Here is a 461,373-nt window from a genome sequence, read left to right on the forward strand (position 1 = left end):
GCGTCGCAACACGCTATGATAAAACCGACACCTGCTTCCTCGCATTCGTCTATCTCGCCGCAGCGCTCACTAATGCAAAGTAATTGTCAACACGGCCTAGCTTTGTTTTCAAATCACGGTTATGAACCTGGTCGCTTACCTGATGTACCTGCTGCTGGCCTACTGGGTCACGGTGCACGTCGGCTGGACCTTCTACCGGAACGGCCGCCATTACATCCTGGCCCTCTTCCGCAACAACGCGCCGCTGGCCGACGCCGTGAACCGCCTCCTGCTTACCGGCTACTATCTACTCAACCTGGGCTACGTGGCACTCATGCTCCGTACCTGGCCCACGCTCGAAACCTGGGAGGAAGTGCTCGTGTCGGTCAGTACCATGACCGGCCGCGTACTGCTCACGCTGGGCGCCATCCACTTCGTCAACATGGGCGTACTCTACCTGTTCCGCAAGCGTCCCGAAATGCAAACCCTAAAATCCTGATATATGAACTACAATTTCACGGCCTATCTCATCTACCTGCCCATCGTCATTGCGCTTACCTGGTACGTGGCCTTTACCCTCTTCCGCAATGCCCGCGTGTTCATGATGGACATCTTCAACGGCCGCAGCGAGATCGCGCTCGCCACCAACAAACTGTTCGAAACCGGCTTTTACCTGCTCAACCTCGGCTTCGCGCTCCTCATCATGGAGATCGCCGGCGACCTTACCGACGGGCGCACGCTGCTCGAAGTGCTCAGCGCCAAGATCGGGGGCTTCGCCATCTACCTCGGCGTGATGCTCTTCCTGAACCTTTACCTCTTCTTCCGCGGCAAGCGCGTGGCCCGCGAGCGCCGCACGCACAAGCCCCTGCCGCCCGCACCCCTCTATTGATCTGACCCGTAGATATACGATTCTGCCTTTCTGTGTTAGTTTGTGTTACAAGAGCCGCACCCGGGTGCGGCTCTTTGTTTTATGCGGAGTAGCAGATGCACAGGCGCATTTGTTTCACGCAAAGGCGCAAAGCACGCGGAGCACGCAAAGGTCATTGCGATCCCGACCGGAACAGCCAGCCAACGGCAGGCTGTTCCGGTAAAAGAAAAGGCTACCCGGAGGCAGCCTGATATTTTTACGCTCGTAGTGTGCTTCGCGCTCCCCGCAGCTCCGGGGACGTTAAGTCTCTAGAAGGTTTTCTTGATACCCGAGTACGTTTTCGTTTGCTCGTTCCAGCCAAGCTCGTTGAGCAGGAACGCGTACTTCGTAGCGGTGAGCTTTTGCCGCTCGTAGCGGCCCGAGGCGCCGCCATGCCCGGCCGACATGTTGACCTGGAATAATACGGGGTTGGTGCCGCTGTTGTGTTCGCGGATCTTGGCCACCCACTTGGCCGGCGAATAATACGGTACCTGCGTGTCGTTGAGGCCGCCGGTGGCCAGGATCGCCGGGTAGCGCGCGGGCTTGATATTGTCCTGCGGCGACCAGCTCAGCATATAGTCGTAGTGCTCCTTTTTGTTCGGATCGCCCCACTGGTCGTACTCGAGCGTCGTCAGCGGCAGGTCGGTGTTGAACATATCCGTCACCACGTCCATCCAGGGCACTTCGGCAATGACCCCGCGGAACAGCTCGGGCCGCTGGTTCACCACGGCGCCCATCAGCATGCCGCCGGCCGACACGCCGTTGGCGAAGATGCGGTCGGTAGACGTGTATTTCTCTTTCACCAGGTGGTCCGCTGCGTCTACGTAGTCGTTGAAGGTATTCTTCTTGTTCAGGATGCGCCCCTGCTCGAACCAGTCGCGGCCGAGCTCCTGGCCGCCGCGGATATGCGCGATCACATACGTGACGCCCCGGTCGAGCAGCGAAATAACGGAGGGATTGAAGTAGGGATCGGTGTTGGCGCCATAAGAGCCGTAGGCATAGAGCAGCAGCGGGTTGGAGCCGTCCTTTTTGAACCGGTCTTTGCGGTACACCACCGAGAGCGGCACCTTCACCCCGTCGCGCGAGGTGGACCAGATCCGCTTCGTTTCGTACAGCGACGCATCGAAGCCGCCACCCACGGCCTGCTGCTTCAACAAGGTGCGGGCACCGGTGCGGAGGTTATAGCTGTACTCGGCCGAAGGCGTGCTCAGCGAGGTGAAAGTATAGCGGATGCTGTCGGAGGCGGCATCGTCGGTGGCCAGCGACATCCGGACTACAAAATCTTCCTGCCCAAAGGGGATGTTCTGCCACTTCTTTTTGACGCGGTCGAAGTAGCGCACCTGGCTCAATCCATTCTCGCGCGCCTGCAGCAGGTAGTAGCCGTTCAGCACCCCGAAGCCCTCGATGAAGGTCTTGTCATTACCCGGCACGAGGTCTTTCCAGTTGGCCACGCCGGGCTGTGCGATCGGTACGGTCACCACCTTGTGGTTCTTCGCGTCTTTGTTGGTCAGGATGTGGAAGACGTCGCCTTCGTAGTAGCGCGGGTCATATTCGAGCTTGTCGGTGCGCGGCTGTATTACTACGGGCCGGGCCGCCGGGTCGGACGCATCGATGTACCAGGCCTCCGAGGAGTTGGTGGCGTTGCTGTTGATGAAGATGTACTTGTTGTTGCGGCCCGTGCTGAGGCGTACGCGGAAGGTGCTGTCCTTTTCGGTAAAAAGCGTCTCGTCGGTCGCGGGGTCGGCGCCGAGGCGGTGGCGCATCACCTTGTAGCCGCGCACGGTGTGGTCGTTGAGCACGTAGTAAAGCGTGCGGCTGTCGGTGCCCCAGGCGTAGTTGCCGGTGGTGTTGCCGATGCGGTCGGGGAGCAATGCCCCGGTGGCGAGGTCCTTGACAAAGAGCAGGGCCCGGCGGTCGCCGGCGGTATCTACGGCATAGGCATAGTGCCGGTTGTCGGGCGCGGTGAAGGCGCCGCCAAGCTGGTAGAGCTTGAAGGGCTTCGCGAGCTCGGGCACGTTGAGCAGTACTTCTTCGGTGGGGTTACCTTCTTTGCGCCGGAGGATGAGCGGGTATTGAGCTTTGTCTTCGTAGCGGCTGAAATACCAGTAGCCGTTGCGCAGCACCGGCAGCGACTGGTCGCGGCCCGGGATGCGTGCGACGAGCTCGTCCTGCACCTGCTTGCGGAGGGTTTCGGTAGGCTTCAGGTAGGCTTCCACGTAGGCGTTCTCGGCGTGCAGGTGGTTCAGTACGTTGCTGTCTTTCGGGTTGCTGAGCCAGTAGTAGGGGTCGGTGCGTTGCCGGCCGTGCTCGTTGAACACCCGGGCCACTTTCTGTGCCACGGGCGGCGCGAGCTGCTGCGCAGAGGCGGGGAACTGCAGGCAGAGCAGGCCTGCGAGGAGAAGACTCGGTTTCATTTGTTCCGGTTTGATTACCAGAAAGGTACGATCATTCGTCCGGCAATCCTTCGGCATCCTTCGACAGGCCCAGGATGATCAGGGCAGCCGTGCTTCGGAACTTTTCTGCGGGCTCAGGATGACCATGTGCCCCGGGGCGACCTTCCCCCTTATTGCCGATTCCCGATCACAGCGAATTCTCCGGCGTAATGAGCGGCTTGCCGGTGCGGAAGCAGGTGCCTTTGAAGAGCGCCACCTGCTCGTCGCGCTCGTTGGTGACGCTGATGATATAGAGGCCGGTGCTTCTTCCGTTGTGCAGCTCTTTGGCTTCGGCCGTGAGTACGTCGCCGGGCTTCATCGGCTTCGTGAAGGAAATGCCGGTGTCGAGGGCCATGGAGAGGTTATTGCGGTTGTTGCAGGCGAAGGCGAACGCCGAGTCGGACAGCGAGAACGCGATACCGCCGTGCACCACGCCAAAGCCGTTGACCATGTCTTCCCGGAGGGTCATGCGGATACGGCTGTAGCCGATGCGTACCTCCACTACCTCGATGCCCAGCCACTGGCTGAACCGGTCATGTTCCATCATGTGTGCCACTACCTGGCGGGCTAGTTCGTCGGTCATGAGTCGTTTTTATTTTGGGTCTGTACTAATGTGATTGTGAGCAAGTGAGCGGGTGAGCAAGTGAGCAAGTGAGCGGGTGAGCAAGTGAGCGGGTGAGCAAGTGAGCGGGTGAGCAAGTGAGCGGGTGAGCGGGTGAGCGGGTGAGAACCGAAGCTTAGGACGATACGAAGGGATCGGCCAGGTTACTTCGCGTAACGCAACAGACTGTTTTAAAGCTTGGACGTTACACACTCGATGACTCTGGCTCCGTAAACGACCACTTACAAATAAACCAATAGACTAATAGACCAATAAACAGCGCGCAGCGCTTACTCGCCCCGGAAAACGGGCTTTCGCTTTTCGAGAAAGGCCTGCACGCCTTCCTGGTAATCGTGGGAGGCGCCGGCCTTTTCCTGGAGCAGCTCCTCGTCGTGCAGCTGGTCTTCGTAGCCGTTGACGGTAGAGTTGTTGAGCGCGAGCTTCGTGAGCGCGAGGCCGCGGGTAGGCATATGGGCTAAGGTGACCGCCATCTGCTGCGCGTCGTCGGAGAAGGTTGCATCGTCGAGCACCTTGTAGATCATGCCCATGCGCTCGGCTTCTTCGGCGCCTACCTTATCGCCGAGCATGCAGAGCGCGGAAGCTTTTTGCCAGCCGATGAGGCGCGGGAGGAAGAAGGTGCCGCCGCTGTCGGGGATGAGGCCGATCTTCGAGAACGCCTGTATGAAGGAAGCGGAGCGCGCGGCCACCACCACGTCGCAGCAGAGGGCGATGTTGGCGCCCGCCCCGGCGGCGACTCCGTTCACGGCGGCCACTACCGGCTTTTGCAGCTTGCGGATGCGGCGCACGATAGGGTTGTAGTGCTCGGCCAGAATCGCGGTGATCTTCGGGCCGTTCGGGTCCACCACTTCCTCGAGGTCCTGGCCGGCGCTGAATGCTTTGCCCGCGCCCGTAATCAGCACGCAACGCACGGCAGGGTCCTGGCAGGCGTCGAGGTGCTCCTGCATCAGGAGGGCCATCTCGCGGTTGAAGGCATTGTATTTCTCCGGTCGGTTGAAGGTGATGTGGGCGATCGTGTCGCGCACTTCGAAAAGGATCGATGGCATGGGGAGTGATTGAGGTTTCAAAGCTAAGGGGAATCGGCAATCGGCAATCGGTAATCGGGAATCCGCGATGCGCACAAACGAAAGAACGGATGCCGCAGGCATCCGTTCTTTCATTAACCGGCGCCAGCTATTGCCGATTGCCGATTGCCGATTGCCGATTCAATGGCATTTAAAATGATCGAAGGCCTCTTTGCAGTCGTGGCAGCGGTACATGCTTTTGCACGCGGTGGAGGCGAACTGCGAGATGAGCTCCGTATGCCAGGAGTCGCAGCGCGGGCATTGCACGGTTTCTTCCTGGAACATATCGGTGGCGCAGAACTGCTGCTTCGGGTTGGGCGGCGCGATGCCGAAGGCCCGGAGCTTTTGCTTGCCGCTTTCCGTCATCCAGTCGGTGGTCCAGGCGGGAGAGAGCTGCTGGCGCACCTGTACGTTGCGGTAGCCCTTTTCGATGAGTTTGAGGCGGATGTCCATGGCAATGACGTCCATGGCCGGGCAGCCGGAGTAGGTAGGCGTGATGGCAATGTCGATGCGCCCATCGTCCTGCACCTGCACGTCGCGCACGACGCCCAGGTCGAGCACCGACAGCACCGGGATCTCCGGGTCGGAGACGGCTTCGAGGAGCGACCAGATATGTTGGGCGGTGGGGTTCAGCGTTTGAAGTTTGTTGGTTGACGTTTGAAGTTCGCGTTTGATACCGGCGCCAGCCCATTTCAAACTACAGGCTTCAAACACCAAGCCGTCTTACCAGGTCATATTCGGATACGTACGCTGCAGTACCTGCATTTCGGCGAGGAGGTAACCGAGGTGCTCGGTGTGCACGCCGCGCTTTCCGCCGCCCTGGCTCCAGGTGCCGGTGGCGGGCACGTCGAGCGTCGCTTCGGCGAACACGCTGCCGATGCGCTCATCCCAGGCACTGCGAAGCGCAGCCGGGTCGGGGGCGATGCCTGTTTCAAAGGCGGCGGGCACGAAGGCTTCGCCGGTGAACATCCACAGGTCTGCGAGGGCGGCTTCGATGCGGCGGCGGCTTTCGGCGGTGCCGTCGCCGAGGCGGATCACCCACTCGCCGCTCCAGCGCAGGTGGTAAGCCGTTTCTTTCAGCGACTTGTCGGCGATGGCGGCGAGCGTAGCGTCGCTGCTTTGCTGTAACTGCTGGTACTGGAGGTATTGAAAAGCAGAAAAGAAGAACTGGCGCAGAATCGTCATCGCCCAGTCACCCTTCGGCAGCTCGGTGATGAGGAGGTTGCGGAACTGGCGCTCCTCGCGCAGGTAGGCGAGGTCGTCTTCCTGCAGGGCGCGGTTGAATTCTTTCCAGGGCTTCGGCAGCAGAGCCGCTACAGCCGCCTGGCCGCCAACGTCCATCGCGTTGTACTGGTCAGCCGCATACTGGTACAGCAGGCGGGCCTGCCCGATGAGGTCGAGGGAGATATTGGTGAGGGCGATGTCCTGCTCCAGCGCCGGGCCGTGGCCGCACCATTCGGCGTTGCGCTGCCCGAGGATGAGGGCGTTGTCGGCGAGGTGGAGGGTGTATTCGAAGAGTTCCTTGTTCATAAAGTCAAAATTCAAAAGTCAAAATTCAAAAGCGTTAATTGAAACGACTGCTGCTGTGGCCGCCGGTTACAGAAGGCGGAAACATCGTGCGCAGGAACGTTTTTGACTTTTGAATTTTGACTTTGCAGTTACATGTGCGTCAGCTCGTCCGGCAGGTCGTAGAACGTCGGGTGGCGATATACCTTGTCGTTGGCGGGCTCATAGAAAGCTTCGGCTTCATCGGGGTTGGAGGCATGGATGAATTTGCTTTCCACTACCCAGATGGATACGCCTTCCTGGCGGCGCGTATACACGTCGCGGGCGTTCTCGATGGCCATAGTGGCATCGGCGGCGTGCAGCGAGCCTACGTGCTTGTGGTCGAGGCCCTGCTTGGAGCGGATGAACACTTCCCAGAGCGGCCACGACCTCACCCCCGGCCCCGACCCATCCCCCGACCCCTTCCCAGGGGGATGGGGAGTAGGTTCCTGAGAAGAAGTGGGCGCCCCTCCTTTTTGGATGGCATCGTAATCACCGTAATAATACTTGCGGAACAATTGCATGGTTCAAATTCAAAAGTCAAAATTCAAAAGTCAAAACCAGTTCGCGGTAACTACGTCGCGGGCAAAAGTTTTTGAATTTTGACTTTTGCCTTTTGACTTTAGGCAGCGACCGAACCAGTGCGCTGCCGGCGCTTCTCCGCATGGGCCACCGCGGCCTCGCGCACCCAGGCGCCTTCGTCCCAGGCCTTCTGGCGGGCGTCGAGGCGCTGCTTGTTGCAGGGGCCGTTGCCGCTCACCACGTTCCAGAACTCCTCCCAGTTGATGGCGCCGAAGTCGTAGTGCTTGCGCTCCTCGTTCCATTTGAGGTCGGGGTCGGGCAGGGTCATGCCGAGGAGCTTTACCTGCTCGGCCACCATGTCTACAAAACGCTGGCGCAGCTCGTCGTTGGAGAAGCGCTTGATCTTCCACTTCATCGAAAGCACCGAGTTGGGCGAGGCGTCGTCGGTAGGGCCGAACATCATCAGCGAGGGCCACCACCAGCGGTCGATGGCGTCCTGCAGCATCGCGCGCTGCTCGTCGGTGCCCTTGCTGAGCACGAGCAGCGATTCGAAGCCCTGGCGCTGGTGAAAGCTTTCCTCCTTGCACACACGGATCATGGCGCGGCTGTAGGGACCGTACGACGTGCGGCAGAGCGGCACCTGGTTCATGATGGCGGCGCCGTCGACCAGCCAGCCGATCACACCCATATCTGCCCAGGTAACGGTGGGGTAGTTGAAAATGGAAGAGTATTTGGCCTTGCCCGAAAGCAGCTGCTCCGTCATCTCGTCGCGCGAGATGCCGAGGGTTTCGGCGGCGCTGTAGAGGTAGAGGCCGTGGCCGGCCTCGTCCTGCACCTTCGCAAGCAGGATGGCCTTGCGCTTCAGCGAGGGGGCACGGGAGATCCAGTTACCCTCGGGCAGCATGCCCACGATCTCGCTGTGCGCGTGCTGGGAGATCTGGCGGATGAGGTTCTGGCGGTATTTCTCCGGCATCCAGTCCTTCGGCTCGATCCGCACCTCGGCGTCGATCTTGTTCTGGAAGATCGTTTCCAATTCCTGTACACTCATATTATAAAAGAATTACGTACAAATTTAAGCTATCCCGAAGGGTTTAGGAGGTTTAGGGGGTTTAGAAGGTTTAGGAGGTTGTTAAACCGCGGCAAACCAACCCTCTAAACCTCCTAAACCTTCTGAACCGTTTACTTGGCGTCGAAGTCGACGACAACCGTCCCGGTTCTCGGGTGGGCCTGGCAGGTAAGGATATAACCCGCGGCCACCTCGTCTGGTTCAAGGCCCCAGTTTTCTTTCATGATCACCTCGCCTTCGAGCAGCTTCGCCTTGCAGGTACAGCAGACCCCGCCTTTGCAGGCATAGGGGAGGTCGGCACCCTGCTTCAGCGCGGCGTCGAGGATGGAATGGCCGTCGTAGGAGAGGTCGAAGTCGAAGGCGATGCCGTCAAGCTTTACCTGCACCTGGCTGCGCGGACCGGCGTCGGAAACGGCCTCCTGCTCGGTGGCCACCTGCGACTTCTTCTGTCCCGGGATGGTGAACAGCTCAAAGTGGATCCGCTTCGGGTGCACGCCCTGCTCCTGCAGGTAGTCGCGCACGCAAAAGATCATCTCCTCGGGGCCGCAGATGAAGAATTCGTCCGAGGCGTCGAGGTCGAGCAGGCGCTTGTCCACCATCAGGGCGCACTTGTCGCGGTCGATGCGGCCGTAGTTGACGGCGGCGTCGGTCTTTTCGCGGCTCAGCACATGATAGAGGCGGAAGCGGTCGATGTGTTTGTCCTTGAGCGCCTCGAGCTCTTCCTTGAAGATGATGGAGCCCTTGCTCCGGTTGCCGTAGACGAGCGTGCAGCGCGAGCCGGGCTCGGTGGCGAGCACGGTCTTGAGGATCGAGAGCACGGGCGTGATGCCCGAGCCGGCGGCAAAGGCTACGTAGTGCTTGCGCTGCTGCGGGTCGAGCTCGGGCGTGAAGTTGCCGGTGGGCGGCAGCACGTCGAGCGTGTCGCCGGCTTTGAGCGCGGTGTTGGCCCAGGTGGAGAAGAGGCCGCCTTCCACCTGCTTCACCGCCACGCGCAGCGTACCGTCGAGCGGGGAGGAGCAGATAGAGTAGGAGCGGCGGAGCTCTTCGCCGTTCAGCACTTTCCGCACCGTCAGGTTCTGGCCGGGGCGGAAGCGGAAGCTGTCCTGCAGCTCCGGGGGAACGTTGAAGGTGATCGAAACACAGTCGTCGGTCTCGCGCTGCACTTTCTTAACGGCCAGTGAGTGGAAGTGGATCATAGCGGGCAATCAAAAGGAGCCGCAAAGATAGGCCCGGCTGCCCGTCGTGCGCGCTCCGCCCCAAAGGCTGCGGCCCCGGCAGTATGGAAAAAGCCTGGGCTGTGTATCACTATAGGCAAACCAGGCCTCAAAACCCTGGCATCGATGCTTATGGCAAAATCCCTGTTCCTCCTGAGCTCCCTGGCCCTCGGCCTCCTGGCGGCGGTGCCCGGGCCTCCCGGCCGCATCCGTATCGGGCAGTACACGTATGCCGTGAAGAAATCGAAGGGCTACCTGAAAGACGAATGGTACCGGTGTTCTTACCTCACCTTTCACGGGAAGCGGGACGAGCTGCAGGCCGGCATCCTGATGGAGGCGCGGCGCAACGACAGCATCTTCGTTACCGGTGTGTATGAGGCCCGCAAGGACCGCCTCCTCCTGCGGAACTATTACCACTACCCGCATCAGCATGAGCCCGACTCGTCGGTCAGGGTGTTTGTACAGGAAGCGGGCGGGCGGCTGCGCCTCCGGCTGTTCACCGAGTTCCGGGACGGTGTGGCCCGGCAGGTGCCCGTGGCTTCCAGGTAAATGGGAGTCGGCGGCCATTCCGGTAGCCCGGGCCCCGCTACCCGCTGGCGCGCTTTTCTTTGTACATTGGCCGTACCTACTGCTTATGCGCCTCTTCCTGACCGCTTCCCTGCTGCTGCTGGCGCTGCCCCTGTTGGGGCAGGTGCCCGAACGTGGCCTCAGCCTGTGGCTGCGGGCCGACAGCGGTATTACCCAGCAAGCCGGGGTGGTGGAGCGCTGGGCCGATGCCAGCGGCCAGGGCCATGATGCGCGTGCGCGCCCCGACCGCGACGCCCGCTGGGAGCCTTCGGCCCGTAACGGCAAACCCGCGGTTTTCTTCGACGGCCTCCGCTCCGGCCTCGTAACCCCTCCGTTCGCCACCTTTCCCGACCGGCGTGGTACCATCCTGGTGGTGCTCCGCATGGTGGGCCGCAGCAAGACCTCGGGCGCCGGAGCCGGCGCGGTGGTCAGCACCTACCACGGCAATGGCCCCACCTGGGAATTTTGCATGTTGCCTACCCAACTGTCGTTTTACGATGGCATCAGCGGCTCGGCCCGCCCGATCAGCAGCTCTTCGAGCGGCTGGAACATCATCGCCCTGCAGCGCAACAACGACTCCACCATCCGCCTGTACCAGCGCGGGCGCCTCAGCGGCACACTCGACATTGATCCCAACCAGCCGGCGGTGAACGCGCTCAAGATCGGCTTCAACGGTCACGGCGGCGGCATGGATTCCATCCCCGAGATCTTTCACGGCTACATCGCCGAGGTATTGGTGTACGGGCGCAGCCTCGGCGACGCCGAGCTGGAAGCCGCGCATGCGTACCTGTCGGAAAAATGGAACATCCCGCTGTTGCCGCCGCCGCTCTGGCAACGGCCCCAGTTCATCGCCGTCATGGCCCTGCTGCTGGTGGTGGTAACGGTAACGGTCACGCGCTTCTTCGCGCGCCGCGGCTTTCGACGAGCGCTGGCGCGCCTGGAGCAGGAGCGGGCGCTCGAGGCGGAGCGCAACCGCATCAGCAAGGACATGCACGACGAGATCGGCAGCGGGCTCACCCAGATCGCGCTCCTGAGCGAGCTCATGCAGGTGCAGGAGCGCAGCCGGGAGGAGCTCATCCGCGACGTGGCCAGCATCTCCGCCTCGGCACGCCGCTTGGTCCAGAACATGGGCGAGATCGTCTGGACGCTCAACCCGCAGTTCGATTCGCTCGAGAACCTGCTGGCTTTCCTGCGCGAGCAGGCCCGCGCCTACTTCGAGCCCTTCGACATCGAGCTGCAACTGCACTTCCCCGACGCCCTGCCCCCGGTGCGCCTCAGCAACGAGCAGCGCCGCAACCTGTTTCTCGTGGCGAAGGAGGCCTGGAACAATGCCTTCAAGCACGCAGGCGCCCACCGAATCGTGATCGCGCTGCAGGTAGAGCCCGCGCTGCTGCGCTTTTCGGTGCACGACGATGGCGCAGGCATGCCTGCAGCCGTGCGTGCCGGCGCCAACGGGCTCCGCAACATGGAGAAGCGGATGCTCGAGATCGGGGGCGAGTTCGGCGTGCAAAGCGGGCCCCGGGGCACTACGGTCTCCTTTTCCCTGCCCTTCGTGCCGCAGGCTGGCAGCGGCCTGCCGCAATAGTTTGTACCTTGACATTCATTTACTGCGTATGCGCTTCACCGGTACCTTCTTCCTGTGCCTGCTGTCTCTGTGCGCCAGCGCGCAGCCCGTGACCCCTCGCTTCGAGACGCTGGGTGTGGATGATGGCCTTTCGCAGAGCTCGGTCTACGCCATCCTGCAAGACCGCGCCGGCTATATGTGGTTCGGCACTGCCGACGGCCTCAACCGCTACGACGGCGCAGAAGTGCGCGCATTCCGCTGTCCCGACCGGCTTGACCGGGCCGGTTCGTCCAACTATGTGCGCGGTGAGATTTCGGAAGACGAAGAAGGCGACCTATGGTACGCCAACGAGACGGGTGTCTATCGCTTCGACCGCCGGGCCGAAACCCTGCGGGCGGAAGTCACCTTTCCTTATCAGCGATTCCTCAATACCATATTCTACAATGTGGGCCGGTACAAGGGGCTGCTGTGGCTCGTCAATTTCCAGCACGGCATCTTCGCCTACAACTCCGCCACCCGCGCCCTGCGTCACTACCCGTTGCCGTCGCACCTGCCGCGGCAGGACGCTCCGAATAACAATGGCGTGCTGATGCCTAACGGCGATATCCTCTTTTGCATCAACACCCACAACGGCTATGTCCGTTTCCGCGCCGCCGACCATCGCTACGTGCACGAGCGGAAAGGTACCCTTATGGGCGCCGTGTATCCCGGGCGGCAGAAAGCCTTCATCAGCTCCCGGGGCGGGTTCTACCGGTACGATTCCGTGACGCGTAGCACCGACTGGGTGGCGTGCAGCGTGGGCGGGCAGCCGGTCACCAACATCGTCCACATCAGCGAGGATCCCTTCGGCAGGCTTTGGGTGACCACTACCGGATCGGGATTGTTGCTGTATCAGCAGAAGAAATGGCAGGTCTTCCGGCACGACAAGACGCGGCAGCGCTCGCTCTCCATCGACCTGCTGCGCACCACCTACGTCGACCGGCAGTACAACCTGTGGATCGGCACCGACGGTGGTGGCGTCTGCCGCCTCGACCTGAAACCCCCGCGCTTCAAGCTCTTTCCGCAGAACGAGGGCGATCATCCGACCCTGCAGGACTATTTCACCAAGTGCTTCTACGAGGACCGCCGCGGGCGCATCTGGTTTGGCAGTCACAACAACGGCTTTTCCATTTACGACCCGGCCGGCGGCCTGCTCCGGACCTGGTCGTACGATCCTGCCCGACCGGAGGGACTGCCGGGCAATATCGTCGGAGCGATCGAGGAGGATGGGGAGGGAGGCGTCTGGATCGGGCATTCGATGGGCTTCTCCCGCTTCGACGAAGCCACGGGCCTCTTTCGCAACCTGCGGCCACCCGCTGCCAAAAACCTCAGCCGGCTCAACATCTATGTTTATGGGATGCGCCTGCTGCGCGACGGGCGCCTTCTTGCCGCCACCCAGTCTGGACCCTGTACCATCCGGAAAGAGCAGGCCCGCTACGTAGTGCGCTCCTACCATGCAGCGGCCCTGGGCTCGCTCACCACATCGGTGCTCGAGAGTACCCCGGGCTCGATCTGGTATACCTGTCCGCTGGTAGGGCTCTACCAGGCGCGGGTTACGGGCGACTCCTTCGCGGTACAGGCAAAATACTTTCCCGGTGTAGACCTGCGCTGCCTCCACCTCGACGGGCAGGATCCGCGTTATCTCTGGATCGGGACCTCGAACGGGCTGATCCGATTCGACACGGCAACGCATGATTACCGTTTATACGGAACGGCACAGGGCCTGGCTAACGGCTACGTGTACGGGATCCTGGAAGACGCGCAGCACAATTTCTGGCTCAGCACCAATGGTGGACTCAGCTATTTTGACCGGCAGCGCGGCACCTTCACCAACTACACTGCCGCCGATGGCCTTCAAAGCAACGAGTTCAACACGAACGCCTGGCACCGCGGGCGTAGCGGCACTTTTTACTTCGGCGGCATCAAGGGATTCAACTGGTTTCACCCGGCGCAGTTCAAGGCCCGACGCCAGGCGTTTCCGCCGCAGGTAGACATCGCATTGGTGATGGTCAACGAAAAGCGCCTGCCGCTGAACCCGGGCACGCCCGGCGCTGGCGTGGAGCTCGGCTTCCGCGAGAATACGCTCGCCTTCCGTTTCGCCGCCCTCGACTTTACCAGGCCGCTTGCCAACAAGCTCCAGTACCGGCTTGAGGGCTGGGACCCCGACTGGGTGAGCACCACCAACCGGACGGTACGCTATGCCAACCTGCCGCCGGGCCGCTACCGCCTGCGCGTCCGGGCCCTGAACCCGGATGGCCAGGCCAGCCCCTTCAAGGAGCTGGCCTTCGTCATCGCAGCGCCTTTCTGGAAGCGCCCCTGGTTTTACGGGCTCGCGTCGTTGCTGCTGCTGGGGAGCGTCGTGCTGGCCACCCGGGCCGTGTCGCAGCGCAACCTGCGCCGCCGCCTCGCGCTGGTAGAGCAGCAACGCGCCCTCGAAGCGGAGCGCAACCGGATCTCGCGCGACATGCACGACGAGATCGGCGCCGGGCTCACACACATCGCGCTGCTCAGCGAGCTCCTGCAGGCGCAGCAGAAGCCGGAACCCGATATGAGGCGTGACGTGGCCACCATCTCCTCCGCGGCACGGCGCCTGGTAAGAAACATGGGCGAGATCATCTGGACGCTCCACCCGCAGAACGACTCGCTCGAAAACCTGCTGGCCTATATGCGTGAGCAGGTGCAGGAATACTTCGAGCCCTTCGACATCGACCTGTCGATCCGCTTCCCCAACCCGGTACCCGTCATCCGGCTGTCGAACGAGGAGCGCCGCAACCTGTTCCTCGTGGTGAAGGAAGCGCTGCACAATGCCCTGAAGCACTCGGGTGCCACCCGTATCTCCCTGGAGGCAAGCATCGCCGGCAGCGAGCTGCGCTTCGTGGTGAGCGACAACGGCAAAGGGCTGCGCGAGAAGGTGCGTACGGGCGCCAACGGCCTGCGCAATATGGAAAAGCGGATGCTCGACATCGGCGGTGCCTTCGCGCTGCAGACAGGTGCGGCCGGAACGCGGCTTTCCTTCGTGCTCGCGCTGAAGGGAGCCGTTCGCAACGCCTGATGCCGGTACTACTTTTTTCACATGTGCGGCGGCGGCCGAAACAGCTACATTTGAGGCTATGGTTTCCCTGGTCATCATCGAGGACGACGAAGCGATCCGCAACTACCTGACGGCACTCATTGCCGGCTCGGGCTCGTTCAACCTGGCGGGCACCTTTCCGAGCGCCGAGGCGGCGCGCACCTTTTTTACCGAAGGACTCGGCGACGGCGTGGAGCTGGTGCTCACCGACATCCAGCTGCCCGGCATGAGCGGCATCGATTTCATTGCCTGGCTGAAGCCGTTGCGCCCCGAGCTCCAGTTCATGGTGCTGAGCGTGTACGACGACGCCGACCGGGTGTTCAAGGCATTGAAGGCAGGCGCTTCGGGCTATGTGCTGAAGAACACGCCGGCCGCCCGGCTCATCGATGCGCTGCAGGACCTGCAGCGCGGCGGCTCGCCCATGAGCAGCCAGATCGCGCGCAAGGTGGTGATGGCCTTCCAGGAAGATTTTACCTACGTGGATCCGCAGGCCAGCCTCACACTGCGCGAGAAGGAAGTGCTCGAGCACCTCTCGCGGGGCTTTTCATACAAGGAGATCGCGGCCGGATTGTTCATCTCCATCGAAACGGTGCGCACGCATATCCGCAACATCTACGAGAAGCTCCACGCAGGAAACAGGAGCGAGGCGCTCCGGAAGGCAGGACTGAGGTAGATCTCGGATCTCAGATCTGTGATCTCAGATCTCAGATTCAGGCTGGCGCGCGCCAGGGGATCTCGGATTTCGGATCGAAAATGAACTCAGTAAGAGACGCATCGGCCATTTGCTGCACACCAGGTATACCATACTGCGCCTTTGCGTCTCCGCGTCTCCGCGCGAAACCCGCCGCCACTTTAGGAAAAGCAAGCCGCTTGCGGCGGGCCATCCAGGCAGACACTCCGCGCCATAGGCTTGGGGCGACAGTGTGTGAAACGCGTTGACCTTTAGGAAATGCCAGGCGCCTGCGCCGGGCAACCCGAGCAGAAACTCCGCCTAACGCAGGACCCTTCGACAGGCTCAGGATCACCAAGCTTCTCCCAACAAAGCTGGAGATCGCCGTGATGGCTGCTTCGCGCTCGCAAAGTCTGCCCGCACAGGAACGACCCTTATGCTGACGCTTTGGCCGGCATCCCGACAAGCTTCGCTTCGTCGGAACCAATAAACCAATAAACTAATAAACCAATAAACCTCTACCACTTATTTCACATTTCCCGGGGCAGCCTGAACCATTAACCTTGTACCCTCATTCAAACTGCTTAAAACAACCAACATGAAACGGTACTGCTCCCTGCTGCTCCTGCTGCTGTTCGTCGCCAACCTCTACTCCTGCAAGAAGAAATCCAACGACGACGAGGAACCCTACAACTGCGCCACCTGCGCCCGCACGCCGCAGGCCCTTGCCGCCCACGACAACAGCGCCCTGGGCCTGTACAAGGGCGTCATCATCGGCTCTTCGGGTGTCATCACCTTCAACCTCGCCAACGGCGGCAACACGATGACGGCCCTCATGACCATCGACGGCGTTACGGTGAACCTCTCAGCCAACATCACCTATACCGCCGGGTCGGCCCTCGTCGGGGCCTTTACCGGCACCATGAACGGCCAGCCCGTGACCATCAATTTTTCAGTAGGTGCTTCCGGCGGCACGCCCACGGTCACCTCCAGCAACATTCCCGGGCATGCTAATGCCGTGTTCGAGATCTACAAGGAAACTTCCAATTCCCTCATCGAGGCATTCGAGGGTACGTACGACAAGCCGGCATCGGGCGGCGGTCGCGAGACCGGCACCTTCAACGTGCTCATTGCCCGCGCGCTCAACGGCCTGAGAGGCGTGGTACGCAAGACCGGGGCCACCACCTTCAGCAGGTTTACCGGCACCGTCACCAACAACAACATCGCCCTGAACACGGGGAACACCAACACCGTAACCGGGACGATCAGTGGAGACGCGATCTCGGGGATCAGTACTGATAGTAACGGTCAAGGAACCTTCACCGGCCGGCGCACGCTCTGAGCAGGAACGGCTGTCCCGATCCGGGTTTCTACGGGAGGAGAACGGGGCACGCCGGCCGCATGTGCCGGCGTGCCCTATCTTTACAGCCACCTAAACAAACCATATGCGCATCCCCCTTTCCCTGCTGGCCGCCCTGCTGTTGGCGCACGCCGCCCACGCACAAACCACCGACCCCGAGCAACAGGGCGACCGAAAAGCCGCCGCTGCCGGGCACAGCCCCTCGTTCTCGGTGAAGTGGAACCCCGGCTCGCTGGCCTTCGGCAAAGTGTCGCTCCATGGCGAGTACAACCTGAAGCGGAAGAAGTCCGTGACCTTCGGCATCGGCATCCCGGTGTCCAACACCTTCGACCGCACGATCAGCGGCGACGACGTCCGGCTCGAGAACAAGACCCTTTCGGTAATGGCCGGCTACCGCATGTACCTTGGGAAGAAGACCATGACCGGCGTTTACTTCGAGCCCTACCTGAAGTACCTCGATTACAAGGGCACCGGGCTGTATACCTACAACGGCGGCTTTGTTCCGGAGGTCTACCAGGCCAGTGTGAACCATTCGGGCGCGGGCCTCGGCGCGCAGCTCGGCGTCCAGTTCATGATCGCGAAGCTTATTACGTTCGACCTCTTCCTGCTCGGCCCCGAGGCCAATTTCGGAAAGAGCGATGCCGTATTCCGCCAGGTGTCGGGCAGCCCAGTCGCCTGGGACGGCGACGATGTGGCGGAGTCGCTGCGCGATCTCCCGATCATCGGCAACGACCTGGAGATCACGATCGACAACAGCAACCGCACGGTCACGGCCCGCCGCAAGGGCTTTACGCCCGGCTTCCGCGCCGGCCTCTCGGTTGGCGTCCGCTTCTGACCCATCCCACCTACTTTCCGGCAGGGCCCCATCGGGGCCCTGCTTGCGTTCACCCCGCGCCCATGGCCTTTCCGCCCAATTAATTTTGGGGCGGGCAGCGAAAAAGGGCTAGGTTTGCACGCCCTTCTTATCGACTGGGCGATGGCCTTCTGCGGGTCATCTCATCGCTCAAACATGCACCATTTTTTATGTCGTTATTGGTTGTAGGCTCCATGGCCTTCGATGCTATTGAAACCCCTTTTGGCAAAAGCGACCGCATCATCGGCGGCGCCGCCACCTATATCGCCTGGAGCGCTTCCAACTTTTGCCGCCCCATCGAGCAACTCTCGGTGGTGGGCTATGACTTCCCGAAGGAAGAGCTGCAGGCTCTCGCCGACCGAGGCGTTGTGCTGGAAGGCGTGCAGATCAAGGAAGATGAGAAGACCTTCTTCTGGAGCGGCCGCTACCACATGGACATGAACACGCGCGACACGCTCGACACGCAGCTCAACGTGCTGGCCAACTTCGAGCCGACCGTTCCGGAATCCTACCAGGGCGCCGAGTTCCTGATGCTGGGCAACCTCGTTCCGTCGGTGCAGCACAGCGTCATCAAGCAACTGAAGCAGCGCCCCCGCCTCATCGTGATGGACACCATGAACTTCTGGATGGAGGTGGCGCATGCCGACCTGCTCGAAGTGATCAAAGAGGTGGACGTGCTGCTCGTAAACGATTCCGAGGCCCGCGAGCTGAGCCACGAGTATTCGCTGGTGAAGGCCGCCAAAAAGATCCTCGGGATGGGCCCGAAATACCTCATCATCAAGAAGGGTGAGCACGGCGCGCTGCTGTTCCATGGCGACAACGTGTTCTTTGCGCCCGCGCTGCCGCTCGAGGACGTGTTTGACCCGACCGGCGCCGGCGACACCTTCGCAGGCGGCTTTATCGGCCACATCGCCCGCACGAAGGATATCTCCTACGACAACATGAAGACCGCCATCATCGTCGGCTCCGCCATGGCTTCGTTCTGCGTCGAGAAGTTCGGCACCGAGCGCCTCCGCGAGCTGAAGAAAGAAGACATCGACGCCCGCATCCGCCAGTTCCAGGAGCTCGTCAATTTCGACATCGAATTGGTTTAATGGTCTATTAGTCTATTTGTTTATTTGTAAGGGTCGCCTCAGGGCGACCTTTCCTTTTTGTATTGAAGTGCATGCCCGCTTGTTTACGTTGCTCCCTGCTGCATTGAAAGCCCGTGTTTGTAGTGATTGAGGAAAAGTAGTTACCGTAATGCCTGTTCCACAGAGGCACCCCTTCCCTTAGGGAAGGGGTCGGGGGATGGGCTGTTAAATTTCCCGCATACGACAATAAACGAAAAGGGCCGCCGTTTTTGCCACTTCCAGACCGGCCCCGCGCTTTTCCGGGGCCGGCCCGCAGCAGCCAGGATCCTTGTGCCGAAAGGAATGCGGTACCCTTTAACCGACCTCAGCCTAAACCGACCCCTCTATGCAACTGACTCCTCCTGCGCTCCTGCTGGCAGCGGGCCTGTGCCTGCTTGCCTGTAACACACCCGAATCCCGTTCCGGCAAAGGAGCGCCTGCAGCGGCCGTTGCCGTACCGGGCCCCGCAGCGCCCCTGTATCAAACGTCCGCTGGCGCACCTGCTCTGGATGTTCCAGCCTCCGGCCCCGCGAGACAGGCGCCGGAAGAGTACCGTAGAAGTACGGTGTATGTCCCGGCGTCGTTGCGTTGCCCGGGAGACGGCTTGCTGACGGAGGTGCAGCAGGTGATGCCGGCAGCCACTACCTATACCATAAATCCGGCGCAACCGTATGGCATCGAGTCGGAAAACGGCACTACCGTATATATACCGGCCGACGCATTCGTGGTGGCGGGCACCGGGCTGCCGCCCGAAGGGCCCGTGGCCGTGCGGGTGGTCGAGTGCAACCGTACCGGGGATATACTGGCCGCCAACCTCTCCACCACATCGCAAGGGCGCCTGCTCGAAACCGGCGGTATGCTGTATATCGACGCGCAGTACAACGGCCAGCCCTGTACCCTCGCCGCCGGCAAATCGCTCGACCTCACTTTTCCCTACGACACCCCGCGCCCGGGCATGCGCACCTTCACGGGCCGCTGGGATGGCCGGCAAATGGATTGGACGCCGCGCGACGAGCGAAGCTACCGGACCATTTTCGACGGTGTCGGGTTCGAGATGGCTGACGACGATGGGTCTACCGGTGCCTACTTCCCACCTGACGTGGGTACCTTCGAAGCCTTCTGCCGCGAGCACTTCCGGTGGCCCACCGGCACCGAAGGACCGATCACACCGCGCGATGTGCGTATCAGCTTCGTGATCAACGAATACGGGGCTGCGGAGCGGGTGCGCGTGCACAACAGCCCCTCCGCCGCCTACGACGCACAGGTGGCCGCCGCCTTCGCGCAGATGCCCTGCTGGATCCCTGCGCAGCGCCTCGGCATGCCGAAAGCCAATGCGTTCACCCAGGACCTGCAGTTCTGGTGGCCCTTCAACGCGGGCGATGCCGACTCGCTCGTTAAGGTCACCGTGCGGGGGATCGGCTTCGACTCGCTGTTCACCATGTATACGAACGTGCCGGGCCGCTACCGCCTGCGCACCACGGCGCTCGGCTGGATCAACTGCGATCGCTTCTACAACGAGCCGGGCGAGAAGGTGGAGTTTTATGTCGACGCCGGTTCCAGCAAGGACGTTGACGTGAAGCTGGTTTTTCATTCGATCCGTTCCGTGATGCAAGGACGATTGCAGGACGATCGGTTTGTCTTCACCGGCATTCCTGTCGGCATGGACGTAACCATCGTGGCGATGAAGGCCGATGGATCCGTATTTGGGCTCGCGCTGAAGCCCTGGAAGACGGCCGCCGGCACCATTAAGGAGCTCGCGTTCGAAGAAGTGACGCTCGGGTGCCTGAAAGAGCGCTTGTCACACGTCGCTGCCGCCGCGCCTGCGACCACCGCCCGCGCGGCGCCCCCTGCACCCCTCCTCACTGCCTCCCGATAGCCCAGTTGCCGGCCATGGAAAACACCAACCTTCTAAAAACCTTCTTCCATGATCCGCAACCTGTACACCGCCCTGTTTTGTGGGCTCCTCTGCGCCTGCCAGGAGCCGTCTCGCCCTGTGTCCGTAGCCCTGCCCCCCGGCGCCACCGTCGACAGCAACGTGCTGGTGCTGCCCGCCAGCACCGGTGAGCCGGCGGCGCCTCGCGTCGACAGTAGTCCCGTAATACTACGGACGCCGCCCGACTCGTCGGTACGCGCTACCGTGGTGCCCGCCGCGCCCGTGGTGCAGAAGCCCCTGTTCGAGATCCTGCGCTCGGCACAGCCCGACCTGCAGATATTCACCATCAGCGGCAATGAGGACCGCCTGCTCACCGCAAAGAGCGGCACGTTGATCGGCGTACGTCGCGATGCCTTTGTGCTGCCCGATGGGCGGGTGCCCTCCGGCCCGATCCGCTTCACCGTACAGGAGTTCTACGGGCTTGGCGACGCGCTCTCTGCCGACCTCACCACCCGCTCCGGCGACCGCCTCCTCGAAACCGGCGGCATGCTGTACCTCGAGGCGAGCTCTGGCTCCGAGCGCCTCCTGTTGCGGCCCGGCGCCACGGTGGACCTCGCCTTTCCCGTGGAAAGCCCGTTGCCCGGCATGCAGCTGTTCACCGGCGCCCGCCAGCAAGGAGCTATGGACTGGGCCCTGCTTCCGGACCCTTCCGCAGGAGCGCGGGTTCCGGTGCCCGTGTATGAGCCAGCGTCGTTCCCGGGTGGTATGGAGGAATTAAGGAATTACCTCGTGAACAGCATCGCCTTCCCGCACGAGATGCTGCAGCCCGGGAAGGAGCAGGCGCTGGACGTCCGCTTCCTCGTCGACCCATCAGGCAAGGCGCGCCCACTGCCCGTGGCGGAGGAGGTGCCGCGCAGCTTCCAGGAGGGGGTGGCAGCCGCCTTTACGCGCATGCCGCGCTGGAAGCCGGCGCAGCGCCTCGGCATCGCGGTGACCGACACCTTCACCCAGTCCTTCCGCTTTGGCGGCCGCATGTCGCTGTCGCTCGGCGGCGATATGGGCGAAGCGGCCCCGCGGCCGGAGCGGGAGGAAGTAGCGCGCTTCGTGCCCACGATGAGCACCGTGCAGTATTACGTGTTCCGCTCCACGCGCCTCGGCTACCTCAACTGCGACCGCTTCCTGCAGGAGGGCCGGCCGCTCACCGAATACTTCGTGCACACCGGGGCCGCCGACGACGTGCAGGTGCGGCTCGTCTTCCATTCGCTGCGCTCTCTCATCGACGGGCACCGCGATGGCGACGTCTACCGCTTTCCGCGGGTGCCCGTTGGCGAGAAGGTGACCATTGTGGCCGTGCGCCAGAAGGACGGCGTGTTTTCGATGGCCATGGCCGATGGCAATACCAGCACCCGTCATGCCGGCGACTTTACCTACGAGCCAGTCAATGAAGCAACGCTCAAGCAAAAGATCAAACGCCTGAACCGCCTGTGAAGAACCGACCAGCCAATTGCTTGTAACCGACGCGGCCTCCGGAAGGGGGCCGTTTCGATGTCAGATCTCGGATCTCAGGTTTCAAATCTGGCTGGCGCACACCGAGGCAACCGGGATTTATCCACCAAAATCACATGGGGGAAGACGTCCCAGAGATAACTGGTATACGTCCGTGTCGAGTGCATCCCAGAGGGATGCGCGCTTGGTAGCCCGGCATAACATGCCGGGCAATGTTGGTAGATGCCCAAACAACGTCGGCATCCCGGAGGGATGCGCGTTACCAGGAAATCGTGCTTTACACAGAAAAATCGGGAAAGGGAGCATCATCCGGAAATCCCGTGAAATGGGTGGTTAATCGTAACGACATACCACCGGTAGCGCCTAGCTGCAACATAATCCGCACGTTCGGGCGCCGCCTTCTGATCGATCTGTACCGACTCATTTCCGACCGTGCCCGGTAACGCGCATCCCTCCGGGATGCTGACATTGGTATTCATTTGTTAATTGCCACGCCCGGCATTGCATGCCGGGCTACCAAGCGCGCATCCCTCCGGGATGCATTGGAAGCAAACGGAATCCCTGCGGTTTCTACCGCTCCACCTGTTGAGTGAGCCGGGGGCACACCTCACGAGCCAAAGCCCCATTCGCCACTCCGCTCCATTCGCGCTTCACGACCCCTTACAAATAGACCAATAAACGAATAAACCTGCTACTTCCGGTTATGGTGCGCCAGGTAGCGGTTCGTCTCCCACCAGTCGAGCAGCTGTGCGTCGAGGACGCGTAAGGCGCTGTCGGCCGCGGCACCCTGCGGCACCGGCGCACCCGAGAGCGATACGATACGGCGCATCGGCCCCTCGATCTGCCGGCGGTAATAGAGGTCGCCGTAGAAATACCCGAAGGTGGCATCGCTGGGGTAGAACACGAAGGAGCTCTTCCAGCGGTCGGGTGTATAGCGGGCACTGTCGAACAGGTTCTTGCCCATGGCCGTATAGGTCGCCGGCATGCCGACAAGCGAGGTGATGCTGGGCAGGATATCGGACTGCGAGGCGAGCGTAGTGCGCTGCGCTGCGTGCAGGTGCTTCGGCGCATAAAAGAGCAGCGGCACATGAAACATCTCGAGGCTTTCGGAGGCCCAGGCTGCCGGCATGAGGGTGCCCACCTCGCCCTTTACGCCATGGTCGCCCACGAACACGAAGAGGGTGTTGTCGAAATAGGGCTGCTGCCGCGCCGTTTCCATGAACTTACGGAAGCAGAAGTCGGTATACCGGAAGGCGTTGAGCTCCTCGTTGGAGCCGAAGCCGGCCCGCTGCAGCTGCGCGTCGGGCAGGCTGACCTTCTTGAACTCGCCTAGGTCTTCCTCGGGGATGGTGTAGGGACGATGGTTGTCGGCGGTCTGGATAACGGCGAAGAAGGGCTTTTGCTCCTTGCCGAGGCGGGTGGCGGCCTGCAGCAGCAGGTTCTTGTCGGAGATGCCCCATACGTCGATCTGCTCGCCTTCGAGGTCCTCCTGCTCCACGAGGTTGAGGCCGGCGATGTTGTTGCTCAGCAACCCGCGGATATTGGCCCAGGAGGCGCTGCCGCCGATGAAGTAGTATTTGCTGTAGCCGGCGAAGTCGTTGATGAGGATGTGCTGGTCTACGAGGGCGGGGTTGCGGCTGGAGGTCTCGAGGCGCTCGACGTCGGGAAGACCCGTGAGCGTGGCCCAAACGCCGCGCGCGGTGCCGTGTGAGGGCGTGAAGCAGTTGCGGAAGAAGACGCCGCTGTCGCACAGGCTCTTGAAATACGGGGTGCTGTTCAGCGGGTTGCCCCACATGCTGCTCTTGTAGGCACTGAAGCTCTCGCAGATCACGAGCACCACGTTCATGCCTTTGGGCAGGGGCATCCCCGGCGCGGGGGCAATGGCGCGTGTGAAGTTCCGGGTGGCCTTGTCGGGGCGCTCCACGCCGAGGAAGGTGGCCATCCGTTGGTACGAGGCGTCGATGCGCTTGTCGTCGTAGGCCTTGCCGCGGAACTTGAGCGTGTTGAGAAAGGTCTCGAAGGGCGTGAGCGCCAGCTGGCCTTCGAAGTTGTTGTTGAACGAGAAAGCGTTGCTCCAGCGGAGCGCAAACTGGCTCACGGAGCCCCAGATGCCCGCGAGGAGGAGCAGTAGAAATGCGGTATACCAGAGTCCGCGCCGGCGCACCGGCGCTTTCGGTTTCGCAGCCATCCGGCGGTAGAAGCGGCGGTAGCCCCAGGTAGCGAGCAGCACCAACGCTACGAGCGCAAGCAGCAGCCGCACCACCGGGTAGCTTTGCCACACCATTTCGGAAGAGATCGCCACGTCTTTGAGCAGGGTGAGCGAAGTGGCCGTCAGGCGCTGCTGGAGGTAGTCGTAGTGATAGAAGTCGACGACGTAGATCAGCAGCACCAGCAGCGTCAGGAGCACCAGCAGCGGCAGCCAGAAGCGGCGGGCGCGCGGCGCGCGGAAGGGGTTGAGCGGCGGCACGAGCGACAACAGGAAGAAGGCGGCGGCGAGGAAGCAGGCGAAGCGGGCGTCGAACTTGAATCCCATCCAGAAGGCCGCGCCCGGGAAGGAGCCGCCCGCGGGGTCGAACACGAAATAAAAGACGAGGCGCAGCACCGTAAACAGGGCCAGGAAGAGCCCGCCCAGGGAGGCGGCCCATTGTATCGGACGGGGTATTTTCATGTTCGGCGTTGAATGGTGTACGGAATAAAGGCGGCTGCGGTACCTTCGGCCCCGAATGAAAGCGCTGCTCGATCTGGACCGTTCCCTGTTCCGCCTGCTCAACGGCAAGTGGCACAATGGCTTTTTCGATGCCGTGATGCCCTTCGTGCGCGACCGCTTCACCTGGATACCGCTTTACGTATTCCTGTTCGCCTTTATCCTGGCCAACTTCCGGAAACGCTGGTGGCTCGTTCTGTATGCGGTGCTGACGCCGGTGCTCACCGATCTGCTGAGCAGCCGCATCATCAAGGAAACGGTGTACCGCATCCGTCCGTGCAGCGAGCCCGAACTGATCGGGGAGGTGCGGCAGCTGGCGCTTTACTGTCCCGGGAGCTCCTCGTTCACTTCGTCGCATGCAGCCAACCATTTCGGGCTGGCCACCTTCCTTGCCGTTGCGCTGTACCCGGTGCTCGGGCGCCGGGTGTATGCCGGTATCCTGTGGGCAGCCCTTATTGCGTACGCGCAAATATATGTAGGTGTGCATTACCCGACCGACGTCGCCGGCGGTGCGCTCGTAGGGGCGGGCGCGGGCTGGCTCATGGCTACGGTGTTCAGGAAGCAGCTGGGTCCGGACCGGCTCGAGCGGTTGTAGGTTCGCTTCGCTCACGAGTATATGTTACACTGCGGCACGGCAAAGCTTACAATAGCCCGCCGCAAGCGGCTACTATTTCTCAAAGCACAACGCGGGTTTCGCGCCAGGACGCAAAGACGCGGAGGCGCAACCGGTTCGCTGCGCTCACGAGAATGTTTCACACGGCGGCACGGCGGCGCAGCTACACGGCGGGACTTTTCTTTTGCATCCGTTTTTGCGGTAATCGCTCCTTTCTATAGCAGGTTTACTGCGCAGTGCGCGTTCAAATAAAGGTAATGGGCCATCCGTAAGCGCCCTACGGTAGGATAAAGTATCGCTGTGCCGCCGTGCCGTTGTGCCGCCGTGTGAACGTCCTGCCGCAGGCAGGGCCCTGCCTTTGCGTTCCCTGCGCCTTTGCGTCTCCGCGTGAAACCCGTCCGCCGCTTTAAGAAAAGCCAGGCGCTTGCGCCGTCAGGTGAACCGCATGAATCTGCCTTTCATCCACTCACGCTCCGCTTCGTGAAAGCTTTGTAAAATGGCCGGCTCATTCCCCTTTACTTTGCGTTTTAACAGCCCCTTCGCGCTCCCCCTGACCTAAATTGTGTCTTGCTGTATGAATACCATGAAGCACATACTCCTCACGCTTGCTCTCGCCGGCAGCACGCTGGCCGCCACCGCCCAGAAGCCCTCGAAAGCCGCCCGCCACTGGGTCGACAGCACGTTTAAAAAGCTGTCGCCGCGCGAGCGCATCGCCCAGCTCATGATCGTGCGCGCCCACAGCAACCTCGGCCCCGCGCACGTGGCACACGTAGACAGCCTTATCCGCGAGCTCAACGTGGGCGCGCTCTGCTTCTTCCAGGGCGGACCCGTGCGTCAGGCCCTGCTCACCAACCACTTCCAGGCAGGTGCCCGCACGCCGCTGCTCGTGACCATGGACGCCGAGTGGGGCCTCGCCATGCGCCTCGACTCGGTGGAGCGCTATCCCTACCAGATCTCGCTCGGCGCCCTGCCCAACGAAGGCACCGTATACAAGCTCGGGGGCGCCATCGGCCGGCAGCTGAAGCGCATCGGCGTACACCTCAACTACGCACCGGTGGTGGACGTCAACAACAATCCCAACAACCCCGTCATCGGCTTCCGCTCCTTCGGCGAAGACAAGGAAGCGGTGGCCCGCATGGGCGTTGCCTATACCCGCGGCATGCAGGAGGCGGGCGTGATGGCCTGCGCCAAACACTTCCCCGGTCATGGCGACGTGGCGGTGGACTCGCACTACGACCTCCCCGTCATCAACAAGCCCACCGAATCGCTCGACTCGCTGGAGCTTTATCCCTTCAAGGAGCTGTTCAAAGCTAAGGTGGGCAGCGTCATGATCGCGCACCTCGCCATCCCGGCCATCGATACCACCACCAACCTGCCCACGTCGCTGTCGCGCAACAACGTGAACGGGCTCCTGCGCAAGGAGCTCGATTACACCGGGCTTTCCATCACCGACGGCCTCGAGATGAAGGGCGTTACCAAGTACTTCAGCACCGGTGAGATCGCCGTGCGCGCCATGGAGGCCGGCAACGACCTGCTTTGCCTGCCCGAGGACGTACCGGGGGCCATTGCCGCCATCGAGCAGGCCATCTCCGGCAAGCGCCTGAAAAAGAAAACGATCGAGGAGCGCGTAAAGAAAGTACTGCACGCCAAGTATGCGCTCGGGCTCCATAACCCGCAGGTGATCGATACCACAAATATCTGGGCCGACCTGAACCGCGAAACGGTCGCCATCAACAACGAGGTGGCCCGCAACAGCGTAACCGTACTCCGCAACGACGCCGGCCTGCTGCCGCTCTCCGCCCGCCGCATCGCCTATGTGGCCATCGGCGCCACGCAGGAAAACGAGCTCATGCGCCGCCTCCGCACCGAGGCCCGCGCCGACGTGTTCTCCTTCGGCTTCCGCCGCGACAGCCTTGCCGCCGACAGCCTCGCCCGTGCCGTTAAGGCGGGTAAGTACGATGCCGTGCTCGTTGGTGTCCACGAGTACAACCCGCGCCTCGCCAATAACTTCCAGATCTCCCGCTCGGCCCTCGCGCTCTGGAACGGGCTGCAGGGGCCGCAAACGGCGACGCTGCTGTTCGGCAACGTGATGGCGGCGAAGAACTTCTGCGGCGCACCCACGCTGGTGGCTTTTCACCAGGATGATTCCGTGAACGGGGCTGCAGCAGCCGACTTCCTGATGGGCCGCCTGCCTGCGATCGGCAAGCTCGCGGTAACGGTGTGCGACCTCCCCTTCGGCACCTCGGTGCCCGTAACCCGACTCGAGCCGGCAGGCAGCAGCGCGGCCTGGGCGCCCGTCGACAGCATCGTGCGCGAAGGCCTTGCCCGTCGTGCCTATCCCGGTGCGGTCATACTGGCCGTCCAGAATGGCGAAGTGAAATACCACAAGGCCTTCGGCCGGTATTCCTACGATACGCTGTCGCAGCCGGTGCACCTGGAAAGCATCTACGACCTCGCCTCCATCACCAAGACCTCGGCCACTACCGTAGGCCTGATGAAGCTGTACGACGAAGGCCGCATCTCCCTCGACGGCACGCTGGGCGACTACCTGCCGGCCGCGCGCGGTACCGACAAGGCCGGTCTCAAGCTGCGCGACATCCTGCTCCACCAGGCGGGTCTTGCCGCGGGCATCCCGCTCTACCCCGAAACGCTGGACCCGGCTACGAAGCAGCCTTCGGAGCGCTACTACCGCACCGCGCCCAGCGACTCCTTCAACATCCCCGTGGCCCGCGACCTCTGGCTCCGCAGCGACTGGGCCGACAGCATGGTGGTGAAGATCCTCAACAGCCGCCTCGGCACCACGAAGTACCTGTACAGCGACCTCGACTTCATCCTGCTCGGCAAGGTGGTGGAAGCCGTGTCGGGCAAGCGCCTCGACCAATACCTGCACGAAACCTATTACAAGCCGATGGGCATGCGCACGACGGTGTTCCAGCCCTTCAACCGCTTCGGCGGTGAGCGCACCGTGCCTACGGAGCAGGACAACTACTTCCGCCGGCAGCTGCTGCGCGGGTATGTGCACGACGAGAATGCGGCCCTGTTCGGCGGCGTGTCGGGTCATGCGGGCCTTTTCTCCAATGCCTTCGACCTTTCATTGCTGTACCAGATGCTGCTCAACGGCGGCACCTTCGGGGGCAAGCGTTACCTGAAGCCCGAGACGGTGCAGTTGTTTACGGCTTACGGCTCCGGGTCGAGCCGGCGCGGCCTTGGGTTCGACAAGCCCGAGAAGGACAATGAGAAGCGCAAAGAGCCCTATCCCGGCACGTATGCTTCGCCCGAAACGTTTGGCCACACCGGCTTTACGGGCACTGCCGTCTGGGCCGACCCGAAGACAAACCTCGTGTACATCTTCCTGTCCAACCGCGTCAACGGCGGTCGGAACAACCTGCTGGGCGAGCTCAATATCCGCGGCAAGGTGCTCGACGCCATCCACCGGGCGCTGCAGCAGGAAGGGAAATAGTATCCGTAGGATTACGGTAGACGAAGAACGCGGGCCCGATGGCCCGCGTTCTTCGTTTTAGCAACGGACGCGTCACTCTTCGGGCATCGGCTGCCAGCTGCGCGCCGAGCGGTTGCCGGCAAGACCGATGTACAGCAGCACGAGCGCGAAGTTGAGCGCCAGCAGCGTGCCGGTGTGCCCTTCGATCCAATACAATACCGGGTGGCGTTGCTGTGCGATCCGTTCCCACAGCTCGTTGTTGTTGTAGGACCAGCGCAGCCGGTCATAGCTCTGGTTGCACAGAAAGAGGATCAGGGGTATTACGGCCGCCGACAGGAGGAAATGCCACAGCAACAGCACGCCGGTAGCCGTCTTGTTCTCCCTGGAGCGCAGGAAGAAAAGTCCGAGCAGGCCGAAGGCGACGAAGAGGCACAGTATAATTACGGAGGGTCCGGAGCCATCGCCGGAGCCAATACTCATGAGGCCGATAAGGATGCTCCAGAGGAGGACGCCCACAAGCGTTACGAGGAAGACCTTGCGGCTGAAGCGGCGCCAGGCCCAGAGCAGGAGTGCCAGCCCGAAAGCGGTATAGCCCATCGCCAGCAGGCGCTCCGCGTGGTCCTGGCGGTTGCGCCGGTTGGGCAGGCAGTCGTCAATAAAGCTGAAGACGCCGCGGAGATCGTCGGTAAGCAGGTAGCTCGCATTTTCCTGCTGTACGCCTTCGTGGTATACGAAACGGTCGGTAGGGGTGTACTTCCAGAGGGCGTTGCCCGGCAGCCGGAACACGGCCGCGGCGAGGCTGTCTGTATGTATCCGGGACCGTATCCCGTAGCGGTTGCACAGGTTGACCAGGGCATCGAGCGAGGCGCGGATGGAGTCGCGGGACCCGGCTTCAATCCATCGTATCCGGCGGGCGTGGTGCTCGTCGGCGCCCGTCATGCCGGGATAGTCCCAGGCATAAGAGATGGGCATGCCGCAGTAGTGGCGGTAGGAGAAGGCGTCAGGCTGCTGCAAGGCGCGCAGGATGGTGAGGCTTTCCTGGTAGATCTGCCGACCCGCGACACTTGTATCATTGCGGTGGCTATCGGCCAGCTCCTGGTAGTTCGTACTGTTGTTGTAAAGAATGCCCCCGTTTTCCGCGCAGTTGTTGAGCACAAAGTAGGCAGGATCATCTTCCTCGTCGGGCACAAAGGCCATGGCCAGCGCCGCGGCGTTCACTTCCTGCACGAAGCGCTCCGTGTTGGTGAATTGCCGCACGCGGAGGCGTTTGCCTAACAGGAAGGATTCGTGGTAGATGAGGCTGGTGAAGACGATCAGCACGATGAGGCCCCATTCGCGGAGCAGGTAGCCGGGCGTGAGGCGATAGCCGTTGCGGAACGCGTTGTTCCGGAAGTAAAAGAGCAGCCAGACCAGCAGCACCAGCAGCGAGCAGAGGATGGAGAAAGTGACGAGGCCACCGGTGCCTATGGCCGCGCTGCCCCGCTCGTCGCCGAGGCGCGCCGGCTGCACCGAGCCGAGGCCGGCAAGCAGGAAGAGGAGGTGCAGGAGGATATTGGTGCCCAGCACCCACAGGGCGCGGGTGTTCCAGAGCAGCGGATGATGGGTGAGCAGGTGGCGTTGGATGCGTTCGATCATGAGCAAGGTGTTTAGGCCACGAAGAAGCGGCGGGAAGAGTGGGAGATGTCGCGGAAGTAGCGCACGGGGAGGCCGGAGCCCCCAAGCAGCGTCAGTACGTCGCCGGTGCCCGTGCCGGGGGCGAAGTAGAGGATGTGCACGCCGCCGTTGAAGGTGAGCTGCTGCAGGCCGGCCGGCCCGAGCAGGGCCTCGAGCTCGTCGCGGGTAGCGGCGGTCTCGAGCTCCAGCACGAGGGCGGTCTTTTCCTCGGGTGCTTCGTCGAGCGGCGCCCCGGGTTGGTAGCGCGCCACGCCCCGCTGCAGGAAGATGACCTCGTTGGACACCTTTTCGACCTCGTACAGCTGCTGCGAGCTCAGGATGATCGAGAGCGGCATCGTTTCGGAGGCGGCCAGGAACTTGAGGTCTTCGAGGATGATCTGCTGCGCCAGCATGTCGAGGTTGGCGAGCGGCTCGTCGAGCAGCAGCACCTGCGGCTTGCGGAGCAGCGTGCGCGCCAGCTCGAAGCGCATCTTGTACCCCGAAGAAATACGGCTCCAGTTGTACGTGCGGTAGGGGCGCAGGCCCATGCGGGCGATCACCATCTCGGTCCACAGCTCGTTCTCTTCGCCCGTCAATCCGGCGAAGGTGCTGGCGAATTGCAGGTTGTCCATGAGCGACCCGTACCACGATTGCGGCCGCTGCGGGATGAAGGCGATGCGGCTCCGCACGTCGTAGGCAGCCGTGCCGGCGGGTGCAAAGTGATAGCGGATGGTGCCAGCGTCGGGGCGCAGGTCGCCGTTGAGGAGGCGGAGGAGGGTAGTCTTGCCGTTGCCGTTCTCGCCCACAAGCCCGATGATCTGCCCGTGATGGAGGCGCACGTTCACGGGGGCGAGGCTGAAGGCGCCCTGGTGGTAGCGCTTGGCCACACCTTCGGCCTCGAGGCGCGGGCCGGTGCCGGCCGGAGGCGGCGGGCGGTGGCCGGTTTCGATGAGGGCCAGCAGCCCGCTGACGCGGTCGGTGACCGTGCGGCCGCGGTCGGCTTCGGGAGTGGCGTCCCATTCGTCGCAGAAGCGGAGGGTGGCGCGGTACACGTCGAAGTTGCCGGTTTCGAGGGCGGCGTCGAGGAGGCGCCGGTAGCCGAGGTGGTGGTCGCCGTGCGCGAAGTAGGAGCGGACCTCGGCGAGGCGTTCGGAAAGTTGGGGCATGAACGAAAGATAGGAATATCGAATAACGAACAAGGAATATTGAATGTAGAAGGGTAGAGACGCAATCCTATGCGTCTCATTCAGCCCCCGGGGAAATGGTTTTGGAAGGTTTTGGCGGGTTTTGAAGGGTCGGTTTCCACCAGCCCATGGCTTTAGCCATGGGTTTTCGAAATGTACCAGCCCACGGCTTCAGCCGTGGGACCCCAATGCCCATATGGCTGTGTGCCATCAAACACCGCGAGGTGGACATCAAACACCGCGAGGTAACGGCGTGCGTATGTGAGGTAACGGCGTACGTCGCAAAGCTGACGGCATGCGTATGGGAGGTAAACGTGAAACACCGGGAGATAGACGGCGTGCACCGCGAAGCCGACGGCAAACACCGAAAGTTGTCGGCGTGTATGCGGCAGGTACCGCTGTGCATACAAGATCCGCCGCCGTGCGTATGCGGGATGAACGCCGAGCACCCAATACCTGACGGGGTGCACCCGGGGCAACAACGGCGAACGCCGCGATCAGGATGGCGTATACCCGGATCGCGGGTAGGCCGACCGGCAGGGCCGCGAGCGGGAGATCAGGCGAGCCAGATCGTACGGCCGGCAGGTACGGCCTGCAGGCGCAAGGTGGCAGAAAAGCATCCCGGAAAGCAGGCCGGGACAGAATCCGCCGCTTGGTAGCTTCTTCCTGACGATAGGACATCAAAAAAGCCGGCATCGTGTGATGCCGGCTTTGCTATCCAGAGTCGTTGAAAGTTATCCTTCAGTGCCGCCGCCTTGCTGCTGGCCGCCTTCACCGCCTTCGCCTTCACGGCGCCGGCGGCTGCCGCGGGAGCGCAGGCCATCGCCTTCTTTGCGGGGCTCCTGGGAGCGGCCCTTGTTTTCGCCGCCGCCTTCCTGGCCACCCTGTTGGGCACGGGGCTCGCGGCGTCGCTGCTGCTGCCCGCCCTCGGGCTTTTGCTGCTGCTGACCGCCCTCGCCACCGCCTTGCTGGCCGGCGCCGGGGTTGTTGCGCTGGCGACCGCGCTGGCCACCACCTTGTTGTTGTCCTTGTGCCTGGCCGCCTTGCTGGCCTTCAGCGTTGGGCTGTGCCTGCTGGCCCTGCTGTCCGCCGCCGCCACGTTGTCCGCGCGGGGGGCGCTGTTGTTGCTGGCCCTGGCCGCCTTCGCCTTTTTGCTGGCCACCGCCCTGCTGCTGCTGGCGGCCCCGGCCTTGCTGGGGCGCGGCCTTGTCGCCGGGCTGGACGTCGCCTTTCTTGGCAGGTGCCGGTAGGGCTGCTTTCGGGGTGCCTTCGCTGCGGCCACCGCGGCCGCCACGGCCACCGCGATCGTTGCCGCCACGGTCGTTTCCGCCTTGCTGCTGGCCGCCGCCTTTCTGCTGCTGCTCGCCCCGACGACGGTCGCGGCGCTTCTTATCGGCTTTTTCGAGGGAGCGGAGCGAGATATGCCCCACCACGTCCACGAATTCGGGTTCCACTTCCTTGGCCTTGCTGCTCACCACTTCCACGGTGCCGAGCTCTTCGGGCACGATGCCCTGGCTGTTGAGCGCCTTGATCTCCTTGACGCGCTCGATGGTGAGGGGGTGCTGCTTGTTGGAGTCGGGGAGCACGTACCACATGAGGTTCTTGAAGATGTCCTTCTTGATGAGGGTGGCATTGCCGCGGGCCACGCGGAGGTGGTCGGCGTGCTCGGGGAAGCCCTGGAGCGCGTCGAGGTAGGTGTCGAGCTCATAGTTGAGGCAGCACTTGAGGCGGCCGCACTGGCCGGAGAGCTTCGTCTGGTTGATGGAGAGGTTCTGGTAGCGGGCGGCGGCCGTGTTCACCGACTTGAACTCGGTGAGCCAGGTGGCGCAACAGAGCTCGCGGCCGCAGGAGCCGATGCCGCCGACCTTGCCGGCTTCCTGTCGGGCGCCGATCTGGCGCATCTCCACCTTTACCTTGAACTCGCCCGCGAGGATCTTGATGAGCTCGCGGAAGTCGACGCGGTCGTCGGCGATGTAGAAGAAGGTCGCTTTTTTGCCATCTGCCTGGATCTCGATCTGGCTCACTTTCATGTTGAGCTTCAGCTGGCGCACGATGGCGCGGGTGCGGATGAGGGCTTCTTTCTCGCGCGACTTGTTGGTGCGGGCCAGCTCGATGTCGCGCTCGGAGGCACGGCGGAGTACCTTTTTCATGTCGGCGGCGTTCTCTTTGACGCCCTTTTTCTTGAGCTGGAGGCGCACCGTTTCTCCGGTGAGCGAGATCTCGCCCACGTCGAAGCCGGAAACGCCCTCCACGGCCACGATGTCGCCGGCGGCAAAGTATTGAACGGTCGTGTTCCGGAAGAAGTCTTTCCGGGCGCCGTCGGCAAAGGTGACCTCCACCACGCGGCAGTAGCTGTCGTTGTCCACGATCGGCAGGTTCACCAGCCAGTCGTAGGTATTGAGGCGGTTGCAGCTGTTGGTGCCGCAGGAGCCGTTGCTCTTACATCCATTCGGGGAGCTTTTGGATCCGCAATTACCACATCCCATATCGTTCGATCGGTTCTTAAGGTTGAAAAATGACCGGGAAGCTGGTTGTGCGCGAACGGCGGGGGAAGCTCGGCTGCCTTGGATCCTTCTTTTTTTAGGGGAAAGGGACCGTTCCGGCATTGCGGGACGGGCAGAAAGGCGGTTCAAGTCGGGCCGGCCCGGGACGGGCCCGCCCTTTTATGAGGAGCGTTCGTTTACGTTGTCGTTCGTGCGGCACAGGCCAGAAGCCACGGATATATATGTCGAGGCCCTCGCGGGCTTACGCAAATATAACCGTTTGCCGGTATACAATGCGCAGCGGGGTTCGGGGTGGTATCGTGGCCTGGGTTCTTTTCTTCCCGCCGCAAGCGGCTGGCTTTCCTAAAGCAGAACGCGGGTTTCACGCAGAGGCGCCAAGACGCAGAGCACGCAAAGGCACGATTCTGCCTGCGGCAGGATGCTTGCTCGGCAGCGCAACGGCACTGCGGAAACTGAATGACATTTAACCTTGTCCATTATCCTCTGCGCCTTTGCGACTTGGCGTCTCCGCGCGAAACCCGCGTTGTTCTTTAAACAAGGCTAGCCGCTTGCGGCGGGAGAACAAACACCCCATCCCGATTTGAGAAAAGCAGGCCGCTTGCGGCCGTTCCTATACGGATACGACCACCCCGTTCCGGATGATGTGGTAGATCTTGATCGTCAGGGCATGAAACAGGATCTTGGCGTTGGCGTTACGCTCCACGTGGTAGGCCGCGGTGTCGAGCTCGAGGGCCACGGCTTCCTTCTGCGCGAGGTTCATCACCTTGTTGAGGCGCTGCGCCCAGTCCTGCTCGCCGGCCGAAAAGGTGGCCAGCAACGCATCGAGCGCAGGCCCTTCGAGCACCTCGGCGCGCACGGCCCCCTCGATGAGGTGGGTGAAGTAGCGGAGGAACTGCTTCTGCTTTTCGCGGCCGAGGCGCGCGATGTCTTCGATGGCCTTTAATTGGGCAGCCGGCTTTCGGCCCACCGTGGCGTTGAGCCACTCCTTCAGCAGGGCGCCGAAGTCTTCGTCGGCATGCTGCTGCAGGTGCAGGGCTTCGCGGTAATTGCCGTGGGCGGCGTTGGCCAGGCTGCGGGCCGCCTCGGGCGCGGCGCCGGCACGGGCCAGCAGGGCGCTTTCAATGTCGGCCCGGTCGAGGGCAGGCACCTTCACGAGCTGGCAGCGCGAGAGGATGGTGTTGAGGATGGCGCCCTCGTTCTCCGCCACCAGCAGGAAGAGCGTGTCGGGCGGCGGCTCCTCGATAAGCTTCAGCAGCTTGTTGCCCTCCTTGCCGAGGTATTCCGGCATCCACATTACGAGGATCTTGTAGCCGCTCTCGAAGCTTTTGAGATTGAGCTTCCGGATGATGTCGTTGCACTCGTAGGCCGTGATGTTGCCCTGCTTGTTCTCCGCCTCGATGAACTGCAGCCAGTCGTAGGCATTGCCGTAGGGATATTGCCGCACGAATTCGCGCCACTCCGAAATGTAGTCGGTGGAAACCGGCTTGTCGCCCGACTTGCGCGGGATCACCGGGTAGGAGTAGTGGATGTCGGGATGCACGAGGCCGTCGGCCTTGGCGAAGGAGGGTTGCTGTTCCATCCAGGCATCGGCGGCGGCGGGGGTGCCGGGGAGCTTCAGTTCCACGGGCTCGCCGAAGAGGGAGTCGGCCGGGGCCGCATCGCGGCGGGGGAGCAGGGCTACGTACTGGGCAAAAGCCATGGCCAGCGGCAGGGCGCCGGCGCCTTCCTTGCCGAGGAAGAGGAGGGCATGGCTGAGGCGGTTGTGCGCCACCATTTCCACCAGGTGCTGCTTCACATGCTCCTGCCCGATCACATCCTGAAAACGCATCCGCAAAGAAACGGATTTACGGGCAGATGCAGGCGGGGAACCCGCGCAAGCCGGACGCGTGCGTACGCCGCGCCGGTGGGCTAAAGGCAGCAACGTTGTACGATGTGAACGAACGCTAAAGTTGGATGAGCGGCCTTGCGCCTGCACAACGTTGTGCCGTACTTTGATACCAAAACCACCGCTCATGAAAAGAACCATGCTGCTCCTGCTGGCGCTCGTTGCCGTTACGGGTGCCTTCGCGCAGGATAACAAGAACATCGTCAAGGAAAAATTTCATTTCGGCAATAAGGACCAGGACACCGTGTGGGGCTATGCGCAGGTGGTCAGGGTCGACAACGTGCTGTACGTATCGGGCACGGTTGCCCGCAATACCGACTCCGCCGGCATCAGCAACATCTACCGCACCATCGGGCGCAGCCTCGCCCGCTTCGGCGCCACGCTCCAGAACGTGGTGAAAGAGACGGTGTACACCACTGATATGGACGGACTGGCGGCAGTCAACAAATGGCGCAAGGCTGCCTACAAGGGCGACTACCCCGCCGCCACCTGGGTGCAGATCTCCCGCCTCCTCATGCCCGACGCGAAGATCGAGATCGAGGTAGTGGCGCACCTGCCTAAATAATGGGGGAATGGGGTGATGGGGTGATGGGGTAATGGGGTGGTGGGATTCTAAGGTTTTTTGCGGTTCTGGGGTGGAGGACCCGTAAGCAAAGGCCCGGATCGCGCAGCGATCCGGGCCTTTATTATTAGCACATTAACTCATTAGCACATCAGCACATTACTTCAGGTGTTTAGCGATCTCAGGGCCCATAGGGGTTACTTTGGAGGGGAATACATCTACCAGGTTTCCTTTCTCGTCGATCAGGAACTTGGTGAAGTTCCACTTCACGACGGGGTCGGCCACACCTTTCTTCTTGGCTTCGCCGGCGAGGTACTGGAAGAGGGGGTGGGCATCGTTGCCGGCCACCGATACCTTGGCGGCCATCGGGAAGGTCACGCCGTAGTTCTTCTTGCAGAAGGCGCCGATCTCCTGGTTGGAGCCGGGCTCCTGTCCGCCGAAGTTGTTGGCGGGGAAGCCCACCACCACGAGCTGGTCCTTGTATTTTTTCGAAAGCTGCTCAAGGCCCTCGTACTGCGGGGTATAGCCGCATTCGGAGGCCGTGTTAACGATGAGGATCTTCTTGCCCTTGTACTGGGAAAAGTCGATGGTGCCGCCGCTGAGGCCTTCCACCTTGAAGTTGTAGATAGAGGTTGCTGCCGTCATAAGGGTGAATAAAGTTGCAAAAAGGGCGATTTTCATAATGATGTGTTTGCTGGTGTTAGAACGCGTCAAAGGTACGAAGGTTCACAGGGATCTCAGATCTGTGATCGCGGATCTGTGATCTGGCTGGCGCACCTACGGGATTTCAGATGTGTGATTTCAGATTTCAGATTTGGGCTGGCGCACCAAGAAGGATCTCAGATCTGTGATCGCGGATCTGTGATCTGGCTGGCGCACGCTTCGATCCCAGATTTGTGATTTCAGATTTCAGATTTAGCTGGCGCAACCGGATGGATCATGTCATAGTTAATGGCGAAACTGGCTCTGCATAATGGTTGGAGCTGTAATGCCTGCACTGTCGGGAGCGACTCGTGTGAATCGGAAACTACACCAACTGGCGTTCACATAGGATAAGAATGGCTGTTGGAGTGGTGGCGCTACCACCAGAAACGACCCCTTGTACCGGCGCCTCGGCCGGCATCCCGGCAAGCTCCGCTTCGCCGGTACCAATAAACCAATAAACAAATAGACCAATAAACTATTGCCGCTCATACGCGCCCAGGTCGGGGAGGCCAACGGGGCGGGGCTTGCCGTCGAGGTCAGTCGTGACGGTGGTGGGTACTCCCTTATTGAGGGCGGGCGAGGTCTCGGCGAGGCGGAAGGAGAAGTAGCGGCGACCGGAGGCTACCGAGTCGAACTGCGGATCGGTATTGTTGATGGCGCCCGAGGTGGTGGCCGGCGACGGTGCATTCCGCACGCGCCAGAGCACCTGGTCAAACGTAAGGTTGAAGGGCGCAGTGCCGCTGCGTCCGAGCTCCACTTCGTTTTGCACGATGCCGTTGGCCTCGCCCCAGAAGATGCAATTGCGGAACAGGGCGTTAAACGGCGCGCTGCCCGACGTGTAGATGCCGAGTACAGGCTCCTTGTGCTGCACGTAGCCGTTGCTGTAGCCCGCCGCCGTGCAGTGCACAAAGCTGTAGTCGCCGCTCCCCTCCAGCACGATGCCGCGGCCGCAGTTGCTGACGAGCAGGTTGCGGGCACTGAGGCTCGACGAGCCGGCCAGGAGCCCTGCGTCGTAGGCGTTGTCGATGATCGTTTCCTCCAGGATCACTTTCGGGGCAGGGCCGCCACCGCTGAGCACCACGCCCTGGTAGGCATTACGGATCCAGGCGGCCGTGAGGCGGTTGTTGCGGCTCGCGGGACTGAAGTAGATGCCGGGCCAGGAAGCGGGGAAGTCGCGGTAGGGCACATCGAGGCGGTCGCCGGTGAAGAGCACCCGGGTGCTGTCGAAGGGTTCGCCGGCTGCCTGCAGCGAGCCATGCACCACGATGGGTGCGTTGGCATGCATGTAAAGGCGCGTGCCGGGGGTGAGGCTCAGCGTGGCGCCGGTGTCGATGGTGAGGCGGTCGAGGATCACGTAAGGAAGGGTGCTGTCCCAGGTTTCGGAGCCGGTGACCTCATGGTTGCGGAGAAAGCGTGCGTTCTGTCCCCAGGCATCGAGCTGCACCCAGCGCCGGTTGCCGTTCCAGGAGATCTCGATCGAGTCCTGCACCACGAAGGGCTGGAGGGTACCGCTGGCCCCGAGCGTCACCGTCACGAAGATGTAGAGCGAATCGTTGCCGGCCACCTCGAGGTCCCGCACCTGCGGCCCGGGAATGCCGTCGACATTGATGCGGAAAGGAGAGGCCGCGCCGCCGGCGAGGCGCACCGAGGAAATACGGATGCCGTCGCGGTCGTCGTTGAAGATCTTCACCACGCCCGACACGGAGCCAACGGTCGTGAACACCGTATCGAAGTGCAGCGTGTCCACGCTCGTCCGCAGCTGCGCACCGGCGCTCGTCGTAAAGCGGTCCTTCCGGCAGGCGAGGATGCCGAGGCCGATCAGCAGGCAGCAAAGCAGGGGCAGCACGGGTTTCATAGCGGCAAGGTAAAGCAATGTGCTAATTGGCTAATGGGTTAATGTGCTAATTGGGACCTGGGATAATGGGGTGATGGGGGAATGGGGTGGCGGGGGAATGTGCTGCACCTTAAGTCTTGGGTTTCGAAATAATTGCAGCCGTTCTCTTTCAGGCAACGAAGCATTAAACCCTTAAAACTTCCCAAACCCTGAAGACCTCATTAGCAAATCAGCACATTAACCCATTACCACATTTTGCTAACTACCTCCGGCAAAGCAAAGCGTAGCGATGGAGAGGGACACGCCGGGAATGGCGAGCAGGGCGCGGCCGCAGGCTTCGAGGGTGGCGCCGGTGGTCACCACGTCGTCGACGAGGAGGAGGTGCCTGCCCTCGAGGGCGGCGGGATCGGGCACGGTAAAGCGGCCCTGCATGTTCTGCCAGCGCTCCACGCGGCCTTTGTAGGTCTGGGTTTCGGTAGCCGCCGGGCGCTGCACCGCGCGGGGCAGTACGGGCAGCGGCCAAGTGCCGGCGATGCCCTCGCACAGGAGCGCGGCCTGGTTGTAGCCGCGGCGCCGCTCGCGGTCGGCATGCAGGGGCAGGGGCACCAGCGCGTCGACGCCGGCAAAGCGGGCGGAGGCGGCGAGTTGCCGGCCCATGAGCCCGCCGAGGTAGTGGCCGATCGGGGCGCGGCCGCCGTACTTAAGGCGGTGCATGAGCGCCTGCACCACCGAGCCCTGGGTGAAGTAGAGTTGCGCCGTGGCGGCGCGCAGGGGCAGGCGGCCCCAGAAGATCCGGTCGATGGGGTTGCCTTCGGCGCGCTCGAAGCCGGTGGCGGGCAGCTCGTGGGCGCAGCGCAGGCAGAGGGGGGCGTCGGGCGCCAGCACGTCGGTGCCGCAGCCTTCGCAGATGTGGGGGAAGGCGAGGTGGAGGAAGGCGGAGGCGAGGTCGTTGAGGAGCGGCATGATCGGCAATCGGCAATCGGGAATCGGCAATCGGGAATCGGCAATAAAGCCCCCTAAAGCAGCAGCCTAGTTCATCATTTTAGACAACATCTGAAAGCATCTGACTAAGAGTGTACCCAGGTCTACCAGGTTTTCTTTTTGACAGTAGTCAAGGTCGGAAGCGATATCTAGGAGCGCGTCGATCTCAATGAGCGACCATCTCGCGATTTCGCGGAAGCGCTTTCGGTCCGGGGCCGTCTTACGAGACGCTCCTTCAGCAACATTGAGGTGTACTGAGAGCGCTGCCCTCCGCAATTGCTGGCACATGGCAAATTTTTCTTCCACTGGGAAGCTTTTCGATAGGCGATAACAAGAAAGCACAAACGCGCGGGTAGCTTTATAAATGTCCATCTCTTGATGGTCCAGTTTCAGAAACATAGTTTTTACCCGAAGCTATCTAAGCTTGCATGCCGCACAAAAGGGTTTCAGTCAGAAGTTTCAGTGATTTTTCCCACTATCCACTGATGTTTTTCCCATTACCGATTCCCGATTGCCGATTGCCGCTTCACGAAAACAGATACCGGTACACCTCCTCCACCTGCCCCATCTGCACCACCTCGATACCGTACTTCTTCGAGCCGGCGATCTTCTGGTTGTACTTGGAGACGACGATCCGGGCGAAGCCCAGCTTCTCGGCCTCGGCGATGCGCTGCTCAATGCGGCTCACGGCGCGGATCTCGCCCGAAAGACCTACCTCGCCCGCAAAGCAGATTTCCTGGCGCACGGGCACATCCTCGTAAGAGGAGAGGAGCGCCACCAGCACCGCGAGGTCGATGGAAGGGTCTTCTACCTTGAGGCCACCGGCGAGGTTGAGGAACACGTCCTTGACGCCGAAGTGAAAGCCGCCGCGCTTCTCGAGCACGGCCAGCAGCAGCTGCAGGCGCCGCAGGTCGAAGCCGCTGACGGTGCGTTGCGGTGTGCCGTACACCGATTGTGCCACGAGCGCCTGCACCTCGATGAGCAGCGGCCGCGCGCCTTCCATGATCGTGGCGATGCTGGTGCCGCTGAGGGCCTCTTCCTTCTGGGTGATGAGGATCTCGCTCGGGTTGCGTACCGGCGCCATGCCGCTCTCGTTCATCTGGTAGATGCCCAACTCGGAGGTGGAGCCGAAGCGGTTCTTGAGCGTGCGCAGGATGCGGTATACATGGTGGCGGTCGCCCTCGAACTGGAGCACGGTATCCACCATGTGCTCGAGGATCTTCGGGCCCGCGATGGAGCCTTCCTTCGTGATGTGGCCGATGAGGAACACCGGCGTGTTGGTTTCCTTGGCGAACTGCTGGAACTCGGCGGCGCACTCGCGGATCTGCGACACGGAGCCGGGCGACGATTCGATAAAGGGCGACTGGAGCGTTTGTATCGAGTCCACGATGATCAGCTCGGGCTTCAGCTTCTTGATCTCGCTGAAAATGGCCTGCGTGGAGGTTTCGGTAAGGAGGTAGAAGTGCTCGTTCTTCATCCCGAGCCGGTCGGCGCGCATCTTTACCTGCTGCTCGCTCTCCTCGCCGGAAATATAGAGCACAGTGCTCTCCGTAAGCTGCAGGCCCATCTGGAGGAAGAGCGTCGACTTGCCGATACCGGGCTCGCCGGCCACCAGCACGATGGAGCCGGGCACGATACCGCCTCCGAGCACGCGGTTCAATTCCTCGTCGGGTGTTTGCACGCGTATCGTCTCCTGCGTCTGCACACTGTGCAGCGGCTGGATCTTGCGCGAGGTCACCGGCACCTCATGATAGGTTTGCCAGTCGGTAGCGCCGGCTGCACCACCCTTCTTCGCATCTTTCTGAATGAGTTCTTCTACAAAGGTGTTCCACTGCTGGCAGCCCGGACATTTGCCGGCCCACTTGGTGCTTTCATAGCCACAGTTCTGGCAGAAATACGCGGTCTTTATTTTCGACATGTTCTATAAGGCAAAAGTCAAAAGGCAAAATTCAAAAATTCTCTGTGTAGTACGTCTTCCTTTTTCGGTTATCCGGATGATCCAGGTGTATAAGAGATGATGACAAAAACGTTTTTGACTTTTGAATTTTGACTTTTGAATGGTGTTGAGGAGTGATCGTGACGTGAAGAAAACGGGTACTTTAAAAATGAAGAAAGGGGTCGGCCAAAAGACCAACCCCTTTACTTACTAACCCATTAAATTCTGACACTAAATTACAAAATGAGGGCACATTACAAAATTATTTTTTGGGCCTGTGCATAACTTTTAAGAAGCTCTTGTATAAGGAAACGCTAACACGGCTGCGCTTTTTCAGCATTGAAAATCAATGTCTTACAGAGGTATCTTTTCTATCACATTTCCCTAACGGGCTGTAAAAGTGTCAGTTAAGAAAGCCAAAATTTCGTGCTTTTCTGCCAAAATGTTTAGCAAAATGGTAAAATCCGGAAGTTCTGCCGTAGCGGGGCGTTTTGGAGATAGATTTGAGCATTCTAGAGAAAGAAAAAACCCATTATGAACTCGATATTCTTAGTCTCCCTGGTCTTCATCGGCATCAGCATGCTGGTCTCCGGCATCCTGCGGTCGCGCTTCGCGGCGTTCAGCAAGATCCCCCTCCAGTCGCGGCTCAACGGTAAGGAAGTGGCCGAAAAGATGCTCCGCGAGAATGGTATTTACGATGTCAAGGTCGTTTCCGTCGACGGCTTCCTGTCCGACCACTACAACCCCCAGTCCAAAACGGTGAACCTCAGCCCCGACGTCTACAGTGGCTACAGCGTGGCGGCCGCGGCCGTAGCGGCCCACGAGTGCGGCCATGCCATCCAGCATGCCACCGCATACGCCTGGCTCAACCTCCGCAGTAAGCTGGTGCCGGCGGTACAGTTCAGCTCCAACATCGTGAACTGGGTGCTCCTGGCGGGCGTATTCATGGCTGCCTCGGGCAATTCCACCCTCCTTCTGGTGGGGATCGCCCTTTTTGCCCTGACGGTGGTCTTCTCGGTGGTGACCCTGCCGGTAGAGTTCGACGCCTCGCGCCGCGCCCTCGCCTGGCTGCAAAACACCAACGTAACGAACCGCGAAGAGTACCCGAAAGCCAAGAACGCCCTCAACTGGGCTGCTATGACCTATGTGGTGGCCGCCCTGGCCTCCGTGGTCACCCTGCTCCAGTATGTGATGCTCTTCCTTGGCGCCCGCGACAGGGAGTAGGGATCTCAGATCTGGGATCTTGGATCTGTTTCGGCTGTGGTTTTCCCTATCGGTTTGTTTCAGCCTCGCTTGCGGGAGGGGCGGGTGGCTCGCCTGGACGGACCGCCTGAGGAAAATCCCCACATTTTTAAGCGCCCCGGCCCCGCCGGGGCTTTTCGTGGTGGTTGTGTTGAGGTTCGGGGCTTCGGGAACGGGATCCAGGTGCTACAAGAAGGGGCAAAGAAGAGGCACGGTTTTCGAATTTTTGATGTTGTGACAAAGACTTTGTGCAGAATGGCCTCGCTAACCTATTGAAATGCTCCCTTTATGAAGCGCCTGACCGCCGCCCTCCTGGGCCTGGCTCTCTGCTGCACGGCCTGCAAGAAGACCTTCCAGTTCAGCCCCCACGAGGTGCGCCCCGCCGCCGGCGAGCGTGCCCTCAACGCCAAGGCCATCGCCCGCATCGCGGCCCTGCCCCCTAAAAACAGCTTCCGCTTCCTGCTGGTAGGCGATACCCAACGCTTTTACGAGCAGGTCGACGACTTCGTGGCCGCCGCCAACGCCCTCGACAGCATCGACTTCGTGCTCCTCGCCGGCGATATCACCGATTTCGGGATGCAGACCGAGTTCAGCTGGGTGCACGAGCGCCTGTCGCGCCTCCGGGTGCCTTATATCGCCATCATCGGCAACCACGACATGCTGGCCAACGGCCGCACCGCCTTCGGGCAGATGTACGGGCCGGAGAACTTCACCTTCAGCTACAACGGCTATAAGTTCGTGTGCCTCAACACCAACTCCAACGAAACCGGCTTCGACGGGTCGCTGCCGGAGATGTCGTGGTTCGGCAGGGCCATGGCCGACTTGGAGCGCTACGACGGCGCTTTTGTGGTGAGCCATATGGCACCCTACGACGAGCTCTTCGACCGCCGGCACCACGACGCCTTTACGGCGCTGGTGCGGCAGAGCGGCAAAGTGCGGGGCAGTCTCCATGGCCACCAGCACCGCTTTTCGATGCAGCAGCCCTATAACGACGGCATTCCCTATGTGGTGGTCGGGTCGTTCAACCGCCGCAACTACGTACTGGTAACCGCCGGAAAAGAAACCGTCAATTATGAGGAACGCTATTATTAAACTCGTGCTCGCCCTCCTGCCGGCGCTGGGTGCGGCCGCCCAGGACAGCCTGCCGCCCCGCCGCTGGTGGGTGCCCGACGGCGCCAAGCTGCAGTTTGCCGGTAATATCGGCTTTCTTTCCGCCGGCGTCTCTTACAACAACCGCCGCGGCAACCTGGAGGGCGACTTCCTGTATGGCTATGTCCCGGCTTCGGTGGGCGGCGTCGACATCCACACGATATCGTCGAAGCTCACCTGGTTCCCGGTGCGGCCCTTCCCGGTGTCCGGCCTGCGGGTGCGGCCACTCTCGGCGGGTGTGCTGGTGGCGTATACCTTCGGCAAGCAGTACTTTCTCTTCGCTCCCAAGAACTATCCCTACACCTATTACGACTTTCCGACAGCGATGCACTTCGGCTTGTTCGTGGGCGGCGATGCCACCATTGCCGTCAAGAGCGACGCGCGCCACCGCTGGGGCCTGTACTACGAGGTAGGCACCACCGACAAGCTCCTTATTTCCTACGTCACCAACCACCGCTCCCTGCGGCCCTCCGATATCCTCAGCCTCGCCATCGGCGTGCGCCGCTCCTGGTGACCTCACCCCCGGACCTCACCCCAGCCCCTCTCCGGGGGTGAGGGGTGCCTCTGTGTTGCTGAACTACATTTTGCAAGGGTATCCGGCGATTCTTGCGCCCGTTAAAAATGTCAGTACCCATCGTACTGAACGATCTTAAAGAGCGTCAGGTGCGGGAGGCACTGACGCAACGCCCTAGCCGTTCTAATCGTATTAAATCCGTAAAATCCGCGTTCTTTCTCTCCTGCCCACGCGGCGCCGGGGCGCAAAAAAAGGAGGGACACCTAGTCCCTCCTTCAAAATTCATTGTTCCCTGTTCCTTGTTCTATTGTTCCAGGGCTGTTTTACAGTTTGATCTCCTCACCATCCTTGTTGAAGAAGTGGTACTCCGTAAGGTGGTAGGTCGAGTCTTCCTTTACGGCGATCTTCTGGCCGAACTTGCGGCGCCATTTGGCGGCCTTGGAGGTCCAGAAGAGGCCCTTGGTGAGGTAGGCGTAAAGGATCGGGCCCACGGCCACCGTGAGGTGCTCGTGCTTGTGGGTGATGAGGTAGTTGAGGTTCTTCTCGATGTCGTCTTCGAGGAGCATCGTGGAAGCGATCTTGCCGGTGCCCTGGCAGGTGGGGCACACCTCCTCGGTCTTGATGTTCATCTCCGGCTTCATCCGCTGGCGGGTGATCTGCATGATGCCGAACTTGGAGATGGGCAGCACCGCATGCTTGGCGCGGTCGGTGCGCATGTGCTCCTCCATGGCTTCGATGACGCGCTTCTTGTGCTCGGGCAGCTTCATGTCGATGAAGTCGATCACGATGATGCCGCCGATGTCGCGGAGGCGCAGCTGGCGGGCAATTTCCTTCGCCGCCTCGAGGTTGGTCTCGAGTGCGTTCTGCTCCTGGTTGTTGCTCACGCTCTTGTAGCCCGAGTTGACGTCGATGACGTGCAGGGCCTCGGTGTGCTCGATGATGAGGTAGGCGCCGCTTTCGAGGTTCACGGTCTTGCCGAAGCCCGACTTCACCTGCTTGGTGATGCCGTAGGTATCGAAGATGGCGTTGCCGGCCTGGTGAAAGGTCACGATGTCGGCCTTCTCAGGGGCGATCTTCTGGATATAGGCCTTCGTTTCCTGGAAGAGTCCCTTCTCGTTGATCACCACCTTGTTGAAATCGGCGTTGAGCAGGTCGCGGAGCATGGAGGTCGTTTTCGTCTGCTCGCTGAGGATCTTCGTGGGAGCCGTGGCGCCGCGGAGGTTCTTCTGGATCGTTTGCCAGGTAGCCACGAGCTCGGAGATGTCTTCGTGCAGCTCGGCGGTGTTCTTGCCTTCGGCGGCGGTGCGTACGATGACCCCGAAGTTCTTCGGCTTGATGGATTCCACGATCCGCTGGAGGCGCTTGCGCTCTTCGGAGGAATGGATCTTGCGGGATACGGCCACGATGTCGTTAAAGGGCGTTACCACCACGAAGCGGCCGGGCAGCGAGATCTCGCAGGAGAGGCGCGGGCCTTTCTGGGCGATGGGCTCTTTCAGGATCTGCACCAGCACGTTGGGCTTGCCGTTGAGCACTTCTGCGATCTTGCCGGTCTTGATGATCTCGGGCTCGTTGGGGAAGATGCCGAAGTCCATGCCTTCAGGGCTCTTGTCGCCGATGGCGGCCGCGGTGAATTTGAGGAGCGAGCGGGCGTAGGGAGAAAGGTCGGTGTAGTGGAGGAAGGCGTCTTTTTCGTGGCCCACGTCCACAAAGGCGGCGTTGAGGCCGGGAATCAGCTTTTTGACCTTGCCCAGGTACAGGTCGCCGACGGCGAAGCGGGCATCTACCTTTTCGGTGTGTAGTTCTACCAGTTTCTTATCCTCTAAAAGGGCAATGTCCACTCCGTGGGGAGCGGCATTGATGATTAGTTCTTTGTTCACATTACTACAGCTTTAGGTACACAGGTGAATTGACGCTGATCGCGCCGCTGATGCCGGATGCTGCAGTTACCTTGTATAGAGCGGGAAGGCAAGGGAAGGGAGGTGGGCAAGCGGTCCGATACGCCGGACCCGGGATTCCGGGAGAGCGATCAGCAATCGATAAAGATACAAATATACATGCCGGGAAGGCAGGTTAACTGCTATCCCGGCACGTACTATAGAGGTCATCGGAAGCTTACTTGCGCTTCTTGTGACGGTTTTTACGCAGACGTTTCTTACGCTTGTGGGTAGCGATCTTATGACGCTTTCTTTTTTTACCGCAGGGCATTGTGTTTAATTATTTGTTGTTTAAAGAATTACTTGGACAGTTCGGCCATTCGTTTTTCTACTTCTTTCCGGAGCCCTTGGTTGTCGATCAGCGGCAGGGTCTTGCCATACCAGCCTTTCGCCACCGCCTTGTTGCCGCGGCGCTCCTCGATGTCGGCGAGCAGCAGCAGCACCTGGAGGTTGCCGGGTTGCAGGCGCGCCACCCGCTGGAAGCGCTCCACCGCCCGGTCGGGCTGGTTGGAGAGCAGGGAGGCTTCGCCGAGCACTTGCTGGGCATAGGCAAAGGTGGAGTCGCGATCGGCCACGGCACGGATCTTCGTGATGCCTTCCATAGGACTCGCCAGCCCTCCGTAGAGGTATGTGGCGCCGAGTCCTACCTGGGCCGAATCGTTGGAGGGATTCCGGGTCAAAGAGCGCTCAAACAGGTCCTTGGCCTGGGAGGCTTTCCATTGCTTGAGCGCCGGGTCTTCCTCTTGACGAAGGTTGTCTAAGAACAAACGGGCTGCAAAGGTGAGGGATTTTTCTGAATTTTCCAACCGGGCGGCTTCGGCGGTGTACCAGGCAAAGGGCTCGAAGAGCCGGGCGGAGTCGCGCCAGAAGGCAGAAAGCTGGTGAAACTGGTGGAGCTTCTGCTCCTGGATGTCGCCGCGGGAGATGCTGTTTTGAAGAAGCGAGAGGCGGGTGCGCTGCCGGTCGTTGAGGCGGCGCAGCGAGCGGGCAAGCACCGTATCGGTCGTAACGGTTCCGGCTTCCGCAGCATGGTCGTGGCCGTCGTTAGGGCCGTGAACGGTGCTTTCGGAGGTCGTCTTCGGGGCCTTGTCGCCAAAGATCTGGGCTTGGGTAAGTAAATAAAGGCCAGTCGTCAGCAAGGCTACGATGCCCAGGACGGTCCATTGGGTTTTTTTCATGAAGTGCGTTCCCGGCCGAAGCTTCGGGGCCGCAAAGTTATTCCGCGATGCTCGTTTTCTTCACCTCGGCCACAAATTCTTTTGCGGGCTTGAACGCGGGGATGAAATGCTCGGGAATGTGCACGGCTACGTTCTTCTTGATGTTGCGGCCGATCTTGGCGGCGCGCTTCTTGGTGATGAAGGAGCCGAAGCCACGGATGTAGATGTTCTCGCCCTTGGAAAGCGAGTGCTTGATCTCGCGGAACATCTCCTCGAGCGTCATCAAAACGTCTACTTTTGGGATCCCTGTTTTCTCAGAGATCTGGTTGACCAAATCTGCCTTTCTCATAGCGGTCCTGTTTTTGTTCCCACAATATAAGACGAAAAGAAGTGATTGTCAAGTAAATATAAACCCTTTTTGCAACAAATTGTTGGCTCCGGCAGATGAAGGAAACCTTAGAAACACGCGCCGATTCGGCCCACGGCCGCCGCTTTACTGCCGGGCTCCTCCACTGGAACGCCACCGCCAACGACCGCCCCATGCCCTGGAAGGGCGAAACGGATCCCTACCGCATCTGGCTCTCCGAGATCATCCTGCAGCAAACCCGCGTGGAGCAGGGGTGGGGCTACTACGAGCGCTTCGTGGCAGCCTTCCCCACCGTTCAGGAGCTCGCCGCCGCGCCCGAGCAATCGGTGTTCAAGCTCTGGGAAGGGCTCGGCTACTACAGCCGCTGCCGCAACCTCATCGCCACAGCGCGGATCATTACGGAACAGTACGGCGGCGTGTTCCCGCAGCAGTACGACGACATCCTCGCCCTCAAAGGCGTGGGGCCCTACACCGCGGCGGCCATCGCCTCCTTCGCCTACAACGCGCCCTATGCCGTGCTCGACGGCAACGTGTTCCGCGTACTGAGCCGCATCTTCGGCTGCGCGCTGCCCATCGACTCCACCGAAGGCAGGAAGTTCTTTGCGCAGGCCGCGCAGGAACTGCTCCCGGTGGGCGAGGCCCGCGCCTACAACCAGGCCCTGATGGATTTCGGCGCCACCGTGTGCAAGCCGCTCCCGGCCTGCGCCGCCTGCTTCTTTCAACACGACTGTGCCGCCTTCCGCCACGGGCGCCAGGGCGAGCTGCCCGTGAAGGCGAAGAAGACCGCCGTGCGCGAGCGCTTTTTCCAGTATGTGCTGCTGCAGCACGAAAACACGTTGGCCCTGCACCCCCGCGGTCCCGGCGATGTGTGGGAGAGCCTCTGGGAGCCCTTGCTTTTCGAGGCCGGCCGGGAGCGCGATAAGGAAGCGATCCTGCGGGCGCTGAACGAGGAATACGGGATCAGGAAGGAAGACTACACGATCGAAAGCGCGGCTGCCAAGGGGCGACAGCGGCTTTCGCACCAGCTTATTCATTTCAACTTCCTGCACCTCGGGCTCGCGCGCCGCCTGGAGTTGCCCGGCTTCGACTGGGTGCCGCTGGACAAGATCGACGACTACCCGTTCCCGAAGACCGTCGGCGCCTGGCTCAAGGCGACGTTCGCCGGGTTCGGGTAGCGCATTCAACCAAGAGGCTGTTTGAACGATTCGATAACTGTTCATCGGACCGCGCAAGCGCGGGGAGCGGGGCTGACGCCCCTGTCGCGACGGCACGACGGCGCAAAGGCACGACGAAAAGTAAAAAGAACAGATTGTTTTTCTACGTCGCGCCGTCGTGCCTCCCGAGGCTTCGGGAGCGCCGTCGTGCATCGAGGCCGCTTGCGGCCGACCTTTTCACCCTTTCCTGATGATCATTTAACTCAAACAGGCTCTAAACCTTGCTGGTCGGAATTGAATGAACAGCTCCATCAACGGAAGACGTCCTTAATCCTTTCAATGACGGGAGCCCCTGCTAAAGCCCGCCTGCGGGCTTCCCTTAGCGCCCTTGAAAAAAAGCTGGAACTTCCAGGGTCATCGCTGATGTAGTACAACTCCGCCTGGGAAAAGGTGAAGCAAATTCCATTGCGCCTCCCGAGGCTTCGGGAGCGTAAAAATGCTGCGCTCCCGGCCTGCACTGTCCTTCCGGTCGCCTCCCGGTCTAAACCGATCGGTTCAGCTTTACCAATCCTACGTCCCGGGGTACTGGCAACAAATTTGATTGTTTTTGCGATGACAGGCTTGGAACGAACGGACAAGAACAAAAACCCTGAAAACAGAATGGTATGAGAGGAGTCAACAGAGTGATGCTGATCGGGAACCTCGGCAAGGATCCCGATATCCAGTTTTTGGAAGGCAATATCGCCGTGGCCAAGTTTCCCCTCGCCACCACGGAGACGTTTAAGGACCGCTCGGGCAAGCTCGTGTCGCAAACCGAATGGCACACCGTGGTGCTCTGGCGCGGACTCGCCGAGCTCGCCCAGAAATACCTGCACAAAGGCTCGCTCGTCTATATCGAGGGGCGTCTCCGCACCCGCAGCTGGGAAGACAAGGACAACAACCGCAAGTTCGCCACCGAGGTGGTGGGCGACAACCTCATCATGCTCGACAAGCGCAGCGAGGGCAACGGGCACGGAGGCGGCATCCAGGGCGACGAGGGCATGAGCGGGCCGCACCCCGGGATGGGAGAGAACGAAGATTTATCTTTCTAAGTGCCGAAACCGGATAAATTTGTAGTTTACAAGGATCCCGCCCCGGCGGGATGATCGTTCACCAAAACCTTTGCCTTGGACTACCATTCGGCCGGTGCCTCGCTATCTCATCTTGCCTTTACCCTCCTGTTGGCTAACCCGCAAAGCGCGGTCTTTCTCCTTGTCCTCCTCATCGTTCTCCTGCTCCTCAGCTTTGTGACCTCCGGCGCCGAAGTAGCGCTCTTCACCCTGCAGACGAAGGACGTCAATATGCTCCGCACCAAGCAGCACGACGCCGCCCGCCGCATCGTGCACCTCCTCGAGGAGCGCAAGGCCGTGTACACCTCCCTGCTCATCGCCGAAACCTTCTTTAACATCTCCATCATCATCCTCGCCAACTTCCTGATCACGCCCGTGCTCCAGCTCGACCCGCCGGTCTGGAACTGGATCATCAAGATCGTAGCCATCGCCTTTGTGCTGGTGCTCGTGGGCAAGATCCTGCCGAAGGTGTGGGCTACGCAGAACAACCTGCGCTTTGCCTACTTCGCCTCTGCCGTGGTGGAGGGCCTGCACCTGCTGCTCCGCCGCATTTCGCTCCGATTCGTGGGCATGGCCGACGGCATCAACCTGCGCAGCGGCGCCAACGAGCACCAGAGCGTGTCGATGCGCGAGCTCGACGCCGCCATCGACGTCAACGCCAACGAAACAAGCATCGAGGAAAAGAACATCCTGAAAGGCATCGTCAAGTTCGGCAACATCACCGTGCGGCAGATCATGAAGTTCCGTATGGAAGTGAACGGGCTCGACCACAACCTGAGCTTCGCCGAAGTGGTGAAGCGCGTGGAAGAGCTCCACTACTCCCGCCTGCCGGTGTACCAGACCAACCTCGACAGCATCGTAGGCGTTATCAACACGAAAGACCTGCTGGCGCAGCTGGGCAATCCCGGGTTCAACTGGCATTCGGCCATCCGTCCGCCCTTCTTCGTGCCGGAAAGCAAGCTGATCAAGGACCTGCTCAAGGAGTTCCAGGCGAAGCGCATCCACTTCGCCATCGTCGTAGACGAGTTCGGGGGCACCTCCGGCATCGTGACGATGGAAGACATCCTCGAGGAGATCATCGGCGACATCCGCGACGAGTTTGATGAGGAAGAGACCTCGGTGCGCCCGGTTGACGAGCATACCTGGATCGTGGATGCGAAGCTGATGCTGCACGATATGTGCCGCGCGATGCGCCTGCCGCTCGATACCTTCGACAACGTGAAAGGGGAGAGCGACTCCGTGGGCGGCCTCGTGCTGGAGGTGCACGGCGCCTTCCCCGACATCGAGGAAACGGTGCGCGTGGGCAAGTATGCGTTTACCGTGCTCGAGATCAACCGCAACCGCATTAATACGGTGAAGGTAACGGTGGAGTAGATCTCAGATCTCGGATCTGGGATCTCAGATGGGTGATCGCTGATCTCGGATCTGGCTGACGCCTAACAAGAGGATGGCGGCAGGTGGAAGATTCGACTGGCGAACGCAACAGTCCGGATCAAAAAACGTTACGTCTCTGTGAACCTGCCCTCATACCAATAGACAAATAGACCAATTCCCGTGAAACAAATCGTACTTCCGCTTCTGGTACTTTCCCTCGCCCTCGCGGCCTGCAACGGCGACTACCTGGCCAAGCCGCGCGGCTACTTCCGCATCGACCTGCCGCAAAAGGGCTACCAGCGCTTCGAGCAGCCGGGTTTCCCGTTTACGTTCGAGTACCCGGTGTACGGCACCATCGTGCGCGATACCTCCTTTTTCGGCGAGCGCACCGAGAATCCCTACTGGCTCAACATCGACTTCCCGGACTACCGCGGCCGCATCCACCTTTCCTACAAGCTCATCGGCCCCAACCGGTTCGACTCCCTGGTGCAGGATGCCTACGAGCTCTCGTATAAGCAGCACACTTACCGCGCCTCGGCCATCGACCACAAGCCCTTCACTACCCCGAACGGCATCGAGGGCGTGTACGTGACGCTCCGTGGAAATACGGCCACCGGCAACCAGTTCTTCCTGACCGACTCCGTACGGCACTTCCTGCGCGGCGCCCTGTACTTCGAGACCACGCCCAACGAAGACTCGCTGCGGCCCGTTGCCGAGTTCTTCCGCCGGGATATGGAGCATCTTATCAACACGCTCCGCTGGACTAGGTAGGAGGGGAGAGGGAAGAGGGAAGAGGTGATTACTTGAGTAATTGAACATTAGAATAAGAGAGTAACTGAGGGAAGGTTCGAGGGGAGAAGGGAGGGAGGAAGTGGCCATCGAAACTTTACTGAAGCCGTCCCGCTCGTCCCCTGATCCCTAATCACCACCCTCGGATACTCAAGTACTCATGTACTCATTTGTTCAAGTATTCCCCCTCCTCCCCCGACATTCTTTCCTCACCCTGTGCCCTTCGTTGTTTCACCATGGGATCCCATACGCATTTTCCCTAATTTGTGCATCCAAACTGCACCATGAGAAAGCTTTCCTGTGTGAGCGCCCTGCTCTTTATCTGCCTGTTTGTGCAGGCGCAACGCGATGTGATGCTCGACTCTTTCCAACGCCAGCTGAGCGTTGCCAAGACGCCCTCGGAGCGCGTCACGCTGCTTGGGCGCCTGATGCGGTATGCCGCCAGCAGCAATCCCGCGGAATCGGACCGCTGGGGCCGCCAGCTGACGGAGGAGGCCGAACGCTCCCGCGACCGCGTACTGATCTTCAAGTCGCTGATGTACCATGGCGAGCGTTATACCTACCAGCAGCAGAACCGCGACGCCCTCGCCAAATCCATCGACTTCTTTACCCGTGCACTCGATGTGGCGCGCCGCAACAAGCTCGATAAGGAACAGGCCGGCGCCCTCCTGGCCCTCGGAAGCACGCACCTGGCACTTTATGAATACGACAAGGCGCACCGTCATATCTCGGAGGCCTTCAGCCTCGCCAATATCCTCGCCAACGACTCCCTGCTGATCGTGTCCGGCAATGCCATGGGGAACTACTACCTGGTGCGGAACGAGCGCCTGCTGTCGCTGCGCAGCTACCTCAACTCCCTACGCCTTGCCGAAGGGCGCGGCGAACCGGCGCTGCTGCGGAATTGCTACGTCAACCTGGGACGGTTTTACGAGAGCATAGAGGAATACGACCGGGCCATCGACTATGTGCAGAAAAGCATGGTGCAGCTTGCGCTCATGAAGCAAGGCGGCGAGGCCTACAACCGCGCGCAGGACATCTACAAGCTGGGCGCGTTGTATACGTCAAAGAAAGATGCCGATATGGCGGTTTCCTATTTCGAGCATTGCGTACGCCTGGCCGATACCCTGAAGAGTGCCCCGCTGAAAGTAATGGGCTATACGGGCCTGCTCAACCAGTACCTGCGCGGCGACCAGCCCCAGAAGGCTTATGATTACTTCAAGTCGCGGCCGGAGATACGCCAGTATTTCGAGCGGATGGGCATGCCGGAAACCATCGACCAGGTCTACGCCGTCATTTACAAAGGGCTGGGCCGCTATGATTCGTCCGAGTATTTTTTCAACCGGAGCCTGGCCCGCTATGAGCAGAACGGCAGCCCGTTCATGCGCATGGCGATGTGGAGCGCCTATGCCGATCTGCACAAGAAGACCGGGAACAATGCCGCCGCGATCGCGTACCTCGAAAAGACCCGCACAATGGCACAGTCGTCCGGTAACATCGATTGGCAGCAGCTCGTGGTCAAAGAGCTCGATACGCTGTACGCGCGCTCCGGGGATTTTCGGAAATCGTACGAGGCCCAGCAGCAGTATTACCAGTTTAAGGACAGCCTCAAGAAACTGGGCGAAGAAAAAGACCTGCTGCAGGTAGAGCTCGCTGATGAGCAGCAGCGACAGGCCCGTCTCGACAAGGAAAAGGCGGCTGCGCTGGAGCGCAAGCATACGCTGCAATACATGGGCATCACGGTGGCCATCGGCGCGGTGTTCGTGCTGCTGGTACTGCTCGGCTTCCTGCAGGTGTCTGCCGGCGTCATCAAGGTACTGGGCTTCTTCTCGTTCATCTTCCTCTTCGAGTTTCTTATCCTCATCGCCGACAACAAGATCCACCATGCCACCCACGGCGAGCCCCTGAAGGTGCTGGCCATCAAGATCGTGCTCATCGCCGCCCTGTTGCCCCTGCACCACTGGCTCGAGCACAAGGTGGTACACTACATCGCCTCCCGCAAGCTCAAAGAAGACGCGAGCCGCGTGGGCTTTGCCCGCTTCCTGCGCAGAAAGGCCGTAAAGCCGTCGGGAGAGCAGTGAGGGGGATGAGCGGGTGAACAAGTGAGCAGGTGAGCGGGGCCCTATTTAAAGGTTCTTTGCTGATCCGCTCACCTGCTGACCCGCTGACCCCCTGCTCCGCTGACCCGCTTACCGCTCACCGCTCACTATTACTTAGCTTTGCCCAAAATCCTCTATTGTGATAGCGATCGACAATGTATTGGTGAGTGACGAGGTGGTGGAGGCGAAGTTCATCTGCGACCTCGCCAAGTGCAAGGGCGGCTGCTGCGAGGACGGCGATGCCGGCGCCCCGCTGACCCCCGACGAGAAAAGCGAGATCGACCGCCACTACGCGGCCTTCGAGCCCTACATGACGCCCGAAGGCATCGCGGAAGTGAAGCGCCAGGGCCGCTACCTCTGGGACCCCGAGTTCGGCTGGGTGACGCCCACCATCAACGGTGGCCTCTGCGTATACGGCTTCCGCGACGCGGCCGGCATCATCAAGTGCGGCATTGAAGCGGCCTACCTCGAAGGCAAGATCGACTGGAAAAAGCCGATCTCCTGCCACCTGTTCCCGATCCGCATCACCGAGGGCAAGACCTACACCATGGTGAACTACGAGCCGCGCGATACCCTCTGCAAGCCAGCCTGCGCGCTCGGCAAAAAGGCCAAGATGCCGGTGTACCAGTTTCTGCAGGAGCCCATCGAGCGCCGCTTCGGCAAAGAATTCTACGAGACCCTGCACCAGATCGCCATCGAACACTTTGACGCTAAAGCTCCCAACCGCTGATGTCTGAGCAATCCACCACCTTCCGGGCCAAGAGTACCATCAAGGCCGCCGACAAGGAGCATCGTCGGAAAATCAATTTCAACATCGCCCGCTACAACGCCGTGGTGCCTGCCGGGAAGCAGCAGTTCACCGACGTGCACGTAGCCCGCGAGCGTGCCAAGAACGTGAAGTGGCGCGCCATCGAAACCCTCGACAAGCAGCTCGAAACCTTCGAGGTGGTCGCCACCCGCAACGGCGCCAGGGTGCTGTGGGCCGAGACCGCCGAAGCCGCGCTGCAGGAGATCCTGAAGATCTGCAAGGAGAAGCAGTGCCGCTCCATCGTCAAGAGCAAAAGCATGGTGACCGAGGAGCTGCACCTCAATCAATTCCTCGAAAAGAACGGCATCGAAAGCGTCGAGACCGACCTCGGCGAATACATCCAGCAGCTCGACGGCGAGCCTCCCTACCACATCGTGACGCCGGCCATGCACAAGAGCAAGGAAGACGTGGCGAAGCTCTTTGCCGAAAAGCTCGGCACCCCCTCCAACCTGACTCCGCAGGAGCTCACGCTCGTGGCCCGCGAGAAGCTCCGCGAGAAGTATCGCCTGGCCGAGATCGGCATCACGGGGGCCAACTTCATCGTGGCTGACTCCGGCGGTATCGCCATTACCGAGAACGAGGGCAACGGCCGTCTTTCGTGCTCCTACCCGAAAACGCATATCGTGATCGTGGGTATCGAAAAGGTGATCCCCTCCATCAATGACCTGGCACTCTTCTGGCCCCTGCTCGCCACCTATGGCACCGGCCAGCGCATGACGGTATACAATACGCTCGTTACCGGTCCCCGTAGATCTACGGAGACCGACGGTCCGGAGGAGCTGTATGTGATCCTGCTCGACAACGGCCGCACGAACCTGCTTGCCAACCCGAAGACCCGCGAGAGCCTCTATTGCATTCGCTGCGGTGCCTGCCTCAATGCCTGCCCCGTGTATAAGAACATCGGTGGCCATGCCTACGGCACTACTTACAGCGGTCCTATCGGGTCGGTCATCACCCCGCACCTGAAGGAGCTGGATGAGTACAAGCACCTCTCGTATGCGTCGTCGCTTTGCGGCAACTGCACGGAGGTGTGCGCGGTGAAGATCAACCTGCACGAGCTGCTGCTCGAGAACCGCGCCGAGGCCGTGGAGTCGGGCGCATCGTCGTACGGCGAGCGCGTAGCCTGGAAGCTGTGGAAGATGGCCATGCTGAAGCGCCCGCTGATGAATATGGCCAACGGCCGCATAAAGGGCTGGGTCGTCAATTCCTTCGTCAAGAGCTGGTCGAAGCACCGCAGCCCGCTCGAGTTTCCGAAGAAATCGTTCAGCCAGCAATGGCAGGAGCGGCATTCCGGATAACCAACCAGCCCACGGTTTTAACCGTGGGTTTTCGATATGAACTAGCCCATGGCTTCAGCCATGGGGCAACGCGGCCCACGGTTAAAACCGTGGGCTGGTTCATTTCGAAAACCCATGCCTGAAGGCATGGGCTGGTTGGAAAAAAACCATCATTTCCTGAGGTTTTTCACCGGGCGCACCAGATTCGACAGGGTAAGTTGCATCCATTATGTCCCACACCCTCAACCATGCTTGGTTCCATGTGGTCTGGTCCACGAAGCAAAGGGCGCCGCTGATCGATACGTCCTGTGAGCGCCTGCTCTATCCTTACCTGGAGCAGCGTTTTGAAGAGCAGCGATGCCGCTTGATCGCCCTCAATGGGATGCCGGATCATGTGCACGCCTTAGTCGCGCCCTGTCTTGAGCGGGCACCTTCCTCCATCATGCAGCACGTAAAAGGTGCTTCAGCATTCTGGCTGAACCGCAAAGTCGGCAAGAAGGAGTTTGCTTGGCAAACCGGGTATGCGCTCTTTACCGTCTCGCCCGATGCGGTGAAATCTGTGGCGCGGTATATCGAGCGGCCGAAGGAACATCATCGCGGCATCGGTCTGGCGGACGAGCTCGCGCAACTCGCGATACAGGTATGAAGGACCGGTGGTTTTCAGTCTGCGCCGCCCTCCGTACATTGCGTCACGCTGATCACCGTATTTGCCCATACCGCCACCCCACGCCTGCGCTACGTGCTCGATTTCCTGTCCGGCTATTTCGGTGTACCGTTTACCCGGACGCCGGACGCAGCCTCCGCAATCATCGGGTATGACCCGGGTGGATTGATAGTGCCCTGGGGGTTGCTGGAGGAAACCGGCATCCGCGCCTTTGATCCACCCGTGACGCGCCACGCAGCCGGCTTCCCGGTCCTCTTCCCAAATGAGGGGCCGCTCGGCTTCGACCTCTTTGCCGGGATCTTTTTCCTGCTGAGCCGCTACGAGGAATACGGCGATGCGCCCCCCGACGAATATGGCCGCTTTGCCCATACGGGTAGCCTTGCCCACCGCCATGGCTTTCTGCAGCGCCCGCTGATTCATGAGTGGCTGCACCACCTGGCGCAGCGGATCGAAGGCTTGAAGGGCCCCGGCTTTTCCTTCGTACCCACCTACGATATCGACATGGCCTGGAGCTACCGGCACAAGGGCCCCGCCCGCAACGCAGCAGGACTCCTGCGCAGCGTGCTTTCGGGACGCATACAGGAAGCTGCCCGTCGGGTGCGCGTGCTTGGCGCAAAGGCTGCCGATCCATTCGATTGCTTCAGGGCGCTCGACGAACTGCACCGCCAGTTTAAGCTCGATCCGATCTATTTCATCCTCTCGGCGCGGCAGCGGGGACGGTACGACAAGAACATTCCGTTGGCGCATCCCGATATGAAAGCGCTGGTCCGGCGGCTGTCTGCACAGTACCGCATCGGGCTCCATCCTTCGTGGCGCAGCGGCGACGAGCCCGTAGAATTACGGGAAGAGCAACGTGCGCTCGGGGCCGCTGCCGGCAAGGGGATCCTTCATTCGCGTCAGCATTATATCCGGATGCGCCTGCCCGGAACCTATCGCAGCCTGCTGCACGCCGGCATCCGCAACGACTACTCGATGGGGTACGGATCTGTTAACGGCTTCCGCGCTTCGGTGGCCGTTCCGTTCTATTGGTACGATCTTGAAAAGGAAGAACAAACAGACCTGCTGCTGCATCCCTTCTGCTTCATGGATGCCAATGCTTATTACGAGCAGCGGCAGGACATCCGCAGCACCGAGATGGAGCTCGGGTACTATACCGACACCCTGAAGCGTTGGGGCGGCACCTTCATCACCATCTGGCACAACACGATCTTAGGCTCGGCACCCTCCTTCGCCGGCTGGGCGGCCCTCTACGGGCGCTTCCTGCAGCGCGTTACTTCTCCTTACTGAACGAGCGGTTGACGAGGTATACACCGTACAGCGTCACGAGCGTGCCCACCCCGATAAAGAGCGACAGCGGCTCGTCGATGAGCAGCGCGCCCAGCAGCACGGCCACCACGGGATTGATATAGGCATAGAGGCTCACCTGCGCCGTCGGCAGGTGCTGCAGCGCATAGAGGAAGGCGGCAAAGGCGATGATGGAGCCGAAGGTGACGAGGTAGCCGATGGCGGCCCACGACCGCCAGGGGATCTCGGATACCGGGACGCTCTTGCCACTCAGCCACATGCCCGTAAGCAGCACCACACCGGAGATGAGGAACTGCAGCCCGAGGCTGAAGTACGGGTTGAACTGCGCCGCCTGCTTCTTCGTATACAGGGTGCCGAAGGCCCAGGACCAGGTTGACAGGAACGAGATGGCAATGCCGAAGCGGAAGTCGGGATCGAGGAACTCGTGCAGGTGCTCGTAGAAGATGATGCAGATGCCGGTGAAGCCGAGCGCCATACCCAGGGCCGTTTTGGCGGAAAGCTTGCTGGTACGCAGCGCCAGCGCGATGATGACGAGCCAGATGGGATAGATGGCGCCGATCACGGAGCCGAGCCCCGCCGGGATATACCGCACACCCCAGGTGGAGAGTGCGTTGCTCAGCATGAAGTTGAGAAAGGAAAGCACCAGGATCGGGCCCCACTGCCGGCCCTTTGGCCAGCTCACCCCCTTTGCAACGAAGAACCCCACGAAGCAGAGCCCGGCCAGCACCTGCCGGATGCCTGCGAGCTGCAGAGCGGGCATATACTTCACACCCTGCCGCGACGCCACCCAGGTGGTGCCCCAGAAAAAGCACACGAGCACCAGGGCAAACAGCGCCTTGGTACGCTGCCCGCGCCCGCGCAGCGAAAAGGGGTGCAGGCGCCCTACAGGCAGCTCCTGCCAGGACTGTGCATCGGAATGCAGCTCGGGCTCGTCGGTAGGGAGGTGGGCATTGCGGGTGTCGTTGTTCATGGTAAGCGTAGGTGATTACAGGTGGCGCAGCGGCGGCAGGTTCTTGTCACTGCAAAAGTGCGGCCTTGCCGGCGTTGCGGGGCAGCACAGTTTCCGTCTTTTTTGGTCGGCACAGACCTCACCCCCGGCCCCTCTCCGGGAAAGAGGGGTGACTCTGTGGCGCTGAACTTACGTTTTGAGACTTTTCTCAATGCCCTGGTACCAAACTCCATTGCTTCAAACAGAACAATCCGGACACTTATAATTGCAGCCATTACATTAGAAAGCCCTGACAACGTAGTTGTCAGGGCTTTGATATTAAGACGCTCCAACGTTAGTAAGCAATGCTAATGTAGTTCTCTTGCACAGAGTCACCCCTCTCTCCCGGAGAGGGGCCGGGGGTGCGGTCTGTGCCGGGGGAGAGGTCAATGCCGGAAGTGCCGCTGGCCGGTCATCACCAGCGCAAGGCCCTGCTCCTGGCAATAGGCGATGGAGTCTTTGTCGCGGATGGAGCCGCCGGGCTGGATAAAGGCGGTAATGCCCGCCGCATGGCCCAGCTGCACACAGTCGTTGAAAGGAAAGAAGGCGTCCGAGGCCAGCACGGCGCCTTTGAGGTCGAAGCCGAACTGGCGGGCCTTCTCGAGCGACTGGCGCAGGGCGTCGATGCGGCTCGTTTGCCCACAGCCCTTGCCGATCAGCTGCCGGTCCTTTACCAAGGCGATGGCGTTGCTCTTGAGGTGCTTGCACACGAGGTTGGCGAATTCAAGATCGCTGCGCTCGGCATCTGTGGAGGGGCGGCCACCGGCCTCTTCCCATTTTTCCGTGTTGCCGCGGTCCTTTTGCTGCACGAGGGTGCCGTTGAGGATGCTCTTGTATTGCTGCTCTGGCAACGACGCGTCCTTTAGCTGCAGCAGGATGCGGTTCTTTTTCGATCGCAGCACCTCGAGCGCATCGGCGTCAAAGGCCGGGGCAAGCAACACTTCAAAGAAGATCTCGTTGATGGCTTCCGCCGTCGCCTTATCCACGGTGCCGTTGGTAACCAGCACACCGCCGAAGGCGCTCTCGGGGTCGCCGGCGAGGGCCGCGGTCCAGGCTTCGGATACAGAGGCGCGTTGTGCCACGCCGCACACGTTGGTGTGTTTAATAATCGCGAAGGCACATTCTCCGGCCCCTTCTCCAAGGTACGGGGAGGAATCCGCTCCCCTCTCCTTTGGAGAGGGGCTGGGGGTGAGGTCCTTGACGAGCTCTACAGCGGCGTCCACATCCACTAGGTTATTGTAAGAAAGCTCCTTGCCGTTCAATTGGGTGAAGCAGGCAGCGAGGTCGCCGTAGAAGTGTGCGGACTGGTGCGGGTTCTCGCCGTAACGCAGGGGCGTTTGGTGGCCGGCACCGATAACATTGATGGGGGCATCTTCATTGAAATAGTTGGCGATCGCGATATCGTAGTCGGCCACGATGCGGAAGGCTTTGGCCGCGTAGGCCTTGCGCTGTTCGCGCGTGAGGGCGCCGTTCTGCTGTTGCAGCTGCGCCACCAGCGGGGCGTAGTCGTCTTTCGACGCGAGCACGGCCACGTGGCTGAAATTCTTGGCCGCGGCGCGGATCATGCTTGGGCCGCCGATGTCCACCTTTTCGATAATGAGCGCTTCCTCGCTCGTCTGCTTCAGGGTTTCCTGGAACGGGTAGAGGTCCACTACCACGAGGTCGAGCTCGGGGATGCCGTATTGCTGCATCTCGGCCAGGTCGGTTTCGTTCTCCCGGCGGCCCAGGATGCCGCCGAACACCAACGGGTGGAGCGTTTTGACGCGGCCGCCGAGGATGGAGGGATAGGTCGTCAGCTCTTCCACCGGCGTTACCGGGAGGCCGAGGTCTTCGATAAATTTTTGCGTGCCGCCGGTGGAGTACATGCGGGTGCCTTGGGCGTGCAGCTGGCGCACGAGGGGCTCGAGCCCGTCTTTATAAAATACCGAGAGGAGGGCGGAGGCAATCTTCTTTTCCATGCTGTTGGGTTTCGATGCCGATCTGGTTTTGACGGCGCCCAAAGGTAGGAGGGGGATCGCAGATCTTTGATCTCAGATCTCAGATCTGTTGCTTACGCGCGTCGCGGGATTTCAGACTTGTGATTTTTGATTTCAGATTTGTTGCTGACGCACGCGGGAAGATCTCAGATTTCGGATTTCAGATTTGTTGCTGAGGCGTGCCAGGTATTGTCGCTGCTGATCGAGGAGAACCGGAAGCCACCGATCACAGATCTGAGATCACCAATCTGAGATCCCCAATCAGAGATCCATCACGAAGGCTCCCTGCTCATTTACGTCATGTACAGCAATGCGCCGGGCAGCGGCGGCTTCTTTCCAGAGCGCGGCTTTGTAGCGCGGTACCGAGCCATCAAGTACGAGCTGCCGGACGGTGCGTGCCGACAGGACGTCGGAGGGCACCAACCGCGGGCTGTGCGCCACGATCATCAGGTCTACAGCACCTGCCGGTACCCCGGCTGCCTCCGCGCCATTGAGCCGCCAGATCTTTTTGCCCCCGAAGGTGAATGCAGGACCCGGGTCGCCGGCGGCTGCCTCACTCCGATAAAGCACATGCGCCGGCTGCCGGTGAAAGCGGTACAGCTTCGGGTCGCGCACGGCGGCCGCGTCGCCGATAAAAAGGTGCTGCCGCCCTTCGAAAAGGTCCAGCGCGCTGTGCCGGCCCATCTTATACACGATAAGGCGACGCTGCTGCTGCGCCTCGATGAAGGAGGCCGACCGGATCGCCAGCACCAGCAGCCCGTAGAGCAGCAGTACCTGCGGCAGCGACAGGGAGATGCCGTCCCACACGGCCCCGGGCGTGCCGTTGAGGTGATCGATCCAGCTGTTGAGCAGGCGCATGGCGGCCGCCACTATGGTGCCGATGCCTGCCGCGAGCGCCGGCCACACGGAAGCGGCACACAGCGCGAGGAGTGCATACACCAGGAGTCCGGAAAGCGGCACGGCCAGCAGGTTGGCCAGCAAAAAGAGGATTGGGAACTGGTGAAAGTGAAACAAGCTAAGGGGCGTGGTGAGCACCTGTGCGGCCAGGGATACGGCGCACAGTTTCCAAAGGGTATCCAGCGCTTTGTTACGAAGGGGCAGCGCGCGGTAGATCGGCCCGTAGAAAAGCAGGATGCCGCCCACAGCCGTGAAGGAAAGCTGGAAGCCGAGGTCCCAGAGCAGAAACGGATTGAGCGCCAGCAGCAGGAGGGCGGCCAGGAGCAGGCTGTTCATCGACGCGCCTTCCCGCCCGATCAGCTGACCCAACGCCAGCAGCGTGAACATGACCGCCGAGCGGAGTACCGAGGCGCCGCCGCCCACGAGGCCGCTGAAGAGCCAGAGCCCCGCCACCACGAGCGTGAAGCGGAGCCATTTGCTTTTGCGCAGCGGGGTCGTGAGCCCAAGCAGTAGGGCGTATACGAGCGCGAGATGCATGCCGGAGATGGCGATGATGTGCACTACGCCGGTGTTGGTATACGCTTGCACGAGCTCGGGATCCAGGTCGGCCTTATAGCCGATGAGTAACGCTTCGGCAAGCCCCTGCTCGCGAGTGCCCGGAACGTAGCGCTTCAGTATTTCTACAATGCGTGCCTTCGCCGCAAAAAGGGCGCCTTGCAGTGCGGAGCCCTCGTTACCCTTCAGTACGGTCAGATCGTCACCCGAAAGGAACAACTGGTGGGTGATGCCCTGGAACAGGGTGTAGCGTGCATAGTCGAAGGCGCCCGGGTTGCCGCTGTTACGGATGGGCTCCAATGCCTTGCGCACGAGCACGCGGCTTCCGTAGCTAAGCGCGGGCGGCTGGCCTTCCTTGCGCAGGTAGAGCAGGGCCTTTCCGGTGGCAGCCTGCCAGCGGCCATCGGTATACCGCTGCGTGACCGTGACCTCGGCCTTCCAGGAGCCCGGCTTTTCTTCGGGCGGTGCCGCCAGGTACGCCACAACGGGGCCGCTGCCGCAGCCGATCCATTGTGGGTGCTTGCGCACGTCGTGCCCGTCGAGTGCGAGTGCGCCAAAGCCGAAGAGCAGCAGTTGCTGGCCGAGGCCCGAAAGAGCGCCGTAGCGATAGACATTTTGCAGCGAAAGGCGGGGCACCCCGAAGAGCAGCAAGGCCGCAAGGGCCAGTAGCAGGCACAGGGTCCAGCCCGGTGCGGGCAGGTACCATTGACACAGGATTCCGGTGGCGAAGGGCAGCAGGAGGCGTAAGGCCGGCCAGCGCTTCCAGGCGGGTAGGGTGAGGTTCCGCATGCCTAAAAGGTACGAAAAAAAAGAGGGCGATGAATCATCATCGCCCTCTGTGTTCATGCATAGGTTAGCTACGAACTAGCTCATTTCTGCTTACGTGAGTAGTAAGTATTTATATATGAAAAGCGATTACCATGCCAGTTTGCTACAGAGGCTCTTCCGTCTTGATAATCAACAGGTAAACGGCAGAGAGCAGTGCCGCGGCCACTGCAGCGCCAAAGGCGGCATCGGGCCCGTAGCCCGACCAGAGGGCGCCGGCGATAACAGAGGCGAAGAGTCCCCGGTACTTTGGGCCGAGCTGTAGAAGCCCAGCGCTGTGGCCGTATCGGTGGGTGCCAGCGAGGCAAGCCAGGCTTTGGCCACGCCTTCTGTTGCTGCGGCATAAAGCCCATAGAAGAAGAAGCCGATGAAGATCGGCAGTGGCGTATGTACCACCGCGAACAGCGCATATACGGCCGCAAAAAGCACAAGCCCGCCCGCCAGCACGCGGCGCGGCCCGATGCGGTCGGCAAGCGCGCCCATGGGATAGGCCGCCGCTGCGTACACAACGTTGTAGAAAATGTAAGCGCCGATCGTCAGGGCATCGGAGCCGGTGGCCTCGCGGGCGCGGAGCAGTAGAAATACGTCCGACGAGTTGAACAGCGCAAAGAACAACAGTCCGATCGACAGGCGCTTGTAGGTCGGATGCGCCATGCTCCAGTAGCGGAAATAGGAAAAGAAGTTGCCCTTGCGCAGCGTGGCGGCGGGCGCCGGCCGCTCGCGGAGGAAGAAGAGCAGCGCTACCGAAAGGAGCCCGGGGATAAAGGCAATCCAGAACAGCAGGGTATAGTTGCCCGGGCGCCACCAGAGCAGCAGGAGCGCTACACAGGGGCCGATGGCCGCGCCAAGCGTATCCATGGAGCGGTGAAAGCCGAATACGCGGGCTTTTGTCTGCGGCGTTGCGTTCTGGGCCAGCAGCGCATCACGGGCGGCGGTGCGGAGGCCTTTGCCCAAACGGTCGAGCGTGCGCACGAAGAAGACCCAGAGAGGGAGGGCCCAGAAACCCATCATCGGCTTCGAGAGTGCGCTGAGGAAATAGCCGCTCTTGATGAAGGGAAGGCGCTTGCCGGTTTCGTCGCTCCACTTGCCGAAATAGCCCTTTGTGAGGCCCGCCGTAAACCCGGCGATGCCTTCGAGCACGCCGATGAGGAACACCGAGAAGCCGATCTCGCGCAGGTACACCGGGATCACCGGGTAGAGCATCTCGCTCGCCACGTCGGCAAAAAGACTCACCAGCGAAAGCAGCAGCACCGTGCGGTTGATGATCTTCATGACCTTAAAGCTACGTGGAGTTCGCTTCGCTCACTTGTTTCACGCGGCGGCGCGGCGATGGGCGACGCGGCGTTTTTTTATTCATCATCGCCGCAAGCGGCTCGCATTTCCCGGGATACCACCGGGGTTTTCACGCGAAGACGCATGAATGATTTTGCCGTCGTTAGGTTTCGATGGTAATCAACATGCTCGCCATTGGTAACATGCCGGTGCGTTAAGAACGATCGCCGTGCCGCCGCGCCGTAGCGCCGCCGCGTGAACTGCATTCGTGAGCGGAGCGAACCTATGGCCGCTTATACGTCGGTGTAGCGATGTCGTGATAGAACAGGAAGGTCCATCCTTCGTTGTTGCCCTGTTCCCACCACTGCTGGCGCAGCTCGGAGGCGAGGTCGGCGTTGAAGTCGTACTTCGTTTTGTAGCGTGTTTTCATCTGCTTCAGCTGCGGGGCGTCGTCGCCGCCGAAGAAGATGGTCTCGTTCCCTTCCCTGATCCAGAACACCTGGTGGTGCTTCGAGTGCGCGCCCGTGTGCCGGTAGTGGATGTAGCCGTCGATGGTGCCCTCATCGTCTTTCAGGAACTCCACCTGGTGCGACCCTTCCAGTGCCTCGAGGTCGTCCTTGATGTAGGATAGGTTGTCGGGCGAAAGCGAGTAGTCGAGCTCGCGCTGCTGCACGTAGTAGGTGGCATTGGGCAGGCTCAGCCAGGCATTGTTGGGGCCGAAGGCTACGCCGCCCGCGTGGTCCTTGTGCAGGTGGCTCATCAGCACCTTCGTCACCTGCTGTGGCGCGAAGCCCGCCGCCTCGATGTTGCGGTGCAGTTGCAGCTCGCCTTCTATGCTGTAGCCCAGGCCGCAGTCCAGCAGCAGCAGGTCTTTCCCGGTGGCCACCAGGAAGGGCTGTATTTCTACAAGGATGGAACCCGTGGGCCGGTCGGTAAGCACATGCTGCTGTTCATCGAACGGCACGAACTGCTTCGTGCGGTCGATGGTAAACGAACCCTCGGAGAGAGGTATGATTGTCATGAGGGCAAAGGTAAGAGGGGGAGTACTTGAATAATAGAGTACATGAGTACTTGAATACGCGAGGGGAAAGGCAGAATGAAAAAAGGGAGGGTGCTTTCATCCCTCCCCTCGCGTATTCGGTTATTCATGTACTCAAGTACTCGCGTAATCTGCGCGCTAGCGCAGCACCATCTGCCGGTCGGCGTCGAGGCGGATGAGGATGAAGAGCAGCAGCGTAAAGGTGATGAGGGCCGTGCCGCCGTAGGAGATGAAGGGCAGCGGGATACCGATCACCGGGGCGAGGCCGATGGTCATACACACGTTCACGGCCATGTGGAAGAAGAACACCGAGGCCACGCCGTAGGCATACACGCGGCTGAAGGTGCTGCGCTGCCGCTCGGCGATGTGCACGAGGCGGAACAGCAGCAGCAGGTAGATCGTCAGCACCGTTACCGTGCCCACGAAGCCGAAGCCTTCTCCGATGGTGCAGAAAATAAAGTCGGTGCGCTGCTCGGGCACGAAGTCGAAGCGGGTCTGCGTGCCGCGCAGGAGTCCCTTGCCGAGCAGGCCACCGGAGCCGATGGCGATCTTCGACTGCTTCACATTATAGTCCACGGCGCCTTTTTTCTTGGTGTTCTCCGCGGTTCCTTCGCCGGTCTCGCCCTTCATATATTCGGCCGGTATGTCGCGGCCGATGGTGCTGTAGATGCGCTCCACCTGGTGCCGCTGCAGCACGTGCTTGAAGATGAAAGGAACGCCGAAGCGCTGGATGCCCACGCAAAGGCTCCAAAGCAGCACGATCTTGATGAGCAGCGTCCGGTCGCGCCGCACCTGCCGCCGCATGAGGTATACCACGAAAGCGGCGATGGCCGTGAGCACGAAGGCCAGCAGGTTCTTCTCCACGAGCAGCGTGGCCACCACCAGCACGGCCACGGCGGCACCCACTACGAGGATGGTGGCGGGCAGGCCCTCGCGGTACATCACGATGAAGAAGGCGAAGTAGACGAGCGCCAGGCCCGTCTCCTTCTGCAGGATCGACATGGCGGCCGGCAGCAGCGCGATCGCTGCGGCGATGAGCTGCGAGCGCGTGCGCATGAAATTCATGTCCACGCGCGAAAGGTACTTGGCGAGGGCGAGGCACACACACACCTTGCAGAACTCCGCCGGCTGAAACTGGAAACCGCCGAACCGGATGATCGACTCGGTGCCCTTCACCGAGGAGTGAAACGGAAACACGAGCAGCAGGAGACCGATGCCCATCGCATACCAGATATTGGCCGTGGCGGTAAAGAACTTCGAATCGGTGAGCAGGATGAAGGTGGCCAGCACGATCGAGATCCCGAAGAAATACAATTGCTTGCTGTAATCGGTCTTGAAGCTGAAGAACGACGACACCACCGGTTCGCCCTCTACGTAGGTGACGCCGAAGATAGCGGTGATGCCGATGCCGACGAGCAGAAGGTACAGCCAGATGAGAATCGGGTCCACGCCCTTGGAGATCGTTCCTTTACTCTTGCTCATCGGTGGCTTCTTCTCTGGTTTTGTTTACGTAATTGGCGCTGGGCGCTGTCGAGGATGGCCATGCCGTTGTTGACGCGCTCGGTGCTGTCGGCGGGGGCATTGGGATCGTTGGCGGCGCCGGGCAGCTGGCTGCGGCGGCGGAATTTCCGGATATACGACGTGTCTTTCGTGAGGCCGTAGTAGAACTCCGCGCGCGTGGAGTCGGCCAGGAACTGGAGGCGCGGCAGGTAGCTCGGCATCAGGTTGGCGGCGGCGATACGCTCCACTTCGGGCTTGCGCTCGGCGCGGAGCGAGTCGGTGAGGAACTGCTCCATCATGAGCGAGGCGATGGGCGCGGCCCACGTGGAGCCGAAGCCTGCGTTCTCCACGATCACCGCGATGGCGATCTTCGGGTTCTCGCGCGGCGCGAAGCAGGCGAAGAGCGAGTTGTCCTTCAGCTGGATGCGGCGGCGGTCGATGATGCGGAAGTTCTCGGCCGTACCGGTCTTTGCGCAGATGTTGATGCCGGGGATCTTGGCGCCGCGGGCGGTACCGATCTCCACAACGTCCTGCATGCCGGAGTGCACGATCTCGTACATCTCGTCGGAGATCTGCGTCAGCACCTCGTGGCGGGCGCGGAAGGGCGCCAGGATCGTGTCGGCCTTTGTCTCGTTGTCGATCTTTTTTACGAAGTGCGGCACGTAGTAGTAGCCCTTGTTGGCGATGATGCACATGGCGTTGGCCATCTGGATGGGCGTCACGGTCATCTCGCCCTGGCCGATGCCTAGCGATACGTTGGTGCAGGAGTTCCAGTAGCCTTTGTAGGTCTTGTTGTACCAGGCGGTGTCGGGGATGAGGCCCGGGTTCTCGCTCGGGAGGTCCACGCCGAGCTTGTGGCCGAGGCCGAAGGCGCTCTGGTACTCGCGCCATTTGGCATAGCCGGTTTTAGTGCTGCCGTATTTCGGGTTGTCGACCGACAGGCGGTACACGTGCGAGAAGTAGGAGTTGCAGGAGTAGGCGATGGCCTGGCGCAGGTTGCCCGAATGGCCCGACCATTTCTCGGTGCAGCCCACCGGGCGGCGGCAGCCGTAGTAGCGGCCGCTGCAGCCGATGCCGAAGGCGGGGGTGATGACGCCTTCGTCGAGGGCTACGAGGGCGCCGAGGGGCTTGTAGGTGGAGCCGGCGGGGTAGCGGCCGTTGATGGCGCGGTTGAGCAACGGGCCCGCCACGTCGAGCACCATCCGCGAATAGTTCTTTTTCTTGTCCCAGCCCGTAAGGTCGTTGGGGTTGTAGTTGGGCGCCGATACCATGGCGAGAATGCCGCCGGTCTTGGGTTCGATGGCCACGATAGCGCCGACCTTGCCTTTCATCAGCTTCTCGGCGAGTTGCTGCAGCTCGATGTCGATATAGGTGCGGAGGCCGCGGCCTGCTTCGGCGGCGGTGTCGAGGGCGCCGTTCTGGTAGGAGCCCTGGATGCGGTTCAGGTTGTCTTTAATGAGCATCTGCACGCCGCGTTGGCCCATCAGCACCCGCTCGTAGTAGGCTTCGAGCCCGGAGCGGCCCACGTAGTCGCCGGGGCGATAGAAGCCGCCGGAGCGGGCGATGATGCCGGAGTCGGCCTCACCCACGTAGCCGATGATATGGGCGCCGGCGTTGTAGGGGTAGAGGCGCACGGGGCGCTGCTGCAGGAAGAAGCCGGAGCTGAAGCGCCACATGTTCTCCTCGAGGCGGGCGTATTTCTCGGGGCTCAGGAGCTCTTCGAAGGCTGAGGGGCGGTTCTTGAATCCCTTGATGATGGCCGTGGTGATGCGCGTCTTGAATTCGGCGGTATCGATGCCCAGGAGGCGGCAGAGGTAGGCCGTGTCCACGCCCTTCACCTGCGCGGGCGTCACCATCAGGTCGTACATGAGGGTGTTGTTGAGGATGGGGCGGTCCTTACGGTCGAAGATGATGCCGCGGGGCGGGTAAACCGTTTTGCGGAGCACCGCGTTGTTGATCGCGGCGTCGTTTAGTTCATTCGAAAAAAGCTGCAGGTTCACGAGCTGCCCCACCATCACGAGGAACACCGCCAGGAAGATGAGCCGAACCACATAGCTGCGCGAGCCATTGAATACCGACATAGTAGTTGTGCGAAAGCCTTGTTTAAGAGAAACCTACGCTGAATATAGCGCGTTGCAAATTGCGTACAAAGTTGCATCTCGAAACGGCATTCTGCCGAAAAAATCTCAGATCTGTGATCTCGGATCTGGGATCTGTTTCCGGCCGGGCAGTTCTTGCGTTTGCAGACTTTTCCTGACTCCATCGAAGCGGCGGCCGCAAGCGGCCTTTTGCACGACGACACGACGGCACGACGGCGCAACGTTGCGTTATAGGCGGAAGCGCACTGTAGCAATTCTAAAGCTATCAAAAAGCGTCGTGCCGTCGTGCCATTGTGCCGTCGTGCTCCGGCGCCTAAGCGCCGCCTACCGCGCCCGCGCCGGCGGCAAAGGGTCTTAAAGTCCCGGAATCGATAGTTGAAGTGATAGCCGGCGTCAGCAATAAATCTGAAATCCGAGATCACACATCTGAGATCTTACGCAGTATTCGTGCGGTATTTCATCCGGCGCGGGAAGAGCAGCTCTGTAGTGAGGATCAGGAGCATGGAGATGGCCGTGGACGTGGCCGTTTTGATCAGGAAATCGAGGAAGGAGCCGAACTGCAGCCATACGAGCAGGCGCAGGTAGGTATGGTGCAGCAGGGTCAGGATGACGGCGTACACGAGGTAGGGGCCCCAGCCCATGCCCCGCGGCGAAGGCTCGTGGTAGGTGAACTCGGCGGCCTCCTTGGGAATGAGCAGGAAGATGATGAAGGGGCGCACATAGGCGATGAGCACGCAGGCAGCGGTGTGCAGGCCGGGGCTCATGGTGAAGTAGTCGAGCACGAGGCCGGTGGCGAAGCCCGTGAGCAGGAGGCCGAGGCGGTTGAGCGAAAAGGGCAGCCAGAGCAGGAACAGGAAATAGAGGTAGGGCACCACGTAGCGGTGCAGGTGCGGGATCTCGTTCAGCACGAACACCTGCACGGAGATGAAGAGGGCAAGGCGGAATATGTTCTTTACGAGGTCGCTCAACGGGGTCGGTTTTTGTTCATTTGGTCCATCTGCTTTTCCGTTTCCTGCTCCAGCTGCAGCTGCTCGGTACGCTGCAGGTTCTCGATCACGAACACCTGCTGGATGTTGGCGAAGTTCGCGGCCGTCTGCACCTTGATGGTATAGAAGCCGGTAGCCTTGTCGACGGCGAAGGCCGCCACGCGGCCAATGAGGAAGTTCGGCGGGTAGTTGTACGTGTTGGGGCTCGTGAGTACGGTGTCGCCGCGCTTCACGTCCACGTCCTTGGAAATGCCTTCGAGGTTCAGGAAGCGCGGGTCCTTCGTGTCCCAGCGCACGGTACCGGCCGAGCCGGTCTTTTTGAGGATGGCGGGCACGGCGCTCTTCGTGTGCAGGAGGCTCAGCACCTGGCTGAAGTTGGGGCTCGTGTTGATGACGATGCCCACCACGCCGCCGTCGGACGAAATGACGGCCATATCGTTCTGGATGCCCTGTGCCGACCCCCGGTTGAGCTGGATGTAGTTGTTCTCGGCGTTCACGGTGTGGTACACCACCTTGGCGTCGCGGTAGAGCCAGCGGCGGTAGCGGGTGAGCGAGTCCACCTGCACGGAGTCGGTACGCACCACGGCATTCGTGTCGGGCACGTTGAAATTGGGGCGCAGCAGGTTCAGCAGCGAGTCGTTCATCCGGTGCACGCGGCGGTTCTCCTCCAGCAGGTGAAAGTAGTCGTCGACCTTGTCCACCTGCTTGTTGATGGAGCCCGTGACCTCGGTGGCCACGCCCAGGAAGGCGGCGTTGTGGTACCGGTTGTAGGAAAACAGCATCCACAGGGCAACGAACTGCAGGGCCACGAAGGCCAGGAATACGAAGTGCCGGCGGATGAAAGCGAAGATGTTACGCAAGGGAGTTTAGTTGACTAGTTGCTTAGTCGATCAGTTGACAAGTCGGATCGTCGGCATATTTCAGACATATCAACTTATCAACTGGTCAACGGATCAACTATCTCATGACAAAAGGATAGCGCTCGTAGTTCTTCAGCGCGAGGCCGGTGCCGCGCACCACGCTCTTCAGCGGGTCGTCGGCCACGTGCACGGGCAGCTTGATCTTTTGGGAGAGGCGCTTGTCGAGGCCACGGAGCAGGGCGCCGCCGCCGGTGATGTAGATGCCGCGGCGGTAGATGTCGGCGGCGAGCTCGGGCGGGGTCTGCTCGAGGGCCTTCAGGATGGCTTCCTCGATCTTGAAGATGCTCTTGTCGAGGGCCTCGGCGATCTCCTGGAAGCCGACGTGGATCTGCTTGGGGATGCCGGTCACGAGGTCGCGGCCGTTCACGGGCAGGTCGTCGGGCGGGTTGTCGAGGTCCTTCATGGCGGCGCCGATCTGGATCTTGATCTGCTCGGCCGTGCGCTCCCCGATGAGGAGGGAGTGGTAGCGGCGGAGGGCTTCCATGATGTCGGCGGTGAATTCGTCGCCGGCGATGCGGATGCTCTGGTCGCACACGATGCCCGCGAGGGCGATCACCGTGATGCCGGTGGTGCCGCCGCCGATGTCGATGATCATGTTGCCGACGGGCTCTTCCACGTCGATGCCGATACCGAGGGCGGCGGCCATCGGCTCATGGATGAGGTATACTTCCTTGGCGCCGGCCTGCTCTGCGGAGTCGCGTACGGCGCGCTTTTCCACCTCGGTGATGGAGGAGGGGATGCAGATCATCATGCGCCAGGAAGGCGGGAAGAGGGGTTTCTTAGGGTAAACGAGCTTGATGAGCTCGCGGATCATGAGCTCCGCGGCGTTGAAGTCGGCGATCACACCGTCTTTCAGCGGGCGGATGGTCTTGATGCTTTCATGGGTCTTCTCGTGCATCATCAGGGCGCGCTTGCCTACGGCGAGCACTTCCTTGGGATTATTGCGGTTGAGCGCCACGATGGAGGGCTCATTCACTACCACTTCGTCGTTATGTATGATCAACGTATTTGCCGTGCCCAGATCGATCGCTATCTCCTGTGTGAACCAATTAAAAAGTCCCATGCTGCGCTATTGGATTTAAAGCTATAGAGTGCTTGCAAATTTGATGCAAATGTCTTTCCCGGCAAAAGTAACCGACAAAGGGGGATTAAGTATAAGTAAAAAGTCAAAAGTCAAAGGTTTAGGAGGTTTAGAAGGTTTAGAAGGTTGAGGAGGTTGCGTGCGCCAGCCAACCCTCTAAACCTTCTAAACCTCCTAAACTTTTATCAGGCCATAAACCCCAGCTTCCTTTCGACGGCCTTAGGCAGCTCCGGGAGCCGGCGGCGCTCGATGAGGAAGGAGGTGAGCTGGGCGATCTCTTTGAAGATGTAGTGCTTGTCGGCCGCGGCCTTGAGGTAGTCTTTGCCCGAGGAGCCGCCGGTGCCCACGCGGGTGCCGATCATGCGGTGCACCATGTTCATGTGGCGGTGGCGCCAGGTGGAAAGCTGCTCGTCGATCTCCAGCAGGCCGTTGAGGAGCTGGAAGGGGAGCTGCAGCAGCGGATAGCCGCGGTAAAGCATGATGAAGAGCGCGGCGCGGTTGGCGCGGGCGGAAAGGGTGTAGTGCGTCGATTCCTGCCGGCCGAACACCTCTTCGAAGTACCCGAGGTTGTCTTTTTCGGCTTCGGCAAGGGAGCCCGCGTACTGCTGCTGATAGGCGCTCCAGAAGTTGGGGGCGCCGTAGCGGGCCCCGTATTCTTCCCAGAGTTCCGGCTGGTCGAGGAAGGGAAAGCGCTCCAGCCAGGCGTTGACGAGCTGCAGGAAGGAGTGGCTGCCCTCTGCCGACTTGATGAGGTCCACGTGCTCGCCCCGGAGGAAGGCGGTGTAGTATTCCTGCCCGTGGCGGTGTTCGAACTTGAGGCCCAGCTTCGCTTCCAGCAGCTTGAACTGCCAGCTCTGGAAGCCCGAGGCCGGCCGGAGCAGGTCGCGGAAGTCGAGGAAGTCCATGGGCGTCATCGTCTCCAGGATGTCGATCTGCTGCACCAGCACCCGCAGGATGGTGGCCATCCGCTGGAGGCGGTGCACCACGGTCTGCAACTCGGGCGAGTTGTCCATGACCGCCGGCTGTGCCATGATCCCGACCAGCGAGTCGGCCTCCCAGTGCAGCTGCTTGAACCAGAGCTCGTAGGTCTGGTGGATGATGATGAACAGCATCTCGTCGTGGGCATCGGCGCCGTGCTTGTCGCTTTCGGGGGCCTGGGCCCCGAGGATCTTGTCGAGCTGAAGGTAATCGTGGTAGTGCACGGCAGTGGGGTCGCCGGAGGCAGCCGGTGTGGCGGAAGCGGGGTTGCTGCCGTGCCCGAAGGGGCAGCCGGCGGAGTCGTTGGCATTCATGGCAAGAAGGTTACCGCTGCAAGGTAACGGGATTCGCCGGCCCGGGAGCTGAGCCTTCTCAGGAAGGGGGAGGGAATATTGAATATCGAACAAGGAAAATCGAATGTCGAACAAGGGTTATCGAATAACGAACCCAGGCGCATCGGCCGTTGGCGCTTTTTACTTCATGGCCACTTGCTATCCCGGCCGCATCCGGGGCGTCTGCGTCAAAGGCCGCGCCCTCCCGCGCAAGGGATGCCCGCTCGGTAGCCCCCGGAGGGGGTGTCGGGTGAATCCCGCATCCCGGAGGGATGCTCGTTTCCCAGCCCGGCATGCAATGCCGGGCTCAAATGGCCGTAGATGCCGACGACAGCATGCCGGAGGCATGCGCGTTACCGACGAACGGTCAATCGTGTGATCATTCCGGCTCCTGGAAACCGAATCGTTCATCCCAAGGAATGCCTTCCTGATGGAGCAGCTCCCGTATCTCCTCACGCATGGTTTGCCTGCGGTGATGTTGCTCCTGGTTGCGGATATACCGGATGACGAGGTCGATCCGGGCAGGTTCTACAACGAATCCACCATAGCCGGTCTGCCAGGCGAACCGCTCCCGGGCGAGCCGGTGCTCGTTGATCCAGCGCGAGGTGTCGCGTTTCAGATGTTGCATTAACTGGGGGATGGTTTCGTTGATATTATAGCGAAACAACACATGGAGGTGATCCGGCATCGTATTGAGGGCCAGCACCTGGTGCCCGTGCTCATGAATGAGGCCGATGGCATATTGATGCAAACGATCCTTCCAGTCCGGCGTGATGAGTGCTGCGCGGTATTTGACAGCGTACACCATATGGAAATGAGCACGAATAAGGGTATCGGGCATGGTTGGCGGTTTGCATTGAAATTCGCACATCACCCGATGTTGCCCATGGGTTTTTCACCATCAAAACCTGTGTTTTTTCGGCGGTACGCTGGAGCAGCCTTCCCGATAACGCGCATGCCTCCGGCATGCTTTGCGCGGCCTCCGGCGCGATTTTCCCGGCATTGCATGCCGGGCTGGGAAACGAGCATCCCTCCGGGATGCGGGATTCACCCGACACCCCCGCGTCCGGTGGCTACTGGGCGGGCATTTCTTGCGCCGGCGGCGTAGCGTTTGGCGCAGACGCCCGGGATGCTTAGATGAACTCGTAGCCGATGTCTTTGCGGTAATACATGCCTTCGAAGGAGATGCCTTCCAGCGTCTGCTTCGATCCCGCAACGGCCTCGGCGAGGGTGGGAGCGAGGGTGGTGGCGCATAGCACGCGGCCACCGGCGGTGACGATGTGCCCGTCCCTTTCGGCAGTGCCGGCCTGGAACACCAACCCCTCCCCAACCCTCCCCGGGAGGGAGGGAGCTACACCCCTCTCCTTTGGAGAGGGGGCGGGGGTGAGGTCAAGTCCGTCGATGGCGAAGCCTTTCCCGAAGTCGCCCGGGTAGCCGCCGCTCACGGCCATGATGGTGGCCGCAGCGCGCGGGTCGACGCCCAGTGCGACCTCCGCGATACGTCCCTGGGCCGTGGCCAGGAGGGCTGCCGCCAGGTCGCCGCTCGTGCGGGGGAGCACCACTTCCGTTTCGGGGTCGCCCATGCGGCAGTTGTATTCGATCACGAAGGGGTCGTTCCCCACCTTGATGAGGCCGAAGAACACAAAGCCCTTATAGTCCAGGGCTTCCTGATGCAGCCCGTTCACGGTCGGCTCGATCACCCGCGTGCGCACGTTCTCCATAAACTCCGCGTCGGCAAAGGGTACGGGCGAAATGGCCCCCATGCCGCCGGTGTTGAGACCGGTGTCGGCCTCGCCCACCCGCTTGTAGTCCTTCGCCTCGGGCAGCAGCACGTAATCGGTACCATCGGTGAGCACAAACACGGAGAGCTCGATGCCGTCGAGGAACTCCTCCACCACCACCTTGGCCGAGGCGGCACCGAACTTGGATGCGCCGATCATGGCTTCGAGCTCGCGCTCGGCCTCCTCGTTGGTGGTGCAGATCAGTACGCCCTTGCCCGCGGCGAGGCCGTCGGCCTTCAGCACCACGGGGAGCGGGTGGCTGCGCACGTAGGCGAGGCCTTCGGCGAGGTTGTCTTTCGTGAACTCGCGGTAGCCGGCGGTGGGGATGCCGTGGCGGGCCATGAAGGCCTTGGCGTAGGCCTTTGAGCCTTCGAGCTGCGCGGCCTCGGCCGCCGGGCCGATGATAGCGAGGTTCGCAAGCGCCGGGTCAGCCTTCAGTGTGTCCACGATCCCTTTTACGAGCGGCTCCTCGGGGCCCACCACCAACAGGTCAATGGCGTGTTCCAGGCAGGCGGCCCGTACCGCCCCGAAGTCGGTGGCGGCAAGCGGCAGGTTGGTGCCGCATTGCGCGGTGCCGGGGTTGCCGGGGGCGATGAAGAGCTGTTCGCAAAGCGGGCTCTGGCGCAACTTCCAGGCGAAGGCATGCTCGCGGCCACCCGAGCCGAGGAGGAGGATGTTCATGCGGCAAAGAAAGGGAACAGACGAACAAGGAACAAGGAACAGGCGAACAAGGAAGCGGCGCGCCGCCCTGCAGGCCGGGCCGAATCGCGAAACGTCCTTCCCGCAGGTGCCGCCTGGCTCCCCGCAGCCGGTGGTGCCACCAAATGGAAAGGCCGCAGCCATTCCGGACTTTTGATTTCACGTACGGATCACCGGCCTGAAAGAAACGGCATCAAATGGAGCACCTGTCGAAATTTTACTATTTTAGGCAGCCTAATCAACCCTCTAAAACGTTCTTCAACCACCATTTCTTTATGAACATTCTACCGGAAGACCAGGCCCTGGCGGCGCAGAAAGGCCACCCCAAAGGCTTGTATGTATTGTTTGCTACCGAATTCTGGGAGCGCTTCAGCTACTACGGCATGCGCGCCATCTTCGTGCTCTTCATGACCGATAAGCTGCTCTTCGACAAAGCGTATGCGTCCAATATTTACGGATCTTATACAGGCCTCGTGTACCTCACCCCGCTCATCGGCGGCTACGTGGCCGACCGCTACTGGGGCAACCGCCGCTCCATCTTCGCCGGCGGCCTCATGATGGCGCTCGGGCAATTTATCCTCTTCTTCTGCGCCTCGGCCAGCGATAAGGGCGCCTCCGGCTTTACCACCACGCTGCTCTGGACCGGCCTTGCCTTCCTCATCTTCGGCAACGGCTTCTTCAAGCCCAATATCTCCACCATGGTGGGCCAGCTCTATCCTGAAACCTCCAACGCCAAGAAGGATTCCGCCTACACGCTTTTCTACATGGGCATCAACGCGGGCGCTTTCGTGGCCCCGCTCGTGTGCGGCTACCTCGGCGAGAACGTCGACTTCAAATGGGGCTTCCTCGCGGCCGGCATCGGCATGCTGATCTCGCTCGTGATCTTTTATTTTACCAAGGATAAATATGTGATCTCGCACACCGGCGAAGCACTGGGCGTTGCGCCCAACAAGTCGAAAGATACCTCGGTATCGGAAAGCGGGAAAACAGGGTTCAGCTCCACGCAGATGATCACCATCGTAGCGCTGATCGTGGCGGCCTTCTGTGCCCTGCACTTTGGGCTTGCCATCGACATCTGGGGCTCGGCCATCTATGCCATGACCCTCATCCTGCCCTTCGCCATCCTCACCGACCGCTCGCTCACCAAGGTCGAAAAAGACCGCCTCTGGGTGATCGTGATCATCATGCTTTTCGTGATCTTCTTCTGGATGTGCTTCGAGCAGGCCGGTGCCTCGCTCACCTTCTTTGCCGACGAGCAGACCGACCGCCGCGTGTTTGGCTGGGAGATGCCCGCCTCCTATTTCCAGAGCTTCAACGCCGGCTTCATCGTGCTGCTAGCCCCCATCTTCGCAGGCCTCTGGGGCCGCCTCGCCAAGCGCGGCGTGGAGCCCCCGGCGCCGATGAAGCAGGCCATCGGCCTCGGCCTCCTCGCTCTCGGCTTCCTGTACATCTCCTTCGGAACTACCGGCGACCCCGCCGTGAAAGTGAGCATCTGGTGGCTTACCGGCCTCTATTTCCTGCATACCGTGGGTGAGCTCTTCCTGAGCCCGATCGGCCTTTCGATGGTGAACAAGCTCACGCCCGGACGCTTCACGTCACTGATGATGGGCATCTGGTTCATGGCCATCGCCACCGGCAACAAGCTGGCAGGCACCATGAGCTCGCTGTATCCCGATCCGAAGGCCACCGGCCCGCGCCCCGTGTTCCTCGGCATCACCATCGACAACCTGCACACGTACTTCATGATCTTCGTTGGCTTTGCCGGCGTGGCCGCCATCATCCTGTTCCTGCTTTCGTTCAAGCTTCGGAAGATGATGCACGGCGTCAAGTGACCCATCCCCCGGCCCCTTCCCAAGGGGAAAGGGTGACTCGGTGGAACGGAACTACGGTAGCCGGCTTTCCGAAAGCCAACCTTTCATCAATAAAAGCCCCGACGCCTTTGGTGTCGGGGCTTTTTGTTTAATACTTTTTGATGGCGAAGGGCAACGCTTAGGTGTGCAGCAATCGCTCGCGTTACGCTTGGTAGTGGCAAAAGAAGTTCAGCCGCACAGAGTCACCCTCCCTCCCGGGAGGGGCCGGGAGTGGGGTCAAATGAACGTCATCTGTTCAAACTCCTTCCCGAGGATCGCCTTGTCGTCGGCGCCCAGCCACTTGTGGAGGATCGTCGCATACACGCTCTTGAAGTCTACCCGATGCTTCAGGTCGCCCTCGTCGAGGTCGGAGAGGTCGGGGAGCGCGTTGAGGAGGCCCTGCCGCTTCAGCCCGCCGCCGAGCAGGAACATATTGTTGGCCGTGCCGTGGTCGGTGCCGCCGGACGCGTTCTGCGCCACCCGGCGTCCAAACTCCGAAAAGGTAACGAGCAACACATCCTGGAAGCGGTTGTTGGCCTTCAGGTCCTTTACAAAGGCGCCAACGGCATCGTTCATCTCCTGGAAGAGGCGGCCCTGCTGCCCTTCCTGGTTCACGTGCGTATCGAAGGAGCCGAGCGAAACGTAGTATACCTTGGTGTTGATCTCGGAGTAAATGAGCGAGGCGATGGTCCTGAGGTCCTTTCCGAGGTTGCTGTTCGGATAGGAACCGCTGGTAGGGTGCAGCCGCGACTGCCGGTAGATATGATCGGCCGAGGAGAGCGTCTGTGCCATCGTTTTGTACAGGTAGTCGACGGGCTCTTCGTCGTGGTGGCCGCCGTGCTGCTTCGTCATCTCCTTGAAGTAGCGCTCGTTGGCCGATCCGAAAAGGCGCCGCGGGTCGGTAAGCGCCAGGCCATTGCTGGTGGCGCCTTTCAGGGCGAGGCTCAGCGTGTCGTCGATCTCGAGGGCGTGGGTGGGCTGGGGGCAGCCGGCGCACTGCGCGTCGAGGTAGCGGCCGAGCCAGCCGGTATGCACATACTCGTTGGCGGCGGCGGCGGAGTGCCAGATGTCCATGCTCCGGAAGTGCGAGCGGTCGGGGTTCGGATAGCCCACCGAGTTGAGAATGGCCAGATCACCGCCATGCCAGGCGTCGGCAAAGGCGCGAAGCGCAGGGTGCAGGCCCACCTCGTCGGAAAGTCCCAGCGCTTTGTCGCGGGTGATGCCGAGGCGCGGCCGCTCCCGGTAATAGAGGTCGTTGCGTACCGGCACTACGGTGTTGAGGCCGTCGTTGCCGCCGCTGAGCTGCAGCACCACCAGCACCTTGTTGCCGGGCGGAACGAATGCGGGGGCCTCGAAGGCCTTGAGGAACTTCGGGACCATCAGCGCCGCCGTAGCGAGCGAGCCTGTTTGGAGGAAGGTTCTGCGTTGGATGAGCATGATCGTGAATCGGCAATCGGGAATCGGGAAAGGCCTCCTCATTCCATCGGTTGCCTATTGTTTGGTGAATGTTTGTTTATGAAAAAAGAGCTGCTGCAGCCTTGATCGTCCACCGCTTTGGTTTTATTGCCGATTCGCGATTGCCGATTCCCGACTGCTTTCGGACCGTCTCCACTAGCAAAGCTGGTACTCCGGCAGGGCCATCAGCCGCAGTGTGGCGGTGCGTACGAAAGCGTCGCGGGCAGAGCCGTCGGCAAAGGCGCTCACCGAAGCGGCGGGCACGCGCAGCGGCACCTGTAGTACGGTGCGGGTGAGGCGGTCCATGAGCTCGGCACGCGGCACGGCGTCGAAGTGCCGGGTGAAGCGCGTCCACTCGATCTGCGCCGAGATAGGCCGGCCTGCGCGGCCGCCGCCCTCCATCTGCCCGCCGTTCGTATCGTCGTCGTCTTTGGGGCGCAGGTCGAGGCCGTCGCCGTCCTGCAACAGCAGCGGGATCCGCATCCGCGTCATCAGCGTCGACGAGTCGATCCAGCTTCGCCCGCCGGGCCAGCCGGCCACGTTGGGCGGGTAGAAGAGGACCTGCCCGAGCAGGCGCTGCACCAGCAGGAGGGCTTCCTCGTTCTGCAGCTTCATAGGCAGCAGGCGCTGGATACCGGCAATGAGCTCTACGGGGCTCTTGATGCGCGTGCCGATGTTTTTTTCGGCGTAGAACCAGTCGGCAGTGAAGAGGTCGTCCAGGAGCTTCTGGATGTCGTAATCATTTTTATAGAACCGGTCGGCGAGCCAGGCTACATGCGTGGCGTCGGGCGTTTCGTGCACGAAAAAGCGGTATAGCTTGCCCGCGATGTGCCGGGCCGTCTGCTTTTGCTCCAGCAGCATATTGAGCACGTCTTCGCCCACGAAAGCGCCCGTCTTTCCGAAAACGGTCTTGGAGCCGTCGTCGTGCGCGGCACGGCGGAACTGGAAGTCGCCCCGGTAGTTGGCGCCCCAGCCGGTGAAGGCGCGGGCGGCTTCCTTGATGTCGCGCTCGGTATAATGGCCGCGGCCCATCGTAAAGAGCTCCATCACCTCGCGGGCGAAGTTCTCGTTGGGATGGTCTTTGCGGTTTTGCTGGGCGTTGAGGAACTGGAGCATGGCGCCCGACTTCGATACTTCGTGCAGCAGCGTGCGGAAGGAGCCGAGGGCATTCACACGGAGGAGGTCGAGGAGGCCCTGCTGGTGCAGCACGTTCTGATTGCGCGCGGCGAAGTGGCCATGCCAGAAGAAGGCCATCTTCTCGCGCAGCTGGGCGGGGCTTTCAATGAGCTGGTAGAGCCAGGTGAGGTTGAGGGCGCGGATGCCTTCGCGGCTTTTTTCGCGCAGCATCCGGCGGGTGTCGGGGGCTTGCAGCCGGCCTGCCTCGGCCCGGTCGGCAACGAGGCGGCGCAGCGACTCGTCGATGACGTTGATATAGGCCGGGCGGGCGGCGGAGGCGGCGCGGAGGGCGGCATAGAGCGCCCCGGGTTGTTGCGCGGCACTGTCGGCGAGGCTGTCGGCCGAGGGGCCAAATCCGGCGCGCCAGAGCAGGTGCCGGCACTTTTGATCGTTGGTAGGCATGGCAGCAGGAACTTTACGGTACCGCTTCGACCCCACAACCGGCGCGGCGTTTAACGGATCCTTATATATTTCTGCCTCACCCCCGGCCCCTCTCCGGGGGAGAGGGGTGACTCTCTTCATCAGTACTTTCTCTTTGAAGCCTTCTTTAGGTCCTAATGCAAAAGCCCCGGCATCGAAGATGCCGGGGCTTTTGCATTAGAGAACGTCAACGTAAAGAAAAGGCGCCTACTGTAGTTCCGTCACACAGAGTCACCCCTCTCCTTTGGAGAGGGGCCGGGGGAGAGGTCAGATGAACTTGAGGTGGCTGAACTGCTCGCCCAGCACGGCCTTATCGTCGGTGCCGAGCCACTTTTTAAGTACGGTGGCATAAACCTGCTTGAAGTCGAGCTGGTACTTGAGGTCGCCGTTGTCGAGATCCGTGAGGTCCGACATGGGGTTCAGCATGCCTTTCTGCTTAAGGCCCCCGCCGAAGAGGAACATGTTGTTGGCAGCCCCATGATCGGTGCCGGCAGAGGCGTTCTGGGCCACGCGCCGTCCGAATTCCGAGAAGGTCATCAGCAGCACGTCGTCAAAGCGGCCGTTCGCCTTCATGTCCTTGAGGAAGGCGTCCACGGCGTCGTTGACCTCCTTCAGCGCACGCGCATGCGTGACCTCCTGGTTGATGTGCGTGTCGAAGCCGGAAAGCGAGACGTAGTAGACTTTCGTATCGATGTCGGAAAGCACGAGTGAGCCAATGATCCGGAAGCGTTTGCCCAAAGCGGTGTTGGGATAGCTGGCCTGCGTGCCCCGGAGCTTCGAGTTCTTGTAGATGTATTCGGCGCCGGAGAGGGTGCTCGAGAGGGTCTTGTAGAGGTAGTCAGCGGGCTGCTCGTGGCCGTGGTGGTCGATATGCTGCTGCGTGACGTCGCGGAAGAACTTCTCGTTGGTGGTGCCTGCCAGCGAGCGCGGGTCGCGCAGGGCAAGGCCATTCATCTGTTCCCCCTTGAGGGCGAGGCTCAGCGTATCGTCGAACTCGAGGGCCTGCGTCGGGCGCGCGCAGCCGTTGCATTGCGCGTCGAGGTAACGACCTACCCAGCCGGTGTTGATGTATTGATGGCTGTGGCTACCGCTGTGCCAGATGTCCATGCTCCGGAAGTGTGAGCGCTCGGGGTTGGGATAACCGACGCCGTTGAGCAGCACCATGTTGCCATTGTGATAGGCATCGGCGAAGGACGGCAGCGCCGGGTGCAGGCCGGCCTCGTCGGTCAGGGCAATGGTCTTTTCGCGGGCAAGGGCCAGCTTCGGGCGCGAACGGTAATAGATGTCGTTGCGCACGGGCACTACGGTGTTGAGGCCGTCGTTGCCGCCGCCGAGCTGGAGCACCACCAGCACCTTGTTGCCGGGGGGCACGAAAGCGGGCGCCTCAAAGGCCTTGAGGAACTTGGGCAGGAAGAGCGAGGCGGTGGCGAGGGAGCCTACCTGTAGGAATTCTCTGCGTTTGAACAGCATGATCAAAAAAGTGAACGGGTGAGCAAGTGAGCGGTGAGCAATTTTCGAGCGGTCAACGGGCTCACTTGCTCACCCGTTGACCGCTCACCTTAACACAGCTGATACTCCGGCAGGCACATCAGCTGGATGGCGGTGGTCCGGATGAACGACTCGCGCGAGGAGGCGTCGGTATAGCTGTCGAGCAGCGAGGGCGGTACCTGCATCGGCGTTTGGAGAAGCGCCCCGGCGAGTGCCGGCACGAGCTCGGTACGCGGCACCTTTTCGAAGTGCTTCTGAAAGTCCTTCCAGTCGATGGCCACGGCGATCTGGCTCTTGTCCTTGTCCAGCGCACGCACCTTACCCTTGGCGAAGATGGTGGCGCCGGCCACGCCGCCGCCCAGGTCATCGTCGCCTTTCGGCTTCAGATCGAGCACATCCCGTTCCGTGATCATCCTCGGGAGGCGCATCCGTGCCATCAGCGAGGCCGAGTCGATCCAGGTGCGGCCGCCTGGCCAGCCGGCCACGTTGGGCGGCGAAAAGAGGATTTGTCCGAGGATGCGCTGCAGGTCGAGGAGGATGCCCCGGTCCTGGAAGGTCATCGGCAGTATCCGCTGCATGCCTGCGATCAGGTCGATCGGCGATTTGATCCGGGCACCGATATACTTGTCGGCATAGAACCAATCCGCCGTGAAAATGTCGTCGAGCAGCTTGCCGATATGGTAGTCGTTGGCGTAGAAACGGTCGGCCAGCGCGTTGATCCGCGTAGTGTCGGGCGTTTCGCTCACCAGGTAGCGGTAGATCTTGCCGGTGATGTAGCGGGCCGTCGCCTTCTGCTCCAGCAGGAGGTCGAGCACCTGCTCGCCGGTGTAGTTGGCCGTTTTCCCGAAGACCGTTTTGGGTCCGTCGTCGTGGTACTGCGGCCGCATCTGGAACTCGCCCTTGAAGTTGGCCCCCCAGCCGGTAAAGGCACGGGCCGCCTCCTTGATGTCGCGCTCCGTGTAGTTGCCGCGGCCGAGGGTAAAGAGCTCCATCACCTCGCGGGCGAAGTTCTCGTTGGGGCTCGCCTTGCGGTTGCTCTGGGCGTTGAGGAAGTTGAGCATGGCGGCCGACTTCGACACCTCGTGCAGCAGGGTGCGGAAGGAGCCGAGGGCATGCTTTCGGGTGCTGTGGAGGAGGAGCTGCTGAAAGTAGACGTTGTAGACGCGCGTGGCAAAGTGGCCGTGCCAGAAGAGCGCCATCTTCTCCCGCAGCTGCGCGGGGCTGTTCACCATCTCCGCGATCCAGTTCAGGTTGATCTTCTGGATGCCCGCCTTGTTGCTAAGCAGCATCTTTTTCTTCGCTGCGGCGTCGAGGACGAACTTTGGCTGGCCGGGGGCCTTCATGTCGATGTAGACCATGCGGAGGTAATCGTCCATTACGTCGATGTACGCGGGCTCGGCGGCACTCTGGCTGCGGATCTCGCGGTAGAGGGCGTCGGGCGTGCTGCTGCCGAGGCGGGCGAGCTGCCCGGCCGCAGGACCAAAGCCGGTGCGCCAAAGGAGGTGTTGGTTCTTCTGTTGTTGGGTAGCCATGGGGAGCTTTTCGGAACTGTGTGACGGCAAGATAGCGCGTCCGTTTATTGTGCCCGCAGCCGGGGATCTAATTTAACGTTCTTAACTTCGGGTGAGCGGGTGAGCAGGTGAGCGGGTGAGCGGGTGAGCGGGTGAGCGGGTGAGCGGGTGAGCGGGTGAGCGGGTGAGCGGGTGAGCGGGTGAGCGGGTGAGCGGGTGAGCGGGTGAGCGGGAAAGATGAACTGAGGAAGATACAACAAGGCCAGCTGCGATCACTCTGCGAAACGCAGGAGATTGCTTCGCGAAGTTTATCCCTTAGAAGTCGGGACTCGCAATGACTTCCGCTCTTTAAGCGACCCCTTACCAATAGACCAATAAACGAATAGACCAATAAACCAATAAACCCGCAGAGCGCCATGAGCTCCTTCCGTGTCTTCAAATATGCTTCCCCGCTGCTGATCTATGTCGGTGCGCTCCGGGCCTTTACGGGCACGGGCCTCGTGGTGTGGCTGCCGGTGCTGTATTCCTTCGTGGTTGTTCCCCTCCTCGAGCTGCTGCTGCGTCCCGACCCGCGCAACCTCTCGGCCGCTGGCGAAGAGCTCGCGCGCCGCAATCCCGTCTACGACTGGCTGCTCTACGCCATCGTGCCGATGCAGTGGGGCGCGCTCGCGCTCTTCCTGCAGGGCATTTCTACGGAGCCGCTCTCCGGCGCCGACCTCGCAGGCCGCACGGCCGTGATGGGCCTCCTATGCGGCACTTTCGGCATCAACGTGGGCCACGAGCTCGGGCACCGGGTAAAGAAGTCGGAGCGGGCCCTTGCGCTCACCCTGCTGCTTTCCTCGCTCTACATGCACTTTTATATCGAGCACAACAAGGGGCACCACAAGCGGGTGGCCACGCCCGAAGACCCAAGTAGCGCCCGCTACGGCGAGGCACTCTATCCCTTCTGGTGGCGCTCCATCGCGGGCTCGCTGAAGAGCGCCTGGCACATCGCGGGAGCGGAGGCCCGAAAGGAAGGCGCGGGAACGTTCTCGTGGCGTAACGCGGTGCTCGTATTCGTGCTCGTGCAGGCGGCCCTGCTCGTGCTGGTGGGCGCGGCATTCGGCGCCGCGGCGCTTGGCGCATTCCTGGTGGCGGCGCTCCTGGGCATCCTGCTGCTCGAAACGGTCAACTACATCGAGCACTACGGCCTGCAGCGCAAGGCCACCGCCGGCGGCTACGAGCGGGCATTGCCGGCACATAGCTGGAACTCGAGCCATGTCATCGGGCGGGTGATGCTCTTCGAGCTGAGCCGCCATAGCGACCATCACTACCTGGCCTCGCGCAAATACCAGGTGCTCCGGCACCACGACGACGCACCGCAGATGCCCACGGGCTATCCCGGAATGATGCTGCTGGCGCTCGTGCCGCCGGTCTGGTTCTACGTGATGAATAAACGAGCAAGAGCCGCGACAGGTCCTGCGGAGGCTGCCACGGCTCTTGCGATCCAATGATTTCCGGGTTTATGAGCGGCGCTTGCCCAGCAGAACGCTGAAGCCCACCGAAAGCGGGTTTTGTGTCGCGGCGCTCGTCGAGAGATTCAGCGCGCTGCTTTTTTGCTGCACGTTGGGGTTCGACGGGTTATTGGTCGTGTTTTGCGTATAGGAGATATTCAACAGGTTGGTCAGGCTCGCTTCGAGCTGGAAGCGGTCCCGGAACAGGTAGCTGATGCCCGGGTAGAGGTAGGCATTGGCGCCAAAAGCGCGGTTGCGGACCTCCTGCATGCCGTTCTGCCAATAGGTGCCTTTGCCTGCCTGTACATTGATACCGGTTTGTCCGAATACAAAAAAGTTGTTGGCGATCGGCCAGAACTTACGCAGGCTGATGCCCCCGCCGTAGCTGCGGTTCGTATTCTCGAAGCCGGGCCCGTTGTTGTTATCCGTGCCGTTGCTGTAATAGCCGTGCAGGCCCAGCGCCACATTGTTGCGCACGAAGAGGCTCACCGACGGGCTCACGTACGTCTGCGTGGTGCTGTAGGCAGGAGAAAAGGGAGTGGCTTCCACCTTGTTCGTGCTGACGCCAAAGGTGCCGCCGATACCGACGCGGCCTTTATCGAGCTGGGCATGGGAAAGGGTTGCGGAAAGAACAGGAAGGCAGGCAAGTACGATTTTCTTCATAAACTGATTTTGGGTAACAGACAACGGCGACGGGCCATGTGCTTCACCGCCGATGCCTCTAACGGCATGGCTTAACAGAAAATTGTACCGCTCTTAACACGATGTTGTTCGTTTGGCAGGCGCATAAAAAAAGCCTCCGGGTGGAAGGCTTTCATAAACGGTATCGTAGTGCTACTTTTTGGCGTTGGCCTGCACGTAGGCACGCACCTGGCTGGTTTCATCGGCGCTGAGCTTGGCCATGGGCGCCATCTTCTGCAGGATGGGCTCCCAGCGTTCGGCCGTGTAGTTGGCCGGATCTTTCAGGTTGTGGCAGCGGCCGCATTTGGCGTTGTACACCTGGTGGCCGGCGGTTACCAGGCTGTTGGCGGCAGGCGCCGCGGGCGTGGTGCTGGCAGTAGAAGTACCGGAAGAAGGCGTGCCGCTGGTATTGGTGGCGGCGGGCTGGGTCTTCGGCGAGCAGGCGAGCACCGTGGCGGCCAGTGCGGCGGAGAAAAGGAGTTGCTTCATGTAATAGGTTGCTTGTGCACTAAAAGTAATAAACCCGGGGGAGATCACAGATCTCGAATCTCAGATCGGTGATCTCGGATCTAAGATCTGTTGATGGCGCACGACAAGGGATGTCAAATCTCGGATTTCGGATTCGGGCGGTCCCACGTAGCGAGGATAATGGAAGTATGAGATCCGGAGACTGCGGGAATCAGAAAGAAAGGTCGCCCTGAAGCGACCCTTACAAATTAACCAACAAACAAATAGACCAATAAACTAGATCATCTCCGAGCCGAAATAGCGATGCAGTACGGGCGGGAGCTTGATGCCGTTGCCGTCCTGGTTGTTCTCGAGCAGTGCGGCGAGGATGCGCGGCAGCGCGAGCGAGGAGCCATTGAGCGAGTGCAGCAACTGCGTCTTGCCGTCTTCCTTGAAGCGGGCCTTCATGCGGTTGGTCTGGTAGCTTTCGAAGTTCGACACCGAGCTTACCTCGAGCCATTTCTCCTGGGCGGCGCTCCACACCTCGAAGTCGTAGGTGAGGGCCGAGGCAAAGCTCATATCGCCGCCGCAGAGGCGCAGGATGCGGTAGGGGAGGCCGAGCGACTGCACGAGCTTTTCCACGTGCGCCACCATCTCGTCGAGCACTTCGTAGGAGCGCGCCGGGTGCACGAGTTGCACGATCTCGACCTTGTCGAACTGGTGCAGGCGGTTGAGGCCGCGCACGTGCGCGCCGTAGGAGCCGGCCTCACGGCGGAAGCAGGGCGTATAGGCCGTCAGGCGCACCGGCAGGTCCGTGTCTTTGAGGATGACGTCGCGGTAAATATTGGTGAGCGGCACCTCCGAGGTCGGGATCAGGTAGAAGTTGTCGACGGTGGCGTGGTACATCTGCCCTTCCTTGTCGGGAAGCTGGCCGGTGCCGTAGGCCGAGGCCTCGTTCACGAGGTGCGGCACCTGGTGCTCGATATAGCCGGCCGCTGCGTTATAGTCGAGGAAATACTGGATGAGCGCGCGCTGCAGCTTCGCGCCGTTGCCTTTATACACCGGGAATCCGGCGCCGGTGAGCTTGTTGCCCAGCTCGAAGTCGATCAGGTCGTAGCGCTTCGCGAGGTCCCAGTGGGGCACGGCGCCGGCGGGCAGCTCGGGCTTCGAGCCGCCGCTCCGTACTTCTACGTTCTCTTCGGGCGTCTTGCCGGGCGGCACGAGCTCCGACGGTAGGTTGGGCAGGCGGAGGAGGAGCTCGGTGAGCTGTTGCTCCGTACTCGCCAGCTGCTGCTCAATGGGGGCCAGGGTCTTCTTGAAGGTCTCTACGTCCGCTTTTTTGGCCTCCGCTTCTTCCTTCTGGCCCTTGGCCATGAGCCCGCCGATCTCTTTGGAAGTGGCGTTGACCTTCGCCTTCGTATCGTCGAACTGGAACGAGAGCTTGCGCCGCTCATCGTCGAGGGCGATGATCTGGTCTACGAGCTCCGGCTCCTTGAAATTTTTTACGGCGAGGCGCTCTTTCACTTTTGCCGTGTCGTTGCGCAGGACGGCCAGTTGCAGCATAATCGGGTCTTTTTAAAGGTCGTCAAAGATAAGGAGAAGGGTTTAGGAGGTTTAGAAGGTTTAGGGGGGTGGCTGGCGCATGCAACCTTCTCAACCTCCTGAACCCCCTAAACCTTCTAAACCTATTCTCCCATTACTTTTGCGCCATGCAAATGAACGACGACCTGCAGGTGCGGTGGTGGAAGCTGGAGGAGCAGCTGATGGAGCGCTTCGGCAAAAAGCCCGACGTGGAAACGGTACTCTTCCTGATCGGTATCCAGGAGCTGGGGTCGATCCGGAAGAAGTTCTCCAAAGAGCAGAAGCAGGACCTCATGCACATTGCCATCTGCACGGTGCTGACGCCCAGCGGCTACTACGAGCTTGGCGGCCTCGACGCCGACGGCTGGCCCCACTTCCGGCAGCTGAAGCCGATGCCCGCCCTGATGCCCCACGAGCAGGAAGCCTTCCTGAAAGACCATATACTGCTCTATTTCCAGAGCCACGAGCTGGGGGGATCTGAGATCTGAGATCTCGGATGTGGGATCTGGGATTTCAGATTTCAGATGTATGATTTCAGATTTCAGATTTGGGTGTCCCCGGGTTCGAGGCCCGTGGGCGTGAATCATCCAGGAACCTGTCAACGGCAGGGAGCGTATCCTATGTGGCCCGCCCGCGGGCCTTTCCTCCTCGCTCCCTCGAAAACTGCGCCTACTGCCGGGGCGTAGCTACCCTAATTCAGCGACTTAGGCCCTAAACGACCTTGTCATCCTGAGCTTGTCGAAGGACTTCGCGCCTTTGCGTTAAAATGGATCCATCCCGGCTACCGGGATCCGGGTGGTGAACGCAAAGCCTCGATGCTGCACTGCCTGTTCGCGATTGCCGATTGCCGATTCACGATTATCTTTCGTTCATGCGCAGCTTACTTCTCACACTGATCCTCGTTGCCACACTCGGCGCCTCCGCCCAACAAAACGTCAAGCTCAAACGCCGCGACTACAAGCGTGACGTGGAGCTGACCACCACGGAGGGGCGCATCGTGCTCCGCCTTTCCGACTCCACGCCTTACCACCGCGACAACTTCCTGCGGCTTGTCAAAAGCGGCTATTACGACAGCGTGCTGTTTCACCGGGTGATCAAAGGGTTCATGATCCAAAGCGGCGATCCCAACAGCCGCCGCGTCGCTGCCGGGCAGGGGCTGGGCAATGGCGGGCCGGGCTACCTCATCCCCGCCGAACTCCGTGCCACCCTCTTTCACCGCAAGGGTGTGCTGGCTGCCGCCCGCGAGGGCGATGGCCCCAACCCGCTCCGCTACTCTTCCGCCAGCCAGTTCTACATCGTACAGGGCCGCACCTTTACCGACGCCGAGATGGACTCCATAGAAGTGGCGCGCCTGCAGGGCCGCAAGATCCCGCCCGACCGCCGGGCCATCTATAAGTCCACCGGAGGCACCCCGCAGCTCGATGGCAACTATACCGTCTTCGGCGAAGTGCTCGAAGGCCTCGACGTCGTGGACCGCATCGCCACCACCCCCACCTCCACCGCCCCCCGCGACCGCCCTGTCACCGATATGCGCATACTGAAGGCAAGGCTTGTCAAGAGAAAAGTTTAGGAGGTTTAGGGGTTGGTTGAGGTCGTCTAACCTTTTAAACCTCCTAAACCCTCTAAACCTTTTTATATCGAACTGGTTTATATTGCACCCCAAACCGAGCATATGAATTTTCCGGAGAACGTACGTTATACCAAAGACCATGAGTGGATCCGTGTAGAAGGCGACGAGGCGATCGTGGGCATCACTGATTTCGCGCAGCGCGAGCTGGGCGATATCGTATACGTGGAAGTGGAGACTGTTGGCCAGGCCCTCACCGAAGGCACCGTGTTCGGTACCGTGGAGGCCGTCAAGACCGTTTCCGACCTGTTCCTCCCCCTCAGCGGCACCATCCTGGAAGTAAACCCCAAGCTGGCCGCCAACCCCGAACTCGTGAACACAGACCCCTACGGCGACGGCTGGATGGTGCGGATGCGCATCGACGATATTGCCGCAGTGGACGGGCTTATGGACGCTCCCGCCTATCAATCTTTAGTAGGCTAAATCCAAACCGCATTCATTTACCGTAATTAAAACAGATCGGGCAACGGATCACTAAGAACCAACTTTTGAGCGCCAAAACCACATATCCGGAAGGCGAGCTGGTGACCCTTTTACGTCAGAAAGACGAAGGGGCGTTCAGTTACCTCTACGAGCACTACTCGGGTGCGCTGTATGGCGTGGTCCGGCAGGTAGTGGCCGATGAGGAGCTTGCGCAGGATGTGCTGCAGGAGGTGTTTGTGTCGATCTGGCGCAAAATTGACTCCTACGATGCGCTCAAGGGAAGGCTCTTTACCTGGATGCTCAATGTGGCCCGGAACGCCGCCATCGATAAGGTGCGGTCCAAAGGCTACCAGCAATCGCTGCGGCAGACCTCGCTCGACGTGAGCGAGTCGAGCCACCCCGCGGTGCGCCCCGGGATCGACGACTATGGTCTGAAGAAGACCCTGTCGCGACTCAAGGACGAGCAACGGCAGCTGATCGATCTGTCTTATTACCAGGGCTATACGCACGACCAGATTGCGAAGGCCCTGAACATACCGCTGGGTACGGTTAAAACCCGCCTACGCACTGCACTGTCGCAGCTGCGCACCATGCTATCGTAACAACGTGAACGTAAAAGAATACATATCGAGCGGCATTATTGAGAGCTACGTGCTCGGCCTCGCCTCCGATGAGGAGCGCCGGGAGTTCGAGTCGTACAGCGCCCAATATCCCGAGATCGCCGAAGCCCGCGACCGCTTCGAGCAGCAGCTGGAAGAACAGCTGCTGGCCGACGCGCCCGCCCCGCCGGTGGCCCTGAAGGCCCGGGTGAAGGCGGCCCTGCAGGCCGAGCGCATCGTGCCGGTCGATGGCGACGGCTTCGCCCACGAGGCGCCCGTGCGCCGGATGAACCCCTGGAAGTGGGCAGCGGCAGCCTCGGTGCTGGTAGCCGCCGGCTCCCTGTTCTGGGCCGCGCAGCTCCGCCAGCAGAACCAGGACCTCCAGGCCTCCGTGCGCAACGGCCAGGAGACCCAGCAGCAATTGACCGAGGCGCGCGCCCGGCTCGCCGACCTGCAGGATCAGGCCAATACACTGCGCAACCCCGCCGTGAAGATGGCTTCCCTCAACGGAACGCCCAAGGCACCGAAGTCGCAGGTAATGGTGTTCTGGGATTCGACCTCGCGCGACGTATACATGATGGTCAAGAACCTCCCGCGCCCAGCCTCCACGGAGCAGTACCAACTCTGGGCCCTCCTCAACGGTAAGCCGGTAGATCTCGGCGTGTTCGACTTCCGCCAGGAGCAGCTCCTCATCAAGATGAAAGGCGTGCAGGCTGCCCAGGCCTTCGCCATCACCCTCGAGCCCCACGGCGGCAGCGTGAACCCCACCCTCGAGAAGATGTACGTCTACGGCGACCTCTAAGGAGGATCGCAGATCTCGGATCTTGGATCTCAGATCTGCTCAGGTAGGACGTTTCCCTTTTTCTTTCCTGACTCATTTGCATTGCGCGTCTTTGGTTTCTTCGTCGGCAGTGTCCGGCCTGGCGTCTTCTGCGCGCACACGCCGGCTGGCAATTTTTGCATCCGGAAAACCAGCCTCCGCTTCTTCACGTATCTGTTTATGATCATTTCTTTTTGGCGAATGGAGTGATCTCATAGTTGGTTACCAAGGGCTTTGTCTAAAGCCCTTTCCTTTTTCCCTTCGCTGCGCTACGGGATGACAAGGCCCCGCTCCGCTATGGGAAGACAACGGGGGCGGAACCCGTAACCTTCTCAGCATTCTTCCACCCATTCTCCCGTAGCTTGCAGCATGTCGCGCTCTCTTCGCATCGGGCTCACCGCCGCTTACTTCCTGCTTTGCTGCTACCTCTTCACCATGCCCGGCACCGCCTTTCCGAAAGAGGATTGGCTTGACCGCATCTTCTTCGACAAATGGGTGCACATCGGACTCTTCGGCCTCCTGGCCCTGCTGCTGTGCTGGTGCGGCCCTTACCGCTCCGTGCGCTCCCTGTTCCTCATCGCGGCCCTGCTGACGGCATACGGCGGAGCGGTAGAGTTTGTGCAGGACCGCTGGATCCCCCATCGCTCCTTCGACCTCTGGGACTGGGTGGCGGATGTTGTCGGAATCGGTACCGGGCTCTGGGCCTGGCTGTGGCTGCTGCCCCGGTGGACCGGCAGGCGCAGGAATATTGCTTAACGATTGTTGCCTCACCAGATAAAGAAGCGAGCCCCGGCGCATCGGCCGGGGCTCGTTCAATTAGTTATTGCCAGTTCGACAGTGCAACAGTCCGTTTACCAATGCTTCTTGTCAGTCGGGCTGCTTTTTTTGCAGCAATGCTCCAGTGAGTTGTCGGGGGTTATATAAAAAAATAAACCCCTGTAGAAACAGGGGTCGCAACCAAAACTAACTGCTTATGAGAAAATTGACTGCTTATGTGAGAGATTCTTGATTTCTTGTTGTTGTATTATCTAACGCAAAATTGTTGCCAGTTGTTTGCTCATTCTTGTTAATAGTTTCAAAAAGCCACTTTTGATTCGTTTTACCTTCTTTCAAAGCTGCTTTTCTCTAAAGAACTGCGTCATCAACCGACACAGTATAAGTAGTAAAAATGATGCCAGTTTTTTGAAGCCTTGTTTCGTCTTTGTTAAGAAGACGGTTGTGTACTTCGTTCTACAAGATTCCTCAAAAAAGTGGGTAATGGCAAGCTCATCTTTCTACACTATTCAAAAGCAACGAGTTATATCTAAAGGAATCCATTAGTTCGCAGTGCTGCCGACCATTTTTTCGGCGTTCTCCGCAAACTGCAGCGCATCGATGAGCTCCTGGATGTTCCCGTTGAGCACGTCCTGCAGGTTGTAGAGGGTCATGCCGATGCGGTGGTCGGTTACGCGGCCCTGCGGAAAGTTGTACGTGCGGATCTTGGCCGACCGGTCGCCGGAGGCCACCAGGCTCTTGCGGTGCCGCGCGATCTCTTCTTCCTGCTTGCGCACCTGCTCCTCGTACAGCCGGGTCCGCAGCATCTGCATGGCCTTTTCGCGGTTGCCGAGCTGGGTGCGCTCCGTCTGGCAGATCACCACCGTGCCCGTAGGAATATGGGTGAGCAGCACCTTCGTTTCCACCTTGTTCACATTCTGGCCGCCGGCGCCGCCCGAGCGGGCCGTTTCCATCTTCACATCGCTATCCTTGAGCTCGAAGTCGATCTCTTCGGCCTCCGGCATCACGGCAACCGTGGCGGCAGAGGTATGCACACGGCCCTGCGTTTCGGTTGCCGGTACCCGCTGCACGCGGTGCACGCCGCTCTCGAATTTGAGGGTGCCGTACACGTCGTCGCCCACCACCTCGATCTGGATCTCCTTATAACCACCCACGGTGCCCTCGGTCTCGGAAAGGACGGCCGTACGGAAGCCGCGCTGCTCGCAATATTTGATGTACATGCGCGCGAGGTCGCCGGCAAAGAGCGAGGCCTCGTCGCCGCCGGTGCCGGCACGTACCTCGATGATGGCGTTCTTCTCGTCCTGCGGGTCTTTGGGGATCAGCATCTGGCGGATGGACGCTTCCATTTTAGCCTGGCGCTCCTCGGTTTCGGGCAGCTCGGCCTTCGCCAGCTCGCGGAGCTCTTCGTCGCTGCCGTTGAGGGCCTCGCGGTAGAAGGCCACGTCCTCGAGCACCTTGCGGTAGTCGTTATAGGCGCCTACGATCTTTTCGAGGCTCCGGTATTCCTTGCTCAGCGCCCCGAACTTCCTGGAGTCGCCGATGATCTCGGGGTTGGTGAGGGCCACGCCGATGTCCTGAAAACGGGCGTTGATGGCTTCGAGTTTATCCAGCATAGGGCGGCAAAGGTACGGCAATCGGCGCCGCAAGCGGCGGTTGAGAAGGAACGCCGATGCAGCGGATCGAACGGATGCGTACGGATATGTAACGCAAGGGCCACGTGTGCCGATCCGCTGCATCGGTCCCATCCGCGTACCTTCTCTCGGATATCGGGGCTACATTCGCCCCATGTCCTTCCGCACACTCACTGCCCCACGCATCTTCGATGGCTCCCGTTTTCATACCGATACTGCGCTCGTGCTCGCCGCCGACGGCACCGTGGAAGCCCTGGTGCCCCTTTCCAAGGCCCCCGGCGCCGAGGTGCTCGACGGTATCCTCACGCCCGGCTTCGTCAACTGTCATTGTCACCTGGAGCTCAGTCATATGAAAGGGCAGCTGCCCGAGGCTACAGGGCTGGTGGCGTTTGTAAAAGGCGTGATCGGGGGCAGGGCCGCGGATCCGGAGGTCATTGCCGCCGCCATCGGAGCGGCCGATGCCGAAATGCGGCGCAACGGGATCATGGCCGTCGGCGACATCTCCAATACGTCGGATACCGCGGCCACGAAGCGGCAGAGCGCGCTTGCCTACTGCAACTTCGTGGAGGTGCTCGGCTGGGCGCCCGGCAGTGCGGAAGGCAGCTACGGGAGGGCCCTTGCCGTGGTGGATGCATTCGCCGGCTGCGGACCTGCCGCCATCGTGCCGCATGCTTCATACACCGTTTCGGAAGCGCTGTGGGAACGCATCGGGCCGGGGTTTGCCGGGAAGGTCATCTCGGTGCACAACCAGGAAACGCCGTTCGAGGACGAGTTCATGGAGCGCGGCACCGGGCCGTTTGTAGATATGTATCAATACCTGGGCGTCGACAACACGCACCATGTACCCACGGGCCGATCGAGCTTGCGCGGCTATTTCAACAGGCTGTCGGAGGCCGCACGGCGCATCCTCGTCCACAACACGTTCATTCCTGCAGCCGACGTAGCCTATGCGCTGGAGCAAAGCCCTGCGGACACTACTTTCTTCTGCCTGTGCATCAACGCCAACCTGTATATCGAGCGGCAGGTGCCACCCGTAGAACTACTGCGCAGCGCCGGGGCGCCCATCGTACTGGGTACCGACTCGCTGGCTTCCAACTGGAGCCTGGGCATTCACGACGAGCTGCGCGCGCTGCGCCAACACTTCCCGAAGGTTCCGCTGGAGGAAATGCTGCAGTGGGCGACCCTGAACGGCGCGAAAGCCCTGAATAAAGAGGGGGAGCTCGGCGCGTTCGGGAAAGGCAAGCGGCCGGGTGTGCTGCTGTTGCAGGAAGAAGATCTTTCGGTAGCACGGATCGCGTAGGGGTCGCCCGGTCGGCATCTTGCCCTGATGTGCGGTTTGTTTCGCCCTTACGCACCCGCTCCGGGTGAATACGTATACTCCGTTTTACCGGTGTTCCTTGCCGCGCCCGGTTAGCGGCCGGTCGTCGCTATTGCTCCAGCAAGCGTTCCATCACCACAAATTCATAACCGTCCTTGAAAAAGGTCTCCGCCGTTTCCCGAAAGCCGAAGCGCGCGTAAAAGCCTGACGCGTTGCGCCGGGCGTTGCACCACACACGGCGCACACCGCCGGTTTGTGCCTCTTCCAGCACGTGCGCGAGCAGGCGCGATCCATAGCCCTTTCCCTGGTATGGCTGCAGCGTCGCGAATTTCCGGAACTGCAGCGCATCGCCCCGGCGAAACAGGGAGATGACGCTGACCAGGACGTCGCCCTCGAACAGACCAAGGTGCCTGCCGGAGGCGTCGTCGGGCAATTTGATCCGCTCGAAGTCGAGGTCCGGGTACATAACCTCGTGACGGAGGGGCCACACGGCGGCTGCGGGAACTTCCTGGATCATGCGGCAAAGCTAGCGGCTTTCGTCAGCCGGAGATCTCTTTGAGCACGGGCAGGGTGCGCAGCGTGCCGAACTCGGGCAGGTGCAGGGCGTAGTAGAGCTCGAGCTGCTGCAGGATGCTGCGGCGCAGGTCTTGCGTGAGGCGCACCTCTGCGAGCTCTTCGGGTTGCAGCACCTTGAGGATGTGGGCCACCGCTTCGGCGGCGCGGCCTTCGAGGAAATGCGGGTGGCGCGGTTGCTCGGGTACGAAGGTGCCTTCCTTCAGGTCGAGGTAAGGTAGTTCTTCGGAATATTCGTCGGCAATGCGGAAACCGAAGAAAACGGGCAGGTGCAGCGCGAAGAAGAGGGGGAAGTTGGCCGTAACGGCCGGTGCCGCGGTATCGAGGTGGAGCAGGGCATCTTCGGCGAAGTAAAAGAGCTCGGCGTTGGGTTCGGGTTCCTTGAGGCTTTTGTTGAGCAGCTCGATGCAGAAGAGGGCCACGGCGTTTTTGAGCACGTCGGAGAGGAGGTGCTGGTAGAGGTGCGCCCACTTGAATTCCCTGATGCGGTTCAGGTTGCGGAACTGGTTGTGGTACACCACGAGGTCGAGGAGGGCGCCGGGCTGGAAGCAGGCGGCCTTGGCGGTGCCCCGGTTGGAGGCCTGGCGCACGCCGTTTACGATATAGGACTGGAGGCCGAAGCCTTCCGTGAAGCAGGTCACCACGAGGCTGGTTTCGCCGTATTTGACGTTGCGGAGCACGATGCCTTTGGTCTTCTGAAGCATGGGGAAAGGTACGATGAAACCCGCAACGGGAGCGGGTTTTAGGGGCGGTATTCTGTTGCGTTGCCGTTAATTATCGGTACCCGCGGCGCGTCGTCGCGCGATTATACGACTTCCGATCCGCCCACCCGTTGGGACGCATCATGATACATCCCCTTCACCGCCCGATCACTTACCCTTTTAACGGATTGTTGCGGATATACGCGCGGATGTTATCCAGCGCCTGGGCGTCGCGGATAATGTGTTCGTGGTAGCGCGGTTGCCAGGCGAAGGGGATACCGGTTTTGTTTGCGTAGTTTTTTACGGATGCTTTGAAGGCGCCGATCACGCAGGGAAGGTTCTGCCGTTGCGGGCCGAAGCGGTTCGTTTGCGACCGGTCGAGCAGGCCCGGCCGGACCTCCTGGAGCAGGCGTACGCCGGATCGGGATCTGTCGATGCTCAGGATGGCGTGCAGGTGGTCGGGCATCAGCTGGAAGGTGTCCAGAAGGATGAAGGGGAAGCGATCCGGTATGCTTTCCCAGTTTCGGATGGCGACCTTGCCGATTTCGCTGGGCGCGAGGCTTCCGTTCCTGAGGATTCCGAGCGTGCGTTGCCGGTGTTGCGTGCAGAGCGTTACGAAGTAGGTGCCGTCCTGCGCGTAGTCGTATCCCGCGAGCCGCGTGGTGACCCTGCGGAAGTCTTCGTAAGGTTTCTTCATCGTACCAAGGTACGAGCCGTGGCGGCGGCTCCGGATGAGGATTTACCCCCCTTTCAGTGGGTTTTTTCCCTCCCTACGCCGGCCTCCTTACGACGCCGGTTGCGACGCGCCATGGCGCGTCGTTACGCCCCTCCGGAAGAAGGATCTCCCGACCGATCGTCGTTACGCCCCTCCGGAAGAAGGATCTCCCGACCGATCGTCGTTACGCCCCTCCGGAAGGAGGATCCCTGGTCGCGTCGTTACGTCCCTCAGGAAGGAAGATCTCCCGGTCGCGTCGATACGCCCCCTCCAGAAAGACGGATCCCTGAGGCCGAGGCCTATCGCCCGATCACCACGATCTTCCCTGCCGTACGCTCCTCCTGTCCTTCATCCGTTACCAGCACCAGGTACACGCCCGAGGCGATGCTGCGGCCGGCGTAATCGCGGCCGTTCCACACGGCCTGGCCGCCGAGGGAGCGCGTTTGGTACACGAGGCGGCCGTTGAGCTCCGCGATCTTGACGATGCTGTTCTCCTTGAGGCCGCGGATGGCGATGGTGCCGCCATAGCCGGGCGGCACGGGGTTCGGGAACACCTTCAGCGAATCGTACGTTTCCACGCCCTCGGTGGCGCCGGCACGGAAGGAGCAGATGCCCTTGGCCGTCGACACGAAGACCTCGCCCGTGCGGCCGTCGATGGCCACACGCTTGATGTCGTTGGAGAGCAGCGGGCTGTTCTCCTCGGTGAAGTGCGCGAGGCGCGCGTCGCCGTCGGGCGAGATGAGCCAGAGCCCGTTGCGCGTGCCGACCCACTTGCGGTCGGCGCCGTCCACGGCGATGCTGCGCACTTCCTCGCCCTTGAACAGGTAGTTGGCGAAGTTGGTCTCGCCCTTCACAATAGGCAACGTGGCTTCGCAGCCCCCGAAGAACACCGACTCGGCGCACTGGATCACGGCGACGCCGTCGGTGGTGCCCACCCAGATAAAGCCGGAACGGTCCTTCGCCAGGCACAGCGGCTCGCCCGCGGGGAGGTTGCCGTTGCCCGCGCCGGAGCGGAAGAGGCGCCAGCGGTCGTCGCCGGCGCTTTCGATGGAGGCACCGTGGTTATAGGCCAGCACCCCGTTGCCCTTGGGCGACAGGATCCACAGCTGGTCGGAGTTGTCGACCACGATCGAGGCCGCGGCGTTTTCGTTGAGGAAGAAGGGCGCGGCAAAGGAGCTCCAGGTGCCGTCGGTCTTGCGTACGTGGAGGAAGTTGATGGCGCCGTAGTTGGCCACCCACAGGTTGTTGTTCTGGTCGAAGGCGAGGCCCGCCACGCGGTAGCTCGTAGGGTCGCCCACGGTGGGGCCGATGGGGGAGTTCTGCTTGAAAATGGAATACGTGCCGGGGCCGGTATAGTGTACGAGGCCGCCCCCGTAAGAGCCGGCCCAGAGGCTTTCGTCGCGCGGGTCCACGGCCACGGTGAGAACGTCCATCACGGTATCGAGACCGGGGAGGCGGAACTGGTTGTAGTTGGTCCACTGACCTTCCTTGTATTGGTATACCCCGTTGCGGTTGTACTGGTAGTTCCAGGATTCGTTGACGGAGCCGGCTGCGGCCCAGAGCGTGCCGTTGTACACGGTCATCTCGCCCGTGGCGATGCCATCGGGGCCGTTGGGCTTGAACTGCTCCACGCCCGCCGCATTCCAGCGCGAGAGGCCGCCGTAAAGATCGGCCACCCAGAGGTCGGGGCCGGCGAGGGCGCCTTCCTGCGGGTAGGAGAGCACCGGCGAATTAGTGGCTGTGCGCGCCACGCTGCCGTCGGCATTGAGCACCGTCACGCGCGTGCTGCTGCCGCCGAGCACGAAGCTCTGGGCCACGGCGAGCCTGCCTTCGGTGGCATTGATGGAAACGATGGGATCGCCGTTGGCATAAAAGAGCGTCCAGCTGTTGCCGTTCCGTACAAATACGGTGTCGCGCGCAAGCGCCACGGTGCGGCCGCCGATGACGGCAACCCCGCTGGCACGGCCGGCGGGCAGCCCGCCGGTGCCTGACACCGTTTCCCAGGTGCGGAAGTCGGAGGGCGTGGCGTTGTTGCGGGGCGTGCGCTTCAGCCCTTCGGCCGTGGCGGCCCAGATGTATTCGTTGTCGCGGCTCACCATGTAGGTAGGCACGTAGCCCCCGTTGTTGCCGATGAACCAGGAGTCCTTCGTTTCATAACGCTCCGCGTCGAGCACCCAGATGCCGAGGCCGGTGGCCACATAGCAGACGTCGCCGGCGGGGAAGAAGTCGTACACGGTCTTGTCGCCCGACACCGACTCGCGCAGTAGGTCGGGGATGTTGCGGATGCCTCCGGTGGTGAGCACGTCGATGTTGGAGTTCGTGTAGCCGATATACAGCTTGCCCGCCCCCTCGTCGTAGCGGATCGTGCGGATGCCCGTCTCGGAAAGCCCGCCGACCTTGCTGCGGCGCTCCACCTCGCCGCTTTCGCGGTCCACGGTGAACAGGCTGTAGGGCGTGGCGGCATAGATGCGCTCCGGCGTCACGGCCAGGTCCACGGTGCTGTTGTACGGCAGGTGCTCGCGCCAGCTGCCGATCGCCGGAAAGGTGTTTTGCGCGGCAGCGGAAAGCCCCGACAGGAGCAGGAAGGGGAGGAATCTCACGTATCGAAGGTACGCAACAGGAATCGCAGATCTCGGATTTCGGATCTCAGATCTCGGATCAACGCCCTTCAGGCGCTACCTGGCCGGTATCCCGGCGCTGCCCGGTGTGGTAGTGGCGATGATTGGGGCATTCCCGGAGAAATACGGGATTCCGTTCAAAGAGGAATATCTCCGGCAGACGCGCTGCCTGTCCTTAACTTGGGCCATCAATCCATTTTCCATGCGCTTCCTCCTGTTGCTGCTTCTCCTTTGGCCCGGCCTGCGCCTTTCCGCGCAAGACAGCACCCGGGTTCGGCCCTATGTGCTGGGCGAAGTGCATCGCCTTCGGTCGGCGGCACTGGGGGAGGAGCGGGTGCTCAATATTTACCTGCCGGAAGGCTACGGGGCAGGGGATACGACGCGCTATGCCGTGCTGTACCTGCTCGACGGGTCAGCCGACGAGGACTTCCTCCACATCACGGGGCTCACCCATTATCTTTCCTTCCCCTGGCTGAAGTTGATGCCGCCTACGATCGTGGTAGGCATCGCCAACGTAGACCGGCGGCGCGACTTCACCTACCCCACCACCGTTGTGAAAGACAAGCACGATTATCCCAGCACGGGCGGCTCGTCGGCCTTTATCCGGTTCCTGGGCGATGAGCTGCAACCCTATATCGCGGCCCGCTTCCGTACAGGCACGCGCCGCGCGTTGCTGGGCCAGTCGCTCGGAGGCCTGCTGGCGGCGGAGGTCCTGCTGACGCGGCCCGCGCTGTTTACCGACTACCTTATTGTAAGCCCCTCGTTCTGGTGGGACCGCGGATCGCTGCTGGCGCGCCCCCGGCCGGCTTCCGGTGCGCCGCGCAACGTGTACCTGGCCGTGGGCAAGGAGGAGCCTGAAATGGTGCGCGGCGTGCATCGATTCCTTGCGAAGCTGAAGGCCGCCCCGCGGAAAGGGGAGCAGATCCGGTTCGAATATTTTCCCAAAGAGAACCACGCGACGATCCTGCACCGGGCGGCCTACGAAGGCTTGCAGGTACTTGGCCGCTAAGGAGCTGCTCCGCGGCGCTTGCTGCGTAGATGTTGCCGGGACCTGCAGGAAGATGTAAGGCTCCTGTTCACGACGCTGTCGGGCGCGTCCTATACCGGTTTTCCCGAACTTTAGGAACAGTTCTACGAGGACCATCACCCAAAATCGTCGCTATGCGCCGCCTCCTGCTTCCCCTCCTGTTGCTCGTTTCCCTGTGTTCCGGGGGGCAATCCTTTACGATGATTCCCGACTCATCGACACTTACCGGCGTCAACCTCGAGCGGGTAGCGGAATCATATCCCTTCCTTACGGCCGACGGCCTGCGGCTGTATTTCGCTACGGAGCATGGGAGCGCGGACGCGATCTACCTGATGACGCGGCCCTCGGTGGCCGCGTCTTTCGGCAAGCCGGCGCCGGTCGGAGGGCTGGGTGCGAAACACGGGCAGTTTGCCGCCACGCTTACGGCCGACGAGCGGACGATCTATTACACCGACCGAGTCGGGTATAAAAAGCAAAGCATCTTTTTTGCCACCCGCGCCTCTGTTTCCGACACCTTCTCCGCACCGCTGCCCGTACCCGGCATCAGCTCCAGAGCGCATACTGTCGCCATATCGCCTGATGGCCGCGAGCTGGTTGCCGTCGTTTCCGACACCACGGCCAGGACTACCGACGATGTATTGGAGCATTATTCCTGGGAAGGCACAACCTTCCGCCGCCGGGGGCGGCTCTCCGTGCCGGCGGGCTTCGTGGCGACGCCGGGACAGTTCAGTAAAGATGGACGCAGCTTCATCATCAATGCCGAATTGCCGTTGCCGGAAGAGGGGGAGCCGGTGTACAACAGCCTGCGCCTCATCCGCTTCACGCGTGCTAGCAACGGCGTGGACTTTCAGCCCGGAAACGTACAGTCGCTCGGCGCCTTTCCGCGCGAAGTATACCAGCTGACCTTTGCCGCCGACGAGTCGGTACTGGTGGGCGTAGTGGGGTCGGAAAACAAGTGGCAGAACAATGACCTGATCCTGTTTGATTCCCGCGAGCGGAAATGCAGCATCATCGGGGTCGGGTATTAAAGCGAGATGTTTAGAATAATACTTTCATGATGCGCTGCTTGCTGATGCTATGCTCTCTGCTTTGCACCTCTATAACCGGGTGGGCGCAGCGAGCAAATACCTGTGGTGAAAAGAAAGACGCTTATCCACTCTTTTTCTTTGTTGGTGAACGGATTTCGTTCCGGGAAGCACAGCCCTCCCGAAGCGGCACCGATCTCCACTATATTGCACGCTACCGTGTTCTGGAGCGCGTGTGTGGCAGCTATCGCAGCGACACGGTCACATTCAGGGTTCGTAATCGGTTCGGAATTCCCTACTTCTTTAATTTTCGTCACGTCGCGCTTGTGCTGCAGAAGTCAAAAGGTCGCTTCTATTGGGTCGACGATCTCGATTTTCCCGTTTTCGCTACCCGCGATGGGCGATGGGCTGCACCGTTTAAGAGTTTACGGCGGGTCGGTGATCCATCGGAGCCAACAGTAGCCCCGGTATCGATCGAGTTCGCCGATACGATAGCTTTCGATATGACCTGCTACAAGAAGATGCACCGAAGTGATGCCTTCGCGCGCCCTTACTATGAATGGCGAGGTGATTCGGCGGTAGCGCGCATGGGCCACTACCTGCCTGATCTTTTGCCCTATGTACGGGAGGAGGTTTTCAGGCCTTGGAAGATGTTGGAGCCGGCAGTACCCGAAGGCGCAACCGAAGCAGCCTACATGGAACCGGATAGCCTTGCCTTTGTGGAGCGGCCGCGCCCGGCTCCGATCACTCCGGCGGACTCGGCGAAGTTAGTGGACACCTGGAACCGGTTGGTCGCTGCCCTCCGCAGGGGCGACGCCCCTGCGGTGCGTGCGCTTTCTCTGGACTCGGTCGTCTGTTCCGTGTGCGAGGGGCCGCCTGCCCTCTATTATGAGAACAACCCGGAGCCGGTCGATAGCCTGTTGCCTGCTGCGCAACGCTGGTTCTCCGCATTCGGGCTTTGGGCAGCCATTGAAGAAGAGGAGCGTCGTTCCGCAACCCGTAGATGGATCAGTGCCGAGGAGCATAGTGGTGCCGGCTATCGCTATGAAGACTGGCAGCGCGAAGGCCCTTTTTATACCCTGCGCATCCATACGTTACTTCCCTACGAAGACCGAATGTCCAGGCAGACCCATCATTTCCGTTTTGTGAAACGCGATGACAAGATTTACTTCTCGGGCATGGATACGAATGCTGCCACCTCTTGGCCCATCAAGTGAACTCCTTTTGAACCTGAACCGGTCTTTTCTTTTGACCCTATCTTCCCCGCATGACCCGCGCCCTCGTTTTTGGTAAGTTCCTGCCCTTTCACAACGGCCACGCCGCCCTGCTGCGCTTCGCGCTCACACAAGCCGATTCCGTGACCGCCCTCGTGTGCGCCTCCGACCGCGAGGCGATTCCAGGAGCGCAACGCGCCCGGTGGATCCGCGCCACCTTTGCCGGCGAGGCCCGGCTCCAGGTGCAGGTGTACGAATATTCCGAGGCCGATCTCGTGAACAGCTCCGTTGCCGACGAGGCCGTGGCGCAACAGTGGGCCGAGGTGTTCCGTACCGTGGTACCCGGGCACGATCTCGTAGTTACCTCCGAGCCCTACGGACCGATGGTGGCCCGCGCACTCGGCATCGCCTACCGCGCCTTCGATCCCGGGCGCACGCAGGTGCCGGTGTCGGGCACGGCACTGCGCACCGACCTGGCGGCCCACTGGCAACACCTGCCCGACCCGGTACGCGCCGACCTCGCCCTGCGGGTGGTGATTCTCGGCACGGAATCCACCGGTAAGTCGACGCTCACGGCGGACCTGGCGGCGCATTTCAACGGTACCCTCGTAACCGAGGCCGGCCGCGACCTCATCGCCGACTCCAACGACTTTGTGTATGCCGACCTGCTCCGGGTAGCCGAAGCCCACGCGCAGCGGGTGGCGGCAGCGGCGCGCGGGCCGCGCCCGCTCCTGTTCATCGATACCGACCTGCACATCACCCGCTCCTATGCGCGCTTCGTATTCGGCCGGGAGCTGGAGGTTTCCGCCGCCATCGAAGCGGAAAGCCGCGCCGACCTGCGCCTCTACCTCGACGCGGCCGTGCCCTTTGTGCAGGACGGCACCCGCCTCCACGAAGGGCACCGCAACCGCCTCGACGCTTCGCACCGGGCCGTGCTGGCCGAGCGGAAGCTGCCTTTCACGGAGCTCCGGGGTACCTGGGAAGCACGGCGCGTGGGTGCCATAGTGGCGGTGGAGGAGTTGCTGTCCCTCCCACGCTGGTAAAAACGGTTTCATTAACGGGCTCTGAAAGCAGTATCTTGGTCAACGTTGCTCGTTACAATGAAATGGCCCCGTAGCTTCCTGCTTTTATTCACGCTTGCCCTAAGCACGTTGGCTTTCTGCCAGCCGGCCGCACCTAAGCACGTGCGTGTGCGGATCGTGGAAGCGGGTGGGCTTAAGGTAGTTGATCCCAGGCGCTTGCAAAATGGCTTCAGGCTGGCTGTCAACGATCCGTCCTACAAAGTCGTGCGCTTCGAAGTTTCTTATATCTGTGATGATATCATGGCTTGGAAAGTATCTGGAGACCGGGTTTCCAGCTCGGAGGCTTGGCTGGCGGATTTACTTAGGATGCACGAGTTTTGGGCGGAAGAAATTATCCTGCAAAAGGGCAGCCGTCTTTTCAAGGCGCGTCATGTGATCTGTCTTGTTCGCGGCGGCCGCATCTGCGGTTAACTTCTTTCAATAATGCCCTCAGGTTTAATTCCCCGTCAGAATACCTGCGTTTTCAATGAGGACTTAAAAAAAAGCCGCTTCGCCGCCGCATTTCCTTTCTTTGCGGCCAAATCGCTCCGTTCATGTGGGAATCCCTGGGAAAAACCGTTCTGCGCTACCGCTTCCTCCTCCTCGGCCTCCTGGCCCTCAGCACGATCTTTATGGGCTGGCAGGCGGCGCAGGTCAAAATTTCTTACGAGTTCACCCGCGCTATCCCCACCGACAACGATAAATACCTCGCCTACCAGTCGTTCCGCCAGAAGTTCGGCGAAGACGGCAACCTGATGGTGCTCGGTGTGCAGACGAAAGACTTCTTCAAAAAATCCTTTTTCGACGACTACCGGGGCCTCCAGCAATCCATCCGTAAAGTGAACGGCGTAGAGAACGTGCTCTCGGTGCCGGGCGCCGTGGGCCTGCAAAAGCACGACAGCCTCGAGCGCCTCGTGCCGCAGCCGCTGTTTGCCGACTCGCTCACCGCCACGCAGGCGGGTCTGGACTCCGCCGCCGCCCGCTTCCGGAGCCTGCCTTTCTATCGTGACCTTCTTTACAATCCCGATACCGATGCCTGGCTCATGGGCATCAACATCAATGGGCCCCTGATGGCCTCGAAGGAGCGCACGGTCGTGATCGGCGCCATCACGGAGCTGGCCGAAGCCTTCTCGAAGCGCCAAGGCACCGAGGTGTACCTGAGCGGCCTCCCGCTGATCCGCACGCAGGTGGCCACGCGCATCCAGAATGAGATGCGCTGGTTCATGCTCGGCTCCTTCGGGCTCGCGGCGCTCATCCTGCTCCTGTTCTTCCGCTCGCTCTCCGCCACCGTGCTCTCACTGGCCGTTGTGCTCATCGGCGTTATCTGGAGCTTCGGCACCCTGCACCTCATGGGCTACAAGATCACCCTGCTCACGGCCCTCATCCCGCCGCTGGTGGTGGTGATCGGGATCCCGAACTGCATCTATTTCCTGAACAAATACCACACGAGCTTCCGCGAGTACGGCGACAAAAACAAAGCGCTCGTGCAGATGGTGGCCAAGATGGGCGTAGTGACGCTGTTCTGCAACATCTCGGCGGCCATCGGCTTCGCGGTGTTCGCGCTCACGCGCAGCGCCCTGCTGAAGGAATTCGGCGCCGTGGCCGGTCTCAACATCCTGCTGCTGTTCTTCATCTCGCTCTTCTTCATCCCGGGCGTGCTCTCGTTCCTGAAGCCGCCGCGGGAGCGCCACATGCGCTACCTCGACAACCGGCTGCTCCAACGCTGGCTCGACCGGCTTGAACTCTGGTCGCTGCACCACCGCAAGACGATCTACGGCGTCAACCTCATGCTGCTCATCGGCGCCGGTGTGGGCATGGCACGGCTCCAGAGCGTCGGGTATATCGTGGACGACCTCCCGCGCACCGACAAGATCTACACCGACCTCAAATTCTTCGAGACGCAGTTCCGGGGCGTGATGCCGCTCGAGATCGTGGTGGATACGAAGAAGCGCAACGGCATGCGCAACCTGCGCAACCTGCAGGGCGTGGACTCGCTGCTGCAGTACCTCGCGGCGAAGCCCTATATCGGGAAGCCGCTCGCCATGACCGAAGGATTGAAGTTTGCCCGCCAGGCTTTTTATGATGGCGACAGCGCTTCCTACGCAATGCCCAACGAGTTCGATTTCGTGGGGATGATGGACTACCTGAACCTGAAGAAGGACACGGGTAACGCGGCCGCCAAAGGGGCGCTCGAGCGCCTCGCCACCTCCTTCATCGACTCCGCGAAGCAGCAGGCGCGCATCTCGGCGGCCATGATGGACGTAGGCTCACAGCGCCTGCCCCGCATCCTCGACTCCGTACAAATACGGGCGGCGCAGCTTTTCGATACGGCGAAGTACCGCGTAACGCTGACGGGCACGTCGGTGACCTTCCTGGAAGGCAGCCGCTTTATCATCGACGGGCTGAAGGAAAGCATTCTCTGGGCCTTCGGGCTCATCGCGCTCTGCATGCTGTACCTGTTCCGGTCGGGCCGCATCCTGCTCTGCTCGCTGCTGCCCAACGTGATCCCGCTGTTGCTGACGGCGGGCGTGATGGGCTGGGCCGGCGTGCCGCTGAAGCCGTCGACCGTGCTGATCTTCTCCGTTACGCTGGGCATCGCCATCGACATCACGATCCGCTTCCTCGTCAACTACAAGCAAAACATCCGCAGCGCGCCGAGTGTGGAGGCCAACGTCATCGACACGATCCACTCCACGGGGCTTTCGATCCTGTATACCTCGCTGGTACTGATCGCCGGGTTCGTGATCTTCTGCTGCTCGGGCTTCGGCGGCACCAAGGCCCTGGGCTGGCTCACCTCGCTCACCCTGGTAACGGCAACCCTGGCCAACCTCACCTTGCTGCCGGCCCTGCTGCTGGACCTTACGAAAAAAAAACCGTTTAATAAAGAAGGCCGATCCTGAGGAAAGCGCTTCGACATTACAATTTGATTAGGGCCGTCCGTGGACGGCCTTATTTATGGATAAACGGCAAGGCTGAGCGGGTATTTAGTTGTAATTACTTAAGTAATTGTCTGTAATTTGGTGTTAGACCCTTAATTTAAATCCCTTAGCTGTTTAAAAAAATTAAACCAATCTTAACAATGGTTGTTAGCCGTGGCTAGATTCGTGACCCGCCAAACAAAGCCTCACCCCCTTTTTTTGGCCGCTCTCCCGACGCGAAATTTTTTTCCATGGGACGCAGCAAACCAACCGACCGAACTGCCTAGAGAAACGAGCTTATCCGAACGTTAGTCTTCTTTTAAACACACATATGCACATGAGAAAATTTCCTATGCTCCTGCTTGGAGGTAGCCTGCTTTGCATGCACGTCCAGGCTCAGAACCGCACCGTTGCCGGTAAGGTGACGGACCAGGCCGGCCAGGGGGTTCCCAATGCCACCGTCGGCATCAAAGGCACCAACCTGGGCACCACTACCGGTGCCGACGGTAGCTTTTCCATTTCAGTTCCTGCCAATGCCCGTACGCTCGTGATCTCCTCGGTCGGCTACGGCGCCCAGGAGATCCGTATCGGTAGCGAATCGAGCTACACGGTTTCGCTGCGATCGGCCGAAACAGGACTGCAGGAAGTGGTGGTAGTAGGCTACCAGGCCCGCCGCAAGCGCGATGAGGCCGGTGCCATTTCCACCATCCGTGCCGCCGAGATCGAGAACCTGCCCGTATCCTCCATCGACCGCGCCATGCAGGGCCGCGCCGCCGGTGTGGTGGTGCAGGGCAACAGCGGTATCCCCGGTGGCGGTGTGACGGTGCGCGTGCGCGGCGTCGGCTCCATCGGCTCCGGTAACAACCCACTCTACGTAGTAGATGGTGTGCAGCTCAACACCAACAACACCAACACCTTTACGCAGTCGAACCCGCTCGCCTTCATCAACCCGAACGACATCGAGTCGATCGACATCCTGAAGGACGCGGCCTCCGCTGCCATCTATGGTGCCGCCGCCTCCAACGGCGTGGTGATCATTACCACCAAAAAGGGCAAGGCCGGCAAAACGCGCTTTACCCTCAACTCCTACTACGGTCAGACGAGCCCGCTGAAGTACCTCGACGTGGTGAACAGCCAGGAATACTTCCAGCTCCGCACTGAGGCAACGGCAAACTCGCAGAACCTGCCCACGAACAGCCTCACCGCCAAGCGCTCGGTGCTGATCAACGACTACCGCCAGAATGCCACCCTCGTGAACGGCCTGACGGAAAAAGGCATCGACTCGCTCGTGGCCACGATCCCGACCTACGACTGGCAGCGCGAAGCCTTCCGCAACGGCGCCGTCCGCAACGTAGAGCTCGGTGTGAGCGGTGGTAACGAACGCACTACCTTCCGCCTCTCCGCTAACTACAACGTACAGGAGGCCATCGTAACAAAGGCTGACTTCCGTCGCGCGGGCCTCAACTTCAACCTGAGCAACAAGGCCACCGACCGCCTCACCATTTCCACGGGCATCAACCTCTCCACCTTCGACCAGAAAGGTCCCTTCGGTGGTGGCGGCGGTTCCTCGCTCGGCAACATCGCCTTCTCCTCTCCGGGCGTGCTTCCGTTCAACCCCATCTACAACTCTGACGGCTCCTATTATGGCATGCCCGGCCAGACGCCTTCCAACCTGTCCGGCGTTCTGAGCCAGAACGCTGTTGCCGTAAACGATCTGAATAAGATCAGCCAGCGCACCAATCAGCTCATCGGTAATATCCAGGGTGAATACAAGCTGTTCGACTGGCTGAGCTTCCGCTCGTATTACGCGCTCGACTACCGCAACGTGACCGGCGACAGCTGGTGGGATCCGCGTACGCCCGACGCCTTCGCCCGTGGTGGCCTCGGACAAACGACGGCCAATAACAACATCAACTTCCTGACAACGCAGCTGCTTTCCGCACAGCACAATTTCAACGATGATTTCCGCGTGGATGGTGTGCTTGGTTATGAATACCGCCGGGAGAACTTCAACTACCTGTATGCCTCGGCCGATAACTTCCCCGGTCCCCAGTTTACCACCCTCGGTACTGCGGCCAACCCGGTGTCGATCGACCAGTCGACCTCGCAGTACCGCCAGCAGAGTGTGTTCGGTAATGCCAACATCACCTATGCCGGCAAGTACATCCTCGGTCTCGTAGCCCGCTACGACGGAGCTTCCCGCTTTGGCTCGGAAAAGCCTTACGGCTTCTTCCCCGGTATCAAGCTCGGCTGGAACATCGATCGTGAGAAGTTCTTCGCCCCGCTCAACTTCATTTCCACCTTCCGTCTCCGCGCCTCGCTGGGTAGCAGCGGTAACAACCAGATCGGTAACTTCGACGCCCTCGGCCTGTACAGCGGCCGAAGCATTTCTTACGGCGGCCGCGGCGGTATCCAGTACGCCAACCTCGCCAACCCCAGGCTTACCTGGGAGTCGAACCGCACGCTCAACCTCGGTCTCGACTACGGCTTCCTGAACAACCGCATCAGCGGTAGCGTGGAAGTGTACAACAAGCGCACTACCGACCTGCTCCTGTCGCAAGGCGTGTCGCTCACTACCGGCTTCACCTCGGTGGTCAGCAACGTCGGCGAAGTAGAGAACAAGGGCGTGGAAGTGACGCTGACGGCGAACCCGCTGAAGTCGAAGCGCCCCGGCGGCTTCAACTGGAGCAGCACGTTCACGATGGCGTACAACAAGTCGAAGCTGCTGCAGCTTTACGGAGATGTCAAGAACATCACCGTTGGTTCCAACCCGGTATCCGGCAACGCCACGCATATTGTAGGCGAGGAGCTGTATTCGGTATGGACGGCGCCTTACGCAGGTGTGAACCCCGCTACCGGCCGCCCCATGTGGTACGACTCGCTGGGCAACATCACCTACCAGATCCAGACCCCGCGCGACAACCGCGTGATCGGCTCCGAGCTGCCCAAGTACACCGGCGGTCTCAACAACACCTTCTCGTTCAAGGGCTTCACCCTCGATGTGTTCTTCCAGTACGAGTTTGGTCGCCTCGTCAACGACGGCCAGGTATCGTTCCTCTCCGAGTCTTCCGGCCGTATCAGCTTCCTCCAGTCGATTTATGAGGAGCGCTGGACAAAGCCTGGCGATGTTACCGACGTGCCGCGTATGAACCTCACCGCCGAGCCGAAGGCGTCCGGTGGCCTGGGTGGCAGCCGTCTGTGGGTAAAAGGCGACTACATCCGTCTGAAGAACGTGATGCTTTCGTACGACATCCCGAACAGCATTATGCGCCGCATCCGCTCCACTGGTGCTAAGGTGTACGTTCAGGGTACCAACCTGGCTACCTGGACGGCCTCCCCGAGCTACGACCCCGAGTTTCTGGGTGCAGGTACCGGCCAGATCCCGCAGAGCCGCAACGTAACCGTGGGTATTCAATTAGGCTTCTAAACAAAAGACTTCCAGAGCATGAAGAAATATTTCCTTCCCCTGAGCCTGCTGTCGCTGATGGCGGCAGGCGCGTTCACGAGTTGCAAGAAGGCACTCGATGTAACGCCTACCGAACAGATCAATTCCGACCTTGCCCTCACCACCCGCGATGGCATCAATGCCGCCGTCAATGGTATCTACTCGAGGATGAAGTCAGCTCGCCTCTATGGCCGCGACCTCATCGCCATTCCCGAAGTATTGTCGGACAATGGTTATGTCAACAACCGCTCCGGCCGCCTTTTCGGCGAATCCAACAACCAGCTGCGCGCACACTTCACCGGCGACACCTGGGCGTTCGGCTACCGCAACATCAACGAGGCCAACCTCCTCCTGGAGGCAATGCCCTCCTCGCCGCTGTCGGCTGCCGACCGTGCCAACGTGGAAGGTCAGGCCTACTTTCTCCGGGCCATCAACCACCTGATCCTCGCACAGGTTTATGCCTACTTCCCCGGCGCCGAAGTGCCGGGCCAGAGCCGCGGAGGTATCCCGATCCTGCGCACCGGTACCAAGACCATTGAACAGGCGCTTTCTCTGCGCCCGGCCCGTGCGTCGATCGATTCGGTGTATGCACAGATCGTGAGTGATTTCGAAGCGGCCTATGCCCGCCTCGGCAACAACGGCCTCGCCCCGTTCACCTTCCCGAACTATGCCAGCAAGCAGGCTGCCGCTGCACTGCTCTCGCGTGCCAACCTGTATCGCAGGAACTACTCCGAAACCCGCCGCTGGGCCGACTCTTCGATCAACCTTTCGGGTAGCCGCCTCACTTCCGGCAATGCCTACGTGAGCGGCTGGCGTGCGGCCACGCATCCGGAGACCCTCTTCCAGGTAGCCTTTGTCAACAACAACGAGAACATCGGCGTGAACGAGTCGCTGCAGACCACCTTCACCACCTTGGGCTCGCCGGGCGCTACCGCTACCACGGTAGGCTGGGGCGACGTAGTGCCGTCCCTGACGCTGCTCAACGACCTGGGCATTTCCCTTACGGGTGGTAACACGGTCACCAACTACCGCAACGTGGCCGCCACCATTGCCACACGCTCTGCCGACTTCCGCAACCTGCTCTATGAGCCGGGTGCTGCCGGCCGCGGTAAGGTGTATGTCGAAGGCACCAAGTACATCGGCAAGAACGGTAACGTGAACCTCGACCACGCCCCCGTGATCCGCATCGCGGAGGTGTACCTGAACCGCGCCGAGGCCCTTGCTACGCCGGGTTCCTCCGTATTCGACCAGGCACTCGCGCTCGCCGACCTCAACCGCATCCTGCAGGCCCGTGGCCTTACCCCGGTTGCCCTTACCGGTACGGCCCTCTACGAGGAGATCCTCCGCCAGCGCCGCATCGAGCTCGCCTTCGAAGGTCACCGTTTCTGGGACCTCAAGCGCCTCGGCCGCGACATTCTGAAGGCTCCGCTCTTCAACGGTGGCGATGTGCCCTTCGCCGACATCCGGATTCTGGCCCCGCTTCCGCTTGCGGAACTTCAGAACAACCCCAATCTTACACAAAACGCTGGTTACTAAACAATAGCTATGAAACGACTTTATCTCGGAATTTCCTCGCTCGTTCTCGCGCTCGGACTATTCAGCTGTATCAAGGAAGAAGAAACCCTCTTCACCGATACGCTGGTCGAATTCGACGCCGCGGTCATGAACACCAACAACGCTTATACACCGTCCAAGGATACGATCCTGGGTCGTATCCCCGACGCGAACAAGCTCGATAGCATCGCCTTCCCCTTCCTGGTGCGCCAGCCGCCTATCGGTCGTGCTGCTGCAGCTGCCGACCCGGCCATTACGCGTACCTCGGGTAACGTCCGCCTGCGGATCAATCTCGTAGGTGCCACGCGCAGAACGGCCACCACGGTAAACATTGCCAAGGTGCCCCAGAGCGGCTATACGCTGATCGGCCTCGCCACCAACCTCAACCCGAACGCCGAGGCGGTGGAAGGCACGCACTACGGACCGCTGCCCACCACGGTGACGATCCCGGCCGACAGCTCCTTCGGCTACCTCGACATCCCGATCCTGAACACGGGTATGGCGTCGACCGTTGCCCGCGAGCTGGCGCTCCGCATCACCGGCGCCACCGAGGCTCGGCCGAACCGGAACTATTCCTACATCGGCATTCGTATCTCACAGCAATAAGCCTTAATTGCTATCGCAAGAAAAAGCCCCGACGATCTCGTCGGGGCTTCTTTTTTATCAGGTTGGGCACCTTTACTTCAGCACTTCGGCCAGCTTGGCGGGAAGCGCATCGCCCCGGAGGTCTTCTGCAACGATGACGCCCTCGGGGTTGATGAGCACGTTGTACGGGATGCTGCTGAACCCGAAGATGCCGACGGCGGCGCTGTTCCAGTACTGGAGGTCGGAGATCTGCGTCCAGGCAAGGCCATCGGCCTGCACGGCCTTCAGCCAGGCCTCTTTTTTCTGGTCGAGGGAGACGCCGAGCACCGTGAAGTTCTTGTTCTTGAATTGATTGTACGCCTGCACTACGTTGGGATTCTCAGCACGGCAGGGCGGGCACCAGGAGGCCCAGAAATCCACCAGCACCCATTTGCCCTTGAAGGAGGAGAGCGACACAGGGGTGCCATTGGCATCCGGCATCGTGAGCTCGGGAGCGGGCTTGTTGAGCAGTGCCGATGCGGCGGGAGCAGCGGGCTGGGGTGCAGGCGCGCCGCTTACGGACTGCTGTACCTGGGCAAGGCCCTTGTGCTGCGGGAAGCGGGTCGTGGCATTTTTCAGGATCTCCAGCAACTGCGCGCGGTCGAGAGGCTGCAGGCCGAAGGCCGGGTTGGAGGCATAGCCCTGGTAGGTGCCGAGCGCGAAGATGGTGAGGGTAGGGCTGTTGCTCTTGTTGACGAAGTCGAGGTTGTAGCGGCGCAGGGCATCGGCGGCGGCGCTGCGTTGCGTGCGCACCGAGCCGGTGAGCGAGTCGGAAACGCCCTGCTGGCGGAGGCTGTCCTGCTGCCGGGCATACGCAAAGATGGTGGAGAGCTGGCTGTTGTTCTCACCCATGTACTGGGCAAGGGCGCTGCTGGCGGGGGAGCCGCCCACGGTGTAAGGCACTTCCTTTTTCGCCGGATCGGCCTTTACGGTGATGTCATCGCCGTCGTTGATGAGCGTGGCCAGCGGTCCGTTTGCGCCGGCGAGCTGCACGAGGTACAGGTTCTCCTCCACGCGGCTGCCGGTGAGGCGGAAGGAGCCTTTCTTGTCGGCAGTAGCCGAATCCACGATCAGCGGGTTAGACCGGTCGAAGCGGACCTCTTCGAGGTACACTTTCTTGCCGGCGGCGTCGGGGAACGTGCCGGATACTTCGAATGTGTTGTCTTCTTTTTGCTGGCAGGCGGCAAGGAGCAGGAAGGCGGCAGGCAGGGCCGCTGCGGAGTTGATGCGGGTCATGTAGAGGAACTGCCGGGGTAGGGCAGCGGGACAAAAATAGCCGAATGCCGGCTGCGGCGTTGTTAAAAGGAGGGCGGTTCGCTGCACTCACGAATGCAATTCACGCTGCGGCACGGCGGGAGGCGGCGCAACGGAACGTTTCTTTTGGCTGGAGACCGCATGCCGTTGGTTGTAGCCTTGATCCGGGCGCCGCAAGCGGCTCGCTTTTCTGAAAGCAGTGCGCAGGTTTTCCCGCCTTTGGCGGGCAGGCTACGCAACGGCGCAAAGGTGCGGAATACGTGGAGCATCTTGCGCTGCGCAGGGTCTTCGTCATTGCGAGGAACGTCCCTGCCGCAGGCAAGGGACCGACGAAGCAATCCCCACAATTACGCGTGAGGCCGGGACGAAGGAGTCCGCTACATTTCATAGCAATACAGTCCTATCCGAATCTTTCGGACAGCCCGCACATCCCCGGGTTTATAATCATTCCGCGTAACGCGGGAGATTGCTTCGCTGCGCTCGCAATGACGTGCGCTCCGAGTAAAAGATCATTCTCTGCGTCCTGGGGCCTTTGCGCGAAACCCGCGCTACCCTGCAATGCCTGACAGCCGCTTGCGGCGGTAATTCGTTGAAGCGAGCCTTGCACAACAAGCCAAAAAAGAACCCCGGCGGGAGCGCCGGGGCGTGGCCTGTGTCCAGGCTTATGCGAATAGGATCATCCGTTTATGAAAGCGGCCGCGTACCGGGAGGCAGGCGGCCGCTTTATGGCAAGAAAAAGTCAGCGGTTGTTTAGAGGTCGGCCGTCTTCAGCTTCTTGGGGATGCGTACCGTGATGGTCTGCTCCTTGCCGCCGCGCTGCACCTTGAAGTTATACGTGCTGCCTTCGCGGATGCGGCTCGTATGGCGGCGCAGGTCGTCGGTGCTGTTCACTTCATCCTCTTCCACCTTCGTGATCACGTCGTCCTTTTTCAAGCCGGCCTTGTCGGCATGCGAGTCGTCGTCCACGTCGGTCACTTTCACGCCTTTGCCGTCTTCGGTGTCCTGGATGGAGATGCCGAGGCGCGGGCGGCCGCCGTGGCCGTAATAGGTGTAGGGGGTATGCGGTGCGGACGGCGCCATTACGCGGAAGTCGTTCATGTTGATGCGCGGCGCCACGAAGGTGCCCATGTTCATTCCCTTCCATTTGCCGAGCTCGGCATTGACGGTCTGCTCCTTGCCGTCGCGCAGCAGGCTGATGGCTACTTTCTCGCCCGGCTTGCGCGAGCGGATGGCGCGGGCCACGTCGCCGTCGGAGTCGATCTTTTCGGTGCCGATCTTCGTGATCACGTCGCCCTTCTTGATGCCGGCCTTCTCAGCAGCGCTCTCCTTGGTGACCGAGGTCACCTGGGCGCCTTTCGTGCCGATCTCGGTGATGACGCCGAGCATGGCGCGGTTCTCGTCTTCAGAGAAGAGGGAGGAGCCGTCGTCGTCGGAGAACACCCACGTGTTGCGGCCACCGATACCGTTGATGCTCATGTGCGAGCCGGGCTTCGTGGTGTGCACGTTCACATTCACGTCATCGCTTTTGTCGGCGTCCTTGCCGTTGATGGTCACCTTGTTGCCCTTGATCTCGATGGTGGTCTTCTCGTCGAGGTTGTTGTCGCGGGTGATCACGATCACCTGCTTCTCTTTGTTGTCGGTGCCCTGGCCACCCTGGCCGGTTTGGGCAGCGGCGGGCAGCGCTGCAAGCGCGCTCATCACCACAAGTCCTTTGAAAATGTATTGTTTCATAAGTTTCGATTGTTTGTTTTTGTTTGGCTACGTTGTCTTTCGTAGATCAAATATAGGAACGCGGATTTAAATACGAAACTTTTCGCATTGTTAAAATGTATTTTTCCCGTCTTTTCGGGCCCAACCCGCCTTGGGTGCGGATAAATGGCCGATATATTGGCTGAATGGCGGGTCGTTTCGGGCGGTTTTCTTCATATAACAAAAGAAACGCACATGGAGTATAGGCGCAGCACCCATAACCCATAAGAAAAGAGACGCACAGGGTGCGTCTCTACGGGTATCGTTCGGGTGGAACTGGTTTATAATTTCGCGCGCACGGCGTCGATCACGGCCTGCAGGCTGCCGGTTTCCTGTCCGCCCGCGGTGGCAAGGCCTTTCTGTCCGCCACCGCCGCCCTTGATGAGGGGGGCCACCACCTGCTTGATGAGGGCGCCGGCGTCAAGACCTTTCCCGGCCACGAGCGCATCGTCGAAGGCGATGGCTACCGAGGCCTTGCCGTCGATATTGGCTACGAGGGCCACGGCTGCGTTCGGAAGGCTCCCCTTGATGTCGAAGGCCAGCTTCTTCAGGGCATCCGCATTGCCTACCGACACCTGCGCGCCGATAAAGGCTGCGCCGTTCACGGCTTCCTGCTTCGCGAGCAGTCCCTCGCGCAGGCCATTGAGCTGTGCCAGCTGGTATTTCTCCAACTGCTTCTGCAGGCTGCTGTTCTCGTCCTGAAGCGACGTGATGGCCTTGACGAGGTCTTTCGGGCTTTTGAGCGCTTCCTTCACGGCCTGCAGCTGCTGCAGCTGCTCGTTGAGGTACATTTCGGCCGCAGCACCGCAGAGGGCCTCGAGGCGGCGCACACCGGCCGCCACCGCGCTTTCTGACGAGATCTTGAAGAAGCCGAGCTCGCCGGTCGATCCTACATGCGTACCGCCGCACAGCTCCACCGAATAGTTCGGGTCCATCGTTACCACGCGCACCGTGTCGCCGTACTTCTCGCCGAAGAGGGCCATCGCACCGAGCTGCAGCGCTTCTTCCTTGGGCATCTGGCGGATCACCACCGGGATGTTTTCCCGGATCTTTTCGTTGACGATATGCTCCACGCGGGCGATCTCCTCGGCCGTCATCCGGGCGAAGTGCGAGAAGTCGAAGCGGAGGTACTCGGCATTTACGAGCGAGCCCTTCTGGGCCACGTGCGTGCCCAGCACCTGGCGCAGCGCGGCGTGCAGGAGGTGGGTGGCGCTGTGGTGCACCTGGGTCTTGCCGCGGCGCGTGCCGTCTACCTTGGCTGTCCATTCGCCGCCGATGGCTTCGGGCAGGCTTTCGGCAAAGTGGATGATGAGGTCGTTCTCCTTCTTGGTATCGAGGATGCGGATGCGCTGGTCGCCCATGACGAGGAGCCCCGTATCGCCTACCTGGCCGCCGCTTTCCGCATAGAACGGCGTGCGGTCGAGCACCACCTGGAAGCTTTCCTTGCCCTTGGCCGTTACCTGTCGGTAGCGGAGGATGGTGGCCTTCGTTTCGAGCGAATCATAGCCTACAAACAGGGAGTTCTGGTTGCTTTCGCTCACCGTGACCCAATCGCCGGCATCGGTGGCCGTGGCGGCGCGGGAGCGGTCCTTCTGCTTTTGCATCTCCGCCTTGAAGTCGGCTTCGTTCACCGTGAGCCCGCGTTCCGAGGCAATGAGCTGCGTGAGGTCAAAGGGAAAACCATAGGTATCGTTCAGTTCAAAGGCTTCGGCACCGGAGATGGAGCCCTTGGCCAGTAGGTCGTCGATGCGCTTGAGGCCTTTGTCGAGCGTGCGGAGGAAGGCTTCCTCTTCCTCGCGGATAACGCGGGCCACGAACGACTCCTGCTGCAGCAGCTCGGGGAACACGGTAGCGAACTGCCCGGCCAGCACCGGCACGAGCTGGTGGAGGAGGGGCTGCTTGTAATCGAGGTAGGAATAATAATACCGTACGGCGCGGCGCAGGATGCGGCGGATGACGTAGCCGGCGCCCGTGTTGCTCGGCAGCTGCCCGTCGGCGATGGTGAAGGATACCGCGCGGATATGGTCGGCCAGCACGCGGAAGGCGATGTCGGGCTTGCCGGCATCGGAGCCTTCATAGGTTTTACCGGTGATGCGCTCGATGGCGGCAATGGTGCCGGTGAACACATCGGTGTCGTAGTTGCTCTGCTTGCCCTGGAGCACGCGTACAAGGCGCTCGAAGCCCATGCCGGTATCTACGTGTGCGGCGGGGAGGGGCTGCAGCGAGCCGTCCTTGGTGCGGTTGAACTGGATGAATACGTTGTTCCAGATCTCGATCACCTGCGGGTGGTCGTTGTTGACGAGGGTTTTGCCGTCGATGGCGGTGCGCTCGCTGTCGGGGCGGGTATCCACGTGGATCTCGGTGCAGGGGCCGCAGGGACCCGTGTCGCCCATCTCCCAGAAGTTGTCTTTTTTCTTGCCCAGCAGGATGCGGTCGGGGGCGATCCACTTTTTCCACTCGGCGGCCGCTTCCTCGTCTACCGGCAGGCCCTCGGCTGCGTCGCCCTCGAACACGGTAACGTACATGCGGTCTTCGGGGATGCCGAGCACCTTGGTGAGGAGTTCCCAGCTCCATTCGATCGCCTCTTTCTTGAAGTAGTTGCCGAAGCTCCAGTTGCCCAGCATCTCGAAGAGGGTGTGGTGGTAGGTGTCGACGCCCACTTCCTCGAGGTCGTTGTGCTTGCCGCTCACGCGGAGGCACTTCTGCGTATCGGCCACGCGGGGGTTGGGAGCGGTCTTGTTGCCGAGGAAGTAATCCTTGAAGGGTGCCATGCCCGAGTTGATGAACATCAGGGTAGGGTCGTTCTTGACCACTACGGGCGCGGAGGGCACGATCTGGTGGCCTTTGGCGGCGAAAAAGTCGAGGAAGGCCTGGCGTATCTGGGCACTGGTCATCATGAGCGGGACAAGATTGTTGAGGTTTTGCGGTTTTAGCCGGTAAATTTGTTGGCTCCCGGCGATACTGCCGGGAGGACGGCAAAGGTAAGAGGGGCAATCGGGAATCGGCAATCGGGAATGAGAGAACCTCATCCTGTGCTCCGTTCCTTAACCGGGGTCGGAAATGTTGCCGATTGCCGATTGCCCATTCCCGATCCCATGAAGAAGATCAAATACTTCTATAACACCCACACGCTTCGCTACGAGAAGCTCATCACCCCCCTGCGGGTGAAGCTGCTGCGTGTCTTCTCCTTCGTGGCGGCCTCGCTGGTGACGGCGGCGCTCATCTCCTGGGCGGCGTTCCGCTTCCTGGGCTCGCCGGGCGAGAAGCTGCTGCAGGCCGAGAATGCGCGCCTGCGCGAGCGCTTCCAGGATATGGACAAGCAGGTAGAGGCGCTCCGCCAGCAGATGAGCGAGCTCGAGAAGCGCGACAACGGGGTGTACCGCTCCATCTTCGAGGCGTCGCCGATCCCCGACTCGGCGCGCTTCGCGGCGCTTGAGCAACAGCAGGAGATCGCACGGGTAGGCAAGATGGACAATGCCCAGCTCATCCGCGCCATCGAGAACGACCTCCGCCACCTCAACGCGCGCATCGGGGTCCAACGCAAGTCGTACGACGAGATCCTTACCCTGGTAAAAAGCAAGGAAAAGCTGCTTGCCGCCACGCCGGCCATCCAGCCCGTTTCCAACCAGGACCTCTCGCGCATTGCCTCCGGCTTCGGCACCCGCATCGACCCGATCTATAAAACGCCCAAGATGCACGCCGGCCTCGACTTCACGGCGCCGCAGGGAACGCCTATCTACGCCACCGCCGACGGGCGCGTCACCACGGCCGGCAACGAGGGCGACGGCTACGGCAACCACGTCGTGATCAGCCACGGCTACGGCTACGAAACGCTCTATGGCCACATGGTGCGGGTGAAGGTGCGGCGCGGAGCCTCGGTGAAGCGGGGTGCCATCATCGGTTACGTGGGCTCTACCGGCAAGAGCACGGGCCCCCACTGCCATTACGAGGTGCGCAAGAACGGCCGCAAGGTGGATCCCGTCTACTTCTTCTACAACGACCTCTCGCCGCAGCAGTTCAACGCCCTGCTGAAGCGCGCGCAGGCGAATAACCAGAGCTTCGACTAAGCGGCTTACTGCATCCTGATTCATACGTCACCCGCCGCAAGCGGCTGTCATTTCTTAGAGAACAACGCGGGTTTCACGCCAAGACGCCAAGGCGCCAAGACGCAGGGATGTGTGTCTGCGTAGCCCCGCATTCTTTGCGCGCTCTGCGTCTCCGCGCCTTTGCGTGAAACCCGCGTGCTGCTTTGATCATAGCTAGGCGCATGCGCCGGGTGATAACCGGAAGCTTGTGCTTTCTGAAAAAATGCGCCGCTCGCGGCGGCATACAATGAGGACGCTTCATACTTTAAGAAAAACTCCACATCCCGGGGCTTAACTCCTTGACCCCAAATTGCTAGCTTTGCCGCCCACGCATGTCCAGAGAGCAATCACAGTTCGCATTCGACTTTTTCAGCTCGGAGCCCATCCCCCCGACGCCCCCGCAGCCCGCGCCCGGCGCGGAGCCGCCGCCTGCGTCGAGCCCGGTGGTGCCGCCGCCCCCTCCCGAAGCACCCAAGGCTCCGGAGCCCCGCGTGCCCCAGCTCGACCCCGAGCCGCTCCCGCCCGCGCCGCCGCCTGCCGAAGAGCCCGATTTTGAGCCGATAGAGATGCCGATGGCCGTTTACTTCTCCGAGCCGGTGCCCGACCCGGGCCCCGAGCCTTCGCGGGCCTACCTGTCGGGGGCTGCCCTCGCCGGCGCGCCCGAAAAGCCCAAGAGCAAGCGGGGCCGCAAGTCACAAAAGGCCATGGCCGAAGAAGCGGCGCTCGTGAAGCTTCCCGACGACGAAACCCTGCACAGCAAAGCCTATTACGGAATCACCGAAGTCGCGGCCATGTTCGGCGTCAACGCGTCGCTGCTGCGCTTCTGGGAGGCCGAGTTCGGGCTTACGCTCCGCAAGAACCGCAAGGGCGACCGCTTCTTTACCCCCAAGGACGTGAAGACCGTGCAGCTCATCTACGACCTGCTGCGCCGCCGCAAGCTCACCATCGACGGGGCCCGCGACTTCCTCCGCCGCAACAAGGGCGCCGACGAGCGGCTCGTGCTCATCCAGTCGCTGCAGCGCCTCCGGGGCTTCCTCCTCGAGCTGAAGGCACACCTGTGAGGAATGTGCTAATGGGGTGATGTGCTAATGGGGTAATATAGGTTCAGAAAGGTTCAGAAGGTTGTTCTGGACCCGTGTATCGGAATAAGCCAAGCTTATCCAGTGATAGACACCCCAACTCTTCTGAACCTCCCTGAACCTTTAACAAGGATGCAACCGTTCGAAGCCTGTCGCCCTCTTATTTTCGGCCACCAACGTATTTTAGCCACATGAAACGACTCTTTTTCGCACTCTTTCTCTTTGCCTCCCTTGGTGCGGCTGCCCAGGCCGAAGCTTCCCGCGACTCTTCCGGCGTCAAGATCCTCAAGGGATTCATGACCAAGAAAGACCTGGTTACCGACACTGCCTTTGCCTGGTGGGGCGAGAACCTGAAGGGATTCACCCCGAATGCCGACGCCGTAACGGCGCTGCGCGCTCAAAAAGACTCGATCCACATCCTCGCCTTCGGCGGCACCTGGTGCGGCGATACGAAGCACATCCTCCCGAAGGTCTACGGCACCCTCGAAGCCGCCGGCCTTTCGCAGGAGCGCATCACCCTGCTCGGCGTCGACCGCCGCAAGCAAACCGTGCACAACCTTGCCGCCGCGTTCAACGTCACGCTCGTGCCCACCTTCATCGTGCTGAAGAACGGCCAGGAAGTAGGCCGTATCGTGGAGTACGGCTCCATGGGCATGCCCGAGATGGAGATCGGCCAGATCGTAGGTAAAGCAGCAAAGAAATAGATACCGTCCCGACAAAACCGAGAGCGCCGAGGCGCTCTTTTTTTATGCCCGAAGCGCTGTATCTTCAAAGAGCGGTGGGATTCCTTCATTTCTAAATACCTGTTTATGAGTGGTGTCTCGGTTCGGCTGCTCGCTCTTTGTCTATGCCTGCTTGGGGTGATCCCTGCCCGTACGCAGGTGTCGGTTTCTGCAACGGCGGGAGCAGGAGGGCCTACGTCTTACCCGAAGCTTTCCGCGGCCTTTGATGCGATCAATGCCGGCACTCACCGGGGCGTCATCACCGTGACCATCACCTCTAGTTATACGGAAACGGTCATGGCCCGCCTAGGCGCCAGCGGAAGCGGGCCGGCGCAGTACAGCTCCGTTCAGGTACAACCCGCTACGGGTGGCAACATCACCGTGACCTCCGACCTGACCGGTCCGATGATCCGGCTCGACGGCGCCAAAAACGTGACCATCGACGGGCGGAATCCCACTACGGAAGAGCCCGGTTGCACGTTCATGAATACACGCCAATTCGGAGATAGCTATGTGATCGAATTCACCAACGGCGCCTCGCAGAACCTGGTGCGTTACTGTACGCTGAGGGGCAGTGTTGGAGTGGTGTACATGGGCTATACCAATACCGGCAACGGCAACAATTTCAATACGATCGAGCACTGCCGGATCGGCAATGCAGGAGCATACCCGTATACGTGCATCTCCAGCGCCGGAGATCAGACCGCAGTCAATACCGGTAACCGCTACCTGAACAACCAGATCTACAATTTTTCCCAATATGGTTACTATGAGGGCAACTTCTCGCCGACGGGTGCCTCCCTCAACACGGTGTTGGAAGGGAATGAGTTCTTTATGGAGGGGACGCCACCGGCCGTTTCGAACGAGATAGCCGCCATTCATATCGATAACCTTGCGTACAACGTTACCATCTCCCGCAACTACATTCACGACCTGAAGGCGCCGGCGGTCCCGGGCCCCGCTACCACTCTCGCCGGTATCCAGCTCGTGGGCGTTGATCTGATCAGGGTGACGAACAACATGATCGTGCTGGAAAGCGAAACGGCGCCTTCAGTCGCCGGCATCCAACAGTACTCGATGTTTACTACCGGTATCAAGATCAATTACAACACCGTGTTGATCCGGGGAACGGCTACGGTGCCCACAAGTTCGGTTGCCTTCTACAGGTCACTTAATGCCACTTCCCACGACACGGTCCGGAACAACATTTTCGTGAATACACGTGTGGCGCCACTCAATGCAGGGCTGTACCAGAGTGCCTTGGTGCTGCCTGCCGCGGCGGGCGGCCTGCTTCCCATTCATTCAGATTACAACATCCTGTACAGCAGCGGCAACGCCGGCAACGTGCTGGGCGTTCTTCAGGGGAGTGGCGGCAGCGCAAACGTTTCCACCACGCTTGCCGGATGGACTGCAGCGGCGAACCAGGACCAGCATTCACTACAGGCTCTGCCCGTATTTGTTTCAAACACCGACCTGCACCTGCAGCCGGCAGCCAATGCAGCTATCGGTAATAGGGGGATACCCGTGCCGGATATCGGCACCGATTACGACGGCACCGCGCGGCATCCTTCCACCCCCGATATCGGTGCCGACGAGTTCTCGCCCCCGGTCGTAACCTCCCTGGTACACCCCGAATCACCCGTTTCGGTGAGGCTGTCGCCGAACCCCGTATCCGAAGAAGCCTGGCTACACGTGCAAAGCCGGAAGGCGGGTACGATGTATTGGACGCTGACCGATGCCAGCGGGCGCACGGTTCTCCGTTTCCGGCAGGCACTCCCGGCGGGCACTTATACAGAAGCGTTGCACCTTGGTTGGCTGCCCGCGGGGATCTATCAGCTTGCAGCGGTGATGGGTGCCGAAAGGGTGGCACAGATCCGGTTTATTAAGAAGTGAGGCTTGCCTGAAACCCGGTCACCCCACCTCCACCGCCCGGCTGGAGGCATGTCGCCCGATCAATTGCAGGGCAAGACAGGGAGGCGCTTCGCTGCCAGCGCGGCCTTTTGTGCGTACCCCCGCAGCCAGCCAGCCATTACTTCGCCGGCGCAGCAACCTTTCTGAACCCTTCTAAACCTCCTAAACCTTCTGAACCTTATTTCTCTCCCGCCGGTTTCAGGTCCAGCTCCTCCATCTTGCGGAGCACAAAGAAGTTGAGCTCCTGCTTGATGCTCATGAAGCGGGGCCACTCGATAGGCGCGGTGAAGTACTCGATGGCGATCAGGTAGGCATTGGTGCGGATGTCGCTGAGTGCGATGCTGTGGGTATGAATGTCTTTCGTGTCGGTGAGGAAACCCTTTGTGGCCGTCAGCAATGCCTCCAGCTGTGCCGGCGTCGACTGCACGTGCAGGTGCAGGTCGAGGGTGCCGCGGATCTGCGAGCGGCGCGATACGTTGTCGAGGATCGAATCCACCATCTGCTTGTTGGGCACCGTTACATAGCTCTTGTCGGTAGTGCGGATACGCGTACTCCGGAGGCCGATGCGCTCGATATTGCCCGACACGCTCTGCACCTTCACGAAGTCGCCGATGGTGAAGGGCTTGTCGAAGAAGATGACGAAGGAGGCGATGAGGTTCTCGAGGCTTTCGCGGAGGGCGAGGGCTACGGCGGCGCCAACGATGGAGAGGCCGGTGAGCAGCGTGGTGATGTTGTAGGAGAAGGCGAAGCGCAGGATGAGCAGCAGGCCCACGATGCCCACGAGCACCTTCAGGAAGTCGCGGAAGAACACGATGAGCTGGTACTCGGAAGGGGCCGGCTGCCCGTCGCCGTGCTGCTGCAGCAGGATGGCGATAAAGTCGATGATCCGCAGGATGAGCCAGGTGAAGGCCCCGAGCTGGAGCATGATGCCCACCGCCAGCAGGATCTTCTGCAGGCTGTATTTATACAGGGTGATGTTGACATCGGCCGGGAAGTGCAGCCGGTAAAGGGTGATGATCGATACGGTGATGACGAGAAAGATGCCGAGCGGGTGGATCACCAGGTCGACGAAGGTCTTTTTGTCGAAGTTCTTCCAGATGCGGTGAAAGAACGAATACATCAGCGAGGCCGTCCAGCGCGAGAGCGGGCGGCGGAGGAAGAACACGAACGCGATGATGAGCAGCGCCGTGCCGTAAGCGCCCACCGTGTTGTTGCCAATAACGTGATCGAGAAAATCGGGCATGCGGCAAAGATATACGGGGAGGGGCACGCGGAAAACGCGGAATACGCGGAAAGACTTTTTATTAGGGTCGCCGGGCTTTCGGTAGCAGGCAGAACTTTCTGCCGGATGCGTCGGGTGCGATCGTTCTGCTAAAATCGTCGGCAGGCGATCCGGGCAAAGACACGGGTAAAAACGCGGAAGGAGTAGAGCGGTAATCGCGAACAAGGTCACCGGGATCAGGTCAGAGCTTTATTCTTACAACATTGAGCCGCGGCTCATTTCGTCCATAGGGTTCCGTGTTTTCTAAAAGCTGCTGCACCACCAGGGTTTTGCACTTTTATGATGACTCCCGAACACACAGCGCTTCCATAAGCAGCAAGGCCGAATAAGTAAGTAAAGTAAAGTGTCAAGGAAGAAAAGCATTTCGCGTTTTCCGCGTTTTCTGCGTGCCTAAAACGGCGCGTTGTAGATCGCCACGGAGTCTTTGCCGAGGGCGAAGAGCTTGCTGTTGCTGACCTGGTAGCGCTGAAAGCCGCCGAAGGAGGAGGGGAACTGGTATTGCCGCTGCAGGTAGGTTCCGGGGTTGAGGAACAGGAGCGTGGCGTCTTGCACGCCTACGAGCTGCCGGTCCACCACCTGGAAGGAGCGCCACCCGGTAGCGGGATATTTCTTTTGGAAGGTGCCGTAGTAATCGAACACCAGAACGCCGGCCTTCGGATCGAAGAGGTAGACCTGGCTGTTCCCGTCTACGATCTTTTCGGGCTGGAACGGGAAGTCGAAAAGCTGGCGGAAGTCGGGTGTTTCGAGCAGCAGGCGCCCACTCTCATCGAGCTTTTTCAGCTTGCTTTGGAGCGCATCGAACACCCAGATATTGTTGTCGTAGGCATTGGCCACCGCAGAAGCCTGGGCGATCTCCACGCGGCGCAGGTCGAGGGCTGCCTTGCGCGCGAGGAAGCGGTCGAGGAAGAGGACCGTGGAGAAATCCTTGTAGAACAGCAAGGGGCGGAGCGGGTTGGATACATCGAGGCCATAGACCTTGCCGTAGCGCTTTACGTCGTTGAAGACGGCGATGGAGTCGCCCGCGGGGCCGTACTTCCGGAGCTGCCCGCCGGGCGTCAGGAGGTAGATGTTTTCGAGGCCGTCGATGGCGAAGTCGGCGGCGATGACCGGGATCTTACGGACTAATTTGAACGAGTCCTGAGCACCTGCGGAAGCGTGCGCGAACAATAGAACAAGGAACAGGGAACAGGGAATAAAGAAGTGGAGACGAGTGGTGGGCAACCTATGGGAGATTGCTTCGTTGCCCCTTCCTTCGGTCGGGGCGCCTCGCAATGACGGTAAGCCGGAAAGGCTGCGCGCGGCCGTCTTTCCTTCGCCGTTCCCTGTTCCTTGTTCCCTGTTCCTTGTTTGCTTCATCCTCTTACGATTTTGTGCTCCTGCCCGGTGTAGGACTTGAGCTCGAGCTCCGTGCCGTCAAACACCGCGTAGGTGAAATAGATCACCCAGTCGCCGAGGTTGAGGTAGCGGCTCTCCTCAGATAGACGAAAATCGATGGGCAGGTGTCTATGCCCGAACACGAAATAATCGACTTTTTTTTGCTGGAGCACCTCGCGGGAGTAGGTGATGAGCCATTCGTTGTCGGCCCCGTGGAATACCTCTTCCGAATGCTCGCCGCCGCGGCTCTTGCGGCTGAAGTAATCGGCGAGGCCGATGCCGATCCGCGGCGGCAGGATGCCGAAGCCCCATTGCGCCACCGGGTTGCGGAAGAGTTTTTTGAGCGCCTTGTAGCCATGGTCGCCCGGGCCGAGGCCGTCGCCGTGGGCGATGTGAAACAGCTTGTTATTGAAGGTGAACTCCTTCGCCTCGTAGTATACCGGCGTGCCGAGCTCCGTCTGGAAGTAATCGCGCATCCACATGTCGTGGTTGCCCACGAAGAAGTGGATGGGAATACCGGAGTCCACGATCTCTGCCCACTTGCCCAGGAGGCGGGTATAGCCCTTGGGCACCACGTATTTGTATTCGTACCAGAAGTCGAAGACGTCGCCCACGATGAAGATGACGGCGGCGTCCTGCCGGGCCTCCTCGAGGAAGCGCACGATGAGGCGCTCGCGCTCCCGGCTCCGCTCGGCGTCGGGAGCGCCCAGGTGGAAATCAGACAGGAAATAGACCTTTTTGCCCGGTGGCAGTTGCATGCGCAAGGTTAAGACGTTGCACCGAGATCGTCAATTAAAAACAGGTACACCTCTTTGGGGCCGTGCACGCCGGTAACGAGCGTTTTCTCGATATCGGCTGTGCGGCTCGGGCCCGTGGCAAAGGTCACGAGCGAGGGCAGCTGGCCTTTATACTTCTGCTGCAGTGCCGTCAGCGCATCGGAGATATCATACACCAGCTGCGAGGCGTAGGCCACGCACACGTGCACCGGGGCATACACCGAGGTAAGGCGGCCGCCGCTGTTGGCGGCGCTCAGCACCAGGGAGCCGGTGCGGGCCACGAGCGCCTCACAGTCGGTCACCGAGGCATCGCAGTGCACGAGGTCGCTGGTGATATGGGAAGCGTCGACAAGGCCGGGCAGGAGGTCGTCTTTCTTGAACACCTTGGTCCAGCCCTGCTGCGCGCGCAGCGCTTCGAACTGTTCTTTCAGCTCCTGCTCGTCCTGGCAGAAGGCGAACTTGCCCTGCAGCTTCGTGAACTGCTCGGCAAATTCTACGAGGATGTCCTGCTGCAGCGGCTGCACCACCGGCTCCGTATTGTCGGTGGCCGGAAAAGGAAGTGGCGTTGACTGAGTCAACGCCATCCTGATCTTTTTCAAAATACTGTTACGGGCTCCCGAACTCATTTGGAGGAAGGTTGCTGGTTGAGAATATTCGGATCGTAGGGCGGAACGCCTTCCGAGATGCCGCCGTCCGGAACCTTGTCCTCAGCGTCGGCGATGGGCTTGTGCACTTCAAAGGGACGGGCGCCGATGAGGGCCTCCACGTCGCTCTGGAACAGCACTTCCTTGTCGAGCAGCTTCTCGGCAAGGAGCTCCACCTGGGAGCGCTTCTCCGAAAGCAGGTTCTTCGTGCGTACGTAGGCTGCGTCGATCAGCTTGCGCACTTCCTCGTCGATCATCTTGCCGGTCTCGTCGGAGTACGGCTTCTGGAAGGAGTTGTCGCTCTGGGGGTCGTAGTACGAGATGTTGCCGACGCGCTCGTTCATACCGTACACCGTCACCATCGAATAGGCGATGCGGGTGATCTGCTGCAGGTCGTTCTGGGCGCCGGTGGAGATCTTGCCGAAGAAGATCTCTTCCGCGGCACGGCCGCCGAGCGTCATGCAGATCTGGTCGTTGAGCTGGTCGGTGTTGTAGAGATACTGCTCTTTGGGGGTATACTGGGCATAGCCGAGGGCCGCGGTGCCGCGGGGTACGATCGTCACCTTCAGCAGCGGGTAGGCGTGCTCGAGGTACCAGCCGCAGATGGCGTGGCCGGCCTCGTGGTAGGCAATGATCTTCTTTTCCTCGGGAGAGATGATCTTGTTCTTCTTCTCGAGGCCGCCGATGACGCGGTCCACGGCGTCCTGGAAGTCGCTCATGTCCACCGCGGTCTTGCCTTTACGGGCGGCGATGAGGGCGGCTTCGTTACAGACGTTGGCGATATCGGCGCCGGCGAAGCCCGGGGTCTGCTCGGCGATCTTGTGGATGTCCACCTTTTCGGAAACCTTGATCGGCTTCAGGTGCACCTTGAAGATGGCTTCGCGGCCTTTGAGGTCGGGCTTGTCGATCGACACCTGGCGGTCGAAGCGGCCGGGGCGGAGCAGGGCCGTGTCGAGCACGTCGGGGCGGTTGGTGGCGGCGAGTACGATGATGCCGGAGTCGGTGCCGAAGCCGTCCATCTCCACGAGGAGCTGGTTGAGGGTCGACTCGCGCTCGTCGTTGCTCATCATCATGTTCTTGCCACGGGCGCGGCCGATGGCGTCGATCTCATCGATAAAAATGACGCAGGGGGCTTTCTCGCGGGCCTGGCGGAAGAGGTCGCGCACGCGGGAGGCACCCACGCCTACGAACATCTCCACGAAGTCGGAGCCGGAGAGCGAGAAGAAGGGCACCTGGGCCTCGCCGGCCATGGCCTTGGCGAGGAGGGTCTTACCGGTGCCGGGAGGGCCTACCAGCAGGGCGCCTTTCGGAATCTTGCCGCCGAGCGACGTGTATTTCTTGGGGTTGCGGAGGAAGTCGACGATCTCCATCACTTCCACCTTGGCCTCGTCGAGGCCGGCTACGTCGGCGAAGGTGATGTTGACGCGGGTGCCTTTCTCGAACAGGGTGGCTTTGGACTTGCCGATGTTGAAGATGCCGCCGGGGCCGCCGCCGGTGGCGCCGCCGCCGCCCATCTTACGCATCAGCAGGATCCAGATGGCCACGAAGATGATGATGGGGAGGATGAACTGGGTGATGGGAGAGAGCCAGTTGGTCTCGTTCTCGACATCGGAGGGCGGACGGTTCTGCACGGGGATGCTGTTCTCCTTGTAGAACTCGTTCATGGTCTTGCGCACGTCCTCGTTGGCGGTGATCTTGAAATAGAGTTCCGCGTTGTCTTCGGAAAAGCGGGAATTGGTCTTTTCCTTCTTGTATTTCGGCAGCGCCGCGGGCTTCACCTTCACGCGCACGAGGTCGCGGTTGTCGACGATGGTGTATTTCTCCACGTCGCCGGCCACGACCATTTCCTTGAACTTGTCGAAGGTGATGGCGTCGGTCTTGCTGCTGAGGGGGTTGAAAAAGTTGAAGCCCAGGATGATGGCGAAAATGATGACATATACCCAGTAGATCGAAAATTTGGGGCCTTTGCGTGGTGCGTCGCCGTTGTCGCCACCCGGGCGGCCGGGAAACTTGGGGATACGGTTCTTATTGTCCTGCTTATACGGTTCTTGTGCCATGTTGTACGTGTAATAGATCCTCTTGAATGATTAGGTGGGTTGGCGGCGGGCCGGGGCTTAGCTCTTGTGCTCCTGCGCCTGGGCGTCGCTCCACATTTCCTCCAGCTTATAGAACGCCCTGGATTCGGGATGCATCACGTGCACCACGATATTGACATAGTCGATCAGCACCCACTGCAGGTTGGTGCGGCCTTCCTGGTGGTAGGGCGACTCGCCGCACTCGTCTTTCACGGCGCTTTCGACGCTGTCGGCGATGGCGCGGATCTGGGGGCCGTTGGTGGCCTGGCAGATGATGAAAAAATCGGCGGAGGCCTCCTCGATCTTGCGGAGGTCGAGCGAAACGATCGATTCGCCCTTCTTCTCCTGGATGGCCTTTATGATGGTCTTAAAGAGTTTCGAGCTCCTGGTCAGTCTGGTCACGCTCTTCTTCCGGTTGGATAATGCTTCTAATTGTTCCAAAAACGGTCTGTTTTATGTTTAAAAAAAGGGCTGTTGTTCGGAAGGTACGCCCGGGAAGTGGATAGTTTTGCCAAAAGTAAGAACAAATTGCCACCGCCACCGAAGCGCCTCGGCGCGCCCTGGATCGAACTACAGCAGGTAGACAGCACCAACAACTATGCCACCGCCCTGGTGCATGCAGGCCGCGGAGCGCCCGGTACGGCCGTGTTTGCGCGGGAGCAAACCAACGGCAAGGGACAGCGTGGGAAAAGCTGGTGGGCCGACCCCGGCGCCAACATCACCGGTAGCCTGATCCTCGCGCCCCCGGCGCTTTCCCTACCGCGCTCCTTTCCGTTCTCGATGGCACTCGCCCTCGGCGCGCAGCGGTTTTTTGCCGCCTATGCCGGAACCGAAACTTCTGTTAAATGGCCCAATGACCTGTATTGGCGTGACAGAAAGGCGGGCGGCATCCTGGTGGAGAACATTCTGGCAGGAGCCGACTGGCGCTGCGCGGTCGCCGGCTTCGGCATCAACATCAACCAGACCGACTTTGGCGAAGCGGCGGGCCGCGCTGTGTCGCTAAAGCAGATCACCGGGAAGGACTGGGAGGTGCCGGCGCTCGCACGGGAGCTGGCGGGTTGGGTGGAGGCTGCGCTCGACGAGCTCGGGCAGGACCCGCAGGCTACGGTCGATGCGTACCACGCCGTGCTTTTCCAGAGGGGCGAGGTCGTTCGCCTGCGCAAGGGGGGGCGGGTGTTCGCGGCCACGGTGCTGGGCGTTACCGAAAGCGGGGAGCTGCGGGTGCGGCATGCCGTGGAGGAGTGCTTCGGCGTGGGCGAGGTGGAGTGGGTGTTTACCGACAGGCCGTCCCTCCGGGGCGGAGCGTAAGCGCCGTGCCTGCCGCCGCAAGCGGCTGGCTTTTCCTAAACGAGGATGCGGGTTTCAAAGAGTGACGCCAAGGCGCGGAGCACGCAAATAACGCCCTGCCTGCGGCAGGGAGATTTCACACGGCGGCACAACGGCACGGAGGCACAGCGAATTATTTTTTAAGTAAAGGGCAATCGCCGCTAAGAATACAACGTGCATTCCTTTGATCCAACGACTATAAAAGAACGCCGTGTCGCCGTGGCTCCGTGCCGCCGTGTGCATCCCACCCATAAGCACCCTCCTGGCGGGGTAATCTCCGCAAACAAATACTTGCGCCTTGGCGTCTTGGCGGCTTTGCGTGAAACCCCCGTACGGCTTTGAAGGATGCCAGGCGCTTGCGCCGGGCGAACAGGAAGATAGTGAAACCTGCCTGTCACAATACGAATAGCCGGGCGCTTGCGCCCGAAGTCATAATCCCCTGAGTCTTATCTTCATTCCATGATCTTTTCTTTTCGTGCGGCCGCTCTGGCGGCAGCCTTGCTGATCGGGGGCACAGTCGTAGCCCAGAGCCCACTCCAGGGCAACTGGTACAGCTTCGGCCGCGACCGCGTCATCCGGTTTTCGATCCGCAAAGACAGCCTCATCAACCAGCACCTCAACTGGGACGGCAGCCCGCGCCTCGGGCGGGAGCAGTACCGGCAGGCCTTCGCCATTTTCGGCAGCGTGAAGGAGAAAGACGTGCACTGCCTCCGCGTGCGGCACCTGCAGGAAGGCGAGACCGTTACGAGCGCTACCTGCTTCCGGTTTCCGGGGGCGGATAAGAAGCAACTGTGGCTGGTGGAGCTGCCCGCGGCCGTTCCGGATACGGCGAAGAAAGGTCCGGAGATTCCCTATATGCGCCTCATCAGCGAGGCCGAGATGCAGCGCCTCCGCAAGCTGCCGCGCATCGACAGCATGACGGCCGCCGATTTCCGGAAGTACATCGGCCTCGTCAACGGCCTGCAGCAGCAGCTCAACGCCCTCGAGAGGCAGGGTGTGGATGCTGGCACGATCCGCTACGAGGCCTACAGCCGCATCCGCAGCTGCGCCGCCGCCCTCGGCTACGACCCCTTCTATACCGACCTGCAATACATGCGCGTCGTGGAGCGCTTCCGCAACGACCCGGAAACGAAATCGCTGGTGGAGAAACTCTTTAAGGACTGAGGCTTTTTTAAGTCAAAATTCAAAAGTCGAAATTCAAAAGCGCAAGCGATGCCAGGTGGTACCTGTCTTTGGTCGTCGCTTCGAAAGTCAACATTCAAAAGTCAAAAGCGGGCTCTTCGCCAGGGCGCATTGGGTGCCGCGTGCGTCAGCCTTTTTTGAATTTTGAATTTTTACTCGCCCCGGAACAAAGGACTCCCGAAACCTAATCACCCACCCGCACAAACCCGTCCTTACACGCTTCGATGCACTGCAGGTTGAGCCGGAGCCGGCCTTTGTGAAACTCGTAGCCGAGCGTGGCCGAGTCGTCGGCGTTGCCGTAGATGCGCAGCTGGCTGGAGGAGAGCACGCGGTATTGCTGGTAACGCGCGAGGTACCAGTGGTTGGCCGTCCGGATGCTGCCGTCGGCGCCGAAGGTGACGGTCGATTGCTCATTGGCCGGCAACGCGCCCCACTGGCCGGAGCCGTTGCCGGGGTCCATCAGGGTCTCGGTGCGCTTCCAGGTGCCGGCGATGCCGGTGCCTTCGGTGGTCGTTGTGGATTTGCTGCAGGCCAGCAGGGCGCCGGCGAGGGGCAGCACGAAGAGGTGTTTCATATCCTCCTGACCCCGCCGGAGCGGGAAACGTTGCGTCAGCTTCCGGATTTGATGATCTCTTCGGCGTGCTGCTTGTTGCGTGGGCGCAGGAAGATCTTGCCGATAACGCCTTTCTCGTCGATCACAAACGTGGTGCGGTGCAGCCCGATGACGGTGTTGCCGTACATGTTCTTCTCACCCCAGACGCCGTATTTTTCGATGATCGTCCTTTTCGGGTCCGCCACAAGCGGAAAGGGCAGGCTGAACTTCTGCTCGAACTTTTTGTGCGACGCGCTGTCGTCGGGGCTTATGCCGATCACCTGGTAGCCGTGCTGCTTCAGGAGGGCGTGGTTGTCGCGGAGGTTGCAGGCCTGCACCGTGCATACGGGCGTGTCGTCGGCGGGATAGAAGAAGAGGACGACTTTCTTCCCTTTGAAATCGGCGAGCGAAACTTTATTGCCGTCCTGGTCGGCCCCGGAGAACGCGGGGGCTTTGTCGCCGGCTTTTAAATGTGTAGCCATAGTAGAAAGGTTTAGGGGGGGTTAGAGTGTTTAGAAGGTTTAGAGGTTCGTTCTTAACGTTCGTAGGGTTCGTTGGGTTCTTGGCGTCTAAAATGCGCCGCAAAAGTAGGGCTTACCTATGTGCAGGTTTAACAACCTGCTAAACCTGCTAAACCCTCTAAACCCTCTAAACCTTGCTACCTCGTAACCGTCCACGTGCGAACGGTCTTGTTCCCGGCTTCATCCTCTAGCGTTAATTTGAGCTCGTGGGTGCCGGCGGGGAAGCGCTCGTCGAAGGCGTAGACCCAGCTGCGGCCCTTGTCGTTGGAGCAGCGGAGCCACTGGCCATCGACCTCGAGGCGGAAGGAGCGGATGACGTTGAAGTTGTCGCGCGGGGTGAACACGATCGAGCCGCGGCCGCGGAGGCTTGCGGGCGGCGCATTCACGGTGGGCGGCTCGTTGTCGACGAAGGCCTGGTAGGTGCCGAACTGCCGGAATTTGGCCATCGCCCAGCCGCTGTTCCAGCGCGCGCGCTGCACGAAGGTGCGCGTGCCCGCCTTGTTCACGATCACGGTGCGGGACTGTTGCTCTGCGCCTGCTACGGAAGCCCGGATGCGCACCGTTACCGAGTCGTGCGCGGGCACGCCTTTCTCCAGGAAGCTGAAGCGCGGCGAGGCCACGCCGGCGGCCCAGGCGTCGGCTGCGGAGAAGAGTACCGCCACCGTGTCGTAGATCGTACGTTCCGTTGTGTACAGCTCAAAGTCGGGGCGCTCGAATACATTGACGTGGTTGGGCAGGAAGCGCTCGCCGGCGGTGGTTTCGCCGGAGCGGGCAAGGGCCGGGTCGTACTGCACGCGCAGCGACCGCCGCGTGCTGTTGCCGTTATGGTCGCGGGCCTCGAGCGCCACCTCGTGCACGTCTTCGTCGTCGAGGTGCACCGTGCCGTCGCCGTTATATACTTTGTACGCCACCTGCGCGCCGCCGGGCAGGGGGGTGAGGTGCTGCAGGTCGGGGCCGCCCGACTGGTGGTAGCGGTAGTCGAGCTGTGCGTTGATGAGGCGCGTCTCGTTATAGGAGATATCGTCGAGGGCAAACTCCGACACGGGCTGGCCGTCCACCAGCATCCGGAGGGCATAGGTGCCGTTGGGGTTGTTGGTACCGCTGAGGCGGTCGGTGGTGGTGACGGCGAACGACACGCGGCGCGACCCGACCCGCACGGTGCTGCCGGCGCTCACGAATTGCGGGGTCTGCGCCCAGGTGCTGCGGGTACGGTCGTAGAGCGCGATGCGGCCGATGGAGGGCGGCACGGCGTCGGCGATGGGCATGCCGAAGAGGAGGGGATTGAGGCAATTTTCTGTTTTGGTGTCGCGGATCTCGAAGTGCACGTGCGGGCCCTGCGACGCGCCGGTGGAGCCGCTGGGGCCAATGTAGGATCCCTTGCTGAGCGGGAACTGACCCGGCTTCGGGTAGAAGTTGCCGGCCCAGCTCTCGCGGGCATATTGCTGCTCCTTCACCCAGCGGGCGAGCTCCGGGTAAAAGCCATTCATGTGGGCATAGAGCGTGGTGTAGCCGTTGGGATGGTCGATATAGATGGCCTGCCCGAAGCCGCCGGGCTCCACCGACACGCGCGACACGAAGCCTTCGGCCGCCGCGTATACGGGCAGGTTGACGCGCTGCTGCGTGCGGATGTCGAGGCCCATATGCCAGTGGTTGGCGCGGATCTCGCCGAAGTTGGCCACGAGCTGCATCGGGATAGCGAGTGGGTTGCGGAAATAGCCCTGCGGGTATTGCTGTGCCGACGCGGCGCCGGCGGCGCCCAGCAGGGAAAGTAAGGTGAGCGACTTTAGGTTCATCCGTAAAAAATTGGTCTTTGCTGCTTCAATCATCGTTCCAGAGGGGCGAAGATAGGGGCGGCGGCAACGACGCAACCGGCGCAGGAAGGCTTATGGCCGCTGCCCGCCCTCCTCCTGGGCATCCGGAAGTCGCCCGTACAAAAGGGAGGACCAACAGCAAACGTCAGACTGCTCCCGAGCCGACCTCATGCGGGGGAACAATTATTGCAGCCCTGCCGGAAAACCCCTTTTATGAGTGTCAACAATAAGCACCTTGCCACCTTCCTGCTCGGCGCGGCTGCAGCCTTCGGCGCCTACAAGTACAATAAGATGACCGACGAGGAGAAGGAGGAGCTCTCCAATAAGCTGAAGGACAAGGCCAACAAGCTCAAGGATTCGGCGCTCGATGCCGAGGACAAGGCCATGGAATACTTCAACGAGCTGAAGACCAAGGGCGCCGACGCCTTCAAGGATTATATGCCCAAGGTGGAGGAATTCTTCGAGAACCTCTTCGGCAAGGACAAGGGTGAAGCCCAACCCGCTGCCGCCGCTTCCGGTGCCGCCCCGGCTTCGTCTTCCGGAGCCTCCACACCACAGGGACCGGTTTCGGGAAATGTAGGGGAATAATGTGCTGATGTGCTAATCAGTTAATGTGCTAATACTAAGAAGAGCGCAGTTTCTTTCTGGAGCTGTGCTTTTTTATTGCGCCACCAATCAGGCGGTCTAACTCGTCGCTGGCGAAAGCCTATTAACTCATTAGCCCATTAACTCATTAGCCCATTCTTTATTGGCACGCTATTTTGTTTCTTATTAGTCTAACCTTTTGTAAAACACTATAAACGAAGATTATGTTACGAGCACTTACGTCCAAGCCCCTGATCCTGGCGGGCCTCGCTGCCGCCGGTTATTATGCCTACCAGCGCATGACCCCGATGCAGCGCCAGAGCCTGGTACAGAAAGGAAAGAAACTTGTCAGCGGCCTGCCCCTCGACAAGCTCACGGGCGCGCTGGGCAAAGCAGGTTTATAAAGGAAGGGCCCGGAGTGCCCGCACCGGCCTGCAGTATTGGCCCCAACGGCCTTAATCGGCTTCGCTACGGCGCAGCCCCATGCTGAAGGGTGTTACGCGGGAATGACTTCCGGTCAGCCCATACGAAAATAGCCGTCCCATAGGGGCGGCTATTTTCGTTTTGGGTGGCGTCAGGCTTTGTTTCGATACACGATCGTAAGTATGAAGAACGAAGTGAATACGAATGCACCTATGGATGCGGCGACGATTTTCCACGTAATGCCACCGGGTATCGCCGAGAAAAAGAGGATTTTGAGCGACCAGGTCATTGCGCTGAAGGTCATTGCGATCCGGATCATACTATTCGTGCTCATATGGGATCAGGTTTGGTTATGAACGTGGGGCAAAGAAAAACCAGAAAGCCCTACGGAGGCTTCCTGGTCTGGAAAATTAGAGAACACTCTTCTTCGCCGATGGTTGTTCTTTCTTTTCGGGAAACCGGAACAGGAGCGACAAAATCAATCCGATTACAACTCCGGTAGATATGCCCTCGTAGAGGGATGGATCTCCCATGATAAACCTGTTTACAAGACAGGAAACCAGGACGACGGAAAAGAACAACGCGATCTTGATTTTTGTTTGTCGTTTCATTTTATGGCAATTGGGTTTAGTGTTTTTTAGTCACCGAAGAGCCAATCAACAAAGGCTTCGGCTGCCTTTTTCGCAGAACTGCCCAAGCCGCCTGCTACAGCTCCTACAGCAGCGCCACCTGCACATCCGGCTACGGTGCCGATACCAGGCATGGTGACTGTGCCTCCGACCGCTCCATATGCACAGCCGCTAATGCCACCTGTTACGATACCCGCCACGTCTGCTTTAGCAATATCCTTGGCCGGCTTCCGGGCAGTAGCCGTCTTGCTGCCACTGCCGAAGAAGTTCTGCCACTTGTCCCGGTTCTTTTCCCAGTAAGCCAGGCTATGGTAGGCAATGCTCACTGCCGAACCCCACGCGAGCTTTTCGTCGTAGCTCTTTAAAGTTCCAATTTTTTCTTTTACCAACTCATCGTAGGCGCACCGCATCTGGTTGCGGTCAACATCCTGCATCAACCCGTCAAGTGCAGTAACGGCTTCATAGAATTCGCCGGAGAGCTTGTGCTCAGGATCTGCCACCTTGAACAGGTCCGCCAGCGGCACTTCTGCGTGGGTAGCGATCAGTCCGGTCATGTCGCCGTTAATGAACCTGGAATGATCCAGCTCATCGGAGTTAAAGGTGCTCTTCGCAAAACTGAGTGTTGCACCATCCAGGATCGAATATAGCTTGGGGCGCCCTTCCTTCGGCTTAGTCGGCGGAAACACCTCGCCGTAGGAAGAGCGCAGCTGCTCATAAATATAATCAAGGCCCTGATTATGAAGAAATCCGACCGGCTCGGTGACCTTGATGATCTGATCGTCGGAGAGTTGGACTTCTTCCTGGGCCTTCACCGTGGCGACGGCGAAAAGCATGAGTAAAAATGCAAAAATCTTTTTCATGATGGTTTTTTTGGTGATGATTCGATCGGCGCTGCGCAGCGGCCATTGATGGATCAAAACTACCCCGCCCGGCAGGGGCCAGGCAAGTGGCTTTCACCAGAAAATCATGGGATTTTTCCCAACAAAAAGCGTGTTTTAGAAAGCAGGGCAGGCAAGTCTTTCCACCAGGTTTTTTGTATTTTCGACAGCGTAACACCGGTGTCATGAACGATCTCCTGGAAAACCTGCTGGCCCCCGCGCTTTTCGCCGCCGCCATTATCGGCGCCATCGCCCTCTACCTGTTCTGCGTGTTCGACATCCAGAAGCGCCCCGTCCGCTACCTGTCGCAAAAATCGATGTGGCTCAACATCGTATGGCTGATGCCCGTCATCGGCGCCTTCCTCTACCTCAGCCAGCGCCGCCGCTACTGGCGCCGCCTCGACGCCGGTCCCGACCCCTCGGCCGGCCGCCAGCCACTTTCTTCCGGCAACGCCTAGCTTTTCTTCGTACCGTAACCTGCATTCCGCTACTTTTGCCCCCCGGGCAATCGCCCGGTTTTTTTGTGCCCGCGCGCGTCCTGCCAAAGGACCGCGAGCGGCAGGAAGGAACGGGAAAAGCGATGCCCTCACAGAAGAAAGATGCCCAAAGACCCCTCCATCAAGACCGTCCTCATCATCGGCTCCGGCCCCATCATCATCGGACAGGCCGCCGAATTCGACTACTCCGGCACCCAGGCCGCCCGCTCCCTCGCCGAAGACGGCATCCGGGTGATCCTCATCAACTCCAATCCCGCCACCATCATGACCGACCCGATGATGGCCGACAAGGTGTACCTGCTGCCGCTCACCGTCGAAAGCATTGAGCAGATCCTCGAGGAAAACCAGATCGACGCCGTGCTCCCCACCATGGGCGGACAAACAGCCCTCAACCTCGCCAAAGAGGCCGAGGACCTCGGTGTATGGGAAAAGTACGGGGTCCGGCTCATCGGCGTCGACATCAAGGCCATCGACAAGGCCGAGGACCGCGAGCAGTTTCGCCAGTGGATGCTGCGCCTGGGCGTACCCGTGGCCACGGCCAAGACGGCCAATTCCTTCCTCGAAGGCAAGGAGTTCGCCCAGGAGATCGGCTTCCCCCTCGTGATCCGCCCCTCCTTCACGCTCGGCGGCACCGGCGGCGGCTTCGTGCATACGAAAGACGACCTCGACGAGGCCCTTACCCGCGGCCTCCAGGCGTCGCCCATCCACGAGGTGCTCGTGGAGCAGGCCGTGCTGGGCTGGAAGGAATACGAGCTCGAGCTCCTGCGCGACGCCAACGACAACGTCGTGATCATCTGCACCGTCGAGAACTTCGACCCCATGGGCGTGCACACCGGCGACTCCATCACCGTGGCGCCGGCCATGACCCTTTCCGATACCGCCTTTCAATTGATGCGCAACACCGCCATCATGATGATGCGCGACCTCGGCAACTTCGCCGGCGGCTGCAACGTGCAGTTCGCCCTCAACCCGAAGACCGAGGAGATCATCGCCATCGAGATCAACCCGCGCGTGAGCCGCTCCTCGGCCCTCGCCTCCAAGGCCACCGGCTACCCGATCGCCAAGATCGCGGCCAAGCTCGCCATCGGCTACACGCTCGATGAGCTGCAGAACCCGATCATCAAAACGACCTCCGCCTACTTCGAGCCCGCGCTCGACTACGTGATCGTGAAGATCCCGCGCTGGAACTTCGACAAGTTCAAGGGCGCCGACGATACGCTGGGCCTCCAGATGAAGTCGGTGGGCGAGGTGATGGCCATCGGCCGCTCCTTTACCGAGGCCATCCAGAAGGCCTGCCAGAGCCTCGAGAACAACGCCATTGGCCTCGGCTACTACGGCAAGAGCGGCATGAAGTCGGAGGAGCTCCTCGAATACATCAAGACCCCGAAATGGGACCGCATCTTCCGCATCAAGGACGCGCTCATGCTGGGCGTTTCCGTGAATACGATCCACAAGGCGACCTATATCGACAAGTGGTTCCTCTACGAGATCCAGAAGATCGTACAGATCGAGAAGGAGCTCGGCGAATACTGGTTCCACGAGCTGCCCGAGGAGCTGCTGCGCCGCGCCAAGGCCCATGGCTTCTCCGACGAGCAGATCGCCCGCATCATCACCGACGGCTCCGAGGACGAGGTATACGAGAAGCGCAAGGCCCTCGGCATTACCCGCGTGTGGAAGATGGTGGATACCTGCGCCGCCGAGTTCGAGGCCAAGACCCCGTACTTCTACAGCACGTTTGAAGGCGGCCACGACAATGAAAGTAAAGTAAGCGACAAGAAAAAGATCATCGTGCTCGGCTCCGGTCCCAACCGCATCGGGCAGGGCATCGAGTTCGACTACTGCTGCGTGCACGGGCTGCTCGCCATCCGCGAGTGCGGCTTCGAGTCGATCATGGTGAACTGCAACCCCGAGACCGTTTCCACCGACTTCGACATCGCCGACAAGCTTTATTTCGAGCCGGTGTACTGGGAGCACCTCTGGGAGATCATCGAGCACGAAAAGCCGGATGGCGTCATCGTGCAGCTCGGCGGGCAAACGGCCCTCAAGCTCGCGAAGCGGCTCCATGAGAAAGGCATCCCGATCATCGGCACTTCGTATGACAATATGGACATCGCCGAAGACCGCGGCCGCTTCTCCGACCTGCTGAAGGAGCTCGATATCCCCTACCCCGAATACGGCACCGCCACCGATGTGGACGAGGCCATCGACGTGGCCAACAAGGTGGGCTACCCCGTGCTGGTGCGCCCGAGCTATGTGCTGGGCGGGCAGCGCATGCGCATCGTGATCAACGACGAGGAAACGGAGAAAGCCGTGATCTCGCTGCTGAAGCACATCCCCGGCAACAAGATCCTCATCGACCACTTCCTCGACCGCTGCCAAGAAGCCGAGATCGACGCCCTGTTCGACGGCGAAAACTTCCACGTGATGGGCGTGATGGAGCACATCGAGCCTGCCGGCATCCACTCCGGCGACTCCAACGCGGTGCTGCCGGCCTTCAACCTGAGCCCGCTGCTCGTGGCCACGATGGAGAGCTATGCCGAGAAGATCGCGCGCGCGCTCAACATCAAGGGACTCATCAACATCCAGTTCGCCATCAAGAACGGGATGGTGTACGTGATCGAGGCCAACCCGCGCGCCTCGCGCACGACGCCCTTCATCGCCAAGGCCTACGAGATCCCCTACCTCAACATCGCTACCCGCATCATGCTGGGCGTGAACAAGCTGACGGACTTCACCTACGAGAAAAAGCTCCAGGGCTACGCCATCAAGGAGCCGGTGTTCTCCTTCAACAAGTTCCCGAACGTGAGCAAGGAGCTCGGCCCCGAAATGAAAAGCACGGGCGAGGCCATCCGCTTCATCAAGGACCTCCGCGACCCGTATTTCCGGCAGTTGTATAAGGACCGGAGCATGTACCTCAGCAAGTAAGCGGCAATCGGCAATCGGTAGTCGGCAATCGGCAATAAGGGCCCGGGGAGCATTTCCTGGGCCTTCTTTTTACGCGCCGGGAACACAGATGTTACGGATGGTACGGATCGGAGCCGAAATATCCGTGGCCATTCGTCCCATCCGTGTTCTTTGTATTTCCCGGCAGCACCCTTGTTAAAACCCCGCCGCCGCTCACGCCTGACGCCTCACGCCTGACGATTTCCGGCGTACCTTTGCCCCGATTTTATCCCTACGCTATATGAGCTATCAACTTCAGAACAAGGTCCGTATCGTTACCGCCGCTTCCCTTTTCGACGGGCACGATGCCGCCATCAATATCATGCGGCGTATCCTGCAGAGCAAGGGCGCCGAGATCATCCACCTCGGCCACAACCGCTCGGTGCACGAGATCGTGGAGTGCGCCATCGAGGAAGACGCCCAGGGTATCGCCATCACCTCCTACCAGGGCGGCCACGTGGAGTTCTTCAAGTACATGAAGGACCTCCTCGAGGAGAACGGCTGCGGCCACATCAAGATCTTCGGCGGCGGCGGCGGCACCATCCTCCCCCAGGAGATCGCCGAGCTGCACCAGTACGGCATCACCCGCATTTATTCTCCCGACGACGGCCGCAAGATGGGCCTCGAAGGCATGATCGAGGATGTCATAAAACAGTGCAGCCCCCTGTCCCCCGAAGGGGGAACTTCGGTAGAGCAGTCTTCGTATTGGAAAGCTTCCGAAAGTTGGAATGGTAAGTTGCCTCTTGGTGAGCGAAAAGATGTACGCCGGATTGCTCGGGCGATTACGCTCGCCGAGGATGGAAAGCCGTACGATGAGCTCCTTGAGAAGATGAAGGCTCTCGGCGGCGATACGCATCTATCGCCTTCGGACAGCATGAAGCCCCCGGTACTTGGTATTACCGGTACGGGAGGTGCGGGTAAAAGCTCCGTCACCGACGAGATCGTGCGCCGTTACCTCTCGACCTATACTGACAAGACGATCGCGGTGGTGTCGGTGGATCCCTCGAAAAAGAAAACCGGCGGCGCCCTCCTCGGCGACCGCATCCGGATGAACTCCATCTCCTCGCCGCGGGCCTACATGCGCTCGCTGGCCACGCGCGACTCCGAGGTGGCCCTGTCCGCGCACGTGCAGGACGCCCTCGACATCTGCCGCGCCGCGGGCTTCGACTTCATCATCCTCGAATCGGCCGGTGTGGGCCAGAGCGATGCCTCCATCCTTGATTACTGCGACGTGAGCCTCTACGTGATGACGCCCGAATACGGAGCCGCCTCGCAGCTCGAAAAGATCAACATGCTCGACTACGCCGACGTGGTCGCCATCAATAAGTTCGACAAGGCCGGCGCCCTCGACGCGCTCGCCGACGTGCGTAAGCAATACAAGCGCAACCACGCGCTCTGGACCGCCAAGGACGAGGAGCTGCCGATCGTAGGCACCATCGCCGCCCAGTTCAACGACCCCGGTGTGAACACCCTGTTCGCGAAGCTGATCACGACCGTCGAGAAGAAGACCGGCAAGTCGTTCGGCACCGCGGCCGTGGAAGAGACCGGCGAGCTTTCCTCCAAGAGCCTCATCATCCCGCCGGCGCGCGTGCGCTACCTCGCGGAGATCTCCGAGAACAACCGCACCTACGACAGCTGGGTGAACGAGCAGTGTGCCCTCGCCTCGCAGTGGTACAAAGTGAGCGGCATCATCGGCGAGAAAGAAGTAAGCGCCCTTCCCGAGCTGCAGCAGCTGAAGCAGCGCTTCGAAGAGGGCCTGCACCCCGAGTGCAAGAAATTGATCACGAATTGGGCTGCCGTACAGCAGAAATACGGGGCCGACTATTTCGAATACCAGGTACGCGACAAGGTGATCCGCCAGGACCTCGTGTCGAAGTCGCTCAGCGGAACCCGCATCCCAAAAGTGGTGCTGCCGAAATATAACGACTGGGGCGACATCCTCCGCTGGCAGCTGCAGGAAAACCTTCCCGGTGAGTTTCCCTACACGGCCGGCGTGTTCGAGCTGAAGCGCCAGGGCGAAGATCCCACGCGGATGTTCGCCGGCGAGGGTGGTCCCGAGCGCACCAACAAGCGCTTCCACTACGTGTCGGAAGGACAGCCCGCCAAGCGCCTCTCCACGGCCTTTGACTCGGTGACGCTCTATGGCGAGGACCCCGCATATCGACCGGATATCTACGGTAAGATCGGCAACTCCGGCGTGAGCATCGCCACGGTGGACGACGCCAAGAAGTTGTACTCCGGCTTCGACCTCTGCGACCCCAAGACCTCTGTGTCGATGACCATCAACGGCCCCGCGCCGATGCTGCTGGCCTTCTTCATGAATGCCGCCATCGACCAGCAATGCGAGAAGTACATCGAGCAGCATGGCCTTTGGGATGAGGTGAAGAAGGTGAGCCAAATGAAGTACAAGGCCGTCGGCGCACCGCAATACTACAATCCTTCGGCGCCGGAGCGCCTGCCGGCCGGCAACAACGGGCTTGGCCTGAAGCTGCTGGGACTCAGCGGCGACGAGGTGCTCCCGAAAGATGTGTATGAGCAGTTGAAAGCCCAGGCCCTGCAGCAGGTGCGCGGCACCGTGCAGGCCGACATCCTGAAGGAAGACCAGGCGCAGAATACCTGTATCTTCTCCACCGAATTCGCGCTGAAGCTGATGGGCGACGTGCAGCAGTACTTCATCGACCAGAAGGTGCGCAACTTCTACAGCGTATCCATCTCCGGCTACCACATCGCCGAGGCGGGTGCCAACCCCATCACGCAGCTTGCCTTCACGCTCGCCAACGGGTTTACGTACGTGGAGTACTACCTGAGCCGCGGTATGAACATCGACGACTTCGCGCCGAACCTTTCGTTCTTCTTCTCCAACGGCATGGACCCCGAGTACAGCGTCATCGGCCGTGTGGCCCGCCGCATCTGGGCCAAGGCCATGAAGTATAAATACAAGGGTAACGATCGCTCGCAGAAGCTGAAGTACCACATCCAGACCTCCGGCCGCTCGCTGCACGCGCAGGAGATCGACTTCAACGACATCCGCACGACGCTGCAGGCCCTTTACGCGATCTACGACAACTGCAACTCGCTGCACACGAACGCTTACGACGAGGCCATCACCACGCCCACCGAAGAGAGCGTACGCCGCGCCATGGCCATCCAGCTCATCATCAACCGCGAGCTCGGATCCGCCAAGGTGGAGAACTTCATCCAGGGCTCTTTCGCGATCGAGGAGCTGACGGACCTCGTGGAGGAAGCCGTGCTCACCGAGTTCGACCGCATCACGGAGCGCGGCGGCGTGCTGGGCGCGATGGAGCGGATGTACCAGCGCAACAAGATCCAGGAGGAAAGCCTCTTTTACGAGCACCAGAAGCACACCGGCGAGCTCCCGCTGATCGGCGTCAACACCTTCCTGAGCAAGAACGGTAGTCCTACGGTGCTGCCCAACGAGGTGATCCGCTCCACGAAAGAGGAGAAGGAGCAGCAGATCGTGAACGTGCAGGCTTTCTGGAAGCGCAACGAAAGCAAGAGCGCCGAAGCGCTGCAGCGCCTGAAGGAAGTGGCCGTGCGGAACGGCAACCTGTTTGCCGAGCTGATGGAAACGGTGAAGTATTGTTCCCTCGGGCAGATCACGCACGCCCTGTACGAGGTAGGTGGCCAGTACCGCCGCAACATGTAAGGGATGTCAGATCTGTGATCTCAGATTTCAGATGTGCCGATACGACGCAAAAAAAGAGACGCACCATGTGCGTCTCTTTTTTTGCGTCGCGAACCCTATGCATTTTGCGTCTCGCGCAACACGTGCATCATTTCGATACCCGTTCGATAAAGGCCTTCATCCGTTGGTAATGGGTGCCTTTCCAGTATACCTTGCCACAATGGGCGCACTGGAAGTATTCCTTCTGGAAGCCGAGTACGCGGGGCGGGATGAGGGCGCGTACGTCGGCCTCGGCCACGGCGGCGATGGCGCCGTTGCAGGAGAGGCAGCGCCGGAAGGGCGCAATGGCATCCTGCAGCCGGTAGCGACCGATCACCTCGGCGAGTTGCTCCTCGCTGTGCTGCGAGCGCAGCCAGTAGCCCCAGCGCACCTTGCCGTGCTTGAGCAGGCCGATGTCGCGGGTAAGTACGGCGCGTTGTTCCGCGGCGGCGATGGCAGCGATCTGCGGGTCGCTGTAATCATTTTCGTAGAGGCAGTCGAAGCCGAGCAGGCGCAGGGCGCGGGCAAGGGAGCCCAGGTGCACGTCGAGTACAAAGCGCGGGGCGGGGAGGGGCGCATCGTCGGGGAACACCTGCAGCTCGTGGCCGGGCTGCAGCGGGTCGGAGAAGCGCGCGCCGGTGCCGTTTACCAGCAGGGTGCCGGCCTCCACATGCGGCACGCCGAGGGCTTCGATCGCGTCTTTGATCGTAGGGTGGCCCGAAAAGCGGTAGTGGCCTTCGGGTGTTAGCGGGCCGGGGCGGAAGTCGGCGAGCCGTCCTTCGAAGCAGACCCGGGCAGTATGTAGGGGTGCGTCCATGCCGGATGCCGGAAAAAAGAATGCCGGGTACGGGACCGGCATTGCAGGAAGGTGAAATTGATCAGTTATTACCGAGGCGCGACTCTTTTTCCTTGATCACATAGGTATTCGTCCAGCTGTCGTGCCAGGGGAGGCAAGGGGTGCCAAGGGCACTGAACGCCTCGAAGGGAACCGCGCGGGAAAAGCCGCGGGCAAAGGCCGTTTGGGCACTGATGGGGGTGCCGTCCGCGTTAACAGCGCGGGTGCCGGTCAGGAACTTGCCGATGGTTATGCCGTTCAGGAGCGTTTCCTGGAAGCCAATGTACAGGGAGAACAAAACGCTGGTAAGCAGGAAGTCGACGATCGGGTTGATGTCGGCCAGCCAGTCGACGGAGCCGGGGGCAAACATGCCCAGGAGAAATCCGAGCAAGTAGATAAAGCCCATGAAAAGCAAGCGGTCTACGAGAAGGTTGACAAAGCGCAGGCCACCATCGGCCTGTACCAGTACGGGTTCCATCTCGGAGAAGAGGTCCTGCTCAACAGGCGGCTGCATAGGGTCGACGGTATTCATAAGCGCTGGCTTTCAGGTGGCAACGAATAGATAGGAAAATTTCTATGTAAGCTCAGGCCTCGTCCTGGTAATAGAGCTTGTAGTACTTCCGCCCGTCGAGGTCCACGCCCTTCTCGATGAGGTCGGTGCGGCCGTGGATATACACGTGGAAGTTCTTATCGAGCTTGAGCACGCTCTTGAAGATGCGGGCCTGCTTCTTCACCGCGTCCTGGGCGATGTCGAATTGGGCGGCGATGTCGTAGTCGTTCTGCTCGGTATAGCGGGATCCGAAATTGCGGAAGGAGTCGATGACGCCGTCCTGCTCGCCGAATACCTCCTGCTGGAACTCGTCGATGTCGAAGGACTCTTTCGTTTTGAAGTAGCCGATCGATTTGTTGAGGAGCTCCACCTGGTCTTTGCGGCTGACGCCGTGCTCGCTCTCGAGCTGCTCGGTGATGAATTGCTTGGTGAGGGTCAGGAACTGCGCGGTGTGGTGAAATTCGTTGCGCTGCGGGTCGACGCCGAGAAAGCTTTCCTTCCAGTAGAGGGCTTCCTCGCCGCGGTTCTGGTTGTCGAACAGGAGCACGTCGTAGCCTTCTTCCTCGTTGCGGTTGATGATGAGGCAGCCCTTGTCGATCTTGCTCAGCTCCACGCCTTCGCGGAGCTGGAGCTCCATTTCGCGCTGCTGCTGCCGCGCGTCGAGGAAGTAGGAGCGGTTCTCTGTTTTAAAGAGGCCGATCGCCTTGTGCATGCGGCTCTCAATGGGCAGTCCCTCGATAAAGGCCACATAGAGCTCGCCGCCCTTCACCTTCGGGTGCGTGGAGGCCTCATAGAGGTGGCGGGCGATCTTCCCCGACAGCTCCACGAACTGCGCCGGGTCGGCAAAGGCTTCCTTGCAGTAATTATACACCTCGTTGTACTGGAGGGAGGAGGTATGCGTGAAGGCGTAAAGCTCGGGGATGTTCCGGAAGCGGGCCAGGAGGCCGCTTTCGAGCACGGTGCGGGTGTCTTCGTCGAGTTCGATCCCCTTATCGGCCACGATCAGCGCGTCAAGGTTGTTCTTGCTGCCCACGAAGTGCAGCGCCAGCTGCCGCAGGACGGCGGTGTTCATTTCCATGGAAAGCATGGCGCGAAAGTAATGTGCTAATGGGGTAATGTGCTAATGTGCTGATGGCGCAAGGTTCAGGAAGGTTTAGAAGGTTTAGGAGGTTTAGAGGGTTTAGGAGGTTTGGCGATCCGAAGCGATTAGCGAGGGCACACGGAGTTTGGGTGAAAAAATCTGAAATCTGAAATTCCCCATCCAAGATCCAAGATCTGAGATCCAAGATCTGAGATCCTTCTTTGGTCTCTATCTTGCAGGGCGTATGGCGATGCAGCGAATTTTACTTGTATTGATTGCCGCGGCGGCGGCGCGGGGTGCGGCGGCGCAAAGCACCATCGTGGCCCGGATGAGCAATGTGCGCAACGACAAGGGCGTGTGCCGCGTGTGTCTTTTCGATAAAGCAGCGGCGTTCAAAGGCGAGAGCGGGAGCCCGGTGCAATGCCAGCAGGTGCCGGTGAGCGGAGGTGCGGCCGAAGCTACGTTCACGGGATTGCCCCCCGGCAGCTACGCCGTCTTCGTTTTCCACGACGCCAACAACAACAACAAGATGGACAAGAACTTCCTCGGCATCCCGAAGGAAGGCTACGGCGCCTCGCGCAACAACCTGCCCTTCGCCGCCGCGCCCACCTTCGACGGCAACAAGATCACGATCACCGACAAGACCATCACCACCGTGCGGATGCGGTTAAGGAATCTCTGAGGAATACTTGATTACTTGAATAACCGAGGGCAGGGATAGGGGGAACAAGAGCGGTCTTCCTCATACACTCTCACATTTTCCCTCACCTCGAGTACTCGGTTGATCATGTACTCTATTATTCAAGTACTCCCACTCTCCCCCTCATAATTCTTCCCCCGTCAATGCGAAATAAAGGTTCTGCAATGCATGCAGATGAAAGACGGGATTAGAGGCCACGAGCCCGTTGACCGTGGCCCAGGCGAGGCATTCGCCGTTACTTTTCACATAGGCCACAAGCGCATGCTGCTCTTTTCCCTTCACCGGCAGCACGCGGTGAAACTCGCGCGCCTGCGGGTAGAGCGCGTAATCTTTGTTCTCCGTAAACCCGCGCGCTTCCAGCACTTCGGCCTTCAGCACTACCGGGAAAAAGTCTTTTGCACCACCGCCGGCCAGCAGCGCGAAGTGCTCGGCCCCGCAGGCAACCGGCCCGATGCGGGGTCCGTTCTTGAACAGTACCTGGTTGCCCCAGCGCAATTCTTCCGCCTTGATCATGGGCTAAAGATAAGCGCCGGGGGTGGGTTGCAGTATAAGGTGTGGCGTCGCAGATAAGGGTTAAGAAAATTACTTATCTGTTAAGAAAAAGTTTATAAATACACTGAATTGCACTAATTTACTACCCTTCAAACCCTTACACACACTAAAAAACCGTTTGACACATGAAGAAACTGCTCTTCGGATTCTGCGCCCTCGCGCTGGCCATCTCCTGTCAGAAAAAAGTTGCCAATGAGCCCGAGGCCATTGCCGACGAACCCACTTCCGTAGCCCGCCATTGCGCTGCCGAGGAAGTGCTCCAGCAGCAGATCGCTGCCGATCCGCGCCGCGCCGAGCGCCTGCGCGAGATCGAAGCCTTCACCAAGAATGCCATCGAGACCGGCCGCCTCGTAAATGGTGTCATCGAGATCCCCGTAGTGGTGAACGTGCTGTACCGCACCACCGCCGAGAATATCTCCGACGCACAGATCGCCTCGCAGATCACGGTGCTCAACGAAGACTTCAACAACACGAACGCCGACGGCACCAAGACGCCGGCCGAGTGGAGCAGCCTGCGCGCCAACTACGGCATCCGCTTCGTACTTGCCAAGACCGTGCGTAAGGCTACCAACAAGCGTAGCTGGGGCACCAACGACGACATGAAGCGCTCGAGCCGCGGCGGCATCGATCCGACCCTGCCCACCACGCACCTCAACATGTGGGCTTGCAACCTCGGTCAGGGCCTGCTTGGCTATGCCCAGTTCCCCGGCGGCCCCGCCGCTACCGACGGTGTGGTGGTCCTCTACTCCGCGTTCGGCTCCCGCGCCAAAGCTGCCGGTACCTACGTGGCCAACTACGACCTCGGACGCACCGCTACCCACGAAGTGGGCCACTGGCTCAACCTGCGCCACATCTGGGGTGATGCTACCTGCGGCAACGACCTCGTAGGCGATACCCCGTATGCCCAGACCTCCAATGGCGGCTGCCCCGCTTACCCCAAGGTAAGCGCCTGCACCACCGGCGGCACGCACAACGAGATGACCATGAACTACATGGACTACACCTACGACCGTTGCATGTACATGTTCACCACCGGCCAGAAGGACCGCTCCCTCGCACTCTTCGCTGCCGGCGGCGCCCGCAACAGCTTCGCACAGCCTTAATCGATCTTTGCATCCGATACGAAAGCCCCGGCCGCAGCGCCGGGGCTTTTTCGTTACCTTAAGGGCATGATGTCTTTTCGTCGTTGCACACCGCCTGCCTTGCTGGCGCTGTTGCTTTTCATCTCCTGCGACCGTACCCGCGTGGCTGGTTCCCGCAAGCTGCCCAAGGGCTTTCCGTCCGAGCGTACTGCAGCCGATTTCCCGAAGACGCAATTCCTGGCTACGCTTGAAGAGGCGCCATCGGCAGGGCGCAATACCGTGTATACGCCCACGCTGCTTTATGCCTGGAACGGCGTGGCGCAGGAGCTCCGGGGCGGGATCGCTCCGCGCCCAGGCAGCTCACCCGCTTTCCGGGCGCTCACTGCTTCGAAGGGGCACTACGGGGCGATGGAGGAATCGGAATACGCGGTCGAAACGACGGTGGAAGGGGAAGCGGTTTCCGTGCGGGCCTTCTTTCACAAGGCACTCGACTTCCCGGTGCTCTTGCAGAAAGCACCGGGGGGTCTTTCGTTTGGCGGGCGAGCCGTTGCTGCTTTCGGCATGAAAGACTACGAAGGGGCCATTACGCGCTTCGTGGAGATCCTTTACTACAAGGACGACGATCATTTTGCGCTGCGGCTGCGCCCCCAACAGCACGACCAGGAGATCGTACTGGCGAAGGGGCTGCCGCGGGCGCCTTCGCTGCTGGCATTGCTCCGTGAGTTAGACACTGCGATCGCCAAAGGCAGGGAACTGCAGAAAGTGACAGCGCATCAATGGCGCTACCGCTGGGAGACAACCGACCGGTTCCTGGTACCTGAATTTGCGTTTCATATCCGGGCAGAATTTCCGTCGCTCCTGGGGCAGCGCTTTGCTTCCAGTGCGGGACCCAAGCGGATCGAAGAGGCCTGGCAGCGTAATGCTTTTGTGCTTAACGAGCGCGGGGCCATCGCCGAGAGCGAAGGGTCCATCGGGGTCACTGCCGATACCGTGGTTGCACCGGAAGTAAAACCGCAGCCGAAAAATTTTATCCTCGACAAGCCTTTCCTGCTCCTGCTTCGCCACAACGAAAAGCGCCCGCCCTATTTCGTGATCGACCTGCAACATCCCGAGCTCCTGCGGTCGCTAAACATCAAGCAGTAGCACCTTGTCACCACCAACCTTTCTGAACCCTCCTGAACCTTATTAGCACATTAGCACATCAACCCTCCCTCGGCAAGCTCGGGATGACAAGTTCCCATTGTCAGGCTGAGCGAAGTCGAAGCCAGCACATTACTCTATCCGTTCCAGCGCGCGGAGGTAATCGTATTGCAGGTCCTCGTGCAGACTGTCGATGGCAGCGCGGATCTTCCTCACCTGGCCGTTGTAGAGGTTCAGCAGCACCGTGCTTTTGTTGAGCGGCAGCTTTGAGCCTTTGAGGCTGCTGCAGAAGTGGAGCAGCAGCTCGATCTCGGCTTCTTTCTGGCCGACGTAGCGAATGTGCTTGTTGGCGAGGCGAAGCACCTTGCGGATCGTTTTTTTGGCGAGGTACACCGAGCTCTTGTTCATCTCGGCAAAGCCTTCGTCCATCTCCTCCTTCACGCCCGCGAGGTAGGCCGGCAGGTTGTCGGCATCGAAGATGAGGTAGGAGAGGAGCTCCTTGTTGTCTTTCTTGTAGCGGGCAAGGCGCAGCACGAGCTCCGAGAGTTCTTTCGCATCGTAGTTCTTCAGGGCAGTTTTAATGTCGGGGATCGAGGCGGGGGTCATGCCGGCGAAGATACGGCGGCCGAAGGCCGCCGTATCTTCTTGAACAGATGAACAAGGAACAAGGAACAGGGAACGGCGAACTGAGGTGGCGCAAATGGATAGATGGATGTTGAAGGGAAAAGCAGGACCCGTCTCAAGTTCCGTTTGTCGTTCATTTGTTCATCTGCTCATATACTCATCTGCTCCCATTGGGCTGCTTTAAGTTCGTTCGCCAACGGGGTGGAACAGACTGGACGGAAACAAATCTGAAATCTCAAATCTGAGATCTGAAATCCTTTCTTCGCTAGCTTCGCTGCATGCAGCAGATGATCGAAACCATTCGCACCCTCTATACCCAATGGGCCGGCGCCGAGCCCGCGCAGCTTGATGTGTTGCCGCAGGCCGGCTCCGACCGCCGCTACTTCCGCCTGCAAGGCGCCGACGGCCGCTCGGTCATCGGCACCTTCGGCGCCAACGTGCGGGAGAACGAGACCTTCATCTACTTTGCCTGCCACTTCGCCGGCCTAGGCCTCAACGTGCCCGACGTACTGGCCGTAAATGAAGAAGGCACGGCCTACCTGCAGACCGACTTCGGCGATCAGTCGTTGCTGATGGCGCTGGAGGAAAAGGGCTATACCGACGAAGTGTATGCGCTCTTCCGCGAAAGCCTTGCCGAGCTCGCGCGGCTGCAGATCGGCGGCGATGAAGGACTCGACTACAACCGCTGCCTCACCAACAAGGAATTCGGCAAGCAGGCCATCATGGCCGACCTGCTTTACTTCAAATACTATTTTCTCGACGCCCTCCGCGAGCCTTACGACAAGCAGCGCCTCATCGACGACTTCGAGGCCCTCGCCACCTACCTCACGCACACGGAGTACAAGTATTTCATGTTCCGCGATTTCCAAAGCCGCAACATCCTGCTGAAGCCTGGCGGCGGCGTGGCCTTCATCGACTTCCAGGGCGGTATGAAAGGCGCCCCGCAGTACGATGCCGCGTCGATGCTCTGGCAGGCGAAGGCGGCGCTGCCCGACGAGTGGAAGGAGCGCCTCCTCGAAGACTATATGGACGCTTTTGCCGCACAGCTCGACGGCCCGCTCGACCGCGCCGTGTTCCGCAGCCAGTACAACGGTTACGTGCTCATCCGCCTCATGCAGGTGCTGGGCGCCTACGGCTTCCGCGGGCTCTTCGAGCGCAAGGCCCACTTCCTTACCTCCATCCCGCTCGCGCTGCAGAACCTGAAGTCCTTCATCAACCGCTACTCGATGGGCATCGTGCTCCCCGAGTTCCGCCGCGTGCTCGACCTCTGCGTGGCCGATAAGGTGATCGAGCGATTCACCCCGATACAAGCCAACAAGAACACCCCGCTCGTGGTGAAGGTCTGCAGCTTCTCGTACCGGCAGGGCTATCCCAATGATGAGACCGGCAACGGCGGCGGCTTCGTGTTCGACTGCCGCGGCATCCTCAACCCCGGCCGCTTCGATGAGTACAAGGAGTTTCATGGCCGCGACAGATCGGTGATGGAGTTCCTCGAGCAGCGCACCAAGATGCAGGAGTTCCTCAACTCGGTGTTCGACGTGGTGGACATCGCGGTGGAAGATTATATCCAGCGCGGCTTCGAAGACCTCGCCGTGAGCTTCGGTTGCACGGGTGGCCAGCACCGCAGCGTGTACGCCGCCGACGCACTGGCAAGGCATTTGCGCAACAAGTACAAAGTGACGGTGGAACTGTGCCATACGGTGCAGGAAGCCAAGAACTGGATCAACAAGGTGAGCAAGTGAGCAACTGAGCAGGTGAGCAGGTGAGCAGGTGAGCAGGTGAGCGGGTTTACCCGATGGGAAAGTGCACTACTGCTTTCGGACCTTTCGCGTGTCGCAGTGGATTGCTTCTCTCAACCTACGGTCGGGATCGCATTGACTTTCTGCCTCGCGATATTACTGCGACGGGTAACGACTCCCGCTCTGTGAACGACCCTTTACCAATAAACCAATAGACGAATAAACACTCCCTATGAAAGCAATGATCTTCGCCGCCGGGCTCGGCACGCGCTTCAAGCCCTGGACCGATCAGCATCCGAAAGCCCTGGCCGTCGTCAACGGTAAAACGCTGCTGCAGCGAGCGGTGGAGTACCTGCAACAGTACGGCATCAACGAGGTGGTGGTGAACGTGCACCACTTTGCCGAGCAGGTAGAGCAAGCGGTTGCGGAAAGCAAGGGCTGGGGATCGCGCATCCACATTTCCGACGAGCGCGACGAGCTGCTCGATACGGGTGGCGGCATGCTCAAGGCAAAGCAGTGGCTCGAAACCGGGACGTTCGTCACCCTCAACGTAGATATACTGTCGGACGCCAACCTGAAGGACTTCCTCGTGGAGCACCAGCAGGACAACGCCGTCATCACCCTGGCCACCTCCGACCGCGACTCGTCGCGCAAGCTGATCTTCAACAAGTACGACCGGCTCTGCGGCTGGCGCAACGAAAGCAGCGGCGAGGAGAAGATCGTGCTCGAGGCAAAAGATCACTTCCCGAAAGCCTACAGCGGCATGGCCATCTTTGAGCCTGCGGTGTTCAACCTCACGAAGCTCACCGGCAAGTTCTCCCTCATTGACCTGTACCTCGAGCTGGCGCACGACAACAAGATCTCGAGCTGGGATCACTCCGGCACCAAGCTCCTCGACGTGGGCAAGCCGGGATCGGTGGAAGAGGCCGAGCGCATCTTCGCCTGACCCTCATTATAGAAATACAAAAGCCACCCCGCGGGGTGGCTTTTGCGTTGGCTGTGGGCTGGTCATTTGAACTTATAATATTCCTTTGCTTCCTGTACGCCTTTGGCGGCGGCCCCCTGGCCCAGCACTTTTCCCAGCTCCTTCAGTTCCTGCTCCTGGTCGCCCTGGCTGCCGTCCACGAGCGCGCGGGCGATCTTGTACAGTTGCTGCGGCGTCGCTTGGGAAGTATAGGCCAAGAACTCCTGCATCACCGTGGTTTTGTCGGGCGCATCTTTCAGTCCGGCCGCCGTGTAGCGGAGGAGGTTCAGGTGGGCCGGGTAGTAGCCTGCGGCAGCGGCCTGTTGCCAGTAAGCGATCGCCTCCTTCCGGCCCGAGCGACGGATCTTGCCGCCGAAGGAAAGCACCCCCAGAGCATTGAGGCCAGAGGGGTCGCCGGCGGCGGCCAGTTTTTGCAGTGACGGCATCCAGCGCTCCAGGAAGACCTCGTCGATATCGGCGTCGATCTGGGGCTTCCCCCCTTTTACCACGGCCTTTTCGATCTCGATCAACTGGTCGCCTCGATCGGCGATTACGGTCGCGGCATCGCGCCCCTGCGCTTTCCCTACCTCGATCCAATAGGCGGCGGGTTTGCCCTCGAGGTAGCCAGTGAGGTTGGTGAGGTGGTGCGGGAACTCCCGGCAGGCGTCCTTCCATTTATAACCACGCTCGGGGATGCGGAACCCCAGTTCCGCAAGGCGGAGCTGTGCGTCGCGGTCGCCTTTTTCCTTCGCTTTGCTGTAGAGGCTGTGCACCGGGCTCATGCCTTCTGCCGTGGCGCAGGATTGGAGGGCGGCCTCCGGGTGTCGGGTGTAAAGCTCCAGGAACAGGGCCTCGAGCTCCGCTACCTGGGCCGGGGTGCGGTTTGCGTATTGCGCTTCCGTATAGATCGGGTGCCGTTCGAATGTGCCCGAGTAGAAGTAAAAAAGACCGACCAGTTGTGCCCGCTCCGTTTCAGCCGTTTTCTCCGGAAACCGGGTGGCGAGGAACTGCTGCGCCTTCAGGTAGGAGTAGCCGGCGATCTTGAATGTTTCCGCCAGTGCTGCAAGCTCTACATAGGTGCCAGTGGCACGCGCCGCCGTGAATCGGGTGTAGGCGTCTTTGAGGGCGGAGAGTTTCTTGCGCACGTTCCAGTTCCACTCGGCATCCCGGTCGGCATCAGTGGGGATCGCATTGATGGCGAAGCACCAGGCCTCGCCTTCAGTGAGGCCGATAGCCTTCATCTCCGTGAAGTATTCCACACGGGCAGCCTTGCGCGCGGCTTCCCGCTCTTGTTTCGACTGTTGGCGCTGGTACGCCGCCTGCGCTCGTTGATAGTCCTCCCGTTGCTTGCGGTCCGCCTCCTGCTTCTGCAACTCAAGTTGCTCGGCGGTGGGCTTCGGCGCTTCAACCTTTGGGGCGGCAGCAGGGCCTTTGCCGGCATTGTGGCGGAACTTCTCAGCAAGTGCCCGGGCCGCTTCGTCGTCCACTTTGCCCGATGAGCGGGAGGGTGTGTTCCGGTTATACTTCGTGCCCTCGATGTAATTTTTATTGTATTGGGCGTTGGCCTGCTCGCGCTTCGTTTCCGCGTACGTCTTACCGGAAAGTTGTGCGCGGGCGGATAGATGGAAAAGACAAAAAGCAAGGGCGATGAGCAGGAAGCTGCGGAGCATAGATCGGGTTTGGGCAAAGGTGGTGTTCCTCCCATGGCTGCCTATACCCTGCACACGGTAGATTGCTGCACCGCCGTCGGGTTGCGGCTCCGGTAAAAAGGCGGGCGTTTCCGCGAAAGAGCGTATCTTTTTGGATATAATCCCGAGCGATGCGTATCCCCTTTTATTTGCTGGCGGCCCTCCTGCTAGGTAGCTCCTGCAGCCGTCCTGATGATGAACCGCAGCCAACGCCGACGCCGCCTCCGCCCGTCAGCGATCCGGCGGCCCTCATCGTGGTCCAGACCCGCCATACCACGCAGCACCCCTTCACCCACCGCCTCACCGCCTACACGCCGCAGGGCAGCGTGCTCTGGCAACGCAACGACCTGTACAACGCCACCGGCCACCGGTATATCTACCGCAACGGGATCTTCTTTCTCGGCGAAACCAACTGGGACCAGGCCAGCAGCACGGCCGCCTTCCGCGTACGTGCCCTCCGCGCCACCGACGGCAGCCCACTCTGGACGCTGAATAATGTGCAGGCGCAATACGCAGGCCTTGCCGCCAGCGATAGTATCCTCTACCTCGCGGTGATCCAGGGGAACGCAACTTCGCTGCGGGCCTACCATGCCCAATCGGGCGCGCTGCGCTGGCAGCTGCCGCAGCCGCGCTCCATCGCGCACCTCCGGTTCGACAATGGAACACTTTACTACGTAAGCTTCCAGCCGTTGAATGCCGGGGCTACCGTCGTGGCCTTCGACCCGGTGGCGCGGCAGGAGCGCTGGAGTGCCCCGCTGGGCTCGGCCGTCACCAACTTCGTGTCGGGCATCCGCCTCTCGGCCGATGCCGTGTACCTCACCAACGCGGCCGGTGCCGTACGCGCGTACGACCGGGCTACCGGCGCCCTGCGCTGGACCGGCTCTGCCGCCTTCAACGACCCGCACGCCATGGGCAACACCGTTTTGGTACGGGGCAGCCAGGGCGCGGTGGCGGGCCTCGATCCCGCCACCGGCGCCACCCGGTGGACCTGGCAGCAATCGGGCGGCACCCCGGCCTCTACTTTCTCGCTTGCCGACGGCACCGTCACCTTCTCGGAGTATGTTTCGCAGACCCAGCACTACCTGACGCGCCTCGATGCCGGCACCGGCACCCTGCGCTGGCGCTACCCGGTGCCCGACGCGTACATGGAGGTAGTTGCAAACGGCGACCGGGCATACGCACTCCGCACCTTCATCAGCGGCAGCAGTGCGCCTCCCTTCGGAAAGATTGTTTTTTATGACCTGGCCAACGGGCGCGCGTCGGACTCGGTGCTGATCAACGACCAGGAGATCGCACAGCTTTCAGTGGTCACGGCCTCGGGCGCCGTACTGGGCTCGGGCGGCTGGTAATGCCCGCAGCCGGGCCCCTCTACGAGCATCGTCTAAAAAAAAGAGCGCCAACCGGCGCTCTTTTCGTTTATTTCTTATCGATCTGCCGCAGCAGCTCCTGCACCGCCGTATCCAGCTGCAGGTCCCTTTCGGTTTCGCCGAAGGGCTGGCTCACGAACACATCTACCGGCCTTGGATTCAGCTCCATATTCTTGCCTTCGTGGTCGGTGATCCGGGTCGCCGGCATCCGCATCACCGAGCCGTCGAGCAGGGTGAGCGAGCTCGTGTAGATGATCCAGCCGGAGGTGGGCTCGCCCACCACCTTGCCGAGGCCGAGCGTGCGGTAGCCCTCGGTGAAGTCTTCGGCGTCGGAGAGCGAGTGCTGGTTGATCACCAGGATGGTCGGGGCCTCGAGGGAGCGCTGGCCCAGCAGCAGCCGCGCCGGCGCCGGCGGCAGGCCGCGCACCGTCATCTGCAGATAGCCGCGGCGCGCGAATACATCCAGCGCATAGGCATTCACGAACCCGCCGTTGTTGTTGCGCAGGTCCACCACCACGCCCTCGCGGGCATGGTTCTCCTGGTCCATATCCACGTAGAGCTGGTCGAGCGAGCCCTGCGACATGTCGTACATATGCACGTAGCCGAGCCGGCCCTTGCTCACCTTCGTCACGTAGTCGCGCTGCTGCTGCACCCACTGCCGGTAGCGCAGCGATTTTTCGGCACCAAGCGTGATCGGCCTTACGGCTACCTCGCGCTTGTCCTTTCCCTTCGCATCGGCACTCACCGTCAGGAGCACACGCTTGTTGACCTGGTACTCAAGCAGGCTGTCGACCGGCGTGCGGTGGGTGAGGGGCGTACCGTTGACGGCCAGCAGGTAGTCGCCGGGGCGCACCTGACCGGAGAGTGCGGCGGGTCCGAGGGGCACCACTTCCGCTACTTTCAGGACGCCTTCGCGCTCGTAGGTGGCGGGGTCGAAGCGGAGGCCAAGCTGGCCCATCGCCGGTGCGCCCGCCGGCGGGCCCGAGATGCCGGAGTGCGACGCATTGAGCTCGCCCAGCATGAGGCTGATGAGGCGCCGCAGCTCGTCGCCGGTGGCCGCGCCTGCCGCGTACGGCGCATAGATGCCGCGGATGGCGCCCCAGTCGGCGCCGTGGAAGGCCGTATCGTAGAAGCCCTTGTTCTGTCCCTCCCAGGCCTGCTCGAACACCACCATCTTGGTGGCCGCGAAGTCGACGTCGAGTTCGGCGGTGACGGCCAGGGGCCGCACGGCCCTGCTCTCCAGCGCAACCGCCTGGATCCGGCCGTCTTCGAGGAAGAACACCTCCTTGCCGTCGATGCTTACCTGCAGGTCGCGCTTGGCGCCGCTCGTGTTGGTGAGCTGCTTCAGCACCGCGGGCTCTTTCGCCAGCTCGTCGAGCGAATAGCTGTACAGGTTGGTTTGCCCGGCAACGGTGGCCAGCACCACGAGGGTCTTGCCGTCGCGGGTGGCTACGAGGTCATTGACGTCCGCGCCCAGCGGGAGCAGGCTGAGGCGCTGGCGCAGGCCTTCCCACTCCACCTGCACAGCCGGTGTGCGGGGGGCGGCAGGCGTGTTCTTGCTCAGGGTGTCGGGGGCTGCCGGCGCGGGCTTGCGCGTGGGTACGGCCGGGGCCGGGGTGGGCACCTCGTCGGAGAAGAGCTCGCGGAACTGGCTCTCGCGGAAGCGCGGCGCCTGCGGCACCAGGTCTACGCGGGCCACATAGGCATTCTCGGTGCGCTGGCGCGTGGTGAAGAGGAGCGACTTCCCGTCTTTGATCCAGACGATGCCCTGCCCGAAGGCGTTGGCGAGGAAGCTGGCCGGGCGCGCCGTGCCGCCCGCCGCGGGAATCAGGTAGATGTTGAGGAAGGTCTTGCCGCCATAGGCTGCAAAGGCGATCCACTTGCTGTCGGGCGACCAGGAAATGACGTGGGGCGCGCCGAAGGATACGCGTCCGAAAAGGGCCGTCGTCAGCAGCGCGTCCTTGCCCGTGGTAAGGTCGAGCACGTGCAGCTCGCGGTCGTTGCGCACGAAGGCCACCTGCCTGCCGTCGGGGGCAAGGGCTGGCGCGGTGTCGTCGCCACCGGAGGCAAGCAGGGGCCGCTCCCTCCCCGTGATGAAGTTGTATTCGAAGAGCTGGCTGCGGCCGTTGCGCTCCGATACGTATACGATGCGGTTGCTGTTGGGCAGCCATTCGGGTCCGCGCTCGGCGGCCGGTGTGGTGGTGAGGCGCACGGCATCGCCGCCGTCTTTGGCTGCCGCCACGAACACGTCGCCATAGGCCACGAAGGCCACTTTCTTTCCATCGGGCGACAGCGCCAGGTCGCGGAAGCCGGAAGTGAGGCGCAGGTGCTCGGTGAGGGGTCCGGCGGGAAGGCCGCGGCGCGTGATGGCGATGGGCTGGGCGGTGCCGCCCGGCGTGTAGCTCCAGATGCGGAAGTCGCGCTCGAACACGAGGAGGGAGCCGTCGGGTGCCATCGAGGGCCAGAGTACGCGTCCGTTGGTGAATTGCGTCAGCTTGCGCTCGGCGCCCTCGAGCGGCTTTACCCAGAGGTTCTCGGTGCCGCCGCTGTCCGACACGTAGTACAGCGACTTCCCGTCGGGGTGCCACATCGGCCAGAGCTGCTTGGCGTTACGCTGCGTGAGCTGCCGGTAGCTGCCGGTGGCGCTGTTGCGCAGCCAGAGCTCCGAGCGGTCGAGGTGACTGCTGCCCTTGCGCCACCATTGCAGGAGGCCGAAGCCGCGGCCCACGAAGGCTAACTGCGACCCGTCGGGCGACGGCGCGGCCATGAACTCGGAGGTGTAGCGGGTTTCCGATACGGCTGCCGGTGTGCCGCCGGTGACCGCCACCCGGTACACGTCCTTCATGCTCGAGATGTCGCGGTCGCCGGTGGCGAAATAGAGGTGCCGGCTGTCGGCCGACCAGGCGCTGAGGTCGTCGGCACCGTCGCCCCAGGTGAGGCGGCGGAGAGCGCCCGTGGCGAGCTCCAGCACGTAGAGGTCGCCGTTGCCGCTGCGGGTGGACTGGAAGGCGAGGTAGCGCCCGTTGGGGGAATACAGGGGGCGCGACTCGTGGGCGGCATGCGTGATGAGCAGGTGGGCCTCGCCACCAGCGGCGGGCACGGTCCAGATATCGCCGCCGGAGCTGAAGGCGATCTCGCGCTTGTCGGGGGAGAGGGCCGGCTCGGCATAGGCAAACCGGGGAGCCGCGGGTTCCTGCGCGTGCGCGGTCAGGAGACTTAGCAGAAATACCACAAACAGGCAGGCCCCTTTGGGGTAACGTAAGGAGGGAGTTTTCATGTGCATCGGTTGAGGCTCCAAGATAGAGCGATTCCAAAACGGGCGCTCCCTCAAGATCTCAGATCTCAGATCTGGGATCTGGGATCTCCCTGTTGCCATTCCTGTAAAACCACGGTTCGCTCGGCCGGCATCGCGTACCTTACTGGCCCCAAATCCCTTTCATGACGATCAAACACACACTCCTGCCCCTGTGCCTGGCCGCCACCCTGTCGGCCGGCGCCCAAAAGCCGGCGGCCAAGGCGGCGCCGAAGCCCGCGGCCTTCCAGCTCAAATACGAGTCCTTTACCCTGCCCAACGGCCTCAAGGTGATCCTGCACGAAGACCACTCCGATCCCATCGTGGCCGTGAGCACCGTGGTGCACGTGGGCTCCAACCGCGAGAAGCCCGGCAAGACCGGCTTCGCGCACTTCTTCGAGCACATGTCGTTCAACCACTCCGAGAACACGCCGCGCGGCGCCAACCGCAAGCTCATTCCCGAGTGGGGTGGCAACCGCAACGGCGGCACCTGGAGCGACGGCACCGTGTATTACGAGGTGATCCCGAAAGACGCCTTCGAGAAGATCCTCTGGATCGACTCCGACCGCCTCGGCTTCATGATCAACACCGTTACCAAGGAAGCCCTCGAAAAGGAGATCCAGGTGGTGAAGAACGAGAAGCGCCAGAACTACGACAACGTGGCCTACGGCAGCACGGGCGAGGTCATTCTTTCCAACCTTTACCCGAAGGAGCATCCCTACAACTGGACCGTCATCGGGTCGCTGCCCGACCTGCAGGCCGCCTCGCTCGACGACGTGAAGGAGTTCTACGATCGCTACTACGGCGCGGCCAACGCTACGCTCGTGATCGCCGGCGACATCGACGCGAAGAAAACGAAGGAGCGCGTGCAATACTGGTTCGGAGAGATCCGCCGCGGCCCCTCCGTGCAGCCCCTGAAGCCGCAGGCCGCCCGCCTCACCGAGACGCGCTCGCTCTCCTTCGAGGATAATTTCGCCAAGCTGCCGGAATACACCGTGGTGTTCCCGACCGTGGAGCAGTACCATCCCGACTCCTACCCGCTGGCCATCCTGGCGCAGCTGCTCACGGGCTCCAAGCAGGCGCCGCTGTACAAGACCGTGGTCACCGAGCGCAAGCTGGCGCCCAACGTTTCGGCCAACCACCAGGCCAAGGAGCTGGCCGGTGAGTTCTACCTGCGCGTGCGCGGCAATGCCGACACCGACCTGGACCAGGTGAAGTCCGCGCTCGAGGAAGGCCTCGCGCGCTTCGAGAAGGAAGGCTTTACCGACGCACAGCTTTCCCACATCAAGACCGGCCTCGAAACCAGTTTGTACAGCGGCCTCGAGAGCATCCTGAGCAAGGCCCAGCGCCTCGGCCGCGACAACGAGTTCAAGGGCGATCCCGGCTACGTCATGAAAGAGGCCGGCCTCTGGCAGGGCGTAACGCGCGCCGACGTACTGCGCGTGTACAACCAGTACATCAAGGGCAAACCCTATGTAGCTACCTCCTTCGTGCCGAAGGGCAAGATCGACCTCGCGGTGAATGGCGCGAAGCCCGCCACCGTTTGGACGGAGCCCATCGTGCAGGGCGTGGCCAACGAGGACGTAGCGCCCGGCGCCGACGCCGTATTCACGAAAACGAAAACAAAGAACGACCGCTCCGAGCCCGCCTTCGGCGAAATGCCCCTGTTCCGGATGCCCGCCGTGTGGACCGACAAGCTGCCCAACGGCATCAAGGTATACGGCATCCCGAGCAGCGAGATCCCGGTGGTGAACTTCGAGGTGGTGATCAGGGGCGGCCACTTCGCCGACCCGCTCGACAAGAGCGGCGTGGCGGCGCTGCTCGCTTCGCTGATGACGCAGGGCACAGCAGGCAAGACGCCCGCGGAGCTCGAGGCCGCCATCGACGCCCTCGGCGCCAGCATCAGCATGACCGCTACCAACGAGGAGCTGCGCCTCCGCGCCTCCTGCCTCTCGCGCAACTTTATGCCTACGCTGGCCCTCGTGCAGGAGATCCTGCTGCAGCCGCGCTGGGACAAGACCGAGTATGACCGTATTTATACGGCCACAAAGACGGCCATCAAAGGCCGCGAGGCCAACGCCACCGTGCTGGCCGGCATCAACTTCAACAAGCTGCTGTACGGCACCGGGCATATCCTTGGCCATCCCGCGGGCGGCACTAAGGAGTCGGTGGCGCGCATCACCCTCGACGACCTCAAGGCCTATTACAGCACCTGGGTGAAGCCCTCGGCCGCGAGCATCCACCTCGTAGGTGCGGTGCCGCAAGCAGATGCGATGAAGGGCTTCAGCGGGCTTGCGCTGGCCTGGCAGGGTTCGGCCCCTGCGCTGCCCGCGTACACCGTGCCTGCGTCCGACAAGGGCGGTACGGTCTACTTCATCGATATCCCCGGCGCCAAGCAATCGGTGCTCTACGTGGGCAAGATGGGCGTTTCGGCCACCGATCCCGATGCTACCGGTATTTCGTTTGCCAACGAGGTGCTGGGTGTGAATTCGAGCGGCCGCCTCACGCAGGTGCTCCGCATCGGCAAGGGCTATACCTACGGCGCCTCCTCGCAGCAGGTGCGCAGCGCCGAGCGCGCGCCCTTCGTTGCCGTGACCTCGGTGCGCGCCAACGCCACGCTCGCCTCGCTGCAGATCATCCAGGACATGCTACGCGACTACGGCACCACCTTCACCGAGAAGGAAGTGGAGGTAACGCGCAACAAGGTGCTGAAAGGCTCCACGCTCGACTACGAAACCCTCAATGCGAAGCTGGGCCTCCTCAACGAGATCTCCAAGTACGGCCGCCCGCTTCGCTACGTGGAGGAGGACCAGCAGCAGCTCGTGAAGATGAAGCTGGCCGACTACCAGCGCCTCATCGGCACGCACTTCAAGGAATCCGACATGGTGTACCTCGTGGTAGGCGACAAGGCCACGCAGCTCGAAGAGGTGCGGAAGCTCGGGAAGAAGGTCGTGCAGCTCGATGTGGACGGCAACCCGGTGAGCTTCTGACGGCCCCCTGTCCCCCAAAGGGAGAACTTGGGTCGATGTTGCCTTTCAATAGCAGCTTCGCCTAAAGAAGCACGATTCCGTTTTGCATTTATCAAAAGCCCCGGCACATTGCCGGGGCTTTTTTTGGAGCCGATACAGTAGGTGCAGCTGTTTTTGCAATACATCCTCGATGCCTTGGCGAAATGGGGCCGGCACTCGTCCAGATGCGCTATTTTACACCGATCCGAGTAGGGCGACACCGCTCCATTCACGATTGACGATTCACGATTCACGAAAACGACCGCCATGCTATCCGTTCGCGAGCTCCGCACCGAAGACATTCCACTGATCGTTGCCTACTGGTTCGGCTGCACGCCGGAGCAGATGGCGGCTATGGGCGCCGATGCAGCGAAGCTGCCGACCCGGGAGCAGCTGGCTGCCGGGCTCGCCGGCCAGCTGGCGCTGCCGGTGGAACAGCGCCGCGCCTACGCACTGATTTGGGAGCTCGACGGCGTACCGGTGGGGCATTGCAACACCAACCCGACCACCTTTGGCGAAGAAGCGTTCATGCACCTGCACCTGTGGACGGGCAGCGATCGCCACCGCGGGCTCGGGCGGAAATTCGTGTTGCTCAGCCTCCCGTATTTCTTCAATACCCTGCAGCTGCAGCGCCTCTACTCCGAGCCCTATGCCCTCAACCCCGCGCCGAACCGCACCCTGGAGAAAGCAGGCTTCCGCCTCGAGAAAGAGTACGTTACCACACCCGGCTCCCTCAATTTCGAACAGCCGGTGAAGCGCTGGGTGATCACGAAAGACGAATGGGAGGCTTCGACAAGCTCAGCCTGACAAACGGCATTTGTCATCCCGAGCTTGTCGAGGGAGGGGTAATGTAGGTTCATAAGGTTCATAAGGTTTTGGAGGTTCTGGAGGTTGCGGTCGGCGGATGTGGGTTAGGGGTGCCGGGCAAGATCGCTTCGATCGTACCCACTGATCAAAAACCGCCTTATCGGTGAGAAGGGGGTAGGGAGCCAATCCGTGTTCATCGTATAAAATCCGTAACCCCGAAGCTTCGGGGCTGCGTTCTTTCGCTCCTCGCCTGCGGCCGATAATGCAGGTCGGCAGGACTATGTACCTTAGCCCCCTCCGCATGAGCCTCTCCCAACTACTCACCGAAGCCCGCAAGCGTAAGGGCCTGACGCAGGAAGACCTCGCCGAGGCCTCCGGCGTTACCGTGCGCACCATCCAGCGCATCGAAAGCGGGGAGACGGTGCCGCGCCCCTACACCGTAAAGGCGCTTGCCGGGGCGCTGGACGTTTCCTTCGAGTCGCTGCAGCCGCCAGTGGCGACGGAGCCTGCCTCCGAAGCCACCACTACCCCACCTGCCGCCGACGCCGATGCCGACCGGCATTTCCTGCAGCTGCACACCCTTTCCTGCTTCAGCTACCTGTTGCTCCCGTTCGTGCATTTCCTGCTGCCTCATTTCCTGTTGCGCCGCCGTGCCGGTCTCCCGGCCCCGCTCCTCCGCTTTGCCCGGGCCACGGTGCGCGGGCAGGTATACTGGGTGGTGGCGCTCAACATCAGCCTGCTCGCCCTCGTGGGCTGGAACAGCCTGCGCGCCGCCCGCTTCGGAGGTGCCGGCATCCTCGGGTACGGCTGGCCCATCGGGATCCTGTATGCCCTCAACGCGGGGCTTATTGCCCGTCGGCTCCTGCAGGCTGGCCGGTTGATCGATACGCAACAGGCTGATCTTCAATGATTGTCGGGTAAATGTCGGGCCAATGACGGTGCTGCGGAGCGCCGCTGCCGGTAGGTTTGCATCAAATCGAAACCGATGCGTCTTCCTGCCTTTTTGCTCGCGCTTGCCTTCTTTGCCTCCGTCCTGGTTGCCTCCGCACAGGCTCCCCTTCGCCTTCCTGCCGGCACTCACCGGGTGCCGTTTGAGTGGCTCTCGTCCAGTACCCCCGCCGGTCCCGAGCCGCATGCCGCCCTCTTGCTGCCGGTGGTGCTGCCCGGCTGCCCGGAGCGGCTCTACCTCCAGTTCGACCTCGGGGCGCCGCACACCATCCTGTATACCGATGCCGTGGCCGGCCTCCGCGCCCGCCATCCCCGCAGCCTGCCCGCGCCCGACTCGGCCGGCCGGCTCCGGGCCTTTGCCTTCCGCCTGGGCACCATGGCGGTGGAAGCCCCCTCGATCGGGCTCAAAGATTACGATACGTCGGGCGCCGGTCCGCGCATCATCGGCACCGCCGGCTCCGACCTCGTTGCCGGCCGCATCGTGGCGATCGACTACCCCGGCAGAGCGCTCGTTTTTGGCGACAGTCTTCCGGCACCACTGCGCGCCGGTGACATGACCCCGCTCGTTTGGGCGGCGGGCCGCGTGCTGCTGCCGGCGGTGGTGCAGGGCCGCGAAACGATGCTGTTCTTCGATACGGGCTCGAGTGCCTTTCCGCTGCTCACCGACAGTATGCAGGCAGCGGCCCTTTCAACACGCGGGGCCGCGATGGTTTCCTATCCTGTGCGCTCCTGGGGGCGCACCCTCACCGCCAACCAGGCCGCCTCCGCCGACAGCATCACCATCGGTCACCGCCGCCTCCCGCTGCGCACCGTGACCTGGATGGGAGGCGTGCCGTCCGCGCAGGTGGAGGGGATGCGCAGGATGGGCATCGGCGGCATGACGGGCAATGCCCTGTTTTCTGGCTCTGTGCTGGTACTCGACCTGAAGGCAAAACAATTTGCCGTGCTGCCGGCGGGCGCCCCTGACCGCCCGGCAACGGGTAGCGGTCACAACAGGAAGCGGTAGCCGACGTCGCCGTTACCTTCCCGCAAGCGATCCCTGTGAACGTTTTGTCAAAAGCCGCAGGCGCTTGCCTTGCCGGCGGAATGCGGTGTACCTTGAAGGGGCGGCAGTTAACCGCCGCCTCATGTACCGCTGTTTCTACGTCTTACTCGTCCTTGCCCTCTGCGCCTGCGGACCCAATAGCCGCCAGCCGCCTGCCACCAGCTCGCTGACCGCACCAGGCACCGTTGCAAAGCGCCCGGCCCTGCCCGATACCGTGTGGGAAGACGACAGCACATACTACGTAGAACTACTGGAGCCCGGTCTCGACTCGGCGCACTACATCGACGCGCTGTCGGCCATTGCCCTCCGCAAGCTCAGGGAGCACCCGGCGGAAGCAGCCTTCGATACGGCTGTTCTTCTTAACGGCTACGCCGGCGCGCTCCGGTTCCGGCAAGGCGCGCTGTTCCGCACCGGTGCACGCCATGCGCTGGTGCAGGTGCGGGACGCGGACCGCGAGCCCTTCCTCGTTTTTCGCTGGACAGGGGACTGGCGCCTGCGGCAGGTCTTGTACGTCAACGGGAAGGTCCCCGATTCGGCCTGGCAGCTTGCCGATTATGATTTCGACGGCGACCGGGACCTCGCGCTGCGCTGGTACTATTCGGCCGGCCGGTGCAACTGCGGGAAGCAATATTGCCGCAGGCTCTATGTGTACCATGCCCGACTCGACAGCCTGCTCGAAGTGGACGGCGTGCCCGGTTACCTCGATTTCGCCTTCGTGCCGGAAGAGCGGGCCCTCTACCTGGGGGAGCACTGCGACGGCTATTTCGGAAAATTCCGGATCGTGAACGATAGCCTGCAAAAGGTGGAGGAATATCAGTTCTACAACGACTTCTACGCGAACGGGGAGCCAACCTTCGACGGCGTGGAGCACCGCGTTTACCGCAACGGCAGGCAGCGCAGTACCCGGCGCGTGGCGAATGGAAACATGCCCCGCAAATGGCAACGGCTGTTGTCGGTGCGCACCCCCGTCCGCTAGCGCCCTCGAAGGCTTCCCGGGTGCGGATGCTCGCTCGCTTACTTCTCGAGCCAGTTGCGGAACCAGCGCTGGTACAGGGGAAGGATCACGTAAAAGACCGTGGGCACGGCGATGATGGTCAGTACAAAGGTGCGCAGCAGGAGCGGCATGCGCTGCAGCACGCCGCCCAGGGCGAAGAGCAGGAAAGTGATGAGCGGGTAGATGGCGAGCCACACCAGGAAGGCCCGCTTATGTTTTTCATGTTTTGGCATCGGGCGCAAAGGTAGTGCGGAGCCGTCCGGGGAAGTGCAGTGCCGGAGATGGCCATTGACGCCGTCCACTTAGCGGGGCAGGTTTTTCCGGAGGATGAAATTCCGCTCCGCCACCCGGAGTGCGCCCTCCGGCTGCAGCCGCAGCACGCCGGGCGATCCGCCTCTTGGTGCGGCCGGCGTCCGCTCTTTCGCGGTCAGCAGCGGGTCGTCGTCGAAATAGTAGTCTTCCAGCCAATAGTATGCGCCATCACGCTCCATCAGGGTAACGTGGATATGCGCCGGCGCCGCCCGGCTCGGGTACACGCCCGGCCTCAGCGTATAGAACGTATAGCGGCCGTCGGAGCCGGTGCGCACCCAACCCCGGATAGCGCCATGCCGCCGCGCCCAGCCGGTGGCGGTGGCGGGCGCCGCGTACAGGCCTTCCCCGTTGGTGTGGTACACGTACAGCACGACGCCCTCCGCCGGGGTTTGTCCGTCGCTTTCATACACAGTACCGGAGATCCGGATGCCCTGCCCGCTGTCGCGGAAATCGGGCAGCGTATCTACGGGGCGCAACCGGCGGCTTCCGTATTCCAAAACGGCTTCGCAGCCTTCGCAGGCGCCGCCGGCAAGCCGGGGCGCGCCCGTTTGCCCGTTGATCGGGTCGGCACAGGCACTGAGCCCGATCGCGAGTAATGCGATTGCTGGCAGTTTCATCGGTATGATTTGAGGGTTCTTTTCGAGCACGGCGCAGGGTCGCCGCGTACTTCTAATGTACGGGTTCCGCGGCCTGCGGGGGGCGGACTTACATCAGCGCAGGCTGTGGCCAGCGGGATTGCACCCTGCCGGTATGAGCGGTACGTGCCTGGAATCGGGGCGGGGCATTACCCTGCGAGCGGCCAGAAGTGCAGCAGCTGTTCGTCGTTCTGGTCGCCCAGCGCGAAGTTGCCCTCGCCTTTCAGGATCCGGAGCAGCGCCGTTTGCAGCAGCGCAAGCTCGCGGGCGCCGAAGTGGAGGTGGAGCGTGGCGCCGTCTTCGCGGGTCTGCCAGCAGCTCGCTTCACCGGCATCGTAATGCAGTGCAAGTTGTTGGATCACGCGGAAGGCGCGGCCGGCAACACGGGCCACTGCTGCGGTGGCGGGCGACAGGGGCAGCAGCTGGGACACGGGCGTTGCACTGGCTTCGATGGCTTCGAACAGGGCCATCAGCGCGGTGCAGCCGGCTTCATCGCCACGAAGATGACAGCCACGGTACAGCGGGTTCTCGCCCGCATACCACCAGGCAAAAAGGCGGCCGTCGTGTGTGATGGGTTCCATGAATTAAAAGGGACTTGCGCCGGATGATCAGTGGTCAGCCGCCTTCCGGTTCATTTTTACGAGGGCATATACAAAGAGCACCGCAAACAGGCCCATGAAAATAAAAATGGGCTGCACCGGGAGTCCGGGCAGGAGGAAGCCCAGCGCCACGCAGGCGATGATCAATGCATAAAAACCGTAGACCCTCGCGTCGGCTTTCTGCCGGCCCATCCGGTATTCGTACAGGTATTTGAAATAGCGAACGACCGGGTCGGTTTGCTCCTGTGCGGGGACGGGCGTGCTGGTTGACTCGCTTTCTTCGAACGGCATTGCCGGACCCGCGCTGAGCGGCACCCTTGCGCGGATCAGCTCGAGGGCGCGGTTGTATTGGTTGCCCAACACCGCGGGCGTGATCAGCACCGACGATCCCATCAGTTCGCCGGCAAAATTGGTGAGAGCCTGCAGGGCAGGATTGTAGCGGGCCCGTTGCTTTTCGGGGTGGTGCAGGTACAGGGCCAGCACCGTTTCCGTTGCCATCGATCTCCGGTTGCTGCTTGGTACTTTGATCTCGCGGGCTTCCTTGATCTCGCTCCAGCGGATGAGTCCCGTAGTAATACCGCCCTCGTTCGACTCGATGCCTTCGTCGTCCATGCGGAACACGAACTCGTTGCGGAGAAAGCGCTGGAACAGCTTTACACTGAGGAAGCTGCCCACCAGCACCATGAAGCCGCTCATGACGTACATCATGGTGGGCATCTCGTTGCCCTCGGGATTGACGAAGGTGAAGTATACGAACAGGAACATGAGGCCCAGGGCAATGACGATGGGAATGAGGTACAGGAAGCGGTTGGGACGGATCTCGATCGGGGTCATGGTAAGCGGATAGGCGGTTGGCCTAAAGGTAGCAAAAGGCGCAGCACCTTAACGGCCCTTTTACACCGCTCCGCCCGGTTTTCGCGTATTTTACGGGCCTATCTTTCCCTCATATGAAGAAAACCCTGTTCGCCCTTTCCGTTCTCGCATGCGCATTCGGCGCCGGAGCGCAAACCGCGCCCGCACTACCGGCAGGCAAGTACGACCACCGCGCCGCCTTCAACCCCGGGTTCTATACCACACCCGGCAACGAGTTCCGCTCCGCCTCCGGCGCACCGGGACCGAAGTACTGGCAGAACCGTGCCGACTACAGCATCGCCGTTACCCTCGACACGGGAGCGCACCGGGTGAGCGGCACCGCGGCCATCACCTACAGCAACAACTCGCCCGACGCCCTGCAGTTCCTCTGGCTGCAGCTCGATCAGAACATTTACCAGGCGGGCTCACGCGGCTCCGCCACCACCACGCAGGCCGGCGGCCGCTGGGCCAACCCCGCCTTTACGCAGGGCAACGTACTCCGAAGCGTGCAGCTCGCCGGGAGCGGCGGCGCCAAAACGGCTGCTAAGTATATCGTCACCGACACCCGCATGCAGGTATGGCTGCCTTCGGCCCTGAAGCCGGGCGAGAAGACGACGCTGCACATCGACTACGAGTTTGTGATCCCCGAGCGCGGCACCGACCGCATGGGCCGCATGCAGACGAAGAACGGCAGTATTTATACGGTGGCCCAGTGGTTCCCGCGTATGGCCGTATACGACGACATCCAGGGCTGGAACACGCTGCCCTACCTCGGCGCCGGGGAGTTTTACCTCGAGTTCGGCAACATCGACTACAGCATTACCGCACCCGCCAACCTGGTGGTGGTGGGCTCCGGCGCGCTGACCAACGAAGCCGAGGTGCTCACGCCGGTGCAGCAGGCGCGCCTCGCGCAGGCACGCGCCTCCGAGGCCACCGTGGCCCTGCGCACCGCCGCGGAGGTCACCGACCGAAAGGCGAACCCCGCCTCCGGCAGCAAGACCTGGCGCTTCCGCATGGAGAACACCCGCGACGCCGCCTGGAGCGCCTCGCGCGCCTTTGTGTGGGACGCGGCGCGCATCAACCTGCCTTCCGGCAAGAAGTCGCTGGCCATGAGCGTGTACCCCGTCGAGAGCATCAAGAAGGACGGCTGGCAGCGCTCCACCGAGTTCACCAAGGCCTCGATCGAGCATTACTCGACGATGTGGTACGAATATCCCTGGCCCGCAGCCATCAACGTGGCGGGCAACGTTTCCGGCATGGAGTATCCCGGCATCGTGTTCTGTAGTTATACGGACAGCGGCGCAGACCTCTGGGGCGTCACCGACCATGAGTTCGGCCATGCCTGGTTCCCGATGATCGTGGGCTCCAACGAGCGCAAATATGCCTGGATGGACGAAGGCTTCAACACGTTCATTAACGACCTCTCTACGAAGGCCTTCAACAAGGGCGAGTTCGTAGCCTCTGACCTGGCGGGCATCGGCGGCGATATGACCGGCTATGTGTTCCACGACAAGATGGACCCGCTGTGGACGGCGCCCGACGCGGTGCAGCAGGCCAACCTCGGCGTCACGGCGTATTTCAAGCCCGCCATGATGCTGGGCGCGCTCCGCGAAGTGGTGCTGGGTCCCGAGCGCTTCGATCTTGCCTTCCGCGAGTACATCCGCCGCTGGGCCTTTAAGCATCCCACGCCCAACGACTTCTTTCATACGATGGAAAATGTGAGCGGTGAGGACCTCGGCTGGTTCTGGCGCGGCTGGGTGTTCGGCAACTGGAAGCTCGACCAGGCCGTGACGGCCGTGAAGTACAATGCCAATGACCCGGCGAAGGGCGCCTCCATCACCGTGGAGAACCGCGAGCAGATGCCGATGCCGGTGATCGTGCAGGTCCGCGAGAGCAATGGCAAAACGCAGACGATCCAGCTCCCCGTGGAGGTCTGGCAGCGCGGCGCCACCTGGACCTTCCGCGTACCCACCACGAGCCGGATCGAGGAGGTGCTCCTCGACCCCGATAAGAAGCTCCCGGACGTCGATCGCACGAACAATACCCTGAAGCCGAAGGAGTTTTAATGTGCTGATGTGCTAATGAGTTAGTGTGTTAATGTGCTGATTTGGTTGAGCCCTGTCGTAAGACGGGGCTTTTACCCATCCCCTAACCCCTTCCCTTTGGGAAGGGGTTAGGGGATGGGCGTATTAGCACATTACCCCATTACCCCATTAGCACATTAACTTGCGGTATGCGTTCCGTGGTACTTGGATTTGGCGGATTGATCCTCCTGTTGTTGCTGTTCTTCCGGCTCAGCGCGCTGCAGCTGTGGCGGGGTGAGGCCAGGCTCGAGGTGGTGGTGGCCGGGGCGGCGGTGCTTTTCTTTTGTATCGGCGTCTTCGTGAACCGCCGGAGCCTGCGCTCGCAAGCAGCGACGGATACGCCCGTGGCCGCTCCGGCGGCGCCTGCCAGCCTGTCACCCGATGCCGGTGCCGCGCAGTCCGCGGGGCTCACGGCGCGCGAGCTCGAGGTGCTCCAGAAGATGGCCGAGGGCCTCTCCAATGCGGAGATCGGGGCCGCGCTCTTTCTCTCGGAGAGCACCATCAAGACCCATGTCTCGAACATCCTCTTCAAGCTCGATGCAAAGCGGCGCACCGCCGCCGTGCAGGCGGCAAGGGCCCGCGGAATCCTTTTCTGATGCCTATTTCCTACTTTCGGAGGAGCAGTTTCCGCCTTCCGGATGACCCGGGTCCCAGCCGCGAAGCCGAAGTTTGCCCCCTAAACAAAACCCGTTATGAAACAAACTGCACTTCGCTACGGCGGCCTCAGCCTCGCCTCCCTGGTGGTCATCTTCAGCCTTACCTTCCTCGTTTTCCGCGGCAGCACCGACTATGACAAAATGGAAGTGCTGGGCTATCTCAGCATGCTCGTGGCGATGGCCTTCGTGTTCTTCGGGATCCGCCACTACCGCAACGAGGTGGCCGGCGGCTACCTTTCGTTCGGGGCCGGACTAAAGGTGGGATTGCTGATCGTGATCATCCCCGCCATCGGCTTCGGGCTCTTCGACCTGCTCTATACAGAGGTCCTCAACCCGGGCTGGAAGGCCTCCTATACGGCGCACCAGCTCACGAAGCTGAAGCCCGAAGAGCAGGAAGCCTTCCGCAAGGAGATGGAAGCATTCGCGAATCCCGTCTTTCAATTTGTGGCAATGGCCGGCACCGTACTCGTGCTTGGCCTCATCGTGACCATCATCTCCACGCTCGCCCTTATGCGGCGGCGGGGCGTAGCTGCGAGTTTGTAGTTTGAAGTTTGTGGTTTGAAGTTTTGCGGAGGGTTCTTCATTCCTGATGGCCCCCTTTCCGGTCAGGCTGCAGGGTAACATCAACGGAATGCGCCCGGCATACCCCTCACAACCCAACAACCCCAGAACCTTAAACCCCTTCACTTCTTCGGTTCCCTGTTCCTTGTTCCCTGTTCCACTGTTCCCTCTGTTCCCTCTGTTCCCTGGATCTGCGCAACTACCGGCGTAGCCGGCGTTTGCTCTTCGCATTCGACCGCTTTGCGCAGCTCTTCGAGGCCGGCTTCCTCTACCACGGAGCGGAGCACCTCGTTGCCCCGGCGTTCCCATTGCACGAGGCGAAGGTGCCCGTCGGCGATCTCGATGCCCGAGATGGACCCGTCGGCGAAGCAGCAACAGCCCGAGTTGAAGTAGGAGGGCTGCAGCTTCAGGTAGTCTTCGGAGATATTGCTGTATTCGAACTTACGCTCGCGGATGGCCGCCTCGGCAGTGGCGATGGCGGCGGTGTCGCTGCCGGCGCGGGCAAAGAGCAGCTGGCGGTAGAGGCGCTCGATGTGCGTGAGCGATTCGAATACGGGCTGGTGCGTATGGCCGGTAATAAGCAGCAGGCCGGGCTGCGCGGCGCTCCACTCGTACATGAGCGTGTTGTGCAGGGTCTTGAGCGTGGTGTCGTAGGCCGGCGTGTTGGGGTTGATGGCAAGCCAGGCCTGCAGCGGCGCCCAGATACGCGCCACGAAGAACTTGGAGAACCAGTTGCCGTCGCTCACCTCGTCGCCCTGGTGGCCGTGGGTGCAGAAGATGTCGAGCGGCCCGCCAGCCGTTTCGGTGCGGAGGAGCACGCCTTCATACACCGGCATCTCCGTGCCGTACACCGACCGTAGATATACGGGTGCGAGCGGGTCGTTCTCCCACTGCAGGTCGTGGTTGCCGAAGATCTTGATGAAGGCGCCGCGATCGTGGAATTCTTTTTCCTTGGCGAAGGTGGCGCTGTGGGCCTTGCTCACGGTGAGCCAGCTGTTCTCCCAGAGCTCCTCGCAGTCGCCGAGGGCCACCAGCGTATAGCCCTCTCGGGCATAGTGGCCGAGGGCGCCGAGGTAGGCCGGCTCGCAGGTAGCGAAGTCGTCGGCGCCGTTGCGCCCGCCCTTGTGCTGGTCGGAAAAGATGATGAATTTACCCTGGGCCTCGGTGAAGGGCAGCGCGAGTCCTTTCTTGTATTTCCCCTGCCGGATGCAATCAAGCAGCTTGCTGAGCGCCGTGAACACCCGCGTCCGGTCGGGGCGCGACGAATAGCGCGCGCTGAGGCGGAGCACAGGTTTCAGGAGGAGCTTTCGGAGCAGGCGCTTGATCAATGTGCTAATGGGTTAATGTGCTAATGGGTTAATGAAGGGAAACGAGCGGATACTGCCATGCGGATCGGCAGGCAACAGGCCCGTATCGTTTACCAACATGCCCGGTTATCCATTCAAAAATGGAACCACTCGCTTACGCTTACACTGCGGATCAGCTGGCGCGAGCCAGGTTGAGCACATCAGCATATTAACTTATCAGCACATTACTTCAACCTGTATTTCTTCATCAGCGCCAGCAACACCCCGTTGGTCCAGCCGAAGCCGTCCTGGGTGGGGTATTCGCCGCCGCCGCCTGGCTTCGCCGCGTTCACGACGTCGTATTTCTCGGTGAGCTTGCCGGTTTGCCGGAACACGCGGAGGTTGAGGCGCACCCAGCGCTCCGCCACCGTGCGGGCGAGCGCTTTGTGCCCGTACTGCTCGAGGCCCATTACGGTCACCCACTGCAGCGGTGCCCAGCCGTTGGGCGCATCCCACTGCTCCCCGGTGCTGCGCAGGGTGGTGACCACACCGCCGGGCTTGAGGAAGCTTTTCTGCAGCAGGGGCAAGGCGCGCCGGGCCTGCTCCTTGCTGGCGATGCCGAGGAAGAAGGGGTACATGCCGGCGAGCGTGGGCGCATGCGCGGGGCGCTTCCCTTGCAGGTCATAGTCCGTGAACCAGCCGGCCTTCGGCGACCAGCACCACTTGATGATCGCCTGGCGCCGCGCGGTGGCGGCGGCATCGAAGCGGCGCGCGGTTTCCTCCATGCCCTTTTGCCGCAGGGCTTTGGCGATCGTGCCTTCGAGGTGATAGAGGAGGCAGTTGAGGTCAACAGGAAGGAAGGTGGTGGTGCGGATGGTGGCCAGCGAACGGCCGTCGCCGAACCAACGCGAGCTGAAGTCCCAGCCGCTCTCCGCGGCGGAGCGGATGTCGCGGTAGAGGCCTTCGCGGGAGTGCAGCCCCGGCGGCGTCAGGTGGGTGTCTTCGTGCCAGGCCTCCTGCCGCGGAAGCTCCAGCTGGTCCCAGTAGCGGTTCAGCACGGAGCCGTCGGGCATGGTCACCGCGTGCCTGGTAGCAGCGGTGCTGTCCATCCAATAGGCATACTCCCGCTGCAGCTGCGGCAGGTAGGTGCTGTATACGTCGTTGCCCTTGATGCCGGCGAGGAGCTCCACCATGAGCGAGAAGAAGGGTGGCTGCGAACGGCTCAGGTAGTAGGTGCGGTTGCCGTTGGGGATATGGCCGTAGGTGTCGATGAGCCAGGCGAAGTTCTTCACGAGGTTCTCGATGATGCCGTGCTCGCCGCTTTCGCGGAGCCCGAGCATCGTGAAGTAGGTATCCCAGTAATAGATCTCGCGGAAGCGGCCGCCCGGCACGATGTACTCGTAGGGAAGGGGCAGCAGCGAGGAGCCGGCGGCGGTGCTGTCGGCCTTGCGGTGGAGCACATGCCACAACCGGTTGATATGCTTTTCGACGTCGGTCTCCGTGGTCTCGTAATCGGAGAGCGGCTTTTGCGGCAGGAAGAAGTGCTCCTCCACGAAGCGGGCGAGGTCTACGTGGTCGCCGTTCTTGACCAGTGCCAGGTATTTATACTGGATCTTGTGCGGGTCCTCCTTCGGGATGGCATCCACAAAGGTTTTGGAGTCGGGGAACAGTCGGCTTTCCTGCACCGCCGTGAACAGCGGTCCATAGAGCTGATCGGGAGTTTCCTTGTTCTGGGCCATCGGGCAATCTGCGAAGGAGATCAAAGTCAGGAGTAGGAGCAGGGGGCGCATGGGGAAGGGTTTTGAAAGGTTCAGTGGGGTTCAGAAGGGTTCAGAAGGGTTGGGTGTCCCTTACTACTGTGCCGCAACCTTCCTGAACCTTCCTAAACCCTCCTAAACCTTGTTCTATTGTCCTGCGATCATCGAGATCTCGACGTTGACGAAGCGGGGCAGCGCCGACACCTGCACGGTTTCGCGGGCGGGGAAGGCGCTGTCGAAATATTTCCCGTAGATCTCGTTGACCTCGCTGAAGCGGTTCATGTCGGTGAGGAAGATGGTCGTTTTCAGCACATGGCTGAAGTTGAGTCCGGCCTCCTGGAGGATCGCCTTGAGGTTGTGCATCACCTGGTGCGTTTCTTCCTGCAGGTCGGTATTCTTCAGCTGGCCGGTGGCCGGGTCGAGGCAGATCTGGCCGGAGATGAAGAGCAGGTTGCCGAAGCGCACGGCCTGGTTGTAGGGCCCGATGGGAGCGGGGGCGTGTGGGGTTTGGATGATCTGTTTTTCCATGGGCCGAATATCGGCATTCATCGGCCACGGCACCCGAAAAGTTTGGCGCGGTAGCCGCGATTGGGCTAGGTTTGCGCCATGCAGATCGCGATCCTTTGTGCCGATGCGCGCCGCGCGGAGCTGGCCGCCGCCTTTCCTTCCCTCACCGCTGCGCAATGGGGCGCGGCGCCCGAAGCCGTGGGCTCCGCCGACCTCCTCATCGACCTCTTGTTCGATGGCAGCGCCGACCGCCTCCGGACGCTGCGCGGCAAGGGCCGGCAGGTGTGGGTGCAGTACGCCGGCACCCCGGTCGAGGGCATCGACGACGTGGTACGGATCGCGGGCTGGCCGGGCTTCCTCGACGGCAAACTGCTCGAAGTAGCGGGCGAAGAAGCGGTCCGCGAAACGACCGAGGCGGCTGCGGTGGCTTTAGGCAAGCAGCTGCTGTGGGTGCCCGGTGGCCCAGGCCTCGTTACGCCGCGCGTCATCGCCATGATCATCAACGAGGCCTACCATGCACTTTCCGAAGGCGTGAGCACGAAGGAAGCCATCAATACGGCCATGAAGCTAGGTACCAACTATCCCTTCGGGCCCTTCGAGTGGGCGGAGCGGATCGGGCTGAAGGAGGTAGCAGCACTCCTGCAGGCGCTGGCGCAAACGAACGATCGGTATGCGCCTAATGCGTTATTGCTGGAAGAAGCCGGCCTTCGGAACCAGTGATCAGTCTGGTAACTTGTGTTGCAGGACCTGAGTTAGGTATGCGGCCGCAGGCGGCCTTTTTCACGCGGCGGCGCGGCGACGCAACGCTTCGACTTCTTTCGATATAGTACCGATAGCAAAATCTCCTGTGTTTCGTTGTGCCGTCGTGCCGTCGCGTTGCGGGGCGACAGCCCCGGTAACCGCGCATGCGCGGTGCTCCTGATCGATTCGCCAGTAATTGAAGTAGCAATCAGCTATTCTTATCTCAGCATCCCGCGCAACGCAGCCACGTATTCCGGGTTGTCGGTGATGCCGTCGTGTCCTTGTCCCGGCAGCGTGATGAGGGTATCGCCCGGCTTCAGGTGCCGCTGCAGTTTGAGCGAGGAGCCATAAGGTACTACGTCGTCGCGGTCGCCGTGAAACAGGGTCACCGGCACCCGGCACGACTCCAGGTAGGTGCCCGTTTCGAAATTGTACTTCAGCAGGAAGGTGGGCAGGATCCGGTAGTGGTGCCGCATTACGTCGGCAAGGCTGTAGTAAGGTGCCTGCAGGAGGAGCTGCTTTGGCTTGTTGGCCGATGCGAGCCAGGCGGCCGGCCCGGTGCCGATGGAGTAGCCGAGCACCACGATCCTGTTTTCGGGGTATTGCCGCTTCTGGTCATCATAGGCTGCCTGCACCGCGTCAAGTAGTTGCTTCTTGCTGCGGATGGCGCCGCCGCTCTTGCCGTAGCCGGGATAGTCCAGTAGAAATACGTCCCAGCCGAGATCGGTATACCGCTTTGCCACCGCACCCCAGCGGTTCACCGAGCCGGCGTTGCCGTGGAGGTAGAACACAAGTCCTTTACTGTTGTCAGCCTTGAAGTGGAGCCCGTGCAGCGTGTCAGCGCCATGGCGGATGAAGCGCTCTTCGAAAGGCGTATCAAAAGAGAACCCGTGGTCTCGCGCCAGCCGCTCCGGGAAGAAGATCAGCTTTTCCTGGAGCAGGTACACCGCGATACAAATAATGAGGTAACCAACGGCAAGTAGTTGCAGGGTGCGGAGCAGGATCATTTTCGTATTGGGTAGGGCCATAAAGAGGGCATTGCTGCAGTGGGCGTTTTAGAAAGATAGCAATTCGCTGCAAAGCGCCTGCTGATGGTGCGCAGCTCCCATGATAACAAACGAATCCAACACCGGCCATACCGTTGATGATTGTTTCTTCCCCGACGACTGTTTCCCTTATGTCTGACGCTTCACGCCCCGCCGATAAGTACACCACATCTCAACGCTACCCGGACCCATTCACGATTGACGATTCACGTCTCCCCTCCTTCCTGGGGAGGGGCCGGGGGATGGGTCACGCCCCCATATGGTGGATCACGTAGGTCACCACGCCCCAGATCACTTTATCGGCATCGCCGTCCACGGGAATGGGCGCGAGCTTGCTGGCAGGCACGAGGCAGGCCTTGCCGCCCTGCTTCTCGTAGCGGCGGATCAGCAGCTCGCCGTTCACCACCGCGATCACGATGCGCCCGTGCGCCGCCTCGAGGGCACGGTCCACGATCACCACGTCGCCCGTATGGATGCCCGCGCCCGCCATCGCCTCGCTGTGTACCCGCATGAAGAAGGTGGCTGCCTTGTTCCGGATCAACTGCTCGTTGAGGTCGATGCCCTCGTGCTGCGCCGCGCCGAAAGAGGGAGCAGGAGCCTGTTCGATGTTGTCGGTGCTGTTGCGGCGGGAGGGCAGAAAGTAATCGTTGGGCTCCATAACAAAAAATTTGGTTTGCTAAATTTCTGGGTAAATTTATGCTAATTACTTTAGCAAAAAATAAACCAGCATCTATGGAATCCCCGATCGCCTCCCTTCCCGGCTACCGCATTCACGAATACCGCCTGGTGGTGCCTCTCTCCGAAGCGTTGCAGGAGCGCATCGGCACCTTACGGGAACGCCTGTACGAACGGCACCGCGTAAAGGCAGGACCAGAGGCTCCGCCCGCGCTCGCGCTGCTGCACTTCCATGCCTTCGAAAAGACCGAGTCGCGCCTGCTCGAGCGCCTGCAGGGTGTGGCTATGGGGGTTGCGCCGTTCAAAGTGGAGCTCCAGAATTTCTCGGCCTACCCGTCGCACAGCATCTACATCAACGTGCCCACGCGTGCGCCCTTCCAGGAGCTGGTAAAGGAGTTGAAGAAATTGAAATGGCTGATGAACATACAGGGCCACGAGCCGCATTTTATCTCCGAGCCGCAGCTCGTGCTCGCGCAGCGCCTGAAGCCGATGCCCTTTATCGGCATGTGGATGGAATGCGAGCACTCGGAGTTCAGCGGTCGCTTTATCGCCGACGAGCTGCTGCTCCTGCGCCGCAATGCGGAGCGCGGACGCTGGGAGGAGCTGCGCCGCTTCGAGCTGCAACAGGTAGGCTCAGTCGTGAAACAGGGAGAACTGTTCGGGTGAGTCGAGCTCAGGATAGGCCACGTGCTTCACGGTGTCTTCATGGTTCGTGTCGGCACCGGGGCGGCCGAGGCTGCGGTCCACGGTATGGGCACGCAGGTAGGCGTCGGGACAGGGATGCAGCAGTTCCTGGATGCGCTCCTTCGGCAGCTCGGGTTGCAGCCACTCGGTCCAGGCCGCCGGCGGCAGGATCACCGGCATCCGCTGCTTCGTGTTGTGGATGCGTGCCATCAACGGGTTGGCATCGGTGGTGATGATGGCGAAGGTGCGGAACAGCTCGCCCGTCTCGGGCTCGGTCCAATGGCTGTAGATGCCGGCAAAGCCGAAGAGGCCCTCGTCCTGCGCCTGCACATAGTGCGGGTACTTCTTTTTCTGGTATTCCATCCATTCGAAGAAGCCATCGGCGAGCACGAGGCAGCGGCGCTTCGGGATATAGCTGCGGAAGGCAGGCTTCTCGAAGATGGTGTCGTTGCGGGCATTCAGCGTCTGGGCACGCAGCTTCTGCGCATCGGCGAGCGAGGCCGTCCAGTGCGGAATGAGGCCCCAGTTGTAGGCCTGCACCGTACCGGGCTCCTGGCTCGTGATCACGGGCATCGTGGGAAAGGTAAAGCCGTTGGCATGATAGACCGGCTCATAGGGCAGCTCCCACTCGGCGGCGATGAGCTTCATCACCTGCTCCTGCTTCTTCGTCAGCGAATAATGGTAACACATCGTCCGATAAAGGTAGAGCAGTTTCAAGTGTAACATGCGCAGCCGCCAACCTCCTAAACCTCCTAAACCCCCTAAACCCCCTAAACCTCCTAAACCTTGCCCTCCGACCTCCTCCATTCCAAGTCCAACCTCCATTCCCTCGGCCAATCCGAGGGCGAACCCGAATACAAGGCCGGCCGCGGGGCGCAGTTCAACACGCCCAACCGCTTCGACCGCACCCGGCACGTTGCCGAGCACATCGAAGGCATCGACGAGTGGGTGGCCGAAGACGTGCGCACGCAGTTCATCGAGGTGGAGGCGAAGTCGCTCGTCAACAAGGTCGACTCGCCCGATGTGGGCATGCTTTACAGCATCAACCCCTACCAGGGCTGCGAGCACGGCTGCATCTATTGCTACGCGCGCAACTCCTTCGAGTACCTCGGCTTCTCCGCGGGCCTCGACTTCGAAAGTAAGATCCACGTCAAGAAGAACGCACCACAGCTGCTGCGGCAGTTCCTGCTCCATCCCAAATGGCAATGCGTGCCCCTGTCGCTCAGCGGCAACACCGATTGCTACCAGCCGGCCGAGCGCCGCTTCGGCATCACGCGCAGCCTCATCGAGGTGTGCCGCGAGTTCAGCCAGCCCGTCGGCATCATCACCAAGAACGCCGGCATCCTGCGCGATAAAGAGTTGTTGTCGGAAATGGGTCAACGGCGAATCGCTTCCGTGCTCATGACCATCAATACGCTCAACGAAGACCTGCGCCGCGTGATGGAGCCCCGCACGACCACGGCGGCCCAGCGCCTGCGGGTGCTGGAGGTGCTGAGCAAAGCCGGCGTGCAAACGGGTATCATGATGGGGCCGCTCATTCCCGGGCTCAACGACCACGAGGTGCCGGCACTGCTCAAAGCCGCGGCCGATGCCGGCGCTACCTTTTCGGCCTACACCTTCGTACGGCTCAACGGGGCCGTCAAGTTCCTGTTTCACGATTGGCTCTATACCAACTTTCCCGACCGTGCCGACAAAGTGTGGCACCTGATCGAAGATGCGCACGGCGGGCGGGTGAACGATTCCGAATTCGGGCGTCGTATGGCGGGCGAAGGTGCGCTGGCCAAACTCGTGGCCGATCAATACCGCGCCTATACGAAGAAATACGGGTTTGGGCACGAGCGCCACGGGCTCGACTGCACGGCCTTCCGGAGGCCGGGCGAGCAGATGAAGCTGTTCTGATGCAGCAATCGGCGCGGTGCTGCGGTCTGTGTTAGAAACCGGGCTTATGCGACCACTGCTCCTCGCGCTGCTGCTCTTCGGCAGCCTGCTCTCTCATTCCCAGGCGCGCTTCGCTTCCAACAGCGGGTGGGTCGTGCTGAAGCCCGCGCAGCTTGCGCGCTGTAAGGTGGAGGTAAGCGCCGATCCCTTCATCGCCAGCACCAAACTGGAACTGGAATTCTACAATCCCAACGACTCGGTGGTGGAAGTCCGGCACTACCTCAACCTCGATCCCGACCAGGCGGTCACAGGCCTCGAGCTCGACCTCAATGGGCATTTCCGCGAAGGCAGCATCGAGGAGCGCTGGAAGGCCCGCCATGCCTACCAGGAGATCACCGGGCAGCGCATCGATCCTGCCCTGTTGCAGATGGACGGAGAAGGACGTTTCTTCCTGCGCGTGTACCCGGTGCCGGGCCACGGAAGGCGACGGGTGCGGATCACCCTGCAGCAGGTACTTCGTATGGGTAAGGACGGAGTTGCATACCAGCTTCCCCTTTCGCTGCGCGACACGCTGCAGGAGCTCGACGTGTCGGTAAATGTGGTGCGCGCCCCTGCGCTCCCGCTGGCGGGGGGCGGATTCCTGGCCGGCCGCAGCTTTGTTTCCGCTGAAGGAGGCTACCGGTTGACGCGTAGCGAGCGCGGCGTGGTGCCGGCTGCGCCCGTGGCGTTTGTGATGCCCCTGCCCGGGAGGTCCTGGTATTGCGGGTGGCAGCAGGAGGGAGGCACCGGCTTTCTGTTGCATGTGCAGCCGCAGCCCGATGAGTGGGTGCCGCTGAAGCCGAAGAGCGCGCTCGCTGTTTTGGATCCGGGCGTATTGGCCTTCAGCAGGGATCAACAGCGTGAGCTGGCCTTCCTTAAGGAGTATATCTGGATGCATGGCATCAGCCGGCTTACGGTGCTGGTGTTGCGCGGCAACCGGAACGACACCCTGCACTACAATGCCGCGCAGCTGCGTGCCGGCGCCTGGGCCGATTCGCTCAGCAAGATGTCCTACGGCAGCTACGAGCGCCCCAGGCTGGTCGACCTTTCCGGGTTCCAGGCCGATGTAGGTTTCCTGGTTGCGGGGTGGAACCTCTCCGGTGTTCCGGTGCGCGGGGGCCGCATGCCCGTATTCCAGCTGCGCAACCGAAACAATACCGCGCTTCACGCCGAGGGCGAGCGCGCCGAGGCGCTGCCCCATGTGGACCTTTCCCTCGTATCCTTGTCGGATGCCGTCGTGTCGGCCAGTCGCGTCCGGAGCGGGCTCACGGGCTTGCGCCGCACTTCGGGCCTGCCGGTACAGTACTACGCTACTACCGATGGCGGATGGACGGTCTACGGCGAGCTCGCCCCCGGCGATACCCTTCAGGCCCTGTACGGCGACGTGCGTACGGAACAGGTAGACGGACAATGGCGGCTGCCCGATGGTGCCGGCTGCAACGGTATCGATGCCACGCGGGTGCAGGCCTTGCTTCAGTACCGCCTGAAGCTGCGCACCGACTGGACGGAGCAGCTGCGCTTCGGAGCCCGCAACGGCATCGTCACCTACTATGCCTCCTACATCGTGCTCGAGCGCGTGGAAGACTATATCAAGTACAATATCCGTCCGCCCAAGGACCTGGAGGAAGAGTGTGCCCGCCGGAATTTTGTGTGGCAGGACCGCACGCACCTGCTCAAGGACTGGACCGAGCTGGAGCTGCTGCAGGAAGCGGCAGCCGAGTACGGCAAGCGGCTCCGGATGTGGAACAGTGAAGCTCCCGCCATTGCTGTGGAGTCGCTCCCTGTGGTTAAGACAGAACAGGCGAAAGTAGCTTCGGCCGCTACCAGTACGGCAGGCACCCAGGGCGGGCAGCCGCTCAGCGGATCTGCACCCGGACTGAACGGGAACCGTCAGCAACTGAGCGAGGTGGTCGTAGTTGCTATGGGGCAGACGCGCGTTGCCCGTGATATGACCACTTCCGTAGCCAGGGTGCGGTCGGCAGAGATCACCCAGGCGAAACCCCTGACGCTACAACAGGGACTCACCGGCAAAGTGTCGGGGCTTTCGATCCAGCAAACCAACAGCAGCGTGTTCGCCGACACCCGCATCACCCTGCGCGGCGTGCGCTCACTTACGGGCAACAACCAGCCGATGCTGGTGGTGGATGGCCTACTGGTGCCGCTGAATTCGATCTCCTATATCAACCCGAATGATATTTCCGACGTCACGATCCTGAAGTCTTCCTCTGCCGCCGCGATCTATGGCGCTGACGGGGTCAACGGGGCGATTGTAGTGACGCTGAAAAAGGGAAGTCGCTACGGTTACGCGCAGTACGATGGACGGAACCTGTACCGGCTGAAGGACATGGAAGATGAGTGGTTCCTGACCGAATGGAAAGAGACGGAGCCCGCGAAGCGTCTGGACAAGTACCGGCAGCTGCGCCAGGAGGCCCGGTTCTCCGGGAACTCGAAGTTCTACTTCGATATGGCGCAGGTGCTCCATGCCGACGGGCACTTGGGTGAGGCGATGGGCGCCCTCCGCGTGGTGCTGGATTCGCTCGCGCCACGCAACCACAACGCAAAGCGCGCCGCGGCCTACCTGATGGAGGAGTTCGGGCAGCTCACGGAGGCGATCGCCCTGCACCGCCAGCTGCTCCGCGCCGGCGGAGAGATCCGTAGCTACCGCGACCTTGGTCTCGCGCTGTACCGAAGCGGGCATATCCAGGAAGCGGTGGACACGATGTATGCCGCCGTCCGGAAGGATTGGCTCCTGCGCGGCGAGCGGGTGCTGCCCTGGAAAGGACTGCTGCTGCAGGACATCAACATGATCGCGGCCGCGCACCGGGCAAACCTCGACCTGTCGGCGATACCGGAGGCGCTGCTCCGCCCCGTGCCCGCATCACTCCGCATCGTGGTGCAGTCGCTGGATGCGAACAGCTCCGGATACTTCGAAGTAGCAACACCCAACGGAAAGAAGATCACCCGCCAGCAAGGAAAGACGAATGAAGACGGCCTCATCAGCAACGGTAACCTGGGCGATGGGTTCGTGGAGTACCAGGCAGCGAAGGAGCGACGCGGTACTTATGCACTGCGCCTGCGGGCTTATTACTCCGCGATGTGGGACCGCGATGCGCCTTCGATGCTCCGGGTGCTCGTGTGCCGCACGGCTGAAGGGCAACCGCCCGTGCTGACCGTGCGCAACGTCACGATGGATAATCAATACGGTGCCGTCGAGTTTGCCGAGGTGCCGGTTCCGCAGTGATCGTAGAAACACGGTTTTGCATAAACGCTGCAAAAATATTCTGGACGAAAAATTTGTTGGTACGCATTTCGTTTCTCTATTTTTGCCACGCAAACAACAGATCATAAAAACAACAACCATGCTCCGCATCACATTAAATAACAGCTATAAAGGATTCAGCCCGATGGGCGATCTTTTCTGCGGGGCCTGTATGGTTGAATGGTAGTGTAAACCAGAACTCAACATACTAAACCCCGCGGGCAACTGCGGGGTTTTTTGTTTTCCGCAGCGGCCCGCCCGCCATAAATCTCTTTGCTCAAAAATGAATTTGTGTAACGAACCGATACATACCCGCTCCATCGGACGCACCGCGTTCCTCCTGCTGCACGCCGCCGGCTCCCTCCAAAGCTGCACCGGCAGCCGCCTGGACGGCGCATGCCCCGACCCGAGGCCCCACCCTGCCTGTTAGCGCATACGCGTTACCGATAGCAGCCCGGCCCCGGAAGTGGTACCGGGCTTTTTTGTGTCGCTATTGATAACCGTTAAAACAACAGGTATGGAAACAGGAAGGTATTGGGTGATCACCCGCTCGGGACGAAAGTTCCTCGTAGAGGAATGGGGCAGCAACCACGTGCAGTGGGGCGACCTCGATCCCGCCACGAAAAAGCTGCACAAGGTGCGCGTAAAGGACGTAGAAGAAATTGGTGCCCACAACAGCATCATCAGCAAGGAGCGCGGATTCAAGAACATCTGTTTTCTCACCCCGGGCACCTCGGCGCTCGGCTACATCGACCTCATCGACGACTCGGGCGTTGAGCGTATCGAAAGCGCCGACGTTCAGTATGTCGACTAAAAGTTGTCTTTGAACCGGTCGCTCCGCTCCTTTTCGTCAGGCGTTAGGCGTGAAGCGTGGGCGGAAGTGCCTGGCATGAGTCGTTTTCTGCTCATTCCGCAACCGCGTTTATGCATCATTATGCTACAAGAAGGTATTGATTTAGCGACAGCGTAAATAATAAAGGAGGTCATCATGAAGTTCCTCATCGCGGTGCTTGCCGTGCACTGGCTGCTGCAACGACTGCTGCCGGTGAAGCGCGGGGCCGCCAACGAATAAAGCTGCACTGCAGCAACAAGCTTCCTTAACGGGAAGAAGGGTATCAGCGATCGGAAGCCCGGACCAGGCGTGGGTTTCTGTATGGCCCCGCAGTGCGGCGTCGCCTCGGCGTCCGTATGCTGCCGGCACCGGTACTGTGCCCTCCATAACCTGTGGGTCGAAGGTTCAACTCCTTCTGGCGCTGAAAACGCCATAGCTCAGTGGTAGAGCAACAGACAACCTGGGTTCGATTCCCAACCTGGCTTGAAACACCAGTTCTGGTAGAGAAGCGCTCAACACGCTTGCGGAGACGGTCGCTCCACAAAGGCCGACAACAAGGAGCCCGGCGCGTTTTCCGGATGTGCATCACCGTTAGGTTGCTGTACGTCGCCCGGGAAGCTGCCAGCGGCCGGATCGCCGGCCTGCGCTTACGCCCGCTGCCTGTCGTTGTTCACCCGCTCCCGGCAGGGGTGGATCCGGCAGCCGGCCCGCCGCGGCGCAGGAGGAGCCGGCCCCGCAACCGCCTGGGTGGAAACGAAGCCGGGCTCTTTTATTACGAATGATTAAAACAGAGATACGATGAAAAAGGTACGCATCGCTGCCGGACAGGCAGCACTGGTTTTCCGCAACGGCCACTACCGCCGCTTCCTTACCGAGGGGGTGTACTGGCTGTGGGCTTTCGACCAGGTTATGATCTACGACCGTGCGCAGCCCTTCGTGCCGGCACAGGAACTCGCCCTCCTGCTCCGCGACGAAGCACTGGCGGCCGAACTGGACGTGGTGGAAGTGAAAGACGGGCACATCGCGCTCCAATACACCGGCGGACTGCTCACCGCGGTGCTGCAGCCTGGTCGCTACGCGTTCTGGAAGGGGCTGATCGACTACCGCTTCGTGTTCGTCGACCTGACGAAGATCGACATCACCGAGCCCATCGACCGGGCAACGCTTACCGGCAAGCTGGTAGCGCCCTATGTGCGGGCCAACACCGTGGAAGCTTACGAGCGCGCCGTGCTCTTCGTAGACGGTAAGTACGTGGGCCAGCTGGAGCCCGGTGTGTACCTGTGGTGGAAGAACGCGATCCCGATCCAGGTGGGAAAGGTCGACACGCGGATGCAGCAGCTCGAGCTCAACGGCCAGGAGATCCTGACCCGCGACAAGGCCATGCTGCGCGTGAACGCCTATGCCCGATACGCGGTCACCGACATCGAAAAGGCGCTCCTCGAAAACAAGGAGCACGAGCGCCAGCTTCATGTGCAGGTGCAGCTCGCGCTGCGGGAGTACATCGGCGGCTACGGCCTCGACGAGCTCCTCGAGAAGCGCAACGACCTCGCCCCCAACGTGCTGGGCTCGGTGCTGGCTATGGCGGCCGGTCTCGGTGTGGTAGTAGAGCACTTCGGTATCCGCGACATCATCCTGCCTGGCGACGTGAAGGAGATCATGAACAGCGTGCTCCTCGCGGAGAAGAAGGCGCAGGCCAACAGCATCATGCGCCGCGAGGAAACGGCGAGCACCCGTAGCCTCCTCAATACGGCGAAGCTGATGGAGGAGAACGGCATGCTGTTCCGCCTCAAGGAAATGGAATACGTGGAGAAGATCGCCGAGAAGATCGGCAGCATCTCCGTGGGCGCGCAGGACGGTGTGCTGGAACAACTCCGCACGCTCCTCGTGCCGCGCAAATAAGCAAGACCGGGCGGGTACGCCCGCCCGGTCTTTTCACTGGCCCGTAGCTCAACCGGCAGAGTACGTGACTCTTAATCACGGGGTTGTGGGATCGTAGCCCACCGGGCCAACCAGAGAGGATCTCAGATCACGGATCTGTGATTTCAGATTTAAGAAAAGAAGTAAACCGAATCAAAATGAAGAAGACGGAACTGTTCGTAATGACCCCAGGCAAACCGCTGCAGCCGCGGCGCTGCAGCCATTCATGGCTACACAAGCGATCATTATGGACAACAAACGGGAACAACATGAGGACACCGATATCGGGTGTTACCGGCTTCGATCAGAGCGGCGCAGGAAGCGCGACCGGATCGGGGCGATAGAAAAGCAATTGCGTTCGCTCGACAAGCGGCGCTGGGAGCTCAACGCACAACGGAGGGCACTGCCCTTCATACCCCTGGAGCCACCGGTGCAGAAGGGGTGGATCCGGTACTTCGTAGTACGCGACGATGTGGCGCGCAGCGACAAAGGCGCGTTTTACGAAGGGCTGCTCGCGAAGCTGAACACGCGCGACTGGAGCTACCGCAAAGACTTCCGCGTGCGGGGCAGGTGCCACGGTAAGAAGGTCTACCTGGTGAAAGACCAGAGCCTGCGGGAGTGGCACGAGTGGGAGTTTTTCAGGCAAGGCTTCACCGATGCCGAGGCGCGCTGCTTTTATGCGGAGGATCGTTACGACCGGCACAGCGGACGGCTCTACCGGGTCTTTGTATTCAGCGAGCCGTGGCGATACGTGCTGCAGGTGCGTCCGAATATCATCGACAAGGTGCGGCTCACCGACCCGGAGCTGGAGTCGGAGGAGCAGCGCCTCGAAAACAACATCTTTCGAAATGCACTGGACCGGCAGATACAAAAGGTACTCGACGGCGCTGTATACCGCTGGCGCGACTATGCGCCAAAGCCGTGGGAAGGGCACCCGTATAAACACTGGCCTACGGGCCGGATACTGGATCGGATAAAAGAAGAATCAGAATGACCGCAGCACCTGTGCTGCACCAAACAAAGGAGGTAACTATGCTTGCACGACTTTTCCGCCGCCGGATCGCAACGCCGGCCGGCCTGTTCAATGGCGCCTTTTTCGACGTGCGCACCCTGTTCGTACTCGAGCACGACGAGCTGCCCTCGGTATGCCTCGTGGCCGACATCGACGGCGCACGTGCGTACGCCTTCCTGAACGAGCGCATCGGCGCGCACGTGGAGCGGACCTACCAGCATACGCACTTCGACCACGAAGAAGGAAAGCTGCTGTTCACGAGCACCATCTACGTGCTGCCCGGCAAGCGCATGATCGAGGTCGGGGCCAAGTACGTAGAAGTACTGCACGCCGGCGACTTTCACTTTGCGCACAGCCTCGCGAAGGAGCTGGCCGCCTTCAGGCTTTCGCCGCGCGAAGCGCCCATCGGCTTTGTGCGCAACGGGAACCTCAATTGAAACAAGAACGAATCATCACGATTAAAAGAACCATCAAATGGACCAACTGATAAGCCAGCGGCACTTCAACGCCGGCAGCGTACTCGATGGCCGGTTTCTCGACAGCAAGACGCTGTACCTGCACCGCTTCGGACGCCTTCCGAACCTGTACGTGGTCGAGCGCATCAACGCGGAGAAGGCCTACGGCCCGTTCCGGGAGCGCTTCGGACACCTTATCGAAGACGAATACCAGTATCGCAACTATGATAAGGGGCGGAAGCGGTTCGAGTTCGACGAGACCTTCTTTATCCTGAAGAACGGCTGTATCGTGTTGCTCGATACCTATTCGGAACTGCTCCACGATGGCACGCAGGAGGCCTTCGTCAACGAGGCGGCCGCCTTGCTGAGCAGCTTCCGCGAGCGCAGCAAGCGGCAGCCCCGGGAGATCAACCTCATCGTGCGCGGCGCCTCGGGATTGCAGCTGAAGGCCATGGAGATCAGGCCCGCAAAGCTCGATGTGGACCTTTTTTACGAGGCGGATTTCGCGCCGGTAGACGCCGTGATCCGGAAGCGCCTCGGAAGGAAAGACGACAAGGGCATCGTGTTGCTCCACGGCCTGCCGGGAACGGGAAAGACGAGCTACCTGCGCTACCTCGTAGGCAAGATCAACAAGCGGGTCCTGTTTCTGTCGCCCAACGTGGCGGGGAACCTTACCGATCCCAGCTTCATCGACCTGCTGGTAGACAATCCTAACACGGTGCTCGTGATCGAGGATGCGGAGAACGTGCTCATGGACCGGCGGGCGAACAGCCAGTCCGGGGTGTCGAACCTGCTCAACATTTCCGATGGCCTGCTCGCCGACTTCCTGAACGTGCAGCTCGTGTGCACCTTCAACAGCCCGGTGGCGCTTATCGACGCGGCACTGCTGCGCAAAGGGCGCCTCATTGCCCGCTACGAGTTCGGCAAGCTGGGCGCCGAACGGGCGCAACGGCTCAGCGATCACCTCGGGTTCAGGAGTCGCATCACGCGGCCCATGACCGTAGCCGAGATCGCCGGGCAAAGCGAGCCCCAGCTGCCGGAGCAACGCGTCGAGGTCATCGGCTTCCGATCGGCAGTGCTGGACAACTGAGCAGCGAGAAAGAACGCGGCCCCGAAGCTTCGGGGTGATGGTCCAAATGATTTACGCCGATGAGCTATATCCGTGCCCATCTTGTAGCATCCGTTCTATCCGTGTTCCTTCTCTCTGGATCCTGAATCAAAACAAACACACAACCAAGCAAAACAAAATGACATGAACCGGGTACACAAATGGCGGCGGCTGGATGGCAGGCCCATCCGGCGGCCCATCGAAGAAGAAGTAAGAATGACGATCCTGAAGGAGCTTGCCTGCGGCCACCAGTTGCAGGTAAGCATCGGCACCGACAGCCAGGTGAAAGGCGGCGACACGGCCTTCGCCACGGTGATCGTATTTCTGCGGAAAGGAAAGGGCGGATTTCTCTTCATCAGCTCCGAAACGTTGCGGCGGCCCATGACCGTGAAGGAGCGGATGCTGGAAGAGGTGGCGCGGAGCATCGAGGTGGCCTACGCCCTTGCGGATGTGTTTGCGCGGTACGGCCTCCCCGTGGAGGTGCACGCCGACATCAACCCCGACCCCAAATTCCGGAGCAACGAGGCGCTGAAGGAAGCCATGGGCTATATCATGGGCATGGGCTTCGCCTTCCGGGCCAAACCGCACGCCTTCGCCTCTTCGAGCTGCGCGAATAAGATCGTGCAGTAAGATGTGAGATCCCAGATCGAGGATCTCGGATCTGGATTTCAGATTTCAGATTTCAGATTTCAGATTTCAGATTTCAGATTTCAGATTTCAGATTTCAGATTTCAGATTTCAGATTTCAACGGAACTTGTTAAGGTAGTTCATTTCCAGGTCGGCGCATGAAGCAATAAGTGCACGAATATTGAACCGGATAGCACATATCTGTAAAGACTGACTGATCTGTAAACGACCCTTACCAATAGACCAATAAACAAATAGACAAATAGACGCAAATGGCAAAACTGAAAATAACAGGAAAGGACCTGCGGGGGATTGGTTATCCCGAGTCGCCGGTCATCTCGCTGGCAATGGGGCTGATGGAGAAACACCATAAGCACAGCCGGCTGGAAGATGTGCTGAAGATCCTGTCGAACGTAAAAGCACGGCCGGAGGATTACCTGGAGCACCCGGTGCTCGGCAAGATCGCCGAAGGACTGGTGCCGAAGCCGCAGCCCGGGGATACGGAGATCTCGCTGAACGGCGAGGGGATCTCGTTCCCGATCTTCGGGTCGGCCTTCATCGAGCAGGGCGCGCTGAGCCAGATGTACACCGCGGCGAAGCTGCCGGTGGCTGTTGCCGGCGCGCTGATGCCCGACGCCCATGCGGGCTATGGCCTGCCCATCGGGGGGGTACTCGCTACCGACAACGCAGTTATCCCGTACGGGGTGGGGGTGGACATTGGCTGCCGGATGTGCCTGTCGGTGTTCGACATCGACCCGAAGGAGCTGAACCAGAAGACCTCGTTTTTCACCAAAACGCTCGGCGAGGTGACGCTCTTCGGCTCCGGTGCCGTATTCCAGCGGGCCGAGGACCACGAAGTGATGGAGCGGCGGGAGTTCCGCGAGATCGCGCTGCTGAAAGGGCTGCACGGCCGGGCCTGGAAGCAGCTCGGTACCTCGGGCTCGGGCAACCATTTCGTGGAATTCGGCCTCGTGGAGATCGATGAGCTCGACCCGGTGCTCGGGGTGCCGGCCGGCGCTTACCTGGGCGTGCTGTCGCATTCCGGTTCGCGGGCCCTCGGCGCCAACATCGCCAATCACTTCACGAAGGTGGCCAAAGAGCTGCGACGTCTGCCGCAGGAAGCCGCTAACCTCGCCTGGCTTTCGCTCAACGAGCAGGAGGGTCAGGAGTATTGGCTCGCGATGAACCTGGCAGGTGACTACGCCTCGGCCTGTCACCACGTGATCCACGAGAAGGTGGCCAAAGCCCTGGGCCGGAAGCCGCTGCGCCGGGTGGAGAACCACCACAACTTCGCGTGGAAGGAAAAGTGGGAGGGCCGCGACGTCATCGTGCACCGGAAGGGCGCCACGCCGGCCGGCGAAGGGGTGCTCGGCATCATCCCCGGATCGATGACTGCTCCCGGCTTTATCGTGAAAGGAAAGGGTGCGTCGGCTTCGGTGAACTCGGCGTCGCACGGGGCAGGGCGTCGGATGAGCCGGACGGCCGCTATCAACAACATCACCCAGCATGCGCTGCAGGACGCCCTGCAGGAGCACGGTGTGACCCTGATCGGTGGCGGGCTCGACGAGGCGCCCGGGGCCTATAAGGATATCCGCGAGGTGATGAAGGCGCAGACGGAGCTTGTAGACACGCTCGGCCGTTTTTACCCGCGCGTGGTGCGCATGGACGGCGCCGCCCACAAACCCTGGCAGAAGAAGGCCCGGAAAGTGGAGGAAGACGATGCCGGTGAAGTGATGGGGGAGTAGAAATCAAAATTCAAAAGTAAAAAGTCAAAATGGGTGGGGCCTTCGGGTCCCACTTTTTGTTACTGCTTATAGCTGGTTCCGGCGCGTTAATGCGGTCTTGTGCCAACCATCGGTCCCCATCCGCCCCACCGGTACCATCCGTGTTCTACCGCTCCCGGGCACAGAAAAGCCCCGTAGAGACAGGGCTTTGTTCTTAACCAACTGCAGCGCGGATGTTGGAAACCGACGCTGGAAAATTTATTCCCCGGCCCGCCATCGCTGCGGGCCGTTGTGAAAACAAGCGGCTTCAAAAAAGGTTCAGTGAAAAAGTGCGCGTACGTGGGGCCAGAACAGCAGGATGCCGATTATGGCGGCCCCGGCGGAGGTCCAGAGCACCGCCCCGGCGGCGCCGTCCTTGATGCGGCCGATGAGCGGGTGGTAGTCGGTGCTGTAGAGGTTGCACAGCGTTTCGAGCGCCGAGTTGAGCATTTCGAGCGAGATGACGGCCGCAATGCAGGCCAGCAGCACGATCCACTCGGCCCGGCTGATCCCGAAGTAGAGCCCCGCCGCGATCGCCACCAGGGCAACGGCGCCCTGGATCTGCCCGTTGCGCTCCGTGCGGAAGAATGCGCGGATGCCCCGCGCCGCGAAAACGAAACTTTTGAGAAAGGTGCGCATAGGGCGAAAATAATGGGGGAATGGGATAATGGGGGAATGGGGGAATGGGGGAATGAGCGAAAAGGTTCAGGAGGGTGGAGGGGGCGCCGATTCATTCATTGCGGCCGAGATAAAGGTCATTGCTGCTCCACCAGCTGGCGAATCGCAATGACGTCAGCCTCCGTGCCGCCGTGCCTCCGTGCCGCCGTGCGAAACAAGTTCTGCCGCAGGCGGTACCGAAGTTATGCGTGCTCCGCGTCTCCGCGTCTCCGCGTGAAACCCGCGTGCCGCTTTGAGAAAAGCGAGGCGCTTGCGCCGGGAAGCCCGTGTTCCATTGCCGTCTGGTGAAACCCCCGCGCGCTTTCCCTACTTTTGATCCCACACAATTGCTATGGCTATTCGCATCTTCGTTACCGGCGGCACCTTCGACAAGGAATACAACGAGCTCACGGGGCAGCTCTTTTTCAAAGACTCGCACCTGCCCGAAATGCTGCAGCTCGGCCGCGCGCGCGTCGCGGTCGACATCCGCACGCTGATGATGATCGATTCGCTGGAGATGACCGACATCGACCGTGAGCTCATCGCCCGGCATTGCCAGGAGGTCGACGATACGATGATCATCATCACCCACGGCACCGACACGATGGCCGAGACGGCCAGGGTACTCGCGCAATCCGTGCAGGGAAAAACGATTGTCATCACCGGCGCCATGATCCCGTATAAATTCGGGTCCTCCGACGGGCTCTTTAACCTGGGCTCTGCCATCGCTTTCGTGCAAACCCTGCCGCCGGGCGTATACGTGGCTATGAACGGCCGCTACTTCAATGCCGGCAACGTGCGCAAGAACAAGCTCACGGGCGAATTTGAAGAGCTGGCCTCTTGATTGCATAGGGTTGGGGAAACATCCTGCCATGCCTGAAAGCCGCAAGCGCCCCGGGGCGCATTACGAAACGCCCGCCGATATTCCCGCCAGCCAGCGTACCCACGCCTCCACGATCCTGGCCCTCCTGGTGGCCCTGTTCGCCGCCATCATTGCCTGGTTCCTCGGCGCCGGCACCACCACCCTCGTCATTGCCGTGCTCGTTGCCGCCGCCGCCGGCTATTTCGCCGGCAAAGCCATGGAGCGCAACGCCGCGCGGAAGTAGGTCGCAAGACGGCAATCGGGAATCGGCAATCGGGAATGCTGGCGCCAGGCGGCAATCGGCAATCGGGAATGCTTACGCCTGATTACAAGAGAACGTCCTGCTATAGCGGGACTTTCTCTTTCGCCGCGCATTGCCGATTCCCGATTGCCGATTCCCGATCCCCGATCCCCGATCCCCGGTTCACGCTCCGAATTGCCGCAAGTGATAATCGACATGCCGGTAGGTAAAGCGGCTCCATTCCTGCGCGGTGAGCCTGCCGAAGAACGGATGCTGGGGCGGGTGGAGCAGGAGGCTGCTCTCGGAGAAGCGGTAGATCTGCGTGGCGAGCCGGGCGCGCTCGTTTTCGAAGGAAGGCTCACCGGGAAGGCGGGGACCTTCGGCGCCGGGCAGGTTGGGCGGCCAGGGCTCCGGCGAGAAGAACCGCTTTTTCGCAAGGCGACCGAACAGCAGTCCGGCAAAGCTCTGGCGCGACTTGCGCTCCCCGAAATACACGTCGAACGGGTCCTGGCAGTGCAGGAGCATCTGCGCCGCACTCATGCGGCCCCACAGCGGCCGCTGCCGCGCATCGAGGCGCGTCAGCCGGTCGAGCAGACGCCGGGCGTCCGCGGGGTCAAACAGGTCCTGCATCGGGGTCTTGGTCTAGGTGCGTCAAGTTACCGCAAAGTAAGTTTCCGGCAAAGAGCAAAAGCGGTTTGCCACCGCGGGGAAAGCGCGCAGTTTGCGGCGATGCAAAAGCAAACAAACATTGAAGAACTACTGGAGGCATTCGCGGAGATCCTGATCGATATTTTATTGGCAGAGCAGAGTCGCGAGACTAAAGGGCGATCCCATTCCGAAACGCATTCGGCAAGCATCGCCACTAGCAGCGAGAAAGGGTCGGCACAGGTGGAAAGGGACCAGGCGGGCTGAACGTAACACAATACTTGATCGTTCGGGCGTTTGTGGATTAGGGGCACAGGACTGGATTCGAACCAGGTGGGCAGCAAGCATTACTATCCGTTCGGAATGCAAATGCCTGGACGGAAGTTCGCTGTCGAAAGCGGCTACCGGTACGGGTTCAATGGAAAGGAAGATGATGTTGAGACCGGCCTGCAGGACTATGGAATGCGGATTTACAATCCGGGTCTAGGTAGGTTTTTAAGTGTTGATCCGATCGCACACGCGTTTCCTTGGAACAGCCCATACTCATACGCTGAAGGCGATCCAATCAATTACATCGATTTAGATGGATTGGAAAGACCTGACGAAAAAGCTCAAGCAGTAGTTGGGGGAGCAACGAGGACATTTCAGCGGGTAACGGTTGGGAAGACTTTCCAACAAGGCACATCCGAGTTTGCCAAGAGGTCCGCTGTAAGTGGGGGATCAAAAGTTGCTCAGCAGGCTGGTCAGCACTGGTTCGTAAGGGGACTCAAAGCTATAAGCAAAAAGAGTGTCGGTTTGACAATAGGCTTCGTTCTGAGTGACGGGGAGTTAGGGACAGGCCAATATGCGCCTGAACTTAGAGCGTTTCATGAGCAGTTAAAAACAGGAGGTAAAACTTCGCCAGAGCCAGCCCCAAGCCCTCAGCCCCAGCATCAGCGTGAGCTTGATCCATACGAGGTGCCAGGAAAAGATGATGATGGAAACGAATTGTACTATGTATACCGAACATTGCGAGCGATTAAGGACGAACGAGGGTTAGTTGTTGGCGTTCTGCCTTATTTCGGAATTACAAAAGACCGAATTGTTAATGGGCGCTATCATAAAGACAGAATTGAAGCGAGAAATGTACAATTGCTGGCAATTGGTACATACCACCAAGCGAAAGGAGCTGAGCAGGCATTGATTAGCTTGAATAGTCCAGGGGGGAATAGACCATATCTTAGCACCAGTATTGATAATTTGATAAATTCAAATAGTAATCCTGTAAAGGTTGACTATCGACTACCGCTTGGTATCGTCTTGTTGAACCTTCAACAACCAGGATGGCAGGCAAAGTTTAAAGAACGCGAGTTACCCAAAGGGCCTAACCACCCTTCAAAGACACCGTAATATGGATATTGAACAAGGTTCTATTTTTGCAATTCCTCTAGAAAAAAACTTGGGGTATGCTTTTGTCAAATGCGTCTTTATTCAAGGTGCAGGAGGCTCGTCAAATTTGACCCTCAAGATTCTTGACATGCGATCGGAGGCGTTCGCGAAGAAATCGAGTGGTAAAATAGAGGAGGCTGATGAACTTTGCTATCGGTTGCTCATGATGGGCAGACCAAGTGTACGAGGAAAGAATAAGTGGCATTACCTTGGCACGCAAAGTCTAACATCGGAAGAGGCTAATGAAGTGCCTTCCTTTAAGCAGTTATCGGGGCCAATGTTAGATTTAATTGACGAAAAAGATTGGTCAAAACTCAATTGGTCGGTTATTTTGAATTTTAGCCTAATGAATCAAGTCGATAGTTTACCCTACGCTTCCATCAGGCACTTGGGTCCATGGATGCACTCGTCTGATCTGGATATCACAATCCGTCTTACAATGATTTGGCTTAAAAAGCTAGGGTATGATATCAGAAGCTTTTACAACACAGAAGAGCTTGATAGCCCCAAAAACGTTTGGAACAAGATTGCCTATAACGAAGCCATGAATATTGAGTTTTACAGTGAAGTAGAAAGGAAGTTTCGCGGTAAAATTATCTCCTGATTAAGTTGAAAAAATTTAAAACGGTTTGGTTCAGCATGAAACAAAAAATTGAATTGTTCGGTGTTCAAAATTCAATGGCCATTACCAGCTGCGTGAAGTAAGCCGTACGTTACTGCTCGAAACATTCTTGCGTTATTGGATTTAGTGTCCAAACTTATTGAACACAATTGCATTAACGAACGGGATCCCATTGCTGATTCCGGCCACATATAAAAGAAAGCAGACAGCATTGTAAAAGCACCTTCCTTAAACACGGAGATCGCCTACAATTACGATGCCGCCGGCAACCGGATCGGCAAGAGGGTGACGGTTAACGGTGTGAGTACGTATATGTTCTATGTGCGGGATGCTCAGGGCAATACCCTTGGCATCTACACCAAGACTGGGAATGGGCCCGTTCAATGGGGCGAGCAGATGCTTTACGGCAGCAGCCGCTTGGGGACCATCCACCTGAATGTTCCGGTACCGGCCGCTCCGAGGGTGCCGGTTGGGACGGCTACGCTCCACGACGGGTTCGCGTATGTCCGTAAGATTTATGAGCATTCCAATCACCTAGGCAATGTCCTGGCTACTATTTCTGTCCCCAAAAAAGGGGGGAATCAGTGCGCAGGTGGTATTTTTTGACTAGTTTCTCAAGAATAAAACTACGATCCGATTGCAACAGGGTAGTTTTCTTAAGACAATACGAATACGGTTTAAAAAGTTCTCACATGATTAAAGATTCTGAATTCCTTATCAGGAATTATTCACAAACCTCTACATCACTATAAAAGGAATATTTAGGTTTTATTTGTTTGGATTTTTGAATGTACTCTCCTTCATCCGACATTATAACCTGGTATATTTTCATTCCACCGTTATGATTTATCCTATAGAACCGCGGCATACAATCCTCCTTATTCAGGGCTTTTATTAGAAGCAAGGAGTCATTTCCTACCAATTCATCAATGTAGTCTTCAATTACAGTAGAATTGAATTCCTCCTTAAATATTATCAACTTATAACCCTTGTCTTCTTGGTTGCGAGGATTAATTACCGAAATATTGCCCACAATGTGGTCCGAATCACCCCGGAAAATATCGAAGCAACCAGTTAGCAAAATCAAATTAAGAAAAAGGATCACTTTAAAAGCCATACGTCTCATAAGTTGAGTTTGGTTTGCGAATTTCCTGAACGTTTATCTCCCAAAGGTATCTTTGATACGTTGGCTCTACATCAGGTGTAATCTTACGTAAAATAGGCCTTCTGTCAGAAGCGGATTCCACAGTTTTAGAATCATAAATGCAAATCACTGCCTTGCCATATCCAGTCACTCTTAAACTGAACCCATATGACCCCAACCAATTTTCAGCAGAGAAAAATTTATTGTTCTGTAATTTGCCTGAAAACAAGTCTTTTGTTGACTGCCAAAGAATTCTGCGTCCATTTGCATCTATGAGTGTCCCTATCGAATATGATCCTTTGTAAAATTCACCTGCCTGGAGCTTGCCGTCAGCATTGAGCGCATTCATAGCTTTATTTACTAAGTCACGTACGCTCGGAAGGCTCTTAATCTCATCTAGGAATTTTCCGCCTATAACAAGAGTATTTTGAGAATATTCATCGCTGCCGGAGTTGATAAAAAATTCTCCAGCCAAGCGGCCCAAACTAGCTTTGGAACTCTGAACAAATTTTCCATTATTGGAATTATTGTATGCTGTTAATGGATTGGATTGGAAGTCGCTCTCTGGTTCACCGTATTCCATATAAAGATCTTTGCCATTTCGGCTCGAACCAATTGTTAACAGGCTGCCCGCGATAATCTTGTTGGGATCCTTAATATGTGAATTAAGAGCCAAGAGGTCACTTGTCCGCATATTATATTTCTTAGCTATTCCGTTTAATGTTTCACCTTTATTCACCCTATGGTACTCCGGAGGGGTAGGTGTAGATCCAGTCGGATCAACGAAATAAATTGGGTTATTAGAAAAAGTAGCAAATGGACTTTCTGATTGGTTAATTACCGGATCAACGTTCCAACGACGTCCTATTCTACTGTCGTACTCCCAATACATCGCACCGAAGATCTCAGTGCCAATTTCTTTATCCTTTTCTTGCCCATTAACTCCATATCTATAGCCGTTTTCGCCCTCGAACTTCCGTCCGGGGATTTGCATTCCGAACGGATAGTAATCATTGGCAGCAGCAACATCCGCTATGTAATAGTCAGAATTGCCATCTGCGACCACGTCTAACCCCCTTCCTCAGACCAGAGATAGTGGCCAGACCAAGATGGTTTACCTATCATAGGGTTACTTAACATACACAATGCCACGGGACAGTGAAGCAGCTCTCTTGGATAGGCTAATCACTTGCTCTGGTGCAAATTCCAAAAAGTGGAACGCTGTAAAAGGCTACACTATTCGTACACTTTTGCGGCTATCAAGATGTTGGCAAACACTTTCCAACTAATGTTTTCTGGAAGAGGTATATCATTGTTTTGATAATAGCCTTCCATATCCTCTGTCCAATTAATGATAGCCTCCAAGTATGATTCGAGCGTTTTGTTCTCCCACTCACTTGGGTTTTTTCTCAAATCAGTGATCAATAATTCCACAAATTTTAGAAAATCGTTCTTGTTTCCAATTTTGTTTACTTCATATACTAATTCATTCATGGTCATTTTTTTTTAGTAAACGACTTGATTTGTGCCATCACTGAACTTTAACTTAATTGATGTTCCCCCATTCTTCGTTGTCATTTTCCACATCTGGCTTTGCACCTGTGATTTGGAGGCCCAATTTACTGGAACCTTATTTAACCCTGACAACCGAAATGCAGCCAACCTTCTATGATCTAATGTCCAAATTTTACCTGTTGCGTCTTTCCATACATTTATTCTCAACACATTTGGGTTCAATGTGCCTGCGCTCAAAGCTTCTGCGTTTCCTAAGACTGTAAATTCCCCGGTCGTATTTTTAATACTACTTTGCATGAAATGAATTTCATTTGGGTTGAGTGAACCTCTTGAAAATCTAACAAAAGGCAAAGCGCTGGCCGCCGTTTCTACGCCAAACCTTCCAAACGAACTTGTTGCTCCGTCCGCATCATCATTACCAAGCCTTCTGAACCCTTGCACTAAACTTCCTATCATCGGAAATTCATCGCCTGGTCTGACACTTTCGCGCTGCTGAAGATCCTGTTTTATTATTCTTACATAAGGATCAATCTTTTCGCTTTCTGCTTTCTTGACTCCAATGCTTGATGGCCCATTCGCTTGTGAAACAGTTGCCTGCCTTCGTGCTGTCGCAGGCGCAGTGTTCATTGCAATGTTTCGGCTCGGACACCCTTGACAATTAGTTGCATCAGCAACGTGTTGAAGGACAGGTCTCTTTTGTGTTTGTGGGGCTTTGATTGGCGTTGAGTACATTCCAGTAACAAACCCATCTTGCTCAAGTCCGGCAATATTCAATGGACCGGAGAGCACTTGACCGGTACTTGGATTAACGGCCCATGCTTCAAGGCCATCTAGGTCAATGTTCGAAATTGGACCGTTGCTAGCAAACTGAAAAGGTGTAAGCTCGGGATACTCAATACTAATCGGATCTACACTTAGAAACCTTGCTACAGTGGGATTGTACATCCTCATTCCATAGTCCTGTAGACCGGACTCTGGATCGTCTTCCTTTCCATTAAAACCATACCTATAGCTGCTTTCAACCGCGAACTTCCGTCCTGGCGTTTGCATTCCGAACGGATAGTAATTCGAGGCTAGCTATAGCCAACAGCCAAAAACGTTTGACCAAGTGGTCAAGTGCAAATGCTTCTTACATCATAAAGACGATCCATTAATCCATCTACACGCAGAGTCTGCAATTTAAAGTCGGTATGATCTTGCTAATACTACAGTATTAAGAAATGACATAATTACGCGACAGTCTAATGCACCTTTGTACTAAAGCGACGAGTTCTTAAATGCGGGCAAATTATACTCTACTATAGAGCTGATGCAGCTTAGTCAAACTTCCTGCTACCTTTAAGCAAGACGAACGATAGCAGCACTATATTATTCGCACCAAGCTATCCTGACAAACAATTTGCAAACCATTACTTAAAGTTGATACTATTTTCAAAGTCTTGCTTTTGCCGATCCAATCACTAACTAAAATTCTTCCAACATTTCCTTCCATTCGAATAATTTGGACGGAATCCCCATCGATTTCCGCATGTATTTCGTTCCTATACCCCTCTGGTTGTGCGAAGCAAAACTCGAACTCTTTATCCTTCCCTTTTTCAACAATGGCGATATTCGGACTAATGCAGACCCCATCTTCTTTTATCAATTTCAAACTTTCAGTATCAAACTTCCTCACGTAATAAACATCGCCGCTGAAATCCCGTTCATTATAAAGCATTAATCGCCCATCTGTGTAATAGTAAATCGGTCCTATCGGCTTATCATCTCTAAAGTACCCTCTTGATAAAGAGTCGCCATTCGCGTCAAACGACACGAAAACTCCATTTAGTCTGTCATTTATGTAAGTGCGTTTTTCTTCAACCTGGCCATTAGGGTAGAAGGATATCACTTCTTTCGTACTTGTTTCACCTTTCTTATACTTTGTCTCTCTCCTTATCTTTCCATTCGGATAATACTCCTTTTTAGTACGTGACTTTTCATTGCACGATATTGCAAAAGTTGATGCGATTAAAAATACCGGGAGCGAGTTTCGCATAGTTACTTTGGTTGGTTTCTTAGTTCGTGATCGGCGCGAGTCTTCGTTTTTCCTCCGTGATAGTTTTCCAAAGGAATATTCGAATTGTTGATCGTTCCTTTTGGAGCTATCTTTCCACAGACAGTGCAAGAATCACTACCAGTCGGTAAAACTTGTAATGCCGTGTCAGTCCTCTTGCCATTTGCAGCGTCAGAATCACGCTTAAACATGTCTTGTACTTTGGCTATAGCATATTGAGTTAGCTCCGATTTGTCTAATCCCTTCTTTGTAAAAATGCCTGTCATTGTTTTGGCAAATAGATCAAAAGAGGCGACGTCTCCAGCCTGTCCGAAGGCACCCATCAACATATCGATATTTTCTAAGTAGGCGTCTGGAAAGTCAGCAGTAGGACCGCCGCCTTGTCCGCTGGCAGAGGTAAATCCAATACCACCTCCACCCTTCCTATGGCCTTCTTTCCTTGGCTCTCTATCGTATAATCCTTCCATGAACCTTCCCCATTTCGTATCTAAGTCATTGTCCGATACAAATTGTATAGTGTTGCCTGAAGAATAATGTGAAGAGCCAAAAATCTTTTGGCCTTTTGAGTTTATGGTTGTAAAATGGGTTTCGTAGGTATCATAGTACTCAAAATTACCTGTGGGCTTACCGTCTGTATCGTACTGCTGAACTTTTCTGTAAGTTTCCAAGCCGCGTACAACAACTCTTCTCGTGATAGTTATGGTTGTACCATCTGTGGCCTGCCTTGTTAGTACTGTAGTGATAATTCGATCATTTCCGTCCGGATCACGAAAAACGATCGGATTCCCACCGCAGTAAAAGTATGCGTTCTCACCAGGCCTTTTTGCCTGGAGCTTATCTAGGCTTAACCAACGCCCAATCCTACTATCATAAATCCTTGCACCGAAATCGTAATTCTCCGACTGAAAATCTATTTCTCGCTCCATTCCATTAAATCCATAACGGTAGCTGCCTTCAGTGGCAAATTTCCGTCCTGGCATTTGCATTCCGAACGGATAGTAATCATTGGCAGCAGCAACATCCGCAATATAATAGTCAGAAGTGCCGTCTGCGCCCGGATCTACCCCTCTCTTCTGATCGGAAACAGTAGCCAGAACATTGCCCAGGTGATTGGACAGCTCATACGTCTTCCGGACATACTCGAACCCATCGTGCAGCGTGGCCGTCCCAACCGGTACCATCGGAGCGGCCGGTACCGGAACATTCAGGTGGATGGTCCCCAGCCAGCAGCTGCCATAAAGCATCTGCTCGCCCCTTAAACAGGGTGATTCCAAGTATTTTGGTCAACTTCTCATCGAACTCGTTCCGTACATAATCTTTCCTTAATAACTTAATATGTCCGACGTTATAAGTATCGGTATACTTGCACGAAATGATTAATCAAACTATGCACGCAAGAACGTAAAACAGCTACTGGGATTAGGAAACACGCTTGTTCCATCCTTCACGTTATTTGGTCTCGTGTAAAATTTGTCCTATAATCTTGTACTCTTTGGAAAACTCTTTCTTCCAGTCTTTTACAGCATCAACAAAAGAAATCTTTACATAATCAAACTTCAGGCCCAGCCTATCGTTCATCAATGCAACGGCTATGTTGTGAGCATATAGGTCGCGATCTGTTTCCTTTACTTGAAAGAATGAGTCGTTTTTTAGAACATACAAAGTTAGAAAAGGCGGGTAGGTTATTGTAGGCAATTCGCCTTCTTGCCAGTGGTCTAGCAAAAAAGTATCATTTGACAAGAGCTTTCGCACTTCGTGCTTTCGTTCAATGATTCTATTGTTTAGAATCTCTCCCTTGTGTATTAGATCACCATTAAACCTATACTCCCATTTTCCACATGGTATACCATTACTAAAATTATGGATTGAAGTATGTGGTGGATTGCTTATCGTTAAGGTTCCAGTAAAGAGGTTACTGTCACGCTTTGCACGAACAAGTCTTTTAACATAGATGTCATCTTTACCAAAAGAGTCTGGTCGAGGTGAGCAGAAAGATCCGCACATGCCGACATATACTAATAAAGTCACTCTAAGCATTCGCAGTACTTTTACTTGAATAGAACAAATCCATATTTTATAAAAAACTGGTCTCTTCCAGGATCAGACTTTCCCGTATGAAATATCTGATCTATGTCCGCACCCGAAGTTAGTTCTGGCAAACCATACCCATAGGCCTTTCCCCAAGCTCCAAAAGCCGCATTACCATAGTCGTCATAATTCATTAGTCTTCCTCGATAAAACGAATATTGACCAATAATTACAGCGGCAAATGATTGGATCTGTTGCAAATTTTTGCGGGTTTGGCTTTTCAAATCAAACGGCATATTTGGCCCCACCATCCATACAAAAGCTGCTTTCTTTCCTGCATTCATCTTTAGAACTTGATCAGCATCACAATACCAGCATTTTTCCATCATCTTGATTTGTTCATCCCAGCGCTTCCCTTTCTGTGCAAAAAAGGGTTTCCACTGTTGGACGACTGTATTGAACTCCACATTCATATCCAGCAAATCTTCCTCATAAACTTGATCGCCGGCTTTCCACCCTTTACCAGCAAGCGGGTGGTTCCCACGTAACAAAGTTCCTCTGATCCCCTTTTCCTTTGTGTCTCCACCCACCGTATAAGTCAACTTTTGTGCTGTTTTCCAAGGGTTATTTTTATCAAAACCCTTTGCTGAAGGATCAACAGTCCAAATTGCGGTTTTATCCAAAGCTGGTGTTACCCCTCTTGCGATTAGTCCACCAGTCGACGAGTTGTAGAGTGTAGAATCTGCACCGTTGGGATCAATAAACCAAATTGGATTTCGTGCAAGGATACTGTATGCAGATTGACCGTGTTTGACAACCGGATCCTGATTCCATCTGGTAACAATTCGGGGGTCATACTCCCAAAATTGAGCTGTATAACTATTGCCTTCGCCTTTTACTTCATCGGTTTTTTCGTGGCCACCAAACCCGTACCTGTATTCACTTTCGGTATAGAGTTTTCGTCCCGGCATTTGCATTCCGAACGGATAGTAATCATTGGCAGTAGCAACATCCGCTATATAATAGTCAGAAGTGCCGTCTGCGCCCGGGTCTACACCCCTCTTTTGATCGGAAACAGTAGCCAGAACATTGCCCAGATGATTGGACAGCTCATACGTCTTCCGGACATACTCGAACCCATCGTGAAGCGTGGCCGTCCCAACCGGCACCATCGGAGTGGCCGGTACCGGAACATTCAGGTGAATGGTCCCCAATCGGCTGCTGCCATAAAGCATCTGCTCGCCCCACTGAACGGGCCCATTCCCGGTCTTAGTGTAGATGCCAAGGGTATTGCCCTGAGCATCCCGAACATAGAACGTATACGTGCTCACACCATTAACCGTCACCTTCTTGCCGATCCGGTTGCCGGCGGCATCGTAATCGTAGGCGATCTCCGTGTTCAAGGCAGGTGCTTTTACAATGCGGTCAATCTTTCCGTATACTGTCCAGTAGATATGATCCAGCTTGCTCTGGCGGTCACGAATTAGGTTTCCGATCCGGTCGTAGTCATAGTTGTCGGTTGCAGGCTGAAAGGTCTTCACCTCCGCCCGCACTACGTTGGCGTCCATCTCAGGGGTCTGCGAGTCAATATCCTCCGTGCCGTGGCCTGCAGGGGTAATGTTGTACTCGTTGGCGCCAACAGCGTCATAAACATAGCGCAGGCGGTTACTCACCAGCTTCGCCTTATTCGTCGCAAGATCAAGCACTTGTGGATACTTGTAAATCAGGTTATCCATGCCCGGCTTTGCCGCTACTCCATTGCGCTTGTATTCCAGAATATTGCCATTGGCGTCATAAGACACGTCCTCCGCATACTCCTCATCGGCCGCAGCCAGGGTAAGGGAAGGCGCCGTCGTACCTACTGGAGCTGGATCCTGATTAGGTATCGTGACGCCAGCGATCTCTTTTTCTTCGTGTCAGAGGAAGTCACATTTGATTCAATAGTCGCGCTCAACTTATGTCCGTCAAGAAAAGATCTAACCTCCCTTGAGAATATGTTTATTGACTTTCGATATCAGAGTTGCTCGGCAAAAAATTCATTGTATTCAAACGCCAGTTTTATGCGAGGCTTACCTACGCTTCCACTAAAAATGATCTCGAACGTTTTAGGTTTCTGATTTTCTTCAAAATTTTGTACTCCCAAGTCAAACAGTTCTACCAACTCTATTTCGCTAATTGATAGATTGCTTACTCCGTAGAAATGAACTTTCTTTGATAAATACTCTTGCTTTATTTCTATAAATTCATCGACGACTAGTGTAAGTGATTTTGTTGAAAAGTTGATATTTAGCTCGCCAACTGGGCAATCATGTTCGAAAATGTCGCTCAAGTTTATCATTGAAGTCTTGTTTGAAAGATATTGTTTACTGCCATTTTATGGAGATCAAATCCAAACCTCATTCTCCCTTGCCATCCTTTGGTTGGTTTCCTTCCACCACTTCTTTATCCCGTCTAAAGATCGTCGAAAGAAACCTTTACGTTCAGGTTTGATTATTATCGGTTCTAAAATCAGAGACTTCGGAGCTTCGATATGTGATGGATCCGACCCCTTACTGGTCGGCCTTCCATACTTATCCAAATAATAGTCTTTTGTGCCTGTTCTATTTGGGTTGTGTCTATGCCAATGGTTAATTCTATCCCAACCATCCTTACTCTTGGGATCCTTCTTTGCGGGATCGTAAGTAATTTTCTCTCCGGTTTTTACATTTTCGTAATCCCTACCGTCATTATCGCTCGCTTCTTTTCGTGGGTCTGTTATGTCTTTCCAGTCTTCGCCTAGAAATTCAGGAGATGCCGGCACATTATTGACCCAATCAATTGGTGAGCTTTCAGACATTTCGACCTTCGGCTGTCCAACAGTTATTCCCGAAGGAACTGAAGCCCCTGGTAATGGCAAGGTGACTTCCCCCGGATGGAGAGGCATAGTTGGCTTTGGAATACTAATCCTTGGTAGTGCGACGCGAGGAAGAAAGATTCGTGGTAAAGTTAGTGTCGATGTATTTGTAACGAAGGGTTCAAGTCCATCCAGATCTATTGCTGCAATAGGCATATTGCCAGCAAAAGCATAGGGTGTCCACCAAGGAAACTTTTTCGAAAGCGGATCCAGGCTTAAAAACTTTCCTAATGCAGGATTATATATCCGCATTCCATAGTCCTGCAGGCCGGTCTCAACATCATCCTCTTTCGCATTAAACCCGTACCGGTAGCCACTTTCGACCGCGAACTTCCGTCCCGGCATTTGCATTCCGAACGGATAGTAATCATTGGCAGTAGCAACATCCGCTATATAATAGTCAGAAGTGCCATCTGCGCCCGGGTCTACCCCCCTCTTCTGATCGGAAACAGTAGCCAGAACATTGCCCAGGTGATTGGACAGCTCATACGTCTTCCGGACATACTCGAAGCCATCGTGCAGCGTGGCCGTCCCAACCGGTACCATCGGGGCGGCCGGTACCGGAACATTCAGGTGAATAGTCCCCAGCCGGCTGCTGCCATAGAGCATTTGCTCGCCCCACTGAACGGGCTGATTCCCTGTCTTGGTGTAGATGCCAAGGGTATTGCCCTGAGCATCCCGCACATAGAAAGTATATGTGCTCAAACCATTAACCGTCACTTTCTTGCCGATCCTATTGCCGGCAGCATCGTAATCGTAGGCGATCTCCGTGTTTAAGGCAGGTGCCTTTACTATGCGGTCAATCTTTCCATATACCGTCCAGTAGATATGATCGAGCTTACTCTGGCGGTCACGAATGAGGTTTCCGATCCGGTCGTAGTCGTAGTTGTCAGTCGCAGGTTGAGCGGTCTTCACCTCTGCCCGTACTACGTTGGCGTCCGTCTCAGGGGTTTGCGAGTCAATATCCTCCGTGCTGTGGCCTACCGGAGTAATGTTGTAATCGTTGGCGCCAACAGCGTCATAGACATAGCGCAGACGGTTACTCACCAGCTTTGCCTTGTTCGTCGCAAGATCAAGCACTTGCGGATACTTGTAGATAAGATTATCAATGCCCGGCTTTGCCGCAACCCCATTGCGCTTGTATTCCAAAATACTACCGTGTCATAAGACACCTTCCAGAATCAAACCTGCTCTTAAAGTCGTCCTTGAATGATACTGTTTAACATGCTGGAAAACCAATAGACCAAGGCTCTTTTTTAATACTTAGGATACTAGATTTGCCTCGAGGAAAGCCACAACCCAAAACTATCCGCATGGGTGTTCGCCACTTGAGGTATATTCAAGAACCTTTTGAACCCCATAAGCTCATCCAAGTGATCATTGGAAAGGAAAGGGTTCGAGTACAATTGGAACATCACAATAGTATCAGTCAGTTGCCTCTTCTGCCATCGAGATGTGGATTGTGACGATGTATCAATGCCAAGAAAATCTAAGAAGCTTTCATCGCAATAAAACTTCCAAGTAGCGGACAACAATATCGCGTCCAATTCGACTTCCTGTCCGGGGTTAGAAGAGATATCGATGTAAAATGGAACCCCATTGTCATAGATTGTATTCTCCGGCAACTTGCCGATTAACAACTCATAATTCGAGACATCGGTTTCATTCTGAGTTTTGGCAAACGAATAGTCATACACATTTCCACAAATGAAAAGACTGTCAAACGACTTGATTACTTCGTCATAGAAAATAGAATATTTTTCAAATGACGTCCAATCGGAGGAAATAAAAATTGAAAAAACACGATTTCTTTTTGAAATAGTCATTCTCGATCTATCAGATACCACATCTTCCAATACCATTGAAAAATGTTGTCGGTTACCCGCTATTTTAACTATCGTCGGTAAATGATCGATAGGATGATCTTCTCCTCCATAATAGAATTCACTGAATTGCAAAGATGAAGTTTCCAGCAGAGTCATTACCGAGCTTAACATATCCTCTTTCCATATAAAATATGCTCTCTGCTGAATAATCTCATTTTCCATATAAAATTCTTTATTGAACGCTTGCTTTTCTAACCGGGTCTGTGAAAACATTTACTCGTACTCCCTGCGAATGTCCGTAATCAATGAGTTTATTTATGCTCTGCTTAAAAGTATTTATTACTTCGTCATTTTTGAACATTATGTCAAGATTTACCTTGGAAAACTTCACGCCTTCGAGTCCACCATTGGCAGCTGCTTCACTTAAGTCATCAACAATCCTCCTATAGTCGGATAGTTTGAATGTGGCAGCGTCAAATGTTTTAAGGGATGCAGCTCTATTCCCAGCAAGAAAATCGATAAGCTTAATGTTTTTCTTTACAACAAGATTTAGGTCAATCCATTCAGAATACCTTGTTGTTGCTAAAACTCTTTCGAGCTGCGTGCCTCTTGTTGTTCCATATAAGCTTCCGAATAATTTATCAGAGATCTGGCGAAGTACATTGTTGTGGATGACTTGTGGAGATGCTTGAACTTCCGTCTGAGCAGCTTTTGCTGCTGCAACTTTTTCGCCCCCCGGTACGATTTTGTTTGACACAGCTCTTGCTACTTGACGCTCCATCCCAACCTGCGCTGTAGGGGCTGTGCTAATGGATATTGTTTTGTGTAGAATTAACTGTGTCGTTAAACTGACTGCTGCGTCACCCCTAGACATTCTAGGGTAGTCACTCGATGCACCGTCGTACCCAGTTGTAATGATTAAGAGATTGTTTAGCGGATTGAAATCCCGGTTGAATCCAGATGCAGCCTTATGAGCAAATCCATCAGTCTTTAATGGATTGTCAGGCTTCTGCATCCAATTCATAAAGTCCCTGAAATCATAATCGTACCAATGCCTTCCTTCTTCAGCGCCGTCAATATCTATATACTTTATAGGCTTATTGCCTGCATAGGAGTACGGAGTATAATGCGGGTAGGCATTTGAAAGCGGATCAACTGATAAGAACCTGGCAAGACTAGGATTATATATCCTCAATCCATAGTCCTGCGTACCCGTTTCAGGGTCGTGTTCTTTCCCATTAAAACCATATCTGTAGCTGCTTTCGGTAGCGAACTTCCGTCCAGGCATTTGCATTCCGAACGGATAGTAATCATTGGCAATGGCGAACTGTAGTATGTTTTGATCACGAGTGCCATCTATGCCTAAGGCAACTCTCTCCATCTGGAAATAGTTGCTAAAGCGTTGACTAAGTGATAAAAAGTTTGAGGTGTCTTTCCCATTTTCGACCGTTCAACCCAAATCAACCTTACGATTAGACGGTCGACTGAATCAAACGGCGAGCAACAGAGTACTTTATTTTAGCCCTCGGCAGGCCCATCGAGTAGTGAAGCCGAAAAATAGTTTTTTTACATTATGGTGTACTCATCTTAACACACAAGTTCCTTAAGATTTGTTCAGGCATTTCCGATATGAATAGAAACTGGGCGAACGTGTATGAGTGCGCCACTATCCTTTATTTATACAACCGGTGCCACAAACAGTTTGAAGGTGCCTACTCTTATAATTATTTACCGTAGGGGTAGTTCATCATACAAACTGCGATTAATGTCGCTACATGAAAATAATCTCGTCGAACACTAATGAAGGATTTGATATTCTGTCACACTCATCGCCCCAATTATGCTTCCCAATTATACACGATGACGCTACTAGATAACTATTTGACTCATTTTGTAACTCAAAGACTTTATACCTCCCCCCAATTGAATGCTCAGAAAACTTTCTCGGTACATTTGAGCGCAGCTCATCTATTGTGACACCATGCATTATAACCGGCAAATCAATATATTTTACCCCATAGAACTCAATCTCAACATTATAATTTTCGCCAGTAAGGTCAGAATTGTTTGAACCTCGTAATGTCAAAATATTATGACTTACAGAATATGCCCATAGCTTAAATAAAAGTTCAGACCGGTAAATCACTTTAAAATGGTTTATTAACGACTTGATAAGTGTTGTCGACAAATTTATAGAATGTAGTCCTGTCTAGCGCTCCTGGAATGTTGTAAATCTTGTATAACTCCCAATTGGTAACATTGCGGAGAGCAGGATTCGGACTAACAGGATTGGCAGCATACTTTATGTATTTCCATCTTGTAAAGTCTTGGAGATTGAAATGAAGGTTGTTTGATGGATTCGCAATTTTCAACAGGATATCGTTGGGCCTAAATCCGCTACTGAACTGCCTATAATTCAGGGCGCCTGTCGCATTCGAGAAATCATCCAACGTATGCCCGAGGCCAAGAGCTATATTTTCCCCTTTACTAACAAACCTTAATGTACCCAACGCAGATGCCGCTTCTGAGGTCGTAACACTTGGGTTATACCCAAATGAGAATGGCACCCTCTCTGCATCAGCCATCATACTGAGGCTAATCATTGTAAAGGAAACTTTTAGATCGAAAGCTAGAGGATCCTTGTTCCTTTCAGTTTCCATGAAACTTCCGAACTGATAAAGTTTATATTTCCAACTTGATGTAAAACTGGATAGTGCTTCTTCAAAAGTTTCCCCATCGTCATTCAAATACCCGTTGAAAGCTACAGAGCCGTCGGTGTTCGTCTTCCAACGCGCGCTAAAGCGCCCTAACCCGTTCGTGAATGACCTTAGTTCACCAGCTTGGGTCGGTATACGTGTTTGAGAACCAGTAACAGTGTAAGTAGAATTAGGTTGATAGAACTCCAATTTATGAGACTTATCATCTATTTCGGCTTTCATTGTACCTCCCGCCGCGGTGATACTCGTATCGCCGCGTTGATCGCTGAATGCAATTGGGTTCCCCATGAAAGTGGAATAGGGGCTAGTGCCACCAACCGGTCTAGGATCAATGTTCCACCTCTTCCCAAGTCGGGAGTCATACTGCCAAAACTCTGCCGCCATTGAACTTCCAAAATTGTCGACCTCGTCACTTTTTTCTTGACCATTAAACCCGTACCTGTAGCTGCGATCAACTGCAAATCTTCGCCCGGTCATTTGCATTCCGAACGGATAGTAATGAAATTCGGCTGAATGTAATACCAACAAAGCTTTCGTGAGAGTCCAAGATCCCGAAAAAACGTCGTTTTTGGCAAAAAATGCAGTTTTTTGGAGCCGATATACCGCAACTTCCTTTTTGCTTTGTACGCACGCCCATCAATCATACTTCCGTAGCCCGCAGCGGCTGGATAAAGGAGAATCTTTACGTCAGATCCTACTGATCCGCCTCGCGCAAAGGCTTCGGTTGCAGTGCGAAAGCTTCCTCGTGCCTATTCGGTATGGCTGGCTGTTGTGCACGAGCGGTAAAGTGGTTAAGACGAGGGGTAGATTCCCGGCGGTTCTGAAAAGGCGTTTTCTTGCTCTCCGGCGCAACTATTGGTGCACGATCCTGGTTGAGCCCTCTTTCCAAAAAGGACTTTCCATCGTGCTTTCGGAACCAGTTCCCTTATGGCTGTTCGGTTGAAATAGGTTCATTTTGAATTAGATATATACCGCGGTTCGGTCCGCGGCTGCTGCGGGCCTGACGTCACTTCATTCTGACACAGCGTCCTTGGGTTAAAGGCGTTCCGCATGTATTGCAGCTCGTTCGTCATAGGGTGTTGGCAGTGCGTCGGGGAGGAAAAGCAGGGCGTCACCGGGCGGTGTAGCCGCAGTCGGAAAGCCCGTACACATCGTCCCGGCCGCCCCGACTGGCCGTCGCGGCCCCTGAGGCGCCCCGCAGGTGCCGGAATGCCACCCGCCCCAACCCGTTGCCGGTGCGTCGCAACCAAGTGCACCGCATTTTGGTTATACCGGTTCACCATACCAAAAACAACATATTATGACAAAAAGAAACCTCGCCCGCGTCAGCATGTTCAACGCCATGCTCCTGTTCTTTGGCTCCTATGCCGCCGTCATCAACCGTATTCCTGCCCTGGCCGCCGCCGTCGACCGCTTCCGCCGGTTCCTCGAGCAGTGTAAGGAAGCGATGGCCGAGGAGCAGCTCGTAACCGAAGGGATCACCGACGACAAGGCAATGGCGCAAGAGCGTCTTTGCAAACAAACCGCTGTCATCACCGGGGCAGCATCGGCGTACGCCGCTGAGAAGAACCTCGGTGAGCTGGCTGGTGAGATGAAGTACTCTGCCCGCGACCTCGGTCGCCTGGGCGCTGCCGACCTCCTTTCCACGGTTCGCCGCATCCTGTCGCAGGTAGAGCCGCACCTCCTTGACCTGGTCGACTACGGTATCACGCGGGAGCTGTTTGACCGTACCCGGGAAGCTGCCGACCTCTTCGAAGGGAAAACGGGTACTCCGCGGCAGGGCATCACTATCCGCTCCGACGCAGGTGAGCGTGCCGCCGAGCTCGTGGCGCAAACCAATGCCGTGCTCCGCAAGTCCATCGACAAGCTCGTGCGCCAGTTCGAGACCACCGATCCCGAATTCTACAGCCAGTACTGGAAGAGCCGCGTTGTGGTGGATGCGGCTACCGCCTCCACCGACCTGGTCGTTGAGGTCGCCCATGCCACTGCCGGCCCCATTGCAGCCGCAGAGGTACGGGTAGAGGGCTCCGGCGTTACTGGAACCACTGACGCCTTCGGACGCTGCTTGCTCCGTGGGGTCGAGCCCGGCACCACCCGTATCCTGATCACGCACCGCGACTATACCCAAAAGACCGTCGAGGGCGTGCAGCTGAAGCCGGGCAAGAAGACAAAGCTCACCGCGAGCCTCGAGCGGCAGGGCTGATCGTTGTGTTGAAGAGCAAAGAGAAAGGCCGGGATGAACTCCTGGCCTTTCTGTTTCCTGTAATTGGGGTTTCTCACTACCGAAAACTCCGCGTAACGCAAGGGCCTTCGAAGACTCCGCGTAACGCAGGAGATTGCTTCGCTACACTCGCAATGACGTTCACCGTTCACCCCGCTGCAGGTGGGGTCCATCGTCGCCAAGCCTGGCGCAACCCCAGCCGCCGAACCATTCCAAACCATTCTAATCCTTTGTGAACCTTCAATTACCCCATTCCCCCATCATCCCATTACCCCATTCGTCTAGTCGTGCTTCGTATACTGCCCCGTGGTCGCATGCTTGCCCTCCCGTATTTCTTCAAGCATCTTTTTGATAAAGGCATCAAGGTCTTCGGGGCTGCGGCTCGTGACGAGGCCGTTGTCGGTCACCACCTCCTTGTCCTGCCACAGGGCGCCGGCGTTCTCAAGGTCGGTGCGCACGGAAGGGTAGGAGGTGAGGGTGCGCGTGGCGATCATGCCCGTTTCGATGAGCAGCTGCGGGCCGTGGCAGATCGCGGCCACCGGCTTGCCGTACTCGAGGAAATGCCTTGCGAAGTCCACCGCCTTTTTGTTGGTGCGCAGCGTGTCGGGGTTGAGCACGCCGCCGGGCAGCAGCAGGGCGTCGTAATCTTCCGGGTTCGCGTCGTCGAGCACTTTGTCTACGGGCAGCTCGATGCTCCAGTGGTCTTTATCCCAGGCCTTCACTTTGTCTTTCTGCGGCGATACGATGTGCGCCTCGGCGCCCGCCGCGCGCAGGGCTTCCAGCGGCTGCGTCAGCTCCACTTCCTCGAATCCGTTCTCGGTGAGTACGGCTACTTTCTTTCCATTCAACTGTGTCATAGTGATGTTATTTAGCGGATAGCTACCGGCTCAAAAACCAATCCAGTGCTTCTTGTACAGTTGTGGATTCCTCACTTGTTTCATCATTCATCCGTTCGGGTAAGTCAAAATTCAAAAGTCAAAAGGCAAAATGGATCCTTCCGTTGCGCACCGTTATTTTGTTAGTGAGATTCTGCATTAGCCGGACGGGTCGGCCGCAAGCGGCCTTGGCACGCGACGGCGCAACGGCGCAACGAAGGAAATAAAACGTGTTACTCGCGTTTCGTCCTTCGGCAAGCTCAGGACGCTGTCGTGTTCCCGCGAAGCTTCGGGGGTGCAAAGGGGCGGAAGCCCCGCAAGCCGTGCCTGCAGGGCACGCTACGTGAGTTTCTCCATGACTTATGCAGTTTCGAAGTAACGCCTGCGAAATGTCATCCGCGATCCGCTTTTGAATTTTTACTTTTGACTTTTGAATTTATATCAAGCCGATGCCCCGTTTCCTTTCCCTGAGCGCCCTTGCCGCCGTTGCCCTGTTCCTGGTTCATTGCAGCCGCGGGCCCTATGCCGCCACCAACAAGCAGTATAAGAAGATGACGAAGGGCTTTGCCAAAGACCTGCAGGCCCCGCCCGCGCAGCAAACGGTAGCCACCGCGCCGGAGTGGGTTGGCGCCATCAACTTCAACATGCGCAAGCCCAACATCGTGGTGATCCACCACACGGCGCAAAAGACCTGCGACTCGGCGCTGCAGACCTTCACGAAACCCAAGACGCAGGTGAGCGCGCACTATGTGATCTGCCGCGACGGCATCGTGCACCACATGCTCAACGATTACCTGCGCGCCTGGCATGCCGGCGCCGGCCGCTGGGGCAATACCAACGACATCAACTCGGCCTCGATCGGCATCGAGCTCGCCAACGACGGGTATGAAACCTTCACGGAGCCGCAGCTCGGCAGCCTGATGACCCTGCTCGACTCGCTCAAGAAGAAGTACGCGGTGCCTGCGGGCAACTTCATCGGGCATGCCGACATCGCGCCCACGCGCAAGAACGACCCCAACATCCACTTTCCCTGGAAGCGCTTTGCCGATGCCGGCTATGGCCATTGGTGGAACGATACTTCGGGCGTAACGGTGCCCGCCGGCTTTCAGCCGCTCGAAGCCCTCCGCATCGTGGGCTACGACGTGCGCGACAGCAGCGCCGTGTACAGCGCCTTCCGCCGCAAGTACCTGCAGCGCGAAGCCCGCGGCACCCTCAGCGAAGCGGAGCGCAAAGTGCTTTACACGTTGTACCGGAAGTACCTGCAGTAGGAGGATTTTAGATTTCGGATTTCGGATTTCAGATTTGCATTGACGTCGCCGGCAAGCCTTGATTTTGTAGCTTGCCCAATGTACAATAGGGAGCTGAACATGGCGCGCGAAGTCCACCACCCAGGGTGTTGGGCCAGGCTGAAGCGTACGCCGCTACAAATTGAGGCGAAATTACCTATTCGGGCGTGCGTTCACCGCTTTGAGGCACACATCTGAAATCTGAAATCTCAAATCTGAAATCAATTGTGGCGCGCTTTGGCGGAGGTATCATAGCTGACTACGGTGCTGGAGTCAGGCGCGGCGCCGGTGGAGGTGTCGAGGGGCTGCTGCACGGGCACGTTGGGATCCGAAGACGGCGCCTGCTGCTGGCTTTCGGGGTCCACCTTGGTTTCGGTGCGGTTGTCGCTGGCGCCCTGGCAGGCCGTGAGCGCGAAAAGGAGGGAGGCAAAGCCGATCCATTGTTTCATAACCTTTCTGTTTGGGACTACCGCTCCAAACGAAGTGCCATAAAGGATCTCAGATCGCGGATCTGTGATCTGCCTTCAGTAGAACAGTCCTTTTCGTTCGTACCACCCTGCTTGTCGATACGATGATCTTACGACGCATTGCTCCAATAGCAGACCTTAACACGACAATGGCGAAGCTCCCTCTTGAAATCGATCCGAGATCTGCAATCTGCGATGTCTATTGATGCGATAGGCCTCCTCTCAGTCGTACCGCCAATGTTTGCCCAAGCCGCGCTTACCGGTCTGCCTCCTCCGACAGCAAACGTTACCTGTGCAGTAGAAAATCTTCCGCTCGGAACAGATCCGAGATCTGCGATCACCGATCTGAGATCCTCTGGCCGGTTTTTTGCACCCGCTCTACAAAAAGAGCTATGAATGTGAAGCGCACCTTCGGGGTGATCCTGACGATCCTGGGCATTGCCGGGCTGATCTATGCAGCCGTGGTGTTCATGGACGCGAAGGGCACCTCCCAGCAGATAAAGACCCTCATCGTATATGGCCTCCTCGGCGGCGTCTTCTTCTTTACCGGCATCGGCCTCATCCGCAGCACCGCCGACGAGATCCGTCATCCCATCGGCTCGCCCGGCGACGGCCGCACGGTGCACCGCGAAACGCGGACATACCGGACGGATACGGACATTTAGCCGTTTCCATACCATCTCTTTAAAGCGCAGGCGCCCCTGCGCTTTTTGCGTTGCATAAGGGTGGCGGTTCCGGTAAAATCGCGGTACGACGGCCTAGGCGGCCTCAGTAATAGTGGTAGCAATAAGTGCCGGCTATCCTCCAGCGCCCTTTTTTCTCCAGGTAGAAGACCTGTCCGCCACCGTTCGTATCCAACAGGATGAAGGCTCCGGTTTTGTTGCGGAACACAGGCTCAGATAGTGCTACCCGGTTCCGGTAGGGAAAGGGTTTCGCGGCTGCATAAGAAATTACTTCGATGCCCCGGAGCCGGATCTGCTTCCAGCTGAATCCTGTTTTTTTTCGGGTTTTGCTGACGATCCTTGCCGAATCGGTTGCGTTGATGCCCAGCCTGGTAAAAAGAGAAGGGAAGCAATCCAGCAGGTCGAGGGTTTGCGCGGAGTCGACGAGGATCCGGCTGTGCGGATGGGTACGAAGGGCAGCAACGGCGATGGCCGCTCTGTCTGCCTGCGTTTGCGCCCGGAGGCCGTTGGTGAAAAGAAACAGAAGGGCACTCAGAAACAGTAGCTTCCTGTTCGGCTGCAGTAGGTAGGGCAAAGTCGGTGCGCGCATTTCAGCAGAGTCGGGTGTACTTGGAAGAAAGGTCTTCGGCAGTACTTCGTTTCACCGGAAGCCGGATCGGTCTTTCGCGCTCGTAGATAAACCGGTCCAAACAAGCCAGCCCGGCATCGACCGCATTTTACCAATAGACCAATAAACCAATAAACCAATAAACCAATAAACCAATAAACCAATACCCCAATAGACAAATAAACTAATAAACTAATATCCAGTCCGCCTATATTTGCCGCCATGCCAATCCTGCTGCACCTCGACACTGCCGTCGCCGGCGCCTCCGTGGCCCTCTCGGAAGGCAGCGCCCTGCTGGGCGAAAAGCGCTTCGACGGTCCGCGCGACTCCGCCGCCTGGATCCAGGTGGCCATCCGCGACCTGGTGCAGGAAGCCGGCCGCTCCCTTTCCGATCTGGATGCGGTGTCCGTCACCGCCGGCCCGGGCTCCTATACCGGCCTTCGTGTAGGGCTCGCCACGGCCAAAGGACTTTGCTACGCGCTCGGCCGCCCGCTCATCGCGCTCCCTACCTTGGAAGTAATGGCCGCGGCTGCCGGTGCTGTGGAAGGGCTTCTGTGCCCGATGATCGACGCCCGGCGGATGGAAGTTTTCACGGCAGTATATGACCATGCGGGTAATGAAGTACGCCCCGTGCAGGCCCTTGTGCTCGACGAGCACTGTTTTTCCGACCTGCTCGAGGCCGGACCCGTGACCTTTTTCGGCAACGGTGCTCCGAAATGGCAAGGGCTTGTGCCGCACCCGAATGCCCATTTTCAGGTAGTGGACTATGCCGCGCGGCATGCGGTGGCGCTCGCCGAAAGGGCTTTTTCGGCGGGGCGCTTTATGGACCTCGCCTACGGCGAACCCTTGTACGGAAAGGAATTTTACACGCCGCAACGCCCGCCGGTGGTCCGAATTTGAGGAATAATGACGCACTATCGTTTTTTACGGATCTGCTTTATACATTTGTAAAATATTAGAATTAACACGAATCATTATATGAGCGAACTTTTACTGGAAAAGCCCGCGAAAGGAGAAACTGAGCTGAAGATCGATGTGCTGACCCTGAAGAAAGCGGCCCTGGTCCTGCGGGCTATCAACCATAAACTGCGCCAGCAGATCCTCAAGCTCATTCAGCAGCGGGGGGAGATCACCGTTACCGAGATCTACGTAAAGCTGCGCCTCGAGCAGTCCGTAGCTTCCCAGCACCTCGCCATCCTGCGCAAGGCCGGCTTCGTGCAAACGAACCGCGAAGGCAAGTTCATCTACTACTCGGTGAACGAAGAGCGCCTTACCCAGGTACACGGGTTTGCGCAGCAACTGTTAAAATAATCCTTCGCCGTCCTTCGACTGGCTCAGGATGACAACAGCACCTGTCACCGTGAGCTTGTCGAACGGCCTCCCCAAGCCCGGGATGACAATCAATTGACGAGGATCAGCAGGGTGGCGCTTTCGCAGCACGTACCTTTGCGCAAAGGACCGGACATGTATATCCAACAACTCTATACGGGCTGCCTCAGCGAGGCGGCCTATTATATCGAAAGCAACGGCCAGGCCGCCATCGTGGACCCGCTGCGCGATATCGATGCTTACCTCCAGCTCGCCACCGAGCGCGGCGCCTCCATCCGATACATCTTCGAAACGCACTTTCACGCCGACTTCGTTTCCGGGCACATCGACCTGGCGGCGGCTACCGGCGCTACCATCGTATACGGACCCGATACCGAAACGAAGCTGCCCGTGCACATCGCGAAAGACGGCGAAGTATTCTCCCTCGGCGACATCACCCTCACCGTGCTGCACACGCCCGGCCACACCCTCGAGTCGACCTGCTACCTCCTGAAGGATGCCGATGGAAGAGAGCATTGCCTCTTCACCGGCGACACGCTCTTCGTGGGCGACGTGGGCCGCCCCGACCTCGCGCAAAAAGGCTCCGACCTCACGATGGAAGACCTCGCCGGCATGCTCTACGACAGCCTGCACAAGCACATCCTCCCGCGCCCCGACGACGTGATCGTGTACCCGGCGCACGGCCCCGGCTCCGCCTGCGGCAAAAGCCTCGGCCCCGAAACCTTCAGCACCATCGGCACCCAGAAGCAAAGCAATTACGCGCTGCAGCCCCAGACCCGCGCCCAGTTCGTACAGGCCGTAACGGAAGGGCTCGCCGCACCGCCCCAATATTTCCCGATCAACGCCCGCATCAACAAGGAAGGCTACGAATCGCTCGACTCCGTGCTGGCCAAGGGACTGACGCCGCTTTCGGTAGCCGACGTGAAGGCTGCGCTGGGGCAGGACGCCCTGGTGCTCGACACGAGGCATGCCTCCGAGTTCACCGGCGGCTTCATCCCCGGCTCCATTTTCGTGGGCCTCGAAGGCCGCTTCGCGGAGTGGGCCGGCTCCCTGCTGCCCTACGATGCACCGATGATCCTGGTCACGCCCGAAGGCAAGGAGCGCGAATCGCTTGTGCGCCTCGCCCGCGTCGGCTTCCAGAATGTGATCGGCGTTGTGCAGGGAGGCTTCGCTGCCTGGCAGGCCTCCGGCGAGGCTATGGATATGATTATCGACGTGGATACGGACGAGCTGGCCATGGACCTTCCCTTCGACGAGAACCTCGTGGTGGTTGACGTGCGCAAGCCGGCAGAGTTTGCCGAAGGCCATGTGAAGGAAGCCGTGAACGTGCCGCTCAACGAGATGACCGACCTCGCCTATGTAGCGCAGTTCGAAGAGGAGCAGAACCTCTACGTGCACTGCCAGGGCGGTTACCGCAGCGTCATCGCCGCATCGCTCATGAAGCGCCAGGGGCTGCACAACCTGCGCAACGTGCTCGGCGGCTGGAACGCCATCAAGAAGGAAGAGCGTATTCCTACGGAGAAGGAAAAGAGCGTGCTCAACTGATCCGCGCAAACAACTCATCGAAAAGCAGGCAACCGCCTGCTTTTTTCGTGTACGGCGGGTGCCGGTAGGCGAGCTGCGCAACAGCACGGCACCGGTCTTCCGGGTTTTGGCCTGCCCTCAGCTCATCCCTATTTTTTGCGGCTTCATCCGCATCTCCGGAAGCCCTTGCGGCGTTGGGCATCGGGTGTTATGCTCGCCTTGAAGCCGCTCCTGTAGCGGCTTTTACGCGGCTCTGCCACACTTTGCCATCGTGAAAAGCGTGCAAACATGGTTGCGGGCTGCGATAGGGCTGCTGTACTTTAGCACTGTGACCGGCAAGGACCGGCATCCCGAAGAAAGAAACAACGAATTCATATAGCAAGCAATCGTTACGTCTCCTGTTTCCACAGGGGACTTTTTTTTGCTCGTACTTCTACGGATACCCTCCAGATCTAGGATCTCAGATCTGAGATCTCAGATCCAATATCACAGGAGTGGCCAATGCGGATGGTGCTCGTATTTCCATCGGCGGTGGCTCCAGAGCCATAGCTCGGGCTGCTCGGTCATCACGCGCTCGAGGTATTGGGCGTACTGCCTGGTAAGGGCGCCTTCGGGTAATTCGGCGGGATGCGCGGCCGCGAGCTCGGCATGGCACACGTAATGGCCGCGCCGTGGTTTTGTAAAGTGGGCGAAGAACACCGGCAGGTCGTTCCGGCGCGCCGCTGCCTCCGGCTGCTTCAGAAAGGCCGTGGGGCGGCCGAAGAACATCGTCCAGTGAGCCTTGTGCGGGATCGAGGGGCTCTGGTCGGCGATGAGGCCGAGGATGTACTGCTGGTCGCGCAGGCGCAGCATCTCTTCGCGCATGCGGTTGGCCGGGATGAGGTAGGTGCCGAAGCGCCCGCGGATGTAGCGGAAGAGGCGGTCTATGGGTTTTGCGTTGATGGTCAGGTAAACGCCGTGCAGCTGGTCGGGCAGGTACTTGGGCACGGCCAGGTTGGCGAGCTCCCAATTGAAGTTGTGGCCGAGGTGAAACTGGATGGAGCGGCCGTCTTTATACACCTCGTGCACCTGCCGGAAGTCGGCGCTGAAGCGCTTGTCGAAAAACGAGGGGGGCGCCGAGATGAACTTGATGGTTTCGATGAACGTATCGGTGAAGTTGCGGTAGAACTTTTTGGCGATGGCGATGCGCTCGGCCTCTGATTTCTGCGGGAAGGCGATGGCGAGGTTGCCCATCACCACCTCCTTCCGGTAGCCCATCAGCCGGTACACGATAAAGTACGCAACGTCCGATAACAGGTACAGCACCCGCATGGGCAGCAGCGACAGCAGGTACAGGAATCCGAAAAGGAGGTAATACATCCGGCTGCAAAGGTGGGGAGAAAATCAAAAGGCAACAGTCAAAATTCCGTTTGGCTCGCTGCGCTCACTTAATCACGCAGCGACGCGACGACGGGCGGCGCGGCGGATTATTTGTTCTTGCACGGTTGTTTTTTCGACACTACTTTAAAAACTTCCCTGCTGTAATTCATGCAGTATTGCGTTAAGATCTACGGCCTGATGGCGATTTGTTGCTATCTCCGCGTCGCTCTCCGCCGCGCCGCCGCGTGAAAAAGTCCTGCCGCAGGCAGGACTCAATAATTTTTGCAAAGCCTTGAAACCTTACAGCACGATATTCTGCAGCAACTCCGAGCGCTCGGGGAAGTCGGTATTGTAATGCAGCCCGCGGCTCTCCCGCCGGAACGAAGCTCCTTTTGTGATCAGGTAACCGACGGTGATCAGGTTACGCAATTCGAGCAGGTGCGGCGACACCGTGGTGTTGCGGTACAGCTCCTCCGTTTCTTCGAAGAGCAGGTCGATGCGCTTCATCGCCCGCTCGAGGCGCACCGTATTGCGTACGATGCCTACGTAGTCGCTCATTACCTGCTGCAGCTCTTTCAGGCTTTGTGTGATCAGGATCATCTCTTTCGGCTCGGCCACACCGGTTGCGTTCCAGTCGGGGATCTCGGGCAGGGAGCCAGGCGTGTCGAAGCGGCGGGCGGCATCGAGATAGCAGCGGTGGGCAAAGACCATCGCCTCGAGCAGGGAGTTGCTCGCCAGGCGGTTGGCGCCGTGCAGGCCGGTGGAGGCGCACTCGCCGCAGGCATACAGGTTGGCGATGGAGGAGCGGCCCCAGGCGTCGGTCTTGATGCCGCCGCAGCTGTAGTGCGCTGCCGGCGCCACCGGGATCATCTGCATCGCCACGTCGATGCCGAGCGACAGGCATTTCTCGTAGATGTTCGGGAAGTGCTCGCGGAACTGCTGCTGGTTCATATGGCGGCAATCGAGCCATACGTGCTCGGTACCGCCGATCTTCATCTCGTTGTCGATGGCGCGGGCCACGATGTCGCGCGGGGCGAGGTCGCGGCGCTCGTCGTAGCGCTCCATGAAAGCCTCGCCCTTGCTGTTGCGCAGGATGCCGCCGTCGCCGCGCACGGCCTCGGTGATGAGGAAGGCCTGGCCGCGGCGCCCCGCTTCGTACAGGGCCGTGGGGTGAAACTGGATGAACTCCATGTTCTCGATGCGGCCCTTGGCGCGGTACACCATCGCCACGCCGTCGCCGGTGGCGATAAAGGGGTTTGTAGTGGTGCGGTATACCTGCCCGTTGCCGCCGGTGGCCAGCAGCGTTACCTGCGACAACACCTTCTCGATGCGGTTTGTCTCCATGTTGAGCACGTACACGCCATAGCAGGAGATGTCGGGCGTCGATTTGGTGACCAGGAAGCCGAGGTGGTGCTGCGTGATGATGTCGACCACGAAGCAGTGCTTGATGATGGTGATATTGGGCGTATTCTCGACGGCGGTGAGCAGCGCGCGCTCCATCTCTCTGCCGGTCACGTCCTTGTGGTGGAGGATGCGGTCCTCGGAATGGCCGCCCTCGCGCCCCAGCTTGTAGGAGCCTTCGGCATCCTTGTCGAACTGCGCGCCCCAGTCGATGATCTCCTGCACGCGTGCGGGTCCCTCCTTCACCACCAGTTCCACGATCGCGGGATCGCAGAGGCCATCGCCGGCGATGAGCGTGTCGTCGATATGCTTCTGGAACGAGTCGTTCTCCAGGTCGTTCACCACGGCGATGCCGCCCTGTGCGTACTTGGTATTGGTTTCATCCGCTGCCGCCTTGGTGATGATCGTCACCTTGCGGTCGGGAAAGTGTTGGGCGATCTTCAGGGCATAGGTAAGCCCGGCGATCCCGGAGCCGATCACGAGGAAGTCGGCCCCGGCGCCGGCGCCGGCCCCCTGTCCCCCGAAGGGGGAACCTAGGTTGGTTCTTTCATTTATGTTTTCCATCTTTTCTCAAAGAATAAAGCCCAAAATAGGCGTTGGCCAATTAAGTGGCCCCGACTCATGGCAACATATAAAAAGAGATTGTCACAAGGATACCTTTCTCACGGTGCTTTGGAAAAACTTGCTACCGGAAAGTAGGATCCACCTGAGTTCCCCCCTCGGGGGACAGGGGGCCGGTACAGGGGGCTAATTGAGCAGCTCCATCCTGCGGGCCTGCTCGCTTTTTTGCGGCACCGGCACGGGGGCGCTGTGGTTGAGGAGGCCGAGGGTCAGGAACAGCTGCGCGAGCCCGTAGGTACTCATAATGAGGAGCCCGTAGTGGGGGGAAGGTGTCTTCCAGTAGAATTTCTGCAGGGCCAGCACCGTGTCGGAGGCAACGAAGAGGAGGGCGCCTCCAAAAAGGAGGGCGGCGGACTTGCGGTTCTTGAGGGGCACGAGCTGTACGGCCATTGCCAGCATCGTGCTGATCACGGCGCCATAAACGAGCACGGGCGTGCGGAGCGCGCCGAGATGGTCCCACAGCAGGCCGATCAGGCATACATAGAAGGCGATCACGGGCACCAGCCCCACGAGCCGGAAGCGAACGCCCTTGCGGATACGCAGCTTGCCCAGCGCGACGCTGTAGGCCACCTGGGCCACCAGGAAGGCGCCGAGGCCCGCCATGAAGAATTCCGGGCCCTCCGGCTCGAAGAGCAGCAGCGCATCGCCGGCCCAGGAAAAGAAGAGTGCAGCCAGCAGCAGCACCTTGAGCGCCGAAGCGCCCCGCGGCCCCGCATGCAGCACCATGCCCATGAGCAGCGGCATCAGCGCCGATTTGCTGTAGGGGCGCAGGCTCACATCACCCACATAGAGGATCACGAGGTCCACGGCGAGGGCGGCAACGTAGAAGAGGGTCCAGTAGGTTCGTTTCATAACGTGAATCGGCAATCGGGAACCGGGAATCGCACCTGACCTTCGGGATCGTTATTGCCGTTTGCCGATTCCCGATTGCCGTTCTCACGCCAGCACCGCCGGCTCCACCCAGGCGCCGTTGGCTTTCAGCAGCCCGATGAGCTCCTCTACCGCCACTTCAGAGGGTACATTGCGCTTCACCACTTCCTTGCCCTTGTACAGCGTGATCTTGCCCGGCCCGGAGCCCACATATCCGAAGTCGGCGTCGGCCATCTCGCCGGGACCGTTCACGATGCAGCCCATGATGGCGATCTTGACGCCCTTCAAATGATGAGTGACGGCGCGGATCTTCGCCGTCGTTTCCTGCAGGTCGAAGAGGGTGCGGCCACAGCTCGGGCAGGAGATGTATTCTGTTTTGGAGATGCGGGTGCGGGTGGCCTGCAGGATAGAGAAGGCGGTGCTGTTAAGGAAGCGCTCGGCGCGGTCGGCCCCCGTGCTGTAGCGGCGGCCGGAGAGCGTGTTATATTGGTCGAACTGCGCGTAGGCGGCGGGCGTCATGCCGAGGCAGATGCCGTCGCCGATGCCGTCGAGCAGGAGGGCGCCGGCTTCCACGCCGAAGTGCACGAGGTGCTCGTCGGCGGTCTGCCAGTTGCTGTCGGTGATGAGCACAACCGGGTTGCGGACGCCGCGCTGGTCGAGCTCAATCACGAGGCGGCGCACCGACTGCATCGCGTTCTTGTTGGTGCTGCTCAGACAAAGCACTACGGAGGGATCGTTGGCGAGCGCTTCGAGGTGCGTCGCGGGATCCGTAGGACTACTGTAGGCGTCCACCATCACGAAGTTGAGCTCGCGGCTTTTCGCCATCGCGCCGGCGAAGCCAGCGTCGTCGAAGATGGGAAAGTATTTTTCGAGCGGGTTCTCGGCTTCGATGCCGTGTTGCTCGATGGTGAGCTCCCAGGTGGCGGGATACTGGATCACTTTCAGGGTGCCGGGCAATGCAAAGGGTACGGACAGGTGGCCGGTAAATACGTAGTCGGCAGCGGTGTCGGCGATCGTCCACTTGTCGGTGGCTTCGTTGTAGGTATACCCAATGTGCTTCAGGTCGGCAGGCGTGATGACGGGTAGCTTGGAGAGGTCTGCTATCACCACGGGTACCTGTCCGCCGCCGATGTTGGAAACGGCAAACGAAGTGCGGCGCTTGTATGCATACGGGGAGAACACCCCCTCCCAGCCTCCCCCGGGAGGGGGAGGAGTACCCGCTTCGGGAGAAAGGTCTCCCTCCCCCCCGGGAAGGGACGGGGTGGGGTGGTATCTTTTTACCAGGTCCCTGCACACCGGGATCTCGAGCTCGGGGTCTTCGGTCAGCGACACGCGGATGGTATCGCCGATGCCGTCTTCGAGGAGGGCGCCGATGCCGATGGCGCTCTTGATGCGGCCGTCTTCGCCGTCGCCGGCCTCGGTCACGCCGAGGTGCAGCGGGTAGCACTCGCCGAACTCCTGCTGCATCTGCCGGATGAGGAGGCGGTAGGCCTGCACCATCACCTGCGGGTTGCTCGATTTCATTGAGAGCACGATCCCGTGGTAGTCTTCGCTGCGCGCGATGCGGAGGAACTCCATGGCGCTTTCCACCATGCCCATCGGCGTATCGCCGTACCGGCTCAGGATGCGGTCGGAGAGGGAGCCGTGGTTGGTACCGATGCGCATGGCGGTGCCGTGCTCGCGGCAGATGCGCACGAGCGGCGTGAAGCGCTCTCGGATGCGGTCGATCTCCTCGGCATATTCCGCATCGGTGTATTCGATGTGCTCGAACTTTTTCTTGTCGACGTAGTTGCCCGGGTTCACCCGCACTTTCTCCACGATGCGCGCGGCGATCTCGGCGGCGTTGGGCGTGAAGTGGATGTCGGCAACGAGCGGCGTGGTATAGCCGCGGCGGCGGAGTTCGTCCTTGATGGCCTGCAGGTTCTCGGCTTCCTTTTTTGAGGGAGCGGTGATGCGCACGAGCTCAGCGCCCGCCTCGATGCAGCGGATCGTCTGCTCCACGGTGGCCAGGGTGTCCATCGTGTCGGTGGTGGTCATCGTCTGTACCCGGATCGGGTGGTCGCCGCCGATCCAGAGATCGCCGATGCGCACGGCGCGGGTACGGAGGCGCTTATAGGAAGTCAGGCTTTCGGTATAATACTGCATAGGAGTGTGGCAAAGGTAGACTAATGTGCTAATGGGGTAATGTGCTAATGGGGTAATGGGAGAATGGGGTAATGGGAGAATGGGGTGATGGGATAATGAAGAACAGGTTTTGGAAAGTTGGCGGAGAGAGCGCCATTCCTGTTTGTTACCCCGGGCCTGCCGGGGAAGCAATGGATTTTCAAGGTGACATAAGGGACCGGAATGACCTGGCATTGATTAGCACATCAGCACATTAACCCATTAGCAAATTAAACCCTACCAATCCTTCGAGGGGTTGTTGCCGCCGCCGGGCTGCTGCTTGCTTTGCTGGAGCTTGCGCTCCTTGTCTTTGAGTTGCTCAAGCTTTTTGTCGGCCTCCGAATTGTTCATTTTAGCGCCGCCGCCTCCGCCGCCGCTTTGCTTTTTGAGCTCCAGCAGGGCTTTTTGCAGGTTGTCGCGGGCCTCTTTGTCGGCCGGGTCGATCCGGAGCGCCGATTTGTAGGCGTCGATGCTTTGCTCCAGGGCCTTTTGCTTCGTGTATACCACGCCGGTATTGTACCAGGCTTTCTCCTGCAGGGCGCGGTCTTCGGTCTGGGTGGTGAGCGGCGCCAGCACGGCCAGGGCTTCGTCGAAGCGGTTCTGCTTGATGAGCGCGTTGGCGAGGTTGTACTTCGTGGTGAGGTTGTCGCCCGCGCGCCGGTAGAGCTGCTCGGCGGCCGCGTAATTGCCTTCGCGGTAAAAGTCGTTTCCGCGCTTCACCTCGTCGGCCTGGGCGGCGGCTGTGCTAGCGGTCAGCGCCAGCAAAAGGGTGGAGAGCCATTTCATGCGGCTACCTTTTTTCGTTCGGGAAGGAGGCCCTGTAGCACGAGCAGGACGAGCATCGGCAGCAGGAGCCAGTGGTAAAAGGGGTCGTAGCTGAGGTTGGCCTTGTCTACGAGCGGGGCGCTCTTGACGTTGGCCACGGCCGCCAGCAGGGCGCTCTGGGCGGCGGCCCGGTCGCTGAGGAGGAGATATTGTCCTTTGCCTACCGAAGCGATGTTCTGGAGCAGCTCCTGGTTGAGGCGGGAAACCACCGTATTGCCGGACTCGTCCTTCTTGAGCGTTTTCGTCTTGGGATCGATGAGCGTAGTGCCGCCGGGCGAGCCGATGCCCACCGTGTTGATCAGCACGCCGCGGTCAGTGAGTGCTTTGGCCGATTCGAGGGCTTTGTCGTCGTGCGTTTCGCCGTCGGTGAGCAGGAGCACGGTGCGGTAGCGGCCGGTGTTCTCGATGCCGAACAGCTCGCGGCACTGGTCGAGCGCTTCGCCCACGGCGGTGCCCTGCGCGGGCAGCTGGCCGGGGTTGGCGGCGTCGATGAAGAGTTCGGCGGCGCTGTGGTCGTAGGTGAGGGGGAGTTGCGCGTAGGCATGGCCGGCAAAGACGACCAGGGCTACGCGGTCGTTGCGGCGCTGGCGGATGAGGCTTTTGAGCAGGTCTTTGGCGGCCTGGAGGCGGTTGGGCGCCACGTCGCTGGCGAGCATCGAATTACTGACGTCGAGGGCGAACACCTGGTCGATGCCGGTGCGGAGCTCCGGATCGCCGGCGGCGGGCCGGCGCGGGTTGGCAAGTGCCAGGATGCCGAGGGCAAAGGCCAACAGACCCAGGAAGAAGCGCGTGGCGGCGCGGTGCGGGCTGCGCCCGGGCATCATCCGCGCGATGAGGGCGGCGTCGCCAAGGCCCGCGATGCGGCGGCGCTGCCAGCGGCGATAGCTCCACCAGGCCAGGGCCAGCAGGGGCACCAGCGCCAGCAGGTATAGGGCCTCGGGGCGTCCGAACTCGATGTCGAAGGGAAGGGTCATCCGTGCCGTAAATGTAAATATCAGGCCAGCAATTAATTTGCTAATGTGTGAATGTGCTGATGTGCTAATAAGGTTCAGGAGGGTTCAGAATGGTTCAGGAAGGTTGGTGGCGACCAACCAGCCCACGGCTTCAGCCGTGGGTTTTCGAAATGTACCAGCCCATAGCTTCAGCTATGGGTTTTCGATTTGCCCTTATTACCCCGAGCTTGTCGAGGGATACCTTGACTTCGCCTGAGGCGACGTGGCCAAGGCAACGCCAACAAAAAAGCTCCCAAATAGGGAGCTCGCTGTTTTTTGAGCTGATCAGCACATTAGCACATCAACACATTAGCACATTACTTCTTTCCTTCCAGGAAGCCCAGGTGCTTCAGGATGCCTTTGAGCATCGAGAGGCGTATGGTGGCGAGGTCAGCGCGGGAAGGGTCGGCCTCGAGGTTCATGACGAAGAAATAGGGACGGTTGTTCTCCTCCACCCAGCCCACGATCCAGGCAATGGAGCGGCCGTTCTCGCGGTGGCCCCAGCCGGTCTTGTAGCTTAGCTTGTACTGGGGCGTATTCTCGAACAGCATCGCGCGCTTCACGATCTCCTGGTTGGTCTTGAAGAAGGGCAGCTGGTTGAAGTACAGGCGCTTCACAAGGCCCAGCTCCTCGTCGGGGCGCACCTTGAGCGAGTTGTCGAGCCAGAAGGTATCGATCTTCGAGATCTTGCGGTTGCCGTAGGACAGCGAGTCGAGCCAGTGCTGCATCGTGTCGCGGCCGATGCGGCGGGCGAGCTCTCCGTACCAGGCCGGGCAGGAGATGCGGAAGGCATCGTACATCGTCATGTCGCGGTTGCACTCGGGGCGGCCACGGTCCACGCCGTCCCAGCGGATGACCATCGAGTCGTTGGTGATCTTGCCGGTCTGCAGGCCGACGAGGGAGTTGACGATCTTGAAGGTGGAGGCGGGCAGGTAAGCCGAGTCGCGGAAGCGCGTCAGGTTGTGCACAGTGAACTCCCCGTTGGTATTGTCCATGAGGGCGAAGCAGCCGTCCACTTTGGCGTCGGTAAAGAATTTGGCGAGCGATTCGTCGGTGGTGACGTTATTGGGCGAGCAGCCCGCGAACAGCAGCAGGGCCAGCAGGGAAGCGAGGAAAGAACGCATAATGGTGGGATTCGGCCGCAAAGTTGGGAGGTGGCACGCGGAAAGCGCGGAAAACGCGGAAAAATATTTCTTTACTAAGATGGCTTACTTCGGTTTGCAGCATCCTCAAGGTGCTGCGGCTTGGTGGGCTGGTTTTCTTATTCATGCTACCTTTCTTTCGGTGAAAGTCATTTGATAAAACGCGGAAAACAAAAAGAGAATACAAGCGGCATAGACCTCCCAGCCAGCTTCGTTAGCCACTCTATTAGACCCTCCCTTTTCCGCGTTTTATAAGTGCGACTGCCCTCAAAGACCGCTTCAATTTTTAGCCGGAAAGCTCGTTCCGGGGCACCCGCACGAAAGGAAAAGCCGGTTCAATAGAGCGGCTTCCCGCACTAAATGATTCAGCGTGTTCCGCGTCTTCCGCGTGCCACCCCGCGCCATATCCACTTTTTTTGGCATCTTTAGGGCACCAAAAACTGTTTCTCCTGATGCGTTTGCTCTCCTTGTCGCTCCTCGCTGCCGTGGTCCTGTGCAGCTGTAAAAAGAATCAGAAGGCCGAGGCCCGGGCACAGCTTGTATTCAAATTCAAATTTGACAGCACGCAGCTGCGTCTCGACAACATCGGCCAGCCGAGCAATATCGCCGCCGGCGGCGCGGCGCAGAGCCCTGTCTTCAATGCGATGAGCGCTCACTACCTCGAGCTGGCACCCACGGCCTTCACGGCCCTCGGCTCCGGCCTCGTGCTCTGGCGCGCCCCGGAGGTGGCCTCCGCCACCGGCCCGGCCATCGATTTCGACCAGAGCAACGTGGTGGGCGACGGCGGCACCTTTTTCAGCACCCCGCTGCGCAACATCCCGCCCGGCGAGTACGAGTGGCTCCGCCTCTCCGTAGCCTACCAGAATTTCGACGTGAAGTATTCCATCGATACCACCATCGCCGGCAACCGCATCCAGCAGGAAGCTTCCGGCACCATCGCGGGCTTTATCGGCTTCAACAACTTTATCCGCAGCTTCCGGGTAAAGGAGCGCAGCATTGCCGTGAACGGCGCCCGCCCGCAGGGCTTCTGGGGCTTCGAGTCGGCGCTGCGCTACAACGGCATCACGTTTACGGTGCTCGACTCGGCCACCGCCCCTTCCGGCGCCACCACGGTGGTGAACCCGCTCTTTACCTCCTCGCCGGTGCCCGCCGGCTCCTGCGTCGTTACCGGCTCTTTCCTCCCGGGCAAGCTGCGCATCACCGGCGCCGAAACCGAAAACATCGTGGTGGAAGTGTCGCTGTCGACCAACAAAAGCTTCGAGTGGGACGACCGCATGCCCAACGGCCGCTGGGAGCCGCTCAAAGGCGAGAAGGTGCGCGATATGGGCCTGCGCGGGATGCTGCCGCGGATCATGGAATAACGCGAGAAAAGGTTTAGGAGGTTTAGGGGGTTTAGAAGGTTGGCTGGCGCACGCAACCCCCTAAACTTTCTAAACCTCCTAAACCTCCTAAACCTCCTAAACCTCCTAAACCTCCTAAACCTCCTAAACCTCCTAAACCCTTCTCTTCAGAACATCACCGCATTCGTTCTAACACCGCGCGCTGGTAGCTTTTCGTGGGGAAGCTTTTAACCTCGGGCGATGCTTCGGTGCCGTGGCCGGACGTGCGCACCGGGGCAACGCCGGTGGCATGAAATTCGGCGATGAGGCGGCCGCCCTCGAGCCAGTAAGCGTTGTGGATGGTGCTGCTCTGCACGCTGAAAGCGCTCGTGAGGCGCCCGCCCACCCAGTACTGGTCGAGCAGGATGCCGTTGCGCTCGTCGATGAGCCAGTGGCCTTTGGCGCTGTCTGCCGGGCGGAGCACGTAGGGCCGGTCGTCCCGAAGCGAGTCGCCGTAAACGATCCGCCAGGTGTATTGCCCGGCCGTGTCGGTGCGCCCGATCAGGAGCTGCATCGTGACGGTCCGGGGCTCCTTCTTGCCGGCGGAATACCAGTGGAGGGTACCCTTCCAGTGGCCCACGAAGGCTTCAGGAAAGTCCTGGGCGGCGGCAGTGCCGGAAAGCAGTAAGAGGAACAGGAGCAGGCGTTTCATCGCCGAAAGCTAGGGAATTCCGGAAAAGGTTTTGGAAGGGTTTTGACGGGTTTTGAGAAGTTATTGGTCCCTCAACTGTGTTGTTTCACCCGCGCCTTTTCGTGTATCACTTTTTAGATCCTTTTGCCAAGGCCTGCCTGGTCGCACAACCTTTCAAAAACCCTTCTGCACCCTCCTGAGCCTTATTCCCCCATCAGCACATTACCCCATTAGCACATTAGCAAATTCTCCCATTATCTTCGCCACGATGGCATTAACCAATCAAGATGACGCGGAGCTCCTCCGGCAGTTTCGCGAGCCGGCTACGAAGGAGGCTGCCTATACGGCGCTGGTGCGGAAGTACCAGGAGCGGCTGTACTGGCATGTGCGCCGCATCGTGGTGAGCCACGACGATGCCAGCGACGTGCTCCAGAACGTGTTCATCCGCGTCTGGAACGCCCTTGAAAATTTCAAGCAGGAATCGCAGCTCTACACCTGGCTCTACCGCATCGCTACCAACGAATGCCTGACCTTCCTGGAGAGCCAGAAAAAGCGGGCGGCGGTGCCGCTCGGCGACGTGGAATCGGGGCTCGAGAACCGCATCAAGGCCGACCCCGGCTTCGACGCCAACCGCCTCGAGTGGAAGCTCCAGCTCGCGATCCAGCAACTTCCTGAGAAACAGCGCATTGTGTTTACGCTCCGGTACTACGACGAGATGCCCTACGAGGAGATGAGCCGGGTGCTCGAAACGAGCGAGGGCGCCCTAAAAGCAAGCTATCACCACGCCGTCAAAAAAGTAGAGGATTATATCAAAAACCATTAAACCTCATCCCCCGCCCGGGGTCAGAGAACCCGTATGACCGAACGCAGGCACATAGCAGAAGAGCTTCACGGGCTGGGCAGCACGCTGCCGCATGGCCCGACGGGGATCCCGTATGCCGTTCCGGAGGGCTTTTTCGACGCTTTCCCGGGAACGCTGCTGGCCCGCCTGCACGAAGTTGCCGCAACCGACGACCCGAAGGCGGAGCTAGAAGGGCTCTCGCCCCTGCTGGCCGGGCTGCCGAAGCGGATGCCCTTCTCGGTGCCGGAAGGTTTTTTCGGAGCGACCCCCGCCCTTCCCGGGGCGCCGGAACTGCCCGCCCTGCTGTCCGCTCACGACCGCCGCATGCCGTACACCGTTCCCGGGGGCTACTTCGAATCGCTGCCGGAAACCCTCCTCGAAGCGGTGCGCCCGAAGGCCAAAGTAGTACCCCTGGGCCGCCGCCCCTGGTACCGCACCGCCGCCGCTGCGGCCGTGGTGGGACTGCTGGCGATCGGGGGCTGGTTCTACTCGGGCTCCGGCACGGGCACTACTCCCGATGTGGCGGCCAACCCCGAGGCCTGGGTAGAGAAGCGCCTCAACAGCGTACCCGACCAGGCACTGGAGGAGTTCATCGAAACGGCCGACCCAGTGCACGGCGCCGACCTGGCCCGCAACGAGCCCCGCAAGGCGGAGGTCAACTCCCTGCTCAGCGACGTCTCCGACCAGGAGATGGCTGCCTTCCTGGAACAGGTGCCTACCGACGACGAGCACCTGAACGCGATCAATTAATACACACGCACTCATACCGGTTTCGAACGAACTTTGTGTGACCCTGGCAAAACCGAATGAAGACCATGAAACGATTTTTATACATAACCTGCTTTTTGATCTCCCTCGGCCTGCCGGCCGCGGCACAGGAAGGCCCCGGTGGTCCGGGCGGCCGCGTTCGGGAGCGGATGCGCGAGTACCTGCAGAACCGCCTCAGCCTGTCGCGCTCCGAAGCCGACCGCTTTGCACCGGTATTCCTCAACTATTTCAACGAGCTCCGCTCCATCAACCAGCAGTTTCGCGGCGACCGCCTTGTGCTGCAGCAAAAGATCGTGGACCTGCGCCTCCGCTACCGCGAGCAGTTCAAGCCGATCATGGGCGAGAAGCGCTCCAACGACGTCTTTATCTACGAGCATGATTTCGTGGATGAGGTGAAGCGCATCCGGGAAGAGCGGCTACAGAACCGGTTCGACGGCGATCGTCCCGGAAAAAGATTTTAACACCGTTGTTACTTTGAAGAACAATTTCTCCTATATTTGGAATTGGTGTTTTTCATAGGTTAGCAACGGCCGGCTCTTTTTAGGGCAGGCCTTTTTTCTTTTTAGGCCCTCCCGAATGTTGTAAATCTGTTAAAACCCGCGTCCCTGCTGGGTTTTGTCACTTCACGGGTTTTACGCGCCCGCTTTTCTCCACTAAGAAATTGCTTCTTTTTCTTCCTGCCGCTGGGGCTGCGCGCACCTCCGTCGCCTCCGGTGAAAAGCCCGCAAGTGGCCCTCCGCTCACCCCGGAATCCCGGCTGTGGAAAAAATCCCGTCGATCTTCCGGCCTTGGTCCCGGTATAGAAAGAGCCCCGGCATTATCGCCGGGGCTCTTTCTATGATTTGTAAGTCCGGATCAGCGGATCAGGGTCATGGTGCCTTTGCGGAACACCGGCTTCCGGGTGTCGCGGTCGGTATAGCGGGCAAACCAGACGTAGACGCCGGCGCCCTGGTCGATGCCGTTGACGCGCCCGTCCCAGCCGGCCTTCCAGTTATTGGTCTGGAACACCACCTGGCCCCAGCGGTTATAGACCATCAGCTCGAAGTCCACCGCCTTTACGGCGTTCAGGATCCGGAAGCGGTCGTTCTTGCCGTCGTTGTTGGGGGTAAATGCATTTGGCACATCCACGTAGCAGCTGTTGTAGACCACGATGCGCTTCCGGGCTTCGGCCGTGCAGCCGAAGGAGTCGGTGACCTGGAGGCGCACCCAGTAGGGCGTTTCGCGCACCGGCCCTGCATATACCGGCACCGGCGTTTGCTGGGTGGAGGTCTGGCCGTCGCCGAAATCCCAGGCATAGCGCAGGCCGCGGCCCACGGAGCTGTTGACGACGGGTACGGTCTCCTCGGGACAGTTGTCTTCAAAGATCGAGAAGTCGGCCTTCAGGAAGTTGATCAGCTCAAAGGAGGCGCGGGCCGTGTCGTTGCAGAAGCCGTTGCTCACCACGAGCTCCACGGCTTTGGTATTGAACTGGGCGTAGATGCCGGTCGGGTTTTGCAGCGTGCTTTCCTGCCCTTCGTCGAGCGTCCACTTCCAGCTGTCGACGCCGTTGGCGCCAGGGTGGAGGTAGCGGACCGTATCGCGCTGGCAGCCATAGCCTATAGTATAGGTGAAATCCGCATTCACGGTGTCTTTCACGCTGAAGGATACGTTCTGGCCGGCGGGCGTTTCCTCGCCGCATTCGTCGATGAGGGTATTGCCGTCGGTGCCGCGCTGCAGGATCACCTGGAAGGCCCCTGCGCGCTGCAGGGGCGCTGAAAGCGACAGCACGATCACCTTGGAGCCTGCCGTGCCGGCATCGGCGCAGGTGGCGCCGGTAACCGTTACCGGGTAGGTGCCCGCCACGCGGAAGTCGGACCCGTTGGGGGCTACCGAGACGCAGCTCATGAGGCGCTTGAATACGAGGCGCAGCTCGCGCGGTGCACAGGCCACGGGGGCGATGCTGTCCATGCGGGTGGGCACGCGGGGGGTGATGGTGATGGGCAGCGATTCGGTAGTGGCGAGGGACTGGTCGCAGTAGTCGAGCAGGGTGTTGCCGTCGGTGCCGGCGCGCACCTGCAGGGTATAGTTGCCTGCGGCGAGGGGGGCAGCGAGCTGCAGGAGGATGGAGTCCGTGTCGAAGCCGTTGCTGCAGCCGATGCCTGTGGCCGACACGATGGCGCCGCCGCCGGCGAGCACGAACTCGGAGCCGGAGCCGGTGAGCGAGCTGCACTTCATCTTCTTATTCAGCTTCACCCGCAGCTGGTCGCCGGCGCAGGAAGCCTCGAGGCTCCGGAGGCGCGGCGTGGTGGTGTCGGTGATGACGGCCGTGCCGCCACCGAAAGAGAGGCCGTAGCCATACTGGGTGGGCGTGAAGTGGGAGATGAGCAGCAGGTAGTTATGCCCCTGGATCAGGTTGGGCATGCGGCTGAACCGGGGGTTGGGCGTGCCCCCGCATACAAACTGCTGGGTGCCGGCGCTGCTGGCCCCGGTGAGGCCGGTTTCGCCGCTCCAGTTTTTGGAGATCACGAGGCTGCCGTCGGTGAACACGTCGTTCGGGTTGCGCCCGGTAACGTCGTAGAGTTCCCAGTCGTAATCGGAGGACATGTTGTTGGGCGTGATGAGAAAGCCGAGGGTGCCCGACTGGAAGCAGGTGAACTTATACCAGAATGGGTTGACATCGGTGAGTACTCCCTGGTTTGGATTGCAGCCGGGAGAGGGAAGGGGGGTGCCGCCGCAAAGAGGTACGGTTGATTGCGCGAAGGTGCTGGTGCCGCATACCGGGAACGCTGTGGCGGGCGTCTGGCCCGGCGTGGTGCAGGTCTGGGCCCGCAGTCCGGTGGTGGTCAAAAGTAGCAGCAGGCTCGCCAGGAATCGCAGTTGCATAGTGATGGTATAGAGGGTACAAATATCCAATATGCTGCATCGCCGCGCTGCCAATGCCTTGTGAAAGTAAACAAATTGCAAAAAAGAGCGTGTCAACTGCGCCGTGCCCCCGGCAGCCGGGCGTGGCGCTCCCGGGGCACCGGGGCGCGCGGAAGGCAAAGAGGCAAATCTCTTATATTCGCCGCTCAACCCTGAAGTAGTATGAAGCCTGGACAGTTGGTGATTTCGCTGGATTTCGAGTTGAACTGGGGCGTGCACGACACCCTCTCCCTCGACACGTACGGGCCTAATATTCGGGGGGTGCAAACCGTCATTCCGCGCCTGCTCGACCTGTTCGGGCGCTACCACGTAAAGGCCACCTGGGGTATCGTCGGGTTCCTGTTCCACCAGGACAAGGAGGAGCTCCTGGCCCACGTCCCCGATCGCCTGCCGGCCTACAGCAACCCGAAGCTGTCGCCCTACGGCGCTTACCTCGACCGCGTAGGCAAAGGCTTCCCCGAAGATCCGCACCACTTCAGCCCGCACCTGGTCCAGCTCATCCTGGAGCAGCCGCAGCACGAGGTGGGCACCCATACCTATTGCCACTACTATTGCCTGGAGCCGGGCCAGAGTGCCGCCGAGTTCGAAGCCGACCTCGAGATGGCGATCCGCGTCGGGGCCGAGCGCGGGGTCACCATCACGAGCCTGATCTTCCCCCGCAACCAATATAATAAAGAGTACCTGCGGATTTGCGCAAAGCACGGGATCCTGTGCATCCGCGGCAACGAGCGCCACTGGCTCTATGCCGCCGACAACGCCGCCGGGCAAACACCGGCGCGCCGCGGCCTGCGCCTCCTCGATTCCTACGTCCCGTTGAGCGGCAACCATGCCTTTGACCTGGATCGACTGCCGGCCACCCTGCCGATCGACATCCCCGCCTCGGCGTTTCTGCGCCCCTATATGCCGCGGCTGGCCTTCCTGGATGGCCTGCGCCTGCGGCGGATCAAGAAGAGCATGACGCACGCCGCGAAGAACGGCCTGGTGTATCACCTCTGGTGGCACCCGCACAACTTCGGCATTCACCAGGACGAAAACTTCGCCTTCCTGGAGCTCATCCTGAAGCATTACCAGCAACTGAACCGTCAATATGGATTCGGCAGCAGTACCATGAGCGAGCTCGCCCGCCAGGTACTGGCGGCCAATAACCCCGCACCTTCCCATGTCTCATCCTAATCCCGAGCCCGTTTTCGCGTCCGCAAGCCTGGAGGAGGCCGACCGGCTGCATGCCCTCGCCCGTGCCAACGGCGGCAACGAGAACATGACGGCCGATTTCATCCGCCACTGGTATTTCGCCAATCCTTCGGGATCCTTCTCCTTCCAGGTGGTGCACCTCAACGGCGCCCCCGAAGGATATGCGACCACCAACAACTTCCGCTACCGCGTCAACGGGCAGGAGCGGCTCGTGGCGATGCCCCAGAACGTGCTCACCTCCGGCGCCCTGCGCGGCAAAGGCATGTTTGGCAAGCTTTATTTCCGGACCGAGCAAGACAATGCCGGGCACGGTGTCGATACCTTCCTGACCTTTACCAACGAGATGAGCACGCCGATCTTCCTCCAGAAGTTCGGTTACCGGCGCGGACGCTGCCCCGACGTGCTGCTCTATCCCTTCGGTGCCGGTGTCCTCTTCTCGGGCTACCGCTTTCGCCGGCTTCCCGGTATCGACGCCGTCGCGTTTCCGCCGCAGCTGTACCAGCTCGACAACGCCGCCATCAAATCGCCGGAGCATTACCGCTGGCGCTACGCCAACTACCCGACGGGCGTCATCCACGTGGTGGAAGTAACGAAGGGCGGCCAGGTGACCGGTTACCTGCTGCTGAAGCGCGAGCAGAAGAAAGGCATTCCCTTCCTGCTGCTCATGGACGTGATCGCTGCCGACGAGGCGCGCTTCGTGACCACCCTGAAAGCGGCTCCCGCCTACGGTGCGCGGGCGCTGGCAGCCTTCGTGCTTCTTTATGATCCGGGTCTGCCCGTGCCCGGCGGGTTGCATAAGCGCATCCGCAACCGCTTCAACTTCCTGGTAAAGGGTAAGGGCGAAGCCGAGACGGAACGCCTCGCCACTACCGAGTTCCGGTTCTTTTTCGGGGATATGGACATCGTGTGACGGCTACCGCCGCTCCGGCCCCCTGTCCCCGGCCCCCTGTCCCCCGAAGGGGGAACGTAGGTTCATCAAACCTTACCAGCTGAAATCTCTTCAAAGCGGAAAATGCAAAAGGCCCGGATCGCTACGCGATCCGGGCCTTTTTTAGCTGGTTACTTTAAAAAAATAAATCTAGTCGTAATGTATCATCGACCTAAGTTCCCCCTTCGGGGGACAGGGGGCCGGGCCGGGGGCTAGTCTACGATTTCGATGTTGAACCGGTTGCGGATGATGTAAGTGGTCACCATAGTGCGCATGAGCTCCATGGGGATCTGGAGGTAGAGGGCACACATGCCGATGCGCTCCGAGGTTTCTTCCGATACCTGGCCGGTGTCGGTCATGAGCTCGCAGATCATGGCGAAGAGGGTTTCGCGGAACTCGGCCGACACCTGCGGGGCGGCGGCTTCGATGAGGGCCTTGGCGCCATGCTGGCTGAAGAGGGAAAGGGCATGCTGGGAGAGCTCGCTCAGGTTGTGGCCCCGGAAGCGGGAGCACAGCACGAGCATCCGCGAAAGGTGCTCGATACGCGATTCGCCGGGCGGCTGCTGCCCCTCCTGGAAGAGGCAGGAGAACAAAATGGCCACGGAGGCTTCCTGCTCGGAACGGATGGTAAGGTCGGTCATGGCGTAAAAGTAAGGTTTAGGAGGTTTAGGGGTGGTGATAGGTTTTGATAGGTTTAGAAAGGTTCAAGAAGGTTCAGGAAGGTTCAAGCAGGTTCAGGAGGGTTGAGTTCAGGGTCGTCGCTTGCGCAAACCTTTCTAAACCTTTCTAAACCTCCCTGAACCTTTCTAAACCCTTCTAAACCCTTCCAAACCCTCCTAAACCTTGACGTAGATCTTCCGCTTGTCCATAAAGTAAACGATGCTCCAATAAAACAGGATCATCAGTATGGCGTAGAGCAGCGAGCCGTTCTCGGGGGCGCCGGGCACCTGGGCACATATATATTTATAGAACCAGCCAAAGGGGGCAATGTACTTCGGCGTACCGTCGTCGGCCGTGCCGTCGGGGATGCGGATGAGGGCCTGGAGGCGGGGCAGGAGCGAGCTCAGCGCGAAGATGAACAGCGGGTTTTTGCCGAACACCTCGAAGAAGCGGCACCACCAGCCCCGCTTGCCCCGCAGCTCGATGGCCCAGAGCATCGTCGCCAGCACCGCGATGGCCAGCCCCGTGGTGGTGACCACATAGGAGCTCGTCCAGATCTTCTTGTTGACGGGAAAGCTCATGTGCCAGCAATAGCCGGTGAAGAGCAGGGCCACTGCAGCCACGAACAAGCCCGTGAGGGTGGCGTAGAGCGGGTGCTGGCCCGGCTCCTCGCGCAGGGCCGGTGTGTCGGCGCCCGTATGCTGCGGCAGCACGGCCGTACTGCGCTTCAGGATATAGTCGCCCACCAGGTATCCGAAGATCACCTGGGCCACGGAGGGGAGCGTGTGGATGAGCCCTTCGGGATCGAAGGCAAAGGGCTTGCCGTTCAGCTTTTCACCATGATAAAGGTGCGGCTCGCCCAGTACGGCAAGGTCGATGCGGGTGCCGAACCAGCCGGTGAGGCTGTAGGGGTCGGCGGGATTGCCGAGCACGCAGAGCGCCCAGTAGCCGAGCAGCAGGAGAAGCGCCGCGTAAAAGGCGCCACGCGGCTTCGCATAATAGATGATAATGGCGGCGAGCCCGTAGGAAAGCGCAATGCGCTGCAGCACGCCCATGATGCGGATGCCCGACAGGGCCCCGGTTTTCGGGTCGGCCCAGGTCCAGGTCTTGGCCACGAGGCTGTCGCCGGCCCAGCGCACGAAGGGCGCCCAGCTCAGGAACAGCCCGATGAGGAAGATGAGCACGGTGCGCTTCAGTACTTTACGCCAGAAGGCGCCGTCGCCGCCGGCGGCGAAGCGGGGCATCACAAAGGCCAGGGCATTGCCTACGGCAAAGAGGAAAAACGGAAAGACAAGGTCGGTGGGCGTAATGCCATGCCAGGGCGCATGCTCCAGCGGGTCGTAGATATGGCCCCAGGAGCCGGGATTGTTCACCAGGATCATGAGGGCGACGGTGGCGCCCCGGAATACGTCGAGGGCATAAAAGCGTTGAGCGGGCTTCATGGGCTAAAGGTCTATTAAAAAAGCATTAAGAGTGTTCCTGACCCGGCAGTAAAAAATAGGGAAATATGCTTATCAGATATGTGTACCGTCCTCATAATCAGGTAGGTACCAAAATCGCGGCAAAAAGCGCAAATTTCAGTTTAACTGATTCATAATCTGTATTTTTTATCGGCTTGTCAGTCCCACCAATCCGACTATATTTGCACCTCAAAATCGCTCCGTGACCTCCGCTTTTCTGAAATGCGGATGGGACTGAGGTGGCGAAGCTATATCTAAATGTGAACAGGTGAGCGCGAAGTGGTTGGCCATATATACACGTCCCCGGTGGGAAAAGAAGGTGCACCAGCTGCTTCTGCAGAAGGGCGTGGAAAGCTACTGCCCGCTCAACAAGGTACACCGCAAGTGGAGCGACCGGATCAAGCTCATCGAGGAGCCCCTGTTCAAGTCGTACGTATTTGTACGGATCGAGGAAGACCGCCGCACCGAGGTCCGCATGACCGAAGGGGTGATCAACTTCGTGTATGGCGACGGCAAGCCGGCCGTGATCAAGGACAAGGAGATCCAGGCCATCCAGCGTTTCCTCTCGGAATACGAGGACGTGGAAGTGGTGAAGGTGAACTGGAAGCCCAACGAGCGCGTGATGATCACCGGCGGGGCCCTGATAAATACGGAAGGACGGGTGGTGCAGGTCGGCAGTAAAACCGTCAAAGTGATGATCGAAAGCCTTGATTATCTGCTTTTAGCGAAAATCGATAAATCCAAGCTAATTCCTCTCGGAGAAGATAAAACAAAATAGTATATGCGTTTTTTTTGCTATATATTTGTGCTGCTTATTCTTGCCTCGTGCGGTCCGCGTCGTGTGGTTTACAACTACTTGAGTGACATCAAGGACACTTCGTTCCGCAAGGGCGTATTCATTGCAGAGCCGGTGATCCAGAAGAACGATCTTCTGTCCATCAAGATCACCTCCGCGAGCCTCGACCCCGCCACCGACGTGCCGTATAACCTTACGGCCACGAGCCAGGCCAGCGGCCTCGCGCAGGAGCCGGGTTACCTGGTGGACGTACGCGGGAACATCGAGATCCCGCGTATTGGACTGATCAAGGCGGAAGGCCTGACGAAGGACGAGCTGTCGAAAACGGTCCGCGCCAAGCTGAAGGACGTGCTGACGCAGCCGAGCGTCGTCATCCGCTTTCTCAACTTCCGGGTAACGGTACTCGGGGAAGTGCGCAACGCAGGCGTGCTCTCGGTGCCGACGGAACGCCTCTCGATCCTGGAAGCGGTGGGCATGGCCGGCGGCATCACGGAGTTCGGCACCATCAAGAACGTGCGGGTGCTCCGCGAGATCGACGGGCAGCGCGAAACGGGTGTGCTCGATCTGACCGCCGGGAACATCTTTGAGTCGAAGTATTACCAGCTCCGCCAGAACGACGTGATCCTGGTAGACCAGACGGATTATAAGCTCCAGCTCGGCGAGCAACAACGCCGGATCCAGCAGCTAACCCTTGGCCTGACTATCCTTACTAGTTTAGGTCTGCTCTATAGTATCATCGTAAGGCGATAACCTTTAACTCAAGTAAGTATCAATGAGCTCTCAAAACCAGGCCACACGCAGCGACCAGACGGGATTCAGCCCCAAAGAATTCCTGTTCAAGTACCTCCGCTTCCTGCCTTTGTTCATCCTGTCGGTGGTCCTTTCACTGATCGTCGCGTTCTTCTACCTGCGCTACACTTCCCCGGTATTCCAGTCGAAGGGTGCGCTCATCCTCACCGAGGACAAAGGCGCGAAGTCGGGCGACAAGTTCGAGCAGCTCTTCAGCGACGACCGTTCCAAGAACATCAACAATGAGCTCGAGTTCCTGAAGTCGCGCGCCCTCCTCGAGCGCGTGGTGGCGGAGCTCGGCATCAATACCCGCTATTACGCCAAGGGCAAGATCAAGGAGCTCAACATCTATAAGGATGCGCCCTTCCGTCTTGAGATCCTCGCCCAGAAAGACAGCACCGCTCCCTTCGAGTTCGCCGTTCATTTCAAGGACGCCAACAGCTTCCAGATCAACGGCAAGGGCCGCGTGTACAAGACCGGGCAGGAGATCTCGCACCCCGCAGGCCTCTTCCGCATCAACGCTACCGGCCCCCTCAGCAGCAAAGACGTGTACAGCGTTAAGTGGAACTCCCCCGCCCAGATGGCCACTGCCCTCCGGAAAGGGCTCCAGGCCTATAACAAGGCGGGCTCCTCCGGTATCATCATCATCAACCTCGAGTCGGAGAATCCCTGGATGTCGGCCGACATCGTCAACAAGCTGATGAAGGAATACCAGGAAGGCACCATCGAGCAGAAGAACAGCAAGAACCGCCAGACGATGGACTTCCTGAACACCCGCCTCGCGCTGGTGAACCGGGAGCTCGACTCCATTGAGCGCAATGTGCTTGCCTACAGAAAGTCCAACGACCTGAGCGACATCCAGTCGATGACCTCTTCCTACTTCTCCCGTGCCGACGCCGCCGACGAGAAGATCACCGAGCTCCGCGCGCAGCTCAACGTGGTGAAGCTGATCCAGGACTACCTCCGCGACAACAAGCTTACCTATGAGATCGTGCCCTCTTCGCTCGGCCTCAACGATGTGACGCTGAACCAGCAGGTGTCGCTGTATAACAACTACCAGATGGAGCGTAAAACGCTCATCACCGAAGGCAACGTGCCGGTGGGCAACCCCCGCGTAAAGCTCAAGGAAGACCAGATCGAGAAAATGCGCGGCAACATCTTGGAGAACCTTTCCAATGTGCGCCGCTCCTACGAAGGACAGCTCGCCGATGTCGACCGCAGGAACACCGCGCTGCAGGCCTCCATCCGCGGCTTACCTGAAAAGCAGCAGGTGCTGCTCGGCCTCGAGCGTGAGAAGCAAAGCAAGCAGGCCGTGTTCGCCTTCCTGAGCGAGAAGAAGGAAGAGACCGCGATCTCCCTCGCCGCTACCATCTCCAACATCGGGGTGCTGGAAAAGGCCGAGGTGAACCGGGTGCCGGTGAGCCCCTCGTCGATCAAGATCCGCGGTATCGCCCTGCTGATCGGCATCATCATCCCGCTGCTCTTTGTGCTTGTGCTCGAGATCATGGACGACAAGATCTCTTCCCGCGTCGACATCGAGCGCCATACCTCTGCCTCCATCCTGGGCGAGGTGAGCCACGCCGCCAACGAAGAGACCCTAGTGGTAAAGCCGCGCAGCCGCTCCTTCATCGCCGAGCAGTTCCGCATCATCCGCTCCAACCTGCAGTATATGCTTACCGAGACTGGCCGCACGCCCGTGCTGCTCGTCACCTCCTCGTTCTCGGGTGAGGGTAAGTCGTTCATCTCCACCAACATGGGCGCCGTAATGGCCCTTGCCGGCAAGCGCACCGTGATCCTCGAGCTTGACCTCCGCAAACCCAAGATCCTGCAGGGCCTCAACATGACGAAGAAGCCCGGTTTTACCAACTACCTCCTGGGCAAGGCTTCGCTCGACGACCTCATTGTACCTGTTGAAGGTATCGACAACCTCTTTGTGCTGCCTTGCGGACCCATCCCGCCGAACCCGGCCGAGCTGCTGCTCGACAAGCGCATCGATGAGGTCTTCCACTACCTCCGCACCAACTTCGACTTCGTGGTACTCGACACCGCCCCGGTAGGCATGGTGGGCGATGCCATGACGCTCGCCAACTACGCCGACTCCTGCCTCTACATCGTGCGCCAGGGCGTTACCCACAAGAAGCAGCTCGAGATGGTGAATGATTTTTACAAGGCCAACCAGCTGCCGCGCATGTCGCTCATCCTCAACGACGTGAAGCTCCGTGCGGGCTACGGCTACTATGGCTACGGCCGCTACGGCTACGGCTACGGCAACGGCTCTTACGGCTACGGATACGGATATGGCTACTATGACGATGATGTGGAAGGAACTTCTTTCCTTCGCCGCTGGTTTGGCTGGGCCATGCCGAGCAAGAAGAAAAAGGCCAAGAAAGAAAAGGCTGGATAATATTTTATGCACATACTTGTTACAGGTGGAGCCGGTTTTATCGGCTCCAACCTCGTTGAGGAGCTCCTCCGTGACCCGCGGGTAACCGGGGTGCGGGTGCTCGACAACCTGGCCACGGGCTTTGCCCACAACCTGAAGGACTTCGAAGCCGACCCGCGTTTCGAGTTCCTGCAGGGAGACATCCGCGACTACGAGACCTGTCTCGCCGCCTGCAAAGGCATCGACCGGATCTCGCACCAGGCGGCCCTCGGCTCGGTACCCCGCTCCATCAACGACCCCCTTACGACCAACGCCGTCAACATCACCGGAACCCTCCACATCTTCACGGCCGCCCGGGAATGCGGGGTGCAGCGGGTGGTGTATGCCGCTTCCTCCTCCACCTACGGCGACCACCCCGGCCTGCCGAAAGTGGAAGACGCGATCGGCCGCCCGCTCTCGCCCTACGCGGTGACGAAGTACGTGAACGAGCTCTATGCCCGCGTGTATGCCGACGTTTACGGCATTTCCTTCGTCGGGCTCCGCTATTTCAACGTGTTCGGGCCGCGGCAGGATCCCAACGGGGCCTATGCCGCCGTGATCCCGCTCTTCATGAAGGCGGTGCTCGACAACGTGCCGCCGCACGTCAACGGCGACGGCGAAACGAGCCGCGACTTCACCTACGTCAGCAATGCCGTGCACGCCAATATCTGCGCCCTCTTCACCGAGAATACCGACGCCCTGAACCAGGTGTACAACATCGCCTGCGGCGAGCGCACCACGCTCAACGAGCTCTTCGAGACCATCAAGGGCATCGCCGGCTCCGACCTGGCGGCGATCCACGGCCCCGAGCGCGCCGGCGACGTGCGCCACAGCCTCGCTGACATCTCCCGGGCCCGCACCCTCCTGGGCTACGACCCGAAAGTAACCGTGCGCGAAGGACTCAAGGAAGCCTTTACCTGGTATCGCCAGCACCACAACTACTCTTACTCCATATGAATAAGACGCTCCTGATCACCGGCGGCGCGGGCTTTATCGGCTCGCACGTCGTCCGCCTCTTCGTGACCAAGTACCCCGGCTACCGCATCGTAAACGTGGACGCGCTCACGTATGCCGGCAACCTCGAGAACCTCGCCGACATCCAGGATGCGCCCAACTATGTATTCGAGAAGGTGAACATCGTGGACGCCGCCGCCGTGGATGCGCTCTTCGCGCAGTACCAGCCTGACGGCGTCATCCACCTCGCCGCCGAGAGCCACGTAGACCGCTCCATCGTGTCGCCGCTCGACTTTGTGTTCACCAATGTGATCGGCACCGTGAACCTGCTCAACGCCGCCCGCCTCGCCTGGAAAGGCCAGGAGGAAGGCAAGCGCTTCTACCACGTATCCACCGACGAAGTGTACGGAGCCCTGGGCGCCGAAGGCTTCTTCACCGAGGAGACGCCCTACAACCCGCACTCGCCCTATTCGGCCTCCAAGGCCTCTTCGGATCACTTCGTGCGGGCCTACCACGACACCTACGGCCTGCCCATCGTGGTCACCAACTGCTCCAACAACTACGGGCCCAATCACTTCCCCGAGAAGCTGATCCCGCTCTGCATCCACAACATCATCCACAACAAGCCGCTGCCCGTGTATGGCGACGGCAAGTATACCCGCGACTGGCTCTTCGTGAAGGATCATGCCGTAGCCATTGACCTCGTGTTCCACGAGGGTAAGAACGGGGAGACCTACAATATCGGCGGCTTCAACGAGTGGCAGAACATCGACCTCGTTAAGCTCCTGTGCCGCCAGATGGACGAGAAGCTCGGTCGCCCCGAAGGCACCTCGGAAGGGCTCATCACCTTCGTGAAGGACCGTCCGGGCCACGACCTGCGCTATGCCATCGATGCCTCGAAGATCAACCGGGAGCTGGGCTGGAAGCCGAGCGTCACCTTCGAGGAGGGTCTTTCGCTCACCATCGACTGGTACCTGCAGAACGAGGAATGGCTGCGCCACGTCACGAGCGGCGCGTACCAGCAGTACTACGCCGGCCAGTACCAGGCCTGATGCTCCCCGGTACCCACATGTAGCCACCACCCATGCTGAGCAAGCTGAAGCCTTTTTACATCTACACGTTTACGACCTTCTTCACCGCGGGCGTGTCGTTTGTGGTGTTCTCCTTCCTGACGCATTCCCTGAATGCGGCGGACTACGGCGTGATCAACTTGTACAGTGCCTTCTGCATCTTCATGACGCCGTTCATTGGCCTCGGGATGCAGGTGATGCTCGGCGTGGATTTCTTCAAGCTGTCGGAAGGAGACTTCAAGCACCAGTTCGTGAACGCCATGGCGCTGCCGTTGCTCGCGACGCTGGGCTTCACCGCGCTGTTTGCCGTTTTCCACCGGCAGGTCGAAGCGCTGCTGCACGTCAACACGGTCTTCGCCGTCACCTTCCCGCTGTGCTGCTTCATGATCCTGGTGAGCGACATCTTCCTCGTGCAGCTCCGCAACCGCGGCAACCACCTCGGCTTCGCAGCGGTATCGATCGTGAAGAACCTCGTGGAGGTGAGCACCACGGTGCTGTTCATCTATTTCATTCCCCTCGCCTGGAAAGGCCGCCTCCTCGGCAGCAATGCGGCCCTGCTGGTGAGCCTGCTGATCGCCATTTACCTCGTACGCAGGTGGCGCCTCATGGAAGGCAAGTTCGAGTCGTCGAAGCTGAAGGCCAATTTCCGGATTGGCCTGCCGCTGGTGCCGGAGCGCCTCGCCATATTCGTGTTCTCGTTCTCCGACCGCTTTTTCATCGATCACTTCAGCACGGTGAAGGACGTTGGCCAGTACAGCGCCGGCGCCCAGATATCGGTGATCGTGCGCCTGATGATCGTGACGCTGCTGACCACCTTTCAGCCCGGCATCCTGCGCGAGCTCGCGCGGGAGCAGATCAATTTCGCGGCGCTCCGAAAGATCAACCTGCAGTTCATCGCGGTTTGCCTCGCTACCATGCTGGGTATGCTGGCCCTGACGCCGCTCATCTTCCGGTTCTTCATCGGCGCTGCCTTCCAGGAAGGACAGGCCTATGCCTTCTTCCTCACGCTGGGTATGTTCTTCTCGGGGCTCCAGAGCATGTTCATGACCTACCTGCTGTTCCTGAAGAAGAACAAGCTGCTGATGGTGACCTCGCTCGTGGGCGTCGTCACCTGCTGCGCGCTCAACTATGTCAACGTTTCGTACTTCGGCCCCATCGGGGCTACCTATACCAGCGTAGCGGTGTACGCCCTCATGTCGGGGATCACCCTGTATTTCGTGAACCAGTTCTACGGGCTCCGCAAGCTGCTCGGCGGCAACCCGTTGCGCCGGCAGGCCACTCCGCCTCCCGCCGGCGAGCCGGAGCCGCCGCGCGTGAAAGAGACCGCGGGCGGCGAATGACCGCCCCTACCATCGTCCATCGTTTCTAACTGCTGAACCATGTTATTCAACTCATTCGAGTTCCTGCTCTTTTTCCCGATCGTGACGCTGATCTTCTTCCTGCTGCCGCACAAGTGGCGCTGGCTGCACCTGCTGATCGCCTCCTGTATCTTCTACATGGCGTTCATCCCGGTGTATATCCTGATCCTCATCTTCACGATCATCATCGATTACTACGCCGGCATCTTCATCGAGGAGGCCGAGGGCAAGCGGCGGAAATGGTGGCTCGGGGCAAGCCTCGTGGCCAATGTCGGTATCCTGGTGGTGTTCAAGTATTACAACTTCTTCATCAGCAACATCAACGAAAGCTTCGGCCTGCAGCAAACCACGCCGCTGCCCCTGCTCAACATCATTCTTCCGATCGGACTCTCGTTCCACACCTTCCAGGCGATGAGCTACACCATCGAAGTGTACCGGGGCAAGGAAAAGGCGGAACGCCACTTCGGCATTTACTCGCTCTACGTGCTCTTCTACCCGCAGCTCGTGGCGGGCCCCATCGAGCGACCGCAGAACCTGCTCTTCCAGTTCCATACAGAGCAAAAGTGGGACACGCAGCGCGTATACGAGGGCCTCAAGCTGATGCTGTGGGGCCTCTTCAAGAAAGTGGTGATCGCCGACCGCCTCTCGCTGTACGTAGACCAGGTGTACGGCGCGCCGCAGGACTGGCCCGGCGCCAACATCATCGTAGCCTCGGTGCTCTTCGCCATCCAGATCTATTGCGACTTCTCGGGCTATTCCGACATGGCCATCGGCTCGGCCAAGGTGATGGGCTTCAAGCTCATGACCAACTTCAACCGGCCCTACTTCGCCCGCAACATCCAGGAGTTCTGGAAGCGCTGGCACATCTCGCTCTCCACCTGGTTCCGCGACTACCTCTACATCTCGCTTGGCGGCAACCGCGTATCCAACGTGCGCCGCTACCTCAATGTGGCCATCGTATTCCTCGTGAGCGGCTTCTGGCACGGCGCCAACTGGACCTTCATCATCTGGGGCGCGGTGCACGCGGTGCTCATCACCGGCTATACCTTTTATAAGGAGTATATCAACAAGAGCCACAAGAGCACCTGGCTGGGCAACATGTGGTCGCTGGCCCTCACCTTCGGGGTAGTGGTGATCGCCTGGGTGTTCTTCCGCGCCTCCAGCGCCAGCGAGGCCTTCTATATGATCGGGCAGATGTTCCAGGCCGACTTCGGCAACTTCACGCTCAACCCGAAGGCCGACGACGCGCAGTTCGGCAACACGTCGGCGCTCATCGCCCTGTTCATGATCGGGCTGCTCTTCGTGAACGAGCGGTACCAGGACGTGCTGCAGACGCGCCTCAACAACAAGCCCTACCTCGACGTGGCCTTCAACACCATGATCCTGTTCTTCATCATCGCTTTCGGCGTGTTCCAGCGCGTCTCCTTCATCTACTTCCAGTTCTAGTGCCATGAATACCATCCTGAAAATGATCGTTCCGGTGGCCGGCGCACTCGTGCTCGCCACCCTGCTGCAGAAAGGGATCGAGAAAGGCAGCGCCCGCTATCATGTGCACAAGAAGGAGCGCATGAACGAGATCCTGCGCGGCACTACCCGCCACGACATCCTCTTCCTCGGCTCGTCGCGGATGCACAATACGGTGAACCCGCGCGTAGTGGACTCCGTGACCGGCCTGAACACTTACAACGCGGGCGCCGAGGGCGGCCGCTTCGTAGAGTTCCGCACCGTGCTCGAAGGCTACCTCGCCAAGCACCCCGCGCCGCGCCTTGTCGTACTGTCGGTAGACGGGCATTCGTTCTATACCAAGACGCGGATGTTCTTCCCGATCCAGTATTTTGATCACCTCGACAACCCCGTGGTTGCGACCGCCTTCAGGGAGCAGAAGGAGGATTTCAACTGGATGTACCTGAAGTACCTGACGCCCCTGCGCATCATCTACTACGACGACTATGCGAAAAGCCTTGCGTTCCGCGGGCTGCGCGGGTCCAACGAGCTGAAGATGGCCAAAACGTACAATTACAAGGGCTACCTGTCGAACGGAACGGCCTGCATCGATACGCTCCACGCAAAGCCGTATAAGAAGGTGACGCTCATCTTCGACGAGGAAGGCAGAAAGGCATTTCAGGATATCCAGCGCATCTGCGCCGGGCGCAACATCCCGCTGCGCCTCGTATACGTGCCCGAGTGGCGCGGTATGATGCAGCAGTCGTTCAACAATTTCCCGCAATGGCGCACCGTGCTCGACTCGCTGCGCGGCAACACCCCGCTGGATATGGACGATAACCTGCCGCTCAGCCAGGACCCCTGCAACTTCGCCAACTTCGGCCACGTCAACGACCGGGGTGCCGCGCTCTACTCGGCGCTCCTCGGCCAGCGGCTGAAGCCCCTCATCACGAACCCTTAAACAATCAACTGCCCGCCGCGCGCGGGCAACACCCACATATGAAAGTAACGCTTGTAGCCGGCGCCCGCCCCAACTTCATGAAGATCGCGCCGATCATCGAGGCCATCCGCCAGGCCGGCGCCGCCGGCCAGCCCATCGAATACCGCCTCGTGCACACCGGGCAGCACTACGACAAGAACATGAGCGAGAGCTTCTTCACGGAGCTGGGCATCCCGGAGCCCGACGCCAACCTCGAGTGCGGCGGCGGCACCCAGGCCGAGCAGGCCGCCAACATCATGGTCCGCTTCGAGCAGGAGCTCTTCGCCAACCCCACCGACCTCGTGCTGGTGGTGGGCGACGTTACCTCCACCATGTCGTGCTCCATCGCGGCCAAGAAGCTCAATATCGACGTGGCCCACGTAGAGGCCGGCATCCGCTCGGGCGACATGACGATGCCCGAGGAGGTGAACCGTATTGTTACGGACTCCATCACCGACCTGTTCTTCACCACGTCGGAAGTAGCGAACACCAACCTGCGCCGCAGCGGCGTAGGGGAGGAGCGCATCCACTTCGTAGGCAACACCATGATCGACACCCTGCTGAAGCAGCGCCCGCGCTTCGTGCAGCCCGCCTTCTGGAGCGACCTCGGCCTTCAGCCGCAGCAATACTTCGTGCTCACCCTGCACCGCCCCGCCAATGTAGACGATGCGGAAGGACTGCGTACCCTCATCGATACGATCACGCAGACGTCCCGCAACCTGCCCATCATCTTCCCCGTGCACCCGCGCACGGCCCGCAACCTGAAGCAATTCAACATCTCGGCGCCGAACCTGCACCTCGTGGAGCCCATGAGCTACCTGCAGTTCAACTACCTCGTGGAGCGCGCCCGCGCCGTCATCACCGACTCCGGCGGCATTACCGAGGAAACGACCGTGATGGGGGTGCCCTGCATCACGCTGCGCAACAGCACCGAGCGCCCCGAGACCGTGACCGTGGGCACCAACGAGCTGATCGGCACCGACCCGGCAGCCTTACCTCCCTATATGGAGCGCCTCTTCAGCAACGACTGGAAGCAGGGCGGCGTACCCGAGCTGTGGGACGGACAAACGGCCGGCCGCATCGTGGACATCCTCCTGCGCACCTACAGCAGCAAAACCCAACCCGCAACCACCAACTAAGCTTATATGAAGGGAATCATTCTGGCCGGCGGCAGCGGCACCCGCCTCTACCCGATCACCAAGGCGATCTCGAAGCAGCTCATGCCGATCTACGACAAGCCGATGGTGTATTACCCGCTTTCGATCCTCATGATGGCCGGCATCAAGGAGATCCTCATCATCACCACGCCCGAAGACAACGACCAGTTCAAGCGCCTGCTCGGCGACGGCTCCCAGGTGGGCTGCCGCTTCGAGTACGCGGTGCAGGCCGTACCCAACGGCCTGGCGCAGGCCTTCGTGATCGGCGCCGACTTCATCGGCAACGATAAGGTGGCCCTCGTGCTCGGCGACAATATCTTCTTCGGCTCCGGCCTCGGCCGCCAGCTGCAGGAGCTCAACGACGTGAACGGCGCCTACGTATTCGCCTACGCGGTGAGCGATCCCGAGCGCTACGGCGTGGTGGACTTCGACGACCAGCAGAACGTGCTCTCGATCGAAGAGAAGCCCGCGCAGCCGAAAAGCAACTACGCCGTGCCGGGCCTGTATTTCTACGACAACTCCGTGGTGCAGATCGCCCGCGACCTCGCGCCCTCGGCGCGCGGCGAGTACGAGATCACCGACGTGAACAAAGAATACCTCCGCCGCGGCGAGCTCAAGGTATCCGTGCTGAAGCGCGGCACCGCCTGGCTCGACACCGGCACCTTCGACTCGCTGCACGATGCCTCCGAGTTCGTGCGCGTCATCGAAAAGCGGCAGGGTACCAAGATCGGCTGCATCGAGGAAGTGGCCTACCGCATGGGCTTCATCTCGGCCGACGAGCTCCGCAGCCAGGGCGACGCCCTCATCAAGAGCGGCTACGGACACTACCTGCACCAGGTATTAAAAATGGCACGATGAGCGACACCCACTCCTGGTTCGCGCACCCGAGCGCGATCGTAGACGAAGGCTGCAGCATCGCGCCCGGCGTCAAGATCTGGCACTTCAGCCACATCATGCCCGGATGCGTCATCGGTGAAGGCTGCAACATCGGCCAGAACGTGGTGGTGTCGCCGAAGGTGGTGCTCGGAAAGAACGTACGCGTGCAGAACAACGTCTCGATCTACGAAGGCGTCATCTGCGAGGACGACGTGTTCCTGGGCCCCTCGATGGTGTTCACCAACGTCATCAACCCGCGCAGCGCCGTCAGCCGCAAGCACGAATACCAGCAGACGCTCGTGCGCCGCGGCGCCTCCATCGGTGCCAACGCCACCATCGTGTGCGGCAACGAAATCGGAGAGTACGCCTTTATCGGCGCCGGCGCGGTAGTAACGAAGCCCGTACCGCCCTTCGCCCTCGTGGTGGGCAACCCCGCGCGCCACATCGGCTGGATGAGCGAGCGCGGCCACCGACTGCACTTCGATGCGGAGGGCCACGCCACCTGCCCGGAGAGCGGCGCCTCCTATGAACTCAAGGACCGACAGGTCAAAAAAATAAGCTAGTGGAACCCGAACAGAAAGTGCGCTTCGCGGTAATCGGCTGCGGCCATATCGGGAAGCGTCATGCAGAGATGATCCAGCGCCACCCGGAGGCCGAGCTCACCGCCCTGGTGGATACGAGTCACGAGGTGACCAGCAAGCTTGCGCCCTTCGGCGTGCCCGTGTTCGGCAATGCGGAAGATTTTTACGCTTCCGGGATCCCGGCCGACGTCATCAACATCGCCACGCCCAACGGGCACCATGCCGCGCAGGCGCTGCAGGCCCTCGAGGCACGGAAGCACGTGGTGATCGAAAAGCCGATGGCGCTCCGCCGGGTGGACGCCGAAAAGGTGATCTACAAAGCCCTCAACGCCCACCGCCACGTATTTGCGGTGATGCAGAACCGCTACTCGCCGCCCTCGGTCTGGATCAAAGGACTGGTCGACAGCGGGCGCCTCGGCCGCATCTTCATGGTGCAGCTCAATTGCTACTGGAACCGCGACGAGCGCTATTACAAGGAGGGCTCCTGGCACGGCACGCGGGAGCTCGACGGCGGCACCCTCTTTACGCAGTTCTCGCACTTCATCGACGTCATGTACTGGCTCTTCGGCGACATCGAGCACATCCGCACCCGCCTCGCCGACCACAACCACGCGGCGCTCACCGAGTTCGAGGACTCCGGCGTCGTGACCTTCGACTTCGTGAACGGCGGCATGGGCTGCCTCAACTTCTCCACCTCCGTGTGGGACCGCAACCTCGAGAGCAGCATGACCGTCGTGGCCGAGCACGGAAGCGTGAAGATCGGCGGCCAGTACATGGAAAAGGTGGAGTACTGCCATGTGAAGGACTACACGCTGCCGGAGCTCGCCCCCACCAACCCGGGCAACGACTACGGCGCCTACAAAGGCTCGGCGCAGAACCACCACTACGTGATCGACAACGTGGTGGACGTGCTGAAGGGCCGCGCCACCATCACCACCAACGCCCTCGAGGGCCTCAAGGTGGTCGATATCATCGAGCGGGTCTATGCCGCCACCGACAGTAACAACGGCTTTAAGCAATAGCTTCCGGAAAGCGGGAAGTGCAGGGAGTGTCAACTGTAGGACCTCCAGCCTATGCCTCCCGCCCCATACCGGCTCCGCTGAGCGAAACGCCTTTATCATATCCCTTAACCCTAGACCAGAAAACGTACATGGAATTAAGAAATCACTATGAAGAGATGCGCGGCACCCGCGTGCTCGTGCTGGGTGGGCTCGGCTTTATCGGGCACAACCTCGTGAAGACCCTGGTAAATGAATACGACTGCGCGGTGATCTGCCTCGACAACGGCAAGAACGCCAGCGTGGAGAGCATCGCCCCCGTGCGCAACAAGGTCCGCTTTGTGCAGGCCGACGTGCGCGCCCTCGACACCTGGAAAGAGCTGATGCACGAAGTGGACTATGTGTTTCACCTCGCCTGCATCCAGGTGGCCCACTCGCACGTGGAGCCGATGGAAGACCTCGACGTGAATGCGCGCTGTGTGCTCGAGATGCTCGAGTATATCCGCAGGAACGACCTCCGCAACATCCGCCGCTTCGTGTACACCTCGTCGTGCTCGGTATACGGCTACTCCTCCAAGCTGCCCGTGGCCGAAACCGACCCGGTGAACCCGCTGAGCCATTATGCCGCCACCAAGTACCTCGGCGAGACCTACACGCTGATGTACAACATGCTCTACGACGTGCCCACCGCCTCGATCCGCTACTCCAACGTGTACGGCTACGGCCAGAGCACGAAGAACCCGTATTGCGGCGTGCTCGGCAAGTTCATCGACCAGGCCATCAAGGGCGATGAGCTGACGGTGATCGGCGACGGCGAGCAGACCCGCGACTATACGTTCATCGACGATGCCATCGACGCCACCATCCTGTCGGCGGTGCACCCTAAGGCACTCGGCGCCGTGTTCAACGTAGCCACCTGCCGCGAGCTCACGGTGAACGGGATCGTGCACATCCTGAAAGGACACTTCTCCAACCTGAAAACGCAACGCGTGCCGGAGCGTCATATCGACAACATCCGCCGCCGCGTCATCGACATCGAGAAGATCCGCCATACGCTCGGCTGGAACCCGAAGGTGACCGTGGAAGAAGGCATCGAGCTCACCATCAAATCCCTCCAGGAAGCTAAATCCCTCCAACCCTCATGAAGATCTGCAGCCGCTGTATCTACGACGAGCGCGTAGCCCGGATCTCCTTCGACGAGCAGGGGGTGTGCAACTATTGCAAAATGTCGGACGGGCTGAAGGAGCAATACAAGACCGGCACTCCCGAAGGCGAGGCCGCGCTCATGGCCTACATCAGAAAGATCAAAGCCGAAGGCAAGGGCAAGAAGTACGATTGCGTGATCGGCCTTTCGGGCGGTACCGACTCCTCCTACATGCTGGCCAAGGCGGTGGAGTGGGGCCTGCGCCCGCTCGCCGTGCACTTCGACAATACCTGGAACTCCGCCATCGCTACCGAGAACATCCGCAAGGTGACGAAGGCGCTGGGTGTGGACCTGTCGACCCTCGTGGTGGACAACAAGGAAATGGACGACATCACGCGCTCGTTCTTCCTCGCCAACGTGCCCGAGCTCGATTGCCCCACCGACATCGCCCTCGCCGAAACGCTCTACCGCGCCGCTTCGAAAGCCGGCGTGAAGTATATTCTCGAAGGCCACTCCTTCATTGCCGAGGGCGTGAGCCCGATGGGCACCAACTATTTCGACGGGAAGTACATCTCCGACATCCACCGCCGCTTCGGCAAGCGCCCGATGAAGACCTTCCCGAACATGAACTTCGCCTCCTTCATGAAGTGGGTGCTGGTGAAGCGTGTGAAGAAGATCCGGCCCCTCTGGTACATCGACTACTCGAAGGAAACGGCCAAGGCCTTCCTCGCCGAAAAGTTCGGCTGGCAATACTACGGCGGCCACCACCTCGAGAACCGCATCTCGGCCTTCACCTACTCGGTGTACAAGCCCGTGAAGTTCGGCGTCGACGACCGCAACTGGACCCTCGCCGCCGCCGCCCGCAACGGCCTCATGCCCCGCGAAGAGGCACTCGCTATCTACCGGAAGCCCATCGAGCCCAATCCCGAGCTCGTGGCCTACTTCCAGAAACGCACCGGCTTCTCGCCCGAGGAGTACGACCGCATCATGACCGGCGAGAAGAAGAAATACACCGCGTACAAGACCTACAAGAAGCGCTTCGAGCGCCTGCGCCCGCTGTTCTATATGCTCGCGAAGGCGCAGCTCGTTCCGATGAGCTTTTACATCAAGTACACCTCCAAAACCGAAGGCGCGTGACGACGATCGTGGATTACGGCCTGGGCAACCTCGGCTCGGTGCTGAACATGTTCAAGAAGATCGGCGCCCCCGCGCAGATCACGGCTGACCCCGACGTACTGGCAAAAGCGGAAAAGGTGCTGCTCCCCGGAGTAGGTGCTTTCGATGCCGCCATGGAGCGCCTCAACGGCACGCCGCTGCGCGAAGTGCTCGACCACAAGGCCCTCGTGGAGAAAGTACCCACGCTGGGCATCTGCCTCGGCATGCAGTTGCTGACGAAGGGCTCCGAGGAAGGCGTGCTGCCCGGCCTCGGGTGGATACCTGCCTTCACACACCGCTTCCCGCCCGCCGAGGGACTGAAGGTGCCGCATATGGGCTGGAATGGCGTGAAGCCGGCCACGCCGAGCCCGCTTACCGCCGGATTCGATCCCGAATACCGCTTTTACTTCGTGCATTCCTATTATGTAAAGGCCGAAGACCGCCGGAACGCCATCCTGGAGACGACGCACGGCGTCACGTTCGACTCGGCGCTGCAGCAGGGCAACATCTTCGGCGCGCAGTTTCACCCCGAGAAGAGCCACCGCTTCGGGATGCAGCTCTTTAAAAACTTCGCCGCCCTCTGATATGCTCCAGACCCGCGTCATCCCCTGTCTCCAGCTTGTGGGCGAAAGCCTTGTAAAGACCGTGCGCTTCGGCAAGTGGGGCTATATCGGCGACCCGGTGAATACGGTGCGCATCTTCAACGAGCTGGAGGTGGACGAGCTCGCCTTTGTCGACATCCGCGCTTCGAAGGAAGGGCAGGAGCCCAACTACGCCGTATTGAAAGAGATCGCCGACGAGTGCTTCATGCCCCTTAGCTACGGCGGCGGCATTAACTCGGTGGAGAAGGCCCGCCGCGTGTTCGGCCTCGGCTTTGAAAAGGTGATCCTCAACACGGCGGCGTTCCGCAAGCCGGCGCTCATCGCCGACATCGCCGCGATCTACGGGTCGCAGGCCGTGGTGGTGGCCGTGGACGTCAAGAAGAATTTCTGGGGTAAGTACGAGGTCTACAGCCTCTCGGGCACCGTCAACGAAAAGAAGGACCCCGTAAGCTGGGTGCAGGAGGTCGAAAAGCAGGGCGCGGGCGAGATCCTGCTCACCTCGATCGACCGCGAAGGCACCTGGAAGGGGCTCGATACCGACCTCGTGCGCCTCGTAACCGCCAATACCTCGCTGCCCGTGATCGCCCACGGCGGCGCCTCCTCGATCGAGCACATCGGGGCGGCGGTGCATGGCGGCGGTGCATCGGCCGTGGCCCTCGGCTCCATGGTCGTGTACCAGGGCAAGGACCTCGGCGTGCTGGTCAACTTTCCCGACCGGCAGAAGCTGGCGGGGATGCTCAGATCTCAGATCTAAGATTTCAGATCTGAGATGTTAGATCACTGTATTTAATCAGAATTAGCGTCCCTTCGGGGACCATAAGCATATGAGAATTTTTGTCGGTTGTGTGGAGATCTGCGGGCTGGTGACGCTTTACGCCAATGAGCTGAAGCGGCAGGGGCACCAGGTAACCACCTGCGCCAACACGAAGCACCGCTTTTTCCCGGACCACCACTACGACCTGCTCAGCGACCGCTGGGCCGATTACGTGCTGGGCCGGGATACCGACGTGCCCTTCGGAACGCCCAACTCGCTGCTGAACCAGGCGGCGCTGAAGCTGCGCGTCACCACGCCGCTCTTCGACGGGCTGGTGACGAAGCGCATCTTCGCCGAGCACGACGTATTCATTTTCATCTGGGCCGGCTGGTACCTGATGCGCCATGGCAAGGACCTCGAGGTGCTCAAGAAGATGGGCAAGAAGGTGGTGTCGATCTGCGTAGGCTCCGACGTGCGCTACCCGCAGGCCTTCGAGCAGGAGTTCGGGCTGCCGGTGAAAGACTGGCCGGCCGTGTACCAGCAACCCTTCGCGCACTACCTGCGCCTCCTCCGCCAGGTGGAGCTGCACAGCGACCTCATCTACTCCCTGCCCGACCAGGCCGGGCTCGCGATCCGGCCCTACGATCACTTCCCGATCCCGCTGGAGCTCGACCAGTATAGCTTTCACTACCCCGACCGCGACGTGCCCGTGATCGTGCATGCGCCCTCGGCGCCCGCCATCAAAGGCACCGACGTCATCCTGGGCGTATTCGACCGGCTCAGGTCCGAGGGCATTGCCTTCGACCTGCGCTTTATCCAGAACATGCCCAACAAGGAGCTCCGGGCGCTGCTCCGCGATTCGGACCTGCTGGTGGACGAGCTCATCCTTCACGGCCCCGGCATCCTCAGCGTGGAAGGCATGCTCACCGGCAACGCCGTGGCGACCCGCTACTACGGCGGCTCCCCCGGGTTCTTCCGCCCGCCGGTATGCCCCATCGACCACGATAACCTCTACGACGTGGTGAAGCGTATGATCGTTGACAAGGAGTTCCGCCGCGAGCGGGCCTACGCGGGCCGCGCCTGGGCCGAGCAGCACAACGACGTCGGCCGCATCACCTCGGGCATCCTGACCCAACTGCAGGAGGGAGCGACTGCATGTCCTTACCAGCCGCTGTTCTTCCGGGACCACTTCGTGCTTCCGAAAGGCGAAACAGCATCGAACACCGATAAACGACTGACGAGGGCCGTGGCGGAAAAGTGGATGCCCGACTTCGCGCAACATAAAAAGAGCCTCGAAGCAAGGGGCCTTATCTGAGGATGCTGAAGCACTTCAAGCAACTGGCGGGCGACAGCCTCATCTACGGACTCTCGAGCGTGATCGCCGGGCTCATCTCGCTGTTCCTGGTGCCGGTGTACGCGCGCATCTTCACCCCGGCCGACTACGGCATCGTGAACCTGGTGAACGTGACGTTCTTCCTGCTCACGATCTTGGTGGTGTTCGGGCTTGATGCGGCCGTGGCCGTCTGGTTCTGGGAGCACCCCGAAGAACAGGAGCGGCGCAGCACCTTCGCCTCGTGGTTCTGGTTCCAACTCGGCGCCGCCGGGCTTTTCGGGGCGCTCATTTTCCTCAGCGCACCCCTGCTGAGCCGCGCCGTGCTGTCGCGACCCGACCTGGGCTACCTGTTCCGCATCATGGCGGTGAACCTGCCCTTCGTGACCACCCACCGGCTCCTGATCAACTGGTATAAATACGGACGCAAGCCGGTGCCGACGGTGATCTTCACGCTGCTGGTGAGCCTGACCATGATCGGCGCGAGCATCGTGCTGGTAGCCTGGCTCCGCATCGGCGTGTCGGGGGTGTTCTGGGCGCAGCTGCTCTCCTCGGTGCTGGGCGCCGCTATCGTACTTGCACGGATGGGAAGCTGGCTGAGCGTCCGCCACTTCAGCCGGGAGCGCCTCCGCGCCATGCTGCGCTTCAGCGCGCCGCTGGTGCCCGCCGCGCTCTCGTTCTGGGCCCTCGGCAATGCCGGCTCCTATGCCCTCGAGCACCTGAGCGCGCAGCGCACCACCGAAGTGGGCCTTTACCAGATCGGGGTCACCTTCGCGGGGCTGGTCAACATCATCGTGATGGCCTTCAACCAGGCCTGGGCGCCGTTCGCGCTTTCCATCGCGCGGCAGCCCGACCACCGCCAGGTGTATGCCCAGGTGTTCCTGGTGTACATCACGGCCGGTTCGGTAGCCGCTGCGGGCCTCTGGATCTTTGCACCCGAGGTGCTGCGGCTCTTTACCACGGCGCCCTACTACCCGGCCGCCGGCGTCGTGGGCATCCTGGGCTGCAACGTGTTCCTGATGGGCATTGCCAACATCACCACCATCGGCTGCAACCTGGCCCGCACCAACAAGCCCTATGCACATGCCGTGGGCATCGCCTCGGTGCTGACGGTGGCCCTCTACTTTGCCCTGGTGCCGCCGCTGGGCCGCGCCGGCGCGGCCTGGGCTACGCTCGCCGGCTCGGTGGCCCTCAATATCTATATCGCGCGGGCCGCGCAGCGCCTCTACCCGGTGCCCTACAACTGGACCCGCGCAGGCGGGCTGCTGGCGGTGGCGGCGGGGGCCGTGCTGCTGGCGGCGCCCGGCGTCAACGGCCTCGAAGGCACCGGGCTCCTCGCCGCGAAGATGGCTATCTTTGCGCTCCTGATCGCTGCGGCAGGGCTGCTCAACCGGGGTACGCTCCGCCGGCTTGCTGCCGCCTTCAGGGCCCGCCGCGCCACCGGCAACCCGGCAGCCGAGCCCGCCTCCGCCGCCACCGACCCTTAAACACACAACATGAAAGGCTTACTTATATTCCCGATCATCCGCGACCTCAACAAGGCCGACGGCATCGTGGTCAAGAACCAGGGCATCCGCGACGGATTCATCAAGAATGGCGTCGACATCGATGTGATCGAGTTCTACTCCACCGGCATCCACCTCAACGGCAAGCCCTTCTACGCTTTCCCCTCCGGCAAGTACGCACGCATCTACCGCTACCAGGTCACCGGCTGGAAAAAGATCCGCCAGCATGTGAAGGCTAATTCCTACGACTTCATCTGGTACCGCACCCCGATGGTATTCAAGCCCATCGCCGACTTTATCCAGGGCCTGCGCCGCGACCATCCCAGGGCGAAGATCATCCTCGAGTACGGCTACTACCCCTACGTGAACGAGCTTTCGAAGATGAAGAAGGTGCTCTACCGCCTCAACCGCGGCAACGAGCTCCGCGCCCACCGCAATGCCGACTTTACGGTAACCTATGCGGGCCAGGACTTCGTGGACAACCTCCCCAATATTCCCATCAACAATGGCATCGAGCTCGACAGCCTGCCCGTGGTGCAGGTGAAGACCGACGTGCGCCAGCGCGTCAACTTCATCTCCGTGTCGAGCCTCAAGAAGTGGCATGCCTACGAGCGCCTCGTGGCCGGCATGCCCGCCTACCTCAAGAGCCCCGGCGCCATCCCGGTCCACTTCAACATCGTGGGCATGGGCGCCGAGTACGACAAGATCAAGGCAATGGTAGACGAGTTCCAGCTGGGCGAATACGTCACCTTCCACCACTTCAAGACCGGCGCCGAGCTCGACGCCGTCTATAACGACAACCACCTCGCCATCGGCACGCTCGGCTTTCACCGCATCGGCATCACCTTCTCGAGCTCGCTGAAGAACCGCGAGTACTTCGGACGCGGGTTGCCCATCGTGGTGTCGACGCCCGACGAGGACATGCCCGCCGACCTGCCTTACGTGCTCTACGTGCCCGAAGGCGAGGAGCCGGTGGACGTGGGCGCCCTCGTGCAGTTTGCGCAGCGCGTGCACAGCACCACGGACATGAGCCAAACCATCCGCCGGTATGCCGAGGACAACGTGTCCTGGGCCTCCAAGATCCGGATGGTGCTCGATTACCTGAAGCGTCCCGCCGAAGCGGGCGCCGCCGCGCGCACCCCCGCGGCACACTCTTAAACCAACAACCTATGTGCGGAATCGCCGGATTTTTTACCCAGGGCAACACGGAGCTCCAGCTGAAGGAAGCGACCGACACCCTTGTGCACCGCGGCCCCGACTCGGGCGGCTATTTCTTTGAGGATTGCGGCATCGGCCTCGGCCACCGCCGCCTCTCCATCATCGACCTCTCCGAAGGCGCCAACCAGCCGATGGACTCGGCCAACGGGCGCTACGTGATGATCTACAACGGCGAAGTGTACAACTTCGAAGAGTTGCGCGCGAAGCTCCCTGGCCACGCCTGGAAGACGCACGGCGACTCCGAAGTGGTGCTCGAACTCTTTGCGCACTACGGCGCCGAGAGCTTTGGGTGGCTCAACGGCATGTATGCCGTGGGCATCTTCGACAAGCAGACCCAGAAGCTGACGCTGGCCCGCGACCCAGTGGGCATCAAGCCCCTGTATTACTACTACGACGGCAAGTCCTTCGCCTTCTCTTCGGAGCTGAAGTCGATCAAGCAGCTGTACCCGAACCTGCCGGTGAACCGGGAGGCCATCGCGTACTTCCTGCACCTCGCCTACATCCCGGTTCCGCTCACGATCTATAAGGACGTCTATAAGTTTCCCTCGGGGCACTATGTGGAAGTGTCGGTGGCCAACGGCAAGCCGGAGCTCTCCGATATCACCGCATTCTGGAACGTGAAGCAGCACATCAAGCCCGGCACCATCACCGACGAGGCACAGGCGAAAGGGCAGCTGAAGGACATCCTCTTCGGCGCCGTGAAGCGCCAGCTCATCTCCGACGTGCCCTCGGGTACCTTCCTCAGCGGCGGCATCGACTCCTCCTGCGTCACGGCCATCGCGTCCAAGGTGTCGGACACGAAGATCAAGACCTTCTCCATCGCGGTGGTGGACGGTAAGGTGAACGAGGCACCCTATGCGGCGGCCATCGCCAAGTACCTCGGCACCGAGCACTACGAGCTGCCCATTCACCAGAAGGACATCCTCGACATGGTGCCCGACCTGCTGAGCGTGTACGACGAGCCCTTCGGCGACACGTCGGCCTTCCCGACGATGCTCGTGAGCAAGCTGGCCCGCCAGCACGTGACCGTAGCCCTCTCCGGCGACGGCGGCGACGAGCAATTCTACGGCTACGGCACCTACACTTGGGCCCAGCGCCTCGGCAACCCGATGCTCCGCGCCCTGCGCCGCCCGCTCTACGCCGCGAGCCGCCTCGCGCCCGACTACTACAAAAAGGCCGGCCGCATGCTCGGCTACGAGAAAAGCGGCCTCCTGAAAAGCCATATCTACGGGCAGGACTACTTCCACAGCCATGAGCTGAAGCAGCTGCTCACGTTCAACGGCTACTCCTTTGATGCCCTGAACCAGGACATGGACGCCGCCCGCCCGCTGACGGTGCGCGAGCAGCAGTCGTTCTGGGACATGGCCTACTACCTCCAGGATGACCTGCTGGTGAAGGTTGACCGTGCCTCGATGAAGTACTCGCTCGAGACGCGCGTGCCGCTGCTCGACCTCGAGGTGCTGCAGTTCTCGCTCAACCTCCACGAGAGCCTGAAGGAGAAGAACGGCGAGCGCAAGTACCTGCTGAAGCAGGTGCTCTACGACCTCGTGCCCGCGTCCTACTTCGACCGCCCGAAATGGGGCTTCGGCATCGCGCTGGACAAGGCGCTCCGCGAAGGGCTGCGCCCGCTGGTGGAGCAGTACCTCACCAAGGCCGTCATCGAAAAGCACGGCCTCGTGCACGCCGGCCCCGCGCTGGCGCTGAAGGACCGCTTCTACAACAAGGGCGAAAACTCCTCCTACTTCCGCCTCTGGCTCCTCACCGTGTTGCATTGGTGGATGGAGGAGAACGTAAAGTAGTTTATTGGTCTATTAGTTTATTGGTAAGAGCCGCTCCGGTGCTCCTTTCTTTACGGTAGCGGCCTTTGTTCATATCCTGATAAAACTGGATTCGTTACTTGCGTCTGGCCTACAAGGTTTGAGCATACGGAATTAGCACATCAGCACATTAACTCATTAGCACATTATGCGAGTCGCTGTCTTCGGTTGCAACGGTTATCTCGGTCAGCACCTTGTGCACTACCTGCTGCACGAAAAGGGCGCAGCCGTGACCGGTTTCGACATACAGGTGGCCTACGCGGGCACGGATGCGATCGCGTACCGCGCGATGAACATCACCGACGCGGCACAGGTGGCCACGCTGGAGGAAGGATTCGATACGCTGTTCTACTTCACCGGCCTTACGGGCACCGACGTGTCGTTCGAGAAATACGAAGCGTTCGTGAAGGTGAACGAGCTCGGGTTCCTGCACCTGCTGCAACACCTGCGCGGCTTTACAAAGCGTCCGAAGATCGTATTCCCCTCCACGCGCCTCGTATACAAGGGTGTTACCGGCATGCCGCTGAAAGAGGAGGCCGAGAAGGAGTTCAAGACGCTCTACGCTTCCTCCAAATACAACGGCGAGCTGTACCTCGACATGTACCGCAACCTGTTCGGCTTCGACTATACGGTGTTCCGCGTGTGCGTGCCCTACGCCAACCTCGTGGCAAAATCCTTATCCTACGGTACCATCTCGTTCTTCCTCGACCGCGCGCAGAAGGGCGAGCCCATCACGCTCTTCGGCGACGGCGCCCTGAAGCGCACCTTCACGCACGTGCACGACATCTGCCGGCAGATCGTGGAGGTGGCGGCACTCGACGGCAGCAACGGCGAAACCTTTAATGTTGATGGCGAAACGTATTCGCTCAAAGACATCGCCACCATGATCGGCAACAAGTACGGCGTGCCCGTACAGTTCGTGCCCTGGCCCGAGAAGGCCCTCAAGCTCGAGTCGGGCGACACCATTTTCAACGGATCGAAGATCTCCTCCCTTTACCCCCATACCACCACTTACGCTCTTTCCGAATGGATACACGCTTAAGCAAGCAAGACTTCAACCAGAATGCCGAGCTGCTCTTCCTGCGCTCGGCGCTCACCCTGGAGAACCCCTTCAACAGCACGCAACAGGTGCTCGAGTGGGTGCAGGAGCGCAACCGGCAAGTGACCGTTAACATCAGCCGCATTCCCTTCAGCGAGATGCGCAACTGGTTCATCGACGAGCAGCAGGTAAAGCTGCAGCACTCCTCCGGCTCCTTCTTCTCCATCGAAGGCATCAACGTGCGCACCAACGCCGGTCCCGTCTCTGATTGGGACCAGCCCATCATCAACCAGCCGGAGATCGGCTACCTGGGCATCATTACGAAGGAATTCAACGGCATCCTCTACTTCCTGCTCCAGGCCAAGATCGAGCCCGGCAACGTCAACAACGTACAGCTGAGCCCGACCCTGCAGGCCACCAAGAGCAACTACACCAAGGTGCACCAGGGCAAGACGCCCAACTACCTCGAATACTTCACCGACCGCGGCCGCTGCGAGATCCTGCTCGACCAACTGCAGTCGGAGCAGGGCGCCCGCTTCCTGAAGAAGCGGAACCGCAACATCATCATCCGCACTTCGGAAGACATTCCCGTGCTCGAAGACTTCTGCTGGCTCACGCTGGGCCAGATCAAGGAGCTGATGCGGATGGACAACGTGGTGAACATGGACACGCGCACGGTGACCTCGGGTATCTCCTTCGGGGCGCACTCCAACGAGACGGTGCAGTTCTACAACCTGCTCAACGCCACCCGTACTACTACGGGTCCGCGCTTTCTTTCGTCGGAGCTCAACGCCGAAGTGGCGCTGCATTCCTTCGACGCCATCATCCACTGGTTCACCAACCTGAAGGCCCGCTACGACCTCAATATCAAGAGCCTGCCGCTGCAGGCCGTGCGCGACTGGGTGATCGAGGAAGACCGGATCCGCCATAAAGACGACAAGTACTTCCGCGTCATCGGGGTACACGTGGAGATCGCCAACCGCGAGGTCACGAGCTGGGATCAGCCCCTCATCGAGCCGGTGCAGGAAGGCGTATGTGCCTTTGTGGTGAAGGAGATAAAGGGGGTGCTCCACTTCCTGGTGCAGGCCAAGGTAGAAAGCGGCAACTTCGACATCCTGGAGATGGCCCCCACCGTGCAGTGCCTCACCGGCTCCTACCGCGACCCCAACTCGCTGCAGAACCTGCCCTACCTCACCTATGTGCTCGACACGCAGGGCACCGTGATCTACGATGCGCTGCAATCGGAAGAGGGCGGCCGTTTCTACCGCGAGCAGAACCGCAACCTCATCCTGCTCGCCGGCGACGACTTCCCCGAGGAAACGCCGGAGAACTACATGTGGATGACGCTGCACCAGCTCAAGACCTTTATCAAGTTCAACAACTATCTCAATATCCAGGCAAGGAGCCTGATCTCGGCGATCTCGTATACGTGAGCGGGTGAGCAGGTGAATAAGTGAGCGGGTGAATAAGTGAGCAGGTGAACAGGTGAATCAGTAGACGCATGACAAACGGCGCTCACCCGCTCACCCGCTCACCTGCTGACCCGCTCACCCGCTCACCCGCTCACCCGCTCACCCGCTCACTACATCATACATCATACATCATACATCTTACATCACACATCCTACATCATGAAATGGGGCATTCTCGGGGCTGCGAACATCGCGCTCCGCTCAGTGATACCGGCCATCAAAGGCATCGAGGCCAACGAAGTAGTGGCCATCGCCAGTCGTAGCCAGGCTACGGCCGATGCGGCCGCGCAGCCCTTCGGCTGTGCCGGCGTGGAAGGCTATCAGGCTTTACTGGACCGCAACGATATCGAGGTCGTCTACATCCCCCTGCCCAACAGCCTGCACTACGAATGGGTGACCAAAGCCCTCGAGGCCGGCAAGCACGTGCTCGTGGAGAAGTCGGCATTCGTGAACCTTCGGGAAGCGGAAAGCGCGGTGGCGCTCGCGCGCAGCAAAGGACTCGCCATCGTGGAGAACTTCCAGTTCCAGCACCACAGCCAGCACCGCACCGTGAAGGGGTTGCTGCAGGACGGCGCCATCGGCGAGCTGCGCTCCATCCGCTCCTCCTTCGGCTTCCCGCCCTTCGGCGGCGACGCCAATATCCGCTACAAGCCGGAGCTCGGCGGCGGCGCCCTCCTCGATTCGGGTGCTTACGTGCTGAAGGCCACCAGCTTCCTGTTCGGCGGCAATTTCGAGGTACAGGCCGCGCACCTAACCTACAACGAACAATACGGCGTGGACTGGTTCGGCGGCGCCTTTCTCGTAGACAAGGAGCAGGGCCTCTTCTCGGAGGTAGCCTGGGGTTTTGAGAACTTCTACCAATGCAACTACGAGCTCTGGGGCTCGAAAGGAAAGCTCACGGCCACGCGTGCGTTTACGGCGAAGGCGGACTTCAAGCCTTCGGTCATCCTCGAGCAGAACGGCAAGACTGAGGAGCTCGTGCTCGAGGCCGACGACCATTTCCACAATATGCTCACGCATGTCAACCGCATCGTGGCTGAAAAGAACACCGAAGAGGAACTGAACAAGATCCTCGTGCAGGCGCGCCTCCTCGACGGGGTGCAGCGGCTCGGCGGGTTCAGAACAATGGGGTAATGGGGGGATGGGAGAATGGGGTAATGGATGAACCCCCTCACATGAGAGTAGCCATTTTTTTGGGACGATAGTAAGGACGCGTCACAACGCGTCCCAATAAACTAATAGACTTGTCGAAGACAAACAACATACTCGTACTCGTGCAGGAATTCGGCCAGGGCGGCGCCGAGAAGGTGGCGGCCATGGTGGCCGCGATGCTGCAGGAGCGGGGCCACGGACAGGTGTATTTCTACGCCATGAGCCCTGCCGGGAAGCTGCCCGTCATTCCCGGTGTGGAGGTGGGCACGCTCGATATTGCGCCGGCCGCCGGCGCCCTTGGTAAGCTGAGAAGCTACTGGGGTAAGATCGGGCGCCTGCGCGACCTGAAGAAGCGCAAGAAGATCGGACTCACCATCTCGCAGCTCTGGCCCGTGGACTGGATTTCGGCCCTCACCGGCACCGAGCGCAAGGTGGCCGTGATGCAGATCAACATCCTCAACAACGAGCAGAACAAGGCGATGGTGAAGATGCGGCCGCTCGTTACGTATATCTACAAGCGCTTCAACAGGATCGTGCTCGGCTCCTCCAACCTGGTGCCGGAACTCACGGGCTTTTTCAACCTGCCGCCGGAGCTGCTGGAGGTGATCTATAACCCGATCGACACGGTGGCCATCGACCGTAACCTGAAGGCGCCCTTACCCTATCGCCTCGAGGAGGCCTACGCGGCCAACCGGGTGCTGGTGGCGGCCCATCGCCTCGCTCCGATCAAGAATACCGAAGCGCTGTTCCCGATCTTCACCGGACTGCCCGGCCGCGAGGGCCTTAAGCTGCTCCTGATCGGTGAAGGGGAGGAGAAAGAGCGTCTCGTGCGCGATGCCGCGGCCGCCGGCCTGCGCAGCACGCAATGCGAAAGCGCGGACTTCGACCCGTCGGCCGACGTCTACTTCCTCAACTTCCAGTCGAACATACACAACCTGATCGGGCGTTCCGCCGCCTTCCTCTTTCCTACGAAGGGGGAGGGGCTGCCCCTGGGCCTTCTCGAAGCCCTCTACAGCGGCGCGCCGGCCCTCGTGAGCGATGCGCCCAACGGCGGCGTTTTCGAGGTGCTGCAGGGCAAGGGCGAATGGAAGGAAGGACGCAGCTCGGTAGAACAGGCCAGCGGCTCCTGGCTGATGCCGGTGCCTTCGGGAGACGACCCCGGATCGATCCGTACCTGGCAGCAGCAGATCGCACAGGTGCTGCAGCACGACGAAGGCACGCGCGCCGACAATGCGCTGAAGGGGCGCGCCCGCGCCGGCGCTTTCGACAAGGAGATCATCCGCAGGCACTGGTACCGGCTCGTAGACGAAGTGATAAAATAATGTGCTAATGGGGTAATGTGCTGATGTGCTAATGATCGTGCAAGCCTTTAGGTCAGGATGCAAAGAATGGCCGTCCAGCATAACACGTACAACACCGAAACGACCCTCGCCAGGTAACCAACGGCACCTTTCAACCCGCCCGCACTTTGAGCGACCCTTTACTAATAGACCAATAGACGAATCGACTACATGCCCAACAACAAGATCGTTCTTTACCTTTCCTACGACGGCCTCAGCGACCATATCGGCCAGTCGCAGGTATTGCCGTATATTGTTTCCTGCGCCGAGCGCGGGATCAAATTCCATTTGCTGACCTTCGAGAAGGCCGCCAACACCGCCAAGATCCAGAAGATCCAGGAACTGCTCGACCGGCACGGCATCGTGTGGCACCGGCTCGAGTTCACCACCGGCCGCAGCATCCGCTACAAGGTGCAGGACTTCCGCAAGTTCGTCGCAAAGGCCTTCTCCATTACCCGCCGGCACCGCTTCGCCGTCATCCACAGCCGCTCCTACATCGCCTCCTGCGTGGGGTACCTCGTGAGCCGCCGCTTCAAGGTGAAGCAGATCTTCGACAAGCGCGACTTCTGGATCGACGCCGTGGTGGAAACGGGTCGCCTCAAGACCTCGGGCCTGCCCCACGGACCCGTATACCGTGGCCTCCGCTGGTTCGAGCGCAACCTATTCGAGAAGTCGGCCCACATCATCTCGCTTACGCACCGCGCCAAGGAAGTGGTGCTCGAAAAATATCCCCACCGCAAGGCCGGAGACATCACCGTCATCCCCTGCTGCGTGGACCTTTCGCTTTTCGACCCGAAGGCCATCCCGGCCCCGGAGACCGAGGCCCTGCGTGAAAAGCTGGGCCTGCAGGGCAGCACCGTGTTCGGCTATGTGGGCTCCATCGGCGTCGCCTATATGGTGAACGAGCTGCTGGCCTGCTTCAAGGCCATCAAGGCGAAGGTGCCCGATGCGAAGCTGCTCTTCATGGTCAACAACGACCGCGAGGAGGTGCTGCGCACGGCCGAGAGCGCCGGTATCCCGCGCACCGACGTGGTGGTGACCTCCGCCACGCGGGCCGAGATGCCGCTGCACATTTCGACGCTCCACTACGGCCTCTTCTTCATCACGCCCACCTTTGCCAAGCAGGCCACCTCGCCCACGAAGCAATACGAGATGCTGGCCATGGGCAAGACGCTCATCACCAATGCCGGCGTGGGCGACGCGGAGAAGATCTTCGGCGAGCTAAACTGCGGCTACCTGCTGCCCGCCACCAACGCGGCGGAATACGAAAAGGCCGCCGAATGGGCCGCCGCGCAGACACCTGCCCCCCGCACCTACGATTTGTCCAACTACTCCCTCCGCTTCGGGGCGGAGCACTATTTCCAGGTATATCAGAAATTACTTTCCGAATGAGCACCAAGAAGCGCATCCTTTTCATCAACCCCTACCCGCACGACAAGGCGCCCAGCCAGCGCCTCAAATACGAGCAATACTATGACCACCTCCGCGCCGCCGGCTACGAGATCGAGTGGTCCTGCTTTTACGACGACGAGGCCTGGAAGGTGATCTACAAGCCCGGGCACTACCTGGGCAAAGCGATGGCCTTTGTGCGGGGCTATGCCCGCCGCGTCCGCGACCTGTTCCGCCTCCGGAACTACGACGTCGTATACATCCACCTCTGGGTAACGCCGATCCGTCCGGCCTTTTTTGAATGGCTGTATTGCCAGGTGACGAAGCGGATGATCTACGACATCGACGACCTCGTGTTCCTGAAGGAAGCTTCCCACATTGCCTGGTGGAAGGGTATGCTGAAGAGCCGCAAAAAGCCGGTGTACCTGATGAAGCAGGCGAAGCACGTCATCACCTGCACGCCGTTCCTCGACGAGTTCGCGCGTAAGTACAACCCCAATACCACCGATATCTCCAGCACCATCAACACCGATACCTACGTGCCGGTGAACCGCTATGCCAACGACCACAAGCTCGTGCTCGGGTGGAGCGGCTCGCACAGCACGGTGGTGTACCTCTACCTGCTCAACGACGTGTTGCAGGAACTCGCCAAGGAGCGCCCGTTCAAGCTGCTGGTGATGGGGTCGACGAAGTACCACCTCGAAGGGGTAGACTATGAGGCGGTAGAGTGGACCCGCGAGCGGGAGATCCCCACGCTGCAGCAGTTCGACATCGGCCTGTACCCCTTACACCTCGAAGACCAGTGGGTGATGGGCAAGAGCGGGCTCAAGGCGCTGCAGTACATGGCGCTCGGCATCCCCACGGTGGCTACCGGCCTCGGCGCCAACCACCGCGTGATCCAGGACGGCGTATCGGGCTACCTCGTGAAAACAAAGGAGGAGTGGCTCGAGAAGCTGAAGTACCTGATCGACAATCCGTCGGAGCGCCGCCGCATCGGCGAAGCCGCGCACGAGCGGGTGGAAAGCCTTTACTCGATCAAAATGAATGCGCCGGTATATCTTGGGATAATCGAGTCTGTCGCGCAATCCTCCTCGTCTCGAGCTCCGCGGACTTGACCGTATAGAGGTAGGCCAGGAACAGGTAATAGAACGGCAGGCAGGGGATCTTGTAGCGCACAAGCGTGCCGAAGTTGGCCGCGGCGATACCGGTCATGAATGCAAAGAGGAAGGTGAACATGAGGCAGAACTGGAGGAGCGGCGTCTTCCGGATGTAGCGAAGGCTCATCCCGATGCCGCCCTTGAAGAAAACGATCAGGATCGTGAAATAGAGCACCGCCATACTCTCGATGGAGGCGGCGAAGATGAACACCTTGCCGTATTCCCACGGGTAGGGCCGGAACAGGGTGATGTTGATGCCCACCGGGATCGCCGCCAAGATGCCAAGAGGGGAGGAGAAGTCGACGTTGAGCTCATAGGCCGAACCGGCCGAGCCGCCGTAGGTGGTGATGGAATTGTAGGTGGACGTGGCCGATTCGAGCGCGTTCTCCACCGAGTAACGGCCGAGCAGCTCGTCGGCATTGCGGAGGAACACGCCGATCAGTACCAGTGCCGCCACCAGGATGAAGGGCGTGGAGAGCACCCGCACCGCGTCGTTCTTGATGCTGTTCTTGTACGAGTTGAAGACGAACAGCATGAAGAAGGGCACAAACGCGGCTACGATATACACCTTTACGCTGCCGATGAAGAAGGCCGCTACGGCGAAGCCGATGAGGTTGGCATAGAGGCGGCGGGGCTTCACGAAGCTGTAATAGGCCGTGATGAAGAGCCAGAGCAGGCCGGTAAACGTGATCGTATCCTTGAAGATCGAAGAGTCCCACACGAGCACCGACGGGATGAACAGCGTACTGTAGGCGGCGAGCTTCATGGGGATGCCCACTTCCTCCTGGATGAAGATGAAGAAGTTCCAGAGCGCGAGGTAAGCAAGCGACAGGAAGAACACCGACAGGGGCAGGAACATGCCGAAGGCCAGGAACTGGAAGATGGAGCCTACCTTGGCCACGAAGAACGACTCGTTGGCGTACAGGAAATAGTCGGCCATGTTGATGCCGGCGAGGTTCGTTTCGTTGAAATCCTTGATGGAGCTGAAGAAGACCTTGAAGAACTCGCCGGGGTGATCGCGGAAGTAGGTGTTGAGCACCTTGCTGCCCTCGAAAAACCAGCGCCCGTCGTAGGCGCCCCGGTAATAGTGCTCGTAGATAAGGCCGATGCCGATGCCGCCGAGCATCTTGAGAATGAGGCCCGCCTTGAAGTATTTGTAAAGCTCCCGGTTCTGGCCATGCTTCTTCCGGAAATAACGGGTCAGGATCAGCCAGCTCAACAGCACGTAGACCGGCAACGTCACATAATCATACCAGAAAATAAAATACATGCAGCGGGGCTTTAATCGGGAGGGCCGTAAAGGTATCCCTTCAGGCCCGGCTGCAAAGATTATCTAAACTTATAATTTCTCTAAAACTTTCTTCCCCTAACCTATGCCCCGTGTTATTTGCGTATTGAACCGCCTTGTCATCGGCGGCCCGGCCATCATCGCCGCCTACCTGACCCACTACCTCCAGCCCGGCTTTGAGACCCTCCTGGTCATCGGCGGCAAGGACGACCACGAGCAGGATGCCGACTTCATCACCGAGCAGTTCGGCATCCGGCCGGTAGTGGTGCCGGAGATGCGCCGCGCCATCAGCTGGAAGGCCGACCGCGCCGCCTACCAGCGCCTCAAGGGCATCATCCGCGACTTCAAGCCCGACATCGTGCATACCCACGCCGCCAAAAGCGGCGCCCTCGGCCGCCTCGCCGCCTTCGCCAGCAAAGTGCCGGTGACGGTGCATACCTTTCACGGCCACGTATTCCACAGCTACTTCTCGCCCCTGAAGACGCAGGCCTTTATCCAGGCCGAACGCTACCTCGCGCGCCGCTCCTCGGGTATCATCGCTATCTCCGACATCCAGAAGGAAGAGCTGGCCGGGCAGTTCCGCATCTGTCCGCACGATAAGATCAAGGTGATTCCCCTGGGCCTCGACCTGGCGCCCTTTGCCACGGAAGGGGAGCGTAAGCGTGCCGCATTCCGGCAGGCCTTCGGCATCGAGAACGACGAGATCGCCATCGGCCTCGTGGGCCGCGTGGTGCCGGTCAAGAACCATCCCCTGTTCATCGCCGTGGCCGACGCCGTGTCGAAGGCCACCCGGAAGCGGGTGCGCTTCTTTGTGATCGGCGACGGCGACGAGCGTCCCAACGTGGAGGCCGACTGCCGCGCCCGCGGACTCGACTACACCTATTACCCGGAAGAGCCGCGCCGCGCCCTGGTGACCTGCACCTCCTGGCAAACGAAGATGGACGAGGTCTTCAACGGGCTCGACATTGTGGCGCTGACCTCGCACAACGAGGGCACCCCCGTATCGCTGATCGAGGCCCAGGCCGCCTCCCGCCCGGTAGTGGCCACCAACGTAGGCGGCACCGCTGATACGCTGCAGGACGGCTCCGGTGGCTTTATCGTGGCGCCAGGCGATGCGGCCGCCTTTACGGAACGGCTGCTGCAGCTCATCGAAGGCGAGGAGCTGCGCCGGAACATGGGCGCCGCAGGCCTCCGCTTCGCGGAGCAACACTACTCGGTGGCCACCATGATCCGCCGCACGGCCGATTATTACGGGTCGCTGCTGGACGCAGCCCGCGCCCGCAACCGTGTTAAAGCCTGAACGGACGAGCTCCGGATCCGGTTTTTTGGGTAGCTTTGTCGTCCTCACCAATCCCGCCTCCTATGCCGCTCCGTACTCAGCTCCTGGCGAAAAGCCTGTTCGTGCTTTCCGCGCTCCTGCTGGCCCCGAACTTCATCCCGGTCAAGGTGGATTACTTCAAGGATGCGACGCACGGCGGGGAAAAGTTCGATCCGGCCCTTGCTGCCCGTCTCCGCTCGGTTAACGACGTGGTGAGCTATACCGACAGCCTGGCCACCGCCCGCAGCATCGACCCCAAAAGCCTGTCCTACGGCCTCCTGCTTACCGATGTGATCCAGCGCCGCTTCGAGCACGGCTACAGCAGCTACCGCCTGTCGCAGAACTGGGTGGCCTCCCTGGCAGGCTCGGTGAAGCGCGACCTGGCCGCGGTGGTGATCCCCGACGACATCCTCACATTCGACAACGCCGCCTGCAGCCAGCAAACGATGGTGCTGATGGAGGCCCTCGGCCGCAAGGGCATCGATATGCGCACGGTGCTCTTCCACACCCACTTTGCCGTGGAGGCCCGTTACAACGGCGCCTGGCGCCTGCTCGACGCCGATGTGGAGCCCGAGATGACCGCCGCCACGGCCACCGATGCCGCCAGCATCAGCGCCACGCGCGATGCCTTCGGGGTGTACGACCGGGTGCTGTCGTTTCCGAAGTTCGCCAACAATTTCCTCAACTATCCCATCTCTTACGGCGCCGTGAACGCAAAGGTGGCCACCAATACGGCTGCCTTCCATAAGCTCACGAAGGTGGCTTCCCGCACCGCGTTCCTGCTGCCCCTCCTCGCCGGCATCGTGCTGCTGCGCCGGGGCCGCCGCCGCGCCCGGGCCCACGCCCGCAGCGGCAGCGTCAGCACGCTGACAGCTTCAGGGAGTACTTCTGCCCTGAACCCCTAATTTTACGGGATATGTTCTCGTTCTGGAAAAAGAAGACGCCTGTTGCCGGCAAGGCCTCGCTCAACTGGCTGGGCGCCGACATGCACTCCCACCTCATCCCCGGCATCGACGATGGTGCGCCCGACCTGGAAGCCAGCCTGACCCTCATCCGCGGGCTCCGCGAGCTCGGCTATGCCAAGCTGTACACCACCCCGCACATCCTTTGGGGGATGTACGACAATACGCCCGACACCATCCTCGGCGGGCTCGAAACGGTGCGGCAGGCCCTGAAGGCCGAAGGCCTGGAGTTCGAATTCGGGGCCGCCGCCGAATACTTCGTGGACGAGCACTTCGCCAACGAGGTGCAGGCCGGGAAGCCGATGCTGACCCTTCCGGGCAACCACATCCTGGTGGAGGCCTCCACGTACGCCGCTCCGTTCGACTTCAAGGAGGTGCTGTTCGGGCTGCAGCTCCAGAACTATACGCCGATCATCGCGCACCCCGAGCGCTACATCTACCTGAAGAAGGACCCTTCCTACCTCGACGACCTCCGCTACAACGGCTGCTCCTTCCAGCTGAACCTGCTAGCCCTTATCGGGCACTACGGCGCCCTGAGCAAGGAGCTCGCCGAACACCTCCTCCGCAACGACTTCTACGACTTCGTGGGCACCGACCTCCACCACGCCCAGCACCTGCCCCTCCTCGAAAAGGCCGCCGCGTCCCCCCTCCTCGACAAGCTCCGGGATTCCGGGAAGATCAAGAATGCCGGGTTTTAATGTGCTAATGAGTTGATGTGCTAATGGGATAATGGGGTAATGGGATAATAGGAGAGAAGGCACCTAGCCCCGAAGCTTCGGGGGTTTACGATCCATACGATGGGCGCCCATCGCCTTTTCTTCATACGCACAGACTGAGTTGCTTTCGGGGGCAAGATTTCCCATACGATTGATGTTGTAACCTGGAATTAGCTGTGAGCACGACGCAAGGAGTTATCATGCGGCAGTCATTTGGCGTTATCCGATAATGCATTCAGTACGTGCCGCTTTAATGAAGGGGTGCAACTTCAGTTCTTTTCCACAGAGTCACCCCTCTCCCCCGGAGAGGGGCCGGGGGTGAGGTCCGGGGGATGGGCTGAACTTTTTTCCGCTTATTTTGTAGTAAGGTGCAGCTATGGGATTTACAATCAAAGAACTCGAAACGCTAACGGGCGTCAAGGCGCACACGATCCGGATCTGGGAGCAGCGTTATGGCTTCCTGAAACCCTCGCGTACCGCTACCAACATCCGCACCTACAACAACGACGAGCTCAAGACCCTGCTCACCGTTGCCCTCCTGAACAAATACGGGTACAAGATCTCGCGCATCGACGAGATGAATGCCGAGCAGCGGCACCGCGAGGTGCTGAACCTGCACTTCCAGGATGCCCAGCACGAGCACCTCATCAACGAGCTCATCGGCTGCATGGTGGACCTGGATAACTACGGGTTCGAAAATCGCCTCAACGGCTATCTCGCCGAGCATGGCCTCGAGGAAACGCTGGTGACGATCGTGTTCCGCTTTCTCGAAAAGACCGGTATCCTCTGGCAAACGGGCCGCATCAACCCGGCCCATGAGCACATCGTGTCCAACATCGTGCGCCAGAAGATCATCTCCGGCATCGAGAGCCTCCCGCCTGCGCCCGATGCCGAGCCACGCCTCCTCCTTTTTCTGCCCGAGGGCGAATTCCATGAGCTCGGTCTCCTGTACGTCTTTTACCTCCTCCGCAAGCGCGGATGCTATGTGCTCTACCTGGGCGCCAATATGCCGCTGAAGGACGTGCTCTATGTGGCCCGCCTGAAGCGTCCTGACTATTGCTATATCCACCTCACGGCGGTAATCCACCGCCCGGCGTTCCAACGCTTCATAACCGGGCTGAGCAACCAGCTCCCCGACACCCGCATCCTGCTGTCTGGCCAGGTAGCGGCCGAAACGCCCAGGAACGCGCCCAATCTCGTCCCCCTCCAATCCCTTTCCGCGGCCATCACGTACATCAACGGGCTCTAAGCGCCATTCCGGCTCCCGTTTACGCCATCGCTCCCATTCTGTGTAATCTTTTTCAAAAAAAATTACACAAGAAAATTTTTCGGGTCTGGTTTGTGTTTAGCTTTATGCAGCTAAAAATTAAACACGATGGGTATTCAGGAGTTCAACAGCCTGGTAATCAGCAACGCAGAGGGTCTTCGGCCTTTTGCCATTACGCTGACCCGCGACCGGGAGGCAGCACAGGATCTTTACCAGGAGACTTTGTTCAAGGCATTTGCGCATCGCGACAAGTACCAGCCCGGCACCAATATCAAGGCCTGGCTCAGTACCATCATGCGCAACATCTTTATCAACGAGTATCGCCGCAACGAGCGGAAGCGGGTGGTGCTCGACAACGTGCTTTATGCCGAACGCTATAATAATCATTCGTTTACGGCAGAGCGTAACGTCCGTCTAAAGGAAATTAATACGGCGATTTATCGATTACCTGCTATTTTTAAGAAGGCATGCCTGCTTTACCTGCAGGGTTACAAGTACCAGGAGATCGCCGAAGCATTGAATGAGCCGCTCGGAACCATCAAGAGCCGTATTCACTTCGCCCGGAAGATGCTCCAAAAACAGATCGATCGATGAAGCGTACGGTAGTGATCATAGGTGCGGGCTTTGCCGGGATGTCGGCCGCGGCCTTCATGGCCCGGGCCGGATGGGCCGTCACCGTGGTGGACAAAGGGGCCACCGCGGGCGGGCGCGCGCGCCAGCTGCAGGCCGGGGGCTACACCTTCGACATGGGCCCGAGCTGGTACTGGATGCCCGACGTCTTTGAGCGCTTCTTCGCGCAGTTCGGGAAGAAGGTCTCCGATTACTACCGCCTCACCCGCCTCGACCCTTCGTACCGCGTGTACTGGGAGGAGGGGCATTCCGATATACCGGCCGACTACAACGCCTTAAAAGACCTCTTCGAGCGCATCGAGCCCGGCAGCGGCGCCCGCCTCGACCACTACCTCAAAGAGGCTGCCGTGAAATACCAGATCGGCATGCAGCAGCTCGTGTACAAGCCGGGCCGCTCGGTGAGCGAGTTCCTCGACTGGGACGTGCTGCGCAACGTGCTCCGCCTCGACGTCTTTACCAATATCAAGAAGCACATCGCCCGCCACTTCACCAATCCCCGCCTCCGGCAGTTGATGGAGTTCCCGGTGCTGTTCCTGGGCGCGCTGCCGGAGAACACGCCTGCTCTCTACAGCCTCATGAACCACGCCGACATCTGCGGCGGCACCTGGTATCCTGAAGACGGGATGTTCAGCATCGTGCGGGCCATGGAGTCGCTCTGCCGGGAGCTGGGCGTGGAGTTTCGCTTCGGCGAGGAAGCCAGGGAGATCCGCATCACGGGCGGCACCGCGAAGGAAGTGCATACCGACAAGGAAGTGTACCGCGCCGATGCCGTCATCAGCGGCGGCGACTACCATTTTACGGAGATGCACCTGCTGCCGGCCGAGTACCGTAGTTATACGGAAGCCTATTGGGACCGCCGCGTGCTGGCGCCTTCCTGCCTGTTGTATTACGTTGGCCTCGGAAAAAAGCTGGACGGCGTGCTCCACCACTCACTGTTCTTCGACGTGCCCTTCGACCGGCATGCCCACGAGATCTATGCCGACCCGCAATGGCCGGCCGACCCGCTGTTCTACCTTTCCGCGGCGTCGAAGACCGACCCCCATGCGGCGCCCGCCGGCTGCGAGAACCTGATGTTCCTCATCCCCGTGGCCGCCGGCCTCAAAGGCGACCACCCGGAGCTGCAGGACCGCTATTTCGACACCATCCTCCGCCGCCTCGAGCGGCGCACCGGCCAATCGCTGGCGGGTGACATCCACTATAAGAAGGCTTTTTCCGTAAGCGACTTCGAGCGCGACTACCATTCCTTCAAGGGCAATGCCTATGGCCTTGCCAACACGCTGAAGCAGACCGCCATCCTGCGTCCGTCGTGCCAGAGCCGCAAGGTCCCGAACCTGTTCTACACCGGCCAGTTCACCGTGCCGGGCCCCGGAGTGCCCCCCAGCCTGATCAGCGGGGAGGTCGTATCGCGCGAGGTCGTTAAACACTTTCAACGCTAAGCCATGACAGAGGAGTTATTTCATAAGACGAGCAGTGACTGCAGCCGTGTGGTCACCCTGAACTACAGTACATCCTTTTCTTCAGCCATCAAGCTGCTGCACGCCGACCTGCGCCGGCCCATCTTCAACATCTACGGCTTCGTGCGGCTCGCCGACGAGATCGTGGATACCTTTCACGGGCACGACAAGGTGCGCCTCCTGGCGCAGTGCAAGGAAGATACGTTCGCTGCCATCCGCGACGGCATCTCCCTCAACCCGATCCTCAACGCCTTCCAGCAGACCGTGAACCGCTACGGCATCGGCCACGATCTTATCGAGGCCTTTTTCAAGAGCATGGAGAGCGACCTCACGGAGCATGCCTACGACCGCCAGGGCTACGAGGAGTATATCTACGGGTCGGCCGAAGTGGTGGGCCTTATGTGCCTCTACGTGTTCTGCAACGGCAGCCAGGAGCAGTACGCATCCCTGCGCGGATCCGCCAAGGCGCTGGGCGCGGCCTTCCAGAAGGTCAACTTCCTGCGCGACATCAAGGCCGATAACGAGGCGCTCTCCCGTATGTACTTCCCCGGCTGCGACTTCCACCGCTTCACCGAAAACGACAAGCTGCAGATCGAGGAGGACATCGAGCGCGACTTCGCTGCGGCCTACGAAGGCATCCTGGGATTGCCCATCAAGGCGCGCTTCGGGGTGTACGTGGCGTATAAATACTATTACTCGCTGTTCCGCAAGATCAAGGGCATTGAGCCGGCGCGGATCCTGGAGCAGCGCGTGCGGATCCCCAATTACTACAAGGCTTATATCGTGCTGCGGGCCACGATCAAAAACCGCCTGCGCCTGATCGGATGAGGAAGGAAGAACTGCATGTGCTGCTGGTGAATGGGCGCGACGAGCCGATGGGCACCATGGAAAAGATGGCCGCGCACGAGCAGGGGCTGCTGCACCGCGCCTTCAGCGTATTCCTCTTCGACGCCGAAGGGCGGATGCTCCTCCAGCGTCGCGCCGTTACCAAGTACCACGGCGGGGGGCTTTGGAGCAATGCCTGCTGCAGCCATCCCTACCCCGACGAGCCTGTGCCGGATGCCGCCCGCCGCCGCCTCCGCGAGGAGCTCGGCATCGAGGCATCCATTGAGCCCATCTTTGCTTTTACCTACCGCGCCGAAGTCGAGAACGGCCTCACCGAGCACGAGTTCGACCACGTGTTTGCCGGGATCTACGCCGGGCCGCTGGCACTCAACCCCGAGGAGGTGGCCGAATGCCGCTATGTGGCGCTGCCCGAGCTTCGGGCCGAGGTGGCGGCCGCCCCCGGGCGCTTTACGGCCTGGTTCAAAATGGTGCTGCCCCGGCTGGAGGAATGGTGGCAAAAAAGAAGTCCCTAGCTTGAGGTTTGAAGTTTGCAGGTGCCTGCTCCCCACACCCCCCGCCTTCGCCAAAGGCTACTGCGGGCCGAGCCAGAACCCTACCAACCCTAAGAACCCTAAGAACTCTGATCCCTCTTAGCTTTGTGAACCGAAAACGCGTGTGATGACGGCTATTTATTTTATACTGGTCTTATTGGGAACGTTTGTAGCGATGGAAGGCATCACCTGGCTCACGCATCGCTACGTGATGCACGGCTTCCTGTGGGTGCTCCACCGCGACCATCACCAGGTGGAGCCGGGCTTCTTCGAGAAGAACGATCTCTTCTTCGTGATCTTCGCCGTGCCCAGCATGCTGCTGATCGGCTTCGGCGTGCACTACGGCGTGTGGTGGCAGGCGGCCATCGGTTTCGGTATCATGGCCTACGGCGCGGCTTACTTCGTGGTGCACGACGTCATCATCCACCAGCGCTTCAAGTGGTTCTCGCGGAGCAACAGCACCTACGTGCGCGCCATCCGCTGGGCCCACAAGATGCACCACAAGCACCTCCACAAAGAACACGGCGAAAGCTTCGGCATGCTGCTCGTGCACAAGAAATACTGGGAAAAGGTGCGCCGCGACAAGCGCCTCATGAAGGGGCAGCGGGTCGGGTATGCTCCCGAGTCGTAAAGCAAGGTTTAGATGGTTCAGGAGGTTCAGAGGGTTCAGAAACCCCGCAACCAACCTCCTAAACCACGTAAACCCCTAAACCTTCTTTGAAATGCCCGATGAATATGATTATATAATCGCAGGTGGCGGCTGTGCCGGGCTCAGCCTCCTGCAGGCGCTGATCCGCGCCGGCGTGGCCGAAGGGGCGAGGATCCTGGTGGTCGACCGCGACGCCAAGGAGGCCAACGACCGGACCTGGTGCTTCTGGGAGGCCGGCGAAGGGCCGTTCGAGTCCATCGTTCATAAAGAGTGGGCGCAGCTCGATTTTCATTCCGACCACCTGTCGCGCCGCCTCGATATCGCTCCTTATCGCTATAAGCTGATCCGGGGTATCGACTTTTACCGGCATTGCCACGCGGAAGCCAGCCGGATGCCGGGCATTCAATTTCTGCAGGAATCCGTGTCGGAGGTTTTTACCGATCGGCAGGGCGCCGGTGTCCGCGCCGGTGGCCGCACCTACCGCGCGCGCTATGTGTTCAGCTCCCTCTATGAGCGCCCGGAGCCGCGCCCCGGGAAGCACTGGCTGCTGCAGCACTTTACCGGCTGGGTGATCGAAACCGAGGCGCCCGCCTTCGACCCGGCCGTGGCCACCTTCATGGACTTCCGGACGGACCAACAGGAAGGGACCACCTTTTTTTACGTGCTGCCTTTGTCGCCGACGCGGGCCCTCGTGGAATACACGCTCTTTACCGGGGAGTTGCTGTCCACCGCGGCCTACGAGGAAGCGCTGGGTGGATATATCCGGGAGCGGCTTGGTATCGGGGCCTACACCGTGGCAGAGCGGGAGTTCGGCATCATTCCCATGACCAACCATCGCTTCCCGGCACGAAACGGCAACGTCGTGTATATCGGCACCGCCGGCGGACAAACAAAGGCTTCCAGCGGGTATACCTTCCGTAATGTACAAAAGCATTCGGCGGCGCTGGCGGAAAGCCTGAAGAAGGAGGGGCATCCCTTTGCCGTGGACGCCACCGCCCGCCGCTTCGGCTTTTACGATAGCGTGCTGCTCGATATACTCGCCCACCGGAGCCTCGAGGGAGCCGATATCTTCACCGACCTGTTCCGGGGCAACCGGGCGGCCAGCGTGTTCCGGTTTCTCGACAACGAGAGCGCGCTGCACCAGGAATTGCGGCTTATCAGCACCCTGCCCACGCTGCCTTTTTCCCGGGCTGCGCTGCGCCAGCTTCGTCCCTAATCCGCTGAATATTGCTCGATGATGCGCTGGAGGGCGGCTGCTTCCACCACCCCCGACTGGCGCCACTGGACCGCGCCTTTACGGAACAGCATGAGGGTGGGAACGCTCTGGATGCCGAAGTATTCGGCTGCGGGGCGGTTGCGGTCGATGTCCACCTTCACGATCCGGACCCGGTCGCCGAGACGTGCCTTCGTTTCCTGCAGGATGGGCGCCATCAGTTTACAGGGTCCGCACCAATCTGCATAAAAGTCTACCAACACGGGCTGTTCGCTTTGCAGCAGCTCCTGAAAACTAGCCATATTCGGGTTTTCCACAGGCGCGTGCACTGATTGTGCCAGCCCTGCAGGAAGCCCCATTGCCGGGCTGTGGAAACGGCAGCGGTCGCGAAATATGTAGAATTACGGGTACAACTGAGGCGGCAGCGCGCGGCAAACGCAGTAGGGGCAACGGTTCGGGGCCTTCGGTGACCGTTTTTCTTTCAGTTTTCTGGCCCATTCATCAAATTTTTTTATAAAGCATTGCTGCTCAGGTACCTAACGGCGGCGGCTACCCTCTAAGATTGGCTGTTTTCGGGTGCTTTTTAGCACGTTTCGTGGCGTGAAAACCGCGTGAAACCGGCAAACTCTGCCGCAGGGCACGAAGTTTGCAGCCTTATAAGCCGGATAGAGCCATTCAAGGCCGTCCGATTGCTCACCCAACCGTCTACTTGCATGCACTTTGCCGAATTCAAGCTGCTCTCCCTCCCGGTTCAGGCGCACATTATTTGCGAGCAGGGCGTCCATCTGTGTGAGCGCCGCGAAGATCAATACCTGATCGCTCTTTACCAGGTCGACTCGTTCTATGTGGAGGTCTACTACCGCCTCCCGGAAGAAGAGATCGAGAAATTCCGCAGCTTTCACAGCACCGACCTCCTGGAGCCCTATATCTCGGAGCTGCCCTATAAGGAGCTCGTCGGCTAAGTTTTCCCCTTTCCTTTCCCCAACCCGTCCGTTACCGCGTTCCTGCCCGGAATAGGCACCAAATTGGTACTTTCCACAGGTATAAAAAGGTTCGTTATGAATATGCATGCAAACGACAGGACAACGGAAATGACCGATATGGCCGCCTGTATCAATAAGCTGACGATCGATGGCTTCGCCGACCAGTTCAAGGTCGAGAAAGGTAAGCTCCGCAGCATGGACGATAAAAAGTCGTTCAAGCCCAAAGACATCAAGGTGGCAAACTTTTACCGCTTCGAAGGCATCTCCAATCCGGACGATATGGCCATTCTATACGCCATCGAAACGAGCGATGGTCACAAAGGCACCCTCGTGGATGCTTACGGGCGCTACTCCGACGACGACATCGAGCGCTTCATGCGCGATGTGGAAGTGAAGAAGCAAGTGAATTAAAAAGGCTGAGGGATACGTTCCCAGGTCGCAACCACACTATTCAGAATGCCTGCCCTCCGGGGCAGGTTTTTTTATTCCCGCCGGTATCCCACCGCTACCTGCATCCGGAAGCCGTTGCGCTGGCGCAGGGCCTCCAGGCGCAGTTCCTGCGCATCGAGCCGGAGCACCCGGTAAGCGCCGTCGGGCAGCTGCAGGCTGTCGCCCTTAAGCCGCCAGGCGCCGCCCCGCTCCTCGGGCAGGGTGCAGGGGATGCCCGCGTCCACCACCGTAAAGGCGCCGGACGCCTCGAAGCGGTAGCGGTTGTCAAGAGCGCAGGTGTCGTGGTAATACGTGCACCACAGGTTCTGCTCGCCGGCGGTTTCGTAGAGCTTGCGGTAGGTGCCGTTGAGCAGGGTGGCGTCGAATGCCGGCGGTGCAGGATCGCGCCGGCAGGCGAGGAGGGGAAACAGCAGGAGGAGGAAGCGCATAGCCAGGGTTTAGGGTGAAGCCGGAACAAAGCTACCGGCGCCGAAGGGGCGCTTCCATGGGCTTTTTCCCAGCTGGTGATGGGATTTTCCGGCCGGTGGATGGGGAAAGCATCAGTAGCCGTATTTCCACGGATCTTTGTGAAAGCGGCACGGCGTTCTTTTGCCGACCTCAATGCGGTCGTATATTCCTGTTTCTAAACCCTGGCTATGCGCTTCCTCCTCACCTTGATCGCATTCGTTCCGCTCGCACTTTCCGCCCAGTCCGCCAGCCCTGATACCCTCTACTTCGCGCCCGGCTCTGACCAGCTCTCGCCCGAAGCCCGGAAGGCCATTCCCCGGATCGCAGCCTGGCTCCGGCAGCATCCCGCCGCAACGATCTACATCGACGGGCACACCGATCCCACGGGCTCCGATTCCCTGAACGGGGAGCTGGGGGTAGGCCGTGCCACCGTGGTATGGGCGCAGCTGCAGCCGCTGTTGCCCAAAGACGTCAACGCGACCCTCACCGGCATGGGCGCGCACCGCCCGCTCACCCGCGACCCGAAGCAGTACCGCCTCAACCGGCGTGTGGAAATACGGATCGAGGCTGCGGCTCCGGCTGCCGCCGCCGCCACGACGCCTCCTCCCGTGGAGCTCAGCACCTTCCGCCGTGACGTGCCCCTGCAGCAGTTCCCGATCGACCTGTCGGACACCGTGCGCGTACGGGGTGCCGGCGGCACGTTCTTCATGATCCCGCCGGGAGCGCTCCAGGATAAGACGGGGCAGCTCGCCCGGGGTGCCGCTATGCTGCTCCTGCGCGAATACTACCGGCCCGACGAGATCCTGCTTGCCGGGCTCAACTCGAACAGTGAGCAGGGGCTCCTGCAAAGCGGCGGCATGTTCTACTTTACGGTGGTCCAGGGGGCCGACACGCTATCGGAGCAGACGCGGAAGCCGGTAGACGTCCGCATGCCGGTCCGATACCCGGAGCTGACCGGGATGAGCGTGTATACCCTGGCGGCGGCGGGCGGAGGTGCCGGGCCCCTGGCCGGAGGCGGCGTGTCGGATTCAGGTATGCTGCAGCGGGCATGGAGACCCACGATGCGTCCTTTCCGGGTGAGCCGGCCCTATTGGGATTGGCCCCGGGTGGAGTGGGCTGCGGAGATCGAGCGTCCGTCCAACGAGACCCTGGCGAAGCTGGCGCCCGGCGCGGTGATCACCAGCGAGGCGGCGCCGCCGAACCCGCTCATCCGGCTCAACCGCAAGCCCCGCCCCGCCGCCCGTTCACTCACCATGCAGGTACGTAAGGTGAGCGATACGAGCCTGTCGGTGCGCTACGAGGTAAAGATGCGCCGTCGCGGACTACGTCGTTTCGGCACAAGGGAGCGCGATACCCTGATCCGCGTGCCCCAGCGGCAGGCCGAATATGTGGGACAGACCTCCACCCTCAACTGGATCAATTGCGACCGCTTTTACAACTACCCGGACAAGGCCGATCTCTATGTGCAGACGCCCGGCTTCAAAGGTGCCGAGGTGCTGGCCTACTTCCCGTCGGTGCATGCGTTCATGCCGGCGGAGTTCTTTGGAGACCGGTATGGCTTCCGCTCGGTGCCCCGCGGGATGAAGGTGGTACTGGTGGCCATGGGGAAAAAGGGGGAGGCGGTTTACTGGGGCCGGAGCGACGTACATATTGTACAGGGCCTGGTTGCCGAAGTGAAGCTCGGGACCTTGCCGGCCAGCGACATCGATGCGGCGCTGGGGGCGTTGGAATAAGCGCCGGAAGAAGCGCGCCGCCTACCTTTGCCCGCATGGATCATTTCAAGGAACTGGAGCGCCTGCTGCAGCTGGAAAAAGAAGCCGACCGGCGCTCGTTCGAAGCCCTGACGCGCTCGGTGCCCCTTACGGAGCGCCGCGCCAACGGCAGCGCCTGGTTTCCCATCGCCATCCGCGATACCGAGTCGGGCTATGGCGACTACCTCACGATCGAGCTTGAGCGCACTTCGGATAAGACCGTCATTCACAGCTTCCGGTTCGGCGCCTCCGTGGCGTTGTTCTCCAACCACAATGCGGAGCACGACCGCCTCGAGGGCGTCATTACCCACCTGAGCGGCGACCGCATGAAGATCGCGCTCCGCGTCGACGAGCTGCCCGACTGGTCGCGCAACGGCCGCCTTGGCGTAGACCTCGTATTCGACGAGAACTCCTACGCGGAGATGGAGCGCGCGCTCCGCCTGGCGCCGGCGCGGCTCGAGCAAAAGGAGGAGGGCGCCCTCGCCCGCGTGCTGGCCGGGGTGCAGGAGCCGAAGTTCAACGAAGAGTTGCCGCCCGTAGAAATACCGTCGCTCAATACCGTACAGAACGAGGCGGTGCGCCGCATCCTGGCCGCCCGCGAGCTCGCCATCGTGCATGGACCTCCGGGCACCGGCAAGACCACCACGCTGGTGCAGGCGATCCGCCTCCTCGCGAAGGAAAGCGAGCGGCCGGTGCTCGTAACGGCGCCCTCCAATGCCGCCGTGGACCTGCTCTCTGAGCGGCTGGCCTCCCAGGGGCTCAACGTGGTGCGCGTGGGCAACCCGGCGCGGGTGTCGGAAAGCCTGCTGGCCCTCACCCTCGATGAGCGGATGGCGGCCCACCCACGCTTCAAGGACATCAAGCGCCTGAAAAAGCAGGCTTCGGAATACCGGGATCTTGCCCATAAATACAAGCGCTCCTTCGGAGCCGCCGAGCGCGAGCAGCGCAAGGCCCTGTTCAACGAGGCCCGCTCCATCGGCAAGGAGATCGAGCAAACGGAGCAGTACATCGCAGGCGCCGTGCTGGGCGCCGCGCAGGTGATCACCGCCACGCTCGTGGGCGCCGCGCACTACTCGGTGCGGGGGCTGCACTACGATACGGTGGTGATCGACGAGGCGGGCCAGGCGCTGGAGCCGGCCTGCTGGATCCCTATCCTCAAGGGCCGCAAGCTGATCATGGCCGGCGACCACTGCCAGCTGCCGCCCACCGTGAAGTCGGAAGCGGCAGCCCGCGCGGGCCTCGGGCGCACCCTGATGGAGCGCTGCGTGGGGCAGCACCCGGCATCCGTAGTATTACTGGAGGAGCAGTACCGCATGCACGAAACCATCATGGGCTTCTCGTCGAAGGAATTCTATGGCGACCGGCTGCGGGCGGCGCCGTCGGTGGCGCAGCACCTCCTGTTCGCCGGCGACCGGCCGATGCTGTTCATCGATACGGCTGGCTGCGGCTACGAGGAGCGGCCCGAGGGTGTGCGGATCTCCAACCCCGAGGAAGCGCAGTTCCTGCTGCAGCAGGTAGCCCGGATGCTCGAGGAAAACGCGGCCCACAACCCGGGGGCGGTGCCGTCGGTTGGTATCATCGCGCCCTACCGCCACCAGGTGGAAGTGCTCAAGGAGCTCGCTTCGGCCCATCCTGTGCTCCGGGAGGCCGGGGCGGCCGTCACAGTCAACACCATCGACTCGTTCCAGGGGCAGGAGCGCGACGCCATCTTCATCTCGCTCACCCGTAGTAATGCGGATGCCGCCATCGGCTTTCTATCGGAGGTACGCCGCATGAACGTGGCCATGACCCGGGCCCGCAAGAAGCTCGTGCTCGTGGGCGACAGCGCCACGCTTTCTCAATCGGATTTCTATGCAGACCTCGTTGCCTATGCGCAGGCGCAGGATGCGTACCAGAGCGCCTGGGAGCTGATGGACATCTGAGACGTGAATCGTGAATCATCGTGAAACGTCCCCCGAAGCTTCGGGGCGTGAATGGTGCGGTGTGAGCGGGTGAGCAGGTGAGCGGGTGAGCGGGTGAGCAGATGAGCATGTGAGTGGGTGAGCTGAGTACGGTACGTCGTTGCCGGAGGCGACCCACCAGCCCATGGCTTCAGCCATGGGATCCGGCGAACAGAGGCAATCGCTGCGCTCGCCATAACGGCGGCTTCGCGCCCGCCTTGTCCTTCGAACAGTAAACGACCCCTTACCAATAAACAAATAGACCATTAAACAAATAAACCAATAAACCCGCGCAGCGCTATCCCAGCAACGCCTCCAACGTCTGCATCAAGGCCTGCACGAGTCCGGGATCCACGGTGCTGCTGGATTCGGCATCAGGGTCGATGAGGGCGCGGAATTTCCGCTCCTCGTCCCACTCGAAATACACGGGTGTGCCGTCCACGTCCACCTCGATGCGGTGGGCGTAGCCGCGTTGCACGAGGCTGGCCGGGAAAGAGTATTCTTTTCCTTTATAGGTTACCGGCAGGTCGAAGGATTGGAGTGGTTCCATGGGATCTTATTGAGGGCTGGTCCAGAAGGGCAGGTACAGGAGGAATTGCAGGATGGTGAACAGGACACCGCAGGCCACGATGGCCAGGCGGTAGCCGGTGCGCCGGGTGAAGACGGCCATGATGGCGAACTCGGCGGCGTTGATGATCAGGGTGAGGATGGACAGCATCCGGTAGCCGTTCGCCGCCCCCTCCGGCTCTTTGGCGCCGAAGTGCGTCCAGGTGTAATAGAGCACGCCCACCAGCAGAAAGGACGCCGCCAGCAGCAGGAAGCCGGTGTCGGCGGGCCGTTCCTTCCGCGGCGCGTCCGGAAAGAGCACGGCGCCTTCCGGGCCCGGGGCTCCCTGGCGAAGCAGGCTTCCGCAAAAGGCGCAGTAATGATGCGTGGCGGCGTTGGCGCTGCCGCAGCGGGAACATTCCATCCGTTGTGTTTTCGTGTGCTGCTAAGATACGGGCCGTTGCGACGCAAAGCAGGAGGACACCTGGCCACCGCTAACCGAAAAAGGCAGCGTAAGCGCTGGCGCCTACCACCAGCAGCCCGATGAGCCCAATGACGATGCGGTGCCTGGGGCGATTGCTGTAGAAATACAGTACGCAGAACAGGAATGTCGGGTGGGCAAAGCTGATCATCCGGATGAACTGCGATAGCTCCGTGCGCGTGAGGTAGTTACGCCCGAGCCAGCTGACGCCGAAATACAACAGGAAATAACCGGCAAAGCCCAGCGCCACGAGCAGGTAGCCTTTATCGGAAACACGCGCAGGCACGGATGCGTGGGCGAAGAGGTCCGCGTTGCCGTCGAGCGGACCCCCGCATTGCCGGCAAAAGCGGCCCGGCGTATCGCCGGGTGTGCTGCAGTGCGGGCATTGGATCGGGGCGCTGTGGAGCATGGATTACAGTACTGATTTTTTCGACGACTCCCGGATGATCAGCTCGGTCTCGAGCACCTTGTTCTGGAACTCCGTGACCGGGCGGCGGCTTTCGATCATCTGGATCAGGAATTCCGTGGCGGTCTGGCCCATCTCGAAGGCGGGCTGGCTGATCACCGTGAGGGCCGGCGCGAACAGGTCGCCCACGGCGGTGTTGGTGAAGCCGGTAAAGCCCACTTCTTTCTTGCCCTTCATCCGCTTCAGCAGTCCGAAGCAGGTCATGGTGAGGCGGTCGCCGGCACAGAAGATGGCGTCGGGTTTTTGCTTTGCCTTCATCAGCGCATTGATGGCTTCTTCCACCTCGGGCACCTTCATCCCCCCGTGCGGGCAATACTTGATCAGCTCCTCGCGCAGCGGGATGTTGTGCTTGGCGAGGGCATCCTTATACCCGTCGAGGCGCTCCTTGGTGATGGAGAGGTGGGGTGAGGACGTGATGTGGGCGATGCGCTTGAACTCCTGGTAGATCAGGTGCTCGGTGGCATGGTAGGAGCCCCAGTAGTTGTTGGCCACCACCGTGTGCGTTTCGATCTCGCTGCTCACGCGGTCAAAGAATACGATGGGCATCCCCTTCTCATACAACTCCTTCAGGTAGCTGACGTCGGCCGACTCGCTCGACAGCGATACGAGCAACCCGTCGACGCCGCGGGCCGCCAGGTGCTCCACGTTCACGCGCTCGCGCTCCTGCGACTCGTGGCTTTGGGTGATGATGACGTGGTAGCCGCGGTTGTAGGCGATCGACTCGATGCCGTTGATGGCCTGGGAAAAGAAGTTGTTGGCGATCTCGCTCACCACCACGCCGATGGCGCGCGTGCGGCGCTCCTTCAGCGACAGCGCGATCGGGTTGGGCCGGTAGTTGATCTTCTCGGCATATTCCAGCACCGCCTTCTTCGTTTCCGAGGAGATCTCGTAGGAGCCGCGCAGCGCGCGCGACACCGTGGAGATGGAGAGGTTCAGGGCCTTGGCGATATCCTTGATCGTGACGCTTTCAAACTTCATGTTGGTAGGGGTTGCGGTGCGGCGATCGGCGCTGCCGGCCTAAAAGTAGCGATTTCCGGCGCATTGCTTTTTGCTGCAAACGTTGTCGGTAACGATTGCGTAAAAAAATAGGGGACGCCGCGTGGCGGGCGCGGAATATCTGAGTAGACTTGTTTCCGGAAGCAGGAGCCTCGGCATTCCGTTGAAGGCGCTCTCCCAGGATGATTATGGAAACGAACAACTTGTTTGCACTTACCGGTAAGAAGGCCCTCGTTACCGGCTGCAGCCGCGGCATCGGCGCGGCCATGGCCGAGGCGCTGGCAGCCGCCGGCGCCGACATCGTGGGGGTGTCGCATTCCCTGCAGCCCGGAAGCGCCGTGCAGGCCGCGGTGGAAGCATCCGGCCGCCGCTTCTGGCCCTACCGCGCCGACATGAGCGACCGCGCCTCGGTCTATTCCTTCCTCGACGACCTGAAGGCCGGTCACGCCGATATCGACATCCTGGTGAACAATGCCGGCACCATCCGCCGCGCACCCGCCGCCGAGCACGCCGACTCCGATTGGGACGACGTGCTTTCCGTGAACCTCGATACACCCTTCATCCTCGCCCGCGAGCTGGGCAAGGGCATGATCGCGCGCGGCTCCGGCAAGATCGTGTTCACCTGCTCGCTGCTCTCCTTCCAGGGCGGCATCAACGTGCCGGGCTATGCCGCCTCCAAGGGCGCCCTCGCTTCGCTCGTAAAGGCGCTTGCCAACGAGTGGGGCAGCAAGGGCGTGCAGGTCAACGGCATCGCACCGGGCTATATCGCTACCGACAATACGGAGGCCCTGCGCGCCGACGAGCAACGCAGCCGCACCATCCTGGAGCGCATCCCGGCAGGCCGCTGGGGCACGCCCGGCGACCTGGCCGGCCCGCTCGTATTCCTGTGCTCGCGTGCCGCCGACTACGTGAACGGCACCATCCTCACCGTCGACGGCGGCTGGATGGGCCGATAGGAAATTGTTTTTTGCGGCGAGCGCGCGGCGCTCCCATTCTTTAACCTGATTACCGATTACGACTATGTTGGAACGATTTGCCTGCAGCCCCGCGGAGACACTCCGGATGGACACCGCACAATTGCGCGAGCACTTCCTGCTCCCGGAGCTCTTTGTGCCGGACAGCCTCCAGGCAACCTACACCCACTACGACCGGATGATCGTGGGCGCCGCGGTGCCCGCCACCCAGGCCCTCGAGCTGCCGGCCTACGAAGCGCTGCGCGCGACGTACTTCCTCGAGCGCCGCGAGCTGGGCATCATCAACATCGGTGGCGCCGGCAGCGTAGAAGCCGACGGCGAGCGCTTCCCGCTCGGCCGCCTCGATTGCCTGTACGTGGGCCGCGGCACCCGCTCGGTGATCTTCCACAGCGACGATGCATCGGCGCCTGCGCGCTTTTACCTGCTCTCGGCGCCCGCACACGTTGCCTATCCAACGCGCCTGATGACCGCCGAAGCAGCACAGCCCGCTCCCATGGGCGCTACCGCTACGGCCAATGAGCGCATCATCTACAAATACATCCACGAGGCCGGCATCCCGAGCTGCCAGCTCGTGATGGGCCTGACGGTGCTGCGCCCGGGCTCTGTCTGGAACACGATGCCCGCACACACGCACCACCGCCGCATGGAAGCCTATCTCTACTTCGACGTGCAGCCGGAGCACCGCGTGTTTCACCTTCTGGGCACGCCGCAGGAAACGCGGCACCTCGTGGTGGCCAACGAGCAGGCTGTACTCTCGCCGCCCTGGTCGATCCACTCCGGGTGCGGCACCGCCGCCTACGCCTTCATCTGGGGCATGGCCGGTGAAAACCAGTCCTTCGCCGATATGGACGCCCTCGCCATCGCCGACCTCAAGTAGTACGTGAAGCGTCAGGCCAGAGAAAAGACACTCCGACAATAGTACGGTTGCTCCTCACGCCTCACGCCTCCCTTGAAAGACCTCCCCATGATTGCCTACTCCTTCCTATAATAGACGCTTGTATATGAAACAGAAACTCTGCTTGCTATTCGTCGCCAGCTTCAGCTCGGCCCTTGCCTTCGGCCAGAGCCGGATGGTGACGGGACGCGTTGTCTCCGACAGCTCCCGCACCGGCCTCAGCGGCGTTACCGTAACGGTGCGCGGCTCCAAAGTGGCTACGGCCACCGATCGCGACGGCAACTTCTCCATCTCCGTGCCGGATAAGGGCAGCCCCGTGCTCGTGTTCAGCTCCGTTGGCTTTACCCCGAACGAAGTGACCGTAGGCAGCCGCTCGCAGGTGAGCGTGACGCTGACCTCCGGCTCCAGCCAGGTGCTCTCCGACGTGGTGGTGATCGGCTACCAGACGGTGCGCCGCCGCGACGTGACGGGCTCCGTATCCTCCATCTCGGGCCGCCAGATCAAGGACGTGCCGCTGGCCAATGCCGCCGAAGCCATCCAGGGCCGCCTCGCCGGCGTGCAGGTGATCTCCTCCGAAGGCGCACCCGGCGCCGAGCTGCTGATCCGCGTGCGCGGCGGCTCCTCCATCACCCAGGACAACACACCGCTCTATATCGTGGACGGCGTGCAGGTGGCGAACGCCCTCTCGGTGATCGCCCCGCAGGACATCGCCTCCATCGACGTGCTCAAGGACGCCTCCACCACGGCCATCTACGGCGCCCAGGGCGCCAACGGCGTGGTACTCATCACCACCAAGAGCGGCCGCAACGGCAAGACGCAGGTGGCCTACAGCGGCGCCTTCGGCTTCCGCGAGCTCGCGAAGAAGCAGCAGGTGCTGAGCCCCTACGAGTTCGTGCGCTGGCAGTGGGAGCGGAGCCGTGGAAATACAACCGACTCGGCCAGCTTCGCAAAGAACTATGGCACCACCTGGGACACCCTCCAGAATTACAAGAATATCGAGGGCATCGACTGGCAGGACCGCGTGTTCGGCAACGACGCCGCTTTCCAGAACCACAACGTGTCGGTGAACGGCGGTACGGAGAACACCTCCGTGAACCTGAGCCTCACCGGCAACAAGGAGGAAGGCGTGCAGCTGCAGTCGGGCTTCGACCGCAAGATCGCCAACCTGAAGGTGGATCATAAGCTGGGCCAGCGCTTCCGCCTCGGCGTCAACGCCCGCTACCTCGACCAGACGATCCGCGGCGCCGGCACCACTACCAGCGGTACCCGCACCACCAACCGCCTGCGTCATGCGATCAACTACCGCCCCTTTGAGCTGCCTGTAGCCGGCGGCGGCGTGGACGAATTTGACGAAGACTACTTCCTCAACTCCGGCAACGCCATCAACCCGGTGCTGCTGACCGAGGCCGAGTACCGCCGCCAGAAAACGACGGCCACCTACCTCACCGGCAACCTGAGCGTGACGCTGCCCTACAACCTGACGTTCCGGTCCACGGTGGGCTTCGATCAGACCAACATCCGCCAACAGCTCTTCTTCAGTAGAATCACGAATACGGCGCGCCAGTACGGCTCGCTGCCCGTGGCCTCCATCGGCGACCAGCTGAACCGCACCATCCAGAACTCCAACACGCTGCAGTATACGCTCAACAACTTCCGCCAGAAGCATGACCTCACGGTGATGGTGGGCCAGGAGACCGTGCAGCGCGATGGCAACACCGACTTTGTGGAGACGCGCTTTTTCCCCGCCGACATCTCGCCGGAGAAAGCACTCTCCAACATGGGCCTCGGCTCGGCGCCCAGCGGCTCCGCGCAGCCCTTGCCCTCCTCGACGGTGTTTGCGCCCTACCGCCTCTTCTCGCTCTTCGGCCGCATCAACTATGCCTTCGACGACAAGTACCTCCTGACCTTCAACATGCGCATGGACCAGTCGTCGCGCTTCAACCCCGATAACGCACGCGCCTACTTCCCTTCGGCGTCCATCGCCTGGCGCCTCTCGCAGGAGAAGTTCCTGAAAGACGTGAGCTGGCTGAGCGATGCCAAGATCCGCTTCGGCTACGGCTCCGTGGGCAACGACCGCATCGGCGAGTTCAACTACCTGCAGCTCTATGGCGTTACCGGTCAGTACGCGTTCAACCACGCCATCGTACCCGGCTTCGCGCCCTCGCTGCTGGCCAACCCGGAGCTGAAGTGGGAGACCAACATCACCCGTAACCTCGGCTTCGACCTCGCCTTCCTGAAGAACCGCATCAGCCTCTCGGTGGACCTCTATAAGAACTCCGCCAACGACCTGCTGCTCGCCGTGGCCATCCCGCCGACCTCGGGCTACACGGCGCAGACGCGCAACATCGGCGCCACCTCCAACCGCGGTATCGAAATCCAGCTGAATGCCACGCCGGTGCAGAAGAAGAACTTCACCTGGTCGAGCAACTTCAACATCTCCTTCAACCGCAACCGCATCGAAAGCCTCGGCGGACCTTCGGAATACACCGTGACCTCCGGCTGGCAGGGCTCCGACGGCCTCGACGACTACCTGGTGAAGGTGGGTCAGCCGCTTGGCCTCATGTACGGATTCCAGACCGACGGCTACTACAAGGTGGAAGACTTCAACTACAACGCCACCACCGGCGCCTATACCCTGAAGCCCGGCGTGCCGCGCTTCGAGACCTACGGTGCGCCGCAGCCCGGCATGCTGAAGCTGAAAGACCTCAACGGCGACAGCGTGATCACGGCCGACAAGGACCGTACGGTGATCGGCAATGCCAACGCGAAGTTCATCGGCGGCTGGAACAACCAGTTCTCGATCGGCAACTTCGACGCCTCGGTGTTCGTCAACTTCGTGGTCGGCAACGACATCTACAACGCCAACAAGCTGGAGTGGACCGACGGCTCCTTCGCCAACCTCAACATGCTCGACGCGATGCAGAACCGCTGGACCAACATCGACGCCAACGGCGCGGTGGTGACCGACCCTACGGCCCTGGCGAAGCTCAATGAGAACGCCACGATCTGGTCGCCGGTGCGCGTGCAGCGCTGGTGGCTTCACTCCTGGGCGGTGGAAGATGGCTCCTACCTCCGCATCAACAACGTAACGGTGGGTTATACGCTGCCCAAGAAGATCACGCAGCGCGTTAAGATCTCGAGCCTGCGCTTCTACGCCACGGTGAACAACCTCGCCACCCTCACGAACTACTCAGGTTACGATCCGGATGTGAGCGCCCGCCGCTTCAACCCGCTCACACCCGGTGTGGACTTCGCTGCCTACCCGCGCTCGCGCACCTGGGTTGCCGGCCTGAACCTTACTTTCTAATCTCTCTAAACGATTGCGATCATGAAACATAAATTGCTCTCCCGCCCTTTGCTGGCCGCGGCCCTGCTTGCCGGTGCCGCCTTCCTCGGAGGCTGCCGGAAATGGACCGACGTACAGCCCGTTACGCAATACAGCATCCAGGAGGTCTTCTCCAGCCCGTCCAACGCCTTCTCCGCCCTCGTGGGCGTGTACGACGAGCTGCAGGGCGACAACGGCTACGGTATCCGCATCAGCATGTATTATCCCTACGATACCGACGAAGGCATCGTGAGCGGTAACCTGGATAACGGGCGCCGCGGTATCGGCCGCTACGAGCTGCAGCTGTCGAACTCAGAGCTGATCAACCCCTTCCGCCAGCTGTACCGCGGCATCGAAAAGGCCAACCTCTGTATCGAGCAGATCCCGCAGATGGCGCAGTACAACAACGGTACCGACGCAGAGAAGCGCGAACTGCGCCGCATGCACGGAGAGGCGCTCACGCTGCGCGCGCAGTTCTACCACGAGCTGATCCGCAACTGGGGCGACGTGCCCGCGCCGATGATCCCGGCCTACCGCCAGTCGGAGCTGTTCCTGCCGCAGGCAGACCGTGATTCTACATACAACCGCCTGCTTGCCGACCTGGCGCTGGCGAAGACCCTGCTGCCCTGGCGCTCCGAGGTGGCCCGCAACGAGCGCGTCACCAAGGGCGCCGCCATGGCCCTGCGCGCCCGCATCGCCCTGCACCGCGGCGGCTACGCCCTGCGTGCCAACGGGCAGATGGAGCGCCGCGCCGACTACCTCGCCTACTACACGATCGCCCGCGACGAGTGCGCCGAGCTGATGGCCAACCGCACGCAGCACAACCTCAACCCGAGCTTCGAGAGCGTCTGGCGCAACGTGACTTCGTTCACCTACGACAACGAGATCCTCTTTGAAGTGGGCGCCGGCGGCGGCAACTCCAACTCCGACAGCCGCATGGGCAACTACGACGGACCGAGCCTCAACGCGGCCTCGCGCTACGGCGCCGGCGGCGGCGGCATCTTTATGCTCCCCAACTTCTTCTATGCTTTCGACTCGGCCGACGCGCGCCGCGACGTGACGGTCACCACCTATGCCGTTGCCAACGCCACCAACGTGAAGTCGCACCGCCGCCTCGGCGAGCTCACCACCGGCAAGTACCGCCGCGACTGGCGCACGCCGCTGCTCCCGGGCTCCGTGCTCAACGTGGGCTACAACTGGGTACTGCTCCGCTTTTCCGACGTGCTGCTGATGTATGCCGAGGCCGTGAACGAGATCAACAACGGGCCGACGCCCGAGGCCATCGCCGCCTTTGAGGAGGTGCGCAAGCGCGCCTTCCGCGGCAACGCGACCCTCATCGGTGTTACGCCGACCTCCAAAGACGGGTTCTTCAACGCCATCGTCAACGAGCGTTACCTCGAGTTCGGCCATGAGGGCGTGCGCAAGTACGATCTGCTGCGCTGGAACCTGCTGAACGCTAAGATCCAGGAAACGCGCACGCGTCTCCAGCAGATGCGCGACCGCGTGGCCCCCTACACCAACGTGCCCCAGTATATCTACTGGCGCAACAGCGGCGAGGAGATCCAGTACTATGTGCCCGGAAATACCGCCGCCACTGCCGTGCCCTGGTACCGCCCCACGCAGGTGCCTTCGCCCACCACAGGCTGGACACGCACCGATTGGGCGCAGCACCTCGCCAACAACAGCTATATCGACAGCCGTCCGCTGTGGCAGGCCTTCGCCCGCTTCTATACGCCGGGCAAGAGCGAGCTCTTCCCCTTCGACCAGGGAATGATCACGACCTACCAGGGCCGCCTCAAGCAGAATCCCGGGTATCAATAAGTTTGCGTTCCGCGATAGGGCTGCTGCAAAGCGGCCCTATTGTTTCAATTTTTCTTCCTCATGAAACCAATGAAGCTTGTTTTGCTGCTGGCGCTTGCCGTCCTCGGTGCTGCCTTCGCACTCCCGGAGCGCAAGACCAAAGTCTATCTGATCGGCGACTCCACTATTGCGCAGAAAGAGGTGCGCGCCTACCCGGAAACGGGCTGGGGCACGCCCTTCTCCCATTTTTTCGATTCCACCGTGGAAGTCGACAACCGCGCGAAGAATGGCCGCAGCACCCGCACCTTCATCTCCGAGGGCCTCTGGCAGCCGGTGGCCGACGCCTTGCAGGAGGGCGACTATGTATTCATGCAGTTCGGGCACAACGACGAGGCGAAGGACAAGACCGACCGCTACACAACGCCCGAGCAGTACACCGCCAACCTGGAACGCTTCATTGCCGAAACGAGGGCGAAGAAAGCCATCCCGGTATTGCTGACGCCGGTGAGCCGCAGGAAGTTTGACAGCAGCGGCCGGGCCGTAGAAACACATGTCGTCTACAGCGCACTCGTGCACGACGTAGCCCGGAAGACCGGGGTCGCCCTTGTCGATCTTGACGTGTTGAGCCGGCAGCTGTACCAGCAGTTCGGCCCTGAAACGTCGAAGCTCCTCTTCCTGCAACTCGCGCCCGGGGAGCATCCAAATTACCCCGAAGGAAAGAACGACAATACCCATTTCAGTGAGCTCGGTGCGCGCAAGATCGCGCAGCTCGTGCTGCAGGAGGTGCGTCGCCTCGACCTGGGGCTTGCCCGGCAGATCCGCAAACCCGTTGTAAAGAAATAGCCGATGCGCCCGCTTGTGCTGCTACTGATGCTTGTTGCGACGCTCAGCGCCGGCGCCCAGCGAACGCTCGTGGTGGCCGCCGACGGCAGCGCGCCCTTCCGTACCGTGCAGACCGCCTTCGATGCCGTGCCGCTGCACAACCGGAAGCCCGTCACGATCCATATCCGTCCCGGCGTTTATAAGGAAAAGCTGCGCCTCGATTCCACCAAGCGCTTCGTGACGCTCATCGGAGAGGATGCATTTACGACGGTACTCACCTTCGACGATCATACCGGCCGCATTTCGCCGCGCGGCGATACCATCAACACCTATACGTCGGCCTCCTTCTTTGCGGAAGCGTCCGACTTCCGGGCCCGCAACATCACCTTCGACAACAGCGCCGGCTACAGCGCGGGCCAGGCCGTAGCCATCCAGATACTCGGCGACCGGGTGCAGTTCGAGGGCTGCCGCTTCACCGGTAACCAGGACGTGCTCTTTCCCGCGCGGCCCGCTACCCGCCAGTACTTCGCGCATTGCTATATCGAGGGCACCACGGATTTCATCTTCGGGCCTTCCACGGCCTGGTTCGAGCAGTGCCACATCAATAGCAAGCGCAACTCGCATGTAACAGCCGCGTCCACGCCGCAGGAGCAGGCCTTCGGGTACGTGTTCAACCGCTGCATCCTGACTACCGATTCGACCGTGCTCACGAAAGTGTCGCTCGGGCGGCCCTGGCGGCCCTATGCGAGCGTTACTTACCTGCGCTGCTATATGGGCGGCCACATCCTACCCGAGGGCTGGAACAACTGGCGTAATCCCGCCAACGAAAAGACGGCGCGCTTCGCGGAATTCGCTTCCTTTGGACCGGGTGCCCAGCCGGCCGCCCGCGCTCCCTGGATCCGGCAGCTGAACGCCGCAGCGGCCCGCATCATCACACTTAAGGCAGTGTTCGGCGATTGGGATCCGCTGAAGGGAAAATGGTAGCCGCTCTTCTGTTCCCGTAGATATACGATATGAAACATCCCCCCATCCTGATTCTTCTTTTCCTGCTGCTTGCTCAAGGGGCGGGTGCCCAGAAGCCGGCCAACGTCATAGACTGGAAAGGGGACGTCATGCTGAACACCTGGCTGGTGCAGCGGATGCAGGCGCAGTATACCGATCGGCAGAAGAATTTCACCAAGGCCCTGCGCTCGCGCGCGGCGGCGGAGCAATACCGCAAAGCGGTGCGGGCACGCTTTCGCGGCCTGCTCGGCGAGCTGCCCAAGCGTAGTCCTCTCAACACAACCGTCACCGGTACGCTGCAGCGCAAAGGGTACCGCATCGAGAACATTGTTTTTGAAAGCACGCCCGGGCACCACGTAACGGCCAACCTCTACCTGCCCGAAGGCAAGGGGCCGTTCCCGGCGGCCCTTCATTTCTGTGGGCACGAGGAAACGGCTAAGGCCACCGATTCGTACCAGCGCACGGCGCTGCTGCTCGTGCGCAGCGGCTTTGCCGTGCTGAGCGTGGACCCGGTAGGGCAGGGTGAGCGCTTTCAGCTTACCGACAGCACCGGCAAGCCGCTCACCCGCGGTGGCACCACGGAGCATACGGTGCTCAACGCCGCGGCCCTGCTCGTGGGCAGCTCACTGGTGGTGGATGAATTATGGGATAATGTGCGCGCGCTCGACTACCTCGTGTCGCGCCCGGAGATCGATACGGCGCGCATCGGTTGCCTCGGCAACTCGGGAGGCGCGATGCAGGCCCTGTATTTCGCCGCTTTCGACGAGCGCATCAAGGTGGTAGTGCCGAACAGCTACGTTGCCACAAGGGCGCGTACGCTGGAGCTGGGTGGCCCTGCCGACGGCTGTGCGCAGCTGCCCGGCGAAGGTGCCGCCGGCCTCGAGTTCGCGGACCTGCTCATCGCCGCCGCTCCGCGGGCGGTGCTCGTGATGGCCGGGCGTTACGACTTCATCGACTTTGCCGGGGCACAGGAAGCCTTCGGTGAATTAAAGCGATTCTATACGGCCGTCGGAGTCCCCGACAAGGCCGCGTTCTTTTCGGTGGAAGACGGGCATGGGATTTCACGCCCGAAGCGGGAGGCTGCCGTACGCTGGTTCCGGCGCTGGCTGCTGGGCGATGATCGCCCCGTGTCGGAGCCGCCGATGAACACCGAAACACCCGCCGCCCTCTTCGCTGCCGGCGGCAACGTCGTGACGCGGCATCCGGGCGCGGTTTCCTTGCCGGAGCTTTACCGAAAGCGAGCCGCCGCGCTTGCCCGTAAGCGTACGCAGGTGGATGCGATGAAGCCCGCGCAGCGGGCTGCCCTGCTCCGGCAGTGGCTGCAGGTGCCGGCGGAAGCGCCGCGCTACGAAGCCGAAATGAAGGACCCCGCAACCTTCAACGGCATGGCATACCAGCGGCTGATCGTACGTACGCCGGAGGCACCGCCCGTGCCGGTGCTGCTCGCTGTTCCCAACCACGGCACTGTGCAACGCATTGTGGTGCTCGTATCCGGGGGCGGCATGGCGCGCGTCGCGGATAGCCTGTCGCGACTGCCCGCGGAAGCCCGCGCCGGCACCGTATATGTACTGGCCGACCTGCGTGGCACCGGCGAGACGGAGGACCGCGCTGCGGGCAATGACCCGAAATACTACAACCGGGAGTATCGCAACGCGGTGCTGGCCCTGCATACCGGCCACTCGCTTCCCGCCCTGCGCCTCCGCGACCTGCAAACAGTGATGGCGCTGGCAACGGGCCTCCGTAACGGCAGGGAGTCCATCGTATTGCACGCAGAAGGCGCAGCGACGACAGTCCCCGCGCTCCTGCTCGCCCACCTGGACCCTTCGATCCGCAACGTCTACCTGCACGGTACCCTGCGGTCCTATGCGGATTGGCTGGAACACCCGGAGCAAAAGGACCTCTACTCGGTAGCGCTCCCCGGTGCCCTCGCCTACTTCGACCTGCCCGACCTGTTGCGGCTTGCCGGCGATCGCGTGCAGCATTTACCCTGAACGACTAATTCCTTCCCGATGACCCTTACCCGATCGATCTGTGTGTTCCTGCTCTTCCCCGTTCTTGCGATTGCGCAGCCGGGCGAACAGCTTTCCAGAACCTGGGTGGCCGATAACGGCGACGGCACTTACCGGAACCCGGTGCTGCATGCCGACTACTCCGACCCCGATGCGGTGCGCGTGGGCAGCGATTATTACATGACGTCTTCCTCGTTCGAGGACGCCCCCGGCCTGCCCATCCTGCACTCGAAAGACCTGGTGAACTGGCGGCTCGTCGGGCACGCATTGCCGCGCCTGCAGCCGGAGACGCACTTCTCGGTGCCGCGCCACGGCGCGGGCGTGTGGGCGCCGTCGCTCCGCTACCGCAACGGTGAGTTCTACCTGTATTACCCCGATCCCGACTTCGGCATCTACCTGCTGAAGGCAAAGAAGGCAGAAGGCCCCTGGAGCGCCCCCACCTTGGTGGTGGCCGGGAATGGCCTCATCGATCCCTGCCCGCTCTGGGACGATGATGGCAAGGCCTACCTCGTGCATGCCTACGCGGGCAGCCGCGCGGGCATCAAGAGCGTACTGGCGGTGAAGCGCCTCAGCGCCGATGGAACAAAAGCACTGGATGAGGGCGTGCTGGTATACGATGGTCACGACACCGACCCTACGATCGAAGGACCGAAGTTCTACAAGCGCAATGGGTGGTACTACATTTTTGCCCCGGCCGGTGGCGTGCCCACCGGCTGGCAACTCGTGCTGCGCGCGCGCAATCCCTACGGTCCCTACGAGCGCAAGGTGGTAATGGACCAGGGGCGCAGCCCGGTGAACGGGCCACACCAGGGAGCCTGGGTAACGACGCCAAAAGGGGAGGACTGGTTCCTGCACTTCCAGGATAAAGAAGCCTATGGCCGCGTAGTGCACCTACAGCCGATGCGCTGGGTGAACGACTGGCCGGTGATCGGCGCCGATGCCGACGGCGACGGGAAGGGCGAGCCGGTGCTCCGCTACCGCAAGCCCGACGGGCTGCGGGGCGCGCGCGTGACGCCTCCCGAGAGCGACGAGTTCAATGGGAGCCGCATCGGGCTCCAGTGGCAGTGGATGGCCAATCCGAAGGCCACCTGGGCCTTTGCCGACCCGGGCAAGGGCGTCCTGCGGCTTTTCTCGGCGCCGCTGCCCGACAGCGCCCGCAACCTGTGGGAGCTGCCGAATGTCTTGCTGCAGAAGTTTCCTGCCGAGACCTTTGTGGCTACGACCAAAATGACCTTCCGGCCGAACCCGAAGATCAACGAGCGGGCGGGGCTTACCGTGATGGGGTTGAGCTACGCTGCCATCGCATTGAAAAGTGAGAAAGGCGTGTTGTCGCTGGTGCACCTCGCATGCACCGATGCCGACAAGGGCCGCCCGGAGAAAGAAACGGTGCTGGCCACTGCCCTGCCGGCGACCGTATTTCTGCGGGTGACCGTGGATACCGGTGCGCGCTGCCGCTTTGCCTGGAGCACCGACGGCGCCCGGTTCACCGACGTACCCGAAGTATTTGTTGCGACACCCGGTCGCTGGAAAGGCGCGAAAGTGGGTCTGTTCTGCGTACGGGATACGTCCACCAACGACGCGGGGTCGGTGGAAGCAGACTGGTTCCGCCTCGAGGGCGCGAACAATGGAACAGGGAATAAGGAACAGGGAACACGGAAGTGAGCACCAACCTTCCCGAACCCTCCTGAACTTTTCTGAACCTTCCTGAACATATTTTTATCCCATGAACCCGATCTCCACAGCGCTGCTCTCCTTCGGCATGTCCGGCAAGTTGTTCCATGGTCCTTTCGTGCACACGCATCCCGGCTTTCGCCTGTCGGCCGTGTGGGAGCGGAGCCGCAACGAGGCTGCCGCAGCGTATCCCGGCATCCGCACGTATCGAACGCTGGAGGAGGTACTCGCCGATGACGACATCGAGCTCGTGATCGTGAACACGCCCAACTACACGCACTACGATTACTGCAGGCAAGCCCTCCTCGCGGGCAAGCACGTGATCGTGGAGAAGCCCTTTGTAACAAAGTCGGAAGAAGGCGCGGAGCTCATAAGCCTTGCCGAAGAAAAGGGGTTGCATCTTTCCGTTTACCAGAACCGCCGCTGGGACTCCGACTTCCGCACCGTGCAGCGCGTGCTACGCGAAGGCCTCGTGGGTAACGTGGTGGAGGCGGCCATTCATTTCGATCGCTTCAAGACAACGCTCAGCCCGAAGCCGCACAAAGAAGAAGCCAACGGCGGCGCCGGTATCCTCTTCGACCTCGGCCCGCATATCATCGACGCGGCGCTGCAGCTCTTCGGACTGCCCGAGGCCCTCTTCGCCGACGTGCGCTACCTGCGCCCCGGCACCGCGGTGGACGACCAGTTCGAGATCCTCCTGTATTATCCCGGGTTGCGCGTGCGCCTGCACAGCGGCTACTTCGTACGCGAGCCGCTTCCTTCCTTCCAGCTGTACGGCGATAAGGGCACCTTCCTGAAGGCCCGCGCCGACGTGCAGGAGCGCGACCTTCAGGAAGGGCGCCTGCCCACCGATGCCGGCTGGGGCCTCGAGCCCGCCGGCGCCGAAGGGTTGCTCGTGCTCGACAACGACGGGGTGGCCGCGCCGCAGTCGGTGCCTGCTGAGGCGGGCGATTACACCGAGTATTTCAACGGCATCTACCGCTCCCTCCGCGAAAGCGCCCGGCTGCCCGTGACGGCCGCTGAAGGACTCGCCGTCGTGCGCATCGTGGAAGCAGCCTTCCGCAGCAGCACCGAGGGCTGCCGCGTGCCGCTCGCCTGGTCCTGAGTGGCGGTCAGCCCAGGTCGCCGTTCCCGAAGCGCCCCTGTTCCCAGTCGGCATAAGCCTGCCGGATCTCTTCCTCTGTGTTCATCACGAAGGGCCCGTAGGCCACTATCGGCTCGCGGAAGGGCGCTGCATGGCCGAGCAGCAGCAGGCCGTCTTCCGGTGCTTCGATGTGCAGCCCGTCGCCCTCGTGGCCGAACTCGGCCAGTTGGTGTGCCATCAGCGTAGTGCCGTTGACGAGAAAGGTCCCTCGCACTACGTAAAAGAGTACCGTGCGTTCCGGTGGGATCGAAAGCTCCAGCGCCGCGCCGCCGTTCCACGTCATCCAGCATAGCTCCGTATCCGTAAGTGGCTCCACCGGTCCCTTGCAGCCCCACCAGGTGCCCGACACGGCATGCAGCGACACTTGGTCGTGGGCCAGTTTTAACACAGGTATATCCGCACGTTGCAACCCGGTGTATTTCGGCGGCGTCATTTTGAGGCGTGCCGGCAGGTTGACCCAGAGCTGCAGGATCTCGAGCGGGCCGCCCTTCTCCTTGAAGGCATCGGACGAGAGCTCGGCATGGACCAGCCCGCTGCCTGCGGTCATCCATTGCACGCCGCCGGCGGTGATGATGCTGGAGGCGCCTGAGCTGTCCTGGTGCATCAGGTCGCCCTCGAGGATGAAGGTCACCGTTTCGAAGCCGCGGTGCGGGTGCGGACCAAAGGGTAATCCCCCGTTGCCGGCGGGATATACCTGGTGGCCGTGGTGGTTGAGGAACAGGAAGGGATCGAGGGCATTCATGGGCAGGGCGGCCGTCGGCAGGGCCCGGTACGTCACGAGGTCACTGATCGGTGCATAGGCGGCGGCATGCACCTTCCGGATGTTGCGCTTCATGCCGTAAAGTTCCGTTGCGGGCAGACGCCGCGGGGCGGCTTTTTCGGGAGAACAGAGCGCACGCGCCGCCGCACTCATGGCTGCTCCGTCGCCGGTAACGTTTTCGGTAACGATTGCGTAAAAAAAGAACATCGGTACGCTTGCCGGCAGGGATTATCTCGTTAGACTTGTTCTGCAATCGTATATGCGCATTTCTGCATATGCTGTTGCACGCAAGCAATCGTCAGCCGGCGGCATAGTTCCCTATACTGCCCTTTTTGCCCTTAATACACGCTATGAACTATAAACTTCTCCTTGCCGGCCTGCTTCTTTCCACCACGCTCCACGCCCAGAAGGCGCCGGTGCCGCCCGTGGTGAAAGATCCCGTGTTCCGGAAAGACACCTTCGCCATTACCCGCTTCGGCGCCCGGGCCGACGGCCACAGCCTCAATACGGCCGCCATCAACGGTGCCATCGACGCCTGCTCCCGGAAGGGCGGCGGCGTGGTGCTGGTGCCCGCCGGTCTCTGGCTTACCGGTCCGGTGGAGCTCAAAAGCAACGTCAACCTCCACCTCGCCAAAGGCGCGCTCCTGCAGTTCACGCCCGACCTCAGCCAGTATGCCCTCGTGGCCAGCAACTGGGAAGGCCTGCCGCAGATGCGCAACCAGTCGCCGCTCTCCGCTACCAACGCGGTCAACATCGCGGTAACGGGCTTTGGCATCGTGGACGGCTCGGGCGACGCCTGGCGCATGGTCAAGAGGGACAAGCTCACCGAATCGCAGTGGAAGGGCCTCGTGGCCTCGGGCGGCGTGCTGAGCGACGATAAAAAGACCTGGTATCCCTCCGACAAAAGCAAGGCGGGTGCCCTCCTGAAAAACCCGGGTGTCATCGACGCCGCGAAGACCCCCGATTTCTACAACTCCGTCAAGGACTTCCTGCGCCCCAACCTGCTGGTGTTCACTTCCTGCAGGAACGTGCTGCTGCAGGGCGTCACCTTCCAGAACTCGCCGGCCTGGAACCTCCACCCACTCATGTGCGAGAACGTGGTGGTGCGCGGCGTCTATGCCAAGAACCCCTGGTACGCCCAGAACGGCGACGGCCTCGACCTCGAGAGCTGCAGGAACGTGCTCGTGGAGAACAGCACCTTCGACGTCGGCGACGACGGCATCTGCATCAAGTCGGGCCGCGACGCCGAAGGCCGTAAGCGCGGCATGCCCACCGAGAACGTGATCATCCGGAATAATACGGTGTACCACGCGCACGGCGGCTTCGTGATCGGCTCGGAGATGAGCGGCGGCGCCCGCAACATCTGGGTCGACAACAACACCTTCATCGGCACCGACATCGGCCTGCGCTTCAAAACGACGCGCGGCCGCGGCGGCGTGGTGGAGAACATCTTCATCCGCAACACGCAGATGAAGGACATCGTAGGCGAGGCCATCCTCTTCGATATGTACTATGCCGCGCAGGACCCCGTGCCGCTGGCCGGCGAGAAGCGCGAGCCCCCGAAGGTGGAGGCGAAGCCCGTGACCGAGGAAACGCCCGTGTTCCGCAAGATCTATATCGACGGCGTGGTGTGCAACGGCGCCGAGAAGGCCATCTACGTGCGCGGCCTTCCCGAGATGAACATCCAGGAGATCGTGCTGAAGAACATGGTGCTGCAGGCCCACAAGGGGCTCGATATGACCGAGGCCACCGGCATCGTGCTCGACAACGTGCAGCTCATCACCCGCGAGCTGAGCCCGGTGCTCAACATCCACAACAGCCGCAACATCACGCTCTATAAGATCCGCTACCCGAAGGCAGACCTGCTGCTCCACGTGAGCGGCGACAAAAGCAACGGCATCTCGGTGCGCGGCACCGACAAGGCCGGCGCTGCCAAGGGGCTGGAGCTTTCCTACGGCGCGCGTGAAGGCGCCGTGAACTGGAATTAAGGATCAACGATTGTATGGGTACCCGCAACGGGCCCGCTACCAAAAGCCTATATGAATAAGATCGGACCCATTGCCCTCTTGCTCCTGGCCGCCGGCACTGCCCAGGCGCAGCCTGCCGCCGACGCGCAGGCCCTTGCCACCACCGCGATGCGCCTCTGGCCCGACTCCTTCGCGCTTGCCGGCGACAAGGTGGCGAAGTGGCGCTACGACCAGGGGGTTATCCTCAAAGGCGTCGAAGGCATCTGGAACGCCACCGGCGACGGCCGCTGGTTCCGCTATATGCAGCAGAGCATGGACTTTTATGTGCAGCCCGACGGCTCCATCAAAGGATACAAGCCCGACGAGTATAACATCGACCACCTCAACAACGGCAAGGTACTTCTCTCGCTCTACCAGGTGACGGGCCAGGAGAAGTACCGCAAGGCCGTAGCATTACTGTTCTCCCAGCTCCGCACCCATCCCCGCACTTCCGAAGGCTCTTTCTGGCACAAGAAGATCTATCCCGGCCAGGTGTGGCTCGACGGCCTGTATATGGGCCAGCCCTTTTATGCGGCCTATGCACAGGTGTTCGGCGGCGGCGACTCCATCTACAACGACATCACGCGCCAGTTCACCCTTATCGAGAAGCACGCCCGCGATCCGAAGACCGGGCTCCTCTACCACGGCTGGGACGAAACGCGCGCGCAGCAGTGGGCCAACAAGCAAACGGGCCTGTCGCCGCACGTGTGGGGCCGCGCCCTTGGCTGGTACGGGATGGCCCTCGTGGATGCGCTCGACTTCTATCCGCCCAAGCATCCCGGCCGCGACTCGCTCATCGGCATCCTCAGCCGCTTTGCGGCGGGCGTGACGTCGGTACAGGATGCAAAGACCGGGCTCTGGTACGACATTCCCAACCTGCCGAAGGAACCGAAGAACTACGTGGAGGCCTCGGCCTCTTCGATGCTCGTGTATACACTGGCGAAGGGCGTGCGCCTTGGCTACCTGCCCGCCCGCTACACCGTGCAGGCAAAGAAGGGCTATGACGGCATCAGGAAAGCCTTCATCAAAACGGAAAACGGCCAGACGGACCTGCACGGCACCGTGGCCGTGTCGGGCCTCGGCGGCAAGCCATACCGCGACGGATCCTTTGCCTACTACATGAGCGAGCCCGTGATCGTGAACGATCCCAAAGGCATGGGCGCCTTCATCAACGCTGCCAACGAGATGGCCCTGCTGCTCGCCCCGAAGCCGGGCGCCCGCAAAACGGTGCTGCTCGATTGCCACTTCAACAACGAATGGAAGAAAGGCCCTTCCGGGCAGCAAGTGCGGTATCACTACACCTGGGACGACCGCGCCAACAGCGGCTTCTCGGTACTCGGCGACCTGTTCCGCGCCGAAGGCTTCCGTACGGCCTCGCTGGAAGGCGCGCCTACTGCACAAAGCCTGAAAGGCGCCGACGTATACCTGATGGTAGACCCCGACACCGAGAAGGAAACGGCGCAGCCGCGCTTCATGAACGATACGGCCGCCGCGGCCATCGCCGAATGGGTGAAGGGCGGCGGCACCCTCGTGCTGCTGGCCAACGACGCCGGCAACGCCGAGCTCGCGCGCTTCAACACCCTGGCCGCTCGCTTCGGCATCCGCTTCAACAACGACAACTTCAACCTCGTGCAGCGCGACCAGTTTGAGCAGGGCTCCGTAGCGGTGTCTCCGGGCAACCCCGTGTTCCCGACGGCCCGCAACCTCTTTATCAAGGAGCTGGCGACGCTCGACGTGAAGGCGCCGGCCACGGTGCTCCTGTCGAAGGAAGGCAAAGCCGTAATGGCCACCGCCCGCTACGGCAAGGGCCGCGTGCTCGCGCTCGGCGACCCGTGGTTATACAATGAATACGTGGACGGTCGCAAGCTGCCGCTCCAATTCGATAACTATGCAGCCGCGCGCGACCTCGTGCGCTGGCTCGCAGCAAAGAAGAAATCCTGATGTACGGCCGCCAACTCCTTATCGCAGGCTGCCTGCTGCTGTCCGCGCCGGCAGTGCGCGCGCAGGACGCCGTTGCCGATGCCATGCTGCTCTACCAGCGCACCGTAGGCGGCTGGCCCAAGCACATCAACGAGGTAAAAGTAGACTATACCCAGCCCCTCACCGAGGTGCAGCGCGCCGCCCTGCTCGACGACAAGGGCCGCAACGACGCCACCATCGACAACAACGCCACCACCAGGGAGATCCGCTACCTGCTGAAGGCCCATGCCACCCACCGCACTCCTGCCTACCTGAAGGCCGCCGAGCGGGGCATCTGCTACCTGCTGCAGATGCAGTATCCCAACGGCGGCTTCCCGCAATTCTGGCCCGACACGAGCGGCTACCGCAAGATGATCACCTACAACGACAATGCGATGGTGAATGCCCTCCTGGTGCTGCACGATGTCGGGATGGTGCGCCCAGGCTTTGAGGCGGTGAACGGGAAGCTGAAGCGGCAGGCCCAGCTCGCCGTGAACCGCGGCATCGACTGCATCCTGAAAACCCAGATCCGCGTGGGCGGGAAGCTTACCGGCTGGTGCGCCCAGCACGATCGGATCACCTTTGCCCCCGTGAAGGCCCGCGCCTTCGAGCTCGTGTCGCTCAGCGGTGCCGAGACCGTTGGGATCGTAGAATTCCTGATGCGGATGGAGCAGCCGACACCGGAAGTAAAGAACGCCGTCAACAGTGCAGTGGCATGGCTGCAGGCGGTGCGCATCGACGGCTTCGCCTATGGCGATACGCTGTCTGCGGAGTTCCCAAAGGGCCGCGACCGCCTGCTGCGCCCGGAGCCCGGAAGTGCCGTATGGGCCCGCTTCTACGACATCGAGACCGGCAAGCCCTTCTTCGCGGGCCGCGACGGCATGAAGCGCTGGGACCTTACGGAGATCGAGCACGAGCGCCGGACCGGTTACGCGTGGTACGGTACCTGGGCCCAGAAGCTCCTGACAAAAAACTATCCCGCCTGGAGACAAAAGCACGAGCAGCCATGAGCCCCCGGAGTATCTATAGCACCCTTCTCGCGATTGTCTTCCTGGGCATCGGAACGGCCTGCGCACAGACGCGGGCCATCACCGTTAACCCGGGCGGCGGCGCCGACTTTCGCAGCATCCAGGAAGCGATCAATTCGCTGCCCGACTCGTCTGCCGTTACCCGCGTTATCCGCATCGCAAAGGGTACCTACCGCGAGAAGCTGTTCATCAGTAAGCACAACATCCACTTCATCGGCGACGACCGCGAAAGCACGATCATCACCCAGGACATCGCTCGCGACGAATGGCGCTGCGCGCACCCCGACGACTGGGGCGTGGCCACGATGAACATCAACGGCAACGACATCACCCTGCAGAACCTGACCGTGGCCAACGACTACGGCTTCAACTTCCCGGCGCCCCGCGAAGTGGCCTGCGCCTCCGACACCGCGAAAGGGAAACGCATCATCACCAAGGACGGCCACCAGATGGCGCTTCGGACGATGCGGGCCACGCGCCTGCGCGCGCTCAACTGCCGCTTCCGTGCCTGGGCTGGCGACACCGTGAGCCCCTGGAACCTCGAGAACGGCATGTTCTATTTCAAGGATTGCCTGATGGAAGGCGGGGTGGATTTCTACTGTCCGCGCGGGTGGGCCTGGGCAGAGAACTGCCGCTTCTATACCAACACCGGCCCCGCCGCCATCTGGCACGACGGCTCCGGCAATCCTTCGTTCCGCACCGTGCTTAAGAACTGCAGCTTCGACGGCTACGAAGGCTTCAAGCTCGGTCGCTACCACCGCGATGCCCGCTTTTACCTCGTGGACTGCCGCTTCTCTTCGCGCATGGCCGACAGTAATATCTACCTCGTAAAGACGCCGAACGTGCTGCAGTGGGGGCGCCGCGTGTATTACAGCAACTGTCACCGCGAGGGCGGCGACTACGCCTGGTTCCGCGACAACCTCGATACCGACGGCGAAGGCACGAAGGCGGCCGACATCACGCCGGGCTGGCTCTTTGGCAATGCCTGGAAACCCCAACCGAATTCAAAACGCTGACCCAATATGATCCTTTCCAGATATAACCTGAAGAATATCGCCGCAGACGCCGTGCGCGTACCCGACGAGTCGATCTTCGAGCTCCCCGAGAAGGTGCTGCAGTTCGGCACCGGTGTGCTGCTGCGCGGGTTGCCCGACTATTTCATCGACACCGCCAACCGCCAGGGCCTCTTCAACGGCCGCGTGGTGGTGGTGAAGTCCACCGCGCACGGCGATACCAAGGACTTCGACCGCCAGGATTGCCTCTACACGCTCTGCATCCGCGGGGTGGAGGAAGGACGGCAGGTGGAGGAGCTGCAGGTGAACGCATCGATCAGCCGCGTGCTGAGCGCCACCGAGCAGTGGCAGGAAGTGCTGGCATGCGCCCACAATGCCGACATGCAGGTAATCGTGTCGAACACCACCGAGGTAGGCATCGAGCTCGTGCAGGACGACGTGCGGCAGCACCCGCCGAAGTCCTTTCCGGGCAAGCTCCTGGCCTTTCTGCTCGAGCGTTACCTGGCCTTCGGCGGGTCGGCGCATAGCGGCATGGTGATCGTGCCCACGGAGCTCATTCCCGACAATGGCTCCAGGCTGCAGTCGATCGTGCTGGAGCTCGCTCACCTCAACGGGCTCGAAGACCGCTTTATCGAGTGGCTCGAAAGCAGCAACCGCTTCTGCAATTCGCTGGTGGACCGCATCGTGCCCGGACGGCCGGAGCATGCCGAGGCCGCAGCGATCGAAGCGCGCACCGGCTATGCCGACAAGCTGCTGACCGTATCCGAGGTGTACCGCCTCTGGGCCATCGAGGGCGACGAGCGCGTGCGCTCCGTGCTTTCCTTTGCCGCTGCCGATGCCGGCGTGGTGATCACCCCCGACATCGACCAGTACCGCGAGCTGAAGCTGCGGCTGCTCAACGGTACCCATACGCTCAGCTGCGGCCTGGCATTCCTGGCCGGGTTTACCACGGTGAAGGAAGCGATGGACGACAGTGCGATGACCACCTTCATCGGCGAGCTGATGCAACAGGAGATCGCACCCGCGATCCCTTACCCGCTGGCGCCCGGGCTGGCGCAGGACTTCTCCCGCAAGGTGCTCGACCGCTTCGCGAATCCGTACCTCCGCCACAACTGGATCGCCATTACGATGAATTACAGCTCCAAGATGAAGATGCGCATCGTGCCGGTGCTGCTGGAGCATTACCGCACGCACGCGACGGTGCCGGAGCGGATGGCACTGGGCTTCGCCGCTTATATCGCCTTCATGAAGCCCGTTCGCTCCGTGGAGGGCAGCTACTTCGGCGAGCTGAACGGCGCCGCCTATCCCATACAGGACGACCAGGCCGCAAGTTTCCAGCGCCGCTGGGCAGGGCTCACGCCCGCCGCGCTCGTAGGCGATGTGCTGCGCGATACCTATTGGGGCGCACCCCTGCACGAGCTCCCCGGCTTTGCCGACGCCGTGATCGACAGGCTGACCGGGATCCTTTCGGGCGGCGCCCGCGAGCTCCTCGAGGAACATCCCATCAATAAAGCGAACGTAGCATGAGTGCCCGGGTTCTGAAAGTACATCCCTCCGATAACGTGCTGGTGGCGCTGCAGGATCTTGCGCGCGGCGAGCAGGTGAACTATAACGGTAATGGCTATACGCTGACCGACGACGTGCCGGCGAAGCATAAGTTCTTCACGCAGGACCTCCTCGCCGGAGACTCCGTCATTATGTACGGCGTACTGGTGGGCAAGGCACAGCATTATATTCCCGCCGGCTCCCGTATGACTACGGAAAACATCAAGCACTCCACGGATCCCTACGATTACCGGGGCGTGCAATACCAGTGGACCGCGCCCGACGTCTCGAGATTCCAGGACCGCACCTTCAATGGCTACCACCGTGCCGACGGCCGTGTGGGTACCGCCAACTACTGGCTCTTCATCCCCACCGTCTTCTGCGAGAACCGCAACCTCGACGTTATCCGCGAAGCCCTGCACAACGAGCTCGGCTATGCCGTGACGGCGAAGTACAAGCGGTATGCGCACCAGCTGGTGGAAGCCTTTCAGAATGGAGAGGACCTATCGGCGGCAGCGCCGGCTGCCTTCGTTGCCGACGAGCAGGCGCACCGCGTTTTTAAAAACGTAGACGGCATCAAGTTCCTGAACCACCAGGGCGGCTGCGGTGGCATCCGCCAGGATGCGGCCATCCTGAGCAAGCTGCTCGCCGCTTATGCCGATCATCCGAACGTGGGCGGGATCACCGTGCTGAGCCTCGGCTGCCAGAACCTGCAGCTGAACGATTTTCTCGAAGACCTCAAGGCACGCAACCCACATTTCGACAAACCGGTGTTCACCTTCGAGCAGCAGCAATCGCAAAGCGAGGAAGGCATGATCGCCGAAGCGATCCGAAAGACCTTCGAGGGCCTTATCGAGATCAACAAGCAGGAGCGCGCCCCGGCTACACTCGACAAGCTGACGGTGGGTGTGAAGTGCGGCGGCTCCGACGGCTTCAGCGGCATCTCGGCCAACCCCGCCGTGGGCCATGCCTCGGACCTGCTGGTGGCGCTCGGCGCCAAGGTGCTGCTCGCCGAGTTTCCCGAGCTGTGCGGCGTGGAGCAGGAGCTCGTGGACCGCTCCGTGAGCGAGCCCATCGCCCGCAAGTTCATGCACCTCATGAAGCGCTACGAGCAGATCGTGACGGCCGTAGGCTCCGGTTTCCACATGAACCCCTCGCCCGGCAATATCAAGGACGGGCTCATCACCGACGCCATCAAGAGCGCCGGCGCTGCCCGCAAGGGCGGTACCTCGCCGGTTGTAGATGTACTGGACTATACCGAGCCCGCCGTGAAGCCGGGCCTCAACCTCGTGTGCACCCCCGGCAACGACGTGGAAGCCACCACGGGCAAGGCGGCGAGCGGCGCCACGCTCATCCTCTTCACCACCGGCCTCGGCACGCCCACCGGCAACCCGGTGTGCCCCACCATCAAGGTGGCCACCAACTCGAAGCTCGCCCACCGCATGCGCGACATCATCGACATCGACTGCGGGCCGGTGATCGCCGGCGAAAAGACCATCGAAGAGATGGGCGAGGAGATCCTCGAATACTGCATCCGCGCGGCTTCTGGCGACGAGATTCCCAAGGCCGTATTACTCAATCAGGACGATTTCATCCCGTGGAAGCGGGGCGTGTCGCTCTAAACCATCGCATCATGAAACCCTTTCTCGACGAGCATTTTCTCCTGCACAATAAAACCGCCCAGCGGCTCTACCACGAGTACGCCAAGGCAATGCCCATTATCGACTACCACTGCCACCTGCCCCCCGACCAGATCGCGGCCGACGGCAACTTCGCCAACCTCACGCAGGTATGGCTCTATGGCGACCACTACAAGTGGCGCGCGATGCGCACCAACGGCATCAACGAGCGCTACTGCACCGGCGACGCACCCGACTCCGAGAAGTTCCAGAAGTGGGCCGAAACGGTTCCCTACACGCTCCGCAACCCGCTCTATCACTGGACCCACCTCGAGCTGCAGCGCTACTTCGGCGTTACCGAAATCCTGAACGGACAAAGCGCTGCACGCATCTACGAGGAATGCTCCGCAAAGCTGCAGACACCTGAATACTCCGTGCGCGGGCTGCTGCGCCAGGCCAACGTGAAGGTGGTGTGCACTACCGACGATCCCATCGATTCGCTGGAGCACCACCGCACGATCAGGGAAGATGGGAGCGACATCCGCATCCTGCCCGCCTTTCGTCCCGACAAGGCCATGCAGGTGGATGATGCTTCTTCGTTCAACCACTACCTCGGCAAGCTGGAGGCCGTCAGCAATACGGCCATCGCCTCCTTCAACGATTACCTCGACGCGCTCAAGGCACGCCACGACTTCTTCGCTTCGATGGGCTGCACCGTGTCGGACCACGGCCTCGAGCAGATCTATGCCGAGCCCTGGACCGAAGCCGGCGTCGCCGCACTCTTCAACAAGATCCGCGGCGGTAAGGAACTGTCGCCGGAGGAGATCCTGCAGTTCAAGAGCGCGATGCTCGAGATCTTCGCGGTGTGGGATTGGGAGAAGGGCTGGGTGCAGCAATACCACCTCGGCGCCCTCCGCAACAACAATGGCCGGATGCTCCGCGAGCTCGGTCCCGACACGGGCTGGGACTCCATCGGCGACTTCGCGCAAGGCCGCGCGCTGGCCACCTTCCTCGGCCGACTCGACAGCAAGGACCAGCTGACCAAGACGATCCTGTACAACCTCAATCCTGCCGACAACGAGCTGTTTGCCACCATGATCGGCAACTTCAACGATGGCTCCGTGGCCGGCAAGATCCAGTACGGCTCCGGCTGGTGGTTCCTCGACCAGAAGGACGGCATGACCCGCCAGATCAACGCGCTCTCCAACATGGGCCTGCTGAGCCGCTTCGTGGGCATGCTCACCGACAGCCGCTCCTTCCTTTCGTACCCGCGCCACGAGTACTTCCGCCGCATCCTCTGCAACCTGTTCGGCGAAGAGATCGAGAACGGCGAGCTGCCGGCCGACATCGAATGGACGGGCGAGGTGATCCGCGATATCTGCTACAACAACGCCGCAACCTATTTCAACTGGAACGAAGTGGCCGGGAACGCTCCCGCTGCTTCCCTCGAACGAACTGCTTATTAAACCGTATATTATCGCATGAAGAAGGTGCTTTGTTTCGGTGAGCTGCTCCTCCGCCTGTCGCCCCGCCTCAGCGGCGAGTGGATCGCGCGCGGGGAGACCGCCGTGTTCGTTGGCGGCGCCGAGCTCAACGTGGCCCGCGCCCTTGCGCGCTGGGAGCAGCCTGTAGGCTACTGCACGGCCCTGCCCGATCACTACCTCGCTACCGAGGTCATCGACTGGGTAGCCGCGCAAGGCATCGATGTAACGGCCATCCACCGCTCCGGCGCGCGCATCGGCACCTACTACCTGCCGCAGGGCGCCGACATGAAGGCCGCCGGCGTCATCTACGACCGCGCCTATTCCTCGTTCTGGGAGCTCGCGCCCGGCGACATCGACTGGGACGCCGCGCTCGAAGGGGTTGACTGGCTGCACTTCAGCGCCATCTCGCCCGCCCTCAACGAACAGGCGGCGGCGGTATGCGCCGAAGCCGCGAAAGCGGCCGCCGACAGGGGACTCACCGTTTCCGTTGACCTCAACTACCGCGCGAAGCTGTGGCAGTACGGCAAGACGCCCCTCGAAGTGATGCCGGAGCTGGTGCAGTACTGCGATGTGATCATGGGCAATATCTGGGCAGAGCAGCAGATGCTCGGCATCCCGGTGCCCGTAGATCTCCGGGACGACAAGGAGGCTTACCTGGAGCAGTCGCAGGCCACATCGGAGGCGATCCGGAAGGCTTATCCGCGCTGCCGGCAGGTGGCCAACACCTTCCGCTTCGACGCGGGCGCGGGGGTGCGCTACTACGCGACGCTGCTTGATGCGCAGGGATTCTTTGTGTCGCCCGAGCACAGCGCCCGTACCATCGTGGACAAGGTCGGCAGCGGCGATACCTTCATGGCCGGCCTGATCTACGGCAACTGCGGGGGCTGGTGGGCGCAGGAGCTCATCGACTTCGCCGCCGCCGCCGCGTTCAACAAATTGTTCATCCCGGGCGACGCCACCACGGCCAGCGTGGACGCCATCAAAAAGGCGCACAACAACCATGTTTACTAAGCAAGCCCATATCGACGGACTGCTGGAGCAAAAGCTGCTGCCGCTCTTCTACCACGACAGCGCCGACACCAGCGTGCTCGTGCTCGAGGCGCTCTACGGCGCCGGCATCCGCTACGTGGAGTATACCAACCGCGGCGCCGCGGCGCCCGCCAACTTCGGCGTGCTGCGCGCGGCGGCCAGCCATATGCCGGGCCTGCAGCTCGGCATCGGCACCATCAAGAACCCGCAGCAGGCGGAGCAATACCTCGCATTCGGCGCCGACTTCATCATTTGTCCGTCGATGAACGCGGAAGTGGCCGCAGTGGCCGCCGCCGCGGGCCGGCTCTGGATCCCGGGCTGCATGACGCCCACCGAGATCGCCGCCGCCGAGAACGCGGGCGCTACCCTGGTCAAGATCTTTCCGGGCAATATCCTGGGCCCCGGCTTTATCAGCGCGGTGAAGGACCTCTTTCCCGGCATGCGCTTCCTGGTAACGGGCGGCGTGGAGGCCGAGGCGGAGAACCTCGCCAGCTGGTTCCGCGCGGGCGTATCGGGCGTGGGTATGGGCAGCAAGCTCCTCACCAAAGCGCTGGTGGAGGCCGGCGACGTGAAGGGACTGATGGCGGCTACCGGGCACGCACTGGCACTCGTGCAGGAAGGACAGCATGCGCAAATTTGATTGCTCACTATATAAACGAATTCTATGCTCCCTGATCCCCAAGCCACGATCTCCGACGTAACACGGGCCACCGGAACAACGCCCCCGCGGCCTTCGGCCATGAGCCGCTATCGCTGGACGATCTGCGCGCTCCTGTTCTTCTCCACCACCATCAACTACCTCGACCGGCAGGTGCTGTCGCTCACGTGGAAGGACTACCTCGTTCCGGAGTTCCACTGGACGGACGCGGATTATGGCACCATCACCGCCTTGTTCTCCATCTTCTATGCTATTTCGATGCTGCTCGCAGGCCGCTTTGTAGACTGGATGGATACGAAGAAGGGCTTTCTCTGGGCCATCGCCGTTTGGTCGGTCGGCGCCTGTATCCATGCGTTCTGCGGCATTGCCACCTCGGGCCTCCTTACGGGTACCTGGCTGGTCGGCTTCGAGGGCGCCAAGGAATCGATCGGGCGCTTCGGCAATATCGCGCTCATCACCACTACGAGCGTGTGGCTCTTCATCTTCGCGCGCCTCGTGCTCGCGCTCGGTGAGGCGGGTAATTTCCCGGCGGCCATCAAGGCCACGGCCGAATACTTCCCGAAGAAAGACCGCGCCTTCGCCACCAGCGTGTTCAATGCCGGTGCTACCGTGGGCGCGCTTCTCGCACCGCTCACGATCCCGTTCATTGCGAAAGCCTGGGGCTGGGAAATGGCCTTTATCATCATCGGCGCGATCGGCTTCGTGTGGATGGGATTCTGGATGCGCCTGTACGACAAGCCCGACGTCCATCCCCGCGTAAGCAAGGCCGAGCTCGCCTATATTCAGCAGGACAATGCGCAGCCCGGCTCCGTGGCCAGCACGGCAGCGGCGGGCCGGCGGATGTCGTTCGGCGAATGCTTCCGGTATAGGCAGACCTGGGCCTTTGCGTTCGGCAAGTTCATGACCGACGGCGTGTGGTGGTTCTACCTGTTCTGGACGCCCGCTTACCTGAAAGATATTTACAAGATGGACAACACGCAGAGTGCGATCCCGCTGTTCATCCTGTACGCGATCACGCTGCTCTCGGTGATCGGTGGCTGGCTGCCCACCTACTTCGTGGAGAAGAAGGGCATGAATCCCTACGAGGGGAGGATGCGGGCGATGCTGATCTTTGCGTTCTTCCCGCTGCTCGCGCTGCTGGCACAGCCGCTGGGCGCCACCTCGTTCTGGTTCCCGGTGCTCATTATCGGCATTGCCGGCGCGGCGCACCAGGCCTGGTCGGCCAATATCTTCTCCACGGTGGGCGATATGTTCCCGCGCTCGGCCATCGCTACGGTGACGGGCATCGGCGGCATGGCGGGCGGCCTCGGCTCCTTCCTGATCAACAAGGGCTCCGGTGTGCTGTTTACCCATGCCGACAAGACGCAGATGCAGTTCCTGGGCTTTCAGGGCAAAGAGGCCGGCTACCTGATCATCTTTTCGATCTGTGCCGTGGCCTACCTCATCGGGTGGGTGGTCATGAAGTCGCTCGTGCCGAAGTACCAGCCGATCGGGGACTAGAGGATGTTCGAGTAAATGTGTCTTCCAGAATCGCTGACATCGCAGGCCGCAAGCGGCCTCTGCACGCGACGGCACAACGGCGCGACGGCGCGACGAGGAAAATCAATCGTTTTCTCTTCTTTTCGTCGTGCCGTTGTGCCGTCGTGTCGTTGTGAAAAGGGGCAGGAGCCCCGTATGCCGTGCCTGCACAGCCAGCCAAGCAGAGGGCACTAATTAAACCTAACAGTCTGTAAATGTTTTCTCTGAATGTATTTTGCTTGAGTTCATCGCGAAGCTCCGCTTAGGCAGATCTTACGAAAAAATGGTTGTTACGGGTCCAGAATGAACTTCTGTAATAGCCGGCGGCAACCCGGTATCTTTGTCCCGCATCCGCGCGCTTACCTTTTTTGTGTGTGTGATTGCTTTGCTATAAGATGAGCCCCGGCGTTACAGCCGGGGTTTTTCCTGCCGGCATCTTCCGCTCGTCCGGCCCGGCAACGGCTCGTACCGCGGCGGCACCATCCGCCCGAAGGAGCGCCCGTATTCCGGCCGGGCCGCCGATCATTGCAGCCACAGCATCCATCAATATGAAACAGATCCCCGTACTGCTGGCCCTCTTCCTCGCACCGGCCGGCCTCCGCGCACAAACCGACCAGAAAGAGCTCGCCGAAGTGGCGAAGGTGGTGAGCTATTACCTCGATGGCGGCACCCTGGCCGACAGCCTCCAGTTCTCCAAAGCCTTCTACCCGCAGGGGCAGATGCTCTTCATGCGCAACGACACGACGCGGATCGTGGCGCTGAAAGACTTCATGGCCGGCGCCCGCAACGACGGCAAGCGCACCGACCGCAAGACGCGCATCGATGCCATCCATATCTACGGCAACGCCGCGCAGGCAAAGCTCACGGTCGAATACCCGACGTTCTACTTTCATGACATGATGTCGCTGCTGAAAACGAAGGAAGGGTGGAAGATCGTGAACAAGATCTTCTACCGCGAGGAGAAGCCGAATAACTGAGTGAGGTTCGCTTCGCTCACCGGTGGGTTCACACGGCGGCACGGAGGCACGGCGACACTGCGGATGATTTTTTTGGAGGAACTCCTTCTGGATTTGGCGACCGCAGGCGGCCTTGCTTTTCTCAAAGCGGGCCGCGGGTCTCACGCGGAGACGCAAAGGCGCGGAGCACGCAAAGAATAATGCGTTATGCGTAGGCGGCCATCAACGAAGCAATCTCCTACGTTACGCGGAGTGGTTCATAGAGCGCAGCATTAGGAAACACTCCGCAAGTTGAGGAGATTGCTTCGCTGCGCTAGCAATGACGTTGGGATGATAGAGTCCTGCCTTCTGGGCATAATTGGTCTTTGCGTGCCCTGCATCTTTGCGTCTCCGCGAGAAACCCGCGTCGATCCTTAAGAAAAGGTAGGCGCTTGCGCCGGTAAAACATTCCCAAACGCCGAGTCGCCGCGCCGCTGTGCCGCCGTGTGAAATAGTCCTGCCGCAGGCAGGACTATTGTAGCGTAGCAAGCGCAACATCAAACATCTCACAACTTGCTCCACTTCAGCCGCAGGCTATTGCCCACTACCGATACGGAGCTGAGCGCCATCGCCGCTCCGGCGATCATCGGGTCGAGCAGGAAGCCGTTGACCGGGTACAGGACCCCGGCCGCCAGCGGGATGCCCACGAGGTTATAGATAAAAGCCCAGAAGAGATTCTGCCGGATCGTGCGCACCGTGCCGCGCGAGAGCGACAGCGCCTTCGGAATGCCGTTCAGGTCTGATGAAAGCAGTGTCATGCGGGCGGCGTCGAGGGCGATGTCGGAGCCGCGGCCCATGGCGATGCTCACGTCGGCCTGCGCCAGCGCCGGTGCGTCGTTGATGCCGTCGCCGGCCATCGCCACCACGCTTCCCGCCTCTTGCAGGCGCTTGATATATGCTGCCTTATCGGCCGGTAGCTGCCCGGCGCGGTACGCGTCGATGCCCACCTGCGCGGCCACGGCTGCGGCGGTTTCGGGATTGTCGCCGGTGAGGAGATGCACCCGGATGCCGCGCCCTTTGAGCGCAGCGACCGCCGCGGCCGATCCCGGCTTCACGCTGTCGGCAATGGCGACGACCGCCACGATGGCTTTTTCGCGCGCAAAGAACAGCACGGTACGCGCCTCGGCCCGCCAGCGCGCAGCCACTGTTTCCAGTTGTTCATCGGGTACGGCTCCCTGCTCCTCCAGGAGCGCCCGGTTGCCGACGCTGTAGCGCGCACCTTCATAATCCGCTACGATGCCCCTGCCGGTTTGGCTTTCGATCCGCTCCAGCGCCACGGGGGCAGCGCCCTCCTCCTCGAGATGGGCCGCGATGGCCCTTGCCAGCGGGTGCTCCGACTGCTCCTCGAGGGAAAGCAGGATGCGCTGCAGCTTCTTTTCATCTGCAGCCTCCGCGAACTGCATTCCGGTTACCCGGGGCCGGCCCTCGGTGATGGTACCCGTTTTATCCAACACCACGTCGGTAACGCGGTGGGCGAGCTCGAGGCTTTCGGCATCGCGGATGAGGAGGCCCTGCTCCGCGCCTTTGCCCACGCCCACCATGATGGCCGTTGGCGTGGCCAGCCCGAGCGCACACGGACAGGCGATGACGAGTACCGTAATGGAGGTGAGGAGCGCGTGGGTGAAGGCATGCGTGCCGCCCAGCAGCATCCACGCCAGGAAGGTGAGCACGGCGATGCCCAGCACCACCGGTACGAAGATGCCGGCGATGCGGTCTACCAGCCGTTGCACCGGCGCCCGCGAGCCCTGTGCTTCGCGTACGGCCCGGATGATGCCTGCCAGCAGCGTGTCGGCGCCCACTTTTTCTGCGCGGAAGCGGAAGGAGCCGTTGCCGTTGATGGAGCCTCCGGATACGGCTGCGCCTGCCTCCTTCAGTACCGGCACGGGCTCGCCGTTGATGGCGCTTTCATCCACGTACGACGCGCCGCCGATGAGGGTGCCGTCTGCCGGGATTCGCTCCCCGGGCTTCACCAGCAGCACATCGCCTTTTTGCACGGCTGCTGCCGGTACTTCCTGCACGGCGCCCGACGCATCGATGCGGTGCACCGTCTTCGGCTGCAACCCGATCAGCTTGCGCAGGGCCGACGAAGTGTTGGACTTTGCTTTTTCCTCGAGCAGCTTGCCCAGCGAAATAAAAGCGATCACCACCGCCGCCGCTTCGAAGTAGACATGCGCATGCAGGCCACGACGGTGCCAGAATTCGGGGTACACCGTGTTGAACAGGCTGAAGCCGTAGGCGATGCCGGTGCTGAGCGCTACGAGCGTATCCATGTTGGCGCGGCCATGACGGCCCTGCTTCCAGGCGTTGCGGAAGAAGTCGCGGCCAATCCAGCCCACCACGGGCGTGGCCAGCGCCAGCATGATCCAGTTGGCATAGGGCATATTCATGAAGAACATACCGATGACCACGAGAGGTGCCGACAGGAGGGCGGCCCAGAGCATGCGGCGCTGCAGGTGACGATAATGGCGCGCCTGCGCAGCCTCCTGCACTTCGGCGGCGCCTTCTTTTTCGATCACGAGGTCGTAGCCGATGGCGCGCACGGTGGATTGTAGTTGTACGGGTGTGGCCCGTTGCGGGTCGTAGGTGACCCAGGCCGATGCATTGGCAAAGTTGACGCCCGCGTCGGCTACGCCGTCGACCGAGCGGAGCATCGACTCCACGCTCACCGCACAGGCGGCACAGGTCATCTCCAGCACGGGAAAGGTTTCTTTGACGATGCCGCTGCTCGTACGCGGCACCGGGGTGGTATGGGTTGACATATCCGGTTCTTTTGTGCAAAGCTCCGGACACCGGTGGGTGGTATTCTTACAGGATGCGGTGCCGATTGTATATAATTCGTGGGGAAGAGGAGGTCGCAAGCGACTTTTTCACGCGGCGGCGCCACGGCGCAACGGCGCGACGAAGAAAACAACGTTAATCCGGGCTTGTCGAAAGACGCTGCGGCGTCGCGTCGCTGCGTGCGGAGGCCGCTTGCGGCCTCTCTTAATCCAAGGTACTTTAAGGCAAACAACTCCTTAAAGGCTTTATCGCTTGCAGGATGGCTCTTTGACGACGCTCATGCCTCCGGAGAGGTTGGTGACGTTGGTGAACCCGTTCTGTGTGAGGAGGTAGGCGGCCTGCGGGCTCCGGTGGCTGTGCGAGCAGAAGACGATGATCGCCCGCTCTTTGTGGGAAGCGAGCTCCGGCAGCCGTTGCGCGAGCTCACCGATGGGGATGTTGATGGCGCCTTTCAGGGTGCCGAAGTCGGGGTCTGCCTTTCCTTCGAACTCTGCTTTGGTGCGCACGTCGAGCAGCAGGGCGCCGGGATGCGCCTGGATATAGGCGCAGATGCTGTCGGGCGCCACTTCCCGGAAGCGGATCGAGGCCGCCGGCACCAGCGCCATTCCGCAATGCGGGCAGTTGCCGGCCTTGGTATAGGTCGCTTTGTCGCAATCGCTGCCGCAGGGCAGGCAGCGCAGGCTGTCGGGGGCCTGCGCGAAAGCGGTGGTGGTGCCAAGAACGAGGAGGAGGAGCAGCAGGAGGAGTCTCATAAGTGGGGACAAGGTAGGGAATATCGAATAACGAATATTGAATGGCGAAGGGTAGAACATGGGAACAGGGAATAAGGAACAGGGAACACGGAATGATCGGGTCCACCAGCCCATGGCTTCAGCCATGGGTTTCCGATTTTTACCAGCCCACGGCTTCAGCCGTGGGAACACGGAACACGGAACACGGAACAGGGAACAGGGAACAGGGAACAGGGAACACGGAACGAAGAACACACGCCTAATCTGGCAACGCATTTGCATTTTCGCCCTTATGAACAGCGCAACCCCTGCAAACGATCCGCTGAGGCACGTAGGCGTGATCACCAAGCTGATGGACAAGCAGTTCCGGGTGCCCGGCACCGGCTTCCGGTTCGGACTCGACGGGCTCATCGGGCTTATCCCCGGCGCGGGCGACGTCACCACCTTTGCGGTATCCTGCTACCTCCTCACCATCATGGCCCGCAACGGCGCAAGCGGCTACGTGATGGCGCGGATGGTACTCAACGTGGTGCTCGACATGCTCATCGGTGCGATCCCCTTCGTGGGCGACCTCTTCGACTTCGCCTTCAAGGCCAACAGCCGCAACCTGCGCCTCATGCAGGAACACTACGTCGAAGGACGTCACCGCGGCTCCGCATGGAAGGTGATCCTGCCCGTGCTGCTCGTACTCCTGCTGCTGATGATCGGGATGGTCTGGCTCATCTACCGCGTACTGAGCAGCCTGTTCTAAATGGAAATTTGCGTTAAGGGAAGGACCAGCCAGGCCGCAAGCGGCCCATTCCACGCGGCGACGCGGCGAAGGGCGGCGCAGCGAAGCGATCGAATCATTGATCACTGGCTTGTAGTCTTCCGCCGCGACGCCCCACGTTGCGCCGCCGCGTGAAAAAGCTGCTTGCAGCTTTCACTAGTGACCCCGGCGCCGCATGAGCCTGCGGACGCCTCCGCCCAGGATGTTGACCATCAGGACGCCCATCCCGGAAAGAAGGCTGTAGATGGCGAGCCGTTGCAGGCCTTCCATGCGTCGCCAGCTTCCCACGTCGAAGTACTGTTTCCGGAAGCTCCGGTAGGTCCAGAAATGGCCCAGCACAAAGGCGACGAACAGCAGTATAAGGACGACGTGCAGCCAGCTCAGCGCGGGCGACAGCAGGATGCGCCGGCACGCAGCAGACAGTAGCCATAAGACCGCCAACAGGATAGCACAAGCGCCGAAGAAATGCGGGTAGGCAATAACGTAGTAGGTGTCGTGCAGGTGAATGTCGACGGTATGTTCGCCGCTGGTGGCCGCCCCTGCAATAAAGACCAGGATGAAGAGCAGGTACAGGTGATGAGGGCGGGTGCGCAGTTGCAGGTCCATGCTGTGGAGTTAAGCCTGCTGCTAAAGTAGCGGTAACAGACCGACAAAGTGATCGCCCTGGTTCCCGAATAACGGGGCACTGGAAAACCGTACCGGTAGGAGCAGAAGCCAGTCGTTTCGAAAAGCTCAGCTCACGCCTTACGACCAACAGCGGAGTGCTCCCGTGAAGCACTGCTAAATCTTATCCAGCGGCGTCCGCTTGTGCTCCTTCAGGCTGCGGAAATGTGAAGGCGTGAGGCCCGTTACCTTCTTGAACTGTTGCGAAAGGTGCTGCACGGAGCTGTAGCCCAGGTCGAAGGCGATGTCGTTGATGGAGCGCTCATCGTACAGCAGCAGCTCCTTCGCCCGCTCGATGCGCTGGCGGATCACGTATTTTTCGATGGTGACGCCTTCTACTGAGGAGAAAAGCGTGGAGAGGCTGTGGTAGTCCTTGCCGAGCGTCTCCGATAAATAGACAGACAATTTCTTATTGAGCTCTTCGCTGCCGTTGTGGTGCACCAGCTGGATGAGGGTGCTTTTGATCCGGTTCACGAGGGCCGTGCGCTTGTCGTCGAGCAGCTCGAAGCCGAGCCCGGCAAGCTGCTCCCGCAGCGTGGCGAGGCGCTCCGCGCCCGGCTCTTCCGCGAGCTCCACGGTGCCCAGCTGCACGTTGCGGTAGGGGAGGCCGAGGCCGTCGAGCAGCTGCCGCACCACGAGGATGCAGCGATCGCACACCATATTCTTGATCTGCAGGTTCATCGATGGATGCAAGTTAGGGAGGGATAACCGGTGCGCGAAGCGGTCCACGAATTATATAACCGGTTGCCGTGATCGTATAACAGCAGGGCCTATAGCGTGGGTCACCTTTGTGTCCTCAAACAAAAACCCTTGTTATGCAAACCCTGAAATTCAAGACGAACATCAAGTGCTCCGGCTGCATCGCTGCCAGCACCCCGCACCTCGACAGCGCCGTCGGCGCCGGCAACTGGCAGGTAGATACGCAGGACCCGGCGAAAGTACTCACCGTAACGGCCGACGATCCGAAGGTGAATGCGCCCGCCGTGATCGAAGCCGTGCAGCGGGCCGGCTACAACGCCGAGCCCCTCGCCTGAGCGACCGCTGGTACATTTTTTTAAACACTACGGCCGGGCCGGGCATCGGGACCCCGGTCAACTTTTAATCCGGCCCGGCCGTTACATTTGTATCAACCATGCGCTCCCGCTCCTCATACTGGAAAGCCCTCGTGCTGCTGCTGGTGCTCTGCGCCGGCACGGTGCTGGGTGCCGCCTGTGCCCTGAGCGCTTCGGTGCATGGCTGGCACCACCACGGCGCGGCCGGCACCGAGGAGCACCGGCATGCCAACGGCGTGCAGCATGCCCATGAGCACAGCGGGCAGCACCACGATGCGCCTGCAGACGACCAGAACGGGTCTGCAGACTGCTGCTCCGGTAAGGTGGCCGCATTCGAGAAGGCCGACAAGTCGCCGGCCCGCACCGTGGAAGCGCCGCCGGTATTCTTTGTGCCGGCACCCTGGCCCGACCATTTTTCCTTCACCGCACCAGCCCCGCTGCTGCAGCGCACCACCATTCCGCCGTTCCGATGGCGGCCCCCGGCCACGATACCGGACCTCAGGATCATCATCCAGTCCTTCCAGATTTAGCCTGCAGTAAGCCAAAAGCCTTTTCCCTTCCGGGAAGCGTTCCCCTTTTGCCTGAACAGAACCTGACTACATGCGACCGTTTCTTTTCCTGCTCTTCCTTTCGATGTGGCTGCGGGCCTCCGGGCAACAGGTGCTCCCGCCCGACACGGCCGTGGCCCGTGCGCTGGCCAACAGCCGCAACCTGCGCGCCGCGGAACTCACCGTGACCCAGCAGCAGCAACTGCTGCGCGGCGCCGCCGAGCTGCAGAACCCGCAAGTGACCTTCGAGGTGACGCCCTACGAGCCGCTGCTCATCGGCGTGCAGCAGAACTTCTCGCTGCCCGGCGTGTACCGGGGCCGCAGGGCGCTGCAAAGCGAGCGCATCCGCGGTGCGCAGCTGCAGCTCCGGGGCGCACAATACGACCTGAAGCGCGACGTGCGCCTCAGCTACCTGCAACTCCAATACTTCTCGGAGCGCATCCGCCTCCTGGCGGTGCAGGACAGCATCTACGGCGCCATCCGGGAGTCGGCCCGCCGCTTCTTCGCCGCCGGCCAGATCAACAAGCTCGAGGAGCTCAATGCCGTGACCCAGGCCGATAAAGTGCACAACGAGTGGGAGCGGGCCCGCGCCGACCTCGCCGCCGAGCTCGAGCTGTTCCGCTTCTATACGGCCCTTCGCGACACGTTCGTGGTGGCGCCGCTGGGTGCCGAGGTCATAAGCCTGGGCGGTGACACGGCGCAGGGAAACGTGCAGCAGCAACTCCTCGCGCAGCAGGTGGCCATTGCCCAACGCGAACTGGCGCTGCAGCGCGCCGAGCAGGGACCGCAGTTCTACGCAGGCCCGTTGTTTCCCACCACCCGTGATGCGGAGCGCCCCCTCGGGCTGCAGGCCGGCATCACGGTACCGGTATGGCGGCGGCAGAACCGGTCGCGCATGGCCGCGGCGCAGAGCGGCATCGAAAGCGCGCAGGCCCTGCAGGCCCTGGAGCGCGAGCGCCTCAACGCCCGCTACCGGCAGGCCCTGGCAAGCCTCGCCCGCGAGCGCCGCACGCTCGGGTACTACCATACAACGGCACTCGGGCAGGCCGCCGCCATCATCGAAGTATCGCGCCGGCTCTTCGCGGGCGGCGAGCTTAATTATATCGAGTCGCTCCGCAACCTCATCGCCGCGTTCGATATACAAACCGGATACCTGGAGGCGCAGCGCGCCTACAACGAGGCCGTCATCGAAGTCAACTACTTAAACGGATCCCTGTAATGAAACACATCCTTTCCCTACTGCTCCTGACGATTCTTTTCGGTGCCGCAAGGGCGCACGACGGCGACGACCACGACGTGAAGAAGGCTGCGGCCTCAGCCGGCGCCCGGTACTTCAGCAGCGAAGCGCTCTCGGATAAGTACGAGGTGCTGCTCAAATGGGGTGAGCTCAGGGCCGGCACGGCCGGCACCTGGCAGCTGTTCCTTTCGGAGGCGAACAGTAACCGGGCCATCGACGCGGCATCGCTCAGCGTCAAGGTGGCCGGCAAGCCGAACGTGGCGATCACCGCCACCCGCACCGACACGGGCATCTACCGCCTCAGCGGCACCTTCCCGGCCAACGGGAGCTATGACCTGCAGGTCAGCATCGGCGCAGCCCCCGGCCCCGACCTGCTGCAGGTGTCCCGCTTCGAGGTAGGTAAGAAGCTGGCGGTGGCGGAGGAAGGAGAGGAGCACCACCATTGGTACGAGGAGCCTTGGCTATGGGCTGCCGGCGGCCTGCTGGCGGGGCTGCTGCTGATGTGGGCGCTGATGCGCCGGCGCAACCGCAGGGGCACAACGGCCGTGCTGCTCGTATTTCTACTGGCGCCCACCGCCGCGATGAACCCGAGTGCCGCTCATGGCGGCGATGACCATGGCGGTGGCAAGGCGGGTGGCGGTGCACTCTCCGGTGCGTTCGTGGTGGAGAAGGAAGCGCAGTTCCTCTTCGATATCGGTACGCAAAAGGTGGGTCCGGGTTCGTTTTACCAGGCCGCCGAGCTGCGGGGCACCGTTGCCGCCGCTCCGCAGGGCCGTGCCGTGATCCAGACGCCGCAAACAGGCACCATCCGCGCCCTCCGCGTGGCGCCCGGCCAGGATGTGCGCCGGGGCCAGGTGCTGGCCGTGGTGGAGCAGCAGGTGGAAGCCGGCACGCAGCTCGACATCATCGCGCAGCGCAATACCCTGAACGCCGAGGTGAAAGCCGCGCGGGCACAATACGAGCGGCTGCAAAGCATCGCCGACATCGCCGCCAAAAAAGACGTTACCGAAGCCCGAGCGCGCTACGAAGCGGCCCAGCAGAACCTGCAGCTGTTCAACGCCAACCTGGGCCGCAACCTGGGCAGCACGCGGATGATCCAGCTGACGGCGCCGATCAGCGGCGTAGTGGGCACCTTCAATTACGCCATCGGGGCGGTCGTGAACAGCGGCGAAACGCTCTTCGAGATCACCAACCTGGAGCAGGTGTTCGTTGAGACGCAGCTCTACGCAGGCAGTGAGGCCGCCACGCGGAGCGGTCGCTTCGTCGCCTTTTCGGGGCAGGACACAACCGCCTATGCGCTGCGGCTTGTTTCCACGGCCCAATCCGTGAACCCGGGCAACCAGGCGCAGCGCGCCGTGTTCGAGGTGCTGCGGCCGGCCGGCAGGTTCCGTATCGGTGAGAACGTGCGGGTGCTGCACTACGGTGCCGACCGGATCGCGCAGCTGGTAGTGCCTGCAGCGGCCGTTACCGACATCGGCGGGCGCCCGGCGGTGTTCATCAAGGACCGTGCGGAAGGCTATTCAGTATCCTTTGTGCAGAAAGGCGAAAGCAACCCCCTGTATACGGCGATCGTACGCGGCGTCGAAGCCGGCGAGCGCGTCGTAACGGAGAACGTGTACCAGATGAAGATGATCTACCTCGGGCAGTGAGCAGGTGAGCGAGTGAGCGGGTGAGCGAGTCGTGGGGAGCCACTAATTCTCTTTTTTCGCACATCCTTCAGAACCTTAAAGACCTTAAAGACCTTAAGAACCCTAAGAACCCTAAGAACCTTCAGAACCTTAAAAACTTTTAGAACCCATAGAACTCCAAACATGAAACAGATCACAACAATCCTATTGGCGAGTGTCCTCCTGCTCGCCGCCTGCTCCGACAGCAAGACCTCCGGTACAGGAAGCTCCGACAGTACTTCTACGGCCGCAGCCGATGGCCACCAGCATGCCTATCGCTGCCCGATGCACCCCGAGGTCACCGGCAAGGAAGGCGACACCTGTCCCAAGTGCGGCATGAAGCTCGAGCACTCGGATGCCGCGCCCGACGCCGGCGGAACTTACTTCATGCAGTTCGCTGCCACACCCACGGCTATCGCGCCCGGCAAGCCCGTTACACTTTCCCTGACACCGAAGAAAAAAGGCGCAGAGAGCGAGTCCGTGGCACTCGACGTGGAGCATGAGAAGAAGATCCACCTCATTCTCGTAAGCGACGACCTGTCCTGGTTCGACCATATTCACCCTGAGTTCGCCGAGGGCGGCGCCTACACCGTGCCGGCCACCTTCCCCGCACCGGGCAAATACACCGCCTTTGCCGACTACAAGCCGAGCGGCGGAGGTCATGTGGTCGACAAGATCGACATCGACGTGGCCGGCACGGCACCCGCGGCGAAGTCGTTCAGCCAGGAAAAGCTTTCCGGTACCTCGGGCGATTACAGCTTCGAGCTGCAGCCTGCCGGCGGCAAGCTGGTGACCGGCACGCCGCTGCACATCGCGGGTGTCGTGAAAAAGGGGGGCAAGGAGATCGATGCGAATACGCTCGACAACTACCTCGGCGCCAAGGCGCACTTCGTGCTCATCTCGCTCAATGAAAAGGAGTACCTGCATGTGCACCCTGAAGTCGCCAACGGCCGCTTCGACCTGCATACGACCATCGAAAAGCCCGGCACCTACCGCGGCTGGGTGCAGTTCAACGCCGATGGAACGATCCACACGATCGACTTTACCTGGAACGTCACGAAAGGCACAGGCGCGCCCGCAGTCGACGCCGGGCATGGCGCTGCCGGCGATCACAGTAATCATTGAACCGATGCCTCCACCGGCGTTGCCGGGAGAAAGAACACGGATGAGACCGATGTTACGGAATGATACTGATCGCATCATCCGTCCCGCTCCGCCCGATCCGTTCTGTCTGTGTTCCTTTTCTCTTTCTTAACCCACCGAACCATGCTCAACAGGCTCATCCAATTCTCGCTGCGCAACCGGCTCTTCGTGGTCGCTTTGAGTGCGCTGGTGCTCGTTTACGGGTTCATCACGCTCGTGAACCTGCCCGTAGATGTACTGCCCAACCTCAACCGCCCGCGGGTGACCATCTTCCTGGAGGCCGGAGGCATGGCGCCCGAGGAGGTGGAGGCGCAGGCGAACCTTCCCGTGGAAACGGCCCTCAACGGCGCACCCGGTGTGGAGGTGGTGCGCTCCGTAGCGTCGCCGGGCCTGGGCATGGTGTTCGTGGAGTTCGACTGGGACACCGATATCTACCGCGCGCGGCAGCTGGTGGCCGAGAAGCTGCAGACCGTAGAAATGCCGGAAGGCATCACGCCGCAGCTCGGGCCCATCTCCTCGATCATGGGCCAGATCATGCTGCTGGCCATCACCTCCGATACTACATCGCCCATGGACCTGCGCACCATCGCCGACTTTACCGTGCGCCGGCGCCTCATGAGCGTCCGGGGTGTTTCGCAGGTGGTGCCCATCGGCGGCGAGCGCATGCAATACCAGGTGCTGGTATCGCCGGCCCGCATGCAACAGTTCGGGGTCACGATCGAGGAAGTGGACGCTGCGCTGCAGCTCAGTAACCGCAACAGCACCGGCGGCTTCATCAACCGCGCCGGAACCGAGGTGCTGATCCGCAACATCGCCCGCACCACCGATATCCGCGAGCTTGCCAGAACCGTGGTCAAGAGCAGCAACGGCGCCGTGGTGACCCTTGCGCAGGTGGCCGACGTACGGCTCGGGGGCGCCATCAAGCGGGGCGACGGGTCGTTCAACGGCCGGCCGGCGGTGGTGCTCAGCGTCGAGAAGCAGCCCACGGCCAGTACCGTCACCCTCACCGACGATGTGCTGGCAGCCGTGGCCGATATCCAGGCCACGCTGCCCAGGGATGTGACGATCCACACCGACGTGTTCCAGCAAAAGAGCTTTATCGTCAACTCCATCACCAACGTGGAGCACGCGCTGCGCGACGGATTCATCCTCGTCATCATCATCCTGTTTCTTTTCCTGCTCAACTTCCGCACTACGGTCATCACGCTCACCGCGATCCCGCTCTCGCTCATCATCACGGCCATCGTGTTCAAGGCCTTCGGGATCTCCATCAACACGCTGACGCTGGGCGGCCTTGCCATCGCCATCGGCGAGCTCGTCGACGATGCCATCGTGGATGTGGAGAACGTGTACCGGCGCCTGCGCGAGAACTGGGCCCTGCCCGCGGCGCAACAGCGCCCGCTACTGCGCGTCATCTACGACGCGAGCAGCGAGGTACGCAACTCCATCGTGTACGCCACCATCATCGTAGTGCTGGTGTTCCTGCCGCTCTTTTACCTGCAGGGCATCGAGGGCCGCATCTTCGCGCCGCTGGGCATCGCCTACATCACCTCCATCGTGGCCTCGCTCTTCGTATCGCTCACCGTGACGCCGGCCCTCTGCAGCTACCTGCTGCACAGCCCGCGCAGCCTGCGCCACGTGCGCCTGGACTTCTGGAAGCGGAAGCGCGCTACGGCTCCGGAGGGCAGTGTGGATCGTAGTTCTACGGCGGGCGATGCAGCCGATAGTCCGCTCGTACGGTGGCTGAAGCGAAAGGACCTGCGCCTCCTGCACTGGAGCCTCGCCCGTCCGCGCCTCGTGATCGGCGGCTCTATCTTCCTCATCCTGCTCTCGTTTGCGCTGGTGCCTTTCTTCGGTACCGAGTTCCTGCCTGCGTTCAACGAAGGCTCCTTTACCGTTACCCTGACGGCGCCTGCGGGCACCTCGCTGGAGGAGTCGAACAAGATCGGCAGCCTCGCCGAAAAGCAGATCCTCAAGGTGGAAGGGGTGGCGCTCACCTCGCGGCGTACCGGCCGCGCCGAGCTCGACGAGCACGCCGAGCCTCCGAGCTTCTCGGAGATCGACGTAGCCCTCACGGGTGGAGAGGGAGGCCGGCCGCGCGACGCCATTCTCGAGGATATCCGGCACAACCTGGAGGCGCTGCAGGGCGTGAACGTCAACATCGGGCAACCGATCTCGCACCGCCTCGACCACCTCCTCTCGGGGGTGCGTGCCCAGGTGGCTATCAAGGTCTTCGGCAACGACCTGACGCAGCTGCGGGGCACCGCCGGCGAGGTGCAGGCCGCCATCGGCAACGTGGACGGCGTCGTGGATGCGCAGGTAGAGAACCAGGTGATGACCCCGCAGCTCATGATCCGTATCGACCGCAGCCGGGTGGAGCAATACGGCCTGCAGGCAGGGGCGGTGGCCAGCGCGCTCGAAACGTTCTACAATGGCCGTACGGTGGGCCAGGTGCTCCAGGGCCAGCAAAGCTTCGACCTCGTGCTGCGCCTCAGCGATTCGCTGCGCGCCGACCCGGAAGCCGTGCGGACCCTCCCGATCGCGACGGCCGGCGGCGCCCAGGTGCCGCTCGGGCAGATCGCATCGGTGAGCCTCGAGAACAGTATCAATGCAGTAAACCATGAAAACACGCAGCGCCGCATCGTAGTGTCGGCCAACGTGCAGGGCCGCGACCTGGGCAGCACCGTGCGCGACATGCAGGCGGCCGTAAAGGCGCAGGTGACCATGCCTACCGGCTACTATGCCGAATGGGGCGGCCAGTTCGAAAGCCAGCAGTCGGCGTCCCGCCTCATCCTGCTCCTGAGCCTGTTTTCGTTCGCAGGTATCTTCCTCGTGCTGTACGCGCACTTCAGGTCGGTGGCGATCGCCGCGCAGATCATGCTCAACATACCGCTGGCGCTCATCGGCTCGGTGGTGGCCGTGCTGCTCACCGGGGGCGTGTTCTCCATCGCCACGCTCGTGGGCTTCATCACGCTCACCGGCATCGCCTCGCGCAACGGCATCATGATGATCTCCCACTACATCCACCTCGTGGAGCATGAGGGCGAGCCCTTCGGCGACGCCATGATCATCCGGGGCTCGCAGGAGCGCCTCGTGCCGGTGCTGATGACGGCCCTCGTGGCGGCCCTTGCCCTCATTCCCCTCACGCTCGACCCGACCGCTCCCGGCAAGGAGATCCTCTACCCCGTGGCCACCGTGATCCTGGGCGGGCTCATCTCCTCCACGCTGCTCGACATCGTGGTGACGCCCGTCGTCTTTCAACGCTTCGGGCGGCGCTCGCTGGAAAAATACCTGGCCGCGCGGCGCAACGAGAGCGGTATTTAGTGTCTCGTTAGGGGTACGATGCGGGTGTGCCTGCCAAAACGAAGAGCTCACCGTTGTATCCACGGCGCTCGCATCAGATGCCTCGCCGCCCGCGCATCCGGGCGTCTGCACCGAAGGCTCGCTGCCGCTGGAGCATCCCGTAGGGATACGCGCTCGGTCGCAAAGCGGATGAACTATGGATCCCGGCACCCCGTAGGGGTGCTGATTCTGTTCTGGGTGGGGTCTGCCCAACGCGCATCCCTACAGAATGCTGTCGGGTTCCCTGATGCACCAGTGCCTGTTGTGCTACCGAACCCCCATCACTGGCGCCGGAAGCAAATCCTTTGGCGCAAACGCCTGGGAGGCTGTCGCTTTTCCTGGTGTATGGCTACCTGCCTGCCTGCCCAACGCGCCTCTCTTTCGCCAGCTCCGAAGCCTTGTACGCAGAGGGCGGGAGGCTATCGCTCTGGTCGGGGACTTCTTGCTTCCAGGCGATGCAGCGGACAAGGGCACCGTGCTACAAAAAGGGCCGAACCGGTACAATACCCCAACCGGGTTATTTTTCGGGCACCGCGCGGGTGGGCGCAGAAATACCGACGCATCCCTTCGTTTTATCCCACGGGCTTCTGTAGATTTATCCTTCCTGCCCTTTGAGCACAGCGGGTTCCTGTTCCGACAAGGAGCTTGCCGGCGCCTTCCCATCCTCCGCACTATGCGATTGGAATGCCGATGGCCCGGTTCCCGATTCCGATTCCTGTTGCGAGAAGCCACGCCCTGCGCCAACGACCACTTACTGCTTATGATCCCGACTGAACCGACGGGGCTGTTGCCGTGCAGCCTTCCCCGTCACCGCCACTGCTTCCGTGCACTCTTGCGCCGCGTCACGCGCTGCCGCCGCGCGTCCTTGTGTTCCCTCCAATCGTTCACCGAACTAAATGCACCCCTATGCTTCGCATCCTGATCGCAGATGAGCAGCCGGTTGTACGGCGCGGAATCCGCGACATCCTGAAAGAGGAGTATCCGTCTTCCGAGATCGTAGAAATAGAGGACCTCGACACGCTGCTCCAACGGGCGTTGCGGGAAACGTGGGACCTGGCGATCTCCGATATCAGCATACACGGGTGCACCGGCTTCGACGCCCTTGACCGGATTCACGTCGCGGCGCCGTCGCTGCCCGTACTCATCGTCAGCGGATTGCCCGAGGAGCAATTTGCCGTGCGCGTGCTGCGGGCGGGCGCTGCCGGCTACCTGAGCAAAGACCTCGCTCCCGAGGAGTTGATCCGTGCCGTGCGTACCGTGCTGGGTGGTCGTAAATACATCACCGCGCGTGCGGCGGAGACCCTCCTCACCACGGTGCAGCACGGCAGCGGGCGCCCTCCCCACGAGTTGCTTTCCGACCGCGAGTTCGAAGTGTTCCGGCTGCTTGCGGCAGGCGCTGCCATTACCGATATCGCCGCGCAGCTCGCCCTCAGCGCCACCACCGTCAGCACCTACCGCGCGCGCCTGCTGACCAAGATGAAGTGCAGCAGCAACGCCGACCTCGTACGCTATGCCCTCCAGAATGGCATTAAATGAGCAACGGCGGAAAACGGGCTGCTTGCTTCGCTGTTGCTTTCGATCCATCTCTTCCAAAGACAAGGTCCGGCACTGCCGGACCTTGTCTTTGGATCGGGTTGGGTCATAATGCTTTCTTCCCGGATGTGGCCTGCGCGAAGCGGATCACGTCGGAGAACGCCTTCTTGGGCTGTAACTGCGCGTCGAAGAGGAGGGGGTAGTCCTTGCGTCCCTGCACCGGGAAGTCGTCGAGCCAGCTGTGGCGATCGGAGATGTTCCAGAACGTGACGCCGGTGATCACGTGGCGGTATTTCCGGAACAGCTCGAAGGTCATCCCGTACACCTCCCGCTGCTGCTGCTCGCGCGCTGCGCTGAATGCGGTGTTGCTGTCTTCGGCAGGGCGGGCGCGCGCATCGTGCTCCTTCGGGTACACGGATATGTCGAGCTCAGTGATCTGCAGGTTCACGCCCAGCTGCGCGAAGCGCTGCAGGGTGCTGTCGAGCTGCCCGCGGCCCGGCTCGTTTACCGCCCAGTGCGCCTGCAAGCCGAGGCCATGGATCGGAATGCCGCGGTCTTTGAGCCCTTTCACCAGCCGGAAGATCTTCTCGCGCTTCACGGGGCTGATCTCGTTGTAGTCGTTGTAGAACAGCTGCGCCGCGGGGTCGGCCTGGTGGGCCCAGGTAAAGGCGGAGTCGATGAAGTCGGGGCCGATGATGCGGAGCCAGGGCGAGCGGCGCAGGTACTCGTCGCGCCGGTCGGAGATCACCTCGTTGGCCACGTCCCAGGCATAGACCTTCCCCTTGTAGCGGCCGGCCACGGCAAAGATGTGTTCCTTCAGGCGTTGTAGTAATACGGTGCGGCCTACGGTGTCGCCCTTGCTGTCGGTGAACATCCAGTCTGGGGTCTGGTGATGCCACACGAGCGTGTGCCCGCGCAGCTTCATGCCGGTACGCGCCGCGAAGGCTGCAATGCTGTCGGCGTCTTTCCAGAAGTATTCGTGCTCCTTCGGGTGGATGGGGCCCATCTTCATCGCGTTCTCCGGGGTCATCGAGCTGAAGTGCTTCGTGATGAGTGCGGCCTCGTCGGTCTTGAGGGCCCGGGGCGATACGGCGACGCCCATCGGGAAGTATTCCGCATAGACCTTCTTCAGTGCCGGTACGTTGCCTCCGGGTGTGTGGGCCGTTGCGGGCGATTGCTTCGCGCGGATGAATTTGGCCACGTCCACCATTGGTGCAACCCAGATGTCCTTCTGTCCCTTCAGGTAGCGCACGAGGCTGCGGTGGGCTTCCGTTGATACGTCGATGCTGTGCTCCCCGCCTACACCGTGAAACAGGAACACGAGGAGCTTGCGTTGCGCCTGCGCTTCCTTCACGAGGCTGATCAGCTTTTCGCCGCTTTCGCCGTTGACCATGTAGGCCGCGATGTTCCAGGGATCGACGGCGCCGGGGTCCTGCAACTCGTGGCGCACATGACGCGCGGCAACGAGCTCGTTTTTCACCGCATCGATGTAGGGCGTGTCGTGGATACGTGTGTCGGCGCAGGGGTAGGCAAAGGTGCGCTCCTTCTTTCCGTCGAGGGTCTCGAGCAGGAGGTTGGTGCTGCGGATCTCGTCGGCCATGCGGCGCAGCGTGTAGCGGTCCAGGTCATAGTCGGGGGGCACCCAGCTACGTCCCGGCAGCGAGCCCGAGCAGGGGTGGTAGATGCTGTGGTTGCCCAGCTCGTGCCCGTTGGCGGCGGCCTTCTTCCAGCGCGGGAACTGCGCCCGCAGGCGGCCGCCGTTGTCGGTGAGGTAGAAGGTGGCTTTCAGGTTGAGGGAGTCGAGCAGGGGCAGCACGGTGGTCTGGTGCACGTTCAATGCGTCGTCGTACGTCAACACCACGGCGGCCGACCTGCCGTTCCAGGGGCCTTGTGCGGCCGCGGGCAGCGCCATCACGGACAGGAGCAGTACAAATACGGATAAGGTCTTCGGCATGGTCGTGCTGTTATCGGTTTGAAACGGTAAGGCGGGCGGGTCTTCGCGGGTATAAAGATTGGCTTTTCCGGGAATATCGGCCGTGAATGATTGAGCCGGTAGCCTCGCCGGCCATGCATCTCCGGAATGCGGGGCTTCCGCCCGCCGCGCCCCGGATCCATGTTGCGCATGCTACACAGGGCATTGCTTCCGCGCTGCTCCTTCCTGTTCCGCAATCGTTTCCGCAAATAAATGCGGAGCGTGAACGTACCGGCCGGTTACCTTTTCCCTAGCTTTAGAGGCTGTGTGAGTTACCGTGCTTTCGGGTAACGCCTGAATGATCGGCCGCAAGCGGCCGCTGCGCGCGAAGGCGCGACGGCACAACGAAGAAATGCACGATGTTTTTTCTTCACCGTTCTCGCCGCGACTCTCCCGAAGCTTCGGTGCGCCGCGCCGCCGCGTAGAAAAGGCCGCTTGCGGCCGTGCCGGCCGGTCGGTAAAGTTAAAAGCCTCTAAGAAGATTTGGATATGCTGTTACTCGGAATCGACCTCGGAACCTCGGCTGTCAAGGTCTCGGTGCTGGACGCTGAAAGTCGCCGCTGCGTGGCTTCGGCGCACTACCCCGAAACGGAGGTGGAGCTGATCGCCCCGCGCCCCGGGTGGGCCGAGCAAAGCCCCGAGGGCTGGTGGGAGCACGTGCAGCAGGCCGTGCTGAAATGCCACGCCACCGGGAGCTACCACCCGGAGGATATCGGCGCCATCGGCATTTCCTACCAGATGCATGGGCTTGTGCTCGTAGACAAGGATCAGAACGTGCTGCGCAACGCCATAATCTGGTGCGACGGACGTGCCGTGGCCATCGGCGAGCGGGCCTTTGCCGGGCTCGGCGAGCACTTCTGCCTCAGCCACCTGCTGAACTCGCCCGGTAATTTTACGGCTACGAAGCTTGCCTGGGTGCGGGAGCACGAGCCGGAACGCTACGACCGTATCGATAAGCTCCTGCTGCCTGGCGACTTCATCGCCATGAAGCTCACCGGCGTCGTCGGCACCACCGTGTCGGCCCTTTCCGAGGGCATCTTCTGGGATTTCAGGGAGCACAGTCTCTCCCACGACGTAATGCAGTACCTCGGCCTCGACGACCGCTTTATTCCAACCCTGCAGCCGCTCTTCTCCGAGCATGGCCGGGTGTCGGAGCCGGTGGCGGCGCGGCTTGGCCTGAAAGCGGGCATCCCTGTGGCCTACAAAGCCGGCGACCAGCTCAACAACGCCTTTTCGCTCAACGTGCTCGAGCCCGGTGAAGTGGCGGCCACCGCCGGCACCTCCGGGGTCATCTACGGGGTGAGCGATGCCCTCCAGTACGACCCGGGGTCGCGCATCAATTCCTTTGCCCACGTAAACCACACGCAGGAGTCGCCGCGTATCGGGGTGCTGCTGTGCATCAACGGTGCGGGCATCTTCAACCGCTGGGTGCGCAACCTGGCGGGCGCGCAGCATAGCTATGAAAGCCTCAACCAGGCGGCCGCCGCAGTGGCGCCCGGTGCCGACGGACTGCGGATGCTGCCCTTTGGCAACGGCGCCGAGCGGATGCTGGGCAACCGTATCGTAGGCGCTCATTGCCACCGCCTCGACTTCAACATGCATGGCACCGGGCACCTCGTACGCGCGGCACAGGAAGGCATCGCCTTTGCGTTCCGCTACGGACTCGACATTATGCGGGCGGGTGGCATGCGCCCCTCGGTGATCCGGGCAGGCCGTGCCAATCTGTTCCGGAGCCCTGTGTTCGCACAGGCCTTCGTAGACGCCACCGGCGTGCCCGTAGAACTACATGACACCGACGGTGCGGCTGGCGCCGCCCTCGGCGCAGGCGTAGGCTGTGGTCTCTATGCCGGACCTGCAGCGGCATTCAGCGGTCGCGCGCCGCTGGCGCTTATCGAGCCGAAGGCCGGCGCGATTTACGAAGCCCTGTACCAGGAATGGAAGACCTTGTTAGCCCTTCAATTACAAAATATCCATATGGCCGGCGCCTCCGGCCCGGACACCCTAAACACATGATCATGACAACAGTCCAAAGCACGAAGCCGTATTTTAAGCAGATTGCGCCCATCAAGTACGAGGGACCCGAATCCGACAACCCGCTGGCCTTCCGCTGGTACGACGAGCACCGTGTGGTGGCGGGTAAGACCCTGAAGGAGCACCTGCGCTTCGCCTGCGCCTACTGGCACTCCTTCAACGGCAACGGCTCGGACCCCTTCGGCGGGCCCACGCACATCTTCCCGTGGAACGCGGCCCCGGACCCCATCGGGCGTGCTTACGCGAAGATGGACGCCGCCTTCGAGTTCATCACGAAGCTGAGCATCCCCTACTACTGCTTTCACGACGTGGACGTGGTGGACTATACCGACGACCTCGCCGATAACGAGCGCCGCCTGCAGACGATGGTAGCCTACGCGAAAGAGAAGCAGGCCGAGACAGGCGTGAAGCTGCTCTGGGGTACTGCCAACCTCTTCTCGCACCAGCGCTACATGAACGGCGCCGCCACCAACCCCGACTTCCACGTGCTCGCGCATGCCGGCGCTCAGGTAAAGGCTGCCCTCGACGCCACCATCGAGCTCGGTGGCGAGAACTACGTGTTCTGGGGCGGCCGCGAAGGGTATATGACCCTGCTCAATACCAACATGAAGCGCGAAAAGGAACACCTCGCCCGCTTCCTCCACACCGCAAAGGACTATGCCCGCCGCAACGGCTTCACCGGCGCCTTCTTCATCGAGCCCAAGCCGGCCGAGCCCTCCAAGCACCAGTATGACTTTGATTGTGAGACGGTGATCGGCTTCCTGCGCCAGTACGACCTGCTGGGTGATTTCAAGATCAATATCGAGGTGAACCATGCCACGCTTGCCGGCCATACCTTCTCCCACGAGCTGCAGGTGGCTGCCGACGCCGGCGTGCTGGGCTCCATGGACGCCAACCGCGGCGACTACCAGAACGGGTGGGACACCGACCAGTTCCCCAACAACGGCAACGAGCTCACGGAAGCGATGCTCGTGATCCTCGAGGCCGGCGGCTTCCAGGGGGGCGGCATCAACTTCGACTCCAAGGTGCGCCGCAACTCCACCGACCCGGAGGACCTGTTCTATGCCCACATCGGCGGTATGGACAGCTTCGCCCGCGCGCTCATCGTGGCCGATAACATTCTGGAGAAGTCGGAGTACCGGAAGTTCCGCCGGGAGCGCTATGCGAGCTTCGACAGCGGCGCCGGCGCCGACTTTGAAGCAGGGAAGTTGTCGCTGGAGGATTTGCGCCGGTATGCCCTTGAAAATGGCGAGCCTGAAACCCGCAGCGGAAGGCAGGAGTGGCTGGAGAACATCATAAACCGCTATATTTAAGCCTCCGATCGCGCAAACGATTGCGCAATTGCTTCCGCCACCACCAAATCTATATGAATGAAAGGCTTACAGAACAGCGATTACCTGGTTTTCATCCTTTACTTTCTCATCGTTTCCATCTACGGGTACAGCATCTACCGCAAGAAGAAAAAGGCAACCGCCTCGGCATCGCACGACTACTTCCTCGCTGAAGGATCGCTTACCTGGTGGGCTATCGGCGCCTCGCTCATCGCCTCCAATATCTCCGCGGAGCAGTTCATCGGCATGAGCGGATCGGGATTCAAGATGGGCCTGGCCATTTCCACCTACGAGTGGATGGCCGCCGCCACCCTCATGATCGTGGCCATCTTCTTCATCCCGGTGTACCTCAAGAACAAGATCTACACGATGCCGCAGTTCCTCCACCAGCGCTACAACGGCACGGTGGCGATGATCATGGCGGTGTTCTGGCTGCTGCTGTACGTGGTGGTGAACCTTACCTCCATTCTCTATCTCGGCGCACTGGCCATCAACTCGATATCGGGGATCAATACCACGCTGTGCATGTACCTGCTGGCCATCTTCGCCATCTTCATCACACTGGGCGGTATGAAGGTGATCGGGTATACCGACGTGATCCAGGTATTCTTCCTGATCCTCGGCGGCCTCGTCACCACCTACCTCGCGCTCAACCTCGTGTCGGAGAAGTTCGGCACCACCGGCGTCGTCAACGGCTTCCGCATCATGACCGAGCAGGCCAACGACCACTTCCACATGATCTTCAAGCAAGACAACAAGAACTATATGGACCTGCCGGGCCTCACGGTGCTCATCGGCGGCATGTGGATCGTGAACCTCAACTACTGGGGCTGCAACCAGTACATCACGCAGCGCGCGCTCGGCGCGGATCTCAAGACGGCCCGCAACGGCATCCTCTTCGCCGCCTTCCTGAAGCTGCTGATGCCGGTGATCGTGGTGCTCCCGGGCATCGCGGCCTACGTGCTGCACCAGCAGGGATCGTTCCAGGCCGAGATGGTACAGGCCGGCGAGATCAACCCCGACCGCGCCTACCCGGTGCTGCTCAACCTCCTGCCGGGCGGCCTCAAGGGGCTCGCCTTCGCAGCCCTCACGGCGGCCATCGTGGCCTCGCTCGCCGGCAAGGCCAACTCCATCTCCACCATCTTCACACTCGACATCTATAAGAAGAAGATCAATGTGGACGCATCTGAAGACAAGATGGTGCGCATCGGCAAGATCACGGTGGTTGTGGCTATGATCCTGGCGGTGATGATCGCGCCGCTGCTCGGCATCGACAAGAAGGGTGGCTTCCAGTACATCCAGGAATACACCGGCTTCGTGAGCCCCGGCATCTTCGCCATGTTCATCCTGGGCTTCTTCTGGAAGAAGACGACGTCGAATGCGGCGCTCTTCGCCACCATCGGCGGCTTTGCCTTCTCACTGTTCTTCAAGTTCCTCCCCAATATCATGGACCTTTCGTTCCTCGCGCCCTGGGGCTTCGCCAACCCCAACGCCGACGGCGTGTACGAGATCCCCTTCCTCGACCGCATGGGCTTCGTGTTCGGCATCGCCGTGATCGGCATGGTGCTGATCAGCCTCTGGGACAACCGCCGCGGCATCCGCCCGAAGGGCCTCGAGATCGATCGCAGCATGTTCCGCATGGCACCCGCCTTTGCCGTGGGCGCCCTGCTTGTGTGCGGCATCCTGGCCGCCCTTTATTCGATCTACTGGTAAGCCGGTCGGTGAGCACACGGCAGGCACCGGACGAGTTTCCCGCTGAGGTCTTGCGAGGGCTCCGGGCGCAGCGGCGGGGCCGGCAGCCGGCGAGGCGCACGCACCGGGCGGACACCTGGTTCAAGAAGTGCCGCTCTGCAATAGCGTTTGTTTCATGACGCTACAGAAGGTCGATGAGCATTGATTTTCCGTGTCTTTCGATTTGTGGCACGGTATTGCATTATTGGTGTTATCGACCTTATTGATTGTCCTACTCTGGACTTGCTAACCTCTGAAACAACACCCTTATTCGAAACGGCCGGCGCCCTGCGCCGGCCGTTTCATGTGCTTCCGGCCGTATCGGGCCGGCTCGGGGCACGGTGCTCCCTTCCGGGCTCAGGCGGGGTCTTTTCGGGCTGCGGCTTTGTGCGGTGCATGGCGGCTTCGATATCGATCAGGTGGTGCCGGTGCTCCTGTACTTCTTCCCAGCTCCGGCCCTCGAGGAGCGCATTCCGGAGCAGGCGGGATTCTTCGTGATACAGTTCCTGCAACTGCTGCAGGCTGAGGGTAGACAGGTTCTTTTCCAAGGCGAGGCAGTAATTGAACGCGTGCAAAGATAAAACGGGCAGGCAAACAAGGCAAGGGCCGGAACCCGGAAACAGGGCCTTGGCGCGCGTGAACCGGCAGCGCGGCCGTTGAAAAAAATCACTTTGCGAAGATGTTCATATTCAGTAGCTTACGCTGGACTTTTCCCAAAGGGCAGTGCTGTAAAAAAGCTTGGGCCTGCTTTTTGGCTTATGTAAGAAAACAAAGCACGGCAGTACTATGAGCACGCGGCAGTTGATACTTTGGGTGGATGATGACCTGGACGATCTGGAGATCTTTACCCAGGCCGCAGCGGAGGTTTGCCCGGAAGCGGAGGTGCACTACGCGCACAACGGCCTCGAAGCGCTCACTTATCTCGAGCGGGCAAAGTCTGCCAAGGCGTTCCCTGATCTCGTGATCCTGGATATGAATATGCCGAAGCTCGGCGGCCGCGAAACGCTCGCCTCCATCAAGAGCAACCCCGATTTCCAGCAGCTCAACGTGATCGTGTTCACCACTTCGAGCAGCCCGCTCGATGCGCTCTTCTGCGAGAAGTACGGCGCCGAGATCTTCATCAAGCCCCAATCCTACGAGCACCTGAAGGAATTCGCCCGCCGGTTCTTCCTCATCAGCAGCGGCAGAGCCTAGTAAGCTCCCGCGCGCGTCCGCCCGTTCTAAGAAAAAATGGATCTGGAATATACCGGGTGGTATATTTGTGGCAGGATGACCTTATCAAAAGCAGAACGCACCCGGCAACTGATCATCGAGAAAGCGGCACCGCTCTTCAACAGGAAGGGTTATGCCGATACATCGCTGCAGGACGTGGTGGCGGCCACCGGCCTCACCAAGGGCGCCATCTACGGCAACTTTGCCAATAAGGACGAGCTCGCGCTTTCGGTGTTCGATTACAACCTGTCGGCCCTCAAGGCGGGCATGGCGGCTGCGCTCGCCTCCGAAGTGGACGCTGCCGCAAAGCTCATTGCCTTTGCAGGATATTACCGCTCCGCATTCAAGGGGCTGGCTGCCAGGGGCGGTTGCCCGGTCCTCAATGCTGCCACCGAGGCCGATGATAACTACCCGCTGCTGCGCCCGCGCGTGCGGGCCGCCATCAGGAGCTGGGAGAAGGCCGTGACGCAGGTGATCGTGCAGGGGCAGGAGCAGGGCCGCATCCGCAAGGGCATCGACGCGGGGCGCTATGCCACCCTGTTCATCGCGCTGATCGAGGGCGGCATCATGCTTTCCAAGATCATGGACGACCCGGCGCGGCTCGAAACGGCGCTCGCGCAGGTGGAGCACCTGGTGCGGCACGAGCTGGCCACCTGATTTTTTTTGATTAAAAATATACCGAACGGTATAATATAGGATCAGTATCATCAAAGCGGCCCGAAGCGCCAGGCATCCTGGTTCTGCTGTGCCGCCAAACCGTATAAAGACCGCCATTATGAAACGAGTAGTCATCACCGGCATGGGCGCCGTTACGCCCCTGGGCAATTCTGTACCCGCTTATTGGGACCGACTTCTTGCCGGCCGTTCGGGCGCCGGGCCCATCACCCGCTTTGATGCGTCCCGGTTCAAGACCCGCTTCGCCGCCGAAGTGAAGGACTTTGACCCGGCGCCGCTTTTTGAGAAGGGGGAGCTGCGCAAATACGATCGCTTTACCCAGTTCGCCGTGGCGGCTGCCGACGAGGCGCTGCGCCAGTCGGGCCTCGACGCCGGCAGCATCGACCGCACCCGCGCAGGCGTTATTCTCGGCGCGGGCGACGGCGGGCTCGCCACCTTCGAGGAGCAGTTTGCCGCCTACGTCACGGGCGACGGCACGCCGCGCTTCAACCCGTTCTTTATCCCGAAGCGGATCGTCAACATTGCCTCCGGCGTGCTCTCCATCCGCTACGGGTTCCAGGGGCCTTCCTTCACCACGGCCTCTGCCTGCGCTGCCGGCAACACGGCCATCATCGAGGCCTTCAACCAGGTGCGCTGGGGTAAGGCCGATGTGATGCTGGCCGGCGGCGCCGAGGCTTCGGTTACGCCCTCGTCGATCGGAGGGTTCAATGCCTCGAAAGCACTCTCCACGGCCAACGAGGATCCGGCAGCTGCCTCCCGGCCCTTCGACCGCCAGCGCGACGGCTTCGTGTTGGGAGAAGGGGCAGGCATCCTCGTGTTGGAAAGCCTGGAGCATGCCACCGCGCGGGGCGCACGGATCCTTGGTGAAGTGGTGGGTGGCGGACTTGCCTCCGATGCCTATCACCTTACCGGTACGCACCCTGAGGGCGCCGGCGCTGCGCTGGGTATGCGGCTTGCGCTTGAAGAAGGCGGGATCGCGCCGGGGGAGGTAGACTATATCAACGCGCACGCCACCTCCACGCCGCAGGGCGACCGCTCGGAGCTGAGCGCCATCCTGTCGGTGTTCGGTGCAACGCCCGCCGTGGCCATCAGCGCCACCAAGTCGATGACGGGACACCTGCTGGGCGCGGCCGGCGCCATCGAGGCCATCGCCTGCGTGGAAGCCCTCCGCACCGGGTGGGTGCCGCCGACCATCAATACGAACGAGATCGAGGAAGGCTTCGCTGGTTTGAACATCGTTACCGGCGCTGCCGTGCAAAAGGAAATGCGCTATGCGCTGAGCAACACCTTCGGCTTTGGCGGGCACATTGCCTGCGTGCTGTTCCGGAAGTACGCGTGAGCGCGCAGCTCAGGCGGAGGCGGAGGCGGAGGGGCCGGATCCGGTGTTCTGCCTCCGGTACGCTGGTGAGGAAGCGCTCGTTGAGCGTACGGAAGCGGCGTTCATAGAGCGCCATCTTCGTTTCGTTGTGGTGCCCGTGCGCCACTCATAGCTTGCCCGCATTGCGGGGAATGATCACGCGAAAAGCCTGGTGCGCGGCGAGGTCAGTGGCGGTGAAGCCAGGAATGTCTGCCGGGTGTTTAAGAGTCGCGCTCATCAGGGATGCTGTGGCGTGCTGCCGGCTGGGATGCTTTCCGGTCTTCGATCATCGCGGGGCCGGATGGTCCGTTGAGCCGGGTGATCAGCAGTTGTGGGGCCGGGTGCCATTCGGAGGTGAATACCTTCTTCAGGCAACAGGCTTTCGGCAACGGTCCGGGCGCTGCGGCTCCCTTGGCTTCACCTGTGTTACCGCATTTTATGAACCTGTGTTCATGTTTTTTCTTGCCGCAGGTGATTGGAACCCGCCTTGCGGACAGGCCAACTTCGCATCAACAAAAACAACACAGAATGACACGAACAGAGATCGAGCGCTCGCTCAACCACCTCAACCAGCTTGTGCTCGAAGGCAAGATGATGGACGCCTTCGAACAGTATTACCACAACGACGTGGCCATGCAGGAGAACAACCAGCCGCCTACGTTGGGAAAGGATGCCAACCGGGAGCGCGAGCTCGCCTTCCTTGGCAGCATCACCGAGTTCCGCGGTGCGGCGGTGAAGCAACTCGCTGTCGGCGACGGCGTTTCCTTCGTGACCTGGCAGTACGACTATACCCACAAGGACTGGGGTGTGCGCAACTACACGCAGGTGTCGGTGCAGCAATGGCGGGACGGCCGCATCATCCACGAGCAATTTCTTTACGCTAACTAACTCCTGATCAAGATTAACCCCGGATATCGTGAGGCGCCAGGCGGGAGGAGCTGGTTTCTGAAACGCGGTAACGTACTGCGATGGCGCATAGCATGCACAAAGTCGTTTACAACGGCGATACGTCTATTAAGTCACTAGACACGCAACGCCAGCCATTTCAGTGGATGCATCTGCTATAATCACTTTCCCTCTCACGCCTGACGCCTCACGACCATTTTCGGGATAGTCAATAAAAAAAGCAATCATGAAACAGATCCTCTTCGCAACTACCCGCAGCAGCGCCCCGCTGTTCCTGCGCCTCCTCCTCGGCATCGTGCTCTTTCCGCATGGTGCGCAAAAGCTGCTCGGCTGGTTCGGCGGCTTCGCCTTCGAAGGCTCGATGGGCTACTTCACCGGCACCGTCGGCCTTCCCTGGATCGTAGGCTTCCTCGTGATCCTGGTCGAGTTCTTCGGGCCGCTCTTCCTGATCCTGGGCTTCGCCACCCGCTTCTGGAGCCTGGCCATCTTTTTCGTTATGAGCGGCATTGTCGTCACCTCCATGCACGACTACTTCTTCATGAATTGGTTCGGCAACCAGAAGAGCGAGGGCATGGAGTTCTTCCTGCTCACGATCGGGATGTCGCTCTCGCTCCTGGTGAGCGGGTCGGGCCGCTGGGCGGTTGATCGCCTGCTCCAGCGCCGCGCCGATGCCGCGCGCCTCGGCGGGGCCCGCTTCCCGGTGCCGGAGTTCTCCGCGCAGGAGCTCCGCGCCTGACCGGGCACCCTTCATCCCGGCAATGCAACCGGCAGGCCCTGTACTCCCGGGGGCTTCCCGGTTGCCGCTTCGGCATCTTGCCCGGGTTGTGTACCTTGCAGGACACCGATCCTGCTATGTACGAGCTGCTGTTTCGCCACCTGGACAAGTATGTGACCCTGACGGAAGAAGAGCGGGCACTCTGTGTGCCCTTTTTCGAGCACCGCAAGTTCCGGAAGCGCCAGTTCCTGCTCCAGGAGGGCGAGGTGAGCCGCTACGAGTATTTCATCCTGAAGGGCTGCGCGCGGATCTACGAGGTCGACGAGAATGGGCAGGAGCACATCCTCCAGTTTGGCATCGAGGAATGGTGGGTGGGCGACATGCACAGCTTCTTCACCGGTACGCCGTCGCGGTACAGCATCGACTGCATCGAGGACTGCGATGTGCTCCGCATGACGGCCGAAAACCACGAGCGCCTGTGTGCCGCCGTGCCGAAGCTCGAGCGTCATTTCCGGAAACTCATCCAGTGGGCCTATGTCGCCTCGGTGCAGCGGATCCAGTCTGCAATGAGCAAGTCGGCCGGGGAGCGGTACCTGGAATTTATTACGAAATATCCGCAGATCGAGCAGCGCGTGCCCAATCACTACATCGCCTCTTACCTCGGCATCACGCCGCAAAGCCTGAGCCGCGTGCGGAGCCGGCGTCTCTCGGAAAGTAAAAAATAAAAATCAAAAACGGCAGCCATTGCTGCTGTGCACTTGGCCGTTTGGGAATGAAGGGGGCCTGGATGCGCCAGCCGGTCCGGTCCCCGTGTTTCTACAATTGATACCGATTGGTGACCGGGCTGCACCGGCACGCGGGAGACCGTAGAGACTGTTCGACTTATTCGATCACTGCTCATCGGATCGCGCAAGCGCGGGGAGCGCCGTCGTGCATCGAGGCCGCTTGCGGCCGACCTTTTCACCCTTTCCTGATGATCATTTACCTCAAACAGTCTCCAAGCGAAAAGAATTCTTCATGAACATCGACGTACACATCATCCAGGCGTTCAGCCAGGACGGCAGGGGCGGCAACGGCGCGGGCGTGGTACTCGGCGCCGACGCGCTCAGCGAGGCCCAGATGCAACAGGTAGCCGCACAGGTAGGGTTATCGGAAACGGCTTTTGCCTCGGCTTCGCGCCTCGCCGATATCCGCCTTGATTTCTTCACACCTACCCGCCGCATCGCCCACTGCGGCCACGCCACCATCGGCACCTTCAGCTACCTGCGGCAGCAAGGGCGCTTGCAGGGCGATGTCTCCAGCAAGGAAACCGTCGACGGGTTGCGGGCGATCCGCTTTGCCGGCCACGAGGCCTACATGGAGCAGTCGGCGCCGCGGGTTACCGTGGTAGATCCGCAGACGGCCGCCGCGGTGCGGACCGCGCTGGCGATTCCGCCCGAAGCGGTTGCGGCGGTACCCGAGATCATCAACACAGGCAACGGCTTCCTGCTGGTAGAACTGAGCAAAGCTGCGGAGCTCGCCGCGCTCGTGCCCGACCAGGCGCTCGTACGGCAACTGTCGGAACACTTCGGGCTCGTGGGCTTCTACGTATTTGTACGGGGCGGAGTCGATGGGCTCGATGCCGTGGCCCGCATGTTCGCGCCGGCTTATGGCATTGATGAGGAGGCGGCTACGGGTATGGCGGCAGGTCCGCTCGGCTGCTACCTCTGGGCGCGCGACCCGGAGCGCCGGGCGCACTACCGGATCGGGCAGGGCTATCACCTGAAAGTGCCTTCGCCCTCGCTGCTCCAAGTAACGATCGAGTCGGACGCCTCCGGGATCACGCGGGTGTTCGCCGGCGGCACTGCCTACCGGTTGCGGACGCTTACGGTCGCGATCTAGCCGAATTGCACCGAGGTCATGGTGAGCGAGCCACCAACGGCTTTGTCGTTGAAGAACGAGACGGGATCATGGGCGCCCTGAAGGCCGAGGGTATAAAGCAGTGGCCAGTAGTGCTCGGGTGTGGGGATGGCGAGCTGCGCGGCGCGGCCGAGCTCCTCGTAGCGGATAAGGCGACCGTGCGCGCCGCCGGAAATAAGGTTCTTAAACGTATCGTTGATCTCGTGTGCCCAGTCGTAGCCGAATTCCGGTTCGTTGATGCGATCCCAGGCCACCATCCGCAGGTTGTGCACCATATTGCCGCTGCCCAGGATAAGCACGCCCTTGCGGCGCAGGGCATAGAGCTCCTTCGCCAGGTCGTAGTGGTACTGCGGACCCTTTGTGGCGTCGATGCTGAGCTGCAGCACGGGTATGTCGGCATCGGGGTACATGTGGCGGACGATGGTCCAGGCGCCGTGGTCAAGGCCCCAGTCGTGGTCGAGCTCTGCCTTGGTAGAAGAGAGGAGGGCTGCGGTCTCCGCTGCGAGTGCGGGATCGCCTGGCGCGGGGTATTGCACCGCGAAGAGCTCCTTCGGGAAGCCGCCGAAGTCGTGGATGGTGCGTGGCGCGTTCATGGCCGTGATGCGGGTGCCGCGCGTGAGCCAGTGTGCCGAGATCACCAGCACGGCTTTGGGTTTGGGGATGCTCCGGGCCAGTTGGCTCCACTTCCGGCTGAAGGCCGTGTCTTCGATGCCGTTCATCGGCGAGCCGTGGCCTACAAAAAGCACGGGCATCAGGTGCCCGTCGGCACGAAGCTCGCCCGTAAAGCGGTTGAAAGCGGATAAGGTCGTCATGGCAAGTACTCCGTTGACGGCGGTATGCCCGAAATCGCTCCGGTGCATCGGGGTCGTCGTTTTTAAGCGGGAGCGGCTCCCGCCCTGTAAAGGTAGAACGGCCTGCCCGGCGCCCTCTTGAGGCAGGTTAAGAAAGAACATTGATCCACATCAAGTAGGCGCGGCACTGCAATTGCAGCCATCTTTGCGGAATAATTTCGAAAGCATGGAACAAGTGATCGCCCTTCTCACCCTGATCTTACTGGAAGTCGTTCTGGGGCTCGACAACGTCATCTTTATCTCGATCGTGGCGGCCCGGCTCCCGAAGGAGCAGCAGCAGAAGGCCCGCCGGCTCGGCCTGATCCTGGCCATGTTCCTCCGCCTCGCGCTGCTGGGCATCATCTCGATCATCCTGAAGCTGCAAGGCACCCTCTTTACGCTGGCCGACCGCGACATTTCCGGTAAGGACCTCATCCTGATCGCAGGCGGACTGTTCCTCATCTACAAGGCCTCTACCGAGATCTACCACAAGATGGAGGGCGAGGACGGTGATACGCAGGTCAACGTGAAGGGCAACTCGTTCAAGAGCGTCATCATCCAGATCCTGATCCTCGACCTTGTGTTCTCCGTGGATTCCATCATCACCGCCATCGGCATGGTGCAGGAGCTGTGGATCATGTACGTGGCCGTGGTCGTTACCGTAGGCATCATGCTGTTCGCCTCGGAACCCATTGCGCGCTTCATCCACAAGCACCCGGCCTTCAAGATGCTGGCGCTTTCCTTCCTCGTGCTCATCGGCGTTTCGCTAATGGGCGAGGGGCTCGACTTCCATATCCCGAAGGGCTATATCTATTTCTCGATGGCCTTTGCGCTCGGGGTGGACCTGCTGCAGATCCGCATGAACAAGCCGAAGACCCCGCCGGTGGACCTGCGCGAGCACTATCGCCCCGAGGACGAGGCCGAGGCGCACAAAGTGATGAAATAAGCGTTTGTGGTTTTCAGGTTGACATTTGTAGTTGAGGGAGAGCGGTAGCTGCTCCCTTTTTCGTCGGATCCGACGGCTCCCTTTAAGCCTTGGGGGCCGCACCGGTCAGGGTTTCGGCGAACCGGGCGATGGCGCGGTCGTCTTCCGCCAGTAGGTGCAGCACATCGTTGGCCAGCAGCCGCGTAGAGCCGTTCGGGGCGATGTAGAGGCCGTTCCGCTTTACCGTGAGGATGTTGAGCGCCGCGGGTACATTGAGCTCTACGATGCGCTTGCCGGCCGCGGGGGCGCCTTCCGGGAGCAACAGTTCCCGCATTTCCGTTTTGATATTGTCGTGGTGCTCGAAATCCTGTACCCGCGTAGGATCGGTGGGCTTGCGCACCGCCACGCGCAGGAGCCGCGCCACGAAGGGCAACGTGGTGCCCTGCAGCAGCACGGAGGTGACGGAGATAAAGAAAACGAGGTTGAAGATCAGCTCCGCTTTCTGGATGCCTGCCAAAAGGGGATAGGTCGCGAACACGATCGGCACGCTCCCGCGCAGGCCCACCCAGGAGAGGAAGAGCTTGCTTCGTGTGTTGGTCTTCGAGAACGAAAGGGCCGCGAATACACCGAGCGGGCGCGCTACAAAGATCAGGAAGGCCGAGATGATGAGCCCGGTGCCTACGAGCGGCAGGATGCGCGACGGAAATACCTGCAGCCCCAGGGTTAGGAAGAGGATGATCTGCATGAGCCAGGCCTGCCCGTCGTAAAACCGCGACACGCTCCGCCGGCGCACCATCGGGCTGTTGCCCATGATGACGGCGCAGAGGTAGATGGCTAGGAAGCCGTTGCCACCCAGGAGGTGCGTGAACGAGTAGGTGAAGAGCGCGAGCGCGAGGGTGAGCACGGGGTAGAGTCCGTTCGTCTCAAGCCCGATGTTATTGATGAGCCAGACCGAGATGCGTCCCATCATCCAGCCCAGCAGGCCGCCCAGGACGAACTCGCGCGCGAACGAAAGCAGCAGCTGCCCGAACGAGCTGTCGTTACCGGCCACGATGGCCGTGAGGGTGATGGTGAGGAAGTAGACCATCGGGTCGTTGGAGCCGCTCTCGAGCTCCAGCACGGGCCGGAGCGAGCCCTTGAGGCCGATGCCCCTGCCGCGGAGGATGGAGAACACCGCGGCGGCGTCGGTGGCGGAGACCACGGAGCCGAGCAGCAGGCCTTCGGCCCAGGTAAAATCGAACCCATAGTGGAGGAAGGCGCCGACGGAACCGGCGGTAAAGAGCACGCCGACCGTGGAGAGCGAGATGCCGCGCCCGAGCACCGGGCGGATGCTTTCCCAGTGGGTGTCGAGCCCGCCGGAGAAAAGGATGAAGTTGAGGGCCACGATGCCGATGAGCTGGGCGAGCGCCGGGTTGTCGAAATGAATGCCGCCGATGCCTTCGGAGCCGGCGGCGATGCCGATGAGCAGGAAAAAGATCAGTGTAGGCACGCCCAGCCGCCGCAGCGTCTTGCCGGCGATCACACTGATGAGCAGGAGCATGGAGCCGATCAGGAGGATATTATCGGGTTTGAGAAACATAAGCGGTGGGTTTGCCTACACTGAATGTAAAGTAAAGAATGTGTTCGCCGTTTATTGGTTGGCATCCCGCTTCCGGTCGCGGGCGTTGACGAACATAAGGAGGCCGATGATGAGCGCAATTACGCCCAGCAGGACCCCGGCAGTGAGTGCTACGGCCATGGGTTAGAGGTTTGAAGTAAGCAATAGGAGTTTCGCGTCGGTAGAAAAACGACGGATGCTTACGTAAAGGCGTGCGTGGGATGCAGGTGCCGGAGATAGGCACGCGCCGCGGCGTCGTTCTGTGCGGCGGGCGGCAGTGCGGCGCATTGGGTGCGCGCGGGCACCTGTGCGTAAAGAAGCAGGTCGGGATGCAGGGGCAGGCGCTGGCTCCATTGGCCGTCGTGCCCGAAGAAATGAGCAGCGCTGAGCTCGCCTTCCTGGTGGGGAAGCTGGATGCGGTCGCTTTTCAGCTCGGTGCCGGTGGCGAACCGTACTCCCTCCGGGTCTGCGCCGGCCACGTGCAGGCCCACCCGCGCCGCCAGCAGCGCGCACAGGAGCAGGGAGAAGAATACGTGGGCCTTTCGCATCGGCGCGAAGATAGGTCAATGCCCACCCGCGCCGGCCCCGGCACCGGGTGTTGCCGGCCGGCCTTCACCTCCTTTTAACAGTTGCCCGATCGCGGCCGCCCACAGCCGGGCCTTGCGGACCGCCGGCTGTGCCCGCTCCTTGTGGTCGGGGCCGTGCTCGTAGAAGGGCAGCACCAGCGGGGGCGCGCCCGGCAGGTCGAGCCGTAGTTCTACGGACCGGAGGAAGTCGGGGAGCTCCTCGTGCTGCAGGGCGCCGGGCGGAATGCCGTGGTACCGGGTGCGTACGGTGCAGGCCTGCACGGAGCGGAGCGGGATGAGCTGCTCTTCGTAACGATCGCCCCGGTCGGCGAGCACGAGGAGGCGGCAGCTGCGGGGATCGATGCCGAAGACGATGTTGCGGAGCACTTGCTGTCCGGAGAGGAACAGCCCGTATCGGGCGGCCAGTTCGCTGAACCGGCGGAGCATTTTTTTCATGGCGTGGGTAGGTCGGTAAAGCACCTCCGCCTGTTTGCGCGGAGGTGCTTTGATGATGGGTACGGGAACACAGGCTCCTACGAGCGGCGGCGTTCCCCGAGGAGGGCAAGTACCTGTAGCGGCACCGTGATGTACAGCAGCTGGTACCACCGGGGGTGGTATACGTAGCCGGCCTCGAGGATGGAGGCGCTCAGCAGGCAGAGCAGCAGCGACAGGGCACCGCCTGCAGGAACCGGCTTGGGTTGCCTGGACATGGCGAAGCATTTAGACGTGAGCAAAGGGGAGAAAAGACTAGGCGATCGGGCGATCGTAGTTGCTGCCGTCGAAGTTCTTGAGCGAGGAAAAATAATACAGCTGGGAGCAGAAGGGGAGGAATTCCGGGAACGACCAGGTGAAGCAGTCGCTGAGGTCGAGTACGACCGTTGTAACGTGCGCGCAGGGCTGGATATGTCGGGCTTCCCGGGTCATCTCTACAAATCTACGGAAAGGGCCCGACAAACAAAACGTTAAACCGGCGGCTCGTTCGGGGTTGGGGAAAAGCCGCGCGGATCCCGTGGAAATACAGGATGCCCGGGCAGAAGGTAAAGAACACGGGTGCTACGGATGCGGCAGATCCGTTCAGATCCGTAGCATCGGTACCATCCGTGTTCTTTCTCGTAATCAGGATCCGGAAGAAGGCTGCAGGAGCCGCTCTTCGATCACCTGCTGGAAGGCGTTCTTCGGCAGGGCGCCCGGCTGCATCATGGGCGTGCCGTCCACGGGGATGAAGAGAAACGTGGGGATGCTCTGGATACCGAACACGGCCGCGAGCTCCTCTTCCTTTTCCGTATCGACCTTGTAAATGACGAGCCGCTCTCCGTACTGCTCCGAGAGCTCCTCGAGTACCGGCGCTACCATCTTGCAGGGGCCGCACCAGTCGGCATAGAAGTCGATGATGACGGGAACGGTGCCGGTATAGCTCCATTCCTTCTCCGTTTCGTAGTTGAAGATCTTGTCCTTGAAGTCCTGTGTCGAGAGCTGCTGTGTCGCCATAACGTGGTTTTTGATATCGGGAATGCAGCACCAAGGTCGTGCCGGACCTGTTGGGCTGCTGCGCCGGGGCAAAAGAAGACCGGCAGCGATGGCACGGGCACCGGTGCAGCAGGCGACCGTTTAAGCGTTAATTTGCGCACGGCCGCTATGGCCGCTTATAACGAACGACTATGCGATTTCACCTCCTGCCGTCCGGCCGCAGCCACCTGCTGCGCCGGCTCTTTTTCTGCCTTAGCTTCTTGCTGGCTGCCACTGCCGCCGATGCCCAGGAGCTGCGTTCTCCCGATGGCAACTTCCTCGCGCGCTTTGTGCTGCAGCCCGGCGGCATCCCGGGCTACACGCTGCTGCACAAGAACCGCCCCGTGATCAACCTTTCGAAGCTCGGCTTCGACCTTCAGGGTGAGCGCCGCTCCCTGCGCGACTCCTTCGTGGTCAGGAACGTTACCACCGCCACCTTCGACGAAACCTGGACGCCCGTGTGGGGCGAGACGCGTACCGTGCGCAACCACTACAACGAGATGGCCGTGCACCTCGAGCAGACGAGCTCGGGCCGGCTCCTGACCGTACGCTTCCGCCTCTTCGACGATGGCCTCGGCTTTCGCTACGAGTTCCCGCAGCAGCCGAACCTCGGGCATTTCATCCTCAAAGAGGAGCGCACCGAGTTCGCCATGACCGGCGACCACACGGCCTACTGGATCCCCGGTGATTACGATACGCAGGAATACGACTACACGATCTCGAAGCTCTCCGAGATCCGCGGCCTCATTGCGAAGTCGATCACCGCCAACCTGTCGCAGACGCCGTTCTCCCCGACAGGGGTCCAGACCTCGCTGCTGCTCAAGACCGCCGATGGCCTCTTCATCAACCTGCACGAGGCGGCGCTCATCAACTACTCCTGCATGCACCTCAACCTCAACGACAGCACGATGGTGTTCGAGAGCTGGCTCACACCCGACGCAAAGGGAAACAAGGGCATGCTGCAGGCGCCTTCCGTGACGCCCTGGCGCACCATCATGGCCTCGGACGACGCGCGCCGGATCCTGGCTTCGAAAATGATCTACAACCTCAACGAGCCGAGTAAGATCAAGGACGTATCCTGGATCAAGCCCGTGAAGTATATGGGCGTGTGGTGGGAGATGATCACCGGCAAGAGCGAGTGGTCGTATACCAACCTGCCCGCGGTGGAGCTGGGCAAGACCGATTTCGCCGCTGCAAAGCCGCATGGCCGTCATGGTGCCAACACCGCCAACGTGAAGCGCTACATCGACTTCGCCGCGAAGCACGGCTTCGACGCGGTGCTGGTGGAAGGCTGGAACGTAGGCTGGGAAGACTGGTTCGGCCACTTCAAGGATTATGTGTTCGATTTCGTAACGCCCTATCCCGACTTCGACGTAAAGGGCATTCAGGAGTATGCGCGCTCCAAGGGTGTCAAGATGATCATGCACCACGAGTCTTCTTCGTCGGTGCGTAATTACGAGCGCTGGATGGATACGGCTTACCGGTTCATGAAGGAGCATGGCTATGACGCGGTGAAGAGCGGCTATGTGGGTTCCATCCTGCCCATCGGCGAGAACCACTACAGCCAGTGGATGATCAACCATTACCAGTACGCCATCGAGCAGGCGGCGAAATACAGGATCATGGTCAACGCGCACGAGGCGGTGCGCCCCACGGGCATTGCCCGCACCTGGCCTAACCTGATCGGCAACGAGTCGGCCCGCGGCACGGAGTACCAGGCCTTTGGCGGCTCCAAGCCCAACCACGTGACGCTGCTGCCCTTTATGCGCCTGCAGGGCGGGCCGATGGATTATACACCGGGCATCTTCGAGATGGATATCTCGAAGCTGAATCCGAAGAACAAGTCCTGGGTGAACAGCACTATCGCCAACCAGCTCGCGTTGTACGTAACGCTTTACAGCCCGTTGCAGATGGCCGCCGACCTGCCCGAGAACTACGAGCGCTTTATGGATGCGTTCCAGTTCATCAAGGACGTGGCCGTGGACTGGGACGATAGCCGCTACCTCGAGGCCGAGCCGGGTCAGTACATCACCGTGGCGCGTAAGGCGAAGGGTACGGGCCGCTGGTTCGTGGGTAACGTGAACGGCGAGACGCCCCGTACATCTACGGTCGCGCTCGACTTTCTGGAGCCCGGAAAGAAGTATACTGCGACCATTTATGCCGACGGAAAGGATGCGCATTATAAGAACAACCCGCAGTCGTATACCATCCGCACCGTGAAGGTGACGAGCAAGTCCAAGCTGAAGCAACTCAGTGCCCCCGGCGGCGGCTTTGCGATCTCGATCGTGGAAGCGAACTGAGCCTGCTCCGTATTTTTACAAGGCCTTCCCGCGCCGCGGGGAGGCTTTTTCTTTAAAGGCCTGGCGCGGATGACGATTCGCCAGATGCTGTGCTGCGTTGGATGTCGGGTTGGATTCCTGTCGTTCTGTACCTGACCAAGGTCGCCCGGTTGTGCGGGCAAGGTCATGGCGGTAGCGGACGGGGTGTTCTACCATTGTGAAACAATCCGACAGCCATGAACACGATACTCGTTCCGACCGACTTTTCTCTGAATGCCGACAAGGCATTCGATTACGCCTTGCAGATTGCCCGTAGGGTAGCCGGCGAGGTAATCGTACTGCACGTATGCGCGCTGCCGCTGCCGGAATATGCGACCGAGCCCGAGGGCATGCGGGAATACAACCGGCTCAGGGCCGTGGAGTTGCAGCTGCGGCTCGATCAATACCGCCAACGGGTTGCTCCCGACGAATGGGTGCGTGTGCGGACCCTGCTAGTGGACGGAGATACGGTCGACGCCATAGTAAAAAAGGCTGGTCAATACAGTGCAGACCTGATCGTGATGGGAACCCGCGGCGCCGGGATCATCAAGGCCTTGCTGGTCGGCTCCCATACGGCTGCCGTGATGGCGGCCACCGATATTCCTGTGATTGCCGTTCCGGATCAGTATACCGGCGGCCTGCCTGATCACATCCTGCTGGCGATTGCGCAGGAGGAGCGTGAGTCGGTACTTGCACCGCTCTTTCGCCTGCGCGCGCTCTTCGGGGCCGGTATCCGGACTATCACCTTCTCAGAGAACGACGAGTCGGCGGAGGAGTTGCTGGAGCACACGCGCACGGTGCGAACAGCAACCCGGAAGTGGAAAGAGGCCTTTTCGCTCCCGGAGCTTCCCGGCGATCATATCGTAGGTGAGGATTTTTTCGCGGCCATCGATGAGTACGTCGACCTGGAGCGCATCAACCTGCTGGCCATGGTCACCCACAGGAGGGGCGGACTGCAGGGCCTCTTCCAAAGCAGCCTCACCCGGAAGATGGCGTACCACACCCATGTTCCGCTGATCTCCCTGCATGCGTGACCGGGGCGGCGAATGCAGGTCGCACAGGTCGGCCGCTGATTACTGCTTCGGCTGCCGCGTCAGCACCAGGTAGCCCCAGGGCTGCAGGTCGAGGCGGGTGCGCGCCGTTAGCGAGTAGGTTTTTCCGGTGAATGCATCGCGGTAGGTTCCCTGCAGGTAGTTGCTTTCGAGTTGTACCGGCGCCGCGTCTTTACTCAGGTTCACCACCGTGATGACCCGGTCTCCGTCCTTATCGCGCGAGAACGCGATCACCTGCTGCATCCGGTCGTGCCTGATCCGCTCCATCGGGCCGCCCCACTGCCCGTTCCACAACGACGGGTGGGCGTGTTTGAGTTGAAACAGTGTTCGGTACAGGTCGCCTACGGGGTGTTCCTTCCATTGGATCGTGTCTTTGTCGAAGAAGCGCAGCGAGCGGTCGAGTCCGGCTTCCTGCCCGCTATACAGCAAGGGCATGCCTTCCATCGTGGCAGTAAGGACGATGGCGGCCGGCAGCGCCGCGCCGAAGTTCGCGACCTGGTTGCCCTCCCAGGAGTTCTTGTCGTGGTTGTCGACGAAGTTCATCCGGTACGCGTTGCGCGGCCAGATGCTGACGTGCTCGGCGATATACCCTTCGGTGAGTCCGCCGATGCCGGCGCCTTTCGTAGCGATGGCATGCAGGTGGTCCCAGAGGCTCCAGGCATAGGTCATGTCGAACGCGTGCTGGTGGAGGTCGCGGTCGGCGGCTTCTGCCAGTAGGAATACGGGGCGGATCGCGTCGAGCTCGCGCCGCAGGTTTTCCCAGAATTCGATCGGTACGAAGCTCGCCACATCGCAGCGATAGCCGTCGATGCCCACCTCCCGCACCCAGTAGGTCATGGCTTTGGTCATGTATTCCCGGAGCGCCGGCTGGCTGTAGTCGAAGTCGATGATGTCGTCGTAGTCGCGCCAGGGCGTCGACTGGAAGGCTCCTTCGCGGGTCTTGATGTACCAGTCGGGATGCTGGGTGGCTACCGGGTTGTCCCAGGCCGAGTGGTTGGCCACCCAGTCGAGCAGCACATGCATCCCGAGCCGGTGTGCTTCGGCTACGAGGTCTTTGAGGTCCTGCAGCGTGCCGAACTCCGGGTTGACGCCGTAGTAGTCTTTCACGGAATAGTAGCTCCCGAGGGTGCCTTTGCGGTTCTTTTCCCCGATCGGGTGGATCGGCATCAGCCAGAGGATGTCGACCCCCAGCTCCTTAAGGCGCGGAAGGTGCTTGCGAAAGGCCGCGAAGGTGCCTTCGGGCGTGTATTGGCGGATGTTGACTTCATAGATCGTAGCGTTCTTGCTCCAGTCGGGGTGGGCGAGTTGCACGTATTCTTTGGGCCGGTGGGCGGATCGTGCTCCCGGGGAGTCGTTGGTGCTGCGCTGCACACACGACAGGCTGCAAGTGATCGTCGTCAGCAGGAGCAGGAAGAGGGTTGCTTTTTTCATGGCTGGAGTTGGCAGCTGATAGCCGCGCCGGATGAAGGTAGGGAAGGGCTGACTTCCACACTCTGAAAAGCGGTCTTATAGTGTACCCCGAAACCGGAGGATATCGGGCTGCTTCCGTCACTGGTTCCGGTTGCCTGCGCCTCATGTGTCCAGGGACGTCGCGGTTCTTGCATTTTATAGGTTCCGGCGAACGGGCACAGCGGCGATCATTGATTGCCGGGTGCCTTGACCATCTTCAGGCCGACGAAGGCAGGTGTAAAGGGTTCTTGGTGGCCCCATGCAGAAAGTCAGATGGCGACGGCAGTACGGGCTTTACCTTTAGCCTATTCGGTACCTGGCCTACTGTCCGGGGGATTCAATAACCGTTAAACAAGAGCCATGAAATACAGGGTAGAGAAGTTAAGCAGCAGTATGTGTTCCGTGAAGCTGGTCCCGGAAAGTGCCATGGAAAAGAACCTCGTTGCACAGGCGGGTCCGGAGGATGGATACCTGTTTTATTACCAGCAGGCGTTGTCGAAGTTTGTACATCCCGAGGCTGTGTTCACCGGTATCGTTAATGCGGATCATTTTCCCGGGCATGTGCTTATAAGCTATACGCTGCCGGAATAAAGCGGAAGGAGTTAGTAAGCACAAAACGTGGGGAATCGCCTTCGATCGTAGCGGGATTTCACGTGACTTCACGAATCTGCTTTGACTATCTAAATGGGTATAGCCCAGGAGGTTTTCAACAATTCTCATGCTTTCCAGGGCAACTTCAGTTTGACATCGACGGTTCACATTCCTCACTCTCTTTTACTCTACTGGCGTTGTTTTTCTGTTATGATACGGCGAGGCGAGTGACTGCACCCGTACATATTAAAAAGTACTTTGGGTCAGAAGTTATATAACTGGGAGCATATGAATCCACCGCGGTTTTACGCTCTGATATTTCAAATTGCGCAAGCCATTAGTAATTGACATGCCCGGTGACTACCGAAACTACTATTTTAGTTTTAGGCAGTTAAGTACTTAGAGACCGGTTAGTAAACTAAAATTTGCATCTGTTCGTTTGGTCTTCATGGTCGTAAAATTGCTATATAAGACCAATTTTCAAAAGAGGACGAATAAGCTACGCTTTCCATTGGTATAATGGTACTCCTTTTAAAATTGTGCTCGCTACCGGTCGGTTGAATACCGACAGAGCAAAAACTTCTCTCATGAGCTGGCTTTGGGGAATCCGAAAATCGGTTAAGCTTGTTCGAACCGGCTCCCTTTTGCGGGCAGGAGCGGGAAGCAACCGTTCTTGGGGCTTTTCATTGATTCAACGAGAAGGAATTTCAGGGTTGCTTCTATTTTGGTGAACTTTCTGATTTTGGTGAAGGGTTGTGGAACGCAAAACCGCTCAAAACCCAAAGCGAAAGGCGATACGAACTAAAAAGCCCCCAGAGTCAATGATCTGAGGGCTAATAGCTAAAGTGAAACTTATTTGGTGGCCTCGCCAAGAATCGAACTTGGATCTGGAGCTTCGGAAACTCTTATACTATCCATTGTACTACGAGGCCGGATCGCGTTACCGCTGTTATTACGGGAAGCGTGGGCGGCAAAGATAGGGGAAACCAGGGTTTCAAGGTGCTATGGTTCCCGGGTGCTGGAGTTTGAAGCTTGGTAGGGTGCCCTCTTCCTCCCGCGCCTATGTCCTCATCATTCATGTGTTACCGCTGGTCATCCTGAGCTTGCCGAGGGACGGCCGGTGCCGCTCCTCGCCCCGCTTCACATTGTGCAGGAAGCGGTGTGCCAGGCGCTCCTCCTGGCGTTGCACGTGCACCAGGCAACCATAATGAATGGGAAAGGCGTCGAAGGAGTCGCCCAGCGATACTTCATTGATGTGGGCCAGCAGGCTGCGGATGACGCCGCCGTGCGTCACGATGGCGAACGGGCCCTCTGCCGGCGGCAGGTCCTGCAGAAAATCCGTCACCCGCTCGTAAAGCTGGGTATAGCTCTCGCCACCGGGAATGCAGGCATGCAGGCGGTTTGCCATCCAGGCCTGGAGCGGACCGGGTTCGATGCTGTCCCAGGGGCGACCTTCCCAGTCGCCGCAATGGATCTCTTTGAGGCGGTCGTCGAAGCAGAGCAGTTGCCCGGGAAAGAGGCGCTCGGCGAGCTTCCGGCAACGCTGGAGCGGTGAGCTGTACACCGTGCGGATGCCGGCCGGCAGGTGGGGCAGGATGGCCGCAGCTTCGGCGTCAAAAGTGGCGGTGAGCCCGAGGTCGGTTTGCCCGTAGCAGGTGCCTACAGGTACGTCGGGGGTGGTATGGCGGATGAGGTAAAACTCCATAGTCGGTAGTTGAGGCAAATAACAAACCAGCCTCGTGCTGGTTGTGCCGGCCATCCCACCAATCGGGATACCCAAGCGGAACGCCTTCGGTCCTATGCGCGCCAACACATCAGGGCAGCAGTTCGCAAAAAGAGAAGACGGTCTCCGGGCGCGGCTCCGTATAGCAATCGTTGCTGCCGCGCGGCGCGGGATAGCTTTTCTGCACGAGGGCACCCTTGCGGAAGGCCACCGGCGCATGGAACACCGGGCCGTCCCATACAAAGGAATGGTACTCGCCGTTTTCGCCGCAGGGATCCACGCCTTCGGGCAGGTCGCGCAGAAAGGCGGCGTCAAGCGCACGGCCGCAGAAGGAGCGCGGCAGCAGGCTTTCGTTCACGCTCACGATCACGGCCTGGAAGCCGGCGCTGATAAATTGTTTGGCAAGCGCCTGGGTATCGGTGCCCCACAGCGGGTAGACCCCCTCCAGGCCGTCGTTTTCCAGCAGCCCGCTGCGGTAGCGGCGCAGGTCTTCCAGGAAGAGGTCTCCGTACAATGCGTGTGTGTAGCCGCCCGCTTTCAGCTCGGCATGGGTGGCCCGCAGCGCTGTCTCGTAAGCAACCATCGACGGGTTGTCGGGCAGCGTGCACACCGTCACCGGCAGGCCCAGCGCATCGGCCTGGCGCTCCAGCAGGGCGCGCGGCACGCCGTGCATCGACACCCGGTCGTTGTGCAGGCAGGTGAGGAGGCGGCTCACCGGGAGGCCTTGTTTCTGCGCGGCATGTAACGCGAGCGCCGAGTCCTTGCCGCCGCTCCAGTTGAGAAATGCTTTCATCGGGAGTAAAATAAAGAAGGCAGCCGCTGGGCTGCCTTCCGGTGATTTAAAATTGGTAGCGGACCCCGCCATAGGCATTGAAGCCAGGCGTGCCGTACCCGTAGATCTCCTGGTACTTCGCGTCGGTCACGTTCCGTGCATCCACGAAGATCCGGAGGCCGGTTCGCTGCACCGCATACTCGGCATAGAGGTTCAGCAGGGCGTAGTTCTTCAGCGTCACGGTCTTCACGGTGAAGCTCGAGTTGTCGAAGTACTGGTCCTGCACATTGCCCACGGCGTTGAGCTGCGCGCTGGCCGTGAAGCCGCCGAAGGTGACGCCGAGCGAGAGGGCCACATTCTGCTTCGGGCGGCGATACAGGTTGAACACCGTCGTGTCGCGGCTGCCAAATTTCGTGGTCACCTCACCGTCGGCATAGCCGTAAAAGAGCTTGCCGAACACATGCTTGCTGAACTGCACCTTACCGTCGATCTCGATGCCGTGGTCCTTCTGGCGGTCGCGGTTGATGTAGTTCGATTGAAACGTAGTGGGGTCGGTGAAGAAGACGATCAGGTCTTTCACGTCGCGGTTGAAGTAGGTCACGCGCAGGCTCGCGGCGCCATCACCCGAGAGCACCTGGATGCCCCCCTCGTAGTTCATCGACTGCTCCGCCTTCAGGTCCTTGTTGCCATACTCGGAGAAAAGCTGGTAGAGGCTCGGCGTACGGTAACCGCTCGAGATGTTGGCGAACAGCTTCACGCTGTTGTTCCAGAGGTACGAAGGGTTGAGGTTCCAGGCGCCATTGGAGCCGTAGCGCGAGTGGTTGTTGTAGCGGGCGCCGGCTTCGAGGCTGAAGCCTTGGAAGGGCGTCCAGAGCGCATTGGCATAGGCGCTGATCTGGCGCTGCTGCAGGCTGTCGGTGCCGAGCTCCGTCTTGGAGTTGCCCCACTGCGAGATGCTTATATTCTCCTGCTTCATCGAGGAGGCGCGGTAGTCGGAGCCGAAGGTGAGCTTCACGTTCCGTAGCGGCAGCGTGTAGAACAGCTCGCCGAAATGCTCCAGTGCCGTGAACGAGGAGCTGCTGTAGGTATTGAACAGGTTGGGCGTCTGCGTGGAGTCGTCTTCGTAGGAACGCTCGATGCGGTTGTAGTTATACAGGGCGCGCAGGGTGCCTTTGCCGAGGGTGAAGGTCCCGCGCAGGCCGGGCTGCAGGTTCTTCTGCTCGTAGGTGAAATCGAGCGCGTCGGCATGGTAGCCGGCGTCGAGGTTACCGGAGTTGGTGGTGTAGCGCACGTAGGGTTGCAGGTGCACTTTGGGCGTGAGCTGGAAGCCGATGCTCGCGTCGGCGCCGTGCTGGGTGTAGCCATTGGGTGCAAACTCCTTGCTGCCTTCCGGGGTGGCCGCTTCCGAGATGCCCTTCGTGTTGAAGTAGTTGTAGCCTACGTTATAGTCGATGATCCCGTTGCGGCCATTGACGGAAGCCGCGGTGCGCAGCGTGTTGAAGGAGCCATAGGAGAGGAGCGCGCTGCCCTGCACCGTTCCGGGGCCTGCCTTGCGGGTGATGATGTTGATGACGCCGGCGATCGCGTCGGAGCCGTAGAGCGTACCCTGGCTGCCCTTCAAGATCTCGATGCGCTCCACGCGCTCGATGGGGATGAGGCGCAGGTCGAAGTTGGAGCCGATGCCGGTGGCGTCGTATACGGGCACGCCGTCGATGGTGATGAGGGAGTGGTCCACGCGGGCGCCGCGGATATACACGCTTTTGTCTTTGCCGGGATTGCTCCAGGCCCCGTTGATGAAGAGTCCGCCCTGCTCGGCGAGCACCTGCGTGAGGTCGCGGGCGCCGGCGCGCTCGATGTCGGCGCGCGAGATGGTCACCACTACCTTGCCGGTGGCGGAGGCCTTCACTTCCGATTTGGTGGCGGACACCACCACTTCATTCAATACCTTGGACGAGTCGGCCACTTGCTGGGCCACGAGGGGGCTGCTGGATACGAGCGCAGCCACCGAAAGAAACTTTTTCATTGCAGAAAAAAGGGTTTGGTGACTGCTTCCGAAAAAAAAGTTGGAAAGGAGCGATCGCGATACGGTCCATTCCTGCTTTTCACCCGAAAGCAAAAAATTAATAGCTGCGGGCGGCAGGTCTTCTGGCTTCGCTCTCCGGGCGCCTTCCCATGGCGCCCGAGGCGCCACAGTGGCAAGTTGCCCTATAATAAGCTCCTGGCAGCGGCACTGGCATTCACCATTGACCATTGACCATTCACCTATGAACGTTACAGCTACGGGGATAGCTCCTGACTTTCACAGGATTCCCTTTTAATCCCCGTTGCCGGCAGGCGCGGGGGAACCGATCGCGGCGCAAATGTAGGGAAATCGGTGTGGTAGGAGCGGCGCTTTTTCGAGGGGCGCGGCGGCGCCTCAGTGGCTTTGCCCGATGTCGCGGAAATCCCAGCCGTCGAATCGGACATGGAAGATGGCTTCGTCGAAGGGTACGGCATAATCGAGTTCCCATATCGTGCCGTCGTCGTGCGGCAGCAGGATGCACTGCAGCTCCAACAGGGCCGCCAGGGGCGCACCATGCTCCTTTTCGGTATGCGGGTAGGCAGCACCCGCGACGTTCAGAAGCGCCGGCCAGAATGAAGTGCGCAGGGCATCGGCTTTTCTGGAATAGAGCTGCAGGAAGGCCGCATCAGCATCGGAAAGGGCCAGGCCTTCATACTGGTACTCGTACGGCAGCACCAGCCGGTACTGCTGCAGCAATGCAGCGCGGGTAGCGCCAGCATCGCCGGCGCGGAGCGTATCGACGCATTCCCGGAGGTCTTGAACGAATTGGCTCATGAAGCGGAAAGTTGGCTGTGGGTAAACATCAGTTAGTAGCAAAGGTGGTCAAAACAGCAGGTGATTAGAGATAAGCGGCGCTAACCGGGACCTCCGCGTGTGCGCTCAAGCCGGAACGAAGCCAGGCGCTGCACGCGGTTGGCCCGCTGGTACCAGTCGTTGAACACGAGCTCCATTTCCCCGCAGCGCCAACAGCCGAAGTCGGTATTCCGGTGCTGCTCCAGCACGCGGGCAAGGGCCGGGGCATTGCGCGGTTGTTCCGGGAACCGCAGCAGCGTAGCATGAGCGCTTTGCAGCACGTAACGCGTATCAATACTCTGGTCGAGCGATGTAGCACGGAATGCTTTCCGCAGCCGCCCGCGTACTTGCTCCAGTGCATCGCCTTCCGGGTAACCGCAGGCCATCACCGCTGCGGCCGAGGCGGTGATCCCCCGGAAGCGGAGTACGAACGGGGCGATGCCTTCCAGGCATGCGCGGACGAGCCGTTCATAGGCTGCCACGTCGATGCCGTCGAGCCGGAATCCTTCGCGGCACGACACGATCGCCAGTACCGTCACGTGCAGGTCGGAGGCCGGGTGCAGGTAAAGACCTGGAGAGGCGTCGAGGGCGGCCTCCTGGAAGCGGCGGAACGCCTCCTGTATTTTTACGGGTGGACGGAGCAGGAGCGTGAGCCCGCAGCGGTTGTCGTCGGGCGCATCCAGGTGCGGGTCGGCCGAGCAGGCGCCGGCGCGGATGAGCGGGGCCGCATCAGCGTACATCGAATCGTACAGGAGCTTCAGGTCGGTCATGAGCGGCCCTAAGGTACGGACCGGCCGTTGCCGGCTGTCCGCAGTACCGGACTGCGCAGGCACGAAAATGCCCCGGCCGTGGCGCCGGGGCTTTGTATGCATAACAGGTTCATTATTCTTTTACTACCCGCAGTGTCTCCCGCGTTCCATCGGCACTGATCAGCGTCAGGAAGTACACGCCGGCCGCTTTCCCTTCGAAGGGCAGGGCGATCGTCTGGCTGCCGGAGGCGGCCGCGATGTCGGTGCGCCACTGCAGGCGGCCACCCGCGTCGTGCAGCAACAGCTGCAGCTTCCGGGCGCTGCCCGTGCTGATGCGGAGCGTGGCGCCGCTGCGTACCGGGTTGGCCGACAGGCTGAACTGGAGTGCCATACCGGCATCGCCGAGGCGTACAACAGAGGAGTACATAAAGCGTCCGTCGCCGTCGACCTGGCGGAGGCGGTAATAGCGGGTGCCCGTGGCGCTGCTGCGCTCGTAGAAATACGATTGCACGCTGCTGCTGAAGCCGGCTGCCGCCACCCGCCCGATGGATCGGAAGGAATTGCCGTCGCTGCTTTCCTCGATCTCGAAGTGGCTGCTGTTTGCCTCGGTGGCGGTGCGCCATTCGAGGCGGTCGGTGCCCGCGGTACGCTTGCCGGTGAAGGAGAGCCAGGTTACAGGAAGAACAGCATTGAACATCCGCACCGAGAAGGGCGAGAAGCTCGTGAAGCCGCTGCGCGTTACCGTGTAGGGATCGCTGCCGGCGGCCTGCAGGGCGGTGGTGCCATAATCCCAGGCGCCGCCGGTGTAGTGGGCGAGGCGGCAGTTGTTGCGGGCAAACAGGGGCAGCTCGCGGCTTCCGGGCCACTGCACGGTTACACTGGCGTTGAGGTTGCCGGCAGTGGCTTCCTCGATCATCCACGTGGCGTTCACGGCGTAGTTGGAAAGCGCGCCGCCGGTGCTGCCGTTGAGCTGCGCGTTCTGCAGCAGGCGCACACTGATGTTGTCGGGAGCGGAGCCCGCATCGAGCGATACGGTGGCCGGGAGGTAGCTGGTAGCGGTACCTACCGGGAAGGTCCTGCCAGCCCCGGTTGCGATCGGAAGCACCAGTGCACCGCTGCCGGTGGCTACCACGTAGTGGGTGTTGCTGACCGTATAATTACCGCTCGACACGGTGAGGTTGTGGTTACCCAGGGTCACCTTGCCATTCGTGAGTAGGAGGTTGCCGCCTACGTTCACCGCGCTGCCGAGCGACAGGCCGAGGGCGTTGTTGAGCGTTACATGGTGGAGTGTGCTGGCTGCAGACAGGACCTGTGCCTGCACGCCGTTGAAGTGCAGGGTAGTGCCGCTGGCTGTGAACACGCCCGGGCTCGTCTGCGTGAAGTTGCCGCCGATGCTGTGCGTGAAGTTGCCGCCGGTGAACGTACCCCCGGTGATCGTGAAGTGCTTCAGCACGGTGAGCGCGGCACTCGTGGTCTTGGTGCCGGCCGTGACCTCGATGGACCCGTAGGTGATCGCGGGTGTCAGCGCTTGTGCCGCGCCGTTGTATTCCACGATGCTGAACGAGTCGAGCACATGCTGGGTAAAGGAGGGCAGCGCGCTCGTGCCGCCGATGCGCAGGCGGGCGTAGTTATCGATGGTGAGCGTGTTGGACGCACCCGCTGTGGCATCCTGGCTGAGCGCAAGCGTGCCGATGTCGAGCGTGCCCGAGGTAATGTTGAGGTCGGTCACGCCGGCCACGTTCTTCTGCAGGGTATGCGTGTTGCCCGATCCCTTCTCCACGCCGAAGGTGGCGAGGGTAAGGGTGGTGGCGCTGCCCGTGAGGTTGCCGTTGACGGAGCCGGTGAAGGTGGGGCCGGCAAGGGTGGCGTCCACGGTGCCGTTCATCGTCAGGTCGTGGCTGACGTTGAATTCGGAGTTGACGGTGAGCGCAGCGCCCGTGTTCACCAGGAGATCGTAGAACGTAGTGTTCGACGAGCCGGAGAGCTGCGCGGTGGCCGAGCGGAAGATAAAGGTGGACGTGCCGCCGTTGAGCGTTCCGTTCGATTCCATGTCGCCGTTGAGCGTATAGGTATGGCTGCCTGCGTTGAAGACGGCGGTGTCGGCGATGGTGAACACGCCGCTGATGCTGCTCCAGTTGGCGGCGGGCGATACGCCGGTGCGGTTGCCGATCACGACGTGGGTGAGGGCGCCCGGTGTGCCGGTGACGGAGAGCGCGCCGCTGCCGCTGAAGTTCACGGTGCCGGTGCTGTTGAAGTAGTTGGTGGCCGTATTGGCGCCCAGGTAGGCGGTGCGGGCCGCCTGGGGGGTGAACAGCATCGTGCCCGCACCGGTAACGATGCCGTTGTTGGTGAAGTTGCCGGCGATGCTGTGCGTGGAAGTGCCCGAATTGAACGTGGCATTGGCGGCCACGTTGAAGGCTACGAGCACCGTCCAGTTCACGCTGGGCGTTACGCCGCTGCTGTTGTTGATGTTGAGCGTGGCGAAGGTGGGCGTACTCGTGGAGTTGAGCACCGGGGCCACCGTGCCGTTGAAGTTAATGATGCCGGTAGACGTTGAGTTGATGGCGTTGATCAGCTGGACGGTCTGTGCCTGGGTGCCGGCAAAGGTGGTGGAGCCCGAGCTCGTGAGCGAGCCGCTGTTCACCAGGTTGCCGTACAGGATCGCCGTTCCCGCGCCCGCGTCGAAGGAGCCGCCGCTGACGATGGTGAGCTGGTCGTTGAAGGTGAGGTCGCTGCCGCCAACCGTGTACGATCCGTATACGGTGAGCTTGTTGAAGGTGCTGTTGCCGGTGATCGTTTTTCCGCTGCCCATGGCCAGTACGGCCCCGGTGGCGGGCGTGAAGGTGCCGTTGTTGGTCCAGTTGCCGTAGAGCGACAGGTTATGGGCCGAGCCGTTCAGCGTGGCGCCGCTGGCGATCGTGAGGTTGCCCTGCACGGTGGCGGGGGCGGCGAGGGTCTTGGCGTTGGCGCCGCCGTTCTCGATCACCAGGTTGCCGTACGACACGCCGGCCACGCTCTGCACGCCCGTGCCGTTGTAGCGGGTGTTGCTCGCCGCGCCAAAGGTGTAGTAGGTGTAGTTGGCCGGGAAGTTCGAAGTGCCGCCCACGATGAGCGTGGCGCCGTTGGCCACTTCCAGGGTGCCGCCGTTGGTGTTGCGGTTGGCGTTGAACGTCTTGAGGTCGAGCGTGCCGGCCGTTACCAGCAGGTCGCTGTTGAGCGTGAGGTTGCCGGTGAGCTGAGCGGTGCCGGAAACCTTGTTGATGATGATCTTATTGAACGAGGTGGGAGAGATGCTCTGGTTGCCCGTGCCGTTGAAGGTAGCGACGCCGCCATTGGGAAAATAGGTGCCGTTGTTGTTCCAGTTGCCGCCTACCTGGATCGAGGTGCGGTTGGTGGCGGAGGCGCCGGAGGCTACCGTCACGTCGCCAACGATCGTGGTCGGGCCGGAGAAGTCGAAGGTGCCGGCGGTCACCAGGAGGTTGCCGTTCACGGTGGTGGTGGCAAGCGGGTTGGTGGTGGCGGTGCCGGCCGTCTTGTCGATCACGAGCTGGTTGTACGTTACGCCGCCTACGCTCTGGAAGTTGCCGCCGTTGTACGTCACGGTGCCGCTGCCCGCGGTGAAGGTGCCGCTGCTGTAGGTGAAGTCGCCGCCGATCCGGAGGTTGCCCGCCCCGCTGAACACGATGCTGGCGCCGCCGCTCTGGGTGAGGGAGCCGGTGAGCGACACGAGGCCGCTGCCGATATTCAGGTTGATGGCGCGTCCGCTCGTGCCGTCGCTAAGCAGGATATTGCCTTTCACGTCGAGGGTTTGCGCGCCCACCTCGATGCTGTGGGTCACGTTGCTCGTCCAGGAGCCGCTGATATTGCCTTGCGTGGTGAGCGACCCGGCATCGAGGTAAAGGGTCGCTGCCTGGGTGCCGGTGAAGAGGATGCTCTTTGCGTTCGCGGCCGTGCTGATGTGCGGCTGGTGGGTGAACGGGATGGCGCCGATCTGCACGATGTCGTTGGCCGACGGCGGGAAGGAGGGCGTGCCCAGGCCCAGCGTCCAGTTGGCGGGGTTGTGCCAGTCCTGGCTCTGCGAGCCGTTCCAGTTCACCACGTTGGCTGCTGCCGAGAGGGTCCAGCTGCCGGTAATGGTGGAAAGACCCGTCTGCTCGGCCCAGTTGGCCGTGCTGCTCGTGCCCGATGCGCCGGCGCTGATCCAGGTGCCGTTGAGGCGATAGAGCTGCAGGCTTGCCTCGCTGTTGCCGTTCAGCTCCACGTCTTCGTAGTGCAGGCGGAGGCGGGCCATCGTGTAGCTGCCCGAAGGGATCGCGATCGTATAATTACGGTTGATGGCCGCGCCGAAGGGGAAAGAGGCCACGCTGCCCGTGGTCACGGTCATGGTGACGTTGGTGACCCCCATGGCGGTGGTGAAGGTGAGGAGGTTGTTGGCGCTTTCGAACGCATAGTCCGTCAGGGCCGCGAAGCCCGTGGGGTGGGTGCGCTCGATAGTACCCAGTATGGTGGCCGTAGCGGAGAAGTTGATCTTGCCGGTATTGACCAGGTCGCTGTTGCTGACCGGCACCGTGATCTTGTTGGCGGCCGTGCGCAGCACCCCGTTGGTCATGTTGAGCACCGAGGCGGTCATGTTGTTGGCCAGGAACACCGAGTTGGTGGCGGCCGTCTTGTTTACGGTCAGGATGTTGAACGTGGTGGCGCCCGTCAGCGTCGCGTCGTTGACGCCGGTAAGCTGCACCGTGCTGCTGCCCGCCGTGAACGCTCCGTTGTTGATCCAGTTGCCGCGCACGCTGTGCGTGAACGAGCTCGCCGCGAAGGTGGTGCTCGCCACGATGCTGAGGTCCGTCAGCACCGTCACCCCGCTGGCTGCCGTCTTGGTGCCGCCGTTGCTGATCGTGAGGTTGTCGTAGGTGGTGCCGGTAATGTTCTGTGCGCCGCTGCCGTTGTACACCACGGTGTTGGGCGTGGTGGTGCTGGCGTTGAAGGTGCTGCTGATGCCGAGCGTGCCGGCGATGCCGAGGGTGGAGTTCGCCGCCAGCTGCAGCGAGGTGCCGCCCACCGATACGTTGAAGAGGTTGGCGGTGCCGTTGTACAGGCAGGTGCCGTTGAACGTGACCGTGCCCGCGGAAGCCGTCAGCGAGCCGGTTACGTCCAGCGAATTGGTCACCGTAAACGAAGCGGCCGTGGCCACGGAGCCCGTGATGGAAAGGCCGGTGAACGTGATGGTGCCGGAGCCGCTGAGGGTCTTGCCGCTGCCGCTCATCGTGAGGATGCTGCCGGCCGAGAAGGCACCGCTGACCGCGAGGTTGCCGGTCAGCGCCAGCGCCGAGGAGGTGATCACGTTGCCGGTGCCGGCGATCGTGAGGTTATGGAGCGTGATGCCGGTACCGGTGATGGTCTTGGCATTGCCGGTCATGTTGATGGTGCCGGCAGGGTAGGAGAACACGCCCGAACCGGTGGTGGCCAGGTTCCCCGCCACGGTCACGGTGCTTACGGTGTTGTTGATGCTGATGCCCGAGGCAACGACGGTCAGGTTGTTGAGGTTGAAAATACCGGTGCCGGTGCTGCTGCTCACGGTGGAGCCGGCGCCGCTGAGCGTGAGGGTGCCCGTGTTTCCGTTGATGGTGCCGTTGTTGATGAGGCCGCCGCCGAGGGTCAGGTTGAAGGTGCTGCCGTTGACGATGGTGCCCGCACCGATGGTGCTCCCGTTGCTGACCGTCATGTCGGCCGCGGCGTTGGCCGTGACGGTACCCGTGGTGGTGAAGGCGTTGGCGACGGTGAAGGCGGTCGACGGGAGGGTCTTGGTACCGCTGCCCGAAAGCGTGAGGTTGCCGTAGGTCCTGGTCGATACGGTCTGGGCGGTACCGTTGTAGTTCACCGTGCTCGTGTAGCCGAGCGCATACGTGGTGAAGTTGGCCGGGAAGTTCGACGCGCCGGTAACCAGCAGGGTAGTGCCGTTGGCGAGCGAAAAGGTGCCGCCACCGGTGGCGGAGCGGTTCGCGGTGAAGGTCTTGAGGTCGAGCGTGCCGCCGTCTACGTAGATGTTGCCATAGCCGGTGCCCGAGTTGAGGCCGGGCAGGTTGGCCGCCAGCGAGCGGGTGCCGCTGCCGGTGAGGCGGAGGGTAGAATAAGTGAGGGAGGAAGAGATCGTCTGGGCCGAGGTGGAGTTGTATTCGACGGTGGAGCCGCCGCTGAGCGACACGGTGCCGGAGTAGTTGGCGGCTAAGGTGGCCGCAGTGACCTTGAGCACACCGGTGCTGCCTACCGTAATGGCGCCGGGGATGGTGACGCCCGCTGCCGGCACCAGCGTACCGTTGAGGTTGAAGCTGTTGACTCCCGAGAAGGGGGCATTGGCGGTGATCACGGCCGAGGCGTTGATGGTGACCTTGCGGAAGGTGTTGGTGCCGGTGCCGGAGAACACCTGGGCCGTACCGGAAAGGATGGTGGCTGCCTGTGGGGCCGTGTAGGAATAGGTGCCGTTGTTGGTCCAGTTGCCGGACACCGTGAGGGTGGCCTTGCCCTGCTTCAGGTGTCCGTTGCCGTTGATCAGCACGGGCCCGGAAATGTTCAGGCTGCGGTTCAATGTGAGGGTAGCCGCCAGGTTGCCGCCCAGCGTCAGGCCTGCGCAGCTCGATTTGCCGGTGACGGTGGGCGCATAAGGGCCCGTATAGTTGTCATCTCCGATAACGGCGGCCTTTGTGGAAGAGGGTATCCCGTTGGTCCAGTTGGCGGAATTCGACCAGCTTACGCTGACAGTACCTTTCCAGCTGGTCTGGGCGCCAGCAACGAATACGGCGATGACGGCGAAGAATGCAAAGAGCAGCTTTTTCATAGGATGGACGGTTGCGGAATAAGAGTTTACCCTGTAAAGGTACTGTCAATCGCAGGCAGGACCCCGGGGGCGTGTGGGCTTTTCGCCCCACTGTGTCTTCTGTCCGCCGAACGCCCGGCCATGCCCGTTGAAATAGGGCGAAAACGCCGGTTAGCCGGCGTTTTTGCCGTTTTCCGCTATATTTAGCGGCATATGCCTGCTATGGAAAAAGCCGGACCCCCGTCGCCCGACGCGACCCTGCGGGTGCCGGAGCCACCTGCTCCCCGTCCCACGTTGAAGCTATTCGACTTCACCATGATCGTCATCAGCCTCGTGATCGGGATGGGCATCTTCCGCACCCCCCGCAACGTGGCTGCCGACGCGCCCTCGCTCTGGGTGTTCTTTGCCGTTTGGGTGGCCGGCGGGCTCGTGGCGCTCTGCGGGGCGCTCACCTATGCCGAGATCGGGTCGCGGCTGCCGGTGACCGGTGGCTATTACAAGATCTTCTCCTACGCCTACCATCCCTCCATCGCCTTCGCCATCAACTGCGTCATCCTCGTCTCCAACGCCGCCTCGGTGGGCGGGGTGGCCCTCATCGGCGGCGAGTACATCTCGGCGGTGCTGCGGCCCGGTACCGCCCCCGGCGACCTGTCGCTCCGGCTCCTGCAGCTCGGCATCGCCATCGGCGCCATCATCCTGTTTTACGGGGTCAACCTGCTGGGACTCAAGATGAGCGCCAAGGCGCAGAGCGTGCTGATGATGACCAAGATCGTGCTCATCCTCCTGCTCATCGCCCCGCTGTTCTTTACGGCACCGGCGGTGGCGGGCCCCGTGTCGGCGGCGGTGGCCGACCCCACGTTCAGCCAGTACCTGCTTGCCTTCGGCAGCGGGCTCGTGGCCGTCTCCTTTACCTACGGCGGGTACCAGCAAACGATCAACTTCGGCGGCGAGGTGCGCGAGCCGGGGCGTAACCTGCCGCGCGGCATCTTCCTGGGCATCTTTGTCATCATCGCCCTGTACCTGACCATCAATTACGCCTATGTGCACGTCATCGGCTTCGACAACCTGAAGACGGCCGACAACATTGCGGCGCTGATGGCCGGCCAGGTGTTCGGCGCGCGGGCGGGCCAGGTGCTCTCCGTATTCCTGTTCCTGGGCGTGCTGGGCTACGTCAACGTGCTGCTCCTGAGCAACCCGCGGGTGATGTACGCCATGAGTACCGACGGCATCCTGCCGCCCGCTTTCCGCTGGCGCCACCCCCGTACTGGTGTGCTTGTGCTTCCACTCACTATATTTGCAGCCCTGTGCGCCGGGATCATCTTCTGGGCGGAGGAATTCGACCGCATCCTGAGCTTCTCCATTTTCCTGGACAGCTTCGGGATGGTCCTTTCTGCAGGCAGCATTTTCACGCTTCGCAAAAGAACCCGGCACCTCGACGGCACCGGGATCTTCAAGATGCGCCTTTACCCCATACAACCAATCGTGTTCATCGCTGCGTATCTACTCGTGGCGGTCAGCCTCTTCGTGCAGAAGCGCAACGAGTCGCTCCTGGGCCTCGGGGTGCTGAGCGCGTTCATTATTGTGTATTTCGTTTTCTTCCGGAAGGCGCGCCCTGCGGAGGAAGACCTTAAAAGATAGGTATGTCAGAAGAACAACTACGCGGGCAGCAGGGCGAAGGTTCCGGAGCCCGCGAAAGAAGAAGCGGCAGTGGCAGCAGCTCGGGTCGCAGGCGTCACCGCAGCAGCCGGAGTGGCTCGCGGCGCTCTTCGTCATCGTCCGCGTCGAAGAAGCATAAATTCACGTTCGGGCAGTTCGTGCTCCTGATCTGGAGCGGGATCACCCTCGGCGGCTTCATCTACGTGCTGCAGGACGTGCACCGGGTGCCCCTGTGGATGCCGCTTTCCCTCGCCGGTATGGCGGTGATCGGGCTCTACTTCTTCTTTGCCGGGCTCGCCCGGAAAAAAAGGAATTGATGGACCTCTCGTACATCCTCAACGAGCTGGGCGAAGAGCGGGCACAGTACTTCAACGCCGTGGCCCCGCCGATCGTGCAGTCGAGCAACTTCGCCTTCGACACCGTGGCCGACCTGCGCCGCGCCTTCGCCGACGAGATGGGCGGGTACCTGTACTCCCGCGGGCTCAATCCCACCATCGATATCCTGCGGAAAAAGCTCGCCGCCCTCGACGAGGCGGAGGATGCGCTCGTGTTCGCCAACGGCGCGGCCGCCATCTTTGCCGGCGTGCTGCCCTTCGTAAAGGCGGGCGATCACATCATTTCGGTTCAGCAACCCTATTCCTGGGCGCAACGCACCTTCGACGGCATCCTTACCCGCTACGGCATCGAAACCACCTATATCGCGGGCACGGAGATCGGCCAGTTCGAAGCGGCGCTCCGGCCCAACACCACCTTCATCTACCTCGAGTCGCCCAACTCGTGGAATTTCGCGGTGCAGCCCCTTGCCGAAGTGGCGGCCCTGGCGAAGCCGCGCGGCATCGTCACCCTCATCGACAACTCCTACTGCTCCCCGCTGCACCAGCGGCCCCACGAGCTGGGCATCGACCTGTGCATGCAAACGGCCACCAAGTACATCGGCGGACACAGCGATACCCTCGGCGGCGTCCTCACCGGCTCCCATACCCACATCCGCCGCATCTTCGAGCTCGACTACCTCGCCATCGGCTCGGGGGTGTCGCCCTTCAACGCCTGGCTGCTGCTCCGCGGCCTGCGCACGCTGCCGCAGCGCCTCGCCCACGTGTCGCGCTCGGCGCAGGAAGTGATCGCCTTCCTGAAGGGGCATCCCAAGGTGGGTGGCCTGCTTTACCCGCTCGACCCCTCGTTCCCGCAATATGAGCTTGCCCGCCGGCAGATGACCGGCGCGGGCGGCCTCCTCACCTTCCTGCTGAAAGACGGCACCTGCGCGCGCATCACCACCTTCTGCGAGTCGCTGAAGCACTTCCTGATGGCCGTGAGCTGGGGCGGGCACGAGTCGCTGGTGCTCCCCAAATGCGCCGGCATCGACCCCGCCGCCTTCGATGCGCGGAACCCCGAGCACCAGTACATCCGTCTCTACACCGGCCTCGAAGACCCGGGCTACCTGATCAGGGATCTGGAGCAGGCACTGGAGAAGGTTTAGAAGGTTGGTTGGGGCAGTGGGCCAGCGCCGCCTCCAATCACGATAGGACGTTGCCCTGCCTGATGGCCCCATTAGTTGCTCCCTCGACGGGCTACTCCATTCTTTAGGTCAGGCGCCTGCTTGCATTGCGCCGCCTTTCTTTGCTGTTTCAGCAGCGGCTCGTTGTCCTGGCTTTTTTTACACCCGCCCAACCCTCCTGCGCCTCTCTGAACCTCTCTGAACCTTTCTAAACCTTCTAAACCTCCTAAACCTTTACTTTTACGCTCATGAAGAAACCGATCAGCTGCTTGCTCGGCATGTTGTGCTGCATGGCGACGATGGCCCAGGAGGCCTGGGACCTCCGCCGCTGTGTGGACCATGCCCTGGCCAATAACATCTCCGTGAAGCAGCAGGACGTGCAGGCCCGCATCGCCGACGTCAACTACGTGCAGTCGAAGCGCTCGCAATATCCCAGCCTCAACCTACAAAGCAACCTGGGCTACAACTTCGGACGCAGCATCAACATCGCCACCAACCAGTTTACCGAGGTCTCCTTCTTTTCAAACAACATCAGCCTCCAGACCGACGTCGACGTTTTCAACTTCTTCTCGAAGCGGAACGGCATCGCCTCCTACCGCCTCGATGCGCTGGCGGCCGGCGCGCTGGCCGATAAGGTGCGCAACGACGTCGCCCTCAACGTGGCGCTGAACTACCTCCAGGTGCTCCAGGCCCGCCAGCAGGTGCAGATCCTGCGCATCAAGCAGGCACAGACGAAAGCGCAGCTCGGCGTTACGCGCAAGCAGGTGGACGCGGGTGCGCTGCCGGAGCTCAATGCCGCCCAGCTTGAAGCGCAGCTCGCCCAGGACAGTGCCAACGTCGTAAACGCCAAGACCTCCGAGATACAGGCCCTCTATAGCCTGAAAGCCCTCCTGGCCCTCGATGCGGCAGTGCCTTTCGACGTGGTGGTGCCGCCGGTGTCGGTGATCCCGCTGGAGCCCGTCGACAGCCTGCGCCCCGACCTCGTATACGCTACCGCCCTGCAGAACATGCCGCAGCAGCGCTACAACAGCCTGCGCCTCGCGGCCGCGGATAAGGCCGTGGCTTCGGCCCGCGGCTCCATGTACCCGCGGCTTACGTTCGGGGCCGGCATCACCACCCGCTACTCGGGCGCGCAGCAGCAGGCCGACTTCCTCGGCGACTCCACCAAGTTCGTGGTGCCGGTGGGCTATGTGCAGAATACCGGCGCGCCGGTGCTCCGCGAGGTGGCCCAGCCTAATTTCAGCGCGCCGTACACGAGTCCTTATTTCACGCAGTTCAACAACAATATGGGCCGCTTCGTAGGCTTCACGATCACGGTGCCCATCGTGAACGGGGGGCAGGCGCGGGCCGGCTGGGAACGCGCGAAGCTCACCCGGGCGACCGCGGCGCTGCAGCAGCAGGGCGACAGCCTCACCCTGAAGCAGGACATCTATAAGGCCTATGCCGATGCCATGAACGCCCTCGAGCGGTTCAACGCCGCGGGCAAGGCGGTGGAGGCCAACCAGAAGGCGTTCGAATACGCAGGTAAGCGCTACAACATCGGCCTGCTCACCACCCTGGAGCTGCTCAACGCGCAGTCGGGCCTCTTCCAGGCACAGCTGCAGCGCGCCTCCGCGCAGTTCGAATACGTGTTCCGGATGAAGCTGCTCGAGTTCTACAAAGGCCGGGGGCTGAAGTTGTAATGTGCCAATGGGATAATGGGATAATGGGATAATGTGCTAATGAGGTGATGGGAGACAGAGTGCGAAAAGACGACGTATCCCCTGCTTCTGGAACATGGTAAGGACGCGTCCCGACACGTCCCGATATTGATCGGATCGCTGCAAGGAAGGCTCCCGACACGTCCCGATATCGACCTGAGCACCGTAAGGACGCGTCATGACGCGTCCCAAGTAAACTAATAAACAAATAGACCAATAGACCAATAAACGCTCTCTCTATGAACAAATCGGTAAAATGGACGCTCGTAGGACTTGCCCTCGTAGGCGGGATTGTGGCGCTCGCCAAGATGACGGGCGGCGACGGCGACAGCGGCACCAAGGTAGCAGTGGAGAAGATCGATACGCGCAGCATCACCGAAACGGTGAGCGCCTCCGGTAAGATCTACCCCGAGGTGGAAGTGAAGGTAAGCCCCGACATCTCCGGCGAGATCACCGCGCTCACCGTGCAGGAGGGCGACTCCGTGCGCAAGGGCCAGGTGCTCGCGCGCATCTTCGCCGACATCTACTCCTCGCAGCGCGACCAGGCGGCCGCGCAGGTAGCGCAGTCGCAGGCCTCCGTGGCCAACAGCGCCGCCGGTCTTGCCGCGCTCAAGGCGCAGCTCGACCAGGACCGCAACAGCTACAACCGCAACAAGCAGCTCTTCGACGAGAAGGTGATCTCGAAGGCGGAGCTCGAGCAGTTTGAGACGAAGCTCCAGGCGTCGCAGGCGCAGTACAACGCCGCCGTGCAGGGCATCCGTGCCCAGCAGGCCGGCGTGCAGGGATCGCGCACGCAGCTCGCGCAGGCCAACAAGAACCTCGGGCGCGCCACCATCGTGGCGCCCATGGACGGCATCGTATCGCAGCTCAACGTGAAGCTTGGCGAGCGCGTGGTGGGCACCGCCCAGATGGCCGGTACCGAGATGCTCCGCGTGGCCAACATGAACACCCTCGAGGTGCGCGTGGACGTAGGCGAGAACGACGTGGTGAAGGTGCATACCGGCGACTCCGCCGACGTGCAGGTGGATGCCTACAACAACCGCAAGTTCCGCGGCGTGGTGACGCAGATCGCCAGCAGCACCAACAAGACCGGCGGCATGCAGGCCAGCACCAACGACGTTACCAACTACGAGGTGCACATCCGCATCGATCCCTCTTCCTATGCCGACCTCATGGACCCTGCCCGCCCGAAAGCATTCCCTTTCCGGCCCGGCATGAACGCCAACGCCAGCATCAAGACGCGCCGCCGCGACAACGTGCTGTCGATCCCCATTACTTCCGTGGCCGCCCGCGTGAAGGGCAGCGACAAGAACCTCGAGGAGAACAAGAAGGATAAGGACAAGGAAAAAGACAACGAAGGCCTCGACGATGCCGGCACGGCCGGTGCCGGCGCCGACGGCGTTGAGGAAGTGGCCTTCGTGGTGAAGACCGACGGCACCGTAGAGAAGCGCGTGGTCACAACCGGCATCCAGGACATGAACTATATCGAGGTGCTCACCGGCCTGAAGCCCGGCGAGCAGGTAGTATCCGCACCCTTTAACGCCATCTCCAAGTCGCTCAAGAACGGCGACCGCGTGAAAGTGGTGAAGAAGGACGAATTGTTTGAAAACAAGAAGAAATAGGAAAGCGACATGGCTGAAACGATGACGTATGGCGTGGTAGGCAGCGGCAGCTGGGCAACGGCGCTGGTAAAGATCCTGACCGACAATGGCCACCGCGTGCACTGGTGGGTGCGCAACGAGCGGCAAAGCGACTATATCCGGAGCCGCCGCCACAACCCGCAGTACCTGCCCACTGCCTACCTGAACGTAGCGCTGCTGCAGATCGCGGCCGATGTGAACGAAGTGCTGCGCGCGGCCGACGTGATCGTGCTGGCCGTGCCCTCCGCCTATATCCGCGACGTGCTGGCGCAGATGGATAAGGAAACCTTCCGCGCACGCAAGATCGTATCGGCCATTAAGGGCATCGTGCCCGGTCCCGACGTGCTGCTCAACGAATACCTGGAACAGGAGTTCGGGCTCCCGCTCGAGCACTACTTCGCCGTGCTGGGCCCTTGTCATGCGGAGGAGGTGGCTGCCGAGAAGCTCTCCTACCTCACCTTCTCCGGCGTGGATGATGCCGTTACGGCGCAGATCGCCGAGGCCTTCCGCAGTCCTTATATCAATACCATCACCAACCACGACATCCTCGGCGTGCAGTATGCCGCGGTGCTGAAAAACATCTATGCGCTCGGCGCCGGCATCGCGCACGGCCTCGAGTACGGCGATAACTTCCTCAGCGTCTACATTGCCAACAGCGCCGACGAGATGGCGGGCTTCCTGCAGAAGGCCGGCATCGAGCACATCGAGGTGGGCAAGCACGAGGAGCACCCCATTACGCACAAGAAAGAGATCAACTATGCCGCCTCCGTGTACCTCGGCGACCTCCTTGTGACCTGCTACTCGCCTTACAGCCGCAACCGCACCTTCGGCGCCATGATCGGGAAAGGCTATACAGTGCAGTCGGCGCAGCTCGAGATGAACATGGTGGCCGAAGGCTACAATGCCTGCAAGTGCATGTTCCACATCAACCGGCGCATCGGCGCCGAGATGCCCATCGCCGAAACCATCTACCGCATTCTGTGGGAGAAAGAGGCGCCCGCTGCCGGATTCGAAACGATCGAGGGTGTGCTTGTGTGACCCGGCCCGGCCCCTGTTCCCCGAAGGGGGCACTTACGTGGAGTATACTTTCTTGTACTGAACTTTTCTCAACGTTGTTTTATACGAAAGCCCCGACCGAGTCGGGGCTTTCTACGTTAAAGGGGTGTAGCGGTGGAGGGTTGCGGTGGAGAAAGCGAACATTTGAGTACAGGAGCAATAGAATAAATGAGGTAGGCTCTCGCCGCGGGTCCTGCTACCTCATGTAATCCAACATCGACCTTTGCTTCTTCAAGAGAAGCTTTCCTACGGTGAAGAAAGCATCAATCTGAGTTCCCCCCTTCGGGGGACAGGGGGCTGTTACACGAACAGGTCCGCGGCAAGGCCGTCGGCGCGGAGCATGCCGGCGTCGGTAAGGGCGTAGCCGGACGGCGTTTCCTGCACGAGGCCTTCCCGTAGAAATACCTGCAGCTGCCGGCGGATCTCCTGCTGCTCCTTCTCGGTGGCGAGCGCCGCCGCCCGATTCAGGTCGATGCCTTCCCTGGTGCGCAGGGCGATCATGAGATACTCATTGAGCCGCTGCTCGCGGGTGAGGGCCTCTTTCTCGTCGGGTAGGCGGCCTTCGGTGAGCGCCCGTATATATACGGCGTTGTTGGCGATGTTCCAGGAGCGCTCGCGCCCGTTGAAGGAGTGCGCCGAGGGGCCGAGGCCGAGGTAGGGCACGCCCTTCCAGTAGGCCGAGTTGTGGCGGCTGCGGAAGCCCGGCTTCGCCCAGTTCGACACCTCGTAGTGCTCGTAGCCCGCCGCGGCGAGCCACTCCATGAGGAGCAGAAATTGCCGCGCCTGCTGGTCGTTGTCCACATCCACTTGCTGGTGCCGCCCGATCTGCTGGTGCAGCGGCGTCTTTTCTTCCACCGTGAGCGCATAGCAGGAAAGGTGGTTGATGCCGTAGCCGGTGGCGATGTCGACGTTCTCCTTCCAGCGGGCGTCGGAGAGGAGGGGAGAGCCGTAGATGAGGTCGATGGTGAGGTTGGAGAAGCCGGCGGCGAGGCTCAGCTCGATGCAGCCGCGGGCATGGCCGGCCGTGTGCGCGCGGTTCATCCAGCGGAGCTCCTCCTCGAAAAAGGATTGCACGCCGATGGAGAGGCGGTTGATGCCGAGGTCCTTCCAATGCTGCAGCCGTTCGGCCGTGATGTCGTCGGGGTTTGCTTCGAGGGTGAGCTCCGCGCCGGCGTCGACCGGGTAGTGCCGCCGCAGGGCATCGAGGATCGCCTCCAGCTCGCCCGCCTCAAGCAGCGAGGGTGTGCCGCCGCCGAAATACACGGTATGCACCGGCGCTGCCTCCAGGTACGAAGTGCGGAGCGCAGCCTCCTGCACGAGTGCGTCCACGAGGGCGCCCTTTTGCCTTAAGGAAGTGGTAAAATGAAAGTTGCAGTAGTGGCAGGCCTGCTTACAAAAGGGGATATGCAAATAAATACCGGCCAACGGCGTTAGGGATTGAGCGTTCCAAAATACTTTTACAAAACGTGCGTACGAAGGTAAAGCAATTGCTCCCGGTGCTTCTGTTAATGCTGTTTCCGGCGCTGCTGCGGGCCCAGTATGCCGTGCGGTACACGCTGGCCGACGACAGCCTCGCCGCCGCCCGCCCACCCCTCGACTCCCTGTTCCCGAACCGCGCCGCCGCCCTACTGTACCTCTCCGCCCTCCCGGCCTCCCTGCAGGCACGTGGCTTTGCTACCGCGTCGATCGACTCCCTGCGGGCCGATTCCGCAGAGGCGCACGTTCGTCTCTTCCTCGGCCGCACCTGGCGCTGGGCCCGCCTCGACACCCGCCCCGAGGATGCCCCGCTCTACGCCGCCCTCCGCTGGAACGCCGCTGCCTTCACCCGCGGGCCGATCGACTTTGCCCGCCTCCGCGACCTGCAGGAGCGCCTCCTCGGCCAGCTCGAGGAGACCGGCTATCCGTTCGCCCGCGTCTACCTCGACTCGATCCGGGTGGAGCAAGACGCCGTGGCCGCGCAGCTCCGCATCGACCGTGGCGTCCTCTACCGCATCGACTCGATCCGGGTATACGGCGACGTGCGCATCTCCAACGAGCTCCTGCAGCGCCAGCTCGACCTGCCGCCGGGCACGCCCTACAGCAGGCGCCGCCTCCAGGCCGTAGACAAGCGCCTCAGCGAGCTGCCCTACCTACAAACGGAGCGCCCCTCGGACCTGACGATGCTCTCCACCGGCTCGGTACTGAACGTGTACCTCAAAGACAAGAAGAACAACCAGGTGAACGCACTCGTCGGTTTCCTGCCCAACCCCGATGCCGCGTCGGGAAAGAAGGTGCTCATCACCGGCGAGGCCAACCTGCTGCTCCGGAATTCCCTCGGCGGGGGCGAAACCATCGGCCTCAACTGGCAGCAGCTGCAGCAGTCCTCGCCGCGGCTCAGCCTGCTCTTCCAGCAACCCTACTTCCTCCGCACCCCCATCAGCCTCGGCTTCAACTTCGAGATGTTCCGCAAAGACACGACCTTCCTGAATCTCCACTTCAATCTTTCGGCGTCCTACCGGAGCGGCAACGGCGTGGCCACCCTCTTCTTCCAGCGCCGCTCCACCATCGTGAACGGGGTGAACCAGCAGCAGGCGCTCGCTACGCGGCAGCTGCCGCCGGAGGCCGACACCCGCTCCAACAACCTCGGCGCCGCCTATGAGTACAACAGCACCGACTACCGCTTCAATCCGCGCCGGGGTAATGAGCTCCTCGTCAGCGGCTCGGCCGGCATCAAGCAGATCAAGAAGAACACGCAGCTCCTGGCCCTCAAAGACCCCTCGGATCCCGGCTTTTCCTTCGACCGGCTCTACGACACGGTAAAGCTGCGCACCTACCAGTTCCGGGTGACGGCAGCCGCGGCGCACTATTTCCCGATCGGTCGGCAGGGCACGCTCCGCACCGCCCTCAACACCGGCGCCTTCTTCAGCGGCAACGTGTTCCGCAACGAGCTCTTCCAAATTGGCGGCTACCGCCTTCTGCGCGGCTTTGACGAGGAAAGCCAGTACCTGCAGCACTATGCGCTCGGCACCGTGGAATACCGCTACCTCATCGGTCAGAACTCCCACTTCTTCGGCTTCCTCGACGGGGGCTGGGGCTACCAGCCCGCCCCCGAGTCGGCGGGCCGCATCTACCTCGGCACCGGCCTCGGCATCTCTTTCGAAACGAAGGCCGGCATCTTTAACCTTGCCTGGGCCCTCGGCCGCCGCGACGACGTGCCCTTCAACCTCCGCCGCTCCAAGGTGCACCTTGGGTTCGTCAGCTACTTTTAGATGTCAGATGTATCATCTCGGATCTCAGATGTGTGATTTCAGATTTCAGATTCAGGCTGCCGCACGCAAGGGAATCTCAGATCTGTGATCTCGGATGTTAGATCTGTTGCTGACGCCGAATACAGAATGCGGAACCTGTCGCGGTATGTTTGGCCGAAAGCGATTGAAGCCAATCAGAAAAGCTCGCTGGCAGGAAGCAAGTTGAAGTTATAGGCGGTGCCTTACCAATAAACTAATAGACCAATAGACTAATAAACGATCGCGAAGCGATTCCTTACATTTGCTCCTCCATGAAAACCGCGTCCGCTGTCCTGTTCCTGCTCCTGATCTGTTGCGGTCTCCCCGCCGCAGCCCAGCGCGACAGCACCCGGCACGCGGATACGGCAGTACGCGCCGATACGGCCACCCTGGGGCTACCGGACTCCCTGCTCATTGCAGACAGCCTCCGCCGCGATACCCTGGTGATCCCGCCCCCGCTGATCGTGGCACAACGCTTCGACAGTATCGTCTGGAAGCTGCATCCCTTTTTCCGGTTCGACAGCCCGCTGCGCCTGCGCGAGTCGGTGCGGGTGGTAGCCGGCAAGGAGTCGCTGTTTTACATTACTGTCGGGCTCCTGCTGCTGTTTGCCGTGGTGCGGAATGCCTTCGGTAAGTATGTGGTGGACCTGTTCCGGCTTTTTTTCCGGGCCACCCTGAAGCAGCGGCAGGCCAAGGAGCAGCTGTTGCAGTCGCCGTTGCCCTCGCTGTTGCTGAACCTGCTGTTCGTACTGAGCGCCGCGCTTTTTCTCAACCTCCTCTTCGCGCGTTTTGCCCTGGGCTCCGGGTATTCGTTCTGGGAGCTGATGGGCTACACGGCGCTTGGCCTTTCAACGCTTTACCTCGGCAAGTTCCTGGTGCTCAAGCTGGTAGGCTGGATTTTCGGGGTGAGCGAGGGCGTCGACGCGTATATCTTCATTGTCTTCACCACCAACAAGATCATCGGGATGATGCTGCTGCCCTTTGTGGTGCTGCTCGCCTTTACCGGCGGCGTAACGGCGCAGGTCGGCCTCAGCCTCAGCCTCGTAGTGCTGGGCAGCCTCTACCTCTACCGCTATTTTATTTCCTGGACGACGGTGCAGCGGCAGGTGCGGCTCAACGCGTTTCATTTCCTGTTGTACCTGCTGGCTTTTGAGGTAGTTCCCTTACTCCTGATTAACAAAGTGTTGTTCCGCGCATTAGGGTAAAAGCCGTAGCTTTGCACACCTTAGGAATTCCACGTATGGTAAAAAACGAGGCATCAAAGTCCGGCGGAGCGGTCAACAACGGCATGCGGATCCTGATCACGCAGCCCCGCCCGGAAAGCGAGAAATCGCCCTATTTCGAGCTCGGCCGTAAATACGGCGTTACGCTGGACTTCCAGCCCTTCATCCAGCTCGAGCCGATTCCGGCGAAGGAATTCCGGAAGCAAAAGATCGAGATCCCCGCTCACACCGCCGTCATTCTCACCAGCCGCAACGCCATCGATCACTTCTTCCGCACCTGCGAGGAAATGCGCGTGTCGGTGTCGCAGGATACGAAATACTTCTGCATCACCGAGGCCGTAGCGCTCTACCTGCAGAAGTTCATCCTGTACCGCAAGCGCAAGGTGTTCTACGGGGCCGATGGGTCCAACAAGAGCCTGTTCGACGTTATCAACAAGCACAAGATCAACGAGAAGTTCCTGTACGTGTGCTCCGAGAACCAGCAGGACTCCGAGATCACCGGCTGGCTCAAGACGAATAACTGCCAGTTTTCCCTGGCCTTCATGTACCGTACGGTATCGTCCGACGTGAAGGACCTGCTGACGCGCACTGATTACGACGTCATGTGCTTCTTCACCCCCAGCGGCGTCAAGAGCCTGTTCGACAACCTTCCGGCCTTCCAGCAGAACGGGACGGTCATTGGCGCCTTCGGCTCCAATACGGCACGCGCTGTGGAGGAGTCGGGCCTGGCACTCGGCATCAAGGCGCCGCAGCCGGGAGCACCTTCCATGGTGGCGGCCCTCGACCAATTCCTGTCCGCCGAGCTCAAGAAGAAATAAAGACCTGTATCCAACGATACGAAAGGGCCGCAATGCGGCCCTTTTTCTGTGCAGGAGGCGAACCGGGCCCGGCAGGAGGGAAGGCGCAGGGGCGAAGTCGTGCGCGGGGAAGCGCTGGCCGATGCGTAGGGTGCCGGCTGCTGCCGACAGCTGGGGCGGCCGGGCAGGCGGCGCGGTTCACGTGCCGGTAGCTGCCGTTCAGGGGCTGTACCTGCCCGCTCAGCGCCGGGCAGACGGTTTGCCGGTTCATCTTGTGTTTTCCGCATTTCGACGGATTCGCGGCCAAATAATTCGGAAAAGGATGCAATATTCGTCCTTGGAAGTCGTTTGAGACAGTACGCCCAAAAGGGCTTGCAAATGAAAAAATTTAGTTGTAACCTTGTGCCGACAATTTTAAGGAAAGCTTATATTTGCCCAATACCCTCGTGTATGACAATGAAAAACCAAACATTTGCGCTCGTCGCAGCGGCGTCTGTTGCCCTTACGGGATGCGGCGCTCTGGGAAAGAAAAAAGGCGGAACCCTGCCGAACGACGGCCAGGTTCACGGTGTGGCCCCCGGTGGTCACTACGTTCTCCCCAAGCCTCCCGGTATGGTGTACGTGCCTCAGGGAACCTTCCACATGGGTCCCTCCGATGAAGATCCTGCCTACGCTTTCAGCTCCCGCAACCGCTCCGTTTCGATCTCTGGCTTCTGGATGGACGCCACCGAAGTCACCAACAACATGTACCGCCAGTATACCAACTGGGTGCGCGACTCCATCGTAGCCAAGAAGATGGGCTACGTGAAGACGGGTACCGACGGTGCCGAGCGTGTGGACTGGGTAAAGATGAAGACGATCAAGTGGAACGATCCCAAGACCATCGAGCAGCTCGGCCAGACCGACGTGATGGTGGCTCCCCCGGATCGTATCAACGGCAAAGTGGAGCTCGACGCCTCCAAGATCGTGTACCACTCCGAAATCTTCAACTTTGGTGAGGCCGCCAAGCGTGAGAACGCCGGCAAGCCCCGCTCGCAGTTCATTGTCAAGAAGGACACCCGCGCTTATCCCGATACTCTCGCCTGGATCCGCGACTTCTCCTATTCCTACAACGAGCCCATGACGCAGCGCTATTACTCGCACCCCGCGTTCGGCAACTACCCCGTGGTGGGTGTGAGCTGGAAGCAGGCCGAGGCCTTCTGCGAGTGGCGCACACACTACCTCAACGCCTTCCTCGAGTCGAAGAAGCGCTCGCAGGAATCCAAGTTCCGCCTCCCTACGGAAGCGCAATGGGAATACGCCGCCCGCGGTGGCCGCTCCCAGTCGATGTTCCCCTGGGGCAACTACTACCTCCGTAACAAAAAGGGCTGTCTGCTGGCCAACTTCAAGCCCGGCCGCGGTAACTACCCCGAAGACGGTGGCTTCTACACCGTGCGTGCCGACGCTTACTGGCCCAACGATTTCGGCCTGTACAACATGTCGGGCAACGTAGCCGAGTGGACTTCCTCCATTTACTACGAAGGTGGCTATACCTTCATGCACGACCAGAACCCCGACGTACGTTACGACGCCAAGGACACCGATCCTCCGAAGATGAAGCGCAAGGTGATCCGCGGCGGCAGCTGGAAAGACGTAGGTTACTACCTGCAAACCAGCACCCGCACTTATGAGTACCAGGATTCCGCTAAGTCCTATATCGGTTTCCGCAGCGTGATCGACCTGCCCGCCCAGTCTGGCCGTGGCCGTCGCAAGTAATCCCTCCCTTCACAGAATTTTTACTTCCCGTATTCAATAAACAGAAGTCAGTCTTCGTTAGTAAGACTGCCTTCTGTTTCCTGTAAACTTTTTAACTAACCAACCATTTTCTTTTAAACGCTCAATTATGGCAGCTGCTATTCCCCCTAAAGTAAGCAAGTATGTAGACGTAGTGGTATCGATCGCTGCGGCTCTCGTTATCTACGGTGCCCTTCAGAAGATCCTCCACTCGCCCACTGCTGACCTGTGGCTGAAGATCGGTCTCTACACGGAAGCCGTGGTGTTCCTGATCTATGGTATCCTCTACATCGTGTATCCTGCCGTGGGCGACGCTTCGCACAGCGAGGAGCTGCTGGTGGAAGCCACTCCGAAGGTGAAGCACAAATCCGGTGCCCTCGGTGCCATGGACAAGGCCCTCGCCGAAGCCGACATCACGCCTGCCAACCTCAACATGCTGGGCGAGAACTTCAAGAAGCTCAATACGACGCTGACCAACATGAACCAGATCGCTGATGTGGTGAAAGTGACCGGCGACTATACCACCCGCACTGCCGAAGTAACGCAGGCCCTCTCCAAGGTGAAGGACGCCTACATCGGTGCTGCCAACTCCGTAGGTGCGTTCAACAATGCTACCGAAGGTGCCAAGGTATTCCACGAGCAGGTGCAGGTGCTCTCCAAGAACCTCTCCTCCCTCAACACCATCTATGAGCTGGAGCTGCAGGAAAGCAACAACCACCTCAAGGTGCTGAACGGCTTCTACGGCAAGCTGGCCGAGACCGCCAAGGTGATGAACAACAGCGCCGAAGACGCCAAGAAGGTACAGGAGCAGATCGCAGGCCTCGCCGGCAACCTGACCCGCCTCAACACGGTGTACGGCAACATGCTCAGCGCCATGCAGGGTCGCTAATCGCCCCGGTGCACGTGTACTGAAACTGAATTAAAGAAACCGACTTAAATTTTTGACCCGATATGGCACTACCTAAAGAGCCACGGCAAAAGATGATCAACCTGATGTACCTGGTGCTGACAGCCCTGTTGGCCCTGAACGTATCAGCGGAGATCCTCAATGCCTTCAAAACCGTAAACCGAAGCCTGGCAAAAACGAATGAGACCATGAACGCCTCTACGAGTGCCGTTATGGGTTCATTCGAAGAGCTGAGAAAAGATCCGAACACCCGTGTGAAGGCTGAGCTCTGGCTCCCGAAAGCACAGTCAGTGATCTCTGAGGCCAAGATCGTCAATGACCTGATCCAGAACTTCAAAGACTCGATCCTCAATAAAGCAGGGTTCGACCGTGCCAATCCGGACAAGCCTTATAAAGAAGACAACCAGGATATTGCAACACATTTCATGGTTGAGCAGAAGAATGGCGAGCGCCTGCGTGCGGCACTCGAAAATTTCAAGAACAAAATGATGGCACTTGCCCCGAACACGGGTAATAAGGAAGCGGATGATAAAGTTCGCTCTGACATCAATGAGTATCTCAAGCAGATCGACCTCGTTCCTCCTCCTTCCAAGACAGGAACGCAGAAGCCGAGCTGGTCTGACGCTTATTTCCACATGGTACCGACCGTTGCCTCTATTACGATCCTGTCGAAGTTCCAGAACGACGTGAAGACCGTAGAGAACCGCATGGCAACCCTCTTCCACGAGCAGGTAGGCAAAGTGGTGGTTCGCTACGATGCTTTCGCCGCTATTGTAGGCCAGAGTTCCAACTATATCATGCCGGGTGGTAAGATCACCGTGAATGCTGGAGTAGGCGCCTTTTCGAAGGCCGCAGCTCCCCAGATCACCATCAATGGCCAAAGTGCGCCTCTTGGTCCGGACGGCCAGGCTCAGCTCGATGTAGCTGGTGGTGCCCTCGGTAAGCACGCCGTTCCCGTAGTGATCCGCTTCGTGGACCAGGATGGCAAGCCGCAGACCGTTACCAAGAACGTAGAGTACACGGTAGGTCAGGCCAACGCCTCGATCGCCCTCGATAAGATGAACGTACTGTACCGCGACATCGCCAACCCGATCACGGTGGCGGCTTCCGGTGGCGGCGACGACCGCATCTCCGTTGCGATCACCAACGGCCGTCTCGAAAAGACCGGTGCCGGTAAATACAATGCTTTCGTTTCCGGCGGCAACGAGGCTACCATTACCGTGTCCGTTGACGGTAAAGCTGCCGGTGCTTCCCAGTTCCGTGTGCGCGACATTCCCAAGCCGACGGCTTCGGTTGGTGGCTATGCTTCCGGTGACAATGTGAACGCAGGTGCCTTCCGTGCTCAGCCGGGCGTCATCGCCTGGATCAAGGACTTCCCCTTCGAGATCAAGTATACCGTTACTTCTTTCACCATTTCCACCGACGGCGACGATGGTGACATCGTTGACGCTAAGGTGTCCGGCAACCAGTGGGGAGCCGCCGCCCGGAACGTCATGGCGCAGGTGAAGCCTGGAAAAACGGTCTACATCGATGAGATCCGCGCCCAGGCCGAAAACGGTAAGAGCTTCAAGCTGCCCTCCCTGGTATATTACATTAAATAACTAATCGATGAAAATCCAGATCCTTAAAATCGGTTTCCTGTTCCTGACCCTGGCGGCCCTCTGCCAGACCGCCGACGCCCAGCGCGTCAAGAAGAAGCGGAATGATGGTGGCGGTGGCAACACCACAACTACCGCTGGTACCGGAGCCGAACAGGGTGCCACCAACGTAACCCGTCCGCCGGTCAACCCCCGCGCCGGCATTCCCATCCGTGTGGACTCCACCGGTATGGCCGGCACGGAAGGCATCGGTAAGTCGATGCGCCCCACAGGTGCGTTCGGTCACATCACCGATTCGATCAACAACAAGCGCCAGCCGCTTACGTATGAATACCTCCGCTACGACGATGCCCTGTTCGCCGAGAAGGTATGGCGCGAGCTCGATCTTCGTGAGAAGATGAACCAAAGCTTCCGCTATGCCGGCCAGGAAGACAACGGCAGCCAGATGTTCATCGACATCCTGTTGAAGGCGGTACAAGAGGGTAAAGTGACCCCGTTTGCTGACGACCGTTTCATCACGCCGAAGACGATGACCGAAGTAACGGAGATGACGCAGGGTTCTGCCGACACCAACGAGGTACGCGACATCAACAATCCCGACGTGGTGAAAGAGTACGTGGTCACACGTGCTTCCTTCGACCCGAAATCGGTGAATAAGATCCGTGTCATGGAAGAGTGGGTGTTCGACCGCGAGTCGAGCCGCCTCTTCTGCCGCATCCTCGGCGTGGCCCCGCTGCTCAGCGTCATGGACGCGAGCGGAAAGGAGCGTGGTACGAAGGCGATGTTCTGGGTGTACTACCCCGACCTGCGCCCGGTGCTTGCCACCTACGACGTGTACAATCCCAAGAACATGGGCGCGAGCCGCATGACCTGGGAAGAGCTCTTCGAAGCCCGCATGTTCAGCTCCTACATCGTGAAGTCATCGCTCGACAACCCCGGCAACAGGAACGTGCGCCAGATGATCAAGGACCCGATCCTGGCCCTGCTGGAAGGCGACAATATCAAGGAACGCATCTTCAACTACGAGCAGGACCTCTGGTCGTACTAAGAAGCGCCACATAGCTGAAAGCCCTGACGTAACGTCGGGGCTTTTGCTTTAAAAAATATTCGCGAAAACCGAAAATATTTCTCCCTGGAAGCATGGTTTTCTCGGGATTTAATTTGTATTTTTACTTCGGTTTTTCATAGGATATTGGATTTTAAAACGGGGCCGGATTTCCATCCAGCCCTTTTTCTTGCCCCACCTGCCCCCTATCCCCCGAAGGGGGAACTTAGGTCGGAGATACTTTTTTCATTCGGACCTTTTCTTAAAGTTGTTTTATACGAAAGCCCCCGCCTCAGGCGGGGGCTTTCTACGTTAAGAGGGTAAGGGGTTGAAGGGCAGAGGGGGAATACCTGAGTATTTGAGTTCATGAGCAGGTGAGCAAGCGAGGTGGGCTAACGCCGGCAATCGAACACCTCGTATAATCATACAATCTCGTACTTATGTGCTCAACGATCGCCCATTCGTGCTTTGAGAAAAAACTCCCTGTTATAACGGAAGCATCGGCCTAAGTTCCCCCTTCGGGGGACAGGGGGCCGGGGCCGGAGGCTGGGCCGGGTACTGTCTCGTCTTCCTCGTCCCCTCTGTTGAAATAGGCCTGTACGATCTTCGCTTTCCCGATGCCGATCACTTTGGCCAATTCTTCGAGCGAGGAGCGGCGCACGCCGGCGACGCTGCGGAAGGATTTAAGGAGGGTTTGCGCGGTGTTGGCGCCGATGCCTTTGATGTCTTCGAGCTCGTTCTTGAAGGTGCCTTTGCTGCGCTTGTTGCGGTGACTGGAAACGCCGTGGTTGTGCACCTCGTCGCGGATCCGGCGGATGAGGAGCAGGCTATCGCTGTTGTAGGGCAGCTTCAGCGATTCTTTGTCGCCCACGAAGAAGAGCTCCTCCTCGTTCTTGGCAAGGCCTACGAGCGTCATGCGGCCCTGGAGGCCCAGCTCCTCGATGGCCTCGTGGGCGGCTCCGAGCTGTCCCTTGCCGCCGTCGATGATCACGAGCTGCGGCAGGTCCTCACCCTCGTTGATGAGGCGGCGATAACGACGGTATACGCCTTCCTTCATAGAGGCGAAATCGTTGTTCTTCCCTTCGGTTGTCTTCAGGTTGAAGATGCGGTAGTCTTTACGGCTTGGCTCGCCGTGGCGGAAGCACACCATGGCCGATACGGGGTAGGAGCCGTGAAAGTGGGAGTTATCGAAGCATTCGATATGAACAGGTACCTCCGAGAGGTTCAGGTCCTTACGAATGCCTTCCAGTACGGGGTGCCGGTTCTTCTTCGTGCCCACGTTCAGACGCTCTTTGTTCCGCTGCTCGTTCACGAAATACTGCACGTTCTTTTCCGAGAGCTCCAGGAGCTTTTTCTTCTCGCCGCCTTTCGGTACGGTGATCTGCACACCCGGCTCGTCGTATTCGATCGGGAAGGGCGCTACGATCTCTTTGGCGCTGCTCCCGAAGGTGTGCCGCAGCTGTCCGATGGTAAAGGCCAGGATCTCCTCCACGGGCTCGTCGAGGCGGGCTTCCACCGGCAGGGTCTTCGTTTGCACGATGGCGCCGTTCTCGAGCATCAGGTAGTTGACGTACGCAATGTCGCCGTCCTTCTGGATGGAGAACACGTCGAGGCCGTCCACAGAGTTGTTGACCACCACCGAGCGGGCCTGGTACTGCTCCAAAAAGCGGATCTTCTTGTGCACGGCTTCCGCCTTCTCGAACTCGAGCGCCTCTACGTGGGCCTTCATCTCTTTCTTGAAATGCTGGAATACGGGCGAGAGCTGGCCTTTGAGGAGGTTCTTCACCTGTGCGATGTTCTCGTCGTAATCTTCCAGCGACTGCCGCGCCTCGCAGGGGCCCTTGCAGTTGCCGAGGTGGAACTCGAGGCATACCTTGAACTTTCCCTTCTCGATGTTGCGGGGCGTAAGGTTAAGGGGGCAGGTACGGAGCGGGATCGTTTGCTTGATGAAGTTGAGCAGGTCGCGCACGCGGCCTACGGAGGTATATGGTCCGAAATACTGGGAGCCGTCCTCGATGCGCTGGCGGGTCAGGAATACGCGCGGGAAGGGCTCGTTCTTGATCACGATCCAGGGATAGGCCTTGTCATCCTTCAGGTTGATATTGAAGAGGGGCTGGAACTGCTTGATGAGCGAGTTCTCGAGCAGGAAGGCGTCGTGCTCGGTGCCTACGATGGTGAACTCGATGCGGCGGATGCGGCGCACGAGCTCCTGCGTTTTATACGTGTGGTCGTTCTTGGTAAAATAGGAGCTCACCCGCTTGCGGATGTTCTTGGCCTTGCCTACGTAGAGCAGGTTGCCATTGGCGTCGTAGTATTTGTAGATCCCCGGTTCCTGCGGAAGGGTAGGGGCGATCTGCTGAAAGGCTTCTGCGGTCATGTGTGCGGCTCTTGATCAATTCCTCGTAAAATCATTCCACTCTACCCGGGTGCGGTGCACGGTGTCCTTGCCGCCGGGGCCGGGGGCGTCTTCCGCCACCTGGAAGTGGCTCCTGGCCTTCCAATACAGGTTGCGGTGCACAACGGTCCCCTTGCGGTTCTCGTAGAGGTCCACGATCACCGTATTGACCTTGCCGCTATCGCCGACCTGCGGGTCGATATAAACCTGCTGACGCTGCAGGGGCGCGTCGGGGTCGCGGGCTACGTAGTCGAATACAACATACTGGGTCACGGGGTCGAAGTCGCGCGATTCGGTGTACATGCTCCGCCATTTCTCCTGGGTGATGTCGGGCAGCTCCAGGAAGGGAGCCGCAGCGCGGCGGAAGTCCTCGCGGGTGATGGGCATAGTATCGGAGCGCCCGCCGGCGTGCTGGTCGATGCGGGTGAAGGAGAGCATGGAGGAGTCGAACTCCCGCACCTGCCCCTTGAGGAAGGCCACGGCCGGGAAGGGATGCACCTCTTCCTGCGTCGCTTTCCGCTTGTTCTTACAGCACACGAGCAGCAGCGGGAGGAGGAGGAGCGGAAACAATTTCATGGCTGTAAAATTAACGCCGGAGCGGTAACGGAGATTGTGTTACTACGGCCGGGCCAGGCGATAAAAAAATCCCGCCATCGGGCGGGATCAGGTTGTTTCGGGCGGGTCAGTTCCTGCTTTTCGGAGCGGGCTTGTTGAAGGTCATGCCTACCCGCAGGCCAAAGTCGAAGAGGTTTTCCTTTACCGGGTACTTGTCTACGAAGCTGGAGAGCATCTGGTAGCGGACCTGGGGGCCCATCTGCCAGTTGACCTTGCCGGTGGAGTACGATACGTAGGTGCTGAGGGCGGTGTTGATGTTGAGGCGGCGCATCAGCCAGGGCACTTCCGCGTAGTTCTTGTAATCCGTAGACAGGATGAACACCCGGTCGCTCAACAGGTAGGTCGGCTGCATCGTGGAGGCGATGCCGAAGTGCGTCTTGTCGTTGCCGGCGAGCTTTACCTCGATACCGACGGGCATGGACACCTGGAAGTAAAGGTTCTGCAGCCAGTCGCGCTCAGTGCCGTTGAAATTGCTGTAGGGGGTGGCGCGCATCGCTGTCCGGCCGTCGCGCATGGCCATGGTGGCGGCTTCGTTCGTCCAGCGGTTCTGGAACACATGTACGTTGTAGCGGCTCATGTTGAACTGCAGGCCCCCTTGTACCTTGAGGTTGCGGGCCACGGGGTACTTGGCGGTGAGTCCGACCTCGAGGCCGATATTGGGCTTATGCATCACCGCGTCGTTGATGTTGTAGAGGGCGGCGTAGTTGGGGGCTGCCGACGACTGCGGGGTGGTGCTGGTGAAGCTCTTGTTCTCGGAAAGCTTGCGGTAAGAAATCGTGGGCGTCAGGAAGAATTGCAGGCTCATCTTCGACGGCTTCGCCAACTTGATGGGGGCTGCGGAGGCCGCGTCGAAGGCCGGAGCCGTCGTCAGGTCCACCCGGGCGGCGAGGGGCTGCTCGAGGGCGGCGTCTGTACGGAAATGGTCGCTGGCTGCGGGGTCGAAGCTTTCGGAGGGCAGCAGGGGCGCAGTGGTGGTGCGGGCAGGCGTTGCGGCAGATGCGCGGTAAGCGCTGTGGGCGAGGCGCAGCGGGTTGCGGCCACGGTTATTGTTCCGGTTGCCGGAGGCGATGGAATGGTTGTCCGTAGTGGCGTCGTTGAAAACGCCGGCAGTGGCCACCTCGGTGGAGCCATTCTGAACAAGCGGGCTGCGCTGTTCCTTGCCGGGGGCTGCCACGCGCAGGTCGGAAGCGGAGGTGCCTGCGGTGCTGCCGGCAGTCGCTGTTGCTTCACCGGTACCTGGCTGGCTGCTGTTTGCGGCAGGCGCCGTGTTGGTGGTGGGTTCGAAGGCAGTGCCGCTCGTTCCCGGGGAACCTGCGGTGCCGCGGTGTTGCGAAAGACCGGCGCGCGAAGCGCTGCCGCCGTGGTATTGAGTAAGGAGGTAGCCGGAAGCGGAGGTCAGCAACAGCAGCAGGCTGGCGATCCAGCCGATGCGGCGGTTGCGGCGCTTCAGGTTCTTTGAGATCCCCTGCCACACCTTGTCAGACGGACGCATCTGAAGCCGGTCTGCATGCTGCTTCAGAAAGTCCTCTAACGAATCATCTGTAAAATAACGCCTCATGGTTCAAGCAAGCTGATAGGTTTAACGACTGCCCCCGACGGCCACCAGGTCGGTGCTCCGGGGAAGCAGGATGTTTTTCTTTCGTAAAATATCTTCCAGCATCGACTTGGCACGGGTGTATTGGCTACGGCTCGTGCTTTCCTCGATGTCCAGCATTTCTGAGATCTCGCGGTGCGAGAAGCCTTCGATGGCGTAGAGGTTGAGCACCGTGCGGTAGCCGATCGGCAACAGGCGGATGCTCTCGACCACTTCCTTGGCCTGCATGATGGAGGGAATGGAGTCTTCCCGCACCTGCAGCGAGGTGGCATGAATGAGGTCTACGCTTTCGTTGAACTTCTTGTTCTTCTTCAGGATATTGATGCAGGTGTGCACCATGATGCGGCGCACCCAGCCTTCGAGGGAGCCTCGGCTTTCAAAGCTGCGGATCTGGGAAAAGACCTTGATGAATCCTTCCTGCAGCATATCCTCGGCATCCTCACGGTTATGCGCATACCGATAACACACCCCGAGCATCTTTGAGCTGAATCGGAAGTACAGCTCCTTCTGCGCGGAGGGGTTATTTTGGATGCAACCTTGTAAGAGGGTTTCTTCGGTCATAGATTTCCTTGAGGGGGTGCCTGTAAGATAGACAATTTCAGCCGCGTTTCGCTGCGCCGGGGCCAAAAAAAAAGACGGCGGACGCCGTCTTTCACCGATTTCATTCCCTCAGCGCCGGTCCGCTGCCGCGCCGGCGCTGTCGGCCGGGAGGGCCGCCGCGCGGATCTGCCGCTGCACGTCGCGGGCCCAGGCGGCCAGTGCCTGCACTTCGTCCACGGAAAGGGTTGCCTCGCGGCGGAGCGCCGTGTAGCCCGAAGGCGGCATCTCCCTGCGCGTCACCTGGTCGATGCAGCGCTCCAGGAAACCGATCTGCCGGCGTGGCGGAAGGTTGCGGAATTCATCGAAGTTGCCGTGCTCCAGCCCCTCGGTCACCTGCCGCCCGTACCAGCCGGCAACCGGCTGCACCTCGGTATACCAGGGATAGCGCGTGTTGTTGGAGTGGCAGTCGTAGCAGGCGCGCTCCAGCACCGCCTGCACGCCGGCCGGGGCCGGGTAGAGCGCCGTCACGTTATGCGGCTGCGGCCCGGGACGGCTGTTCTTCGCCGGCCGGAACACCTGGATCAGCAGCAATACCGCCAACAGTCCGAGCAGGATGCGTCTCGACATGTTTATTGGTCTATTGGTCTATTGGTTTATTGGTTTATTGGTAAGGGGTCGTTTCTGTGCCGCTGTTCCTGCTTTTGGGGAGCTCTCTTTGTACGGATACGAATCAGTAAGCTGATCACGAGACGCTCCCGGCAACGCAGCCTCCCCCCAAAATCTCAAATCTGAAATCACACATCTGAAATCCAGATCTGAGATCCGCGATCACAGATCTCAGATCAACACCTCGCCGGTCATCTCCTCCGGGATGGGCAGGTCCATCATCCGCAGGATCGTCGGCGCGATGTCGCCCAGCTTGCCGGGACGCACGGTTCCTTTCCAGTCCTTGTCGATGATGAACAAGGGCACCGGGTTGGTGGTGTGCGCCGTGTTGGGCGAGCCATCGGCGTTGATCATGAAATCGGAGTTGCCGTGGTCGGCGGTCAGGAAAATGGTATAGCCGTTTTCGAGGGCGGTGGTCACCACGCGGTCGACGCAGGCATCAACGGCCTCTACGGCGCGGATCACGGCCTCCCATACCCCGGTGTGGCCCACCATGTCGGCATTGGCGTAGTTGAGGCAGACAAACGATGCCTCGCCGTTCTTCAGTTCGGTAACGATGGCGTCGGTGATGCCTTCGGCGCTCATCTCGGGCTGGAGATCATAGGTGGCCACTTTGGGCGAAGGCACCATGATGCGCTGCTCACCCTCGAAGGGCTGCTCGCGCCCGCCGCTGAAGAAGAAGGTGACGTGGGGGTATTTCTCGGTTTCGGCGATGCGGATCTGCTTCAGGCCGGCGCCGGCGATGGCGGCACCGAGCGTGTTGTTGAGGTTGTCGTTGCGGAACAGCACGTGTACGTCCTGGAAGGTGGCGTCGTACTCGGTCATCGTGGCATACCAGAGCTTCAGCGGCTGCATGTTGTAGGTCGGGAACCCGGTCTGCGTCAGCGCCTTCGAGATCTCGCGGCAGCGGTCGGTGCGGAAGTTGAAGCAAAGCACGGCGTCGCCTTCTTTTATGGTGGCCACCGGTGCGCCGGCCTCCTGCAATACGGTGGGCAGGATGAACTCATCGGTAACGCCGCGCCCGTAGGAGGCAGCGATGGCCTCGGTTGCCGAGGTAGCGCTTTCACCTGCCCCGCGCACGAGTGCTGCGTAGGCCTTTTCCACGCGCTCCCAGCGGTTGTCGCGGTCCATGGCATAGTAGCGGCCGCTCACGGAGGCGATGCGGCCCACGGAGCCCTGCAGGTGTGCTTCGAGGTCAGTGACGTAGCCAAGGCCGCCTTTCGGGTCGGTGTCGCGGCCGTCGGTAAAGGCATGGATATAGACCTCGGTAAGCCCCTGTTGCTTGCAGATGTCGCAGAGGGCTTTGAGGTGGCTGGTATGGGAATGCACGCCGCCGTCGCTCACGAGGCCCATCAGGTGGAGGGGCTTGCGCATGGCTTTCGCATAGTTGATGGTCTGCAGGAGCGTTTCGTTTGCCGCGAGCTCGCCGCTGCGCACGGCCACGTTGATCCGCTGCAGCTCCTGGTATACGATGCGGCCGGCGCCGAGGTTGAGGTGGCCCACCTCGGAGTTGCCCATCTGGCCTTCGGGGAGGCCTACTTCCTCGCCACTGGTAGTAAGCGTCGTATTGGAATATTTCGTGTAAAGGGAGGAAACGAAGGGCGTATTGGCAGCGCGGATGGCGTCGGAGGAGGCCACCTGGCCGAGGCCCCAGCCGTCCATGATCAGCAGGATAACTTTACGTTGCGGCATAGCGGTATTTTCAAATAATTGGCGCAAAGCTACCGAATCGCAAAGGTTTTGTTTATTTTAGTACCGTTTAACACCCCCCGTACCTGTGGCACCAAATTGGCGTAAGTGCGGGTGAAAAAAGATCCACTATGAAAAAACTGTTACTCCTGTTTACGGCCTTCCTGGCCCTCACCGCCTTCCGTGCCGCCGGCGGCCTGGACGACGTCATCTCCGCCCTGCGCGGAGGCTCCGCTTCGGAGCTTTCCCGCTTCATCGACGATAATGTAGAGATCGCGCTACCCGATAAGTCGGACCGCTACAGCCGTGCCCAGGCTACGATGGTGCTGCAGGATTTCTTCAGCTCCAACGGCGTGAAAGGCTTCGAGCTCAAGCACAAGGGCGACAACGGCGGCAACCAGTTCGTGATCGGCACCTTGCAGACCCGCTCCGGCGCTTACCGCACCACGGTGTATATGAGCGCACGCAACGGCAAGCAGCTCGTGCGCGAGATCCGGTTCCAGTAAAGCATTTTTACCAGGTTATTCCCGCCCCGGCCCAGCGCCGGGGCTTTTTTGACCCCCACCCCGGCCCCTCTCCAGGTGAGCAGGTGAGCAGGTGAACCGGTGAGCCGGTGAGCGGGTGAGCAGGTGAGCGGGGAAAAATGAACTCGATAAGATAAGGCGTTGCTGGAACGAAGCCTTCCGCGTAACGGCGGGGATTGCTTCGCTTCGCTCGCAATGACGCAACCCGCAATGACTTCAGCCATATAAACGACCTCTTACCAATAAACCAATAGACCAATAGACGAGCCGCCGCAAAGCGGCGGCGGCTTACCTTAGCCGCATGATGGATTTCGACAACCAGCTCCACCTACTGATCGACGCTGCGCTCCGCGAGGACGTCGGCGACGGCGACCATTCCACCCTCTCCTCCATACCTGCCGACGCGCAGGGAAAGGCCGTGCTCAAGATCAAGCAGGACGGCATCCTGGCCGGCGTGGACGTGGCCGAGAAGATCTTCCGCTACCAGCGCCCCTCGTCCGTATTTACCCGGCACAAGAGCGACGGCGAGGAGATGAAATACGGCGACGTCGCGTTCGAGGTAGCGGCTCCGGTGCATACGATCCTCCAGTGCGAGCGCCTGGTGCTCAATATCATGCAGCGCATGAGCGGCATCGCCACCCTCACCCGCGAATACACGAAGCTCCTCGAAGGATATAAGACACGCCTCCTCGATACCCGCAAGACGACCCCGAATTTCCGCCTGCTTGAGAAAGAGGCCGTGCGCATCGGCGGCGGCGTCAACCACCGGTTCGGGCTCTTCGACATGATCATGCTCAAAGACAACCACATCGACTATGCGGGCGGACTCGAGCCGGCCATCAGCCGCGCCTGGGACTATGTGCAGCAGTATAAACCCGGGTTGAAGATCGAGGTGGAAACGCGCTCCCTCGACGACGTGCGCAAGGTACTCGAGATCGGCAACGGCAAGGTCTTCCGCGTGATGCTTGATAACTTCCAGCCGGCGCAGGTACAAGAAGCCGTGGCCCTCATCGGCGATACCTTCGAGACCGAAGCCTCCGGCGGCATCAACAAGGACACCATCCGTAGTTATGCGGAAACCGGCGTCGACTTCGTATCCGTAGGCGGACTGATCCACCAGGCCAAGAGCCTTGACCTTAGTTTGAAAGCGGTTATTAAGTAAAAATTCAAAAGTAAAAATTCAAAAGTCAAAAGTCAGAAGGATGCCGAATGCTGTGTCGCTCCTCGATTGCGTTAAAAGCGTGTTTGAAGACTGAGCGCGCTCTTTAGGAAAACACCGGCCTGAAGCTTTTTGAATTTTTACTTTTTACTTTTGAATTTCCCGAAGTGATATGAGCAAGAAGAAATCAGACAAGAATGGCTTCGTTTACAGCACCGACCCGAACTTCCAGTTCCAACCCGAGGAGGGCGGTGCACAGCAAACCCTGCCGCCGCAACAGCAGAAGCTGCGGGTGATGCTGGAGAAGCGCGGCGGCAAGCCCACTACCGTGGTGTTCGGCTTCGTGGGCGCTGATGAAGACCTCCAGGAACTGGGCAAGAAGCTCAAAGGGTTCTGCGGCACCGGCGGCTCCATCAAGGACGGCGAGGCCATGATCCAGGGCGACCAGCGCGAGAAGGTGATGGGCTGGCTGCTGAAGAATGGGTATAGTGGTACCAAGAAGGCAGGTGGTTAACGGCCCCCTGTCCCCCGTAGGGGGAACTCAGGCTGAAACTGTTCTTTCATGATTCGATCATTCTTCCCATTCGGAGTGCGATATTGAATGCATGAGCGAGTGAATACCTGAAGTAAATCCTTCCGACGGCGCAAGCCCCTCGATTGTTCATTTGCTCATGTACTTAAATGCTCAAGTATTCCTCCTCTGCCCTACAACCCCTTACCTGATTAACGTAGAAAGCCCCGACACCGTCGGGGCTTTCGTATAAACAACTTGAGAAAAGTCAAGGCAATAAAAGAATAGTCCACCTTAGTTCCACCTTCGGGGGACACGGGGCTATTGGCCCTGCGCCAGGCTGTACGCCAGCTTGCCATCCCACTGGTTGAGGAGCTCGATGGAGCAGACCTTGAAGTCCTGGATGAGGCGCTTCTGCAGCTCGATGATGTCGATCTGCGTAACGCCGCTGCCGCCAACGGCTTCGAAGCGGCAGGCATACTGGTTCACGAGGTTGGTGTACACCGAGCCTTTGGGCCATACCTGCGTGCCGCGGTTGGAGATCGTGACGAGCTTGAACAGGTCGGCGGTGTGCTGCAGGCATTTCTTCGCAACGGCATCGTGGCCTTCGGCGCTCTCGATGAATACGTCCACGCCCACGATCTTTTCGTCGCTCGCTTCCTTGCTCACCATCATGGTGTTGTGCTCGAGGCGGCACACGGCGAGGCTTTCGTGCACGTTCTCGAGGATGGGGCGCATGCCCACCTCGGGTACGCGGCCGAAGTTGCCGATGATGGCCTGCGTGAATTCGGCGGTGTTGACGGAGGGCTTGCTCCGGTCGCCGAAGTCGCCGGTGCGGACGCCCTGCTCCAGCGTGTAGAGCAGCGCATTCTCGATGATGGCGGCGTTCTCGCGGAAGCCGAGGTGGCGCAAGAGGCCAAGGCCGGAGAGGAGGAGGGCCGTGGGGTTGGCGATGCCTTTACCGGCAATGTCGGGGGCAGTGCCGTGCACCGCTTCGAAGATGGAGATGTGATCGCCGATGTTGGCGGAGGGTGCGAAGCCGAGGCCGCCCACGAGGCCGGCGCAGAGGTCGGAGATGATATCGCCCTGGAGGTTGGTCATCACCACCACGTCGAACTGGTCGGGGCGCACCACGAGCTGCATGGCGAGGTCGTCCACGATCTTGTCGTCGGCCGTAAGGTCGGGGTATTCCTTGGCCACTTCATAGAAGCACTCGAGGAAGAGGCCGTCGGTGAGCTTCATGATGTTGGCCTTGTGGCCGCAGGTGATGCGGCGGGCACCTTTCTTCTGGGCCATCTCGAAGGCATAGCGGATCACCTGCATGGACCCCGGGCGGGTGATGAAGCGGCGGGAGAGGGCCACGTCGTGCGTGAGCATGTGCTCGATGCCGCCGTAGGTGTCTTCGATGTTCTCGCGCACGATGGTGATGTCGATGGGGATGCCGGCCTTGGAGAAGACCGTATCCACGCCGTGGAGGGTCTGGAAGGTGCGCTTGTTGGCGTAAGTGTTCCAGGTTTTGCGGGCGGTTACGTTGATGCTCTTGACGCCCTTGCCCTTGGGCGTTTCCATAGGGCCTTTGAACAGGATGCCGAGCTGCTCGATGGAAGCCTGCGCTGCCGGCGTCATGCCGTTGGAATGGCCCTTATCGAAGACCCATTTACCCATTTCCACAAATTCGTACTCGAGATCGACCTTGTTCGCGCTAAAGATGCTCAGGACCGCATCCATGATCTCCGGTCCGATACCATCGCCTTTGGCAACTGCAATTTTCATGTGTAATCTTTTGGTTATTAAGGGGTAGCCCAGGCCGCAGGGGGCCGTTCGACAAAGGCGTAGCCGTCCGGGAGCCGAAGGCCGGTGGCCCGCATCCCGGGGCGCGGCCCCGCTTTTTGTGGCCGCTAAGTTAGGATTGTAGAAACATTTGTACCATCCCGGGAGCGGTCTATTTCTGGTACCCGGTTTGAATACCTTTATTTAAACTTGTGGTATGGTAAGCAAAATATCAGAGGGGGTCAAGATCAGCGTGGAGACGTTCTACCAACAGGATTATTCCAACCCGCTCCAGTCGGAGTTCATGTTCGCATACAGAATCACGATCGACAACCAGAACAGCTTCCCGGTGAAGCTCCTGAGCCGGCACTGGTTCATCTTCGATTCCGACGGCGAGTACCGTGAAGTAGAAGGCGAGGGCGTAGTAGGCATGCAGCCCGTCATCAATGCCCACGACGAATACCAGTACGTGAGCGGTTGTAACCTGCACACCGAGATGGGCCGGATGCACGGCACCTACCTCATGGAGAACCTGCATACCAAGCAGACCTTCGAGGTCAACATCCCGGCCTTCGAGATGGTGACGCCGTTCAAGTACAATTAAGCCCGGCCCCCTGTCGCCCCAAGGGGGCACTTAGGTCCACCATACCTTACGATAGCTATATGTATCAACGCATAAATAGTAAACCCCCGTATCGCGAAGCGATACGGGGGTTTTGTTTGAGCGATCTTCTTTAAGAATGTTTGGTATCGGAAGAGATGATCGGTCTAAGTGCCCCCTTGGGGGGACAGGGGGCTACTTGGGCTTATACTTGCTCCCCTCGAAGAGCTTCCGGGCGGGGAGGGCCAGCAGCTGCTGCGGCGTGAGGTCGGGGTGGGCGTCGGCATAGGCCTGCACGATCCGCCAGCCGATCCAGGGGCCGAGGTTGCCCGGAGAGGCTTCCGACATGGCCTGCGTAAAGGGCGACTCGCCGATATAGGTCTGGATGACGTGCGGCTCGATCGAATAGAGGTTTTCGTTTTTGGTCACATAGCTCCAGATATTGCCCTCGTTCTCCCGAACCCACTCCGTTTGCGCGCCGGTATAGCCGGTCTTGACGCTGTCGGGCGCATCGGGGAGAAACTGATCGAGGAGGAACCACTGCTTGCCCTTCTCCACCATCTGCTCGATGAGCGGACGACCCACGCTCTGGTCGGGGTAGATATCGTCCACCACGGCCCGCATCGCCGCCGCGGTCATGTATTCCTTGTCGAAGCGGCGCGAGATATAGGAGGGATACATCTGCTGGATCTCGGGAACCTGGTACACGCTGAAGTTCTTTCCCGCAAACTGCTGCAGGCCGATGCCCAGGAAGCCCGGGCCCAGCACGGCGCCGGGCGCGTCGAAGGTGCTGATGAACGTGACCACCCGCGGCACGGCATAGTCGGGAAAGTAATGCTTCACGTAGCGGAAACTCCCGGTGAGCTCCTCCCGCAGCCAGTCGAGCTTCGGGTACTTCTGCCGGATCGAGTCGTGAACGGGCGCGTAGTCGCGCAGCATGTAGCGGATGAGTTGTTGTCCCGACGAATCGTTCGGGTTGATGCCGACGATGTTGTTGAAGAAGGCACCGTAGAAGGCCGGGTGCGCATTGCGGAGGCCGGCCAGCCCCGCGGCGATGTTGTTGGAATCGATCCTGAAGAAAGCCTGCTCGAAGCGCTCCAGTTGCAGGTCGACCTTGATGTTCGAAACGTCGGGCTTCTTGCGGCCACCGCCGCAGGCCACGAGCAGCACAGTTATTGCACACAGGAGGTACCGTGTCATACGATTTGGAAAGGGATTCGTGAATGTTTATTCCGGAACTTCGCGGCAAGATAACGAAGCGATACGCATGGTCCGTGCCCTGGCGATGAGCTTTAGGAAATTGAAAGGGTTTTGGCGTTTTTAGCTTGCGGTGCACTCCGCGTAACGGAGGAGATGGCGTCGCTGCGCTTGCCATGACCTTCGGAATTGTAATGACACCGGCCCTTTAGGCGGCCCTTTACTAATAAACAAATAGACCAATAGACTAATAAACCTCCATGAAGATTTTCCTCGCCCAGCAGAACTACCACATCGGCAATTTCGAAGCGAACGTGCAGAAGATCCGCGAAGGCATCGACAAGGCCGTTGCCGCCGGTGCCGACCTCGTGCTGTTCTCCGAGCTCTCGATCTGCGGCTACCCCCCGCGCGACTTCCTCGAGTTCGACGACTTCATCAACAAGTGCTACGCGGCGCTCGACGAGCTGAAGGCCTATGCGCCCGGTGTAGGCGTGCTGGTGGGCGCTCCTGCCCGCAACCCACAGAAGGAAGGCAAGGACCTCTTCAACGCGGCCTTTTTCCTGTACGAAGGGGCGATCCAGGCCGAGATCCACAAGACGCTCCTGCCCACCTACGACGTCTTCGACGAAAACCGCTACTTCGAGCCGGCCTTTGCCTGGCGCTGCGTCGACTTCAAAGGAAAGAAGCTGGCCATTACGATCTGCGAGGATATCTGGAACCTCGGCGACAACCCCCTATACCGCGATACGCCCATGGAGCACCTCATCCAGGAAGGACCCGACGTCATCCTCAACCTGTCGGCGTCCCCGTATAACTACGCTGCCGACACCGTGCGCCGCTCCATCGTGGAAGCGCATACCGCCAAGTACGGCATCCCGATGCTCTATTGCAATACCGTGGGCGCCCAGACCGAGATCGTGTTCGACGGCGGCTCGCTGGTATACGACGTCAACGGCACGCTGGTGCAGGAGCTGAATTATTTCGAGGAGGATTATGCCCTCTTCGACCTCGACGAGCTGATGAAGCCGGGCGAGGCGCCGGCCGTAGCGCACAAATACTATTACTCCGCTGCCGAAGTGGGGCGCGATACCGACACGCTTCGGTACCTCACCGAGGAAAAAAGCATCCAGGAGATCCACAGCGCGCTCCTGCTCGGTATCCGCGACTACTTTCAGAAGATGGGCTTCCGGCAGGCTACCCTTGGCGCCTCCGGCGGCATCGACTCCGCCGTGGTGCAGGCCCTCGCCGTGGAAGCCCTGGGCAAGGAGGCGGTACATGTGCTGCTGCTGCCCTCCGAATACTCCTCCGATCACTCGGTGGCCGATGCCGTTCAGTTGAGTGAGACGCTGGGCAACCGCTATGATGTTGTGCCCATTGCGCCGGTATACAACGCCCTGCTCGAAACGCTGAAGCCGCTCTTTGGCGACCGACCGTTCAACGTGGCCGAGGAGAACCTGCAAAGCCGCACGCGCGGCAACCTGCTGATGGGCCTCGCCAACAAGTTCGGCTACATCCTCCTCAACACCTCCAACAAGAGCGAACTCGCCACGGGTTACGGCACCCTGTATGGTGATATGGCCGGCGGCCTCGCCGTGCTCGGCGACCTGTACAAAACCCAGGTCTACGCCCTCGCCCGCTACATCAACCGCGAACGTGAGATCATCCCGAACAACATCCTCGTGAAGGCGCCCTCCGCCGAGCTGCGTCCGGGCCAGAAGGACTCCGACTCCCTGCCCGATTATGACATCCTCGACCGCATCCTCTATCAATACATCGAGCTGACGCAGGGCCCCGCGGCCATCACGGCGCAGGGTTTCGATGCGGCGCTCGTGAACCGCGTGCTCCGCCTCGTCAACATGAACGAGTACAAGCGCAACCAGTTCTGCCCCATCATCAGGGTTTCTACAAAGGCGTTTGGAGTGGGAAGAAGATTGCCGATCGTAGCGAAGTATCTCGGATAAAGGCGGCAGAAGGAAAACAAGAGATTTTTTACCGCTAAGAAGCGAAGGGGCTAAGTGTTCCGCGAAGGGATTGTTTATGGGTCGATTAGGCAATGGTAAGATCGCTTCTGTGCAGCAGTCTTTCCGGTGGCCTGCATCATCCTGTTGCAGCGTAAACCTTGTAGCTACCCTTTCGAAAAATCAATGCGATATCAGGATGCGCCTGTACAGTTCCTTGTTCCTTATTCCCTGTTCCTTGTTCCCTGTTCAAATGTTCTGATTTGCCAGCGGGAAACACAGTTCCATCACTGACCCAAAAATCTAAAATCCGAAATCACACGTCCGAAATCAAAAAGGCCGCGCGTGAGCGCAGCCTTTCTCTTTGCGAATACCTTAGCCCCATCTTTTTTTCGGGGTAAGCATCCCTTCTTACCTTATATACCTTATTAATTCCGCTCTTGTGATCACGCCGCTATCGTTCGCCACGCGGAACTCGATCACGCCCACGTCGCGCGCGAGGTAGTAGTCGCTTTCGAGGCTCACCGGCAGCGGCGGCACGGGGATCGGGATCGGAAGCGCACTGGTGATGCCGATGCGCATCTTTCCGTGCACATGGCTTACACCCGAATAGGAGCGGCCCTGTACGGTATGCGTCGCATCCTTAGCCACCAGCGTATAATCGATGCCCGCAAACACCCGCAGCGTGATCGGGAAAGGGAGCGGCGTCGGGGGCAGGGCATCGGCAGTGGCGAGCGTGTCGAACCAGGTGCTGTTCAGCGGGGCGTTAGCCTTCAGCACGGTGGCTACCGCCGGATTAACAAGGCGAATATTGCTCAGGGTGAGGGGCAGCGAGTCGATGTCCTGCACGAGCGAGTCGAGGTTGGGCGTGACTTCGCCGAGGGGCACCACGATGCGGTAGATGCCCGCGTCGCAGTTGTAGAGAAGTCCGCCGGCGAAGGGGCCGTAGCCCGACACCTGCGTAAAGCGCGTGCCGCCGATAAGGGTATCGCCGAGGATTTTGGCGGCGGCTTCGAGCGTGTCTTCGGTGCCACCGGACACGGTATAATAGGTATACACCGACGAATCGCATACCGGGATGAAGGGACAGTCCACGCAGCGGCGCGGCGGTACGTAGGGGCCACCGCCCTCGAAGCTATACTCTTTGGCGCAACCGGCCACGAGCGCCGCAAGCAGCAGGAAAAAGGCCAAAAGGCGCGGCCATGTACTGGTCAAATGACGCATGTTGGTGTCGTCCCGGGCTTGCCGCGGGATCAGTGCTTCAGGTTGATGAGGATCGAAATATTGGTAGGCGGAAGCGGCGGAAAGTTGATCAGCGTATCGCGCGACATCGACAGCAGCGTGTCGTTGAGGGCCCATACCTTGAAGCGGCCGGCGAGGCCGAAGAGCGCTGCGCCGCCGAGTTCGATCTCGGTTTCGTTGTTGGCGAAGGCCCACGTGAACGCGACCGTCTGCGGATTGGCGGGATCGCACTTCGTAGCGCCTTCGTCCATCGTGCCGGCACCGTTGGTGGCAAAGATGTATTGGTTGTCGAGGCGGCAGGGCGTGAGGGTGCCGCCGGGCAGCGCCTGGTCGATGGTGCCGTTGCGGTCCATGTCGAAGCCGGCCGATTTATAGATCCAGGGCGTGGCCGTGATGCGCGTCGTATTGGTGACGGCCGGGGTATCGTCGTCGCTGCTTTTCTTACAGGCGGCGAACAGGAGGGTACCGGCGACAGTGGCGAACAGTATTTTTTTCATAGTGTTGTTTCGAAGCTAAAGATAGGTCCTTTTTTACAGTAGGATGCCGGCTGCCGGATACGCGGGCGGCGGCACGGGGCGGGCGTCGGCACGCAACACCCCAGGTTGCGGACGCGCCTGGCCGCTACCGGTGCCGCACAGCGGCAGAGTATTTGCTGAGTGCCCCTTCGTAAATTGCCCCCATGGTACCATCCTCAGAAGACATCCGGCAGCTCAACGACCGCATCGGGTATGCGAGCCGCTTTATCGACAACCTGCGCGCCGAGGTCGGCAAGGTCATCATCGGCCAGCCCTATATGCTCGACCGCCTGCTGATCGGCATGCTCTCCAACGGCCACGTGCTGCTCGAAGGCGTGCCCGGCCTCGCCAAGACGCTGACCATCAAGTCGCTCGCCGAAGCCATCCAGGCCCGCTTCTCCCGGATCCAGTTCACGCCCGACCTGCTGCCGGCCGACGTCATCGGCACCATGATCTACAACCAGCAGCGCGCCGAGTTCGTGGTGCGCAAGGGCCCCATCTTCGCCAACCTGATCCTCGCCGACGAGATCAACCGCGCCCCGGCCAAGGTGCAGAGCGCCCTGCTCGAGGCGATGCAGGAGCGGCAGGTGACCATCGGGGAGCAGACCTACAAGCTCGACGAGCCCTTCCTCGTATTGGCCACGCAAAACCCGCTCGAGCAGGAAGGTACCTACCCGCTGCCCGAGGCCCAGATGGACCGCTTCATCATGAAGGTGGTGGTGGGCTATCCCACCCGCGAGGAGGAGCAGCTCATCATCCGCCAGCAGGTGCAGGCCGGCGCCGTGCCCAAGGTGCAGGCCGTGGCCTCGCAGCAGGAGATGCTCGCCGCCCGCGACCTCGTGCGGCAGGTATACCTCGACGAGAAGGTGGAGCAATACATCATCGACATCGTGTTTGCCACGCGCACGCCGGAGGCATCCGGATTCAAGAACCTGCAGGGACTCATCTCGTACGGCTCTTCGCCGCGCGGCTCCATCAACCTCGCCATCGCGGCCAAGGCCGTGGCCTTCCTCAACCGCCGCGGCTACGTGGTACCCGACGACGTGCGCAGCATCTGCGTCGATGTGCTCCGCCACCGCATCGGCATCACCTACGAGGCCGAGGCCGAGAACGTGACCTCCGAAGCCGTTATCGGGGAGATTCTTTCGAAGCTGCCCGTTCCGTAGGATCGCAGATCGGAGATCTGGGATCTTACATCTGATTTCAGATTTGTGATTTCGGATTTCAGATTCAGGTTGTGAACGGTTGTTGGATTGGTACAGGCTGTGTAGCGCTGGAGATTGCTTCGCTTCGCTCGCAATGACCTTCGGACGCGTAACGACATCCGCAATTTGAACGACCCCTTACCAATAGACCAATAAACAAATAGACCAATAAACGTGTCCCTCACAACAGCCGACATATTAAAAAAGGTCCGGATCCTGGAGATCAAGAGCAAGAAGCTCGCGAGCGACCTCTTTACGGGCGAGTACCACAGCGCCTTCAAGGGCCGCGGCATGTCGTTCAAGGAGGTGCGTGAATACGCCGCCGGCGACGACCCGCGCTTTATCGACTGGAACGTGTCGGCGCGCTTCGGCCATCCCTTCTCCAAGCTGTTCGAGGAGGAGCGCGAGCTGACGGTGATGCTGCTGGTGGACGTCAGCGCGTCCTCCCTCTTCGGCACCGTCAACACCACCAAGCGCGAGCTCGCCACCGAGATCGCGGCCGTACTCGCCTTCTCCGCCATCAACAACGGCGACAAGGTCGGCGCCATCCTCTACAGCGACACCATCGAAAAATACATCCCGCCCAAGAAGGGCCGCACACAGGGCCTCTACCTCGTGCGCCAGCTGCTCACCCACGAGCCGGCGCAGGGCGGCACCGGACTCGGCAAGGCGCTGCGCTATTTCAACAATACGACGCGCCGGAAGAGCATCGCCTTTATCCTGAGCGATTTCCTGGATACCGGCTACGACGACGCGCTGCGCGTCATCGGCCGCCGCCACGACACGGTAGGTATCAAGATCTACGACGTGATGGACCAGCGCCTGCCCGACGCCGGCCTGCTCGAAGTGGAAGACCTCGAAACCGGGCGCCGCCAATGGGTGGATACCGGCAGCGCCTTCGTGCGGCAGGAATACGAGGGCGAGTTCTTCCGTATCACCGAATATGCCAACAACGTCTTCAAGAAGGCAGGCTCCGACCTGCTGCACCTGCGCACCGACGAGGACTACGTAAAGGTGCTGCAACGATTCTTCATCAGCCGCAACCGTGCATGAGCCGCATCCTGCTGACATATCTCTTTCTGCTGGCTACGCTGTGCGGCGCGGCCCAAACGCTCACCGTTACCGCCGACCGGCAGCGCATCCTCATCGGCGAGCCCATCGAGCTCGTGCTGAAGGCTACCGGTCCGCAGGTGCCGCCGCCCTTCGCGCTCGATTCGATCCCGCATTTCGAGATCCTCGAGCGCTCGAAGGTGGATACGCTGCTGAACGGATCGGCCTACACGCTGCAGCAGACGCTTCGCATCACGAGCTGGGACAGCGGCCGCTGGATCATTCCGCCGCTGCGCTACGGCGCCGGCGCCTCGGCCCCGCTGCCTGTGCAGGTCTCTTTCTCCTCACCCTTCGATCCGAAGCAGCCTTACCACGAGGAGAAAGACATCCTGGGCCTGGCGCCTCCCGAGCGGAGCACCTGGATGTGGTACCTCGTGATCGCGCTTATCGTGCTGCTGCTGGTGCTGCTGCTCTTTCCTGCGCGCAAAAAGGGCCCGGCACCGCCGCCCCGCGTCGATCCCAACTATTACCGCACCGTGCTGCAGCAGCTGCAGCAACTCGAGCGCGACGAGGCGCGCCGCCGCGACCCGAAGCAATTTTATACCGAGCTGGTAGGACTCTTCCGCCAGTATTTATACCAACGCAAGCGCTACCAGTCGGATGCCGAGACCACCGGCGACCTGGTAGCCCGCATGGGTAGCTGGCGGCTGAGCGGCGGCATGCAGGGCGCGCTCCGCCAGACGCTGGAGGAAAGCGACCTCGTCAAGTTTGCCCGCCACCGGCCGGCATCGGGCGACCTGGACCGCTCGGTACAAACGATCAAAGAGGCGGTCATCGCCATCGAGGAGAACAGCTGATGCTCTACGAGTGGATACAACAACTGAGTTTTGCCCGGGAGTGGGTGCTGCCCTTCCTGGGGCTCGTGCCCGTGCTGGCCTGGATCCAGTGGCGGAGCCGCCGCACGATGCGCCCCGCATTCCGTGTTTCTACGGCCGCGGTGTTCCGCGTGCGCACCCTGCGGCAAAACCTCCTGGGCCTGCCCAACATCTTCCGATACCTTGCCCTCGCTTGTATCATTGTTGCCCTGGCACGGCCACAAATCAAGGACGTGCAGGAGCGCAACAGGGGCGAGGGTATTGCCATCGTGCTATGCATCGACGTCAGCGGCTCCATGCTCTCGCAGGACTTCTCGCCCAACCGGCTCGCTGTGGCCCGCGCCGTGGCCGGCGACTTCGTGAAGGCCCGCCCCGTAGACCAGATCGGGCTCGTAGTGTTCTCGGGCGAGGCGTTTACGCAATACCCGATCTCCACGGATCACGAGGCGTTGCTGGAGCAGGTGAAGAACATCCGCAGCGGCATGCTGCAGGACGGCACGCTGATCGGGGAGGGGCTTGCCACCGCGGTGCAACGCCTCGAGGATGTGCCGGCGAAAAGCCGAGTGATCATCCTGCTCACCGACGGGCGGGAAGAAGCGCCCGAAACCCGCATCATCGACCCCGAAACGGCATTGGGCATCGCGCGTGCCAAGGGGGTGAAGGTGTACACCATCGGCATGGGCTCCGATGTGGTGGTGGCATCGGCCGAAGGCGGCGCCCGCAGAACGGCCAACGTAGACGAGCCGCTCCTGCAGCGCATTGCCAGCACTACCGGCGGCGCCTATTTCCGCGCCCGCGACCGGCAGGCACTCGAAGGGGTGTATGCCCGCATCAACCGGCTCGAGAAATCGGACGTGCAGGTGGTGCGCAAGACGCGGTACTACGAGGAGTTTCACTGGTTCCTCGCGGCAGCCCTGCTGTTTTTGCTCCTCGAGCTCGCCTTGCGCTATACATTATTCCGTACTTTGCCCTGATCATGGAAGGATTGGTATACAAATCGACCGGCAGCTGGTACTCGGTGAAAGACCCGGAGGGCCGCTGGTGGAAAGCGCGCATCAAGGGTGTGCTGAAGCTCGATGGCCTGACCTCCACCAACCCCATTGCGGTGGGCGATATCGTGGATATGGACCCGGAGAGCGCGGACGGCGACACCGCTACCATCACCGCCATCCGCGACCGCCGCAACCACATCAACCGCCTCTCGCCCAAGGGCCGCCACCAACAGCACATCGTAGCCGCCAACCTTGACCAGTCGATGCTGATCGTGACGCTGCGCGATCCCCGTACTTCTACAGGATTCATCGACCGCTTCCTGGTGACCTGCGAGATGTATCATGTACCTGCCGTGCTCCTGTTCAACAAAGCCGACCTGTACCGCGACAAGGAATGGGACCTCTACGCCGAGCTCCACGAGACCTATACGGCCTCCGGCTACGGCGTGCACCTGCTTTCCCTGAAGGAAGGAAAAGGACTGGAGGAGGTGCGCAGCCTGCTGCAGGAAAAAACGACGCTGGTAAGCGGGCACAGCGGTGTGGGCAAGTCCTCGTTCATCAACGCGGTGCTCCCGGGCTCCGGCATCAAGACGCAGGACGTGAGCGGCTGGAGCGGCAAGGGGCAGCACACCACCACCTTTGCCGAGATGTACGACCTCCCCGGCGGCGGCCGTCTTATCGACACGCCCGGCCTCAAGGAGTTCGGCCTCGTGAACGTGGACAAGGCCGAGCTGAGCGGCTACTTCCCCGAGATGCGCGACCGCCTCAACGACTGCCAGTTCAACAACTGCCTGCACATGAACGAGCCGGGCTGCGCCATCAAAGCCGCGGTGGCGGAAGGGGAGATCTCCGAGGAGCGGTATGTCAATTACTGCACGATCCTCGATACCATCGACGAGAAGCATTACTAGCCCCCTGGCCGCTCCGGCCCCCTGTCCCCCGTAGGGGGAACTTAGGTCGAACTGACCTTCCCATTGCCTGCTTTCGTTAAAGTTGAAAGCATTGCATGCGGGAATCTTCCCATTTTTTGATGTGGGTTTTCACATGGATGCACGAGTCACGTTTTCCAGCTTTGTGGGATGGAAAGTTTACCTACTGGCCCCTACAATCGATACGGGTATCAATGGGCCGATCCCTATCATTACCGGCAATTAAAACAATTGGTGCAGGAGCAGCGACGATATCCTACGCACGCTGAAAGCATGTTGTGGGACGCACTGCGTGGGAAAGCGCTTCAGGGAAATAAGTTCCGACGACAGCACATTGTTGGTAAGTATCTCGCAGATTTCGTTTGCCTGAAGAAGCGGCTGATTATTGAAGTAGACGGTTTGATCCATCAACTGCCCGAAAACCAGGAAAGCGACGCCGTTCGAACCGCCAATCTGAACATCCTGGGTTTCCAGGTACTTTGCTTTACGAATGACCAGATTTTATATGCACTCGACTCTGTCCTCAACGAGATCAGTGTATTGCTATCGGAGCTGCCAGAAGTACCGGCAGAGAAAGGAAAAGAAATGCTATCTCAAAAAAGATAAAAGCCCGGATCGCGCAGCGATCCGGGCTTCAAGCATTGATATTACTTTAAGACAGACTCCGACCGGAAGAAATATAGGACCTAAGTTCCCCCTACGGGGGACAGGGGGCCGGAGCGGCCGGGTCAGTTCCTCATATCCACCGACATCAGCTTGCCCTGCAGCACGGAAGCGAGCTCCACCACGGCTTCGTTGGCGCGGCGGGAGGCTTCATTGAGCTGGGTGGGGAACAGCGAGATGCCGTTGTAGATACTGTAGCAAAGCGTAAGGAGGTGCTTGCCGAAGGAGAAGTTCCAGTTGATCGCGTCGAAATCGTCCTCTTTCTGCGTGTACACCACGTCGAGGTCGGTCTTCAGGATGTCGGCGATCAGGTAAAAGCGTTTGAGGCCGCCATCATCGTCGATTACGGCTTCGGTGCAGCCCAGGGCGGTGCGTAAGGTTAGGCTCATGACAAGACGGTTTTATGAAGGTAAGACGCCAAAACAGCGTGATTAGCTGCATCGTCACAAAACCTGTGCCTTAAAATCAGAATGACTGTGCGCCTTTGAACTTGGGCGACTTCTTGGGGGCGTCGCCGCTCAATACTTTCTCGGCGCCTACGTTGCGGCCGTTGCTCGGACAGCCTTCGCCGCGCTTGAAGAGCGAGCAAGAGGAAGCGGCCCAGATCAGGCCCAACAGGAGTGCGTAGCGGGATGCGTTTTTCATGACACCTTGGATTGAGGAAGGCTAAAGTTCGGGAAAAAAGCCCAGATTGGGGTACCCCGGCAACAAGCCCGGCGGTACCGGTCTTCTGCACTAGGTAGCTGATCGCCCGGTGCCGGCCTCGTTCACCGCGTCGAACCAGCGCGCATAGCCGGAATAGTTGCCCGCGATGCGGTGGATCTCGCCCGAGAGCAACTCGGGCGATACGGCCTTTACCTTTTTGGCCGGAACGCCTGCATAGATGGCGCCGCCCTCGCATACCGTGCCTTCGAGCACCACGGCGCCGGCCGCGATGATGGTGCCCGAGTGCACCACGGCCCCATCCATCACGATGGCGCCCATCCCGATCAGCACGTCGTCGTGCACCGTGCAGCCATGCACGATGGCATTGTGCCCGATCGACACCTGGTTGCCGATGGTGGTCGTCGTCTTTTTATACGTGCAATGGATCACCGCTCCGTCCTGCACGTTGACGCCGTTGCCCATGCGGATGCTGTTGACGTCGCCGCGTACCACGGCGTTGAACCACACGCTGCAGCCATCGCCCATCAGCACGTCGCCGACAATGGTGGCATTGGGCGCAATAAAGCAGTCTTTGCCCCAGGAAGGGCTTTTGTCTTCAACGGGGAGGATGAGGGCCATAGCGGAAGGTTTAGGGGTTTAGGTGGTTTAGAAGGTTGGTTGGGGAAAGGTTGGCGTCGCCGGCAAGATAGGAACGGCTGCGCTAACCACAACCCTCTGAACTTCAGGAACCTTCTAAACCCCCTAAACCTTTCCCTCCCGTTACTTTTGCGCCATGAACCTCCGCCAGCTGTTCCTGTCCCACGTGGCCCAGACCTCGCCCGCACCCCTTGCCCTTGAGATCGTGAAGGCCGAAGGTTGTACGCTTTGGGATGCCGATGGGAACACCTACACCGACCTCATTGGCGGCATCTCGGTAGCCAACGTGGGGCATCGCCACCCGGCAGTGCTCGAGGCCGTGCGCACGCAGCTCGATGCCTACCTGCACGTGATGGTGTACGGCGAGTTCGTGCAAAGTCCGCAGGTGCGCTATGCGCAGCGCCTTGTGTCGCTGCTGCCGCCATCGCTGAACTCGGTTTACTTCACCAACTCCGGCGCCGAAGCCGTGGAAGGCGCCCTCAAGCTCGCCAAGCGCGTGACGGGCCGCACCGGGATCATTGCGTTTCAGAACTCCTACCACGGCTCCACCCAGGGCGCACTGAGCATCATCGGCGACGAGTACTGGCGCCGCTCCTTCCGCCCGCTGCTCCCTGGTGTGCGGCACTACACCTACAACGACCCCGCCATGCTGGAGCGGATCACCGAAGACACAGCCTGCGTGGTGGCCGAGACCGTGCAGGCCGAAGCGGGCGTGCTCCCGCCCGACGCGGCCTGGCTGCAGGCGCTCCGCGCGCGCTGCACGGAAACGGGCACCCTGCTCATCCTCGACGAGATCCAGGCCGGCTTTGGCCGTACGGGCACCCTTTGGGGATTCGAGCATTACGGCATCGTGCCCGACGTATTATTACTGGGCAAGGCCCTCGGCGGCGGCATGCCCCTGGGTGCTTTCATTGCGTCCAAAGAGCTGATGGATGCCTTCACCGACGCGCCGGTGCTCGGGCATATCAGCACCTTCGGCGGGCACCCGGTGTGCAGCGCGGCGGGCCTCGCCGCGCTGGAGGCGCTGCTGGCCGAAGACATGATCGGCACCGTGGGCCGCAAGGCAGACCGCTTCCGCAGCGGCCTGCAGCATCCCCGGATCCTGTCGCTCTCGGGCATCGGGCTCTGGATGGCGGCGCGCTTTGCGTCGTTCGAAGAATGCAAGCGCGTCATCGACCGCTGCATCGCCGGCGGGGTGCTTTCGGACTGGTTCCTTTTTGCCGCCGACTGCCTCCGCATTTCCCCGCCGCTCAACATCTCCGACGCGGAGATCGACGCCGCCTGCGCGGTCATCCGGGGAGCACTCGATGCCGATTGACCTAAATTTGTAAAAACACTGTGTATGCGGATCGTGCGCCGGGCCCTGTGGGTATGCCTCGTATTGCTTTTTGCGAACCCGGATGCGACGGCGCAGGCACCGGCGGCGAAGGGCCTGCTGTGGCAGATCTCCGGCAATGGCCTGGAGCGCCCCTCGTATCTCTGGGGTACCATCCACATCAAAGACCGGCGTGTCTTCCACTTCACCGACTCACTCTATCACTTCCTGTCCACCACCGACGCCTATGCCATGGAGGTGGATCCCGATTCGACCATGGCGGCCGTTCTGCGCTTTATGGCCGCGCCCGACAGCACCGAGTTGCTGCAAACCCTGCTCACGAAGGAGCAGTTCCGGCGGGTAGGGCCAATGCTCGAGCGCGAGCTGGACATGCCGGCCGGGCTCATCACCCGCAAAAAAGCGTGGTCGTACCTGCAGCGACGCCACAAGACGCCGCGCCGCAAGGACGATATGCCCGAGAGCATGGACATCTACCTGCAAAGCATCGCCCGCAGCATGGGTAAGATCGTGGGCGGCATCGAGGACGTGGAAGACCAGTTCGACCCCGCAGAAATACTGTCCGGCGACGTGGACGTGGATGCCCTGCTGGGCCGCGACAAGTCGGGCGACGGCTTCTACGAGCAGCTCGTGCAGATCTACCTCGCGCAGGACCTCACGCGCATCCAGCGCTTGTCTGAACGGATGGACAGCATCCAGTACGACCACACGCTGCGCCGCCGCAACCGCAAGATGGCCCGCCGCATGGACTCGCTAGCGCACATTCGCCCCACCTTCTTCACCGTAGGAGCGGCGCACCTGCCCGGGGCCGACGGCGTACTCGCCCTGCTTCGGGATCGCGGCTTCACCGTAACGGCGGTGCGCAACGGCAGGAAGCTGCCGCCCGGCGCCTTCCGCTTCACCCCGAAAGCGGCGGCCTGGGATACCGTGCGCTCGGAGCCGGGTACCTTCCGGATCGAGATGCCGGGCAAACCCGAATGGATAGACCTGGAGGGAAAGAACTTCCGGATGCAGGTGTTTGCCGACGTACGTACCGAGGTCGGTTACTTTTCCGCTGCCGTGCCCTTTCCCGTTATCGTTACCGACAGCGTCCTGCACGTGCTCCTCCGCACGCTTTCCGGCGGGCGCCAGGTGCTGTCTGCGCCCGCACGCGTGTTGCGCGGCGGGGTCAGTGGCTGGGAGTCGCTGACGCGTGAGAAAGACATGTACTACCGCCTGCGCCTGGTGCCCAACGGCGCCGAGGTGGCCGTGCTGATGGCCGGGGGCTCCCTGCGGGAGCGTCTTTTCGGGGCCGACGCGGACCGCTTCTTCGGATCGCTCCAGCTTCTGCGCGCCGCCGCACCGCCGGCGCCCGTGCGCAGGGATCCGTATTTATACGTAGACTCTTCACTTGCTTTTTCGGTGAGCCTACCGGGCCGCCCGACGCGCAACCCCGGGATGCTGGAGAAGCTGGGGGCCGCGGATCAGCAAACCTGGAACGTGGATGCGCAGGCCTGGATCGACACGGCAGGAGAGCGCTACTATATCCTGATCGTAAAGGAAACGCGTCCCGGCTTCTATATCGAGAACGACCGCGAACTGCTGGAGCAGTCGGTGCGCAACGTTGCCGGCAATGATGCGATGCAGATCACGCGCAATGATACGGGCTCCTTCATGGGCTACCCGGCACTCTGGCTCGACGCGCGCTTCACGGGCAACAGTGGAATGGAGCTGCGCACCTTTCATGTGAACCGGGGCAACCGGAGCTTCTCGCTGATGCATGGCGGGCGGATGCAGGAAGACGATACGGCCGCCTCCAGCGAGTTCTTCAACAGCCTTCGCTTTCGCGAGTACCTGCCGTCGCTGTGGGCGATCCGCAGCGACAGTGCCGGCCGCTTCCGTGCACTGGCGCCTTCGCCGTTCCGGCGCAACGGTTCCATAGCCGAGGCCACCCTGGCCAACGGGCAGGTGATGCGGCGCTACCATGCCTTCGACGTGGGGCGCAACCAGACTTTTTATGTAGACGTGCGGCCGCTTGCGCCCTGGCGCTGGTACCACTCCGACAGCATCTTTTTTGTTCAGCAGCTCGATCAGTACCGCGAGGCTTCCGACTCCCTCGTATCGGAGGAGCCTGTTTCGAACGGCAACCTCGCCGGCCGCGAATACCTGCTGCGCACGGGGGATGGTGCCACCGCGCGCCTGCGCGTGCTGCCCTCGGGTGATTCCGTATTTGTACTGTATGCCGTGACGCGGCCGGGCGAAGCATACGAAGGGACCCAAATGTTTTACGAAAGCTTCCGCGTGGCGGCGCCGGAGCCCCTGCGGCGCGACAACGGCTCCCTCGAGCACCTGCTTGCCGCCTTGCGAAGCACCGACACACTCGAGCGAAAGCTGGCGCGGAACGCGCTGGCCGAGGCCCGGTTCAGCGCCGCGCACCTGCCGCTGCTGCATACCGCGCTGCTTGCGGCGTATCCGGAGGCCGACGAATCGGAACACAGCACCCCCGCTTTGCTGCGCTACGCCGTGCAGCCGCTGTCGGACAGCAGTACCCGCTCGTTTGTGGCTACCCGGTACCCGCAGCCTGGCGTGACTTCCGCAGTAAAGGAAGAACTGCTGGCCCTGCTGGCCGCGCAGAAAACCGATCCTGCGTACCGGCTGCTGAAGCAGCTCATCCTGCTGACGCCGCCCCCCTCCGGGGTGAGCGCAACGTTCACGGGCACCCTCGACGACTCGCTGGCGCTCACGCGGCTGCTTTTCCCGGAGGTCGGGGCACTGCTGGCCGATAGCTCAACTGCCGAATGGCTGCTGCCCGTAGCGCAGGAGCTGATCGACTCCGGGCTGCTGGCCGCATCGGACCTCGCCCCGTACCGCCGGTTCCTGTTGCAGGGCGCCGCACAACGGATCAAGGGACGCGAAGCGGAGCGCGAGGAGCAGGCCTGGACCTTGTATACCTGGATCTCCTGGCTCCAGGCCGACAGCAGCGTCGAAAGCCACGCCCTCCTGCAGCGCATGCTGCGCCTGCCCGCGCCGTGGCTGCAGCGGCAGGCGGCAATCGCCCTCCTCGAGAACGGGCAGACCCCCGGTGCGGCGGCACTGCAATCGCTGGCGGCCCGCCGGAGCACGCGCTACTACTGGTATGCCGACCTGGTGCGGCTGAAACGTACCAGCCTGTTCCCTGCTGCTTACCGCACGCAGCGCGCCCTTGCCGAGAGCCTGTTGTTCAACGAGGCCAGCGAGGCGAGTCCCGACAGCATCCGCTATGTAGGTATGCGGGAGGTAACGGAGCGCGGCCGGAAAGGACGGTACTTCCTGTTCCGTATGCAGTACGGCGAGGAGCTGTTCCTGGGTATTGCCGGCCCTTATCCGCCAGAGGCGCACCGGGTATACGAGGTGGGAGAGGCCGCCGGCCTGTCGGAAGAGGCTTACGGATCGGCGCCGCCGGACACCCTGTTGCGCAACTGGCGCAAGCGGCGGGATGCGGAAGCCGGAGCGCAGTAAAAAAAATAATCGGCTCTTTTTTGGCGGATGTGAAAAAACGATATTACTTTGTAGTGCAAAGTGCTTTTTTATGAATGAGCAGACCCAATCCCTCGAAGCGCTCCGCGACATCCGCCGCATGATGCAGCGGTCGAGCCGCTTTCTTTCCCTGAGTGGCCTCAGTGGCATGGCAGCGGGGGCCTGGGCCCTGGTGGGCGCCTGGATCGCCCGCGGCTGGATCGGGGCCGACCGCTTCGACGTCCGCGACGTGGAGCTGCTGAAGAACCGTTATGGTTACGAGATCGCCCTGCGTGTGGAAGACATCGAGTTCAAGCTCGTCATGCTGGCGGGCGCTGTGCTCTTCATGGCCTGCCTCTCGGCCTTTTACTTCACCTGGCGCCGTGCGCGCCGGCAGGGCCTGCCGATGTGGGACCACAGCTCGCGGCAGATGGCCATCCACATGCTCATCCCGCTGATCACCGGCGGCCTCCTGATCCTGGCGATGCTCAACTACGGCGAGTGGCAATTCGTGGCGCCGCTCTGCCTCGTGTTCTACGGGCTCGCGCTCGTCAACGGCAGCAAGTACACCGTTTCCGATATCCGCTACCTGGGCTTGATGGAGATCGCCCTTGGCCTTGCCAACATGCTGCTCCTCGGTTACGGGCTGTTCTTCTGGGCCTTCGGCTTCGGGGTGCTGCACATCATCTATGGCTTCAGTATGTGGTGGCGCTATGAGCGGAAAGGAGCCGACGACCTCGCCACCACCTAGTTTCGCAGTGCAACCCATGAGTTCGAAAAATCCCATAGCAGGCCTCAATAAGCTGTTCGACAACCGGATCCGGTTGGGCGTGATGAGCATCCTTGCCGTAAACGAGGAGGTGAGCTTCAACGACCTGAAAGGCATGCTGGAAGTGACCGACGGCAACCTCGCCACGCACCTCGTGAACCTCGAGGAGAACGGGCTGCTGAAGGTGCACAAAGGCTTCGTGGGGCGTAAGACCAATACAACGTATTCGATCACCAAGGCCGGCGAAAAGGCCTTCAACGACCACATCCAGGCACTCGAAAAAATGATCCGGGGCATCAAGTAATTTTTTTTTGCCCCTCCACTTTGAAATACAAAGTACTTTTTATGAGACAGAATACAAACATCCGATTCATCCGCAGGCGACTTGCCTTCTTCATCGTGGCCCTGTTCCTAAGCGGTCTCACAGTATTGCCCGCCGAAAGCGAGCTCCGCTTTGGCCTGGGACTCGTGCCCGCCGACAGCACGGTAGGAGCCTGGCTCCGCACCCTTTTAGAAGCTTATATCGATATGAGGAGCGACGCGCCCTTTCTCCTCTACGGCTACGACTGGCTGGCCTTTGCGCACTTCGTGCTGGCTGCCCTCTTCATCGGCCCCTGGCGCGACCCCGTGCGCAACCGCTGGGTGCTCGAGTTCGGGCTCGGTGCCTGCATCGCCATCTTCCCCTTCGCGTTTATCGCGGGCGCCGTCCGGGGCATTCCCTTCTGGTGGCAGCTCGTCGACTGCAGCTTCGGCGTCGTAGGCTTTGCCGTGCTCTGGCCCTGTTACCGCCGCGTGCAGCAGCTCGAGGCCGATTCCCTCACCCGTAAAACTACTGTCCATGAGACGCCGCTCGTCCCTCTTGCTCGTTAGCCTCTTCCTCGTCGTCACGATCCTCCACATGCTCGTGTATGCCACCGTGCAGCAGGTCTACCGCTCCGGTGCCAATGTGCCGCAGGAACGCCTCTGCGACGCCCTCGTGGAAGCGCTCGTCGACGGTAAGGCGCCTGCTGCGCTCCTGCCGCCCGACTCGCTCGACCTGGCCGCCACGCGCCAGCCGTTTGTACTCCTGTATAGCCCCGACGGTAGTCCCCTGCGGGGTACGGCCTTCCTGGACAAACAACTGCCGAAGGTGCCCCGCGGCGTGCTGGAGCATGCGCGCCGCAACGGTGTGCACCGCGTTACCTGGGCGCCGCGCGAAGGCCTGCGCATCGCCCTCGTGGTGAAGCGCGTGCCGCAGCACCCGGAGCTGCTCGTGGCCGCGGGCCGCTCGCTCCAGTACACCGAGCAGCAGACCTACAAGCACTGGCGCCTCGTGCTGCTTAGCTGGATCGCCTGCTGTGCCGTGCTCGTCTTCTACAGCATCATGGCCTGCCGCCCGCCGGCACCACTGCCCGCCCCGGAATCCCCAAACCCATAAACCAGCACTATGCCTTCTGTCATTGCCCCCCTCCGTCATCCGGTTGTTTACACCGGTCTCCTGCTCCTCGCCGTCTCCCTGGCCCTTTTCAGCGTGCCGCTGTTCTACCGGGGAACCGACGAATTTCACCTCCGCGTATTCATGGGCACTTATGGATGCAGTATCATCTACCTGTTCTTTTCGGCGGCACGCGCGTCGCAGACGCCACCAGAGCTGAAGCCGGGCCGGTGGGTGCTCCTGCTGCTACTCCTGCTCGTAAGCGCCTACGCGCTGAACCGCTGCATGGACGTGTTCGCGGATTCGCCGGCCTGGCTCTGCATCGTGCTGGTTTTGATCGGGGTCAACTACCTGGCCACCCTTTTCTTCGAGCGGCTGCCGGTAGCTGCCCGCCTGTTGGTGATGGCACTGATGGCGGTTGCCTTACTGTTGTTTGCGTACCTGTCGTGCTACCTGCTCCCGATCTATGCCATCAGCATCCCGGGATTGATCGCCTTCGGCATCTCGGTCCACACCTTTGTGCCCCTTGCCTTCGTCTTCCTCACGATCCGGCTGCTGCCCCGTCTTGCCGGAGAGCGGCGCTCCTACTGGATCGCGTTCGGCGCCGGTGCCGCGCTTACGGTCTTCTTCACCATCGGCTACGGCTTTGCCTGGCGCGGGCGCGTAGGGCAATTGAATGCACAATACCGGGAGGCGCTTGCCGACGGAAGCGCGGACCTGCCGGTGTGGATCCAGCTTGCCCGCAGCCTGCCGCAGGACCGGCTCACGGAAAAGGTGCTGAAGTCGGACCTCGTTTATGTGATCCCCCAATGGGAAACTGACGGCTTCTGGCAGATGCCTTCGCGCAGCCTCGGTGAGCTCACGCATCGTCACGATCCGTTGGTCGTACTGGCCAATCTGATGAGCCCCCGCATCCGTATCGGCGAGGAAGAACGCATCCGCCTGTTATCGACCCAGTTCGGCGCCCGCCACCACAGCGAAGAGCGCCTCTGGACCGGGGTAGACCTGACGACCGAAGAAATACGGACGCAGGTGCGCCTCTGGCCATCGCTGCGCCTCGCTTACACCGAGCAGCTCCTGACGGTTTTCAACCACGCTCCCCGCGAGGGATGGCGCAGCCGCACCCAGGAGGCCATCTACACGTTCCGCTTGCCGGAGGGCGGGGTGGTAACGGCACTCTCGCTCTGGGTCAACGGGCGGGAGGAGCAGGCGATCCTGACCACACGCGAAAAGGCCGACAGCGCCTACCGCACCATCGTTGGCGGCGAGCGCCGCGACCCGTCGGTAGTGCATTGGCAGGAAGGCAACCGCGTTACGGTGCGCGTGTTCCCGGTGAATGCCGGCGACCGCCGCGACTTTAGGATCGGGGTTACCGCTCCGCTGCGCCGTCAGGGCGGGAAGCTGATCTACGAGTCGCTCCGCTTCGAAGGCCCCGATGCCTCGGGCGCGCAGGAGCGCGTGCAGCTGAAGACCGATGGCGGACAGGCTGATGATGCGGGCCGGCAGGTCGCATTCCGGTCGGGCGACGACGGCGTGATCTATCAAGGTGGCTACCGAGCACATTGGTCCTACGCGCTGCCCGACCCGGGCCTCAGCGCAGCCGCTTTCTCGTTCCAGGGTCAGCGTTACAGCGTAGGGGCTTACCGGCCCATGCAGGTGCCGGTTTCCGTGACCGACGTCTACCTTGATGTGAACAGCAGCTGGACGGCCGCAGACTTCGATGCGGTGCTGCGGGCGGCCCGCGGGCGCCGGCATTGGGTGTGGGAGGACGAAGGGATGGTAGCCGTGACCGATGCCAACCGGGACCTGCTCTTTAAGCGCCTGTCGGCCTTCCGGTTCAGCCTTTTCCCGGTGTTCCGCATCGCGAGGCCCGCCAGTTCGCTGCTGGTAAGCAAGAACGGCGGGGCCAGCCCGGCGCTTGCCGACCTCAGGACGCACCCGTTTTATGAGCGCCTGAAAGCCTATTCCAGAAGGTCCGAGCCCGTAGTGCTGTTCAACCTGGGCCACGGGCTCACGCCCTATCTCGAAGGACTGCTGCAGTACCGCTGCTTCCGCTACCAGCAAGGCACGCCGGCCGACCTTGCAACGGCGCTTGCGAAAGGTGTATTTCAATTGCCGGACGAGGGCGAGACGCGCGTGGCGCTTCCGGTGGCGGGTATCGAGCTGCACCGGGCCCCCGGTGCGGGCAGCTCCGCCGCGCCCGATCACCTCCTGCGGCTGTTCGCCTATAGCCACCTCCTGCGCGCTTACGGGCAACAGGGCATCGACAACGGCTCCGCCGATGCTTCCCTGGTAGCGGAGGCGCGGCTCGCCAACATCGTGTCGCCGGTGTCGAGCCTCGTGGTGCTGGAAACTGCGGCCGATTACGAGCGCTTCGGTATCGACCGCGCAAAGGATGGCCTCGGTAACGCCACCCTGAAGGCCAACGGCGCGGTGCCGGAGCCCCACGAGTGGGTGCTGCTGGTGCTTGGTGCCGTGTTCGCCCTTTACCTCTGGTTCCGATCAAGATTTTAAGATGCAACGAACGATCTCCCTGCCCGCAGCGGTGCACGGCGTGCCGCGGCCGACCGTAGTTCTACTGGCGCTGTACGCCGTGGTGTCCCTGTGGGTCTTCCAGGGCTTCCTCAAGCCGTACTCGCTTCCTTTTGCATTGGGAATGCTGGCGCTGCCGTTCTGCCTGCTGCCCGGGCCTGTTGCGGGTTCCGACCGGCGCTGGATGCTGGCGGGCGCCGCCCTGCTCCTCCTCACCGCGCTGGTGCCGGTGAAGACGCTGCTGTTCCTTTCGCTGGGCTGCCTGCTCTTCGGGATCGCGCCCCGCGCGGGGCTGCGCGCCGGCCCGCTGGCGGGCCTCGTCTGGATCTTTGTGACGCCCATCTTCACGTACTTCTTCAATGCCTTCTCCTTTCCCATCCGGCTGCAGCTGGCTGCCTGGGCCGGTGGCTTGCTGCGCGGACTGGCGGTGCCGGTCTCGATCCAGGGGCATGTGATCGTGCAGCCCAATGGCTCTTTCTCCATCGACCCGGGATGCATGGGCCTGAATATGCTGGTGGCTTCGCTGCTACTCGGCGCCATGACGCTCGGCTACTACCAGCGGCGCCTGCAGCGCCGGCCCGGCACGCCGGCACTCCTCTTCTTTTTCGGGGTGCTGTGCGCCTGCAACGTGCTCGCCAACCTGATCCGGATACTGCTGCTGGTGTGGTTCGTGCTCCTGCCCGGCACGCCGATGCACGAGGTCACCGGGCTTGCCTGCCTGCTGCTGTATGTAGGCGTGCCCGCAGCGTTCCTGGCGCGCAGGCTCATCGCGCGGGGGCAGCCGCTTGCGGCGGTTGAACCCGTCGCTCCCAGGCCGGGCGGGCTGCGCGTACAGGTACTGATGCTGCTCCTCTTTACATCGGTGGCCACCTATGTCGCCAACACCGACACCAATCTGCAGCTGTCTTTCCTCAACGGCCGGAAGGCGGGCGCCTATGCCATTACAGAACAGGTGCCGGGCGTGCTGAAGCTGTCCGACGGGCAGCACCTCCTGTATGTGAAGTTCGTGCGCGGCTTTTACGACACCGATCACTCGCCCACCATCTGTTGGACCGGCAATGGCTATACACTGGCCGGCGCGAAGGAAGAGCGGATCGGCGGACAGGCGGTCTTCACCGCCCAATTGCAACACGAGGAAGCGCGCCTTTACACTGCCTGGTGGTACAGCGACGGCGCCGTGCATACCACCCGCCAATGGGAGTGGCGCGAGCGGATGCTGCGGGGCGGCCGGCGCTTCGCGGTCGTGAATGTGACGGCCGCTTCGCCCGCGGCGCTGCGCCGTGAAGTGGCCTCCCTGCTCGGCGGCAACCACCTGCCGGCTTTGTTCCGGTCCGTAGAAATACGGAAATGGGCGGACCCGGCGCCGCTCCTGTTCATGAACCCTCAAACAAATCCCCGATGAACCGAAAGAATTTTCCTGCGCTGCTCTGCGCCCTGCTGATCGTTTCCCTGCTGCATGTGCTGGTGTATGCGGCCGTGCGCCTCCTGCAACACGAAGCCCTGGAGGCTCCGCCTGCACGAGCGGCTGAAGAAGCAGCCTACCGGCTTGCCCGCGGTACCGATCCAAAGGACTTGCTGCCGCCAGCCGATCCGCAGCGCTTCGCGAGCGGGCTGCTGAGCACCTTTGTGCTGGACGCCAGCGGGCGCGTGCTGGCTGCCGATGCCCGGGTTGGTACCCGCACCATTCCGGTGCCGGCCGGGCTGCTCGACCATGCCCGCCGCAACGGGATCAAGAAGGTGACCTGGCACCCCTGGCCCGGGCTGCGCAAGGCGCTGGTGATCCGGTACCTGCCCGCGGGTGACCGGTTCGTAGCCGTTGCCGGTCCCTACGACGATACGCCTAATCCCAACTTCATCTGGTTCCTCTGCGCCAGCTGGCTGGGCTGCGGGGCCCTGCTCTCCGGTTATGCCCTGTGGTCCGGCCGCCGCTCCCGTATTCCTGCGCCAAGTTTATCCAAATGACCCCTCCTTCATTCACGGTTCCTGCTGCCGCCAGCGGCCCCGGTGCTGCAGCCGGGGCGCGGCCCGACATCGTGCTCATCGAGATGCTGGGAGCCGATGTGCGGAGCGCCTACGCGCTGGCCGACGCCTTTCGTGCACAAGGCTGCCATGTATGCCTCGCCGGCCACCCGGTGGCGGCACTTCCGCTCGAGGCGGGTGCGCATGCCGACACGATCTTTCTTGGCCCCGGAGCCGGAATGTTCCCGCTCTTTCTGAACGATTTCCGCGGAGGGCTGCCGCGGCGGGTATATGCGGGCGCTCCGCCCGGCTACGGGTCCGCCCCCGCGGCAGACTGCGCCGCAACACCCCCGCAGCCGCCCACCACCCGGTTCTTTTACCTCTAAAACCAATGAATCATGCCTGCCTTCCGCTTTGTCTTCTACACCTGGCTCTGTACCGTGTGCCTTTATCCCCTCGCCGTGATGACCGGCGACGTGCTGACCCGTAGTACTACGGAGCTGCACCTGTTCCTGCCCCTGCTGGCCGGCGCCGTGGTGCTGGGCCTGCCCGGCCTCCTGCTCGGCTGGATCACCTTCCGCTGGCTCTTCGGCGGGCGCCTGTCGCCGGCCCTGCAATACACCGTTTGGTCGGCGGGCATCCTGCTGCTCATCGCCGGCACCATCGCGCTGCTGGCGCGGCCGGGCCTCACGCTCACCGGCGAGGACGAGCGCTTCACGCTGCCCCTGTTTGCCGCCGCCGCCTTCGTGCTGCTGCTCCGCTATCCCTATTTCCGCGAAATCCCGATTACTGAATATTAAAACCTGTCTCTAATGTTGGATAACCCTGCCTTTCGTGAGGCGTGACGCCTCAGGCGTGAGTAGCTAGTGCACGACAGTAGTATGTTTTCTTCTCACGCCTCACGCATCACGATGGACTAAGGAAAAGCCCAGCCTGAAGACGACTTCTAAAACCAACCACACATGAATGATCTGAAAAAAGAGATCTGGTCGCAAACGCGCCTGCTCGTAAAAGTGGGCCTCATCGGGCTAATCATGGCCGTCCTCATGATCCCTACCTGGCAGGTGCGCGAACTCATCCGGGAGCGCGAGGCCCGGCAACAGGAGGCCGTAAAGGAAGTAAGCAGCAAATGGGCGGGCCGCCAGGTGCTCACCGGGCCGCAGCTCGTGTTGCCCTACCGGAGCAGCGCGCCGACGCTCCGCGGCGATACGGTGACCACGGTACTCCATGCCGTACTCCTGCCCGATAGCGCCGACGTTCGCGGCAACGTGCAGCCGAAGGAGAAGCACCGTGGTATTTATACGGTGATGCTGTATTCCGCCAGCGTACAGCTATCCGGCTCTTTCCGGGCACCCGACCTGGCGGCCCTGCGCATTGATCCTGCCCAGGTGCTGTGGGGCGACGCATTTGTACGGATGCAAGTCGACGACCTGCGCGGGCTCAGCGGCGAGCTGGCACTCCGCTGGAACGACCGCACGCTTCGCTTCTCGCCGGAGCCGTCGACTTCCGACAGTGGCACCGTGCTTACCGCGCCCTTGCCGCTCGCCGGCATCGCCGACCTCGAAGGCGCGCGCTTCAACGGCGCTATCGCCCTCAACGGCGCCCAGCAGCTACGTGTGGCGCCGCTCGGCAGGCGGTCGTCGATCACACTGGCCTCTTCCTGGCCGCACCCGAGCTTCAGCGGCGACGGGCTGCCCGAGGAGCAGCAGGTCACGAAGAGCGGGTTCACCGCTACGTGGATCCTGGGGGCCAACCAGCGGCAGCTGCCGCAGCAGTTCCTCGCGGCCGACCGGGGCCGCAGCTTCAGCCCGGCGCCCATGTCGGTAGGGGTAGACCTGTTTCAACCCGTGGGCGCTTACCAGAAAACGATGCGCTCCATCAAGTATGCGCTGCTCTGCATCCTGCTTACGTTCGCCGCGTTCTTCCTGATGGAGCGTGTGCACCAGAAGGCCGTGCACCCGTTCCAGTACGGGCTCATCGGGCTGGCACTCGTGCTGTTTTATGTACTGCTGCTGTCCTTCTCGGAGTACGTCGGCTTCAACGGCGCCTATGCCATTGCATCGGTGGCCACCATCGGGCTCATCACCTGGTTCGTACGTGGTGTGCTCGAGTCGGGCCGGTTGTCGGTTTTGCTGGCAGCCGTGCTCGTGCTGCTCTATGGCTATGTGTTCACCATCCTGCAGCTACAGGATTATGCGCTGCTGCTGGGATCGGTAGGGTTGTTCGCGACACTGGCGGTAACGATGCACTTCTCCCGCCGCATCAAATGGTAACACCCGTATTTATACAGCCCCGGCCGCTGCGCCGGGACTGTATTCTAAATCTGAAAACGTTGTTATGAAAATGACTTCCCTTAATTATTGGTGGCGGAAGCGCGACGCCACCGTGCAGGTGCTGCTGGCATCGGTCGGTTTCAGCATCGCCCTGCTCGTGTTCCGGATCGCCTACAGCGGTTCCCTGGCGTTACTGTTCCTTGCCTGGAACGGATTCCTGGCCCTGCTGCCCTGGGCGCTCGGCCGGGTCCTTCGCCGGCGGGTCGACTGGATCGAGCGGCCCTTCCCGTTCTATGCCTTGTTCCTGGGCTGGCTGCTCTTCCTTCCCAATACGTTCTACATCACCACCGACCTGCTCCACCTGCGGCCGCGGCCGGGGATACCGGTCTGGTTTGACCTCGTGCTGCTTTTTTCCTTTGCCTGGAATGGACTGCTGCTCGGCATGCTTACGCTGCGCGACATGGAAGCGGTGGCAATGGCGCGCTGGGGCTTGCGCAAAGGCCTGCTCTTTTCGATCCCGGTGCTGGCCCTCAGCGGGCTCGGCGTCTTCATCGGCCGCTATTGGCGCTACAACTCCTGGGATGTGCTCACCGCACCCGGCGGGCTTCTCCGCGATCTTGCCGGACTGCTGCTGCACCCGGTGCACAACCGCTTCGATTGGAGCATGATCATCTGCTTCACGGGTCTGCTCGTGCTGCTCTATGCATCGCTCCGGCGGCTGGCCGCGTCGTTTTCCTGACAGAGAAACCCACGGCGGAAGGGAGGTGAAGTAGAAGAAGGGATTTTTACCGCTAAGAAAAGAAGGGGCTAAGGTTTTCGCTAAGGAGCGCTCGTTTATTGTTCTATTGGTCTATTAGTTTATTGGTCCTTCGACAGGCTCAGGATGAGAGGGATCGTTTCTGTTCGGCCGATCCTTCTGCTCCCAAAAAAATTTCTATAGCCGCACGTTCATGCTGCCAACCAACTGTAGGATAAGACCGCACCGGAACAGATCCGAGATCCTACATCCGCGATCTGAGATCGGAACGCGGTCTGAGATAAAAAAAGGTCCCCGCGTGAGCAGGGACCTTTTTATGACGGATTGGGAATAAGCTTAGAAATCGAGGCCGAGCGCGAGGTAGGTCTGCGGCTTTCCGCGGAAGAAGCCGTTCATCGTCCAGGCCGCGTCGAAGCGGATGAAGTAGCCGAGCAGGGTGCTGCGGGCGCCGAAGCCGTAACCGCCGGCGAAGGGACCGATGCCGCCGGCCTTCAGGTTCACCGACACCTGGGGTTGTGTGGGATCCGTGTAGGTGAGCGAGGGGCGGGCGATCTTGTCGGGCGTGCCTGTCCAGGCGGTACCGAGGTCGATGAACTGCACGAGCTGGAAGTTGCGCAGGAAGGCGTTGTTGATGGGGCGGTTGAACAGGGTGCTGAACACCGGGGCGCGCACCTCGCTGTTGAACACGAGCACGTTGTTGCCGTTGGCGATGTTCTGCTTGAAGCCGCGCAGGTTCACGGCGAGGGCCTGGTACACATAGTTCTGGCTCAGATCCGGCGCGGGCTGGGGCGTGAAGTAGCGGTACTCGCCCGTCGGGTTTCCGCCGCGGTCCGTCTTGGCGTTGGAGCCGAGCTTCAGCCAGCCGTCCACGCCGCCCAGGTAGTGCACCACCTTGTTCTGTCCCCACGAGAAGTCGCCGGCGCCGCGCACGGCCCAGATCACGTTGCGGTAGATGGGCAGGTAATGGCGGGCGTCGAAGCCGACGTTGAACATGTTGCGGCCGAAGGCGGAGCCACCCTTGTCGAGGCGGGCGAAGTAGTCCATGTACACCTTGTAGCGGAGGCCCTGCCAGATATTGGTGGCGGGGTTCAGCGTGTTGTCGTTCACGAACTCGATGGAGGCCTGTCCGAACGCCTGGGTCTGGTCTTCCAGCAGGAGCCCGATGAGGCCGTTGAGGGGGTTGCCCTGGATCGCGATCGGCGTCACGATGGTGCGATCGAAGCGGGGACCGATGGTGGCGCGGAGGCTCTTGGTACGATCGAGCGCGTAGCGCACCCGGCCCAGGTAGTAGTTGGAATGTGTTTTCACGCCTGCGTCGATCGGGATCGGAGGGTTCCCGTCCACCTGAACGAGTAATTGCTCAATATAGCTCCGGTTGGAGCGGTAATAGGAGAAGCCCCAGTCGAGGCGGTTGCGCTGGTTGGTGAATTCGGCCAGCACGTCGAAGTCGCGCAGGTTCGGGGCGATGCGGAAGCCGCCGGAGATCTTGTAGTCTTCGAAGAGGTCCACCGTGCCGAGGCGGATGAGGCCGTTGAGGTCGTTGCCGTTGGCCGGGTCGATCGGGCCTGCACCGCCCGCAAAAGGCTGATACTTGGTGGGGCCGAACACCGTGTTGTTGGCGCCCGCCACGAGGTAGTCGGTAAAGAAGCGGGCAGGGCGGTATTCGAACAGCTTCGCCTTTTTCAGGATCGGGTCCACATCCAGCACCTGGCCGGGCACCACCTGGCCCAGCACGGCGCCGGCGGAGTCGCGCTTCTCGGGCTCGAACTCACTCTGGAAGAAATCGCCCTGGTTCTTTTTAGCCGTATCGAGCACCGCCTGCTGGCTGTTGAGGCCGGTGGAGGCGAGGCGCTCGCGCTCGCGCAGCTTGCGTACGAACTCGGTGGGCGGAGCGGTCACATTGCGGCGGCGCAGCGTGTTCTCGTCCACGCGGAGGCGGTAGAGGAATTTGTAGTCGCCCTGGCGCGTCACTTCGCTTACCAGGGTGTTGTCGCCGGCAGTGCGCGTCTCGAGCAGGCCGCTCTGGTAGTTGGTGAGCGGGAACACGTAGGCCGAGTCGTTGGAAGTGGCGAAGTAGCCTACGGAGTCGATGTCGGTCTTCTTCCACTCGCGCAGCAGGGAGTCGACCTCTTTCTGCGCGGGGTTGCGGAGGATCTCGTCGCCGATGAACACCAGCGTGTCGAGGCCGGCCTTCTGCGTGGTGAAGAAGCCCGCGTAGCGGTTGTTGATGCCGTTCTCGTCGGAGACGAAGGTGAAGTGCGTGACGTTGTAGGGCGAGGGGAAGCGGGCGTTGCCGAACTTCAGGTTGGTGAGCTGGGAGATCTGCTTGAACTCGCTCTTGTTCCAGTTGTCGACGAGGAAGACGTTGAAGCGGGAAGAGGGCATCGCCGTATCGGCGCTCACAGCGTTGGCCGAGGGGCGGTTGGAGGAAAAGAGGATGCCGGTCTTGTTCGGGAAGGTCACGAAGGAGGCGTCGAGGTCGTCGAAGACGTCGTTGGTTACCTGCTCATAGGTCTGCTTCTCGATGTTATACACGTAGATATCGCTCTGGCCGGCGCGCACGGCGCTTACGATGAGCGTATTCTGGTTGAGCATGTACTTGATGTCCTGCACCTGGTCGAACTGCTTCCATTCCTGGCGGTCGATCTTGATGCGGCGCACGAGGTCCCACACGAAGAACTTGAGCTTTCCCTTCTCGGTATACACCACGGCGAGGCGGGTGCCTTTGTTGTCCCAAGCCAAAATCGGCAGGTTGGGGTTGATCTCGTCTTCGCGGCTGCGGGTGCCGAACTCGAGGAGCACCTTGCGGCTCGTGAAGTTTTCGTTGAGCACCACGCTGTATTTACCCTGCTTGTACTCGGTAACGGCATAGGTGAAGGAGCGGGGGAGCGGGTTGGCGTTGAAGCGGATGTAGTCCTTCTTGCCGATCTCGTTGGTGACCGACAGCTGGCCTTTCGGCACGATGCGGCGGCCGCGGATGTCCTTGAAATAGAGGGCCTGCTCCTCGGTCATGAAGTCGCGGAGCACTTCCTTGAATTTCTTCTTGGCGATCTTCTGCGTAGCGGAGTTGAGGTTGCGGTAGATGCGGGCGAGGTAGAGGAGGTAGGTGGGCTTGTTGGCGCCGTACTTGTTGGCGATGTAGTACCAGAAGGCATGGCCGGCGAGCTGGGGCTTCTCGAAGGCGAGCTGGTAGAAGTTGTTGTAGTTGCCGCTCATGAGGGCGCTCTTGAGCTGGTCGTCGAGCTCGGTGTTCCAGGGCTCTGCCACGTAGGCCACGTAACCGTCGGTGAGCCATTTGGGGAGGTCGAGGAGGGTCTGGTTGGCTGCGAACTCACCGAGGTCGTCGCCGAAGAGGAGGTTCTGCACCAGCACCTGGGCGATGCCCTGGCGGATCTGGCGGCGCAGGTTGTTCTTGTTGGCGTCGTAGTAGACCAGCATCTTGTTGTTCACGAGCCGGGTGACGCCGCCGGTAGCCTGCCAGTCGATGCCGAGCCCGATGTTCGACTGCTGCATGTCCTCGAAGTTGTTGTAGACAACGATGTTGGCGCGGCGCTGGAGGCCGTATTCCACGAACTCTTCGATCTGGGGAAGCTCTTTTTCGGCGATCTGGGCCACGTATTTACCAAGCTCGAGGCCGTTCTGCGAAAAGTAGGAGTTGAAGTTTTCGGTCTGGTAGTATTTCCACTTGAATTTCTTGAACTGTACGCGGTTCTTGCCGAATTCTACGGCGTTGACCTGGGCACCGGCAGCAAGCGAGAGAAAAACACAGAGCAAGGTGAGAAGAGAGGCGCTTCGGCTGGAATGATTCATAAAGTCAGGTTCAGAGTTCTAAGGACGCTTGGGTTTGTTGAAGGGTCAGGGTGTTGATGCTCCTGGAGCCGCAAAGCGTGAACCTGCGTGACGGATTCGCCCTCCTGGAAAAAGGGCCGCCCCTCACGTCCGTCGCTTCCCGCTTCACGAGCGGGGAATCAGTACTTTTGGCACTGCCTCCCCTAAATTGCAATAAAAATAACGAAAAAGCGGTTATGCTCACGGTTCAGACCTTCACCTTCAACCCGGTCCAGGAGAACACCTATCTCGTGTACAACGAAGAAGGTGCCTGCTGTATTATCGACCCCGGCTGCTATTTTGCATCGGAGGAGAAGGTCCTGTCCGACTTCATCACCACCTCCGGCCTGAAGCCGGTGCTCCTGCTCAATACGCACTGCCACCTCGATCATATTTTCGGCAACCGCTTCGTACAGCGCACCTGGGGCCTCGAGCTCCACCTGCACCGCCTCGAGGAGCCCGTGCTGGAGCTGGGGCCAGCCTCCGGCCAGCTGTGGCAGCTGCCCTTCGAGAACTACGACGGTCCCCGCCACTTCCTCGACGAGGGCGATGCCGTCCGCATCGGGTCCGACGAGCTGCATGTGCTCTTCACGCCCGGCCACTCGCCCGGCAGCATCACCTTTTACCAGCCCGTGCAGCGATTCGCCATCGCCGGTGATGTGTTGTTCAACGGGTCGGTCGGCCGCACCGACCTCCCCGGTGGCTCTTTTCAACTCCTCGAGGAGAGCATCCGCACCAAGCTGTATACCCTCCCCGAAGACGTCATCGTCTATCCCGGGCACGGCGGCTCCACCACCATCGGCGACGAGCGCCGCGATAATCCTTTTGTGAAAATGCCCTGAGCAGGGCTCCCGTTGAAGATTTAAATCACGGCCTCATACTTCCCGGCGCAGGCGCCTTGGGTTTCTTTTAGATGAACGCGGGTTTCACGCGGAGACGCGAAGGCGCAAAGCCGCAAAAAATCTGTAGTTGCTTTCGTTGGAGTCTTTCCGTAGTAATGCAGCCTTTCTGGCTTGCCTCGGTCGCACCTCGCTACCCGTCCCATTCCTGATCCATTACTGGCAGAAACTGAGCCTCTTCACTTCGTCGTAGGCAACAAAAATCCCCCGGCGATGGGGCCGGGGGACTTCGTGGTTTGGATGGTGGGGGTTATGGTGTTTTTCCAAAAACTTAGCGGGGGTTGATGCGCCCGCTGCCCGATACCGAAAAGTCGGTTTGCGTGGGTGCGCCGTAATATTCGATGGTGCCGGAGCCGTTGACGCGGGCGGCCAGTCGCCAGTCGGCATAGATCCGGACGAGGCCGGAACCGTAGATCGTGGCCTCGCCGGCGGCGGATCCGTTCTCACGGGCGTCGATCGTGCCGCTGCCTTCCACCACGGCGGTGGTCTTGCCCCACTGGCAGTTGTGCGCCGTGATGCGGCCGGAGCCCTTTACGTCGAGCATCATCTCGTTGCTGCTCATGTTCGAAAGGTCGTAGGCGCCCGAGCCGTTGAGTGCCACCTGGGTAACGTAAGGCGCCGTGATGCGTACCTTGATGTTGTTGCGGCGCACGGTGTTCACGTCGCTTTCGAAGCGGAGGGTCAGCTGGCCGTTGGCGGAAGACGTTTCGTAGCGCGGCACGAGGTTCTCGTAGCCGCTCACTTCTACCTTCCGGGGGCTGCCCTCCGTGATCTCGACCTGCGCGTCGCCCTCCATCCGGACGATGTAGAAGTCGGATACGGTGCGGGTGTCGGTTACGATGGCGCCTTCGCCCCTGATGCCTTCCTTGGTGCAGCTGGCGAGAAAGAGCAGGCCGGACAAAAGAAAAAGTGGTGTTTTCATGGTGGTGCTTTTCAGGTGATTTTAGTTGGTTGACACCTGCAAAGTACCCCACTCCGCCGGGCGGTTCGGGCCAACGTGTATGGATCGTCATTTCGGGCTACGAAGCGCCGTATTGGCCGACAGGACCGCTTCCTGCAGTACCGCTGCGAACGCGTGTACCTAGAGCGAAAGGTGGCCTTCGGCGGAGCGGTAGTGCATACGCGCCCGGGGCGCGCGGCGCTCCACCTCCTCTGGGAGAATAGGGTTTAGAAGTTTAGGAGGTTTAGGAGGTTAGGCCCTCTCTTGCGACGGCGGATGTATCGGAAAAACGAGTTGATCGCGCCGGCTGCGCAGCAGCCTTCCGCGTTTTAAGAACTTTGGAGCTTTGAGCCGCTAGCCATTGTGAAAAGAGGTCCGGCGCGAAATGTTCAACCGCAGCAAGAGTAGCGTTGTGCCGGACGGCCTCACGGATATTTTCCGCGCTTTCTGCGTATTCCGCGTGCCTACCCCAGGTAGCGCCCGATCACCGGCAGCCGTGCAAATTCCTTGCGCTCCACCTTCAGCAGCAGGGCCCCAAAGGCCGCGAGCAGCAATGCGCTGAAGCCCCAGTTGATCCATCGCGATAGATCGAGTTGCTGAAAGGCCAGCGCGATGCCGTATAGGGCCACACAGATGAAGAGGTAGGCCAGGATCTTTTTCACCGGGTAGGGAACCGGGTAGGCCTTCTGTCCCCACACATACGATACCACCATCATGCTTCCGTAGCAGCAGAACGTAGCCCAGGCGCAGGCCCAGTAGCCGAAGCGCGGGATGAAGAGGTAGTTGATGCCGAGCGTGAGCGCCGCGCCGATGAGCGTGATCCAGGCGCCCGCAGACGTGCGGTTGGAGAGCTTGTACCAGATGGAGAGGTTGTAGTAGATGCCGAGAAACATGTTGGCCAGCAGCAGCACCGGCACCACGCCGAGCCCGGCCCAGTAGCGCTCGTGGATGAAATAACGCCAGACGTCTAAGTAGAGGGCTACCACGAGGAACATGACACAGATGACGATCACGAAGAACTTCATCACGCGGGCATAGGTGCGCGTCGGATCCTGGCCCTGCGCCTGCCGGAAGAAGAAGGGCTCCGCGCCCATGCGGAAGGCCTGGATGAAGAGCGTGATGAGGATCGACAGCTTGTAGCAGGCCCCGTAGATGCCTACTTCCGCCTTTCGGGCTTCGAGCGTCGGCTCCGACGACCACCAGCCCAGCATCAGCCGGTCGAGGGTTTCGTTGATCATGCCGGCGAAGCCTACCAGGATCAGCGGCGCCGCATACGCGAGCAGCTCGCGCCACAGCTTCGGATCGAAGCGCCATTGAAAGGCGAAGACGCCTTTGGCCAGCAGCAGGAAGGTAACGCCGGCCTGGAACAGGTTGGCGAGGACCAGGTAGCCCACCTCGTAGCCCGGGCGGTAAAAGGCATGCACCCAGCTGTAGGGATCCTCCTTGTAGATCCACGGGCAGTAGGAGAGAAAGAAGAACGTAGCGCCGATGTTGACCAGGATGCCGAGCACGCGCACGAGCGCGTACATCCGCGGGCGCCCCTCGTAGCGCAGGCGTGCAAAGGCCAGCGTGGAGGCGGCGTCGAGCGCGATGATGAGGGCCGCAAACGTGATGTACTCGGGGTGGCGGGGGAACAGCAGCAACTCCGCCAGCGGCTGCCGGAACAGGAGCAGCGCCGCCGTGAAGAGCAGCGTCGTGGTGAGCAGCGAGAGGGAGGCGGTGCCGTACACGCGCTCGTGGTCTTCGGGGCTCTTCGAGAAGCGGAAGTAGGCCGTCTCGAGGCCGTAGGTGAACAGCACGTTCAGGAACGGAATGGCGGCATAGAGCGTGCTGATCTCGCCGAAGGCGTTGGTGAGCAGCTTCGCGGTAATGTAGGGCGTGAGGAGGTAGTTGAGAAAGCGCGCCGCGATGGAGCTGACGCCGTACCACATGGTCTGTCCCGCAAGTTGTTTGATGCCGCTCAAGTAGGGGTGGTTTGAAGAGGAGCAAAGGTACGGGGTTGTGGTCGGAGCGGGTGGTGGCAAGCAATAGGAACGTCCTTGTACGGTAAACGATCCTTGTTTTGCCGCCGCAAGCGGCTTGCTTTTCTCAAAGCGGGACGAGGATTTCACGCGGAGACGCAAAGCCGCCAAGAACGCAAGGTTTATCAGACCATGCTGGATCTCCTCAAAGCGATCCCTGCCTTTGTCAGCGGATGGTTTCGACGGTTCTGGCCCTGCCCTTCTCAATGACGCACGCAGCGAACCGCCGTGGCTCCGTGCCGCCGTGTGAAACCAACTGCTGCAGGCAGGACCCAACGAACCTACGGCCGGTAGCGCGGATTATTGACATAAGCCGTATCCGTGAGCGTGAACAGGAACGCCACGAGGTCGTCTTCCTGCGCCGTCGTCATCGGGATGCCGCCGGCAAGGAGCGGGTCGAGCGTCGGGCCCGGCTGCACACCGTTCTGGTAGTGCCGCAGCATGAGGCGGAACGCGCTGAAGCGCCCGTCGTGCCCGTAGTAGGAGCTAAGGGAAAGGTTGCGCAGAGACGGCACCCGGAATTTGAGCGAGTCGGCACCGTTGCCGGTAACGGTCATCCGGCCGGCGTCGCGCAGTACGGGATCCTGCGGGAGCCCGGTGTTGCGGTAGGAGAAGTCGGAGAAGAGGGGCTCGCGGTGGCAGGAGCCGCATTTGGCGATAAAAAGCGCGTAGCCGCTTTGCTCCTGCGTGGTGAATGCCGCTTCGCCGCGTTTCACTTTGTCGTAGCGGCTGTCGGCCGAGACCATGCTGAGCTGGAATTGCTTCAGCGCGTCGGTGAGGCGCATAGCGCTGACCGTTTCATCGCCGTAGGCCGCGCGGAACAGGCGGCGGTAGGCCGAATCGCCCTGCAGCTTCGCAACCACATTGGCGAGCGTCTCGCCCATTTCGGTAGGGGACGTCAGGTGGTGTACCGTTACCGACTCCAGCGAGTTGTAGCGTCCGTCCTGGAAGTAGTTCTGGTACCAGGCGAGGTTCAGCAGCGCCGGCGCATTGCGGGTGGTGTGCGAGCTGTTGACCCCGTGGCTCAGGTCGTGGTCGGGCGTGGTGAAGGAGGCCGAGGCCACGTGGCAGGAGCCACAGGCATGCACCCCGTCGCTCGACAGCCGGCCCTCGTAGAAGAGGCGCCGCCCAAGCTCCACGCCTTCGCGCGTCAGCGGCGCTGCCGCAAAATCATAGGCCGGTTGGGGGAAGCCCGCGGGCGTGGCAAAAAGCATCGGGGTAGCACGGAACGCATCGGAGCGCCTGCAGCCGGCCAACAGGGCGGCCCCGCCGCCGCAGAGCAGCGCCAGCAGGGATAGGATCGTCCAGGGGCGCAGGGAAAGCATGGTGGAACTAAGCTAAGCGGAAACCGGTTTCCGGATTGTTAAATGTCACCGGGGCGGAACTTGCGGCGTCCCGACTTGATCTCGGCGTCCCGCTTCTTGCCGCGGAGGCGCGCTTCCTTGACGCCTTTCGGGATCCGGGTGGCGAGGCGCATCTTTTTCCGGTGCAGCGCACCGGCGACGAGCTCGTGGAGCTTGCGCGCGGCCTCGCGCCGGTTTTCGAGCTGCGTGCGGAAGGTCTGTGCCTTTACCCACACCGCCCCCTCGGCATTGATGCGGTGGCGCAGCTTCTCCAGCACGAGCGCCTTCTGCTCCTCGCTGAGCAGGGCCGACGCGGCCACGGGAAACCAGGCAAGCACCGCGGTCTCCACCTTGTTCACGTTCTGTCCGCCCTTGCCGCCGCTGCGCGTGGTCTGGAATTGTATCTCGGGTGTCAGGTCCATGGGTAAGTCAAAAGTCAAAGGTAAAAATTCAAAATGGGGTTCTTTGATTGGTAATTCCTTTACGGATTCAAATATGCTGCCGCGGTGGGCTTTACGTTTTACGCAAAGGCGAAAAGTCGAAGAGTGCAAAGGCCGTCATTAGAGCACAGCGTCTTCCAAGGCAGCGTAACGAGCCGTCTCGTCATTGCGAACGTAGTGAAGCAATCTCCTCCGTTACGCGGAGTGTTTAGACGCTGTGCGTTACGCAGGATTTCCAAAAGTGTGCGTACAGGTGCGGTGTGGCGATCAGGTGCTGTGGGCTCCTTCTTGTAGCCTCAAGCGTAGCGGAGGAGGTTGTCCCGAAGCTTCGGGACGTTGATGTCCGCCTTCGGCGTCCATCTGCCTCGCAATGACGCCCCCCGTGTAGCGCATCATCCCTTGGTCTTCTTTGTAACTTCCATTTTGCGTGAAGCGTGGTTTCTGACAGAACGCCGCACCTTCAAAACCTTTTGACTTTTGACTTTTGAATTTTGCCTTCTTTTGCACCCATGCGCGCCGTGATCCAAAGAGTGAGTGAGGCCTCTGTAGTCGTAGACGGGAAGACCGTCGGCGCCATCGGCGCAGGACTGCTCGTGCTGGTGGGCATTGAAGAGGCCGATACGACCGAAGACGTGCAGTGGCTTTCCGCCAAGATCGTGGGCATGCGCATTTTCAGTGACGACGAAGGCCTCATGAACCGCTCCGTGCAGGACATCGGCGGGGGCATCCTCGCCATCTCGCAGTTCACCCTGCATGCCGCCACCAAAAAAGGCAACCGTCCTTCCTTTATCCGCGCCGCCAGGCCGCCCGTGGCCGTGCCGCTCTACGAAGCGTTTGTACAACAGCTCGAAACCGATTCCGGGAAGCCCGTGGCCACCGGCATCTTCGGCGCCGACATGAAGGTGTCGCTCCTCAACGACGGCCCCGTCACGATCGTCATGGATAGTAAAAACAAAGAATGATGCGCGACCTGGAAACGAGGGCAGACATCGAGGCCGTGCTGACGGAGTTCTACGCGGCGGCCTTCGCCGACGACCGCATCGGGCGTTTCTTTACCGAGGTTGTGCCCCTTGACCTCGCCGCCCACCTCCCGCACATTGCCGACTTCTGGGAAAGCGTGGTGCTCGGCGGTCCGCACTATGCCAAGAACGTGATGGCGGTGCACCAGCAGATTCATAACCTCTCGCCGATTCAAAAGGAACACCTCGACCGCTGGGTAGAACTCTTCACCGCCACGGTGGCCGTGCACTTCGAAGGACCGAAGGCCACCCTCATGCAGCAGCGCGCCCGCTCGGTGGCGACGCTCATGGACATCAAACTCAATCATCCCCCGAAAAGCTTATGACGCTTCAGCAGGCACAGCAACAGGTAGACGAATGGATCCGCAGCACCGGCGTGCGGTATTTCAGCGAGCTCACCAATATGGCCATCCTCACCGAGGAGGTAGGCGAGGTGGCGCGCCTCATGAGCCGCCAGTATGGCGAGCAATCGTTCAAGGAAAGCGACACCGGCCGCGCGCTCGGCGACGAGCTGGCCGACGTGCTCTGGGTGCTGCTGTGCATCGCCAACCAGACCGGTGTGGACCTTACGGCGGCACTGGAGAAGAACTTCGAGAAGAAATCGATCCGCGACGCCGACCGGCATCGGCAGAATCCCAAGTTATAAGCAGCGCCATTCCGCAGAAATACGGTAGGGGCGGAAGCGCCAATAATTTCCACCATCAGCGCAGCTCCTACATCGGGGGCTTCGAAACACCTGTAAACGAAAGAGCCATCCTTGACAGGGCGGCTCGTAGTTGCTAACCTAAAAAATCATTAGTTGTTGTTGCTGTGGCCCGGCCCTCGGGGGCGGGCGGGTTCAAAAGTACGGCAGCCTGCCGGCGGCGCGGCGGCCTTTAGCCGAAGGGCGCAAAACGGGAGGTGTAGCGGCCGATCGCCCGGGCGGCTGCGGCCGGGCTTGCACCGGAAAAACGGGCTGCTTCAGGAGAGCGCTACTGCTTTTTACTGCGGCGTAAGCGCAGCGTCCAGGTAAGTCCAAGCGCAAATAAGGCGAGCAGTACCCCGCTTTGGATAAAGATCTTCTTTCGTTCTTCGCGGTGTACCCTTGCCGGGTCGATGACACGGACGCCGCGGTAGCGCAGGCCGATGATGCGCGGGGTTCCGTTGCGGCCGGCGCCGGCCACCTCGGCCAGCAGCGTATCGTCGTCGCGCAGGTCCTGCACCAGGGGCGTACCCGGCGGCGGCTGCCGGAGCTGCCGCAGCGCGTCGCCCCGTACCGAATACGTAAACGCCCCTTCGCGAAGGATATATTCGTCGCCGCCTTCGGAGCTGTAGTAGCGCGGCTTTTCCGACAGCACGAGCGGCACTTCGCGGAGCGGGCCGTTCCAATATACTTTGGGTCCGTCGAACAGGAACAGGAAGGGCAGGGCGATGAGTGGCCCGTACAGGAGCACGGCACGAAAGCCGCTGGCCTCTTTTTCGTTCTGATGGCGATCGGCAGCAGTCATCGGCGATGTTTGGAGATGAGGTCCACCACTTTTTTCGCCTGCTCCTTGTCGAGGTCTACGTTGCGCTCCACCATGCCGCCCGCCCGCAGGCGCAGGTGCAGGGTCAGCTGCTCGCTGTTCTCGTAGCCCGTACTCACCTCGAGGCGCACGGCCTGGATGTCGCAAAAAAAATAGGTCTGCTTACGCCGCCTCCAGATACGTGGGAGTAACGCACTCGAGCCGAAGTGCACCCGGTCGGTATACACCCGCACATGGTCCTCGCCGCTGTCCAGGAAGAAGAACAAAAAAACGAGCACCAATACCGACGTAAGCAGGGGCCGCACGTTGAAGTCGGCAGCAAGGTATCCGGCGGCGATCAGCGATAGGACACGCTGTACGAGCGCGAGCACAAAACTCCAGGGCGAGCTGGCCCGGTACAGTAGCTCGGGCGCCGTGTTCCGTGCCGTCGGAGTAGCTGCGTTGATGATCTTCGTTTTTGCCATGCGGTGCCCGGAAGTTACGAACCGGCTCCGAACCGTGTCTGTGACGCACGCGCTGCCCGGATCATCACGCAAGGTGCAGCGCATGCGCCGGGAGTTGCTCGCGCAGGGCGCGGTGCAGCGCTTTGTCGGTCACCCGGAAGGAAACCAAGCGGTCCTCCAGTGTCAGGTCGAGGAGGGCCGGCCAGAGGAGGTTGCCGGCGCGGCGCGAGAGCCAGGCCGCTTCGATGGCGCGGAGGGCGAGCACCGTTTCTTTACTGCGTCCCCAGCGGTCGAGGTAGGTAAGGCGGAGCCGGTCGTCGGTCAGCGAAAACGACCGCAGGTAGCGGCGGTCGCTCAGGAGCCACCCGGTAAGAACGGCGCCCAGGAACACGATGGCGGTGAAGAGCTCGAAGGGCGGGAGGCCCGGCGCAACACGGAGGAGGAATACGGCGACCAGGAGCAGCGGAATGCACCAGGCGCGGAGGAGCACTTGATGTTTCATAAACAGGCGCTCTGCAAATTCTGCGCCCGTGGAAAGGGATCCGAGATGTCAGATCTCAGATTCAGGCAGCGTTGCGACCATGTTCTGTGGACAGCTTTGCATCTCTACAAATCCGGGATCCCAAATCAGTCAGCCAGCAAGGTCATCAACCGCAGCATGGCTGCTTTCGTGCCTTCGAAATAGGCGCCCCGCCGGAAGTGCGGCAGCAGCAGCGTGTCGATGATGGCTTTCGTTTCCGCGTCCGGGATCCGCTTTTCGATCCCATGGCCGTTGCTGATCCGGACGAGCCGGTGCCCCGGGCAAATGCCGACCAGGATGCCATTGTTCGTTACCCGCTGACCCACGCCCCAGCTGTTGTGGAGGCGCAGTACCAGGCCATCGAATTCCTCCGGCCGCACCCACTGCGAGTCGAGGGTCACCACCGCCAGCTCATTGCCGCTCTTCACGTTATACTCCGAGAGCAGGGAGTCGAGGGAGCGCGCTTCTACGGCGGAGAACAACCCGGTAAAGTCGGAGACCCAGCCCTTCGGTAGGAGCGGCTTTTCCACGCGGATAGCGGCCGATACAAATTCGCCCCTGTCCCGGTAAAGGTCCCGGAAGCTCCTGCTGAGGCTGTCGGGCACAGCGGCCAGGGCGCTGTCGAGCCACTGCTCGCTTGCCCGTTCGGGTATATAGACGGTGTCGCGCACCGTGCGGCGGGCGAAGCCCCGGCCGGGTGGGTTGCCGGCACAGGACCAACAGGCGGAGAGCAGCAGGAGCGGGGTAACGAACTTCCACATAGTCAGGGGCGCCGGCGGTGGTCGCAGGGCCCGCGAAAGGTACGGCTCCTTGCGGCACCCGGCCCTTTTCCCGGGCGCGCCGGCCGTCGTATCTTGCCGCGCATGAATTACCGCGAACTCCCGCTGCGGGATCGTATGAACAAGGCGCGGGAGTATGCGCTCCTGCTGGCGCAGGACGAGATCCCCGTCGACGACATTCCTGCCACCCTGCAGGAGCTGTTTGCGCTGTCGCCGCAGCAGGCGGAAGAGGCGGTTGCCACGATGAAGCAGGTCTATCGGGCCGATTACCGCGCGGCGGGCCGCCGGCGCGCACAGTTTGCGCTGACCGCGTTGCTGGCCTCGGTGGTGATCACCATCTTTTATTATTTTCTCGCACAGGAAATACACCCGGCCTTCCTGCTGCTGCCCCTCCTGTTCGCTATCGGCGGCCTCGGCGCGCTCCTGCAACTGGTCCAGGTCGGCGACGAACACCTTGCCGGTGGCCGCCTGGCACATGCCTTTATCGAACGCGACCAAGACGGCTCAACCGGGCTGCACTGGACGGCAGTATCCCTGCTGGTAGCGCTCCTCTTCGTGGGTATGATGAGCTATCGCCTCGCGGCCGCCCCCGGCATCCTAGGGCCCGGCAGCACCTGGCGGCTCGGGGACAAGGTGCTGCAGGAGGCACCCGTGCGCGGGGAGACGGGCGGCAAGAACTCCTCGTATTTCTACGAGTTCCGGCTGGTCACCTACCCCGGCCGCTTCCGCTTTCACGAGACGTATTACGAATTCGCCCGGCGCACCACGTTGCTGGCCAACCTGGCGGCCGGCACCCCGCTCGACGTCGAGATACTGATGGAGGACAGGTCCCGGCTGGAGGACCGGGATGCATACGTCAACGTCGTGAACCTCGTGGTGGATGGGGTGCCGCTGTACAATGTGGCGGAGCGCAATGCCTTCCTCCGCGATAAGCAACGGCGTGAATTCCGATACAGCCTTGCTGGCCTCGCGGCGGCCCTGCTGCTCTGCTTCTGGCGCTACCGCACGAACGTTTAGATCTCGGATCGCGGATCTGTGATCTTGGATTTCAGATTTAGGATTTGTGATTTCAGATTTATGGCTGATGCACGAGCAAGATCTCAGATCGGTGATGTCGGATCTCAGATCTATTGCTGACGCACGAAAAGAGATTTAAGATTTCGGATTGGTGATTTGAGATTTATGGCTGACGCCGGTTGGGTTGGAGTCCAGGCGGAGATCGGGCCCCAACAGAATCTGAATTCTAAAATCACACATCTGAAATCCAAGATCTGAGATCACCGATCCCAGATCTGCGATCAATCCGCCAGGAGCTCCCGGCAGTGCAGGAGGATGTTCCCGGCGACGGAGCGGTCGAAGGCGGCGCTGTCGAAGGTGCGGTAGCCGCGGCCGGCGTCCTTGCGGCGCGCTTCCTGCTCGAGGCGCTCGAAGTCGAGGCGGGCGGCCGCCTTCAGGGCTTCGTAGTCGTCGGTGAGGCAGAAATATTCGAATTGCTCTTCCTTGAATTTATGGAAGCCCGCTTCGTCGAAGCCGCGCTCGGCCGTGAGGCGTCCCTTCCGGATCTCGAGCACCGTGCAGCCCCGGCCCTGCGGCAACACCAGCAGACGGCTCAGCCAGGTCATCACCCGGTCGTCGGGCTCGGGCCATACGTCGCCGGTAACGGAGCGAAGCCCCGTGCGGAGGTTGCGCGCGTCGGCCACGGAGAGGTCCATAATGGTCAGCAGCCCGTCGGGAACGCCGTAGGTAGCCCAGTAGCCGGGGGCAAGCAGGGCGGATTTTTTCGACGGATGTTTCTCGAACCAGGGGGCCAGCAGGTCTTCGCCGAGGTCGAGCTCGGCGCTGCCGTAGCGGAAGCGGTGGCGGGGGATGGGCGCGGGCATAGCCGGGCCAAGATACGGCAAGCAGCGCTTTGCCGGCCGCCTCAGAAACCAATACGGCCCGCGGTGTATTTACGGCGGATCACCCCTTCGATGCCGGGGCTGTTCAGGATCAGCCGGAGCGGAGATCGCTCGCTGACGAACTTGCGCTCCGGCACCGTGCTGCAGGGGCTGCGCAACAGGAGCGTATCGCCGTTGAGGGTGTAGGTGCCCGTGCAGCGCTGGAAGTTCCCATTTTCGTTCTCCTGGCGGATAAACTGCCCGTCGGCAGTGAAGGTCAGCGTATGGCTGCTTGCCTCCGACATGCGGTGCCACCTGAAAGCCCCGCCATTGACGTAGCCGCTGTAGACCTCGCGCAGGGTCCAGGTGCCTACGATCCGGTCATCACCCGTAGGTGCTGCCTTCCGGCAGGAAAAAGCGGCGGAGAGCAACAGCAGGAGCAGGAGGGGCGGGCCCGGTTTCGTGTGTGTCATAGTGATGGTTATCTCTTCTCCTGACCATCGGTGGCGCCGATTCGTTGCAGCGGGAGCTGACTTTTTGCGTGCACCGTCGGAGCCTCATCGTTCCCGATTGCCGGGCTTTGGCGTTAAACTCCGGCGCCGGGTTGTAGAAATAACGCCCGGCTTCCGCCGGAACACGCCCGGGGCCTGCATTACAGGCCAATTGGCCCTGTTCTTGCAAAATCAACCGAAACAACAGGCATGAATAAGAAGTTTTCGATAAAAGCAATGTGGCCCCTGTTGAAGAAGTCCTTCAAGGGCTTTTCAGAAGACAAGGTTCCGAAGCTCAGCGCCTCGCTGGCTTATTATACGGTATTCTCGCTCGCCCCGCTCCTGGTGGTGATCATCTCGCTCGCCGGCATCTTCCTCGGGCAGGAAGCCGCGCAGGGTACCATCGTGACCCAGATGCGCGGGCTCATCGGCGAGCAATCGGCTGGCCAGGTACAGGAAATGGTGCAGGGTGCTTCGCTTTCCGGCAAGAGCAATGTCGCGCTCATCATCGGCATCGTCACCCTCATCATCGGTGCCACCTCCATGTTCGGGGAGATGCAGGACTCGATCAACGGCATCTGGGGGCTCAAATCCAACCCGAAGGCCGGTCTCAAGGGCATGATCGTAAGCCGCCTGCTTTCCTTCGGCATGATCGTATCGCTCGGCTTCCTGCTGCTGGTGTCGCTGGCGGCCACTGCGGTGGTGGAAGGCCTCGGCGAGCGCCTGCAATCCGTATTTCCCGGGGTGCCGGTAACGCTCTTCTACATCATCAACCTTGTATTGACGCTCGGCGTAACGACGGTGTTGTTTGCCGGCATTTTCAAGGTGCTGCCGGACGCGAAGATCCAGTGGAAGCATGTATGGGTCGGGGCTGCCTTCACGGCCGTTCTGTTCATGATCGGTAAGTTCCTCATCGGCCTTTACATCGGTAAGAGCGACGTGGGCTCCACCTATGGCTCCGCCGGCTCCCTGATCGTGCTGCTCACGTGGATCTATTATTCGTCGTTCATCCTGTTCCTGGGTGCCGAGTTTACGAAGCACTACCTGGTGGAGTATGGCCCGGGCATCATCCCCGACAAGTGGGCCATGCCGATGGAGGGCTCCATCGTGGCTTCCGCCGAGCCCAAGAAGCAGCCGGCCACCGCGGCTCCCGTGCCTGCCGACCCGCAGCAGCCCTGGCGCACGCGTCCTTACCCGGGGCTGGCCGTGTCGGGCCCGCGCGACCCGCACTCCGCCCATGCCGATATGTCGCGCAAGGGTACGCAGGTGGGCGGCGTCAAGGCCATCATGGTGGCCATGCTCGCCGCGATGACCGGCGCGATCCGCCGCGGCCGCGGATAAAATAGGAAAGCAACATATTGAAGAACCAGTAAGAGGAGCGGTGAAAGCCGTTCCCCGGTGGAGGGGCCCCGAAAGGGGCCTCTTTTGCATCGCGGCCCCGGCCCCGGCCCGGCCCCAGCGCGCTGCGCGCAACCTTCGCATTCGCTCGGTTGGCCCCGAAGGGGGAATTTAGGTCGGACTTTCTTTCCGGCAGCTGCTTTTCTTAAAGTACAAAGCCCCTTTCCGCAAAAGCCCCCTCCGTAACCCGTCATTGCGCGCGCAGCGAAGCAATCTGCCCATCCCCACACCGAAGTAAACAACGCAAAAAAGCCCCCTGCGGCAACAGGGGGCTTTCGTATGAATGCACTTTAAGAAAGATCGCTACTGGAAAGTAGCTCGGTCCTAAGTGCCCCCTTCGGGGGACAGGGGGCCGGGACAGGGGCCGGGGACACGGGGCTACAGCTTGATCACTTGTTGTTGCTTCACTTCGCCGGTGCGCGTGTTGACGATGCGCAGCAGGTAGGAGCCGGGCGTGAGGCCGGAGAGGTCTACCTGGGTGCGGTTGCCGGTGAAGGCGCGCGGGGCAGACATCGGGGCACCGAGGCGGTTGACCAGCTGCAGGGTATAGGAGCCGCTCTGCGTCAGCGTTACCGTGGTAAGGCCCACCGAAGGGTTGGGGCTTACCTGCACCGTAGAAATGCGGGATGTGCTGGCGTCGCCGCCGGTATCGCCGCTGATGGTCACCGCGCAGCTGCGCACGTAGATGCGGAACACCCTCGTCTTGCCCGGGCAGGTGGTGGAGCCGTTGCCTACGGGGGTAACGTGGATCACCGCCGTCTGGTCGCCTGCGGAGGCCATGAAGGAAGGGATGTTGCCCGTGCCGGAAGCAGAGAGGCCGATGGCCGGGTTGTCGTTGGTCCAGGAGTACGAGGCAGCCGAGCCGGTGAACACGATGGGGGTGGTGTTGGTGGCTGTGCAGAAGACGCGGTTGTTGGGTGCGTCCACGCTTGCCTGCGGGTTGATGGTAATGCTGGTAGCCGCCGTTGCTGCGCAGCCGCCGCCGCTGGCCACTGTGTAGGTCACGGTGTAGGTGCCGGGCGTCGATTGGGCGAGGTTCACCACGCCGGTGGCGGGGTGGAGCACAAGGCCCGGGGTGGAGGTGTACACACCGCCGGTAGCGCCGCTGTTGCGCAGGTACGCCGGTCCGGCCTGGCAATAGGCTGCCTGGTCGTAGGCGATGGTGCCGGCCGCGGGATTTACCGTAATGGTGGTGCTCACCGGGGTGCCGGTGCAGCCCATGAGGCGCGGCGTAGCAGTGATCGTGGCCACCTGCACGGAGCCTGTGTTGTTGACGGTCATAAACGGATTGATATCATCGGTGCCGATGGCGCCGAGACCAATGGCCGTGTTGTTGTTGGTCCAGCTGACGGTGCTGCCCGCAAGGGAAGCGGCGAAGGCTACCGAGGCATTGCTGCCCGCACACAGTACCTGTGCAGAAGGCGTGCTGAGCGCCGGCGTCGGATTCACCGTGAGGCGGAACACGTGGGGCTTCAGCGCGCCGCACCCCGTGCCGCCCTGCGCCATCACCAGGATGCGGTCTTCAACCGGCGAAGTGCCGTTGTTGGTAGCCGTAAACGAAGGGATGGTACCGGTTCCGGAAGTGCCCATGCCGGTGTTGCCGGTGGAGGTCCAGGAGTAGCTGAGGCCCGGGATGCCGGTGAAAACGATGGGGCTGGTGGCCGCACCCGCGCAATACGTGTAGTTCGGGGTCGGGTTCACCGCCGATGCCGGACGGATCGTCACCTGCGTCGTGGTAAAGTCCGACGGCGAAGTGCCGTAGCGCACCGTGTAGGTACCCGGCTGCGAGGCGCCGAGATCGATAGTGCCGGTAGTGGCATCGATGGCGAGGCCTGCCGGCGTGGCGCTGTAGGTGCCGCCGGTAGTGCCGGTGCGGGTAACGGTCGCTGTTCCGGTAGCGTCGCAGTAGGGCGAGCCGCCATAGGCGATCGTGGCGGAGAACGGATTGACCAGGGTCACGGAAGTGGTGGTCGAGAACGGGTCGCAGCCGCCCGCAGCCGACACTTGGTAGGTAACGGTGTACGTGCCCGGCTGTGATGCCGCGAGGTTAATGGTGCCTGTGCTGCCGTTGATCGAGAGTCCGGTGGTGGAGCTGAAGGTGCCTCCCGTTGTTCCGGTGAAGGTGACGGCAGCCGTGCCGGTGCCCACCGCGTAGGGCGATGCGCCATAGGCGATGGTGGCCGAGGGGGCGGTATATACAGGTGTATTGCCCGAAACGTAACCGGCCGTCCAGTTGGAAGTGCTGCCGGAGAGTGCGAAGTTGACGAGCGTGGCGTGGTTGCTGCCCGTGGCATCGGTGAGCGTGTTCAGGCCCGCGTTGTTGCAGTCGGCAGTGCCTGCGTTCATCTTGTAATAGGCCACAAGACCCGCCTGGGGCAGCTGGAGCTCGCCGTTGCGGTTGTTATTGATCTCCGCGAAGCACAGCGCCCGGTTCCATACGCGCACCTCGTCCATCTTGCCGGTAAAGGCCGCGACGTTATTGTTGATGTCTTCGCGCATGCCGATCACGAGGCGGCCGTTGGCCGTATTGTAGCTGCGGGCCACACCGGCGGCGGGTGTCTTCTCCACCCCGTCGATGTAGACCTTGATCACCGTGCCGTTATACGTCACGGCCACGTGGTGCCAGTTGCCATCGGTAACGAAGTTGGGCACTTCGTAGTCGCCGGGGCCCCATCCGTATACATACAGGCGGTTGTTGATCGTGAAGGTTCCGAACACCTGGTTGGTGTTGCCCGTGCTGCCCCAGTTGAGCTGGTGGGCATAGGTGCCGGAGAGCTGGGCGTAGTACTCGATGGTGCGCGGGGCGTTGCCGCTGATGCCGATGTTGGCGTTGCTGATGGCGTAGTCGTTGCCCGTGCCGAAGGAGAGGGCGCCGCCGGCCACGGCCGGGTTCACCGTGATGGTGAAGCTGGTGGCGGTGCCGCTGCAGCCCGCCGACTGCGGGGTCACGGTAATGGTGGCCACGATCGGCGTATTGCCGGCATTGGTCGTGGTGAAGGAGGCGATATTGCCCGTGCCCGAGGCGGGGAGGCCGATGGCCGTGTTGTTGTTCGTCCAGGTGTAGCTGCTGGCGTTGGCGCCGCTGAAGGTTACCGAGGTGCTGTTGCCGGCGCATACGGTTTGATTCGACACCGTGTTAACGGTGGGCGTGTTGGTGCCTACGGTTACCTGTACGGTGCCGGTGCAGCCGTTGTCATCCGTGATCTGGACGGAATACGTACCGGCTGCAAGGCCGGAGCGGTCCTGGGAGGTAACGCCGCTGCCGATCCAGTTATAGGTGTAAGGGCCCGTGCCGCCGGTGGGCGTCAGGTCGATGGCGCCATCGCTGCCTGCGCAGCTCGCTGCGGTCACTACGGTAGTTCCCGATACGGGCGAGGAGGGCTGGGTTACGCTGATGTTGCTGATGGTACCCGTACAGCCGTTGTTATCGGTGATGACAACGGTATAGAGGCCGGCTGCAAGGCCGGTGCGGTCCTGGGTGGTAACGCCGCCGCCGATCCAGTTATAGGTGTAGTTGCCCACGCCGCCGGAAGGGGTGAGGTTGATCGCACCGTTGGTGCCGCCGAAGCAGGCCACGTTGGTGACTACCGTGGTGCCCGATACGGGCGATGCGGGCTGGCTTACCGAAATGTTGCTGACGGTACCCGTACAGCCGTTGTCATCGGTGATGGTAACGGTATAGAAACCGGCTATCAGGTTGGTGCGGTCCTGTGTGGTCGGACCACTCTGCCAGTTGTAGGTGTAGTTGCCTACGCCGCCGGTAGGGGTGAGGTTGATCGCACCGTTGTTACCACCGAAACAGGCGACATTCGTCACTACTGTAGTTCCCGATACGGGCGAAGTGGGCTGGGAAACGGAGATGTTGCTGACGGTACCGGTGCAGCCGATTTCGTCAGAGATCTGTACCTGGTAGGTGCCGGCAGTAAGGTTCGTGCGGTCCTCGGTGGTGACGCCGCTTCCGATCCAGTTGTAGCTATAGGAGGTTCCGGTGCCGCCTGTGGGCGTGAGGTTGATGGCGCCGGTGTTCCCGCCAAAGCAGGCTACGTTGGTCACGACCGTAGTGCCGGATACGGCAGTCGCAGGCTGACCGACGGTAATGTTGTTCAGCGTCTCTACACAGCCATTGTCGTCGGTAACGGTAACGCTGTAGGTGCCTGCAGCAAGACCGGTGCGGTCTTCGGTAGTAACGCCACCGCCCCAGTTATAGGAGTAGGGCGCCGTACCACCCGAGGGTGTCAGGTTGATGGTACCGTTGTTGCCACCAAAGCAGGAAACGTTGGAGACGACCGTAGTGGCCGACAGTGCGCTCGAAGGCTGGTTGATGGTGAAGTTGCGCGTAGCCTGGCAGCTGTTGGCGTCGGTGATCGTCACCGTGTAATTCCCGGCCGTAAGCCCGCTGGCCGCGTTGCCCGTTCCGCCGGAAGGCGACCAGCTGTAGGTATAGGTGCCGAAGCCGGTGCCGCCGGAAACGGAAACGGAGGCGGTGCCGGTAGCGCCGCCGTAGCAGGCTACATCCAGCTTAGCCGTGGAAACCGAAAGCGCGGAGGGTTGTGTGATGGTGGCGGGAGCGGACGCTGTGCACCCCTTGCTGTCGCTTACCGTTACGCTATAAGCGCCGGCCGTGAGGCCGGTGGCGGTGGCGTTGGTGCCGCCGCTCGGCGACCAGGAGTAGTTGTAGCCGGGCGTGCCGCCGGAGGCAGCTGCGGTAAGAGCGCCGGTGCTGCCGCCGTTACAGGCCACGTTGGTAGTGGAGCTGATCGTAGCCGAAGGCTTCGCGTTGATGGTCAGGTTGCTGCCGTTGTCGGATGAGGTGACCGCAGGATCGTTACTTACAATACGGATCCGGTAGCCGGTGCCGGTGGCGGTGGCCGCCGGGATCGTGCCGCTGATGGTACCCGAAGCCGCGTTGCCGCTGGCGGTACCCAGAGTCACCGGGGAAGCAAAGGAGCCGCTGCCGTCGGAAAGTTGCGCGGTAAAGGTGTTGCCGCTGTTGATGCCCGAAGACGTATACGGAATGCTCACTGAGGCTCCCGCGCAGAAGGGCGACCCGGAGATGGTGCCGACGGCAAGACTCGTGGGAATGGCCGCACTCGCATTGGCGATGGTGATCTTATTGAAATTCAGCTCGTCCACCGATACGTTGGAAGCAGCGGTGAACTGAATGGTGAGCGTGATGGAGGCCACATTGTTGTAGCCCGCAGCCGGCCAGGGGCTGGTAAAGGGCAGCAGCGATACCTTATTGGCGTTGGCATTGGAGGAGGTCGTAGCGCGCACCGGTGTGAAAGGCGAGGCGAGCTCGTGCTGGGCGATCGTATTGCCGTAATAATCCTTCATCAACAGGGTGAACACGTGGATCTGGTGGGTCACCTGGCTGCTGGTGCTGGTGACCGCATAAAAGGTGAGGTCCTTGAACGTGAACGTGCGCAGCACGGCCGGATTGGACACTCCGTTCTCCGCCTTCCATACCACCGTTTCCGCCGCGCCGTTGGTGCCTTGGTTGATGAAGATGTTGGAGGAGCCGTCCGCAATGAAGATGTTGCTGACAACGAACTTGTCGCCCAGTTTCCTGAAGCCGGTACCCCCGCTGTTGAGGGCGCCGAGCGTTCCCATGACGTAAGTGCCGTCAGCGGTTCCGCTCTGGGCAATCGAGGACAAGGCGAGGCATACGGATGCCGCGAGCAGCCCGAGCTTTCGGGCGATTGTTTTTCTCATAAACAGATTTTTAGAGGTCAGGCGTGGTTTAGTCGCCCGGTGGCGGTTCGGTCGGAAAATCGGATTGGGGCCGTGGGAGGAGGCAGTTGGTTTTGGCCGGCACTGCCGTTGCGGGCAGCGTTGTCGGCGAAAGTGCTGGTTTTTGCCGACCTGTACTATACCCCAAATGGGTTATTCCCGGCCCGGCCCCAGCGCTACGCGCGCAACCTTTGCTTCGCTCGGTTGACCCCGAAGGGGGAACTTGGGTTGCTACTTTCTTTACGGTAGGGAGCGTTCTTCTGGTGCAGCATCTGAAAGCATGAATACCTGAACACATAAGAGACGGGAGGAGGTGTGGAGCTGAGCGCTGCATTCATGCCCTCCTCTCTTTCCTTCCTCTCCCGCTTATACTCAATTGCTCATGTACTCTATTGCTCGCTTGCTCCACCTCCCGCTCATTTGCTTCCCCCGGCCCGCTTAACGTAGCATGCCCCGACACCGTCGGGGCATGCGCATCCACTGCTTCAAAAAATGGTACGGAGGAGAAAAGTTGATTCCGCCTAAGTTCCCCCTTTGTGGGACAGGGGGCTATATTTGCGCCCTATGGCAACGGACAGCAATAAATTCCAGGCGATCATCGCCCACTGCAAGGAATACGGCTTCATCTTCCCCTCCTCCGAGATCTACGACGGGCTCGGCGCCGTGTACGACTACGGCCAGTGGGGCGCGGAGCTGAAGAAGAACATCAAGGATCATTGGTGGCATTCCATGACCCGTATGTACGAGAACATCGTGGGCATCGACGCCGCCATCTTCATGCACCCCACCACCTGGAAGGCTTCCGGCCACGTCGACAACTTCTCCGACCCGATGATCGACAACAAGGACTCGAAGAAGCGCTACCGCGTCGACCACCTCATCGAGGCGAAGATCGAGGCGCTGTCGAACGAGGGTAAGCAGCTCGAGGCCGACCTCCTGCAGGGCAAGATGGACCACCTCATCGCCGAAGGCGACTTCGCCGGCCTCAAGGAGCTTATCGAAGACGAGAAGATCGTCTGCTCCGTGTCGGGCACCGCCAACTGGACCGACGTGCGCCAGTTCAACCTCATGTTTTCCACCGAGTTCGGCGCTACTTCCGACGAAGGCGACAACACGATCTACCTCCGCCCCGAAACGGCGCAGGGCATCTTCGTCAACTTCCTCAACGTGCAGAAGACCGGCCGCATGAAGATCCCCTTCGGCATCGCCCAGATCGGCAAGGCCTTCCGCAACGAGATCGTGGCGCGCCAGTTCATCTTCCGCATGCGCGAGTTCGAGCAGATGGAGATGCAGTTCTTCATCCGCCCCGGCACACAGAAGGAATGGTATGAATACTGGAAGGGCGAGCGCATGAAATGGCACCTCGACCTCGGCATCAGCCCCGACAAGTACCGCTTCCACGACCACGTGAAGCTCGCCCACTACGCCGACGCGGCCTGCGACATCGAGTACAACTTCCCCATCGGCTTCAAGGAGGTGGAAGGCATCCACTCGCGCACCGACTTCGACCTGCGCAACCACCAGGAGTACAGCAAGAAGAAGATGCAGTACTTCGACAACGACGTCGACCCCGCCACGGGCAAGCCCTATGGCAACTATATCCCCTACGTCATCGAGACCTCCATCGGCGTGGACCGCACCGTGATGCTCGTGCTGAGCGAGGCCTACGAAGAGCAGGACCTGAGCACGCCCGAGCGGAAAGACGATCGCGTGGTGCTGAAATTCCCGCCGAAGCTCGCCCCCATCAAGCTGGCCGTGCTGCCGCTTGTGAAGAAGGACGGGCTGCCCGAGGTGGCGCAGCAGCTGATGAGCGACTGCAAAGGCGCGTTCAAGTGCTTCTACGAGGAGAAGGACACCATCGGCAAGCGCTACCGCCGCATGGACGCCATCGGTACACCCTTCTGCGTTACCATCGATCACCAGTCGAAGGAAGACGGTACCGTCACGATCCGCTTCCGCGACACGATGCAGCAGGAGCGCGTGCCGATGAGCGAGGTGAAGCATCTGGTGCTTCGTTCGATGATCTGAGGACAACCGCAGAACAAGGAATATCGAATATTGTGAAATGAGGAGGGACTGTGTTCCCTCCTTTTTTATGGGTGTAGTAGAAGCGAGGGGCAGGGAGAGAAAGAACGCGGATTGCACGGATTTTATACGATCAGCGCGGATTATTTACTACACGGTTCTGCTCACGGTTTCCTACACCCTAATTTGGATCGATCGGTACGATTACCATCTACCCGTAGGCGGCTACAGTATCGATGGACGAACGAACAGATCTGCGTTCATCGTATCAATCATAAAAAATCTGCGTTCGTTCTCTCAAAGGTGCCTCATCCTTTTCCGGTGAGCTTATACGTGACAATCCCGAGCCACTCCTTGATGAGCGGATCCCAGTTCTGCAGCGCGGTGGATTGCGGCAGCAGGTAGTCTTCGATGAGGTTGTTGCCGGTGCTGCGCGATACGTAATCGCAGGGGAAGGGATCCACGGGGATGCCCTGCTTCTCGAATACGGGCTCGGCGCGCGGCAGGTGCGCGGCGGAGGTGATGAGCAGGTAGGGGCCGGGGAGGTGCGTGCTGTCGAGGATCCGCTTCGTATTGCGCGCGTTCTCGAGGGTGTTGCGCGATTCGGTATCGGTAAGGATGTCGGCCGCCGGCACGCCGAGCTCCACCAGCCGCTGCTTCGCAAAAGTTGCCTCCTGGAATCCGTGGGCCACCAGGTAGCCGTTGCCCGCGGGCACGATGACCTTGCCGATATGCCCGGTCTTATACAACAGTGCCGCCTGGATAAAGCGGTCCGAGGCATCGTTGAAGTACCCGGCGTTGTCGGCTGCATTGTAGTTTACGAAGCCGCCGAGCACGATGCCCACCGGGTAGCGGCCGGTACGCTCCACCGGCACCGGGTCAGGCTCCCAGGCGCGGTAGATCGTGTTGATGAGCCAGGGGTTCGAGAACACGAGCAGCGTAAGAACCGCCGCCCGCAGAAAGCCCTTCCGCCGCCGCTCGTGCCGCCGGAAGATCCAGGCCAGCAAAAACAGGAGCAGGACCCAGATCAGCGGGCGGAACAACCAGAGGAGGATTTTCATCAGGAGGAACATCCGGAAATAGGTTTAGAAGGTTTAGGGGGTTTAGGGGGTTTAGAAGGTTAGGGTACACAAACCAACCCCTAAACCGTCTAAACCCCCTAAACCTTTTTATCCATAAAGCTCAAGAACAACATCCTTCTTCTCAAACCCGAGCTTGAGGATGCGCTCCTTTGCCTCGTCTACCATGGCCTTCCAACCGCAGAGGAAGAACTGGGCGTGTGGCAAACTGCCTTCGGCGGCCTGGTGGGTATGCACGAGGTCTTCGTATACATTGTGGACATAGCCGCAGCAGCCCTGCCATTGCTCGCGCGAAAGCGTGGGCAGGTAGCGGAAGCCCGGCAGGCGCTCCTCGAGTGCGCGGAGCTCGTCGTAATAAAGAAGGTCGCTTTGGGAGCGTGTGCCGAAGATGAGGTGCAGGCCCTGGTGCGCAATGTTGTGGCGCTCGATGTGGTGCAACATGCTGCGAAACGGGGCGATGCCGGTGCCGGTGCAGATGAGGTACAGGTCTTTCTGCAGGTCCTGGGGAAGTACAAACACACCTTGTGGACCCCGTAGTTGCAATTCCGTCCCAACCTGCACCTCATGGAAGAGGTACTGCGTTCCGGCGCCGCCCTCGAGCAGCACGATCAACAATTCGAATTCGTTGGAGCCGTCGGGCCAGGAGGCGATGGAGTAGGAGCGCCAGCGCCGGTTGGGCTTTTCGTGAATGGGGAGATCGAGCGTCACAAATTGACCGGGGGTGAAGTCAAACCGCTCCAATTCGGGCACTTTTACCCAATAACGGCGGGTATTGTGGGTGGCTTGCTCAATGCGCGTAACAATGCCGGTGCGCCAGGGTTGCAGTGCCATAAACGGGGCAGTTTTAGGGGTTCTCCTGCAAAAATGCGTTAAACCGGCCGTTTTCCGGATTTTCTCGCAGCAATTGTGCAAACTGGCATAGTGATTGGAAATTATATACACGAAGCCGCTGATACAGCGTGACTTACGAAAGAAAAAGAGATCAAACTCAACATACTTTTTGTCGGACGGTTTAGGTTAAAAGGGCTGGTATTCTTATCGGCCCTCTTTTTTTTTATCTCAGATCGCGGATCGGTGATCTCATATCTGATGCTGACGCAAGATGTTGATTAAAGAGGTGTGATTTCAGATTTTTGCTGACGCCGCCTGAAGCGGTGCCCTTCCGGATCGCCGCCGGACCTCAAATGATTTTCTCTCCCGAAATTTTTAGCTGTCGCCGACAGCTTTTTTTATGCTTGTTTGTTTCGCCAGTAGGGTTCGGACTGAGCTACGGGAGGATCCCGAACCCGTGCATACACATCCGAACCTGGGAAGAACATTTCCACCGGAAGCGACTCTTACAAATTAACCAATAGACAAATAGACCAATAAACAACCTCCGGAGGGGCGAAATTTAACGGGCAACGCCTGGGCTTTTCGGCGCTAAATCTCGTAAATTTGGACGTCCTGAAGGAAAAACACACAAGTCGTGAACGGCCCCAAGCAAGCCCTCACCCCAAAAATCTGCTTATCAACAATAGTTTACAATGAAATCCTTGTTCCGATCCGGTACGGCCGTCGCCCTTTGCCTGGCCCTTTTTTCCTGCACCCCCGGTGGCCGCACGCCTGAGGCCGAAGAAGAAGCGGCAGAGCGGCTCGAAGCCGACGGTATGGAGCTGGCGGTGCGCCAGCAGTTCCGCGCCACCCGCGACCTCTCCCTCAACGATGTGCCCACGCAGCGCCTGCTGCAGGCCCAGCAGGTCCGCGACCTCATGATCGCCACCGGCCGCACGGCCGCCATTTCCTGGCAGGAGCGCGGTCCCACCAACATCGGCGGCCGCTCCCGCGCCGTGCTCGTAGACCGGCGCGACGCCACCGGCAACACGGTCTTCGCCTCTTCCGTGAGCGGCGGTATCTTTAAGACCACCAACTTCAACTCGACCCCGGTGACCTGGGCCCCGGTGAACGACAAGATGACGAACCTGGCGATAACGGCGATGTGGCAAAGCCGCACCAACCCCGACGTGATGTACGCCGGCACCGGTGAGGGCTGGTTCAACATCGACGCCGTTCGCGGCGCCGGCATCTTCAAATCCACCGACGGCGGCAACACCTGGAACCAGATCCCCTCCACCGCCACCTTCGAGTACGTGCAGGACCTCGTGAGCGATAACAACGACAACCTGTACGTGTCGCTGCGCAACAACTCCTCCGACAAGCGCGGCGTGCAGCGCTCCACCGATGGCGGCAATACCTGGACGCAGGTGCTCGGTGCACCGCTCGGCACCTTCACCACCGGCCGCGCCGCCGACCTGGAGGTAGCCTCCAACGGGGATGTCTATGCTACCCTCGGTATCTTCCCCGATGCCGGCGTGGCGGTTTCCGTCTGGAAATCGGCGGCCACCAACGGCGCCAACACCGGTACCGCCGGCACCTGGACGGAGGTAACGCCCCCGGGCCTTGCCGCCATGTACCGCGCCGAGCTCGCCATCGCGCCCTCCAACCCGCAGCGCCTTTACCTCGCCCTCGCCAACCAGTCCGACGCACAGGTGTCCACCATCTACCGCTCCGACAACGGCGGTACCACCTGGACCGCCACGGGCGTGCCCACCGGCATGAACAACGGCGCCAACTCGCAGGGCTGGTACAACCTCATCCTCGCCGTGGATCCCACCAACCCCGACATCCTCGTGGGTGGCGGCCTGCACCTCACGCGCTCCCTCAACGGCGGCTCCAGCTGGACCACCATCAGCAGCAGCAGCGTCACCGGCACCCATGTGGACCAGCATGAGCTCATCTACGTCAGCAACAGCCGCCTTATCGTCGGCAACGACGGGGGCATCTACGTTTCCGACAACATGAACGCCACCACGCCCACGTTCGCCAACAAGAACAACGGCTTCAACGTAACGCAGTTCTATGGCGCCGACTTCCATCCCACCATCCCCAACTTCTTCCTCGCCGGCGCGCAGGACAATAACACCCTGCGCTTCACGAACGCCGGCCTCAGCACCGCTACGCCGGTGATCGGTGGCGATGGCGGCGTTCCCCACATCGACCAGAACGATGGTAACCTGCAGATAGGGGCCTACGTGTACAACAACTATTACCGCTCGCTCAATGGCGGCACCTCGTTCTCCAACATCGCGAGCGCCAACACCGGACAGTTCATCAATCCTTCCGATTTCGACGACGCCGCCAACGTGCTGTATGCCGGCGAGGATGCCGGTAAGTTCTTCCGCATCACCGACGTGGGCGGCACACCGGCGACCGCCTCGCCCCGCCTCAACATCATCGGCAACCGCGAGGTAACGGCGGTGCGCGTAGATCATTCCGCCGCCAACACGGTATGGTTCGGCACCTCCTTCGCCAGCCTTCAGCCGATGATCGTGAAAGCCACCAACGCCAACGCGGCCGCCGTGGCCAGCGTCAGCACCACGCTCACGGCGGTGCCCGCCAACGCCAACGTCTCCAGTATCGAGATCGACCCGGCCAACGCCAACCGCATCATCGTGACCCTCTCCAACTACGGCATCATCAGCGTGCTGCAGAGCACCGACGGCGGCGCTACCTTCAACAGTATCGAAGGCAACCTGCCCGACATGCCGGTATACTGGTCCTGCGTTGTTCCGGCCAATATCGAGCTCAACGGACCCGGCAACGGCGCCGGCGGCATTCTGCTCGGCACCGAAACGGGTGTATGGTATGCCACCAACGTCAACGGCACGTCCACCAACTGGCAGCCCTACGCCAACTTCCCGAACGTACGCACCGATATGGTGAAGTACCGCGCCTCCGACCGTACGGTGCTTGTAGCCACCCACGGCCGCGGCCTCTGGACCGCCGTGCTGACGCAGGCTACCGGAACGTCTAACGTTACGGCCACCCGCGACTTCATCAAGTACGTTTCGGCTGCGAACAACCGCCTCACCATCGCTGCCGGCAACGCCACTACCCGCCGCATGACGGTGGAGGTGTTCGACACGCGTGGCGCCCTGCTGCACCGCGAAACGCGCGCCTACGGCAACGCCACGCTGCCCCTCTCCGCCTGGAGCCACGGTGCCTACATCGTGCGCATCACCGGCGACAAGAAAGAGGTGTATGTGAAGCAGATCGTGAAATAACTCAAAAGTCAAAATTCAAAAGTCAAAAGGGCTTTCCCAGGGTGGGAGAGCCCTTTTTCTTTGGAGTGCCTGCTGTGGAGGAAGTCAAAATGGGTCGTTTTTGATTGGTCCTCTTTCCCATTGCTGGTACTTGGCACAGGACAACCCGCACAGACCACCGCTGGCGCTTCACCTTTTTTGTAGTTGCGTCTCGAGGCGTGCTGCGCAAGAAAGAAGCAAGCATCGCCCTTTGAATTTTTTGACTTTTGACTTTTGCCTTTTGAATTTGGCATGGCCCGCGATTTGAACGGCCTTCCCGTACTTTTGCCCCGTCGATGAGTGTACCCGCATTGCTGCAGGCCTACCAGAAATCCCCCCGCCTTTTTTCGATCGCGGACGCCATCACTATGTCTGCCCCGCAGGTGCTGGGGCTCCGCAATCTCCGCGGGTCGGCACCTGCCTTCGTGGCGGCGGCCATCTTTACCCATCCCACCTGCAGCGCGGTCAACCACCTCATCGTGTGCAACGACGCGGAGGAGGCGGCTTACTTTCACAATACGCTCGAAAGCCTTACGGACGCCCTCAACATCTTCTATTTCCCTTCGTCGTTCAAGAACCGCAAGAACTACCGGCTGCTCAATTCTTCGCACGTGATGCTGCGCACCGAGGCGCTCATGAAGTTCGCGGCGGGCGCGGGGATGCGCGTAGGCGCACTGGTGACGTATCCCGAGGCGCTGTTCGAGAAAGTGGTGGTGTCGCGCTCCATCTCCGAAAGCGTCATCCACCTCAAGACCAACGACACCATCAAGCCCGAGGAGCTCTTCGGAAAGCTCGTCGACTACGGCTTCGAGCGCACCGACTTCGTGTACGAGCCCGGGCAGTTTGCGGTGCGCGGCGGCATCATCGACATCTACTCTTTCGGCAACGAGAAGCCCTACCGCCTCGAGCTGTTCGGCAACGACATCGACTCGATCCGCATCATCGATCCCGAGACGCAGCTCTCCGAGCGCCGCCTCCTGCAGGTCAACATCATCCCGAACGTAGAAACACAGTTCACCGACGAGGAGAAGGTGTCGCTGCTCGACTTCCTGCCGGAGAACACCGCGGTGTGGATGCAGGACGAAGAACTCACCTACGAGCGCCTGCTGACCGCGCAGGAAGACCTCGGCCTCTTCCTGGAGCTGCGCAAGGACGCGCCGCCGCCCGAGCACGAGGAAGACCCGCTGGAGTTGCGCACGGTAACGATTGCCGACTTCATCGAGCCCAACGCCTTCCGCACCGGGCTGGCCGCGCGGCACCTGCTGCACTTCGGCCACACGCAGCCCGAAAGCGTCGGCAAGGAGATCGAATTCCATACAAAGGAGCAGCCCGCCTTCAACCGCCAGTTCGACCTCCTGATCAAAGACCTCAAGCTGCGCGAAAAGGAAGGCTACGCCCTGCACCTCTTTGCTGAGAACCCGAAGCAGCTCGAGCGCCTCTATACCATCTTCAAGGAC

General features: G+C 60.6%; 386 protein-coding genes, 2 tRNA genes, 2 pseudogenes and 1 riboswitch (1 of these 391 only partly in view). Of the genes and pseudogenes, 227 read left to right on the top strand and 163 right to left on the bottom strand.

Translation table 11 applies throughout. The annotated features are described in order from the left end of the window. The first annotated feature begins 121 nt into the window (after positions 1–121). Both ABD937_RS02400 and ABD937_RS02405 read left to right on the top strand, forming a co-directional pair. A complete protein-coding gene (locus tag ABD937_RS02400; RefSeq protein WP_345253082.1) occupies positions 122–478 on the top strand; it encodes a hypothetical protein in 357 nt (118 codons plus the stop codon). A gap of 3 nt (positions 479–481) precedes the next feature. Further along, positions 482–868 (top strand): hypothetical protein, encoded by a 387-nt coding sequence (locus ABD937_RS02405; protein WP_345253084.1) that lies wholly within the window; start codon positions 482–484, stop codon positions 866–868. 287 nt (positions 869–1,155) lie between these two features. Here the strand turns inward: ABD937_RS02405 and ABD937_RS02410 are convergent, their stop codons facing one another. The 8 genes from ABD937_RS02410 to paaE form a co-directional block, all read right to left on the bottom strand. Next, a complete protein-coding gene (locus ABD937_RS02410) occupies positions 1,156–3,300 on the bottom strand; it encodes a S9 family peptidase (RefSeq protein ID WP_345253085.1) in 2,145 nt (714 codons plus the stop codon). 166 nt (positions 3,301–3,466) lie between these two features. Then, positions 3,467–3,901, bottom strand: a complete 435-nt coding sequence (gene paaI / locus ABD937_RS02415) for a hydroxyphenylacetyl-CoA thioesterase PaaI (protein ID WP_345253086.1) — start codon at positions 3,899–3,901, stop codon at positions 3,467–3,469. A gap of 308 nt (positions 3,902–4,209) precedes the next feature. Further along, positions 4,210–4,983 (bottom strand): enoyl-CoA hydratase-related protein, encoded by a 774-nt coding sequence (locus tag ABD937_RS02420; protein WP_345253087.1) that lies wholly within the window; start codon positions 4,981–4,983, stop codon positions 4,210–4,212. 159 nt (positions 4,984–5,142) lie between these two features. After that, entirely contained in the window at positions 5,143–5,697 is a 555-nt protein-coding gene (gene paaD / locus ABD937_RS02425; protein WP_345253089.1) for a 1,2-phenylacetyl-CoA epoxidase subunit PaaD, read from the bottom strand. Positions 5,698–5,724: 27 nt separating this feature from the next. Then, on the bottom strand, positions 5,725–6,531 hold the full coding sequence (gene paaC, locus ABD937_RS02430; protein ID WP_345253091.1) for a 1,2-phenylacetyl-CoA epoxidase subunit PaaC: 807 nt from the start codon (positions 6,529–6,531) through the stop codon (positions 5,725–5,727). Between the two features lie 128 nt (positions 6,532–6,659). After that, the gene (gene paaB / locus ABD937_RS02435; RefSeq protein ID WP_345253092.1) at positions 6,660–7,070 is read right to left on the bottom strand and encodes a 1,2-phenylacetyl-CoA epoxidase subunit PaaB; all 411 of its coding nucleotides are present in this window, start codon (positions 7,068–7,070) and stop codon (positions 6,660–6,662) included. Between the two features lie 98 nt (positions 7,071–7,168). Beyond that, positions 7,169–8,116 carry a 1,2-phenylacetyl-CoA epoxidase subunit PaaA gene (gene paaA / locus ABD937_RS02440; RefSeq protein WP_345253093.1) on the bottom strand — a complete coding sequence of 316 codons (948 nt, stop codon included), beginning with the start codon at positions 8,114–8,116 and terminating at the stop codon, positions 7,169–7,171. A gap of 131 nt (positions 8,117–8,247) precedes the next feature. Beyond that, a complete protein-coding gene (gene paaE / locus ABD937_RS02445; RefSeq protein WP_345253094.1) occupies positions 8,248–9,330 on the bottom strand; it encodes a 1,2-phenylacetyl-CoA epoxidase subunit PaaE in 1,083 nt (360 codons plus the stop codon). A gap of 150 nt (positions 9,331–9,480) precedes the next feature. On the opposite strand from paaE, the gene ABD937_RS02450 reads away from it, so the two are divergent. From ABD937_RS02450 to ABD937_RS02490, 9 genes are all read left to right on the top strand, one after another. Further along, on the top strand, positions 9,481–9,897 hold the full coding sequence (locus tag ABD937_RS02450) for a hypothetical protein (RefSeq protein WP_345253095.1): 417 nt from the start codon (positions 9,481–9,483) through the stop codon (positions 9,895–9,897). An 85-nt stretch (positions 9,898–9,982) separates the two neighbouring features. After that, positions 9,983–11,500 (top strand): histidine kinase, encoded by a 1,518-nt coding sequence (locus ABD937_RS02455; RefSeq protein ID WP_345253097.1) that lies wholly within the window; start codon positions 9,983–9,985, stop codon positions 11,498–11,500. Positions 11,501–11,528: 28 nt separating this feature from the next. After that, positions 11,529–14,570 (top strand): ligand-binding sensor domain-containing protein, encoded by a 3,042-nt coding sequence (locus tag ABD937_RS02460; protein ID WP_345253099.1) that lies wholly within the window; start codon positions 11,529–11,531, stop codon positions 14,568–14,570. A 58-nt stretch (positions 14,571–14,628) separates the two neighbouring features. Continuing rightward, positions 14,629–15,261, top strand: coding sequence for a response regulator transcription factor (locus ABD937_RS02465; protein ID WP_345253100.1), 633 nt, complete (start codon positions 14,629–14,631; stop codon positions 15,259–15,261). Positions 15,262–15,856: 595 nt separating this feature from the next. Next, a complete protein-coding gene (locus ABD937_RS02470; protein ID WP_345253102.1) occupies positions 15,857–16,600 on the top strand; it encodes a hypothetical protein in 744 nt (247 codons plus the stop codon). A 103-nt stretch (positions 16,601–16,703) separates the two neighbouring features. Continuing rightward, positions 16,704–17,453, top strand: coding sequence for an outer membrane beta-barrel protein (locus ABD937_RS02475; protein ID WP_345253103.1), 750 nt, complete (start codon positions 16,704–16,706; stop codon positions 17,451–17,453). A gap of 188 nt (positions 17,454–17,641) precedes the next feature. Then, complete coding sequence (locus tag ABD937_RS02480; protein ID WP_345253104.1) at positions 17,642–18,565, top strand: PfkB family carbohydrate kinase; 924 nt, start codon at positions 17,642–17,644, stop codon at positions 18,563–18,565. 364 nt (positions 18,566–18,929) lie between these two features. After that, positions 18,930–20,459 carry a hypothetical protein gene (locus ABD937_RS02485; protein WP_345253105.1) on the top strand — a complete coding sequence of 510 codons (1,530 nt, stop codon included), beginning with the start codon at positions 18,930–18,932 and terminating at the stop codon, positions 20,457–20,459. A gap of 48 nt (positions 20,460–20,507) precedes the next feature. Continuing rightward, positions 20,508–21,944: an energy transducer TonB gene (locus ABD937_RS02490; protein ID WP_345253106.1), complete on the top strand. Its 1,437-nt coding sequence runs from the start codon at positions 20,508–20,510 to the stop codon at positions 21,942–21,944. A 709-nt stretch (positions 21,945–22,653) separates the two neighbouring features. On the opposite strand, the gene ABD937_RS02495 is transcribed toward ABD937_RS02490, so the two are convergent. Beyond that, positions 22,654–24,630: an LTA synthase family protein gene (locus ABD937_RS02495; RefSeq protein WP_345253108.1), complete on the bottom strand. Its 1,977-nt coding sequence runs from the start codon at positions 24,628–24,630 to the stop codon at positions 22,654–22,656. A 55-nt stretch (positions 24,631–24,685) separates the two neighbouring features. Here ABD937_RS02495 and ABD937_RS02500 point away from each other — a divergent pair, with 55 nt between their 5' ends. Together ABD937_RS02500 and ABD937_RS02505 are read left to right on the top strand one after the other, a co-directional pair. After that, complete coding sequence (locus ABD937_RS02500) at positions 24,686–25,261, top strand: phosphatase PAP2 family protein (RefSeq protein ID WP_345253110.1); 576 nt, start codon at positions 24,686–24,688, stop codon at positions 25,259–25,261. 601 nt (positions 25,262–25,862) lie between these two features. Then, positions 25,863–28,739 (top strand): serine hydrolase domain-containing protein, encoded by a 2,877-nt coding sequence (locus tag ABD937_RS02505; RefSeq protein WP_345253111.1) that lies wholly within the window; start codon positions 25,863–25,865, stop codon positions 28,737–28,739. Positions 28,740–28,811: 72 nt separating this feature from the next. Here ABD937_RS02505 and ABD937_RS02510 read toward each other — a convergent pair whose 3' ends face one another. The 4 genes from ABD937_RS02510 to ABD937_RS02525 all read right to left on the bottom strand — a co-directional run bounded on the left by ABD937_RS02510 (position 28,812) and on the right by ABD937_RS02525 (position 35,887). Continuing rightward, the gene (locus tag ABD937_RS02510) at positions 28,812–30,353 is read right to left on the bottom strand and encodes a hypothetical protein (protein WP_345253113.1); all 1,542 of its coding nucleotides are present in this window, start codon (positions 30,351–30,353) and stop codon (positions 28,812–28,814) included. Positions 30,354–30,364: 11 nt separating this feature from the next. Continuing rightward, complete coding sequence (locus ABD937_RS02515) at positions 30,365–31,537, bottom strand: ABC transporter ATP-binding protein (RefSeq protein ID WP_345253114.1); 1,173 nt, start codon at positions 31,535–31,537, stop codon at positions 30,365–30,367. A gap of 752 nt (positions 31,538–32,289) precedes the next feature. Beyond that, positions 32,290–34,041 (bottom strand): PSP1 domain-containing protein, encoded by a 1,752-nt coding sequence (locus tag ABD937_RS02520; RefSeq protein WP_345253115.1) that lies wholly within the window; start codon positions 34,039–34,041, stop codon positions 32,290–32,292. A 628-nt stretch (positions 34,042–34,669) separates the two neighbouring features. After that, positions 34,670–35,887 (bottom strand): DNA polymerase III subunit, encoded by a 1,218-nt coding sequence (locus tag ABD937_RS02525; protein ID WP_345253116.1) that lies wholly within the window; start codon positions 35,885–35,887, stop codon positions 34,670–34,672. 184 nt (positions 35,888–36,071) lie between these two features. Between ABD937_RS02525 and ABD937_RS02530 the strand changes: the two genes are divergently transcribed. Then, positions 36,072–36,509 carry a RidA family protein gene (locus tag ABD937_RS02530; protein ID WP_345253118.1) on the top strand — a complete coding sequence of 146 codons (438 nt, stop codon included), beginning with the start codon at positions 36,072–36,074 and terminating at the stop codon, positions 36,507–36,509. A 156-nt stretch (positions 36,510–36,665) separates the two neighbouring features. On the opposite strand, the gene ABD937_RS02535 is transcribed toward ABD937_RS02530, so the two are convergent. The 5 genes from ABD937_RS02535 to radA form a co-directional block, all read right to left on the bottom strand. After that, the gene (locus ABD937_RS02535; RefSeq protein ID WP_345253120.1) at positions 36,666–37,187 is read right to left on the bottom strand and encodes a glutathione peroxidase; all 522 of its coding nucleotides are present in this window, start codon (positions 37,185–37,187) and stop codon (positions 36,666–36,668) included. Positions 37,188–37,686: 499 nt separating this feature from the next. Next, entirely contained in the window at positions 37,687–39,066 is a 1,380-nt protein-coding gene (locus tag ABD937_RS02540) for a choice-of-anchor Q domain-containing protein (RefSeq protein WP_345253122.1), read from the bottom strand. A 237-nt stretch (positions 39,067–39,303) separates the two neighbouring features. Next, positions 39,304–40,008, bottom strand: coding sequence for a ComF family protein (locus ABD937_RS02545; RefSeq protein ID WP_345253124.1), 705 nt, complete (start codon positions 40,006–40,008; stop codon positions 39,304–39,306). Between the two features lie 66 nt (positions 40,009–40,074). After that, positions 40,075–40,425, bottom strand: coding sequence for a four helix bundle protein (locus ABD937_RS02550; RefSeq protein ID WP_345253126.1), 351 nt, complete (start codon positions 40,423–40,425; stop codon positions 40,075–40,077). A gap of 127 nt (positions 40,426–40,552) precedes the next feature. Next, positions 40,553–41,944, bottom strand: a complete 1,392-nt coding sequence (radA, locus tag ABD937_RS02555) for a DNA repair protein RadA (RefSeq protein ID WP_345253127.1) — start codon at positions 41,942–41,944, stop codon at positions 40,553–40,555. Positions 41,945–42,496: 552 nt separating this feature from the next. On the opposite strand from radA, the gene ABD937_RS02560 reads away from it, so the two are divergent. The 3 genes from ABD937_RS02560 (at position 42,497) to ABD937_RS02570 (ending at position 44,867) form a co-directional block, all read left to right on the top strand. After that, the gene (locus ABD937_RS02560) at positions 42,497–43,186 is read left to right on the top strand and encodes a zinc metallopeptidase (protein ID WP_345253128.1); all 690 of its coding nucleotides are present in this window, start codon (positions 42,497–42,499) and stop codon (positions 43,184–43,186) included. Between the two features lie 306 nt (positions 43,187–43,492). Further along, positions 43,493–44,296 (top strand): metallophosphoesterase family protein, encoded by an 804-nt coding sequence (locus ABD937_RS02565; RefSeq protein WP_345253129.1) that lies wholly within the window; start codon positions 43,493–43,495, stop codon positions 44,294–44,296. Continuing rightward, positions 44,277–44,867 carry a hypothetical protein gene (locus ABD937_RS02570; RefSeq protein ID WP_345253130.1) on the top strand — a complete coding sequence of 197 codons (591 nt, stop codon included), beginning with the start codon at positions 44,277–44,279 and terminating at the stop codon, positions 44,865–44,867. Before ABD937_RS02565 ends, ABD937_RS02570 begins: the two co-directional genes overlap by 20 nt. 323 nt (positions 44,868–45,190) lie before the next feature. Here ABD937_RS02570 and ABD937_RS02575 read toward each other — a convergent pair whose 3' ends face one another. From ABD937_RS02575 to ABD937_RS02590, 3 genes and pseudogenes are all read right to left on the bottom strand, one after another. Beyond that, a complete protein-coding gene (locus ABD937_RS02575) occupies positions 45,191–46,744 on the bottom strand; it encodes an Rne/Rng family ribonuclease (protein WP_345253131.1) in 1,554 nt (517 codons plus the stop codon). Between the two features lie 356 nt (positions 46,745–47,100). Then, positions 47,101–47,979 (bottom strand): tetratricopeptide repeat protein, encoded by an 879-nt coding sequence (locus tag ABD937_RS02585; protein ID WP_345253132.1) that lies wholly within the window; start codon positions 47,977–47,979, stop codon positions 47,101–47,103. Positions 47,980–48,016: 37 nt separating this feature from the next. Beyond that, positions 48,017–48,313: pseudogene (locus tag ABD937_RS02590) on the bottom strand (HU family DNA-binding protein); the annotation flags it as partial. 89 nt (positions 48,314–48,402) lie between these two features. Between ABD937_RS02590 and mutY the strand changes: the two are divergent. The 9 genes from mutY (at position 48,403) to ABD937_RS02635 (ending at position 58,883) form a co-directional block, all read left to right on the top strand. After that, positions 48,403–49,500, top strand: coding sequence for an A/G-specific adenine glycosylase (gene mutY, locus ABD937_RS02595; RefSeq protein WP_345253133.1), 1,098 nt, complete (start codon positions 48,403–48,405; stop codon positions 49,498–49,500). A 644-nt stretch (positions 49,501–50,144) separates the two neighbouring features. Next, complete coding sequence (locus tag ABD937_RS02600) at positions 50,145–50,570, top strand: single-stranded DNA-binding protein (RefSeq protein WP_345253134.1); 426 nt, start codon at positions 50,145–50,147, stop codon at positions 50,568–50,570. Between the two features lie 75 nt (positions 50,571–50,645). Further along, the gene (gldE, locus tag ABD937_RS02605; protein WP_345253136.1) at positions 50,646–51,962 is read left to right on the top strand and encodes a gliding motility-associated protein GldE; all 1,317 of its coding nucleotides are present in this window, start codon (positions 50,646–50,648) and stop codon (positions 51,960–51,962) included. Positions 51,963–52,142: 180 nt separating this feature from the next. Next, the gene (gldD, locus tag ABD937_RS02610) at positions 52,143–52,733 is read left to right on the top strand and encodes a gliding motility lipoprotein GldD (RefSeq protein ID WP_345253138.1); all 591 of its coding nucleotides are present in this window, start codon (positions 52,143–52,145) and stop codon (positions 52,731–52,733) included. A gap of 302 nt (positions 52,734–53,035) precedes the next feature. Continuing rightward, positions 53,036–54,829: a tetratricopeptide repeat protein gene (locus ABD937_RS02615; protein ID WP_345253140.1), complete on the top strand. Its 1,794-nt coding sequence runs from the start codon at positions 53,036–53,038 to the stop codon at positions 54,827–54,829. A gap of 157 nt (positions 54,830–54,986) precedes the next feature. Continuing rightward, entirely contained in the window at positions 54,987–55,577 is a 591-nt protein-coding gene (locus ABD937_RS02620) for a DUF3109 family protein (RefSeq protein WP_345253142.1), read from the top strand. Further along, on the top strand, positions 55,577–56,953 hold the full coding sequence (locus ABD937_RS02625; RefSeq protein WP_345253143.1) for a LutB/LldF family L-lactate oxidation iron-sulfur protein: 1,377 nt from the start codon (positions 55,577–55,579) through the stop codon (positions 56,951–56,953). The genes ABD937_RS02620 and ABD937_RS02625 overlap by 1 nt, the downstream gene beginning before the upstream one ends. 208 nt (positions 56,954–57,161) lie before the next feature. After that, a complete protein-coding gene (tnpA, locus tag ABD937_RS02630) occupies positions 57,162–57,578 on the top strand; it encodes an IS200/IS605 family transposase (RefSeq protein WP_345253145.1) in 417 nt (138 codons plus the stop codon). 93 nt (positions 57,579–57,671) lie between these two features. Continuing rightward, the gene (locus tag ABD937_RS02635; RefSeq protein ID WP_345253147.1) at positions 57,672–58,883 is read left to right on the top strand and encodes a DUF7033 domain-containing protein; all 1,212 of its coding nucleotides are present in this window, start codon (positions 57,672–57,674) and stop codon (positions 58,881–58,883) included. Here the strand turns inward: ABD937_RS02635 and ABD937_RS02640 are convergent. From ABD937_RS02640 to purD, 13 genes are all read right to left on the bottom strand, one after another. Then, a complete protein-coding gene (locus tag ABD937_RS02640; RefSeq protein WP_345253148.1) occupies positions 58,867–59,871 on the bottom strand; it encodes a DMT family transporter in 1,005 nt (334 codons plus the stop codon). The two genes, ABD937_RS02635 and ABD937_RS02640, sit on opposite strands and share 17 nt — an antisense overlap. A 404-nt stretch (positions 59,872–60,275) precedes the next feature. Then, on the bottom strand, positions 60,276–61,847 hold the full coding sequence (gene purH / locus ABD937_RS02645) for a bifunctional phosphoribosylaminoimidazolecarboxamide formyltransferase/IMP cyclohydrolase (protein ID WP_345253149.1): 1,572 nt from the start codon (positions 61,845–61,847) through the stop codon (positions 60,276–60,278). Positions 61,848–62,126: 279 nt separating this feature from the next. Next, positions 62,127–64,106, bottom strand: coding sequence for a ComEC/Rec2 family competence protein (locus tag ABD937_RS02650; protein ID WP_345253150.1), 1,980 nt, complete (start codon positions 64,104–64,106; stop codon positions 62,127–62,129). A gap of 168 nt (positions 64,107–64,274) precedes the next feature. Next, positions 64,275–65,414 carry an MFS transporter gene (locus ABD937_RS02655; protein WP_345253151.1) on the bottom strand — a complete coding sequence of 380 codons (1,140 nt, stop codon included), beginning with the start codon at positions 65,412–65,414 and terminating at the stop codon, positions 64,275–64,277. Positions 65,415–65,697: 283 nt separating this feature from the next. Then, positions 65,698–66,435: an MBL fold metallo-hydrolase gene (locus ABD937_RS02660; RefSeq protein WP_345253153.1), complete on the bottom strand. Its 738-nt coding sequence runs from the start codon at positions 66,433–66,435 to the stop codon at positions 65,698–65,700. A gap of 156 nt (positions 66,436–66,591) precedes the next feature. Next, positions 66,592–67,935, bottom strand: a complete 1,344-nt coding sequence (gene rodA, locus ABD937_RS02665; protein ID WP_345253154.1) for a rod shape-determining protein RodA — start codon at positions 67,933–67,935, stop codon at positions 66,592–66,594. After that, positions 67,932–70,034, bottom strand: a complete 2,103-nt coding sequence (gene mrdA, locus ABD937_RS02670; protein ID WP_345253155.1) for a penicillin-binding protein 2 — start codon at positions 70,032–70,034, stop codon at positions 67,932–67,934. The genes rodA and mrdA overlap by 4 nt, the downstream gene beginning before the upstream one ends. 452 nt (positions 70,035–70,486) lie before the next feature. After that, positions 70,487–71,020, bottom strand: a complete 534-nt coding sequence (locus tag ABD937_RS02675; protein ID WP_345253158.1) for a rod shape-determining protein MreD — start codon at positions 71,018–71,020, stop codon at positions 70,487–70,489. Next, complete coding sequence (mreC, locus tag ABD937_RS02680) at positions 71,017–71,898, bottom strand: rod shape-determining protein MreC (protein ID WP_345253160.1); 882 nt, start codon at positions 71,896–71,898, stop codon at positions 71,017–71,019. The genes ABD937_RS02675 and mreC overlap by 4 nt, the downstream gene beginning before the upstream one ends. 97 nt (positions 71,899–71,995) lie before the next feature. Then, complete coding sequence (locus ABD937_RS02685) at positions 71,996–73,021, bottom strand: rod shape-determining protein (RefSeq protein WP_345253162.1); 1,026 nt, start codon at positions 73,019–73,021, stop codon at positions 71,996–71,998. A 203-nt stretch (positions 73,022–73,224) separates the two neighbouring features. Continuing rightward, positions 73,225–74,331, bottom strand: coding sequence for a tryptophan 2,3-dioxygenase (locus tag ABD937_RS02690; protein ID WP_345253164.1), 1,107 nt, complete (start codon positions 74,329–74,331; stop codon positions 73,225–73,227). Between the two features lie 397 nt (positions 74,332–74,728). Continuing rightward, complete coding sequence (gene tnpA / locus ABD937_RS02695) at positions 74,729–75,190, bottom strand: IS200/IS605 family transposase (protein ID WP_345253165.1); 462 nt, start codon at positions 75,188–75,190, stop codon at positions 74,729–74,731. A gap of 292 nt (positions 75,191–75,482) precedes the next feature. After that, complete coding sequence (gene purD / locus ABD937_RS02700) at positions 75,483–76,811, bottom strand: phosphoribosylamine--glycine ligase (RefSeq protein WP_345253167.1); 1,329 nt, start codon at positions 76,809–76,811, stop codon at positions 75,483–75,485. A gap of 293 nt (positions 76,812–77,104) precedes the next feature. Here purD and ABD937_RS02705 point away from each other — a divergent pair, with 293 nt between their 5' ends. Further along, positions 77,105–78,661, top strand: a complete 1,557-nt coding sequence (locus ABD937_RS02705; protein ID WP_345253168.1) for a peptide MFS transporter — start codon at positions 77,105–77,107, stop codon at positions 78,659–78,661. 255 nt (positions 78,662–78,916) lie between these two features. On the opposite strand, the gene ABD937_RS02710 is transcribed toward ABD937_RS02705, so the two are convergent. From ABD937_RS02710 to ABD937_RS02725, 4 genes are all read right to left on the bottom strand, one after another. Beyond that, positions 78,917–80,116 (bottom strand): DUF1501 domain-containing protein, encoded by a 1,200-nt coding sequence (locus tag ABD937_RS02710; protein ID WP_345253169.1) that lies wholly within the window; start codon positions 80,114–80,116, stop codon positions 78,917–78,919. Positions 80,117–80,290: 174 nt separating this feature from the next. Next, on the bottom strand, positions 80,291–81,712 hold the full coding sequence (locus tag ABD937_RS02715; RefSeq protein ID WP_345253170.1) for a DUF1800 domain-containing protein: 1,422 nt from the start codon (positions 81,710–81,712) through the stop codon (positions 80,291–80,293). Positions 81,713–81,997: 285 nt separating this feature from the next. Beyond that, the gene (locus ABD937_RS02720; RefSeq protein ID WP_345253171.1) at positions 81,998–83,200 is read right to left on the bottom strand and encodes a DUF1501 domain-containing protein; all 1,203 of its coding nucleotides are present in this window, start codon (positions 83,198–83,200) and stop codon (positions 81,998–82,000) included. Positions 83,201–83,289: 89 nt separating this feature from the next. Continuing rightward, positions 83,290–84,750 carry a DUF1800 domain-containing protein gene (locus ABD937_RS02725; RefSeq protein ID WP_345253172.1) on the bottom strand — a complete coding sequence of 487 codons (1,461 nt, stop codon included), beginning with the start codon at positions 84,748–84,750 and terminating at the stop codon, positions 83,290–83,292. Positions 84,751–85,145: 395 nt separating this feature from the next. Between ABD937_RS02725 and ABD937_RS02730 the strand changes: the two genes are divergently transcribed. Next, positions 85,146–86,222 carry an alkane 1-monooxygenase gene (locus ABD937_RS02730; RefSeq protein ID WP_345253173.1) on the top strand — a complete coding sequence of 359 codons (1,077 nt, stop codon included), beginning with the start codon at positions 85,146–85,148 and terminating at the stop codon, positions 86,220–86,222. Positions 86,223–86,231: 9 nt separating this feature from the next. On the opposite strand, the gene ABD937_RS02735 is transcribed toward ABD937_RS02730, so the two are convergent. From ABD937_RS02735 to serS, 3 genes are all read right to left on the bottom strand, one after another. Further along, positions 86,232–86,885 (bottom strand): hypothetical protein, encoded by a 654-nt coding sequence (locus ABD937_RS02735; protein ID WP_345253174.1) that lies wholly within the window; start codon positions 86,883–86,885, stop codon positions 86,232–86,234. A 171-nt stretch (positions 86,886–87,056) separates the two neighbouring features. After that, the gene (locus ABD937_RS02740; RefSeq protein WP_345253175.1) at positions 87,057–87,392 is read right to left on the bottom strand and encodes a hypothetical protein; all 336 of its coding nucleotides are present in this window, start codon (positions 87,390–87,392) and stop codon (positions 87,057–87,059) included. Between the two features lie 255 nt (positions 87,393–87,647). Then, the gene (gene serS, locus ABD937_RS02745; protein ID WP_345253176.1) at positions 87,648–88,913 is read right to left on the bottom strand and encodes a serine--tRNA ligase; all 1,266 of its coding nucleotides are present in this window, start codon (positions 88,911–88,913) and stop codon (positions 87,648–87,650) included. A 146-nt stretch (positions 88,914–89,059) separates the two neighbouring features. Between serS and ABD937_RS02750 the strand changes: the two genes are divergently transcribed. From ABD937_RS02750 to ABD937_RS02775, 6 genes are all read left to right on the top strand, one after another. After that, a complete protein-coding gene (locus tag ABD937_RS02750; protein ID WP_345253177.1) occupies positions 89,060–89,419 on the top strand; it encodes a hypothetical protein in 360 nt (119 codons plus the stop codon). 383 nt (positions 89,420–89,802) lie between these two features. Continuing rightward, positions 89,803–90,501, top strand: coding sequence for a peptidylprolyl isomerase (locus ABD937_RS02755; protein ID WP_345253178.1), 699 nt, complete (start codon positions 89,803–89,805; stop codon positions 90,499–90,501). Between the two features lie 102 nt (positions 90,502–90,603). Next, entirely contained in the window at positions 90,604–90,981 is a 378-nt protein-coding gene (gcvH, locus tag ABD937_RS02760; protein ID WP_345253179.1) for a glycine cleavage system protein GcvH, read from the top strand. A 65-nt stretch (positions 90,982–91,046) separates the two neighbouring features. Next, the gene (locus ABD937_RS02765; protein ID WP_345253180.1) at positions 91,047–91,583 is read left to right on the top strand and encodes an RNA polymerase sigma factor; all 537 of its coding nucleotides are present in this window, start codon (positions 91,047–91,049) and stop codon (positions 91,581–91,583) included. A 4-nt stretch (positions 91,584–91,587) separates the two neighbouring features. Then, positions 91,588–92,382 carry an anti-sigma factor gene (locus tag ABD937_RS02770; protein ID WP_345253182.1) on the top strand — a complete coding sequence of 265 codons (795 nt, stop codon included), beginning with the start codon at positions 91,588–91,590 and terminating at the stop codon, positions 92,380–92,382. A 387-nt stretch (positions 92,383–92,769) separates the two neighbouring features. Continuing rightward, entirely contained in the window at positions 92,770–93,156 is a 387-nt protein-coding gene (locus ABD937_RS02775; RefSeq protein ID WP_345253183.1) for a VanZ family protein, read from the top strand. Positions 93,157–93,716: 560 nt separating this feature from the next. On the opposite strand, the gene prfA is transcribed toward ABD937_RS02775, so the two are convergent. Further along, positions 93,717–94,787, bottom strand: coding sequence for a peptide chain release factor 1 (prfA, locus tag ABD937_RS02780; RefSeq protein ID WP_345253184.1), 1,071 nt, complete (start codon positions 94,785–94,787; stop codon positions 93,717–93,719). 172 nt (positions 94,788–94,959) lie between these two features. Between prfA and ABD937_RS02785 the strand changes: the two genes are divergently transcribed. Next, a complete protein-coding gene (locus tag ABD937_RS02785) occupies positions 94,960–96,105 on the top strand; it encodes an amidohydrolase family protein (protein ID WP_345253185.1) in 1,146 nt (381 codons plus the stop codon). Between the two features lie 127 nt (positions 96,106–96,232). Here ABD937_RS02785 and ABD937_RS02790 read toward each other — a convergent pair whose 3' ends face one another. The 4 genes from ABD937_RS02790 to porZ all read right to left on the bottom strand — a co-directional run bounded on the left by ABD937_RS02790 (position 96,233) and on the right by porZ (position 100,712). Continuing rightward, positions 96,233–96,640: a GNAT family N-acetyltransferase gene (locus ABD937_RS02790; protein ID WP_345253187.1), complete on the bottom strand. Its 408-nt coding sequence runs from the start codon at positions 96,638–96,640 to the stop codon at positions 96,233–96,235. 22 nt (positions 96,641–96,662) lie between these two features. Beyond that, the gene (gene recO / locus ABD937_RS02795) at positions 96,663–97,400 is read right to left on the bottom strand and encodes a DNA repair protein RecO (RefSeq protein ID WP_345253189.1); all 738 of its coding nucleotides are present in this window, start codon (positions 97,398–97,400) and stop codon (positions 96,663–96,665) included. A gap of 169 nt (positions 97,401–97,569) precedes the next feature. Further along, entirely contained in the window at positions 97,570–98,094 is a 525-nt protein-coding gene (locus ABD937_RS02800) for a transposase (protein WP_345253191.1), read from the bottom strand. Between the two features lie 317 nt (positions 98,095–98,411). After that, positions 98,412–100,712, bottom strand: a complete 2,301-nt coding sequence (porZ, locus tag ABD937_RS02805) for a type IX secretion system anionic LPS delivery protein PorZ (RefSeq protein ID WP_345253195.1) — start codon at positions 100,710–100,712, stop codon at positions 98,412–98,414. A gap of 220 nt (positions 100,713–100,932) precedes the next feature. On the opposite strand from porZ, the gene ABD937_RS02810 reads away from it, so the two are divergent. From ABD937_RS02810 to ABD937_RS02850, 9 genes are all read left to right on the top strand, one after another. Continuing rightward, entirely contained in the window at positions 100,933–101,739 is an 807-nt protein-coding gene (locus ABD937_RS02810) for an alpha/beta hydrolase (protein WP_345253196.1), read from the top strand. A gap of 152 nt (positions 101,740–101,891) precedes the next feature. Beyond that, positions 101,892–102,785 (top strand): TolB-like translocation protein, encoded by an 894-nt coding sequence (locus tag ABD937_RS02815; protein ID WP_345253197.1) that lies wholly within the window; start codon positions 101,892–101,894, stop codon positions 102,783–102,785. Positions 102,786–102,811: 26 nt separating this feature from the next. After that, entirely contained in the window at positions 102,812–103,999 is a 1,188-nt protein-coding gene (locus tag ABD937_RS02820; RefSeq protein WP_345253198.1) for a hypothetical protein, read from the top strand. 50 nt (positions 104,000–104,049) lie between these two features. Further along, positions 104,050–105,039, top strand: a complete 990-nt coding sequence (locus tag ABD937_RS02825; RefSeq protein WP_345253200.1) for an AAA family ATPase — start codon at positions 104,050–104,052, stop codon at positions 105,037–105,039. 57 nt (positions 105,040–105,096) lie between these two features. Next, positions 105,097–105,489, top strand: a complete 393-nt coding sequence (locus ABD937_RS02830; RefSeq protein ID WP_345253201.1) for a hypothetical protein — start codon at positions 105,097–105,099, stop codon at positions 105,487–105,489. Between the two features lie 122 nt (positions 105,490–105,611). Continuing rightward, positions 105,612–107,957 carry an efflux RND transporter permease subunit gene (locus tag ABD937_RS02835; protein WP_345253203.1) on the top strand — a complete coding sequence of 782 codons (2,346 nt, stop codon included), beginning with the start codon at positions 105,612–105,614 and terminating at the stop codon, positions 107,955–107,957. A 355-nt stretch (positions 107,958–108,312) separates the two neighbouring features. Beyond that, entirely contained in the window at positions 108,313–111,402 is a 3,090-nt protein-coding gene (locus ABD937_RS02840) for a SusC/RagA family TonB-linked outer membrane protein (RefSeq protein ID WP_345253205.1), read from the top strand. An 18-nt stretch (positions 111,403–111,420) separates the two neighbouring features. Continuing rightward, positions 111,421–112,956 carry a RagB/SusD family nutrient uptake outer membrane protein gene (locus ABD937_RS02845; protein ID WP_345253208.1) on the top strand — a complete coding sequence of 512 codons (1,536 nt, stop codon included), beginning with the start codon at positions 111,421–111,423 and terminating at the stop codon, positions 112,954–112,956. A gap of 9 nt (positions 112,957–112,965) precedes the next feature. After that, positions 112,966–113,580, top strand: coding sequence for a DUF4843 domain-containing protein (locus ABD937_RS02850; protein ID WP_345253209.1), 615 nt, complete (start codon positions 112,966–112,968; stop codon positions 113,578–113,580). A 72-nt stretch (positions 113,581–113,652) separates the two neighbouring features. Here the strand turns inward: ABD937_RS02850 and ABD937_RS02855 are convergent, their stop codons facing one another. The 3 genes from ABD937_RS02855 to alaS all read right to left on the bottom strand — a co-directional run bounded on the left by ABD937_RS02855 (position 113,653) and on the right by alaS (position 119,498). Next, entirely contained in the window at positions 113,653–114,834 is a 1,182-nt protein-coding gene (locus ABD937_RS02855; protein WP_345253210.1) for a redoxin domain-containing protein, read from the bottom strand. Positions 114,835–115,602: 768 nt separating this feature from the next. Further along, the gene (locus ABD937_RS02860; RefSeq protein WP_345253212.1) at positions 115,603–116,583 is read right to left on the bottom strand and encodes a PDZ domain-containing protein; all 981 of its coding nucleotides are present in this window, start codon (positions 116,581–116,583) and stop codon (positions 115,603–115,605) included. A 299-nt stretch (positions 116,584–116,882) separates the two neighbouring features. Next, complete coding sequence (gene alaS / locus ABD937_RS02865; protein WP_345253214.1) at positions 116,883–119,498, bottom strand: alanine--tRNA ligase; 2,616 nt, start codon at positions 119,496–119,498, stop codon at positions 116,883–116,885. Between the two features lie 198 nt (positions 119,499–119,696). On the opposite strand from alaS, the gene ABD937_RS02870 reads away from it, so the two are divergent. The 4 genes from ABD937_RS02870 to ABD937_RS02885 all read left to right on the top strand — a co-directional run bounded on the left by ABD937_RS02870 (position 119,697) and on the right by ABD937_RS02885 (position 124,380). After that, positions 119,697–120,668 carry a peptidoglycan DD-metalloendopeptidase family protein gene (locus tag ABD937_RS02870; protein ID WP_345253215.1) on the top strand — a complete coding sequence of 324 codons (972 nt, stop codon included), beginning with the start codon at positions 119,697–119,699 and terminating at the stop codon, positions 120,666–120,668. A 350-nt stretch (positions 120,669–121,018) separates the two neighbouring features. Next, positions 121,019–121,747 carry a MerR family transcriptional regulator gene (locus ABD937_RS02875; protein WP_345253216.1) on the top strand — a complete coding sequence of 243 codons (729 nt, stop codon included), beginning with the start codon at positions 121,019–121,021 and terminating at the stop codon, positions 121,745–121,747. Positions 121,748–121,956: 209 nt separating this feature from the next. Beyond that, positions 121,957–122,469, top strand: a complete 513-nt coding sequence (locus ABD937_RS02880; protein WP_345253217.1) for a thioredoxin domain-containing protein — start codon at positions 121,957–121,959, stop codon at positions 122,467–122,469. Positions 122,470–122,574: 105 nt separating this feature from the next. Beyond that, a complete protein-coding gene (locus ABD937_RS02885; protein ID WP_345253218.1) occupies positions 122,575–124,380 on the top strand; it encodes a hypothetical protein in 1,806 nt (601 codons plus the stop codon). 196 nt (positions 124,381–124,576) lie between these two features. Here the strand turns inward: ABD937_RS02885 and ABD937_RS02890 are convergent, their stop codons facing one another. The 6 genes from ABD937_RS02890 to rsfS form a co-directional block, all read right to left on the bottom strand. After that, entirely contained in the window at positions 124,577–125,641 is a 1,065-nt protein-coding gene (locus ABD937_RS02890) for a mechanosensitive ion channel family protein (protein WP_345253219.1), read from the bottom strand. 429 nt (positions 125,642–126,070) lie between these two features. Next, complete coding sequence (locus ABD937_RS02895; protein ID WP_345253221.1) at positions 126,071–126,901, bottom strand: hypothetical protein; 831 nt, start codon at positions 126,899–126,901, stop codon at positions 126,071–126,073. Between the two features lie 131 nt (positions 126,902–127,032). After that, on the bottom strand, positions 127,033–127,812 hold the full coding sequence (locus ABD937_RS02900; RefSeq protein ID WP_345253223.1) for a UDP-2,3-diacylglucosamine diphosphatase: 780 nt from the start codon (positions 127,810–127,812) through the stop codon (positions 127,033–127,035). Positions 127,813–127,820: 8 nt separating this feature from the next. Further along, positions 127,821–128,414, bottom strand: coding sequence for a LutC/YkgG family protein (locus tag ABD937_RS02905; RefSeq protein WP_345253225.1), 594 nt, complete (start codon positions 128,412–128,414; stop codon positions 127,821–127,823). A gap of 38 nt (positions 128,415–128,452) precedes the next feature. Further along, complete coding sequence (ftsH, locus tag ABD937_RS02910; RefSeq protein ID WP_345253227.1) at positions 128,453–130,531, bottom strand: ATP-dependent zinc metalloprotease FtsH; 2,079 nt, start codon at positions 130,529–130,531, stop codon at positions 128,453–128,455. Positions 130,532–130,588: 57 nt separating this feature from the next. Next, positions 130,589–130,990, bottom strand: a complete 402-nt coding sequence (gene rsfS, locus ABD937_RS02915; protein ID WP_345253229.1) for a ribosome silencing factor — start codon at positions 130,988–130,990, stop codon at positions 130,589–130,591. Between the two features lie 87 nt (positions 130,991–131,077). On the opposite strand from rsfS, the gene ABD937_RS02920 reads away from it, so the two are divergent. Continuing rightward, complete coding sequence (locus tag ABD937_RS02920; protein ID WP_345253230.1) at positions 131,078–131,857, top strand: biotin--[acetyl-CoA-carboxylase] ligase; 780 nt, start codon at positions 131,078–131,080, stop codon at positions 131,855–131,857. Positions 131,858–132,334: 477 nt separating this feature from the next. Then, complete coding sequence (locus ABD937_RS02925) at positions 132,335–133,039, top strand: hypothetical protein (protein WP_345253232.1); 705 nt, start codon at positions 132,335–132,337, stop codon at positions 133,037–133,039. 202 nt (positions 133,040–133,241) lie between these two features. On the opposite strand, the gene ABD937_RS02930 is transcribed toward ABD937_RS02925, so the two are convergent. The 3 genes from ABD937_RS02930 to ABD937_RS02940 form a co-directional block, all read right to left on the bottom strand. Continuing rightward, complete coding sequence (locus ABD937_RS02930) at positions 133,242–133,631, bottom strand: hypothetical protein (RefSeq protein WP_345253234.1); 390 nt, start codon at positions 133,629–133,631, stop codon at positions 133,242–133,244. Positions 133,632–133,666: 35 nt separating this feature from the next. Further along, a complete protein-coding gene (gene bcp / locus ABD937_RS02935) occupies positions 133,667–134,131 on the bottom strand; it encodes a thioredoxin-dependent thiol peroxidase (protein ID WP_345253235.1) in 465 nt (154 codons plus the stop codon). A 176-nt stretch (positions 134,132–134,307) separates the two neighbouring features. After that, the gene (locus tag ABD937_RS02940) at positions 134,308–135,963 is read right to left on the bottom strand and encodes a M23 family metallopeptidase (RefSeq protein ID WP_345253236.1); all 1,656 of its coding nucleotides are present in this window, start codon (positions 135,961–135,963) and stop codon (positions 134,308–134,310) included. A 231-nt stretch (positions 135,964–136,194) separates the two neighbouring features. Here ABD937_RS02940 and ABD937_RS02945 point away from each other — a divergent pair, with 231 nt between their 5' ends. The 3 genes from ABD937_RS02945 to ABD937_RS02955 all read left to right on the top strand — a co-directional run bounded on the left by ABD937_RS02945 (position 136,195) and on the right by ABD937_RS02955 (position 137,345). Beyond that, positions 136,195–136,569, top strand: coding sequence for a YtxH domain-containing protein (locus tag ABD937_RS02945; protein WP_345253237.1), 375 nt, complete (start codon positions 136,195–136,197; stop codon positions 136,567–136,569). 221 nt (positions 136,570–136,790) lie between these two features. After that, entirely contained in the window at positions 136,791–136,970 is a 180-nt protein-coding gene (locus ABD937_RS02950; RefSeq protein ID WP_345253239.1) for a hypothetical protein, read from the top strand. A 201-nt stretch (positions 136,971–137,171) separates the two neighbouring features. Beyond that, positions 137,172–137,345: a hypothetical protein gene (locus tag ABD937_RS02955; RefSeq protein WP_345253240.1), complete on the top strand. Its 174-nt coding sequence runs from the start codon at positions 137,172–137,174 to the stop codon at positions 137,343–137,345. Between the two features lie 281 nt (positions 137,346–137,626). Here the strand turns inward: ABD937_RS02955 and ABD937_RS02960 are convergent, their stop codons facing one another. Then, on the bottom strand, positions 137,627–138,478 hold the full coding sequence (locus ABD937_RS02960; RefSeq protein WP_345253242.1) for a hypothetical protein: 852 nt from the start codon (positions 138,476–138,478) through the stop codon (positions 137,627–137,629). A 203-nt stretch (positions 138,479–138,681) separates the two neighbouring features. Here ABD937_RS02960 and ABD937_RS02965 point away from each other — a divergent pair, with 203 nt between their 5' ends. The 3 genes from ABD937_RS02965 to ABD937_RS02975 all read left to right on the top strand — a co-directional run bounded on the left by ABD937_RS02965 (position 138,682) and on the right by ABD937_RS02975 (position 145,603). Then, positions 138,682–138,954 carry a PLDc N-terminal domain-containing protein gene (locus ABD937_RS02965; protein WP_345253244.1) on the top strand — a complete coding sequence of 91 codons (273 nt, stop codon included), beginning with the start codon at positions 138,682–138,684 and terminating at the stop codon, positions 138,952–138,954. Positions 138,955–139,095: 141 nt separating this feature from the next. Next, positions 139,096–141,918, top strand: a complete 2,823-nt coding sequence (carB, locus tag ABD937_RS02970) for a carbamoyl-phosphate synthase large subunit (protein WP_345253245.1) — start codon at positions 139,096–139,098, stop codon at positions 141,916–141,918. Positions 141,919–142,177: 259 nt separating this feature from the next. Further along, positions 142,178–145,603 carry a methylmalonyl-CoA mutase family protein gene (locus tag ABD937_RS02975; protein WP_345253247.1) on the top strand — a complete coding sequence of 1,142 codons (3,426 nt, stop codon included), beginning with the start codon at positions 142,178–142,180 and terminating at the stop codon, positions 145,601–145,603. Positions 145,604–145,730: 127 nt separating this feature from the next. On the opposite strand, the gene ABD937_RS02980 is transcribed toward ABD937_RS02975, so the two are convergent. The 3 genes from ABD937_RS02980 to ABD937_RS02990 all read right to left on the bottom strand — a co-directional run bounded on the left by ABD937_RS02980 (position 145,731) and on the right by ABD937_RS02990 (position 148,093). Next, positions 145,731–146,438, bottom strand: coding sequence for a Mut7-C RNAse domain-containing protein (locus ABD937_RS02980; RefSeq protein WP_345253248.1), 708 nt, complete (start codon positions 146,436–146,438; stop codon positions 145,731–145,733). A gap of 61 nt (positions 146,439–146,499) precedes the next feature. Next, the gene (locus ABD937_RS02985) at positions 146,500–146,988 is read right to left on the bottom strand and encodes an RDD family protein (RefSeq protein WP_345253249.1); all 489 of its coding nucleotides are present in this window, start codon (positions 146,986–146,988) and stop codon (positions 146,500–146,502) included. A gap of 52 nt (positions 146,989–147,040) precedes the next feature. Then, positions 147,041–148,093, bottom strand: a complete 1,053-nt coding sequence (locus ABD937_RS02990; RefSeq protein ID WP_345253251.1) for a nucleoid-associated protein — start codon at positions 148,091–148,093, stop codon at positions 147,041–147,043. A gap of 238 nt (positions 148,094–148,331) precedes the next feature. Between ABD937_RS02990 and ABD937_RS02995 the strand changes: the two genes are divergently transcribed. Then, complete coding sequence (locus ABD937_RS02995; protein WP_345253252.1) at positions 148,332–148,769, top strand: DUF2141 domain-containing protein; 438 nt, start codon at positions 148,332–148,334, stop codon at positions 148,767–148,769. Positions 148,770–148,910: 141 nt separating this feature from the next. On the opposite strand, the gene ABD937_RS03000 is transcribed toward ABD937_RS02995, so the two are convergent. Next, on the bottom strand, positions 148,911–149,300 hold the full coding sequence (locus ABD937_RS03000; protein ID WP_345253254.1) for a hypothetical protein: 390 nt from the start codon (positions 149,298–149,300) through the stop codon (positions 148,911–148,913). Between the two features lie 164 nt (positions 149,301–149,464). Between ABD937_RS03000 and ABD937_RS03005 the strand changes: the two genes are divergently transcribed. Together ABD937_RS03005 and ABD937_RS03010 are read left to right on the top strand one after the other, a co-directional pair. Further along, complete coding sequence (locus tag ABD937_RS03005) at positions 149,465–150,442, top strand: zinc metalloprotease (RefSeq protein ID WP_345253255.1); 978 nt, start codon at positions 149,465–149,467, stop codon at positions 150,440–150,442. Positions 150,443–150,508: 66 nt separating this feature from the next. Beyond that, complete coding sequence (locus ABD937_RS03010; RefSeq protein WP_345253256.1) at positions 150,509–151,564, top strand: hypothetical protein; 1,056 nt, start codon at positions 150,509–150,511, stop codon at positions 151,562–151,564. Between the two features lie 129 nt (positions 151,565–151,693). On the opposite strand, the gene ABD937_RS03015 is transcribed toward ABD937_RS03010, so the two are convergent. Further along, on the bottom strand, positions 151,694–152,167 hold the full coding sequence (locus tag ABD937_RS03015) for a hypothetical protein (protein ID WP_345253258.1): 474 nt from the start codon (positions 152,165–152,167) through the stop codon (positions 151,694–151,696). A gap of 296 nt (positions 152,168–152,463) precedes the next feature. Here ABD937_RS03015 and ABD937_RS03020 point away from each other — a divergent pair, with 296 nt between their 5' ends. Together ABD937_RS03020 and ABD937_RS03025 are read left to right on the top strand one after the other, a co-directional pair. Next, the gene (locus ABD937_RS03020; protein WP_345253260.1) at positions 152,464–153,927 is read left to right on the top strand and encodes a RapZ C-terminal domain-containing protein; all 1,464 of its coding nucleotides are present in this window, start codon (positions 152,464–152,466) and stop codon (positions 153,925–153,927) included. A 229-nt stretch (positions 153,928–154,156) separates the two neighbouring features. Next, the gene (locus tag ABD937_RS03025) at positions 154,157–154,870 is read left to right on the top strand and encodes a nucleotidyltransferase family protein (protein ID WP_345253262.1); all 714 of its coding nucleotides are present in this window, start codon (positions 154,157–154,159) and stop codon (positions 154,868–154,870) included. A 62-nt stretch (positions 154,871–154,932) separates the two neighbouring features. Here the strand turns inward: ABD937_RS03025 and ABD937_RS03030 are convergent, their stop codons facing one another. Further along, positions 154,933–156,558 (bottom strand): hypothetical protein, encoded by a 1,626-nt coding sequence (locus ABD937_RS03030; protein WP_345253263.1) that lies wholly within the window; start codon positions 156,556–156,558, stop codon positions 154,933–154,935. Between the two features lie 149 nt (positions 156,559–156,707). Here ABD937_RS03030 and ABD937_RS03035 point away from each other — a divergent pair, with 149 nt between their 5' ends. Beyond that, positions 156,708–157,925: a PQQ-binding-like beta-propeller repeat protein gene (locus ABD937_RS03035; RefSeq protein ID WP_345253264.1), complete on the top strand. Its 1,218-nt coding sequence runs from the start codon at positions 156,708–156,710 to the stop codon at positions 157,923–157,925. Positions 157,926–157,992: 67 nt separating this feature from the next. Here ABD937_RS03035 and ABD937_RS03040 read toward each other — a convergent pair whose 3' ends face one another. Next, positions 157,993–161,220, bottom strand: coding sequence for a S41 family peptidase (locus tag ABD937_RS03040; protein ID WP_345253266.1), 3,228 nt, complete (start codon positions 161,218–161,220; stop codon positions 157,993–157,995). 161 nt (positions 161,221–161,381) lie between these two features. Here ABD937_RS03040 and ABD937_RS03045 point away from each other — a divergent pair, with 161 nt between their 5' ends. From ABD937_RS03045 to ABD937_RS03065, 5 genes are all read left to right on the top strand, one after another. Then, complete coding sequence (locus ABD937_RS03045) at positions 161,382–164,225, top strand: M16 family metallopeptidase (RefSeq protein ID WP_345253268.1); 2,844 nt, start codon at positions 161,382–161,384, stop codon at positions 164,223–164,225. A 285-nt stretch (positions 164,226–164,510) separates the two neighbouring features. Further along, entirely contained in the window at positions 164,511–165,050 is a 540-nt protein-coding gene (locus ABD937_RS03050; RefSeq protein WP_345253270.1) for a GNAT family N-acetyltransferase, read from the top strand. Positions 165,051–165,351: 301 nt separating this feature from the next. Continuing rightward, positions 165,352–165,960: a helix-turn-helix transcriptional regulator gene (locus ABD937_RS03055; RefSeq protein WP_345253272.1), complete on the top strand. Its 609-nt coding sequence runs from the start codon at positions 165,352–165,354 to the stop codon at positions 165,958–165,960. 75 nt (positions 165,961–166,035) lie between these two features. Further along, a complete protein-coding gene (locus tag ABD937_RS03060) occupies positions 166,036–167,004 on the top strand; it encodes a hypothetical protein (protein ID WP_345253274.1) in 969 nt (322 codons plus the stop codon). Positions 167,005–167,125: 121 nt separating this feature from the next. Beyond that, positions 167,126–168,019, top strand: a complete 894-nt coding sequence (locus tag ABD937_RS03065) for a hypothetical protein (RefSeq protein ID WP_345253276.1) — start codon at positions 167,126–167,128, stop codon at positions 168,017–168,019. Positions 168,020–168,057: 38 nt separating this feature from the next. Here ABD937_RS03065 and ABD937_RS03070 read toward each other — a convergent pair whose 3' ends face one another. The 4 genes from ABD937_RS03070 to ABD937_RS03085 form a co-directional block, all read right to left on the bottom strand. Continuing rightward, entirely contained in the window at positions 168,058–168,270 is a 213-nt protein-coding gene (locus ABD937_RS03070) for a putative antibiotic biosynthesis monooxygenase (RefSeq protein ID WP_345253278.1), read from the bottom strand. Positions 168,271–168,339: 69 nt separating this feature from the next. Continuing rightward, positions 168,340–168,966: a dioxygenase family protein gene (locus ABD937_RS03075; RefSeq protein WP_345253280.1), complete on the bottom strand. Its 627-nt coding sequence runs from the start codon at positions 168,964–168,966 to the stop codon at positions 168,340–168,342. A 167-nt stretch (positions 168,967–169,133) separates the two neighbouring features. After that, entirely contained in the window at positions 169,134–169,565 is a 432-nt protein-coding gene (locus ABD937_RS03080; protein WP_345253282.1) for a hypothetical protein, read from the bottom strand. 27 nt (positions 169,566–169,592) lie between these two features. Then, positions 169,593–170,417: an STM3941 family protein gene (locus tag ABD937_RS03085; RefSeq protein WP_345253284.1), complete on the bottom strand. Its 825-nt coding sequence runs from the start codon at positions 170,415–170,417 to the stop codon at positions 169,593–169,595. Between the two features lie 113 nt (positions 170,418–170,530). On the opposite strand from ABD937_RS03085, the gene ABD937_RS03090 reads away from it, so the two are divergent. The 3 genes from ABD937_RS03090 (at position 170,531) to ABD937_RS03100 (ending at position 173,718) form a co-directional block, all read left to right on the top strand. Beyond that, on the top strand, positions 170,531–172,501 hold the full coding sequence (locus ABD937_RS03090; protein ID WP_345253286.1) for a M1 family metallopeptidase: 1,971 nt from the start codon (positions 170,531–170,533) through the stop codon (positions 172,499–172,501). Positions 172,502–172,668: 167 nt separating this feature from the next. Then, on the top strand, positions 172,669–173,115 hold the full coding sequence (locus ABD937_RS23890) for a response regulator transcription factor (RefSeq protein WP_425185802.1): 447 nt from the start codon (positions 172,669–172,671) through the stop codon (positions 173,113–173,115). A gap of 96 nt (positions 173,116–173,211) precedes the next feature. Then, positions 173,212–173,718, top strand: coding sequence for a DUF4199 domain-containing protein (locus tag ABD937_RS03100; RefSeq protein WP_345253288.1), 507 nt, complete (start codon positions 173,212–173,214; stop codon positions 173,716–173,718). A 140-nt stretch (positions 173,719–173,858) separates the two neighbouring features. On the opposite strand, the gene ABD937_RS03105 is transcribed toward ABD937_RS03100, so the two are convergent. The 3 genes from ABD937_RS03105 to ABD937_RS03115 form a co-directional block, all read right to left on the bottom strand. Continuing rightward, positions 173,859–175,064 (bottom strand): metallophosphoesterase, encoded by a 1,206-nt coding sequence (locus tag ABD937_RS03105; protein ID WP_345253290.1) that lies wholly within the window; start codon positions 175,062–175,064, stop codon positions 173,859–173,861. A gap of 203 nt (positions 175,065–175,267) precedes the next feature. Further along, positions 175,268–176,812: an alpha,alpha-trehalase TreA gene (gene treA, locus ABD937_RS03110; RefSeq protein WP_345253292.1), complete on the bottom strand. Its 1,545-nt coding sequence runs from the start codon at positions 176,810–176,812 to the stop codon at positions 175,268–175,270. A 114-nt stretch (positions 176,813–176,926) separates the two neighbouring features. Then, positions 176,927–177,307 (bottom strand): RidA family protein, encoded by a 381-nt coding sequence (locus ABD937_RS03115; RefSeq protein WP_345253294.1) that lies wholly within the window; start codon positions 177,305–177,307, stop codon positions 176,927–176,929. 78 nt (positions 177,308–177,385) lie between these two features. Here ABD937_RS03115 and ABD937_RS03120 point away from each other — a divergent pair, with 78 nt between their 5' ends. Then, complete coding sequence (locus tag ABD937_RS03120) at positions 177,386–178,006, top strand: 3-hydroxyacyl-CoA dehydrogenase family protein (protein ID WP_345253296.1); 621 nt, start codon at positions 177,386–177,388, stop codon at positions 178,004–178,006. A 239-nt stretch (positions 178,007–178,245) separates the two neighbouring features. Here ABD937_RS03120 and ABD937_RS03125 read toward each other — a convergent pair whose 3' ends face one another. Both ABD937_RS03125 and ABD937_RS03130 read right to left on the bottom strand, forming a co-directional pair. Beyond that, positions 178,246–179,055 carry an alpha/beta hydrolase gene (locus ABD937_RS03125; RefSeq protein WP_345253298.1) on the bottom strand — a complete coding sequence of 270 codons (810 nt, stop codon included), beginning with the start codon at positions 179,053–179,055 and terminating at the stop codon, positions 178,246–178,248. A 265-nt stretch (positions 179,056–179,320) separates the two neighbouring features. Beyond that, positions 179,321–179,731 (bottom strand): LexA family protein, encoded by a 411-nt coding sequence (locus tag ABD937_RS03130; RefSeq protein WP_345253300.1) that lies wholly within the window; start codon positions 179,729–179,731, stop codon positions 179,321–179,323. 74 nt (positions 179,732–179,805) lie between these two features. On the opposite strand from ABD937_RS03130, the gene ABD937_RS03135 reads away from it, so the two are divergent. Continuing rightward, entirely contained in the window at positions 179,806–180,414 is a 609-nt protein-coding gene (locus tag ABD937_RS03135; RefSeq protein WP_345253302.1) for a 2'-5' RNA ligase family protein, read from the top strand. On the opposite strand, the gene ABD937_RS03140 is transcribed toward ABD937_RS03135, so the two are convergent. Next, entirely contained in the window at positions 180,382–181,122 is a 741-nt protein-coding gene (locus ABD937_RS03140; RefSeq protein ID WP_345253304.1) for an SOS response-associated peptidase, read from the bottom strand. The two genes, ABD937_RS03135 and ABD937_RS03140, sit on opposite strands and share 33 nt — an antisense overlap. Positions 181,123–181,218: 96 nt before the next feature. On the opposite strand from ABD937_RS03140, the gene ABD937_RS03145 reads away from it, so the two are divergent. From ABD937_RS03145 to ABD937_RS03190, 10 genes are all read left to right on the top strand, one after another. Further along, positions 181,219–182,331, top strand: a complete 1,113-nt coding sequence (locus tag ABD937_RS03145) for a PA0069 family radical SAM protein (RefSeq protein WP_345253306.1) — start codon at positions 181,219–181,221, stop codon at positions 182,329–182,331. 46 nt (positions 182,332–182,377) lie between these two features. After that, positions 182,378–185,590: a VIT domain-containing protein gene (locus ABD937_RS03150; RefSeq protein WP_345253308.1), complete on the top strand. Its 3,213-nt coding sequence runs from the start codon at positions 182,378–182,380 to the stop codon at positions 185,588–185,590. Positions 185,591–186,125: 535 nt separating this feature from the next. Further along, entirely contained in the window at positions 186,126–186,422 is a 297-nt protein-coding gene (locus ABD937_RS03155; RefSeq protein WP_345253310.1) for a hypothetical protein, read from the top strand. An 816-nt stretch (positions 186,423–187,238) separates the two neighbouring features. Further along, positions 187,239–188,339: a slipin family protein gene (locus ABD937_RS03160; protein ID WP_345253312.1), complete on the top strand. Its 1,101-nt coding sequence runs from the start codon at positions 187,239–187,241 to the stop codon at positions 188,337–188,339. Between the two features lie 37 nt (positions 188,340–188,376). Continuing rightward, positions 188,377–188,452: transfer RNA gene (locus ABD937_RS03165), tRNA-Lys, on the top strand. A gap of 152 nt (positions 188,453–188,604) precedes the next feature. Further along, entirely contained in the window at positions 188,605–189,351 is a 747-nt protein-coding gene (locus tag ABD937_RS03170; RefSeq protein ID WP_345253314.1) for a hypothetical protein, read from the top strand. Positions 189,352–189,389: 38 nt separating this feature from the next. Further along, positions 189,390–189,806: a hypothetical protein gene (locus ABD937_RS03175; protein WP_345253316.1), complete on the top strand. Its 417-nt coding sequence runs from the start codon at positions 189,390–189,392 to the stop codon at positions 189,804–189,806. A 37-nt stretch (positions 189,807–189,843) separates the two neighbouring features. Further along, complete coding sequence (locus ABD937_RS03180; RefSeq protein ID WP_345253318.1) at positions 189,844–190,914, top strand: AAA family ATPase; 1,071 nt, start codon at positions 189,844–189,846, stop codon at positions 190,912–190,914. Between the two features lie 162 nt (positions 190,915–191,076). Continuing rightward, positions 191,077–191,562, top strand: coding sequence for a ribonuclease H-like YkuK family protein (locus ABD937_RS03185; protein ID WP_345253320.1), 486 nt, complete (start codon positions 191,077–191,079; stop codon positions 191,560–191,562). A 270-nt stretch (positions 191,563–191,832) separates the two neighbouring features. Further along, entirely contained in the window at positions 191,833–193,305 is a 1,473-nt protein-coding gene (locus ABD937_RS03190; RefSeq protein ID WP_345253322.1) for an RtcB family protein, read from the top strand. 297 nt (positions 193,306–193,602) lie between these two features. Here the strand turns inward: ABD937_RS03190 and ABD937_RS03195 are convergent, their stop codons facing one another. Further along, a complete protein-coding gene (locus tag ABD937_RS03195) occupies positions 193,603–193,962 on the bottom strand; it encodes a diacylglycerol kinase family protein (protein WP_345253324.1) in 360 nt (119 codons plus the stop codon). A 370-nt stretch (positions 193,963–194,332) separates the two neighbouring features. Here ABD937_RS03195 and ABD937_RS03200 point away from each other — a divergent pair, with 370 nt between their 5' ends. After that, the gene (locus ABD937_RS03200) at positions 194,333–194,824 is read left to right on the top strand and encodes an asparaginase domain-containing protein (RefSeq protein ID WP_345253326.1); all 492 of its coding nucleotides are present in this window, start codon (positions 194,333–194,335) and stop codon (positions 194,822–194,824) included. 28 nt (positions 194,825–194,852) lie between these two features. Beyond that, the gene (locus ABD937_RS03205; RefSeq protein ID WP_345253328.1) at positions 194,853–195,086 is read left to right on the top strand and encodes a hypothetical protein; all 234 of its coding nucleotides are present in this window, start codon (positions 194,853–194,855) and stop codon (positions 195,084–195,086) included. Positions 195,087–195,266: 180 nt separating this feature from the next. Here ABD937_RS03205 and ABD937_RS03210 read toward each other — a convergent pair whose 3' ends face one another. Further along, positions 195,267–195,713 carry a DinB family protein gene (locus ABD937_RS03210; protein ID WP_345253330.1) on the bottom strand — a complete coding sequence of 149 codons (447 nt, stop codon included), beginning with the start codon at positions 195,711–195,713 and terminating at the stop codon, positions 195,267–195,269. A gap of 99 nt (positions 195,714–195,812) precedes the next feature. Between ABD937_RS03210 and ABD937_RS03215 the strand changes: the two genes are divergently transcribed. From ABD937_RS03215 to ABD937_RS03225, 3 genes are all read left to right on the top strand, one after another. Then, entirely contained in the window at positions 195,813–195,995 is a 183-nt protein-coding gene (locus tag ABD937_RS03215) for a hypothetical protein (protein ID WP_345253332.1), read from the top strand. Between the two features lie 66 nt (positions 195,996–196,061). Beyond that, complete coding sequence (locus tag ABD937_RS03220; protein WP_345253334.1) at positions 196,062–197,117, top strand: RHS repeat-associated core domain-containing protein; 1,056 nt, start codon at positions 196,062–196,064, stop codon at positions 197,115–197,117. 1 nt (position 197,118) lies between these two features. Beyond that, positions 197,119–197,760: a hypothetical protein gene (locus ABD937_RS03225; RefSeq protein ID WP_345253336.1), complete on the top strand. Its 642-nt coding sequence runs from the start codon at positions 197,119–197,121 to the stop codon at positions 197,758–197,760. A 742-nt stretch (positions 197,761–198,502) separates the two neighbouring features. On the opposite strand, the gene ABD937_RS03230 is transcribed toward ABD937_RS03225, so the two are convergent. The 13 genes and pseudogenes from ABD937_RS03230 to ABD937_RS03290 all read right to left on the bottom strand — a co-directional run bounded on the left by ABD937_RS03230 (position 198,503) and on the right by ABD937_RS03290 (position 212,437). Next, positions 198,503–198,904 carry a hypothetical protein gene (locus ABD937_RS03230; RefSeq protein ID WP_345253338.1) on the bottom strand — a complete coding sequence of 134 codons (402 nt, stop codon included), beginning with the start codon at positions 198,902–198,904 and terminating at the stop codon, positions 198,503–198,505. Beyond that, positions 198,885–199,988 carry a LysM peptidoglycan-binding domain-containing protein gene (locus tag ABD937_RS03235; RefSeq protein WP_345253340.1) on the bottom strand — a complete coding sequence of 368 codons (1,104 nt, stop codon included), beginning with the start codon at positions 199,986–199,988 and terminating at the stop codon, positions 198,885–198,887. The genes ABD937_RS03230 and ABD937_RS03235 overlap by 20 nt, the downstream gene beginning before the upstream one ends. Before the next feature lie 170 nt (positions 199,989–200,158). Further along, entirely contained in the window at positions 200,159–200,416 is a 258-nt protein-coding gene (locus tag ABD937_RS03240) for a DUF7660 family protein (protein WP_345253342.1), read from the bottom strand. 12 nt (positions 200,417–200,428) lie between these two features. Beyond that, positions 200,429–201,490 (bottom strand): annotated as a pseudogene (locus tag ABD937_RS03245) (RHS repeat-associated core domain-containing protein); the annotation flags it as partial. 310 nt (positions 201,491–201,800) lie between these two features. Further along, the gene (locus ABD937_RS03250; RefSeq protein ID WP_345253344.1) at positions 201,801–202,472 is read right to left on the bottom strand and encodes a toxin-antitoxin system YwqK family antitoxin; all 672 of its coding nucleotides are present in this window, start codon (positions 202,470–202,472) and stop codon (positions 201,801–201,803) included. Positions 202,473–202,474: 2 nt separating this feature from the next. Further along, entirely contained in the window at positions 202,475–203,764 is a 1,290-nt protein-coding gene (locus ABD937_RS03255; RefSeq protein WP_345253346.1) for an RHS repeat-associated core domain-containing protein, read from the bottom strand. A 175-nt stretch (positions 203,765–203,939) separates the two neighbouring features. Next, positions 203,940–204,527, bottom strand: a complete 588-nt coding sequence (locus tag ABD937_RS03260; RefSeq protein ID WP_345253348.1) for a hypothetical protein — start codon at positions 204,525–204,527, stop codon at positions 203,940–203,942. Between the two features lie 11 nt (positions 204,528–204,538). Then, positions 204,539–206,320, bottom strand: a complete 1,782-nt coding sequence (locus ABD937_RS03265; protein ID WP_345253351.1) for a polymorphic toxin type 44 domain-containing protein — start codon at positions 206,318–206,320, stop codon at positions 204,539–204,541. Between the two features lie 212 nt (positions 206,321–206,532). Further along, complete coding sequence (locus ABD937_RS03270; RefSeq protein ID WP_345253353.1) at positions 206,533–206,847, bottom strand: hypothetical protein; 315 nt, start codon at positions 206,845–206,847, stop codon at positions 206,533–206,535. Positions 206,848–206,901: 54 nt separating this feature from the next. Continuing rightward, positions 206,902–208,560 carry an RHS repeat domain-containing protein gene (locus ABD937_RS03275; RefSeq protein ID WP_345253355.1) on the bottom strand — a complete coding sequence of 553 codons (1,659 nt, stop codon included), beginning with the start codon at positions 208,558–208,560 and terminating at the stop codon, positions 206,902–206,904. 122 nt (positions 208,561–208,682) lie between these two features. Beyond that, a complete protein-coding gene (locus tag ABD937_RS03280; protein ID WP_345253357.1) occupies positions 208,683–209,459 on the bottom strand; it encodes a hypothetical protein in 777 nt (258 codons plus the stop codon). A 10-nt stretch (positions 209,460–209,469) separates the two neighbouring features. Beyond that, positions 209,470–210,618 carry an RHS repeat-associated core domain-containing protein gene (locus ABD937_RS03285; RefSeq protein WP_345253359.1) on the bottom strand — a complete coding sequence of 383 codons (1,149 nt, stop codon included), beginning with the start codon at positions 210,616–210,618 and terminating at the stop codon, positions 209,470–209,472. Positions 210,619–211,384: 766 nt separating this feature from the next. Further along, positions 211,385–212,437 (bottom strand): hypothetical protein, encoded by a 1,053-nt coding sequence (locus ABD937_RS03290; RefSeq protein ID WP_345253361.1) that lies wholly within the window; start codon positions 212,435–212,437, stop codon positions 211,385–211,387. 817 nt (positions 212,438–213,254) lie between these two features. Between ABD937_RS03290 and ABD937_RS03295 the strand changes: the two genes are divergently transcribed. Further along, positions 213,255–214,157 (top strand): carboxypeptidase-like regulatory domain-containing protein, encoded by a 903-nt coding sequence (locus tag ABD937_RS03295; RefSeq protein ID WP_345253363.1) that lies wholly within the window; start codon positions 213,255–213,257, stop codon positions 214,155–214,157. 299 nt (positions 214,158–214,456) lie between these two features. On the opposite strand, the gene ABD937_RS03300 is transcribed toward ABD937_RS03295, so the two are convergent. Next, positions 214,457–215,032: a type 1 glutamine amidotransferase domain-containing protein gene (locus tag ABD937_RS03300; protein WP_345253365.1), complete on the bottom strand. Its 576-nt coding sequence runs from the start codon at positions 215,030–215,032 to the stop codon at positions 214,457–214,459. A gap of 467 nt (positions 215,033–215,499) precedes the next feature. On the opposite strand from ABD937_RS03300, the gene ABD937_RS03305 reads away from it, so the two are divergent. Beyond that, a complete protein-coding gene (locus tag ABD937_RS03305; RefSeq protein ID WP_345253367.1) occupies positions 215,500–216,318 on the top strand; it encodes an N-acetylmuramoyl-L-alanine amidase in 819 nt (272 codons plus the stop codon). A gap of 239 nt (positions 216,319–216,557) precedes the next feature. Here ABD937_RS03305 and ABD937_RS03310 read toward each other — a convergent pair whose 3' ends face one another. Next, positions 216,558–216,785, bottom strand: a complete 228-nt coding sequence (locus ABD937_RS03310) for a hypothetical protein (protein WP_345253369.1) — start codon at positions 216,783–216,785, stop codon at positions 216,558–216,560. Positions 216,786–217,195: 410 nt separating this feature from the next. Here ABD937_RS03310 and ABD937_RS03315 point away from each other — a divergent pair, with 410 nt between their 5' ends. After that, a complete protein-coding gene (locus ABD937_RS03315; RefSeq protein ID WP_345253371.1) occupies positions 217,196–217,468 on the top strand; it encodes a hypothetical protein in 273 nt (90 codons plus the stop codon). 103 nt (positions 217,469–217,571) lie between these two features. On the opposite strand, the gene ABD937_RS03320 is transcribed toward ABD937_RS03315, so the two are convergent. Continuing rightward, positions 217,572–218,060 (bottom strand): hypothetical protein, encoded by a 489-nt coding sequence (locus ABD937_RS03320; protein WP_345253373.1) that lies wholly within the window; start codon positions 218,058–218,060, stop codon positions 217,572–217,574. A 255-nt stretch (positions 218,061–218,315) separates the two neighbouring features. On the opposite strand from ABD937_RS03320, the gene tsaB reads away from it, so the two are divergent. The 3 genes from tsaB (at position 218,316) to ABD937_RS03335 (ending at position 220,967) form a co-directional block, all read left to right on the top strand. Beyond that, entirely contained in the window at positions 218,316–218,993 is a 678-nt protein-coding gene (tsaB, locus tag ABD937_RS03325) for a tRNA (adenosine(37)-N6)-threonylcarbamoyltransferase complex dimerization subunit type 1 TsaB (RefSeq protein WP_345253375.1), read from the top strand. A gap of 78 nt (positions 218,994–219,071) precedes the next feature. Then, positions 219,072–219,404, top strand: a complete 333-nt coding sequence (locus tag ABD937_RS03330) for an ArsR/SmtB family transcription factor (protein WP_345253377.1) — start codon at positions 219,072–219,074, stop codon at positions 219,402–219,404. A gap of 153 nt (positions 219,405–219,557) precedes the next feature. After that, on the top strand, positions 219,558–220,967 hold the full coding sequence (locus tag ABD937_RS03335; protein ID WP_345253379.1) for an MBL fold metallo-hydrolase: 1,410 nt from the start codon (positions 219,558–219,560) through the stop codon (positions 220,965–220,967). Between the two features lie 465 nt (positions 220,968–221,432). Here ABD937_RS03335 and ABD937_RS03340 read toward each other — a convergent pair whose 3' ends face one another. From ABD937_RS03340 to ABD937_RS03370, 7 genes are all read right to left on the bottom strand, one after another. Then, positions 221,433–222,305 (bottom strand): lysophospholipid acyltransferase family protein, encoded by an 873-nt coding sequence (locus ABD937_RS03340; protein WP_345253381.1) that lies wholly within the window; start codon positions 222,303–222,305, stop codon positions 221,433–221,435. 300 nt (positions 222,306–222,605) lie between these two features. Continuing rightward, a complete protein-coding gene (nadB, locus tag ABD937_RS03345; protein WP_345253383.1) occupies positions 222,606–224,270 on the bottom strand; it encodes an L-aspartate oxidase in 1,665 nt (554 codons plus the stop codon). A gap of 183 nt (positions 224,271–224,453) precedes the next feature. Next, positions 224,454–225,179, bottom strand: a complete 726-nt coding sequence (locus ABD937_RS03350; protein WP_345253385.1) for a lysoplasmalogenase — start codon at positions 225,177–225,179, stop codon at positions 224,454–224,456. Between the two features lie 84 nt (positions 225,180–225,263). Next, positions 225,264–227,342, bottom strand: coding sequence for a (E)-4-hydroxy-3-methylbut-2-enyl-diphosphate synthase (gene ispG, locus ABD937_RS03355; protein ID WP_345253387.1), 2,079 nt, complete (start codon positions 227,340–227,342; stop codon positions 225,264–225,266). 255 nt (positions 227,343–227,597) lie between these two features. After that, entirely contained in the window at positions 227,598–228,146 is a 549-nt protein-coding gene (locus ABD937_RS03360) for a tetratricopeptide repeat protein (RefSeq protein WP_345253389.1), read from the bottom strand. Next, entirely contained in the window at positions 228,143–229,159 is a 1,017-nt protein-coding gene (locus ABD937_RS03365) for a vWA domain-containing protein (protein ID WP_345253391.1), read from the bottom strand. The genes ABD937_RS03360 and ABD937_RS03365 overlap by 4 nt, the downstream gene beginning before the upstream one ends. Positions 229,160–229,494: 335 nt before the next feature. After that, entirely contained in the window at positions 229,495–230,301 is an 807-nt protein-coding gene (locus ABD937_RS03370) for a penicillin-binding transpeptidase domain-containing protein (protein WP_345253393.1), read from the bottom strand. Between the two features lie 470 nt (positions 230,302–230,771). Here ABD937_RS03370 and ABD937_RS03375 point away from each other — a divergent pair, with 470 nt between their 5' ends. Continuing rightward, positions 230,772–231,680: a hypothetical protein gene (locus ABD937_RS03375; RefSeq protein ID WP_345253395.1), complete on the top strand. Its 909-nt coding sequence runs from the start codon at positions 230,772–230,774 to the stop codon at positions 231,678–231,680. Between the two features lie 154 nt (positions 231,681–231,834). Here the strand turns inward: ABD937_RS03375 and ABD937_RS03380 are convergent, their stop codons facing one another. Further along, on the bottom strand, positions 231,835–232,350 hold the full coding sequence (locus ABD937_RS03380; protein ID WP_345253397.1) for a hypothetical protein: 516 nt from the start codon (positions 232,348–232,350) through the stop codon (positions 231,835–231,837). Between the two features lie 247 nt (positions 232,351–232,597). On the opposite strand from ABD937_RS03380, the gene ABD937_RS03385 reads away from it, so the two are divergent. The 3 genes from ABD937_RS03385 (at position 232,598) to ABD937_RS03395 (ending at position 234,399) form a co-directional block, all read left to right on the top strand. Further along, positions 232,598–233,152 (top strand): RNA polymerase sigma factor, encoded by a 555-nt coding sequence (locus ABD937_RS03385; protein WP_345253399.1) that lies wholly within the window; start codon positions 232,598–232,600, stop codon positions 233,150–233,152. Between the two features lie 33 nt (positions 233,153–233,185). Continuing rightward, positions 233,186–233,920, top strand: coding sequence for a hypothetical protein (locus ABD937_RS03390; protein WP_345253401.1), 735 nt, complete (start codon positions 233,186–233,188; stop codon positions 233,918–233,920). Between the two features lie 65 nt (positions 233,921–233,985). Then, positions 233,986–234,399 (top strand): hypothetical protein, encoded by a 414-nt coding sequence (locus tag ABD937_RS03395; RefSeq protein WP_345253403.1) that lies wholly within the window; start codon positions 233,986–233,988, stop codon positions 234,397–234,399. 394 nt (positions 234,400–234,793) lie between these two features. Here the strand turns inward: ABD937_RS03395 and ABD937_RS03400 are convergent, their stop codons facing one another. Beyond that, the gene (locus ABD937_RS03400; RefSeq protein WP_345253405.1) at positions 234,794–236,800 is read right to left on the bottom strand and encodes a T9SS type B sorting domain-containing protein; all 2,007 of its coding nucleotides are present in this window, start codon (positions 236,798–236,800) and stop codon (positions 234,794–234,796) included. A gap of 201 nt (positions 236,801–237,001) precedes the next feature. Here ABD937_RS03400 and ABD937_RS03405 point away from each other — a divergent pair, with 201 nt between their 5' ends. After that, positions 237,002–238,012, top strand: a complete 1,011-nt coding sequence (locus tag ABD937_RS03405) for a polysaccharide deacetylase family protein (protein ID WP_345253407.1) — start codon at positions 237,002–237,004, stop codon at positions 238,010–238,012. Next, the gene (locus ABD937_RS03410) at positions 237,999–238,940 is read left to right on the top strand and encodes a hypothetical protein (protein WP_345253409.1); all 942 of its coding nucleotides are present in this window, start codon (positions 237,999–238,001) and stop codon (positions 238,938–238,940) included. Before ABD937_RS03405 ends, ABD937_RS03410 begins: the two co-directional genes overlap by 14 nt. A gap of 230 nt (positions 238,941–239,170) precedes the next feature. Here the strand turns inward: ABD937_RS03410 and ABD937_RS03415 are convergent, their stop codons facing one another. Together ABD937_RS03415 and ABD937_RS03420 are read right to left on the bottom strand one after the other, a co-directional pair. Then, a complete protein-coding gene (locus tag ABD937_RS03415) occupies positions 239,171–239,599 on the bottom strand; it encodes a hypothetical protein (protein ID WP_345253411.1) in 429 nt (142 codons plus the stop codon). A 195-nt stretch (positions 239,600–239,794) separates the two neighbouring features. Next, a complete protein-coding gene (locus ABD937_RS03420; RefSeq protein WP_345253413.1) occupies positions 239,795–241,060 on the bottom strand; it encodes an acyltransferase family protein in 1,266 nt (421 codons plus the stop codon). Between the two features lie 286 nt (positions 241,061–241,346). Between ABD937_RS03420 and ABD937_RS03425 the strand changes: the two genes are divergently transcribed. The 26 genes from ABD937_RS03425 (at position 241,347) to ABD937_RS03550 (ending at position 271,533) form a co-directional block, all read left to right on the top strand. Next, a complete protein-coding gene (locus ABD937_RS03425; protein ID WP_345253415.1) occupies positions 241,347–241,856 on the top strand; it encodes a UpxY family transcription antiterminator in 510 nt (169 codons plus the stop codon). Between the two features lie 3 nt (positions 241,857–241,859). Then, positions 241,860–242,624 carry a polysaccharide biosynthesis/export family protein gene (locus tag ABD937_RS03430; RefSeq protein ID WP_345253417.1) on the top strand — a complete coding sequence of 255 codons (765 nt, stop codon included), beginning with the start codon at positions 241,860–241,862 and terminating at the stop codon, positions 242,622–242,624. Positions 242,625–242,646: 22 nt separating this feature from the next. After that, positions 242,647–245,067, top strand: a complete 2,421-nt coding sequence (locus tag ABD937_RS03435) for a GumC family protein (RefSeq protein ID WP_345253418.1) — start codon at positions 242,647–242,649, stop codon at positions 245,065–245,067. A gap of 6 nt (positions 245,068–245,073) precedes the next feature. Continuing rightward, complete coding sequence (locus ABD937_RS03440) at positions 245,074–246,042, top strand: SDR family oxidoreductase (protein WP_345253419.1); 969 nt, start codon at positions 245,074–245,076, stop codon at positions 246,040–246,042. Continuing rightward, positions 246,039–247,091 (top strand): dTDP-glucose 4,6-dehydratase, encoded by a 1,053-nt coding sequence (rfbB, locus tag ABD937_RS03445; RefSeq protein WP_345253421.1) that lies wholly within the window; start codon positions 246,039–246,041, stop codon positions 247,089–247,091. The genes ABD937_RS03440 and rfbB overlap by 4 nt, the downstream gene beginning before the upstream one ends. A 32-nt stretch (positions 247,092–247,123) precedes the next feature. Continuing rightward, positions 247,124–248,449 (top strand): lipopolysaccharide biosynthesis protein, encoded by a 1,326-nt coding sequence (locus tag ABD937_RS03450; protein WP_345253423.1) that lies wholly within the window; start codon positions 247,124–247,126, stop codon positions 248,447–248,449. Between the two features lie 39 nt (positions 248,450–248,488). Then, positions 248,489–249,913, top strand: a complete 1,425-nt coding sequence (locus ABD937_RS03455) for an MBOAT family O-acyltransferase (RefSeq protein WP_345253424.1) — start codon at positions 248,489–248,491, stop codon at positions 249,911–249,913. Between the two features lie 4 nt (positions 249,914–249,917). Then, positions 249,918–250,871 carry a hypothetical protein gene (locus ABD937_RS03460; RefSeq protein ID WP_345253425.1) on the top strand — a complete coding sequence of 318 codons (954 nt, stop codon included), beginning with the start codon at positions 249,918–249,920 and terminating at the stop codon, positions 250,869–250,871. Positions 250,872–250,909: 38 nt separating this feature from the next. Beyond that, positions 250,910–252,028 (top strand): non-hydrolyzing UDP-N-acetylglucosamine 2-epimerase, encoded by a 1,119-nt coding sequence (gene wecB, locus ABD937_RS03465; protein ID WP_345253426.1) that lies wholly within the window; start codon positions 250,910–250,912, stop codon positions 252,026–252,028. A 6-nt stretch (positions 252,029–252,034) separates the two neighbouring features. Further along, a complete protein-coding gene (rfbA, locus tag ABD937_RS03470; RefSeq protein WP_345253427.1) occupies positions 252,035–252,904 on the top strand; it encodes a glucose-1-phosphate thymidylyltransferase RfbA in 870 nt (289 codons plus the stop codon). Further along, complete coding sequence (locus tag ABD937_RS03475; protein ID WP_345253429.1) at positions 252,901–253,485, top strand: acyltransferase; 585 nt, start codon at positions 252,901–252,903, stop codon at positions 253,483–253,485. The genes rfbA and ABD937_RS03475 overlap by 4 nt, the downstream gene beginning before the upstream one ends. Then, positions 253,485–254,525, top strand: a complete 1,041-nt coding sequence (locus ABD937_RS03480) for a Gfo/Idh/MocA family protein (RefSeq protein WP_345253431.1) — start codon at positions 253,485–253,487, stop codon at positions 254,523–254,525. Before ABD937_RS03475 ends, ABD937_RS03480 begins: the two co-directional genes overlap by 1 nt. 128 nt (positions 254,526–254,653) lie before the next feature. Further along, on the top strand, positions 254,654–255,646 hold the full coding sequence (locus ABD937_RS03485; protein ID WP_345253433.1) for an NAD-dependent epimerase/dehydratase family protein: 993 nt from the start codon (positions 254,654–254,656) through the stop codon (positions 255,644–255,646). Further along, the gene (locus tag ABD937_RS03490; RefSeq protein ID WP_345253435.1) at positions 255,643–256,782 is read left to right on the top strand and encodes an N-acetyl sugar amidotransferase; all 1,140 of its coding nucleotides are present in this window, start codon (positions 255,643–255,645) and stop codon (positions 256,780–256,782) included. Before ABD937_RS03485 ends, ABD937_RS03490 begins: the two co-directional genes overlap by 4 nt. After that, positions 256,779–257,384, top strand: coding sequence for an imidazole glycerol phosphate synthase subunit HisH (gene hisH, locus ABD937_RS03495; protein ID WP_345253436.1), 606 nt, complete (start codon positions 256,779–256,781; stop codon positions 257,382–257,384). Before ABD937_RS03490 ends, hisH begins: the two co-directional genes overlap by 4 nt. Position 257,385: 1 nt before the next feature. Continuing rightward, positions 257,386–258,156, top strand: a complete 771-nt coding sequence (locus ABD937_RS03500) for an AglZ/HisF2 family acetamidino modification protein (protein ID WP_345253437.1) — start codon at positions 257,386–257,388, stop codon at positions 258,154–258,156. Positions 258,157–258,226: 70 nt separating this feature from the next. Further along, a complete protein-coding gene (locus ABD937_RS03505; RefSeq protein ID WP_345253438.1) occupies positions 258,227–259,471 on the top strand; it encodes a glycosyltransferase family protein in 1,245 nt (414 codons plus the stop codon). Between the two features lie 2 nt (positions 259,472–259,473). Further along, positions 259,474–260,973, top strand: a complete 1,500-nt coding sequence (locus ABD937_RS03510) for a lipopolysaccharide biosynthesis protein (protein WP_345253440.1) — start codon at positions 259,474–259,476, stop codon at positions 260,971–260,973. 9 nt (positions 260,974–260,982) lie between these two features. Beyond that, on the top strand, positions 260,983–262,149 hold the full coding sequence (locus ABD937_RS03515) for a glycosyltransferase family protein (protein WP_345253442.1): 1,167 nt from the start codon (positions 260,983–260,985) through the stop codon (positions 262,147–262,149). Between the two features lie 11 nt (positions 262,150–262,160). Next, a complete protein-coding gene (gene asnB, locus ABD937_RS03520; protein ID WP_345253443.1) occupies positions 262,161–264,008 on the top strand; it encodes an asparagine synthase (glutamine-hydrolyzing) in 1,848 nt (615 codons plus the stop codon). 166 nt (positions 264,009–264,174) lie between these two features. Continuing rightward, entirely contained in the window at positions 264,175–265,068 is an 894-nt protein-coding gene (locus ABD937_RS03525; RefSeq protein WP_345253444.1) for an NAD-dependent epimerase/dehydratase family protein, read from the top strand. Further along, entirely contained in the window at positions 265,053–266,498 is a 1,446-nt protein-coding gene (locus ABD937_RS03530) for an NDP-hexose 2,3-dehydratase family protein (protein WP_345253445.1), read from the top strand. Before ABD937_RS03525 ends, ABD937_RS03530 begins: the two co-directional genes overlap by 16 nt. 198 nt (positions 266,499–266,696) lie before the next feature. Further along, positions 266,697–267,671 carry a Gfo/Idh/MocA family protein gene (locus ABD937_RS03535; protein WP_345253447.1) on the top strand — a complete coding sequence of 325 codons (975 nt, stop codon included), beginning with the start codon at positions 266,697–266,699 and terminating at the stop codon, positions 267,669–267,671. Between the two features lie 110 nt (positions 267,672–267,781). Further along, on the top strand, positions 267,782–269,011 hold the full coding sequence (locus ABD937_RS03540) for a glycosyltransferase (RefSeq protein ID WP_345253448.1): 1,230 nt from the start codon (positions 267,782–267,784) through the stop codon (positions 269,009–269,011). A gap of 189 nt (positions 269,012–269,200) precedes the next feature. After that, positions 269,201–270,421 (top strand): glycosyltransferase, encoded by a 1,221-nt coding sequence (locus ABD937_RS03545; RefSeq protein ID WP_345253450.1) that lies wholly within the window; start codon positions 269,201–269,203, stop codon positions 270,419–270,421. After that, a complete protein-coding gene (locus ABD937_RS03550; protein ID WP_345253451.1) occupies positions 270,418–271,533 on the top strand; it encodes a glycosyltransferase family 4 protein in 1,116 nt (371 codons plus the stop codon). Before ABD937_RS03545 ends, ABD937_RS03550 begins: the two co-directional genes overlap by 4 nt. Here the strand turns inward: ABD937_RS03550 and ABD937_RS03555 are convergent. Next, entirely contained in the window at positions 271,454–272,845 is a 1,392-nt protein-coding gene (locus ABD937_RS03555; protein ID WP_345253453.1) for a hypothetical protein, read from the bottom strand. The two genes, ABD937_RS03550 and ABD937_RS03555, sit on opposite strands and share 80 nt — an antisense overlap. Positions 272,846–272,948: 103 nt before the next feature. Here ABD937_RS03555 and ABD937_RS03560 point away from each other — a divergent pair, with 103 nt between their 5' ends. The 10 genes from ABD937_RS03560 to ABD937_RS03605 all read left to right on the top strand — a co-directional run bounded on the left by ABD937_RS03560 (position 272,949) and on the right by ABD937_RS03605 (position 282,451). Beyond that, positions 272,949–274,163 carry a glycosyltransferase gene (locus ABD937_RS03560; RefSeq protein ID WP_345253455.1) on the top strand — a complete coding sequence of 405 codons (1,215 nt, stop codon included), beginning with the start codon at positions 272,949–272,951 and terminating at the stop codon, positions 274,161–274,163. Between the two features lie 62 nt (positions 274,164–274,225). Beyond that, entirely contained in the window at positions 274,226–275,086 is an 861-nt protein-coding gene (locus ABD937_RS03565) for a hypothetical protein (protein WP_345253457.1), read from the top strand. 11 nt (positions 275,087–275,097) lie between these two features. Continuing rightward, positions 275,098–275,841, top strand: coding sequence for a tyrosine-protein phosphatase (locus ABD937_RS03570; RefSeq protein ID WP_345253459.1), 744 nt, complete (start codon positions 275,098–275,100; stop codon positions 275,839–275,841). A 394-nt stretch (positions 275,842–276,235) separates the two neighbouring features. Beyond that, on the top strand, positions 276,236–277,108 hold the full coding sequence (locus ABD937_RS03575; RefSeq protein WP_345253461.1) for a MerR family transcriptional regulator: 873 nt from the start codon (positions 276,236–276,238) through the stop codon (positions 277,106–277,108). 126 nt (positions 277,109–277,234) lie between these two features. Further along, entirely contained in the window at positions 277,235–277,720 is a 486-nt protein-coding gene (locus ABD937_RS03580) for an RNA polymerase sigma factor (protein WP_345253463.1), read from the top strand. Continuing rightward, a complete protein-coding gene (locus ABD937_RS03585) occupies positions 277,717–279,192 on the top strand; it encodes a phytoene desaturase family protein (protein WP_345253465.1) in 1,476 nt (491 codons plus the stop codon). The genes ABD937_RS03580 and ABD937_RS03585 overlap by 4 nt, the downstream gene beginning before the upstream one ends. A 3-nt stretch (positions 279,193–279,195) precedes the next feature. Further along, complete coding sequence (locus ABD937_RS03590) at positions 279,196–280,038, top strand: phytoene/squalene synthase family protein (RefSeq protein ID WP_345253466.1); 843 nt, start codon at positions 279,196–279,198, stop codon at positions 280,036–280,038. After that, positions 280,035–280,568 carry an isopentenyl-diphosphate Delta-isomerase gene (gene idi, locus ABD937_RS03595; protein ID WP_345253467.1) on the top strand — a complete coding sequence of 178 codons (534 nt, stop codon included), beginning with the start codon at positions 280,035–280,037 and terminating at the stop codon, positions 280,566–280,568. Before ABD937_RS03590 ends, idi begins: the two co-directional genes overlap by 4 nt. Positions 280,569–280,713: 145 nt before the next feature. Continuing rightward, entirely contained in the window at positions 280,714–281,217 is a 504-nt protein-coding gene (locus tag ABD937_RS03600; RefSeq protein ID WP_345253468.1) for a sterol desaturase family protein, read from the top strand. 91 nt (positions 281,218–281,308) lie between these two features. Beyond that, positions 281,309–282,451, top strand: a complete 1,143-nt coding sequence (locus tag ABD937_RS03605) for a lycopene cyclase family protein (protein ID WP_345253469.1) — start codon at positions 281,309–281,311, stop codon at positions 282,449–282,451. Here ABD937_RS03605 and trxA (ABD937_RS03610) read toward each other — a convergent pair. Continuing rightward, positions 282,448–282,750 carry a thioredoxin gene (gene trxA / locus ABD937_RS03610; protein WP_345253471.1) on the bottom strand — a complete coding sequence of 101 codons (303 nt, stop codon included), beginning with the start codon at positions 282,748–282,750 and terminating at the stop codon, positions 282,448–282,450. The genes ABD937_RS03605 and trxA (ABD937_RS03610) overlap by 4 nt on opposite strands. Before the next feature lie 411 nt (positions 282,751–283,161). Between trxA (ABD937_RS03610) and ABD937_RS03615 the strand changes: the two genes are divergently transcribed. Beyond that, positions 283,162–283,410 carry a hypothetical protein gene (locus tag ABD937_RS03615; RefSeq protein WP_345253472.1) on the top strand — a complete coding sequence of 83 codons (249 nt, stop codon included), beginning with the start codon at positions 283,162–283,164 and terminating at the stop codon, positions 283,408–283,410. A 96-nt stretch (positions 283,411–283,506) separates the two neighbouring features. Further along, positions 283,507–283,842 carry a hypothetical protein gene (locus tag ABD937_RS03620; RefSeq protein ID WP_345253474.1) on the top strand — a complete coding sequence of 112 codons (336 nt, stop codon included), beginning with the start codon at positions 283,507–283,509 and terminating at the stop codon, positions 283,840–283,842. Positions 283,843–283,913: 71 nt separating this feature from the next. Here ABD937_RS03620 and ABD937_RS03625 read toward each other — a convergent pair whose 3' ends face one another. Next, positions 283,914–284,309: a hypothetical protein gene (locus ABD937_RS03625; RefSeq protein ID WP_345253476.1), complete on the bottom strand. Its 396-nt coding sequence runs from the start codon at positions 284,307–284,309 to the stop codon at positions 283,914–283,916. 207 nt (positions 284,310–284,516) lie between these two features. Here ABD937_RS03625 and ABD937_RS03630 point away from each other — a divergent pair, with 207 nt between their 5' ends. Both ABD937_RS03630 and ABD937_RS03635 read left to right on the top strand, forming a co-directional pair. Continuing rightward, the gene (locus ABD937_RS03630; protein ID WP_345253478.1) at positions 284,517–286,061 is read left to right on the top strand and encodes an OmpA family protein; all 1,545 of its coding nucleotides are present in this window, start codon (positions 284,517–284,519) and stop codon (positions 286,059–286,061) included. 35 nt (positions 286,062–286,096) lie between these two features. Next, positions 286,097–288,001, top strand: a complete 1,905-nt coding sequence (locus tag ABD937_RS03635) for an AAA domain-containing protein (RefSeq protein ID WP_345253480.1) — start codon at positions 286,097–286,099, stop codon at positions 287,999–288,001. Between the two features lie 316 nt (positions 288,002–288,317). Here ABD937_RS03635 and ABD937_RS03640 read toward each other — a convergent pair whose 3' ends face one another. The 4 genes from ABD937_RS03640 to ABD937_RS03655 all read right to left on the bottom strand — a co-directional run bounded on the left by ABD937_RS03640 (position 288,318) and on the right by ABD937_RS03655 (position 290,490). Continuing rightward, entirely contained in the window at positions 288,318–288,569 is a 252-nt protein-coding gene (locus ABD937_RS03640; protein WP_345253481.1) for a hypothetical protein, read from the bottom strand. A gap of 6 nt (positions 288,570–288,575) precedes the next feature. Beyond that, a complete protein-coding gene (locus ABD937_RS03645; RefSeq protein WP_345253482.1) occupies positions 288,576–288,989 on the bottom strand; it encodes a hypothetical protein in 414 nt (137 codons plus the stop codon). A gap of 70 nt (positions 288,990–289,059) precedes the next feature. Beyond that, positions 289,060–289,455, bottom strand: a complete 396-nt coding sequence (locus ABD937_RS03650) for a zinc ribbon domain-containing protein (RefSeq protein ID WP_345253483.1) — start codon at positions 289,453–289,455, stop codon at positions 289,060–289,062. Positions 289,456–289,458: 3 nt separating this feature from the next. Further along, entirely contained in the window at positions 289,459–290,490 is a 1,032-nt protein-coding gene (locus ABD937_RS03655; RefSeq protein WP_345253485.1) for a LacI family DNA-binding transcriptional regulator, read from the bottom strand. A gap of 206 nt (positions 290,491–290,696) precedes the next feature. Between ABD937_RS03655 and ABD937_RS03660 the strand changes: the two genes are divergently transcribed. From ABD937_RS03660 to ABD937_RS03700, 9 genes are all read left to right on the top strand, one after another. After that, a complete protein-coding gene (locus ABD937_RS03660) occupies positions 290,697–291,464 on the top strand; it encodes an SDR family oxidoreductase (RefSeq protein WP_345253487.1) in 768 nt (255 codons plus the stop codon). 64 nt (positions 291,465–291,528) lie between these two features. After that, positions 291,529–292,359 (top strand): 5-dehydro-4-deoxy-D-glucuronate isomerase, encoded by an 831-nt coding sequence (kduI, locus tag ABD937_RS03665; protein WP_345253489.1) that lies wholly within the window; start codon positions 291,529–291,531, stop codon positions 292,357–292,359. A gap of 124 nt (positions 292,360–292,483) precedes the next feature. After that, positions 292,484–295,684 carry a SusC/RagA family TonB-linked outer membrane protein gene (locus tag ABD937_RS03670; protein WP_345253491.1) on the top strand — a complete coding sequence of 1,067 codons (3,201 nt, stop codon included), beginning with the start codon at positions 292,484–292,486 and terminating at the stop codon, positions 295,682–295,684. Between the two features lie 21 nt (positions 295,685–295,705). Then, entirely contained in the window at positions 295,706–297,523 is a 1,818-nt protein-coding gene (locus ABD937_RS03675) for a RagB/SusD family nutrient uptake outer membrane protein (RefSeq protein ID WP_345253493.1), read from the top strand. Between the two features lie 60 nt (positions 297,524–297,583). Beyond that, positions 297,584–298,345, top strand: a complete 762-nt coding sequence (locus ABD937_RS03680; RefSeq protein ID WP_345253494.1) for a rhamnogalacturonan acetylesterase — start codon at positions 297,584–297,586, stop codon at positions 298,343–298,345. A gap of 3 nt (positions 298,346–298,348) precedes the next feature. Next, complete coding sequence (locus tag ABD937_RS03685) at positions 298,349–299,308, top strand: pectinesterase family protein (protein WP_345253496.1); 960 nt, start codon at positions 298,349–298,351, stop codon at positions 299,306–299,308. Between the two features lie 29 nt (positions 299,309–299,337). Next, complete coding sequence (locus tag ABD937_RS03690; RefSeq protein ID WP_345253498.1) at positions 299,338–301,317, top strand: alpha/beta hydrolase family protein; 1,980 nt, start codon at positions 299,338–299,340, stop codon at positions 301,315–301,317. Positions 301,318–301,335: 18 nt separating this feature from the next. Continuing rightward, positions 301,336–302,997, top strand: a complete 1,662-nt coding sequence (locus tag ABD937_RS03695; protein ID WP_345253500.1) for a glycoside hydrolase family 43 protein — start codon at positions 301,336–301,338, stop codon at positions 302,995–302,997. Between the two features lie 61 nt (positions 302,998–303,058). Continuing rightward, positions 303,059–304,111, top strand: a complete 1,053-nt coding sequence (locus ABD937_RS03700; RefSeq protein WP_345253502.1) for a Gfo/Idh/MocA family oxidoreductase — start codon at positions 303,059–303,061, stop codon at positions 304,109–304,111. Between the two features lie 7 nt (positions 304,112–304,118). On the opposite strand, the gene ABD937_RS03705 is transcribed toward ABD937_RS03700, so the two are convergent. Then, complete coding sequence (locus ABD937_RS03705; RefSeq protein WP_345253504.1) at positions 304,119–304,985, bottom strand: pirin family protein; 867 nt, start codon at positions 304,983–304,985, stop codon at positions 304,119–304,121. A gap of 275 nt (positions 304,986–305,260) precedes the next feature. Here ABD937_RS03705 and ABD937_RS03710 point away from each other — a divergent pair, with 275 nt between their 5' ends. The 11 genes from ABD937_RS03710 to ABD937_RS03760 all read left to right on the top strand — a co-directional run bounded on the left by ABD937_RS03710 (position 305,261) and on the right by ABD937_RS03760 (position 319,746). Next, the gene (locus ABD937_RS03710) at positions 305,261–306,898 is read left to right on the top strand and encodes a glycoside hydrolase family 28 protein (RefSeq protein WP_345253507.1); all 1,638 of its coding nucleotides are present in this window, start codon (positions 305,261–305,263) and stop codon (positions 306,896–306,898) included. Positions 306,899–306,949: 51 nt separating this feature from the next. After that, complete coding sequence (locus tag ABD937_RS03715; protein ID WP_345253509.1) at positions 306,950–308,857, top strand: DUF4350 domain-containing protein; 1,908 nt, start codon at positions 306,950–306,952, stop codon at positions 308,855–308,857. Then, the gene (gene pelA / locus ABD937_RS03720; protein ID WP_345253511.1) at positions 308,857–309,885 is read left to right on the top strand and encodes a pectate lyase; all 1,029 of its coding nucleotides are present in this window, start codon (positions 308,857–308,859) and stop codon (positions 309,883–309,885) included. The genes ABD937_RS03715 and pelA overlap by 1 nt, the downstream gene beginning before the upstream one ends. Further along, positions 309,882–310,919 carry a pectinesterase family protein gene (locus ABD937_RS03725; protein ID WP_345253513.1) on the top strand — a complete coding sequence of 346 codons (1,038 nt, stop codon included), beginning with the start codon at positions 309,882–309,884 and terminating at the stop codon, positions 310,917–310,919. The genes pelA and ABD937_RS03725 overlap by 4 nt, the downstream gene beginning before the upstream one ends. 6 nt (positions 310,920–310,925) lie before the next feature. Then, complete coding sequence (locus ABD937_RS03730; protein ID WP_345253514.1) at positions 310,926–312,443, top strand: tagaturonate reductase; 1,518 nt, start codon at positions 310,926–310,928, stop codon at positions 312,441–312,443. Beyond that, on the top strand, positions 312,440–314,083 hold the full coding sequence (locus ABD937_RS03735) for a UxaA family hydrolase (protein ID WP_345253515.1): 1,644 nt from the start codon (positions 312,440–312,442) through the stop codon (positions 314,081–314,083). The genes ABD937_RS03730 and ABD937_RS03735 overlap by 4 nt, the downstream gene beginning before the upstream one ends. 11 nt (positions 314,084–314,094) lie before the next feature. Beyond that, complete coding sequence (gene uxaC / locus ABD937_RS03740) at positions 314,095–315,546, top strand: glucuronate isomerase (protein ID WP_345253517.1); 1,452 nt, start codon at positions 314,095–314,097, stop codon at positions 315,544–315,546. Between the two features lie 15 nt (positions 315,547–315,561). Continuing rightward, positions 315,562–316,575, top strand: a complete 1,014-nt coding sequence (locus ABD937_RS03745; RefSeq protein WP_345253518.1) for a PfkB family carbohydrate kinase — start codon at positions 315,562–315,564, stop codon at positions 316,573–316,575. Continuing rightward, positions 316,565–317,233, top strand: coding sequence for a beta/alpha barrel domain-containing protein (locus ABD937_RS03750; protein WP_345253520.1), 669 nt, complete (start codon positions 316,565–316,567; stop codon positions 317,231–317,233). Before ABD937_RS03745 ends, ABD937_RS03750 begins: the two co-directional genes overlap by 11 nt. Before the next feature lie 24 nt (positions 317,234–317,257). Beyond that, positions 317,258–318,751, top strand: coding sequence for an MFS transporter (locus ABD937_RS03755; protein WP_345253522.1), 1,494 nt, complete (start codon positions 317,258–317,260; stop codon positions 318,749–318,751). Positions 318,752–319,317: 566 nt separating this feature from the next. Beyond that, complete coding sequence (locus ABD937_RS03760) at positions 319,318–319,746, top strand: nuclear transport factor 2 family protein (RefSeq protein ID WP_345253523.1); 429 nt, start codon at positions 319,318–319,320, stop codon at positions 319,744–319,746. Positions 319,747–320,270: 524 nt separating this feature from the next. On the opposite strand, the gene ABD937_RS03765 is transcribed toward ABD937_RS03760, so the two are convergent. After that, positions 320,271–322,523 carry a heavy metal translocating P-type ATPase gene (locus ABD937_RS03765; protein ID WP_345253524.1) on the bottom strand — a complete coding sequence of 751 codons (2,253 nt, stop codon included), beginning with the start codon at positions 322,521–322,523 and terminating at the stop codon, positions 320,271–320,273. 264 nt (positions 322,524–322,787) lie between these two features. Next, on the bottom strand, positions 322,788–323,294 hold the full coding sequence (locus ABD937_RS03770) for a rhodanese-like domain-containing protein (RefSeq protein ID WP_345253526.1): 507 nt from the start codon (positions 323,292–323,294) through the stop codon (positions 322,788–322,790). A 271-nt stretch (positions 323,295–323,565) separates the two neighbouring features. Here ABD937_RS03770 and ABD937_RS03775 point away from each other — a divergent pair, with 271 nt between their 5' ends. Beyond that, positions 323,566–324,024 carry a DUF4112 domain-containing protein gene (locus tag ABD937_RS03775; RefSeq protein WP_345253528.1) on the top strand — a complete coding sequence of 153 codons (459 nt, stop codon included), beginning with the start codon at positions 323,566–323,568 and terminating at the stop codon, positions 324,022–324,024. A 174-nt stretch (positions 324,025–324,198) separates the two neighbouring features. On the opposite strand, the gene ABD937_RS03780 is transcribed toward ABD937_RS03775, so the two are convergent. Continuing rightward, entirely contained in the window at positions 324,199–324,648 is a 450-nt protein-coding gene (locus tag ABD937_RS03780; protein ID WP_345253530.1) for a hypothetical protein, read from the bottom strand. A gap of 174 nt (positions 324,649–324,822) precedes the next feature. Beyond that, the gene (locus tag ABD937_RS03785; protein ID WP_345253532.1) at positions 324,823–325,386 is read right to left on the bottom strand and encodes a helix-turn-helix domain-containing protein; all 564 of its coding nucleotides are present in this window, start codon (positions 325,384–325,386) and stop codon (positions 324,823–324,825) included. A 134-nt stretch (positions 325,387–325,520) separates the two neighbouring features. Between ABD937_RS03785 and ABD937_RS03790 the strand changes: the two genes are divergently transcribed. The 7 genes from ABD937_RS03790 (at position 325,521) to ABD937_RS03820 (ending at position 335,230) form a co-directional block, all read left to right on the top strand. Then, positions 325,521–325,739, top strand: coding sequence for a heavy-metal-associated domain-containing protein (locus ABD937_RS03790; RefSeq protein WP_345253534.1), 219 nt, complete (start codon positions 325,521–325,523; stop codon positions 325,737–325,739). Between the two features lie 98 nt (positions 325,740–325,837). Then, a complete protein-coding gene (locus tag ABD937_RS03795; protein WP_345253535.1) occupies positions 325,838–326,287 on the top strand; it encodes a hypothetical protein in 450 nt (149 codons plus the stop codon). Positions 326,288–326,357: 70 nt separating this feature from the next. Next, positions 326,358–327,524, top strand: coding sequence for a TolC family protein (locus ABD937_RS03800; RefSeq protein WP_345253536.1), 1,167 nt, complete (start codon positions 326,358–326,360; stop codon positions 327,522–327,524). Further along, complete coding sequence (locus tag ABD937_RS03805) at positions 327,524–329,191, top strand: efflux RND transporter periplasmic adaptor subunit (RefSeq protein ID WP_345253538.1); 1,668 nt, start codon at positions 327,524–327,526, stop codon at positions 329,189–329,191. Before ABD937_RS03800 ends, ABD937_RS03805 begins: the two co-directional genes overlap by 1 nt. A 162-nt stretch (positions 329,192–329,353) precedes the next feature. Continuing rightward, positions 329,354–330,334: a heavy metal-binding domain-containing protein gene (locus ABD937_RS03810; RefSeq protein WP_345253540.1), complete on the top strand. Its 981-nt coding sequence runs from the start codon at positions 329,354–329,356 to the stop codon at positions 330,332–330,334. Positions 330,335–330,475: 141 nt separating this feature from the next. After that, the gene (locus tag ABD937_RS03815; protein ID WP_345253542.1) at positions 330,476–333,676 is read left to right on the top strand and encodes an efflux RND transporter permease subunit; all 3,201 of its coding nucleotides are present in this window, start codon (positions 330,476–330,478) and stop codon (positions 333,674–333,676) included. A gap of 924 nt (positions 333,677–334,600) precedes the next feature. Next, a complete protein-coding gene (locus ABD937_RS03820; RefSeq protein WP_345253543.1) occupies positions 334,601–335,230 on the top strand; it encodes a response regulator in 630 nt (209 codons plus the stop codon). 103 nt (positions 335,231–335,333) lie between these two features. On the opposite strand, the gene ABD937_RS03825 is transcribed toward ABD937_RS03820, so the two are convergent. Continuing rightward, on the bottom strand, positions 335,334–337,181 hold the full coding sequence (locus tag ABD937_RS03825; RefSeq protein ID WP_345253544.1) for an endo-1,4-beta-xylanase: 1,848 nt from the start codon (positions 337,179–337,181) through the stop codon (positions 335,334–335,336). 507 nt (positions 337,182–337,688) lie between these two features. Between ABD937_RS03825 and ABD937_RS03830 the strand changes: the two genes are divergently transcribed. The 3 genes from ABD937_RS03830 to ABD937_RS03840 are packed head-to-tail and all read left to right on the top strand — an operon-like array spanning position 337,689 to position 342,274. Continuing rightward, entirely contained in the window at positions 337,689–339,212 is a 1,524-nt protein-coding gene (locus tag ABD937_RS03830; protein ID WP_345253546.1) for a xylulokinase, read from the top strand. Positions 339,213–339,214: 2 nt separating this feature from the next. After that, positions 339,215–340,543, top strand: a complete 1,329-nt coding sequence (xylA, locus tag ABD937_RS03835; protein WP_345253547.1) for a xylose isomerase — start codon at positions 339,215–339,217, stop codon at positions 340,541–340,543. A 57-nt stretch (positions 340,544–340,600) separates the two neighbouring features. Continuing rightward, positions 340,601–342,274 (top strand): sodium/sugar symporter, encoded by a 1,674-nt coding sequence (locus ABD937_RS03840; protein ID WP_345253548.1) that lies wholly within the window; start codon positions 340,601–340,603, stop codon positions 342,272–342,274. A 320-nt stretch (positions 342,275–342,594) separates the two neighbouring features. Here the strand turns inward: ABD937_RS03840 and ABD937_RS03845 are convergent, their stop codons facing one another. Beyond that, complete coding sequence (locus ABD937_RS03845; protein ID WP_345253550.1) at positions 342,595–342,840, bottom strand: hypothetical protein; 246 nt, start codon at positions 342,838–342,840, stop codon at positions 342,595–342,597. Positions 342,841–343,078: 238 nt separating this feature from the next. Between ABD937_RS03845 and ABD937_RS03850 the strand changes: the two genes are divergently transcribed. The 7 genes from ABD937_RS03850 to ABD937_RS03880 all read left to right on the top strand — a co-directional run bounded on the left by ABD937_RS03850 (position 343,079) and on the right by ABD937_RS03880 (position 349,038). Further along, on the top strand, positions 343,079–343,486 hold the full coding sequence (locus tag ABD937_RS03850; protein ID WP_345253551.1) for a response regulator: 408 nt from the start codon (positions 343,079–343,081) through the stop codon (positions 343,484–343,486). A gap of 75 nt (positions 343,487–343,561) precedes the next feature. Next, positions 343,562–344,161: a TetR family transcriptional regulator C-terminal domain-containing protein gene (locus ABD937_RS03855; protein WP_345253553.1), complete on the top strand. Its 600-nt coding sequence runs from the start codon at positions 343,562–343,564 to the stop codon at positions 344,159–344,161. Between the two features lie 118 nt (positions 344,162–344,279). Further along, on the top strand, positions 344,280–345,518 hold the full coding sequence (gene fabF, locus ABD937_RS03860; RefSeq protein ID WP_345253554.1) for a beta-ketoacyl-ACP synthase II: 1,239 nt from the start codon (positions 344,280–344,282) through the stop codon (positions 345,516–345,518). Positions 345,519–346,064: 546 nt separating this feature from the next. Further along, positions 346,065–346,424 (top strand): SnoaL-like domain-containing protein, encoded by a 360-nt coding sequence (locus tag ABD937_RS03865; RefSeq protein WP_345253556.1) that lies wholly within the window; start codon positions 346,065–346,067, stop codon positions 346,422–346,424. A 244-nt stretch (positions 346,425–346,668) separates the two neighbouring features. Continuing rightward, positions 346,669–347,178, top strand: coding sequence for a DoxX family protein (locus tag ABD937_RS03870; protein WP_345253558.1), 510 nt, complete (start codon positions 346,669–346,671; stop codon positions 347,176–347,178). Positions 347,179–347,294: 116 nt separating this feature from the next. Continuing rightward, the gene (locus tag ABD937_RS03875) at positions 347,295–347,882 is read left to right on the top strand and encodes a Crp/Fnr family transcriptional regulator (RefSeq protein WP_345253560.1); all 588 of its coding nucleotides are present in this window, start codon (positions 347,295–347,297) and stop codon (positions 347,880–347,882) included. Positions 347,883–348,174: 292 nt separating this feature from the next. Beyond that, positions 348,175–349,038, top strand: a complete 864-nt coding sequence (locus ABD937_RS03880; protein ID WP_345253562.1) for a PhzF family phenazine biosynthesis protein — start codon at positions 348,175–348,177, stop codon at positions 349,036–349,038. Here ABD937_RS03880 and ygiD read toward each other — a convergent pair. Then, positions 349,035–349,916, bottom strand: a complete 882-nt coding sequence (ygiD, locus tag ABD937_RS03885) for a 4,5-DOPA-extradiol-dioxygenase (RefSeq protein ID WP_345253564.1) — start codon at positions 349,914–349,916, stop codon at positions 349,035–349,037. The genes ABD937_RS03880 and ygiD overlap by 4 nt on opposite strands. Positions 349,917–350,073: 157 nt before the next feature. Between ygiD and ABD937_RS03890 the strand changes: the two genes are divergently transcribed. Continuing rightward, positions 350,074–350,832, top strand: a complete 759-nt coding sequence (locus ABD937_RS03890) for a TerC family protein (RefSeq protein ID WP_345253565.1) — start codon at positions 350,074–350,076, stop codon at positions 350,830–350,832. Between the two features lie 82 nt (positions 350,833–350,914). Here ABD937_RS03890 and ABD937_RS03895 read toward each other — a convergent pair whose 3' ends face one another. The 6 genes from ABD937_RS03895 to trxA (ABD937_RS03920) form a co-directional block, all read right to left on the bottom strand. Next, on the bottom strand, positions 350,915–352,390 hold the full coding sequence (locus tag ABD937_RS03895; protein ID WP_345253566.1) for a potassium/proton antiporter: 1,476 nt from the start codon (positions 352,388–352,390) through the stop codon (positions 350,915–350,917). Positions 352,391–352,608: 218 nt separating this feature from the next. Then, the gene (locus ABD937_RS03900) at positions 352,609–352,956 is read right to left on the bottom strand and encodes a hypothetical protein (protein ID WP_345253567.1); all 348 of its coding nucleotides are present in this window, start codon (positions 352,954–352,956) and stop codon (positions 352,609–352,611) included. A 15-nt stretch (positions 352,957–352,971) separates the two neighbouring features. Next, positions 352,972–353,430, bottom strand: coding sequence for a hypothetical protein (locus ABD937_RS03905; protein WP_345253568.1), 459 nt, complete (start codon positions 353,428–353,430; stop codon positions 352,972–352,974). 77 nt (positions 353,431–353,507) lie between these two features. Further along, a complete protein-coding gene (locus ABD937_RS03910) occupies positions 353,508–353,684 on the bottom strand; it encodes a hypothetical protein (protein WP_345253570.1) in 177 nt (58 codons plus the stop codon). A gap of 37 nt (positions 353,685–353,721) precedes the next feature. Then, positions 353,722–353,898, bottom strand: a complete 177-nt coding sequence (locus ABD937_RS03915; RefSeq protein ID WP_345253572.1) for a hypothetical protein — start codon at positions 353,896–353,898, stop codon at positions 353,722–353,724. A gap of 192 nt (positions 353,899–354,090) precedes the next feature. Then, positions 354,091–354,462: a thioredoxin gene (trxA, locus tag ABD937_RS03920; RefSeq protein WP_345253573.1), complete on the bottom strand. Its 372-nt coding sequence runs from the start codon at positions 354,460–354,462 to the stop codon at positions 354,091–354,093. Between the two features lie 170 nt (positions 354,463–354,632). Here trxA (ABD937_RS03920) and ABD937_RS03925 point away from each other — a divergent pair, with 170 nt between their 5' ends. Both ABD937_RS03925 and ABD937_RS03930 read left to right on the top strand, forming a co-directional pair. Beyond that, positions 354,633–356,780 carry a glycoside hydrolase family 97 protein gene (locus ABD937_RS03925; RefSeq protein WP_345253575.1) on the top strand — a complete coding sequence of 716 codons (2,148 nt, stop codon included), beginning with the start codon at positions 354,633–354,635 and terminating at the stop codon, positions 356,778–356,780. 215 nt (positions 356,781–356,995) lie between these two features. Beyond that, a complete protein-coding gene (locus ABD937_RS03930) occupies positions 356,996–357,832 on the top strand; it encodes a universal stress protein (protein WP_345253577.1) in 837 nt (278 codons plus the stop codon). A gap of 39 nt (positions 357,833–357,871) precedes the next feature. Here ABD937_RS03930 and ABD937_RS03935 read toward each other — a convergent pair whose 3' ends face one another. Then, a complete protein-coding gene (locus ABD937_RS03935; RefSeq protein WP_345253578.1) occupies positions 357,872–359,281 on the bottom strand; it encodes an alpha-amylase family glycosyl hydrolase in 1,410 nt (469 codons plus the stop codon). A gap of 378 nt (positions 359,282–359,659) precedes the next feature. Here ABD937_RS03935 and ABD937_RS03940 point away from each other — a divergent pair, with 378 nt between their 5' ends. Continuing rightward, on the top strand, positions 359,660–359,890 hold the full coding sequence (locus tag ABD937_RS03940) for a hypothetical protein (RefSeq protein WP_345253581.1): 231 nt from the start codon (positions 359,660–359,662) through the stop codon (positions 359,888–359,890). Positions 359,891–360,747: 857 nt separating this feature from the next. Here the strand turns inward: ABD937_RS03940 and ABD937_RS03945 are convergent. The 7 genes from ABD937_RS03945 to ABD937_RS03975 all read right to left on the bottom strand — a co-directional run bounded on the left by ABD937_RS03945 (position 360,748) and on the right by ABD937_RS03975 (position 372,820). Beyond that, a tRNA-Arg gene (locus ABD937_RS03945) sits at positions 360,748–360,822 on the bottom strand. Between the two features lie 143 nt (positions 360,823–360,965). Continuing rightward, positions 360,966–361,595 carry an alpha-ribazole phosphatase gene (cobC, locus tag ABD937_RS03950; protein WP_345253583.1) on the bottom strand — a complete coding sequence of 210 codons (630 nt, stop codon included), beginning with the start codon at positions 361,593–361,595 and terminating at the stop codon, positions 360,966–360,968. A 109-nt stretch (positions 361,596–361,704) separates the two neighbouring features. Further along, the gene (locus ABD937_RS03955; RefSeq protein WP_345253584.1) at positions 361,705–362,406 is read right to left on the bottom strand and encodes a Dph6-related ATP pyrophosphatase; all 702 of its coding nucleotides are present in this window, start codon (positions 362,404–362,406) and stop codon (positions 361,705–361,707) included. A 46-nt stretch (positions 362,407–362,452) separates the two neighbouring features. Then, positions 362,453–364,408, bottom strand: coding sequence for a TonB-dependent receptor plug domain-containing protein (locus ABD937_RS03960; RefSeq protein ID WP_345253586.1), 1,956 nt, complete (start codon positions 364,406–364,408; stop codon positions 362,453–362,455). Between the two features lie 95 nt (positions 364,409–364,503). Continuing rightward, a riboswitch (cobalamin riboswitch) is annotated at positions 364,504–364,750 on the bottom strand. A gap of 51 nt (positions 364,751–364,801) precedes the next feature. Further along, positions 364,802–365,221 (bottom strand): hypothetical protein, encoded by a 420-nt coding sequence (locus tag ABD937_RS03965; RefSeq protein ID WP_345253588.1) that lies wholly within the window; start codon positions 365,219–365,221, stop codon positions 364,802–364,804. Positions 365,222–365,301: 80 nt separating this feature from the next. Next, complete coding sequence (locus tag ABD937_RS03970; protein ID WP_345253589.1) at positions 365,302–366,009, bottom strand: 2'-5' RNA ligase family protein; 708 nt, start codon at positions 366,007–366,009, stop codon at positions 365,302–365,304. Positions 366,010–366,121: 112 nt separating this feature from the next. Continuing rightward, positions 366,122–372,820 carry a beta strand repeat-containing protein gene (locus ABD937_RS03975; RefSeq protein ID WP_345253591.1) on the bottom strand — a complete coding sequence of 2,233 codons (6,699 nt, stop codon included), beginning with the start codon at positions 372,818–372,820 and terminating at the stop codon, positions 366,122–366,124. Between the two features lie 201 nt (positions 372,821–373,021). Here ABD937_RS03975 and ABD937_RS03980 point away from each other — a divergent pair, with 201 nt between their 5' ends. The 6 genes from ABD937_RS03980 (at position 373,022) to ABD937_RS04005 (ending at position 380,328) form a co-directional block, all read left to right on the top strand. After that, on the top strand, positions 373,022–374,437 hold the full coding sequence (locus tag ABD937_RS03980; RefSeq protein WP_345253593.1) for an APC family permease: 1,416 nt from the start codon (positions 373,022–373,024) through the stop codon (positions 374,435–374,437). A 2-nt stretch (positions 374,438–374,439) separates the two neighbouring features. Continuing rightward, positions 374,440–374,772, top strand: coding sequence for a hypothetical protein (locus tag ABD937_RS03985; protein ID WP_345253594.1), 333 nt, complete (start codon positions 374,440–374,442; stop codon positions 374,770–374,772). After that, positions 374,772–375,932, top strand: a complete 1,161-nt coding sequence (locus ABD937_RS03990; RefSeq protein ID WP_345253595.1) for a trans-sulfuration enzyme family protein — start codon at positions 374,772–374,774, stop codon at positions 375,930–375,932. The genes ABD937_RS03985 and ABD937_RS03990 overlap by 1 nt, the downstream gene beginning before the upstream one ends. A gap of 266 nt (positions 375,933–376,198) precedes the next feature. Continuing rightward, on the top strand, positions 376,199–377,632 hold the full coding sequence (locus tag ABD937_RS03995; protein WP_345253596.1) for a TolC family protein: 1,434 nt from the start codon (positions 376,199–376,201) through the stop codon (positions 377,630–377,632). Between the two features lie 257 nt (positions 377,633–377,889). Further along, on the top strand, positions 377,890–379,272 hold the full coding sequence (locus tag ABD937_RS04000; RefSeq protein ID WP_345253597.1) for an efflux RND transporter periplasmic adaptor subunit: 1,383 nt from the start codon (positions 377,890–377,892) through the stop codon (positions 379,270–379,272). 9 nt (positions 379,273–379,281) lie between these two features. After that, positions 379,282–380,328, top strand: coding sequence for an NAD(P)H-dependent glycerol-3-phosphate dehydrogenase (locus ABD937_RS04005; protein ID WP_345253598.1), 1,047 nt, complete (start codon positions 379,282–379,284; stop codon positions 380,326–380,328). A 318-nt stretch (positions 380,329–380,646) separates the two neighbouring features. Here the strand turns inward: ABD937_RS04005 and hemW are convergent, their stop codons facing one another. After that, a complete protein-coding gene (gene hemW / locus ABD937_RS04010; protein WP_345253599.1) occupies positions 380,647–381,771 on the bottom strand; it encodes a radical SAM family heme chaperone HemW in 1,125 nt (374 codons plus the stop codon). Between the two features lie 41 nt (positions 381,772–381,812). On the opposite strand from hemW, the gene ABD937_RS04015 reads away from it, so the two are divergent. The 7 genes from ABD937_RS04015 to porN all read left to right on the top strand — a co-directional run bounded on the left by ABD937_RS04015 (position 381,813) and on the right by porN (position 390,958). Beyond that, positions 381,813–383,594: a BamA/TamA family outer membrane protein gene (locus tag ABD937_RS04015; RefSeq protein WP_345253600.1), complete on the top strand. Its 1,782-nt coding sequence runs from the start codon at positions 381,813–381,815 to the stop codon at positions 383,592–383,594. 290 nt (positions 383,595–383,884) lie between these two features. Beyond that, the gene (locus tag ABD937_RS04020) at positions 383,885–384,817 is read left to right on the top strand and encodes a DUF4271 domain-containing protein (protein ID WP_345253601.1); all 933 of its coding nucleotides are present in this window, start codon (positions 383,885–383,887) and stop codon (positions 384,815–384,817) included. Between the two features lie 35 nt (positions 384,818–384,852). Then, positions 384,853–385,653 (top strand): uroporphyrinogen-III synthase, encoded by an 801-nt coding sequence (locus tag ABD937_RS04025; protein WP_345253602.1) that lies wholly within the window; start codon positions 384,853–384,855, stop codon positions 385,651–385,653. Between the two features lie 435 nt (positions 385,654–386,088). Further along, the gene (gene porK / locus ABD937_RS04030; RefSeq protein ID WP_484489534.1) at positions 386,089–387,387 is read left to right on the top strand and encodes a T9SS ring complex lipoprotein PorK/GldK; all 1,299 of its coding nucleotides are present in this window, start codon (positions 386,089–386,091) and stop codon (positions 387,385–387,387) included. A 127-nt stretch (positions 387,388–387,514) separates the two neighbouring features. Next, positions 387,515–388,294, top strand: a complete 780-nt coding sequence (gene porL / locus ABD937_RS04035) for a type IX secretion system motor protein PorL/GldL (RefSeq protein ID WP_345253604.1) — start codon at positions 387,515–387,517, stop codon at positions 388,292–388,294. A gap of 62 nt (positions 388,295–388,356) precedes the next feature. Then, on the top strand, positions 388,357–389,913 hold the full coding sequence (gene porM / locus ABD937_RS04040) for a type IX secretion system motor protein PorM/GldM (protein ID WP_345253605.1): 1,557 nt from the start codon (positions 388,357–388,359) through the stop codon (positions 389,911–389,913). A 7-nt stretch (positions 389,914–389,920) separates the two neighbouring features. After that, entirely contained in the window at positions 389,921–390,958 is a 1,038-nt protein-coding gene (gene porN, locus ABD937_RS04045) for a type IX secretion system ring subunit PorN/GldN (RefSeq protein ID WP_345253606.1), read from the top strand. A gap of 502 nt (positions 390,959–391,460) precedes the next feature. Here the strand turns inward: porN and uvrC are convergent. The 6 genes from uvrC to gpmI form a co-directional block, all read right to left on the bottom strand. Then, on the bottom strand, positions 391,461–393,332 hold the full coding sequence (gene uvrC, locus ABD937_RS04050) for an excinuclease ABC subunit UvrC (protein ID WP_345253607.1): 1,872 nt from the start codon (positions 393,330–393,332) through the stop codon (positions 391,461–391,463). 15 nt (positions 393,333–393,347) lie between these two features. After that, entirely contained in the window at positions 393,348–393,926 is a 579-nt protein-coding gene (locus tag ABD937_RS04055; protein ID WP_345253608.1) for a hypothetical protein, read from the bottom strand. Positions 393,927–394,032: 106 nt separating this feature from the next. Next, on the bottom strand, positions 394,033–395,457 hold the full coding sequence (locus ABD937_RS04060; RefSeq protein WP_345253609.1) for a hypothetical protein: 1,425 nt from the start codon (positions 395,455–395,457) through the stop codon (positions 394,033–394,035). An 87-nt stretch (positions 395,458–395,544) separates the two neighbouring features. Further along, positions 395,545–396,120 (bottom strand): RNA polymerase sigma factor, encoded by a 576-nt coding sequence (locus tag ABD937_RS04065; protein ID WP_345253610.1) that lies wholly within the window; start codon positions 396,118–396,120, stop codon positions 395,545–395,547. A 108-nt stretch (positions 396,121–396,228) separates the two neighbouring features. Then, complete coding sequence (locus ABD937_RS04070; protein WP_345253611.1) at positions 396,229–396,726, bottom strand: heme-binding domain-containing protein; 498 nt, start codon at positions 396,724–396,726, stop codon at positions 396,229–396,231. 210 nt (positions 396,727–396,936) lie between these two features. Then, the gene (gene gpmI, locus ABD937_RS04075) at positions 396,937–398,457 is read right to left on the bottom strand and encodes a 2,3-bisphosphoglycerate-independent phosphoglycerate mutase (protein ID WP_345253613.1); all 1,521 of its coding nucleotides are present in this window, start codon (positions 398,455–398,457) and stop codon (positions 396,937–396,939) included. A gap of 128 nt (positions 398,458–398,585) precedes the next feature. Between gpmI and ABD937_RS04080 the strand changes: the two genes are divergently transcribed. From ABD937_RS04080 to ABD937_RS04090, 3 genes are all read left to right on the top strand, one after another. Beyond that, positions 398,586–398,960, top strand: a complete 375-nt coding sequence (locus ABD937_RS04080) for a DUF4783 domain-containing protein (RefSeq protein ID WP_345253615.1) — start codon at positions 398,586–398,588, stop codon at positions 398,958–398,960. Between the two features lie 319 nt (positions 398,961–399,279). Next, the gene (gene nadC, locus ABD937_RS04085) at positions 399,280–400,140 is read left to right on the top strand and encodes a carboxylating nicotinate-nucleotide diphosphorylase (protein WP_345253616.1); all 861 of its coding nucleotides are present in this window, start codon (positions 399,280–399,282) and stop codon (positions 400,138–400,140) included. Positions 400,141–400,309: 169 nt separating this feature from the next. Next, positions 400,310–400,651, top strand: a complete 342-nt coding sequence (locus ABD937_RS04090) for a translation initiation factor (protein WP_345253617.1) — start codon at positions 400,310–400,312, stop codon at positions 400,649–400,651. 318 nt (positions 400,652–400,969) lie between these two features. Here the strand turns inward: ABD937_RS04090 and ABD937_RS04095 are convergent, their stop codons facing one another. Further along, positions 400,970–402,421: an NADP-dependent isocitrate dehydrogenase gene (locus ABD937_RS04095; RefSeq protein WP_345253618.1), complete on the bottom strand. Its 1,452-nt coding sequence runs from the start codon at positions 402,419–402,421 to the stop codon at positions 400,970–400,972. Positions 402,422–402,635: 214 nt separating this feature from the next. On the opposite strand from ABD937_RS04095, the gene apaG reads away from it, so the two are divergent. Next, positions 402,636–403,022 (top strand): Co2+/Mg2+ efflux protein ApaG, encoded by a 387-nt coding sequence (gene apaG, locus ABD937_RS04100; RefSeq protein ID WP_345253619.1) that lies wholly within the window; start codon positions 402,636–402,638, stop codon positions 403,020–403,022. 192 nt (positions 403,023–403,214) lie between these two features. On the opposite strand, the gene gldB is transcribed toward apaG, so the two are convergent. Next, the gene (gldB, locus tag ABD937_RS04105) at positions 403,215–404,219 is read right to left on the bottom strand and encodes a gliding motility lipoprotein GldB (RefSeq protein WP_345253620.1); all 1,005 of its coding nucleotides are present in this window, start codon (positions 404,217–404,219) and stop codon (positions 403,215–403,217) included. Positions 404,220–404,476: 257 nt separating this feature from the next. Between gldB and ABD937_RS04110 the strand changes: the two genes are divergently transcribed. Beyond that, on the top strand, positions 404,477–406,177 hold the full coding sequence (locus ABD937_RS04110) for an NAD+ synthase (protein WP_345253621.1): 1,701 nt from the start codon (positions 404,477–404,479) through the stop codon (positions 406,175–406,177). Positions 406,178–406,585: 408 nt separating this feature from the next. Here ABD937_RS04110 and ABD937_RS04115 read toward each other — a convergent pair whose 3' ends face one another. Both ABD937_RS04115 and ABD937_RS04120 read right to left on the bottom strand, forming a co-directional pair. Further along, positions 406,586–407,389: a hypothetical protein gene (locus ABD937_RS04115; protein WP_345253623.1), complete on the bottom strand. Its 804-nt coding sequence runs from the start codon at positions 407,387–407,389 to the stop codon at positions 406,586–406,588. 38 nt (positions 407,390–407,427) lie between these two features. Continuing rightward, the gene (locus tag ABD937_RS04120) at positions 407,428–407,913 is read right to left on the bottom strand and encodes a hypothetical protein (protein ID WP_345253624.1); all 486 of its coding nucleotides are present in this window, start codon (positions 407,911–407,913) and stop codon (positions 407,428–407,430) included. Positions 407,914–408,095: 182 nt separating this feature from the next. Between ABD937_RS04120 and ABD937_RS04125 the strand changes: the two genes are divergently transcribed. The 6 genes from ABD937_RS04125 (at position 408,096) to ABD937_RS04150 (ending at position 413,588) form a co-directional block, all read left to right on the top strand. Beyond that, the gene (locus tag ABD937_RS04125) at positions 408,096–409,097 is read left to right on the top strand and encodes an AAA family ATPase (protein WP_345253625.1); all 1,002 of its coding nucleotides are present in this window, start codon (positions 408,096–408,098) and stop codon (positions 409,095–409,097) included. A gap of 213 nt (positions 409,098–409,310) precedes the next feature. Continuing rightward, entirely contained in the window at positions 409,311–410,189 is an 879-nt protein-coding gene (locus ABD937_RS04130; RefSeq protein WP_345253626.1) for a DUF58 domain-containing protein, read from the top strand. Continuing rightward, the gene (locus ABD937_RS04135) at positions 410,186–411,043 is read left to right on the top strand and encodes a hypothetical protein (RefSeq protein ID WP_345253627.1); all 858 of its coding nucleotides are present in this window, start codon (positions 410,186–410,188) and stop codon (positions 411,041–411,043) included. The genes ABD937_RS04130 and ABD937_RS04135 overlap by 4 nt, the downstream gene beginning before the upstream one ends. Beyond that, a complete protein-coding gene (locus ABD937_RS04140; protein WP_345253629.1) occupies positions 411,043–412,035 on the top strand; it encodes a vWA domain-containing protein in 993 nt (330 codons plus the stop codon). Before ABD937_RS04135 ends, ABD937_RS04140 begins: the two co-directional genes overlap by 1 nt. 2 nt (positions 412,036–412,037) lie before the next feature. Beyond that, entirely contained in the window at positions 412,038–412,964 is a 927-nt protein-coding gene (gene rsgA, locus ABD937_RS04145; RefSeq protein WP_345253631.1) for a ribosome small subunit-dependent GTPase A, read from the top strand. Between the two features lie 168 nt (positions 412,965–413,132). Beyond that, positions 413,133–413,588 carry an endonuclease domain-containing protein gene (locus ABD937_RS04150; protein ID WP_345253632.1) on the top strand — a complete coding sequence of 152 codons (456 nt, stop codon included), beginning with the start codon at positions 413,133–413,135 and terminating at the stop codon, positions 413,586–413,588. A gap of 122 nt (positions 413,589–413,710) precedes the next feature. On the opposite strand, the gene ABD937_RS04155 is transcribed toward ABD937_RS04150, so the two are convergent. From ABD937_RS04155 to ABD937_RS04165, 3 genes are all read right to left on the bottom strand, one after another. Beyond that, a complete protein-coding gene (locus tag ABD937_RS04155; RefSeq protein WP_345253634.1) occupies positions 413,711–414,034 on the bottom strand; it encodes a hypothetical protein in 324 nt (107 codons plus the stop codon). Between the two features lie 76 nt (positions 414,035–414,110). Then, positions 414,111–414,290: a hypothetical protein gene (locus tag ABD937_RS04160; RefSeq protein ID WP_345253636.1), complete on the bottom strand. Its 180-nt coding sequence runs from the start codon at positions 414,288–414,290 to the stop codon at positions 414,111–414,113. 90 nt (positions 414,291–414,380) lie between these two features. Beyond that, positions 414,381–414,929 carry a gamma carbonic anhydrase family protein gene (locus ABD937_RS04165; RefSeq protein ID WP_345253638.1) on the bottom strand — a complete coding sequence of 183 codons (549 nt, stop codon included), beginning with the start codon at positions 414,927–414,929 and terminating at the stop codon, positions 414,381–414,383. Positions 414,930–415,083: 154 nt separating this feature from the next. On the opposite strand from ABD937_RS04165, the gene ABD937_RS04170 reads away from it, so the two are divergent. From ABD937_RS04170 to ABD937_RS04230, 13 genes are all read left to right on the top strand, one after another. Then, positions 415,084–416,265: an aspartate aminotransferase family protein gene (locus ABD937_RS04170; RefSeq protein WP_345253640.1), complete on the top strand. Its 1,182-nt coding sequence runs from the start codon at positions 415,084–415,086 to the stop codon at positions 416,263–416,265. 24 nt (positions 416,266–416,289) lie between these two features. Next, complete coding sequence (locus tag ABD937_RS04175; RefSeq protein ID WP_345253642.1) at positions 416,290–419,757, top strand: TraB/GumN family protein; 3,468 nt, start codon at positions 416,290–416,292, stop codon at positions 419,755–419,757. A 70-nt stretch (positions 419,758–419,827) separates the two neighbouring features. Next, entirely contained in the window at positions 419,828–420,505 is a 678-nt protein-coding gene (locus ABD937_RS04180) for a hypothetical protein (RefSeq protein WP_345253644.1), read from the top strand. Between the two features lie 16 nt (positions 420,506–420,521). Then, positions 420,522–420,827: a winged helix-turn-helix domain-containing protein gene (locus ABD937_RS04185; protein ID WP_345253645.1), complete on the top strand. Its 306-nt coding sequence runs from the start codon at positions 420,522–420,524 to the stop codon at positions 420,825–420,827. 41 nt (positions 420,828–420,868) lie between these two features. Further along, positions 420,869–421,393: a hypothetical protein gene (locus ABD937_RS04190; RefSeq protein WP_345253646.1), complete on the top strand. Its 525-nt coding sequence runs from the start codon at positions 420,869–420,871 to the stop codon at positions 421,391–421,393. Then, positions 421,362–421,940, top strand: coding sequence for a hypothetical protein (locus ABD937_RS04195; protein ID WP_345253648.1), 579 nt, complete (start codon positions 421,362–421,364; stop codon positions 421,938–421,940). The genes ABD937_RS04190 and ABD937_RS04195 overlap by 32 nt, the downstream gene beginning before the upstream one ends. Positions 421,941–421,949: 9 nt before the next feature. Further along, positions 421,950–424,451 carry an XrtN system VIT domain-containing protein gene (locus tag ABD937_RS04200; RefSeq protein WP_345253649.1) on the top strand — a complete coding sequence of 834 codons (2,502 nt, stop codon included), beginning with the start codon at positions 421,950–421,952 and terminating at the stop codon, positions 424,449–424,451. 1 nt (position 424,452) lies between these two features. Then, the gene (xrtN, locus tag ABD937_RS04205; RefSeq protein ID WP_345253651.1) at positions 424,453–425,871 is read left to right on the top strand and encodes an exosortase N; all 1,419 of its coding nucleotides are present in this window, start codon (positions 424,453–424,455) and stop codon (positions 425,869–425,871) included. Next, complete coding sequence (locus ABD937_RS04210; protein ID WP_345253652.1) at positions 425,868–426,431, top strand: hypothetical protein; 564 nt, start codon at positions 425,868–425,870, stop codon at positions 426,429–426,431. The genes xrtN and ABD937_RS04210 overlap by 4 nt, the downstream gene beginning before the upstream one ends. Continuing rightward, a complete protein-coding gene (locus ABD937_RS04215; RefSeq protein WP_345253653.1) occupies positions 426,428–426,814 on the top strand; it encodes a hypothetical protein in 387 nt (128 codons plus the stop codon). Before ABD937_RS04210 ends, ABD937_RS04215 begins: the two co-directional genes overlap by 4 nt. Positions 426,815–426,826: 12 nt before the next feature. Further along, positions 426,827–427,228 (top strand): hypothetical protein, encoded by a 402-nt coding sequence (locus ABD937_RS04220; protein WP_345253655.1) that lies wholly within the window; start codon positions 426,827–426,829, stop codon positions 427,226–427,228. 162 nt (positions 427,229–427,390) lie between these two features. Beyond that, complete coding sequence (creD, locus tag ABD937_RS04225; RefSeq protein WP_345253657.1) at positions 427,391–428,701, top strand: cell envelope integrity protein CreD; 1,311 nt, start codon at positions 427,391–427,393, stop codon at positions 428,699–428,701. A 64-nt stretch (positions 428,702–428,765) separates the two neighbouring features. Beyond that, positions 428,766–429,440, top strand: coding sequence for a DUF1361 domain-containing protein (locus ABD937_RS04230; RefSeq protein ID WP_345253658.1), 675 nt, complete (start codon positions 428,766–428,768; stop codon positions 429,438–429,440). 354 nt (positions 429,441–429,794) lie between these two features. Here ABD937_RS04230 and ABD937_RS04235 read toward each other — a convergent pair whose 3' ends face one another. Beyond that, positions 429,795–433,268, bottom strand: coding sequence for a hypothetical protein (locus ABD937_RS04235; RefSeq protein WP_345253660.1), 3,474 nt, complete (start codon positions 433,266–433,268; stop codon positions 429,795–429,797). Between the two features lie 215 nt (positions 433,269–433,483). Here ABD937_RS04235 and ABD937_RS04240 point away from each other — a divergent pair, with 215 nt between their 5' ends. Further along, positions 433,484–434,128, top strand: a complete 645-nt coding sequence (locus ABD937_RS04240) for an MBL fold metallo-hydrolase (RefSeq protein WP_345253662.1) — start codon at positions 433,484–433,486, stop codon at positions 434,126–434,128. Positions 434,129–434,456: 328 nt separating this feature from the next. Here the strand turns inward: ABD937_RS04240 and ABD937_RS04245 are convergent, their stop codons facing one another. From ABD937_RS04245 to arfB, 4 genes are all read right to left on the bottom strand, one after another. Beyond that, positions 434,457–435,107, bottom strand: a complete 651-nt coding sequence (locus ABD937_RS04245; RefSeq protein WP_345253663.1) for a GIN domain-containing protein — start codon at positions 435,105–435,107, stop codon at positions 434,457–434,459. Between the two features lie 482 nt (positions 435,108–435,589). Beyond that, positions 435,590–437,089 carry a lipopolysaccharide biosynthesis protein gene (locus tag ABD937_RS04250; RefSeq protein WP_345253664.1) on the bottom strand — a complete coding sequence of 500 codons (1,500 nt, stop codon included), beginning with the start codon at positions 437,087–437,089 and terminating at the stop codon, positions 435,590–435,592. A gap of 338 nt (positions 437,090–437,427) precedes the next feature. Further along, the gene (locus ABD937_RS04255) at positions 437,428–438,471 is read right to left on the bottom strand and encodes a cytochrome-c peroxidase (protein ID WP_345253665.1); all 1,044 of its coding nucleotides are present in this window, start codon (positions 438,469–438,471) and stop codon (positions 437,428–437,430) included. Between the two features lie 38 nt (positions 438,472–438,509). Further along, positions 438,510–438,929, bottom strand: a complete 420-nt coding sequence (gene arfB / locus ABD937_RS04260) for an alternative ribosome rescue aminoacyl-tRNA hydrolase ArfB (RefSeq protein WP_425185803.1) — start codon at positions 438,927–438,929, stop codon at positions 438,510–438,512. Positions 438,930–439,438: 509 nt separating this feature from the next. Here arfB and dtd point away from each other — a divergent pair. From dtd to ABD937_RS04275, 3 genes are read left to right on the top strand one after another with little or no spacing between them, the layout of a single operon-like run. After that, the gene (gene dtd / locus ABD937_RS04265) at positions 439,439–439,891 is read left to right on the top strand and encodes a D-aminoacyl-tRNA deacylase (RefSeq protein ID WP_345253667.1); all 453 of its coding nucleotides are present in this window, start codon (positions 439,439–439,441) and stop codon (positions 439,889–439,891) included. Next, the gene (locus ABD937_RS04270; RefSeq protein ID WP_345253669.1) at positions 439,888–440,274 is read left to right on the top strand and encodes a group III truncated hemoglobin; all 387 of its coding nucleotides are present in this window, start codon (positions 439,888–439,890) and stop codon (positions 440,272–440,274) included. Before dtd ends, ABD937_RS04270 begins: the two co-directional genes overlap by 4 nt. After that, complete coding sequence (locus ABD937_RS04275; protein WP_345253671.1) at positions 440,271–440,594, top strand: nucleotide pyrophosphohydrolase; 324 nt, start codon at positions 440,271–440,273, stop codon at positions 440,592–440,594. The genes ABD937_RS04270 and ABD937_RS04275 overlap by 4 nt, the downstream gene beginning before the upstream one ends. 325 nt (positions 440,595–440,919) lie before the next feature. Here the strand turns inward: ABD937_RS04275 and ABD937_RS04280 are convergent, their stop codons facing one another. The 4 genes from ABD937_RS04280 to ABD937_RS04295 form a co-directional block, all read right to left on the bottom strand. Then, positions 440,920–441,435, bottom strand: a complete 516-nt coding sequence (locus tag ABD937_RS04280; protein ID WP_345253673.1) for a hypothetical protein — start codon at positions 441,433–441,435, stop codon at positions 440,920–440,922. Beyond that, positions 441,432–441,917 (bottom strand): hypothetical protein, encoded by a 486-nt coding sequence (locus ABD937_RS04285; RefSeq protein WP_345253675.1) that lies wholly within the window; start codon positions 441,915–441,917, stop codon positions 441,432–441,434. The genes ABD937_RS04280 and ABD937_RS04285 overlap by 4 nt, the downstream gene beginning before the upstream one ends. A gap of 64 nt (positions 441,918–441,981) precedes the next feature. Then, entirely contained in the window at positions 441,982–442,398 is a 417-nt protein-coding gene (locus ABD937_RS04290) for a hypothetical protein (RefSeq protein ID WP_345253676.1), read from the bottom strand. Positions 442,399–442,523: 125 nt separating this feature from the next. Then, positions 442,524–443,177 (bottom strand): TPM domain-containing protein, encoded by a 654-nt coding sequence (locus ABD937_RS04295; protein ID WP_345253677.1) that lies wholly within the window; start codon positions 443,175–443,177, stop codon positions 442,524–442,526. Between the two features lie 102 nt (positions 443,178–443,279). On the opposite strand from ABD937_RS04295, the gene ABD937_RS04300 reads away from it, so the two are divergent. Continuing rightward, positions 443,280–444,212, top strand: a complete 933-nt coding sequence (locus ABD937_RS04300) for a hypothetical protein (protein WP_345253679.1) — start codon at positions 443,280–443,282, stop codon at positions 444,210–444,212. Between the two features lie 281 nt (positions 444,213–444,493). Here ABD937_RS04300 and ABD937_RS04305 read toward each other — a convergent pair whose 3' ends face one another. Both ABD937_RS04305 and ABD937_RS04310 read right to left on the bottom strand, forming a co-directional pair. After that, positions 444,494–445,075 (bottom strand): hypothetical protein, encoded by a 582-nt coding sequence (locus ABD937_RS04305; RefSeq protein WP_345253681.1) that lies wholly within the window; start codon positions 445,073–445,075, stop codon positions 444,494–444,496. 41 nt (positions 445,076–445,116) lie between these two features. Beyond that, positions 445,117–445,545 (bottom strand): lipocalin family protein, encoded by a 429-nt coding sequence (locus tag ABD937_RS04310; protein ID WP_345253682.1) that lies wholly within the window; start codon positions 445,543–445,545, stop codon positions 445,117–445,119. A gap of 228 nt (positions 445,546–445,773) precedes the next feature. On the opposite strand from ABD937_RS04310, the gene ABD937_RS04315 reads away from it, so the two are divergent. Continuing rightward, positions 445,774–446,904 carry a YihY/virulence factor BrkB family protein gene (locus tag ABD937_RS04315; RefSeq protein ID WP_345253683.1) on the top strand — a complete coding sequence of 377 codons (1,131 nt, stop codon included), beginning with the start codon at positions 445,774–445,776 and terminating at the stop codon, positions 446,902–446,904. A gap of 435 nt (positions 446,905–447,339) precedes the next feature. On the opposite strand, the gene ABD937_RS04320 is transcribed toward ABD937_RS04315, so the two are convergent. Then, positions 447,340–452,673 carry a beta strand repeat-containing protein gene (locus ABD937_RS04320; protein ID WP_345253684.1) on the bottom strand — a complete coding sequence of 1,778 codons (5,334 nt, stop codon included), beginning with the start codon at positions 452,671–452,673 and terminating at the stop codon, positions 447,340–447,342. Between the two features lie 582 nt (positions 452,674–453,255). Here ABD937_RS04320 and ABD937_RS04325 point away from each other — a divergent pair. Next, positions 453,256–454,719: a glycine--tRNA ligase gene (locus ABD937_RS04325; protein WP_345253685.1), complete on the top strand. Its 1,464-nt coding sequence runs from the start codon at positions 453,256–453,258 to the stop codon at positions 454,717–454,719. 305 nt (positions 454,720–455,024) lie between these two features. On the opposite strand, the gene ABD937_RS04330 is transcribed toward ABD937_RS04325, so the two are convergent. Beyond that, positions 455,025–455,789 carry a YdcF family protein gene (locus tag ABD937_RS04330; protein ID WP_345253686.1) on the bottom strand — a complete coding sequence of 255 codons (765 nt, stop codon included), beginning with the start codon at positions 455,787–455,789 and terminating at the stop codon, positions 455,025–455,027. 96 nt (positions 455,790–455,885) lie between these two features. Continuing rightward, a complete protein-coding gene (locus tag ABD937_RS04335; RefSeq protein WP_345253688.1) occupies positions 455,886–456,626 on the bottom strand; it encodes a ferredoxin--NADP reductase in 741 nt (246 codons plus the stop codon). A gap of 695 nt (positions 456,627–457,321) precedes the next feature. Here ABD937_RS04335 and ABD937_RS04340 point away from each other — a divergent pair. After that, entirely contained in the window at positions 457,322–459,898 is a 2,577-nt protein-coding gene (locus tag ABD937_RS04340; RefSeq protein WP_345253689.1) for a T9SS type A sorting domain-containing protein, read from the top strand. Positions 459,899–459,906: 8 nt separating this feature from the next. Here the strand turns inward: ABD937_RS04340 and ABD937_RS04345 are convergent, their stop codons facing one another. After that, a complete protein-coding gene (locus ABD937_RS04345) occupies positions 459,907–460,170 on the bottom strand; it encodes a hypothetical protein (protein ID WP_345253691.1) in 264 nt (87 codons plus the stop codon). A gap of 42 nt (positions 460,171–460,212) precedes the next feature. Between ABD937_RS04345 and mfd the strand changes: the two genes are divergently transcribed. Then, positions 460,213–461,373, top strand: the 5' end (the start) of a protein-coding gene (gene mfd, locus ABD937_RS04350; protein ID WP_345253693.1) for a transcription-repair coupling factor. Its footprint extends 2,229 nt past the window's final position; only the first 1,161 of its 3,390 coding nucleotides appear in the window; its start codon is at positions 460,213–460,215; the stop codon falls past the right edge of the window.

It is taken from the genome of Flaviaestuariibacter amylovorans (assembly GCF_039541815.1).
Lineage (GTDB): Bacteria > Bacteroidota > Bacteroidia > Chitinophagales > Chitinophagaceae > Flavisolibacter > Flavisolibacter amylovorans.

What these genes read in the sequence shown, in the direction of transcription:
- ABD937_RS02400 (WP_345253082.1), top strand. Translation starts at nt 122, where the DNA reads ATGAACCTGGTCGCTTACCTGATGTACCTGCTGCTGGCCTACTGGGTC.
- ABD937_RS02405 (WP_345253084.1), top strand. Translation starts at nt 482, where the DNA reads ATGAACTACAATTTCACGGCCTATCTCATCTACCTGCCCATCGTCATT.
- ABD937_RS02410 (WP_345253085.1), bottom strand. Translation starts at nt 3,300, where the DNA reads ATGAAACCGAGTCTTCTCCTCGCAGGCCTGCTCTGCCTGCAGTTCCCC.
- paaI (WP_345253086.1), bottom strand. Translation starts at nt 3,901, where the DNA reads ATGACCGACGAACTAGCCCGCCAGGTAGTGGCACACATGATGGAACAT.
- ABD937_RS02420 (WP_345253087.1), bottom strand. Translation starts at nt 4,983, where the DNA reads ATGCCATCGATCCTTTTCGAAGTGCGCGACACGATCGCCCACATCACC.
- paaC (WP_345253091.1), bottom strand. Translation starts at nt 6,531, where the DNA reads ATGAACAAGGAACTCTTCGAATACACCCTCCACCTCGCCGACAACGCC.
- paaB (WP_345253092.1), bottom strand. Translation starts at nt 7,070, where the DNA reads ATGCAATTGTTCCGCAAGTATTATTACGGTGATTACGATGCCATCCAA.
- paaA (WP_345253093.1), bottom strand. Translation starts at nt 8,116, where the DNA reads ATGAGTGTACAGGAATTGGAAACGATCTTCCAGAACAAGATCGACGCC.
- paaE (WP_345253094.1), bottom strand. Translation starts at nt 9,330, where the DNA reads ATGATCCACTTCCACTCACTGGCCGTTAAGAAAGTGCAGCGCGAGACC.
- ABD937_RS02450 (WP_345253095.1), top strand. Translation starts at nt 9,481, where the DNA reads ATGGCAAAATCCCTGTTCCTCCTGAGCTCCCTGGCCCTCGGCCTCCTG.
- ABD937_RS02455 (WP_345253097.1), top strand. Translation starts at nt 9,983, where the DNA reads ATGCGCCTCTTCCTGACCGCTTCCCTGCTGCTGCTGGCGCTGCCCCTG.
- ABD937_RS02460 (WP_345253099.1), top strand. Translation starts at nt 11,529, where the DNA reads ATGCGCTTCACCGGTACCTTCTTCCTGTGCCTGCTGTCTCTGTGCGCC.
- ABD937_RS02465 (WP_345253100.1), top strand. Translation starts at nt 14,629, where the DNA reads ATGGTTTCCCTGGTCATCATCGAGGACGACGAAGCGATCCGCAACTAC.
- ABD937_RS02470 (WP_345253102.1), top strand. Translation starts at nt 15,857, where the DNA reads ATGAAACGGTACTGCTCCCTGCTGCTCCTGCTGCTGTTCGTCGCCAAC.
- ABD937_RS02475 (WP_345253103.1), top strand. Translation starts at nt 16,704, where the DNA reads ATGCGCATCCCCCTTTCCCTGCTGGCCGCCCTGCTGTTGGCGCACGCC.
- ABD937_RS02480 (WP_345253104.1), top strand. Translation starts at nt 17,642, where the DNA reads ATGTCGTTATTGGTTGTAGGCTCCATGGCCTTCGATGCTATTGAAACC.
- ABD937_RS02485 (WP_345253105.1), top strand. Translation starts at nt 18,930, where the DNA reads ATGCAACTGACTCCTCCTGCGCTCCTGCTGGCAGCGGGCCTGTGCCTG.
- ABD937_RS02490 (WP_345253106.1), top strand. Translation starts at nt 20,508, where the DNA reads ATGATCCGCAACCTGTACACCGCCCTGTTTTGTGGGCTCCTCTGCGCC.
- ABD937_RS02495 (WP_345253108.1), bottom strand. Translation starts at nt 24,630, where the DNA reads ATGAAAATACCCCGTCCGATACAATGGGCCGCCTCCCTGGGCGGGCTC.
- ABD937_RS02500 (WP_345253110.1), top strand. Translation starts at nt 24,686, where the DNA reads ATGAAAGCGCTGCTCGATCTGGACCGTTCCCTGTTCCGCCTGCTCAAC.
- ABD937_RS02505 (WP_345253111.1), top strand. Translation starts at nt 25,863, where the DNA reads ATGAAGCACATACTCCTCACGCTTGCTCTCGCCGGCAGCACGCTGGCC.
- ABD937_RS02510 (WP_345253113.1), bottom strand. Translation starts at nt 30,353, where the DNA reads ATGATCGAACGCATCCAACGCCACCTGCTCACCCATCATCCGCTGCTC.
- ABD937_RS02515 (WP_345253114.1), bottom strand. Translation starts at nt 31,537, where the DNA reads ATGCCCCAACTTTCCGAACGCCTCGCCGAGGTCCGCTCCTACTTCGCG.
- ABD937_RS02520 (WP_345253115.1), bottom strand. Translation starts at nt 34,041, where the DNA reads ATGGGATGTGGTAATTGCGGATCCAAAAGCTCCCCGAATGGATGTAAG.
- ABD937_RS02525 (WP_345253116.1), bottom strand. Translation starts at nt 35,887, where the DNA reads ATGCGTTTTCAGGATGTGATCGGGCAGGAGCATGTGAAGCAGCACCTG.
- ABD937_RS02530 (WP_345253118.1), top strand. Translation starts at nt 36,072, where the DNA reads ATGAAAAGAACCATGCTGCTCCTGCTGGCGCTCGTTGCCGTTACGGGT.
- ABD937_RS02535 (WP_345253120.1), bottom strand. Translation starts at nt 37,187, where the DNA reads ATGAAAATCGCCCTTTTTGCAACTTTATTCACCCTTATGACGGCAGCA.
- ABD937_RS02540 (WP_345253122.1), bottom strand. Translation starts at nt 39,066, where the DNA reads ATGAAACCCGTGCTGCCCCTGCTTTGCTGCCTGCTGATCGGCCTCGGC.
- ABD937_RS02545 (WP_345253124.1), bottom strand. Translation starts at nt 40,008, where the DNA reads ATGCCGCTCCTCAACGACCTCGCCTCCGCCTTCCTCCACCTCGCCTTC.
- ABD937_RS02550 (WP_345253126.1), bottom strand. Translation starts at nt 40,425, where the DNA reads ATGTTTCTGAAACTGGACCATCAAGAGATGGACATTTATAAAGCTACC.
- radA (WP_345253127.1), bottom strand. Translation starts at nt 41,944, where the DNA reads ATGTCGAAAATAAAGACCGCGTATTTCTGCCAGAACTGTGGCTATGAA.
- ABD937_RS02560 (WP_345253128.1), top strand. Translation starts at nt 42,497, where the DNA reads ATGAACTCGATATTCTTAGTCTCCCTGGTCTTCATCGGCATCAGCATG.
- ABD937_RS02565 (WP_345253129.1), top strand. Translation starts at nt 43,493, where the DNA reads ATGAAGCGCCTGACCGCCGCCCTCCTGGGCCTGGCTCTCTGCTGCACG.
- ABD937_RS02570 (WP_345253130.1), top strand. Translation starts at nt 44,277, where the DNA reads ATGAGGAACGCTATTATTAAACTCGTGCTCGCCCTCCTGCCGGCGCTG.
- ABD937_RS02585 (WP_345253132.1), bottom strand. Translation starts at nt 47,979, where the DNA reads ATGAAAAAAACCCAATGGACCGTCCTGGGCATCGTAGCCTTGCTGACG.
- mutY (WP_345253133.1), top strand. Translation starts at nt 48,403, where the DNA reads ATGAAGGAAACCTTAGAAACACGCGCCGATTCGGCCCACGGCCGCCGC.
- ABD937_RS02600 (WP_345253134.1), top strand. Translation starts at nt 50,145, where the DNA reads ATGAGAGGAGTCAACAGAGTGATGCTGATCGGGAACCTCGGCAAGGAT.
- ABD937_RS02615 (WP_345253140.1), top strand. Translation starts at nt 53,036, where the DNA reads ATGAGAAAGCTTTCCTGTGTGAGCGCCCTGCTCTTTATCTGCCTGTTT.
- ABD937_RS02625 (WP_345253143.1), top strand. Translation starts at nt 55,577, where the DNA reads ATGTCTGAGCAATCCACCACCTTCCGGGCCAAGAGTACCATCAAGGCC.
- tnpA (WP_345253145.1), top strand. Translation starts at nt 57,162, where the DNA reads ATGTCCCACACCCTCAACCATGCTTGGTTCCATGTGGTCTGGTCCACG.
- ABD937_RS02640 (WP_345253148.1), bottom strand. Translation starts at nt 59,871, where the DNA reads ATGAACAACGACACCCGCAATGCCCACCTCCCTACCGACGAGCCCGAG.
- purH (WP_345253149.1), bottom strand. Translation starts at nt 61,847, where the DNA reads ATGGAAAAGAAGATTGCCTCCGCCCTCCTCTCGGTATTTTATAAAGAC.
- ABD937_RS02650 (WP_345253150.1), bottom strand. Translation starts at nt 64,106, where the DNA reads ATGCGGAACCTCACCCTACCCGCCTGGAAGCGCTGGCCGGCCTTACGC.
- ABD937_RS02655 (WP_345253151.1), bottom strand. Translation starts at nt 65,414, where the DNA reads ATGAAGATCATCAACCGCACGGTGCTGCTGCTTTCGCTGGTGAGTCTT.
- ABD937_RS02660 (WP_345253153.1), bottom strand. Translation starts at nt 66,435, where the DNA reads ATGACAATCATACCTCTCTCCGAGGGTTCGTTTACCATCGACCGCACG.
- rodA (WP_345253154.1), bottom strand. Translation starts at nt 67,935, where the DNA reads ATGAGCAAGAGTAAAGGAACGATCTCCAAGGGCGTGGACCCGATTCTC.
- mrdA (WP_345253155.1), bottom strand. Translation starts at nt 70,034, where the DNA reads ATGTCGGTATTCAATGGCTCGCGCAGCTATGTGGTTCGGCTCATCTTC.
- ABD937_RS02685 (WP_345253162.1), bottom strand. Translation starts at nt 73,021, where the DNA reads ATGGGACTTTTTAATTGGTTCACACAGGAGATAGCGATCGATCTGGGC.
- ABD937_RS02690 (WP_345253164.1), bottom strand. Translation starts at nt 74,331, where the DNA reads ATGAATGCCAACGACTCCGCCGGCTGCCCCTTCGGGCACGGCAGCAAC.
- tnpA (WP_345253165.1), bottom strand. Translation starts at nt 75,190, where the DNA reads ATGCCCGATACCCTTATTCGTGCTCATTTCCATATGGTGTACGCTGTC.
- purD (WP_345253167.1), bottom strand. Translation starts at nt 76,811, where the DNA reads ATGAACATCCTCCTCCTCGGCTCGGGTGGCCGCGAGCATGCCTTCGCC.
- ABD937_RS02705 (WP_345253168.1), top strand. Translation starts at nt 77,105, where the DNA reads ATGAACATTCTACCGGAAGACCAGGCCCTGGCGGCGCAGAAAGGCCAC.
- ABD937_RS02710 (WP_345253169.1), bottom strand. Translation starts at nt 80,116, where the DNA reads ATGCTCATCCAACGCAGAACCTTCCTCCAAACAGGCTCGCTCGCTACG.
- ABD937_RS02715 (WP_345253170.1), bottom strand. Translation starts at nt 81,712, where the DNA reads ATGCCTACCAACGATCAAAAGTGCCGGCACCTGCTCTGGCGCGCCGGA.
- ABD937_RS02720 (WP_345253171.1), bottom strand. Translation starts at nt 83,200, where the DNA reads ATGCTGTTCAAACGCAGAGAATTCCTACAGGTAGGCTCCCTCGCCACC.
- ABD937_RS02725 (WP_345253172.1), bottom strand. Translation starts at nt 84,750, where the DNA reads ATGGCTACCCAACAACAGAAGAACCAACACCTCCTTTGGCGCACCGGC.
- ABD937_RS02730 (WP_345253173.1), top strand. Translation starts at nt 85,146, where the DNA reads ATGAGCTCCTTCCGTGTCTTCAAATATGCTTCCCCGCTGCTGATCTAT.
- ABD937_RS02735 (WP_345253174.1), bottom strand. Translation starts at nt 86,885, where the DNA reads ATGAAGAAAATCGTACTTGCCTGCCTTCCTGTTCTTTCCGCAACCCTT.
- ABD937_RS02740 (WP_345253175.1), bottom strand. Translation starts at nt 87,392, where the DNA reads ATGAAGCAACTCCTTTTCTCCGCCGCACTGGCCGCCACGGTGCTCGCC.
- serS (WP_345253176.1), bottom strand. Translation starts at nt 88,913, where the DNA reads ATGCTGCAACTGGCCGTCCTGCGCAACGACACGGCAAAAGTGAAAGAG.
- ABD937_RS02750 (WP_345253177.1), top strand. Translation starts at nt 89,060, where the DNA reads ATGCAAATGAACGACGACCTGCAGGTGCGGTGGTGGAAGCTGGAGGAG.
- ABD937_RS02755 (WP_345253178.1), top strand. Translation starts at nt 89,803, where the DNA reads ATGCGCAGCTTACTTCTCACACTGATCCTCGTTGCCACACTCGGCGCC.
- gcvH (WP_345253179.1), top strand. Translation starts at nt 90,604, where the DNA reads ATGAATTTTCCGGAGAACGTACGTTATACCAAAGACCATGAGTGGATC.
- ABD937_RS02775 (WP_345253183.1), top strand. Translation starts at nt 92,770, where the DNA reads ATGTCGCGCTCTCTTCGCATCGGGCTCACCGCCGCTTACTTCCTGCTT.
- prfA (WP_345253184.1), bottom strand. Translation starts at nt 94,787, where the DNA reads ATGCTGGATAAACTCGAAGCCATCAACGCCCGTTTTCAGGACATCGGC.
- ABD937_RS02785 (WP_345253185.1), top strand. Translation starts at nt 94,960, where the DNA reads ATGTCCTTCCGCACACTCACTGCCCCACGCATCTTCGATGGCTCCCGT.
- ABD937_RS02790 (WP_345253187.1), bottom strand. Translation starts at nt 96,640, where the DNA reads ATGATCCAGGAAGTTCCCGCAGCCGCCGTGTGGCCCCTCCGTCACGAG.
- recO (WP_345253189.1), bottom strand. Translation starts at nt 97,400, where the DNA reads ATGCTTCAGAAGACCAAAGGCATCGTGCTCCGCAACGTCAAATACGGC.
- ABD937_RS02800 (WP_345253191.1), bottom strand. Translation starts at nt 98,094, where the DNA reads ATGAAGAAACCTTACGAAGACTTCCGCAGGGTCACCACGCGGCTCGCG.
- ABD937_RS02810 (WP_345253196.1), top strand. Translation starts at nt 100,933, where the DNA reads ATGCGCTTCCTCCTGTTGCTGCTTCTCCTTTGGCCCGGCCTGCGCCTT.
- ABD937_RS02815 (WP_345253197.1), top strand. Translation starts at nt 101,892, where the DNA reads ATGCGCCGCCTCCTGCTTCCCCTCCTGTTGCTCGTTTCCCTGTGTTCC.
- ABD937_RS02820 (WP_345253198.1), top strand. Translation starts at nt 102,812, where the DNA reads ATGATGCGCTGCTTGCTGATGCTATGCTCTCTGCTTTGCACCTCTATA.
- ABD937_RS02825 (WP_345253200.1), top strand. Translation starts at nt 104,050, where the DNA reads ATGACCCGCGCCCTCGTTTTTGGTAAGTTCCTGCCCTTTCACAACGGC.
- ABD937_RS02830 (WP_345253201.1), top strand. Translation starts at nt 105,097, where the DNA reads ATGAAATGGCCCCGTAGCTTCCTGCTTTTATTCACGCTTGCCCTAAGC.
- ABD937_RS02835 (WP_345253203.1), top strand. Translation starts at nt 105,612, where the DNA reads ATGTGGGAATCCCTGGGAAAAACCGTTCTGCGCTACCGCTTCCTCCTC.
- ABD937_RS02840 (WP_345253205.1), top strand. Translation starts at nt 108,313, where the DNA reads ATGAGAAAATTTCCTATGCTCCTGCTTGGAGGTAGCCTGCTTTGCATG.
- ABD937_RS02845 (WP_345253208.1), top strand. Translation starts at nt 111,421, where the DNA reads ATGAAGAAATATTTCCTTCCCCTGAGCCTGCTGTCGCTGATGGCGGCA.
- ABD937_RS02850 (WP_345253209.1), top strand. Translation starts at nt 112,966, where the DNA reads ATGAAACGACTTTATCTCGGAATTTCCTCGCTCGTTCTCGCGCTCGGA.
- ABD937_RS02855 (WP_345253210.1), bottom strand. Translation starts at nt 114,834, where the DNA reads ATGACCCGCATCAACTCCGCAGCGGCCCTGCCTGCCGCCTTCCTGCTC.
- ABD937_RS02860 (WP_345253212.1), bottom strand. Translation starts at nt 116,583, where the DNA reads ATGAAACAATACATTTTCAAAGGACTTGTGGTGATGAGCGCGCTTGCA.
- alaS (WP_345253214.1), bottom strand. Translation starts at nt 119,498, where the DNA reads ATGATGACCAGTGCCCAGATACGCCAGGCCTTCCTCGACTTTTTCGCC.
- ABD937_RS02870 (WP_345253215.1), top strand. Translation starts at nt 119,697, where the DNA reads ATGAAGAAGATCAAATACTTCTATAACACCCACACGCTTCGCTACGAG.
- ABD937_RS02875 (WP_345253216.1), top strand. Translation starts at nt 121,019, where the DNA reads ATGTCCAGAGAGCAATCACAGTTCGCATTCGACTTTTTCAGCTCGGAG.
- ABD937_RS02880 (WP_345253217.1), top strand. Translation starts at nt 121,957, where the DNA reads ATGAAACGACTCTTTTTCGCACTCTTTCTCTTTGCCTCCCTTGGTGCG.
- ABD937_RS02885 (WP_345253218.1), top strand. Translation starts at nt 122,575, where the DNA reads ATGAGTGGTGTCTCGGTTCGGCTGCTCGCTCTTTGTCTATGCCTGCTT.
- ABD937_RS02890 (WP_345253219.1), bottom strand. Translation starts at nt 125,641, where the DNA reads ATGCCCGATTTTCTCGATCACGTTATTGGCAACAACACGGTGGGCGCT.
- ABD937_RS02900 (WP_345253223.1), bottom strand. Translation starts at nt 127,812, where the DNA reads ATGCAACTGCCACCGGGCAAAAAGGTCTATTTCCTGTCTGATTTCCAC.
- ABD937_RS02905 (WP_345253225.1), bottom strand. Translation starts at nt 128,414, where the DNA reads ATGGCGTTGACTCAGTCAACGCCACTTCCTTTTCCGGCCACCGACAAT.
- ftsH (WP_345253227.1), bottom strand. Translation starts at nt 130,531, where the DNA reads ATGGCACAAGAACCGTATAAGCAGGACAATAAGAACCGTATCCCCAAG.
- ABD937_RS02925 (WP_345253232.1), top strand. Translation starts at nt 132,335, where the DNA reads ATGATCTTTTCTTTTCGTGCGGCCGCTCTGGCGGCAGCCTTGCTGATC.
- ABD937_RS02930 (WP_345253234.1), bottom strand. Translation starts at nt 133,631, where the DNA reads ATGAAACACCTCTTCGTGCTGCCCCTCGCCGGCGCCCTGCTGGCCTGC.
- bcp (WP_345253235.1), bottom strand. Translation starts at nt 134,131, where the DNA reads ATGGCTACACATTTAAAAGCCGGCGACAAAGCCCCCGCGTTCTCCGGG.
- ABD937_RS02940 (WP_345253236.1), bottom strand. Translation starts at nt 135,963, where the DNA reads ATGAACCTAAAGTCGCTCACCTTACTTTCCCTGCTGGGCGCCGCCGGC.
- ABD937_RS02945 (WP_345253237.1), top strand. Translation starts at nt 136,195, where the DNA reads ATGAGTGTCAACAATAAGCACCTTGCCACCTTCCTGCTCGGCGCGGCT.
- ABD937_RS02950 (WP_345253239.1), top strand. Translation starts at nt 136,791, where the DNA reads ATGTTACGAGCACTTACGTCCAAGCCCCTGATCCTGGCGGGCCTCGCT.
- ABD937_RS02955 (WP_345253240.1), top strand. Translation starts at nt 137,172, where the DNA reads ATGAAGAACGAAGTGAATACGAATGCACCTATGGATGCGGCGACGATT.
- ABD937_RS02960 (WP_345253242.1), bottom strand. Translation starts at nt 138,478, where the DNA reads ATGAAAAAGATTTTTGCATTTTTACTCATGCTTTTCGCCGTCGCCACG.
- ABD937_RS02965 (WP_345253244.1), top strand. Translation starts at nt 138,682, where the DNA reads ATGAACGATCTCCTGGAAAACCTGCTGGCCCCCGCGCTTTTCGCCGCC.
- carB (WP_345253245.1), top strand. Translation starts at nt 139,096, where the DNA reads ATGCCCAAAGACCCCTCCATCAAGACCGTCCTCATCATCGGCTCCGGC.
- ABD937_RS02975 (WP_345253247.1), top strand. Translation starts at nt 142,178, where the DNA reads ATGAGCTATCAACTTCAGAACAAGGTCCGTATCGTTACCGCCGCTTCC.
- ABD937_RS02980 (WP_345253248.1), bottom strand. Translation starts at nt 146,438, where the DNA reads ATGGACGCACCCCTACATACTGCCCGGGTCTGCTTCGAAGGACGGCTC.
- ABD937_RS02985 (WP_345253249.1), bottom strand. Translation starts at nt 146,988, where the DNA reads ATGAATACCGTCGACCCTATGCAGCCGCCTGTTGAGCAGGACCTCTTC.
- ABD937_RS02990 (WP_345253251.1), bottom strand. Translation starts at nt 148,093, where the DNA reads ATGCTTTCCATGGAAATGAACACCGCCGTCCTGCGGCAGCTGGCGCTG.
- ABD937_RS02995 (WP_345253252.1), top strand. Translation starts at nt 148,332, where the DNA reads ATGGCGATGCAGCGAATTTTACTTGTATTGATTGCCGCGGCGGCGGCG.
- ABD937_RS03000 (WP_345253254.1), bottom strand. Translation starts at nt 149,300, where the DNA reads ATGATCAAGGCGGAAGAATTGCGCTGGGGCAACCAGGTACTGTTCAAG.
- ABD937_RS03005 (WP_345253255.1), top strand. Translation starts at nt 149,465, where the DNA reads ATGAAGAAACTGCTCTTCGGATTCTGCGCCCTCGCGCTGGCCATCTCC.
- ABD937_RS03010 (WP_345253256.1), top strand. Translation starts at nt 150,509, where the DNA reads ATGATGTCTTTTCGTCGTTGCACACCGCCTGCCTTGCTGGCGCTGTTG.
- ABD937_RS03015 (WP_345253258.1), bottom strand. Translation starts at nt 152,167, where the DNA reads ATGACCCCCGCCTCGATCCCCGACATTAAAACTGCCCTGAAGAACTAC.
- ABD937_RS03020 (WP_345253260.1), top strand. Translation starts at nt 152,464, where the DNA reads ATGCAGCAGATGATCGAAACCATTCGCACCCTCTATACCCAATGGGCC.
- ABD937_RS03025 (WP_345253262.1), top strand. Translation starts at nt 154,157, where the DNA reads ATGAAAGCAATGATCTTCGCCGCCGGGCTCGGCACGCGCTTCAAGCCC.
- ABD937_RS03030 (WP_345253263.1), bottom strand. Translation starts at nt 156,558, where the DNA reads ATGCTCCGCAGCTTCCTGCTCATCGCCCTTGCTTTTTGTCTTTTCCAT.
- ABD937_RS03035 (WP_345253264.1), top strand. Translation starts at nt 156,708, where the DNA reads ATGCGTATCCCCTTTTATTTGCTGGCGGCCCTCCTGCTAGGTAGCTCC.
- ABD937_RS03040 (WP_345253266.1), bottom strand. Translation starts at nt 161,220, where the DNA reads ATGAAAACTCCCTCCTTACGTTACCCCAAAGGGGCCTGCCTGTTTGTG.
- ABD937_RS03045 (WP_345253268.1), top strand. Translation starts at nt 161,382, where the DNA reads ATGACGATCAAACACACACTCCTGCCCCTGTGCCTGGCCGCCACCCTG.
- ABD937_RS03050 (WP_345253270.1), top strand. Translation starts at nt 164,511, where the DNA reads ATGCTATCCGTTCGCGAGCTCCGCACCGAAGACATTCCACTGATCGTT.
- ABD937_RS03055 (WP_345253272.1), top strand. Translation starts at nt 165,352, where the DNA reads ATGAGCCTCTCCCAACTACTCACCGAAGCCCGCAAGCGTAAGGGCCTG.
- ABD937_RS03060 (WP_345253274.1), top strand. Translation starts at nt 166,036, where the DNA reads ATGCGTCTTCCTGCCTTTTTGCTCGCGCTTGCCTTCTTTGCCTCCGTC.
- ABD937_RS03065 (WP_345253276.1), top strand. Translation starts at nt 167,126, where the DNA reads ATGTACCGCTGTTTCTACGTCTTACTCGTCCTTGCCCTCTGCGCCTGC.
- ABD937_RS03070 (WP_345253278.1), bottom strand. Translation starts at nt 168,270, where the DNA reads ATGCCAAAACATGAAAAACATAAGCGGGCCTTCCTGGTGTGGCTCGCC.
- ABD937_RS03075 (WP_345253280.1), bottom strand. Translation starts at nt 168,966, where the DNA reads ATGAAACTGCCAGCAATCGCATTACTCGCGATCGGGCTCAGTGCCTGT.
- ABD937_RS03080 (WP_345253282.1), bottom strand. Translation starts at nt 169,565, where the DNA reads ATGGAACCCATCACACACGACGGCCGCCTTTTTGCCTGGTGGTATGCG.
- ABD937_RS03085 (WP_345253284.1), bottom strand. Translation starts at nt 170,417, where the DNA reads ATGACCCCGATCGAGATCCGTCCCAACCGCTTCCTGTACCTCATTCCC.
- ABD937_RS03090 (WP_345253286.1), top strand. Translation starts at nt 170,531, where the DNA reads ATGAAGAAAACCCTGTTCGCCCTTTCCGTTCTCGCATGCGCATTCGGC.
- ABD937_RS23890 (WP_425185802.1), top strand. Translation starts at nt 172,669, where the DNA reads ATGCGTTCCGTGGTACTTGGATTTGGCGGATTGATCCTCCTGTTGTTG.
- ABD937_RS03100 (WP_345253288.1), top strand. Translation starts at nt 173,212, where the DNA reads ATGAAACAAACTGCACTTCGCTACGGCGGCCTCAGCCTCGCCTCCCTG.
- treA (WP_345253292.1), bottom strand. Translation starts at nt 176,812, where the DNA reads ATGCGCCCCCTGCTCCTACTCCTGACTTTGATCTCCTTCGCAGATTGC.
- ABD937_RS03115 (WP_345253294.1), bottom strand. Translation starts at nt 177,307, where the DNA reads ATGGAAAAACAGATCATCCAAACCCCACACGCCCCCGCTCCCATCGGG.
- ABD937_RS03120 (WP_345253296.1), top strand. Translation starts at nt 177,386, where the DNA reads ATGCAGATCGCGATCCTTTGTGCCGATGCGCGCCGCGCGGAGCTGGCC.
- ABD937_RS03125 (WP_345253298.1), bottom strand. Translation starts at nt 179,055, where the DNA reads ATGGCCCTACCCAATACGAAAATGATCCTGCTCCGCACCCTGCAACTA.
- ABD937_RS03130 (WP_345253300.1), bottom strand. Translation starts at nt 179,731, where the DNA reads ATGGAGCCCAACGATTACTTTCTGCCCTCCCGCCGCAACAGCACCGAC.
- ABD937_RS03135 (WP_345253302.1), top strand. Translation starts at nt 179,806, where the DNA reads ATGGAATCCCCGATCGCCTCCCTTCCCGGCTACCGCATTCACGAATAC.
- ABD937_RS03140 (WP_345253304.1), bottom strand. Translation starts at nt 181,122, where the DNA reads ATGTGTTACCATTATTCGCTGACGAAGAAGCAGGAGCAGGTGATGAAG.
- ABD937_RS03150 (WP_345253308.1), top strand. Translation starts at nt 182,378, where the DNA reads ATGCGACCACTGCTCCTCGCGCTGCTGCTCTTCGGCAGCCTGCTCTCT.
- ABD937_RS03155 (WP_345253310.1), top strand. Translation starts at nt 186,126, where the DNA reads ATGGAAACAGGAAGGTATTGGGTGATCACCCGCTCGGGACGAAAGTTC.
- ABD937_RS03160 (WP_345253312.1), top strand. Translation starts at nt 187,239, where the DNA reads ATGAAAAAGGTACGCATCGCTGCCGGACAGGCAGCACTGGTTTTCCGC.
- ABD937_RS03170 (WP_345253314.1), top strand. Translation starts at nt 188,605, where the DNA reads ATGGACAACAAACGGGAACAACATGAGGACACCGATATCGGGTGTTAC.
- ABD937_RS03175 (WP_345253316.1), top strand. Translation starts at nt 189,390, where the DNA reads ATGCTTGCACGACTTTTCCGCCGCCGGATCGCAACGCCGGCCGGCCTG.
- ABD937_RS03180 (WP_345253318.1), top strand. Translation starts at nt 189,844, where the DNA reads ATGGACCAACTGATAAGCCAGCGGCACTTCAACGCCGGCAGCGTACTC.
- ABD937_RS03185 (WP_345253320.1), top strand. Translation starts at nt 191,077, where the DNA reads ATGAACCGGGTACACAAATGGCGGCGGCTGGATGGCAGGCCCATCCGG.
- ABD937_RS03190 (WP_345253322.1), top strand. Translation starts at nt 191,833, where the DNA reads ATGGCAAAACTGAAAATAACAGGAAAGGACCTGCGGGGGATTGGTTAT.
- ABD937_RS03195 (WP_345253324.1), bottom strand. Translation starts at nt 193,962, where the DNA reads ATGCGCACCTTTCTCAAAAGTTTCGTTTTCGCGGCGCGGGGCATCCGC.
- ABD937_RS03200 (WP_345253326.1), top strand. Translation starts at nt 194,333, where the DNA reads ATGGCTATTCGCATCTTCGTTACCGGCGGCACCTTCGACAAGGAATAC.
- ABD937_RS03205 (WP_345253328.1), top strand. Translation starts at nt 194,853, where the DNA reads ATGCCTGAAAGCCGCAAGCGCCCCGGGGCGCATTACGAAACGCCCGCC.
- ABD937_RS03210 (WP_345253330.1), bottom strand. Translation starts at nt 195,713, where the DNA reads ATGCAGGACCTGTTTGACCCCGCGGACGCCCGGCGTCTGCTCGACCGG.
- ABD937_RS03215 (WP_345253332.1), top strand. Translation starts at nt 195,813, where the DNA reads ATGCAAAAGCAAACAAACATTGAAGAACTACTGGAGGCATTCGCGGAG.
- ABD937_RS03225 (WP_345253336.1), top strand. Translation starts at nt 197,119, where the DNA reads ATGGATATTGAACAAGGTTCTATTTTTGCAATTCCTCTAGAAAAAAAC.
- ABD937_RS03230 (WP_345253338.1), bottom strand. Translation starts at nt 198,904, where the DNA reads ATGAGACGTATGGCTTTTAAAGTGATCCTTTTTCTTAATTTGATTTTG.
- ABD937_RS03240 (WP_345253342.1), bottom strand. Translation starts at nt 200,416, where the DNA reads ATGAATGAATTAGTATATGAAGTAAACAAAATTGGAAACAAGAACGAT.
- ABD937_RS03250 (WP_345253344.1), bottom strand. Translation starts at nt 202,472, where the DNA reads ATGCGAAACTCGCTCCCGGTATTTTTAATCGCATCAACTTTTGCAATA.
- ABD937_RS03260 (WP_345253348.1), bottom strand. Translation starts at nt 204,527, where the DNA reads ATGCTTAGAGTGACTTTATTAGTATATGTCGGCATGTGCGGATCTTTC.
- ABD937_RS03280 (WP_345253357.1), bottom strand. Translation starts at nt 209,459, where the DNA reads ATGGAAAATGAGATTATTCAGCAGAGAGCATATTTTATATGGAAAGAG.
- ABD937_RS03285 (WP_345253359.1), bottom strand. Translation starts at nt 210,618, where the DNA reads ATGGAGAGAGTTGCCTTAGGCATAGATGGCACTCGTGATCAAAACATA.
- ABD937_RS03290 (WP_345253361.1), bottom strand. Translation starts at nt 212,437, where the DNA reads ATGCAAATGACCGGGCGAAGATTTGCAGTTGATCGCAGCTACAGGTAC.
- ABD937_RS03295 (WP_345253363.1), top strand. Translation starts at nt 213,255, where the DNA reads ATGACAAAAAGAAACCTCGCCCGCGTCAGCATGTTCAACGCCATGCTC.
- ABD937_RS03300 (WP_345253365.1), bottom strand. Translation starts at nt 215,032, where the DNA reads ATGACACAGTTGAATGGAAAGAAAGTAGCCGTACTCACCGAGAACGGA.
- ABD937_RS03305 (WP_345253367.1), top strand. Translation starts at nt 215,500, where the DNA reads ATGCCCCGTTTCCTTTCCCTGAGCGCCCTTGCCGCCGTTGCCCTGTTC.
- ABD937_RS03310 (WP_345253369.1), bottom strand. Translation starts at nt 216,785, where the DNA reads ATGAAACAATGGATCGGCTTTGCCTCCCTCCTTTTCGCGCTCACGGCC.
- ABD937_RS03315 (WP_345253371.1), top strand. Translation starts at nt 217,196, where the DNA reads ATGAATGTGAAGCGCACCTTCGGGGTGATCCTGACGATCCTGGGCATT.
- tsaB (WP_345253375.1), top strand. Translation starts at nt 218,316, where the DNA reads ATGCCAATCCTGCTGCACCTCGACACTGCCGTCGCCGGCGCCTCCGTG.
- ABD937_RS03330 (WP_345253377.1), top strand. Translation starts at nt 219,072, where the DNA reads ATGAGCGAACTTTTACTGGAAAAGCCCGCGAAAGGAGAAACTGAGCTG.
- ABD937_RS03335 (WP_345253379.1), top strand. Translation starts at nt 219,558, where the DNA reads ATGTATATCCAACAACTCTATACGGGCTGCCTCAGCGAGGCGGCCTAT.
- ABD937_RS03340 (WP_345253381.1), bottom strand. Translation starts at nt 222,305, where the DNA reads ATGTATTACCTCCTTTTCGGATTCCTGTACCTGCTGTCGCTGCTGCCC.
- nadB (WP_345253383.1), bottom strand. Translation starts at nt 224,270, where the DNA reads ATGGAAAACATAAATGAAAGAACCAACCTAGGTTCCCCCTTCGGGGGA.
- ABD937_RS03350 (WP_345253385.1), bottom strand. Translation starts at nt 225,179, where the DNA reads ATGAAACGAACCTACTGGACCCTCTTCTACGTTGCCGCCCTCGCCGTG.
- ispG (WP_345253387.1), bottom strand. Translation starts at nt 227,342, where the DNA reads ATGCAGTATTATACCGAAAGCCTGACTTCCTATAAGCGCCTCCGTACC.
- ABD937_RS03360 (WP_345253389.1), bottom strand. Translation starts at nt 228,146, where the DNA reads ATGAAATGGCTCTCCACCCTTTTGCTGGCGCTGACCGCTAGCACAGCC.
- ABD937_RS03365 (WP_345253391.1), bottom strand. Translation starts at nt 229,159, where the DNA reads ATGACCCTTCCCTTCGACATCGAGTTCGGACGCCCCGAGGCCCTATAC.
- ABD937_RS03370 (WP_345253393.1), bottom strand. Translation starts at nt 230,301, where the DNA reads ATGCGTTCTTTCCTCGCTTCCCTGCTGGCCCTGCTGCTGTTCGCGGGC.
- ABD937_RS03375 (WP_345253395.1), top strand. Translation starts at nt 230,772, where the DNA reads ATGCGTTTGCTCTCCTTGTCGCTCCTCGCTGCCGTGGTCCTGTGCAGC.
- ABD937_RS03380 (WP_345253397.1), bottom strand. Translation starts at nt 232,350, where the DNA reads ATGAAACGCCTGCTCCTGTTCCTCTTACTGCTTTCCGGCACTGCCGCC.
- ABD937_RS03385 (WP_345253399.1), top strand. Translation starts at nt 232,598, where the DNA reads ATGGCATTAACCAATCAAGATGACGCGGAGCTCCTCCGGCAGTTTCGC.
- ABD937_RS03390 (WP_345253401.1), top strand. Translation starts at nt 233,186, where the DNA reads ATGACCGAACGCAGGCACATAGCAGAAGAGCTTCACGGGCTGGGCAGC.
- ABD937_RS03395 (WP_345253403.1), top strand. Translation starts at nt 233,986, where the DNA reads ATGAAACGATTTTTATACATAACCTGCTTTTTGATCTCCCTCGGCCTG.
- ABD937_RS03400 (WP_345253405.1), bottom strand. Translation starts at nt 236,800, where the DNA reads ATGCAACTGCGATTCCTGGCGAGCCTGCTGCTACTTTTGACCACCACC.
- ABD937_RS03405 (WP_345253407.1), top strand. Translation starts at nt 237,002, where the DNA reads ATGAAGCCTGGACAGTTGGTGATTTCGCTGGATTTCGAGTTGAACTGG.
- ABD937_RS03410 (WP_345253409.1), top strand. Translation starts at nt 237,999, where the DNA reads ATGTCTCATCCTAATCCCGAGCCCGTTTTCGCGTCCGCAAGCCTGGAG.
- ABD937_RS03415 (WP_345253411.1), bottom strand. Translation starts at nt 239,599, where the DNA reads ATGACCGACCTTACCATCCGTTCCGAGCAGGAAGCCTCCGTGGCCATT.
- ABD937_RS03420 (WP_345253413.1), bottom strand. Translation starts at nt 241,060, where the DNA reads ATGAAGCCCGCTCAACGCTTTTATGCCCTCGACGTATTCCGGGGCGCC.
- ABD937_RS03430 (WP_345253417.1), top strand. Translation starts at nt 241,860, where the DNA reads ATGCGTTTTTTTTGCTATATATTTGTGCTGCTTATTCTTGCCTCGTGC.
- ABD937_RS03435 (WP_345253418.1), top strand. Translation starts at nt 242,647, where the DNA reads ATGAGCTCTCAAAACCAGGCCACACGCAGCGACCAGACGGGATTCAGC.
- ABD937_RS03440 (WP_345253419.1), top strand. Translation starts at nt 245,074, where the DNA reads ATGCACATACTTGTTACAGGTGGAGCCGGTTTTATCGGCTCCAACCTC.
- rfbB (WP_345253421.1), top strand. Translation starts at nt 246,039, where the DNA reads ATGAATAAGACGCTCCTGATCACCGGCGGCGCGGGCTTTATCGGCTCG.
- ABD937_RS03450 (WP_345253423.1), top strand. Translation starts at nt 247,124, where the DNA reads ATGCTGAGCAAGCTGAAGCCTTTTTACATCTACACGTTTACGACCTTC.
- ABD937_RS03455 (WP_345253424.1), top strand. Translation starts at nt 248,489, where the DNA reads ATGTTATTCAACTCATTCGAGTTCCTGCTCTTTTTCCCGATCGTGACG.
- ABD937_RS03460 (WP_345253425.1), top strand. Translation starts at nt 249,918, where the DNA reads ATGAATACCATCCTGAAAATGATCGTTCCGGTGGCCGGCGCACTCGTG.
- wecB (WP_345253426.1), top strand. Translation starts at nt 250,910, where the DNA reads ATGAAAGTAACGCTTGTAGCCGGCGCCCGCCCCAACTTCATGAAGATC.
- rfbA (WP_345253427.1), top strand. Translation starts at nt 252,035, where the DNA reads ATGAAGGGAATCATTCTGGCCGGCGGCAGCGGCACCCGCCTCTACCCG.
- ABD937_RS03475 (WP_345253429.1), top strand. Translation starts at nt 252,901, where the DNA reads ATGAGCGACACCCACTCCTGGTTCGCGCACCCGAGCGCGATCGTAGAC.
- ABD937_RS03485 (WP_345253433.1), top strand. Translation starts at nt 254,654, where the DNA reads ATGGAATTAAGAAATCACTATGAAGAGATGCGCGGCACCCGCGTGCTC.
- ABD937_RS03490 (WP_345253435.1), top strand. Translation starts at nt 255,643, where the DNA reads ATGAAGATCTGCAGCCGCTGTATCTACGACGAGCGCGTAGCCCGGATC.
- ABD937_RS03500 (WP_345253437.1), top strand. Translation starts at nt 257,386, where the DNA reads ATGCTCCAGACCCGCGTCATCCCCTGTCTCCAGCTTGTGGGCGAAAGC.
- ABD937_RS03505 (WP_345253438.1), top strand. Translation starts at nt 258,227, where the DNA reads ATGAGAATTTTTGTCGGTTGTGTGGAGATCTGCGGGCTGGTGACGCTT.
- ABD937_RS03510 (WP_345253440.1), top strand. Translation starts at nt 259,474, where the DNA reads ATGCTGAAGCACTTCAAGCAACTGGCGGGCGACAGCCTCATCTACGGA.
- ABD937_RS03515 (WP_345253442.1), top strand. Translation starts at nt 260,983, where the DNA reads ATGAAAGGCTTACTTATATTCCCGATCATCCGCGACCTCAACAAGGCC.
- asnB (WP_345253443.1), top strand. Translation starts at nt 262,161, where the DNA reads ATGTGCGGAATCGCCGGATTTTTTACCCAGGGCAACACGGAGCTCCAG.
- ABD937_RS03525 (WP_345253444.1), top strand. Translation starts at nt 264,175, where the DNA reads ATGCGAGTCGCTGTCTTCGGTTGCAACGGTTATCTCGGTCAGCACCTT.
- ABD937_RS03530 (WP_345253445.1), top strand. Translation starts at nt 265,053, where the DNA reads ATGGATACACGCTTAAGCAAGCAAGACTTCAACCAGAATGCCGAGCTG.
- ABD937_RS03535 (WP_345253447.1), top strand. Translation starts at nt 266,697, where the DNA reads ATGAAATGGGGCATTCTCGGGGCTGCGAACATCGCGCTCCGCTCAGTG.
- ABD937_RS03545 (WP_345253450.1), top strand. Translation starts at nt 269,201, where the DNA reads ATGCCCAACAACAAGATCGTTCTTTACCTTTCCTACGACGGCCTCAGC.
- ABD937_RS03550 (WP_345253451.1), top strand. Translation starts at nt 270,418, where the DNA reads ATGAGCACCAAGAAGCGCATCCTTTTCATCAACCCCTACCCGCACGAC.
- ABD937_RS03555 (WP_345253453.1), bottom strand. Translation starts at nt 272,845, where the DNA reads ATGTATTTTATTTTCTGGTATGATTATGTGACGTTGCCGGTCTACGTG.
- ABD937_RS03560 (WP_345253455.1), top strand. Translation starts at nt 272,949, where the DNA reads ATGCCCCGTGTTATTTGCGTATTGAACCGCCTTGTCATCGGCGGCCCG.
- ABD937_RS03565 (WP_345253457.1), top strand. Translation starts at nt 274,226, where the DNA reads ATGCCGCTCCGTACTCAGCTCCTGGCGAAAAGCCTGTTCGTGCTTTCC.
- ABD937_RS03570 (WP_345253459.1), top strand. Translation starts at nt 275,098, where the DNA reads ATGTTCTCGTTCTGGAAAAAGAAGACGCCTGTTGCCGGCAAGGCCTCG.
- ABD937_RS03575 (WP_345253461.1), top strand. Translation starts at nt 276,236, where the DNA reads ATGGGATTTACAATCAAAGAACTCGAAACGCTAACGGGCGTCAAGGCG.
- ABD937_RS03580 (WP_345253463.1), top strand. Translation starts at nt 277,235, where the DNA reads ATGGGTATTCAGGAGTTCAACAGCCTGGTAATCAGCAACGCAGAGGGT.
- ABD937_RS03585 (WP_345253465.1), top strand. Translation starts at nt 277,717, where the DNA reads ATGAAGCGTACGGTAGTGATCATAGGTGCGGGCTTTGCCGGGATGTCG.
- ABD937_RS03590 (WP_345253466.1), top strand. Translation starts at nt 279,196, where the DNA reads ATGACAGAGGAGTTATTTCATAAGACGAGCAGTGACTGCAGCCGTGTG.
- idi (WP_345253467.1), top strand. Translation starts at nt 280,035, where the DNA reads ATGAGGAAGGAAGAACTGCATGTGCTGCTGGTGAATGGGCGCGACGAG.
- ABD937_RS03600 (WP_345253468.1), top strand. Translation starts at nt 280,714, where the DNA reads ATGACGGCTATTTATTTTATACTGGTCTTATTGGGAACGTTTGTAGCG.
- ABD937_RS03605 (WP_345253469.1), top strand. Translation starts at nt 281,309, where the DNA reads ATGCCCGATGAATATGATTATATAATCGCAGGTGGCGGCTGTGCCGGG.
- trxA (WP_345253471.1), bottom strand. Translation starts at nt 282,750, where the DNA reads ATGGCTAGTTTTCAGGAGCTGCTGCAAAGCGAACAGCCCGTGTTGGTA.
- ABD937_RS03615 (WP_345253472.1), top strand. Translation starts at nt 283,162, where the DNA reads ATGCACTTTGCCGAATTCAAGCTGCTCTCCCTCCCGGTTCAGGCGCAC.
- ABD937_RS03620 (WP_345253474.1), top strand. Translation starts at nt 283,507, where the DNA reads ATGAATATGCATGCAAACGACAGGACAACGGAAATGACCGATATGGCC.
- ABD937_RS03625 (WP_345253476.1), bottom strand. Translation starts at nt 284,309, where the DNA reads ATGCGCTTCCTCCTCCTGCTGTTTCCCCTCCTCGCCTGCCGGCGCGAT.
- ABD937_RS03630 (WP_345253478.1), top strand. Translation starts at nt 284,517, where the DNA reads ATGCGCTTCCTCCTCACCTTGATCGCATTCGTTCCGCTCGCACTTTCC.
- ABD937_RS03635 (WP_345253480.1), top strand. Translation starts at nt 286,097, where the DNA reads ATGGATCATTTCAAGGAACTGGAGCGCCTGCTGCAGCTGGAAAAAGAA.
- ABD937_RS03640 (WP_345253481.1), bottom strand. Translation starts at nt 288,569, where the DNA reads ATGGAACCACTCCAATCCTTCGACCTGCCGGTAACCTATAAAGGAAAA.
- ABD937_RS03645 (WP_345253482.1), bottom strand. Translation starts at nt 288,989, where the DNA reads ATGGAATGTTCCCGCTGCGGCAGCGCCAACGCCGCCACGCATCATTAC.
- ABD937_RS03650 (WP_345253483.1), bottom strand. Translation starts at nt 289,455, where the DNA reads ATGCTCCACAGCGCCCCGATCCAATGCCCGCACTGCAGCACACCCGGC.
- ABD937_RS03655 (WP_345253485.1), bottom strand. Translation starts at nt 290,490, where the DNA reads ATGAAGTTTGAAAGCGTCACGATCAAGGATATCGCCAAGGCCCTGAAC.
- ABD937_RS03660 (WP_345253487.1), top strand. Translation starts at nt 290,697, where the DNA reads ATGGAAACGAACAACTTGTTTGCACTTACCGGTAAGAAGGCCCTCGTT.
- kduI (WP_345253489.1), top strand. Translation starts at nt 291,529, where the DNA reads ATGTTGGAACGATTTGCCTGCAGCCCCGCGGAGACACTCCGGATGGAC.
- ABD937_RS03670 (WP_345253491.1), top strand. Translation starts at nt 292,484, where the DNA reads ATGAAACAGAAACTCTGCTTGCTATTCGTCGCCAGCTTCAGCTCGGCC.
- ABD937_RS03675 (WP_345253493.1), top strand. Translation starts at nt 295,706, where the DNA reads ATGAAACATAAATTGCTCTCCCGCCCTTTGCTGGCCGCGGCCCTGCTT.
- ABD937_RS03680 (WP_345253494.1), top strand. Translation starts at nt 297,584, where the DNA reads ATGAAACCAATGAAGCTTGTTTTGCTGCTGGCGCTTGCCGTCCTCGGT.
- ABD937_RS03685 (WP_345253496.1), top strand. Translation starts at nt 298,349, where the DNA reads ATGCGCCCGCTTGTGCTGCTACTGATGCTTGTTGCGACGCTCAGCGCC.
- ABD937_RS03690 (WP_345253498.1), top strand. Translation starts at nt 299,338, where the DNA reads ATGAAACATCCCCCCATCCTGATTCTTCTTTTCCTGCTGCTTGCTCAA.
- ABD937_RS03695 (WP_345253500.1), top strand. Translation starts at nt 301,336, where the DNA reads ATGACCCTTACCCGATCGATCTGTGTGTTCCTGCTCTTCCCCGTTCTT.
- ABD937_RS03700 (WP_345253502.1), top strand. Translation starts at nt 303,059, where the DNA reads ATGAACCCGATCTCCACAGCGCTGCTCTCCTTCGGCATGTCCGGCAAG.
- ABD937_RS03705 (WP_345253504.1), bottom strand. Translation starts at nt 304,985, where the DNA reads ATGAAGCGCAACATCCGGAAGGTGCATGCCGCCGCCTATGCACCGATC.
- ABD937_RS03710 (WP_345253507.1), top strand. Translation starts at nt 305,261, where the DNA reads ATGAACTATAAACTTCTCCTTGCCGGCCTGCTTCTTTCCACCACGCTC.
- ABD937_RS03715 (WP_345253509.1), top strand. Translation starts at nt 306,950, where the DNA reads ATGAATAAGATCGGACCCATTGCCCTCTTGCTCCTGGCCGCCGGCACT.
- pelA (WP_345253511.1), top strand. Translation starts at nt 308,857, where the DNA reads ATGTACGGCCGCCAACTCCTTATCGCAGGCTGCCTGCTGCTGTCCGCG.
- ABD937_RS03725 (WP_345253513.1), top strand. Translation starts at nt 309,882, where the DNA reads ATGAGCCCCCGGAGTATCTATAGCACCCTTCTCGCGATTGTCTTCCTG.
- ABD937_RS03730 (WP_345253514.1), top strand. Translation starts at nt 310,926, where the DNA reads ATGATCCTTTCCAGATATAACCTGAAGAATATCGCCGCAGACGCCGTG.
- ABD937_RS03735 (WP_345253515.1), top strand. Translation starts at nt 312,440, where the DNA reads ATGAGTGCCCGGGTTCTGAAAGTACATCCCTCCGATAACGTGCTGGTG.
- uxaC (WP_345253517.1), top strand. Translation starts at nt 314,095, where the DNA reads ATGAAACCCTTTCTCGACGAGCATTTTCTCCTGCACAATAAAACCGCC.
- ABD937_RS03745 (WP_345253518.1), top strand. Translation starts at nt 315,562, where the DNA reads ATGAAGAAGGTGCTTTGTTTCGGTGAGCTGCTCCTCCGCCTGTCGCCC.
- ABD937_RS03750 (WP_345253520.1), top strand. Translation starts at nt 316,565, where the DNA reads ATGTTTACTAAGCAAGCCCATATCGACGGACTGCTGGAGCAAAAGCTG.
- ABD937_RS03755 (WP_345253522.1), top strand. Translation starts at nt 317,258, where the DNA reads ATGCTCCCTGATCCCCAAGCCACGATCTCCGACGTAACACGGGCCACC.
- ABD937_RS03760 (WP_345253523.1), top strand. Translation starts at nt 319,318, where the DNA reads ATGAAACAGATCCCCGTACTGCTGGCCCTCTTCCTCGCACCGGCCGGC.
- ABD937_RS03765 (WP_345253524.1), bottom strand. Translation starts at nt 322,523, where the DNA reads ATGTCAACCCATACCACCCCGGTGCCGCGTACGAGCAGCGGCATCGTC.
- ABD937_RS03770 (WP_345253526.1), bottom strand. Translation starts at nt 323,294, where the DNA reads ATGAGACTCCTCCTGCTGCTCCTCCTCCTCGTTCTTGGCACCACCACC.
- ABD937_RS03775 (WP_345253528.1), top strand. Translation starts at nt 323,566, where the DNA reads ATGAACAGCGCAACCCCTGCAAACGATCCGCTGAGGCACGTAGGCGTG.
- ABD937_RS03780 (WP_345253530.1), bottom strand. Translation starts at nt 324,648, where the DNA reads ATGGACCTGCAACTGCGCACCCGCCCTCATCACCTGTACCTGCTCTTC.
- ABD937_RS03785 (WP_345253532.1), bottom strand. Translation starts at nt 325,386, where the DNA reads ATGAACCTGCAGATCAAGAATATGGTGTGCGATCGCTGCATCCTCGTG.
- ABD937_RS03790 (WP_345253534.1), top strand. Translation starts at nt 325,521, where the DNA reads ATGCAAACCCTGAAATTCAAGACGAACATCAAGTGCTCCGGCTGCATC.
- ABD937_RS03795 (WP_345253535.1), top strand. Translation starts at nt 325,838, where the DNA reads ATGCGCTCCCGCTCCTCATACTGGAAAGCCCTCGTGCTGCTGCTGGTG.
- ABD937_RS03800 (WP_345253536.1), top strand. Translation starts at nt 326,358, where the DNA reads ATGCGACCGTTTCTTTTCCTGCTCTTCCTTTCGATGTGGCTGCGGGCC.
- ABD937_RS03805 (WP_345253538.1), top strand. Translation starts at nt 327,524, where the DNA reads ATGAAACACATCCTTTCCCTACTGCTCCTGACGATTCTTTTCGGTGCC.
- ABD937_RS03810 (WP_345253540.1), top strand. Translation starts at nt 329,354, where the DNA reads ATGAAACAGATCACAACAATCCTATTGGCGAGTGTCCTCCTGCTCGCC.
- ABD937_RS03815 (WP_345253542.1), top strand. Translation starts at nt 330,476, where the DNA reads ATGCTCAACAGGCTCATCCAATTCTCGCTGCGCAACCGGCTCTTCGTG.
- ABD937_RS03820 (WP_345253543.1), top strand. Translation starts at nt 334,601, where the DNA reads ATGCTTCGCATCCTGATCGCAGATGAGCAGCCGGTTGTACGGCGCGGA.
- ABD937_RS03825 (WP_345253544.1), bottom strand. Translation starts at nt 337,181, where the DNA reads ATGCCGAAGACCTTATCCGTATTTGTACTGCTCCTGTCCGTGATGGCG.
- ABD937_RS03830 (WP_345253546.1), top strand. Translation starts at nt 337,689, where the DNA reads ATGCTGTTACTCGGAATCGACCTCGGAACCTCGGCTGTCAAGGTCTCG.
- xylA (WP_345253547.1), top strand. Translation starts at nt 339,215, where the DNA reads ATGACAACAGTCCAAAGCACGAAGCCGTATTTTAAGCAGATTGCGCCC.
- ABD937_RS03840 (WP_345253548.1), top strand. Translation starts at nt 340,601, where the DNA reads ATGAAAGGCTTACAGAACAGCGATTACCTGGTTTTCATCCTTTACTTT.
- ABD937_RS03850 (WP_345253551.1), top strand. Translation starts at nt 343,079, where the DNA reads ATGAGCACGCGGCAGTTGATACTTTGGGTGGATGATGACCTGGACGAT.
- ABD937_RS03855 (WP_345253553.1), top strand. Translation starts at nt 343,562, where the DNA reads ATGACCTTATCAAAAGCAGAACGCACCCGGCAACTGATCATCGAGAAA.
- fabF (WP_345253554.1), top strand. Translation starts at nt 344,280, where the DNA reads ATGAAACGAGTAGTCATCACCGGCATGGGCGCCGTTACGCCCCTGGGC.
- ABD937_RS03865 (WP_345253556.1), top strand. Translation starts at nt 346,065, where the DNA reads ATGACACGAACAGAGATCGAGCGCTCGCTCAACCACCTCAACCAGCTT.
- ABD937_RS03870 (WP_345253558.1), top strand. Translation starts at nt 346,669, where the DNA reads ATGAAACAGATCCTCTTCGCAACTACCCGCAGCAGCGCCCCGCTGTTC.
- ABD937_RS03875 (WP_345253560.1), top strand. Translation starts at nt 347,295, where the DNA reads ATGTACGAGCTGCTGTTTCGCCACCTGGACAAGTATGTGACCCTGACG.
- ABD937_RS03880 (WP_345253562.1), top strand. Translation starts at nt 348,175, where the DNA reads ATGAACATCGACGTACACATCATCCAGGCGTTCAGCCAGGACGGCAGG.
- ygiD (WP_345253564.1), bottom strand. Translation starts at nt 349,916, where the DNA reads ATGCACCGGAGCGATTTCGGGCATACCGCCGTCAACGGAGTACTTGCC.
- ABD937_RS03890 (WP_345253565.1), top strand. Translation starts at nt 350,074, where the DNA reads ATGGAACAAGTGATCGCCCTTCTCACCCTGATCTTACTGGAAGTCGTT.
- ABD937_RS03895 (WP_345253566.1), bottom strand. Translation starts at nt 352,390, where the DNA reads ATGTTTCTCAAACCCGATAATATCCTCCTGATCGGCTCCATGCTCCTG.
- ABD937_RS03900 (WP_345253567.1), bottom strand. Translation starts at nt 352,956, where the DNA reads ATGCGAAAGGCCCACGTATTCTTCTCCCTGCTCCTGTGCGCGCTGCTG.
- ABD937_RS03905 (WP_345253568.1), bottom strand. Translation starts at nt 353,430, where the DNA reads ATGAAAAAAATGCTCCGCCGGTTCAGCGAACTGGCCGCCCGATACGGG.
- ABD937_RS03910 (WP_345253570.1), bottom strand. Translation starts at nt 353,684, where the DNA reads ATGTCCAGGCAACCCAAGCCGGTTCCTGCAGGCGGTGCCCTGTCGCTG.
- ABD937_RS03915 (WP_345253572.1), bottom strand. Translation starts at nt 353,898, where the DNA reads ATGACCCGGGAAGCCCGACATATCCAGCCCTGCGCGCACGTTACAACG.
- trxA (WP_345253573.1), bottom strand. Translation starts at nt 354,462, where the DNA reads ATGGCGACACAGCAGCTCTCGACACAGGACTTCAAGGACAAGATCTTC.
- ABD937_RS03925 (WP_345253575.1), top strand. Translation starts at nt 354,633, where the DNA reads ATGCGATTTCACCTCCTGCCGTCCGGCCGCAGCCACCTGCTGCGCCGG.
- ABD937_RS03930 (WP_345253577.1), top strand. Translation starts at nt 356,996, where the DNA reads ATGAACACGATACTCGTTCCGACCGACTTTTCTCTGAATGCCGACAAG.
- ABD937_RS03935 (WP_345253578.1), bottom strand. Translation starts at nt 359,281, where the DNA reads ATGAAAAAAGCAACCCTCTTCCTGCTCCTGCTGACGACGATCACTTGC.
- ABD937_RS03940 (WP_345253581.1), top strand. Translation starts at nt 359,660, where the DNA reads ATGAAATACAGGGTAGAGAAGTTAAGCAGCAGTATGTGTTCCGTGAAG.
- cobC (WP_345253583.1), bottom strand. Translation starts at nt 361,595, where the DNA reads ATGGAGTTTTACCTCATCCGCCATACCACCCCCGACGTACCTGTAGGC.
- ABD937_RS03955 (WP_345253584.1), bottom strand. Translation starts at nt 362,406, where the DNA reads ATGAAAGCATTTCTCAACTGGAGCGGCGGCAAGGACTCGGCGCTCGCG.
- ABD937_RS03960 (WP_345253586.1), bottom strand. Translation starts at nt 364,408, where the DNA reads ATGAAAAAGTTTCTTTCGGTGGCTGCGCTCGTATCCAGCAGCCCCCTC.
- ABD937_RS03965 (WP_345253588.1), bottom strand. Translation starts at nt 365,221, where the DNA reads ATGAGCCAATTCGTTCAAGACCTCCGGGAATGCGTCGATACGCTCCGC.
- ABD937_RS03970 (WP_345253589.1), bottom strand. Translation starts at nt 366,009, where the DNA reads ATGACCGACCTGAAGCTCCTGTACGATTCGATGTACGCTGATGCGGCC.
- ABD937_RS03975 (WP_345253591.1), bottom strand. Translation starts at nt 372,820, where the DNA reads ATGAAAAAGCTGCTCTTTGCATTCTTCGCCGTCATCGCCGTATTCGTT.
- ABD937_RS03980 (WP_345253593.1), top strand. Translation starts at nt 373,022, where the DNA reads ATGGAAAAAGCCGGACCCCCGTCGCCCGACGCGACCCTGCGGGTGCCG.
- ABD937_RS03985 (WP_345253594.1), top strand. Translation starts at nt 374,440, where the DNA reads ATGTCAGAAGAACAACTACGCGGGCAGCAGGGCGAAGGTTCCGGAGCC.
- ABD937_RS03990 (WP_345253595.1), top strand. Translation starts at nt 374,772, where the DNA reads ATGGACCTCTCGTACATCCTCAACGAGCTGGGCGAAGAGCGGGCACAG.
- ABD937_RS03995 (WP_345253596.1), top strand. Translation starts at nt 376,199, where the DNA reads ATGAAGAAACCGATCAGCTGCTTGCTCGGCATGTTGTGCTGCATGGCG.
- ABD937_RS04000 (WP_345253597.1), top strand. Translation starts at nt 377,890, where the DNA reads ATGAACAAATCGGTAAAATGGACGCTCGTAGGACTTGCCCTCGTAGGC.
- ABD937_RS04005 (WP_345253598.1), top strand. Translation starts at nt 379,282, where the DNA reads ATGGCTGAAACGATGACGTATGGCGTGGTAGGCAGCGGCAGCTGGGCA.
- ABD937_RS04020 (WP_345253601.1), top strand. Translation starts at nt 383,885, where the DNA reads ATGAAAACCGCGTCCGCTGTCCTGTTCCTGCTCCTGATCTGTTGCGGT.
- ABD937_RS04025 (WP_345253602.1), top strand. Translation starts at nt 384,853, where the DNA reads ATGGTAAAAAACGAGGCATCAAAGTCCGGCGGAGCGGTCAACAACGGC.
- porK (WP_484489534.1), top strand. Translation starts at nt 386,089, where the DNA reads ATGAAAAACCAAACATTTGCGCTCGTCGCAGCGGCGTCTGTTGCCCTT.
- porL (WP_345253604.1), top strand. Translation starts at nt 387,515, where the DNA reads ATGGCAGCTGCTATTCCCCCTAAAGTAAGCAAGTATGTAGACGTAGTG.
- porM (WP_345253605.1), top strand. Translation starts at nt 388,357, where the DNA reads ATGGCACTACCTAAAGAGCCACGGCAAAAGATGATCAACCTGATGTAC.
- porN (WP_345253606.1), top strand. Translation starts at nt 389,921, where the DNA reads ATGAAAATCCAGATCCTTAAAATCGGTTTCCTGTTCCTGACCCTGGCG.
- uvrC (WP_345253607.1), bottom strand. Translation starts at nt 393,332, where the DNA reads ATGACCGCAGAAGCCTTTCAGCAGATCGCCCCTACCCTTCCGCAGGAA.
- ABD937_RS04055 (WP_345253608.1), bottom strand. Translation starts at nt 393,926, where the DNA reads ATGAAATTGTTTCCGCTCCTCCTCCTCCCGCTGCTGCTCGTGTGCTGT.
- ABD937_RS04060 (WP_345253609.1), bottom strand. Translation starts at nt 395,457, where the DNA reads ATGCGTCCGTCTGACAAGGTGTGGCAGGGGATCTCAAAGAACCTGAAG.
- ABD937_RS04065 (WP_345253610.1), bottom strand. Translation starts at nt 396,120, where the DNA reads ATGACCGAAGAAACCCTCTTACAAGGTTGCATCCAAAATAACCCCTCC.
- ABD937_RS04070 (WP_345253611.1), bottom strand. Translation starts at nt 396,726, where the DNA reads ATGTCGAGACGCATCCTGCTCGGACTGTTGGCGGTATTGCTGCTGATC.
- gpmI (WP_345253613.1), bottom strand. Translation starts at nt 398,457, where the DNA reads ATGCCGCAACGTAAAGTTATCCTGCTGATCATGGACGGCTGGGGCCTC.
- ABD937_RS04080 (WP_345253615.1), top strand. Translation starts at nt 398,586, where the DNA reads ATGAAAAAACTGTTACTCCTGTTTACGGCCTTCCTGGCCCTCACCGCC.
- nadC (WP_345253616.1), top strand. Translation starts at nt 399,280, where the DNA reads ATGATGGATTTCGACAACCAGCTCCACCTACTGATCGACGCTGCGCTC.
- ABD937_RS04090 (WP_345253617.1), top strand. Translation starts at nt 400,310, where the DNA reads ATGAGCAAGAAGAAATCAGACAAGAATGGCTTCGTTTACAGCACCGAC.
- ABD937_RS04095 (WP_345253618.1), bottom strand. Translation starts at nt 402,421, where the DNA reads ATGAAAATTGCAGTTGCCAAAGGCGATGGTATCGGACCGGAGATCATG.
- apaG (WP_345253619.1), top strand. Translation starts at nt 402,636, where the DNA reads ATGGTAAGCAAAATATCAGAGGGGGTCAAGATCAGCGTGGAGACGTTC.
- gldB (WP_345253620.1), bottom strand. Translation starts at nt 404,219, where the DNA reads ATGACACGGTACCTCCTGTGTGCAATAACTGTGCTGCTCGTGGCCTGC.
- ABD937_RS04110 (WP_345253621.1), top strand. Translation starts at nt 404,477, where the DNA reads ATGAAGATTTTCCTCGCCCAGCAGAACTACCACATCGGCAATTTCGAA.
- ABD937_RS04120 (WP_345253624.1), bottom strand. Translation starts at nt 407,913, where the DNA reads ATGAAAAAAATACTGTTCGCCACTGTCGCCGGTACCCTCCTGTTCGCC.
- ABD937_RS04125 (WP_345253625.1), top strand. Translation starts at nt 408,096, where the DNA reads ATGGTACCATCCTCAGAAGACATCCGGCAGCTCAACGACCGCATCGGG.
- ABD937_RS04135 (WP_345253627.1), top strand. Translation starts at nt 410,186, where the DNA reads ATGAGCCGCATCCTGCTGACATATCTCTTTCTGCTGGCTACGCTGTGC.
- ABD937_RS04140 (WP_345253629.1), top strand. Translation starts at nt 411,043, where the DNA reads ATGCTCTACGAGTGGATACAACAACTGAGTTTTGCCCGGGAGTGGGTG.
- rsgA (WP_345253631.1), top strand. Translation starts at nt 412,038, where the DNA reads ATGGAAGGATTGGTATACAAATCGACCGGCAGCTGGTACTCGGTGAAA.
- ABD937_RS04150 (WP_345253632.1), top strand. Translation starts at nt 413,133, where the DNA reads ATGGAAAGTTTACCTACTGGCCCCTACAATCGATACGGGTATCAATGG.
- ABD937_RS04155 (WP_345253634.1), bottom strand. Translation starts at nt 414,034, where the DNA reads ATGAGCCTAACCTTACGCACCGCCCTGGGCTGCACCGAAGCCGTAATC.
- ABD937_RS04160 (WP_345253636.1), bottom strand. Translation starts at nt 414,290, where the DNA reads ATGAAAAACGCATCCCGCTACGCACTCCTGTTGGGCCTGATCTGGGCC.
- ABD937_RS04165 (WP_345253638.1), bottom strand. Translation starts at nt 414,929, where the DNA reads ATGGCCCTCATCCTCCCCGTTGAAGACAAAAGCCCTTCCTGGGGCAAA.
- ABD937_RS04170 (WP_345253640.1), top strand. Translation starts at nt 415,084, where the DNA reads ATGAACCTCCGCCAGCTGTTCCTGTCCCACGTGGCCCAGACCTCGCCC.
- ABD937_RS04175 (WP_345253642.1), top strand. Translation starts at nt 416,290, where the DNA reads ATGCGGATCGTGCGCCGGGCCCTGTGGGTATGCCTCGTATTGCTTTTT.
- ABD937_RS04180 (WP_345253644.1), top strand. Translation starts at nt 419,828, where the DNA reads ATGAATGAGCAGACCCAATCCCTCGAAGCGCTCCGCGACATCCGCCGC.
- ABD937_RS04185 (WP_345253645.1), top strand. Translation starts at nt 420,522, where the DNA reads ATGAGTTCGAAAAATCCCATAGCAGGCCTCAATAAGCTGTTCGACAAC.
- ABD937_RS04190 (WP_345253646.1), top strand. Translation starts at nt 420,869, where the DNA reads ATGAGACAGAATACAAACATCCGATTCATCCGCAGGCGACTTGCCTTC.
- ABD937_RS04195 (WP_345253648.1), top strand. Translation starts at nt 421,362, where the DNA reads ATGAGACGCCGCTCGTCCCTCTTGCTCGTTAGCCTCTTCCTCGTCGTC.
- ABD937_RS04200 (WP_345253649.1), top strand. Translation starts at nt 421,950, where the DNA reads ATGCCTTCTGTCATTGCCCCCCTCCGTCATCCGGTTGTTTACACCGGT.
- xrtN (WP_345253651.1), top strand. Translation starts at nt 424,453, where the DNA reads ATGCAACGAACGATCTCCCTGCCCGCAGCGGTGCACGGCGTGCCGCGG.
- ABD937_RS04210 (WP_345253652.1), top strand. Translation starts at nt 425,868, where the DNA reads ATGAACCGAAAGAATTTTCCTGCGCTGCTCTGCGCCCTGCTGATCGTT.
- ABD937_RS04215 (WP_345253653.1), top strand. Translation starts at nt 426,428, where the DNA reads ATGACCCCTCCTTCATTCACGGTTCCTGCTGCCGCCAGCGGCCCCGGT.
- ABD937_RS04220 (WP_345253655.1), top strand. Translation starts at nt 426,827, where the DNA reads ATGCCTGCCTTCCGCTTTGTCTTCTACACCTGGCTCTGTACCGTGTGC.
- creD (WP_345253657.1), top strand. Translation starts at nt 427,391, where the DNA reads ATGAATGATCTGAAAAAAGAGATCTGGTCGCAAACGCGCCTGCTCGTA.
- ABD937_RS04230 (WP_345253658.1), top strand. Translation starts at nt 428,766, where the DNA reads ATGAAAATGACTTCCCTTAATTATTGGTGGCGGAAGCGCGACGCCACC.
- ABD937_RS04235 (WP_345253660.1), bottom strand. Translation starts at nt 433,268, where the DNA reads ATGAATCATTCCAGCCGAAGCGCCTCTCTTCTCACCTTGCTCTGTGTT.
- ABD937_RS04240 (WP_345253662.1), top strand. Translation starts at nt 433,484, where the DNA reads ATGCTCACGGTTCAGACCTTCACCTTCAACCCGGTCCAGGAGAACACC.
- ABD937_RS04245 (WP_345253663.1), bottom strand. Translation starts at nt 435,107, where the DNA reads ATGAAAACACCACTTTTTCTTTTGTCCGGCCTGCTCTTTCTCGCCAGC.
- ABD937_RS04255 (WP_345253665.1), bottom strand. Translation starts at nt 438,471, where the DNA reads ATGCTTTCCCTGCGCCCCTGGACGATCCTATCCCTGCTGGCGCTGCTC.
- dtd (WP_345253667.1), top strand. Translation starts at nt 439,439, where the DNA reads ATGCGCGCCGTGATCCAAAGAGTGAGTGAGGCCTCTGTAGTCGTAGAC.
- ABD937_RS04270 (WP_345253669.1), top strand. Translation starts at nt 439,888, where the DNA reads ATGATGCGCGACCTGGAAACGAGGGCAGACATCGAGGCCGTGCTGACG.
- ABD937_RS04275 (WP_345253671.1), top strand. Translation starts at nt 440,271, where the DNA reads ATGACGCTTCAGCAGGCACAGCAACAGGTAGACGAATGGATCCGCAGC.
- ABD937_RS04280 (WP_345253673.1), bottom strand. Translation starts at nt 441,435, where the DNA reads ATGACTGCTGCCGATCGCCATCAGAACGAAAAAGAGGCCAGCGGCTTT.
- ABD937_RS04285 (WP_345253675.1), bottom strand. Translation starts at nt 441,917, where the DNA reads ATGGCAAAAACGAAGATCATCAACGCAGCTACTCCGACGGCACGGAAC.
- ABD937_RS04290 (WP_345253676.1), bottom strand. Translation starts at nt 442,398, where the DNA reads ATGAAACATCAAGTGCTCCTCCGCGCCTGGTGCATTCCGCTGCTCCTG.
- ABD937_RS04295 (WP_345253677.1), bottom strand. Translation starts at nt 443,177, where the DNA reads ATGTGGAAGTTCGTTACCCCGCTCCTGCTGCTCTCCGCCTGTTGGTCC.
- ABD937_RS04300 (WP_345253679.1), top strand. Translation starts at nt 443,280, where the DNA reads ATGAATTACCGCGAACTCCCGCTGCGGGATCGTATGAACAAGGCGCGG.
- ABD937_RS04305 (WP_345253681.1), bottom strand. Translation starts at nt 445,075, where the DNA reads ATGCCCGCGCCCATCCCCCGCCACCGCTTCCGCTACGGCAGCGCCGAG.
- ABD937_RS04310 (WP_345253682.1), bottom strand. Translation starts at nt 445,545, where the DNA reads ATGACACACACGAAACCGGGCCCGCCCCTCCTGCTCCTGCTGTTGCTC.
- ABD937_RS04315 (WP_345253683.1), top strand. Translation starts at nt 445,774, where the DNA reads ATGAATAAGAAGTTTTCGATAAAAGCAATGTGGCCCCTGTTGAAGAAG.
- ABD937_RS04320 (WP_345253684.1), bottom strand. Translation starts at nt 452,673, where the DNA reads ATGAGAAAAACAATCGCCCGAAAGCTCGGGCTGCTCGCGGCATCCGTA.
- ABD937_RS04325 (WP_345253685.1), top strand. Translation starts at nt 453,256, where the DNA reads ATGGCAACGGACAGCAATAAATTCCAGGCGATCATCGCCCACTGCAAG.
- ABD937_RS04330 (WP_345253686.1), bottom strand. Translation starts at nt 455,789, where the DNA reads ATGTTCCTCCTGATGAAAATCCTCCTCTGGTTGTTCCGCCCGCTGATC.
- ABD937_RS04335 (WP_345253688.1), bottom strand. Translation starts at nt 456,626, where the DNA reads ATGGCACTGCAACCCTGGCGCACCGGCATTGTTACGCGCATTGAGCAA.
- ABD937_RS04340 (WP_345253689.1), top strand. Translation starts at nt 457,322, where the DNA reads ATGAAATCCTTGTTCCGATCCGGTACGGCCGTCGCCCTTTGCCTGGCC.
- ABD937_RS04345 (WP_345253691.1), bottom strand. Translation starts at nt 460,170, where the DNA reads ATGCCAAATTCAAAAGGCAAAAGTCAAAAGTCAAAAAATTCAAAGGGC.